The sequence below is a fragment of the Microbacterium sp. AG238 genome (assembly GCF_003610405.1).
In the GTDB taxonomy this organism is placed as follows: Bacteria; Actinomycetota; Actinomycetes; order Actinomycetales; family Microbacteriaceae; genus Microbacterium.
The window spans coordinates 512,276-965,074 of record NZ_RAQC01000001.1 but is presented as its reverse complement, the minus strand read 5'-3'; the positions used below and the strand labels follow the sequence as shown (position 1 = coordinate 965,074).

The 452,799-nt window shown below is 69.0% G+C and carries 428 protein-coding genes, 11 tRNA genes and 2 other RNA genes (2 of these 441 only partly in view); 287 read left to right on the top strand and 154 right to left on the bottom strand.

Annotated elements, in window-relative coordinates; all coding sequences use genetic code 11:
* Positions 1-503: the 3' portion of an FAD-dependent thymidylate synthase gene (gene thyX / locus DEU36_RS04575; protein WP_120263118.1), read on the top strand. The gene continues 250 nt to the left of window position 1, outside the view; the window shows 503 of its 753 coding nt (coding positions 251-753); its start codon lies beyond the left edge, outside the window; it ends in the stop codon at positions 501-503.
* Positions 504-534: 31 nt separating this feature from the next.
* On the opposite strand, the gene DEU36_RS04570 is transcribed toward thyX, so the two are convergent.
* Positions 535-1,074 carry an NUDIX hydrolase gene (locus tag DEU36_RS04570; RefSeq protein WP_120263117.1) on the bottom strand — a complete coding sequence of 180 codons (540 nt, stop codon included), beginning with the start codon at positions 1,072-1,074 and terminating at the stop codon, positions 535-537.
* A gap of 136 nt (positions 1,075-1,210) precedes the next feature.
* Between DEU36_RS04570 and dapA the strand changes: the two genes are divergently transcribed.
* The 9 genes from dapA to DEU36_RS16400 all read left to right on the top strand — a co-directional run bounded on the left by dapA (position 1,211) and on the right by DEU36_RS16400 (position 10,566).
* Complete coding sequence (gene dapA / locus DEU36_RS04565; protein ID WP_120263116.1) at positions 1,211-2,188, top strand: 4-hydroxy-tetrahydrodipicolinate synthase; 978 nt, start codon at positions 1,211-1,213, stop codon at positions 2,186-2,188.
* A gap of 51 nt (positions 2,189-2,239) precedes the next feature.
* A complete protein-coding gene (locus tag DEU36_RS04560) occupies positions 2,240-3,916 on the top strand; it encodes a ribonuclease J (protein WP_120263115.1) in 1,677 nt (558 codons plus the stop codon).
* A 48-nt stretch (positions 3,917-3,964) separates the two neighbouring features.
* The gene (locus DEU36_RS04555) at positions 3,965-6,685 is read left to right on the top strand and encodes a DNA translocase FtsK (RefSeq protein ID WP_120263114.1); all 2,721 of its coding nucleotides are present in this window, start codon (positions 3,965-3,967) and stop codon (positions 6,683-6,685) included.
* A gap of 16 nt (positions 6,686-6,701) precedes the next feature.
* Positions 6,702-7,274, top strand: a complete 573-nt coding sequence (gene pgsA, locus DEU36_RS04550) for a CDP-diacylglycerol--glycerol-3-phosphate 3-phosphatidyltransferase (RefSeq protein ID WP_120263113.1) — start codon at positions 6,702-6,704, stop codon at positions 7,272-7,274.
* Positions 7,271-7,816, top strand: coding sequence for a CinA family protein (locus DEU36_RS04545; protein ID WP_120263112.1), 546 nt, complete (start codon positions 7,271-7,273; stop codon positions 7,814-7,816). Before pgsA ends, DEU36_RS04545 begins: the two co-directional genes overlap by 4 nt.
* Before the next feature lie 157 nt (positions 7,817-7,973).
* On the top strand, positions 7,974-8,294 hold the full coding sequence (locus DEU36_RS04540) for a helix-turn-helix domain-containing protein (protein ID WP_120263111.1): 321 nt from the start codon (positions 7,974-7,976) through the stop codon (positions 8,292-8,294).
* 15 nt (positions 8,295-8,309) lie between these two features.
* Positions 8,310-8,534, top strand: coding sequence for a DUF3046 domain-containing protein (locus DEU36_RS04535; RefSeq protein ID WP_120263110.1), 225 nt, complete (start codon positions 8,310-8,312; stop codon positions 8,532-8,534).
* Positions 8,535-8,812: 278 nt separating this feature from the next.
* Positions 8,813-9,865 carry a recombinase RecA gene (gene recA, locus DEU36_RS04530; RefSeq protein ID WP_120263109.1) on the top strand — a complete coding sequence of 351 codons (1,053 nt, stop codon included), beginning with the start codon at positions 8,813-8,815 and terminating at the stop codon, positions 9,863-9,865.
* A gap of 356 nt (positions 9,866-10,221) precedes the next feature.
* Positions 10,222-10,566 carry a regulatory protein RecX gene (locus tag DEU36_RS16400; protein WP_396652153.1) on the top strand — a complete coding sequence of 115 codons (345 nt, stop codon included), beginning with the start codon at positions 10,222-10,224 and terminating at the stop codon, positions 10,564-10,566.
* Between the two features lie 11 nt (positions 10,567-10,577).
* Here DEU36_RS16400 and DEU36_RS04520 read toward each other — a convergent pair whose 3' ends face one another.
* On the bottom strand, positions 10,578-12,953 hold the full coding sequence (locus DEU36_RS04520) for a LuxR family transcriptional regulator (protein ID WP_147374363.1): 2,376 nt from the start codon (positions 12,951-12,953) through the stop codon (positions 10,578-10,580).
* Positions 12,954-13,452: 499 nt separating this feature from the next.
* Here DEU36_RS04520 and DEU36_RS04515 point away from each other — a divergent pair, with 499 nt between their 5' ends.
* The 8 genes from DEU36_RS04515 (at position 13,453) to dapF (ending at position 21,222) form a co-directional block, all read left to right on the top strand.
* Complete coding sequence (locus DEU36_RS04515) at positions 13,453-14,142, top strand: SipW-dependent-type signal peptide-containing protein (RefSeq protein ID WP_120263107.1); 690 nt, start codon at positions 13,453-13,455, stop codon at positions 14,140-14,142.
* A gap of 4 nt (positions 14,143-14,146) precedes the next feature.
* A complete protein-coding gene (locus tag DEU36_RS04510) occupies positions 14,147-14,752 on the top strand; it encodes a signal peptidase I (RefSeq protein ID WP_120263106.1) in 606 nt (201 codons plus the stop codon).
* Between the two features lie 16 nt (positions 14,753-14,768).
* Entirely contained in the window at positions 14,769-15,530 is a 762-nt protein-coding gene (locus tag DEU36_RS04505; protein ID WP_120263105.1) for a hypothetical protein, read from the top strand.
* Positions 15,527-17,269 carry a choice-of-anchor G family protein gene (locus DEU36_RS04500; RefSeq protein WP_120263104.1) on the top strand — a complete coding sequence of 581 codons (1,743 nt, stop codon included), beginning with the start codon at positions 15,527-15,529 and terminating at the stop codon, positions 17,267-17,269. The genes DEU36_RS04505 and DEU36_RS04500 overlap by 4 nt, the downstream gene beginning before the upstream one ends.
* Before the next feature lie 76 nt (positions 17,270-17,345).
* Positions 17,346-18,896 (top strand): tRNA (N6-isopentenyl adenosine(37)-C2)-methylthiotransferase MiaB, encoded by a 1,551-nt coding sequence (gene miaB / locus DEU36_RS04495; RefSeq protein ID WP_120263103.1) that lies wholly within the window; start codon positions 17,346-17,348, stop codon positions 18,894-18,896.
* Positions 18,893-19,879, top strand: coding sequence for a tRNA (adenosine(37)-N6)-dimethylallyltransferase MiaA (gene miaA, locus DEU36_RS04490; RefSeq protein ID WP_183045295.1), 987 nt, complete (start codon positions 18,893-18,895; stop codon positions 19,877-19,879). Before miaB ends, miaA begins: the two co-directional genes overlap by 4 nt.
* Positions 19,876-20,343: a GNAT family acetyltransferase gene (locus DEU36_RS04485; RefSeq protein WP_120263102.1), complete on the top strand. Its 468-nt coding sequence runs from the start codon at positions 19,876-19,878 to the stop codon at positions 20,341-20,343. The genes miaA and DEU36_RS04485 overlap by 4 nt, the downstream gene beginning before the upstream one ends.
* 9 nt (positions 20,344-20,352) lie before the next feature.
* Complete coding sequence (dapF, locus tag DEU36_RS04480; RefSeq protein WP_120263101.1) at positions 20,353-21,222, top strand: diaminopimelate epimerase; 870 nt, start codon at positions 20,353-20,355, stop codon at positions 21,220-21,222.
* Between the two features lie 32 nt (positions 21,223-21,254).
* Here dapF and DEU36_RS04475 read toward each other — a convergent pair whose 3' ends face one another.
* On the bottom strand, positions 21,255-21,896 hold the full coding sequence (locus DEU36_RS04475) for a class I SAM-dependent methyltransferase (RefSeq protein WP_120263100.1): 642 nt from the start codon (positions 21,894-21,896) through the stop codon (positions 21,255-21,257).
* 85 nt (positions 21,897-21,981) lie between these two features.
* Here DEU36_RS04475 and hflX point away from each other — a divergent pair, with 85 nt between their 5' ends.
* Positions 21,982-23,499 carry a GTPase HflX gene (hflX, locus tag DEU36_RS04470; RefSeq protein WP_120263099.1) on the top strand — a complete coding sequence of 506 codons (1,518 nt, stop codon included), beginning with the start codon at positions 21,982-21,984 and terminating at the stop codon, positions 23,497-23,499.
* Positions 23,500-23,558: 59 nt separating this feature from the next.
* On the opposite strand, the gene DEU36_RS04465 is transcribed toward hflX, so the two are convergent.
* A complete protein-coding gene (locus tag DEU36_RS04465) occupies positions 23,559-25,466 on the bottom strand; it encodes a prolyl oligopeptidase family serine peptidase (RefSeq protein WP_120263098.1) in 1,908 nt (635 codons plus the stop codon).
* Positions 25,467-25,536: 70 nt separating this feature from the next.
* Positions 25,537-26,202 carry a transcriptional repressor LexA gene (gene lexA, locus DEU36_RS04460; RefSeq protein WP_120263097.1) on the bottom strand — a complete coding sequence of 222 codons (666 nt, stop codon included), beginning with the start codon at positions 26,200-26,202 and terminating at the stop codon, positions 25,537-25,539.
* 256 nt (positions 26,203-26,458) lie between these two features.
* On the opposite strand from lexA, the gene DEU36_RS04455 reads away from it, so the two are divergent.
* From DEU36_RS04455 to DEU36_RS04430, 6 genes are all read left to right on the top strand, one after another.
* Complete coding sequence (locus DEU36_RS04455; protein WP_120263096.1) at positions 26,459-26,818, top strand: LysM peptidoglycan-binding domain-containing protein; 360 nt, start codon at positions 26,459-26,461, stop codon at positions 26,816-26,818.
* A gap of 71 nt (positions 26,819-26,889) precedes the next feature.
* Complete coding sequence (locus tag DEU36_RS04450; protein WP_120263095.1) at positions 26,890-27,975, top strand: histidinol-phosphate transaminase; 1,086 nt, start codon at positions 26,890-26,892, stop codon at positions 27,973-27,975.
* Positions 27,972-28,577, top strand: coding sequence for an imidazoleglycerol-phosphate dehydratase HisB (gene hisB, locus DEU36_RS04445; protein WP_120263094.1), 606 nt, complete (start codon positions 27,972-27,974; stop codon positions 28,575-28,577). The genes DEU36_RS04450 and hisB overlap by 4 nt, the downstream gene beginning before the upstream one ends.
* Complete coding sequence (hisH, locus tag DEU36_RS04440) at positions 28,574-29,251, top strand: imidazole glycerol phosphate synthase subunit HisH (RefSeq protein WP_120263093.1); 678 nt, start codon at positions 28,574-28,576, stop codon at positions 29,249-29,251. Before hisB ends, hisH begins: the two co-directional genes overlap by 4 nt.
* Before the next feature lie 56 nt (positions 29,252-29,307).
* The gene (gene priA, locus DEU36_RS04435; RefSeq protein ID WP_120263092.1) at positions 29,308-30,054 is read left to right on the top strand and encodes a bifunctional 1-(5-phosphoribosyl)-5-((5-phosphoribosylamino)methylideneamino)imidazole-4-carboxamide isomerase/phosphoribosylanthranilate isomerase PriA; all 747 of its coding nucleotides are present in this window, start codon (positions 29,308-29,310) and stop codon (positions 30,052-30,054) included.
* Entirely contained in the window at positions 30,038-30,820 is a 783-nt protein-coding gene (locus DEU36_RS04430) for an SseB family protein (RefSeq protein ID WP_120263091.1), read from the top strand. The genes priA and DEU36_RS04430 overlap by 17 nt, the downstream gene beginning before the upstream one ends.
* 40 nt (positions 30,821-30,860) lie before the next feature.
* Here DEU36_RS04430 and DEU36_RS04425 read toward each other — a convergent pair whose 3' ends face one another.
* Complete coding sequence (locus DEU36_RS04425) at positions 30,861-31,265, bottom strand: DUF1844 domain-containing protein (RefSeq protein WP_259455210.1); 405 nt, start codon at positions 31,263-31,265, stop codon at positions 30,861-30,863.
* A gap of 227 nt (positions 31,266-31,492) precedes the next feature.
* On the opposite strand from DEU36_RS04425, the gene infC reads away from it, so the two are divergent.
* From infC to pheT, 10 genes are all read left to right on the top strand, one after another.
* Positions 31,493-32,152, top strand: a complete 660-nt coding sequence (gene infC, locus DEU36_RS04420; protein WP_259455209.1) for a translation initiation factor IF-3 — start codon at positions 31,493-31,495, stop codon at positions 32,150-32,152.
* Between the two features lie 44 nt (positions 32,153-32,196).
* Positions 32,197-32,391, top strand: a complete 195-nt coding sequence (gene rpmI, locus DEU36_RS04415; RefSeq protein WP_005048908.1) for a 50S ribosomal protein L35 — start codon at positions 32,197-32,199, stop codon at positions 32,389-32,391.
* Between the two features lie 32 nt (positions 32,392-32,423).
* Entirely contained in the window at positions 32,424-32,804 is a 381-nt protein-coding gene (gene rplT / locus DEU36_RS04410; protein ID WP_023951735.1) for a 50S ribosomal protein L20, read from the top strand.
* 78 nt (positions 32,805-32,882) lie between these two features.
* On the top strand, positions 32,883-33,680 hold the full coding sequence (locus tag DEU36_RS04405) for an RNA methyltransferase (RefSeq protein ID WP_120263090.1): 798 nt from the start codon (positions 32,883-32,885) through the stop codon (positions 33,678-33,680).
* A gap of 180 nt (positions 33,681-33,860) precedes the next feature.
* Positions 33,861-34,652, top strand: a complete 792-nt coding sequence (locus DEU36_RS04400) for an amino acid ABC transporter ATP-binding protein (RefSeq protein WP_094262001.1) — start codon at positions 33,861-33,863, stop codon at positions 34,650-34,652.
* Positions 34,653-34,708: 56 nt separating this feature from the next.
* Complete coding sequence (locus tag DEU36_RS04395; protein WP_120263089.1) at positions 34,709-35,620, top strand: glutamate ABC transporter substrate-binding protein; 912 nt, start codon at positions 34,709-34,711, stop codon at positions 35,618-35,620.
* A gap of 70 nt (positions 35,621-35,690) precedes the next feature.
* Positions 35,691-36,338, top strand: coding sequence for an amino acid ABC transporter permease (locus DEU36_RS04390; RefSeq protein WP_120263088.1), 648 nt, complete (start codon positions 35,691-35,693; stop codon positions 36,336-36,338).
* The gene (locus DEU36_RS04385; protein ID WP_120264353.1) at positions 36,335-37,285 is read left to right on the top strand and encodes an amino acid ABC transporter permease; all 951 of its coding nucleotides are present in this window, start codon (positions 36,335-36,337) and stop codon (positions 37,283-37,285) included. The genes DEU36_RS04390 and DEU36_RS04385 overlap by 4 nt, the downstream gene beginning before the upstream one ends.
* Positions 37,286-37,362: 77 nt before the next feature.
* Complete coding sequence (gene pheS, locus DEU36_RS04380; protein ID WP_120263087.1) at positions 37,363-38,403, top strand: phenylalanine--tRNA ligase subunit alpha; 1,041 nt, start codon at positions 37,363-37,365, stop codon at positions 38,401-38,403.
* Positions 38,403-40,922: a phenylalanine--tRNA ligase subunit beta gene (gene pheT, locus DEU36_RS04375; RefSeq protein WP_120263086.1), complete on the top strand. Its 2,520-nt coding sequence runs from the start codon at positions 38,403-38,405 to the stop codon at positions 40,920-40,922. The genes pheS and pheT overlap by 1 nt, the downstream gene beginning before the upstream one ends.
* 85 nt (positions 40,923-41,007) lie before the next feature.
* Here pheT and DEU36_RS04370 read toward each other — a convergent pair whose 3' ends face one another.
* On the bottom strand, positions 41,008-42,132 hold the full coding sequence (locus DEU36_RS04370) for an AAA family ATPase (protein ID WP_120263085.1): 1,125 nt from the start codon (positions 42,130-42,132) through the stop codon (positions 41,008-41,010).
* Positions 42,133-42,191: 59 nt separating this feature from the next.
* Between DEU36_RS04370 and DEU36_RS04365 the strand changes: the two genes are divergently transcribed.
* Both DEU36_RS04365 and DEU36_RS04360 read left to right on the top strand, forming a co-directional pair.
* Positions 42,192-42,995, top strand: a complete 804-nt coding sequence (locus DEU36_RS04365) for an ABC transporter ATP-binding protein (protein WP_259455208.1) — start codon at positions 42,192-42,194, stop codon at positions 42,993-42,995.
* Positions 42,977-44,557 carry a hypothetical protein gene (locus DEU36_RS04360; protein ID WP_120263084.1) on the top strand — a complete coding sequence of 527 codons (1,581 nt, stop codon included), beginning with the start codon at positions 42,977-42,979 and terminating at the stop codon, positions 44,555-44,557. The genes DEU36_RS04365 and DEU36_RS04360 overlap by 19 nt, the downstream gene beginning before the upstream one ends.
* A 33-nt stretch (positions 44,558-44,590) precedes the next feature.
* On the opposite strand, the gene DEU36_RS04355 is transcribed toward DEU36_RS04360, so the two are convergent.
* The 4 genes from DEU36_RS04355 to DEU36_RS04340 are packed head-to-tail and all read right to left on the bottom strand — an operon-like array spanning position 44,591 to position 47,221.
* Complete coding sequence (locus tag DEU36_RS04355) at positions 44,591-45,343, bottom strand: ABC transporter permease (RefSeq protein WP_120263083.1); 753 nt, start codon at positions 45,341-45,343, stop codon at positions 44,591-44,593.
* Positions 45,343-46,272: an ABC transporter ATP-binding protein gene (locus DEU36_RS04350; RefSeq protein WP_120263082.1), complete on the bottom strand. Its 930-nt coding sequence runs from the start codon at positions 46,270-46,272 to the stop codon at positions 45,343-45,345. The genes DEU36_RS04355 and DEU36_RS04350 overlap by 1 nt, the downstream gene beginning before the upstream one ends.
* Positions 46,269-46,568, bottom strand: a complete 300-nt coding sequence (locus DEU36_RS04345) for a transcriptional regulator (RefSeq protein WP_071918345.1) — start codon at positions 46,566-46,568, stop codon at positions 46,269-46,271. Before DEU36_RS04345 ends, DEU36_RS04350 begins: the two co-directional genes overlap by 4 nt.
* Positions 46,565-47,221, bottom strand: a complete 657-nt coding sequence (locus DEU36_RS04340; protein ID WP_147374362.1) for a hypothetical protein — start codon at positions 47,219-47,221, stop codon at positions 46,565-46,567. The genes DEU36_RS04345 and DEU36_RS04340 overlap by 4 nt, the downstream gene beginning before the upstream one ends.
* A gap of 375 nt (positions 47,222-47,596) precedes the next feature.
* Between DEU36_RS04340 and argC the strand changes: the two genes are divergently transcribed.
* From argC to DEU36_RS04285, 11 genes are all read left to right on the top strand, one after another.
* The gene (argC, locus tag DEU36_RS04335; protein WP_120263080.1) at positions 47,597-48,643 is read left to right on the top strand and encodes an N-acetyl-gamma-glutamyl-phosphate reductase; all 1,047 of its coding nucleotides are present in this window, start codon (positions 47,597-47,599) and stop codon (positions 48,641-48,643) included.
* Positions 48,640-49,797 (top strand): bifunctional glutamate N-acetyltransferase/amino-acid acetyltransferase ArgJ, encoded by a 1,158-nt coding sequence (gene argJ / locus DEU36_RS04330; protein ID WP_120263079.1) that lies wholly within the window; start codon positions 48,640-48,642, stop codon positions 49,795-49,797. Before argC ends, argJ begins: the two co-directional genes overlap by 4 nt.
* Entirely contained in the window at positions 49,794-50,699 is a 906-nt protein-coding gene (argB, locus tag DEU36_RS04325; protein WP_120263078.1) for an acetylglutamate kinase, read from the top strand. The genes argJ and argB overlap by 4 nt, the downstream gene beginning before the upstream one ends.
* Positions 50,696-51,943, top strand: coding sequence for an acetylornithine transaminase (locus tag DEU36_RS04320; RefSeq protein WP_120263077.1), 1,248 nt, complete (start codon positions 50,696-50,698; stop codon positions 51,941-51,943). Before argB ends, DEU36_RS04320 begins: the two co-directional genes overlap by 4 nt.
* On the top strand, positions 51,940-52,863 hold the full coding sequence (argF, locus tag DEU36_RS04315; protein WP_120263076.1) for an ornithine carbamoyltransferase: 924 nt from the start codon (positions 51,940-51,942) through the stop codon (positions 52,861-52,863). Before DEU36_RS04320 ends, argF begins: the two co-directional genes overlap by 4 nt.
* Positions 52,864-52,896: 33 nt before the next feature.
* On the top strand, positions 52,897-53,997 hold the full coding sequence (locus DEU36_RS04310) for a DUF1624 domain-containing protein (RefSeq protein ID WP_259455339.1): 1,101 nt from the start codon (positions 52,897-52,899) through the stop codon (positions 53,995-53,997).
* 9 nt (positions 53,998-54,006) lie between these two features.
* The gene (gene argH, locus DEU36_RS04305) at positions 54,007-55,437 is read left to right on the top strand and encodes an argininosuccinate lyase (RefSeq protein WP_120263075.1); all 1,431 of its coding nucleotides are present in this window, start codon (positions 54,007-54,009) and stop codon (positions 55,435-55,437) included.
* A 78-nt stretch (positions 55,438-55,515) separates the two neighbouring features.
* Complete coding sequence (locus tag DEU36_RS04300) at positions 55,516-56,160, top strand: SatD family protein (RefSeq protein WP_120263074.1); 645 nt, start codon at positions 55,516-55,518, stop codon at positions 56,158-56,160.
* On the top strand, positions 56,157-56,852 hold the full coding sequence (locus DEU36_RS04295) for a hypothetical protein (RefSeq protein WP_120263073.1): 696 nt from the start codon (positions 56,157-56,159) through the stop codon (positions 56,850-56,852). Before DEU36_RS04300 ends, DEU36_RS04295 begins: the two co-directional genes overlap by 4 nt.
* A gap of 363 nt (positions 56,853-57,215) precedes the next feature.
* Positions 57,216-58,520: a tyrosine--tRNA ligase gene (gene tyrS / locus DEU36_RS04290; RefSeq protein WP_259455207.1), complete on the top strand. Its 1,305-nt coding sequence runs from the start codon at positions 57,216-57,218 to the stop codon at positions 58,518-58,520.
* A 9-nt stretch (positions 58,521-58,529) separates the two neighbouring features.
* The gene (locus DEU36_RS04285) at positions 58,530-59,324 is read left to right on the top strand and encodes a DUF4184 family protein (RefSeq protein WP_120263071.1); all 795 of its coding nucleotides are present in this window, start codon (positions 58,530-58,532) and stop codon (positions 59,322-59,324) included.
* Positions 59,325-59,380: 56 nt separating this feature from the next.
* On the opposite strand, the gene DEU36_RS04280 is transcribed toward DEU36_RS04285, so the two are convergent.
* Together DEU36_RS04280 and DEU36_RS04275 are read right to left on the bottom strand one after the other, a co-directional pair.
* On the bottom strand, positions 59,381-59,749 hold the full coding sequence (locus tag DEU36_RS04280; RefSeq protein ID WP_120263070.1) for an RNA-binding S4 domain-containing protein: 369 nt from the start codon (positions 59,747-59,749) through the stop codon (positions 59,381-59,383).
* 22 nt (positions 59,750-59,771) lie between these two features.
* Positions 59,772-60,389 carry a GNAT family N-acetyltransferase gene (locus tag DEU36_RS04275; RefSeq protein WP_120264350.1) on the bottom strand — a complete coding sequence of 206 codons (618 nt, stop codon included), beginning with the start codon at positions 60,387-60,389 and terminating at the stop codon, positions 59,772-59,774.
* Between the two features lie 141 nt (positions 60,390-60,530).
* Here DEU36_RS04275 and DEU36_RS04270 point away from each other — a divergent pair.
* Positions 60,531-60,604 (top strand) — tRNA-Pro (locus DEU36_RS04270).
* A gap of 120 nt (positions 60,605-60,724) precedes the next feature.
* The gene (locus DEU36_RS04265; protein ID WP_120263069.1) at positions 60,725-61,912 is read left to right on the top strand and encodes a protein kinase family protein; all 1,188 of its coding nucleotides are present in this window, start codon (positions 60,725-60,727) and stop codon (positions 61,910-61,912) included.
* Here the strand turns inward: DEU36_RS04265 and DEU36_RS04260 are convergent.
* Positions 61,909-62,532, bottom strand: a complete 624-nt coding sequence (locus DEU36_RS04260) for a site-specific integrase (protein WP_120263068.1) — start codon at positions 62,530-62,532, stop codon at positions 61,909-61,911. The two genes, DEU36_RS04265 and DEU36_RS04260, sit on opposite strands and share 4 nt — an antisense overlap.
* Before the next feature lie 1,625 nt (positions 62,533-64,157).
* On the opposite strand from DEU36_RS04260, the gene DEU36_RS15990 reads away from it, so the two are divergent.
* The 16 genes from DEU36_RS15990 (at position 64,158) to DEU36_RS04190 (ending at position 78,387) form a co-directional block, all read left to right on the top strand.
* A complete protein-coding gene (locus DEU36_RS15990; protein WP_147374361.1) occupies positions 64,158-64,490 on the top strand; it encodes a hypothetical protein in 333 nt (110 codons plus the stop codon).
* Positions 64,491-64,573: 83 nt separating this feature from the next.
* Positions 64,574-65,089 (top strand): hypothetical protein, encoded by a 516-nt coding sequence (locus DEU36_RS04255; protein WP_147374360.1) that lies wholly within the window; start codon positions 64,574-64,576, stop codon positions 65,087-65,089.
* Positions 65,086-65,589, top strand: a complete 504-nt coding sequence (locus DEU36_RS04250) for a hypothetical protein (protein ID WP_147374359.1) — start codon at positions 65,086-65,088, stop codon at positions 65,587-65,589. Before DEU36_RS04255 ends, DEU36_RS04250 begins: the two co-directional genes overlap by 4 nt.
* A gap of 175 nt (positions 65,590-65,764) precedes the next feature.
* On the top strand, positions 65,765-66,742 hold the full coding sequence (locus DEU36_RS04245) for a hypothetical protein (RefSeq protein ID WP_120263065.1): 978 nt from the start codon (positions 65,765-65,767) through the stop codon (positions 66,740-66,742).
* 15 nt (positions 66,743-66,757) lie between these two features.
* On the top strand, positions 66,758-69,205 hold the full coding sequence (locus DEU36_RS04240) for a glycoside hydrolase domain-containing protein (RefSeq protein ID WP_120263064.1): 2,448 nt from the start codon (positions 66,758-66,760) through the stop codon (positions 69,203-69,205).
* A gap of 817 nt (positions 69,206-70,022) precedes the next feature.
* Positions 70,023-70,403 (top strand): hypothetical protein, encoded by a 381-nt coding sequence (locus tag DEU36_RS04235; protein ID WP_147374358.1) that lies wholly within the window; start codon positions 70,023-70,025, stop codon positions 70,401-70,403.
* 11 nt (positions 70,404-70,414) lie between these two features.
* Positions 70,415-70,828 carry a hypothetical protein gene (locus tag DEU36_RS04230; RefSeq protein WP_120263062.1) on the top strand — a complete coding sequence of 138 codons (414 nt, stop codon included), beginning with the start codon at positions 70,415-70,417 and terminating at the stop codon, positions 70,826-70,828.
* Positions 70,825-71,463, top strand: a complete 639-nt coding sequence (locus DEU36_RS04225) for an ATP-binding cassette domain-containing protein (RefSeq protein ID WP_120263061.1) — start codon at positions 70,825-70,827, stop codon at positions 71,461-71,463. Before DEU36_RS04230 ends, DEU36_RS04225 begins: the two co-directional genes overlap by 4 nt.
* 120 nt (positions 71,464-71,583) lie before the next feature.
* Complete coding sequence (locus tag DEU36_RS04220) at positions 71,584-71,913, top strand: hypothetical protein (RefSeq protein ID WP_094261966.1); 330 nt, start codon at positions 71,584-71,586, stop codon at positions 71,911-71,913.
* Positions 71,914-71,986: 73 nt separating this feature from the next.
* Positions 71,987-73,063 (top strand): aminoglycoside phosphotransferase family protein, encoded by a 1,077-nt coding sequence (locus DEU36_RS04215; protein WP_120263060.1) that lies wholly within the window; start codon positions 71,987-71,989, stop codon positions 73,061-73,063.
* Positions 73,060-73,890 (top strand): T3SS effector HopA1 family protein, encoded by an 831-nt coding sequence (locus DEU36_RS04210; protein WP_120263059.1) that lies wholly within the window; start codon positions 73,060-73,062, stop codon positions 73,888-73,890. Before DEU36_RS04215 ends, DEU36_RS04210 begins: the two co-directional genes overlap by 4 nt.
* Positions 73,880-74,449, top strand: coding sequence for a flavoprotein (locus DEU36_RS04205; protein ID WP_120263058.1), 570 nt, complete (start codon positions 73,880-73,882; stop codon positions 74,447-74,449). The genes DEU36_RS04210 and DEU36_RS04205 overlap by 11 nt, the downstream gene beginning before the upstream one ends.
* Entirely contained in the window at positions 74,439-75,686 is a 1,248-nt protein-coding gene (locus DEU36_RS04200; RefSeq protein ID WP_147374357.1) for a DUF418 domain-containing protein, read from the top strand. Before DEU36_RS04205 ends, DEU36_RS04200 begins: the two co-directional genes overlap by 11 nt.
* 59 nt (positions 75,687-75,745) lie before the next feature.
* A complete protein-coding gene (locus DEU36_RS16090) occupies positions 75,746-76,075 on the top strand; it encodes a hypothetical protein (protein ID WP_183045292.1) in 330 nt (109 codons plus the stop codon).
* A 37-nt stretch (positions 76,076-76,112) separates the two neighbouring features.
* The gene (locus DEU36_RS04195; RefSeq protein ID WP_183045291.1) at positions 76,113-76,814 is read left to right on the top strand and encodes an ABC transporter ATP-binding protein; all 702 of its coding nucleotides are present in this window, start codon (positions 76,113-76,115) and stop codon (positions 76,812-76,814) included.
* Positions 76,801-78,387, top strand: a complete 1,587-nt coding sequence (locus DEU36_RS04190) for a hypothetical protein (protein ID WP_120263055.1) — start codon at positions 76,801-76,803, stop codon at positions 78,385-78,387. The genes DEU36_RS04195 and DEU36_RS04190 overlap by 14 nt, the downstream gene beginning before the upstream one ends.
* Here the strand turns inward: DEU36_RS04190 and DEU36_RS04185 are convergent.
* Positions 78,362-79,543 (bottom strand): sensor histidine kinase, encoded by a 1,182-nt coding sequence (locus DEU36_RS04185; protein WP_147374356.1) that lies wholly within the window; start codon positions 79,541-79,543, stop codon positions 78,362-78,364. The genes DEU36_RS04190 and DEU36_RS04185 overlap by 26 nt on opposite strands.
* 270 nt (positions 79,544-79,813) lie before the next feature.
* On the opposite strand from DEU36_RS04185, the gene DEU36_RS04180 reads away from it, so the two are divergent.
* The 3 genes from DEU36_RS04180 (at position 79,814) to DEU36_RS04170 (ending at position 82,226) form a co-directional block, all read left to right on the top strand.
* Positions 79,814-80,476 (top strand): response regulator transcription factor, encoded by a 663-nt coding sequence (locus tag DEU36_RS04180; RefSeq protein WP_120264349.1) that lies wholly within the window; start codon positions 79,814-79,816, stop codon positions 80,474-80,476.
* 81 nt (positions 80,477-80,557) lie between these two features.
* Positions 80,558-81,478, top strand: a complete 921-nt coding sequence (locus DEU36_RS04175) for an NAD(P)-dependent oxidoreductase (RefSeq protein WP_120263053.1) — start codon at positions 80,558-80,560, stop codon at positions 81,476-81,478.
* 46 nt (positions 81,479-81,524) lie between these two features.
* Positions 81,525-82,226, top strand: coding sequence for a ScbR family autoregulator-binding transcription factor (locus tag DEU36_RS04170; protein WP_120263052.1), 702 nt, complete (start codon positions 81,525-81,527; stop codon positions 82,224-82,226).
* On the opposite strand, the gene DEU36_RS04165 is transcribed toward DEU36_RS04170, so the two are convergent.
* Entirely contained in the window at positions 82,214-83,149 is a 936-nt protein-coding gene (locus DEU36_RS04165; RefSeq protein WP_120263051.1) for an AvrD family protein, read from the bottom strand. The two genes, DEU36_RS04170 and DEU36_RS04165, sit on opposite strands and share 13 nt — an antisense overlap.
* 125 nt (positions 83,150-83,274) lie before the next feature.
* Between DEU36_RS04165 and DEU36_RS04160 the strand changes: the two genes are divergently transcribed.
* Together DEU36_RS04160 and DEU36_RS04155 are read left to right on the top strand one after the other, a co-directional pair.
* Positions 83,275-83,757: a hypothetical protein gene (locus tag DEU36_RS04160; protein ID WP_147374355.1), complete on the top strand. Its 483-nt coding sequence runs from the start codon at positions 83,275-83,277 to the stop codon at positions 83,755-83,757.
* Entirely contained in the window at positions 83,757-84,506 is a 750-nt protein-coding gene (locus DEU36_RS04155) for a GAP family protein (RefSeq protein WP_120263049.1), read from the top strand. The genes DEU36_RS04160 and DEU36_RS04155 overlap by 1 nt, the downstream gene beginning before the upstream one ends.
* On the opposite strand, the gene DEU36_RS04150 is transcribed toward DEU36_RS04155, so the two are convergent.
* From DEU36_RS04150 to DEU36_RS04090, 14 genes are all read right to left on the bottom strand, one after another.
* Positions 84,501-86,081, bottom strand: coding sequence for a thiamine pyrophosphate-dependent enzyme (locus tag DEU36_RS04150; RefSeq protein WP_120263048.1), 1,581 nt, complete (start codon positions 86,079-86,081; stop codon positions 84,501-84,503). The two genes, DEU36_RS04155 and DEU36_RS04150, sit on opposite strands and share 6 nt — an antisense overlap.
* On the bottom strand, positions 86,078-86,512 hold the full coding sequence (locus DEU36_RS04145; RefSeq protein WP_120263047.1) for a hypothetical protein: 435 nt from the start codon (positions 86,510-86,512) through the stop codon (positions 86,078-86,080). The genes DEU36_RS04150 and DEU36_RS04145 overlap by 4 nt, the downstream gene beginning before the upstream one ends.
* Positions 86,502-87,611, bottom strand: coding sequence for a hypothetical protein (locus DEU36_RS04140; RefSeq protein ID WP_120263046.1), 1,110 nt, complete (start codon positions 87,609-87,611; stop codon positions 86,502-86,504). The genes DEU36_RS04145 and DEU36_RS04140 overlap by 11 nt, the downstream gene beginning before the upstream one ends.
* Positions 87,601-88,308, bottom strand: a complete 708-nt coding sequence (locus tag DEU36_RS04135; protein ID WP_120263045.1) for a hypothetical protein — start codon at positions 88,306-88,308, stop codon at positions 87,601-87,603. Before DEU36_RS04135 ends, DEU36_RS04140 begins: the two co-directional genes overlap by 11 nt.
* Positions 88,305-88,817, bottom strand: coding sequence for a hypothetical protein (locus DEU36_RS04130; RefSeq protein ID WP_120263044.1), 513 nt, complete (start codon positions 88,815-88,817; stop codon positions 88,305-88,307). The genes DEU36_RS04135 and DEU36_RS04130 overlap by 4 nt, the downstream gene beginning before the upstream one ends.
* A 20-nt stretch (positions 88,818-88,837) precedes the next feature.
* Entirely contained in the window at positions 88,838-89,095 is a 258-nt protein-coding gene (locus DEU36_RS04125) for an acyl carrier protein (RefSeq protein WP_120263043.1), read from the bottom strand.
* Positions 89,088-90,155, bottom strand: coding sequence for a hypothetical protein (locus DEU36_RS04120; RefSeq protein WP_120263042.1), 1,068 nt, complete (start codon positions 90,153-90,155; stop codon positions 89,088-89,090). The genes DEU36_RS04125 and DEU36_RS04120 overlap by 8 nt, the downstream gene beginning before the upstream one ends.
* Positions 90,152-91,063 (bottom strand): AMP-binding protein, encoded by a 912-nt coding sequence (locus DEU36_RS04115; protein WP_183045288.1) that lies wholly within the window; start codon positions 91,061-91,063, stop codon positions 90,152-90,154. The genes DEU36_RS04120 and DEU36_RS04115 overlap by 4 nt, the downstream gene beginning before the upstream one ends.
* Complete coding sequence (locus DEU36_RS04110; protein ID WP_120263040.1) at positions 91,041-93,623, bottom strand: hypothetical protein; 2,583 nt, start codon at positions 93,621-93,623, stop codon at positions 91,041-91,043. The genes DEU36_RS04115 and DEU36_RS04110 overlap by 23 nt, the downstream gene beginning before the upstream one ends.
* Positions 93,620-94,165 carry a flavoprotein gene (locus DEU36_RS04105; protein ID WP_183045287.1) on the bottom strand — a complete coding sequence of 182 codons (546 nt, stop codon included), beginning with the start codon at positions 94,163-94,165 and terminating at the stop codon, positions 93,620-93,622. Before DEU36_RS04105 ends, DEU36_RS04110 begins: the two co-directional genes overlap by 4 nt.
* Positions 94,156-95,352, bottom strand: a complete 1,197-nt coding sequence (locus DEU36_RS04100) for an aldehyde dehydrogenase family protein (protein WP_120263038.1) — start codon at positions 95,350-95,352, stop codon at positions 94,156-94,158. Before DEU36_RS04100 ends, DEU36_RS04105 begins: the two co-directional genes overlap by 10 nt.
* Positions 95,349-95,774 carry a hypothetical protein gene (locus DEU36_RS04095; RefSeq protein ID WP_147374354.1) on the bottom strand — a complete coding sequence of 142 codons (426 nt, stop codon included), beginning with the start codon at positions 95,772-95,774 and terminating at the stop codon, positions 95,349-95,351. Before DEU36_RS04095 ends, DEU36_RS04100 begins: the two co-directional genes overlap by 4 nt.
* A gap of 58 nt (positions 95,775-95,832) precedes the next feature.
* Entirely contained in the window at positions 95,833-95,916 is an 84-nt protein-coding gene (locus tag DEU36_RS16395; protein WP_370877347.1) for a microvionin family RiPP, read from the bottom strand.
* A 226-nt stretch (positions 95,917-96,142) separates the two neighbouring features.
* Complete coding sequence (locus DEU36_RS04090; RefSeq protein ID WP_120263036.1) at positions 96,143-98,722, bottom strand: excinuclease ABC subunit UvrA; 2,580 nt, start codon at positions 98,720-98,722, stop codon at positions 96,143-96,145.
* A 42-nt stretch (positions 98,723-98,764) separates the two neighbouring features.
* Here DEU36_RS04090 and DEU36_RS04085 point away from each other — a divergent pair, with 42 nt between their 5' ends.
* Positions 98,765-100,036, top strand: coding sequence for an MFS transporter (locus tag DEU36_RS04085; protein ID WP_259455206.1), 1,272 nt, complete (start codon positions 98,765-98,767; stop codon positions 100,034-100,036).
* A 25-nt stretch (positions 100,037-100,061) separates the two neighbouring features.
* Here DEU36_RS04085 and lanM read toward each other — a convergent pair whose 3' ends face one another.
* Together lanM and DEU36_RS04075 are read right to left on the bottom strand one after the other, a co-directional pair.
* Positions 100,062-103,145 carry a type 2 lanthipeptide synthetase LanM gene (gene lanM / locus DEU36_RS04080; protein WP_120263035.1) on the bottom strand — a complete coding sequence of 1,028 codons (3,084 nt, stop codon included), beginning with the start codon at positions 103,143-103,145 and terminating at the stop codon, positions 100,062-100,064.
* A 71-nt stretch (positions 103,146-103,216) separates the two neighbouring features.
* Positions 103,217-103,420: a hypothetical protein gene (locus tag DEU36_RS04075; protein ID WP_120263034.1), complete on the bottom strand. Its 204-nt coding sequence runs from the start codon at positions 103,418-103,420 to the stop codon at positions 103,217-103,219.
* Between the two features lie 284 nt (positions 103,421-103,704).
* On the opposite strand from DEU36_RS04075, the gene DEU36_RS04070 reads away from it, so the two are divergent.
* The 5 genes from DEU36_RS04070 to DEU36_RS04050 all read left to right on the top strand — a co-directional run bounded on the left by DEU36_RS04070 (position 103,705) and on the right by DEU36_RS04050 (position 108,072).
* Positions 103,705-104,844, top strand: coding sequence for a sensor histidine kinase (locus DEU36_RS04070; RefSeq protein WP_183045286.1), 1,140 nt, complete (start codon positions 103,705-103,707; stop codon positions 104,842-104,844).
* Positions 104,841-105,545 carry a response regulator transcription factor gene (locus DEU36_RS04065; RefSeq protein WP_120263032.1) on the top strand — a complete coding sequence of 235 codons (705 nt, stop codon included), beginning with the start codon at positions 104,841-104,843 and terminating at the stop codon, positions 105,543-105,545. Before DEU36_RS04070 ends, DEU36_RS04065 begins: the two co-directional genes overlap by 4 nt.
* Positions 105,546-105,677: 132 nt before the next feature.
* The gene (locus DEU36_RS04060) at positions 105,678-106,577 is read left to right on the top strand and encodes an ABC transporter ATP-binding protein (protein WP_120263031.1); all 900 of its coding nucleotides are present in this window, start codon (positions 105,678-105,680) and stop codon (positions 106,575-106,577) included.
* Positions 106,574-107,323 (top strand): ABC transporter permease, encoded by a 750-nt coding sequence (locus DEU36_RS04055; protein ID WP_259455205.1) that lies wholly within the window; start codon positions 106,574-106,576, stop codon positions 107,321-107,323. Before DEU36_RS04060 ends, DEU36_RS04055 begins: the two co-directional genes overlap by 4 nt.
* A gap of 2 nt (positions 107,324-107,325) precedes the next feature.
* Positions 107,326-108,072, top strand: a complete 747-nt coding sequence (locus DEU36_RS04050; RefSeq protein ID WP_120263030.1) for an ABC transporter permease — start codon at positions 107,326-107,328, stop codon at positions 108,070-108,072.
* Positions 108,073-108,090: 18 nt separating this feature from the next.
* Here the strand turns inward: DEU36_RS04050 and DEU36_RS04045 are convergent, their stop codons facing one another.
* Positions 108,091-109,125 (bottom strand): serine hydrolase, encoded by a 1,035-nt coding sequence (locus DEU36_RS04045; RefSeq protein WP_120263029.1) that lies wholly within the window; start codon positions 109,123-109,125, stop codon positions 108,091-108,093.
* Positions 109,126-109,189: 64 nt separating this feature from the next.
* A complete protein-coding gene (locus DEU36_RS04040) occupies positions 109,190-109,675 on the bottom strand; it encodes an NUDIX hydrolase (protein WP_183045285.1) in 486 nt (161 codons plus the stop codon).
* Positions 109,676-109,839: 164 nt separating this feature from the next.
* Here DEU36_RS04040 and DEU36_RS04035 point away from each other — a divergent pair, with 164 nt between their 5' ends.
* The 9 genes from DEU36_RS04035 to DEU36_RS03995 are packed head-to-tail and all read left to right on the top strand — an operon-like array spanning position 109,840 to position 119,897.
* Positions 109,840-111,159: an extracellular solute-binding protein gene (locus tag DEU36_RS04035; protein ID WP_183045284.1), complete on the top strand. Its 1,320-nt coding sequence runs from the start codon at positions 109,840-109,842 to the stop codon at positions 111,157-111,159.
* Positions 111,156-112,532 (top strand): carbohydrate ABC transporter permease, encoded by a 1,377-nt coding sequence (locus tag DEU36_RS04030; protein ID WP_120263026.1) that lies wholly within the window; start codon positions 111,156-111,158, stop codon positions 112,530-112,532. Before DEU36_RS04035 ends, DEU36_RS04030 begins: the two co-directional genes overlap by 4 nt.
* Positions 112,525-113,358, top strand: a complete 834-nt coding sequence (locus DEU36_RS04025) for a sugar ABC transporter permease (RefSeq protein ID WP_120263025.1) — start codon at positions 112,525-112,527, stop codon at positions 113,356-113,358. Before DEU36_RS04030 ends, DEU36_RS04025 begins: the two co-directional genes overlap by 8 nt.
* Positions 113,355-114,527 carry a glycosyl hydrolase 53 family protein gene (locus DEU36_RS04020; RefSeq protein ID WP_120263024.1) on the top strand — a complete coding sequence of 391 codons (1,173 nt, stop codon included), beginning with the start codon at positions 113,355-113,357 and terminating at the stop codon, positions 114,525-114,527. Before DEU36_RS04025 ends, DEU36_RS04020 begins: the two co-directional genes overlap by 4 nt.
* The gene (locus DEU36_RS04015) at positions 114,524-116,176 is read left to right on the top strand and encodes a glycosyl hydrolase 53 family protein (RefSeq protein WP_120263023.1); all 1,653 of its coding nucleotides are present in this window, start codon (positions 114,524-114,526) and stop codon (positions 116,174-116,176) included. Before DEU36_RS04020 ends, DEU36_RS04015 begins: the two co-directional genes overlap by 4 nt.
* A gap of 39 nt (positions 116,177-116,215) precedes the next feature.
* Positions 116,216-117,232 (top strand): hypothetical protein, encoded by a 1,017-nt coding sequence (locus DEU36_RS04010; protein WP_120263022.1) that lies wholly within the window; start codon positions 116,216-116,218, stop codon positions 117,230-117,232.
* A gap of 57 nt (positions 117,233-117,289) precedes the next feature.
* Positions 117,290-117,859: a hypothetical protein gene (locus DEU36_RS04005; protein WP_120263021.1), complete on the top strand. Its 570-nt coding sequence runs from the start codon at positions 117,290-117,292 to the stop codon at positions 117,857-117,859.
* 57 nt (positions 117,860-117,916) lie between these two features.
* The gene (locus DEU36_RS04000) at positions 117,917-119,164 is read left to right on the top strand and encodes an MFS transporter (protein ID WP_120263020.1); all 1,248 of its coding nucleotides are present in this window, start codon (positions 117,917-117,919) and stop codon (positions 119,162-119,164) included.
* Positions 119,151-119,897, top strand: a complete 747-nt coding sequence (locus DEU36_RS03995) for a MerR family transcriptional regulator (RefSeq protein WP_120263019.1) — start codon at positions 119,151-119,153, stop codon at positions 119,895-119,897. The genes DEU36_RS04000 and DEU36_RS03995 overlap by 14 nt, the downstream gene beginning before the upstream one ends.
* A 4-nt stretch (positions 119,898-119,901) precedes the next feature.
* Here DEU36_RS03995 and DEU36_RS03990 read toward each other — a convergent pair whose 3' ends face one another.
* Positions 119,902-120,978, bottom strand: a complete 1,077-nt coding sequence (locus DEU36_RS03990) for a LacI family DNA-binding transcriptional regulator (protein ID WP_120263018.1) — start codon at positions 120,976-120,978, stop codon at positions 119,902-119,904.
* Between the two features lie 91 nt (positions 120,979-121,069).
* Positions 121,070-124,315, bottom strand: coding sequence for a glycoside hydrolase family 9 protein (locus tag DEU36_RS03985; protein ID WP_120263017.1), 3,246 nt, complete (start codon positions 124,313-124,315; stop codon positions 121,070-121,072).
* A 135-nt stretch (positions 124,316-124,450) separates the two neighbouring features.
* Between DEU36_RS03985 and DEU36_RS03980 the strand changes: the two genes are divergently transcribed.
* Genes DEU36_RS03980 through DEU36_RS03970 form a run of 3 tightly spaced genes read left to right on the top strand, consistent with a single transcriptional unit; the run spans position 124,451 to position 127,129 of the window.
* Entirely contained in the window at positions 124,451-124,861 is a 411-nt protein-coding gene (locus DEU36_RS03980; RefSeq protein WP_183045283.1) for a ribonuclease inhibitor, read from the top strand.
* Positions 124,862-124,916: 55 nt separating this feature from the next.
* Positions 124,917-125,654 (top strand): response regulator transcription factor, encoded by a 738-nt coding sequence (locus tag DEU36_RS03975; protein ID WP_120263016.1) that lies wholly within the window; start codon positions 124,917-124,919, stop codon positions 125,652-125,654.
* The gene (locus tag DEU36_RS03970) at positions 125,651-127,129 is read left to right on the top strand and encodes a cell wall metabolism sensor histidine kinase WalK (protein ID WP_120263015.1); all 1,479 of its coding nucleotides are present in this window, start codon (positions 125,651-125,653) and stop codon (positions 127,127-127,129) included. The genes DEU36_RS03975 and DEU36_RS03970 overlap by 4 nt, the downstream gene beginning before the upstream one ends.
* Positions 127,130-127,145: 16 nt before the next feature.
* Here the strand turns inward: DEU36_RS03970 and DEU36_RS03965 are convergent, their stop codons facing one another.
* The gene (locus tag DEU36_RS03965) at positions 127,146-128,336 is read right to left on the bottom strand and encodes an esterase family protein (RefSeq protein ID WP_120263014.1); all 1,191 of its coding nucleotides are present in this window, start codon (positions 128,334-128,336) and stop codon (positions 127,146-127,148) included.
* 184 nt (positions 128,337-128,520) lie between these two features.
* Between DEU36_RS03965 and lysX the strand changes: the two genes are divergently transcribed.
* The gene (lysX, locus tag DEU36_RS03960) at positions 128,521-131,886 is read left to right on the top strand and encodes a bifunctional lysylphosphatidylglycerol synthetase/lysine--tRNA ligase LysX (protein ID WP_120263013.1); all 3,366 of its coding nucleotides are present in this window, start codon (positions 128,521-128,523) and stop codon (positions 131,884-131,886) included.
* Here the strand turns inward: lysX and DEU36_RS03955 are convergent.
* The gene (locus DEU36_RS03955) at positions 131,828-133,015 is read right to left on the bottom strand and encodes a heparan-alpha-glucosaminide N-acetyltransferase domain-containing protein (RefSeq protein ID WP_183045282.1); all 1,188 of its coding nucleotides are present in this window, start codon (positions 133,013-133,015) and stop codon (positions 131,828-131,830) included. The two genes, lysX and DEU36_RS03955, sit on opposite strands and share 59 nt — an antisense overlap.
* 32 nt (positions 133,016-133,047) lie before the next feature.
* Entirely contained in the window at positions 133,048-133,767 is a 720-nt protein-coding gene (locus DEU36_RS03950; RefSeq protein ID WP_183045281.1) for a DUF998 domain-containing protein, read from the bottom strand.
* A 91-nt stretch (positions 133,768-133,858) separates the two neighbouring features.
* Between DEU36_RS03950 and DEU36_RS03945 the strand changes: the two genes are divergently transcribed.
* The 7 genes from DEU36_RS03945 to DEU36_RS03915 all read left to right on the top strand — a co-directional run bounded on the left by DEU36_RS03945 (position 133,859) and on the right by DEU36_RS03915 (position 141,473).
* The gene (locus tag DEU36_RS03945) at positions 133,859-134,620 is read left to right on the top strand and encodes an alpha/beta fold hydrolase (protein WP_183045280.1); all 762 of its coding nucleotides are present in this window, start codon (positions 133,859-133,861) and stop codon (positions 134,618-134,620) included.
* Between the two features lie 107 nt (positions 134,621-134,727).
* A complete protein-coding gene (locus tag DEU36_RS03940; protein ID WP_120263010.1) occupies positions 134,728-136,062 on the top strand; it encodes a heparan-alpha-glucosaminide N-acetyltransferase domain-containing protein in 1,335 nt (444 codons plus the stop codon).
* Between the two features lie 34 nt (positions 136,063-136,096).
* The gene (locus tag DEU36_RS03935) at positions 136,097-137,044 is read left to right on the top strand and encodes an ABC transporter ATP-binding protein (RefSeq protein WP_120263009.1); all 948 of its coding nucleotides are present in this window, start codon (positions 136,097-136,099) and stop codon (positions 137,042-137,044) included.
* Positions 137,031-137,792, top strand: a complete 762-nt coding sequence (locus tag DEU36_RS03930; RefSeq protein WP_120263008.1) for an ABC transporter permease — start codon at positions 137,031-137,033, stop codon at positions 137,790-137,792. Before DEU36_RS03935 ends, DEU36_RS03930 begins: the two co-directional genes overlap by 14 nt.
* Entirely contained in the window at positions 137,792-138,445 is a 654-nt protein-coding gene (locus DEU36_RS03925) for a TetR/AcrR family transcriptional regulator (RefSeq protein WP_147374353.1), read from the top strand. Before DEU36_RS03930 ends, DEU36_RS03925 begins: the two co-directional genes overlap by 1 nt.
* Before the next feature lie 2 nt (positions 138,446-138,447).
* The gene (locus tag DEU36_RS03920) at positions 138,448-140,790 is read left to right on the top strand and encodes an FtsX-like permease family protein (RefSeq protein ID WP_183045279.1); all 2,343 of its coding nucleotides are present in this window, start codon (positions 138,448-138,450) and stop codon (positions 140,788-140,790) included.
* Positions 140,787-141,473, top strand: coding sequence for an ABC transporter ATP-binding protein (locus DEU36_RS03915; protein WP_120263005.1), 687 nt, complete (start codon positions 140,787-140,789; stop codon positions 141,471-141,473). Before DEU36_RS03920 ends, DEU36_RS03915 begins: the two co-directional genes overlap by 4 nt.
* Positions 141,474-141,533: 60 nt before the next feature.
* Here the strand turns inward: DEU36_RS03915 and DEU36_RS03910 are convergent, their stop codons facing one another.
* Positions 141,534-141,737, bottom strand: coding sequence for a cold-shock protein (locus tag DEU36_RS03910; RefSeq protein WP_091499607.1), 204 nt, complete (start codon positions 141,735-141,737; stop codon positions 141,534-141,536).
* A gap of 310 nt (positions 141,738-142,047) precedes the next feature.
* On the bottom strand, positions 142,048-142,494 hold the full coding sequence (locus DEU36_RS03905) for a class Ib ribonucleoside-diphosphate reductase assembly flavoprotein NrdI (protein WP_120263004.1): 447 nt from the start codon (positions 142,492-142,494) through the stop codon (positions 142,048-142,050).
* 191 nt (positions 142,495-142,685) lie between these two features.
* Between DEU36_RS03905 and adhE the strand changes: the two genes are divergently transcribed.
* From adhE to DEU36_RS03875, 6 genes are all read left to right on the top strand, one after another.
* Complete coding sequence (adhE, locus tag DEU36_RS03900; RefSeq protein ID WP_120264344.1) at positions 142,686-145,427, top strand: bifunctional acetaldehyde-CoA/alcohol dehydrogenase; 2,742 nt, start codon at positions 142,686-142,688, stop codon at positions 145,425-145,427.
* A gap of 61 nt (positions 145,428-145,488) precedes the next feature.
* Positions 145,489-146,481 carry an aldo/keto reductase gene (locus DEU36_RS03895; RefSeq protein WP_120263003.1) on the top strand — a complete coding sequence of 331 codons (993 nt, stop codon included), beginning with the start codon at positions 145,489-145,491 and terminating at the stop codon, positions 146,479-146,481.
* A gap of 49 nt (positions 146,482-146,530) precedes the next feature.
* Positions 146,531-147,442, top strand: coding sequence for a L,D-transpeptidase (locus DEU36_RS03890; RefSeq protein WP_183045278.1), 912 nt, complete (start codon positions 146,531-146,533; stop codon positions 147,440-147,442).
* A 66-nt stretch (positions 147,443-147,508) separates the two neighbouring features.
* Positions 147,509-147,799 (top strand): DUF1905 domain-containing protein, encoded by a 291-nt coding sequence (locus DEU36_RS03885; protein ID WP_120263002.1) that lies wholly within the window; start codon positions 147,509-147,511, stop codon positions 147,797-147,799.
* Positions 147,796-148,275 carry an A24 family peptidase gene (locus tag DEU36_RS03880; RefSeq protein ID WP_120263001.1) on the top strand — a complete coding sequence of 160 codons (480 nt, stop codon included), beginning with the start codon at positions 147,796-147,798 and terminating at the stop codon, positions 148,273-148,275. Before DEU36_RS03885 ends, DEU36_RS03880 begins: the two co-directional genes overlap by 4 nt.
* Positions 148,276-148,326: 51 nt before the next feature.
* Positions 148,327-149,340, top strand: a complete 1,014-nt coding sequence (locus DEU36_RS03875; protein ID WP_120263000.1) for a YihY/virulence factor BrkB family protein — start codon at positions 148,327-148,329, stop codon at positions 149,338-149,340.
* 1 nt (position 149,341) lies between these two features.
* On the opposite strand, the gene DEU36_RS03870 is transcribed toward DEU36_RS03875, so the two are convergent.
* Positions 149,342-150,073, bottom strand: coding sequence for a glutamine amidotransferase (locus DEU36_RS03870; protein WP_120262999.1), 732 nt, complete (start codon positions 150,071-150,073; stop codon positions 149,342-149,344).
* A 97-nt stretch (positions 150,074-150,170) separates the two neighbouring features.
* Between DEU36_RS03870 and DEU36_RS03865 the strand changes: the two genes are divergently transcribed.
* Both DEU36_RS03865 and DEU36_RS03860 read left to right on the top strand, forming a co-directional pair.
* The gene (locus DEU36_RS03865; protein ID WP_120262998.1) at positions 150,171-150,416 is read left to right on the top strand and encodes a response regulator; all 246 of its coding nucleotides are present in this window, start codon (positions 150,171-150,173) and stop codon (positions 150,414-150,416) included.
* A complete protein-coding gene (locus tag DEU36_RS03860; RefSeq protein WP_120262997.1) occupies positions 150,406-151,038 on the top strand; it encodes a CYTH domain-containing protein in 633 nt (210 codons plus the stop codon). The genes DEU36_RS03865 and DEU36_RS03860 overlap by 11 nt, the downstream gene beginning before the upstream one ends.
* Before the next feature lie 86 nt (positions 151,039-151,124).
* Here the strand turns inward: DEU36_RS03860 and lpdA (DEU36_RS03855) are convergent, their stop codons facing one another.
* Complete coding sequence (lpdA, locus tag DEU36_RS03855) at positions 151,125-152,525, bottom strand: dihydrolipoyl dehydrogenase (RefSeq protein WP_120262996.1); 1,401 nt, start codon at positions 152,523-152,525, stop codon at positions 151,125-151,127.
* 9 nt (positions 152,526-152,534) lie between these two features.
* Positions 152,535-153,089 carry a copper resistance protein CopC gene (locus DEU36_RS03850; protein ID WP_120262995.1) on the bottom strand — a complete coding sequence of 185 codons (555 nt, stop codon included), beginning with the start codon at positions 153,087-153,089 and terminating at the stop codon, positions 152,535-152,537.
* A 106-nt stretch (positions 153,090-153,195) separates the two neighbouring features.
* On the opposite strand from DEU36_RS03850, the gene DEU36_RS03845 reads away from it, so the two are divergent.
* The 3 genes from DEU36_RS03845 to DEU36_RS03835 all read left to right on the top strand — a co-directional run bounded on the left by DEU36_RS03845 (position 153,196) and on the right by DEU36_RS03835 (position 155,013).
* Entirely contained in the window at positions 153,196-153,690 is a 495-nt protein-coding gene (locus tag DEU36_RS03845) for an FHA domain-containing protein (protein WP_023951596.1), read from the top strand.
* Positions 153,687-154,367 carry a MerR family transcriptional regulator gene (locus DEU36_RS03840; protein ID WP_183045276.1) on the top strand — a complete coding sequence of 227 codons (681 nt, stop codon included), beginning with the start codon at positions 153,687-153,689 and terminating at the stop codon, positions 154,365-154,367. The genes DEU36_RS03845 and DEU36_RS03840 overlap by 4 nt, the downstream gene beginning before the upstream one ends.
* 100 nt (positions 154,368-154,467) lie before the next feature.
* Positions 154,468-155,013, top strand: coding sequence for a MerR family transcriptional regulator (locus tag DEU36_RS03835; RefSeq protein WP_120262994.1), 546 nt, complete (start codon positions 154,468-154,470; stop codon positions 155,011-155,013).
* A gap of 72 nt (positions 155,014-155,085) precedes the next feature.
* On the opposite strand, the gene DEU36_RS03830 is transcribed toward DEU36_RS03835, so the two are convergent.
* Entirely contained in the window at positions 155,086-155,907 is an 822-nt protein-coding gene (locus DEU36_RS03830; RefSeq protein ID WP_120262993.1) for a ParA family protein, read from the bottom strand.
* A gap of 90 nt (positions 155,908-155,997) precedes the next feature.
* On the opposite strand from DEU36_RS03830, the gene DEU36_RS03825 reads away from it, so the two are divergent.
* From DEU36_RS03825 to def (DEU36_RS03815), 3 genes are read left to right on the top strand one after another with little or no spacing between them, the layout of a single operon-like run.
* On the top strand, positions 155,998-159,405 hold the full coding sequence (locus DEU36_RS03825; protein ID WP_120262992.1) for a pyruvate carboxylase: 3,408 nt from the start codon (positions 155,998-156,000) through the stop codon (positions 159,403-159,405).
* Between the two features lie 50 nt (positions 159,406-159,455).
* Entirely contained in the window at positions 159,456-161,231 is a 1,776-nt protein-coding gene (locus tag DEU36_RS03820; protein WP_120264342.1) for a MinD/ParA family protein, read from the top strand.
* A gap of 1 nt (position 161,232) precedes the next feature.
* The gene (def, locus tag DEU36_RS03815; protein ID WP_120262991.1) at positions 161,233-161,724 is read left to right on the top strand and encodes a peptide deformylase; all 492 of its coding nucleotides are present in this window, start codon (positions 161,233-161,235) and stop codon (positions 161,722-161,724) included.
* Between the two features lie 64 nt (positions 161,725-161,788).
* On the opposite strand, the gene DEU36_RS03810 is transcribed toward def (DEU36_RS03815), so the two are convergent.
* Positions 161,789-163,624, bottom strand: coding sequence for a long-chain fatty acid--CoA ligase (locus DEU36_RS03810; protein ID WP_120262990.1), 1,836 nt, complete (start codon positions 163,622-163,624; stop codon positions 161,789-161,791).
* Positions 163,625-163,767: 143 nt separating this feature from the next.
* Here DEU36_RS03810 and DEU36_RS03805 point away from each other — a divergent pair, with 143 nt between their 5' ends.
* From DEU36_RS03805 to DEU36_RS03790, 4 genes are all read left to right on the top strand, one after another.
* Positions 163,768-164,700, top strand: a complete 933-nt coding sequence (locus tag DEU36_RS03805; RefSeq protein WP_120262989.1) for an ROK family protein — start codon at positions 163,768-163,770, stop codon at positions 164,698-164,700.
* Between the two features lie 3 nt (positions 164,701-164,703).
* The gene (locus tag DEU36_RS03800; protein WP_120262988.1) at positions 164,704-165,393 is read left to right on the top strand and encodes a 1-acyl-sn-glycerol-3-phosphate acyltransferase; all 690 of its coding nucleotides are present in this window, start codon (positions 164,704-164,706) and stop codon (positions 165,391-165,393) included.
* A gap of 46 nt (positions 165,394-165,439) precedes the next feature.
* A complete protein-coding gene (locus DEU36_RS03795) occupies positions 165,440-166,774 on the top strand; it encodes a class II 3-deoxy-7-phosphoheptulonate synthase (protein WP_112613926.1) in 1,335 nt (444 codons plus the stop codon).
* 137 nt (positions 166,775-166,911) lie between these two features.
* Complete coding sequence (locus tag DEU36_RS03790) at positions 166,912-167,832, top strand: hypothetical protein (protein ID WP_120262987.1); 921 nt, start codon at positions 166,912-166,914, stop codon at positions 167,830-167,832.
* A 104-nt stretch (positions 167,833-167,936) separates the two neighbouring features.
* Here the strand turns inward: DEU36_RS03790 and pknB are convergent, their stop codons facing one another.
* Both pknB and DEU36_RS03780 read right to left on the bottom strand, forming a co-directional pair.
* Positions 167,937-169,892, bottom strand: a complete 1,956-nt coding sequence (pknB, locus tag DEU36_RS03785; RefSeq protein WP_120262986.1) for a Stk1 family PASTA domain-containing Ser/Thr kinase — start codon at positions 169,890-169,892, stop codon at positions 167,937-167,939.
* An 88-nt stretch (positions 169,893-169,980) separates the two neighbouring features.
* Positions 169,981-171,192, bottom strand: coding sequence for a LysM peptidoglycan-binding domain-containing protein (locus tag DEU36_RS03780; protein ID WP_259455203.1), 1,212 nt, complete (start codon positions 171,190-171,192; stop codon positions 169,981-169,983).
* A gap of 138 nt (positions 171,193-171,330) precedes the next feature.
* Here DEU36_RS03780 and DEU36_RS03775 point away from each other — a divergent pair, with 138 nt between their 5' ends.
* The gene (locus DEU36_RS03775; RefSeq protein ID WP_120262984.1) at positions 171,331-171,681 is read left to right on the top strand and encodes an Rv2175c family DNA-binding protein; all 351 of its coding nucleotides are present in this window, start codon (positions 171,331-171,333) and stop codon (positions 171,679-171,681) included.
* A gap of 35 nt (positions 171,682-171,716) precedes the next feature.
* Here the strand turns inward: DEU36_RS03775 and DEU36_RS03770 are convergent, their stop codons facing one another.
* Positions 171,717-172,790 carry a polyprenyl synthetase family protein gene (locus DEU36_RS03770; protein WP_120262983.1) on the bottom strand — a complete coding sequence of 358 codons (1,074 nt, stop codon included), beginning with the start codon at positions 172,788-172,790 and terminating at the stop codon, positions 171,717-171,719.
* Between the two features lie 68 nt (positions 172,791-172,858).
* Here DEU36_RS03770 and DEU36_RS03765 point away from each other — a divergent pair, with 68 nt between their 5' ends.
* The 19 genes from DEU36_RS03765 to DEU36_RS03675 all read left to right on the top strand — a co-directional run bounded on the left by DEU36_RS03765 (position 172,859) and on the right by DEU36_RS03675 (position 191,279).
* On the top strand, positions 172,859-173,230 hold the full coding sequence (locus tag DEU36_RS03765) for a DUF3040 domain-containing protein (RefSeq protein WP_120262982.1): 372 nt from the start codon (positions 172,859-172,861) through the stop codon (positions 173,228-173,230).
* A gap of 152 nt (positions 173,231-173,382) precedes the next feature.
* The gene (mraZ, locus tag DEU36_RS03760) at positions 173,383-173,814 is read left to right on the top strand and encodes a division/cell wall cluster transcriptional repressor MraZ (RefSeq protein ID WP_023951570.1); all 432 of its coding nucleotides are present in this window, start codon (positions 173,383-173,385) and stop codon (positions 173,812-173,814) included.
* Positions 173,815-173,915: 101 nt separating this feature from the next.
* Positions 173,916-174,875 (top strand): 16S rRNA (cytosine(1402)-N(4))-methyltransferase RsmH, encoded by a 960-nt coding sequence (rsmH, locus tag DEU36_RS03755; RefSeq protein ID WP_120262981.1) that lies wholly within the window; start codon positions 173,916-173,918, stop codon positions 174,873-174,875.
* Positions 174,872-175,492, top strand: coding sequence for a hypothetical protein (locus DEU36_RS03750; RefSeq protein WP_120262980.1), 621 nt, complete (start codon positions 174,872-174,874; stop codon positions 175,490-175,492). The genes rsmH and DEU36_RS03750 overlap by 4 nt, the downstream gene beginning before the upstream one ends.
* Positions 175,493-175,497: 5 nt before the next feature.
* Positions 175,498-177,291 (top strand): penicillin-binding protein 2, encoded by a 1,794-nt coding sequence (locus DEU36_RS03745; RefSeq protein WP_120262979.1) that lies wholly within the window; start codon positions 175,498-175,500, stop codon positions 177,289-177,291.
* Positions 177,292-177,319: 28 nt separating this feature from the next.
* The gene (murF, locus tag DEU36_RS03740) at positions 177,320-178,732 is read left to right on the top strand and encodes a UDP-N-acetylmuramoyl-tripeptide--D-alanyl-D-alanine ligase (RefSeq protein ID WP_120262978.1); all 1,413 of its coding nucleotides are present in this window, start codon (positions 177,320-177,322) and stop codon (positions 178,730-178,732) included.
* Positions 178,729-179,838, top strand: a complete 1,110-nt coding sequence (gene mraY / locus DEU36_RS03735; RefSeq protein ID WP_120262977.1) for a phospho-N-acetylmuramoyl-pentapeptide-transferase — start codon at positions 178,729-178,731, stop codon at positions 179,836-179,838. The genes murF and mraY overlap by 4 nt, the downstream gene beginning before the upstream one ends.
* Positions 179,835-181,382, top strand: coding sequence for a UDP-N-acetylmuramoyl-L-alanine--D-glutamate ligase (gene murD / locus DEU36_RS03730; RefSeq protein ID WP_120262976.1), 1,548 nt, complete (start codon positions 179,835-179,837; stop codon positions 181,380-181,382). Before mraY ends, murD begins: the two co-directional genes overlap by 4 nt.
* Complete coding sequence (gene ftsW, locus DEU36_RS03725; protein WP_120262975.1) at positions 181,333-182,616, top strand: putative lipid II flippase FtsW; 1,284 nt, start codon at positions 181,333-181,335, stop codon at positions 182,614-182,616. The genes murD and ftsW overlap by 50 nt, the downstream gene beginning before the upstream one ends.
* 10 nt (positions 182,617-182,626) lie before the next feature.
* On the top strand, positions 182,627-183,700 hold the full coding sequence (locus DEU36_RS03720; RefSeq protein ID WP_120264341.1) for a glycosyltransferase: 1,074 nt from the start codon (positions 182,627-182,629) through the stop codon (positions 183,698-183,700).
* Positions 183,701-183,749: 49 nt separating this feature from the next.
* Positions 183,750-185,150 (top strand): UDP-N-acetylmuramate--L-alanine ligase, encoded by a 1,401-nt coding sequence (gene murC, locus DEU36_RS03715; RefSeq protein WP_120262974.1) that lies wholly within the window; start codon positions 183,750-183,752, stop codon positions 185,148-185,150.
* Between the two features lie 3 nt (positions 185,151-185,153).
* Positions 185,154-186,230: an FtsQ-type POTRA domain-containing protein gene (locus DEU36_RS03710; RefSeq protein WP_120262973.1), complete on the top strand. Its 1,077-nt coding sequence runs from the start codon at positions 185,154-185,156 to the stop codon at positions 186,228-186,230.
* A 192-nt stretch (positions 186,231-186,422) separates the two neighbouring features.
* Entirely contained in the window at positions 186,423-187,574 is a 1,152-nt protein-coding gene (gene ftsZ, locus DEU36_RS03705; protein WP_120264340.1) for a cell division protein FtsZ, read from the top strand.
* A 12-nt stretch (positions 187,575-187,586) separates the two neighbouring features.
* Positions 187,587-188,273 (top strand): YggS family pyridoxal phosphate-dependent enzyme, encoded by a 687-nt coding sequence (locus DEU36_RS03700; protein ID WP_120262972.1) that lies wholly within the window; start codon positions 187,587-187,589, stop codon positions 188,271-188,273.
* Positions 188,274-188,304: 31 nt separating this feature from the next.
* Entirely contained in the window at positions 188,305-188,766 is a 462-nt protein-coding gene (locus DEU36_RS03695) for a cell division protein SepF (RefSeq protein WP_120262971.1), read from the top strand.
* 6 nt (positions 188,767-188,772) lie between these two features.
* The gene (locus DEU36_RS03690) at positions 188,773-189,075 is read left to right on the top strand and encodes a YggT family protein (protein ID WP_094261897.1); all 303 of its coding nucleotides are present in this window, start codon (positions 188,773-188,775) and stop codon (positions 189,073-189,075) included.
* A gap of 121 nt (positions 189,076-189,196) precedes the next feature.
* Complete coding sequence (locus tag DEU36_RS03685; RefSeq protein WP_120262970.1) at positions 189,197-189,775, top strand: DivIVA domain-containing protein; 579 nt, start codon at positions 189,197-189,199, stop codon at positions 189,773-189,775.
* A gap of 3 nt (positions 189,776-189,778) precedes the next feature.
* Positions 189,779-190,357, top strand: coding sequence for a signal peptidase II (lspA, locus tag DEU36_RS03680; RefSeq protein ID WP_120262969.1), 579 nt, complete (start codon positions 189,779-189,781; stop codon positions 190,355-190,357).
* Position 190,358: 1 nt separating this feature from the next.
* Complete coding sequence (locus tag DEU36_RS03675; RefSeq protein WP_120262968.1) at positions 190,359-191,279, top strand: RluA family pseudouridine synthase; 921 nt, start codon at positions 190,359-190,361, stop codon at positions 191,277-191,279.
* 37 nt (positions 191,280-191,316) lie between these two features.
* On the opposite strand, the gene DEU36_RS03670 is transcribed toward DEU36_RS03675, so the two are convergent.
* A complete protein-coding gene (locus DEU36_RS03670) occupies positions 191,317-191,919 on the bottom strand; it encodes a cyclodeaminase/cyclohydrolase family protein (protein WP_183045275.1) in 603 nt (200 codons plus the stop codon).
* Complete coding sequence (locus DEU36_RS03665) at positions 191,916-192,389, bottom strand: NUDIX domain-containing protein (RefSeq protein ID WP_120262966.1); 474 nt, start codon at positions 192,387-192,389, stop codon at positions 191,916-191,918. The genes DEU36_RS03670 and DEU36_RS03665 overlap by 4 nt, the downstream gene beginning before the upstream one ends.
* A 47-nt stretch (positions 192,390-192,436) precedes the next feature.
* On the opposite strand from DEU36_RS03665, the gene dnaE reads away from it, so the two are divergent.
* The 5 genes from dnaE to DEU36_RS03640 are packed head-to-tail and all read left to right on the top strand — an operon-like array spanning position 192,437 to position 200,120.
* A complete protein-coding gene (gene dnaE, locus DEU36_RS03660) occupies positions 192,437-195,955 on the top strand; it encodes a DNA polymerase III subunit alpha (RefSeq protein WP_120262965.1) in 3,519 nt (1,172 codons plus the stop codon).
* A gap of 49 nt (positions 195,956-196,004) precedes the next feature.
* A complete protein-coding gene (locus DEU36_RS03655) occupies positions 196,005-197,240 on the top strand; it encodes a hypothetical protein (RefSeq protein WP_120262964.1) in 1,236 nt (411 codons plus the stop codon).
* Between the two features lie 31 nt (positions 197,241-197,271).
* A complete protein-coding gene (gene hisD, locus DEU36_RS03650; protein WP_120262963.1) occupies positions 197,272-198,570 on the top strand; it encodes a histidinol dehydrogenase in 1,299 nt (432 codons plus the stop codon).
* A gap of 12 nt (positions 198,571-198,582) precedes the next feature.
* The gene (gene nrdR, locus DEU36_RS03645) at positions 198,583-199,065 is read left to right on the top strand and encodes a transcriptional regulator NrdR (protein ID WP_120262962.1); all 483 of its coding nucleotides are present in this window, start codon (positions 198,583-198,585) and stop codon (positions 199,063-199,065) included.
* Positions 199,066-199,076: 11 nt separating this feature from the next.
* Entirely contained in the window at positions 199,077-200,120 is a 1,044-nt protein-coding gene (locus DEU36_RS03640) for a quinone-dependent dihydroorotate dehydrogenase (RefSeq protein ID WP_120262961.1), read from the top strand.
* Here the strand turns inward: DEU36_RS03640 and DEU36_RS03635 are convergent.
* Positions 200,095-200,664, bottom strand: a complete 570-nt coding sequence (locus DEU36_RS03635; RefSeq protein WP_120262960.1) for a DUF3043 domain-containing protein — start codon at positions 200,662-200,664, stop codon at positions 200,095-200,097. The two genes, DEU36_RS03640 and DEU36_RS03635, sit on opposite strands and share 26 nt — an antisense overlap.
* A 47-nt stretch (positions 200,665-200,711) precedes the next feature.
* Between DEU36_RS03635 and DEU36_RS03630 the strand changes: the two genes are divergently transcribed.
* From DEU36_RS03630 to DEU36_RS03610, 5 genes are all read left to right on the top strand, one after another.
* Positions 200,712-202,106: a dipeptidase gene (locus DEU36_RS03630; RefSeq protein ID WP_120262959.1), complete on the top strand. Its 1,395-nt coding sequence runs from the start codon at positions 200,712-200,714 to the stop codon at positions 202,104-202,106.
* 98 nt (positions 202,107-202,204) lie between these two features.
* The gene (erpA, locus tag DEU36_RS03625; protein ID WP_023951519.1) at positions 202,205-202,564 is read left to right on the top strand and encodes an iron-sulfur cluster insertion protein ErpA; all 360 of its coding nucleotides are present in this window, start codon (positions 202,205-202,207) and stop codon (positions 202,562-202,564) included.
* Positions 202,565-202,673: 109 nt separating this feature from the next.
* A complete protein-coding gene (gene coxB, locus DEU36_RS03620) occupies positions 202,674-203,582 on the top strand; it encodes a cytochrome c oxidase subunit II (RefSeq protein WP_120262958.1) in 909 nt (302 codons plus the stop codon).
* The gene (gene ctaD, locus DEU36_RS03615) at positions 203,582-205,348 is read left to right on the top strand and encodes a cytochrome c oxidase subunit I (RefSeq protein WP_120262957.1); all 1,767 of its coding nucleotides are present in this window, start codon (positions 203,582-203,584) and stop codon (positions 205,346-205,348) included. The genes coxB and ctaD overlap by 1 nt, the downstream gene beginning before the upstream one ends.
* 3 nt (positions 205,349-205,351) lie before the next feature.
* Positions 205,352-205,789: a cytochrome c oxidase subunit 4 gene (locus DEU36_RS03610; RefSeq protein WP_120262956.1), complete on the top strand. Its 438-nt coding sequence runs from the start codon at positions 205,352-205,354 to the stop codon at positions 205,787-205,789.
* Between the two features lie 804 nt (positions 205,790-206,593).
* Here DEU36_RS03610 and DEU36_RS03605 read toward each other — a convergent pair.
* The 5 genes from DEU36_RS03605 to DEU36_RS03585 form a co-directional block, all read right to left on the bottom strand.
* Entirely contained in the window at positions 206,594-207,001 is a 408-nt protein-coding gene (locus tag DEU36_RS03605; protein WP_120264339.1) for a rhodanese-like domain-containing protein, read from the bottom strand.
* A gap of 81 nt (positions 207,002-207,082) precedes the next feature.
* Positions 207,083-208,933, bottom strand: coding sequence for a ubiquinol-cytochrome c reductase cytochrome b subunit (locus DEU36_RS03600; RefSeq protein WP_120262955.1), 1,851 nt, complete (start codon positions 208,931-208,933; stop codon positions 207,083-207,085).
* Positions 208,930-210,006 carry a ubiquinol-cytochrome c reductase iron-sulfur subunit gene (locus DEU36_RS03595; protein WP_120262954.1) on the bottom strand — a complete coding sequence of 359 codons (1,077 nt, stop codon included), beginning with the start codon at positions 210,004-210,006 and terminating at the stop codon, positions 208,930-208,932. Before DEU36_RS03595 ends, DEU36_RS03600 begins: the two co-directional genes overlap by 4 nt.
* A 36-nt stretch (positions 210,007-210,042) precedes the next feature.
* Positions 210,043-210,843 (bottom strand): c-type cytochrome, encoded by an 801-nt coding sequence (locus tag DEU36_RS03590; protein ID WP_120262953.1) that lies wholly within the window; start codon positions 210,841-210,843, stop codon positions 210,043-210,045.
* 17 nt (positions 210,844-210,860) lie between these two features.
* Positions 210,861-211,505 (bottom strand): heme-copper oxidase subunit III, encoded by a 645-nt coding sequence (locus DEU36_RS03585; RefSeq protein ID WP_112613998.1) that lies wholly within the window; start codon positions 211,503-211,505, stop codon positions 210,861-210,863.
* A 121-nt stretch (positions 211,506-211,626) separates the two neighbouring features.
* Between DEU36_RS03585 and trpD the strand changes: the two genes are divergently transcribed.
* From trpD to DEU36_RS03570, 3 genes are all read left to right on the top strand, one after another.
* Entirely contained in the window at positions 211,627-212,676 is a 1,050-nt protein-coding gene (trpD, locus tag DEU36_RS03580; RefSeq protein WP_120262952.1) for an anthranilate phosphoribosyltransferase, read from the top strand.
* A 93-nt stretch (positions 212,677-212,769) separates the two neighbouring features.
* On the top strand, positions 212,770-213,261 hold the full coding sequence (locus DEU36_RS03575) for an aromatic ring-opening dioxygenase LigA (protein ID WP_120262951.1): 492 nt from the start codon (positions 212,770-212,772) through the stop codon (positions 213,259-213,261).
* Between the two features lie 49 nt (positions 213,262-213,310).
* The gene (locus DEU36_RS03570; protein ID WP_183045274.1) at positions 213,311-214,309 is read left to right on the top strand and encodes a PHP domain-containing protein; all 999 of its coding nucleotides are present in this window, start codon (positions 213,311-213,313) and stop codon (positions 214,307-214,309) included.
* 17 nt (positions 214,310-214,326) lie between these two features.
* Here the strand turns inward: DEU36_RS03570 and DEU36_RS03565 are convergent, their stop codons facing one another.
* From DEU36_RS03565 to DEU36_RS03555, 3 genes are all read right to left on the bottom strand, one after another.
* Complete coding sequence (locus DEU36_RS03565) at positions 214,327-215,244, bottom strand: 5'-3' exonuclease (RefSeq protein ID WP_120264338.1); 918 nt, start codon at positions 215,242-215,244, stop codon at positions 214,327-214,329.
* Between the two features lie 60 nt (positions 215,245-215,304).
* Complete coding sequence (locus tag DEU36_RS03560) at positions 215,305-215,730, bottom strand: hypothetical protein (protein WP_120262949.1); 426 nt, start codon at positions 215,728-215,730, stop codon at positions 215,305-215,307.
* Between the two features lie 272 nt (positions 215,731-216,002).
* Positions 216,003-216,539 (bottom strand): hypothetical protein, encoded by a 537-nt coding sequence (locus DEU36_RS03555; protein ID WP_120262948.1) that lies wholly within the window; start codon positions 216,537-216,539, stop codon positions 216,003-216,005.
* Positions 216,540-216,631: 92 nt separating this feature from the next.
* Between DEU36_RS03555 and DEU36_RS03550 the strand changes: the two genes are divergently transcribed.
* The 4 genes from DEU36_RS03550 to DEU36_RS03535 all read left to right on the top strand — a co-directional run bounded on the left by DEU36_RS03550 (position 216,632) and on the right by DEU36_RS03535 (position 221,702).
* Positions 216,632-217,051, top strand: coding sequence for a YchJ family protein (locus DEU36_RS03550; RefSeq protein WP_120262947.1), 420 nt, complete (start codon positions 216,632-216,634; stop codon positions 217,049-217,051).
* A 231-nt stretch (positions 217,052-217,282) separates the two neighbouring features.
* Positions 217,283-218,740 (top strand): 30S ribosomal protein S1, encoded by a 1,458-nt coding sequence (gene rpsA, locus DEU36_RS03545; RefSeq protein WP_120262946.1) that lies wholly within the window; start codon positions 217,283-217,285, stop codon positions 218,738-218,740.
* 125 nt (positions 218,741-218,865) lie between these two features.
* The gene (locus DEU36_RS03540) at positions 218,866-220,542 is read left to right on the top strand and encodes a cell wall metabolism sensor histidine kinase WalK (RefSeq protein ID WP_120262945.1); all 1,677 of its coding nucleotides are present in this window, start codon (positions 218,866-218,868) and stop codon (positions 220,540-220,542) included.
* Positions 220,539-221,702: a diguanylate cyclase domain-containing protein gene (locus DEU36_RS03535; protein ID WP_120262944.1), complete on the top strand. Its 1,164-nt coding sequence runs from the start codon at positions 220,539-220,541 to the stop codon at positions 221,700-221,702. The genes DEU36_RS03540 and DEU36_RS03535 overlap by 4 nt, the downstream gene beginning before the upstream one ends.
* Before the next feature lie 18 nt (positions 221,703-221,720).
* Here DEU36_RS03535 and DEU36_RS03530 read toward each other — a convergent pair whose 3' ends face one another.
* Entirely contained in the window at positions 221,721-222,446 is a 726-nt protein-coding gene (locus DEU36_RS03530) for a response regulator transcription factor (protein WP_120262943.1), read from the bottom strand.
* A gap of 91 nt (positions 222,447-222,537) precedes the next feature.
* Between DEU36_RS03530 and coaE the strand changes: the two genes are divergently transcribed.
* A complete protein-coding gene (coaE, locus tag DEU36_RS03525; RefSeq protein ID WP_120262942.1) occupies positions 222,538-223,146 on the top strand; it encodes a dephospho-CoA kinase in 609 nt (202 codons plus the stop codon).
* A 63-nt stretch (positions 223,147-223,209) separates the two neighbouring features.
* The gene (uvrB, locus tag DEU36_RS03520; protein WP_120262941.1) at positions 223,210-225,291 is read left to right on the top strand and encodes an excinuclease ABC subunit UvrB; all 2,082 of its coding nucleotides are present in this window, start codon (positions 223,210-223,212) and stop codon (positions 225,289-225,291) included.
* Positions 225,292-225,315: 24 nt separating this feature from the next.
* On the opposite strand, the gene DEU36_RS03515 is transcribed toward uvrB, so the two are convergent.
* A complete protein-coding gene (locus DEU36_RS03515) occupies positions 225,316-225,552 on the bottom strand; it encodes a hypothetical protein (protein ID WP_396652150.1) in 237 nt (78 codons plus the stop codon).
* A 60-nt stretch (positions 225,553-225,612) separates the two neighbouring features.
* Between DEU36_RS03515 and DEU36_RS03510 the strand changes: the two genes are divergently transcribed.
* From DEU36_RS03510 to DEU36_RS03460, 11 genes are all read left to right on the top strand, one after another.
* A complete protein-coding gene (locus DEU36_RS03510) occupies positions 225,613-226,059 on the top strand; it encodes a MarR family transcriptional regulator (RefSeq protein WP_120264337.1) in 447 nt (148 codons plus the stop codon).
* A 52-nt stretch (positions 226,060-226,111) separates the two neighbouring features.
* Positions 226,112-228,997 (top strand): excinuclease ABC subunit UvrA, encoded by a 2,886-nt coding sequence (gene uvrA, locus DEU36_RS03505; protein ID WP_120262939.1) that lies wholly within the window; start codon positions 226,112-226,114, stop codon positions 228,995-228,997.
* 1 nt (position 228,998) lies between these two features.
* Positions 228,999-230,897 carry an excinuclease ABC subunit UvrC gene (gene uvrC / locus DEU36_RS03500; protein ID WP_120262938.1) on the top strand — a complete coding sequence of 633 codons (1,899 nt, stop codon included), beginning with the start codon at positions 228,999-229,001 and terminating at the stop codon, positions 230,895-230,897.
* Positions 230,898-230,930: 33 nt separating this feature from the next.
* Positions 230,931-231,806, top strand: coding sequence for an RNase adapter RapZ (gene rapZ, locus DEU36_RS03495; protein WP_120264336.1), 876 nt, complete (start codon positions 230,931-230,933; stop codon positions 231,804-231,806).
* Between the two features lie 40 nt (positions 231,807-231,846).
* A complete protein-coding gene (whiA, locus tag DEU36_RS03490) occupies positions 231,847-232,824 on the top strand; it encodes a DNA-binding protein WhiA (RefSeq protein WP_023951475.1) in 978 nt (325 codons plus the stop codon).
* Between the two features lie 155 nt (positions 232,825-232,979).
* Positions 232,980-233,600, top strand: a complete 621-nt coding sequence (locus tag DEU36_RS03485) for a superoxide dismutase (protein ID WP_120262937.1) — start codon at positions 232,980-232,982, stop codon at positions 233,598-233,600.
* A gap of 137 nt (positions 233,601-233,737) precedes the next feature.
* Positions 233,738-234,742, top strand: a complete 1,005-nt coding sequence (gene gap, locus DEU36_RS03480; protein ID WP_094261864.1) for a type I glyceraldehyde-3-phosphate dehydrogenase — start codon at positions 233,738-233,740, stop codon at positions 234,740-234,742.
* Between the two features lie 5 nt (positions 234,743-234,747).
* Positions 234,748-235,962, top strand: coding sequence for a phosphoglycerate kinase (locus DEU36_RS03475; RefSeq protein ID WP_120262936.1), 1,215 nt, complete (start codon positions 234,748-234,750; stop codon positions 235,960-235,962).
* Entirely contained in the window at positions 235,953-236,741 is a 789-nt protein-coding gene (tpiA, locus tag DEU36_RS03470; protein WP_120262935.1) for a triose-phosphate isomerase, read from the top strand. Before DEU36_RS03475 ends, tpiA begins: the two co-directional genes overlap by 10 nt.
* 117 nt (positions 236,742-236,858) lie before the next feature.
* Entirely contained in the window at positions 236,859-237,107 is a 249-nt protein-coding gene (secG, locus tag DEU36_RS03465; protein ID WP_036304945.1) for a preprotein translocase subunit SecG, read from the top strand.
* Positions 237,107-237,463 (top strand): RNA polymerase-binding protein RbpA, encoded by a 357-nt coding sequence (locus DEU36_RS03460; RefSeq protein ID WP_120262934.1) that lies wholly within the window; start codon positions 237,107-237,109, stop codon positions 237,461-237,463. The genes secG and DEU36_RS03460 overlap by 1 nt, the downstream gene beginning before the upstream one ends.
* A gap of 74 nt (positions 237,464-237,537) precedes the next feature.
* Here DEU36_RS03460 and pgl read toward each other — a convergent pair whose 3' ends face one another.
* Genes pgl through tkt form a run of 6 tightly spaced genes read right to left on the bottom strand, consistent with a single transcriptional unit; the run spans position 237,538 to position 245,609 of the window.
* A complete protein-coding gene (pgl, locus tag DEU36_RS03455; RefSeq protein WP_120262933.1) occupies positions 237,538-238,311 on the bottom strand; it encodes a 6-phosphogluconolactonase in 774 nt (257 codons plus the stop codon).
* A 1-nt stretch (position 238,312) separates the two neighbouring features.
* On the bottom strand, positions 238,313-239,254 hold the full coding sequence (locus tag DEU36_RS03450) for a glucose-6-phosphate dehydrogenase assembly protein OpcA (protein WP_120262932.1): 942 nt from the start codon (positions 239,252-239,254) through the stop codon (positions 238,313-238,315).
* Complete coding sequence (zwf, locus tag DEU36_RS03445; protein WP_120262931.1) at positions 239,251-240,798, bottom strand: glucose-6-phosphate dehydrogenase; 1,548 nt, start codon at positions 240,796-240,798, stop codon at positions 239,251-239,253. Before zwf ends, DEU36_RS03450 begins: the two co-directional genes overlap by 4 nt.
* Positions 240,799-240,811: 13 nt before the next feature.
* Complete coding sequence (locus DEU36_RS03440) at positions 240,812-242,431, bottom strand: glucose-6-phosphate isomerase (RefSeq protein WP_120262930.1); 1,620 nt, start codon at positions 242,429-242,431, stop codon at positions 240,812-240,814.
* On the bottom strand, positions 242,428-243,534 hold the full coding sequence (gene tal / locus DEU36_RS03435; protein WP_120262929.1) for a transaldolase: 1,107 nt from the start codon (positions 243,532-243,534) through the stop codon (positions 242,428-242,430). Before tal ends, DEU36_RS03440 begins: the two co-directional genes overlap by 4 nt.
* Positions 243,531-245,609, bottom strand: coding sequence for a transketolase (tkt, locus tag DEU36_RS03430; protein WP_120264335.1), 2,079 nt, complete (start codon positions 245,607-245,609; stop codon positions 243,531-243,533). The genes tal and tkt overlap by 4 nt, the downstream gene beginning before the upstream one ends.
* Positions 245,610-245,832: 223 nt before the next feature.
* On the opposite strand from tkt, the gene DEU36_RS03425 reads away from it, so the two are divergent.
* A complete protein-coding gene (locus tag DEU36_RS03425; RefSeq protein WP_120262928.1) occupies positions 245,833-246,765 on the top strand; it encodes a heme o synthase in 933 nt (310 codons plus the stop codon).
* A gap of 467 nt (positions 246,766-247,232) precedes the next feature.
* Here DEU36_RS03425 and DEU36_RS03420 read toward each other — a convergent pair whose 3' ends face one another.
* Together DEU36_RS03420 and DEU36_RS03415 are read right to left on the bottom strand one after the other, a co-directional pair.
* The gene (locus DEU36_RS03420) at positions 247,233-247,739 is read right to left on the bottom strand and encodes a dinucleotide-utilizing enzyme (protein WP_120262927.1); all 507 of its coding nucleotides are present in this window, start codon (positions 247,737-247,739) and stop codon (positions 247,233-247,235) included.
* 79 nt (positions 247,740-247,818) lie between these two features.
* Entirely contained in the window at positions 247,819-248,787 is a 969-nt protein-coding gene (locus tag DEU36_RS03415; protein ID WP_120262926.1) for a heme A synthase, read from the bottom strand.
* A gap of 246 nt (positions 248,788-249,033) precedes the next feature.
* On the opposite strand from DEU36_RS03415, the gene sufB reads away from it, so the two are divergent.
* From sufB to DEU36_RS03385, 6 genes are all read left to right on the top strand, one after another.
* A complete protein-coding gene (gene sufB, locus DEU36_RS03410) occupies positions 249,034-250,452 on the top strand; it encodes a Fe-S cluster assembly protein SufB (protein ID WP_120262925.1) in 1,419 nt (472 codons plus the stop codon).
* Position 250,453: 1 nt separating this feature from the next.
* The gene (sufD, locus tag DEU36_RS03405) at positions 250,454-251,638 is read left to right on the top strand and encodes a Fe-S cluster assembly protein SufD (protein WP_120262924.1); all 1,185 of its coding nucleotides are present in this window, start codon (positions 250,454-250,456) and stop codon (positions 251,636-251,638) included.
* Positions 251,635-251,964, top strand: coding sequence for a non-heme iron oxygenase ferredoxin subunit (locus DEU36_RS03400; protein ID WP_120262923.1), 330 nt, complete (start codon positions 251,635-251,637; stop codon positions 251,962-251,964). Before sufD ends, DEU36_RS03400 begins: the two co-directional genes overlap by 4 nt.
* 15 nt (positions 251,965-251,979) lie before the next feature.
* Entirely contained in the window at positions 251,980-252,750 is a 771-nt protein-coding gene (gene sufC, locus DEU36_RS03395; protein WP_120262922.1) for a Fe-S cluster assembly ATPase SufC, read from the top strand.
* Positions 252,751-252,759: 9 nt separating this feature from the next.
* Complete coding sequence (locus DEU36_RS03390; protein WP_120262921.1) at positions 252,760-253,089, top strand: metal-sulfur cluster assembly factor; 330 nt, start codon at positions 252,760-252,762, stop codon at positions 253,087-253,089.
* 112 nt (positions 253,090-253,201) lie between these two features.
* On the top strand, positions 253,202-254,380 hold the full coding sequence (locus DEU36_RS03385) for a MalY/PatB family protein (RefSeq protein ID WP_120262920.1): 1,179 nt from the start codon (positions 253,202-253,204) through the stop codon (positions 254,378-254,380).
* 85 nt (positions 254,381-254,465) lie between these two features.
* On the opposite strand, the gene DEU36_RS03380 is transcribed toward DEU36_RS03385, so the two are convergent.
* The 5 genes from DEU36_RS03380 to DEU36_RS03360 are packed head-to-tail and all read right to left on the bottom strand — an operon-like array spanning position 254,466 to position 259,382.
* Complete coding sequence (locus tag DEU36_RS03380; RefSeq protein ID WP_120262919.1) at positions 254,466-255,371, bottom strand: siderophore-interacting protein; 906 nt, start codon at positions 255,369-255,371, stop codon at positions 254,466-254,468.
* Between the two features lie 10 nt (positions 255,372-255,381).
* On the bottom strand, positions 255,382-256,224 hold the full coding sequence (locus DEU36_RS03375; RefSeq protein WP_120262918.1) for an ABC transporter ATP-binding protein: 843 nt from the start codon (positions 256,222-256,224) through the stop codon (positions 255,382-255,384).
* Positions 256,221-257,270 carry an iron chelate uptake ABC transporter family permease subunit gene (locus tag DEU36_RS03370; protein ID WP_120262917.1) on the bottom strand — a complete coding sequence of 350 codons (1,050 nt, stop codon included), beginning with the start codon at positions 257,268-257,270 and terminating at the stop codon, positions 256,221-256,223. The genes DEU36_RS03375 and DEU36_RS03370 overlap by 4 nt, the downstream gene beginning before the upstream one ends.
* On the bottom strand, positions 257,267-258,301 hold the full coding sequence (locus DEU36_RS03365; protein ID WP_120264334.1) for an iron ABC transporter permease: 1,035 nt from the start codon (positions 258,299-258,301) through the stop codon (positions 257,267-257,269). The genes DEU36_RS03370 and DEU36_RS03365 overlap by 4 nt, the downstream gene beginning before the upstream one ends.
* A gap of 40 nt (positions 258,302-258,341) precedes the next feature.
* Entirely contained in the window at positions 258,342-259,382 is a 1,041-nt protein-coding gene (locus DEU36_RS03360; protein WP_120262916.1) for an iron-siderophore ABC transporter substrate-binding protein, read from the bottom strand.
* 191 nt (positions 259,383-259,573) lie between these two features.
* Between DEU36_RS03360 and DEU36_RS03355 the strand changes: the two genes are divergently transcribed.
* Positions 259,574-261,172, top strand: coding sequence for an ABC-F family ATP-binding cassette domain-containing protein (locus DEU36_RS03355; RefSeq protein WP_120262915.1), 1,599 nt, complete (start codon positions 259,574-259,576; stop codon positions 261,170-261,172).
* A gap of 18 nt (positions 261,173-261,190) precedes the next feature.
* On the opposite strand, the gene DEU36_RS03350 is transcribed toward DEU36_RS03355, so the two are convergent.
* Genes DEU36_RS03350 through DEU36_RS03335 form a run of 4 tightly spaced genes read right to left on the bottom strand, consistent with a single transcriptional unit; the run spans position 261,191 to position 263,168 of the window.
* A complete protein-coding gene (locus DEU36_RS03350; protein WP_120262914.1) occupies positions 261,191-262,117 on the bottom strand; it encodes an SURF1 family protein in 927 nt (308 codons plus the stop codon).
* A complete protein-coding gene (locus tag DEU36_RS03345) occupies positions 262,114-262,329 on the bottom strand; it encodes a hypothetical protein (RefSeq protein ID WP_120262913.1) in 216 nt (71 codons plus the stop codon). Before DEU36_RS03345 ends, DEU36_RS03350 begins: the two co-directional genes overlap by 4 nt.
* Positions 262,326-262,676 carry a DUF3099 domain-containing protein gene (locus DEU36_RS03340; RefSeq protein WP_259455201.1) on the bottom strand — a complete coding sequence of 117 codons (351 nt, stop codon included), beginning with the start codon at positions 262,674-262,676 and terminating at the stop codon, positions 262,326-262,328. Before DEU36_RS03340 ends, DEU36_RS03345 begins: the two co-directional genes overlap by 4 nt.
* A gap of 42 nt (positions 262,677-262,718) precedes the next feature.
* On the bottom strand, positions 262,719-263,168 hold the full coding sequence (locus DEU36_RS03335) for a DUF4190 domain-containing protein (RefSeq protein ID WP_259455200.1): 450 nt from the start codon (positions 263,166-263,168) through the stop codon (positions 262,719-262,721).
* A gap of 103 nt (positions 263,169-263,271) precedes the next feature.
* Between DEU36_RS03335 and fabG the strand changes: the two genes are divergently transcribed.
* Complete coding sequence (gene fabG / locus DEU36_RS03330) at positions 263,272-263,982, top strand: 3-oxoacyl-ACP reductase FabG (protein ID WP_120262911.1); 711 nt, start codon at positions 263,272-263,274, stop codon at positions 263,980-263,982.
* A gap of 14 nt (positions 263,983-263,996) precedes the next feature.
* Here fabG and DEU36_RS03325 read toward each other — a convergent pair whose 3' ends face one another.
* The 3 genes from DEU36_RS03325 to glgC are packed head-to-tail and all read right to left on the bottom strand — an operon-like array spanning position 263,997 to position 266,636.
* Positions 263,997-264,686, bottom strand: a complete 690-nt coding sequence (locus DEU36_RS03325) for an alpha/beta fold hydrolase (protein WP_120262910.1) — start codon at positions 264,684-264,686, stop codon at positions 263,997-263,999.
* Positions 264,687-264,729: 43 nt separating this feature from the next.
* On the bottom strand, positions 264,730-265,365 hold the full coding sequence (gene serB, locus DEU36_RS03320) for a phosphoserine phosphatase SerB (RefSeq protein WP_120262909.1): 636 nt from the start codon (positions 265,363-265,365) through the stop codon (positions 264,730-264,732).
* 26 nt (positions 265,366-265,391) lie between these two features.
* Positions 265,392-266,636, bottom strand: a complete 1,245-nt coding sequence (glgC, locus tag DEU36_RS03315) for a glucose-1-phosphate adenylyltransferase (RefSeq protein WP_120262908.1) — start codon at positions 266,634-266,636, stop codon at positions 265,392-265,394.
* Between the two features lie 47 nt (positions 266,637-266,683).
* Between glgC and glgA the strand changes: the two genes are divergently transcribed.
* From glgA to DEU36_RS03300, 3 genes are all read left to right on the top strand, one after another.
* Complete coding sequence (gene glgA, locus DEU36_RS03310) at positions 266,684-267,877, top strand: glycogen synthase (RefSeq protein WP_120262907.1); 1,194 nt, start codon at positions 266,684-266,686, stop codon at positions 267,875-267,877.
* A gap of 9 nt (positions 267,878-267,886) precedes the next feature.
* On the top strand, positions 267,887-268,672 hold the full coding sequence (locus DEU36_RS03305; protein WP_120262906.1) for an ABC transporter ATP-binding protein: 786 nt from the start codon (positions 267,887-267,889) through the stop codon (positions 268,670-268,672).
* 84 nt (positions 268,673-268,756) lie between these two features.
* Entirely contained in the window at positions 268,757-269,008 is a 252-nt protein-coding gene (locus DEU36_RS03300) for a type B 50S ribosomal protein L31 (protein WP_018186539.1), read from the top strand.
* Between the two features lie 68 nt (positions 269,009-269,076).
* Here the strand turns inward: DEU36_RS03300 and DEU36_RS03295 are convergent, their stop codons facing one another.
* Complete coding sequence (locus DEU36_RS03295) at positions 269,077-269,763, bottom strand: trimeric intracellular cation channel family protein (RefSeq protein ID WP_120262905.1); 687 nt, start codon at positions 269,761-269,763, stop codon at positions 269,077-269,079.
* 36 nt (positions 269,764-269,799) lie between these two features.
* Between DEU36_RS03295 and recO the strand changes: the two genes are divergently transcribed.
* The 3 genes from recO to DEU36_RS03280 are packed head-to-tail and all read left to right on the top strand — an operon-like array spanning position 269,800 to position 272,098.
* Positions 269,800-270,528, top strand: coding sequence for a DNA repair protein RecO (gene recO, locus DEU36_RS03290; protein WP_120262904.1), 729 nt, complete (start codon positions 269,800-269,802; stop codon positions 270,526-270,528).
* A 42-nt stretch (positions 270,529-270,570) separates the two neighbouring features.
* Positions 270,571-271,374, top strand: a complete 804-nt coding sequence (locus tag DEU36_RS03285) for an isoprenyl transferase (protein ID WP_120262903.1) — start codon at positions 270,571-270,573, stop codon at positions 271,372-271,374.
* Positions 271,375-271,420: 46 nt separating this feature from the next.
* Positions 271,421-272,098 carry a DsbA family protein gene (locus DEU36_RS03280; protein WP_120262902.1) on the top strand — a complete coding sequence of 226 codons (678 nt, stop codon included), beginning with the start codon at positions 271,421-271,423 and terminating at the stop codon, positions 272,096-272,098.
* An 18-nt stretch (positions 272,099-272,116) separates the two neighbouring features.
* Here DEU36_RS03280 and DEU36_RS03275 read toward each other — a convergent pair whose 3' ends face one another.
* Positions 272,117-272,617 carry a glutathione peroxidase gene (locus tag DEU36_RS03275; RefSeq protein ID WP_120262901.1) on the bottom strand — a complete coding sequence of 167 codons (501 nt, stop codon included), beginning with the start codon at positions 272,615-272,617 and terminating at the stop codon, positions 272,117-272,119.
* Positions 272,618-272,674: 57 nt separating this feature from the next.
* On the opposite strand from DEU36_RS03275, the gene dusB reads away from it, so the two are divergent.
* From dusB to DEU36_RS03250, 5 genes are all read left to right on the top strand, one after another.
* A complete protein-coding gene (gene dusB, locus DEU36_RS03270) occupies positions 272,675-273,838 on the top strand; it encodes a tRNA dihydrouridine synthase DusB (RefSeq protein WP_120262900.1) in 1,164 nt (387 codons plus the stop codon).
* Positions 273,828-275,201 carry a deoxyguanosinetriphosphate triphosphohydrolase gene (locus DEU36_RS03265; protein ID WP_120262899.1) on the top strand — a complete coding sequence of 458 codons (1,374 nt, stop codon included), beginning with the start codon at positions 273,828-273,830 and terminating at the stop codon, positions 275,199-275,201. Before dusB ends, DEU36_RS03265 begins: the two co-directional genes overlap by 11 nt.
* Positions 275,201-277,096, top strand: a complete 1,896-nt coding sequence (dnaG, locus tag DEU36_RS03260) for a DNA primase (protein WP_120262898.1) — start codon at positions 275,201-275,203, stop codon at positions 277,094-277,096. The genes DEU36_RS03265 and dnaG overlap by 1 nt, the downstream gene beginning before the upstream one ends.
* Before the next feature lie 53 nt (positions 277,097-277,149).
* Entirely contained in the window at positions 277,150-277,917 is a 768-nt protein-coding gene (locus DEU36_RS03255; protein ID WP_120264332.1) for an ATP-binding cassette domain-containing protein, read from the top strand.
* 93 nt (positions 277,918-278,010) lie between these two features.
* Positions 278,011-278,083, top strand: a tRNA-Asn gene (locus DEU36_RS03250).
* A gap of 117 nt (positions 278,084-278,200) precedes the next feature.
* On the opposite strand, the gene glsA is transcribed toward DEU36_RS03250, so the two are convergent.
* The gene (gene glsA / locus DEU36_RS03245; protein WP_120262897.1) at positions 278,201-279,127 is read right to left on the bottom strand and encodes a glutaminase A; all 927 of its coding nucleotides are present in this window, start codon (positions 279,125-279,127) and stop codon (positions 278,201-278,203) included.
* Positions 279,128-279,131: 4 nt separating this feature from the next.
* On the bottom strand, positions 279,132-279,698 hold the full coding sequence (def, locus tag DEU36_RS03240) for a peptide deformylase (RefSeq protein WP_120262896.1): 567 nt from the start codon (positions 279,696-279,698) through the stop codon (positions 279,132-279,134).
* Between the two features lie 43 nt (positions 279,699-279,741).
* Between def (DEU36_RS03240) and DEU36_RS03235 the strand changes: the two genes are divergently transcribed.
* The gene (locus DEU36_RS03235) at positions 279,742-280,734 is read left to right on the top strand and encodes a DMT family transporter (RefSeq protein WP_120262895.1); all 993 of its coding nucleotides are present in this window, start codon (positions 279,742-279,744) and stop codon (positions 280,732-280,734) included.
* Positions 280,735-280,783: 49 nt separating this feature from the next.
* A tRNA-Ile gene (locus tag DEU36_RS03230) sits at positions 280,784-280,857 on the top strand.
* A gap of 51 nt (positions 280,858-280,908) precedes the next feature.
* On the opposite strand, the gene DEU36_RS03225 is transcribed toward DEU36_RS03230, so the two are convergent.
* Positions 280,909-281,100 (bottom strand): hypothetical protein, encoded by a 192-nt coding sequence (locus DEU36_RS03225; protein WP_120262894.1) that lies wholly within the window; start codon positions 281,098-281,100, stop codon positions 280,909-280,911.
* A gap of 204 nt (positions 281,101-281,304) precedes the next feature.
* Here DEU36_RS03225 and DEU36_RS03220 point away from each other — a divergent pair, with 204 nt between their 5' ends.
* Positions 281,305-281,808 carry a DUF3145 domain-containing protein gene (locus tag DEU36_RS03220; RefSeq protein WP_120262893.1) on the top strand — a complete coding sequence of 168 codons (504 nt, stop codon included), beginning with the start codon at positions 281,305-281,307 and terminating at the stop codon, positions 281,806-281,808.
* Between the two features lie 157 nt (positions 281,809-281,965).
* On the opposite strand, the gene DEU36_RS03215 is transcribed toward DEU36_RS03220, so the two are convergent.
* From DEU36_RS03215 to aceE, 6 genes are all read right to left on the bottom strand, one after another.
* Positions 281,966-283,204 (bottom strand): beta-ketoacyl synthase, encoded by a 1,239-nt coding sequence (locus DEU36_RS03215; RefSeq protein WP_120262892.1) that lies wholly within the window; start codon positions 283,202-283,204, stop codon positions 281,966-281,968.
* Positions 283,205-283,255: 51 nt separating this feature from the next.
* Positions 283,256-283,504, bottom strand: a complete 249-nt coding sequence (locus tag DEU36_RS03210) for an acyl carrier protein (RefSeq protein WP_091499275.1) — start codon at positions 283,502-283,504, stop codon at positions 283,256-283,258.
* 75 nt (positions 283,505-283,579) lie between these two features.
* Positions 283,580-284,581 carry a beta-ketoacyl-ACP synthase III gene (locus DEU36_RS03205; protein ID WP_120262891.1) on the bottom strand — a complete coding sequence of 334 codons (1,002 nt, stop codon included), beginning with the start codon at positions 284,579-284,581 and terminating at the stop codon, positions 283,580-283,582.
* On the bottom strand, positions 284,578-285,495 hold the full coding sequence (locus tag DEU36_RS03200) for an ACP S-malonyltransferase (protein WP_120262890.1): 918 nt from the start codon (positions 285,493-285,495) through the stop codon (positions 284,578-284,580). Before DEU36_RS03200 ends, DEU36_RS03205 begins: the two co-directional genes overlap by 4 nt.
* A 126-nt stretch (positions 285,496-285,621) precedes the next feature.
* A complete protein-coding gene (locus DEU36_RS03195; protein ID WP_120262889.1) occupies positions 285,622-286,824 on the bottom strand; it encodes a CdaR family transcriptional regulator in 1,203 nt (400 codons plus the stop codon).
* A gap of 7 nt (positions 286,825-286,831) precedes the next feature.
* Positions 286,832-289,561 (bottom strand): pyruvate dehydrogenase (acetyl-transferring), homodimeric type, encoded by a 2,730-nt coding sequence (gene aceE, locus DEU36_RS03190; protein WP_120262888.1) that lies wholly within the window; start codon positions 289,559-289,561, stop codon positions 286,832-286,834.
* A gap of 137 nt (positions 289,562-289,698) precedes the next feature.
* Between aceE and DEU36_RS03185 the strand changes: the two genes are divergently transcribed.
* The 3 genes from DEU36_RS03185 (at position 289,699) to DEU36_RS03175 (ending at position 292,201) form a co-directional block, all read left to right on the top strand.
* Positions 289,699-289,772: transfer RNA gene (locus DEU36_RS03185), tRNA-Val, on the top strand.
* A gap of 1 nt (position 289,773) precedes the next feature.
* Positions 289,774-290,505 carry a zinc ribbon domain-containing protein gene (locus DEU36_RS03180; protein ID WP_120262887.1) on the top strand — a complete coding sequence of 244 codons (732 nt, stop codon included), beginning with the start codon at positions 289,774-289,776 and terminating at the stop codon, positions 290,503-290,505.
* 7 nt (positions 290,506-290,512) lie between these two features.
* Complete coding sequence (locus tag DEU36_RS03175) at positions 290,513-292,201, top strand: bifunctional 3'-5' exonuclease/DNA polymerase (RefSeq protein ID WP_120262886.1); 1,689 nt, start codon at positions 290,513-290,515, stop codon at positions 292,199-292,201.
* Between the two features lie 8 nt (positions 292,202-292,209).
* On the opposite strand, the gene DEU36_RS03170 is transcribed toward DEU36_RS03175, so the two are convergent.
* Positions 292,210-293,976 carry a DUF4012 domain-containing protein gene (locus DEU36_RS03170; RefSeq protein WP_120262885.1) on the bottom strand — a complete coding sequence of 589 codons (1,767 nt, stop codon included), beginning with the start codon at positions 293,974-293,976 and terminating at the stop codon, positions 292,210-292,212.
* A gap of 1 nt (position 293,977) precedes the next feature.
* Positions 293,978-294,622, bottom strand: a complete 645-nt coding sequence (locus tag DEU36_RS03165; RefSeq protein ID WP_183045273.1) for an LPXTG cell wall anchor domain-containing protein — start codon at positions 294,620-294,622, stop codon at positions 293,978-293,980.
* A 133-nt stretch (positions 294,623-294,755) separates the two neighbouring features.
* Between DEU36_RS03165 and rnpB the strand changes: the two genes are divergently transcribed.
* An RNA gene (gene rnpB / locus DEU36_RS03160) (RNase P RNA component class A) lies at positions 294,756-295,114 on the top strand.
* A 248-nt stretch (positions 295,115-295,362) separates the two neighbouring features.
* Here the strand turns inward: rnpB and DEU36_RS03155 are convergent.
* Together DEU36_RS03155 and ppgK are read right to left on the bottom strand one after the other, a co-directional pair.
* Entirely contained in the window at positions 295,363-296,283 is a 921-nt protein-coding gene (locus DEU36_RS03155) for a phosphatase PAP2 family protein (RefSeq protein WP_120262883.1), read from the bottom strand.
* Positions 296,284-296,434: 151 nt separating this feature from the next.
* A complete protein-coding gene (ppgK, locus tag DEU36_RS03150) occupies positions 296,435-297,259 on the bottom strand; it encodes a polyphosphate--glucose phosphotransferase (RefSeq protein WP_120262882.1) in 825 nt (274 codons plus the stop codon).
* Positions 297,260-297,337: 78 nt separating this feature from the next.
* On the opposite strand from ppgK, the gene DEU36_RS03145 reads away from it, so the two are divergent.
* The 6 genes from DEU36_RS03145 to DEU36_RS03120 all read left to right on the top strand — a co-directional run bounded on the left by DEU36_RS03145 (position 297,338) and on the right by DEU36_RS03120 (position 304,400).
* Entirely contained in the window at positions 297,338-297,559 is a 222-nt protein-coding gene (locus DEU36_RS03145) for an SPOR domain-containing protein (protein ID WP_120262881.1), read from the top strand.
* Between the two features lie 33 nt (positions 297,560-297,592).
* The gene (gene glnA / locus DEU36_RS03140; protein ID WP_120262880.1) at positions 297,593-298,930 is read left to right on the top strand and encodes a type I glutamate--ammonia ligase; all 1,338 of its coding nucleotides are present in this window, start codon (positions 297,593-297,595) and stop codon (positions 298,928-298,930) included.
* Positions 298,931-298,934: 4 nt separating this feature from the next.
* Positions 298,935-301,925: a bifunctional [glutamine synthetase] adenylyltransferase/[glutamine synthetase]-adenylyl-L-tyrosine phosphorylase gene (locus tag DEU36_RS03135; protein ID WP_120262879.1), complete on the top strand. Its 2,991-nt coding sequence runs from the start codon at positions 298,935-298,937 to the stop codon at positions 301,923-301,925.
* Between the two features lie 9 nt (positions 301,926-301,934).
* Entirely contained in the window at positions 301,935-302,837 is a 903-nt protein-coding gene (locus DEU36_RS03130; RefSeq protein ID WP_120262878.1) for a DUF808 domain-containing protein, read from the top strand.
* Positions 302,838-302,931: 94 nt separating this feature from the next.
* Positions 302,932-303,732, top strand: a complete 801-nt coding sequence (locus DEU36_RS03125) for an alpha/beta fold hydrolase (protein WP_120262877.1) — start codon at positions 302,932-302,934, stop codon at positions 303,730-303,732.
* Positions 303,732-304,400 carry an alpha/beta hydrolase gene (locus DEU36_RS03120; protein WP_120264331.1) on the top strand — a complete coding sequence of 223 codons (669 nt, stop codon included), beginning with the start codon at positions 303,732-303,734 and terminating at the stop codon, positions 304,398-304,400. Before DEU36_RS03125 ends, DEU36_RS03120 begins: the two co-directional genes overlap by 1 nt.
* A 6-nt stretch (positions 304,401-304,406) precedes the next feature.
* Here DEU36_RS03120 and arr read toward each other — a convergent pair whose 3' ends face one another.
* Both arr and glnA (DEU36_RS03110) read right to left on the bottom strand, forming a co-directional pair.
* A complete protein-coding gene (gene arr, locus DEU36_RS03115; RefSeq protein WP_120262876.1) occupies positions 304,407-304,814 on the bottom strand; it encodes an NAD(+)--rifampin ADP-ribosyltransferase in 408 nt (135 codons plus the stop codon).
* Positions 304,815-304,922: 108 nt separating this feature from the next.
* Positions 304,923-306,347, bottom strand: a complete 1,425-nt coding sequence (gene glnA / locus DEU36_RS03110; protein ID WP_120262875.1) for a type I glutamate--ammonia ligase — start codon at positions 306,345-306,347, stop codon at positions 304,923-304,925.
* Between the two features lie 133 nt (positions 306,348-306,480).
* On the opposite strand from glnA (DEU36_RS03110), the gene DEU36_RS03105 reads away from it, so the two are divergent.
* Positions 306,481-306,915, top strand: coding sequence for an RDD family protein (locus tag DEU36_RS03105; RefSeq protein ID WP_259455196.1), 435 nt, complete (start codon positions 306,481-306,483; stop codon positions 306,913-306,915).
* Between the two features lie 27 nt (positions 306,916-306,942).
* Here the strand turns inward: DEU36_RS03105 and DEU36_RS03100 are convergent, their stop codons facing one another.
* Entirely contained in the window at positions 306,943-307,653 is a 711-nt protein-coding gene (locus DEU36_RS03100) for a DUF4191 domain-containing protein (RefSeq protein WP_120264329.1), read from the bottom strand.
* A 120-nt stretch (positions 307,654-307,773) separates the two neighbouring features.
* Here DEU36_RS03100 and DEU36_RS03095 point away from each other — a divergent pair, with 120 nt between their 5' ends.
* Positions 307,774-309,051 carry a hypothetical protein gene (locus tag DEU36_RS03095; protein WP_120262874.1) on the top strand — a complete coding sequence of 426 codons (1,278 nt, stop codon included), beginning with the start codon at positions 307,774-307,776 and terminating at the stop codon, positions 309,049-309,051.
* An 18-nt stretch (positions 309,052-309,069) separates the two neighbouring features.
* Here the strand turns inward: DEU36_RS03095 and sucB are convergent, their stop codons facing one another.
* The 3 genes from sucB to DEU36_RS03080 all read right to left on the bottom strand — a co-directional run bounded on the left by sucB (position 309,070) and on the right by DEU36_RS03080 (position 313,677).
* A complete protein-coding gene (gene sucB, locus DEU36_RS03090; protein ID WP_120262873.1) occupies positions 309,070-310,779 on the bottom strand; it encodes a 2-oxoglutarate dehydrogenase, E2 component, dihydrolipoamide succinyltransferase in 1,710 nt (569 codons plus the stop codon).
* Between the two features lie 64 nt (positions 310,780-310,843).
* On the bottom strand, positions 310,844-312,214 hold the full coding sequence (lpdA, locus tag DEU36_RS03085; protein ID WP_120262872.1) for a dihydrolipoyl dehydrogenase: 1,371 nt from the start codon (positions 312,212-312,214) through the stop codon (positions 310,844-310,846).
* Positions 312,211-313,677 (bottom strand): leucyl aminopeptidase, encoded by a 1,467-nt coding sequence (locus tag DEU36_RS03080; RefSeq protein WP_120262871.1) that lies wholly within the window; start codon positions 313,675-313,677, stop codon positions 312,211-312,213. The genes lpdA (DEU36_RS03085) and DEU36_RS03080 overlap by 4 nt, the downstream gene beginning before the upstream one ends.
* 91 nt (positions 313,678-313,768) lie before the next feature.
* Between DEU36_RS03080 and DEU36_RS03075 the strand changes: the two genes are divergently transcribed.
* From DEU36_RS03075 to DEU36_RS03055, 5 genes are all read left to right on the top strand, one after another.
* The gene (locus tag DEU36_RS03075) at positions 313,769-314,695 is read left to right on the top strand and encodes a proteasome assembly chaperone family protein (RefSeq protein WP_120262870.1); all 927 of its coding nucleotides are present in this window, start codon (positions 313,769-313,771) and stop codon (positions 314,693-314,695) included.
* A gap of 232 nt (positions 314,696-314,927) precedes the next feature.
* A complete protein-coding gene (locus DEU36_RS03070) occupies positions 314,928-316,247 on the top strand; it encodes an RNA polymerase sigma factor (protein ID WP_120262869.1) in 1,320 nt (439 codons plus the stop codon).
* On the top strand, positions 316,244-316,942 hold the full coding sequence (locus tag DEU36_RS03065; RefSeq protein WP_120262868.1) for a coenzyme F420-0:L-glutamate ligase: 699 nt from the start codon (positions 316,244-316,246) through the stop codon (positions 316,940-316,942). The genes DEU36_RS03070 and DEU36_RS03065 overlap by 4 nt, the downstream gene beginning before the upstream one ends.
* A 1-nt stretch (position 316,943) precedes the next feature.
* Positions 316,944-317,966 (top strand): sugar-transfer associated ATP-grasp domain-containing protein, encoded by a 1,023-nt coding sequence (locus DEU36_RS03060; protein WP_120262867.1) that lies wholly within the window; start codon positions 316,944-316,946, stop codon positions 317,964-317,966.
* Positions 317,967-318,016: 50 nt separating this feature from the next.
* Entirely contained in the window at positions 318,017-319,024 is a 1,008-nt protein-coding gene (locus DEU36_RS03055; protein ID WP_120262866.1) for a sugar-transfer associated ATP-grasp domain-containing protein, read from the top strand.
* Positions 319,025-319,104: 80 nt separating this feature from the next.
* Here DEU36_RS03055 and DEU36_RS03050 read toward each other — a convergent pair whose 3' ends face one another.
* A complete protein-coding gene (locus DEU36_RS03050) occupies positions 319,105-319,323 on the bottom strand; it encodes a hypothetical protein (RefSeq protein WP_023951321.1) in 219 nt (72 codons plus the stop codon).
* Positions 319,324-319,517: 194 nt separating this feature from the next.
* Here DEU36_RS03050 and DEU36_RS03045 point away from each other — a divergent pair, with 194 nt between their 5' ends.
* Positions 319,518-321,587, top strand: a complete 2,070-nt coding sequence (locus tag DEU36_RS03045) for a type IIA DNA topoisomerase subunit B (protein ID WP_396652149.1) — start codon at positions 319,518-319,520, stop codon at positions 321,585-321,587.
* Between the two features lie 131 nt (positions 321,588-321,718).
* Here the strand turns inward: DEU36_RS03045 and DEU36_RS03040 are convergent, their stop codons facing one another.
* Positions 321,719-324,178: a DNA topoisomerase (ATP-hydrolyzing) subunit A gene (locus tag DEU36_RS03040; protein ID WP_120262865.1), complete on the bottom strand. Its 2,460-nt coding sequence runs from the start codon at positions 324,176-324,178 to the stop codon at positions 321,719-321,721.
* Between the two features lie 63 nt (positions 324,179-324,241).
* Between DEU36_RS03040 and DEU36_RS03035 the strand changes: the two genes are divergently transcribed.
* The gene (locus DEU36_RS03035; RefSeq protein WP_120262864.1) at positions 324,242-325,369 is read left to right on the top strand and encodes an alkaline phosphatase family protein; all 1,128 of its coding nucleotides are present in this window, start codon (positions 324,242-324,244) and stop codon (positions 325,367-325,369) included.
* Between the two features lie 18 nt (positions 325,370-325,387).
* On the opposite strand, the gene sepH is transcribed toward DEU36_RS03035, so the two are convergent.
* Positions 325,388-326,422: a septation protein SepH gene (gene sepH / locus DEU36_RS03030; RefSeq protein WP_120262863.1), complete on the bottom strand. Its 1,035-nt coding sequence runs from the start codon at positions 326,420-326,422 to the stop codon at positions 325,388-325,390.
* 228 nt (positions 326,423-326,650) lie between these two features.
* Here sepH and DEU36_RS03025 point away from each other — a divergent pair, with 228 nt between their 5' ends.
* Complete coding sequence (locus DEU36_RS03025; RefSeq protein ID WP_023951316.1) at positions 326,651-326,944, top strand: DUF4193 domain-containing protein; 294 nt, start codon at positions 326,651-326,653, stop codon at positions 326,942-326,944.
* A gap of 43 nt (positions 326,945-326,987) precedes the next feature.
* On the opposite strand, the gene DEU36_RS03020 is transcribed toward DEU36_RS03025, so the two are convergent.
* On the bottom strand, positions 326,988-327,503 hold the full coding sequence (locus tag DEU36_RS03020) for a DUF3093 domain-containing protein (RefSeq protein WP_120262862.1): 516 nt from the start codon (positions 327,501-327,503) through the stop codon (positions 326,988-326,990).
* Between the two features lie 12 nt (positions 327,504-327,515).
* Here DEU36_RS03020 and dut point away from each other — a divergent pair, with 12 nt between their 5' ends.
* The 5 genes from dut (at position 327,516) to dxs (ending at position 334,391) form a co-directional block, all read left to right on the top strand.
* Positions 327,516-327,968, top strand: a complete 453-nt coding sequence (gene dut, locus DEU36_RS03015; protein ID WP_183045271.1) for a dUTP diphosphatase — start codon at positions 327,516-327,518, stop codon at positions 327,966-327,968.
* Positions 327,965-328,543: a DUF3710 domain-containing protein gene (locus DEU36_RS03010; protein WP_120262861.1), complete on the top strand. Its 579-nt coding sequence runs from the start codon at positions 327,965-327,967 to the stop codon at positions 328,541-328,543. The genes dut and DEU36_RS03010 overlap by 4 nt, the downstream gene beginning before the upstream one ends.
* Positions 328,540-329,307: a DUF3159 domain-containing protein gene (locus DEU36_RS03005; RefSeq protein ID WP_120262860.1), complete on the top strand. Its 768-nt coding sequence runs from the start codon at positions 328,540-328,542 to the stop codon at positions 329,305-329,307. The genes DEU36_RS03010 and DEU36_RS03005 overlap by 4 nt, the downstream gene beginning before the upstream one ends.
* Positions 329,308-329,440: 133 nt before the next feature.
* The gene (locus tag DEU36_RS03000) at positions 329,441-332,299 is read left to right on the top strand and encodes an aconitate hydratase (protein WP_120262859.1); all 2,859 of its coding nucleotides are present in this window, start codon (positions 329,441-329,443) and stop codon (positions 332,297-332,299) included.
* Between the two features lie 103 nt (positions 332,300-332,402).
* On the top strand, positions 332,403-334,391 hold the full coding sequence (gene dxs, locus DEU36_RS02995; protein ID WP_120262858.1) for a 1-deoxy-D-xylulose-5-phosphate synthase: 1,989 nt from the start codon (positions 332,403-332,405) through the stop codon (positions 334,389-334,391).
* Here the strand turns inward: dxs and DEU36_RS02990 are convergent.
* Positions 334,373-334,975 (bottom strand): hypothetical protein, encoded by a 603-nt coding sequence (locus tag DEU36_RS02990; RefSeq protein WP_120262857.1) that lies wholly within the window; start codon positions 334,973-334,975, stop codon positions 334,373-334,375. The two genes, dxs and DEU36_RS02990, sit on opposite strands and share 19 nt — an antisense overlap.
* Positions 334,972-335,649 (bottom strand): TetR/AcrR family transcriptional regulator, encoded by a 678-nt coding sequence (locus DEU36_RS02985; protein ID WP_120262856.1) that lies wholly within the window; start codon positions 335,647-335,649, stop codon positions 334,972-334,974. The genes DEU36_RS02990 and DEU36_RS02985 overlap by 4 nt, the downstream gene beginning before the upstream one ends.
* 65 nt (positions 335,650-335,714) lie before the next feature.
* Between DEU36_RS02985 and pepN the strand changes: the two genes are divergently transcribed.
* On the top strand, positions 335,715-338,219 hold the full coding sequence (gene pepN, locus DEU36_RS02980) for an aminopeptidase N (protein WP_120262855.1): 2,505 nt from the start codon (positions 335,715-335,717) through the stop codon (positions 338,217-338,219).
* Positions 338,220-338,280: 61 nt separating this feature from the next.
* Here the strand turns inward: pepN and DEU36_RS02975 are convergent, their stop codons facing one another.
* The 4 genes from DEU36_RS02975 to DEU36_RS02960 all read right to left on the bottom strand — a co-directional run bounded on the left by DEU36_RS02975 (position 338,281) and on the right by DEU36_RS02960 (position 343,506).
* Positions 338,281-340,425 carry a 3-hydroxyacyl-CoA dehydrogenase NAD-binding domain-containing protein gene (locus tag DEU36_RS02975; RefSeq protein WP_120262854.1) on the bottom strand — a complete coding sequence of 715 codons (2,145 nt, stop codon included), beginning with the start codon at positions 340,423-340,425 and terminating at the stop codon, positions 338,281-338,283.
* Between the two features lie 11 nt (positions 340,426-340,436).
* The gene (locus DEU36_RS02970; protein ID WP_120262853.1) at positions 340,437-341,654 is read right to left on the bottom strand and encodes a thiolase family protein; all 1,218 of its coding nucleotides are present in this window, start codon (positions 341,652-341,654) and stop codon (positions 340,437-340,439) included.
* Between the two features lie 72 nt (positions 341,655-341,726).
* The gene (locus DEU36_RS02965) at positions 341,727-342,923 is read right to left on the bottom strand and encodes an HRDC domain-containing protein (RefSeq protein ID WP_120262852.1); all 1,197 of its coding nucleotides are present in this window, start codon (positions 342,921-342,923) and stop codon (positions 341,727-341,729) included.
* Positions 342,916-343,506, bottom strand: a complete 591-nt coding sequence (locus tag DEU36_RS02960; protein WP_120262851.1) for a DUF3000 domain-containing protein — start codon at positions 343,504-343,506, stop codon at positions 342,916-342,918. The genes DEU36_RS02965 and DEU36_RS02960 overlap by 8 nt, the downstream gene beginning before the upstream one ends.
* Positions 343,507-343,531: 25 nt before the next feature.
* On the opposite strand from DEU36_RS02960, the gene DEU36_RS02955 reads away from it, so the two are divergent.
* A complete protein-coding gene (locus tag DEU36_RS02955; protein WP_120262850.1) occupies positions 343,532-344,752 on the top strand; it encodes a S9 family peptidase in 1,221 nt (406 codons plus the stop codon).
* Here the strand turns inward: DEU36_RS02955 and DEU36_RS02950 are convergent.
* The gene (locus DEU36_RS02950) at positions 344,706-345,413 is read right to left on the bottom strand and encodes a dihydrofolate reductase family protein (RefSeq protein WP_259455195.1); all 708 of its coding nucleotides are present in this window, start codon (positions 345,411-345,413) and stop codon (positions 344,706-344,708) included. The genes DEU36_RS02955 and DEU36_RS02950 overlap by 47 nt on opposite strands.
* 33 nt (positions 345,414-345,446) lie before the next feature.
* Here DEU36_RS02950 and zapE point away from each other — a divergent pair, with 33 nt between their 5' ends.
* The 4 genes from zapE (at position 345,447) to DEU36_RS02930 (ending at position 349,588) form a co-directional block, all read left to right on the top strand.
* Entirely contained in the window at positions 345,447-346,475 is a 1,029-nt protein-coding gene (gene zapE / locus DEU36_RS02945; protein WP_120262849.1) for a cell division protein ZapE, read from the top strand.
* A gap of 165 nt (positions 346,476-346,640) precedes the next feature.
* Complete coding sequence (locus DEU36_RS02940; protein ID WP_120262848.1) at positions 346,641-347,909, top strand: ammonium transporter; 1,269 nt, start codon at positions 346,641-346,643, stop codon at positions 347,907-347,909.
* Positions 347,910-348,150: 241 nt separating this feature from the next.
* Positions 348,151-348,714, top strand: a complete 564-nt coding sequence (locus tag DEU36_RS02935; RefSeq protein WP_120262847.1) for a type II toxin-antitoxin system PemK/MazF family toxin — start codon at positions 348,151-348,153, stop codon at positions 348,712-348,714.
* A gap of 139 nt (positions 348,715-348,853) precedes the next feature.
* Positions 348,854-349,588 (top strand): VIT family protein, encoded by a 735-nt coding sequence (locus DEU36_RS02930; RefSeq protein WP_120262846.1) that lies wholly within the window; start codon positions 348,854-348,856, stop codon positions 349,586-349,588.
* Between the two features lie 59 nt (positions 349,589-349,647).
* On the opposite strand, the gene DEU36_RS02925 is transcribed toward DEU36_RS02930, so the two are convergent.
* The 3 genes from DEU36_RS02925 to DEU36_RS02915 all read right to left on the bottom strand — a co-directional run bounded on the left by DEU36_RS02925 (position 349,648) and on the right by DEU36_RS02915 (position 351,470).
* On the bottom strand, positions 349,648-350,844 hold the full coding sequence (locus DEU36_RS02925; protein WP_120262845.1) for an MFS transporter: 1,197 nt from the start codon (positions 350,842-350,844) through the stop codon (positions 349,648-349,650).
* Positions 350,841-351,176, bottom strand: coding sequence for a helix-turn-helix transcriptional regulator (locus tag DEU36_RS02920; protein ID WP_147374350.1), 336 nt, complete (start codon positions 351,174-351,176; stop codon positions 350,841-350,843). The genes DEU36_RS02925 and DEU36_RS02920 overlap by 4 nt, the downstream gene beginning before the upstream one ends.
* Before the next feature lie 217 nt (positions 351,177-351,393).
* Positions 351,394-351,470: transfer RNA gene (locus DEU36_RS02915), tRNA-Val, on the bottom strand.
* A 152-nt stretch (positions 351,471-351,622) separates the two neighbouring features.
* Between DEU36_RS02915 and DEU36_RS02910 the strand changes: the two genes are divergently transcribed.
* From DEU36_RS02910 to DEU36_RS02890, 5 genes are all read left to right on the top strand, one after another.
* Positions 351,623-351,694: transfer RNA gene (locus DEU36_RS02910), tRNA-Gly, on the top strand.
* A gap of 55 nt (positions 351,695-351,749) precedes the next feature.
* Positions 351,750-351,820, top strand: a tRNA-Cys gene (locus DEU36_RS02905).
* A gap of 27 nt (positions 351,821-351,847) precedes the next feature.
* Positions 351,848-351,919 (top strand) — tRNA-Val (locus tag DEU36_RS02900).
* 80 nt (positions 351,920-351,999) lie between these two features.
* Entirely contained in the window at positions 352,000-352,506 is a 507-nt protein-coding gene (locus DEU36_RS02895) for a glycine cleavage system protein R (RefSeq protein WP_120262843.1), read from the top strand.
* Positions 352,503-353,159, top strand: a complete 657-nt coding sequence (locus tag DEU36_RS02890; RefSeq protein WP_120262842.1) for a DNA alkylation repair protein — start codon at positions 352,503-352,505, stop codon at positions 353,157-353,159. The genes DEU36_RS02895 and DEU36_RS02890 overlap by 4 nt, the downstream gene beginning before the upstream one ends.
* Positions 353,160-353,203: 44 nt before the next feature.
* On the opposite strand, the gene DEU36_RS02885 is transcribed toward DEU36_RS02890, so the two are convergent.
* Positions 353,204-354,364, bottom strand: coding sequence for an SLC13 family permease (locus DEU36_RS02885; RefSeq protein ID WP_259455332.1), 1,161 nt, complete (start codon positions 354,362-354,364; stop codon positions 353,204-353,206).
* A gap of 198 nt (positions 354,365-354,562) precedes the next feature.
* On the opposite strand from DEU36_RS02885, the gene thrS reads away from it, so the two are divergent.
* From thrS to DEU36_RS02870, 3 genes are all read left to right on the top strand, one after another.
* Complete coding sequence (gene thrS, locus DEU36_RS02880; RefSeq protein ID WP_120262840.1) at positions 354,563-356,599, top strand: threonine--tRNA ligase; 2,037 nt, start codon at positions 354,563-354,565, stop codon at positions 356,597-356,599.
* Positions 356,596-357,153, top strand: a complete 558-nt coding sequence (locus DEU36_RS02875) for an HIT domain-containing protein (protein WP_183045270.1) — start codon at positions 356,596-356,598, stop codon at positions 357,151-357,153. The genes thrS and DEU36_RS02875 overlap by 4 nt, the downstream gene beginning before the upstream one ends.
* An 89-nt stretch (positions 357,154-357,242) precedes the next feature.
* Positions 357,243-357,830, top strand: a complete 588-nt coding sequence (locus DEU36_RS02870) for a hypothetical protein (RefSeq protein WP_120262839.1) — start codon at positions 357,243-357,245, stop codon at positions 357,828-357,830.
* A 6-nt stretch (positions 357,831-357,836) separates the two neighbouring features.
* Here the strand turns inward: DEU36_RS02870 and pdxY are convergent, their stop codons facing one another.
* Positions 357,837-358,688 carry a pyridoxal kinase PdxY gene (gene pdxY / locus DEU36_RS02865; RefSeq protein ID WP_120262838.1) on the bottom strand — a complete coding sequence of 284 codons (852 nt, stop codon included), beginning with the start codon at positions 358,686-358,688 and terminating at the stop codon, positions 357,837-357,839.
* Positions 358,689-358,692: 4 nt separating this feature from the next.
* The gene (locus DEU36_RS02860) at positions 358,693-360,021 is read right to left on the bottom strand and encodes an aminotransferase class I/II-fold pyridoxal phosphate-dependent enzyme (protein ID WP_120262837.1); all 1,329 of its coding nucleotides are present in this window, start codon (positions 360,019-360,021) and stop codon (positions 358,693-358,695) included.
* 87 nt (positions 360,022-360,108) lie between these two features.
* Between DEU36_RS02860 and pdxS the strand changes: the two genes are divergently transcribed.
* From pdxS to DEU36_RS02810, 10 genes are all read left to right on the top strand, one after another.
* The gene (pdxS, locus tag DEU36_RS02855) at positions 360,109-361,005 is read left to right on the top strand and encodes a pyridoxal 5'-phosphate synthase lyase subunit PdxS (protein WP_396652147.1); all 897 of its coding nucleotides are present in this window, start codon (positions 360,109-360,111) and stop codon (positions 361,003-361,005) included.
* Between the two features lie 4 nt (positions 361,006-361,009).
* Positions 361,010-361,633 (top strand): pyridoxal 5'-phosphate synthase glutaminase subunit PdxT, encoded by a 624-nt coding sequence (pdxT, locus tag DEU36_RS02850; RefSeq protein ID WP_120262836.1) that lies wholly within the window; start codon positions 361,010-361,012, stop codon positions 361,631-361,633.
* Between the two features lie 10 nt (positions 361,634-361,643).
* On the top strand, positions 361,644-362,405 hold the full coding sequence (locus DEU36_RS02845) for a YebC/PmpR family DNA-binding transcriptional regulator (protein WP_094261779.1): 762 nt from the start codon (positions 361,644-361,646) through the stop codon (positions 362,403-362,405).
* A gap of 124 nt (positions 362,406-362,529) precedes the next feature.
* Positions 362,530-363,099: a crossover junction endodeoxyribonuclease RuvC gene (gene ruvC, locus DEU36_RS02840; RefSeq protein WP_120262835.1), complete on the top strand. Its 570-nt coding sequence runs from the start codon at positions 362,530-362,532 to the stop codon at positions 363,097-363,099.
* Positions 363,100-363,178: 79 nt separating this feature from the next.
* Entirely contained in the window at positions 363,179-363,796 is a 618-nt protein-coding gene (gene ruvA / locus DEU36_RS02835; RefSeq protein ID WP_120262834.1) for a Holliday junction branch migration protein RuvA, read from the top strand.
* Positions 363,789-364,814, top strand: a complete 1,026-nt coding sequence (gene ruvB / locus DEU36_RS02830) for a Holliday junction branch migration DNA helicase RuvB (RefSeq protein ID WP_120262833.1) — start codon at positions 363,789-363,791, stop codon at positions 364,812-364,814. Before ruvA ends, ruvB begins: the two co-directional genes overlap by 8 nt.
* A gap of 79 nt (positions 364,815-364,893) precedes the next feature.
* Positions 364,894-365,397 (top strand): preprotein translocase subunit YajC, encoded by a 504-nt coding sequence (gene yajC / locus DEU36_RS02825; protein ID WP_120262832.1) that lies wholly within the window; start codon positions 364,894-364,896, stop codon positions 365,395-365,397.
* Between the two features lie 44 nt (positions 365,398-365,441).
* A complete protein-coding gene (gene secD / locus DEU36_RS02820; protein WP_120262831.1) occupies positions 365,442-367,157 on the top strand; it encodes a protein translocase subunit SecD in 1,716 nt (571 codons plus the stop codon).
* A complete protein-coding gene (gene secF, locus DEU36_RS02815) occupies positions 367,157-368,146 on the top strand; it encodes a protein translocase subunit SecF (RefSeq protein ID WP_120262830.1) in 990 nt (329 codons plus the stop codon). The genes secD and secF overlap by 1 nt, the downstream gene beginning before the upstream one ends.
* A gap of 49 nt (positions 368,147-368,195) precedes the next feature.
* The gene (locus tag DEU36_RS02810) at positions 368,196-370,448 is read left to right on the top strand and encodes a bifunctional (p)ppGpp synthetase/guanosine-3',5'-bis(diphosphate) 3'-pyrophosphohydrolase (protein WP_120262829.1); all 2,253 of its coding nucleotides are present in this window, start codon (positions 368,196-368,198) and stop codon (positions 370,446-370,448) included.
* Here DEU36_RS02810 and DEU36_RS02805 read toward each other — a convergent pair.
* The 3 genes from DEU36_RS02805 to DEU36_RS02795 form a co-directional block, all read right to left on the bottom strand.
* A complete protein-coding gene (locus DEU36_RS02805) occupies positions 370,435-370,989 on the bottom strand; it encodes an SAM-dependent methyltransferase (RefSeq protein ID WP_120262828.1) in 555 nt (184 codons plus the stop codon). The two genes, DEU36_RS02810 and DEU36_RS02805, sit on opposite strands and share 14 nt — an antisense overlap.
* Positions 370,990-371,085: 96 nt before the next feature.
* On the bottom strand, positions 371,086-372,348 hold the full coding sequence (locus DEU36_RS02800; RefSeq protein WP_120262827.1) for a DUF349 domain-containing protein: 1,263 nt from the start codon (positions 372,346-372,348) through the stop codon (positions 371,086-371,088).
* A 68-nt stretch (positions 372,349-372,416) separates the two neighbouring features.
* A complete protein-coding gene (locus tag DEU36_RS02795) occupies positions 372,417-372,719 on the bottom strand; it encodes a dioxygenase (protein ID WP_120262826.1) in 303 nt (100 codons plus the stop codon).
* 100 nt (positions 372,720-372,819) lie between these two features.
* On the opposite strand from DEU36_RS02795, the gene DEU36_RS02790 reads away from it, so the two are divergent.
* From DEU36_RS02790 to DEU36_RS02715, 16 genes are all read left to right on the top strand, one after another.
* The gene (locus tag DEU36_RS02790; RefSeq protein WP_120262825.1) at positions 372,820-374,145 is read left to right on the top strand and encodes a replication-associated recombination protein A; all 1,326 of its coding nucleotides are present in this window, start codon (positions 372,820-372,822) and stop codon (positions 374,143-374,145) included.
* 3 nt (positions 374,146-374,148) lie between these two features.
* The gene (locus DEU36_RS16390; RefSeq protein ID WP_120262824.1) at positions 374,149-375,675 is read left to right on the top strand and encodes a tetratricopeptide repeat protein; all 1,527 of its coding nucleotides are present in this window, start codon (positions 374,149-374,151) and stop codon (positions 375,673-375,675) included.
* Positions 375,676-375,831: 156 nt separating this feature from the next.
* Complete coding sequence (gene rpsD / locus DEU36_RS02780; RefSeq protein ID WP_120262823.1) at positions 375,832-376,461, top strand: 30S ribosomal protein S4; 630 nt, start codon at positions 375,832-375,834, stop codon at positions 376,459-376,461.
* Positions 376,462-376,549: 88 nt separating this feature from the next.
* On the top strand, positions 376,550-376,852 hold the full coding sequence (locus DEU36_RS02775; RefSeq protein ID WP_120262822.1) for an ATPase: 303 nt from the start codon (positions 376,550-376,552) through the stop codon (positions 376,850-376,852).
* A 66-nt stretch (positions 376,853-376,918) separates the two neighbouring features.
* Positions 376,919-379,582 carry an alanine--tRNA ligase gene (alaS, locus tag DEU36_RS02770; protein WP_120262821.1) on the top strand — a complete coding sequence of 888 codons (2,664 nt, stop codon included), beginning with the start codon at positions 376,919-376,921 and terminating at the stop codon, positions 379,580-379,582.
* Entirely contained in the window at positions 379,579-380,049 is a 471-nt protein-coding gene (ruvX, locus tag DEU36_RS02765; RefSeq protein WP_120262820.1) for a Holliday junction resolvase RuvX, read from the top strand. The genes alaS and ruvX overlap by 4 nt, the downstream gene beginning before the upstream one ends.
* A 1-nt stretch (position 380,050) precedes the next feature.
* On the top strand, positions 380,051-381,448 hold the full coding sequence (gene mltG / locus DEU36_RS02760; RefSeq protein ID WP_120262819.1) for an endolytic transglycosylase MltG: 1,398 nt from the start codon (positions 380,051-380,053) through the stop codon (positions 381,446-381,448).
* A complete protein-coding gene (locus DEU36_RS02755) occupies positions 381,429-382,289 on the top strand; it encodes a shikimate dehydrogenase (RefSeq protein WP_120262818.1) in 861 nt (286 codons plus the stop codon). The genes mltG and DEU36_RS02755 overlap by 20 nt, the downstream gene beginning before the upstream one ends.
* Before the next feature lie 4 nt (positions 382,290-382,293).
* Complete coding sequence (gene aroC / locus DEU36_RS02750) at positions 382,294-383,505, top strand: chorismate synthase (RefSeq protein ID WP_120262817.1); 1,212 nt, start codon at positions 382,294-382,296, stop codon at positions 383,503-383,505.
* Positions 383,502-384,011, top strand: a complete 510-nt coding sequence (locus DEU36_RS02745) for a shikimate kinase (RefSeq protein WP_120262816.1) — start codon at positions 383,502-383,504, stop codon at positions 384,009-384,011. Before aroC ends, DEU36_RS02745 begins: the two co-directional genes overlap by 4 nt.
* Complete coding sequence (aroB, locus tag DEU36_RS02740; protein ID WP_120262815.1) at positions 384,008-385,084, top strand: 3-dehydroquinate synthase; 1,077 nt, start codon at positions 384,008-384,010, stop codon at positions 385,082-385,084. The genes DEU36_RS02745 and aroB overlap by 4 nt, the downstream gene beginning before the upstream one ends.
* A gap of 28 nt (positions 385,085-385,112) precedes the next feature.
* On the top strand, positions 385,113-385,556 hold the full coding sequence (gene aroQ / locus DEU36_RS02735; protein WP_120262814.1) for a type II 3-dehydroquinate dehydratase: 444 nt from the start codon (positions 385,113-385,115) through the stop codon (positions 385,554-385,556).
* A 53-nt stretch (positions 385,557-385,609) separates the two neighbouring features.
* Positions 385,610-386,170, top strand: a complete 561-nt coding sequence (efp, locus tag DEU36_RS02730; RefSeq protein WP_112614292.1) for an elongation factor P — start codon at positions 385,610-385,612, stop codon at positions 386,168-386,170.
* 16 nt (positions 386,171-386,186) lie between these two features.
* Positions 386,187-386,597, top strand: coding sequence for a transcription antitermination factor NusB (nusB, locus tag DEU36_RS02725; RefSeq protein ID WP_120262813.1), 411 nt, complete (start codon positions 386,187-386,189; stop codon positions 386,595-386,597).
* 46 nt (positions 386,598-386,643) lie between these two features.
* Positions 386,644-389,574, top strand: a complete 2,931-nt coding sequence (locus DEU36_RS02720; protein ID WP_259455194.1) for a DEAD/DEAH box helicase — start codon at positions 386,644-386,646, stop codon at positions 389,572-389,574.
* Between the two features lie 100 nt (positions 389,575-389,674).
* Positions 389,675-391,243, top strand: a complete 1,569-nt coding sequence (locus tag DEU36_RS02715; RefSeq protein WP_120262812.1) for a Rieske 2Fe-2S domain-containing protein — start codon at positions 389,675-389,677, stop codon at positions 391,241-391,243.
* Positions 391,244-391,273: 30 nt separating this feature from the next.
* Here DEU36_RS02715 and DEU36_RS02710 read toward each other — a convergent pair whose 3' ends face one another.
* The 6 genes from DEU36_RS02710 to DEU36_RS02685 are packed head-to-tail and all read right to left on the bottom strand — an operon-like array spanning position 391,274 to position 396,303.
* On the bottom strand, positions 391,274-392,149 hold the full coding sequence (locus tag DEU36_RS02710; protein WP_120262811.1) for a prenyltransferase: 876 nt from the start codon (positions 392,147-392,149) through the stop codon (positions 391,274-391,276).
* Entirely contained in the window at positions 392,146-392,448 is a 303-nt protein-coding gene (locus DEU36_RS02705; RefSeq protein WP_120262810.1) for a lycopene cyclase domain-containing protein, read from the bottom strand. Before DEU36_RS02705 ends, DEU36_RS02710 begins: the two co-directional genes overlap by 4 nt.
* Complete coding sequence (locus DEU36_RS02700; protein WP_120262809.1) at positions 392,445-392,777, bottom strand: lycopene cyclase domain-containing protein; 333 nt, start codon at positions 392,775-392,777, stop codon at positions 392,445-392,447. Before DEU36_RS02700 ends, DEU36_RS02705 begins: the two co-directional genes overlap by 4 nt.
* Positions 392,778-392,780: 3 nt before the next feature.
* Positions 392,781-394,379, bottom strand: a complete 1,599-nt coding sequence (crtI, locus tag DEU36_RS02695) for a phytoene desaturase family protein (protein ID WP_120262808.1) — start codon at positions 394,377-394,379, stop codon at positions 392,781-392,783.
* Positions 394,376-395,251, bottom strand: a complete 876-nt coding sequence (locus tag DEU36_RS02690; RefSeq protein ID WP_120262807.1) for a squalene/phytoene synthase family protein — start codon at positions 395,249-395,251, stop codon at positions 394,376-394,378. The genes crtI and DEU36_RS02690 overlap by 4 nt, the downstream gene beginning before the upstream one ends.
* Positions 395,248-396,303, bottom strand: a complete 1,056-nt coding sequence (locus DEU36_RS02685; RefSeq protein WP_120262806.1) for a polyprenyl synthetase family protein — start codon at positions 396,301-396,303, stop codon at positions 395,248-395,250. Before DEU36_RS02685 ends, DEU36_RS02690 begins: the two co-directional genes overlap by 4 nt.
* A gap of 93 nt (positions 396,304-396,396) precedes the next feature.
* Between DEU36_RS02685 and DEU36_RS02680 the strand changes: the two genes are divergently transcribed.
* The gene (locus DEU36_RS02680) at positions 396,397-396,864 is read left to right on the top strand and encodes a MarR family winged helix-turn-helix transcriptional regulator (protein WP_120262805.1); all 468 of its coding nucleotides are present in this window, start codon (positions 396,397-396,399) and stop codon (positions 396,862-396,864) included.
* Between the two features lie 94 nt (positions 396,865-396,958).
* Here DEU36_RS02680 and DEU36_RS02675 read toward each other — a convergent pair.
* A tRNA-Met gene (locus DEU36_RS02675) sits at positions 396,959-397,032 on the bottom strand.
* 225 nt (positions 397,033-397,257) lie between these two features.
* On the opposite strand from DEU36_RS02675, the gene DEU36_RS02670 reads away from it, so the two are divergent.
* Positions 397,258-398,076 (top strand): carbon-nitrogen hydrolase family protein, encoded by an 819-nt coding sequence (locus DEU36_RS02670; protein ID WP_120262804.1) that lies wholly within the window; start codon positions 397,258-397,260, stop codon positions 398,074-398,076.
* On the opposite strand, the gene DEU36_RS02665 is transcribed toward DEU36_RS02670, so the two are convergent.
* Positions 398,050-399,249: an aminotransferase class I/II-fold pyridoxal phosphate-dependent enzyme gene (locus DEU36_RS02665; RefSeq protein WP_120262803.1), complete on the bottom strand. Its 1,200-nt coding sequence runs from the start codon at positions 399,247-399,249 to the stop codon at positions 398,050-398,052. The two genes, DEU36_RS02670 and DEU36_RS02665, sit on opposite strands and share 27 nt — an antisense overlap.
* Before the next feature lie 100 nt (positions 399,250-399,349).
* On the opposite strand from DEU36_RS02665, the gene DEU36_RS02660 reads away from it, so the two are divergent.
* The 3 genes from DEU36_RS02660 to DEU36_RS02650 are packed head-to-tail and all read left to right on the top strand — an operon-like array spanning position 399,350 to position 403,588.
* Entirely contained in the window at positions 399,350-400,837 is a 1,488-nt protein-coding gene (locus DEU36_RS02660; protein WP_120262802.1) for a S1C family serine protease, read from the top strand.
* Positions 400,838-400,880: 43 nt separating this feature from the next.
* Positions 400,881-402,128 (top strand): CDP-glycerol glycerophosphotransferase family protein, encoded by a 1,248-nt coding sequence (locus DEU36_RS02655; protein ID WP_120262801.1) that lies wholly within the window; start codon positions 400,881-400,883, stop codon positions 402,126-402,128.
* Positions 402,128-403,588, top strand: coding sequence for a CDP-glycerol glycerophosphotransferase family protein (locus DEU36_RS02650; protein WP_120262800.1), 1,461 nt, complete (start codon positions 402,128-402,130; stop codon positions 403,586-403,588). Before DEU36_RS02655 ends, DEU36_RS02650 begins: the two co-directional genes overlap by 1 nt.
* A 31-nt stretch (positions 403,589-403,619) precedes the next feature.
* Here the strand turns inward: DEU36_RS02650 and DEU36_RS02645 are convergent, their stop codons facing one another.
* Positions 403,620-404,711 carry a glycosyltransferase family 2 protein gene (locus DEU36_RS02645; RefSeq protein WP_120262799.1) on the bottom strand — a complete coding sequence of 364 codons (1,092 nt, stop codon included), beginning with the start codon at positions 404,709-404,711 and terminating at the stop codon, positions 403,620-403,622.
* A gap of 56 nt (positions 404,712-404,767) precedes the next feature.
* Between DEU36_RS02645 and DEU36_RS02640 the strand changes: the two genes are divergently transcribed.
* Positions 404,768-406,036, top strand: a complete 1,269-nt coding sequence (locus DEU36_RS02640; RefSeq protein ID WP_120262798.1) for a CDP-glycerol glycerophosphotransferase family protein — start codon at positions 404,768-404,770, stop codon at positions 406,034-406,036.
* Positions 406,037-406,054: 18 nt separating this feature from the next.
* On the opposite strand, the gene DEU36_RS02635 is transcribed toward DEU36_RS02640, so the two are convergent.
* Genes DEU36_RS02635 through DEU36_RS02625 form a run of 3 tightly spaced genes read right to left on the bottom strand, consistent with a single transcriptional unit; the run spans position 406,055 to position 407,950 of the window.
* Complete coding sequence (locus DEU36_RS02635) at positions 406,055-406,276, bottom strand: SCO4848 family membrane protein (RefSeq protein ID WP_120262797.1); 222 nt, start codon at positions 406,274-406,276, stop codon at positions 406,055-406,057.
* Positions 406,273-407,217: a hypothetical protein gene (locus tag DEU36_RS02630; RefSeq protein WP_259455193.1), complete on the bottom strand. Its 945-nt coding sequence runs from the start codon at positions 407,215-407,217 to the stop codon at positions 406,273-406,275. The genes DEU36_RS02635 and DEU36_RS02630 overlap by 4 nt, the downstream gene beginning before the upstream one ends.
* Before the next feature lie 40 nt (positions 407,218-407,257).
* Positions 407,258-407,950: an NTP transferase domain-containing protein gene (locus DEU36_RS02625; protein WP_120262796.1), complete on the bottom strand. Its 693-nt coding sequence runs from the start codon at positions 407,948-407,950 to the stop codon at positions 407,258-407,260.
* Positions 407,951-408,156: 206 nt separating this feature from the next.
* Here DEU36_RS02625 and DEU36_RS02620 point away from each other — a divergent pair, with 206 nt between their 5' ends.
* Genes DEU36_RS02620 through DEU36_RS02610 form a run of 3 tightly spaced genes read left to right on the top strand, consistent with a single transcriptional unit; the run spans position 408,157 to position 411,685 of the window.
* Positions 408,157-409,884, top strand: coding sequence for an ABC transporter ATP-binding protein (locus DEU36_RS02620; RefSeq protein ID WP_259455192.1), 1,728 nt, complete (start codon positions 408,157-408,159; stop codon positions 409,882-409,884).
* Positions 409,860-411,395 carry a hypothetical protein gene (locus tag DEU36_RS02615; RefSeq protein ID WP_120262795.1) on the top strand — a complete coding sequence of 512 codons (1,536 nt, stop codon included), beginning with the start codon at positions 409,860-409,862 and terminating at the stop codon, positions 411,393-411,395. The genes DEU36_RS02620 and DEU36_RS02615 overlap by 25 nt, the downstream gene beginning before the upstream one ends.
* Positions 411,396-411,418: 23 nt before the next feature.
* Positions 411,419-411,685: a DUF3039 domain-containing protein gene (locus DEU36_RS02610; RefSeq protein ID WP_023951164.1), complete on the top strand. Its 267-nt coding sequence runs from the start codon at positions 411,419-411,421 to the stop codon at positions 411,683-411,685.
* A 62-nt stretch (positions 411,686-411,747) separates the two neighbouring features.
* Here DEU36_RS02610 and DEU36_RS02605 read toward each other — a convergent pair whose 3' ends face one another.
* Positions 411,748-413,082, bottom strand: coding sequence for a nicotinate phosphoribosyltransferase (locus DEU36_RS02605; RefSeq protein ID WP_120262794.1), 1,335 nt, complete (start codon positions 413,080-413,082; stop codon positions 411,748-411,750).
* Positions 413,083-413,160: 78 nt separating this feature from the next.
* Between DEU36_RS02605 and murI the strand changes: the two genes are divergently transcribed.
* Genes murI through rdgB form a run of 3 tightly spaced genes read left to right on the top strand, consistent with a single transcriptional unit; the run spans position 413,161 to position 415,350 of the window.
* The gene (gene murI, locus DEU36_RS02600) at positions 413,161-413,997 is read left to right on the top strand and encodes a glutamate racemase (RefSeq protein ID WP_120264321.1); all 837 of its coding nucleotides are present in this window, start codon (positions 413,161-413,163) and stop codon (positions 413,995-413,997) included.
* Positions 413,998-414,028: 31 nt separating this feature from the next.
* Entirely contained in the window at positions 414,029-414,760 is a 732-nt protein-coding gene (gene rph / locus DEU36_RS02595) for a ribonuclease PH (RefSeq protein ID WP_120262793.1), read from the top strand.
* The gene (gene rdgB, locus DEU36_RS02590) at positions 414,757-415,350 is read left to right on the top strand and encodes an RdgB/HAM1 family non-canonical purine NTP pyrophosphatase (protein ID WP_120262792.1); all 594 of its coding nucleotides are present in this window, start codon (positions 414,757-414,759) and stop codon (positions 415,348-415,350) included. Before rph ends, rdgB begins: the two co-directional genes overlap by 4 nt.
* A 591-nt stretch (positions 415,351-415,941) precedes the next feature.
* On the opposite strand, the gene DEU36_RS02585 is transcribed toward rdgB, so the two are convergent.
* Positions 415,942-418,380 carry an ATP-dependent DNA ligase gene (locus tag DEU36_RS02585; RefSeq protein WP_120262791.1) on the bottom strand — a complete coding sequence of 813 codons (2,439 nt, stop codon included), beginning with the start codon at positions 418,378-418,380 and terminating at the stop codon, positions 415,942-415,944.
* Positions 418,381-418,441: 61 nt separating this feature from the next.
* Between DEU36_RS02585 and DEU36_RS02580 the strand changes: the two genes are divergently transcribed.
* Positions 418,442-419,419 (top strand): Ku protein, encoded by a 978-nt coding sequence (locus tag DEU36_RS02580; protein ID WP_120262790.1) that lies wholly within the window; start codon positions 418,442-418,444, stop codon positions 419,417-419,419.
* Here DEU36_RS02580 and DEU36_RS02575 read toward each other — a convergent pair whose 3' ends face one another.
* From DEU36_RS02575 to DEU36_RS02555, 5 genes are all read right to left on the bottom strand, one after another.
* A complete protein-coding gene (locus DEU36_RS02575; protein ID WP_120262789.1) occupies positions 419,420-420,238 on the bottom strand; it encodes a DedA family protein in 819 nt (272 codons plus the stop codon).
* A 51-nt stretch (positions 420,239-420,289) separates the two neighbouring features.
* Positions 420,290-420,371, bottom strand: a tRNA-Leu gene (locus DEU36_RS02570).
* A 106-nt stretch (positions 420,372-420,477) separates the two neighbouring features.
* Positions 420,478-421,311, bottom strand: a complete 834-nt coding sequence (locus tag DEU36_RS02565; protein WP_120262788.1) for a formate/nitrite transporter family protein — start codon at positions 421,309-421,311, stop codon at positions 420,478-420,480.
* A gap of 76 nt (positions 421,312-421,387) precedes the next feature.
* Positions 421,388-422,440 (bottom strand): methionine synthase, encoded by a 1,053-nt coding sequence (locus DEU36_RS02560; RefSeq protein ID WP_120262787.1) that lies wholly within the window; start codon positions 422,438-422,440, stop codon positions 421,388-421,390.
* Positions 422,441-422,455: 15 nt separating this feature from the next.
* Positions 422,456-423,490, bottom strand: a complete 1,035-nt coding sequence (locus DEU36_RS02555; protein ID WP_120262786.1) for a putative oxygenase MesX — start codon at positions 423,488-423,490, stop codon at positions 422,456-422,458.
* A gap of 118 nt (positions 423,491-423,608) precedes the next feature.
* On the opposite strand from DEU36_RS02555, the gene DEU36_RS02550 reads away from it, so the two are divergent.
* From DEU36_RS02550 to DEU36_RS02510, 10 genes are all read left to right on the top strand, one after another.
* Complete coding sequence (locus DEU36_RS02550) at positions 423,609-424,550, top strand: LysR family transcriptional regulator (protein ID WP_120262785.1); 942 nt, start codon at positions 423,609-423,611, stop codon at positions 424,548-424,550.
* Positions 424,551-424,744: 194 nt separating this feature from the next.
* Positions 424,745-424,951, top strand: coding sequence for a hypothetical protein (locus tag DEU36_RS15985; RefSeq protein WP_147374349.1), 207 nt, complete (start codon positions 424,745-424,747; stop codon positions 424,949-424,951).
* A gap of 422 nt (positions 424,952-425,373) precedes the next feature.
* Positions 425,374-426,549, top strand: a complete 1,176-nt coding sequence (locus tag DEU36_RS02545) for a CpaF family protein (protein ID WP_396652146.1) — start codon at positions 425,374-425,376, stop codon at positions 426,547-426,549.
* A complete protein-coding gene (locus DEU36_RS02540) occupies positions 426,546-427,409 on the top strand; it encodes a type II secretion system F family protein (RefSeq protein ID WP_120262784.1) in 864 nt (287 codons plus the stop codon). Before DEU36_RS02545 ends, DEU36_RS02540 begins: the two co-directional genes overlap by 4 nt.
* Positions 427,410-427,486: 77 nt before the next feature.
* Entirely contained in the window at positions 427,487-428,323 is an 837-nt protein-coding gene (locus tag DEU36_RS02535; protein ID WP_259455191.1) for a type II secretion system F family protein, read from the top strand.
* A gap of 30 nt (positions 428,324-428,353) precedes the next feature.
* A complete protein-coding gene (locus DEU36_RS02530) occupies positions 428,354-428,542 on the top strand; it encodes a hypothetical protein (RefSeq protein ID WP_120262783.1) in 189 nt (62 codons plus the stop codon).
* Positions 428,543-428,591: 49 nt separating this feature from the next.
* Positions 428,592-428,930 carry a TadE family protein gene (locus DEU36_RS02525; protein WP_120264318.1) on the top strand — a complete coding sequence of 113 codons (339 nt, stop codon included), beginning with the start codon at positions 428,592-428,594 and terminating at the stop codon, positions 428,928-428,930.
* Positions 428,905-429,360 (top strand): TadE family protein, encoded by a 456-nt coding sequence (locus tag DEU36_RS02520; protein ID WP_120262782.1) that lies wholly within the window; start codon positions 428,905-428,907, stop codon positions 429,358-429,360. Before DEU36_RS02525 ends, DEU36_RS02520 begins: the two co-directional genes overlap by 26 nt.
* Before the next feature lie 38 nt (positions 429,361-429,398).
* Positions 429,399-429,779: a pilus assembly protein TadG-related protein gene (locus DEU36_RS02515; RefSeq protein WP_259455189.1), complete on the top strand. Its 381-nt coding sequence runs from the start codon at positions 429,399-429,401 to the stop codon at positions 429,777-429,779.
* A 96-nt stretch (positions 429,780-429,875) separates the two neighbouring features.
* The gene (locus DEU36_RS02510) at positions 429,876-431,048 is read left to right on the top strand and encodes a GAF domain-containing SpoIIE family protein phosphatase (RefSeq protein ID WP_120262781.1); all 1,173 of its coding nucleotides are present in this window, start codon (positions 429,876-429,878) and stop codon (positions 431,046-431,048) included.
* Positions 431,049-431,069: 21 nt separating this feature from the next.
* On the opposite strand, the gene opgC is transcribed toward DEU36_RS02510, so the two are convergent.
* From opgC to DEU36_RS02480, 6 genes are all read right to left on the bottom strand, one after another.
* Positions 431,070-433,592, bottom strand: coding sequence for an OpgC domain-containing protein (gene opgC, locus DEU36_RS02505; protein WP_259455187.1), 2,523 nt, complete (start codon positions 433,590-433,592; stop codon positions 431,070-431,072).
* On the bottom strand, positions 433,589-434,008 hold the full coding sequence (locus DEU36_RS02500) for an ATP-binding protein (RefSeq protein ID WP_183045269.1): 420 nt from the start codon (positions 434,006-434,008) through the stop codon (positions 433,589-433,591). The genes opgC and DEU36_RS02500 overlap by 4 nt, the downstream gene beginning before the upstream one ends.
* Complete coding sequence (locus tag DEU36_RS02495) at positions 434,001-434,336, bottom strand: STAS domain-containing protein (protein WP_120262779.1); 336 nt, start codon at positions 434,334-434,336, stop codon at positions 434,001-434,003. Before DEU36_RS02495 ends, DEU36_RS02500 begins: the two co-directional genes overlap by 8 nt.
* A 3-nt stretch (positions 434,337-434,339) precedes the next feature.
* Positions 434,340-436,346: a glycosyltransferase family 2 protein gene (locus DEU36_RS02490; protein WP_120262778.1), complete on the bottom strand. Its 2,007-nt coding sequence runs from the start codon at positions 436,344-436,346 to the stop codon at positions 434,340-434,342.
* 91 nt (positions 436,347-436,437) lie between these two features.
* A complete protein-coding gene (locus DEU36_RS02485; protein WP_259455186.1) occupies positions 436,438-437,205 on the bottom strand; it encodes an endo alpha-1,4 polygalactosaminidase in 768 nt (255 codons plus the stop codon).
* Positions 437,206-437,299: 94 nt separating this feature from the next.
* The gene (locus DEU36_RS02480) at positions 437,300-438,637 is read right to left on the bottom strand and encodes an MFS transporter (protein WP_120262776.1); all 1,338 of its coding nucleotides are present in this window, start codon (positions 438,635-438,637) and stop codon (positions 437,300-437,302) included.
* A gap of 25 nt (positions 438,638-438,662) precedes the next feature.
* On the opposite strand from DEU36_RS02480, the gene prfB reads away from it, so the two are divergent.
* The 4 genes from prfB to smpB all read left to right on the top strand — a co-directional run bounded on the left by prfB (position 438,663) and on the right by smpB (position 442,311).
* The gene (gene prfB, locus DEU36_RS02475; protein WP_120262775.1) at positions 438,663-439,775 is read left to right on the top strand and encodes a peptide chain release factor 2; all 1,113 of its coding nucleotides are present in this window, start codon (positions 438,663-438,665) and stop codon (positions 439,773-439,775) included.
* 81 nt (positions 439,776-439,856) lie between these two features.
* Positions 439,857-440,837, top strand: a complete 981-nt coding sequence (gene ftsE / locus DEU36_RS02470; protein WP_120262774.1) for a cell division ATP-binding protein FtsE — start codon at positions 439,857-439,859, stop codon at positions 440,835-440,837.
* Positions 440,834-441,748, top strand: coding sequence for a permease-like cell division protein FtsX (gene ftsX / locus DEU36_RS02465; protein WP_120262773.1), 915 nt, complete (start codon positions 440,834-440,836; stop codon positions 441,746-441,748). The genes ftsE and ftsX overlap by 4 nt, the downstream gene beginning before the upstream one ends.
* A gap of 86 nt (positions 441,749-441,834) precedes the next feature.
* Complete coding sequence (smpB, locus tag DEU36_RS02460) at positions 441,835-442,311, top strand: SsrA-binding protein SmpB (RefSeq protein ID WP_112614374.1); 477 nt, start codon at positions 441,835-441,837, stop codon at positions 442,309-442,311.
* 43 nt (positions 442,312-442,354) lie between these two features.
* On the opposite strand, the gene DEU36_RS02455 is transcribed toward smpB, so the two are convergent.
* Positions 442,355-443,017, bottom strand: coding sequence for an SIMPL domain-containing protein (locus DEU36_RS02455; RefSeq protein WP_120262772.1), 663 nt, complete (start codon positions 443,015-443,017; stop codon positions 442,355-442,357).
* A 132-nt stretch (positions 443,018-443,149) separates the two neighbouring features.
* Here DEU36_RS02455 and ssrA point away from each other — a divergent pair.
* Positions 443,150-443,519, top strand: a transfer-messenger RNA (tmRNA) gene (gene ssrA, locus DEU36_RS02450).
* Positions 443,520-444,095: 576 nt separating this feature from the next.
* On the opposite strand, the gene DEU36_RS16085 is transcribed toward ssrA, so the two are convergent.
* The 4 genes from DEU36_RS16085 to DEU36_RS02435 form a co-directional block, all read right to left on the bottom strand.
* Positions 444,096-444,254, bottom strand: coding sequence for a hypothetical protein (locus tag DEU36_RS16085; RefSeq protein ID WP_176786791.1), 159 nt, complete (start codon positions 444,252-444,254; stop codon positions 444,096-444,098).
* A gap of 61 nt (positions 444,255-444,315) precedes the next feature.
* Complete coding sequence (locus DEU36_RS02445; protein ID WP_120262771.1) at positions 444,316-444,708, bottom strand: DUF4440 domain-containing protein; 393 nt, start codon at positions 444,706-444,708, stop codon at positions 444,316-444,318.
* Entirely contained in the window at positions 444,708-445,271 is a 564-nt protein-coding gene (locus DEU36_RS02440) for a hypothetical protein (protein WP_120262770.1), read from the bottom strand. The genes DEU36_RS02445 and DEU36_RS02440 overlap by 1 nt, the downstream gene beginning before the upstream one ends.
* On the bottom strand, positions 445,268-446,104 hold the full coding sequence (locus DEU36_RS02435) for an inositol monophosphatase family protein (protein WP_259455185.1): 837 nt from the start codon (positions 446,102-446,104) through the stop codon (positions 445,268-445,270). Before DEU36_RS02435 ends, DEU36_RS02440 begins: the two co-directional genes overlap by 4 nt.
* 94 nt (positions 446,105-446,198) lie before the next feature.
* Here DEU36_RS02435 and DEU36_RS02430 point away from each other — a divergent pair.
* Both DEU36_RS02430 and DEU36_RS02425 read left to right on the top strand, forming a co-directional pair.
* A tRNA-Lys gene (locus DEU36_RS02430) sits at positions 446,199-446,274 on the top strand.
* Between the two features lie 156 nt (positions 446,275-446,430).
* Positions 446,431-447,615, top strand: coding sequence for an acetyl-CoA C-acyltransferase (locus DEU36_RS02425; RefSeq protein ID WP_120262768.1), 1,185 nt, complete (start codon positions 446,431-446,433; stop codon positions 447,613-447,615).
* 28 nt (positions 447,616-447,643) lie between these two features.
* Here DEU36_RS02425 and DEU36_RS02420 read toward each other — a convergent pair whose 3' ends face one another.
* The gene (locus DEU36_RS02420; RefSeq protein WP_120262767.1) at positions 447,644-447,901 is read right to left on the bottom strand and encodes a hypothetical protein; all 258 of its coding nucleotides are present in this window, start codon (positions 447,899-447,901) and stop codon (positions 447,644-447,646) included.
* Positions 447,902-447,982: 81 nt separating this feature from the next.
* On the opposite strand from DEU36_RS02420, the gene DEU36_RS02415 reads away from it, so the two are divergent.
* The 4 genes in view from DEU36_RS02415 to DEU36_RS02400 are tightly spaced (at most 46 nt apart) and all read left to right on the top strand, a layout consistent with a single transcriptional unit that may run on beyond the window.
* Positions 447,983-449,464 (top strand): trehalose-6-phosphate synthase, encoded by a 1,482-nt coding sequence (locus DEU36_RS02415; protein WP_120262766.1) that lies wholly within the window; start codon positions 447,983-447,985, stop codon positions 449,462-449,464.
* On the top strand, positions 449,461-450,252 hold the full coding sequence (gene otsB, locus DEU36_RS02410; protein ID WP_120262765.1) for a trehalose-phosphatase: 792 nt from the start codon (positions 449,461-449,463) through the stop codon (positions 450,250-450,252). The genes DEU36_RS02415 and otsB overlap by 4 nt, the downstream gene beginning before the upstream one ends.
* Positions 450,253-450,281: 29 nt before the next feature.
* A complete protein-coding gene (gene ilvD / locus DEU36_RS02405) occupies positions 450,282-451,988 on the top strand; it encodes a dihydroxy-acid dehydratase (RefSeq protein ID WP_120262764.1) in 1,707 nt (568 codons plus the stop codon).
* A 46-nt stretch (positions 451,989-452,034) separates the two neighbouring features.
* A protein-coding gene (locus DEU36_RS02400) for an acetolactate synthase large subunit (protein ID WP_120262763.1) crosses the window boundary here: on the top strand, positions 452,035-452,799 show its beginning. The gene runs 1,038 nt beyond the window's last position; the window shows 765 of its 1,803 coding nt (coding positions 1-765); its start codon is at positions 452,035-452,037; its stop codon lies beyond the right edge, outside the window.

The window sequence follows — 452,799 nt, the reverse complement described above, 5'->3', positions numbered from 1 at the left end:
ACGTGCAGGCGCCGATCTTCGTCTTCCGCGAGTTCATGCGTCACCGCATGGCCTCCTACAACGAGGAGTCGGGTCGCTACCGCGAGCTGCGCCCGGTGTTCTACGTCCCCGGTCGTGAGCGCAACCTGAACCAGGTCGGCAAGCCCGGCGCGTACGAGTTCCTGCCCGGCACCGACGAGCAGTTCGCCGTGGTCGACGAGACCACGCGGCAGGCTTCGATCCAGGCGTACGAGGCCTACCGGCGCATGCTCGAGGCCGGCGTCGCGCGTGAGGTCGCCCGCATCGTGCTGCCCCTGAACATCTACTCGTCGATGTACGTCACCGTCAACGCGCGTTCGCTGATGAACTTCCTGTCGCTGCGCACCAAGGTCGAGGGAACGCACTTCCCGTCGTTCCCGCAGCGCGAGATCGAGATGTGCGCCGAGAAGATGGAGACCGTCTGGCGCGAGCTCATGCCGCTCACCCACGCGGCGTTCAACGCGAACGGGCGCGTCGCTCCCTGACGCGCCGGGCTGCGGCGCCCTCCGGTCGGGCTCAGACGAATCGGCCCAGGATGATGCCCGCATAGGCGAGCGCGGCGACGGTCTCACCGTCGTCGATCCTGCCGTCGGCGACGTGACGCAGCGCGTCGGCGAAGGGAAGCCACACGACCCGTTCGATGCCCTCCTCGAGCTGAGACGAGGCGGCGTCCTCCGCCGGCCGCAGCCCGAGCGCGAGATAGACGTGCTCGGGCGCCACGGCGATGCCGTTGAGGGCGTTCATCCGGCCGATGGGCTGCCATAGGTCGGCCGTGAGGCCCGTCTCCTCGAGGAGTTCCCGCTTCGCGGCGACGAGCGGGTCCTCGCCGTCGCTCCCGCCCGCCGGGACCTCGAGCGAACGTCCGGTCGTATAGCGGTCGACCTCGACGAAGCAGACCCGGTCGTGCTCGTCGACGGCCACGATGAAGACCGCCGGATGCCGCATCTCGACGACGCCGTAGATGCCGTCGCCCGCCGGCCCGGTCACCTCGTCTTCGCGGACCGAGATCCAACGGTTCTCGTACGTCGTGCGGGTGCTCCGGGTCGTCCACGCCATGCCGCCACCCTAGAGCGCCGAGCGCCGGGCGCCGCGCCGCGCCGCCATCAGTACCGCCCGACCTGGGAACGTATCGGCGACCGGGCGTCGGCCCGTCGCCGCCGCGTCGCAGAGGCGGAACCGATACCCTGAGACCATGACGCACTCGGGCAATCCCTTCGGACAGGTCCTCGTCGCGCTGGTCACCCCGATGACCGCCGACGGTGAAGTCGACTGGCCCGCCGTCGAGAAGCACATCGACGACGTCATCACCGCTGGTGCCGACGGCATCGTCGTCACCGGCACGACGGGGGAGACGAGCACGCTCACCGACCCCGAGAAGCTCCGCCTCGTCGAGGTCGGCAAGTCGGTTTCGGCCGGCCGCGCGAAGATCATCACCGGCGGCGGCTCGAACGAGACCGCGCACGCGATCGAGCTCTACAAGGCCAGCGAGAAGGCCGGGGCCGACGGCATCATGATCGTCACGCCGTACTACAACAAGCCCACCCAGGCCGGCATCCTGACGCACTTCCGCCTCGTCGCCGACGCGACCGACCTGCCCGTCATTCTCTACGACATCCCGGGCCGCACCGGTGTTCCGATCAAGTACGAGACGATCCTCCGCCTCGCGAAGCATCCGAACATCCTGGCGGTGAAGGACGCGAAGGGTGACTTCAGCGAAGTCAGCCGCGTGCTCAACCAGACCGACCTCATGTACTTCTCCGGCGACGACGCCAACGTGCTGCCGCACCTGTCGATCGGTGCCAGTGGCCTCATCGGAGTGACGGCGAACATCACCGCGACTCCGTACCGCACGATCGTCGACGCGGTGAATCGAGGCGACCTCACGGCCGCGACCGAGGCGCACAAGAGCCTCGAGCCACTCGTCCGGGCGGTCATGACCCACGTGCCGGGCACCGTCAGTGCGAAGTACATCCTGCATGGCCTGGGACGCATCTCGAGCCCGCGCGTGCGTCTGCCCCTCGTCGGCCCCGAAGAGTGGGAGGCCGCCATCATCGAGGACGAGCTCGCCCTCGTCTCGGGCGTTCCCGGCGCCGACTTCTCCAACTTCCGTCCCGACCGTAACGCCGCCGCCGGCGGTGCGCTGCCCAAGGTGCACGGGACGACCCGCTAGACGAAAACGATGAGGATGCCGCATACACCGGCGTCCCGAGGAAGCGTGCCAATGCCCACGAACGTCTTCAGCCCGCCCGCTCTCGAACCCGGAACGCTGCGGGTCTACCCGCTCGGCGGCCTCGGCGAGGTCGGTCGCAACATGACCGTCTTCGAGTACGAGGGCAAGCTCCTCGTGGTCGACTGCGGTGTGCTCTTCCCCGAGGAGCACCAGCCCGGTGTCGACCTGATCCTGCCCGACTTCGAGCCGATCAAGCACCGCCTCGACGACATCGTCGGCGTCGTGTTGACGCACGGTCACGAAGACCACATCGGAGCGGTTCCCTACCTGCTCAAGCTCAAGGGCGACATCCCCCTCATCGGCTCGGGCCTGACGCTCGCCCTCATCGAGGCGAAGCTCAAGGAGCACCGCATCCGTCCTTACACCCTCACCGTCGCCGAGGGACAAGAAGAGCAGGTCGGCCCGTTCGATCTCGAGTTCATCGCGGTGAACCACTCGATCCCCGACGCGCTCGCGGTCGCCGTCCGCACCCCCGCGGGGCTCGTACTCGCCACCGGCGATTTCAAGATGGACCAGCTGCCGCTCGACGGCCGCATCACCGACCTCCGCGCGTTCGCCCGACTGGGCGAAGAGGGCGTCGACCTCTTCCTCGTCGATTCCACGAACGCCGATGTCCCCGGCTTCACGCCGACCGAGCGCGGGATCGGCCCCGTGCTCGACCAGGTCATCAGCAAGTCGCCGCGCCGCGTCATCGTCGCGAGCTTCTCCAGCCACGTGCACCGCGTGCAGCAGGTCGTGGATGCCGCGGCCGCGAACGGTCGCCGCGTCGCCTTCCTCGGCCGCAGCATGGTGCGCAACATGACGATCGCCGAGAACCTCGGGTACCTGAACGTCCCCGACGGTGTGCTCATCGACTACAAGAAGGCCAAGGACCTGCCCGACGATCGCATCGTCTACATGTCCACGGGCTCGCAGGGCGAGCCGATGGCCGTGCTCTCGCGCATGGCCAACCTCGAGCATGCGATCGAGCCCGGTCCCGGTGACACCGTCATCCTGGCCTCGAGTCAGATCCCGGGTAACGAGAACGCGATCTACCGCGTCATCGACGGGCTGACCAAGCTCGGCGCGAACGTCGTGCACAAGGGCAACGCGAAGGTGCACGTGTCGGGCCACGCCGCGGCGGGCGAGCTGCTGTACTGCTACAACATCCTCAAGCCCCGCAACGTGCTGCCCGTTCACGGTGAGTACCGCCACCTGATGGCCAACGCCAAGCTCGCGCAGGACACCGGTGTTCCGGAGGACCGCACGATCCTGGCGGAGAACGGCACCGTCGTCGACCTCAAGGACGGCGTCGCGGAGGTCGTGGGCCAGCTCGACATCGGCTTCGTGTACGTCGACGGCTCGACCGTGGGCGAGATCACCGACGCCGACCTGAAGGACCGCCGGATCCTGGGTGAAGAAGGGTTCATCTCGGTCATCGTCGTCGTCGACGGCAAGACGGGACGAGTCGTGAGCGGCCCCGACATCCACGCGCGCGGTGTCGCGGAGGACGACAAGGTCTTCGAGGGCGTCAAGCCGAAGATCGCGGCGGCTCTCGCAGAGGCCGTGCAGTCGGGGACGCGCGACAACCACGCGCTGTCGCAGGTCGTCCGTCGCACGATCGGCCGCTGGGTGAACCAGTCGCTGCGCCGGCGCCCCATGATCGTCCCGGTCGTCATCGAGGCCTGACCCGCGTCGTTCCGCGGTAATGGGGGAACCCCCGCGTACCGTGGAGGAATGGCCAGGAGCACGAACGCGCCCTCCGGACGCCGCGCACCGGCGAAGACGTCGACCTCGCGCGCCCGCAAGAGCGAACCGACACCCAAGCGGTATGTCGATGAGTCCGAGCGGCCTCCGGTGATCGCGCGCGCATGGATGGGCCTCGCCCACGCCACCGGCGGCATGTTCCGCGCGTTCGGGCCCGAGACGCTCGAGAAGGATCAGCGCCGCGACGGGCTGCCGTTCCTGCTCGTCCTCCTCGCGATCGCGGGGGCGGCCGTCGAGTGGTTCATGATCGGAACCGAGGCCGGAACGCTCGTCAGCGCGTACACGGTCGGCTTCCTCATCGGTCGTGAGGCGTTCATCATGCCGGTCCTGCTGCTGTTCCTCGCGGGATGGCTGTTCCGGCATCCCGCGTCGGTCAACGACAACGGTCGCATCGGCATCGGGTTCGGGCTGTTCATCCTCTCGGTGGCGGGGTTCTGCCACGTTCTCGGCGCGCGCCCCGAGCCGAAGGCCGGCGCGCTCGAGCTGAGCGCGTCCGGCGGGCTGTTCGGCTGGGCGGTGGGCGAACCGCTGACCATCCTCACCGTCTACGGGGCTGCGGCCGTCTTGGGTCTCGTCACGGTCCTCAGCATCCTCATCCTCACCAAGACGCCGCCGAACCGTATCGGCAGCCGCCTCGGCGACCTGTACGCCTGGATGTTCGGGGCGGAACGCCCCGTCGCAGATCCCGACGGCGAGGCCCCCACGGTGGCGTTCTCGCCGAAGAAGGGCAAGAAGGCGGCACCGTCGGCTGACGAGGATGCCGACGAGGGCGAGGACGCGTTGCCGTGGTGGCGTCGCAACAAGAGCGGTCGCGAAGAGGATCCCGACGACGGCAGCGCATCGCAAGACCTCACCGAGCTTCTCGGGCCTTCGGTCGCCGGCTCCGTCGCCGGTGGATTCGAGCAGGCTGTGGCCACGCCGCCGCCGCTTCCCGACGCGCCGACCGAGATCATCGACCCCTCCGTCATCGAGCGGGCGGCCACGGCCGCGCGTTCCGGGCGGCCGGCCGACACCGCGGTGCGCGACGACCACGACACCGGCGAGATCGAAGAGCTGCCCGGGCTCACGGGCCTCGGCGGCGACTTCCACGGGCAGCCCCCGGCTACGCCGTACCGGCTGCCCGCGGTGGCAGCCCTCGGCGCCGGCACCCCGGCGAAGACGCGGTCAGAAGCCAACGATGCGATCGTCCGAGCCATCACGGGCGTCTTCGAGCAGTTCTCGATCGATGCCAAGGTGACCGGATTCTCGCGCGGTCCGACAGTGACGCAGTACGAGATCGAGGTCGGGCCCGGCACCAAGGTCGAGAAGATCACGGCGCTGACGAACAACATCGCCTACGCCGTCGCCTCCAACGAGGTGCGCATCCTCGCCCCCATCCCCGGGAAGAGCGCCATCGGTGTCGAGATCCCGAACACCGACCGCGAGATCGTCACGCTCGGCGACGTGCTTCGCTCCAACGCGGCGACCTCGTCGACCCATCCGATGACCATCGGCGTCGGCAAGGATGTCGGCGGCGGTTTCGTCGTCGCCAATCTCGCCAAGATGCCCCACCTTCTCGTGGCCGGATCGACGGGGTCGGGCAAGTCGAGCTTCGTGAACTCGATGATCACGAGTCTGCTGATGCGGGCGAAGCCCACCGACGTCCGCATGGTGCTCATCGACCCGAAACGCGTCGAGCTCACGAGCTACGCCGGTGTGCCGCACCTCATCACGCCCATCATCACGAACCCCAAGAAGGCGGCCGAGGCGCTGCAGTGGGTCGTGAAAGAGATGGACATGCGTTACGACGATCTCGCGTCGTTCGGCTTCCGTCACATCGACGACTTCAACAAGGCCGTGGTCGCGGGCGAGATCCAGCTCCCGGCCGGCAGCGAGCGCGTGCTGAAGCCGTACCCGTACCTGCTGGTGGTCGTCGACGAGCTCGCCGACCTCATGATGGTCGCTCCCCGTGACGTCGAGGACTCGATCGTCCGCATCACCCAGCTCGCACGAGCGAGCGGCATCCACCTCGTGCTCGCGACCCAGCGACCGTCGGTCGACGTCGTGACCGGTCTCATCAAGGCGAACGTCCCGTCGCGGCTGGCGTTCGCCGTCACGAGCGTCACCGACTCCCGAGTCATCCTGGATCAGCCGGGCGCCGACCGCCTGATCGGTCAGGGCGATGCGCTCTTCCTGCCGATGGGGACGTCCAAGGCCATTCGCGTGCAGGGTGCATGGGTCGCCGAGTCCGAGATCGAGAAGGTCGTCGCCCACGTCAAGGGGCAGGCGCAGCCGGAGTACCGCTCCGATGTGGCGGCGGTCGCCGAGAAGAAGGAGATCGACGCCGACATCGGCGACGACCTCGAGCTTCTGCTCGCCGCCGCCGAGCAGATCGTCTCGACGCAGTTCGGTTCGACCTCGATGCTGCAGCGCAAGCTGCGCGTCGGGTTCGCCAAGGCCGGCCGCCTCATGGACCTCCTGGAGTCACGCGAGATCGTCGGCCCGTCCGAAGGGTCGAAGGCGCGCGACGTCCTCGTCACCCCCGACCAGCTCCCGGCCGTCCTCGCACGGCTGCGGGGAGAAGACCCGCCCGCACCGGCAGCTCCGGCGGCCGCTGCCGTCGACCCCGTCGAAGCCCAGTTCGAAGGGCTGGAGGTCGTCGACGGCGACGACGCGTCGGAAGACGCGTGGGGTCTCACCGGGCGCGACTGACGGATAGGCTCGCTCCGTGACGGTCCCCAGGCAACTGCCCAACGCGATCACGATCGTGCGCATTCTGTGCGCACCCGTCTTCCTCTGGCTGCTGCTCGTCGACGGCGGTTCCGACGGCGCCCTGCGCTGGTGGGCCGGTGTCCTCTTCATCGTCGCGATCGCGACGGACGGCATCGACGGATACCTCGCTCGCAAGTACCGCATCGTCACCGACCTCGGAAAGCTGCTCGATCCGATCGCCGACAAGGTACTCACGGGCCTGGCCTTCGTCGGCTTGTCACTGCTCGGAGAACTGCCGTGGGCCGTCACGATCGTCGTCCTCGTGCGCGAACTGGGGATCACGGTCCATCGCCTCCTCGTCGCGGGCGACCACGTCGTGGCAGCGGCGTGGATGGGCAAGCTCAAGACCGTCGCGCAGGCCGTAGCGCTTTCGCTGGCCCTGCTCCCGCTGTGGACGCTCGTGGGTGACTGGATCCACGTGGTCAACACGATCGCGATGTGGATCGCCGTCGTACTCACCGTCGCCAGCGGCATCGACTACGTCATCACCGCGGTCCGCGGAGCCAGACGGCGCGGAGCGGGATCATGACGGCTCGCGAGCACGTCCACGACCTCCCGGACGAGGTCGAGGCGACGCTCGTGTCGACCGGTCGGCGCACCGACGCGGAGCGCCTCATCGAGCGGCTCGGCGAGCTCGGCTGGACCCTCGCGGTCGCCGAGTCGCTGACGGGCGGACTCGTTGTCGCCGAGCTCGTCGCCGTCTCCGGGGCTTCGGCCGTCGTGCGCGGGGGAGTGGTCGCCTATGCGACGGAACTGAAGCAACGACTGCTCCACGTCGACGGCGCACTTCTGGATGCTCACGGCGCGGTGCACCCGCGCGTCGCCCGCCAGATGGCCGAAGGCGCCCGGGTCGCCCTGGGGCCCGGGGCGGCAGCTGCGGACGTCGGCATCGCGACGACCGGCATCGCCGGCCCCGGCTCGCCCGACGGTCAGCCCGTCGGAACCGTGCATATCGCCGTCGCGACTGCGCTCGGCGTGCGCATCGAGAGCCTGCAGCTCGAGGGCGATCGGGCGCAGATCAGAGCCGAGGCCTCGGCCCGCGCGATCCGGTTGGCGCTCGATGCGCTGTGACGGAATACGCATGGCACCGACGTCGTTCTTGTCATCGTGATCAGCGCGTGTCAACTCTCATGCGACCCACAGCGGGAGCGAGCTAGGGTGGCGTGCTGATGAGATACCGTTGTCCACCCGGGACGAGCGAGCACCACGACGAAGGAGGGGGTCCGAGATGATCTTGGTTCGACAGGAGATCGGCGACGTTCTGCGTGACCTCCGCCTGCAGAAGGGCCGCACCCTCCGACAGGTCGCCAGCCGCGCGAGCGTGGCGCTCGGCTACCTCAGCGAGGTCGAGCGCGGCCAGAAGGAGGCCTCGAGCGAGATCCTCGCTTCCGTGGCCGAGGCGCTCGACGTCCCGATCTCGAGCATCATGCGCGAGGTGGGCGACCGCATCTCGGTTCTCGAGGGGCTTCCGGTGCTGTCGGATGTCGTCCCCGACGACATCGCGGGTCTCGACGGCGACCTCATCGCGCCCGAGCTCTCGCTGCACTGATCACCGCTCGCATCGATGCGTCGCAGTGAGTTCGACCGCGCCGTCGAGGCGGAGTTCGGCCGACGCGGCCCGGCGCTGATCGACGATCTCGCTCTCGGGCCGCTCGGCGATCGCACGGCGCGTCAGGCGCTCGACGCCGGCGAACCGCCCCGAGCGGTCTGGCTGGCGCTGTGCCTCGAGGCCGACGTGCCCGAGTCCCGACGCTACGGCGTCGGTCGATTGGACCCGCGCGAACGCTGAGGGGGCGGCGCCGTGGTCGCAGTCGGCGCGTGTTCGACGTCCGCGGAGATTCTGCGGCGTGTCGTCGAATATCCGTTCGAAACGAGCGTAGTGTCCTGCACAGGTGGTTCCTCCCGGCGAGGTTCCCCGGATGCGAGTCGGCCGTCGATGAATGTCGGAGGCCCTCCGTACCGTGGGCAGCGTCGAGAGACACACCATGCCTTGTCGCAGCATCCCGGCACCGAGTCGAGAGCGCGACAGCCTACAGGCGTCGGAAACGCGAGCATAAGGAGCACGCCATGCCATCACCCGCTGACCGTGAGAAGGCCCTCGAATCGGCCCTCGCCCAGATCGACCGTCAGTTCGGGAAGGGCTCGGTCATGCGCCTGGGCTCCGACGAACGCGCACCGGTCGAGGTCATTCCCACGGGGTCCATCGCCCTCGACGTGGCGCTCGGCATCGGAGGGCTCCCGCGTGGCCGAATCATCGAGATCTACGGTCCGGAGTCGTCGGGTAAGACGACGCTGACCCTCCACGCCATCGCGAACGCGCAGCGCGCGGGTGGTATCGCCGCGTTCATCGACGCCGAGCACGCGCTCGACCCGTCTTACGCGCAGAAGCTCGGCGTCGACATCGACGCGCTCCTGGTCTCCCAGCCCGACACGGGTGAGCAGGCGCTCGAGATCGCCGACATGCTGATCCGCTCCGGCGCGATCGACCTCGTGGTCATCGACTCCGTCGCCGCGCTCGTTCCCGAGGCCGAGATCAAGGGCGAGATGGGCGACTCGCACGTCGGCCTGCAGGCGCGTCTCATGTCGCAGGCCCTTCGAAAGCTCACGGGTGGTCTGAACCAGACCAAGACGACCGCCATCTTCATCAACCAGCTGCGCGAGAAGATCGGTGTCTTCTTCGGCTCGCCCGAGACGACGGCGGGCGGTAAGGCGCTGAAGTTCTATGCATCGGTCCGCCTCGACATCCGCCGCATCGAGACCCTCAAGGACGGAACCGAGGCTGTCGGTAACCGCACGCGCGTGAAGGTCGTCAAGAACAAGATGGCGCCGCCCTTCAAGCAAGCCGAGTTCGACATCCTCTACGGGGTAGGAATCTCGCGCGAGGGAAGCCTCATCGACTTCGGCGTCGAGCACGGCATCGTCAAGAAGTCGGGTGCCTGGTACACCTACGACGGCGAGCAGCTCGGACAGGGCAAGGAGAACGCGCGCAACTTCCTGCTCAAGAACGCCGACGTCGCCGTCGACATCGAGAACAAGATCAAGCAGAAGCTCGATATCGGTCAGCCCGCTGCCCCGGCTTCGGCCGCAGCAGACGACCTCGCGGCCCGCCGCCCGGCGTGATCGGTTCGGATCATGATGGGGGCGACGCCGACCGCCTCGCCCCCATCATCCCCCTCTTCGGTACAGCGGATGTCGCCGTCCCCGAACCCCGTCCTGACAGCGGGAGAGCAGCGGACGGCAGCTCGCGATGGCATACAACGTGGACGACAGAACCTCGAGACGCTGCGTCGGGCGGGTCTCCGACGCGGCGAACGACTCCTCGCGATAGGGCTCCCGAGGGGCCGACCGACGAGTCGGAGCGACGCGCGCGCGCCGAGCGCGCGCTGCTCAAGCGGCTGCGCGGCAGGTCACTGTCGGTCCGAGAGGCTCGTGACGTTCTGCGCGGGGCCGAACTCGACGAGAGCGAGGCTGAGGACGTGATCGCCGCCTTCCTCGACAACGGCTACCTCGACGACTCCCGCTTGGCCGAGCAGCTGCTCGACGGAGCTCTCGGTCGCAAGGCGCAGGGCGCGACGGCGGTGGCGCAGACCCTCGCCCGGCGCGGGCTCGACCGCGAGGTGATCGACATCGCTCTGGCGTCGTTACCTGACGACGAGGCCGAGCGGGCGCTCGAGTTCGCACGCCAGCGAGCCCGTGGAATGTCCGGCCTCGATCATGACGTCGCCTTGCGGCGACTGCACGGGCAGCTCGCGCGACGTGGCTTCCGAGGAGCAGTGGCGCTTGATGCCGCCCGTCAGGCGCTGGCCGGCGACGAGGACTGAGCGCCCGCCCGTCAGCCTCGCGCGTTCATCTGCGTGGTGGCGGCGGCCCGTTCTCCTCTGAGTGCTCGGATCTCGCGGGCTACGGCCGCGCCCAGCTCGCTTCGTGATGCCGCTCCGACCTTGGCGCGCGCCTGATAGATGTGCGATTCGACCGTGCGCACGGACACGAACAGGGCCTCCGCGATCCGTCGGTTCGACAGACCCTCTTCGACGAGCTGCGCGATTTCGCGCTCGCGCGCGGTCAGAGATCTCGTGGGGAGGGAGGTCGGGGCCTCGCCGGGCTCGTCGATGTCGTTGCGGACCGACAAAGCCGCGCGGAGGCGCTGAAGCATCCTCTCCGGCGGTGGCCCGACCTCGTTTGCCCCGGCTGCAGCAGACTCGGCATCGCGAAGGAGAGCATCAGCGGTCGGCGCCTCGATGCGTTCGACGAGGGGCCGCATCTCTGCGAGCACCTGCTCCGCGAGGGAATGGCGGAGGACGGCGAGACGATGCGCGTCGCGGATCTGAAGCATGACGGCATCCGTCATGCTGCTGAGCGTCCACGCATCGGCGGCGTGGGAGCGGGCTTCGTCGATGTTCCCGTTCGCAGCTGCCACGACCGACGACGTGGAGGCGAAGGAATGCTGCAGCATCCGGCTCGCGGCGGCGGGCATCTCGACGGCAGCGAGGGTCTCCTGGGCCTCGAGCGGGTACCTGAACACGGCCAAACCGTAGGCGGTCTCGAGCTCGATCATCGAGAGCGACTCACCGCCCCGGTACGGAGCGCGCGCCGCTGCGGCGTGCAGCTCGCGCCGGGCCGCGAGCACCCGCCCACGTCTGATCTCCACCAGCACCGCGGCGAGCGAGGCGGCAGCGAGCGCTGACCCGCCTGCTCGCACCGCCATGTCGCGCTCGAAGGCCAAACGATCGACGGCCTCGGCGTCGTCCGTCCCGGCTACCGTCCGACAGGCGAGATCGTATGACCTGGCCGCGATGCGGTCGAGTGCGTCGTCGAAGCTCGCACCAGAGGTGAACATGCGCATCGCACGGTTCAGAGCCTCGCGCATCGCGGTGGTCTCGCCGAGGTAGGCGCGGGCCATGCCGGCCAGCAGTTCGACATCGATGCGGTCGCGTAGGAACGACGTTGCCGGATCGCGGCGCACGTGCTCCGTCAGCACCACGGCGTCTCGCAGTCGCAGGTCGGAGACGGCCTGACGCGACTTGGCGAGGGCGTCGGGGGCCCCAGCACTCCCGAGATCGGGCGCCGTCGCCGTGTCGTCCACCGAGGGAAACGTGACGAGTGTGCGCGCCCTCCGACGCTCGTTCACGGCGAGGTCGAGCAGCGACTCATCCGTGGTTCGCGCTCCGAGTCTCTCCGTGGCGAAGCGTTGTTCGAGCACGATCGCGGGAACGGCGACGTCGGTCCTCATCCAGGCGGCGTACGCAGCGGCATCCGATGCGTCGCCGGTGTCGTTGGCCACACGTGCCGCATCGAGCACCACCCGCTCGATGAACTCCGGCGAGACGCCGTCGAGATCGGCGGGACGGGCGACGGTGCGCATCCACTGGTCTGCGAGGAGGCGCGCGAGCGGTGTGCTCCACCAGCGACCTTCGTCGCGGAGGAGACGTTCGAGCGCGTCGGAGATGACCGCCTCGGATCGTTCTCTCCCCAGCGCCCGCTCTGCGGCCCGCGCCAGCACCCGGTTCGCGGTCAGGCGGTGACTCGTGCTGCCGTCGTCGTACACCAGCCCCGCGGCCCGCAGTTCGTGGACGACGGCGACGGGTACGAGCCGGGTCGCGTCGGCGCGGGTGATGCCCGGGGCTCGATCGATGAGGACGAGAGCGCGCAATTGCTCGTCGTCGAGGTCGCGCACGTGAGCGTGGAGCACGGCGGCGAGGGCACCGTGCGAGGCGCCGTCGGCGATGGCGACGATCGGATCCCGGCCCTCGGTCAGCGCGGCGAGACCGGCGTCGACGAGCGCGCGCAGCAAGAGCCGCGAGCCGTCGGCCGACCACAGGAGCGCCGCGCGCGTCACGCTGTCGAACGGCTCATGCGGTGCGAACAGAGTCAGGAGTCGATCCGCGTCGCGCGGAGAGAGGCGCGGGAGCTCGATACGGTCGGCGTTGCCGGAGAGCCACAGGTCATGGATGACATCGACCACGCCGTCGCGACTGCTCGTGGGCAGCCGGGGCTCGGTCACCGCGATCAGGGCGGTCGCCCGCCCCGAATGAACGGCGCGGAAAAGAACGGCGAGGGATGCCGCGTCGAGCTCCTGCGCGTCATCGACCACGATGATCGTCGACGCGGGGACGGGGTCGTCGCGGAGAAGTGCCCGGGCGCGCGCATCGGATGCCGCCTCGAAGACGTTCGCGTACGTGTGGCGCAGCACGGCCGACGCCCGCACCATGATCGGATCGGATCCCCGTTGCCGGAGAACGTTCACGACGCGTGAGCGCAGGAAACTCTTCCCCGATCCGAGCGGCCCGCCCATGACGATCGATCGGCCGCGGAGGAGTGCGTCCGCCACGGCCTCCGGTTCGCGCCCGTCCCCGACGACCTCACCATCCTCGTTATCGGTCCGTGGCGACCGTCCCGAGTGCTCCCATCGCGTCATGCACCCCAGCTCCTCTCCCCAGCGAGACATGGCTTTCGGTCACAACCTACCCAGACGATCCGGACCGGGCTATCGGTAGACGGCATTCGGACTACTGAGGTTGCACTGAGCGTCTACTGATTCCCCATGGCGGTTCCGAAGGCGGAGGAAGGCGCACGCGGGCTCGCTACGCATTTCACCACCGGGGCACCGGTGAACCGCTGTCGCCTGGCTGTCGCGCCCCCCTAGCGTCGCCTCGAACCACACCGGAACCGGCCCCCACGAGGCCGGTCGACACGAGGGGACTCCGAACATGAACACTGCGACCACACGGGGGACGACCCGCCGCAAGGTCTTCGCCATCGCCGCTGGCGGGGCGGCACTGGGGCTGGGCGTCACGGCGACGCTCGCTGCCTGGACCGACACCGAATGGGTCTTCGGCGGCAATGGTGCCGGCGGGCCCGGAGTAGGCACGTCGACCTTCTCGGTCGAACAGAACACCGTCGCCCCCTTCACCACGGCAGCCGACTGGGTGAACGAGCCGGCCAACCCCGGTGGGGAGATCGTGTTCGGACCCGACGCCCTCGATCTCGCGCCGGGTGACACCGTCTACGCCGCTGTCGCGCTTCGCACGGCGCCGGACTCGGTCGCAGGCGACGTCGAGCTGCAGGCAGCAGTGCCGGCGGCCGGGATCACGACGAACGACGCCGCGGGTCTTCTCTTCGACGCGCTGAACGTGCGCGTCGCGACCGACACGGCCGCCTTCACCTGTGATGCGACGGCCTTCGCGGCGGGGGCGTCGGCGACCCTCATCGCCGACGGACCGCTCGCGGCGACCGGCGGCAGTGCTAGCCAGACGCTGACGGCCGATGCCGGCAGCACGCAGGTGTACTGCTTCGAGATCTCGCTTCCCGACCCGCTGACGCTCGCTCCGGGAACGACGATCGACGACTACATGGGCCTGACCGTCGCCCCCGCATGGGAGTTCCAGGCGGAGTCCTGACCCCATGTCGACGCACGCCATCACCCATGACGCTCACGCGGCACGGGACGGCGGCGATATGGCCGAGCCGGGAGGAACCGGGCCCGTCGGTTCCTCCCGGCTCGACCGGATGCGCGACGTCGTCATCACGCTGGTAGGCGTGGTCGGTATCGCCACGATCGCCTGGCTCGTCGCCGCCTGGATCTGGGGGCTCTCGATCGTCGTTTTCGTGACGGGGTCGATGTCGCCGACCATGCCTGTCGGGACGGCCGCGGTATCGCAGCTGACGCCCGCGGCCGAGCTGCGCGTCGGCGATGTCGTGACGGTCCCGCGTCCCGACACCGGACAGCCGGTGACCCACCGCATCGTCGCCATCGACGAGGTGGTGATTGCGCCGGACCAACGCGAACTGACGCTCCAAGGCGACGACAACGGCTCCGCCGACAGCCAGACGTATCTCGTCGACGAGGCACCGCGCGTGCTCGCCGCGGTACCGGTGCTGGGATCCGTCGTCCTGTGGGCGCAGACACCGATCGTGATGATCGCGGCCAGCATCCTGATCGCACTCGCGATCGCCTGGGCCCTCTGGCCCACCCCGACGCGCGCCGCCCCCGACGTCGACGAGACCTGAACAAGGAGAACCACTCATGAAACGTGCATCGTCGCACGGTCATCGCGCCGCCGTCGTCACGGCCGCCGCGGGCTCCGTCGCGCTCCTGGTGACCGGCACCGTGCTGCTGGCCGGCGTCGCCAACGCGGCGCTCGTAGAGGTGCCCGAGACGGGCGCCCCGGGGCGTCTCGTGCTCGCCGCCGACCCCTATCCCGCGGAATTCCGCGACCTGAGCCCCGGCGACATCCGGGCATGGCAGGTGCAGGCGCGGCTCGAGGATGCGTCGAGCGCCACCCTCGCTCTCGAACTGCGAAAGGACGGCGACCTCGTCGCTCATCCGCGCGGCCTTCAGATCAGCGTGCAGTCGTGCGCCGATGAGTGGACGGGGCTGGCCGACACGCCTGTCTGCGCATCCGGTGCCCAGCCGTTGACGGTGGCGACCCCGGCCGATGACTACCGGCTCTCCAGCCCGAGCTTCGACCTGCCCGACCTCGCCGCAGACGCGCCGGTCAGCCTCCTCGTCACCCTCGGGGTCGAGGACAGCCCCGAGGCGCGCGCCGACACCACCCTCATGGGTCTTACCGGTGACGTCGGGCTCGCCCTCACCGCGGTGGCGATCGATGACACCGTGCCGCCGGTGCCGCAGCCGCCGGTGCCCGCGCCGCCCGGAACCGGGTTGCCGGGTCTGCCGGCAACGGGCGGCGACCTGTCCGCTCTGGCCGCCGTCCTGGCGCTCGCCGGAGGATTCCTCGCCGCAGGCCTCGCCCTGCGCCTGCACCGCCGGGAGGCCCGCGCATGAAGACTCGAACCCGATCCGCGGTTGCCATCGCCGCGGTGGCCATCGTGGGGGTGCCGATGACCGTCACCGCGACGACAGCGGCGTGGAACAGCTCGGAGTGGGTGCACGGCGAGGTCGGCACGTCGACGCTCGACTGCACCGACGGCACGGGCTTCGCCTCCGTCGCATCCGGCCGGTTCCTGAGCGGTTCCCTGCTTGGGCTCGACCTCGACCCGATCGCCGAGCTCGAGCGGATGGCCCTCGCCCTCGATGGCGCGGGCGACGTCACCGTGTCGCCGAGCGATGCGATCGACCTCGGGTCTACCCCGCCCGACTCGTACGTGTATGCCAACCCGTTCGACGTGACCGCTCTCAGCTCCATCAACGTCGATCTGACGGGCTTCACCGTCGGCCTGCCGGGAGCGGCCCTCGGAGCCGTGAACCAGTACGCGAACGTCGCGACCGACGGCTCCGTCGCCGGGGCGTCGGGACTCGTCAACGACTCCGGCGCCGTGCTCGTGTCGGACACGACGCCGCCGGCATCGCTGCCCACGCGGGCCCGGGTCGGGCTCAGCGGCATCCTTCCGGCGGTCGCCGGCATCACCGACGCGAACCTCGAGATCGGCGCGGTCGCGGCCAGCTCGCAGATCGACGGGTGCGCGCTGCTGCGCGACGAGCTCTGGGGAGAGACGGCACCTGCGAGCGCGATCGTGCGCGATTACGGCATCGCGGGTCTCGGCCTGCAGCTGGACGCCCCCGTCGTGCAGAGCCTCGTGGGCGCCACCACCACCGCGGTGAACACGCTCGCCGGTGTGGTCGGGCAGCTGACCGGGCCGGGCGGGCTCATCGGCTCGACCATCGGAGCCGGAATCGACGCGGGAATCCCCGGCGTCCTCACCACGACAGTCGGCGGGAACGTCTCGATCACCGGGCTCGACCTCCTGGGGTCGGTGTCCACACTCCTGAACACGCCGCTCACCGACGGCGTGGTCACGATCGACCTGCAGGCGGGCACGATCGACGTCGATCTCGACGCTCTTCTTCCCTCGCTCAATGACGCCGCACCGAACACGGAGGTCGTCCTCAATGCTGCGGTGCTGAACCCGATCGTGGATCGCGCCGGCGTGCTGCTCGACAACTGGACGTCGCAGATCGTCGCCGCGCTCACCACCGAGCTCCGTGAGGCAACGGTCACCGTGGCGCTCGAAGCCGTCGTGGCCGCGCCGGGGATCGGTATCCTGCCGGGGCTCAACGTCCTGACCGCCGACGTCGGCTTCGTCGGCCCGCTCGGATCGCTGCTCGACGGGACGGCGGTGCTGACGATCGACGCGGAGGCGGCGGGCTTGGTCGGGCCGATCAACACCCTGCTCAGCGCGCTGGGCCTGCCCACCGTGACGCAGCTGCTGAACACAGTCGGAGGGCTCAGCTCGGGTCTCGTCTCGACGCTGGCGAACACGCTGACGACCACGATCACCGCGGCGCTCACGACGCTCGGCGGCACGCTCGCGACGGCGGTGACCGCAGTGATCTCGGCGCTCGGAGGGGTGGTCGACGCGCTGCCGTCGGTCGTATCGCTCATGGTCAACGTGCAGCCCGATCAGCCCAACGCCCCGCCGGACGCGACCTTCATCGCGGCGTCGGGCGACGCGACGGCCGAGTACCGTGTCGCGGCGCTCCGGCTCGGACTCGCGGACGGCCTCGGCGGTCTGGCGGCGGCCACCTTCGCCACGGCGAGCGCCGGTCCGGTCACGGCACCCTGACGTCGCACGTGTGACCACTCGTGGGGTCGACCGGCGCGGGTCGACCCCACGAGCGCGATCGTAGAATGAGGGAATCATGTCGACTCCCTCGAGCGCACCCACCCTCATAGCGCCGTCACTCGCCGCGCGCACCGCCGATGGCCGCGCGCGTACGTACGAGGTGCGTACCTTCGGCTGCCAGATGAACGTCCACGATTCCGAGCGGCTCTCCGGATCGCTCGAGAGCGCGGGGTATCTCCCCGCCGATCCCGGCACCGACGCCGACGTCATCGTCATCAACACGTGCGCGGTGCGCGACAACGCCGCCGGCAAGCTCTACGGCACCCTGGGCCATCTGAAGTCGGTCAAGGACAAGCGCGAGGGCATGCAGATCGCGGTCGGCGGCTGCCTCGCGCAGATGGACCAGACCGCCGTGCAGCAGAAGGCTCCGTGGGTCGACGTCGTCTTCGGCACCCACAACATGGGCGCCCTTCCGGGATTGCTCGAGCGAGCACGTCACAACGGCGAGGCCGAGCTCGAGATCCTCGAATCGCTCGAGACCTTCCCCTCCACCTTGCCGACGAAGCGGGACTCGGTCTACAGCGGTTGGGTGTCGATCTCGGTCGGCTGCAACAACACGTGCACGTTCTGCATCGTTCCTCACCTGCGCGGCAAGGAGAAGGATCGCCGTCCCGGCGACATCCTGAACGAGATCCGCCTGCTGGTCGACGACGGGGCGATCGAGGTCACCCTGCTGGGGCAGAACGTCAACAGCTACGGCGTCGAGTTCGGCGACCGTCAGGCGTTCGGCAAGCTCCTGCGCGCGGCGGGTGAGATCCCGGGGCTCGAGCGCATCCGCTTCACGAGCCCGCACCCGGCGGCGTTCACCGACGACGTCATCGACGCGATGGCCGAGACGCCCGCCGTCATGCCGCAGCTGCACATGCCCCTGCAGTCGGGCTCCGACAGGATCCTGAAAGCGATGCGCCGGTCGTATCGCAGCTCGAAGTTCCTCGGCATCCTCGACCGTGTGCGTGAGCGCATTCCGCACGCGGCGATCTCGACCGACATCATCGTCGGGTTCCCCGGCGAGACCGAAGCCGACTTCGAAGACACGCTGCGGGTGGTCGAGCAGTCGCGCTTCGCGAGCGCCTTCACCTTCCAGTACTCCATCCGCGAGGGGACGCCCGCCGCGACGATGCCCGACCAGGTGCCGAAGGCGGTCGTGCAGGAGCGGTACGAGCGGCTCGTCGCGTTGCAGGACCGGATCGCGCTGGAGGAGAACCAGAAGCAGGTCGGCCGCGAGGTCCGCGTGCTGGTGTCTTCCGCGGAGGGCAAGAAGGCCGCCGAGACGCACCGTCTCACCGGCCGCGCAGAGGACAACCGCCTGGTGCACTTCGAGCTGCCCAGCGGCTCCGAGACGCCGCGACCGGGAGACGTCGTCACCGTGACGGTTACGCACGCGGCCCCGTTCCACCTGCTGGCCGACAGCACGGACGGATCGCCGCTGCGCATCCGACGCACGCGAGCAGGCGACGCCTGGGACCGTTCGCTCGCCGAGTCGTGCGGGGTACCGGCTCCGGCATCGACGGATGCCGGCCCGCGCGCGGTGTCGCTGGGTCTGCCGTCTCTGCGCGTCGGGGTGTGACCGCGGCGCCGGCCCCGGACTCCGCCCCGGCTGACGGAGCGCCGATCCTCTGGGCCGTTCTCGGGGCGACGGGCACCGGCAAGACCGGTCTCTCGCTCGACCTCGCCGAAGCACTCGTCGCACGTGGCCGGTCGGCCGAGATCGTCAACGTCGACGCTATGCAGCTGTACCGCGGCATGGACATCGGCACCGCGAAGATCCCCGAGACCGAACGCCGCGGCATCCCGCACCATCTTTTCGACGCGCTGGAGGTGACGCAGGAAGCCGCCGTCGCGTGGTACCAGGAGGTCGCGCGCCGGACGATCGAGGAGATCCGTGGTCGCGGCGCCGACGCGATCCTCGTCGGCGGCTCGGGACTGTACGCCTCGAGTGTGCTGTTCGACTTCCGCTTCCCGCCGCGCGACGAACGCCTGCGCGCGAGCCTCGAGGACGAGCTCGAGCGCCACGGTGCCGGGCACCTGTTCGCGCGGCTGCGTGCCGCCGACCCGGCAGCAGCCGAGCGGATCGACGCGCGGAACGGCCGCCGCATCGTGCGCGCGCTCGAGGTGCTCGCGCAGGGCGGGCGAACCCATGGCGGAGCCCTGCCCGAGGCGCCCGAGCATTGGTCGCCGCGGACCCGGATCATCGGCACCGCGGTGCCCCGCGACGAGCTCGTGCCGCTCCTCGATGCGCGCGTCGAGCGGATGTGGGCGGCCGGCCTGGTCGACGAGGTCGCCGTCCTGCGGCAGCAGGGTCTCGAGCGCGGTGCCACCGCCGGTCGCGCCATCGGCTACGCGCAAGCGCTCGCGCAGCTGCGCGGCGACACGAGCGAGGAGGAGGCGATCGCCGAGACGCAGGCCCTCACGCGGCGTTACGCGCGCCGCCAGGTGTCGTGGTTCAAGCGGTACGACGATGTCCGCTGGGTCGACCCTCGCACGACGGATGCGGGCGCGCTCGTCGACTCCGCCGTGGCGGGTGGGCCCGTCATCGATGCGAGAGGATGACACCCGTGAGTATCACGATGCGCGCATTCGCTCCCGACGATGAGGATGCCGTCGTCCAGCTGTGGCATGAGGTCGGCCTCACCCGCCCCTGGAACGATCCGCGTGCCGACATCAGGCGCAAGCTGACGGTTCAACCCGAACTGTTCCTCGTGGCCGTCGACGAGCCTGTCGACGGGACCGCGCATGTCATCGTCGGCACCGTGATGGCGGGTTATGACGGCCACCGAGGCTGGTTGTACTACCTCGCCTCGGCGCCCTCGCACCGGGGGCAGGGCGTCGGACGCCTGCTCGTCGCGGAGGCCGAGCGCCTTCTCGAGGCCATGGGATGCCCCAAGGTGCAGCTCATGGTGCGGCCCGAGAACGAAGCGGTGCGCGGCTTCTACCACGAGCTCGGCTACGAGCCGTTCACCGTGTGGTCGACCGGCAAACGCCTCGTCGTCGATGGCCCGGGCGGCCCCGCCTAAGCTGGGCACATGGCGACTCTCGCGTTCACCAAGGGCCACGGCACCGGCAACGATTTCGTGATCCTGGCCGACCCCGACGGCGAGCTCGAGCTCAGCGATGCGCAGGTCGCGGCACTGTGCGACCGCCACGTCGGCATCGGCGCCGACGGCCTGCTGCGGGTCGTCCGCTCGGCCGCGATCGCCGAGGGGGCGGATGCCGCGGCCTCCGGCGCTGAGTGGTTCATGGACTATCGCAACGCCGACGGGTCACTGGCCGAGATGTGCGGCAACGGAACGCGCGTCTTCGCACGCTACCTCGCCGACGCGGGCCTCGCGTCGATCGAGGCCGGACTCCGCATCGGCACGCGCGCCGGCGTCAAGACGATCACCCGCGCCGAGAACGGCTTCGAGGTCGACCTCGGTCTCTGGCGCGCCGAGGAGGGCGACATCCTGGTGCGCGCGCGTGGACTCGGCGTCGCCCGACCCGGGCAGGCGATCGACGTGGGCAACCCGCATGTCGTGGTCGCTCTCGCGGGCGAGGCAGAGCTCGAGGGGCTCGACCTGACGTCGCAGCCCACCCTCGACCCGCATCCGGCCGCCGGCGCGAACGTCGAGTTCGTCGTCCCGGCCGAGCCGCTCGTACAGAACGGTGTCGGCGCTATCCGCATGCGGGTCTACGAACGCGGAGTGGGGGAGACCCTCTCGTGCGGCACGGGGGTCGCGGCATCCGCACTCGCCGTCCGTTTCTGGGCAGGCTCGGCGGCACCCGATCGGTGGACGGTCGACGTCCCGGGCGGCACGCTCGGCGTGCGCGTCGTGCGTCAGGACGACGGCGAGCACGTGCTTCTCTCCGGGCCCGCGACGCTGGTGTTCTCGGGGCAGGTCACCCTCGCCGACTGAGCGGGCCCGGATGATCGGTCGTCGCGCGCGCGTCAGGGCAGTTCGATGGCCCCCGTCGGGGGTGTGCCGTGGCGACGCACCTTCAGCACGCGGAAGCCGCGGCCGGTCGCGGCGCGCGAGACGGTGTACCCGTCGTCGAAGGTCGCGGCGAGCCAGCGCTGCAGCGAATCGGATCCGAGGTTGCGCTGCACGACGAGCCAGGCGTCGCTGCGCTCGGCCAGGCGGGGGATCCAGCGCTGGAGCATCCCGTGCAGCTCGTTCTTGCCGACGCGGATCGGCGGATTCGATCGGATGGTCCGGAATACGACGTCGTCGGGAACATCGTCGGGCAGCACAGCGTTGATATTGGTGAGTCCCAGATCAGCGGCGTTGCGTCGCACCAGGTCGAGAGCACGTTCGTTGACATCGACGGCCCAGACCGTGGCGTGAGGCGACTCCAGAGCCAGCGACAGCGAGATCGGCCCCCAGCCGCAGCCGAGGTCGAGGAAATCCCCACCGGGCGGTGCCGGCGGAGTATTGGCCAGAAGAACCCCCGTGCCCGAGTCGACGTGGTCAGGGCTGAACACCCCGCCCGCGGTCGTGACCTCGACGGCACGACCCGCGAGGGTCACGCGGATGCGGCGGAGGTTCTGTTCGCTGGACGGGGACGCGCTGAAGTAGTGATCGCTCCCCATGCATCCGAGCGTATCGGAGCCGGGCAATCCGGCGGGAGACTAGAATTCACGGATGCCCGGGCACGGGCATCCCGGGAAGAGAGTTATGACGCAAATCACCACCCCCGACGGCGACGACGACATCGCGGTGGATCCGGTCGATCGAGTGCTCGCGAGCGCCGAGACGCGCTCGTCGATGCGCGTGTTCGGCGGCGCGCAGGCGCTGCAGGATGCGGCGACCGTCTCATACGGAGACACCGACGGCGACCAGTGGGATCGCGAGGAGCGCGCCGCGCTGCGCCGCGTCCCGGGACTGTCCACCGAGCTCGAGGACGTCACCGAGGTCGAATACCGGCAGCTGCGACTCGAGAACGTCGTGCTCGTCGGCGTGTACCCGCAGGGGTCGCACGAAGACGCCGAGAACTCGTTGCGCGAGCTCGCCGCGCTGGCCGAGACCGCCGGCGCGGTCGTCCTCGACGGTGTGCTGCAGCGGCGGCCGCATCCCGATCCCGCCACCTACATCGGACGCGGCAAGGCGGCCGAACTGCGCGATCTCGTCGCCGCGGTCGGCGCCGACACCGTGATCGCCGACACCGAGCTCGCTCCGAGCCAACGGCGTGCGCTCGAGGATGTCGCCAAGGTCAAGGTCATCGACCGCACGACCGTCATCCTCGACATCTTCAGCCAGCACGCGAAGAGCCGCGAGGGCAAGGCTCAGGTCGAGCTCGCGCAACTCGAGTACCTGCTCCCGCGCCTGCGCGGGTGGGGTGAGTCGATGAGCCGTCAGGCCGGTGGCCAGGTCGGCGCAGGCGGCGCGGGCATGGGCTCGCGTGGTCCGGGTGAGACGAAGATCGAGCTCGACCGCCGCCGCATCCGGACGCGCATGGCGCAGCTGCGCAGGCAGATCCGCGAGTTCGCGCCGTCTCGCGAGGCGAAGCGCGCCGAGCGTCGGCGAAACACGATCCCCTCCGTGGCGATCGCCGGATACACCAACGCCGGCAAGTCGAGTCTGCTCAACCGGCTGACGAGCGCGGGAGTCCTCGTCGAGAACGCGCTGTTCGCGACGCTCGACGCGACCGTGCGCCGGGCCGAGGCCGCTGACGGGCGCGTGTACACGCTCACCGACACCGTCGGATTCGTGCGCAATCTGCCGCACCAGCTCGTCGAAGCCTTCCGGTCGACGCTCGAAGAGGTGTCGGGCGCCGACGTCATCGTGCACGTCGTCGACGGGTCGCACCCCGACCCGGCGGCGCAGCTCGCGACCGTCCGCGACGTGATGGGCGACGTGGGTGCGCGTGCGACGCGCGAGCTCGTCGTGTTCAACAAGGCCGACCTGGTCGACGATGACGCGCGGCTGCTGCTGCGCGGGCTCGAGCCGACGGCTCATTTCGTGTCGTCGCGGACCAGCGAGGGGATCGACGACCTCCGCGCGGCGATCGAGGACGCGCTTCCGCTGCCCGCGGTAGAGGTGCGTGCGCTCGTGCCGTACGACCGGGGCGATCTGATCTCGGCTGTGCACGAGAGCGGTCACATCGTCGCGACCTCGCACGAGGAGGACGGCACCGCCGTGCATGCTCACGTGTCCGAGCGCCTCGCCGCCGAGCTCGCACCCTACGCCGTCTGAGTTGCCGCTCGGGTGTATCAGCCCGCCATGTTCAGGGCTCGGGGCACCGGGTTGAGGGCTCAGTCGAGTTCGACCGGCGCGACCCCCGGGGTGTCGAAGCCGAAGACCTGGCCGAGGAATGCCAGCTCGCTTTCGAGCGCGTGCACGATCGTCTCCGTGCGCCGGAACCCGTGGCCCTCGCCCGCGTACAACACGTAGGCATGGGGCACTCCCTGTGCGACGAGAGCGTCGCGGATGGCTTCCGCCTGCGCCGGGGGCACGACGGCGTCCTCGTCGCCCTGCAGAAGCAGCAGCGGCACCCGGAACCGTTCCGGCCGGCTCAGGGGCGACCGCTCGATGTAGACCTGCTCCGCTTCGGGCAGCGGGCCGATGAGCCCGTCGAGGTAGCGCGCCTCGAAGTCATGCGTCTCAGCCGCCAAGGCGCGTGCGTCGCCGACGCCGTACCGCGAGACGCCGGCACCGAACACGTCGGTTCCGACCAGCGCCGCGAGCACGGTCCAGCCGCCCGCGGAGCCGCCCTCGATCGCGAGACGTGACGGGTCGGCGAGTCCGTCGGCGGCGAGCCCTCGGGCAGCGGTCGCGACATCGTCGACGTCCACGACGCCCCACTGGCCCTTCAGTCGTTCGCGGTACGAGCGGCCGTAGCCCGTCGAGCCGCCGTAGTTGACGTCGAGCACGCCGATGCCGCGACTGGTGAAGTAGGCCACCTTGCTGTCCGCCGTACCGCCCACATGCGAGGTCGGACCGCCGTGTACCCACACGAGGTACGGTGGCAGCTCATCGGTCGGCGCTTCGACGTCGGGATTGGTCGGCGGGTAGGCGAAGGCGTGCACGGGGCCGTGCGGGCCTTCGGTCGTCAGCTGACGGGCGTGCGGAATCCATGCCGCATCGACATCGGGAGCGCCGCCGCGCACCGCGGTCGCCTCGCCGCTGTCCAGATCGACGATCCACAGCCCCGTCGCGCCCGGCATCGTGCCGCTGACGAGGGCGCTGCTGCCCGCGACATCCTCGATCTGCAGCCGCGCTGTGGCGGGTACCGGGAGCGGGACGGCGCCACCGTCGCGGTCGATGACGACGAGCTGATCCGATCCGTGCGTGCGGACGGCGACCACGCGGCCGTCATCGAGCGGCGCGTACCAGCGGGTTCCCAGCACCCACAGCCCGCCGCCTGTGTCAGCGTCGGCGGGGGAGATCGGGGCCGGGTTCGCGTCGGCGTCGGGGTCGAAGCGGTAGAGGTTCCAGCGCCCGGTCGGCTCGTCGACGACGACGAGCTGGCCATCGGGGGTCCATTCCGGCTGAAGCGCGGCCGTGCTGCCGCCGGCGACGTCACGGACCCGGTGCGGGGCGCGGAGGTCGACGACGCGGATGCGGGTGCGGTCCCAGGGCATGTACGGGTGGTCCCAGGCCACCCAGGCGAGGTGCGAGCCATCGGGTGAGAGGGCGGGCTGGGCGACGAAGTCGCTGCCGCCCGCGAGCTCGGTCACGCCCGAAGCGTGGGCGCCCGTAGCGCCGTCGATGCGCACGATGTGGCGCTCGGGAGTGCCCTCGGAGCGTGCGCGTTCGCGCACCGCGAGCAGGACGCCGCGCTGCCAGCGAAGCCCGCCGTAGTGCGTGCCGCTCTCGTCGGGGGTGAGCGCCTCGGGCTCGCCGCCGGGGCGGAGGCGACGGATGCGCTGGTCGGACTTGTCGACGAAGAACAGATCGCCGTCGTCGGAGACCGCCCACGCGCCTCCGCCGTACTCGTGGACGCGTGACCGGGCGTTCCAGGGGGCGGGAAGAACGACCTCGACCTCGCCGTCGCCTCGGCGCCGCATGACGGCGACGCGGCCGCCCTCGTCGGGCAGCGACTCGCCCCACCAGACCTCATCGCCGACGAAGCCGGCGCCGTCGAGGCGCAGTGACGACGAGCTCGCCCACGATGCGGTCAGGGGAGAAGGCCAGGAACCGTAGGGCAGTTGCTGCGACATACCGCCACGCTACGCGAGCCGCGGCACCCCGCGGCGAGATGACGGGAGGTGCCGCGGCGGCGCGCGCGGGTCAGACGGCGCGGAGGACGGCGACCACCTTGCCGAGGAGCGTCGCGTCGTCACCGAGGATCGGCTCGAAGGCAGAGTTGCGGGGGAGGAGCCAGGTGTGACCGTCGCGCTGACGGAGCGTCTTCACGGTCGCCTCGCCGTCGAGCATCGCGGCGACGATCTCTCCGTTGTCAGCTGTCGCCTGTGCGCGCACGACGACCCAGTCGCCGTCGCAGATGGCCGCATCGATCATCGAGTCGCCGACGACCTTGAGCATGAAGAGCTCTCCCTTGCCGACGAGCTGGCGTGGCAGCGGGAAGATCTCCTCGACCTGCTGGTCGGCGGTGATCGGGACCCCGGCCGCGATCCGGCCCACGAGAGGGACCAGGGCGGCGTCGCCGAGAGCGGGCGCCGCATCGGCCGGGTTCTCACCGGCCGTGCCGGGGAGGTCGATCAGGACCTCCATGGCCCGCGTCTTGCCGGGGTCGCGGCGGAGGTAGCCGCTGAGCTCGAGCTGGTTCAGCTGGTGGGTGACGCTCGAGAGCGACTTGAGGCCGACCGCGTCGCCGATCTCGCGCATGCTCGGCGGATAGCCGTTGCGGGCGATCGCGTGCTGGATCACCTCGAGGATCGCGAGCTGCTTGTCGCTCAGATTCTTGCGTCGTCGCGTCTGCGGCTTCTCGCTCATACCGCCGGTCTCCTGTCGTCACGCCCCGTCCCCGACCCGATGTCGGAGGTTCGTGGTGGGCTCTCGCTGTCGAAAAGGTAGCCCGATACGACGGCGACATCACGGAACGCTCCGCGTGTCTCTTCGATCGGTCTCCGATTTCGGTGGGTGGTTGACACCACACAATATCGAAGATACGTTCGGAACCGAAGTTCGCACCCGTCTCTCCCGGCCGAGAGGCGGGGGCGAATCTTCCTACCGCTCCCGAGGAGATGTCATGACCACGATCGATGCCCGCTTCGCACCGGCCCCCCGTACCCGTCTGCGTCTGACGCGCCGCGGACGCCGCGTCGTTGCGACGATCGCCGCCCTTCCGGCGGTCGTCGCCATCACTGCGGTCGCACTCTCCGGCGGTGGCGCGCTCGCCTCGAACGACGCAGGGGCGCCCGCGGGCTCGTTCACGACCGTCACCGTGATGTCGGGGGAGTCCCTCTGGTCGATCGCCGAAGAGGTCGCCCCCGCGGCCGACCCCCGCGACGTCGTCGACGCGATCGTCCGACTCAACGCGCTCGGCTCGGGTCAGCTCGAGGCCGGCCAGACGCTGGCCATCCCGCTCGAGTACACGAGCGCCAGCTGACGAGCTGCTGCGCGCGGTGAGTCCGCCGAGTTCGGTCACTCGACGACGCGCTGCGGCCTAGCATGGGTGGGATGAGCCCGAGTCTGGATGATCTGCCCCTCAGAGACGATCTGAGAGGCCTCACCCCGTACGGTGCCCCTCAGGCGCCGCTCCCGGTCGCGCTGAACGTCAACGAGAACACGCATCCGGTTCCCGAAGAGGTCGCCGACGACATCCTGGATGCCGTCGCCCGTGCCCTGCGAGATGTCAACCGCTATCCCGATCGAGAGTTCACCCACCTGCGCGAGTCCTTCGCCGAGTACCTGGGCCACGGTCTCACGGCGGATCGGATCTGGGCTGCGAACGGATCGAACGAGGTGCTGCAGCACCTGCTCCAGGCCTTCGGCGGACCGGGCCGCACCGCGATGGGCTTCGGCCCCACCTACTCGATGTACCCGCTGCTGACGCGCGCTACCGGCGCGCAGTACGTCGGGGGGACGCGTGCGCCCGACTTCACGCTCGACGCCGCTTCCGCCGCAGCGCAGGTCGCCGATCTGCGGCCCGACGTCGTCTTCCTCTGCGCCCCGAACAACCCGACCGGCACACCTCTCGGTCTCGACGTCATCGAGGCGGTCTACGAGGCGACCGACGGCATCGTGATCGTCGACGAGGCCTACCAGGAGTTCGCGCCGCGCGAGAGCTCTTCCGCTCTGACGCTTCTCGGAGGTCGCGAACGGCTCGTCGTGTCGCGCACGATGAGCAAGGCGTTCGCGTTCGCCGGCGCGCGCGTGGGCTACCTCGCGGCCGACGCCACGCTGATCGACGCCCTGCGTCTCGTGCGCCTGCCGTACCACCTGAGCGGTCTGACGCAGGCGGCGGCGACCGCTGCGCTGTCGCACTCGTCGACGATGCTGCGCATGGTCGACGAGATCGTCGCGCAGCGAGACCGGATGTCGGCGACGCTCGACGCACTCGGCTACCGCGCCTACGAGAGCTGGACGAACTTCGTCCTGTTCGACGGCGTCGACGATCCGCAGCGCACGTGGCAGGCGCTGTACGACCGCGGCATCCTCGTGCGCGACGTGGGCATCCCGCGCAGTCTGCGTGTCAGCGCCGGTACGGAAGACGAGACGACCGCCTTCCTCGAGGCACTGGCCTCGATAGACTCGGAGGCATGACCAGCCCCCGAACGGCCAGCATCCGTCGCGCCACGAGCGAGTCGAGCGTCGAGCTCGAGCTCGACCTCGACGGCACCGGGAGCAGCACGATCGAGACGACCGTGCCGTTCTTCGACCACCTGCTGACGGCGTTCGCGAAGCACTCGCTCACCGACCTCACCGTGCGCGCGACGGGCGACACGCACATCGACGCGCACCACACGGTCGAGGACGTCGCGATCGTGCTGGGGCAGGCGCTGCGTTCCGCCCTGGGCGACAAGTCGGGCATCTCCCGCTACGGTGACGCGCTCGTTCCGCTCGACGAAGCGCTCGCGCAGGCGGTCGTCGACATCTCCGGGCGCCCCTATCTCGTCCACACGGGCGAGCCCGAGGGGTACGAGTACCACCTCATCGGCGGACACTTCACCGGGTCGCTCGTGCGGCACACGTTCGAGGCCATCGCGTTCAACGCCGGCCTGACGATGCACGTCACGGTGCTGGGCGGGCGCGACCCCCACCACATCGCGGAGGCGGAGTACAAGGCGTTCGCGCGCGCGTTCCGACAGGCCAAGGCGCTCGATCCGCTCGTCCACGGCATCCCCAGCACGAAGGGCGCCCTATGACCGAGGGCGACGCGACCGGGGGCGACGCGACCGGGAGGGCGCCGCTCGTCGCTGTGCTCGACTACGGGTCGGGCAACGTCCACTCGGCGGTGAAGGCTCTGTCGGCCGCAGGTGCCGACGCCCGCCTGACGTCGGATCGCGGCCTGATCCGCGACGCCGACGGGCTCCTGGTGCCGGGAGTCGGTGCGTTCAGCGCCGTCATGTCGGCCCTCCGATCGAGCCGGGGTGACGAGATCATCGAGCGCCGTCTGGCCGGCGGTCGTCCGGTCCTGGGTATCTGCGTCGGGATGCAGATCATGTTCGGCAACGGCGTCGAGCGCGGTGACGACACCCCGGGCCTCGGGCAGTGGCCGGGCACCGTCACCGAGCTGCAGGCACCCGTGCTGCCCCACATGGGCTGGAACACCGTGCGAGCAGGGGCGGGGTCGACTCTGTTCGACGGACTGGAGGACGAAAGGTTCTACTTCGTCCACTCGTATGGCGCACAGGACTGGACGCTCGAAGTCATGAAGCCGTTCGCCGAGCCCGTGCTGACGTGGTGCGACTACGGCAGACCGTTCCTCGCGGCGGTCGAGAACGGGCCGCTCTCGGCCACGCAGTTCCACCCCGAGAAGTCGGGCGCAGCCGGCATCCGACTCCTCGCCAATTGGATCGGCGCCCTGCCGCGCCACTAGTCTCCCTCTGGTGCGTTCGCATGGACGAGCGCGCATCCCGACACCTCTGGAATGTGATGAACGACTTCGCGTCCACCCCCGAACTGATCCTCCTGCCCGCCGTCGACGTCGCCGACGGGAAGGCCGTGCGCCTCACCCAGGGTGAGGCCGGCAGCGAGACGACCTACGGCGATCCCGTCGATGCCGCCCTCGCCTGGGCCAAGCAAGGCGCGCAGTGGATCCATCTCGTCGACCTCGACGCAGCCTTCGGCCGAGGCAACAACACCTCCGTGCTCCGCAAGGTCATCAAGCAGGTCAAGGGCGTGCAGATCGAGCTGTCGGGCGGCATCCGCGACGACGCGACGCTCGAGGCCGCGCTCGAGAGCGGGGCGACGCGCATCAACCTCGGCACCGCCGCGCTCGAGAACCCGGAGTGGGCCGCCGACGTCATCGGACGCTACGGCGACGCGATCGCGGTCGGACTCGACGTCCGCGGCACGACGCTCGCCGCGCGCGGCTGGACGCGCGACGGCGGCGACCTGTGGGACGTTCTCGAGCGGCTCGAGGACGCCGGCTGCAGCCGCTACGTCGTCACCGATGTGACGAAGGACGGCACGCTGCAGGGGCCGAACATCGAGCTGCTGCGCGAGATCACCTCCCGCACGCCGAAGCCGGTCGTCGCATCGGGCGGCATCTCGAGCCTCGACGACATCGCCGCGCTGCGCGAGCTCGTGCCGCTCGGGGTCGAGGGCGCGATCGTCGGCAAGGCTCTCTATGCCGGCGCTTTCACGCTGGCCGAGGCGCTGGATGTCGCCGGAGACTGACGACGGCTGCGGCCATGCGGCCGATTCGGCTGGGGTCCCCTGGGAGGGGCGCAGCTTCGAGTCGAACCCGCACGCCGGTGACGACGGCTCCGCCGATCCCGCTCTGCTCGCCGCCCTCGAGGCGTTCCGCGCCGGCACGGGCGATGCGGTCGCGGTCGTCGAGGCGTATCGCGCTGCGCGCCTGCTGATCCCGCTCGTCCCCGAGAAGGGCGACGACGGAGTCGGGCCCACGGGATTGCGCGTCGACAAGACGCAGGAGCTGTCGATCGTCACGGTCGCCGCCCCCGATGGTCGTCGGGTGCTGCCGGTGTTCACCTCGGTCGCGGCGCTGGGGCGGTGGGATGCCGTCGCCCGACCGGTCCCGGCCGACGGTGTGCGCACGGCGATGGCCGCGGCGTCCGACGACACCGATCTGATCGTGATCGATCCGGGCTCCGAGACGGAGTTCGTGCTGCGGCGACCTGCCGTCTGGGCGATCGGGCAGGGCTTGGCCTGGGAGCCGGCTCCCACCTCGCCCGAGGTCTTCACCGCTCTTCAGGCGAGCATCGGGGGCGAGCTCGCGGTGCTCGACCTGTCGGTCGCGGCGGGGGATCCCGACGCACGGATGCGCGGCCCCGAGCTGATCGTCCGGCTTCACCTCATCGACGGACTGGATGCCGCCGAACTCGACGCCGTGCTGTCGCGACTGGCGTCGCGATGGGCCGCCGACGACCGCATCGCGGTGCTCGTCGACTCGCTGACCGTCAAGCTCGTCCGAGCCTCCTGACGGAGGTTCCGGGCCCGGGGTGACCGAGCCCGAAGCGGCCTCAGTTGACGGGGCCGGTGAACTTCTCGCCGGGGCCCTTGCCGATCGGGTCGGGGATCGTGGATGCCTCGCGGAAGGCGAGCTGCAGCGAGCGCAGGCCGTCACGCAGCGACCGTGCGTGCATGTCGCTGATCTCGGGGGCACCGGCGGTGATGAGGCCGGCGAGGGCATTGATGAGCTTCCGCGCCTCGTCGAGGTCGAGCTGCGTGGCGGGGTCGTCGGCGAGTCCGACCTTGACCGCGGCTGCGCTCATGAGATGCACGGCGGCGGTCGTGATGACCTCGACGGCGGGAACGTCGGCGATGTCGCGGGTGGCTGCCGAGGCGGCGCGCTCCTGCTCCTCCCACCGCTGGCGACGAGCCTCGTCGTCGGTGGAAGTGATGTTGTCGGCGGGGTTCGTGTCCACGTGTCGCTCTCTGCTAGACTGTGCGGGCACCGGAGTGTTCTACTCCGGATCGAAAGAGGATCACATCCCACCCGCGCTTGCCGTTCCAGGCTACCGGGTCATGCACTCCGCTCCGTCCGTTTCACCGCGGCCGGAGTAGCCAGGGTGCGGAACACGAATGCCGACGCACGTGCGTCGTGCGGGGTGGATGCGATGCTCTTCCGCCCGGGTGGCGTCCTCGCTTCCCGGTGGCCACCACCGCACGAACAGGAGTTCCGCACATCAGCGATCCCCGCACCAACGACCGCATCCGCGTCCCCGAGGTTCGCCTCGTCGGCCCCGCTGGAGAGCAGGTCGGCGTCGTCCGTATCGAGGTCGCCCTGCGTCTGGCGCAGGAGGCCGAGCTCGACCTCGTCGAGGTCGCCCCGAACTCGAAGCCGCCCGTGGTCAAGATCATGGACTACGGCAAGTTCAAGTACGAAGCGGCTCAGAAGGCCAAGGAAACGCGTCGCAATCAGGCCAACACGGTCCTCAAGGAGGTCCGGTTCCGTCTGAAGATCGAGGCGCACGACTACATCACCAAGCTCAAGCGCGCCGAGGGCTTCCTCCAGGCGGGCGACAAGGTGAAGGCGATGATCCTGTTCCGCGGTCGCGAGCAGTCGCGTCCCGAGCAGGGTGTGCGCCTGCTCCGCAAGTTCGCCGAGGACGTCGCCGAGCTCGGCACCGTCGAGTCGAACCCGACGATCGACGGCCGCAACATGGTGATGGTCATCGCGCCGCACAAGAACAAGTCCGAGGTGAAGACCGAGCAGAACGCCCAGCGTGCCGCCAACAAGGAGGCAGCGCGTCAGGCCCGCTCCGGTGACGCGCCCGAGACCGAAGACGCCGCTCCCGCGTCGGCGGAGTAGCCCCCAGACTCCCGCCTCGCGGGATACACAACGAAGGAAGAGACATGCCGAAGCAGAAGACCCACTCGGGTGCCAAGAAGCGCTTCAAGGTCACCGGCAGCGGAAAGATCAAGAAGCAGCAGGCGAACCTCCGCCACAACTTCGAAGGCAAGCCCACCAAGCGCACGCGCCGTCTGTCGGCCGACAAGATCCTGGCTCCCGGCGACGCAAAGGTCGCCAAGAAGCTCCTCGGCATCTGAGCGCTGCTGCGCACGAATAGGAAACAAACGAAATGGCTAGAGTCAAGCGGGCCGTAAACGCCCACAAGAAGCGTCGCGTCATCCTCGAGCGCGCGTCCGGTTACCGCGGACAGCGTTCGCGCCTGTACCGCAAGGCGAAGGAGCAGGTCACCCACTCGCTCGTCTACGCGTACCGTGACCGTCGCAAGCGTAAGGGCGACTTCCGTCGTCTGTGGATCCAGCGCATCAACGCCGCTGCCCGTCAGAACGGCATCACCTACAACCGCTTCATCCAGGGCCTCGGCCTCGCGGGTGTGCAGGTCGACCGTCGTATGCTCGCCGAGCTCGCGGTGAACGAGCCTGCCGTCTTCGCGTCGCTCGTGGCGACGGCCAAGGGCGCTCTGCCCGCCGACGTCAACGCGCCCAAGGCCTGATCGGGTCTTCGCGTTCCACGCACCGCACGAAGGGGCGTCCTCCGAGAGGAGGGCGCCCCTTCGCCGTATGCTGAAAACGTGCTCGAGAACCCCCGGTCGCCCCGCGTGCGCGCCGTCGCCAAACTGACCAAGCGCAGTGCGCGTCAGGAGACCGGTCTCTTCCTGCTCGAGGGCCCTCAGGCCGCGCGCGAGGCCTTGGCCTACCGAGCCGACACGCTCGTCGAGATCTTCGCGACGCCGAGCGCGATCGAGCGGCATCCCGAGCTGGCCGCGAGCGCCGAGAAAGCCGGCGTCGCCGTCGTCTCGGCGAGCGAGGCCGTGCTCGAGGCGATGGCCGACACGGTCACCCCGCAGGGCATCGTGGCCGTCGCGCGTCAGTCGCCGTCGTCGCTCGACGACATCTTCGCCACACGGCCCCGACTCGTTGCGATCTGCGAAGAGGTGCGAGACCCCGGCAACCTCGGCACGATCATCCGGGCGGCGGATGCGGCGGGCGCGGATGCCGTCGTGCTGACGGGTCGCACCGTCGACCCCTACAACCCCAAGGTGGTGCGCTCGACCACAGGGTCGCTGTTCCACCTTCCGATCGCGCTCGGTGTCGAGCTCGACGCCGCCGTCGAACAGGCCCATGCTGCCGGACTGCGGGTCGTGGCCGCCGATGTGAAGGGCGAGGAGTTCCTCGAGCACCGCGTGACCCTCGCCGATCCGACCGCGTGGCTGTTCGGGAACGAGGCGCGCGGACTGGCCGACGAGGCCCTGGCCCGGGCCGACCTCGCCCTGCGCCTGCCTATCTACGGCGCCGCCGAGTCGCTCAACCTCGCCACCGCCGCGAGCGTCTGCCTGTACGAGACCGCGTTCGCCCAGCGCGCCGGCTGACCCGGTCTTCCACCGGTCGAGTCGCCGGAAAGTGTGGGTCCGGCCCGCGCGGCATCCGCAGTTCATGGCGACTCGATGGATGCGGATGGGCGCGCCGTGTATTCCGATTTTGTTACAGATCGGTGACTCGACGGGTTCGCGGCCGCCTCGGGCGGGGGAGTGCTCTTAGTGTGAACTCTTATGACGACTCCCGAAAACCCGGCGCCCCCGACGTCGAACATCTCGGTGCGCCGCGGCGACCCGCTCGTGGTGATCGAGGGCGTGCAGAAGCACTACGGCTCGTTCCAGGCTCTGAAGGACATCGATCTGACCGTCAACCGCGGCGAGGTCGTCGTGGTCATCGGTCCGTCGGGCTCGGGCAAGTCGACCCTCTGCCGCACGATCAACCGCCTCGAGACGATCAGCGAGGGCACGATCACGATCGACGGCGAGAAGCTGCCCTCCGAGGGCAAGGCTCTCGCGGCGCTTCGCGCCGACGTCGGGATGGTCTTCCAGTCGTTCAACCTCTTCGCCCACCTGACGATCCTCGAGAACGTCACGCTCGGCCCCATCAAGGTCAAGGGCATGAAGAAGGCCGAGGCGGACAAGCTCGCCCGTGAGCTGCTCGACCGCGTCGGCGTGGGCCACCAGGCCGACAAGCTGCCGGCGCAGCTGTCGGGCGGCCAGCAGCAGCGCGTCGCGATCGCCCGTGCGCTCGCGATGAAGCCGAAGGTCATGCTCTTCGACGAGCCCACGAGCGCGCTCGACCCGGAGATGATCAACGAGGTCCTCGACGTCATGGTCGGCCTCGCGCAGGACGGCATGACGATGATCGTCGTCACGCACGAGATGGGCTTCGCCCGCAAAGCCGCCGATCGCGTCGTGTTCATGGCCGACGGCCAGATCGTCGAAGAGGCCGTTCCCGAGCAGTTCTTCACGGCGCCCCGGAGCGACCGTGCCAAGGACTTCCTCTCCAAGCTCATCACCCACTGAGACCACCGACCTCCGCGCTCTGCACCGGGCGCGGATGCCCCAACCAGGAGGACCACATGCGCAAGACACGAATCACCGGCGCCTTCGCCGGTGTCGCCATCGCTGCGATCGCTCTGACCGGCTGCAACAGCGGCTCGCCCACCTCGCCCGGCGGCGCCGCCACCGGTGACGGCGGCGACAGCAACGAGGCCCTGTGGGAGGTCGCCTCCGACGTCTCGCTCGAGGGCAGCCCGACGTTCGACGCCATCCAGTCCCGCGACAAGGTGATCGTCGGCGTCAAGGAGGACCAGCCCGGTCTCGGCTTCCTCGACGCGACGACGGGTGAGCGCAGCGGCTTCGACGTCGACATCGCCCGCTGGATCGCGGCGTCCCTCGGCTACGACGAGGACAAGATCGAGTTCAAGGCGATCGCATCGGCCAACCGTGAGCAGGCCATCGTCAACGGCGACGTCGACTACTACGTCGGCACCTACTCGATCACCGACTCGCGCAAGCAGCAGATCGACTTCGCCGGTCCGTACTTCATCACGGGCCAGGGCCTGCTCGTCGCCGCCGACAGCGACATCGCGAGCGAGGACGACCTGAACGAGAACACACGCGTGTGCTCGGCGACCGGTTCGACGCCGATCCAGAACATCAAGGCGAACTACCCCGAGGTTCCGACCGAGGAGTTCGACCTGTACTCCGCATGCGTCGACGCGCTCATCAACGGCACCGTCGACGCCGTCACGACCGACCAGGCGATCCTGATCGGCTACGCGGCGCAGTACCCCGACGAGATCAAGGTCGTCGGCGAGCCCTTCAGCGAGGAGAAGTACGGCGTCGGCCTGCGCAAGGGCGACGACGCGTTCCGCGCGCACATCAACGAGCTGCTGACCGACGGCGGCGACGTGTGGCAGGGCATCTTCGACAAGAACCTCGGTCAGTCCGGCATCACGGTCGAGCAGCCCGCGGTCGACGCGTACTGAGTCGCACTGACACCATGACCACGGGGCGGGGGCGCACGCGTCCCCGCCCCGCACCACCCAAGGAGACGATGTGGGCGTCATCACCGACAACCTCGACCTCTGGGGCGAGGCGATCCGCAACACGCTGTTGCTGTTCTTCGCCGGCGGAGCGATCGCCCTGGTCCTCGGCACCCTGATCGGCGCGATGCGCGTATCGCCGATCCCGGTGGCGCGCGCCTTCGGCACGGTCTACGTCAACACCATCCGCAACACCCCGCTGACGCTCGTCTTCTTCTTCTTCGCGTTCGGCTACCCGCAGCTCGACCTGCCGAACCCCGGCTTCACGGTGCTCGGCATCTGGGCGCTCGGAATCTACACCGCGACCTACGTCGCGGAGGTCATTCGCGCCGGCATCAACACGGTGCCGGTCGGTCAGGCGGAGGCGGCCCGGGCGATCGGCCTGACGTTCGGGCAGGTCATGACTCTCGTCGTGATGCCGCAGGCGTTCCGGTCGGTCGTGCCGCCGATGATGAGCGTCTTCATCGCGCTGCTGAAGAACACCACCGTCGCCGCCGGATTCTCCGTCGTCGAGCTCGGTGCCATCCGCTCCAACCTGAGTGAGCGGGGCGAGAACGCCCTGACGGTCCTGCTCTGGGTCGCCGTCGTCTTCGTCGCTCTGGTGCTGGTGCTCAGCGCCGTGCAGCGACGACTCGAGAACAAGTGGAGGATCGCGCGATGACTTCCGTCCTGTACGACGTCCCGGGGCCCCGCGCGATCCTGCGCAACCGCATCCTCGGTGTCGTCACGATCCTCCTGGTCGCCGCGGCGATCGGCTTCATCGTCTTCCGCTTCGCGGTGAGCGGGCAGTTCTCCGCTGACAAGTGGTACATCTTCACGTTCAGCAACGTGTGGCTGGGCATCATGAAGGCGCTCGGCAACACCCTCGCCGCTTTCGGTCTCGCAGCGGTCGGTGCGCTGGCGCTCGGATTCGTGCTCGCGATCGGGCGACTGTCGGATCACGCATGGGTCCGGATTCCCTTCGGCGTCGTCATCGAGGCCTTCCGCGCCGTGCCGGTGCTGATCTTCATGATGCTGATGTACTACGGCCTGCCGACCCTCGGCATCCGTGTCGAGCCGTACTGGGCCGTCGTCATCGCGCTGGTCGCGTACAACGGCTCGGTGCTCGCCGAGGCCCTCCGTGCCGGCATCGAGTCTCTGCCGCGCGGGCAGAAGGAGGCCGGTTACGCGATCGGCCTCCGCAAGAGCGGAGTCATGCGCCTCGTCCTGCTGCCGCAGGCCGTGCGTGCGATGCTCCCCGTCATCGTCGCGCAGCTCGTCGTGACGCTGAAGGACACCGCGCTCGGCTTCATCATCACCTACCCCGAGCTGCTGTACTACGCCAAGCAGCTGACCTCGCAGCCGGGACGCCCGATCCTGCAGTCGGGCATCGTCATCGGTGCGATCTACATCGTCATGTGCCTGCTGCTGTCGTGGTTCGCGAGCTTCCTCGAGAAGCGTCTCTCGCGTTCGCCGCGCACCCCGGGTGGCGGAGCTTCCGCGGTCGACCCGCTGCATCACCCGGTGGCGCCCACTACTGACACGCAGCTGATCGCTGCGCAGGCCGCCACCGACGGTGCGACGGGCAACGAGGGCGGGGGACTCGCCGGCTTCCCACGTCGCGGCTGATCCCACAGCACCTGCTTCACCCCGACGGGCCCCTCACGCGAAAGCGGAGGGGCCCGTCGCCGGTAGACTCGACTCCCGTGTCCGACGCACCCGAGATCACCCCTGACGCGGTCGCCGCGGCGGTGGATGCGGCCCTCGCCGCCATCGCCGACGCTGCCTCGACCGCCGAGCTGAAGTCAGCCCGCAACGCCCACACCGCCGAGGGGTCGCCGCTCGCGCGCCTCAACGCGCAGCTGCGGTCGGTGCCCAACGAGAAGAAGGCCGAGTTCGGCAAGCTCGTGGGCCAGGCGCGCGGCCGTGTCACCCAGGCCCTCGCCGCCCGCGAGGACGAGCTCGCCGCCGCGGAGACGGCCGCCAAGCTCGAGGCCGAGGCGCTCGACGTCACCGCCATCGCCCCGCGCGGGCGCGTCGGGGCGCGGCATCCGATCTCGCTCCTGCAGGAGGAGGTCGCCGACCTCTTCGTCGGGATGGGCTGGGAGATCGCCGAGGGGCCCGAGCTCGAGCACGAGTGGTTCAACTTCGACTCGCTCAACTTCGACGTCGACCACCCTGCGCGCCAGATGCAGGACACGTTCTTCGTCGACCCCGTCGCGCGGCACCTCGTCATGCGCACGCAGACGAGCCCCGTGCAGATGCGGTCGATGCTCGAGCGCGACATCCCGATCTACGTGCTGTCGCCCGGCCGGGTGTTCCGCACCGACGAGTACGACGCGACCCACCTGCCGGTGTTCACGCAGTTCGAGGGACTCGTCGTCGACAAGGGCATCACGATGGCGCACCTCAAGGGCACCCTCGACCACGCGGCACGTGAGCTGTTCGGCCCCGAGGCGAAGACGCGGTTCCGCACCAACTACTTCCCGTTCACCGAGCCGAGCGCCGAGCTCGACCTATGGCACCCGACCTTCGCCGGCGGTGCTCGCTGGATCGAATGGGGCGGCTGCGGCATGGTGAACCCCAACGTGCTCCGCGCCGCGGGCATCGACCCCGAGGTGTACTCCGGGTTCGCCTTCGGCATGGGCATCGAGCGGACGCTGATGTTCCGCTCCGACGTGAAGGACATGCGCGACATGGCCGAGGGCGATGTGCGCTTCAGCGAGCAGTTCGGGATGGTGGTCTGATGCGCGTTCCGCTCTCGTGGCTGCGTGAGTACGTCGAGGTGCCGGCGGATGCCGCACCGGAAGACATTCTCGCGGCACTGGTGTCGGTCGGCTTCGAGGAGGAGGACGTCCACGGCTTCGACCTGACGGGTCCGATCGTCGTGGGACGGGTGGTCTCGTTCGAACCCGAGCCGCAGTCCAACGGCAAGACGATCCGCTGGTGCCAGGTCGACGTCGGCGAGGCCAACGGGGGTATCCGCGGCATCGTCTGCGGCGCCTCGAACTTCTTCGAGGGCGACAAGGTCGTCGTGACGCTCCCCGGCGCCGTGCTGCCGGGACCGTTCCCGATCGCGGCACGCAAGACGTACGGTCATGTCTCCGACGGCATGATCGCCTCGGCCAAGGAGCTGGGGCTCGGTGACGAGCACTCGGGCATCCTGCGCCTGACCGAGCTGGGTCTCGACAGCGATGAGGATGCGCCGGTCGGCGCCGACGCGATCGCGCTGCTCGGCCTCGACGACGCCGCGATCGACGTCAACGTCACTCCCGACCGCGGCTACGCGCTGTCGGTGCGCGGCATCGCACGCGAGTACTCCCACGCCACCGGTGCAGCCTTCCGCGACCCGGGCGTGCGTGACTTCGAGGAGCTCGAGCATCCGGCGACGGGCTTCGACGTCGCCGTGGACGATCAGGCGCCGATTCGCGACCGGGTCGGTGCGAGCGAGTTCGCGGTGCGTGTCGTCTCGGGTGTCGACCCCTCGCGTCCGACGCCGCCGTGGATGGTCGCGCGCCTCTCGCTCGCCGGCATCCGCTCGCTGGGCATCCTCATCGACATCACGAACTACGTGATGGTCGAGCTGGGCAACCCGATCCACGGCTACGACCTCGACAAGCTGACCGGCGGCATCACCGTGCGTCGTGCGACGCCGGGGGAGAAGCTCACGACGCTCGACGGCAAGGAGCGCACCCTCGACGGTGAAGACCTCCTCATCACCGACGAGTCGGGCCCGATCGGCCTCGCCGGCGTCATGGGAGGTGGCACGACCGAGATGACCGACGCGACGCGGAACGTGCTCATCGAGGCCGCGATCTTCGACACCGTCACGATCGCCCGCACCGCGCGTCGGCACAAGCTGCCGAGCGAGGCGTCGCGTCGCTTCGAGCGAGGCGTGGACCCGCTGCTGCCCTTCGTCGCCGCGCGCCGCGTCGCCGACCTCATGGTCGAGCTCGCCGGGGGCACGCTCGAGCCTGTCGGCGGTGCACTGTTCAGCGAGGTCTTCCTCGAGGCGATCGACCTGCCGCGCGGCTTCGTCGCGGGGCTCATCGGCGTCGACTACACCGATCACGAGGTCGTCTCCGCGCTCGAGACGATCGGCGCAGAAGTATCGGAGACGGATGCCGGTTACGAGGTCATCCCGCCGTCGTGGCGTCCCGATCTCACCGACAAGTGGACTCTCGCCGAAGAGGTCGCCCGGATCCACGGGCTCGACCGGGTGCCGTCGGTGCTGCCGACCGCTCCCTCCGGCCGTGGCCTGACGGATGCGCAGAAGGGTCGTCGTCGCGTCTCGAACGCGCTCGCGGCCGCGGGCTTCGTCGAGACCCCGTCGTTCCCGTTCACGACGCACGACAGCAACGACCTGCATGGCTCCGCCTCGGGCGAAGAGCTGCCGTCGATCAAGATCGCGAACCCGCTCGACGGGCAGGCGCCCTACCTGCGCCGCTCGCTCGTGCCGGGACTGCTCCAGGTCGCGCACCGCAACGTCTCGCGCGGGCTGACCGATCTCGCGCTCTTCGAGGTCGGCGCCGTCTTCCTGCCCGAGCCGGGAGTGCAGTACGGCACCGCGACGGTTCCGCCGCTCGCCGCCCGCCCCGATGACGCGACCCTCGCCGAGCTCCACGCGTCGATCCCGCCGCAGCCGCGTCACGTCGCGGTTCTCGTCGCCGGGAACGTCGCACCGAAGACGCCGGGCCATGTTGCGATCGCGGCCGACCTGAGCGACGTGTTCGCCGCCGTCGCCGCGATCGCCTCGGCAGCCGGGGTCGACATCGAGATCTCCCAGACCCGGCGTGCCGCGCTGCATCCGGGTCGCGCCGCCGCGCTCACCGTGGGGGGTATCGAGGTCGGGTACGCCGGGGAACTGCATCCCGAGGTCTCGGCCGCAGCCGATCTGTCGGGCCGCGTGCTCGTCGCCGAGGTCGACCTCGATGCGATCCTCGCCGGCACGGGTGAGCGGGTCGTCGTCGCCTCGTTGTCGGGTTACCCGGCGGCGACGCAGGACGTCTCGCTCGTCGTGCCGGCTGATGTGACGGCAGGGGCGCTCGCCTCGGCCCTGTCCGAGGGCGCGGGTGTCTTGCTCGAGTCGCTCCGTCTCGTCGACGACTACCGCGGGGCAGGCGTGCCGGAGGGCTCGAAGAGCCTGACGTTCGCACTGCGTTTCCGCGCCGACGACCGCACCCTGACGGCGGCGGAGGCGAGCGAGGCCAAGCTCGCGGGAGTCGCCGTCGCTGCCGAGCGCTTCGGTGCCGTCATCCGCGACTGACGCTGCGTATCGGGCGCAGTTCCGAACGTCGAGCGCGGGTTCATGCGCGCCTCACGTTCGGAACTGCGCCTGACGCGTGCCCGGCTCAGCGCGAGCCCCAGTTCCACGCCGGAACGTCGAGAAGGCCCTGACCGCGCACGATCGTCTCGGCGTCGGAGCGCTGCAACTCGACGCGCGCCGGCTCGGGCAGAGCGTCGACGAGGGCATCGGCATGCGAGACGGTGATGACCTGAGTGCGTTCGGATGCCGTGCGTACCAGCGATGCCAGCGGACCCAGGAGCGAGGGATGCAGGCTCGCCTCGGGCTCGTTGAGTACGAGCAGCGGGGCCGGGCGCGCAGGCAGCAGCGCGGCGCAGAGCAGCAGGTACCGCAGCGTGCCGTCCGAGAGCTCGGCCGCGTCGAGAGACCGCAGCAGCCCGGGTTGTTCGATCGTCAGCCGGAACAGACCGTCGGAGGTCACGACGCGCACGCGGCTGCCCGGGAAGGCATCGTCGACCGCTCGGGCGAGCGCTGGGCCGTGCCCGGCATCGACGATCGTCGCCCAGGTGGCGGCGAGGTTCGCGCCGTCGTGCGCGAGGGTGTGGCTGCGGGTGCCCACCTGCGGCTGGCGTGCGGGCGCGTCGAGGTCGACCCGGAAGTGGTCGTAGAAGCGCCAGGCGGTCATCCCGCGCCGAAGCGTCAACAGCTCGGGGGCGGTGTCGCCCTCGGCGAGGTCGGTGACGATGCTCTCGTACGGTGCCAGCTGCTGGTCGAGCATGGTCCACGAGTGCTCTCGCACCCGCGTCAGCTGCCGGGTGCGATCGATGAGCAGCGTCGATGGCTTGGCGACGGTGCCGGCGAAGACCTGTTCGCGCTTGATCTCGGGGTCGCGGGCGAACGGACTGGTCTGATCGCCCTGAGGGATGCCGAGATCGATGAGGTATCCCAGCTCGTCGGACGCGTAGCCGAGCTGAACCGCGATCGGCCCGCGTCGCACGGTTCCCTGGCCGCCGCCGTTCTCGGGTCCCGCCCACAGCACCGACGGCAGACCGCCCTCCCGGGCGAGCGCCCCGACGATGTCGCCCTGCGCGGCCGCGGCCAGCAGGCGCAAGGCGCGGTAGAGGTTCGACTTGCCCGAACCGTTGGGGCCGGTGACGACGGTGAGGTCGCCGAGCGGCACCACGACATCGCGGAGCGAACGGTATCCCGATACAGCCAGAGTGCGCAGCATCCCTTCACTCTGGCATCCGCTTCTGACACCGCCGCCCGCTTCCCGATAGTGTCGGGGCCGTGAGCGAGATCCCAGCCAGCGTCACCCCATCGTCCCCGGCGGCTGATGCCGCCCCCGCCCTCGAGCTGCACGGCCTGGTCAAGAGGTTCGGCGAGAAGGTCGCCGTCGACGGCATCGACCTCGTCGTTCCGAGCGGGTCGTTCTACGGCCTCGTCGGTCCGAACGGCGCGGGCAAGACCACGAGCCTCTCGATGGCCACGGGCCTGCTGCGCCCGGATGCCGGCACCGCCCGTGTCCACGGCATCGACGTATGGCGCGACCCGGTGGCCGCGAAGCGCACGATCGGCAACCTCGCCGACGGTGTGCGGCTCTTCGACCGCCTCACGGGAGAACAGCTCATCACCTACACCGCGATGATGTTCGGGCTGCCGCGCCCCGAGATCGCGCCGCGCGTGTCGGACCTGCTCGACCTCATGGACCTGCGCGCCGCGGCCGGGACCATCGTCGCCGACTACTCCGCCGGTATGACCAAGAAGGTCGCGCTCGCCTGCGCCCTCGTGCACGCCCCGCGTCTGCTGGTGCTCGACGAGCCGTTCGAGTCGGTCGACCCGGTGTCTGCCGCGAACATCGAGGACGTCCTGCGCAGCTACACGACCTCGGGCGGCTCGGTGATCGTCTCGAGCCACTCCATGGATCTCGTCCAGCGCATGTGCGACCACGTCGCCGTCATCGCCGCCGGCCGGGTGCTGGCCGCGGGCACCATCGACGAGGTGCGCGCCGGTGAGAGCCTGCAGGACCGTTTCGTCTCGCTCGTGGGCGGACGCCACCAGTCGGAGGGACCGCAGTGGTTGCGACAGTCCTGAAGCTGCGTTATCGCGTTCTCGGGAACACGCTCGCTCGGCGGCCCTGGCAGCTGGTCGGCTTCATCCTCGGGTCGCTGTGGGGGCTCGGTATCCTCGGCGGTCTGGTCACGGCGCTCATCGCGCTGTCGATCTTCCAGAACCTCGAAGTGGCGACCGTGGTCTCCGTCCTCGGCGGCTCGGCGCTGATCCTCGGCTGGCTCGTCGGTCCGATCATCATCGCGGGGCTCGACAGCACCGTCGACGCCGTGCGCCTCGCGCCGTTCCCGCTGACGCGCCGCCAAGTCATGCTCGCTCTCGCGGGCACCGGGCTCACCGGCATCCCTGGGATCGTCACCACCGTCGCCGCCCTCGCGACGCTCATCGTCTGGGTGCGCTGGCCGGTCGCTGCGGTCGTCGCGGTTCCCACCGTCCTGCTCGGCGTGCTGACCTGCGTGCTGGCGTCGCGTCTGATGGGCGAGCTGTCGGGTGGCATGGGCGGTCGCCGATCGCGCGAGATCATCGGCACCGTCGTGCTCGTCGTGCTCATCATGACCGGCCCCATCCTGACGGGCGTCGCGGCGCTGCTCGACCAGGCGGGCGGTGATCTCTGGACGCGTATCCAGCAGGCGGCCGGCATCCTCGCCTGGACCCCGCTCGGTGCCGCCTGGTCGGTCGCCCCCAGCGTCGCGGCGGGGCAATGGCTGCCCGCTCTCGCGAGCACGGCGATCGCCATCGCGACCCTCGTCGTGCTGTGGATCGTGTGGGACCGCGTCATCGAGACCGCCGTGTCGTCGCCGCGTCAGCGCGCGACCCGCGCGGTCGCGGCCGGAAAGCTCGGCCTGTTCGGCGTCATGCCGACCGGTGGTGTCGGTGCGACGTGGGCGCGGTCGCTCTCGGGATGGCTGCGCGACCCGCGCTACCTCCGTCAGCTCATCGTCATCCCGCTGTTCCCGGTGCTGTTCGCCTTCACGGGCGGAACGGACGGGTTCATGTTCCTGATCTCGCCCGTCCTGGCTGCGCTCGTGATGGCGGCGGTCGGCTACGCCGACGTCTCGTTCGACGGGACGGCATTCGGCACGACCCTCGCCACGGGCATCTCGGGCCGCGCCGACCGCCTCGGGCGTCTGCTCGGGGCCGCGTGCGTCGGCATCCCGCTCATCCTCGTCATCGCGGTCGCGACGGCCGTGGTCGCGGGCGACGCGGCGCACCTGCCCGCCGTCCTCGGCGCGGCGCTCGGCGTGCTGCTGGCCGGATACGGCGCGTGCGCTGTGTCGTCGGCGCTCATCGTCACGCCCGTGCCCGCGCCCGGTGACAGCCCGTTCAAGAGCACGCCGGGCCAGAACTCCATCGTCGGCTTGCTGGTGTTCGTCGTATGGGCCGCGGTGATCGCGCTGTCGCTGCCGGCTATCGTTCCCGCGATCGTGAACGCCGTCACGGGAGATGCGATGTGGGGCTGGATCGCGCTGGCCGTCGGTGTCGTCTTCGGTGCCGTGGTCGCGATCGTCGGCGTCCTCGTCGGCGGGCGGACACTCGAGCGGACGGGCCCCGACCTGCTCGTGCGCATCAAGTCGTTCCCCACCTGATCTACGCGGGATCCTGCCGGGGGCCGCTCGCGATCAGCGGTAGCGGCGGCCCTCGTCGCGTCGGTACAGCCACACGACGAGGGCTCCCAGCGCGACCGTCCACGCGATGACGCCGAGCACCGCCCACAGCGGCACCTCGGACCCCGTCGCGACGCCGACCACGATCTCTCGCGCCTGACGGATCGGCAGAGCCGACGATGCGGTGTCGAGCCATGCGGGGAACAGCTGCGGGGGCAGGAACAGGCCACCGCCGAAAGCCAGCAGGAACAGCGCGACCTGCGTGACGGCGATGGCCGCCTTCGGGCCTGTCGTGAGACCGATGATCGCGCCGATGAGCATCGGCGGCAGCGCCGTCGCGATCACGAGCACGATGGCCGCGAGCAACCGGAGCGGTTCGGGGCGCGCGCTCGTGAAGATCCCGCCGACGACGAGCAGCGGCAGCATCGCGACGGTCGCGATCGCGAGGGTCGCGAGGATGAGGGCGCCGATGCGGGCGAGCGGGCTTCCGGGGAGCGTACGCAGGTACGGCGTCCACGGCTTCGAGCGCTGCTCGGCGAGTTCGAGGCCGACGGAGAACAGCCCCGACGACATGAAGGCGAACACCACCATCGAACAGACAGCGGCTGTCGCGACGGTGCTGTCGGCCACAACCGCCCCCTGCGGCAGCACGAAGAGGCAGAACGCGAGGGTGGGGAAGACAACCGACCCGATGACGGCGATCGGAACCCGTGCGGTCTCGACGAGGTTGTACTTGGTCGCGGTGAGAGTGAGCGAGAGCGTGGACATCAGGCGGCCTTGTCGGTGTGTGCGGACGTGGAGGTCAGGGTGAGGAACGCCTCTTCGAGGGTCGCCCCGCGCACCGTGAGGTCGGCGAAGGGGAGACCGGCGGCGACGAGCGAGCGGACGAGAGCGTCGGAGTCGGCGACGACGGCGGTGACGGTGCCGTCAGAGGCCGTGTCGTCCAACGCGGTGCCGTGAGAGACGGTGACGGATGCCTCGGGGTCGAGGCGCCGGATGTCGTCTGCCGAGACACCGCGCAGGGTGACGCGGCGACGCGAGACGCTCGACACGACAGCCGCGAGCGTGTCGTCGGTGCGCACGACGCCGTCGTCGATGACGACGACGCGCTGGGCGAGCTGCTCGATCTCTTCGAGGTGGTGGCTCGTGACTACCACGGCGCATCCGGCGGCGTGCCGGGCGCGGACGGCATCCCAGAGGGCTCGTCGGGCGTCGACGTCGAGACCGGTCGTGGGCTCGTCGAGCAGCACGAGGTCGGGATCGCCGACGAATGCCAGCGCAACGGCGACCCGGCGCTGTTGGCCGCCCGACAGTGCGCCGCACTGCTGGCGCAGCAGTGGGCCGAGATCGAACTCGTCGACGATGCGGCTGCGGGGCGAGGGATGAGGGAAGTGCGCCGCGACGAAGTCGAGGACCTCGCCCACGCGCAAGGCGTCGGGCAGGGCCGTCGCCTGGGGCGTCGAGCCGAGCCGCACGCGGGATGACGCGGCGCGCGGGTCGCCGCCGAACAGGCGCACTTCGCCGCTCGTCGGCGTTCGCAAGCCCTCGACGAGCGAGAGCAGCGTCGTCTTGCCGGCGCCGTTCGGGCCCAGCAGGCCGACGCATTCGCCGGCGTGGATGTCGAGGGTCACCCCGGCCAGCGCGGTCACGTCGCCGAAACGCTTCACGAGGTCGCGGGTGCTGATGAGGGCGGTCATGATCCTCCTCCGAGGAGATCGAGCAGGTGGGTGCGATAGGTGCGGAACGCGGCACGCCCGGCGGGCGTCAGCGCAACGTAGGTCACGGGCTTCCGGCCCGCGAAGGCCTTCGCGGTCTCGACGTATCCGGCAGCCTCGAGCTTCGCGAGGTGCGTGGTGAGGTTGCCCGCGGTCATCCCGAGCAGTTTCTGCAGCACGGGAAAGGTCACTTCGTCGCCGTCGGCGAGAGCCTCGTTCAGCGCCGTCACGATGCGCAGGCGGGCGGGGGCGTGGATCACCGGGTCGAGCTCGGTCATCGGCTGCCTTCTGCCGGGATGACGCCGCGAAGCATCAGGGTCGCGACGACGAGCATGGCGAACGGCCCGACCGTCGCGTAGACGAGGTAGTTGGTGGGGGAGCCCGCGTACGACGCGATGATCGCGGTGGCGATCATGATGACACCGAGCGCGTACTGGACGGGCGAGCGCCAGAGCGCACCGCCGGCGAGGTAGAGCACGCCGACCAGCAGGACGAAGATCGCGGGGGAGAGCACCGCCATCACCGCGGCATCCGCGCCCGTGCGCTGCACCGCACCGACCAGGAGTCCGGCGCCGAACATCGACAGCGACCACGCCCAGCCGTACATGGCTCCGGCCAGGCGCGACGGTCCGCGCACGCCGATACCCGAGCGGATGCCGGCCACACCGGACACGACGATGCCCGCCACGAGCACCACGCCGAAGACGATCCACGCGGGCGTCGTCGGGATGCGGAACCACGGATTCCCACCGCCGCTCGCCGCGCTCCAGATGGCTCCGAACCCGATGATCCACGCCGCCGCCCAGGTGATGAGCATCACGGCGTAGTTGCGGTTGACCCAGTGCGCGGTGCGCCGGCGCTGGTCCTGCATGAGGGCGAGCATCGCCGCCGGGTCGGCCTGCTGCTCGTCATCCATCGAATCGTGCTCCATGCAAATCACTTTGCATTGCAAACTTGACGCCGTCAACTCGGCATCCCGTTCCCGTTCCCGTCGCCTCGCCGCATCGGGCGCACTTCGGCGGGATAGGCGCAGTTCGAACCGCGCTCGACAGGCGCAACTGCGCCCCACGCCACGCGCGTCGCCCGCAGGGGATTTGGCGGATGCCGCGAGCGAGCGCTACTGTCGGCGCATGTCTTCGGCTCCGCAGCGCACCGTCACGGTGCTTCGCGCGCGCCGACGTCTGGGCGACCGCCGACGCTAGGCGACCCTGCACGCTCCCGCATCCGCGGTCGAGCGCGTGGTGTCGCCGCCGCCGGTCCCCGTCGCCGCAGAGGCGACGGCATCCCAGACAATAAGGTGGAAGTCATGCCCCTCTCCGTCGCCGTCTCCGGCGCATCCGGATACGCGGGAGGCGAGATCCTGCGCCTGCTCGCCGCTCACCCCGAGGTCGAGATCCGCACGGTCACCGCGCACTCCAACGCCGGTCAGCCCCTCATCGACCACCAGCCGCACCTCCGCTCGCTGCGGCATCTCACGCTGCAGCCCTCGACGCCCGAGGTCCTGGCCGGGCACGACATCGTGTTCCTGGCCCTCCCGCACGGACAGTCCGGGCAGTACACCGACGCGCTCGCCGACACCGCCCTCGTCATCGACGCGGGTGCCGACCACCGGCTGACCTCGTCCGACGACTGGGATGCCTTCTACGGCGGCGAGTTCCACGAACCCTGGACCTACGGCGTGCCCGAGCTTCTGACCGGCGGCGGCAAGCAGCGGGAGAAGCTCATCGGGGCCTCGCGCATCGCGGCCCCCGGTTGCAACGCGTCGACCGTCGCGCTGAGCCTCGCCCCCGGGGTCGCGGCCGGCGTAATCGACCCGGGCGACATCGTGAGCGTGCTGGCCGTCGGCCCCTCGGGCGCGGGCAAGAGCCTGAAGACGAACCTCCTCGCCGCCGAGATCCTCGGATCGGCCAACCCGTACGCGATCGGCGGGACGCACCGCCACATCCCCGAGATCCGGCAGGCGCTGCGCGGCGCGGGTGCGGCGGGTGACATCCGCATCTCGTTCACTCCGGTCCTCGTGCCGATGTCGCGCGGCATCCTCGCCACCTCGACCGCCCCGATCGCAGACGGCGTCAGCGACGCGCAGATCCGCGAGGCGTGGGAGAGCGCCTACGCCGACGAGACCTTCGTGCAGCTGCTGCCCGAAGGGTCGTTCCCCCGCACCGCCGACGTCACCGGCGCGAACACCGCCCTCATGGGCCTCGCGATCGACCGCGCTGCCGGCCGGGTGGTCGTCGTGACCGCGGTGGACAACCTCGCCAAAGGCACCGCGGGTGCCGCCATCCAGTCGATGAACATCGCCCTCGGTTTCGCCGAGACCACGGGCCTGAGCGTGAACGGAGTCGCCCCGTGAGCGTCACCGCCCCCCAGGGTTTCGAAGCCGCCGGCGTCGCCGCGGGTCTGAAGTCCACCGGAAAGCCCGACGTCGCCGTCGTCGTCAACCGCGGCCCGCTCAAGGTCGGCGCCGCGGTCTTCACCTCGAACCGCGCCAAGGCGAACCCGATCATCTGGTCGCAGCAGGCGATCGCCGATGGTGTGGTCGAGGCCGTCGTCCTCAACTCGGGGGGAGCGAACTGCTTCACCGGCAGCTTCGGCTTCCAGACGACGCATCAGACCGCCGAGAAGGCGGGCGAGCTGCTCGATGTGAGCTCGGGCGATGTGCTCGTCTGCTCGACCGGACTCATCGGCACCGGCGATGAGGTGTTCCGAGCCAAGGTGCTCGACGGCACCACCGCTGCGATCGGCTCGCTCAGCGCCGACGGCGGCGAGGCCGCCTCGCTCGCGATCATGACCACCGACTCGCGCCCCAAGCGCGCCGTCGTCTCCCGGGGTGGCTGGACGATCGGCGGTATGGCGAAGGGCGCGGGGATGCTCGCTCCGGGCCTCGCGACGATGCTCGTCGTCATCACCACCGACGCCGTCCTCGATTCGGCGCAGGCCGACGCGGCGCTCCGGTCCGCGACGCGCACGAGCTTCGACCGGCTCGACTCCGACGGATGCATGTCGACCAACGACCAGGTGACGCTGATGGTCAGCGGCGCGTCGGGAGTGACTCCGGATGCCGCGGACTTCGCCGACGCGCTCGCCGGGCTCTGCGCCGACCTCGCCGAGCAGTTGCAGGGCGACGCCGAAGGCGCGAGCCACGACATCTCGATCGAGGTCGTCGGGGCGGCATCCGAAGAGGATGCTGTCGTCGTCGGACGCTCCGTAGCCCGCAACAACCTGTTCAAGGCCGCGATCTTCGGCAACGACCCCAACTGGGGCCGCGTGCTCGCGGCGATCGGCACGACGGATGCCGCGTTCGACCCGTACGACGTCGACGTGTCGTTCAACGGGGTGCGGGTCTGCACGGCCGGTGGGCCCGACCGCCCGCGTGAGGAGGTCGACCTGACGCCTCGCGCGACGCGCATCCTCATCGACCTGAAGTCGGGCGATGCGACGGCGACGATCCTCACGAACGACCTGACGCACGACTACGTCCACGAGAACAGCGCTTACTCCTCATGAACGACATCGACCTCCAGTACACGACCCCCGAAGAGGCGGCAGCCAAGGCGGGCGTCCTCATCGAGTCGCTGCCGTGGCTGCAGCGCTTCCGCGACCAGATCATCGTCATCAAGTACGGCGGCAACGCGATGGTCTCCGAGGAGTTGCAGGAGTCCTTCGCCCAGGACATCGCCTATCTGCGCTTCGTGGGTGTCAAGCCCGTCGTCGTGCACGGCGGCGGCCCGCAGATCTCCAAGATGCTCGACCGGCTCTCGATCGAGAGCGAGTTCAAGGGCGGCTACCGGGTCACGAGCACCGAGGCGATCGACGTCGTCCGCATGGTGCTCACGGGGCAGATCAATCCGCAGCTCGTCGCCCGTATCAACGCGTACGGTCCGTTCGCGACGGGCCTGTCGGGTGAGGATGCCGGTCTGTTCGGCGGCCGCCGCCGCGGTGTCGTGATCGACGGCACCGAGCATGACCTCGGCCACGTCGGCGATGTCGTCGAGGTCGATCCGCAGCCGGTCCACGATCAGCTCGACGCGGGACGCATCCCGGTCATCTCCTCGATCGCCCCCGACCTCGACAATCCGGGTCAGTCGCTCAATGTCAACGCGGATGCCGCGGCCGCGGCCCTCGCGACGGCTCTCGGTGCCACGAAGCTCGTCGTCCTCACCGACGTGCCCGGTCTCTACGCCGACTGGCCCAACCGCGACTCGCTCGTGTCGCATCTGACGTCGACGGACCTCCGCGCGATGCTGCCGAAGCTCGAGTCGGGGATGATCCCGAAGATGCAGGCCTGCCTCGACGCGGTCGACGGGGGAGTGGACACGGCGGCCATCATCGACGGACGCCAGCCCCACTCGGTGCTGGTCGAGGTCTTCACAGCACAAGGAATCGGTACGGAGGTGGTGGCGGGATGACGAACCCGACGATCCAGCAGACGGCGCCCACATGGGCGGACGACGTCGATCGTGACCTCGTGCGCAGCGCGGGTGCGCGCCTGGCGCTGCTCGAACGCGGCGAGGGGGCATACGTCTGGGATGCCGACGGCAAGCGCTACCTCGACTTCCTCTCGGGCATCGCCGTCAACTCGCTCGGGCACGCCCACCCCGTGTTCGTCGAGGCGGTCTCGCGCCAGGCGGCCACCCTCTCGCACGTGTCGAACTACTTCGCGACGCCGCCGCAGCTCGACCTCGCGGCGAAGCTCAAGCGTCTCGCGGGCACCGGTGACGCCGGACGCGTGTACTTCGGCAACTCCGGCGCCGAGGCCAATGAGGCGGCGTTCAAGCTCGCACGTCTGCACGGAGGAGCCGAGCGCCCCCGTATCCTCGCGCTGAAGGATGCCTTCCACGGACGCACGATGGGCACCCTCGCCCTGACCGGCAAGCCGCAGATGCAGCAGCCGTTCGAGCCGATGGTTCCCGGCGTCGAGAGCATCGACTCGACGATCGAGGCCCTCGAGGCCGCGATCGACGATCGCGTCGCGGCGCTGTTCGTCGAGCCCATCAAGGGCGAAGCGGGCGTCATCCCGCTGCCCGAGGGCTATCTCGTGGCGGCGCGAGAGATCACGAAGCGCCACGGCGCGCTGCTGATCATCGACGAGATCCAGACCGGCGCCGGGCGCACCGGCGCGTGGTTCGCGTTCCAGCACGCCGGCATCGAGCCCGACGCGATCACGGTCGCCAAAGGCATCGGCGGCGGCTTTCCGATCGGTGCGCTCATCACGTTCGCGAGCGCGAGCGAGCTGTTCTACCCGGGCACCCACGGTTCGACGTTCGGCGGCAACCCGCTGGGCACCGCCGTCGCCTCGGCCGTTCTCGGCGAGATCGAGAACGCCGGACTCGTCGATGCCGCCGCCACCCACGGCGCGCGCGTGCGGCAGGTTCTCGAGTCGATCGACTCGCCGCTCATCGACGGCGTGCGCGGACAGGGCCTGCTGCTGGGCGTCGGGCTGCGGCATCCGGTCGCCGGCGCCGTCGTGGCCGCGGCGCAGGAGCACGGGCTGATCGTCAACGCGGCCAACGACCGCACGGTGCGGATCGCCCCGCCGCTCACCATCGGCGACGTCGAGATCGACGAGTTCGCCGAGCTTTTCACCGCCGCGCTGCGCACCGTCGAGTCGGCCCTGCTTCTCGAGAACACGACCACGGAGGAATCCGCATGACCCGCCACCTGCTCCGCGACGACGACCTGAGCCCGGCCGAGCAGGCCGAGGTGCTCGACCTCGCCCTGTCGCTGAAGAAGGACCGCTGGAAGCTGAAGCCCCTCGAGGGCCCGCAGACCGTCGCGGTCATCTTCGACAAGTCGTCGACGCGCACGCGCGTCTCGTTCGCTGTCGGCATCGCCGACCTGGGCGGTTCGCCGCTGATCATCTCGACCGCCAGCAGCCAGCTCGGCGGCAAGGAGACCCCGTCCGACACCGCACGGGTGCTCGAGCGGCAGGTCGCCGCGATCGTCTGGCGCACGTACGCGCAGGCCGGGCTCGAGGAGATGGCCCGCGGCACCCGCGTTCCGGTCGTCAACGCGCTGAGCGACGACTTCCACCCCTGCCAGCTGCTCGCCGACTTGCTGACGATTCGCGAGCACAAGGGTGACCTCGCCGGGCTCACGCTGTCGTTCTTCGGCGACGGTCAGTCGAACATGGGTCACTCGTACGTGCTCGCCGGCGTGACCGCGGGGATGCACGTCCGCGTCGCGTCTCCGGAGGGTTACGGTCCCCGTGAGGACGTCGTGGCAGACGCGCAGCGCATCGCGGCCCAGACGGGCGGCTCGGTCACGATCCTGGTCGACCCGCTCGAGGCGGCATCCGGTGCCGACGTCATCGTGACCGACACCTGGGTCTCGATGGGCAAGGAAGAGGAGAAGATCGCACGCATCCGCGATCTGGGCGCGTACAAGGTGACGCAGCAGACGATGGATGCCGCTGCCGACGGCGCGATCTTCATGCACTGCCTGCCCGCCGATCGCGGGTACGAGGTCGACGCCGACGTCATCGACGGATCGGACAGCGTCGTCTGGGACGAAGCAGAGAACCGCCTCCACGCGCAGAAGGCGCTGCTGGTCTGGCTGCTGCGTCAGCAGTGACCACGAGGCGGTGAGGAGCGTTCGGTGTCGGGGATGAGCGAGATGCTGCGGCGCCGCCCGCTGTTCGCGCCGTCGCGCATCGACGGCATCGACCTCGCTCGCGGCCTCGCCGTGATCGGGATGCTGGCAGCACACCTGCTCGCGATCCCCGACTTCGATTGGACGATCCCCTCCTCGTACGAGGGGATCGTCCACGGTCGCTCGTCCATCCTGTTCGCCACCCTCGCGGGCGTGTCGATCGGGCTCATCAGCGGCGGCCCGGTGCCGCTGCGCGGCCCACGACTCGAGACGACTCGTCTGCGCCTGCTCGTGCGGGCCGGGGCGATCTGGGTGATCGGCGTGCTGCTGCTGTTCCTCGCGGTGCCGGTGTACGTCATCCTCCCCGCCTACGCGCTGCTGTTCGTGATCGCCGCCGCGGTCCTGCCGCTGCGGGCGCGTACGCTGCTCATCGCGGCCGGGGTCGTGGGGCTCGTCGCGCCGTTCCCGCAGGCGGCGATCGACGGCCTGGCGTTCTGGTCGACGCCCGCCGGGGTCGATCTATCGAACGCCCTCGGTTGGCACTACCCCTTCCTCACCTGGATGGCGTTCGTCCTGGCTGGTATGGGCGTGGCGCGCCTCGACCTGCGCTCGCGCGCGACCCCGTGGCTCGTCGCCCTCGCCGGGCTCGCCCTGACGGCGGTCGGGGCCGCTCTCGACATCGTCTGGGGGCGCTCGGAGGTCTTCGGTGAGACGCCGTGGACGGGCGAGGCCCATTCCTCCGGGCTGTTCGAGGTGATCGGATCCGGCGGCTTCGCGCTGCTCGTCATCGGCGTGTGCGTGCTCGTGTGCCGGACGCCGATCACCTGGGCCGCTCTGCCGCTGCGCGCGGTGGGCTCGATGCCCCTGACCGCGTACTCGGCGCAGATCGTGGTGTGGGCCCTCACCCGTCCCGCCGCCGAGCCCGGCGTGTTCGAACTCGACGCCTACCGGGCGCTCGACCCGTTCTGGCCGATGACCCTCGGCATCATCCTCGGATGCACCGTGTGGGCCCTCGTCGTCGGGCGTGGCCCGCTCGAAGCCGGCATCGACGCACTCGCGCGGCTGACCGTCCGCGGGCACTCGGCGGCGCCGGGCGCGGCGATGCCGCCCCGATAGGCTGGAGCGATGAGCGAAGACACGTCAGGCGGCACGAACTCCGGGGCTCTCTGGGGAGCCCGCTTCGCCTCGGGCCCGGCGCCCGAGTTGGCCCGCCTGAGCCGATCGACCCACTTCGACTGGGCTCTGGCCGGCTATGACATCGCCGGATCGCACGCTCACGCGAAGGCGCTCGCCGCGGCCGGTTACCTCACGCCCGACGAAGAGAGCCGCATGCACGCGGGGCTCGACTCGGTGCTCGCGGCCGTGCGCGACGGCTCGCTGCAGCCCGCTCCCGGCGACGAAGACGTGCACGGCGCGCTTGAGGCCGCTCTCATCGCGACCGTCGGACCGGAGCTCGGCGGCAAGTTGCGCGCCGGCCGCAGCCGCAACGACCAGATCGCCACTCTGGTGCGCCTGTACCTGCTCGATCACGCCGAGGTCATCGCCCGCGACATCCTGCGGGTGATCGACGCCATCGTCGGCCAAGCCGAGGCGCACTCGCGCGCCATCATGCCCGGCCGCACCCACCTGCAGCACGCGCAGCCGGTGCTGCTCGCCCATCACCTGCAGGCCCACGCGTGGCCGCTGCTGCGCGACCTCGAGCGCCTGCGCGACTGGTCGGCCCGCGCTCGGGTCTCGCCGTACGGCGGGGGAGCGCTCGCCGGGGCCACTCTCGGTCTCGACCCTCAGCTCGTGGCGACGGAACTCGGTCTCGAGCGTCCCGCCGACAACTCGATCGACGGCACGTCGTCGCGCGACGTTGTGGCCGAGTTCGCGTTCATCGCCGCGATGATCGGCGTCGACATCTCGCGGTTCGCGGAAGACATCATCATCTGGAACACCCGCGAGTTCGGCTTCGTGACCCTCGACGACGGCTATTCGACCGGGTCGAGCATCATGCCGCAGAAGAAGAATCCCGACATCGCCGAGCTCGCCCGCGGCAAGGCGGGGCGCATGATCGGCAACCTGTCGGGTCTGCTCGCCACCCTCAAGGCGCTGCCGCTGGCGTACAACCGTGATCTGCAGGAGGACAAAGAGCCTGTCTTCGACTCGATCGAGACGCTCGAGGTCGTCCTCCCCGCGTTCGCCGGCATGATCGCGACGCTTCGGTTCGATCTCGTCCGTATGGCCGAGTTGGCGCCGCAGGGCTTCTCGCTCGCGACCGATGTCGCCGAATGGCTTGTGAAGCGTGGTGTTCCTTTCCGCGAGGCGCATGAGATCTCGGGTTCGCTCGTGCGGCTCTGCGAAGAGCGCGGGATCGAGCTGCACGAGGCATCCGACGACGACCTCGTCTCGGTCTCGGAGCACCTCTCTCCCGAGGTCCGAGGTGTCCTCTCACCCGAGGGGTCGGTCGCCAGCCGCGACGGTGTCGGCGGTACCGCACCGGTGCGGGTCGACGAGCAGCGCGCGGCATTGATCGCTCGCGCCCAGCAGGCCGTGCGTGTGTGGCAGCTCTGATATCAGCCCGGAGCTGATATATCGGGTTCATCAGCTCAACACTTATATACCAAAAATATAAGTGCTAGCCTGATCGCTATGTCCATCGCCGTCATCGCAGACATCGTCGGATCGCGTCTGCTCGAAGACCGCAGTCGCACACAGGCGCGGATCGAGGCGGCCATGGCCGAGGTCGACCATTCTCTACCCGTCGCCGCGGCGCCCATGCGCGCCACGTTCGCCGATGAGTTCCAGGCGGTCTTCGACGACCTCGACGACGCGCTGGCCTGGCTTCTGCTTCTCCAGCTCGCCCTGCCCGACGAGACGTCGCTGCGGTTCGGGCTCGGCGTCGGCGACGTCGGCTCGGTCGTCTCGGAGAGCTCGGACATCTCCGACGGCCCGGGGTGGTGGCGTGCGCGCGCGGCGATCGAGCAGGTGCACGCGATGCAGGACCGCGCGGTTCCGCGCGCCCGCACCCGCATTGTCGGAGGGGAGGACGAGGATATCGCCATGGCCGACCGCATCCGCTTCGCCAACGCCTACCTGCTCTCACGCGACGAGATCGTCGGGGCGATGTCGGAGCGCGCTCGGCGGCTGACCTACGGTCGCTGCCTCGGCCGCACGCAGGGTGCGCTCGCGAAGGAGGAGGGCATCACGCAGTCGGCGGTCTCGCAGCTGCTCGCATCCTCGGGGGCCCCCGCGATCGTCGCCGGGTACGCAGCTCTGACGGAGCGTTCGTCATGATCGGCGCGGGGCTCATGCTGCTGGCGGTCGGCGGGCTCGATCTCGCCCGCAAGAGGCTGTCGGGTGCGAGGCTTGGGATCGTCCTGGTCGTCCTTGGCGCAGCACTCCTGCCGCTCGCGGCATGGGCCGGGGCAGCAGCGTGGTGGTTCGCAGCGATCGCCGTCGCGGCCGGATGGGCAGCGGTCACCTCGACGCGCGAGCCCACCCGCTGGGGCCTGTGGCCCGCGGCGCTCCTGGCCGTCGTCGTGGCCGTGGCGGTCGCGCTCATCGGGGTGCGCGACGGCCAGGGCCCTCTCGAGCGGATCTGGCCGATCGACTCGCCCCTCGGCGTCGTGAGCCTCGACCTCGCCATCGCGCTCGCGGGTGCGCTGGTGTTCCTCGTCGAATCGGGCAATGTCATCGTGCGTGCGTCGCTCCGCGGCGGGGTCGTGGCCGCCGAAGCGGCGAACGAGCTGAAGGGCGGGCGCATCATCGGCCCCCTCGAGCGCGTGCTCGTCTTCGCGCTCACCCTCACTGGAGCGTTCACGCTTCTCGCCGCCGTGCTCGCGGCGAAGGGCATCGTCCGCTTCCCCGAGATCTCGCGCGACCACGACGGGGGAGACCGCGCCGAGTACTTCCTCGTCGGAAGCCTGGTCAGCTGGGTCGTCGCGCTCGGTGCGGCTTTCCTCATCTGGTGGGGCACCGCCGCCTGAGCGTCGTCGGTGAGGCGCTCAGCACGCCGCCGGTCTTGTGGCTTCGGAGGACTGTTTCGTGTGCCGTCATCAGGCTCAGCCGCCGGGCTGGGGCCTCGACGTCGCCCGAGGCGCCCGCCAGCCTGATGACGGAACGGCGACGCCGCGCGTTGGGTCCCCATGCGCGGCTGCGAGGGCACGTGGTCGGTCTGTATGACGTTTCCTCGGCGTGCTGATTCCCGTGCCGTCGACAGGCTCAGCCGCCGGGCCGGGGCCTCGACGTCGCCCGAGGCGCCCGCCAGCCTGATGACGGCACCGCGAAGGCTGGGGCCGGACCGCCGGTCGGGCCGTGTCGGCGGGTGCGCCGCTGATAGCCTGAAGCGCGTGTCTGATGAAGCCCTGACGACCGCCCCCGTGGCGCTCGATCCCGCGTTCGAGAACGTGTGGGACGAGCTGGTGTGGCGCGGTCTCGTGCATGTGTCCACCGACCAGGAAGCGCTGCGAGAGGCGCTCGGCGGAGACCCCATCACGTATTACTGCGGCTTCGACCCGACGGCGGCATCCCTGCACCTCGGTCACCTCGTGCAGCTGCTGACCCTTCGCCGCCTGCAGCTGGCCGGTCACAAGCCCCTCGGTCTCGTCGGCGGCTCGACCGGCCTCATCGGCGACCCCCGTCCGACCGCCGAGCGCACGCTCAACTCGCGTGAGACCGTCGCCGAGTGGGTCGACCGCCTGCGCGGTCAGATCGAGAAGTACCTCAGCTTCGAGGGCGAGAACGCCGCCCGCATGGTGAATAACCTCGACTGGACGGCGCCGATGTCGGCGATCGACTTCCTGCGCGAGATCGGCAAGCACTACCGCGTCGGCACGATGCTGAAGAAGGATGCCGTCGCCGCGCGCCTGAACTCCGATGCCGGCATCAGCTACACCGAGTTCAGCTACCAGATCCTGCAGGGGCTCGACTTCCTCGAGCTCTACCGCCAGTACGGCTGCACGCTGCAGACGGGCGGATCGGACCAGTGGGGCAACCTCACGAGCGGCACCGACCTGATCCATCGCGTCGAGGGCACCTCGGTGCATGCGTTCGGCACGCCGCTGATCACCAACAGCGACGGCACGAAGTTCGGCAAGAGCGAGGGCAACGCGATCTGGATCGACGCGGAGCTCACGAGCCCGTACGCGTTCTACCAGTTCTGGCTCTCGACCGCGGATGCCGACGTCGTCGAGCGCCTGAAGGTGTTCACGTTCCTCAGCAGCGCCGAGATCGCCGAGTACGAGCGTCTCGTCGCCGACGAGCCGTTCCGCCGCGCGGCGCAGAAGCGTCTGGCGTTCGAGGTCACCGCGACGGTGCACGGCGTGGATGCGACGGCGAAGGTCATCGCGGCATCCGACGCTCTGTTCGGACAGGGCGACCTGACCGCTCTCGACGCCGCCACGCTGCGCTCGGCTCTGCAGGAGCTTCCGCACGCCACCGCATCCGCCGGCGCCTCGGTCGTGCAGCTGCTCGTCGACACCGGGCTCGTCGCCAGCCTGTCGGAGGCCCGCCGGGCCATCGCGCAGGGCGGCGTCTCGATCAACGGCGCGAAGGTCGACGACGAGTCGGCCGTCGTCGTCGGCGACCTGCCGGGCGGTGTGGCCGTGCTGCGGCGGGGCAAGAAGACGCTCGCGGGCGTCTTCGTCGAGGACTGACCCGACCGGATGCCGTTCACCCCGAGCCACGCCGTCGTCGCGCTGGCGGTCGTTCGCACACCGCTCGTGCCGGCGGCGGTGGCTGTCGGGGCGATGGCTCCGGATCTGCCGTTGTTCGTGCGCGGGGTCGGCATCAGCTATGCGCAGACGCACGCGTACCCGTGGCTGACGGTCGTGATCGCGGGTGTGCTGCTGCTCGCGTGGTGGCTGCTGCTGCGCCCGGCGGTGCGTGAGCTCGCGCCGGACTGGCTCGCGGGAAGGCTGCCGTCGGCGTGGGACGCTACGGGCGGTGACGCGCTGCGAACGGTCGGGCCGGCAACGGGGCGGAGCCGGTCGGTCGCGGTCACGGTTCTTCTGGTCGTGGTGTCGCTCGCTCTCGGCGTGCTGAGCCACATCGCGTGGGACGCCTTCACCCACGAGGGGCGCTGGGGCGTCGAGCTCTTCCCCGTGCTGGCCGAACTCTGGGGATCGTTCCACGGCTACCGATGGTTCCAGTACGCCTCGAGCGCGCTGGGTTTGGTCGGGCTCGCGGTGGCGGGGGCGTTCTGGTTGCGGAAACGGTCGTCGGCTCCGGTGAGGCGGGTGCTGCCGGGTGCGGTGCGGGTGGTCTGGTGGGCGTCGCTGCCGGTCGCGCTCGTCGTGGCGTGGCTGATCGGCCTCGCCGCGCATGGCCCGCTGACGGCGGAGTGGACCGCCCAGCACCTCGCGTACCGTGTGCTGCCGCCCGCATGCGCCATCTGGGGAGTGGTGACGCTCGTGCTGTGCGTCGTCGTGCAGGTGGCGCGTCGCCGCGCTGTGCGCTGAGTATCGCGGGCTTCTGGTCTTCAGCGGCCCGTGCTCGTGTGCGCCGAGGCGATGGATCAATCGACTCCGCGTAGCCGGTCGATCTCACGGCGTTCGCGTTTCGTGGGCCGTCCGGCGCCGCGGTCGCGGACGGCGAGCATCGCCATCGGCTCGCGCGGGGGAGTGCGGTCTTCCAGGGCGGTCGCGGCGACGGGCGCGCCGACGCGCTTGGTGAGCGTCTGCCGGACGACGAGGATGCGGTCGAAGCCCGCGATCCGCACGCGCAGCTCGTCGCCGGGCTTCACCGACTGCGACGCCTTGACCTTCTCGCCGTTGACCCGGACGTGACCAGCTCGGCAGGCCGTGGTCGCCGCTGAGCGGGTCTTGTAGATGCGTACCGCCCACAGCCACGAGTCCACGCGGACAGGGGAGACGGATGCGGTCATGCGTTCCATTCTCGCTGAAGGGTCAGGGGTGCTCTCCGGCGCTGATCTCGTTCGCGCCGGCCAGGTCGAGGGAGACCACGGCGACGTGTGGCTTGGGGCGCGCGACCTCACGGAAGCCCGCGTTGAGGAACGTGGAGAGAGCCCCGTGGTACAGCTCGTTCGAGGTGACCTTTCGCCCCGCATCCGGGTCGACCGGGTACGCCTCGACCACCCGCGCGCCGTTATCGCGAGCAAAGGTGATCGCGGCATCGAGGAGCGCCGCGTTGAGGCCCGAGCCACGGTGCTCCTTGCGCACGGCGAAGCAGCTCACGGCCCAGACATCCGCGTCGTCCCAGGGCTCTTCGGTCGCACCGGCGTATGCGCGGGTCTTGCTCAGTCGGATCTGGCGAGTACGCGGACCGACACGGACCCAGCCGGCCGCGTCGCCATTGACGTAGGCGATGAGTCCGGGGGAGGGCGCGGCATCCACTTCGCTTCGGAAGGCTGAGGCACGGCCGTCGATATTGGTGCGCTGGAAGTCGGCGTTGGTCATCGTCCACCACTGGCACTGACACTCGTGTCCGTCGCCGCCACCGCTCATCGCGTGCTGGGCATCGCTGAAGCTGCCCGGCGTCACCGGCACGATCGTCGTCTCGCTCATGGCCAGACCGTACTGCCCGCCTCGGACACCGGGCAACGATCGGTCGTCGCCGAAGCCGCGCAACGCGCCCGGGTGCGCCGGTTCGCGAGCGGGCTCAGGACCGGTTAGGATAGGGGAGTTGTCCGCGTGCGGACAGCGGACCGGGATGTGGCGCAGCTTGGTAGCGCACTTGACTGGGGGTCAAGGGGTCGCAGGTTCAAATCCTGTCATCCCGACCGGAACGGGCCCGGAATCTCGCAAGAGGTTCCGGGCCTTCTGCATGTCCGGAAACACGCTGGGGCACGTTTAGGGCACGCAGGTGGGTCGTCCCATGACGGCTCTGCCAGGATGAAGTCGTGGCCGACATCAAGCAGGTGATGGATACTCTGGCTGCGGACTTCGACATCGATGACGCCGCGCCGGAGTATGAGCGCCTGTACGCGAACGAGGAACCTCCACTCAACGGTGTCTTTGCGATCATCCACGCCGAGCTCAATCGACACTTCCGATTCATGAACACGAAGATTCGGGCGGGTAGACATTTCAACGCCGATCCCAGCCGCGAACTGATCGACCTCATCGGTGAGCTGAATGGCGTGCGCCGAGCCCTGAAGCGCGTCGGTATGTCCCTGGTTGTGCGCGACGACTACCAGCGAACCATCGAGGCCTGCAACCACTTCCTCGTCCCGTCCGGTGGATCCACGATCCCGGACTGGATGAATGAGATTGACATTGAGAGATTCGAGCCTGTTCTGTCGGTGGCGGACCGAGCGCCCCAGCGTGCCGGAGCGGTCGCTCCCGACCTCGTGTTGGTCGGAGAGGGCTCATTCGCTTTCGTGCACAAGTTTGTCGACCCGCTCTACGGCATCACCTTTGCCGTCAAGCGAGCGAAGAACTCGGTGAGCGAACGAGATTTGGAGCGCTTCCGCAAAGAATTCGAGCTGCTCAGCAGCATTCGGTTCCCCTACGTCGTGGAGGCCTACCAGTACGATCCCGACCGCAACTCCTTCACCATGGAGTACTGCGACGAGACACTCAACACCTACATCCGGCGGACCAACGCCGAGCTGCCGTGGGCATCCCGCAAGCGAATCGCGTTGCAGTTCCTCTACGGGCTCAACTTCCTCCATGCCCGCGGCATCCTCCACCGGGACATCAGCCGCAACAACGTACTGGTGAAGCACTTCGACAGTGGCGCAGTCCTTGTGAAGCTGTCGGACTTTGGCCTTCACAAAGGTGACAAGTCCGACTTCACGCGCACCGACACCGAACTCAAAGGAACGATCCTCGATCCCACGCTGGAGAGTTTCAAGGACTTCGCGGTAGTGAACGACATCTACGCCGCAGGCGCGATCATCTCTTACATCTTCTCGGGGCGACAAGCCTTGGGCGGATGCGAGGGAGATGTCGAGGTCATCGTCCAGAAGGCCACCCACGCTCGCCCGAACGCGCGATACGCGACTGTGCTTGCCATGATCCAAGACATCGAGAGCCTTCGACCTCCGACGGGCGAGTCGCTGACGCCCGCAGAGGCACCCGCCTAGCCTCCCAGCGCAACGATGGGCGCGGGATGGGCACTCGCGGCGGCAACGTGGGCGGAGAATCGCGCACGGTGGGCGCTGTAGTCCTTCTTGCGCAGATGAGCGTAGACGCGATTCGTGATGGCTTCCGACTCGTGACCCATCGCGCGGCTCAGCTCGAACATCGTCAGCGTGCCGCTCTCCAGCGCCAGCGTGGCGAACGTGTGGCGCAGCTCGTGAAACACCAGGTCGCCCAGCCCTGCGCGCTCACAGGCAGGTTTGAAATCGTTGCGGCAGAATCCCTTCGGGTCGAGCGCGTAGTCGTAGCTGATCTTGGAGTGTCCTGGCACCTTCCCGGGCCACAGGCCCGCCTCCAGGTTGGTGCGGTGCGGGTGATTGCGAATATAGGCGCCCAGGTCGTGGAACAGCCGGTCGTCCAGGATCGGCACGTCGCGGCGACCCGCCCGGGTCTTGGGAGCGCCGGTGATGTAGCCCTTGCTGGTGTGGGTCTTGTTGAGGCGCACCTGCACTTCACCCGCACGGAGGTCGACATCGCGAATGCGGAGTGCGGCGACCTCTCCGATGCGCAGACCGGTGAACGCGGCCAGACGCACCATGCACCGGTTCGACTCGGGTTTGACCATCGTCGACGTAGACGACCAGACGGTCGAAGAACGCAGCGAGCAAGTCTCGGCGGACGTTGTCCGACACGCGGTCGCATAGGTCGCCGGGGTTCTCGAGGAGGTCGAGATAGGTCAGCACGCGTTCAGCACGCGTTCAGCTCCCGACCGCAGGTGGCTCTCGGTTCTTTTGAGGCGCTCGCTGATGAAGCCTTCTTTAGCGTTATGTCGTTCAGGCGAGTCCGGAGCTTTTCGCTGGGCATGGTGCCGTCCACCGCGAGGTCGATGAGTCGGTCTTCCTGAGACTCGAGTGTTTTCAGGTGCCTGCGGAGGGTCGCCGTGAGTTCACGATCCGCGGTCTGCAGCGTGTCCATTGCACTGGTGACCTCAGCTCGAAGTGATGTCAGCATGGCTTCATCGAAGCGCTCAGCGACGATCGCGCGACGGACCGCGGCCTCGACATCGTCTAACCGGATGGTCCCGATGGAACAACGACCCCGCTGCTTCGCTGCACACAGGCAATACTCGGCGAAACTGGAGGTTCACTCGGCCGCGCCACTAGCGATTGCTTCGGGCGCCGTCGTACTCCAGGCCTAGATGTCTTTATCGCATTTCTCGCAATTCGGGACGACGAAGCGTATCTCGCTGCGGCCGTCTCCACGGGCCTCCGCTTGTTTGCAGTCCTTTGTATCGTGGTTGCGCTCGTTGCGGCCTTCCTGTCTGCGAGATGGCGTGGTCTACAGGCGGCGGGAGTTGTAGGAGTGACGATCGTGGCTATCGGGGTCGCATTCATCGGCCAATCCCTCGCGGTCGAGGCCGGTACTTTCGTTCCATGACTTGTGCTGGCATCAGACCTGCCGGCCGTTCAGCAGTGAGTCCAAAGGCTTTGGAGATCGACCCGAGCCGTCGAGTTGCGCATTGAGGCACGCGACTACCGCACGGGGTGGCTGACCATGAGCGCAAGCAGAATACTCGGGGCTCGGTGCGCCGGATCGAAGCGAAGCCGCCACGTTCTGCCAGCCGCGACGGTCGCGGGGACGGTGGCGCAGGTGACAGTGCGGTGCTTGCCGCACCCGCACTGTTCGGCGCCACCCACGAAAGGCTGACTATCTCCCCTCAGGGAGCAACACGGATGCGCTACCGATCGTAGTGCTCGAGGGAACGGTTCCCAACGCCTCGTTGGGTGCGGGACTGGATGATGCATCGAAGCGGCATCGTCGGACGAAGCCGAGCTCCTGAGCTCTAGCTCGCACCAGGCGCCGAGGTGTTTGCCGGAGCTGGAGTGGGAGCAGAAGCGCGCCAATCTAGCCGAATAGTGATCAGGTAACCCAACAGTAGATTGACGCTGCAGAGGTGCGGGGCTCCGCCTCCTCGGGTGGCGGAGCGCAGCTTCGTGTCCTCCGAAAGGTCGACTTGCGCCCCCGGGAGGTGGCTGATAGAAATCAGTCAGCCCGATGTTTGAACCTTGCGAACGCTTATCGCGAGACAGTCAGGCGTTTCCCAATCACCTGCATCGTCGATGTCGTCATCTCAAGGTCGTTATGCCTCGCGCTCGTTCTCTTCGCCTGCCCCTTTTCTGCCTCGTTCTCGCTGTATCGCTTTCGGGGTGCGCATCGCCGGCCGAGACACCCACTGTCGAATCCCCACCCGTGGAACCGACACCATCTGCCACCCCGGTAATCGATGTGAACTCCGCTTCCGTATGCGGGCAAGCTTCCGCGCTGCGCGGCATCGAGAACCGGGTGCTTTCGGCAACCGGTGCTGAGCCGACGGATGAAGTTGGATCTGCGCTGCTTGACGGGTGGCGCTCACTGATCTTCGTGTCGACGAACGAGGTCGGGGCGGCCGCTCAGCGTGTCACCACAGCCGCGGCTGCTGCCGCATCCCTTTCGGACGACGCATTCCTTGAGACCTATCAGGTACTCGTTGCTGCGTGCGACGCGGCTGATACGCCAATCACAATGAGTTCCGCGGGCGGTTGAGCGTTCTATCGCACCAACAGTGCGCCGATCCCGGCCGAGATGGGGAGCCGCGGGGCGTCCTAGCAACTACAAGGGGGAAATGAATGAAAAAACGAAGAACTGTTTCGGTATTGACAGGCGTCCTGCTCGGCGCGTTCGTTGGAGGGGGAGCCGCCGTCTTGGTGGCAGGCGCCTCTTCAGAGGTGTCGCCGCGCACTGTCGGAGAAGGCGAGATCATCACCGAATGGAACGCAGCCCTCGAGCGCTCGGAGCTCGAGCTGCCGGTCGGCATCGCGTTCCCGCAGGATCCGCCCGCGTTCTTCACCAGTGCTCTCGACACGCCTGAGGTCGATCAATTCGAGGCTGGATTGTTTGATGATCACGTCCGTCAGTTCTGGCGCTGCAGCTGGCTCGCTGTCGAGAGCGAGTCTGTCGATGCCACGCGACAGGATCGAGTCGCTGCGGAGGCGCAACTAGACGCATTCGCGGGTGAGCTGCCGGTCGAGGTCGTCGCCGAATTCGAGGACTATCAGCAAGCGCTTGAGGACGTATCGATGGCTTCCGGAGAATCCCCGGAGGCTATCGAGTACGTCACCGACTGTGAGGGAGTTACGCGATGAGCGCCGACGCTAATGTCGCATTTCCCGCCAATGCCGCGGCTAACAATACGCCCCCGAGGCGAAGTACTTTTCGGCCCTTCTTGGTGTCCGCAGTAGTGACTTTCGTGCTCGCCCTTGGCATCGCACCGGCCGCCGCGCAGACACACTACGACGTCGGCTCGACCCAGGAAGCGAACGTCATCCATCACCATCAAAACCCACGGTTCAATTCATTCACCTCGAACACGATGAGCATCAAGTTCAAGTCGTTCACCGGCAATTCCGGCCTCTCGGTCGGTGTGCGTTTGTCCGACGGACGACAGGTGGCACGCGCGACGCTTTCCCACCCGCCGGGCTTGAACGCCTGGAAATCCTTCCTCAATACAAGTGGCGGCGTCGCCCGCATCGGCATGGGGCAGTTCTGGCTGAACTCTAAGGGCGAAAACTACTGCGGCACGGGCTGCCCGCCCGGACAGCAAGTCACCTGGAACTCCGACCTGTCCTTCAACAACCCGGCTTGAACGAGTGGGTCGGTCTGGCATCCGGGCTGACCCACCCCGGCCGGCCGATCGAGGCGCGCGACTTGCGTACAAATTGGACGTCGGGGCGGATGGCGTCCTTGCGATCGGGCGTTCGACGGCGCGACTCGCCCACAACCCATGAACTGAGTGACAAGGAAGCGACGAGGAACGCCAGATGAGTTTGAAGATTGCACGCCTCACCCGGCGGCACGCGTTGCAGGGGGCAACGCTGGCGGTGGGCTACCTAATCGCCGATCTCACGTCCCCGGACCGCGGAATCGGGCTGCTAGTCACGCCTAATCCTGCGCCGGCGAATGTAGCGGCGCAGGCGACTACCGTCACGACTGCTCGATTCTTCGACGAAGCGTGGAGCCGGGGCGTCGAACTCGATTTCCCCGTAGCTCTCGCAGTGCAATCTCCAGCCGATCGTGATGCCACGGCCGTCCTCACATGGGACGCCAGGCTGTTCGAGGTGGACGATAACGTGTTCTACTCGCGGTCCGGGCAATTGGAGAGCATTTCTCTTGATCAGTTCGAGTCCGGACGACTTGCCTTCACGCTTCCCCGAGACGCCCATGCACTCTACTTCCAATCGAGGTCGACGAACACCTACCCAAGCGACAACGTCGTCGATCCGATTGTCACCGTCCTCGAGGTCGACGGTGACGAGTTGTACCGATCAGCACCGCGGGTAACGCCCGCGTCGCCGTGGGGAATCGAGCTTAGGGCGGAGTGGGCTCAGCACAATGGGTTCACCTATCCTGTGTCGATCACTGCACTGAGCATCGGCCCCTCGCCCGTGCCGGCCGGAGTGGCAATTGTGGTGCGAACGTACCAGTCCGTTGGTTCAGAGTTGCGCGTCGCGGAGGAGGAGGGCGTGCGCGCGGACGCGCCGGCGCCCAAGAATCAGGTAGTAGATCTCAGCTTCGAGATCATCCAAGCCCTGGCGGCTGGAGAGGTGGCCAACATTTTGCTCGCCGCGGGGGAGGTCGACGTGAACGGCGTACCTGCCGTCAAACAAGTCGGACAAGTCTTCGTGTCAATTCCCGACTCGCTGAGACCAAGTGCTCGAGCCACGAAAAAGTACGACGTGGCCGCGGTGACCGCTTCGGGCACTGCCCTGACTGACGCATCCACGCAACGAAAGGCCTGACCATTGGTTGATGAGATGGTGAAGGCCACCCAGCGGTGGCTTCAAGACACCTATAAGAACCACAGCCAGTGGAACGAGGTGCCCATCAACGGGTTCACTGGCTGGCCCACGATGTTCGGGCTGATCCGAGGGCTTCAGATCGAGCTAGGGATCGCCTCACTTTCGGACAACTTTGGTCCGGGCACAACGAGTGCATTCACAGCGCAGATCGGCTCGGTATCCGCGAACACGTCAAATAAGAACATCATCCGGCTTGCGCAAGGAGCGCTGTGGTGCAAAGGGTATTCTGGTGGTGAGGAGTGGTCGGAGTTCTCGCCGAGTGTTCAAGCTTCGGTGAAGAGCCTCACTGCAAATATGGGGCTGACGTCGGTAACGTCCATCTCGGCAAAAGTTCTGAAGAGCCTGATGTCGATGGACGCTTACACGGTGCTTTCGGGCGGAGACGCCCAGAAGCGTGCGGTGCAGCAGTGGCTTAACGGAAAGTATGCGCATCGGCCAGCATTCAATATCCTGCCGTGTGATGGTCTCTTCTCAAGGAACACGCAGCAAGGCCTGATGTACGCCATTCAGTATGAATTGGGTATGTCCGACCGTGTAGCGAACGGAAACTTCGGACCGGGTACGCAGTCCGGTCTCAGGGCCAGTGCGAACCTTCTAAAGGGCAGCACCGACACGAACAAGAACTGGGTGCGCCTCTTCCAAGGTGCTCTGCGATTCAACGGGTACGCGTCCCCGTTTAGTGGAGTGTTTGATGCGGCTACGCAAACTTCGGTGGAGCAATTCCAGACCTACGCTGAACTGCCAAAACATGGGAACGCGGATTATCCCACCTGGGCCTCATTGCTGATCAGCACAGGAGATGACACGCGCGGGGGCATCGCTAGCGACATGTCCACGCAACTGACCGCTGAACTTTGCGCTGCGTTGTACAATGCGGGCTACAGGACGGTGGGCCGCTATCTGACCGTTACGAGCAAGCGATACCTGCCCGGCGAGCTCAAAGCGATCTTCGATGCTGGGCTCTCGACGTTCCCGATCATGCAAGAGGCGGGCACGGAAATTGGGTACTTCAATCGTGAGATTGGGTACGGTCACGCTCAACAGGCTGCTCGTCGGCTTCGTCAGCTCGGTTTTCCGAGCGGCACTACTGTCTTCTTCGCGGTCGACTTCGATGCGACGGATGATGTTATCGCATCATCGGTCATTCCGTATTTCGAGGGTGTCAAAGAGCATCTGGGACGCACACGAGTGCCGTTCAACATCGGCATCTACGGTACCCGGAACGTGTGTACTCGAGTGATCAAGGCGGGACTAGCCAAAGAGGCATTCATTGCCTCGCTTTCATGGGGTTGGAGCGGGAACCTCGGGTACGCGTTGCCGCCAAGCTGGTCGTACGACCAAATCCGCAATTACAGGCTCGAAGGCACCGCAGCTCACACTGATAGCGGTCTCGATATGCCGATCGACAAAAACGTTCAGTCGTCTCGAGCCAAGCCGGTCTACCGACTCGATATGCTCGCCACGCCCCTTGTTGGTGGGGCGTTCGATCGCTTCTACTGGATGATCACTCACCTTTCTGTGCTCGCAGAGATCACCGGCGCAAACCAGAGCGTCCTGGACCAGAACAACGCGGTCCTGTACTACGTCCAGTCCAAGAACCCCGGGTATCTAACAGGTACGTTTCAGGCCTACGTGCCGGGGAATCCGCTGCAGAAGAGCTTCTACGACTCATTCCCAGGGTGGGCTTCCGCACAGGAAAGCGTCCTGAACGAAACCAACTTCATCGATTCCTACGCAGTGCCCGGCGGCGGCACGACGGTGGGAACCTCGCACCTCGCAGTCACAGTTCGCGGGTACATGCGGTATGGCTATGCCGGCTCGAACGGCCGCTCAACCGTTGGCGTGGGAGATCTTGGCGGCTGGGCGCTGGACCTGGCGACCTTGTGGGTCGAATTCACAAAGGACTCCTCTGTCACTCATCCGGCGACCGCGGCGGCCACAAAGGCATGGTTCAAGCGACGACTCGGTGTTCGTGACGCTGTGTCGTCAACACAGGGCTCCTTCAGCTTCGACGATCTTGTAGGCGATATCGACGGCTACCTAATAGGGGCTATCGCCCGGCAGGACGCTTCTCGTCGGATAGACGATATAGTGAGAGAAGTCCGGTCGAACATCGCCTCGTCCATAAAATGGCGTTTCGAATCGTTCTACTCGCAGCGCTTCAATAGCTCCACCGCGACCGCGAAGGCCGCCGCAGTAGACGTTTTCACTTCGGGTGATTTCGCTGTTGGAGCGGCAGTTACCTTCACTATCGGCGGCGGAACCTTAGTGGTGGACTCGGCCTACAGCGGAACTAACGTCGGGAAGCCCTCGAGCAGCCAAGCCGGCGCTATCGGGGAGGCATGGGCTGAACTCTTGTCCGCCCTCGCGGCGACTGGACCTACCGCCGCACCTGCCAAATGAGCGTAGAGACCTGGCCGAGGACACTGCTACGCACGGCCATCCAACTCGTGGCAATCGCTTGGGCCTACTTCGCCTTCCTGTTTGCGAGCGACGTCGGGCTGCATAGTTCTGCCTCGCCCGGCGAGTTTGCTCCGCAGCGCACATTCCTGACGGTAGCGGTTTCTGCGTGTGCGTTGCTGAGTGGTGTACTCTTGGCGCTCGCGTCTTCTGCTTTGCCTCGGGGTAATGGCGCCGCTCGGCGGCGAGTCCCTGGCGCTGTAGGGGCGGTAGCCGCGCTCGCCTTTGCGCCATTCGCCGGGCTATATGCGCTACTGCTCAGTAGCAGCACGTGGGGAAATCTCGCCGGTTCCGACTTCTTGTTGAGGAATGCGTATGTCGACGCAATCCGGCCAGCTTGGCTCTGGTGGTTGCTGACGCTCACGGTTTTGCTGGTCTTGCATTCTTTGTTCGGGAGCGTGCTGCGTTCCGATGCTCGGTTCGGGCGCGCCACCACGCTCATGTGCTCTGTAATGGTGCCACTGACGATCATCGCTACGATGATTACATCGTCGCTCCAGACACCTTCCTGAGACCGAGGTCGATGAGACCTGCTCTCTATGGGGTTCCAGATAGCAAAGTGAGTGCGCGTATTGCTATATGTTGAACCCCCGCGGCGCAAACAGGGTCGAGAGCGAGCCGCTCATCTCGCGGCTCGTCAGGACTCAATCTCTGCGGCGAGTGCACGAAGTTTTGCCGCCAAGCTGGTCTCGTCTTCTGAGCCTGGGGCTCCCGTGTCGATCCTCGGTTGCCCTTCGGGCGCAAACTTCAATCTGACGTCGTGCTCGCCTACGCGGTCGCCATCATCGGCCTCGCTCTCGCGGCGGCTCTCCTCGACCGGAGCGCGCGCCAGAACGGCATCAGCCCTCCCGACTCGGTCTTGCCGAGTGCGGCCGGGGCCATCGTGGCATTCTTGGCAGCCGGTGCTTTCGGCGCACGCGGCACCGATCTCGTGGGGTTTCTCACCGCGATGTACTTCGGTGCCACCGGCACCATGCTGCAGATGCTGGTCGCGGTCGTTATCGTCGTCGGCTATGCCTTCGCCGCTCAGTTCCGGATGGCGCAGCTCGCGGGGCCCTGGGGGCTGGTGACAGCGTTGCGGTACGGAGTCGCCGCAGCCAGCTCATCACGATCGTTTCGCGAGAGTTCGGTCAGGCTCTGACGTACTCTGCGGTGGTCCTCACTGCCGCCGTCGCCGCGTACTTCGTCGCCGGCGGGCGGACGATCGTGGGGGAGCCGAGTGTCATGCTGCTGCTCTTCCAGGCCAGCGTCATGCAGGCGATCCAGATCACGTTCTACGTCGCGTGTGTCGCGTGCGCCGTGCTCATCTCGAACAAGCAGGTCAGCGGCCTCGTGGTCGTCGGCGTCGTGACCGCACTCGCAGCCATTCCGATTCCCGCCTCCGCGGTGTGGCTGACGCAACGCGCCAGCAGCGCGGTCCTCTTCGACGGCGGGTGGGCGGCGGCCATCGCGAACGCGCTACTCCTCACCGCGGCTACGTGCGCCGCGGTGCTCATCGCCACTCGGAGCAGACCAAGAACGGTTTTGCTTGTGTCCTCGTCGCCCAGGAAGGTACTCAGTCGATGAACAACGTCGTAGAGGTACGCGATGTCAGCGTGACCCTCGGAGGTATCGACCTCTACCGGGGCGCGACCCTCAACTTGCGTCGCGGAGCCACGGTGGCGCTCACCGGGCCCAACGGGTCGGGCAAGTCGGTGCTTCTGAAGGTGATCTGCGGATTCGTCACGCCCGATTCCGGCAGCATCTGGATCGATCCGTCACTGCTGTCTGCGCGCCGCACGTTCCCTGAGCGATTCGGTATCGCGATCGATGGGCCCGCCTACATCCCGGGTCGCACCGGGCTGCAGAATCTTCTCGAACTCGCTCGGATCCGCCGTCAGATCACCGCGGAGGACGTCAGAGCCACGATGATGCGTGTCGGGCTCGATCCCGATGCGAAGCAGAAGGTGCGCAACTACTCGCTCGGGATGAAGCAGAAGCTGTCGCTCGCTCAGGCCCTGATGGAGCAGCCCGAGGTTCTCCTGTTGGACGAGCCCTTCAACGCCCTGGACAAGAGCAGTGTCGAGCGTGTCACCCGGATCCTGCGCGAGGAGCGGGAGCGCGGCGCGACGATCCTCTTCACCAGCCACAGCGACCGTGATGTCCGGACCTTGGCTGACGAGGTCTTCCGTGTGGACGAGCAGCGCCTAGTCAAGCAGTAGGGGATCGGGCATGCACGACAGCACCCAAACCGCTACGAAGGTCTCTAACGGGGCCGAGTTCGTCGGCGCTAGCTTTGCGTCACGTAACAACTCGTTGCGTGTGTTCACACAGGAGGAAAGATGTCACTCATTCTTGACACCGTCGATCTCGACGCCGAGCTCCAGGTGCTGTGCGACCCGGAAAGCAGCCGGTTGGCTGAATTCACGTCCAAGTTTCACGAGTTCCGCAACTCGCTGACGCCGGAGGAGCGCGACTACCTCGACTTCATTCGCCGAGCGGCCGACGTCGCCGTGGCAGAACACGGTCGAGCGCTCATCGAGGACGTCGACGCCTTCGAGGCTCACATCAGCGACATGCTCGGCGACGAGTACATCGCACCCGAGATGGGCGGCATCGTCATCCGCACCACGGTCGTGCTCAAGTGCGCGACGTGGCTGCTCAAGTGCTGACGGATCCCCCCACCGTTCGCGCCGACATCTCGCGGCGCGTACGTCCCGAGCACGCGCGAGTCTGAGGAGACCCATGACCGAGCAGTCCGACTTCGTTTGGGTGCGTTACCTGGCATCCCTCGGCATCTCGGACGCCACGGTCACATCTCTGCAGGACGAGCGGAACGAAGTGGTTCGCGCCCGAACTCGGGACGGGCGCGAACTGCTTCTCAAACGCGGGAAGAAGCGGACGCCGGTCGGCGACGGCGCGCTTCTCACCGAGGGGCTCGTCTATCAGCTGCTGGGCGAATCGGATATCGCCGACATCGGGCCTCGCTGCATCCTCCACGATCGTCGCAGCGACATCCTCGTCACAGAGTTCCTGCCGCACCCGACAGCGCGTGCGGCGTGGGACTCGCTGGGGGAGTCGCCGGGAGCATGGGCTCCGCTCGGGGCTCAGCTCGCCCGCCTCCACGCCGGCACGCGACGGCTGCCGGAGTGGGCGTCACGGTTGCTCGGCCCGTTCGCCGATCTGGTTCCCGATGATGAGCCTCTTCGTCCCGACGATCTGATCACGTCGACTCCAGGGCAGCTTCAGGTCGTTCGCACGGTTCAGGCCGACTCTGCCGTCACGGCGCGTCTGACCGACCTCACGGATGCGCGACAGACATCGCTCATCCACGGTGACGCACGGCTCGACAACATCCTCGTCGACTCCACGTCCGACGTCCGATTCGTCGATTTCGAACTGTCTCGCGTGGGTGATCCGCTGTTCGACCTGGGTTCTCTGCTGGGGTCGATGATCGAGTACCTGGTCATCGACTCTCCGCCCGAAACCGACGAGAAGATGTCTCACTACATTCCGGATGTCGCCGGCCGACTGCATGACCGCGCCCGGGCGGTTATCGCGGGATATCGGGCGACAGTCCGCGCCCTTCACGGCGAAACTCCCGACCCCGAGGACTTCCTCTCGCGGACGGCAGCCTTCGTCGGCGTGCATCTGCTGCACCGCGCCGGCGCGCTCGCTCACCACCTCCACGGTGAGACGCGTGTCGGGCGATCCTTCTCCGTCATGGGGTGCGCGTTCGTCAAGAATCCCTCCGTGCTCCTGCGGCCCTGGGGGCTCGACGCTTCGTACGCCTGGTTCCGTGCGAAGAGCGGGGTCGCATGATCGACGCGATCGTGTCTGAAGTCGAGCGCACCGCCGACAGCCTCACGATGACCGACGATTCGGCTCTGACCCGTGAGCTCTACGAGGTGCTCCACCTGCGACGGAGCCCGACCTCGGGCGGAGCGCCCTCGTCCCGCTCCGCCTTCTCAGCTGCAGAGATCTTCGGCAGCGTGATGCGACACGAGGAAGGATGGCGGCCCGTCACGCAGGGTGGCGCAGGCGCGTCGGTCTTCGAGAAGGCGGGTCTGCGCGTGCGGGTCGACGCGTGCGACGTCGTCGCGGAGGGGGTCCTTTCTCTGCCTGCCATCCGTGACCGGTTGTCGCCGGCATTCGCGGGTCTGCTGTCGCCGTCCGAACCGCCGGATCAGGGAGTCCGTGTCTATGCACCCGTCGCCCGGGATGCTGCGCCCGACGCCGGCCGCATGCTCGCCGCGGCAATCGGCGCGATCACCACCCGCTATGTCATCAAAGCGCTCAGCGTGAAAGAGGAGTACCCCCGGCCCGACGCCTTCACCATCTACCTTCCGCGGGGCGACCTCGAGCCCGTGCTCGACGCGCTGGGGGGAGGTGCGATCGCGCGGCACTTCACCACGTCGCCGCAGCACTCTCTGTTCGCCAAGATCGACGACTCCGGCGTCTCGTGGATCGAGGGTCCGGCGCGCGACAGCGCCGGCCAGGTGCGCGCAGCCTGCGTGGCGCGCGCACTCCGCACGCCTCCAGGCTCGGGCCCGTCGTTGGCTGCGGCCATCGAACGCGAGTTCACCGCCGCGGGGATCGACGCGGCCGCGCCTTACCGGCTGCTCCCGGAGGTGTCGGATGCCGCCTAGGCTGCCGCGGCTCCTCATCGGGATGTGCGCCTCTTCTGCCCTCATCTCGCTGCTGCCCGAACTCGCGCGGATGCGCGCAGCCGCTGCCGGCTGCGCCGTCGTGATGACGCCGTCGGCCGCGCGTCTCATGTCGCCTGCTTTGACCGGTTCGGTGATGAACTGCCCGGTCTACGTCGAGGTCGACGAGCCCACGGGCGGGGTCCCACGTCATCGCTCTCTCGCTGCCGACAGCGATATTGCGCTGGTCGCTCCCGCCACGCTGAACACCCTGAGCAGCCTTGCCGTCGCTTCGACGAGCAACCTCCTCACGCTGACCCTGGCGAACTTCGGCGGCCCGGTCGGCCTGCTCCCCGTTCTGAACGACGAGATGCGATCCCGACCCGCCGTGCAACGCGTTCTCGACCAGTTGGCGGCCGACGGGTTCGCGTTCCCTCCCGAAGAGCCCGGGGCGGCGCGAGACCTGAGCGGCCGAGCGCAGGCGGGGGTCAGCCGGCACGGTCTGAACAAGCTCGTCGCGCAGCTCGCGACGCGCGCCGAGGAGGCGAGCCGTGACGACTGAATCTCGAACGAGGGAGGAGCTCGCGCCAGCGCGACTGCTCGGTCCGGATCTATTGCGCGGCGTCGGCATCATCCTGCTCCTGCTCACCAACGTTCCGCTGATCCTGACTCCGATCCGGTACGAACAGGTCGTGGGCGCGAGCCCGTTCACGGGTGTCCCCGTGGACGACGCCGCGATCATGCTGTTCCTCAGCGTCCCCACCATGACGGGCATGGGGATGTTCGTCCTCGCGATGGGGCATGGTCTCGCCCGGGCGGGGGCCGGGCGGCGAGAGTTCCGATACGCGATCATCCGGCTCGGCGCGATCGGGGTGGTCGGACTGCTCCACGGATTGTTGGTCTGGTGGGGTGACATCCTCTTCTACTACTTCATCGCCGGTGTGATCGCGTTGTACTTCCGGTTCCGCCAACCGATCGCTCAGATAGCGATCGGAGCGAGCATCACGATGTTCCCTCTCGTGCTCGTCGTCTCCGATCTGCTGGCGCGCATCGGAACCCGCGGCGACGGTGCCACCAACGCGATGTCCGCCGTCTCAGACGCCTATCGCGGTCTGCAGGCGGATGCGGCGAGCGCCTACGGTTCGCACGATGCGGGGGCGATTCTGCAGCAGCGGCTGACGGATTGGCTCGTCTACATGCAGGACTTCGCCCCGGTCGGACTGCCGCAGCTCGTCGGGCTTCTGTTGATCGGCATCGGGATCTCGCGCCTCCGGGCTGCGGGATCGACAGTGCTGAAGACCGGGCGGGCGCGCTCCGTCCTCGTGATCGCGGTGGTGGTGGCGGGTGCGGCCTACCTCTATCAGCTCGGGGTTCAGATTCTGCTGCCCCATGACACCGGCGTCCTGAGTGCGCTCTCGACATGGTGCCAGGTCATCGCGCCTCCCGTTCTCGCGGTCGCGATGTACGTGTTGATCCTCATGCGGGAGACGCGTCTGTCTGCGTCCCCGCTGGTTCGAGCCGTGGCCGCGATGGGGCGATACCCGTTGTCGATCTACATCTTCACGAGCATCATCTGCGCCGTCGCGGCGTACGGATTCGGCTACTACGGCCGCGTCTCGGCGAGCGGAGCGGTCGCCATCGGAGTGGTGCTGACGATCGTGTTCGCGCTCCTGTCGATCGCTATGGATCGTGCCGGAAAACAGGGGCCGATGGAGAGCCTCATCCGGCTCGTCGTGAAGCGGCGGCGACCGGATCAGGCACAGGCAACGAGCAGAGGAGAGGGCACGTGGAATCGATAGCGCGTTTCCGTTCGACGATGACCACCGCGGGACGAGTCGCGGCGACGGAGAAATCGCCGGTGAGTGCCGAGCACGTCGCGTTCGCGCTCGCATCGGAGAGCGCTGCCGAGCATCCGGTGGCCGGTCGCGTGCGCGAGTACGGCGACCTGCGGGGGTGGGGGTCGGGGGATGAGCGCCGCGGCCTCGCCGAGCGCATCGGACTGCGTCGCCGCCCCGCCTGCGAACCGACGCTTCAACGTGAGATCGAACGAGCCGCCGCGGGAGGAGACCCGGACGTCCGTGCGGTCCTCCGTTCGATGCACCGGCGGGGGGAGCTGGTCGATCTTTCCGAATTCGTGTCGGCGTCGGGTCTTGATCTCGCCGGCTGGCTGGGGGCCGATGATGACTGATCCGACCCGGTCACGGACCGCCCTCACGCTGCGGGGCGTGACGAAGACGATCGACGCGTCGCGGATCCTCGACGGCGTCACCTTCGATGTCCCCGTCGGGCAGGTCGTCGGACTGATGGGGCCGAACGGTGCCGGCAAGACCACGCTCATGCGCAGTCTCGCCGGGCTGTACGAGCTCAGCTCGGGAAGCGCGCTCGTCGACGGTCACGCCGCGGGCAGTCCTGAGGCGCGACGCGCGCTGAGCCTGATGCCGGAAGACCCCGACCTCTATCCCGGGCTCAGCGTCATCGAACACGTGCGTCTGGTCGAAGGTCTGAACCGTGTCACGACGACCGCGCAAGCACGCGCGGCGCTGCTCGAGAGATACGACCTCGCCGACAAGCTCGACTCACTCCCGCACGAACTGTCGCAGGGCATGCGACGGAAGCTGGCGCTGATCCTCGCGCTCACGAAAGGATCACGAATCCTCCTTCTCGACGAACCGTTCAACGGTCTGGATCCCGTCTCGTCCCGCGAGCTGCGCGACGAAGTTCGCCGATTGTCTGAGCAAGGATGCACGGTTCTCATCTCCATGCACGGGCTCGGCGATCTGGAGAAGATCGCCGATCGGGCGCTGATGCTGTACGCCGGTCGCCTCGTCCACGACATGAGAGTGAGGCCGGCCGAGGGCGAGTCCGGAGAGTCGCTCGAGGACGCCTACCTCCGCGTCGTGGGGACGATGAGCCGTGGCTCCGCCTAGCGCTGCGCGCCGTTCCGCGACGACCGCCGCCGTCGCGCTCATCACCGCCTATGCACGTATGCGGATCCGTGACCTGCGCGTGCTCCTCCTCAATCCGCTCGCTCTGGTGCTCTCGGCGGTCGGCGTGGTCGGCTACCTGTGGATCCTCGTCAGCCAGGGTGACGACATCTCTGGAGGAGACCAGACTCCCGGGGTGCGCTTGGCGGGTCTCGGCCTGGGCCTGATCTTGCCGCTCGTCGTATTGACGGCGCAGCGCGGCTCACCGCTGCGGCTGCGCCCCGGAGACGTGTCGTGGGTTCTGGCGAGCCGCGACGGTCCGGTCCTCGTGCTGCTGACCCACGCGCTCGGAACAGCGGCTATGGGATTCATCGGGGCATCGGCGGCTAGCGCGATCGCCCTCGTCCTGCGCGGCGAGCCACCTCAGCTGGGCCTGGTCTCGGGTGTGGCGCTCACGAGCATCCTCCTCCTCATCCGTTCGGTGTCGTTGTCGGCGCACGCTCTCGGGCACCGGGTCTCGAAGCATGGTCGAGCCGCGCTCGTCGGTGTTGCGAGTGCGTGGGCGATCCTGTGGGGAGTCCTGAACGCCGCGGCATACGCCGGTCTCGTGCCCGACGACGGCCCGTTCGCATGGGCACTGGCAGCGGTTGCCCAGCCGATCGCCGCGGTCGTGTCTCCGGAATCGGCGGATCTCACGGTGAGCGCGGGGTTCATCGTTCTCGCGGCGATCGCGGTGTCGGTGCTCGCCGCGAAGCCGCGGGTGTTCGTCGAACCGGCGGTCCAAGAGAGCATCCTCGCGAATCAGCTGTCGAAGGCTCTTTCGGGTGGACCATCGTCTGCCCTGCAGAGTAGGGGATATGCGGTCGGGATGAGGTCGTGGGACCGATGGCCGTCCCGCCCGATTCCGGCGGTTCTGGTGAGTCACCTCGCTCAGATTCGTCGCCGCCGGTGGCAGTACCCGGCCACCGCGGTCGTGCTGATCGCGGTGGTGTCACTGTGCATGCTCTCCGGGGGAGTCGTGCCGGTGACCGTCGGAGTGGTCATCGCGGTGCTCCTTCCCTGCGTGTCGGCGGCATCTCAGCTCGCCGCGGCGGATCTGGATCACCAGCATCTGCTTCTGGCCGATGTGTCCGTGGTCAGGACGAGCCTCGCCGGTGTGCTGCTGAACGCGTTCTTCGACCTGGTCGTGGCAGCGCCCGCGGTGATCCTGGGCGTGTCCATCCAATTCGGCCACGTGGGGTGGGGCATCGCCTACATGGTTCCCTTGGCGGCCTTCTTCGTGTGCTCATCGCTCGCCGGCGTGGGCGCGCGAGCGTTCTCGGAAGCGCCGATCGGGCGGGCGATCGCGGGGCTGCTCCTCAGCGCTGCCCCGCTCTTGATCGCGGTGTCGAGTGTTCTCGGCTACGGCGATGATCACGTCGCGTGCCGATCGTGGGTGACGATCGCCGGCACAGTGATCGTGGCCGCGGTCCTGTACCTCGGACTGGCGTTCGCGGTGTTCCGCTCGGCTCTGCCCGGGGCACGGCCGGGCGGGACGCCGGCGTCGACGGTCACCGAGCGGGTAGACGTGCGATGAGCGTCCATCCGTCGTCGGTCGGGCCAGACGTGAAGTCACCCCCGGACACGGCGACGCGCTCGCGCAGACGGTCGAGTCCGTAACCGGACGATGGGATGCCGTTCGTCACCGGCGCGGGACCGGTGGTGTTCGCCATCTCGAGCCGGACATCGTCGCCGAGGATCTCGAGAGTGATCCTCACCGAGGTGTTCTCGGGCGCGTGTTTGGCGATGTTCGTGGTCCCCTCGCGTATCAGGTGAACGAGGGTCTGCTCGATCGTCGACGACACCGAGCCTTCGGTGGATCGCACGCTGATCGTCGCTCCCAGCTGCACGAGCGCATCGCGGGCCTCGTCGAGTGCCGAGTCGATGCTTGCCGGCTGTTCGTCGACAGGCCCGGTGAGAGAGCCGTCATCGTCGCGCACGATCCTCAGCATCCTGCGGATGTCGGCGAGCGCCTGGTCTGCGCCGGCGCGGATCGCGCGAACGGACTGGTCGCGCAGGGCTTCGTCGTCGACGCGCTCGAGGACCCTCGCGTGCATCGAGACGAGCGTGATGTCGTGCGCGATGATGTCGTGCAACTCGTCTGCAATGCGATCTCTCTCAGCTTCGATCGCCGCCGAGCGTGCCTGCGCCAGAGCGGCGACGTCACCCGCCAGGCGCAGCTCGCGCCCGTGCGCCGCACGCAGCGCCCAGCCGATGGAGGCGGAGATCGCGACCACGAGCGCCAGCGCAGGCAGCGCCGTGTTCGCGAAGATTCCGAGGACGGTGCTCGCCAGGATCGTGAGGCTCAGCGTCGCGACGACGTAGATCGACACGAACCACACCGGGCTCGTGTAGACCACGAGGCCGGCAACGCCGGCGAGGTAGAGGACATCGCTGCCGTCCTGGCCCGCGGTGATCTGCACGAGCGCGATGAGCAGGAGGCTGGTCGCTGCTGCCGCGGGCCACCAGATGAACAGGGCCGTGGCGAGCATCGCGGGCAACCCGAACATCAGACCACGCCAGGCGACGCTCGGATCGGTGATGACCAGGACGACGTCGACGACGAGCATCATGGCCAGCACGAGGAGCAGGGCGATGCGTCCCCAGGAAGGCAGGGCGGTGAACCCACGCGTGTCCGCGCCCACGTGGGCCGGCGCGTGCCTGTGCCGCAGTCTCCTCTGGCGCTCCGTCACCCTCCCATCATGCCCGGAAGGGTGCTCGGGTCACTTGCAGATTCCGAGCAGGCGGCACAGCTCCCGCATGATCGGTCCCGCCGGTCGCATCTCCCCGGTGAACATGAAGAGTTCCGTGAACATCGATTCTCCTAACGAGGGTCCTCGGAGGAGGATGTCGGACGTGCATGCCGGTGCACTGCGGCCCGAGGTATCGGAATTCACATACTTAGGTATTAACCCGATTGTCGAGATGTTCCTTAGGATTACGGCGTGGGGGCCACGCGGGTGTTGATTGCCGATGACGAAGCGCTCGTCCGTCATGCTCTCCGCGTTTTCGTTGAAACCAGCGATGACATGAGCGTCGTCGGCGAAGCGGTCGACGGTGAGGGCGCGGTCGCTGCGACGGGGGAACTCCGGCCCGACGTCGTACTGATGGATCTGCAGATGCCCAAACTGTCGGGGATCGAAGCCACGCGTCAGATCACGACGGCGTTCCCGGATGTGCGCGTGCTCGCCGTCACGACGTTCTCGACCGAGCGGCACGTCGTGCCGGCCCTGCGCGCGGGGGCGTCCGGGTATCTCGTGAAAGACACCGACCCGGACGACATCCTGGCCGCGATCCGCGAGGTGCATGCCGGTCGTTCGGTGATGTCACCGCGCGTCACGCGCGACCTCATCCGCTCCGTCCGCGCCGACCCTGTCGCAGTCGGTGGCGCGCCGGTGCCGTCGCCGCTCACGGCGCGTGAGCTGTCGATCGTGAAAGCGCTCGCTCAAGGGCGGTCGAATTCCGAGATCGCACGTCAGCTGCATCTTGCCGAACCCACCGTCAAGGCTCACCTCGGTCGCATCATGACCAAATGGGGAGTGCGCGATCGCGTGCAAGTGCTCATTTACGCGATGACCAAACAGGTCATCGACGTCGACGCGCTCGATCTCCGACCTCCCGATTGATCGTTGGGGAGCCGGCTGAGGGGCGAAGTCGACACTGCTCGCGAATCCGCGGGTTCGATCGGGAGAGAGCGGGGGGATCGTATGGCATCGTCGGTGGCTGTTATCGGCGGGTCGGGATTCATCGGCCGCCACGTGACGGAGGAGCTCGCGCGGTCGGGATTCGAGCCGCTCATCCTCAGCCGAGGCCGAGGCGGGGAGCGTTCCGATCGGATGCGGCGCGTCGATATCACCGACGGCGTGCGGCCGCTGCGCGAGGCGATCTCGGGATCGGTCGCCGTGGTCAATGCAGCGAGTCACGTGGGCGATGACGAACGGGAGCAGCGCCGCGTGAACGTCGACGGCGTGGCGCATATCGTCGAAGCGACGACGTCGCTCGGCATCCCTCTCGTGCACGTCAGCACGGCGGGGATTTACGGGGGACTGGCGGTCTCAGGCGGCACCGAGGGGCAGTATCCGATCCACCCGGAGTCCGAGCTCAGCGTGACGCGAGCGCGCGGCGACGCGATCGCGTCCGCCGGCGGCGCGACGGTGCTGCGTCCCCTGTTCATCACCGGGGCGGGCGACGCGCACTTCCTTCTGCGACTGCTCGCCGCTCACATCGCGCTGGGCGCGTGGATCGAGGACGGCGCCGCGCGCTTGTCCGTGGCGTCTGCCGACCTGGTCGCCCGGGCGGCAGTCGCTGCGATGGGGCATCGCCTGGATGGTGGAACGGGCGGCGTGGTGCATGTCGTGCCCGACCGACCGGTCGCCGTGAGAGATCTCCTCTCGCCGATCCTCGCCGAGTGGGGGAGGCTTCCCTCGCGGTCGCTGAGCGCCGCCGATGCCGCCGCTGTGCTGGAAGCGCGCGGCATCCCGGCACGAAAGATCGCGCAGTTCGCTCACGACTACTTCCTGTCGTCCGAGCGTCTCGGCGCTCTCGTGCCCGATGCGGGAAGCCGCAACGGGCACCTGACCGATGCCGCGCTTTCGTGGTACCTCCAGCACGGGCGATCGGCGCGCTGAACGCGTGAGCACCAGCCCCGCACCGGCCAGGGAATAATGGGCTCTCGTGCGCAAGGATGAAGCAAACCGCGAGGCCCCGACGGCTGTACGGCGGACGCCGCAGCAGAGCCGCTCGCAGGAAACCCAGCGCGCGGTGGTCGAGGGTGCCGCAAGGGTGTTCGATCGGGAGGGATACGGCAAAGCCAGCCTCTCGATGATCGTCGAGGAATCGGGGATCTCCCAGGGCTCGATGTACTTCCACTTCAAATCGAAGGAGCAGATCGCGCTCGCGGTGATCAACGAGCAGCACGCCCGGTCTTTGCCGCTTCTGACGGATGCCGCTGACTCGTCACCCGGCGTCTTCGAGCGATTGGTTTCGGTGTCGCGCGCCATGGCGGACCAGCTGCGTGACGATGCCGTCGTGCGTGCCGGCATCCGGTTGGCGATGGAAGAAGGCGCCCTCGGTGCGCCGGCCGGCAACTTCTACCTCAACTGGGTGGAGATGACGAGTGCGATGCTGGCGCCTGCGCTGGAACGGGGGGAGCTCACGAGCGGGCTGTCTCCCGAGGCGCTGGCGAAGTCGCTGATCGGCTTCTTCACGGGAGTGCAGCTCATGTCGCAGGCGACGAGTGCTCGTGACGACCTGCTCACCGGTCTCCGCGACATGTGGCTTCTCGCCGTTGACGCGATGGTGCGTGCCGCCGATCGCGATGGTGCCGTTCACATCGTCGAGACGGCTTTCCGCGTCGACTCCGCTCAGCGGGAGTAAGCGAGCGAGGCTGAAGCCTGGAGGCCTCCGGTTCCTCGCGCGACGACGTCGAACACGTTCCATCGCACCGATCCGCGGTCGATCCGTTGCGTCCGGGCGATGCCGACCTCCAGCAGCAACGGTCCGCGCAGCTGTCGTCGCTCTCCGGCATCGAATGATGCGCTTCGCATCCAGATCGAGTTGGCGGACGCCCGGTCCAGTCCGTCGCTGCAGTAGATCAGGGCCTGTGCCTGCTGCGCGGAGAGACGCAGCAGATCGAGCACAGTGACGACCCGTCGGGAGGGGGAGTGGTCTGCAGCGGCGATCTCGTGCTGGAACTCGACCGAGCGCCCCACCTCGATGCGTGTCAGCCGGGAGTTCCACGCGTTCTCCGTCGTGCAGTCGGCGGCGAGCTCGACGGAGAGGGCGCTTCCGTCAGGCGGGGTCGCGTGAGCCAGGGCGGGCGGATGATCCAGCTGAGCGACCGTGCGCATACCGCCCAGGGTGAGACGTGCTTCGAAACCTGCGGTGGATGCCTGTGCATCGAGAGTGCCCGAGACCGGAATGCTCTCGAGCTCGACGTCCGCCGTCGTTCCCGCACGGAGACTGATGTTGCGTAAGCGCGCCGAGACGGGCGACGAGCGATCATCGATGCCTGCGGGGTGGGAGCACAGCGCCGCGGTGAGAACGATCGCATCGATGGAACTGAAATGCGGCGCGGGCGATTTCCCCGTCTTCACGGTCCACGTGCCGGGATACTTCAGGGCGGCGTGGCCTTCGACAGCGATCTGCCGATCGCTGGACCGCGTCGCAGAGCCGACGAATGCCCGGGCCACGCGTCGGAACCGGCTCGCGAGGTAGCGCTCGGAAGCGGGGCCGAGCAGGTCATCCAGACTCGCGCCGATCGCCTCCGAGATGGCGGCTGATCGATTCGAGTAAGCCATGCGGTCAGCTTATTTAAGGCGCCAACCTGGCGCCAGGGTGAGATGGATTTCTGTTCATGCCGTAACTAACATGGGTGAACGCCTTAGTAATCCAGGTGACGCCGACCGACGCAGGGAGCGATGCGATGAGAGCACTCCGGAAGACGATCCTGGCCGTTGCCATCGTCGGTGGGCTGATAACGGGCGCGTCCGGATGCGGAGTGATCAACGACACCGTCGAGGGACTCACGGCCACGGGGCCGGCGACGCCTGACCCGCCTGCCGGGGGCAGTGGTTCTGACGGCGCCGGTGCCGACATCATCGTGACCGCCGTGGTGACGAGCGACGCGCCGCAGACCGGCGAGATCTCGGTCACCGTCGACGCGCCGCGTGACAGCCAGAGCTTCGCCGAAGACTCGGTCGAGCTTCCGTTCGAGCACGAGTTCACCGTGCCGACGGATGTCGCATTCCCGTTCCGCGGAAGTCGGATCGAGGTCGACGCAGGGCCGGGTGCCACGTGGATCGAATGTCGCATCCTCGTCGACGGCGAAGAGGTTGCGTCGCACCGTGCCGAGGGAGGCGCGTCGACCGCGGTGTGCGAACGCCGGCTCCAGCTCGGGCCGTCCTGATGGACTTCGGCACCCTCGGAACCCTCGTCGTCCTTGCGCTCGTCGACTCGACGAGCTTCGGCACCCTGCTGATTCCCGTCTGGCTTCTCACGGCTCCGGGGAGGCTGCGCTCCGGCCGCGTCGTCGGCTACCTGGCGACCGTGGCTGCCGCCTACCTCGTGGTGGGCGTTCTCCTCTACCTCGGCCTCTCCGCGATCGTCGCGCGTACCCGGGACCTCTGGGATTCGCCTGGCTTCCTGGTCGCCGTGCTCGTCCTCGGCATCGTGCTGATCGGGGTGAGCTGGCTGATGGACACGAAGAAGGCACGTGCCCGCGCGGCCGAGCGGGCGGCGGCCGGTGGCGGAAGAATCCTGAACTGGCGGAAGCGGATCATGGACGAGGAGCCCTCCCGCGGTGCCACGCTCGGGCTGGTGAGCCTGGCGATCGTGGCTGTAGCGCTCGAACTCGCCACGATGGTTCCCTATCTCGCCGCGATCGGCATCGTCGCCGCCGCAGACGTCGGTCCGGCCCTTTCGATCGCGACGATCGCGGGATACTGCGTCGTCATGATCCTGCCGGCCCTCATCCTCATGGTCGGGCGCCTGGTGGCGCATGACGCACTCGAGGGGCCGCTCACGCGGCTCGACCGGTGGCTGACGCGCAACGCTCAAGCCACCACAGCCTGGATCATCGGCATCGTGGGATTCCTGCTCGCGGTGAACGCCGTGGCGAATCTCGGCTGGGTCGACATCGGCACCGGAGCGTCATGACTCCCAGGGCGGCGCCACCGGATGGACGTCGAAGAACGTCGCCGCGGGTTCCGTGAGGTGCTTCTGTGCGCGGAGTTCCGCGGGCGTGCTCACGTTGACGCCGAGCGACGACAGCACGGCGGGCAGACGTCGGTTCCATGCGAACGTCGTGAGATCGGGGTCGGTTCTCGACAGGGACGGCCAGCCCATCCCGGAATTGCTCGACACGACGAAGGCGACCGACCGGCGGTGCTCCACCGCGTCCGATACAGCGGCCAGATGCATGCGAAGGGTGGCGTCGCCGCAGATCACGAGCGTCTGCTGCGAGCGCTCCGCGCCGAGCGAGCCGCAGAGCGCGGCGCCCATGGCCGCCTGCTCCGCCGCCACGACGAGAGACGTCGACGGGGGGATCGTGAGGAAGCGCGGGTCGTAGCCCCACATGTCGGTGAGGCCGTTCTCGATGCAGACGACGTCGAAACTCCCGTCGACCACGATGGCCTCGATCTGAGCCCACGTCGCGACCATCTCGGATGCGCCCTGCCGTCTGGTCTGAGGGGCGCTCGGGATCCGGGGCGGAACCGGAACGCCCGTGAAGGCGTCGCGGGCGAGAGCCAGGAACGCCGTGGCGTCGGACATGACGTCGAGCCGTCGGCCATCGTGGGCCGGGCACCTGACCTCGGATTCGTCGACCACGATGAGCGTGGCGCCCGGCTTCGGCGCCCACCTCTCGCGCACGGTCTCCTCGAGCGCTGACCCGAGTGACACGACGACATCCGCCGACGCGAGCGCATCGAGGCCTTCCGGCGTCGCGTACAGCCCGGCGAGGCCGACGAAGCGCGCCCCCGACTCGTCGACCGCACCGCGGCCCGAAGCGGTCACCAGCGCTGACGCGTCGAGCCGAGTCACGAAGGCATCGAGATCCCCGGCGCCGGCATGCGCTCGCTTCGCGCCCCCACCGACGATCACCGCGATCCGCGCGCGTCGTGCCGCGGCGTCGCGGAGCTCGTCGATCGCCTGAGCCGCGGTAACCGACTCGCGCGTCTGTCGAATCGGCGGGCCCGGCGTGCGCGACCATCCGCGAGTGGTGCCGTTGCCACGCTCCCATTCCGACCCCGTGCGGGAGCGCACCACCACGACCGTGGGCGACCGGTGGCGGAACGTGCTCCGCGCGGCCGCGCTGATCTCGGCTACGAGGTCGTCGGACTGCTGGATCGTCCGTGTCGGCATCCCCAGGGCGCGGCAGATCTCCTCGACCGGCAGGTCCTGGAACGTGCCCCACCCTCGCCGCTCGGGAGCAGCCGCCTCGACGACGACCAGCATGGGGACGCGACCTGACGCCGCTTCGGACAGACCGAGGAGCGCGTTGACGAAGGAGGGCCCGGTCTCGAGGGCGAGCACCGTCAACGCGTCGGGCTGAAGAGTCGCGCGTCCGAACGCGGCCAACGCGGCGGTCCGCTCGTCGCTGAAGACCGACCGCTCCTCCGAGGCGCAAACATCGAGGAGGCCGGGTTCATCGAGCGGCAGACCGAACACCTGCAGGTCGCTCAGGTCGCGCAGGGCGGCTGCCACCGGGCCCCACGCGAGTCCCGTCGTCACGCCGCGTCTCCCGACAATGCCGAGGAGGTGACGTCCCAGGTGCCCGCGGGGGTCCGCCGAACGCTGATGATGAGCGCATCGCGCTCGCCGTCATGGGCGTTGGCGGCGATGCGCACGAGCGTCGGGTCGGTGGCGCCCACCGCGAAGGCGCTGCCGTCGAATCCCGCTTTCGCGAGCAGCCCGAATGCGCGGCAGGCATCCGCATTCATGAGCTCGGTGGGCACGACCCGGTAACCCGGACTGTATCGACGCTGCGGGTACTCGACGGAGATCCAGTCGAGAAGCGGGCCGCAGTCGAACCAGACATCGAAGTCGTCGTGGAGGTCAGGGCTGTGCTGACGGCACGCGGCGAGGACGATTTCGCCCATCGTCATATGCCATGACGGATAGTCCAGCGCGACGTCGGCCGCGACGGTGTGCTCAGTGGTCATGGCTGTCTCCGATCAGAAAGGAGTCGCTGCTCGCCAGCCTGACGTGCAGGGCGCTGCTCGTGGCATGCGGGTCGGGTCGCCAGGGCAGCTCGGCGGCTCCGCGAGCGACCTCTTCGCCGTCGCGCCGGAGACGCCAGTCGACGACGTAGTCGGGGCACACCGGATTCGTCTCGAGGGTCCGGTGCATCCGCACCTCGAGCACGTCCCCCGGGCGTACGGGTAGCTCGGTGCTGCCGAGGGGGACGACGACGGGCAGCCAGCTCGACCGGGAACTCAGACTGTCGACCGATTGCGTGCCGATCTTCACGTCCACCGACAACAGCAACGAATCCAGTGTCCCCGTCCGTGACACGGCCACCTCGGCCGGAATGGACGCGACGTCCGAGGCGGCGCCGGTGAAACGGGCCGTCTCGACGGCAGCGGGGCGAGACAGCAGGCCGAGCTGGACCTGCCGTCCCACCACGCACAGCCGGATGTCGCCGCTGCCGACGGTCTCCTCGAGTGCGCGGCGGTAACGATCGGCCTCTCGCGTGAACACGGGTTCGGCGCCCCTCAGCATCCGTCGCCAGCTGAAGGCGCTGACGCTCGTGATCCAGCCTTGCGGGAGCACCACCATTCCGGGGTCGCCGATACGTGCGACCTCTCGGCCCACGATCTGCTCGGCACCTTCGGAGCTGCCGATGGCGCCGACGATCTCGCTCACGAGGATCGTGGGTCGGATGCCCGATGCGACATAGTCGTCGTAAGAGAGGACGTCGATCGACGCATATCGGGGGTCGTTCGCCAGTTCGGAGATCACAGCCTCGCGGACGTGGTCCAGCTGCTCGACGGCGACCACGCGGCGCGCCCCGAGCCGTGCCGCGAGGCGCGCCCACGGGGCGTGCACGCCGCAGCCCAGCTCGACGACGACCGAGTCCGCGGTGACGGCGTCTGTCAGAGCCTGCTCGAAAGCGCGCACGCGAGGCTCGTCGTCCATCATGAACTGATAGGCGGCATCGTCGTAGATGGGGTACTCGCCGATCGACGGCAGGAAGTATGCGCCCGGTCCCGAATGTGCGCCGGGGAAAGCGGTTCGGGGAGCGTCGAGATCAAGAGTCATGCTGCACCCGGATGACGCGCGGCAGACGTTCGCCGCGTTCTGACCTCAGCGTCGCGTCGACCAGTCGGTCGGTGACCGTGGCGAGATCGACCCACCGGCCTGCCGCGACCAGACGCTCGACGGCTCCCGGATCGCGTCGGCGATAGATGGTGTGCGCGGTCGACGGAACGACGAGGTCCGCCACGACCGCTGTGAACGAACGGCATCCGCTCGATCCGTCGCTGACGTCCGCCAGCAACGACTCTCCCTCTCGTTTGGTTCGCGCTGTGAGGTCGTACATGTCGGGCTCCTCGTCGTCGGATCGATCCGGCAGGTGGTGGTGGGCGTCGGTCGATGTCACGTAGATCACTGCGAACGGGACGCGGTTCCCGTCCGCGATGGTGCGGATCAGATTCGCGGGCGCCGTGGCGTTGACGGTCCGAGCTGCGGTCGCATCGGGCTCGCTTTCGAGACCCGCCGCAGCGCACAGGAGCACGGTCGAGATCTCGCCGCCCAGGGGCGCCAGGACCTCGGAGGTCTCGTGCCCGCCCAGGAGGTCCAGATGCCGCGCTCGCCAGCTCCGGCATCTCGCGGCCAGGCGCGTGGCGCGAGCTCCGCTCGATCGATAGGTGAACACGCCCCCGACTCCGCGGCGGTCGAGAGCGTTCACGAGGGACGCGCCGATGCCTCGGCCGCCGCCGACGACGAGGACCGTCATGCTGGTTCACTCGCCCCCACGCGGGAGGGGAGACGCGGGGGATACCGATCCCGAATGCGCGACAGGAGAATGTTGGCAGGCTCGAAATCCTCTTTCGTGACCATTCCCCATCGTGCGGTGCGCGACAGCGATCCCTCGCTGAGATACGACGGCGAGACCGCCGTCTGGCGAGCGACGCCCAGGCGGAACAGCCCATCGAGCGGTCTGTTGTCGACAGAAGTGATCACGGCGAGCGCGTACGCCTCACGGAAGTCGAACAGCCATGCGCCCAAAGTGATGGCGGCGTCCAGCCCGGCGCCACTGGAAAGGGCCCGGTCTTCCAGCTCGATGCCGATCTGGAAGACGCGGGGGAACGTCTGCCGCGAATCGATGCGCCCGATGTGGTCGCCGTCGGACAGCCGATGGATGTCGAAACGGCTGTAATCCTGCGACGATCGCGTCTCGGCAGACCGCCGCAGGTAGGTCCATTTGCCGTGCAGATGGCTTCGCCAGCTGGTGTCGGGCTCCACGTCGGTCCTCTCCGCTGCGGCTAGGCGCGGACGGTCTCGGCGGAGTCGAGGAACCGGCGCAGGTCTCCCACGGTCTTGATCTCGGCTGCCACTTCGTCGGCCACAGCCACCCCGAACACCTCCTCGACTCGTATGCACAGCTCGAGCATCGCGAGCGAGTCGATGTCGAGGTCGTCGGCGAGGACGGTGTCGTCGGAGAGGACGACATCCGCGTAGCTCTCCTCGTTGATCCGGCCGGCCTCGACGCGGACGAAATCGTACAGTTCCGAGTCAGTCATGGTTCTCTCCTTCTCTTTCGATGATCAAAGCGACGTTGCTGCCTGAGAATCCGAACCCGTTGACCAGTGCCGCCTGGTGCCGGCCGGACAGATCGAGGCGGGCGTCGCCCTCCGCCTCCCGAAGAAGCCGGATGCTGCCGGGGGCTTCGAGCGGCTCTCGAAGTCCGAAGCTGCCGCCGACAGGCACGCCGGACAGAACCCGCACGGCGGTGACGATCGACGCGACTCCCGCGGCGAACACCGCATGTCCCACGGCGCCTTTGTTGGCGAGCACCTCGACCGCGACGTCGTGGGTGTCGGCGTACCGTGCGATCGCCTGCAGCTCGGCCTGGTCGCCTTGCTTCGTGCCCGTCGCGTGCGCGATCACGAGCCTGGGTGCTCTACCCGCCTTGCGGGCGGATTCGCTCATCACGAGGTATTCCTCGTCGGGGTCGGAGACGGTCTTGCCGCCGATGCTCCGCGCGTGCCACCCCGTGATGACCGGGTCATCGCCGATCGGCGCCGGGGCGGCTTGGACGACCAGTGCACCGGCGAAACCGTAGACGCGTGTGCCGGATGCCGCTTGATCGAAGGGGCGCACCTCGGGGGCCCATGCCCGTGCGTCTCGGAATGTGTCCTCCTCGAGGGAGCCGTCGATGGATGAGGAACACACCACGACCGTGTCGGCTGCCCCCGCACGGCAGAGATCCGCGGCCACGCCGGCAGCGACCCCCGTCGACGCGCATGCGTGCGAGAGCACGAGTGACGTGACCTCGGACTCGGGGAGCAGCGTCTGCACGTGCCGCACCGGGCTCTCCGGGTAGTAGCGCCGGGCGGCCGGGTCCGCCCCGATGCATTGCGCGCCGAGGATGACGACGACTCTTCGCCCGATGACGTAGCCCTTCGCCTGCGCAGCCGCGAGAGCTCGGCTGATGCAGGCGTCGCGGAGCTCGTGTGCGGCGGCATCCGGGGCCCACTCGACGTCGTCGCCCAGGTCGGCGAGTCCGACGCTGAATCGCTCGCTGCGGGGTGAGCTGACGCTGGTCGCCGTGATGACAGCCCGTAGCGGTGTGGACATCATGATGCCGCTCTCGTCTGGTCGCGCAACCGGCCGAGGGGGACGACCTCGCCGTCGACGATCCGAGCTCTGTCGCCCGTGCGCAGCCAGCCGTCGTCGTCCGTTCCGGACAGAGCCACGAGCTGGTGATCCACGACCTCTCCGACGGCGGTGAACGGTGAACGGACCATGAGCTCGCTATCGCGGATGGTGCATTCGACGCCGTCGAGCGGTCGACCGCAGCTGCCCTCCTTCGCCGACGGGCGCAGCCCGATCGCGACATTCGGGCCGGCCTGGGTCAAGCCGTACCCGTTGGCCAGCGGCGTCCCGTTCTGCCGGTAGTGCGCTTCGACCGAGGGAGGAAGCGGATCTCCGCCGACCCCGCGAACGGAGAGGTCGGCGAGGGCGTCGATGATGGCGGGGTTGCGCCGTGCTTTGACCGCGATGGTCTGCCAGAAGCGGACGCCGGCATCCAGGGTGTCGATCTGCCGCTCCAGGATCGCGCGGATCGCAGAATCGATGTCGAGCGGGTCGAAGGCGACCAGCGCGTTGTCGTTGAACATCGACATCAGCACGACGCTGGTGTAATACGCCGTCCCTGCGCGGATCGCCATGGCGACGCGGCGTCCTGACGGCACCTCCATGGCGCGCGCCGTAGCGGTGGCGTGTGCTGCGACGGCCGCGCGCTCGAACGCGAACATCCTCGGTGCACCCGTGGTTCCGCTGGTGCGCTGGAGAAGTGCCACATCCGTGGAGCCGAGGTCGAGCCGGACCGCGCCGACCGGCGCTGACGCGGAGTCGACGAGGATCGTCTCGTGGCGGTCCCACCGTTCTCTGACCGACGCGATCAGCTCGGCGGCCGGGAGTGACGGGTCGATCGCGGTCACGCGGTGACCGTCGAGTCGGCGCTCAGCGGACAGTGACAGGGGCATAGCGCTCTCCATGGTGGGTTCGGTTGTCGATCAGACCGGTGAGCGAGAGGTCGCCGCTGTGTGCGGCGACCGCGACGGCAGCTCCGCCCGAGCCCGTCGCCCCGTCGAGCGCGACCCGTCGGCCGAGGCCGCCCGGCGCCAGCGGGCCGTGGGGCGTCGGCACGAGCATCGACTGAAGGTCGGCGAGCAGCCCGGCGGAGTCGATCTGCCCGGGCAGGTGCCCGAGGCGCGCGTTGACGACGCTCGCGGCGAACAACAGCCCAGCGGCTCCGGTCATGAGACCGGGTGCCACTCCCAACGCCGTCTTCAGCCCGGCGGCGATCCGCTGCCAACGCGGATTCGCCAGTTCGTTCGCGGGCAGGATCGTCGACGCGGCGACGAGCAGTCCGGCGTTGCCCCGGTCGAGATACGGGCGGAACTTGTTGTCGCCGTCGACGAAGTAGAGCGCGCGCTTGACGACCTGATAGCGGCGGCGCTCGCTGTCGATGAGGTCGTACGAGGTGGCGGCATCGCCCCCGTGAGTCCTGGCCCAGAGCGCGAGCGCGAGGGCGATCCCCGGGCCTCCGCCCATCAGGCCCCGCTGATCGGCGTCTGGCGAGCGCCCGAGATGGTCGCGGAGCAGATGCCGGGCTCGAACGTCGAGTTCCCGCCCGACACGGTCGGCAACAGCAGCGGCACGTCCCGACGGTCGCCCGTCGGTACCGAGGAGGATGGCCGTCAAGATTCCCGACAGGCCGGTGTCCAACCGCGAGCTGAGCGCGTCGAACTCCGTTGCTTCGAGGCGGTCCAGATAGGCATCCGACCAGAGCGCCGCGCCCTCGTCGTCGCCCTGGCGTCGGAGAGCCGCCGGGAGCAGGCCGACTCCGCCCATGAGACCGAGGTCGGAGACGCGCAACGGCCGAGATGGGCCGTCCGCCACGACATCGAGCAGCCGCTGTTGCGCTGAACGCACCTCGTCGTCCTCGCCGGGTAGGAAGAGCAGGCTGAGCAGGCCGGACCCGAGGCTCGCGACGGAGCGGTTGTCGAGGTTTCCCCGCGGAGAGCGCAGCGGATGCGGCAGACCGACCCCGGTTTCGAGGTAGTGGCGGCACGCTCGGGCGTATGCGCGATAGATGTCGGCCGCCGCAGGCGGCGCGGCCGACGGCTCGTCGAGGCCGCCGTTACGCGTGTGCGACATCGGCGCATGGCCGGAGAAGTAGCGCTGCACGCCCGCGGCGAACCTCGATCTCCACGTCGGATCGAGATGCGCCGAGACGACGGGGGGCCAGTAGGCGTAGGCCGTGAGCTGGTCGACCGCGTCGACATCGCTCTGGGTGGAATACTCCCGGCGCGTCCCGTACACCCACGGCACCCCGCGGACACCCGACGGACCACCGCGGCTCGCCGCTTCGAAGTCGACGAGCGCGACGCCCTCGTCCGCGACGAGCACGTTCGCCGGCTGGAGGTCGTTGTGGGTGATGCCGGCCAGCGACAGGTCGGCCACGAGATCGCGCAGCTGATCACCGATCGTCGCGACGCGTCGGGAGTACGTTGCCACGAGAGCCTCGTACTCGTCGGTGCCTCGGTCAATTCCGGCGTACACGGGGCTGTTCGACGCCACCCACTCGAACAGCGTCACCCCGCCGATCCAGGTCTCGACCAGGAAACTGCTCGTGCCGATCTCGAACGTGTCGACGAGCCCCGGAACGCGCCCATCGAGATGGGGGCTGTCGGCCATCGCCCGGAGCGTCTCCGTCTCCTCACGGATCCGCTGTGCCGCGTCGAGCCCACGGCCGTCGAGGCCGATGAAACGGATGCCGCGTTTGATGACGACTCGGTCACCCGTGGCCAGATCGTCAGCGAGGTAGGTTCCGCCGCCCGCGTGGACGGCGACGGCACTGCGCACGCGGTACCTGTCCGGGAGCGCGTGGGGCTCGGCGTCGAACCGGAGACCGGAGAGCTCGAACAGGTGCTCCTTGTCCGCCGCTACGGGCACCACCGTGCGGGCATCCGGACGCAGCATCCCGTCGGGCCCTTCGATCAGCGCGTGTCCGCGTTCGTCGAACTGCGTCGACTCCGAGAACTCGAACGCGCCGAATCTGCAGTGGATGATCGTGTCGCTGAGCGAGTGGTCGCCGGCGATCGGAGGCCCGGTACGCGGTCCGAGGTCTCGCCGGAGCGAAGCGAGGCACCTGGCCAGATCATCGGGTCTGGGGTAGAGCACGATCGCTTTGCCGGCGTTCACCCGGGGCGCGTTCTTGGAGTACAGCGCCCAGAGGAACTCGCGCCGCGCGACGTGTTTCACCGTGAGCTCGAACTCCCGTGCGACGCGTTCGGCGATGGCGAGGACCTCGTCGAACTCGTCGAAGCGCGGGGCGAGATGGATCTTGAATCCCTGCGCGGGCAACGGGCGACGCCCGCGAATGACGCGCCAGATGCCCCAATCGGACGCCGGATCCGGCGAGCGCCGTCCCAGAGGACCGAAGAACCGGCGGTCGATCGGGAAGTCCTGCTCCTCGGGCCGCCAGAGGGTGATGGGAGCGGTCATCACGGGGTCTGAGAGGTCGTCGAGATACGTCACGGCTGAGTCACCATTCCTTCCAGGTCGGGCCACAACTCCCACAGCGGCGGCGGCACCGATCCTGGTGCCGCGCTCGCGAGGCTCTCTCCGACGACGGGCTCGACCATCCGGTACCGGGGAACGGCTCGGATTCGATCCCGGGCTGCGAGGTACAACGGATGCTCGACGATCCTCGGGGGCAGCGACGGGCAGAGAACCGTCGTGCACGAACCCGTCGCGATGGCTGCCACTGACGGGGTGTCGAAGGCGAGCAGGCTGACGCGCATCAGATAGTTCACGGTCGCGGGGTAGACGAGGATGATGTCGCTCGACTCGCCCAGCTCGACGTGGTGCAGATCGGCGGCCGAGAACGAGTCCCAGTCGTCCTGTACGACCGGCACTCCGGCGATGCTCCGGAGCGACAGGGCACTGACGAACTGCTCCGCCGAGCGTGTCATCACGATGCGTTCCAGACCGTGCGCCTCCCGTCGACGCAGCCAGGAGAGATACATCGGCAGGTGTGCGGCGGAGACGGCGCCGGTGGCGATCATGGTCACGCGCACAGTTCGCTCCTCAGCGTGTGGAACACACTGACGGGTCTGCCCGTCGTGGTCCCGTCGATGGTGAGCCAGGTCGCGTCCGCGCCGTACCCGCCGAAGGGTCGCAGCGCGGCCTCGTGATGGAACGGAGTAGACGACGCGCAGAGGCGATAGGCGTCGGGCAGCGGGCCTCCGGCTTCGCCATACAGGCTGAGGTACATCTCGCTGCCCCGGTACGGCTCCGAGCCGAAGGTCGCGAGGAGGCGCTCCCATGACGAGAACGTCACGATGTTGAAGACGGGGGAGAAGAGCTCGACGTGCGTGGCCTCGTCGAGGTCGCTCGTCGTGACGGTCGTCGGAACGAAATCGGGCGCGTCGAAGTCGGGACCTGACCATGTCGTGCGGTCCGTCATCCGCGAGAGGAACTCCCGCCCCTGCGTCGCCGTGCGCATGTCGGGACTCGGAGCATGCGCGATCGTGCCGGCGGATCTGCGATCGGCCACGTCGAGCAGCGTCAGCCGGGCGGTCAACCGCTCGTGGAACTCCGCGTAGACGGACGCGTGAACGAAGATCGAGTCTGGTGCCAGGCAGTCGGCGCCAGAGTTGTACAGGCGGGCGAAAACGAGGTCGTCGCACGCTTTTTCGAGATCCGCCCCCGGCATCACGATCGCCGGATTCAGTGACGATCCGAATCCGATGAAGGCCCGGTGCGCAGTCTGCGCCTCGACGCGACGACCGTTTTCACTCCGACCCGTGAAAATCAGCACGTCCTCGGACGAGGAACGCGAGGTGAAATCCCGCTGCGATTCGTCGCGGAGTCGTGCGCTGTCGAAGCGGTCGAGCCCGGTCAGCTGCCAGAGCTCGGTGACCAGGCCCGAGAGCGCAGCGGGCGTTCGCGCCTGCACCGGGAGCCCGAGCGAGAGGGGGATCAGGCAGTACAGGGCGATCGAGTAGAGAAGATTGTTGCGCGGGAGGAAGGTGTACACCGTTCCGGAGGCGGGCTGGGGTGGAGCCGCAGACGCCGTGGCGAGCCGTTCGAGATTCCGAGCGAGGCGAAGCGACTGCGCCAACTCGATCTCGGCACTGTGCAGCGTGCACTGCTCAGTCAGCCGATGGAGCAGTCGGGGTGCGTTGCGGATCAGCGACTGCTCGAAGGTGCGCTGAATCGAGGGGTCGAGATCGCGACGGATGTCGAGCGCGTCGAGCGTCATCGCCCACCGTCCTGCACGGAGTAGAGAGTCAGATCCCAGCGCTCGCCGTATGCGAAGACCGCCTTCTCGAGGAGGCCCTCACGGGTCATCGATCGTTCGGCGGCGCGCGCGATCGCGTCGTTCCACGCGGGCACCCAGGCCTCGAACCGCTTCGCCCCGCGCGCCCCCGCTGCGGACGCCGCCTCCGTCACGGCGGCCGCCACCCAGTCGGGGGTGCCATGCCCGTCGGGAATCGCGACGAAGCACGTGGCGGTGGGGTGCTCGGGCGCGAGGGAGAAGCCGACATGGCAGGCCCGGTCGCCGGTGACGGTCACCGGTCCGGCGCCCACGAACTCGTCGACGGCCGCGTCGTCGAACCATGCGGGGACACCGATCGACGCCGCGGTGTTCGGGATGCGGAGCATGCGGGTCAATGCGCTCACGGAGACCTCTTCGTAGAAGCGGAGCGGGCGGACGCGGTCGCGTCCGCCCGCTTGTCTGTCAGCAGGACTGGCTGCCGAGGCTGGCGGCCATTTCCGCCGCCTCTGAACTTGCGTCAAGCGCTTCGAGTTGTTCCAAGGACATCAATTCCACCTCCTTCCCGTGGCCGAGATCTCGGCGGCAATGCAGGCGGTCAGACGCGCGCGAGCGTGTTGCGAAGAGCGTCAGAACTCGACGAAACTCCTCGCTTGGTGAAACGGATGACCCCCCACGTGCGGCCTTTTGCCACATCTGGCTACATACGTGGCGATAGTAACACGGGCGTTCGCCTTAATTGCAAGCGTTTTCTTTCGTTTTCCGCGACCCCGCGCTATTCGGTCAGGGTGGGAATGACGCCCGTGAGGGCTCGTGCGAGGTACCGCGCCGTCCGGCTCGCCGGCTCTCGTGCGACGTCGATCGGGGTGCCGGCCACCACGATGCGGCCGCCGGCGTTGCCGCCGGACGGGCCGAGGTCGATCAGCCAGTCGGCCGAGGCGACGACATCCATGTCGTGTTCCACGACGACGACGGTGTTCCCCGCGTCCACGAGCGCGTGAAGCTGAGTGAGGAGCAGGCGGACGTCCGCCGGATGCAGCCCGGTGGTGGGCTCGTCGAGTAGATAGAGGGTGTGTCCGCGCCGGGCGCGCTGCAGCTCGGTCGCGAGTTTGATCCGCTGCGCCTCGCCGCCCGAGAGCTCGGTGGCAGGCTGCCCCAGGCGCAGATACCCGAGACCGACCTCGCGCAGCGTATGCAGGCTCCGGGCGGCGGACGGAATCTCCACCAGGAACTCCGCCGCCTCGTCGACGGTCAGCGCGAGGACGTCGGCGATGCTCTTTCCGCGGTAGGTGACCTCGAGCGTCTCGTCGTTGTACCTGGCGCCGTGGCAGGCCGGGCAGCGCCCGTAGCTGCCGGGCAGGAAGAGCAGCTCGACCGAGACGTACCCCTCGCCGAGGCACGTCTCGCATCGCCCGCCGGCGACGTTGAACGAGAAGCGGCCCGCGGTGTAGCCGCGCTCTCGTGCGAGGCCGGTTCCTGCGAACACCGCGCGTACCGCGTCGAACAATCCCGTGTAGGTCGCGAGGTTCGAGCGCGGGGTACGTCCGATCGGCTTCTGGTCCACTCGGACGAGGCGGTCGATGCTCTCGAGGCCGGAGGCAGCCCGCACCGACGCGGCCGCGCGTGACGAATCCGCAAGCGTCGCGTCTACGGCGTCTACGGCGTCTACGGCGTCTACGGCATCTGCCGTTTCGTCGGCCGGCTCGCCGCGAGAACCGTCTCGGTGAAGGTGTGCGTCGACCACGGCGCGGAGCACGCCACCCACGAGCGATGACTTGCCCGAACCCGACACCCCGGTCACCGCGACCAGAGTGCCGAGAGGGAAGGCCGCGTCGACGTCAATGAGGTTGTGCAGCGACGCGCCCTCGATCGTCAGCCATTCCGTCGGGATGCGCGCGCTCCTGGCCATCGTCGTGCTGTCGTCGGCGCCGGGGAACAGGAAGGGCCGCGTCACCGACTCCGCGACCTCGGCGAGGCCGTCGACCGTGCCGCTGTAGAGGACGTGACCTCCGCCTTCGCCCGCAGCGGGCCCGACGTCGACGATCCAGTCGGCGCCGCGGACGACGTCCATGTTGTGTTCGACGACGAACACCGAGTTGCCCGACGCCGCCAGCTGCTCGAGTACCGCGATGAGCGGCTCGGCGTCGGCGGGATGCAGTCCTGCCGACGGTTCGTCGAGGACATAGACCACGCCGAAGAGGCCCGAGCGCAGCTGCGTCGCGAGCCGGAGACGTTGCATCTCGCCGGGAGAGAGGGTCGTGGTGACGCGGCCGAGCCCGAGATAGCCGAGGCCGAGGTCGAGCAGCACCTCGATGCGCGCCACCAGGTCGGTGGTGATCGCGACGGCGACATCCGTTCGCTCACCCGACGACGAGGTGGGAAGCGCGGGCACGGCGTCGGTCAGCGTCGTCGTCGGGCGCAGGATGTCGGCGAGCTCGGTCAGGGGAAGCGCGTTCAGCTCGGCGATGGTGCGGCCGGCGAAGGTGACGGCCAGCGCCTCGCGTCGTAATCCGGAACCGCCGCACAACGGGCAGGTGCCGCTGCGGACGAATTGCAGCACCCGGTCGCGCATCTTCGCGCTGGCGGAATCGGCCAGCGTGTGGAAGACGTACTTCTTCGCGCTCCAGAACATTCCCTTATACGGCTTCGCCACGCGATCGCGCTGCGGGGTGATCTCCACCACCGGCTGCTCGTCGGTGAACAGCAGCCATTCGCGATCTGCGGGGGCGAGCTCGCGCCACGGGCGGTCGACGTCGTAGCCGAGCGCGATCGTGATGTCACGGAGGTTCTTCGCCTGCCAGGCCCCCGGCCACGCAGCGATCGCGCCCTCGCGGATGCTGAGGGACGCGTCGGGCACGAGCGTCTCTTCGGTGACGGTGTGCGCGACGCCGATGCCGTGGCACTCCGGACACGCCCCGGCGGCGGTGTTGGGTGAGAAGGCGTCGGAGTCCAGGCGCGTCGTGGCGTCCTCGGGGAAGGTACCGGCACGCGAGAACAGCATCCGCAGCGAGTTCGACAGCGTCGTCACGGTGCCGACGCTCGAGCGCGAGCTGGGAGCACCGCGGCGCTGCTGCAGAGCGACGGCCGGCGGGAGCCCCGTGATCGACTCGACGTGCGGGTTATGGCCCTGCTGGATCAAGCGCCGAGCGTACGGAGCCACGGACTCGAGGTACCGGCGCTGCGCCTCCGTGAAGATCGTGCCGAACGCGAGCGACGACTTGCCCGAGCCCGACACCCCGGTGAAAGCGACGATCGCATCGCGGGGGACATCGACATCGACGTTCCGGAGGTTGTTCTCGCGCGCACCGCGCACGCGGACGAAGGCATCGGGGCTGAGACGAGCGTTTCCGGACATCGGGCAAGCCTACGTGTCGGAGGTCGCCCCTAGGCTCGTGCGGTGGGTATCGCAGAGTGGGTCGCGCCGCGGCGTCTGGGCCGTGATTTCCGGTGGCTGTTCGCATCATCGCTGACGAGCAACATCGGCGACGGCATCGCGCTCGCCGCCGCACCGCTGCTGATCGCATCGATGACCGATTCGCCGATCCTGGTCGCCTCCGGTGCGGTCATGCAGTTCCTCCCGTGGCTGCTGTTCGGGCTTCACGCGGGCGCGATCGCCGACCGGGTCGATCGCCGGGTGCTGATCATGGTGGCCAACGGCATCCGGGCTCTCGTGCTGGTCGGTCTGTGCGTCTTCCTCGTCACCGGCCTCGCCAGTATCTGGATGGTGTTGATCGTCGCTTTCCTGTACGGCACCGCCGAGGTCTTCGTCGACACGACCAGCAGCACCCTCCTGCCGATGATGGTGCGCAGAAGCGACCTCGGCGTCGGGAACGCGCGGCTGCAAGCCGGGTTCCTCGTGGCCAACCAGCTCGGCGGACCGCCCTTGGGTGCCTTCCTGTTCGCCGTCGGATCGTTCTGGCCGTTCGCCGTTCAGGGCGTGTGCGTCGCCCTCGCCGTCGTCCTCATCTCGCGCATCACGGCGACCACGCGCGTCGAGGAGGCGGATGCACCGCGCACGCGGACCCCCGTGCACACCGACATCCTGAGCGGCATCCGCTGGCTGTGGCGCAACCCGCCGGTGCGCACGCTCGTGATCATCATCCTCACCTTCAACGTGACCTGGGCGGCGCCGTGGGGCGTGCTCGTGCTGTACGCGACCGACTACCTGCAGATGGGGCCCGTCGGCTACGGCGCCCTGACGACCGCGTCCGCGATCGGCGGACTGGCGGCGACTCTCCTGTTCGGAAGGCTCGAGCGACGATTCTCGTTCGCCGCGCTCATGCGGGTGTGCCTCACCGCCGAGGTCCTCATGCACCTCGCGTTCGCCCTGACGACCTCGGGCGCGGTGGCATTCGTCATCATGATCGCGTTCGGCGCCTATGCCTTCGTCTGGGCGACCATCTCGACGACTGTTCGTCAGCGCCTCGTTCCCCACGAGCTGCAGGGCCGCATCGCGTCGGTCAACATGGTGGGGGTCTTCGGCGGTCTCGTGATCGGGCAGGCGCTCGGCGGGGTGATCGCCCAGGTGTGGGGCCCCACGGGCCCCTGGTGGTTCGCCTTCGTCGGTGCCGCGCTCACGCTGCTGTTCGTCTGGCGTCCGATCACGCACATCGCCGCTGCGCCGCCGGTCGTCGATGACGACGAGACGGAAGCGGTCGCGGCCGGATGAGCCTCCCGCTGCACCGGCGCAGCGATCACTCCAGCAGCAGGATGTTCGGCAGGTCGGGGTCGAGCTCGCGGCAGAGCGCGTAGAGGGTTCCGGCTGTTCCGACCATGAGCCCTCGCACGGTGGTGATGCCCGACGGCAGTCCGCTGTGCGGGCCGTCTCGATCGATACGCGCGATGACGCGTTCGGCGTAGTCGCTGGCAGCAGGGCCACCACGGCTCTCGATGCCCCGCAGCGCCATGAGGTTCCCCAACGAGCCGTGGCACAGCGAATCGTCCGACGGCAGGTCCGTCGCGGTCTCCAGCGCTCCGAGGTCGGCCAGCGGCAGCAGCGTGTCATCGCCGAGCAGCACGGCAGCGTCGGCGCGCGCGAGCGCGATACCCGCCGTGCCGTGGCACCAGTGCGCGGGAAAGAGGCGTCCCTGCGCGAGTGACTCAGGACGGGCGTCGAGCCACCGCCCGGGCTTCACATCGAAGAGGTTGTCGTCGAAGCCCAGAGCCCGTTGGGCAGCGTCGGCCATGGTGCGATCTGCGAGCCTGGCTGACGCGGCGGCGAGCGCCCATCCGATCCCCGTCGCGCCGTGCGACATGCCGCCCAGACGGGCGCGGGTCGCTCCGCTCTCCCAGACGAGCGCGCCGTCGGAGGTCTCGACGGCGCGCTCGAGGAGGTGGTGCGCGAGCGCGCGGACGGCCACGTCCGTCTCGGCGTCGTCAGCCTCGCGGATGGCCGTCAACACGGCGATGGCACCCGCTGACCCCGCCATGACGTCGAGATAGTCGTCCGTCGCGGCGGCGTCTCTGAATCGGCGGACGGCGCTCGCCCGGGTCGCGCCGAATCGGTCGACCCCGACGATGCTCTCGTAGCGGGCCAACGCGTAGAGAAGCCCGGCCGCCCCGCTGAACGCTCCCACCGGGAGCGTCACGCGCCCGGAGCTCCAGTCATCGAGGATTGCGGCGATCGCGTGGGCGCCGCGCGCGGCGAGGTCGTCGAGTCCCCAGCGAGGGAACGCACGGTGTCCCGCAGCGGCGCCGATGACGATGCCTGCCAGGCCGTCGTAGAGCGTGGGGCCGACAGGGCGGTACTCGAGCCCGGTGCTGTCGACGCTGCTGCACACGCTGATCCACGTCGCGTCGTCTCGTCCGAGGATCGCCGACTCGGCGAGCAGCCGGGCCTGTTGCTCGGCGACCGCACGGATGCCGGTGCGGCGGAGGGGAGTGGCGCCGAGTGGACCGGGAGCGCCTTCGTTCTCGGTCTCGGCGGTCGTGGCCGCCAGAATCGACTCCAGGATGAGGGATTCGCCGGCATCGATGTCGGCTGGGCTGAGGTGCCTGAGACGGGCGACGACATCCTCACGCATGGTTCTGGCGAAGTACTCCGGAACCAACGGGCGGCGGTCGTCGTCGAGGGAGAGCGAGTCCATGTCGACCGTGAAGAGCGGCACATCGAGCCGCCGGAGGGCGCGTTCTTCCGCCCCGATGAGAGGCAGGTCACCGGGATGGTCGGCCAGTCGCGTCCACAGGCTGCGCAAGAGATGGTCGCGATCGATTCCGCTGCGCAGGCGCGACGACTGGCGCATCTCGGCGAGCAGCAGCGAGTACGAGCGCGTCGCGCGGACGATGTGCCGCACGGTCAGCTCGGGAACACCCGAGAGGATGCCGACGACGCGGTCGCGACACGAGATGAGCGCCCGTGAGGTGGCCACGAATCCGTCGGCGAGCGCGTCCCGGTGGCGGCGGACCATACGCAGGGTCATGTCCGGCGGTTGATTCTGCGACGACCCGACGCGCAGCTCGACGGCCTCGATCCGCATCGCGTCGGTGAAGGTCCCGGTGAGTTGATGCGCCATGGCTGTCCGGCCTGTCGGCTGCAGCCCGCCCGTGACGACGCTCACGTCGATGCTCGTGCCCTCACCGGCGGTCAGCTGGACGGGCAGGATTCCGGTGCCCAGCACCGATTCGTTCAGACGGCGTGCTGCCGCCGCAGCCGCGGTGTCGGCGGCGTCGCGGTGGCTGCGATTCTGAACGAGCGTCTCGAGGTCGACGGGAACCGGACCCGCCGCGGATGCGATGACGTTCTCGAGGTGGAGGTCCGACGCGCCGAGCACGTGGGCGATCGCGAGCAGCCCGCCGAGTCTGCGCAGATGATCGCGCAGGTCGACCTCGCCGGGGGCGGCGTGTTCGATGAACTCGACCCACCCGTATCCATCGCGGACCAGCACGTTCGGCGCGCGCAGGCGCACCCCCTCCGGAAGCTCGTCGCCCAGCACCGTCGTGATGACGCGGTAGAGGGCGAAGACGGCGGACTCGCGCGGCTTGTAGACCACCCGTCGACCGTCGTCGAACGTCACGATCGCCACCGACTGCCCGCGATCGTGGGCGTCGCCCGCGAAACGGATGCCGCTGACGGCAGCGATTCCGGGGCAAGGGAGACCGGCTGTCGAGAGCGCCTCGGCATCGCGATCGAGGCGCTCCAGGATCAGACGCACGCGCTCGCGCCAGTTGCCGATCGCTGCGACGAGGTCACGGGCGAGAAGGGGGTAGCGCGAGAGGAAGGACATCCGCCTCGCCGGGTGCGAGAGCGAGGAATCGAGACGCGCGTATGCACCGGCCGACGCGTCGCCGGCCATCTCGGTGAGCAGCGGACGCAGGGCCAGCGCTGCGACCGTCTCGGCCAGTCCGTCGAGCAGATCGCGGCGCGCACCCTCGGGGACCCCGGGCAGACCAGCGAGGAACGACCGCTGAGTCGAGACCATCGGCACCAGGAACGAGGGAAAGGGGATGCGCGTGAGCAGCGCGTTCTCGATGGCGAGCGGACGGCCCGGCCGCCACGGCTCTCCGGTGGTGTGCGTCAGCCAGCACGCGACGTTCTCGATCCACCCGATGCTGTGCTGCCGCGGTGACCAGGGGGCGCCGGTCAGCAGACCCGAGAGCGCTTCGCGGTCGAGGTCACGGGCAGCGAGGTAGCCGTCGAGGATGCCGTCGGCTTCGAGCGCCCGGTCGGACCACGCCCGTGTCATGTCGTCGGTGATGCTCTGCCGTGCCATGGGCCCGAGCCGGCGCTCGTCGAGCGCCGAAGCCTGAAGCAGCGCGATGGTGTCGCGGGTGGTGAGCACGGCGAGCTCCGATCGTGGGTCGTCCAACGGGTGCGGGCGGCGCGGGGTGCCGCGCCGCCCGCGAGCAGCGGTCAGCGACAGGCGCAGATCAGGGTTCCGCACTCGATCGTGAGTGTGCACAGCCAGCCGCTGCTGGCCATGTACGGGCTCACGACGCGCTCGAACTCGGCGTCGATCTGAGCCTGCACCGACGGGGTGGATCCGTCGGTCGAGCGGGCTGCCATGTCCCAACGCGGGCTGATGATCGTCATCTCCTGGTCATGGGTCGTGATCATGATCCGTTCCTTCCTTCGTTCTTCCGCTATCCCTCCTCGGCGGCGGTTGCCGCGGGAGCCCGACGGGGCGGAACCGGAACGGCGCCGACGGCGGGTGCCGCGGTGCGCCCGCATCACTGTCAGTTCCGGCATGCTCCTGCCGTGCTCACTCAAGCCCCCGGCAGACCTTCACCGGAACTATGCGATCCGGGGATTTTCGGCCCGATCCTCCACCTGCCGGAGGAGCGGTCTCCGCTGTTCTGAGGAGGGGGGTGAGCCGCCGACCGAAGGGATATGGTGGCGGCATGCACCGGGGGGACGGCACCACACGGGGTCGCGACTCGCTCGTCGCGGGGGTCGCCATCGCCGGCTGCGTCGCGATGGGGCTGCTCGGGCAGCCCGACTGGGCATGGTCGGCGTTGATGGCCGCGACTCTCGTGTGGCGTCGCTCGCACCCGGTCGTCTTCGCCGTGACGGCCACCGCGATCTCGGCGGTGCACCTCGGCGTCGACGCGTCGCTGCTCCTTCCCGGCGACCTGATCCTGCTCGTGGGCGTCTTCTCCGTCGCGGCCCATGCCTCGGAACGCGCCCAGCACCTGGGCCTGATGCTGGGTCTGCTCTACATCTCGGGGCTCGGTGCCGCCGTTCTCCTCGACATCGGTTTCAGCGCGTCGGCGGGCACGGGCCTCGTCATCGGGCTCGTCGGCATCAGCATGCTCACGGCGTGGGCGTTCGGCCTGCTCGATCGTCGCCGGAGCGAGGCTCTGCGGATGGCGCGACAACGCAGCGAGATGTCCGAACGCGATGCCGAGGCGCGGACACGTCTGGCTGCTTACGAGGAACGCGAGCGGATCAGCGACGAGATGCATGACGTTCTCGCGCACACGCTCACGAACGTCATCGTCCAAGCCGAGAGCGGACGGGCAGCCGCATCCGATCCGGACTCCGCATCGGTGTTCGCGACCATCTCCGCGAGCGGCAGATCAGCCTTGCGGGAGGTCCGTGGGTTGCTCTCGCCTGCAGACGACCTGGACCGCCGCCCGACGCCGTCGCTCGACGATCTCGACGACCTGATCTCCGGTTTCGTCCGTGCGGGCACCCGGCTAGAGGTCGTGGTGCTCGGCGACCCGCACCCGCTCAGCCCCGGCATGTCTCTCGCGGCCTACCGAGTGATCCAGGAGTCGCTCACCAACGCCGTTCGGCACGGATGCGACGGTCCGATCGTGTTGACGGTGTCGTGGGGAAGAGGGGAGCTCGCCGTGTCGGTGGCGAACCCCGTCGGCCCGTCTCCGATCCACCGCCCGGTGCGGGAGCACCGCGGTCTCGCCGGCATGCGGCGGCGGTGCGAGCTGTACGGCGGCGAGCTGACCTACGCTCACGACCGCACGTTCACGGTGCGGGCGGTCTGGCCGCTGGACGTCGTCGTCGACGGTGCCGTCGTATGACGACCTCATCGCCGCCGATCACCGTGCTGGTCGCCGATGACCAGGCGCTCGTCCGTGACGGTTTCAGCCGCATCGTGGACGCGCAGCCCGACATGCGCGCGGTCGGCACGGCGCCCGACGGCGAGGCCGCCGTCGAGCGTGTTCGCGAACTGCGGCCCGACGTCGTGCTCATGGACATCCGGATGCCGCGACTCGATGGGATCGAGGCCACGCGGACACTGACGGCCGAGGCGGTCAGCCCCGCGACGCGGGTGCTCGGACTCACCACCTACGACACCGACTCCTACGCGGTTCGGATCCTGCAGGCCGGTGCGGTCGGGTTCATCCTGAAAGACAGCACAGCCGATCAGCTCGTCGACGCCATCCGGGCCGTGTACGGCGGCACGTTCGCAGTCTCGGCGCCCACCGGCCGCCGCCTTCTCGAGCGCATCGCGATCGACGATACCGAGCCGGCGGAGGGCGACGACGCCCTTCTCGCGGTGCTGACGGGGCGGGAGCGGGCGGTGTTCGAGCAGATCGTCCAGGGGTGCTCCAATCCCGAGATCGCGAGCAGTCTCCACATCGCGGAGGTGACCGTGAAGACCCACGTCGGCCACATCCTCACCAAGCTGCGGGTGAGAGACCGCGTGCATCTGGTGATCTGGGCGCACGAGCGCGGGTTGGCTTCGGTTCGACGCGCGGGGCGCTCACGCACCGACTAGCCCTCTCGGGGCGGTCGGTCCTCCTCCGATCGGAGGAGGACCGCGTGGGGGATGATGCATCTCGCGACCGATCCGCGTGGCGGGTGCTGCGAACGAGGATGGCGGCATGACACGCATCCGGTGGTGCCCGCAGTGAGCACCGTCATCGCCACCCACGGCCTCACGAAGAAGTTCCGCGAGCACACCGCGGTCGACGCGGTCGATCTCTCCGTTCCTCAGGGCGTGGTGTACGGGTTCCTCGGCCCGAACGGGTCGGGGAAGTCGACCACGATGAAGATGCTGCTCGGGCTCAGCCAGCCCACAGCCGGCGAGATCGAGATCTTCGGGCAATCGCTCACCCCCCGCACGCGCGGCGACCTGCTGCCCTCGATCGGTTCGATGATCGAGGCGCCACCCGGCTACGGTCATCTGACGGGCTGGGAGAACATGCTGATCGTCCGAGACATGCTCGGGCTCGTCGACGCGCAGATCCGGACCGCTCTCGAGATCGTCCGGCTGAGCGAGCAGAAGGACAAGCTCGTACGCAACTACTCCCTCGGGATGAAGCAGCGCCTGGGCATCGCCATGGCGCTCGCGCGCGACCCGTCGCTCCTGGTTCTCGACGAGCCCACCAACGGCCTCGATCCGGCCGGTATCGAAGAGATCCGCGATCTGCTCATCGAGCTCGCGGGCCAGGGCATCACGGTCATGGTCTCGAGTCACCTGCTCGACGAGATCGACAAGATGGCGTCTGTGCTCGGCATCCTCTCGGCGGGCAGGTTGATCTTCCAGGGCACCCGCGCCGACCTGTTCGCCCACTCGCTGCCCGACCTCGTCATCGAGACACCGTCGATCGATGCGGCGCTGCGCGCCGTGCCGTACGCGACGATCACGGGTGGCGGCATCCGGTTGAGCGGACACGACAACGAAGCGACTGCCGCACTGGTCGCCCTGCTTGTCGCTGCCGACGTCCGGATCCACCAGGTGCGTCGTGTGCAGCAGAGCCTCGAGGACGTCTTCATGGACCTCACCGGCCGGGGAGGTCTGCTGTGAGCGACGTCGTCCTCGAAATTCGCAAGATGCGGCGGCTGCGCACCATTCCGGTCCTCGTCGGCCTCGTGCTGGCGGTCGCAGCGCTGAGCTCGGCGTCGCTCTTTTCGGGCACCGCCCGCGAGACCTTCGACGACCCGGCGGCATCGCCGTGGGCCGCGCTCCTGCTCTCGTACACGATGATGGCGGCGATGACGTCGCCGCTGCTGGCAGCGGTGCTCGCGAGCAGGCAGACCGACATCGAGCACTCTGGCAACGGATGGGTGCTCGCAGCGGGGGCAGGCCGGACTCCGGGTCGGCTCTGCGCAGCGAAACTCCTCACCCTCGCGTTCACGCTCGCCCCCGCGATCGCGCTACAGACCGCGGCGGTCGTCGCGATCGGTGTGCTCGCGGGCATCCGTGTGCCGATCGATCCGATTCCCTGGATCGCGTACACCGGACTGCTCTTCGTGCTCGATGTCGTCTTCTGCGGTCTTCACATCCTGCTCGCCGCACGAGTGGAGAACCAGCTCGTCAGCGTCGGGGTGGGGGTGCTCGGGTCGTTCCTCGCCGTGTTCTCTCTCCTGCTGCCCGCCGCGGTCAGCCGCGCCATCCCCTGGGGCTACTACGCCGTCATCTCGCAAGCGGGGCAGGAGGGGGACTCGGTGGGGTACGTGCAGGCGCCCTACCCGTGGATCATCGGGTTCGTGGCCCTGGCGGCGCTCGTCATCGCGGTCGGCATCCGACGCCTCGATCCGATCGGAGCCTGACGATGTTCCGAGCCGAGATGCGCAAACTCCGCCGCTCCAGCACGTGGATCATCGCGATCGTCCTGCCGCTCCTCGCCGTCGTCACCGGCACGCTCAACCTGGCGGCCAACGCCGACGCGCTCGACGCGGGCTGGGCATCGTTCACGTCGCAGGTGGTGCTCTTCTACGGGCTGCTCTTCTTCTCGATGGGGATCAGTCTCCTCGCCGCCGCGGTCTGGCGCGCGGAGCACCGCGGGTCGAACTGGAACCTGCTGCTCACCTCCACGGTGCGGCCGGTGGGTCTGGCCACCGCGAAGGTCGCCGCCGTCCTCGTGCCGGTCGCGCTGATGCAGGTCGTGCTGATCGTGGGCACCGCGGCAGCGGGCACGTTCGTCCTCGGCCTCGACGGCGGCTTCCCGTGGCAGTTCGCGGTCGTGGGAGTCGTCGCGATCGTCGCCGCCATCCCGCTCATCGCACTCCAGTCGCTGTTGTCGATGCTGATGCGCTCTTTCGCCGCCCCCGTGGCGATCTGCCTGCTCGGCTGCGTCGCGGGGGTGGCCGCTGTGACGTCGCCGACCCTCCGGCCGCTCGGTCACGTGATTCCCCAGGCGATCAACACCAGGGCGCTGAACCTCGGATCGACGGCCATCGCCGGCTCGGGCGGACTGACGCTCGGCGATACGCTGCCGTTGCTCGCCACGGGGATCGGCGGCGGCGCCGTCGTGCTGCTGGTCACGGCGACCCTGCTGCGCACGGTCAAGCTGCGGTGACGGCGCGCCGCGCCCGGTCTACCGCTCGTCGAGCTCGGCCATCGCGTCGGCGAGGACACGCGCGACGGGCCAGGCGCCGTCGGCCGTGTTACTCATCACCGTCGCGGTGGTCGCTGTCGACGGGTGATGGACCGACCTGAACGACGAGCCGACATCGCATCCCTCGAGGACGACACCGGAGCCGGTCTCGGTCAGCCAGAATCCGAGACCGTACCGCATCTCCTCGTCGTCGACCGAGGAGCGGGGTGCGGTCATGAGAGCCACGGATTCCGGCGAGACGATGCGCCCGTCGAAGAACGCGCGCCAGAACCGGTGCACGTCGGCGATCGTCGTCGACGCGCCGCCGTCGCCGCCGGCGCGGACAGGCAGATGCAGCGTGTTGACGCGCAGTCCGTCGTCGAAGACGTAGCCGCGAGCGTGGTCGCCGCCGAGTTCGTCGGTGCGCGGGAAGTCGGTGTCGGCGAGGCCGGCGGGGGTGAGGACGAGGTCGTGCACGACCTCGTGGAATCCCCGGCCCGTGACCCGTTCGATGATGATCGCGAGCACGACGTAGCCGCTGTTGCAGTACGAGAACGTCTCTCCGGGACGGGCCTTCGGAGGGATGCCGTCGAGCAGGGGCAGGAACGCCTCCGCGGTCGTCAGCGTGTGCACGGGTACTCCGAGGTAGAACTCCGATACGTCGAGATCGTCGTCCTCGTCGATATAGTCGCCGATTCCCGACGTGTGTCCGAGGAGCTGTTCGACGGTGACCGTGTCGTCGATGAGGGGCAGGTCGTCACCGAGCACCTCTCGGACAGCCGTGTCGAGTGCGAGGCTGCCGTCCTCGACGAGGCGCATCACCGCCAGCGCGGTGAAGGCCTTGCTTCCTGACGCGATCGCGAAGCGGGTGCTCTCCGAGACGGGCGTCCCGCTCGCGCGGTCGGCGAGTCCGTGTGCCCTGCGCCATACCGAGACGTCGCCGGCGTCGACGCCGACGATTCCCGAGAACGGTTGCTCGTCGATCGCGGCCTGAAGCGACCCCTCATCGATGATGATGCTCTCCGTCGCGCTCATGCTCCCCACTGTGCCAGGTGCGCGTCGCCCCGCGCGACCCGCTTCGGACCTGTGGATCACCCCGTCACGACGAGGCGAAGCGGTGCCGGAGTGCGGCGTGACTCAGCGCCGTGAACGTCTCGGGCTCGCTCAAGAGCATGTTGCGCAGCCGCGTCTCGTCGACCCATTGGGCAGCGCGCGACCCGTCGCCCGTCGTCCGCGGGCGCCCGGACGCGATCGCATCGACGACGGCGAGGACCGAGGGGTACGGCCCCTCGACCATCTGCACGAGCTGCACGCCGGCGCTCACCTGAACTCTGTCGCCGAGCAGTTCGTGATCGCTACGGGCACCCAGAACGTCGACGTCGACGAGGCCCGTCTCCTCCTGCAATTCGCGGGCAGCGCACACGGCGATCGTCTCGAAGGCCCGCCACTTTCCGCCGGGGAGCTCCCACCGCCCGCTGTTCGCGGGATCGGAGTGCGGCTTCCAACGCTGCTGCAGCAGAACGTGCTCCGGACGTTCGCGTTCACGCGCGATGACATAGACGTTCGGCAACACCAGCTGTTCCATCGTTCTCGGTCCCTTGCTCTCGCCCCCACTGTCCCAGCACGCGCCGGTTCCTCCCCAGCGGAGAGTCATCGCGTGACGTCGATCCTGCCATTACGGTCATGGACTCGCGTGCATCGCGTCAGTTGACTGGGACCGGTCACAGTCACGGCAACGAAGGAGTTTGCATGACCATCCGATACACAGCAGCCATCGCTCGTACGACGGTGGGAGCAGCCGTCGTCCTGACGCTCGCGGTCAGCGCCGGGTGCTCGAGTGCACCGCGCGACGCCGACACCAGCCTGACGTGGAATGCCGCCGCGCGGGCCTATGAGATCGAGCCGGAGATCGCCAGAGGCGACGTACCGCTGAAGGTCTGGGTCGAGTACCCCGAGTACGGCGAGGCGCTCGTCGAGGCCTTCACCACCCTGCACCCCGACATCCGCATCGACGTGACGACGGTGTCGAAAGTCGATGCCGTCGCGAAGATGGAGCTCGATGGCGAAGCCGGAACCGGTGCGGACGTGTACTTCACGAACTTCACCGACTTGTCCGGCGCGATCGACTCGGGCGTGGCGGCTCCGTTGGGCGAGTACGCCGACGACATCGCCTCGCGAGTCGGCGACTCTTTCGCCGACGTCGTCAGCCGCGACGGCGAGCTCTACGGCGTGCCCGTGTCGACGGAGTCGATCGCCCTGTTCTATAACAAGACCCTCCTGGAACACCTCACCGGTTCGCCCGCGCCCGCGACGACCTGGGAGCAGATTCGCGAGCTCGCCGCCGCCTACAACGACCCCCGCGCGAACCGCTGGACGATCCGCTGGCTGAGCGGCCAGCTCTACTACGCCTACCCGGTGCTCAGCTCGCTCGGCTGGCATCTCGGTGCCGACGCGGGCGCCCCCGGTCTCGACGCGCCCGCGCTCACTGCCGGACTCGAGTACTACGGCGCACTGCGTGATCTCTGGCCGGTCAACTCGGCGGATGCCACGTGGGACTCCATCGAGATGGAGTTCGCGAAGGGACAGACCCCCTACGCGATCACGGGGCCGTGGTCGATCGGCGACTTCACTGCGGGGGCGGCGGAGAACGGCTTCGAGTTCGGCGTGACGACCCTTCCCTCCGTCGAGGGCGGCGGTGACGCCGCGACGCTCGCGGGTCTGGGCGTCGGAGTCGTCTCGGGTTACTCCCAGCATCCCGGTGCAGCGCGGGTATTCGCAGCGTTCCTCGCATCCGACGAGGCAGCCGCCGCGCTGTACCGGACGACGGGTGGCATCCCCGCTCTGACCAGAGTCAATGCGCAGGCCATTCCCGGTCTCGCCGATGACCCCTATGCGAACGGGGTGCTCGCGCAGGCCGAGCGGTCCGACCTGGTGGCCGACGTCGGAGACGCGCTCTGGACGGTCGGCAACAGCCTCGTGGCCAGTGTGTGGGACGGCGTCCTCGACCCGGCAGCCGCGCAGCAGCAGGCCGTGACCGGCTATGCCGACCTGACCGGGCTGGGGGAGTGAGTCCGCGCCGACGCGGGACGAGCCCGGCGGCCCCGTGGTCGCTGGGGCTCGCCTCCGCACTGGTTCCCGGTCTAGGGCAACTGCTCAACCGCGAGTGGGGCAAAGGAGTGGCGGTTCTGGTCGTCAGCGCCGCGGCCGTCGCGACGGAGCTGCTCACCGGGCACTACGCGAACCTGTCGGGGTACACGGCTCGCACACACGGGGGCTTCTTCGTCCGCGGCCTCTGGGGTCTCGTGACCCTCGGCACGCGACCGCGCGCCATGACGGTGGCGGGCCTGTCCGCAGGCGACCATTCGATCGTCCTGATGATCAACGGCATCATCGCAGTGCTCGTCCTCTCGCTGATCGCGGCGATCACCGTCTGGGCTGTCCGCGATGCCGCACGGACTCGGCTGCGGCTCATCACGACCGGAGAACGCCTGACCGCAGGGGAGTGGGCGCGCGCCACTCGGCAGACGGCCTTCCCTTACCTCGTTCTCACCCCCACCCTCATCCTGCTGCTCTTCGTCACCGCGCTGCCGGTCGTCTTCGGCATCCTCATCGCGTTCACCGACTACAGCAGCGACAACCTGCCGCCGATGAAGCTGGTCGAATGGGTCGGGATCGCGAACTTCCGTCAATTGCTCGGTGCCGGGTCGTGGGGTGCGACGTTCTTCGGCGTTCTCGGATGGACGGTGTTGTGGGCGGCGCTGGCGACCGCGACGACCTATGCGCTCGGGTTCCTGCAGGCCGTGCTCGTGTCGAGCCGGCGTGTGCGGCTGCCGCGTCTGTGGCGGAGCATCTTCTTTCTGCCCTGGGCGGTGCCGGCCATGATCTCCGCCCTCGTGTTCCGCTCGATGTTCAACGGTCAGTTCGGGCCGATCAGCCAAACCCTCGTCGACCTCGGCATCACGTCAGACAGAGTGATGTGGCTGACCGACCCCGCGAACCCCTGGCTCGCGCGGATCGTCGCACTCGTGGTGAACCTCTGGCTGGGGTTCCCCTACTTCATGGCCCTCATCAGCGGCGCGCTGACGAACATCTCACCGAGCTACTACGAGGCCGCGCGCATCGACGGCGCATCCGCGGTGCAGCAGGTGCGGTACCTGACGCTTCCCATCGTGCTGCGTGCCACCGGGCCGCTGATCGTCCTGTCGTTCGTGGCGAACTTCAACAACTTCGGAGTCATCTACTTCCTCACCCAGGGCGGACCCGCCAACCCCGACTACCGGTACGCCGGCAGCACCGACATCCTCATCACCTGGCTCTACAAGCTCACGCTCGACAACGGTCTCTACGACATCGCCTCGGTCATGTCGATCCTGATCTTCGTCATCGTGGGGAGCTTCTCCGTCTGGAGCCTGCGTCGTTCGAAGGCGTTCACCGATGCATAGAACCCGTAACCGAATCGCGACCGTCGTGATCCACGTCGAGCTCGTCGTCGTCGCGGTCATTGTGCTCTACCCGCTGGCGTGGATCGTCGGCTCGTCGCTGGGGTCCGGTCGCTCGCTCGCGCAAGCGTCGGCGATCCCCACCGACCCGACGCTCGCCAACTACGTGCGTCTGTTCACCGATACCCCGTTCGCCACCTGGTACGTCAACTCGTTCATCGTGGCGGTGTCGAACATGGTGCTCAGCGTGCTGCTCTCGGCGATCGCCGCGTACGTGTTCGCCCGGCTGCGCTTCGCTGGACGACGCCTAGGACTTCTGGTGATGCTCGTCATCCAGATCTTCCCGACGTTCATGACGGCCATCGCGATCTACATCCTGTATCTGAACTTCGGGCTGCTCGACAGCCTCGCCGGGCTTGTGATCGCGAGCGTCGCCGCGGCGGTGCCCTACAACATCTGGCTGCTCAAGGGCTACCTCGACGGCATCTCGACCAGCCTCGATGAGGCGGCCGTGCTCGATGGGGCATCGCACCTGCAGATCTTCACGCGCATCCTGCTGCCGCTGATGACGCCGATGCTGACGTTCGTCGCCGTCACCCAGTTCGCGGTGCCGTGGATGGACTTCATCCTGCCGCGTCTGCTGATCAGCAGCCCGCGGAACTACACGGTCGCCATCGGGCTGTTCCAGCTGATCTCCGACCAGACGCGGAACGACTTCACGACATTCGCGGCGGGGGCGATCCTCGTCGCGGTACCCATCACCGTGCTCTACATGGTGCTCCAGCGATACCTGGTCGCTGGGCTCGCTCAAGGAGGAGAGAAGGAATGACGACGACATCACTGCAGATCCGGGGTGCCGACGTGTCGATGACCGCAGAGGTCGAGGCGCTCGGCGGTTGGTTCTCGGATGCCGCGGGCGCGAGGGATCTGTTCCGGATCCTCGCCGACCACGGAGTGAACCTCGCACGCCTGCGTGTGTGGGTGGATCCGACCGATGCGCAGGGACGCCCGTACCAGGGCGGCACGAACGATCTCGCCACGACGTTGCGACTGGCCGAGCGCGCGCGTGACGCGGGGCTCGGCTTGATGATCGATCTCCACTACAGCGACTTCTGGGCCGACCCGAAGAAGCAATCGTTGCCCCGTTCGTGGGAGGGACGTGATCTCGACGGCATCTGCGAGGCGGTCGGCGCGCACACCGCCGACGTCGTCGCCGCCGTGCGCGCGAACGCCGGCAGCCCCGAGTGGGTGCAGGTCGGCAACGAGACGACGAACGGGATGCTGTGGCCGTTCGGCCGGACACCGCGGTACGACCTCGAGCTGCGCGCCTTCGAACCGGTGCCGGCGGACGAGGCTCGTGAGCAGTACAACCGTCTCGCCCGGCTCCTGCAGGCGGGGTCGACCGCCGTGCGGGCTACGGACTCCCGATCGCGCATCGTGCTGCATCTCGACGCCGGCGGCGCGGCCGACCTCTACCGTCGGTGGTTCGACGAGATCACGACGAGGGGCGTCGACTTCGATGCCGTCGGGCTGTCGTACTACCCGCTGTGGCACGGATCGCTGAGCGACCTCAGCGTCAACCTCCACCAGCTCGTCGAACGCTATGCGAAGGATGTCATCGTCGTCGAGACCGCATATGCGCATCGTCCGGACAATCCAGCGGGGACTTCGATGTTCGACGCGCACTCGCCGGCGGCGGTCTATCCGGCCTCGGTCGCGGGTCAGGCGCGGTTCCTCGATGACCTCGCGGGTGTCGTTCGCGCTGTCCCCGGGGGCCGCGGCCTGGGGATCGTGTACTGGGAGCCCGCGTGGCTGCCCGTGCCCGGGACGTCCTGGGCGTCGGCGGAGGGGATGGCCTATGGGAACGACGTGGCCGAGCCGGGCAACGGCTGGGCGAATCAGACGCTTTTCGACGAGCGTGGATGCGCTCTCGACTCGTTGCGCGCGCTCGGGGCGACCGCCGGTCGGCCCGATCCGATGAGGGAGGAAGAGTCATGACGTACCGATCATGGCGGCGGGCGTCCGGGCTCGTCGCGGCGACCGCCGTCGTTCTCGTCGCCGCGACCCTGCCCGCGACGACGGCGACGGCGGCCGCCGATGCCGATGACTTCGTGATGGGCGGCGACCTCGGGATGATCCACGAAGTCGAGGCTCTCGGCGGAAGCTACTCGCGCGGCGGCGTCACGGGCGACCCGATCGAGATCATGGGCGACGCCGGCATGAATCTCGCTCGGCTGCGCCTCTGGGTCGATCCGTACACCGTCGCCGGCGAACCCTACGGTGGCGGCACGAACGATCTGGCCACCACGATCGCGACCGCGCAACGAGCGAAAGCGGCGGGGATGGACATCCTCCTCGACTTCCACCTCAGCGACTGGTGGGCCGACCCCGGAACGCAGACGGTGCCGAAAGCGTGGCGGGGTCTCACCTACCCGCAACTGGTATCGACCGTTCGCGCATACACCGAGGACGTCATCGACGCGATGCGTGCGGCCGGGGTCCGGCCCGACATGGTGCAGATGGGCAATGAGATCCCGGGCGGCATCCTCTGGGACCACGGGCGCGTGGGCAACGGCGTCTCCGATTTCACCCAGCTCGCCGGGTTGTTGAAAGCGGGGATCGCGGGAGTCGAGGCGGCGCTCCGCGGCGGGGAAGACATCGAGATCGTGCTGCACCTCGACCACGGCGGCGACAACGCCCTCTATCGCTGGTGGTTCGACGCGGTCACGGCGCAGGGTGTGCCGTACGACATCATCGGGCTGTCGTACTACCCGTTCTGGCACGGGACCATGGGCCAGCTCGCGGCCAACCTCAACGACATCAGCGCGCGCTACGGCAAGGACGTTCTCATCGTCGAGACCGCGTACGGATGGACCCTCGGCGACGCCGACGGCCTCGGCAACTCGTTCTACACGGCCGAGGAAGCGGCCGGGGGATATCCGGCGACCGTCGCGGGCCAAACCGCCTTCCTCCGAGACCTGCGAGACATCGTCCGCGCCGTGCCGGGCGGGCGGGGGCGTGGACTGATCTGGTGGGAGCCGGCCTGGCTGCCGGTGCCGGGCGCGAACTGGGGAACGGAGGCGGGCAAGCTCGACAACGATGACCCGGGTGTCCTCTCCAACCCGTGGGATAACCAGACGCTGTTCGACGGGAACGGGCGAGCCCTGTCGACTCTCGGCGTGTTCGGTGAGGTCCCGCCGCCGAATCTCGTGGTCAACGGCGGCTTCGAGCAGGACGGTTACACGAACAGCCCGACCGGATGGGGCGTGTGGTCGCCGGGAGGTGCGCACGCCGACGCGGTGTTCACGCAGGATCCCGCGGTCGTGGGCGCGCTCAAGCTCACGTTCTGGAAAGCGACTGCCTACACCGCATCGGTCTATCAGACGCTCGAAGGGATGCCGTCGGGGCTCTACCGAATCTCGGCATGGAGCCTCAACAGCGGCGGACAGACCTCCGCCTACCTGTATGCGAAGAACTCCGGCGTGCCCGAGCGGCGGTCGGCCATTCCCATCAGTGCGAATGACTGGACGCGGGTGTCCCTCGATGTGCCCGTCACGAACGGAACGCTCGAGATCGGCTTCTACACGGAGGCCGCCGGCGGTTCCTGGCTCAACATCGACGACGTCCGCGTCCAGCGAGTCGGATGACGTTCGCTAGGCTCATCCTCCGTTCGGGAGGGGCAGGCGGTGACGACGAAGCAAGGTGCTCGCGCGGTCGCGTGGCGGGTTCTGCGGCATCCGCTTCTGTGGAGTGCGGTCTGCCTCGTCGGCGCCGTTCCCCTGCTCAGCACCGAACATGACTTCTGGGGGTTCCTCCTCTGCCTGCTCGGCGGATGGTCAGCGGCCCACGCACTGATCCGACGCCTCCTCACGCTGCCCGGCACGCTGTCGCTCGCCCTCCATCTGGCTGCATCGGTCGGCGCGGCGCTGCTGCTGTTCGCGCTGACCGCCGATGGCGGATGGCGGCATGTGCTCCCGCCTGCCATAGCCGCAGCGATCGGGTTCGCCGCGGTCCCGGGGGCGGGCTGGATCTGGCTCACGCTCATCGGTCGGACCTCCGCGGCCGTCGCCAGTGCGTCGCGCCGCCGCGCGGCGACGCTCGTCGTGCCCGAATGGGAGCGCGTCGGCGACGCCTGGCACCTGCGTCTCGCCGCGGTTTCCCTGCGCTCGCCGGTGTTCGTCGCGATCACCGCGACGATCGCCGTGCTCGGCGGAGGCCTCATCACGGCGGTCGTGATCGTGTTCGACGACGTCGTCCAGCGGATGGGGCCCCTCCTTCTGCTCCTGGTCCTCGGCTGGGTCGTCGGGGCGCCCGGCTATCTCGTGGTGCGCGCGATCGCCCATCGGCGGACGGCGGATGTCGTGGTCACCCTCGAGGCGGCCCGTGGCTCGGCGACCGTCCGCGTGGTGCGCTCGTCCGACGGCGACGTCCTCGTCGAGGCGCCGGCCAGCGCTATCGGGTCGCTGCAGTTCGCGCCGAGGAGCAGCCCGACCCGTATCGTCATCCGTCCGTCCTACGGGCCAGGCCTCGTCCTGCTGGTCGGCCTGGCACTGCCGCGCCGGGACACGGCCCCGACGTTCCCGCTGCCTCCCGCGGACCTCGTCCACCGGCTCGCGTCGGCCGGTCTCGTTCCGCGTGCTTCTCGCCGCTCGCGAAACGGCGACCTCGCCCTCGAGTTCGCTGGCGGTGGCACCCCGACCTGATGTCCGACGTGCGATAGCGTCGAGGGTCGTCCGCTCCTGACGAAAGGCCCGCCGCCCATGGACGCCGTTTTCGCCGTGGTCGGCATCGCCGTCGCCGTCATCATGCTGTCGATCGCGGTCGCCAGCGCCGTGTTCGCCCGATCGTCCGACGTCGTCGCGGAGTGGCGGAACGAACGCGACTCGGTGCTCTTCGCCGTATCGACGCAGCGCTGGCGGAGGGTCCTGGTGCGCATCTGCGGAGTCGTGGCGCTGCTCGTCGGCGTCATGAATCTCGTGGCACCGATCACGCGTCCGGAGGACTCGCCCGCACGGCGGATCGTGGGGCTGGGGGCCCTGCTCATCGGTGCGGCGCTGGTGTGGCTCGCGCACGGGATGAGCAGGATGCGGCTCGAGGTCTCGCGGGACGCGATCTTCGTCTCGCGAGGCTTCTTGCCCCCGGTTCGGGTCGCGGTTGCGGACATCACCCGGCTGCGCCCGCACGCGGCTCACCGGTACAGCGGACTTCTCGCGAAGCAGGGCCGGCAGACGGTCTTCACAGCGACCTCGGCCATGACGGGCTACGGGCAGCTCGTGGCCCACGTGAACGCCGAGCGCCCCGATCTCTTCGTGTCGGGTGGCTTCCGCTGAGGAGTCGAGCGAGGGCGTGCTTGACCCCGCCGCTACGTCAGGGTGCTGACTGGCTGCATGAGAATCGCTCCGGTGGCCTACCTGGCCTCGTACTTCCTGTCGCTGCTCGGCAACTCCGTGGCCGCCGTAGCACTCCCGCTCATCGTGCTCCAGGCGACGGGCAGTGTCCTGGGCGCCGGCATCCTCGCGGCTTCGACCGCCGTGCCCGCCGTCGCCGCGGGCCTGTTCATGGGGGTCGTGATCGATCGGATCAACCGGCGCACGTCGTCCGTGGTCACAGACCTGGTCTCGGCGGCTTCACTCGCCGCGCTCCCGATCGTCGATCTGGTCACGGGGCTCGACATCGGCTGGTTCATCCTTTTCGGTGTGATCGGTTCGCTCGGTGACGTTCCGGGGCTGACCGCTCGCGAAGCCCTGCTGCCCGCTGTGGTGAGGTACTCGGGGGTCTCTTCGGAGCGGCTCGTCGGAATCCGGGAGGCCCTCGGCGCGCTGGCCCTGATCGTCGGTCCTGCTGCGGCGGGAACACTGATGGCGCTGTTCGCAGGTTCTACCGTGCTCTGGCTCACCGCGGCGGCATCCGGAGCTGCGGCCCTCCTGACGCTGCTCATCCCGGGCCGCATCGGGACCATCAGCCCGCCTGCCGACGAGGCGGTGCAGGCGAGCGGCTGGCGGATGCTGCGAGACGGCTGGCGGATGCTGCTGCGAACACCGTTCCTGCTGGTGACCACGGGTCTCGGCCTCATCTCCGTGCTGGTCCTCGCACCGCTGCAGGGACTCATCCTGCCCGTCTACGTCACCCTCGTCGGGCGCCCCGAGATGCTCGGCTTCGTGCTGAGCGCTCTGGCGATCGGAATGCTGCTCGGCGGATCCGTCTTCGCCGTCCTCGGTCGTCATGGAGACCGTCGCGTCTGGCTCGTCGTCGGTCTCGTCGGCAACGCGATCGGATTCGTCGTGGTCGGGGCGCTCGCATCGATCGAGGCGATCCTGGTGGGGGCCGTCGTCATCGGTCTGTGCGGAGGTGCTTTCGGCAGCCTCATCGGGGTGCTGATGATCGAGCGGATTCCCGACGACATGCGCGGACGGATCATGGGCACCCAGAACGCCCTCACCACCGCGGCACCGGCCGCGGGCTTCGTCGCTGCAGCGCTGTTGACCGAGCATCTCGGCGTCGAGATCGCCGCCCTGATCATCATCTCGCCCTGGCTCGTCGCCCTGGTGTGGGGACTCGCGACGCCGCATCTGCGTAATCTGGAGCGGCGGCCGGACGCCGAGCGAGCGGAGGTGGTCGTCGGTGCAGAGCAGTGAACTCGCCCGGCTCGCGGGTGTGACGGTGCGATCGCTCCGGCACTGGCATCAGATCGGGGTCCTGCCCGAGCCCGCTCGCAGCGCCAACGGATATCGAGATTACGACGCCGTCGACTTCGTGCGGGTGCTGCGGATCCGGCGACTCGCGTCGCTGGGCATGCCGCTCGAACGTATGGGGGCCGTGCTCGACCGCGGTGAGAACTCGACCCGAATCCTCGACGACCTCGACTCCGAGCTCTCGGCGCAGATCGATCGGCTGACTCGCCAACGTGAGCTGATCGCGCGAATGCGTGACGCCGGCGCGAGCCCGGATGTCCCGCCCGAGCTCGCTCCCGTCGTGAGCGCATTCGTTGCAGCAGGCCTCTCGCCCGAGATGGCGCGGTTCGACCGTGACCAGGCCGTGCTCCTCGCGCACCTCGCGGGGGAGGAGGGGCTGCCGCAGCTCGTGCGGTTCTACGAACGCCTCGCGGGCCCGGGGCGCGCGCGAGCGGCCGCCGATCTCATGAACCGCTTCGGTGCGATCGACGACGCGACGGATGCCGCTGTCGTCGACGCGATCGTCGACGAGCTCGTCGACGTCTGTCTCGATCTCTTCGACGAGATCGACGATCCGGGCATCGGAAACCGGCTCTCCGGCGCCGCGCACGTGGTCAGCGAGTACGCGGACAAATCCCTGAGCCCGCGGCAGCGCGCGGTGCTCGATCGGGTCGAGAACCGGCTGGCCGGGAGCTGAGGCGCTACCGGGAGGGCGGGGCAGCCACCGACCCGCCGGTACGGATCGGCATCGGCACGCGTTCGAGACGGGGCGCGTCACCGAGAACGGCGAGCATCGCTGCCGCCCGACGTCCGAGTTCGATGTGGGGCAGCGCGATCGAGGTGAGCTCGGGATCGACCGCGCGAGCATAGGGGCTGCCGTCGAACCCGATCACCGACACATCCGTGGGAACCCGCAGTCCCGCGTGATGCAGCGCCTGATAGGCGCCGACGGCGAGTGCGTCGTTCGCGCAGACGAGCGCGGTCGGAGCGCTCCGCGATTCCGCCAGCAGTCTCGCGACGGCCCGTCGCCCGTTCGCGACGTCCCAGTCGTCGTCGATCGTGGCGACCCCGGCGAGGGACGTGCCCGCGGCGGCCAGCACCGAATCGATCCCCGCCCGCCGCTCGGCCAGCGCGATGGGGTCCCATTCCGGCCAGGCGGCTCCGCCTGTGGAACCCGCGGGCAGGGCGCCGACGAACCAGATGCCGTCACGGTGTCCGTGATCGAGCAGCATCCGGGCGGCATCACGGCCCGCTGCGATCTCGTCGGGCACGACCGCGTCGATCGAAGCGTCTGCGGTCACGCAGTTCAGCAATACCGTCGGGACGCCCTCGAGCGACCGCGGCAGAGCGATGGTGCGTGTGAACATCGACGCGTAGATGACACCGTCGATGTCGCGGCCGAGAAGGCTCTGCAGCAACTGCTCCTCGAGATCAGCGTCGCCCTGAGTGTCGACGGTGAACAGGAGGGTGTCGTGCTCGCGGAGCTCCTGCATCGCGCCACGGACCATCGAGTTGGCGAACGAGGTGCTGCTGACGAAGTCCGACACGAGGGCCACGGTGCCCGAACGGCCGGTGCGCAGCGTCTGGGCGGTGATGTTGGGGCGGTAGCCGAGCTCGTCCGCAGCGCGACGGACCCGCTCGAATACGTCGTCGGACAGTCGCTGATCGGTGCGGCCGTTCATCACGAACGAGACGGCCGAGCGCGAGACTCCGGCACGCTCCGCGACCTCCCGCAGTGTCACCCGGGGTGCCCGTCGGGTCGGGGGAGTGTCGGTCATGTCCTCGTTCCGGCTGTCGGTCGCGGTTCTCGAAAGCTAACACGGACGACGCGGCCCGCTCGGGAGCATGTCCCGAGCGGGCCGCGCTGACTCAGCCGAATCGTCGCCGACGGAGCAATGCGACGCCCGCCGACATGAGGGCCGCGGCCACTCCGCCGAGCATCCACAGCGGCAGCGGGTCACCACCCGAGCGCGCGAGGACGCCCCTCGCCGCACCGGCGGGCGTCGTGTCCGCCGCGCCGGATTCGGCGACTTGCTCACCGGGGCCGGCCGTCACCGTCACCGTGATGGTGGCGGTCACCTCGGTTCCCCGTGCGTCCGCCACGCGATAGCTCACCGGAACCGCCGTGCCCTCGAACCCGGCGTCCGCAACGAACGAGACGACGGCCGCATTCAGCTCGTAGCGACCCTGACCGTCGGCGACGACCGACGTGGTCGGCGCGCCGGACGCATCGAGGAGGGTGAGCGAGGACGGGACGAGAGGGACGTCGGCATCGCCGGGGAGGTCGTTGGCGAGCGGGCTCACCGCAACAGCGGCATCCGCAGGTCCGGACGCGAGGTCGTCCACCGCGTGCGGAGTGACGGCGACGAAGCCGTCACCCAGGTCGGCGACGAAGGACGAGACCCAGGCGAGGGCCGAGTTCCAGTTCACGGTGATCTCGTTGACCGACCACGCCCCGATGTTGTCGACGTAACAGGCCTGCGGTGCGCACCCCTGCAGCCAGGCTCCCGCGACGGGGTCCTGGATCGACGAGTTGGGCCCGCCCGCGACCGTGCCGACGGGAGGATGGGGCAGGGCGGGGTCGAGGGCGTTCGCGTACCACCGGCTGTGCTGATTGCGCGCGTCGTTCGTGCCGTACCCGGTGATGTACGACTGCCCGAGCACGTTGCGGCCCAGCAGGTAATCGAACCCTTCGACGACGGCATCGGCGTACCGCGGGCGCTGGGTGAGATCGAACGCCGTCCCGAGGACGACCTGGTTGTTCAGCACCGACGAGTTCGATCCCCAGTCGTACAGCCCCTCATCCGGCGCGTACGGCTGACCGAACGGCTGTGCGCGCTGATCGGCGATCAGACGCTCGGCGGCATCGATCACCGACCCGCGGATGCGGTCGATGTCGGGGAGGTCTGTCGCGAACCGGGCGAGCTGCATGCGGCCGAGCGCCGCCACGTCTCCCCAGTAGAAGCCGCCCGGCCCGAACACATCCGACTGATGCAGCGGATTTGCCTCGAGCTCGTCGCGGTAACGGTCGCTGCCGGTCGTGATGTACAGCTCCGCTGCCGCCCAGTAGAACTCGTCGGTCACCACGTCGTCGGCGTACGTTCCTCCACCCGTGCCGTCTTCTTCCGGGGCGAGCAGATCGGGGTGGGCGAGCGCGGCGTCGTAGGCCCGTTCCGCGGCGGCGAGCAGCCGCGCCGCGAACTCTTCGTCGAACGGCGCGAACAGGCGTGCTGCCTGCGCGGCGGTGGCAGCCACGTTCAACGTCGCCGCCGTCGACGGTCGGTGCAGCAGCCTCTCTTGCGAGTCGTCGTGCGGCATGAGGGGCAACCCGGTCCACGCGCGGTCGTGCACCTTGTGCCAGGCCATCCCGGCCAGCGGGTCACCGGCGGGTACCTGCATCCGCAACAGGAACTCCATCTGCCATCGCGCTTCGTCGAGGATGTCGGGCACGCCGTTGCCGCGCTCGGGCACGGCGAGGGTCGAATCGCCCAGCGCGTCCGCCGTGCCCGCGGCAACGGCTCGCTCGTAGGCGGACATCACCTGGGCCACGGCGATTCCGCCGTTCACGACGTACTTGCCGTGGTCGCCTGCGTCGTACCAGCCGCCGCGGACGTCGTGTCGATCGGTGCAGGTCCATCCGCCGGACCACGTCTGCGGTTCGAGGCACCCCACGTTCCCGTCGCCCTGGTTCGGTGACGTGTCGACATGGCCGGCGGGGCGAGCGTATTCCGCGCCCGCGATGTCGCCGTCGATCTCGATGCCGGATCGGTTCGTGTAGAAGAAGCGCATCGAATCGGTGCGCAGCGATTGGAAGACCTCGGCGGAGATCGTGAACGGATGGCTGGTGTCGGCGCCGACCCGGAGCCTCACGTCCGCCGCCTCCTGGGAGTAGGAGCCGAAGTCGACCGTGTGCACGGCGGTTCCCGCACTTGCGTCGAAGCCTGCCGGCTCGGTCTCGCCCTCGGCGAGGACGGATCCGTCGGGTGCCTCGAGGGCCCACGGCAGCGGTGCCGTGGCACCCGACACGACGGTCGCGCGCTTGGGGCCGTGCAGCAGATACCCGACCTGATTGACCTTGACGGCGGGGCCGGGGTCGGCCGTGTACGAGTAGGCGGTGCCCTGGAGTGAGATCTCGTCGAAGCAGATGTCGGTTCCGGCCGGTACCGCACCGAGGCGGAACTGCACCTGGCCGAGGTGGTACTCCGTAGCCGGTGTCGTCGCGAAAGCGACCTCGTACTGCTGCGGTTCGAGCCCGAGAGCGAAGGACTGCTCAATCCAGTCGGTCGGCGACGCGCCCGTGTACGTGCCGACCTTGGCTGAGATGGTCGCGCCCGTCGAGGCGGATGCGGTGAAGCTCAGGCGAAATCCGGTGTCGCCGGGCAGAAAGATGTCGTTGTGGCCGAGGAGCACGTCCCACAGGTCGGGCGTCTGCTCCGTCACCGTCGCGCACATCCGCTGCGCGGGGTTCGACAGTGACACCGGTCCGCTGGTCCACCACGGGGCCGTGCTCTGGTCGAGCGTGGGGTTGGGGAGCAGCTCGTCGTCGCCGACCGGGATGACCGGGGGAGTCGACCCGTCCTGGGCGACCAGGCTCACGTCGTCGACGCAGAACCGGGTGGCGGTGTTCGCGCCGAGGCGGAACTGCAGTTCCGATACGGTGCCGTTTCCCAGGTCGCGCGCCGTGAACTCCTCGCTGACTTGCTGCCATTCGACGGTCAGGGGTGTGCTCTGTGAGAGATACGTCGTGTAGACGGCATCCGGGACCGTGGGCGCGACCTGCGTGACGACCGTGGCGGGCGCATCGGCGCGGACCCTTGCCGTCAACGTATAGGTGACGCCGTCGGCCAGGGCAAGGTCGCTCTGACCGACGAGTACGTCCCAGGGGTTCTCGCTGTCCGGCACCCCGGCGCAGAAGGCGCCGGTCGCGGTGTCGAAGCTGTCGACACCGGCCGACCACCAGGGTTCATGGCCGGTCGAGAAGTCTCCGTTCCGCACGAGCTCCGCCGGGGCCGCGGTGGCGACCGCCGGAAGGGCGGTCATCGCGGCTCCCACGAGCATCCCCGTCGTGATCACGGCTGTCGCGCGTCTCGTCCGACGCAGCTTCATCGCATCCATTCAAGCTCCTTCGCTCGTCTGAGAGCGCTCCCAGGGAGCGCTCCCACGAACGCTAGCAGAACGCCTCCGGCCGCGATCGGCCTGTTCGGCCGTGCTTCGTGGGCTCGTCGTCGTCGCGGCGGCTAGCCTCGGCATGTGAACAGCGCGCCGTCCGCTCCCGTCGACCTGCGGATCGAGGGCGGGCGGGTGCGCGACATCCCGTCGCTCTACGCCGAGCTGAACCGCGTCTTCATGGCCGACGAGGAGTGGCGTCTCGGCGAGAGTCTCGACGCGCTCGACGACCTCCTCTACGGCGGGTTCGGCGTCCTCGCGCACACGTCGATCGCGCGCGTCGTCTGGGCTGACTCGGCGGTCTCACGAGACGCGCTGGGCATCCCGCTCACGCGCGCCCACCTCGCCGCCAAGCTCGAGCGCCCGGACATCTATGCCGTCGGTCCGGCGCGGGCCGCGCTGGACGACCTCGAGCGGGGTGGCGGGATGACGTACTTCGAGCTGGTCCTGCAGGTTTTCGCCGGTCACCCCGAGCTCGAGCTCGTCCTCGCCTGAGGTTCCTCGCTGGTTTTCTTAACGGGCGCATATCCTCGCGCGGGAGCATGAAGTCATGTCGCTCACGTCGTCCCCGCTGTCCGATCCCGCGATTCGCGTGCTCGTCGTCGATGACGAGCCGAACCTGCGCCACTTGCTCGGGGCGGTGCTCTCGCGGCAGGGCTGGATCGTCGAGGTCGCGGCGACCGGGGCGAGCGCGATCGAGACGGCGCGACGGATGCGGCCGCATCTCATGGTGCTCGACGTCGTGCTGCCCGACATCGACGGCGTCGAGGTTCTGCGAACGCTGCGCAGCGAGCTGAGCGAGACCATGGTCCTCTTCCTGACCGCCAACGGCACCGTCGCCAACCGCATCACGGGCATCGCCGCCGGCGGCGACGACTACGTGGCCAAGCCGTTCAGCGTCGAAGAGGTGGTGGTCCGTCTGCGCGGACTGCTGCGACGCAGCCCCATGCTCTTGCAGGGCGCGCCGACGCCGATGCTCGAGGTCGGCGACCTGCGATTGAACGAGGACAACCACGAGGTCACACGGGCGGGCGAGCCGATCCGGCTGACGGCGACGGAGTTCTCGCTGCTGCGCTTCCTGATGCTCAACGCCGATCGGGTCCTCAGCAAGGAGCAGATCCTCGACCGTGTCTGGGAGTATGACTTCGGACGGGAGTCGAACATCGTGGAGATCTACATTTCGTATCTGCGCAAGAAGATCGATCACGGACGTGAGCCGATGATCCACACGCTGCGCCGCGTCGGCTACATCCTGCGGGCTGCTCCGACCGCTCCGGCCTCGTCGTGACCTCCGCGCGGTCGGGAGGCCTGCGCACCCTGCGCGGCCGTTCGGTCGCGATGATCTCGGGTCTCCTCCTGGCAGCGGTGACCGTGTTCGGCATCGTCTCCGTCGCGATCCTCCGGCAGAACCTCGTCACCCAGGCCGAGTCGACTCTGTATCTGTCCAACGACACCGCCATCAGTCAGACCCTCACGGCGGTGGATGCGACGGGGAACGTTCCGACCTTCGACGACGTATCGCTCGCGGTCCCGTCCGACGGGTTCTTCTTCGTCGTCCAGGACGACGAGGTCGTCGTCTCGGCGTTCTTCACCCGCGACTACGACTACCGCCCGATGACCGGCGTCGAGCTCTCTCACGCGCGCGCCGCGATGGGAGAGAGCGGCTACACCGCCCAGGCCGATGTCGCCGACGACGGGATGTACCTCGTCACTGCGTCCGACGTGGTCGCCGAGGACGGGGGAGAGCTGACGATCGTCAGTGGCGTCGGTCTGACCGACGCGGACACCGTCGTCCGGACCTATGCGCTCTGGCTCGCGGTCGTCGGGATAGCGATCGCAGCGTTCGCCGCGGTGTTCGGCTGGCGCTGGACCCGACAACAGCTCGACCCGCTCGAGCGGGTCGCCGAGATCGCTGATGAAGTGGCGGCCACGCCGCTCTCATCCGGAGAGATCGCGCCGCAACGCCGTGTTCCCCGCGATGTGCGGCATCTCGGGTCGGAGACCGACCGTGTGGCGGACGCGCTCAACCGCCTGCTCGACCATGTCGAACTCTCGCTCAACGCACGCCACCGCGCGGAGGAATCGATGCGTCGCTTCATCGCCGAGGCGAGCCACGAGCTGCGGAACCCCCTCGCCTCCATCCGCGGTTACGCCGACTTCTACGCCCAGCCCGGCGCCGACGCCGACCCTCGCGAGGCCCAGGGTGCGCTGCAGCGCATCGGCTCGGAAGCGGCCAGGATGAGCGCGCTCGTCGACGACCTGCTGTTGCTGGCGCGGTTGGATGCCGACCCCGTGGTGGCCCATGATGACGTCCAACTGTCGATGATCGTGGTGGAGACCGCGTCCGATGCGAGGTTCGCCTATCCGGGACATGTCTGGCGCATCGCCCTGCCTGACGAGGACGTCACCGTGGTCGGGGATGAAGGCGCGATCCGGCAGATGCTGTTGAACCTCGTCGCCAACGCCGGACACCACACCCCCGACGGCACGAGTGTGACGGTCGCGGTGGGGAAGACCGAGACCGCCGTCGAGCTCAGCGTCAACGATGACGGTCCGGGCATCGACCCCGACGCGTTGCCGACGATCTTCGACCGATTCACCCAAGCCGGCAGCCGGTCGCAGACGCGGGAACGCTCCACGGTGGGCCTCGGGCTCGCGATCGTGCAGGCCCTTGCAATCGCGTCGGGATACGAGGTGTCGGTCGTCAGCTCGAGTGCGGGCACCCGGTTCGTCATCCGCATCCCCATCGTCGTGGGCGACTGACTCCGACGGCCGCGGGTCACTCCGTCTGCTCCGTGTTCCAGCCCAGGTGCATCGCGGTCCAGATCAGTCCGTAGGGAGCGATCGTCCGGGCAGCGACCCAGTTGTGCTCTAGTCCCGGGAGCACGCGCAGTGTCGTCGTCCGCCCCTGTCCGCGAAGCGCGTCGCGGATCGCCGTCGCCTCGGCGGCCGATTCACGATCGCCCTGCCCGAGGAAGAAGATCTGCGAGCGATCGACGGCATCGTTCGCTGTCGCGGCGATGACATCGAGCGGCGAGTTGCGCTTCTTGGCCTGCGGGTCCGCCACGACCGAGGCGGTGTAGGGGGCGGTGTACGGCATGATCGACAGCACCCCGCCGAACGTCTCGGGGCTGTGCAGTCCGTAGAGGAGCGAGCCGAGTCCTCCGGCGGACATGCCCGCAATCACCCGGTGCTTCTTGTCGGCGACCGTGCGGAGCGCGCCGTCGGCCCAGCTCACGACGTCGCGTGTCACGAAAGTCTCGAGCTGCGCGCCCCCGGGGCGATCGAGTGGCTCATCGTCGACACGCGCTGAGCCGGCATTGAGGTCAGGGGAGACCACGATCATCGGCGGCACCGAGCCGCTCGCGATGAGTGTGTCGAGCAGGTAGTCGATGCGCCCGCCGGCGAACCAGTCCGCTGCACTGCCCGGTGCGCCGTGGAGGGCGTACATCACGGGATATCGTCGCGTGTTGCCGGGAGCGTCGTAGCCCGGGGGGAGGTAGACCCAAGCCCCCGTGGCGGGAACCTGGGCCGCGGTCGATGGAACGGCGGTCAGGAAGGAGTACCCGTTCGTGTCGGTGGTGACTCGTTCGCCCTCGGTGAGAGGAACATTCGAGGCGCCCTCTGCCGTAACGGCGGCAGCAGGCAGCTCCGCCACGGGCTCCCTGGTCTTGTCGTCGATCCAACGGCTGAGAGTGGCCACCGACGGGAAATACCCGACCCAGGTGTTCACCCCGAGAGCGAGCGAGAGCACCAGGACGACGGCGGTGCCTGTCACCGCGGCGCCGCCGAAGAGCGTTCGACGCGCGCGGGATCGGGTGCGCCGAGCGCGCAGGATGCGCACGCTCAGGACGACGCCCGCGGCCACCAAGAGGAGACCGACCGCGGTCGGCCAGTAGGTCGACAGGAGGTCGGAACCCAGGTCCTGCTGGAGAGTCGGCGGTACGTCGATGGGAGCGTCGGGGTCCACGTGGCATCCGTTCGTCGTGTTGCTCGCAGCGTGCTGCGGCGGGCTGATCCGAGCGTACGAGCGGGAGTGGGATCGCCCCCGCCCCCGCCGTCCAAGTCATATCGGGGGCTTAACGGACGGCAGGAACATGACCGCACCGACCGGCCGTCCTGCTGCGACGCGGCCCTGATCCGAGGAGACACCCATGAGCACTCTGCTGGAGCGTCCGCGTCGCACCGCCGCCGATGACGACGGGCGCGCGCCGCGAGCACCTCGCATCGCCCCGTCTGCACAGCCTTCCCACGCCCGTCGGCCGAAGACGCACCACCCACTGGCGAGTGTGCCTCTGTGGGTGGGGCGCGTGCTGCAGGCGATCGCGGCGACGATGGTGCTGGTCGCCGTGACCGACGTCGTGCTGCCCGAGGGGATCTACTGGGCGACGTCGTACTTCGCGGTGTTCGGGTTCAGCCCCGAGCCGGTGATGTTCAACGCCGTGCTGCTGTTCGTCGTCGGTGCTGCTTCCAAGCGACGCCTCCGAGGAGCCCTCGTCTTCCTCGTCCTCTTCGAGCTGCCTACCGTCCTGCTGCCGCTGACCAACTTGCTGGAGGCAGTTCGAGAGGGATCGGTGCTTCCCACCGATATCCAGCGGGTCGACGTCGTGGCAGCGGTGCTGGCCGCGGCCTTCGTCGTGCTGCTCCTCGTCGCTCGAGGCCAGTACTCCGCGGTCCTGCCGCGATCGACCTACGTTCGTGCGGCAGCGGTGTTCCTCGGCGGGGTCGCCGTCGCAGTGCTCACAGGCGGTGTGCTCGCGAGGATGACGGCCGGACCCGGCGAGTCGGCGGCTGACAGCTGGTGGTGGGCGCTCTACTCGGCGACGGGGGTGTTCCCGTCGTCGACCCTTGTCGAGGTCCAGGCCACGGGCCTCCACCAGAGCATCGAAACCGTCGTGTCGTCGATCTCCGCCGTCGCCCTGCTGATCGCGCTCGCAATGCTGCTGCGCAGTGCCCGGGCCCGCCAGCTGCTGACCGAGGGCGAGGAGCTCGAGCTACGCGGCATCCTGGCCTCGAACCGCACCGACGACGCGCTGGCCTACTTCGCGACCCGCCGCGACAAGTCGGCGGTCTTCTCGCCCTCACGGCGCTCTGCCGTCTCGTATCGCGTCGTCGGAGCTGTCGCCCTGGCCAGCGGTGACCCCGTCGGGCCGGAGGAGGAGTGGGACGCCGCGATCGACGAGTGGCTTCGGGTCGTCGACCACTTCGGCTGGCGGCCCGCGGTGCTCGCCGCGTCGGAGCGCGCAGCGCATCATTATCAGCGACGGGGTATGCGAGGCATGGTGCTGGGGGACGAGGCCGTCCTTCGTCTGAACGGACCGCATGCCGAAGCCGTGACGCGGTCGCCCCAGGTCGCGTCCGCGCGGCGGCGGGCGCGCCGTGCGGGCTACACCGCCCAGTTCCGACGGCAGCGCGATATCCCGCACGCGGAGCTCATCGCTCTCGCCGACCTCGTCGAGGACTGGCGTCATGGCGCTGAGGAGCGCGGCTTCTCCATGGCGCTCTCGCGCTTCGCCGACCCCTCGGACGGCGACGCGCTGGTCGCGACGGCACACGACGGCGACGGTGTGGTGAAGGCTCTCCTCGTGTTCGTGCCGTGGAACGGCGATGGCGTTTCTCTCGATGTCATGCGTCGTCATCCCGAGTCGGTCAACGGGGCGACGGAGTTCCTCGTCTCCGAACTCGTCGCGCAGGCGCCTGCCCTGGGGCTGACGCGCGTCTCCTTGAACTTCGCGGTTCTGCGGGATGTCTTCGTCCGTGGGGCGAGGGTCGGTGCCGGACCCCTGCTGCGGGCGAAGCGCCGCATGCTGCTGATGCTCTCCCGGCACTGGCAGCTCGACTCGCTGCGGCGGGCGAACGAGAAGTACGACCCGGACTGGCGTCCTCGACTGCTGATGTGGTCACGCCGCACCACGATCGCATCGGTCGTGCTCGCCGTCGCACGAGCCGAAGGCTTCGCGCGTTCTCCGCACCGGTGGCATGTTCAGTCCGCCCTGCGCTCGGCGGACTTCGCGACTGCGGTCCGCGCTCTCGGTACGCCGGTGATCGGGCTGCCGCCGGTACACCCGGTGTCGCCCTCGACGGCTCGGCGAATCGGCATCGCCGAGGGCATCCGTGCCTCCGGTGGCGATCCCTTTCCTCCCCGTGTCGCGCGGACGGCGGCGCTCAGCGAGGTGCGTCGTGACATCGAGAGCGCCGGGTCGACGGCGGTGCCCCTCGAGCCCGTGTCGGTGGTCGGCCGGGTGCTCGGCCGTCGCAGGCACGGCGGGATCACCTTCCTCGACATCGTCGAGGACCACGTCGGGCTCCAGGTCATCGCCGCCGCGGGCCGCACGCGCGGCTACGGGGCGCTGCGGGGCATCGATCTCGGCGATCTGATCTCGGTCTCGGGAGCGCCCGTGCGCAGCGTCCGCGGCGAGCCGAGTATCGCCGCCGATTCCTGGGAGGTCGCGGCCAAGTCGCTGCGGCAGCCGCCGAACCGCCGGACCGGCCTGCGCGACCCCGAGGTGCAGGTCCGCCAGCGACAGGTGCACCTCGCGACATCGCCCGACGCGGCCGAGCTGATCCGCGCGCGGGCGCGTGCGACCCGCGCCCTGCGCGACTGCCTGCTGGCAGAGGACTATCTCGAGGTAGAGACCCCGGTCCTGCACCGCACGCACGGCGGAGCCACGGCTCGGCCCTTCCGTACCCACATCAACGCTTACGACCGCGAGCTCACGCTGCGCATCGCCCCCGAGCTCGCTCTCAAGCGCCTCATCGTCGCCGGCTTCCCGCGGGTGTTCGAGATCGGTCGCAACTTCCGCAACGAAGGCGTCGACGCCACCCACAATCCGGAGTTCACCGCGATGGAGGCATACCGTGCCTTCGCCGATTACGACGACATGCGTCGGCTCGCCGAGCGGCTGATCCGATCGGCGCTCGTCGCCGTCTCGGGGAGCGCGACGATGTTGCTTCCGAGCGGCGAGCGCATCGACGTCTCGGCGCCGTGGCGCGTGGTCGCGGTCTGCGATGCCCTGACGGACTGCATCGGCATCCCCATCCGACCCGATCACGACCCCGAGGCCCTGCGCGACGTGTGCGCCGTCTACGGCGTCTCCGTCGCCGGGGGCGCAGGCGTCGGGACGATGATCGAGTCGCTGTACGAGGAGCTCGTGGAGCCCCGAACCGTCGAGCCGACCTTCTACACGGACTTCCCGGCAGAGACGTCGCCTCTGGCGCGACCGCATCGGCGCATCCCGGGGCTGGCCGAGCGCTGGGATCTCGTCGCCGGCGGAATGGAGCTCGGCACCGCGTACACGGAGCTCAACGACCCGGTCGAGCAGCGGCGACGTCTCACCGAGCAGTCGTTGCGGGCGGCACACGGTGACCCGGAGGCGATGCAGCTCGACGAGGAGTTCCTGGCAGCCCTCGAGTTCGGGATGCCGCCCACCGGCGGCCTCGGACTCGGAGTCGACCGCATCGTCATGGTCGCGACGGGCGCGACCATCCGGCAGACGCTCGCCTTCCCATTCGTACGATGAGAAGCGTCACTCGCCCGAGTGCCCATTCGAGGGGGCCGCGAGGCTCGAATCTCGACCACACGACGGACGCCGCGGTCAATCCCATCGTGAACGCGGCGAGCGTGCCGATGCTCTGGGCGGGACCGAAGGAATGCCCCGTCGTCGCGGTGATGAGCGCCATCGCGACGATGTGAGCCGCGTAGACGGACAGCACCATCGCGCCGGGGGCGGCCAGCGCTGTGGTCGCTATCCCGGCGAGGCGCGGGGCGACGCGGAGTGCGGCGCGGGCGCGCTGGGCGGCGTCGCCGACGGTGAGACACACCGACAGCAGGAGGGCGCTGACGCCGAGGCATCCCGCGACGTCTGCCCAGCTGCCCGAGTGTGGCGCCGGTACGAGCAGCCACAACAGGCTGCTCGTGTCGGTCACACCCCTTTCGCCGTAGAAGACGCGGGCGACCTCCGCTGCGGCCGCGGGACCGCCCCCGGAGACTCCCCGGGCCGCGGCGAGCGCATCGACACCGCCGAGAGCGAGGAATGCACCCCCGCCGCCGTAGGCGAGAGCGGTGAGCAGCGTGCCGACGACGGCGAGCGCTCGGCGCCCGGTCCGCCGCGTCAGATCGAATCGGCCCACGGCGAACCCGGCGAGGACGAAGGGCACCCAGGTCAGTGCGGGGTAGTCGCCCGCGACCAGCACCGACCACGCGAAGCCGGGTTCGCTGCCGATCATGCGACGGAGCAGCACGGAGAGCGGCGGGCCGATGAGGGCCCACACGGCCGCGGCGACGACGAGTGTGCGGGGGGTGCAGCGCCGGAACGGGAGCACCAGCAGAAACCACACCGAGAAGAAAGTCAGGATGACGGCGACCGGCGTACCGAGCGCTGCCAGCGCTCCTCCGCAGACGGCCAAGAGGGCGGCCCGGATGACGGTCGGTGCCGTCTCGGGCGTGGCCCGGTCCGGGGCCGTCGGTGATCCGAGGGTGAGGGAGACTCCCGCCGCGAACGCGAACATCGCCGGCATCCTGGAGTGGAACAGCTCCCAGCCGACGTGAACGGTGCCCCACCCCTCGCCCGCAGTCCAGGCGGCGGGGCCGACGTGCGCCACCAGCATCCCGAAAACTGCGATGGTGCGGAAGAGATCGAGCCCGACCACTCGCCGTGAGTGAGCCGCCGCCGCCGGGGGCGTCATACCCGCCTCCGGGCCAGTGTGCTCATCACGGCGGGGAATGCGGCGATGTAGACGCTCAGGAGGACGACCTGGGCTCGCTGGAGATAGCCGCCCCCGTCGGGCAGTGTGCCCGAGCTCGCGCTGAGGACGGCCAGAAGGCTGACCCCGACCGTCGTTCCGACGAAGACGATGACGCCCCCACGGAGACAGAGGCGCAAGACTCGCGAGGCGGGTCGGGCGCGGGGGCTTGCTCCGCGTCGTCTTCCGGTCGCGAGTGCGAGAAGCACCGCCGACGCTGTCGCGGCGGCGAGCGCGCTCGAGCTCGTCACGGCGTGCACCTGGTGGGCGAGCCCGAGCGTTCCCGCCGCATCGGAAGCGGCGCAGGCTGCATCCGCCGAACCGGCGCAGGCCAGAGGCACGAGGGAGTCGGCGACGGTGAGCGCCGCGAAAGCGCCGAGCAACATCGCCGACCAGCGCGCCGTCACGTCCGCCGCTGCCGAGATCCATCGAGAGCGGTGCAGTGACATCGCGATCAGCACCAGCACGCCGGTCAGCGCATCGAGGCTGCGGAAGACCGCGCTCGTCGGCTGATTCTCGGCTGCAAGCTCGGACAGATACGCGCGGGCGGGGTCGAGCGGGTAGCCGGCGAGGGCCTCCCACATCACGCCTGAGTATGCGATGGCCGCCGAGACGAAGAGCACGTGGGCGATGGTGTCGGTCGGGGTCGGCGCGCGCACGCCCCGGAGGTTAGGCGGACGGGATATGGCTCGGGTAAGCATCGAGTCGCGCGCCGAGCGATCCGGGAGACGGCTGACCTATGGTGACGCCATGCGCACCCCGATCGTCTTCCTCCATGGCGGCGGGCTCGCCGCGGTGTCATGGACTCCGCATATGACTCTCCTCGGAGATGAGCGCCACATGCTGGCTCTCGATCTGCCCGCGCACGGCGCCGAGCGCCATCGACGGTGGACGACGATGGACGACGCCGCAGATGCCGTGTCGCGAGCACTGCGCGAGCGAGGTCTGGGTCGCGTGCACGTCGTGGGGTTCTCGCTGGGCGCGGACGTCGCGCTGCGTCTGATCGCGCGGCATCCCGCCCTGGTCGACGCCGCCGTGCTCACCGGGATCAGCACGTCGCCAGTGCCGTGGTGGGGTCGGCTTCTGGATGTGATGAGCTGGCCGGTCATGGCGATGCCGTTCACGCACCGGCTGCTCGCCCGAGAGATGCGGCTGTCCGACGATCTGCGCCGTGCGCATCTGGCGTCGACGCGGCCGGTGCGGATCGGCGACTACTCTCGGCTGAGCCGACAGGTTCTCGCGGGCGTGTCGCTCGCCGGCGTGGAGCTGGCTTCGACCCGAGTCCTCGCGCTGGCGGGACAGCGCGAATCGGCGCACTGCCGGCGCTCCGCCGTCATGCTCACGAGGCGGTTGACGGCCGCCGGGCTCGAGTCCGAAGCGGCCTTCGTGCCTCGCGCGGGACATTCGTGGCCGTTGTCCTCTCCCGCGGCCGTTGCCGACATCGTGCGCGCGTGGATCGATCGGCCTGGCGTGGTAGACCCACGCCTCGTCCGGTACGCGGCACGCGCTTAATCCGCGCACAGGGCACCGCCCTACGGTCGGGGCGGGCCCCCGGTGGACAGACATCGGACGTGCCCGTCCGTCGTCCGGCCCATCGCCGAGGAGAGGCTGTCGTGTCCATGCCGTCCATTCCGACCGATCGACCCGCCGTGAAGCTCAGGCCGCCGCTGCGGGATCGGTGGCGCGACGTCGGCCGCCCGCCTCGGCTCATGGGCGTCGATGTGGCGCGCGGTCTCGCGATCTTCGGCATGATCGGCGCGCACGTCGGGATCGTGTGGATGGTCGCCGGTCCCGAGGGGCCGGACATCGCCGCGCTCGTCCAGGGGCGCTCCGCCATCCTCTTCGCAGTGGTCGCCGGTATCTCGGTCGCGCTCGCGACCGGCCGCGGGCAGCCGCCTCGGGGAGAAGCGTTGCGGTCCGCTCGTCTGCGTATGGCCGGCCGTGCCCTCGTCGTCCTCGCCCTCGGCCTCGCACTGGAGATGCTCGGCAGCACGATCGCCGTCATCCTGCCCATCTACGGCATCGTGTTCCTCATCCTCATACCCTTCCTCGGGCTCCGTCGACGCACCCTCGCGCTCGCCGCGGTCGCCATCGCCGTAGCGGGGCCGTCCCTCCTCGCGCTCCTGCGTGCGGTGACGCTCGCGGGTACCGGCATCCCCCAGGGAATCGGCGGCACCGCGGTCGACTTCCTCATCAGCGGCTCCTACCCGCTGACCGTGTGGCTTTCCCTGGTTCTCGCCGGGATGGCACTCGGGCGGCTGCGGCTCGACCGGGTGCGGAACGCGGCGGTGCTGTTCGGATCGGGTGTCGGGTTCGCCGCCGTAGGCTACGGGCTCGGCGACGCGTTCAACGGGACGGTGCGCGGTTGGCTATCGGGCTGGGACAGCTCCTCGTCGTCGCTATCCGCGCTGTCCTCCGCCGGGACGTCGTCGCTTCTGCCGGAATCGTCCTCGCCGATCGGTCCCGATACACGCGGCTACCTGGAGCGTCTGAGCGAAGTCGACCTCGGAGCCACGCTCTCTCAAGCGTGGGGCGTCGCGCCGCATTCCGGGGGAACGTGGGAGATCGTCGGTTCGGGCGGATTCGCCGTCGCCGTCATCGGCGCGTGCTTGCTCCTCGCTCGTCCGCTGCGCGCGCTGCTCGTGCCGCTTGCCGCCGTGGGGTCGATGCCCCTCACCGCGTACACGGCCCATGTCGTCTCGTTCGCGGTCCTGGTCTCGCCGTTCGCCCTTGCCCCCGGTCTCGCTTCGGGGGATGGCGATCCCGCCGTCAGTGCCTGGTTCTGGATCGCCAGCATGGGGGTGCTTCTCGCGGCGTGCACCATGTGGGCGCTCAGCCGGGGCCGGGGTCCGCTCGAGTCGGTCGTGGCGGGCGTCGCGCGCCGTGTAGATCTGCCCGCGAACGAGCGGGGGCCCGCCGCGAGCCTGGGGAATGAGCAACCCGTCGCTCGTTAGTCTACAATGTAGATATTGAGCGAGAGGGGACGGGATGTCCGCGAGAGAATCCGGCGTGCACATCGACCGCGTCCGAAAGCGATTCGGATCGCGGCCGGTGCTGACGGATGCCGAGATCCACATCGAGCCGGGGCAGGTGACGGCCCTGCTCGGGCCCAACGGCGCGGGCAAGACGACCTTCGTCGCCATTGCGACCGGCCGTTTGCGCCCCGACGCCGGTGGGGTGTCGGTGGCGGGCCTGTCGCCCGATGCGCCCGGCTTCGCGGCGCTCGTCGGATGCGCCCCGCAGGACACGGGGGTCTATCCCACCCTCACCCTGCGGGAGAACCTCGCCGGATTCGGTGCGCTGTACGGTGTGCGCGGCGGCGCATCGCGTGTGCGGGTCGACGAGCTGATCTCGGCCCTCGACCTCGATGCGGTCGCGGATCGCCGCGCAGACCGCCTGAGCGGGGGACAGCGTCGGCGGCTTCACACGGCCATGGCCCTGGTGCACCGACCGGCCGCCCTCTTCCTCGATGAGCCGACCGTCGCCGCCGATGTCAGCTCTCGCGCTCGCATCGTCGACCTCGTGCGGTCGCTCGCTGATGACGGCGCGGCCGTCCTGTACACGACGCATCACCTCGATGAGGTTGAGCGTCTCGGAGCGGACGTCGCGTTCCTCCGAGGCGGACGGATCCGCGACCTCGGGACGGTCGATGCGGTCATCGCCCGCTGGGGCTCAGCCCGGGTCGCGCTCCGCACGGTCGGCGGCGAGGCGTATCAGGTGTCTCCGCCGTGGCGACGGACGGGTGAGTGGCTCGTGGGTGTGGCCGACGGCACTGATCCAGGCCGGCTGCTCGCTCGAGGCATCGACGAGGTGACCGCGAACGGCGGGCGAGTCGTCGAGGTCGACATCCGGCGATCATCGCTCGAGACCGCCTACCTGCGCCTGCTGGACGGCGCCGACACGGCAAGCGAGGGGGCAGACGGTGTTGCGGCGTAGCCTTGCTGTCGCGGCGATCGATGCCCGCATCCTGCGGCGCGATCCCGCCCCGATCCTGGTGATGATCGTGATCCCGCTGCTGTTCGTACCGTTCCTGTTGCCGGGAGCGAGCGCTCAGCTCGCGGCGACCGGCCATGCCGGTGCGTCCGGCGCTCAGTACGCCGTGCCCGGACTCGCGGTGCTGTTCGCCATGCTCTGCGTCCAGCAGATCGTCGTGGCGTTCCACCGCGACATGCAGTCGGGAACGTGGGAACGATTGCGGATCTCGCCGGCGGGCCTCCCCTCGCTCCTGGCGGGGAAGGCGCTCGCCGCCTTCGTCGCCCAGCTGCTCCAACTCGGTGTCGTGCTCGGCGGGGGCGTCGTCCTCTTCGGGTACCGTCCCGCCGGCTCCTGGATGGGGATCGCCGTCGTCGGCTTCGCGTTCTCGCTCGTCATGGTCGCCTTCGGTGTGCTGGTGGTGGGCGCCTTCGCGACTCAGGACCAGGCGCTCGCCGTCTGCAGCATCGTGGCGATGCTCATGGCCGGACTCGGCGGGGCATTCGGACCGGTCGCCGCGCTACCCGAGGCGCTGCGGGCCGTGGCGCCGGTGTCACCCGCCTTCTGGGCGCTCGACGCGCTGAGCGCATTGAGTCTCGACGGGGCCGGACTGCACGACATCCTCGCCTCCGTGGCCGTTCTGTTCGCCTTCGCCGGCGCCTTCGCGGTCGGCGCCGTGGTCGCGTTCTCGCGGCGCGGACGGTGGTCGTGATGTCTCCTCGCCCGGCACGTTTCACGCGCGAGCAGGCCGTCGCGGCGGCGGCGGACATCATCGACCAGGGCGGGGTCGAGGCCTTGACCATGCGACGGCTCAGCTCCGCGCTGGGAGTCGATCCGATGGCGCTCTACCGGCACTTCGCCGACAAGGGTGACGTCGTGGATGCCGTGGCCGACAGGTTCTGGGTGGGCTGCGAGCTGCCCGACCTCGAGGATGCCGGGGACTGGCGGGCATACGCGGCCGATGTCATGCGCGGCATCCGGTTCGGGCTCTCGCGGCATCCCCACCTCATCCCGGTGGTCGCGACCCGGCCCATCTCCTCACCCGGCGCCCTGCGGTGGGCCGACGACGCCCTCGGCCGCATCATCGCTGCCGGCGCCCCCGTCGCCGCGGGCCTCGGCGACCTCGTGAACACGCTCGTCATGCTCACGGTCGCGTCCGCCCTGGGGGAGTACACACCCCCCGCGGGACGCGACACGGCGCCGTCTGCCGGGGCGGGTCGCCGTCTCGCCGAGGAATCCCGTCCGGCCGAGTCCGTGCCGACCCCGCATCTCGAGATGCTCGCGCGGGCCGGATGGAGTCCCGATCCCGCGCGTCAGTTCGACGTCGCCCTCGGAGTCGTCCTCGCCGGTTGGTCATGGGACTGAGGATGCGGCCGCCACGAACCGGCGAGCTGCGTCGCCGTGCTCTCCCGACCCGCATCGCCGCGCTGCGTCGAGCGCCGCTGGCCTCGGCCGCCCTGCTGATCCTCACCGCCCTGACGGCAGCGAGCGCGAGCGCCGGCGCAGTCACCTGGGCAGCGGTCGCGGGAGGCGCCGAACGTCTCTTCGCCGCCTCCGAAGCCCCGGACTGGGTGCAGATGCACGCCGGGCCCGTCGACTCCGCTGAGATCGCGGCGTTCGCCGCATCGCGGCCCGAGGTCCGTGATCATCAGGTCGCCACCGTGCTCCGACTCGAGAACGCGGGGTTGGTGCTCGATGGTCGAAGCGACGCCGCACGCACCGGTGTGATGGAGATCCTCCTCGTGACCCAGAGCGAGCGGTTCGACATCCTCCTCGGCAGCGACGACGTCGCGCCGGCGCTGGGGCGGGGCGAGATCGCGGTGCCTGTCTTCTACATGCGCGAGTACGACCTCGAACCGGGGGACACCATCAGCGTCGCGGTCGGCGGATCGACCCGTAGCTTCGTGATCGCCGATCGCCTCCGGGACGCCCAGATGAATCCGGGCATCGTCAACTCCAAACGCTTCCTGCTGCACGACGCCGACTGGGCGGAGCTCGCCGCTGTGTTGCCGCAGCAGAGCATCGTCACCTTCCAGACCGACGGCGATGCGGTCGCGCTCGCCGACGCCTACCGCGCGGCGGGCCTGCCGGCGGACGGCCCCGCGGTCGACGGCGCGCTTCTGCGTCTGATCGGCTCGATCACAGACGGCGTCGTCGCGGCGTGCCTTCTGCTCGTCGCCCTGGTCGTCTTCGCGGTGAGTGCCCTGTGCCTCCGGCTGGTCATCCTCACCACCCTCGAGAACGAGCGTTCGCGCATCGTGCTGCTGCGCATGCTCGGGTTCTCGTCCGCCCGTGTCGTCGGCGAGTACCTGGTGCGGTACGCCGTCGTCGCGGCCGTGGGGGTCGGTCTCGGCATGGGAGCGGCCGTTCCACTGACGGCTGTTCTGACGGCGGGTGTGGTGGCCGACACCGGGGGCGCGCCCGGCACGATGGCGGCGGCCGTGGCCGTCGGCGCCGGCGCGACGGTCCTGGTCGCCACGATCTGCTCGGCCGCGCTCGTCCTGCGCCGGGTCAGACGACTGAGCCCGGTGGCGGCGACGCAGCGCTCCGGCGCGCCACCGGCGACCTGGCTGCCCGCTTCGGCCCTCGTACCCGTGCCTCTGTGGCTGGGCATCCGGTCGAGGCTCACGCGCCCCGCGGGCACCGTTCTCCTGCTCGGCATTGTCGTGATCGCGATGGTCATCGCGGTCGTCCCGTTGCGCCTCGCCCAGACGGTCGCGTCGCCCGACTTCGTCGCCACGATGGGCATCGGTCAGAGCGATGTGCGTGTCTTCGTTCCGGCCACCGCTCCCAGCGGCACAGCGGCGGCGGTGCTCGACGACCTGCGAGACGCCCCCCACGTCGTGCGGTCGGCGATGTCGACGAGTCGGCGGGTGGCGGTCGCGGCCGCCGGGTACGAGGCCGACCTCGTGATCGAGACGGTCGACGCATCCGTCCCGTCGCCGATGTACAGCTCCGGGCACGAGCCGGGCCGCGACGACGAGGTCGCACTGTCGCTCCTCGCGGCGCAGACGTGGGGCGTGGGTATCGGCGACACGGTGCGACTCGGCGGCGACGAGGGGCCCCGGAGCGATGTCGAGATCACGGGCCTCTACCAGGACATCACCAACGGCGGGCGCTCGGCCCGGACACTGCGCGGGGCGGTGCCGGGGCCCGTCGCCTGGCAGACGGTCACCGCAGACGTCGCGCCGGGGAGCGACGTCCAGCGCGTGGTCTCGGATCTCGAGGCGCGCCATCCGACGGCGACGGTCACGAGCGTCGGCCGGTTCGTCGAGCAGACGCTCGGTGGCACGATCGAAACCCTGCGGGCGTCCGCGATCGGAGCAGCCTCTTTCGCCGCGGGCGTGCTGATACTGGTTGTCCTGCTGCTCACCCGGCTCGAGTCGGTGCGAGACCGGCGCGGGCTCCGCGCTCTGCGCACGATCGGCTTCACCGCGGGTTCCGTGCGCGCGACGGTCGCGCTGCGCGCGGTCATCGTCGCCGCCTTCGCTGCACCCCTGGGCGTCGTCGCCGCCGAAGCCCTCGCGCCGGCGGCTCTCGGCGCGATCCTCTCGGCGCTGGGCGGGGGAGCGGTCGCGCTCCCCTCCGATGCTCTGCCTGCTGCGGTGACCGTGGCGATCGCCGTCGTGGCGGTGGCAGCATCCAGCGCCGTGTCCGCGTCGATCCCCTCTCCCGTGACGACCGCGTTCCGACGGAAGGACGTCTCATGACCACTTCCCTGATCACGGCTCGCGGGATCACACGCGCCTACCGGTCGCCCGCGGGCGCGCAGACGGTCGTGCTCGATGATGTCGATCTCGAGATCGAGGCCGGGTCGTTCACCTGTCTCACCGGTCCGAGTGGTTCGGGCAAGTCGACGCTCCTGCACTGCCTGAGCGGACTCGACCGGCCCGACCGTGGTCGGGTTCGCTTCGACGGGGTGGACCTGGGCGAGCTCGATGACCGTCGAGCATCGCGGCTCCGGCGGGAGCGGATGGGCTTCGTCTTCCAGCACGCCGACTTCCTCGACGAGCTGTCGGTGGGGGAGAACGTGCTTCTCCCCGTCCTGGCGCGTCGAGGGGCTGCAGCGCGCGGAACTCGACGGTGGGTCGACGCGCTGTTCGAGCGACTGGGAGTGGGCCACGTGCGCGACAGCCGACCTGCGGCGCTATCGGGCGGCGAACGTCAACGTGCAGGCATCTGCCGAGCGTTGGTGAACCGGCCCGACGTGGTCTTCGCGGATGAGCCGACCGGCGCTCTCCACCGCGATGCCGCGGATGCGGTGGTCGAGCTGTTCGCGGAACTGCACAGGGGAGGGACCACGGTCGTCCTGGTCACGCACGACCCCGTCGTCGCCGAGAGGGCCGGGACGCGTCATCACCTTCTCGACGGGCGACTCGACGCGGTTCGATGACGCCCGGGAACGCGGAAGGGGCCGGCCCGATCGGGCCGACCCCTTCACTGCGTCGAACGCTCAGAGAGCGCGGATGTTCGTCGCCTGCAGGCCCTTCTGGCCCTGCTCCACGTCGAACTCGACCTTCTGGTTCTCGAACAGGTTGCGGTGTCCAGTGCCGGAGATGGCGCTGAAGTGCGCGAACACGTCCGCGGTGCCGTCGTCCGGAGCGATGAAGCCGAACCCCTTCTCCGAGTTGAACCATTTGACGGTGCCAGTGGCCATGTCGTCATTTTCCTTCTGTGTTCTGGGACCACCGCTGTGATGATCCGGATGCCGCTGCGGCTGAGCCGCTGCGGAGTGTGTGGGGGCGAGCAGACACTCGCCGGTGGTGGTGACCGGACCAGATAGGTGCGGTCACGGGGCCGAGAGCATGGCCCGGGTGCGTGAGATCGACGGCGGAATGAAACGAAGTGCACGTCGGAGTGAACCGACGGAGAGGCGCGCCGTGACGCACCGACTCTCGAATGCTACGCGATTTCCGGCGGCTGTGGGGCGATCCGTCGCGCAATGTCGTCGAATGACGCAATCCGACTCACTCCTGGTGCGCTCCGGGACCGCTCGCGAAGCGCGCGTCGAAAGCCGCGAGGATCCGAGCGCACGCGGCGACGTCCTCCGGCGTGCCGGCGAGTTCGAACTCGAACACGACCGGCCGTCCCGATACGCGCCCGAGCTCGCGTGCCGCCGCCTGGTAGTGGTCGCCGAAGTTGCGATTGCCCGAGCCGATGATCCCGACGAGGCGCCGGCGATTCACGGGTGAACGCAGGAACGCGCGAACCGTGGCCGGCAGTGTCGCGTGCGCGTCGTTGCCGGCCTTGTACGAGGGGGTGAGCAGAATCCACGGGCCGGGCGCCTCACTCGATCGCACCGCCCGATCGGACAGATCGCGCAACGGGCGGCCGTCCGTGGCGTGCAGGTGCTGCGCGAAGCGGCGGATCAGGTTCGAGCTCGAAGAGTGGAAGTAGACCGGGAGGTGCGGCACGGGCCCAGTCTGCTCCGCGCCCGGGCACGCCGAGCAGGCGGGAAGCGTGAGAACTCATCGTCTCGATTTGTTCCGGCCGTGGCTCGGGTGTGGTCAGACCACATAGGTCACACTGAGGACACGGGGTCGAGGTCCCTCCATCCCGGATTCGGACACAGACGCGGACACCTTCCGCGCCGGGAAGGCTCATGATGTCCATCGCCGTCGACGCCCTCGTCACCCGGGCACAGCGTGCCCTCGACGAGTACGCGCATTTCACCCAGGAACAGATCGATCACATCGTCCGCAAGGCGTCGGTCGCGGCGCTGCACCACCACGGCGACCTCGCCGTCATGGCGGTCGAGGAGACCGGGCGCGGCCTGTTCGAGGACAAGGCCGTGAAGAACATGTTCGCCTGCGAACACGTCACGCACTCGATCATCGACCAGAAGACCGTCGGCGTCATCGCGCACGACGAGCTCACGGGGATCACCGAGATCGCGGATCCCGTCGGGGTGATCTGCGCGCTGACGCCGGTGACCAACCCGACCTCGACCGCGATCTTCAAGTCGCTCATCGCCCTCAAGACCCGCAATCCGATCGTTTTCGGATTCCATCCGTCCGCTCAGCGCTGCTCGTCTGAAGCCGCCCGCATCGTCCGAGACGCCGCGGTGGCCGCCGGGGCGCCCGCCGACTGCATCCAGTGGATCGACGAACCCTCGATGGAGGCATCCGGCGAGCTCATGAACCACCCGGGCGTCGCTCTCATCCTCGCCACCGGCGGCAACGCCATGGTGCGTGCCGCGTACTCGTGCGGAAAGCCGGCGCTCGGCGTCGGCGCCGGCAACGTGCCCGCGTTCATCGAGCGCACCGCCGACGTCGGCCGGGCCGTCAACGACATCGTGCTGTCGAAGTCGTTCGACATGGGCATGGTCTGCGCCAGCGAGCAGGCGGTCATCCTCGACGAGCCCGTCGCCGACGAGGCGCTGGCGGAGTTCGCCCGCCTGCACGCGTACCGGGTGAGCGCCGCAGAGAAGGCGATGCTCGAGGAGTTCATCTTCGGCGTCACCGCCGACAGCGCGAACTGCGGCGAGGCGAAGCTCAACGCGCGCGTGGTGGGCCAGTCGCCGGTCTGGATCGCCGAACAGGCGGGCTTCGCGGTGCCTGCGGACACCTCGATCCTCCTCGCCGATGTCGCGGGAGTCGGTCCGCACGAACCGTTGACCCGTGAGAAGCTCGCCCCGGTCCTGGCGGTGCTGCGCGCCGCGACCCCCGAGGAGGGCATCGAGCTCGCGCGGCAGATGGTGGCCTTCGACGGACTCGGCCACTCCGGCGCCATCCACTCGAACGACGCCGAGGTCGTCGCTCGTTTCGCCGAGGTCGTCAAAGCGGTCCGCATCATCGAGAACTCGCCGTCCGCCCTGGGCGGCATCGGCGACATCTACAACGCCTTCCTGCCCTCGCTGACCCTCGGGTGCGGTTCGTACGGGCACAACTCCGTATCCAACAACGTCTCGGCGGTGAACCTCGTGAACGTCAAGCGCGTCGGTCGGCGCAACAACAACCTGCAATGGTTCAAGATCCCGGCGAAGACGTACTTCGAGCCGCACGCGATCCGGTATCTCGCCGACATGAGAGGCGTCGAGCGCGTCAGCATCATCACCGACGAGACGATGACCTCGCTCGGCTACGTGGACCGCATCACCGATGTCCTGAACCGTCGCGAGAACCGTGTGCAGGTGCAGCTGCTGAACCAGGTGCGTCCCGAGCCGAAGGTGTCGGAGGTCGTCGCGGGCGCCGAACAGCTGCGCCAGTTCCAGCCCGACACGATCATCGCGCTCGGCGGCGGCTCACCTATGGATGCCGCCAAGGTCATGTGGCTGCTGTACGAGAACCCCGAGATCGAGTTTTCCGACATGCGCGAGAAGTTCTTCGATGTCCGCAAGCGCGCCTTCACCTTTCCCGAGATGGGCAAGAAGGCCAAGCTCGTCTGCGTTCCCACCACATCGGGCACCGGCTCGGAGATGACTCCGTTCGCCGTGATCACCGACGACGTCACGGGGATGAAGTACCCGCTGGCCGATTACGCGCTGACGCCGTCCGTCGCCATCATCGATCCCGAGCTGACGCGCGTGCTGCCCGGATTCCTCGTGGCCGACGCCGGCTTCGACGCGCTGACCCACGCAACCGAGGCCTACGTGTCGGTGTACGCGAACGACTACACCGACGGGCTGTGCCTCCACGCGATCAAGCTGATCTTCGAGAACATCGAACGCAGCACGAACGCCCGGCCGGGTTCGACCGACGGCGCCGACCGGAAGGCTCGCGAGAAGATGCACAACGCCGCATCCATCTCGGGAATGGCCTTCGGCAACGCGTTCCTGGGGATCGTGCACGCGATGGCCCATGTGACGGGCGCGACGTACAAGCTGGTGCACGGGCGGACCAACGCCGTCTACCTGCCCCACGTCATCCGCTACAACGGCACGGTCCCGACGAAGCTCACGAGCTGGCCCAAGTACGAGCGCTACATCGCGCCCGAACGGTTCCAGCAGATCGCGCAGCACCTCGGGCTCCCCGCCGCGACGCCGGAAGAAGGGGTCGAGAGCTACGCGCGTGCCGTGGAGGAGCTGCGCGACCGCGTCGGCATCGAGCGGTCGTTCCAGGCGCAGGGGGTCGACGAGGCCCGCTTCCTGGACAACCTGCACAGCCTCGCGATGGCCGCGTACGAGGACCAATGCGCGCCGGCGAACCCCCGGATGCCGATGATCGACGACATGAAGACGCTCATGGAGGCCGCGTACTACGGCACCTCGTTCGCCGAGGTGCGCGCCACCCGCGCCGCGGCCGTCGTCGCCGCCGACGCCCTCACGGTGACACCCACGGGCACGGACGCGCCGGTAGCGCCGGGCAAGAAGAGCGCCGGCAAGGCTAAGGCGGCGCACGGCGGCTGACGACGAGCCAGGGAGCGCAGGGCCGGGCCGAGAGGTCCGGCCCTGCGCCTACGCTGTAGCCATGCAGCAGCGCAGCCTCGCTTCGACCTCCCGTTCCGTGTCGGCCATCGGCCTGGGCACCTGGCAGCTCGGCGCGGATTGGGGCGAGGTCGACGACGACCAGGCTCTGGCCGTCCTGGCCGCGTCGGCCGACGCCGGCGTCACGCTCTTCGACACCGCCGACGTCTACGGCGATGGACGCAGCGAGAGCACCATCGGCCGGTTCCTCGCCGCTCGTCCCGGGCATGGGATCACCGTGGCCACCAAGATGGGCCGGCGTGAGGCGCAGCTGCCCGAGAACTACACGCGCGAGAACTTCCGTGCCTGGACCGATCGGTCGCGCCGCAACCTGGGTGTCGACACCCTCGACCTCGTGCAGCTGCACTGCCCGCCCTCAGCCGTCATCGAATCCGACGAGACGTACGACGCGCTCGACGAGCTCGTTGCCGACGGGGCGATCGCGGCCTACGGAGTCTCGGTCGAGACCACCGCGCAGGCGCTCGCGGCGATCGCGCGGCCGAACGTCTCGAACGTCCAGATCATCGTCAATCCCTTCCGGCTGAAGCCGCTCGACGAGGTGCTCCCGGCGGCTGAAGCGGCCGGCGTCGCGATCTTCGCGCGCGTCCCCCTGGCGTCGGGCCTGCTGAGCGGTCGTTACACCGAGAAGACCGAGTTCGCAGCTGACGACCACCGTTCCTACAACCGCAACGGCGAGGCCTTCGACCGCGGCGAGACCTTCTCCGGCGTGGACTTCGAGACCGGCCTGGCGGCCGCGCGCAGGCTCGCGGCCGCTCTTCCCGAGGGCGTCACCCTGCCGGCGGCGACGCTGGCGTGGATCGCCTCGCGGCCGGGCGTCACGAGCGTCATCCCGGGAGCCCGCACGACCGAGCAGGCACGAGCCAACGCTGCTGCGGGGGACCTCCTCGACGACGGCGCCGATCTGACGGCTTTCGCCGACGCGGTCGTCGACGTCTACGACGAGCTGCTGCGGGCCGACATCCACCCCCAGTGGTGACCGGCGTCCCTCTCTTGCATTGCGGCCGCGCGCGGCCGAGCATGGGCGTATGACCCGACGACCGCATCCCGCAGCCTTCGTGGCCGTGGTCGCGGTCGGGGCCCTCGCGGTGTCGGCCTTCTGGGCGCTCGCCCCGCTTCGCGACCTGGCGGCCCTCCGTGGCTCGGACACCCCGGCCGCCGTCGTCTCGGACGCGACGCCGTCGACGCCGTCCGCGGAGCGAGCGGCGGATGCCGCGCCGGCGCCCTATGCCCGCAACGACAACGCGTACGACATCTCGACGCTCCCGTTGATCGACGTGCGTTCGGTGAACTCGGCGGTGCCCGTCGACGACGATCCGATGGGGTCGGTCACTTCGGTGCTCGCGCGACCGCTGGGCGCGGGGGCGCCGGTGTTCGCCGACCCCACGGCGCAGCCCGTCGGTCAGCTCCCGCGCGACCACCACTACGGCGGCACAACAGTGCCCGTCGTGCAAGCGCAGGCCGACTGGGTGAAGGTGCTCCTGCCCGGGCGGCAGGGCGTGCCTCCCGAGGGGAACGGCGGCCAGACCGTGGGGTGGCTGCGCGCCGCCGACGTCGAGCTGACCACGACCGCGCAGTACGTCGAGGTGCATCTCGCGGCGAACACGATCGACATCGTCAGCGCGGCCGGACGTGAACGCGTGTCTGACCAGTTCGCGTGGGGAAAGCCGTCGACGCCGACTCCGACCGGACGGACCTTCGTCATGTGGACCACGGTCGTCCCGGAATTCCGGTACACCCAGGGGCATCCGATGGTCTACCTGGGGGTGCAGTCACCCGTGATGGCGGGGTTCGACGAGGGAGACGTGGCCGTGACGGCCTTCCACTACTACCGGATGCGCGAGGGCGCCACCTCGTTCGGCTGCATCTACCTCGACGGGCCCGCGGTCGACCGCCTCGCCCAGCTGCCGCCCGGGACCCCGGTCATGATCCAGCCGTAGCCGTGGCGCGCCTGTGGACGCCCGCGACACCGTGCGCGCGAGACGGCCTACGCTGATCGCGTGAAGATGGAGTTCGACGCGGAGGTCTTCCGCTGGGAGGCCCGCACCCAGGCGTGGTACTTCGCGGCCGTGCCCGACGAGCCCAGTGCCGATATCCGCGAGATCCCGCGGATGCCACGGGGGTTCGGATCCGTACGGGTGCGCGCGACGATCGGCGGGTCGACGTGGCAGACGTCGATCTTCCCGGATGCCGCGCGCGGCGGTTTTGTCCTGCCGCTGAAGCAGGCGATCCGTCGCGCCGAGTCCATCGGATCCGACGACATCGTCCGGGTGATGCTCGAGGTCCTCGACGCGTGACCCCGCTGTCGTCGGCGATGATCGTGCTGGTGGCTGTCTGCGCAGCGCTGAGCATCGCGCTCACGGTCGTCGATATCGCGACGCATCGGCTGCCGAACCGGCTCGTCATCGCATTGGCCGGCGCGGCTGCGGGCATCGCGGTGCTCTCCGCCATCGAACGGGGTTCGATCCGGCCGATCGTCGAAGCGGTCGTCGCGGGGGCGGTGCTGTTCGTCCTGTACTACCTCCTGCATCTCAGCGGTGGCGGGATGGGCGGGGGAGACGTCAAGCTCGCAGCCGCGATCGGGCTCTTCTTGGGGCCGCTCGGCTGGCGGGCACCGCTTCTCGCGACCGCGCTGGGGTTCGTGACGGGCGGAATCGTCGCCGTCGTCGTGATTCTCGCCCGGCGCGGCGGTCGGCGTACACGGATCCCGTTCGGGCCCTTCATGCTCCTCGGTGCGTGGGCGGTGGCCGGGGGCGTCTGGGCCGGGACATGAGGCCTGTCAAGGGCACGGGGGCCGGGGCGAGCGCCGCGCTATCGTGGCGGCATGGCCGAGTCCACCTTCGTCTCCCGCTCGATCGCGTGGGCGCTGCAGCGCAAACCGGTGCGCGCGTTCCTGCTGTACAGCGAGCACCGTGGACCGGTTCTCGCCGACAGCGTCACGTACCGCACCCTGTTCAGCGTCTTCGCCGGTGTCCTTCTGGGGTTCTCGGTCGCGGCGCTCTGGCTCGCCGGCGATCCCGTCGCTTGGCAGACCCTCATCGACGCCGTCAATCGGGTCATCCCCGGACTCGTTGGAGAGGACGGTCTCATCAAGCTCGACGACATCCAGGCGCCCGCCGGGCTCACCATCGCGGGCATCATCGCGACCGTCGGTCTCGTCGGCGCTGCGATCGGCGCGATCGGATCGCTCCGCACCGCCATGCGTGCCATCGCCGACCAGACGACCGACGATGTGCTGTTCGTCTGGGTGATGCTCCGCAACCTCGCTCTCGCGATCGGCATCGGCGGCGCCCTCATCGCCGCCGCGGGCGTCACGTTCCTCGGGACGGCCGGGGTCGGACTGCTCGCCGATCTCCTCGGCTTCGCCGATGACAACCCGCTCGTGCAGTTCGGCGGCTGGGCCGTGTCGTTGGTGGTGGTGTTCGCTCTCGACGCCGTCGTCGTGGCGGTTCTGTTCCGAGTCCTATCCGGCGTGAAGGTGCGCAAGCACGCGCTCTGGAGCGGCGCACTCCTCGGTGCCGCCGGGCTGACGGTGCTGCAGCAGCTGTCGGGACTGTTCGTCGGCGGAGCGACCTCGAACCCGCTGCTGGCGTCATTCGCCTCGCTCATCGCGCTGCTGCTGTGGCTCAACCTGTCGTCGCAGGTCATCCTCATCGCCACGGCGTACATCGTCACGGGTGTGCGCGAAGAGGAGGACCGCGTCCGGTCGCGCTTCGGTGCCACGACGTTCCTGCAGCGTCGCGTGCAGCGTGCCGAGGATGCCGTCTCCGCCGCCGCCCGCGAGCTCGACAAGGCCCGCGAGCTCGAGGCCGAGGAGCGCGCGAAAGCGGGCGCCTGATCTACCGCGCGTAGCGCTCGACGAACGCGCTGAGGATCGAACCCGTGTGCGTGACCGGGCTGCGGCGCACCGCGGAGAGCGTCAGGTCGAGCTCGTCGGGAGCGAAGTATCCGTAGCCGGCGTAGGCGTGGATGCGGGTCGTGATGCCCTCGAGGTCGAGCTCGGGGTGGAACTGCGTCGCGTAGACGTTCTCGCCCACCCGGAACATCTGTACCGGGCATCCGGCCGAGGAAGCGAGCAGCACGGCGCGTGAGGGGAGCGCCGAGATCGCTTCCTTGTGTCCGACGAACGCGGGGAACGTCGGCGGCATCCCGGCCAGGAGCGGATCGCGCCGCCCGGCGTCCGTCAGCTCGACGTCGACGACGCTGATCGGCTCGCCGAACCGGCGGTCGATCGTGGCACCGAGGAACGCACCCACGGTGCCGATGCCGTAGCAGGCGCCGAGGAACGGGCTGTCGTGCGCGATGACCCGTGCCAGCAGGTTCGAGAACTCCGCCTCGACGCGGCGCTGCACGAGGGATTTCTGCTCCCACGGATCGGACGCGTTGAACGGGCCGCCGCCGACGAAGATGCCCGAGATGTCGTCGAGGTCGATCTCCGGCATCGGGCCCGCCTCGAGGCGCACGCGGCGGAGCGATGCAGGCTCGAGCCCCGTGTGACGGAGGAAGAGCTCGTACTCCTCATCGGCGGGGACGTCCTCGGCGCGGGTCGCGAGCAGCACGAACGGTTTCACGCCCGGGGGTGCTTTCGTAGTCGCCGAGCACGCATGGCGCAAGCGTATCGGCCGGGTCGGCCCGCGAGGGTATCGTCGGGAGCCAGGAGGTCAGAACATGGCTATTGCACGACTGCACGGTGGTCCCCTCGACGGGCAGACCCTTCCGCTGGACGACGACGCGTCAGACCGGCTCATCCTTCCCTACAGCGAGACCCAGGTGGTCTACGAGCGCGCCGGCCAGCCCGAGAACACGGGCGAGGGTGACGGCCCGACGTCGTCGGAGTTCCACTTCGTCGAAGCCGAGGGCGACATCGACCCCTCGACCGATGAGCGCGACGACCGCGTCACCAGTGACGACTGAGCCGCGCAGCTCGCTCGAGGTCGAGCGCAAATACGACGTCGGGGACGACACGGCCGTTCCCGACTGGTCGACGCTTCCGGGGGTCGCGACGGTAGGCGAGGCCGAGCCCCGCGCGCTCGACGCGCGCTATCTCGACACCGCCGACGGTCGGCTCGCCGCTGCGTTGACAGCGCTCCGACGGCGCACGGGCGGACCCGACGCCGGCTGGCACGTGAAGCGCTCGACGCCGGAAGGCAAGCTCGAGACGCACTGGCCCCTCGACGACGCCGACGAATCGGCTCCGCTCGAGGTGCCCGAGGCGATCGTCGCCGAGCTGGCCGAAGTGGCGCAGCCGCCGTTCGAGGTCATCGCGCGCATCCGCAACTCGCGCACCGCGTTCGCGTTGCTCGATGCCGAGGGTGACATGGTCGCGGAGTTCGTCGACGACCGGGTGACGGCGACCGATGAGCGATCCGGGCGGGTCAGCTCCTGGCGCGAGTGGGAGCTCGAGCTCGGGCCCGCAGCACCGCGCAGCGCGGAGGGCGTCGCATCGCTCTTCGCCGCGGCCGATGAGCTGGTCGCCTCGGCCGGGGGAGCGCCCGCGGCATCCGAATCCAAGCTCGGACGCGCTCTCGGGCGCTAAGCCTCCCGGGTTCTCACCGACACGCAAAGACGAACGCACCGCCGGCCGGAGCCGAGCGGTGCGTTCGTCTTTGCGTGACGCGAGCGTCAGAGGTTGATCATGTGCCCCGCGAGACCGTGGAAGGCCTCCTGCAGGCCCTCCGAGAGCGTGGGGTGCGTGTGGACGTTGCGCGCTGCCTCGAGCGCGGTGAGGTCCCACTTCTGCGCCAGGGTGAGCTCGGGCAGAAGCTCCGACACGTCGGGGCCGATCAGGTGGCCGCCCAGGAGCTCGAGGTGCTCGGCATCTGCGATGAGCTTGACGAAGCCGACGGGCTCGCCCAGACCGTTGGCCTTGCCGTTGGCCGAGAACGGGAACTTCGCGACCTTGACGTCGTAGCCGGCGTCGCGCGCCTGCTGCTCGGTGAGACCGAACGACGCGACCTGCGGCGAGCAGAACGTCGCGCGCGGCATGTTGCGGTAGTCGCCGAGCGTCTGCGTCTCGGCTCCACCGATGGTCTCGGCCGCCACGACGCCCTGCGCCTCGGCGACATGCGCGAGCTGCAGCTTCGCGGTGACATCACCGATCGCGTAGATGCCCTCGACGTTGGTGCGCATGTAGTCGTCGATGTCGATCGCGCCGCGCTCGGTGAGCTTGACACCGGTGTTCTCGAGACCGAAGCCCTCGACACGGGGAGCGAAGCCGATCGACATGAGCACCTTGTCGGCCTCGATCTGACCCTTCGCGCCGTCGGCGTTGGCCGAGTACGAGACCGTGACCTTGTCGCCCGAGTCGACGATCTGCTCGACCTTGGTCGAGGTGAGGATGTCGATGCCGTACTTCTTGTACTGCTTCTGGATCTCCTTCGAGACCTCGACGTCCTCGTTGGGGAGAGCGCGGTCGAGGAACTCGATGATCGTGACCTTCACGCCGTAGTTCGACATGACGAACGCGAACTCCATGCCGATCGCGCCGGCGCCGACGATGACGATCGAGTTCGGCAGGTCGCGCGTGAGGATCTGCTCCTCGTAGGTCACGACGTTGTCGCTCAGCTGCACGCCGGGGAGCAGGCGCACCGTCGAGCCCGTGGCGATGATGACGTTGTCGAACGTCACCGTCTCCTGCGAGCCGTCGGCCTTGGTCACCTGGATCGACTTCGCGTCGAGGAACGACCCGCGGCCCTCGTACTCGGTGACCTTGTTCTTCTTCATCAGGAAGTGGATGCCCTTGACGTGCGTCTCGGCCACCTTGCGGCTGCGGTCGAACGCGGTGCCGAAGTCGAAGTTCACATCTCCGCTGATGCCGAAGAGATCGGCCTTGTGCTTGAAGGTGTGGGCGAGGTCGGCGTTCTTCAGCAGAGCCTTGGAGGGGATGCAGCCGACGTTGAGGCAGACGCCTCCCCAGTACTTCTCTTCGATGATCGCGACGGACTGTCCGAGCTGCGCAGCGCGGACAGCTGCGACATACCCGCCGGGGCCCGCGCCGAGGATGACGACGTTGTAGTGAGGCATGGTCCCAGCCTAGTCCTCGGTGCGCCGCCGAGACGCCGCGATCAGGGCGACGACGAGGGCGATGACACCGGCGACCGCGACGATCGACACGACGATCCAGAACACCGCCGGCAGGCCTTCGGCGGGTGCGGCCTCGGCGGTTCCATCGGTCGACGCCGTGGGCGCCGCAGCGGGGTCGCCGGCGACGAACGAGAACTCTCCGGAGACCGGATGACCGTCGCTCGAGACGACGCGCCAGCGCACCGTGATGGGCCCCTGACTGTCTCCGCTGAGGGCCTGCGTCGCCGTCGTCCCGTCGAGCGTCGGCGCGCCCTCGGCGAGCTCCGTGCCGGCCGCATCGGTCACCGAGATCGCATTGACGCCGTCCTCGTCGATGAGTACGCCGCTGAAGGTGAGGGTCAGTTCGTCGGGCAGCGCGGCGACGGTCGAATCCGCGGCAGGGTCGGAGGCGAGCAATTCGTCGTGTGCCAGAGCGGGCGAAGCGGGCGAAGCCGCAGCGAGGCCGAGCACGAGGCCGAGACCCACGAGCAGGCGCGTGCGAAGCGAAGGAGTGCGTGCAGACATCGTGCCGAGCCTAATCCTCGGCTATATGAACGGGGTGAGAGGGCCCGGTATTCGCGTTCGCGACTCGTCGCCGATCCGTTAGGCTGGCCCGGAAGAGGAGGACACTGTGGACGAAAAGGATCGAGACGTCGACGACATCCGACGCGGACCCGACCGCGCGCCGCACAGCGGTTCCTCGGACACGACGCAGACGTTCGGGCACGACCTGGACCTGTCGTTCGTGCCGTTCGGGGCTGACCTCACCGCTGTGGAGCGCGACGCGATCCAGGCGTTGCCCGAGCGGGCGGCCCTGCTTCTGGTGCGTTCGGGCCCGACCGCGGGCGCGCGGTATCTGCTCGACACCGACGTGACGACCGTCGGCCGCCACCCCGAGGCCGACATCTTCTTCGATGACGTCACCGTCTCGCGTCGGCACGCCGAGATCACCCGCACGGGGTCGGCTTTCGAGATCGTGGACCAGCGCTCGCTCAACGGCACCTATGTCAACGGCGAGCGTGTGGACCGTGCCGTGCTCTCCGACGGGGCTGAACTGCGCGTCGGCAAGTTCCGCCTGAACTTCTTCGTCTCACCGCTCGATCGCGCTCCGGCGACCGGCGCGTGAGCGCGGCTCCCGCTGCCCGCGGCCGGTCCACGGCGGCGGGTCACCTGAGCATCGGTCAGGTCCTCGCCCGGCTCAGCCCGGAGTTCCCGGCGCTGAGTTCGAGCAAGCTGCGGTACCTCGAAGATCAGGGAATCGTGACCCCCACCCGCACCGGGTCGGGGTATCGGAAGTTCTCACCCGCCGATGTCGAACGTCTGCGCACCGCGTTGACACTCCAGCGCGACCACTACATGCCGCTGGCCCGCATTCGGGAGTACCTCGATGACCCGGGGGCGGAGGGTCCTCCTCCTGCGTTGCCGGCATCCATCGTTCAGCATCGGCGCTACCGGCGCGACGAGCTGATCGACCAGGCCGAGGCCACCCCGGCGTTGCTCGGCGACGCCGTCTCTGCCGGGCTGCTGCCTGCCGCTGACACCTACGACGAGCGCGCGCTGGTTCTGTTGCGCACGCTCGTGGCGCTCGATCGCCACGGGATCGGGCCGCGCCACCTCCGCACTGTCCGACAGGCGGCAGAACGCGACGTGGCGCTCGTCGAGACGGCCCTCGCGCCGCTGCTGCGCCGCACCGATTCATCGGCTCGTGGGCGTGCGCACGAACTCGCCCCCGAGCTGTTGCGTCGGCTCGACGATGTCCGTTCCGCGTTCGTCCAGACCGCGATCGACCGACTGGTCCGGTGAGCACCGCGCGACACGCCGCGGGCTCTGACCGGATGTCGTTGCCGCGGCGGCATCCCTCATCTAGCGTGGAAGAAACCCGACCGTCCGGCAGGAGGACCAGATGACCGCGCATGATTCGCTCGGCGAGATGCGGTTCACGACCGACCTCCTCTTCACCGACGGTCTTCCCGAGATGGACGACGAAGCCGGATATCGCGGGGCGCAGGCCGCCCGTGCCGCCGGCATCACCTACCGCCAGCTCGACTACTGGGCCCGGACCGAACTCGTCGTCCCGACCGTGCGCGGGGCCAGTGGCTCGGGATCGCAGCGGCTCTACGGCTTCCGCGACATCCTCGTCCTCAAGCTCGTGAAGCGGCTGCTCGACACCGGCATCTCGCTGCAGCAGATCCGCGTCGCCGTCGACCAGCTTCGCGCCGCGGGCATCCGCGACCTCGCCGGGACGACGCTGATGAGCGACGGCGCCTCGGTGTACCTCTGCACGTCGAACGACGAGGTCATCGACCTCGTCAGCCGTGGGCAGGGCGTGTTCGGCATCGCGGTCGGCAAGGTGCTGCGCGAGGTCGAGTCGACGCTCGTCGAGTTCGACCCGCAGGCTCCGGACCCCGTCGACGAGCTCGCGACGCGTCGCGCTGCGCGCAGCGCCTGAGACCTCCCCGTACACAGAACCCCGGCGCACCTTGGGTGCAGCCGGGGTTTCGTTCGTGTGGGTCCGGGCGGCTCAGCTCGGTGTGACCGTGGGGGCCTCGCCCGCGACGGCGATACGGCCCGTCCGGAGCACGCGGTCGAGCAGCGCGTCGAAATCGGACGCGAGCTCCTGCGCGGAGTCTCCCGGCCAGATGTGCAGCGGCTTCGCCGCGCCTTGAGCCTGCTGCAGCGAGGTGCGCTCGGGCAGCTGGGGTGAGAGCACCAGGGGGCCGAACATGTCGCGCAGTTCTTTGATGCGGAACTGGTGCTCGATCGACTGCGGGCGAACACGGTTCACCACGATCCCGAGAGGCTGGAGGCGCGGGGAGAGACCGCGTCGGATCTCTTCGATCGCGCGCAGCGCTCGGTCGGCCGCGGCGACGGAGAACAGACCGGGCTCGGTCACGACGATGACGCGGTCGCTCGCTGCCCACGCCGTGCGGGTGAGGGCGTTGAGAGAGGGGGCGCAGTCGATGAGGACGAGGTCGTAATCGGCCTCGATGGTGGCCAGCGCCTCTTCGAGCTTCCAGACATCCCGCACGCTGGGGTGCGGTCCGTCGAAGTTGATGGCCGACGGGCTGCCGATCAGAACGTCGATGGTGCCGGGATGCACCTTCGCCCACCCGCTCGAGGTGATGGCCTGACGGACCACCTTCTCCTTCGGGTTGGCGAGGACATCGGCGACGTTGAGACGGCCGGCGACCTGGATGTCCATCCCCGTCGACACGTCGGACTGCGGATCGAGATCGACGACCAACGTCCGGACACCGCGGGCGAACGCGGCGGATGCGAGCCCCAAGGTGACCGTGGTCTTGCCGACCCCGCCCTTGAGCGAGCTGACGGAAAGTACGTGCACGAGGCTCTACGTTACCGTCCCCTAGGCTGTGAGGGTATTCGAGCCCCCGCGCGGCGCCGTCGCCGTGCGACTCAGCCCAGCGAGGTGAGCATGTTCCGCAAGATCCTTGTCGCGAATCGCGGTGAGATAGCCATCCGCGCCTTCCGCGCCGCTTTCGAGCTGGGGGCGCGTACCGTCGCCGTCTATCCGCACGAGGACCGATACTCGCTTCACCGGCTGAAGGCCGACGAAGCCTACGAGATCGGCGTCAAGGGTCATCCCGTACGGGCCTACCTCGACGTCGACGAGATCATCAGGGTCGCGCGTGAGAGCGGAGCCGACGCGATCTACCCGGGCTACGGGTTCCTGTCCGAGAACCCCGAGCTCGCCGCACGCGCCGCCGACGCGGGCATCGCCTTCATCGGTCCGTCCGCACGCGTGCTCGAGATGGCGGGCAACAAGGTCACCGCCAAGAGCCATGCGGTCGCCGCCGGCGTTCCGGTGCTGCGATCGACGGAGGCCTCCGATGACATCGATGTCCTGGTCTCGCAGGCCGGTGACATCGGCTACCCGATCTTCGTCAAGGCCGTCGCCGGCGGTGGGGGTCGGGGAATGCGGCGCGTCGCCACTCCCGACGAGCTCGCCCCAGCCCTGTCCGAGGCCATGCGCGAGGCCGGCAGCGCGTTCGGCGACGCCCGGGTGTTCTTGGAGCAGGCCGTCCGCCGTCCGCGTCACGTTGAGGTCCAGGTGCTCGCCGATGCCACGGGGGAGACCGTGCACCTGTTCGAGCGCGACTGCTCGGTGCAGCGTCGTCACCAGAAGGTCATCGAGATCGCGCCGGCCCCCAACCTCGACGACGAGACGCGTTCCGCCCTCCACCGGCACGCGATCGCCTTCGCGACCTCGATCGGCTACGTGAACGCCGGGACCGTCGAGTTCCTGCTCGAGACCGACGGGCCCCGCGCGGGCGAGATCGTGTTCATCGAGATGAACCCTCGTATCCAGGTGGAGCACACCGTCACCGAGGAGGTGACCGACGTCGACCTCGTGCAGTCGCAGATGCGGATCGCGGCGGGGGAGACCCTGGCGCAGCTCGGCCTCACTCAAGACAGCATCCAGCTGCGCGGCGCCGCCCTGCAGTGCCGCATCACCACCGAGGACCCCGCACAGGGGTTCCGCCCCGACACGGGAAAGATCACCACGTACCGGTCGCCGGGCGGAGCCGGCATCCGTCTCGACGGCGGCACGACCGCCGCCGGCTCTCAGGTGAGCCCGCACTTCGACTCGATGCTCGCCAAGCTCACCTGCCGAGGCAGGGACTTCGGCGCGGCGGTCGTGCGCTCGCGCCGTGCCCTCGCCGAGTTCCGCATCCGCGGCGTCTCGACCAACATCCCGTTCCTGCAGCAGGTGCTCGATGACCCCTCCTTCGCCCGCGGCGACCTGAGCACGTCGTTCATCGACGAGCGCCCCGAACTGCTCGAGGGGCGCACGTCGAAGGATCGCGGGTCGAAGATCCTCGGATGGCTCGCAGACACCACGGTCAACCGTCCGCACGGTTCTGCCCCGACGAGCGTCGAGCCGCGGAGCAAGCTTCCGCGACTCGACCTGACCGCGCCGCCGCAGGCCGGCTCGCGCCAGCGGCTGCTCGAACTCGGTCCGACGGGGTTCGCAGAGGCGCTGCGCCGCCAGACGCCGCTCGCCGTCACCGAGACGACCTTCCGAGACGCGCACCAGTCGCTCCTGGCGACCCGGGTGCGCACGAAGGACCTCGTGGCGGTCGCACCCGCCGTCGCCCGTCTCACCCCGCAGCTCCTCTCGGTCGAGGCGTGGGGTGGCGCGACCTACGACGTCGCGCTGCGCTTCCTCGGAGAAGACCCGTGGGAGCGGCTCGACAAGCTGCGTGCAGCCTTGCCCAACGTGGCACTGCAGATGCTGCTGCGCGGTCGCAACACCGTGGGGTACACGCCCTACCCGACCGCGGTCACGCAAGCCTTCGTCCGTGAGGCCGCAGACGCCGGCGTCGACATCTTCCGGATCTTCGACGCGCTGAACGACGTCGCGCAGATGCGTCCGGCGATCGACGCCGTGCTCGCGACCGGGACGACGATCGCGGAGGTCGCACTCTGCTACACGGGCGATCTGCTCGACCCGGCCGAAGACCTCTACACGCTCGACTACTACCTGCGTCTCGCCGAGGAGATCGTCGACGCCGGTGCGCACATCCTCGCCATCAAAGACATGGCCGGCTTGCTGCGCCCCGCCGCAGCATCGCGCCTGGTCTCCGCGCTGCGCGAACGCTTCGATCTGCCGGTCCACGTGCACACGCACGACACCGCCGGCGGCCAGCTCGCCACGCTGATGGCCGCGAGCGCCGCGGGAGCGGATGCCGTCGACGCAGCGTCCGCGCCGATGGCCGGCACGACCAGCCAACCGTCGCTGTCGGCTCTCGTGGCCGCGCTCGCGCACACCGAACGCGACACGGGGCTCGACCTGGGTGCCGTCTCGGACCTCGAGCCCTACTGGGAGGCGGTACGACACATGTACCGGCCGTTCGAGTCGGGTCTTCCCGGCCCCACCGGGCGCGTCTACCGTCACGAGATCCCGGGCGGCCAGCTGTCGAACCTTCGCCAGCAGGCCATCGCGCTCGGCCTCGCCGACGACTTCGAGCTCATCGAGGACATGTACGCCGCGGCCAACCAGATCCTCGGCCGGGTTCCGAAGGTCACGCCGTCGTCGAAGGTCGTCGGCGATCTGGCCCTGCATCTCGCAGCCGTCAAGGCGGATCCCGCCGCCTTCGCCGCCGACCCCGGGGCATACGACATCCCGGAGTCCGTCGTCGGCTTCATGGCCGGCGAGCTCGGTGACCTGCCGGGCGGATGGCCCGAACCGTTCCGGTCGAAGGTGCTCGCCGGGCGCACCGTGCGGCCCGCCGCCGCCGAGCTCTCACCGTCGCAGGCCGCGGCCCTCGACGCCGACTCGCCGACACGGCGACGCACGTTGAACTCGCTGCTGTTCCCCACGCCCACGCAGGAGTTCGACCGGGTGCGCGACACCTTCGGAGACCTCAGCGTGCTCGACACCGCGGACTACCTGTACGGTCTCGTGCCCGGCGCCGAACACGTCGTCGAGATCGAGAAGGGCGTGCAGCTGTACGTCGGGCTCGAGGCCATCGGCGAGGCCGACGAGAAGGGGATGCGCACGGTCATGGCGACGTTGAACGGTCAGCTGCGCCCGGTGTTCGTCCGCGACCGCAGCATCAGCGTCGAGGCCCGTCAGGCCGAGAAGGCCGACACGTCGGTTCCCGGCCAGGTCGCCGCCCCGTTCTCGGGTGTCGTCACGCTCAAGGTGGCTGTCGGCGACGCCGTCGAGGCGGGAGAACCCGTCGCCTCGATCGAGGCGATGAAGATGGAGGCGGCGATCACAGCGCCCGTGGCGGGCGTCGTCGAACGGCTCGTGGTCGATCCGACGGCCGCGGTCGAGGCCGGGGACCTTTTGGTCGTCGTCCGGACCGGCGGGTAGCCTAAGGGGTCGGGCGCGAGCTCGAGACCTTGGAGTGGATGCAGCAGAACATGCCTGAGCGCAATGAGAACCAGCCCGACGAGACCGATCCCGCGGTCCTCGCCGACAGTGAGAGCATCCACACGACGGCCATCGGTATCGTCGGTGGCACCGCGCAGGTCGACGTCGCGCTTCCCGTCGCTGACGACGACCTCGACGACGACGACGTCATCGACGGTGAGATCGGCGACGAGCAGCTGACGACCGGCGACATCCCGCTCGGCGGCGGCCAGGACGAGCAGCATGACGCTGCCGAGGTGTCGTACGACGCCGATGTCCGCGGCTCCGAGGACGGGGGAAGTGTCGACGACGCGTCGGGCGACGAACCCCATGCGGACGACGAGCTCGCAGACGACGAGGTCGAAGACCACGAGTTCGAGGACCACGGGCTCCCGAAGGCGGACGAGACCGCGGGAGACGGGTCATTCGATCACGCCGTCGATGACGTCGACAGCGACACCTCCGTCGACGAGGGGGCCGCAGAGCCCGCCGGCGAGGTCGTGACCGCCACCATCGAGGACGAGGACGACTCCGAGCCCGGACCCGCCGACGCGGCGATCGCCGACGTCGTCGCGGATGCGCCGGATGCTGCTGCGGGTGCCTCGGACGTCGCAGTGGAGAACGCCGCCGCCGCGCCTGAGGACGTCGACGCCGTCGACGGCGGGGTGGTCGTCGCGACCGTCGTGCCGACCTCGACGCCGATCACCGGATCCGTGCCCACCACCCGCCGCCAGGCTCACCACGTCGCCGAGCAGGTCCGGCACGCGAGCGAGCGGGTCCAGGTCACGCGTCAGGCAGAGCCCGTGCTGCAGTCGCGGCGTCTGGGCGATCTCGAGCCGGGCCGCGAAACAGCGGATCTGCTCACCGCCGAGCGCCTTCTCGATCCGGCCCAGGTCGTTCGGGCCGAGCCCGAAGGGCGCTGGCAGCGCCTGGTGTACAGCGTCTCGGGCCATCGCATCAACCTCGGCGACAGCAAGCGGGCCCGCTCCCGCAAAGAGCTCGACCGCCGTATCTCGGCCCCGCTCGCGGGTGGGGCGAAGTTCGTCCCCGTGCTCTCGCGTAAGGGCGGCGTCGGGAAGACGACCGTGACCACCCTGCTGGGGATGGCGCTCGCAGACGCCCGCGACGACCGCGTCATCGCGATCGACGCCAACCCCGACCGCGGCACGCTCGCCGATCGCATCGGCCGCACGAGCGGCAAGACCGTGCGCGACCTGGCGCGTGCTCGGGGCGAGGTGGTCGGGTTCAACGATCTCTCCGCGATCGTCGCGCGAGACGAGACCCGCCTCGACGTGCTCGCGTCCGACACCGACCCGCACATCTCCGAAGCTTTCAGCGACCACGACTACGAGGATGTCGCTGCGATCGCTGCGCACTACTACTCGATCGTCCTCACCGACACCGGCACCGGAATCGTGCATTCCGTCATGGGGGCGACGCTCGGGATGTCCGACCAGATCGTCGTGGTCGCCGGGCTCTCCGTCGATGAGGCGCGGCTGGCCTCCGAGACGCTGACGTGGCTCGAGTCCAACGGTTTCGCCGACGCGGTGAAGAACGCCGTCGTGGTGCTCAACACGTCTCGTCCGGGCACGCCGATGGTCCGTGCGGAGGAGTTGGAGACCCACTTCGCCACGCGCGTCCGCTCGGTGCTGCGGGTGCCGTACGACCCGCATCTCGCGGCAGGGAGTGCCGTGTCGTTCCGCGACCTCGATCCGGCGACGCGTGAGGCCGCGCGCACGCTCGCAGCGAGCGTGGTCGAGGGGTTGCGTCTCGGGGCGGCGGCCTGACATGGCGGTTCGCGCCATCCGGTTCTTCGGCGACCCCGTCCTCAAATCGACGGCAGCTCCGATCGAGACGGTCGACGACGGTGTGCGCTCGCTCGTCCGTGATCTCCTCGACACGGTCGAGCTGCCCGGCCGCGCCGGGGTGGCGGCGCCGCAGATCGGCGTCGGGCTGCGCGCGTTCAGCTACAACGTCGACGGGGTCATCGGCTACATCCTCAATCCGCGCCTGGTCGAGGTCTCCGGTGACCCCTCGCTGATCGGCGAGGGGTGCCTGTCGGTGCCGAACCTCTGGCACGACACGCTCCGCCACCCCTACGCGCGCGCGGTGGGCATCGACCTCGACGGTGACGAGATCGTCCTCGAGGGCGAAGGTCTCATGGCCCAGGCGCTGCAGCACGAGTGCGACCATCTCGACGGCATCCTGTATCTCGACCGGCTCTCGCCCGCCGAGCGGCGCATCGCCATGCGCGAGGTGCGCGAGTCGTCCTGGTTCTGACGCACCGCGAAGAAGGGGGCCCGGCTGATGATCCATCAGCCGGGCCCCCTTCTTCGTCATCCGATCATCCGAGCGGAACGTTGCTCGTCTTGACCGGCTCGTCGTAGATCTCCGAGATCTCGTCCGCGAAATCGGTGAGGATGACGTTGCGCTTGATGCTCATCTTCGGCGTCAGATGGCCGCTCGCCTCGGTCCACTCGGTGTCGAGGATCGTGAACTTGCGGATCGACTCGGCTCGCGAGACGTTGCGGTTGGCATCGTCGATCGCGCGCTGGACCTCGGCGCGGACCTGACTGTTGTTCGCGGCCTCTGCGATGGCCATGTCGCCCGAGAGGCCGTTGTTCGTCAGCCACGTCGGCAGCATCTCCGGGTCGAGCGTCACGAGCGCGGAGATGAACGGCTTCTGATCGCCCACGACGACGACCTGGCCCACGATCGGGTTGGCGCGGATGGGGTCCTCGAGCACGGCCGGGGCGACGTTCTTGCCGCCGGCAGTGACGATGATCTCCTTCTTGCGTCCCGTGATCGTGAGGAAGCCCTCGTCGTCGAACGACCCGATGTCGCCCGTCTTGAACCAGCCGTCGTTGAACGCCGCCTCGGTGGCCTCGGGGTTGCGCCAGTACTCGGCGAACACGTTGATACCCCGCACCTCGACCTCGCCGTCCTCGCCGAGGCGGACGCCGACACCGGGAAGAACCGGACCGACGGTGCCGATCTTGGACTTGGTCGCGAGGTTGACCGTGGCGGGGGCCGTCGTCTCGGTCAGCCCGTACCCCTCGAGGATCGTGACACCGAGGCTGTGGAAGAAGTGCCCGAGACGCGGGCCCAGGGGAGCGGATCCCGAGACGGCGTACGTGACACGGCCGCCCATGGCGGCGCGAAGCTTGCCGTACACGAGCTTGTCGAACAGCCGGAACTTCAGCTTGGTCACGAGCGGAATGCTCTTGCCTTCCTGCTGCAGCCGCGAGTGCTCGATCGCGACGTGCGCCGCGGCGCGGAAGATCTTGCCCTTGCCGCCCGCCTCGGCCTTCTGCTCCGCGGAGTTGTAGACCTTCTCGAACACTCGCGGCACGGCGAGCAGGAAGGTCGGCTGGAAGCTGCCGAGCGCGGGGAGCAGCTGCTTGGTGTCGGGCTGATGCCCCGTCTTGACCCCCGCGTGGACGTTGAGGATCGAGATGAAGCGGGCGAACACGTGAGCCGTCGTGATGAACAGCAGCGTCGACGCGCCGCCGGGGTGGTTGACGACCTCCTTGAGCGCTTCGCCGGAGTTGCGGGCGAGCTCGACGAAGTTGCTGTGGGTCAGGACGCAGCCCTTCGGGCGTCCGGTCGATCCCGAGGTGTAGATGAGCGTCGCGATGTCCGAGCCGACGGCGAGGTTCCGTCGCCGTTCGATCTCGTCGTCGGACACATCGCTTCCGCCCGAACGCAGCTTGTCGAGGTCTCCCGAAGCCATGACCCACACCTCGCGGACGAGGGGCACCGTCGACCGGATCTCATCGATGCGCCCGGCGTGGTCGGCCGACTCGGCGATCGCGAACGTCGCACCCGAGTCGCTGAGGATCCAGGCGATCTGCGACGCCGAGCTCGTCTCGTAGACGGGGACCATGACGGCTCCGGCGAAGAAGATCGCGAAGTCGACGAGCGTCCAGTCGTACGTCGTGCGGGCCACGAACGCGACCTTGTCGCCGGGCTCGACACCCGCGGCGACGAGGCCCTTCGCCAGGGCGATGACCTCGCGTTGGAATTCGGCCGCGGCGATGTCGCGCCATGCACCGTCGTGTGGGACGGCGAAAAGTGCTCGCGACGGGGTGGCAGCGACCCGGTCGACGAGGAGATCGGTGATGTTCGCGTCAGGGTCGGCTGGAACGACAGCGGGGACTTCGAACTGGACGGCGCTCATGGGCGGCAACTCCTTCGGTACCGGAAGCGTCTGGCAGGGTACACACACTCTATCTGCCACCCGGTCGCCGAGCCCGCGCCAGGACACGGCGCCCCATTAGACTTTCCGGGTCGCCGCCGGACGGCCGACGGAAAGGACCACGCGTGCTCAACATCGGCATCGACATCGGCGGAACCAAGATCGCCGGAGGTGTCGTCTCCGCCGACGGGACGATCGTCGACCGCATCCGCGTCGACACCCCCGCCGACACCGACGCGCTGGCCGACGCCGTCGCCGACATGGCGCGGCACTTCCGGGCATCCCACGAGGTGACGGCTGTCGGGGTCGCCGCTGCCGGCTTCCTCGACCGCACGCGGTCGATCATGCGGCACGCGCCGAACATCGATTGGGTCGAGCATCCGTTGCGCGCCGAGCTCGAAGCGCGCGTCGGCGTCGCCGTCGTGCTCGAGAACGACGCGAACGCCGCCGGGTGGGCCGAGTACCGCTTCGGTGCCGGCCGCGGCAGCTCGAACATGGTGATGCTCACGCTCGGCACCGGCGTCGGGGGAGCGGTCATCATCGACGGGCAGCTCCTCATCGGCGGTCGCGGGGCGGCGGGCGAGCTGGGGCACGTTCGCTTCGAGCGCGGCGGGCGCCTGTGCGGCTGCGGACTGCAGGGATGCCTCGAGCAGTACGCGTCGGGACGCGCGCTGCAACGCGAGGCGATCGCCATCGCCGACGACCCGGGGCTCGGGGCCGGACTCGCTCAGGTGCGTGACGAACACGGCTCGATCCCCGGCGACGCGATCTCCCGGCTGATCCTCGCGGACGACCCGGGCGCGCTCGAGGCGCTCCACCGGGTCGCGACGGCTCTGGGAGAGACCACGGGCGGATTCCAGGCCACGCTCGACCCCGAGATCTTCGTCATCGGCGGCGGCGTCGCGCAGCTGGGTGAGACGTTGCTCGCGCCGGTCCGGGCGGCCTATCGCGCAGCCCTTCCGGGCGGCGAGAACGCCGCGCCCGCCGATTTCGCCATCGCCACCCTCGGCAACGATGCCGGCTTGATCGGCGTGGCCGATCTCGCCGGGGGGCGGTGACCGGTGTTCTACTGGCTGATGAAGTACATCTTCATCGGACCCGTGGTGAAGGCGATCTTCCGGCCCTGGATCGTCGGTCGGCGGAACGTGCCCGCGACCGGCGCGGCGATCTTCGCCAGCAACCACCTGTCGGTGAGCGACTCGATCTTCCTGCCGCTCATGATCGACCGGCCCATGTCGTTCCTCGCCAAGAGCGACTACTTCACGGGTACGGGCCTCAAAGGCTGGGCGACCCGGGTGTTCATGAAGGCGACGGGTCAGATCGCGATCGATCGCACCGGGGGCAAGGCATCCGAGGCCTCACTCAACACCGGACTGCAGGTCCTCGGCCGCGGTGACCTGCTCGGGATCTACCCCGAGGGCACACGCAGTCCCGACGGCAAGCTGTACCGCGGGCGCACGGGGCTGGCGCGCATGGCGCTGGAGGCCCGTGTGCCGGTCATCCCCGTGGTGATGGTCGACACCGACGCGGTCATGCCCATCGGGCGCAGCATCCCCCGGGTCGGACGCGTGGGAATGGTCATCGGCGAGCCGCTCGATTTCTCGCGCTTCCAGGGGATGGAAGGCGACCGTTACGTGCTGCGCTCGGTGACCGACGAGATCATGGTCGCGCTGCAGCGTCTGGGCGAGCAGGAGTACGAAGACGTCTACGCCTCGTCCGTCAAGGAGCGCGCGGCGCAGCAGCAGGGCTGAGCGTCACACGGCCGGCGCGGTGTCGGCCGAGCATTAGACTTGGCGCGTGCCTACGCTGGATTCACTCGACTCGTGGCGCGATCTTCCCATCAAGCAGCAGCCGGCGTGGAACGACCCCGACGCCGTGGCTGCGGTGTCGGCTGAGATCGCGACGCTTCCGCCCCTCGTCTTCGCCGGTGAGGTGGATATCCTCCGCGAGCGCCTCGCGCGCGCAGCATCCGGAGAAGCCTTCCTGCTGCAGGGCGGTGACTGCGCCGAGACGTTCGCCGGCGCGACCGCGGAGAAGATCCGCAACCGCATCAAGACCGTGCTGCAGATGGCGGTCGTGCTGACCTATGGCGCCTCGATGCCCGTCGTGAAGATGGGGCGCATGGCCGGCCAGTTCGCCAAGCCGCGCTCGAGCGACACCGAGACGCGCGGCGATGTCACGCTGCCCGCCTACCGCGGCGACATCGTCAACGGCTACGACTTCACGGCGGCCTCGCGCCAGCCCGACCCCGCACGGCTGCTCAAGGGCTACCACACGGCCGCGTCGACGCTGAATCTCATCCGCGCGTTCACGCAGGGTGGGTTCGCCGACCTGCGCGAGGTGCACTCGTGGAACAAGGGCTTCGCGTCGAACCCGGCCAACGCGCGCTACGAGGGACTCGCGGGCGAGATCGACCGCGCCATCAAGTTCATGGAAGCGGCCGGCGCCAACTTCGACGAGCTGCGCGGCGTGGAGTTCTACACGGGCCACGAGGGCCTGCTGATGGACTACGAGCGTCCGATGACGCGCATCGACTCGCGGACGAACACCCCGTACAACACGTCGTCGCACTTCCTCTGGATCGGCGAGCGCACCCGCGAGCTCGATGGCGCCCACGTCGACTACTTCTCGAAGATCCGCAACCCGATCGGCGTGAAGCTCGGCCCCACGACGTCGACCGACACCGCGCTGGCGCTGATCGACAAGCTCGACCCCGAGCGCGAGCCGGGTCGTCTCACCTTCATCACGCGTATGGGTGCGGGCAAGATCCGCGACGCGCTGCCGCCGCTGCTCGAGGCCGTGAAGGACTCCGGCGCGACGCCGCTGTGGGTCACCGATCCCATGCACGGCAACGGCATCACGACGCCGACCGGCTACAAGACGCGTCGTTTCGACGACGTCGTCGACGAGGTCCGCGGGTTCTTCGAAGCGCACCGCGCGGTCGGCACCTTCCCCGGCGGCATCCACGTCGAGCTCACCGGTGACGACGTCACCGAGTGCCTCGGCGGCTCCGAGATGATCGACGAGGCGACACTGGCCACGCGCTACGAGAGCCTGTGCGACCCGAGACTGAACCACATGCAAAGCCTCGAGCTCGCCTTCCTGGTCGCCGAGGAGCTCGAGAAGCGCTGAGCCTCGGCGCTTCAGCATCGCGCGAGAGCGCACATCCGCACGGTTACGGGGTCTCCCCACCGTGCAGATGTGCGCTCTCGCTGTCTCGAGGTGGGGATAAGTCGGGCCGATGGGGGGTGCCGGGGGAGTGTGGGCGGGTGAACCGCCGCGCTCCTCTGCCACGACCCATCACCGCACAGGCATTCACTACGGACGAGGCGCGCGCGTTCGGCGTGAGCCGCGGCAGGCTGCGGGCCTTCGATCTGCGGCATCCGCACCATGGTGTCTACGCCGCATTCGACGCCATCGGCGCCGACGACATCCTCGGGCGCTGCCGCCTGATCCTGCCCGCGCTGGGGCCGACGCAACTCTTCTCCGGCCGAACGGCCGCGGCGCTATGGGGGATGCCGTTGCCCTGGGTCTCCGGTCCGCCGATGCTCGAGGTGATCACGGCTGGCGGCGGAGCGGCGATGCGGCGCCCCGGTGTTCTGGGATCGCGGACGAGCCTCGTTCTCGAACGCCGGGACGTCGAGGGCCTGCCCGTGATCACACCGACCGAGGCCTGGTGTCGGCTCGCTGCCGGTCCGCAGCCCCTCGGTCACCGGTGGCTCGTCGCGACAGCCGACTACCTCCTCAGCGGACGACGCGGCGAGCGGGGCCGCACGCGTCCTCTCGCGACGCGCGCTGAACTCGAGACGGCTGTGATCGATCGGGGAAGTGCGCGCGAAGCCCGGTCGTTGCGCGCTGCGTTGGAGCGCGCCCGATCGCTCGTGGATTCACCCCAGGAGTCGATCCTGCGCGTCGCGCTCGTCGACGCGGGAATCCCCGAACCGCGGGGGCAGGTCGCGGTTCGCACGGCTGCGGGCGTGAGGCACGCCGACATGGGATGGCCCGAGCACCGGCTGCTCCTCGAGTACCAGGGCGACGAGCATCGCGCGTCACGACGCCGATGGCTCGACGATCTCACGCGTGTGCAGCTGCTCGAGGATGCCGGGTACCGCGTCATCCTCGTCGGAGGGGCCGACCTCGACGACGACGCGCGGGCGCTGGCCGCCCGCATCCGTCGCGCTCTCGCCTGAACCGCTCGGAGGTCGGCGAGGACGCGTATTCGCAGGGTGCAGGAGGCTCCTGACCGTGCATTCGTGCGCTCTCGCACTCGTCGGGCCCGGAAGACCGGGCAGGCTCAGCCGGTGGCGGTGATCTGCAGGGTGATGGTGGTGCCGCGCACGTGCTTGCTCCCGCCGGTGGGGTCCTGTGCGGTGACCTTGGTCAACCCGTCGGGCCAGATGTTCCACAGGGCCGAGAAGCTGACGTCGAATCCCGCGTCGCGCAGCGTCTGCGCGGCCGCATCGCGGGTCTGCCCGACGACGCTCGGCACCTCGAACAGCGGGGGACCGCTCGAGACGATCAGGGTCACGGTCTCGCCCGGCCGCCAGTTGCCCTCCTCGCCGCGGTCTGCGATGCCGATCACGTCGCCCTTGGCGGTGCGCTCGCTCGCCTCGCTGCGGGTGTCACTCGACACCTCGAGGCCGACGTCGGTGAGCATGGCGGTCGCGCGGTTGACGCTCTGGCCCGAGACATCGGGCACGGCACCGCGCGAGACCAGCAGGGCCGCCGAGTCGCCCTGGCGGAGCGTGCAGCCGTTCGAGCAGTCGATGGCGTCGCCGCCCCCGGCCGGGGTGCCGGACGCGCGGATGACGGTGCCCTCGGCGACATCCGGATCGAACTCGGCGTCCGGGTCGTCGGACACGGCCACGATGTTCTGCCGCAGGATCTCGCGCGCCGCCTGTTCGGTCTGACCCGAGAGGGCGGGAATCGACACTTCTGCCGGTCCGCGCGAGATGACCACGGTCACGGTCGCCTCGCGATCGAGCCGGGTGCCCGGGGCGGGGTCGGTGCGGATGGTGAGACCCGTAGCGACGTCGAGGCTGTTCTCGCCGGACTCCTCGGCCAGCAGCCCCTGGGCTGCGATCGCGGCCTGAGCCTCGGCGAACGTCTCGCCGCGCACGTCCGGAACGGCGACCAGCGAGCCGGGACCCGATCCGAACCACCACCCCGTCCCGCCGGCGAGAGCCGCCAGCAGGAGGACGATCGTGACGAGCCAGGCGCCCTTCGCGCGATTGCGTCGGGCGAGTCGCCGCAGCCGTGTCGCGTTGTCGACATCGGTGGTCACCGGCGGCGCGGTGAACGTGCCGGGCATCACCTTGGTGAGCTCGCCCGAGCCCTCGCCGTCATCGTCGATGACGACCGCCGGGGCGCCGGACGGTGCTGTGCGCACCACCTGCGGGAAGACACCCAGCTCGCGCTCGATCTCGCGCAGCCGGTCGAGCATGACCCGGGCGTCGAGTGGACGCTCGTCGGGCTCGCGCTCGGTCGCCCACAGCACCAGCTCGTCGAGCTGCTCGGGCACTCCGGGGTTCTTCGCGCTCGGTCGCGGCACCGAGTCGGTCGCATGCTGGTAGGCGATCTGCATCGGCTGCTCGCCCTTGTAGGGCTGCTCGCCGGCGAGCATCTCGTAGAGCATGATGCCGAGCGCGTAGATGTCGCTGCGCGCGTCGGCGGTGCCCCGGGTGACCAGCTCCGGAGCGAGGTAGGCGATCGTGCCGAGGAGCATCTGGCCCGTCGCGGTGTTCGCGGTCGTCGCGCGTGCCAGGCCGAAGTCGCCGATCTTGATGCGGCCGTCCTCGGCCAGCAGCACGTTCTCGGGCTTGACGTCGCGGTGCACGATCCCAGCCCGATGGGCGGCTGCGAGACCCGAAAGGATCGCGTCCATGATCGTGATCGTCTGCGGGATGGTCAGGCGCTTCTGCTCGCGCAGCAGCTCGCGCAGCGTGATGCCCGGCAGATACTCCATCACCAGGTAGGCCATCTCGCCGTCCTGGCCCTGGTCGAACACGTTGACGACATGGGGGTCGGCGAGCCGGGCAGCGGAGCGGGCTTCCTGGATGAAGCGGCTCTGGAACACGGAGTCGTCGGAGAGATGCCCGTGCATGACCTTCAGAGCGACGCGGCGCTCGAGTCTGAGGTCGGTCGCGACGTACACCGTCGCCATGCCGCCGCGGGCGATGCGAGCGCGGACGCGATACCGCTGGTCGACCAGTCGGCCGATCAGCGGGTCGGTCTGCTGGCTCATGCTCACGGAGCGATTCTACGGAGCGGATGCTGCGAGCCCGGGCAACGGCTCACCCTCGGGCACCGGTGACATGGGCTTCCCAGCGCTTTCGGGGTCAGCCGAGCGCGGCGAGCCAGCGGTAAGCCTGCTGCTCCCACTCGCCGTACCGATCGGGGTAAGCGGAGATCTGCACGGCTTGCGCGGCGTCGGTGAACGGGAGGTTCTCCCAGCCCGGGATGTCGAGCAGCCCGCGGGTTGCGGTGCCGTTGGGGTCGGCGGCGCCGCCGTAGAAGGTCGCGATCGACCGGGAGGCGTCGCGGACCTGGTCGGGGGTGCCCCATCCGGTGCTCGGGCGCTGTTGGAAGAGCCCGAGCGAGTCGCGATCTCCCCAGTCGAGGTTGCGGATCCACGACTCGACCATCGCCGTCGCCAGAGCGATGGCGATGCCGCGGTCGGGGACGCCGCGTTCCCGACCGACCTGGATGATGAGTCGGGCGTTCTCGATCTGCTCCGCGTCGAGGCCGAGGTCGACCAGCGCGGACGTCGCGACAGCCGGAGTCGCCGCGGCGCCCGGGATCACGAGCGCCTGCCCCGGGTAGATGATCGATGCGCGGTCCAGCCCGTTCGCGGCGAGCACCGCGTCGAGGCCCAGCCCGTTCGCGGTGGCGATCGCCGACAGCGTGTCGCCGGCGGCCACGGTGTGGGTCGCGGCGGCGATCGGGGTCGCCTGAGAGACGGCCGCGGGGGCGGGCATCGCCGTCGCGCCGGCGGCCGAGGGGACCGCGAGGGTCTGGCCGGGGAAGATCACCGCTCCGTCCCCGAGCCCGTTCGCGGCGAGCAATGCGCCGACCCCGATGCCGTGGGCCTGAGCGATCGACCAGGGCGTGTCGCCGGTCGAGACGGTGTGGGTGACTCCGGCGGGCGCGGCCTGCGGGGCGGGAGCGACCGCGGCGGTCGCGCCCGCCTCGGCGCTCAGCCGGATCCGGTCTCCGGGACGGATGACGGATGACCAGTCCAGACCGTTCCATGCGAGGAGGTCGACCGTACGGAGCCCATAGGCGGATGCGATCCGGCTGATCGTGTCGCCGAGCACGACCGTGTGCTCGGCCGGTCGAGCCGCGAGCGGACGGGCGGAGGCGGCACCGGGCACAGCCGACCGCAACGTCGCCCCGGGCGCGCCGTCCCGATGGGCCGTCTCGACCGTGGGGGTGGCGGCGGCGGGCTGCGCCGTCAGGCTCAGCGCGATCGAGCCCACGACGGCGGGCGCGACCATGCCGCGCAGGCGGGGTCGCGGTGGGTGCGGGGGAGAGATCGAGTCGCGGCGCACGGAGGGTCCCTTCTCGGAGGTCTCGGAAACGCTGACACGCGGCTGTGAGAGGTGTCAACCGATGTGACTGCTGTGATTCGTGTGAAATGAGCCGGACGCGGGAGCCGCGACGCCGAGTGGAAGTGACATAGTGAAGGGGTGAGCACTGCCGATTACCCCGTCGTTCCCCTGTCCTGGCTGACGCTGCCCGATGTGGTCGACCTCACGGGTGAGACGCTCAGCCGCGTCCGCCGGCTGCTGGATGAGAATCACCTCATCGGCTCGCGCCGCGACGGCACGTTCCGCATTCCCGAGGCGTTCTTCCTCGACGGTGCACCGCTCTCGTCGCTGCGCGGCACCATCACCGTGCTGCACGACGTCGGGTTCTCGGATGACGAGGCGATCGACTGGCTGTTCGCGATCGAGGAATCGATCGGAGCGGCTCCGATCGCGGCTCTGCGTGCGGGGCGCAAGGCGGAGGTCCGACGGGTCGCTCAGACTCTCGCCTGACGCAGCGCCCGTCAGCGGAGGCGGAAGCCGTCGACTCAGGCGGAGCGTCGGATGGCGGCGTCGGCGATCTCGCGCAGGAGGGCCACCTCGGCAGCCCCGATCGGGGCGTTCTCGAGTGCCGTGTCCGCGGCCGTAGAGAGGCGATCGATCTCGCCTTCGAGGCGCTCGACGGCGCCACTTTCTCGGATGACCTTCTGCAGCCGAGCGATGGTCGCCTCATCGAGGGTCCGGTCACCGAGCGCGGCATCGAGGTCGGACCGGCCGGCGTCGTCCATCGCCTCACGGGCATAAGCGATGAGGACCGTGCGCTTGCCCTCGCGAAGGTCGTCTCCGGACGGCTTGCCCGTCACCGAAGAGTCGCCGAAGACGCCGAGCACGTCGTCTCGCAGCTGGAAGGCGAGCCCGACGGCGTGACCGAAGTCTGCGAGGGTCTCGCGCTGAGCCGCGGTGGCGCCGCTGAGCGCGGCGCCGATCAGCAGCGGCTGCTGCACGCTGTAGCGGGCCGACTTGTACGACGCGACGCGGAGGGCGCGCGCGGCGTGTTCCCCGTCGGGTGCCGTCGCCCACGCGGCTTCCTCCGCGACATCGAGGTACTGCCCGACGGTCACGTCGCGGCGCATCGTCGCGTACTGGCGGCGCACATCGGCCGCGTGCGGGTGCCCGTCGAGGGCGTCTTCGAGGAGGTCATCGCTCCAGGCGATGAGCAGGTCGCCGAGCAGGATCGCCGCGGCGCGTCCGAAGGCGTCGGCATCGCCCAGCCAGCCCGATCGACGGTGCGCTTCTTCGAGAGCCCGATGCGCGGCGGGGCGGCCCCGCCGGGTGTCGGAGTTGTCGACGAGGTCGTCGTGCACCAGTGCAGCGGCGTGGAAGATCTCGAGCGACGCGGCGACGCCGGCGATGTCGGCGTCGCCGGACGGGGCGCCGGCCGCCGCGTGTCCTGCCGACAGGAAGCGGGCGCGCAGCCTTTTGCCGCCGGCGACGGCGGTGAGGGCGCGGTCGACGAAATCGGCCGCTTCAGCCCCGAGATCGGCGACCTCGGCCCGCCGATCCAACGCGAATCTTTCCAGTCGCTGGGAAACGGTCGAGATCGGGTCGGCGGAGCTCGTCACGGGCCTAGCCTAGTTCTCATCAGCGCGCGTAGAATCGGGCGCACCGGTACCCGAACAGAGGGGGATGCATGCCACTGTCAGAACAGGAGCAGCGGCTGCTCGACGAGATGGAACGCCATCTCATGCGCAATGAAGCAGACGTCGTCAGTGCTCCGCGCGAAGGTCAGTCCCTCAGCTACCGCAACATCGTCTACGGTGCGGTCCTCGTCCTCCTCGGTCTCGGCGGTCTGATCGCCGGCGTCTCGAGCAGCATCATCGCGATCGGCGTCGTCGCCTTCCTCGTGATGGTCGGGGGTGTCGTGCTGGCGCTGACCCCCTCTCGGAACGCCGCCGCGAGCCGGCCGGCGGCCACGGCCGGCACCCGCAAGCCGACCGCCCGCTCCTCGAGTTTCATGGACCGGATGAACGACCGATGGGACCGCCGCAACGGCGAACGCTGACGTCAGCCACCTCACTCTCAGAGCACCGACCTCCGGGTCGGTGCTCTTTTTTGTGCCTCGGGGGAGGAACGGGCGCGCCTGCCATAGTGAAGTGGAGGAAAGTGGAGTAAAGTGGTGCGCACCGACGGGCCGGGAGGGGGTGGTGGAGCACCATGCTTCTCGGCACGCACACCCCCAAGCTCGACGAGAAGGGCCGCGTCATCCTCCCCGCCAAATTCCGCGACGACCTCGGCCCTGGTGTCGTCGTCACGCGCGGCCAGGAGCGGTGCCTCTACGTCTTCAGCACGGTCGAGTTCGAGCGCGTCTACGAGCGGATCCGCGAAGCGCCCCTGACGAACAAGCAGGCGCGCGACTTCCAGCGCATGTTCCTCTCGGGCGCGAGCGCGGAGAAGCCCGACAGCCAGAACCGCATCACGGTGCCGCCGCACCTGCGCACCTATGCCGGTCTCGGCCGAGAGCTGGTCATGACCGGCGTCGGCGCACACGCCGAGATCTGGGACGCCGATGCCTGGAACGCCTACGCCGCCGGCAACGAAGACGCGTACTCCGACATGGAGCAGGAGGTGATCCCGGGACTCTTCTGACCCCGTGGCCGTGATCCTCAGCCGCTGGCCCTGACGCACTTCCCCGGTGTCAGGTCGCAGCGGAGGGGGATCACGGCTCCGGGCCCCGTCCCTCCACGACCATGACGAACGACGACATCCACACCCCCGTTCTGCTCGACCGCTGCGTCGAGCTGCTCGCTCCCGCGCTCCAGCGCGAGGGCGCCGTCGTCGTCGACGCGACCGAAGGCATGGGCGGTCACTCGGAGGCTCTGCTCGAGAAGTTCCCCGACGTGCGGCTGGTCGGCCTCGACCGTGACACCGACGCTCTGCGCATCGCGGGAGAGCGGCTGGCCCGGTTCGGCGATCGCGTCGACCTCGTGCACACCGTCTACGACGGCATCCGCGAGGCGCTCGACTCGCTCGGCATCCGCCGCGTCGACGGCATCCTCTTCGATCTGGGCGTGTCGTCCCTGCAGCTCGACGAGGCCGACCGCGGATTCGCGTACGCGCAGGACGCGCCCCTCGATATGCGGATGGACCAGACCGCGGGCACGACGGCGGCGGAGATCCTCGCGACGTACAGCGAAGGCAACCTGCGCCGCATCTTCGAGCGCTACGGCGAGGAGAAGCTGGCCGGGCGATACGCCCGGGCGATCATCGAGGCGCGCGGCCGTGCTCCGCTCACCCGATCCGGCGAGCTCGTCGATGTGCTCATCGCCGCGACTCCGATCGCCGTCCAGCGCGAGCGTTCGGGGCACCCCGCGAAACGCGTCTTCCAAGCGCTGCGCATCGAAGTCAACGCCGAGCTCGCCGTGCTCGAACGCGCCCTGCCCGCCGCGCTCGATGCGCTGGCCGTCGGCGGGCGCATCGTCGTCATGTCGTACCAGTCGCTCGAAGACCGCGCGGTCAAGCGCGTGCTGGCCGAGGCCTCGTCCTCGACCGCGCCGAGCGGCCTGCCCGTCGAGCTCCCCGAACACGCGCCGCGGTTCCGGCTGCTGGTGCGCGGCGCGGAACTGGCGTCCGAGGAAGAACGTGAACGCAATCCCCGCGCGACGCCGGTCCGGCTGCGTGCGGCGGAACGGATGAGGGAGGCCTCGTGACTGCCGACAACACCGCCCGCATCCCATCGCCGCTCGGTGACGACTTCTTCGCGAGCGTTCCCGGCCGCCTGCCGCGCGAGGGGGAGCGGGAACGCCAGCGCGATCTGCGCCTGGTCACGGGCGCGGCCCGTCGCCGCCGCCCGCGCATGCTCTACGGCGTCATCGCCGTGTCGGGGGCGGTGCTCATCGGGGCGGTGCAGATGGGGCTGTCGATCCTCACGACCCAGACCTCGTACGAGATCTCCTCGCTCTCGCAGCAGCAGCGCCAGCTCACCTGGCAGAAGCAGATCATCCAGGACGATCTCGCGGGGCTCGCCTCTCCCCAGTACCTCGCGGCGAACGCCACCGCGCTGGGCATGGTGATCGCGGAGTCGCCGAGCTACCTGCGGCTCAGCGACGGAGCCGTGCTGGGCGCCGCCAGCGCTGCCGGCTCGCACTCGAACGTCGACGCCCTGGGCCGGGCCGCCGTCGCGAACTCCCTCGTCGCCGGCGTGCCGCTGGTCACCGATCCCGACGCGAGTCTCGCGTCCGGCACGAGCACCGACGAGCTGGTCGGTGCCGATCGTGCGACACCCCCGCCCATCGCCGACGGATTGCCCGCCCCGAGCACACACTGAGAACCATGACGACACGAGCCACCCGCAGTCCGCGCCGCCGTACGGTCGTCGCACTCCTCGTCGTCCTCATCGTCCTCGTCGCCTTCATCGTCCGGCTCGTCGACATCCAGGTCGTCAACGCCGACGAGCACCAGACGGATGCCCGAAACCTGGCGATGGAGGCCGGGACGGAACTCTTCGGGACGCGCGGCGACATCACCGACACCAACGGGGCACCGCTCGCGACGACGACCTCCGTCTACGATGCGAAGATCGACCCGAAGCTCGCCGCGAACGGGATCAAGCGCAAGAACGACGACGGTCAGACCGTCACCGTCACGTGGCCCGAGCTGGCGACCGAGATCGCCGCCGTGACCGGGCAGGATGCCGCCGAGGTCGAGGGCATCGTCACGACCGCCGTCGCTGCTGATCCCGAGTCGCGATTCGCCTATCTCGAGCGTGGGATATCGACGGCGCAGTACCGCGCCCTCGCCGATCTCAAGCTCCCGTTCGTGGGCTTCGACCCCCACCCGCATCGGACCTATCCCGACGGGGCCGTCGCGGGCAACGTCATCGGATTCGTCGGTTCGGACGAGACCCCGCTCGAGGGGATGGAGTCGCTGCAGAACTCGTGCCTGCAGAGCAGCGACGGCACGGTCCGGTACATGCGGGGGCTCGACGGCGTCGTGATCCCCGGGACGGAGATCGAAGATCCCGCGCCCGTCAACGGCGGAACGCTGCGCCTGACGATCGATCGCGATCTGCAGTGGTACATGCAGCAGCTGATCGCCGAGCAGACCCAGAACCTCGGGGCCGAGAGCGGCTCGATCCTCGTCGTGGAGGTCGCCACGGGAAAGATCCGGGCAGCGGCTGAGTACCCCAGCGTCGATCTGAACGACATCGCGGCATCCGACCCGGCCGATCGCGGCAGCCGGCTGTTCCGCGACTCGTACGAGCCGGGATCGACCTTCAAGCCCGTCACGGCGGCGACCGCCATCGAGGCGGCGGGACTCACGCCGTTGTCGACCGCGTGGTCGCCGGATCGGATGGAGTTCCCCAACGGCGCCGTCGTCAACGACTCCGAGCACCACGAGGCGCAGAACCTGACCCTCACCGGCGGGCTCGTCACCTCGTCGAACGTCGCGTTGTCGCAGTTCGGCACGCAGGTCGATCCCGAGACCCGGCTCGAGTACCTCAAGAAGTTCGGTGTCGGCGAGGGCACGGCGCTCAACTGGTCGGGGGAGCCCAAGGGCACCTACATCCCGACCGACCAGTGGGACAACCAGACGTACTACACGACCACGTTCGGCCAGGCCTTCACCGTGACCGCCCCGCAGGTGGCATCGGTCTACCAGACCATCGCGAACGGCGGTGTGCGCGAGCCGCTGAGCCTCGTCGAGTCCTGCACCGCGGCCGACGGTACCGTGACCGAGCCCGACCTGCCCGAGCCGGTGCGCGTCATCAAGGAGAGCACCGCCAGCCAGGTCAGCGAGATGCTCGAGAACGTCTTCGCGCAGGGCACGCTCGCCGATGACATCGCGATTCCCGGCTACCGCATGGCGGGCAAGACGGGCACCGCCCAGAAGGTCGATCCGAACACCGGCGCGTATAAGGACAACCTCTATTACACGTCGCTGGTCGGCTACGCGCCGGCCGACGATCCGAAGTATGTTGTCCTGACGGCATTCGACGAGCCGAAGACCCTGCGTCTGTCTGCAGCCAACCGGCCGGCGTTCCAGAAGGCCATGACCCAGGTGCTCAAGCACTACCGGATCATGCCGTCCGACTCGCAGACGCCGCTGCTCCCCGTGACCCAGTGACGCGCATGAGCGCGTCAGAGGATTGAACATGATCTCCCTTCCGTTGTCCGACATCGCTCGCGTGCTTTCGGGCACCCTCCACCTCGCCGGTGGCGACGGTCCCGACACCCGCGTCGGCGGGACGGTCGACACGGACTCGCGCAACATCGGCCCCGGCGACGTGTTCGTGGCCAAGCCGGGCGACGCGACCGACGGACACCTCTTCGTGCCGGCCGCGGCTGAGGCCGGTGCATCGCTCGCGATCGTCGAGCACCTCGTCGACGCCGAGATCACGCAGATCGTCGTCGCCGACGCGGTCACCGCGCTGGCCGACCTCGCGCGCGAGGTCGTGGGCCGGGTGCGCGCCGCAGGCGACCTCCGCGTGGTGGGCATCACGGGATCGAACGGCAAGACCACGACGAAGAACCTCCTCGCCCGCATCCTCGAGGGGGAGGGCCCGACGGTCGCGCCCCGCGCCTCGTTCAACAACTCGGTAGGCGCGCCGCTGACCATGCTCCGGGTCGCGGATGACACCCGGTACCTCGTCAGCGAGTTCGGAGCCGACGGCTCGGGACAGATCGCGCGTCTCGCGGGTCTGGTGACCCCGGACGTCGGCGTGGTCCTCATGGTCGGGATGGCGCATGCCGGCGGTTTCGGCGGCGTGGAGGCGACCCTCAAGGCCAAGACCGAGCTCGTCGAGGCCGTCCGCCCCGGTGGTGTGGCAGTCCTCAGCGCCGACGATGCGCGTGTCGCGACGATGGCGGCCGTCGCCGAGGCCCGAGGCGTTCGTGTCCGCTGGTTCGGACGCGGTCCGGCGGCAGAGGTGCGCGCCGACGACGTCGAGGTCGATGCCTCGGGGACGTCCTGCGTGATCGTGGTCGGCGAGCAGCGGATGCCGCTGCGGCTGCGCGTGCTCGGTGAGCACCACGTCATGAACGCGCTGGCCGCGATCACCGCCGCCCTCGAACTGGGGGTGGCCCTCGAAGACGCCGTCGCGCGGCTCGAGACGGTCGAGCTGGCCGAGCGCTGGCGGATGCAGCCGCTCGGGTCCGAGTCGGTGCGCATCATCAACGACGCCTACAACGCGAGCCCCGACTCGATGGCCGCGGCTCTGCGCACCCTCGCGCAGATCACGCAGCCCGGCGAACGGAAGGTCGCCGTGCTCGGCGCGATGAGCGAGCTCGGCGAGTTCGCCGGTGACGAGCACGATCGCGTCGGCCTCCAGGCGGTTCGCCTGCGGATCGAGCGCATCGTCGTCATCGGCGCCGATGCCCGGCGGCTCTACCTCGCCGCCATCGGCGAGGGGTCGTGGGACGGCGAGGCGGTGTTCTTCGCCGATGCCGACGCCGCGTACGACTATCTGATCGAGGAGCTGCGCGCCGGCGACCGCGTGCTGGTGAAGTCGTCCAACTCCGCCGGACTGCGGCACCTCGGCGATCGTCTGGGAGAATTCTTCTCGTGAGATCCCTGCTGACGGCCGCGACGATCTCCCTCGCGTTCACACTCTTCCTGACCCCCCTGTTCATCCGGCTCTTCGAGAAGCTGGGCTGGGGGCAGGTCATCCGCACGCCCGACGACGCGACCAACCCGAGCCATCACGCCAAGCGCGGAACGCCCACGATGGGCGGCATCATCTTCATCATCGGGACGATCGTCGGCTACCTCGTCGGCACGCTGACCGGTGGCGCGCCGCCGTCGATGTCGGGTCTGCTCGTGATCTGGATGATGGTCGGGCTCGGTGTCGTCGGATTCATCGACGACTACATGAAGGTCCGCTCGCAGCGGAGCCTCGGTCTGTCGGGGTGGCGGAAGGTCGCGGGGCAGGTGATCGTCGCCGTCTCGTTCGGCGTGCTGGCCCTCCTCGTTCCCAACCACGGCGGCCAGCCGGTGGGGCGCCCGTTCATCTCCCTGTTCCGCGACATCGACTGGCTGTCGTTCATGGCCCTGGGCGGTGTCGCCGGGTGGCTTCTGTACCTCGCGTGGATCTCGTTCCAGGCGGTCGCATGGTCGAACGCCACGAACCTCACCGACGGTCTCGACGGTCTGGCCACCGGCGCGGGCATCTTCACGGTGTCCGCCTACAGCCTCGTGACGTTCTGGCAGTTCCAGCAGCGCTGCGCGAGCGGCGCGCTCGTTCCGGCCTACGAGTCGGCGTGCTACACGACCAACGACCCGATGGATCTCACGATCATCTCCGCGTCGTTCGTCGGCGCGCTCGTGGGGTTCCTGTGGTGGAACGCTCCGAAGGCGAAGATCTTCATGGGCGACGTCGGATCGATGGCCATCGGCGGCGTCATCGTCGCCATGGCCGTGCTCTCGCGCACCGAGCTGCTGGCGGTCATCATCGCGGGCGTGTTCATCATCGCCCCCGGGTCGGTCATTCTCCAGCGGTACTACTTCAAGGCGACGGGCGGAAAGCGGCTGTTCCTCATGAGCCCGTTCCACCACCATCTCGAGATGCGCGGCTGGCCCGAGGTGACGATCGTCGTGCGCATGTGGATCATCGCGGGAATGCTCGCCGTCGGCGGTGTCGGACTGTTCTACGTGGCCTGGCTGGCAGCGGTATGACCGCGCGTCTGGACGGGCTGACGAGCTGGCACGCCGACTGGCGCGGCCTCCGCGTCGTGGTCCTCGGACTCTCGGTCACCGGCTTCTCGGTAGCCGACACCCTCGCCGAGCTCGGCGCGGATGTCCTGGTGGCGACCGAAGGAGCGGATGCGGAGTACGCGCGGCTTCTGCCGGTCATCGGCGTCTCGCTCCACGACGGCTCGCTGCAGAGCGTTCCCGATGCCGTCGTGGCGCACGCGCCCGACGTCGTGATCGCTTCGCCGGGCTTCCCGCCTCACCACCCGGTGATCCGGTGGGCACGCGAGAGCGGCATCGCGCTCTGGGGCGACATCGAACTCGCCTGGCGGGTGCGCGACAAGGTCGTCCGTCCCGACGGGAGCCCGGCCGACTGGCTGCTCATCACGGGAACGAACGGCAAGACCACCACGACACAGCTCACCGCGGCGATGCTGGCCGCCGGTGGCCTGCGAGCGGCGCCGTGCGGCAACATCGGCGTCCCGGTCCTCGACGCCGTCCGTGACCCGAGCGGTTTCGATGTGCTGGTCGTCGAGGTGTCGAGCCATCAGCTCTGGTATCTCGGCCTGGCAGACGGCCCCGATCGGCTCTCGCCGCACGCGAGCGTCTGCCTGAATCTCGCCGACGACCACCTCGAATGGCACGGGTCGTTCCAGGCCTATCGAGACGCGAAGGCCGTGGTGTACGAGAACACGCGTGTCGCCTGCGTCTACAACAAGGCGGATGTCGCCACGCGCGAGATGGTCGAGGAGGCGGAGGTCGTCGAGGGCTGTCGTGCCATCGGGTTCGACCTCGGCGTGCCCGGTCCCAGTGATCTGGGGCTCGTGGACGGCATCCTCGTCGATCGCGCCTTCCATGACGACCGGCGCGCCTCCGCCCTCGAACTGACGACGGTCGCGGAGCTCGCCGCGCGTGACCTGGCGGCTCCTCATATCGTCGCGAACATTCTCGCGGCGGCGGCTCTCGCGCGATCCCTCCACGTCGAGCCCGCCGCCATCCGCGCGGCGGTGCTGGCATTCCGACTCGACCCCCACCGCATCGAAGTGGTGGCACGGGTGGCGGGCGTGACCTGGGTCGATGACTCGAAGGCCACGAACCCGCACGCGGCGGCGTCGTCGCTCGCCGCCTTCCCGGGTGCGATCTGGGTCGTGGGCGGGCTCCTCAAGGGAGTCGACATCTCCGCGCTCGTCGCCGGACGCGGCGCGGCCACGAAGGCCGCCATCGTCATCGGCGAGGATCGCACGGCCGTCCTCGCGGCGTTCGCGCGACACGCCCCCGCGGTTCCGGTGATCGAGGTCGAGGCGACTCAGACTGAGGATGTCATGGCACGGGTCGTCGAACTGGCGGCCGAGGTCGCTGGTGTCGGGGACGTGGTCCTCCTCGCCCCTGCAGCAGCCTCGTTCGATCAGTTCGCCTCCTACGCAGACCGCGGTCGCCGCTTCGCGGAGGCCGTGCGCGAACGGATCGGAAGGGGAGACGGTGACCACGACGCCGAGCCGCCCGACGCCGCCCCCGACGAAACTCGCTGACGACGGCCCGACGCGAAGCGGCTTCGCCGCGCGCGTGTCGCTGGGACGCGCGTTCGCCCCGGTGCCGAGCGAGTTCCTGCTGCTGGCCTCGACCGCCCTCATCCTGACCGGGTTCGGTCTCGTGATGGTGCTCTCGGCGACGATGGCCACGGCGGACGCGAGCCCGTTCGAAACGGTGCTGAAGCAGGCCGTGTTCGCTCTGCTCGGCATCCCGCTGATGTTCATCGCGAGCCGGATGCCGCTGCGCTTCTGGAAGCGCATCGCGTGGCCGGCGCTCATCGTCGGCATTCTGCTACAGCTGCTGGTCTTCGTGCCCGGACTGGGTGTTCACAACGACGGAAACACCAACTGGATCTCCGTCTTCGGCTTGCAGGCTCAACCGTCGGAGTTCTTGAAGCTCGCCCTCGCGGTATGGCTGGGGTTCGTGCTCTATCGCAAGCAGACTCTCCTGTCGAAGTGGCAGCACGTGTTCATCCCGGTCGTCCCGGTCGGAGCGCTGGTGATCGGCACCGTCATGGGCGGGCACGACCTGGGCACCGCGATGATCCTCATGGCGATCCTGCTCGGGTGCCTGTTCTTCTCCGGCGTCAAACTGCGGCTGTTCGTGATCCCGCTCCTCCTCGTGGTCGGTGCGGCCGCGGTCTTCGCGGTCACGAGCCCCAACCGCATGGCGCGGATCATGAGCTTCCTCAATGTCGATTCGACGGACTGCTACTTCGCCGATGCGGGCTCGTGCTACCAACCGCTCCACGGCATCTGGGCGCTCGCGAGCGGCGGCGTCTTCGGTCTCGGTCTCGGCAATTCGCGGGAGAAGTACCAATGGCTGCCCGCCGCCGCGAACGACTACATCTTCGCGATCGTGGGGGAGGAGCTCGGCCTCATCGGCTGCGCCGTCGTCCTCGCGCTGTTCGCGCTCTACGCGGTGGGCGCCTTCCACATCGTCCGCAAGACGCACGACCCGTTCGTGCGGATCGTCGCCGGCGGCATCACCATCTGGGTGGTCGGCCAGGCGCTCGTGAACATCGGCGTCGTCCTTCGCATCTTCCCCGTCCTCGGGGTGCCCCTGCCGTTCATGTCACAGGGCGGCACATCCCTCGTCTCGGGTCTTCTGGCCACCGGGGTGCTGCTCTCGTTCGCGCGGACGCTGCCGGTGCGCACCCCGGCGCTCGACGTGGCCTCGGGTGCTCACCCCGTCCGGCCCGCGGCCGCTCGGGCCGGGTCCGCCCGCCGGTAGGCTCGATCCGGTGACCACCTACCTTCTGGCGGGCGGCGGCACGGCGGGGCATGTCAATCCGCTGCTCGCCGTGGCCGACGAACTGCGCGACCGACGTTCCGACGACACCGTGCTGGTGCTCGGTACGCGAGAGGGGCTCGAATCCCGTCTGGTGCCGCAGCGCGGATACGAACTGCTGATCGTCGACAAGGTGCCGTTCCCGCGGCGACCCAACGGTGCGGCGGTGCGGTTCCCGGCACGCTGGCTGCGAGCCGTTGCGCACGTGCGCACCTACATCCGTGAGCGGGGAGTCGACGTCGTCGCGGGATTCGGCGGTTACGCGGCCGCCCCCGCCTACATCGCGGCGCGCCGTGAGAGTGTGCCTTACGTCGTCCATGAGGCCAATGCGCGGCCCGGGCTCGCCAACGTGCTCGGCGCGCGCAAGGCCGCTGCAACCGGCACGGTCTTCGAGGGGACGCCCCTGCGCGGCGCTCAGGTGGTCGGGATGCCGCTCCGCCGTGAGATCGTCGACCTCGACCGGGCAGCGCGTCGCACCGAGGCCGCAGCCGCGTTCGGTCTCGATCCTGCGCGCCCCGTCGTCCTGGTGTTCGGCGGCTCCCTCGGCGCACGCCGGCTCAATGAGGCGCTGGCCGGCTCATGGCGCGACATCGTCGCCGCCGGCTGGCAGGTGCTGCATGCTGCAGGCGAACGCAACGAGGTGCCCGACGGTTCGTCGCCGGACTACCGCGTCGTGCCGTATCTCGATCGCATGGACCTGGCGTTCGCTCTCGCCGATGTCGTGATCTCGCGCTCGGGAGCCGCGACGGTGAGCGAGGTCACCGCGCTCGGCATCCCGGCCATCTACGTGCCCTACGCCGTGGGCAACGGCGAGCAGGCGCTGAATGCGGCGGGTGCGGTCCGAGCCGGCGCTGCGCGCATCATCCCCGACGCCGACTTCACTCCCGAGCGGGTGCGCGCCGAGATCGTCCCGCTGCTCGCGGACGAGGGTGAGCTCGACCGGATGCGGCGCGCCGCCGGCACGGTCGGCACGCGCGAGGGCGCCGCCAACGTCGTCGCTCTGCTCGACGCCGCGCAGCAGCGCTGAGGGCGTGGCGGGCGGCCCTGTCAGCCGGGCGACCTAGACTTGACGGGTCATGATCAGACCCGACTTGAGCCTCCCGATCCCCGCCGACATCACCGCCGCGCACTTCATCGGCATCGGTGGATCGGGCATGTCCGGCCTCGCCGGGATGTTCCTCGACCGCGGCATCCGCGTCTCCGGTTCAGACCGCGCCGACAGCCCCGCGATGCGCGCGCTCGCGGCGCGCGGGGCGGACGTCCACGTCGGACACGCCGCGGCCCACCTCCCCGACGACGCCGACACGGTCGTCCACACGGGCGCGATCTGGCCCGAGAACCCGGAGTTCCTCCTCGCCAAAGAGCGTGGCCTGCACGTCATCCACCGGTCGCAGGCCCTGCACTGGCTCATCGGAGGACGGCGGCTGGTCTCGGTGGCCGGGGCGCACGGCAAGACCACGTCCACGGGCATGATCGTGACCGCGCTGCGTGGCCTCGGAACCCGTCCGACGTTCGTGAACGGCGGCGTGATCGCCGACCTGGGGGTCTCGAGTGCGACGGGAGACGACGACGTCTTCGTCATCGAGGCCGACGAGTCCGACGGCACCTTCCTCCTCTACGACACCTCGATCGCCCTGATCACCAACGTCGACCCCGACCACCTGGACCACTGGGAGACCCGCGAGGCGTTCTACGACGGTTTCGTGCGATTCGGCGACGGCGCGCGAGAGGCCGTCGTCATCTCGGCTGACGACCCGGGCGCGGCGCGTGTCGCGGCCGCTCTGACGCACCGCCGAGTGATCACGTTCGGTGAGGCGGCCGAGGCCGACGTTCGGGTCTCCGACATCGTGACGCACGGGCCGGTGTCGTTCTCGCTCACTGCCGGGGGCGACACGGTCCACGGCCGACTCTCGGTGCCGGGTGCGCACAACGCGATGAACGCCGCTGGCGCCGTCGCCGTGCTGATCGCCCTCGGGTTCGAGCTCGAGCGCGCGCTGCGTGCCGTCGAAGGGTTCGGGGGCACGGCCCGGCGGTTCGAGCTGCACGGCGTGACCCGCGGAGTCAGCGTGTACGACGACTACGCGCACCACCCGACCGAGGTGGCCGCCGCCCTCTCGGCGGCCCGCACCGTCGTCGGCGATGGGCGCATCATCGCGCTCCACCAGCCGCACACGTACTCGCGCACCCAGGAGATGTTCCGCGAGTTCGCGGACGTCCTCGAGACGCACGCCGACCACACCGTCGTCCTCGACGTCTACGGGGCCCGCGAAGATCCGGTTCCCGGCGTCACCGGTGAACTCGTCAGCGGGGCGTTCGCCGACCCCGAGCGCGTCCATTTCGTCGCCGACTGGCAGAAGGCCGCCGACTACACGGCAGGCGTCGCACGCGAGGGCGACTTCATCGTCACGCTGGGGTGCGGCAACGTGAACCTCATCGTCCCGCAGGTGCTCGAAGCGCTCGCTCGGACGGAGGACTAGCCGATGCGCCGCCCGAGCCCGCTGCCGCCCTCGTCACGGCCCGCCGGCGGGCACGACGGCGCAGACGCCCAGGACGCTCGTCGCCCGCTCGCGACGCGGCGCGTCGACCCGCCGCGTCGGGCGCAGGACGGTCCGGATGCGGGTGACGTTGCGGAGGGCTCGTCGCTGGATGCGACCGAGACTCAGCCCGTCGAGGAGATGTGGCATCAACGCGGCCGTGACTACGGGATCGCGCCCATCATCCCGTTCGATCCGCCCGCGCGGGCGGAGCCCGAGACCCCGTCGACACCGGGTGTCGCGGACGACGACGACACAGGTCGCACGCCGCTCACCGCGCGCGACCTGTGGGGAGCGGCGCGGGCGCGTCGGCGCGCGCTCCGGCGCGAGGTCCGACGTTTCACCGCGCGTCAGCGTCGGCGCCGACGCATCTGGCTGGTCTCCGCGGGGTTGTTCGTCGCCCTCGTCCTCGGGTCGATCGGAGCCGCGTACAGCCCGTTGTTCGCCGTTGAGCGCATCACGATCGTCGGCACCGCGCAGCTCGACCCGGGAGCGGTGGAGACCGCCCTCGAAGGGCAGCTGGGCACGCCGATGCCGCTCGTCGACGAGAGCGCCGTGAAGGCGGCGCTCGTCTCCTTCCCGCTGGTGGAGTCGTACAGCCTCGAGGCCAGGCCGCCGCACGAGCTCGTGGTGCGCATCGTCGAGCGGACGCCGGTGGGAGCCGTGCAGGGCGAGGCCGGCTACACCCTCGTCGACGCGGCCGGGGTCGCGCTCTCGACTACGCCCGAGCCGCCGGCCGGTCAGCCGCTCATCGAGGTCGAAGGCGGTCTGTCGTCGAGCACCTTCGCCGCAGCGGGGCAGGTGTTCCGATCGCTTCCGGACTCGCTGCGTTCGCAGGTGACCGTGCTGTCCGCGACGACGCCCAACGACGTCACCCTGACGCTCGGCGACGGCCGCTCGGTGGTCTGGGGTGGGCCCGCCGACTCGGCCAAGAAGGTTCAGGCGCTCGAAGCGCTGATGAACGCGCGGCCGGATGCCTCGGGATACGACGTTTCGTCGCCGCAGGCGGCCGTCGTCCGCTGAGGTCGGCCGGGACCGGGCGACCCTGCTGGAAGCCCATGACACGTGGGATGTCGCGACACGCCGCTCACGTCCGTCGGGTGCGTCCACGAGTGCGTAGCTTCAACCTCAGGAATTGCATACCCGGCAATTCTTTAAACCTCTACGTGAGGTTGAAGGTTTACGAGCAGGGTTCGGGACGAGATGGAGGCCGGCATGAGCCAGAACCAGAACTACCTCGCGGTGATCAAGGTCGTCGGTGTGGGCGGTGGCGGCGTCAATGCCGTCAACCGGATGATCGAGCTGGGGCTGCGGGGTGTCGAGTTCATCGCGGTGAACACCGACGCCCAGGCGCTCCTGATGAGCGATGCGGACGTCAAACTCGACGTCGGCCGTGAGCTGACGCGCGGCCTGGGCGCCGGCGCCGACCCCGAGGTCGGGCGTCGTGCTGCGGAGGACCACGCCGAAGAGATCGAAGAGGCGCTCGCGGGCGCCGACATGGTCTTCGTGACTGCCGGCGAGGGCGGTGGCACCGGCACCGGCGGCGCGCCCGTCGTTGCACGTATCGCCAAGTCGATCGGTGCGCTCACGATCGGTGTCGTCACGAAGCCCTTCTCGTTCGAGGGTCGTCGTCGGCAGAGTCAGGCCGAGGCCGGCGTGTCGAAGCTGAAGGAAGAGGTCGACACCCTCATCGTCGTCCCGAACGACCGCCTGCTCGAGATCAGCGACCGCGGCATCTCGATGGTCGAGGCCTTCGCGACCGCCGACCAGGTGCTGCTCGCCGGTGTCCAGGGCATCACCGACCTGATCACCACCCCCGGTCTCATCAACCTCGACTTCGCCGACGTGAAGTCCGTCATGCAGGGGGCTGGCTCGGCCCTCATGGGCATCGGCTCCGCGCGTGGTGCCGACCGCGCGATCAAGGCCGCCGAGCTCGCCGTCGAGTCGCCGCTTCTCGAAGCGTCCATCGAGGGAGCCCACGGCGTCCTGCTCTCCATCCAGGGCGGGTCGAACCTCGGCATCTTCGAGATCAACGATGCGGCGCAGCTCGTCAAGGAGGCCGCGCACCCCGAGGCGAACATCATCTTCGGTACGGTCATCGACGACACCCTCGGCGACGAGGTCCGCGTGACGGTCATCGCGGCAGGCTTCGACGGTGGCGAGCCGCAGACCCGCATCGAGCCCATCGCCGCTGCTCGTCCTTCCGCGCCGCCGGTCCTGCCCGAGGTTCCGGCCGAGGAGGCTGCGGCATCCGAGCCCTCCGAACGTCGCGAGACCAAGGAGACGGTGCCGGTCTCGGCCAAGAGCGAGTCGTACGACTCGGTCTTCGGCGACGACGACCTCGACATCCCCGACTTCCTGAAGTAGGCCGATCGCCCCATGCCGGATCTGGCCGAACGGCTCGCCGACGTCGACGCCCGCATCGCCGCTGCGATGCGGGCGTCGGGTCGCGCCCCGGGCGAGGTGACGAGGGTCGTGGTGACGAAGTTCCACCCGCCTGAGCTCATCGCGCAGCTCCACGCACTGGGCGTGCGTGATGTGGGGGAGAACCGGCAGCAGGAGCTCACCGCGAAGCGCGCGGAGCTCGCCGGGCTCGAGGGCATGCGCTGGCATTTCATCGGCCAGGCCCAGACGAACAAGGCGCGCGCGGTGCGAGCAGCGGCGGATGTCGTCCACTCCGTCGACCGCGCGCGCATCGCCGACGCGCTCGACGGCGCAGAGCCCGAGGGCGAGCCCCTCGACGTGCTCGTGCAGGTCAACCTGACCGATGACCCGGGTCGTGGCGGCGTCGCGCCGGACGGAGTCGAGGCCCTGGCCACCCACGTGTTGGAGCGGTGCCCGGGTCTGGTGGTCCGCGGCGTCATGGCCGTCGCCCCCCTCGGCGAGGAGCCCGCCGCGGCGTTCGCCCGCCTCGCGCAGACGTCAGACGTCCTGCGTACCGTCGCGCCCGGCGCGACCTGGATCTCCGCCGGGATGACCGGCGATTTCGTCGAAGCGATCTCTGCCGGTGCGACACACCTGCGGATCGGATCGGCAATCACGGGACCGCGCCCGGACCGCGGATAGCCTCGGAACAGACGAGCAAACGGAGGATGCGATGTCGAACCCGCTGAAGAAGACCATGGTTTACCTGGGCCTCGCAGATGAGGAAGAAATGTACGAAGAGCCGCAGGCCGAGCAGCAGCAGGCTCGCCGTGAGAAGCCCGTCGAGAAGCCGGCGGCGCCGGTGACGCCCCTGCACCGCCCCGCGGTCGTGCGTCAGCCCACGACGGGAACCGTGAGCGAGATTCTGACCGTCCACCCCAAGCAGTACCGCGACGCGCAGGTCATCGCCGAGAACTTCCGCGAGGGTGTGCCGGTGATCATCAACCTCTCGCAGATGAGCGACGCCGATGCGCGCCGCCTCATCGACTTCGCGAGCGGCCTGTCCCTCGGTCTCTACGGCCGCATCGAGCGTGTGACGAGCAAGGTGTTCCTGCTCTCGCCCGAGAACATCGCCGTCTCCGGCGACGGCGCCGTGGCTCAGGCTGAGCCTGAGGCGGCGCCGTTCGCGCAGTGACCTGACGTGGATGTCGTACGGCTGATCGCCGCACTCGTCTACTTCGCCCTCCTGCTGTACATCCTCGTTCTGTTCGTCCGACTGATCCTGGAGTACATCCCGCTGTTCAACCGGGAGTGGCGCCCGAGAGGCTTCACCCTCGTTCTCGCCGAGGTCGTCTACACGATCACGGATCCCCCGATCAAGACACTGCGCCGGGTCATTCCTCCGATCAGGCTCGGCGTCATCGCGATCGATCTGGCATTCCCGCTCACCATGCTGGCGTGCTTCATCCTGCTGTCGATCACTCGCGTGATCGCCTTCGTCTGAGGCGGTCGCGGCGGGATCGTCGCGGCCGAGAAAGCGTCGGACTATGCTGGGTGGGTACGGCCCGCTGCGGCGGGTGCCGGCTGACCGGCCCGCGTCGTGAGCCCTGAAAGAGGACAACACCATGGCTTTGACCCCTGAAGACGTCGTCACCAAGCAGTTCCAGCACGTGCGTTTCAAGGAAGGATTCGACCCCGATGAGGTCGACGACTTCCTCGACGAGATCGTCGTGGAATGGCGCAAGACGATCGCTGAGAACGACGAGCTCAAGGCGAAGCTCGCAGCCTACGAGTCGGGTGAGACCCCCGCGCCGGCCGCATCCGACGACGCCGTCGTCGAAGAGGTGCCCGCGCCGGTCGCCGCTGTCGAGCAGCCCGCCGCCGCCGCCGACATGGCTCCTGCCGCCGCATCCGCCGGCATCATCGAGCTGGCCCAGCGCCTGCACGACGAGCACGTCGCCGAGGGCAAGGCCCAGCGCGACAAGCTCATCGCCGATGCGCAGGCCCAGGCCGCGTCGATCATCTCCGAGGCAGAAGCCCGAGGCCGCGACGAGGTCGCGCGTCTCGAAGCCGAGCGCGTGTCGCTCGAGGGTCGTATCTCCGAGCTGCAGCAGTTCGAGAAGGACTACCGCGGTCAGCTCCGCGGCTTCATCGAGAGCAAGCTCCGCGATCTCGACACGACCGGCGTCTCGGCCGGCGCGTAATCCTTGGCGTCGCGCAAGCGTCTGAACGGTCCGGCGGCCGGTGCCCTCGTCGCGATTCTCGCGGCAGTGGTGCTGGCCGCCGACCAGTTCACGAAGTACCTCGCCCTCGAGAACCTGCCGTACCAGCGTGAGGTCCCCGTCCTCGGCGACTTCTTCCAGCTTTACCTGACGAAGAACCCCGGTGCGGCGTTCTCGCTGGGGACCGGCGTCACGTGGCTCTTCACGATCGCGCTCGCTGCTGTCGCGGTGGTCGTGATCGTGCTCACTGTACGCAGCGTGCGCACGCGGTCGTGGGCCATCGTCCTCGGACTCCTTCTGGGGGGCGTGCTCGGCAATCTCACCGACCGCCTGCTGCGCGAACCCGGTTTCCTCGTCGGGCACGTGATCGACTTCATCCACACGCCGTGGATGTGGCTGTGGTTCCCCTCTGCGATCTACAACGTCGCCGACATGTTCATCGTGACGATGATGATCTCCGTCGCCGTGCTCGTGGTGATCGGCATCCGCTTCGATGGTTCACGCGAGCGGCGAACAGCAGACGCGCCCGCCGAATCGACGACCGACGCCCCCGCGGACCGCTGAGATGCCGCAGCGCGCGCTCCCGGTTCCCGACGGACTCGACGGCGTTCGTGTCGACGCCGCGCTGGCCAAGCTGCTCGGATTCTCCCGCACCTTCGCCGCGGAGGTGGCGGCTGCGGGCGGTGTGACCCTCGATGGTCGCACGCTCGGCAAGTCCGACAAGCTCGTCGCCGGGTCCTGGCTCGACGTCTTCTGGGAGGAGCGGGCTGAAGCGCAGATCGTCCCGGTCGCGGTGCCCGACCTGGGGATCGTGCACGACGATGACGACATCGTCGTCGTCGACAAGCCGGCCGGCGTCGCCGCGCACCCGTCGCTCGGGTGGGACGGACCGACGGTCCTGGGCGCGCTGGCAGCCGCGGGCTATCGCATCGCCACGACGGGTGCCGCCGAGCGTCAGGGCGTCGTGCACCGGCTCGATGTCGGCACCAGCGGTCTCATGGTCGTCGCCAAGAGCGAGCGCGCCTACGTCGCGCTCAAGCGCGCGTTCAAGGAGCGCGAGGTCGAGAAGATCTACCACGCCGTGGTGCAAGGTCATCCCGATCCGCTCGCGGGAACGATCGATGCCCCGATCGGCCGCCACCCCTCGCACTCCTGGAAGTTCGCCGTCACGCCCACGGGCAAAGACTCCGTCACCCACTACGAGACGCTCGAGGCGTTCCCGGGCGCATCATTGCTCGAGGTGCACCTCGAGACCGGACGGACGCATCAGATCCGTGTGCACATGGCCGCGCATCGGCATCCCTGCGTCGGCGATCCGCTGTACGGCGCCGACCCGACACTGTCCGCCCGGCTCGGGCTGAGCCGTCAGTGGCTGCACGCCCACCGGCTCGCATTCGATCACCCGGTGACGGGGGAGTGGTCGACCTTCGTCTCGCCGTACGCCCTCGACCTCGCGCGCGCCCTCGAGGTACTCCGCGGCGATTGACGTCTGCCCGCAAGCAGAACCGCCGGGCGAGGTCTCGCTATGGCTCGCCGAGCCGGTCGGCGAGAGCCCGCGCTTCGCGCCGTGCCGTGATGAGCCGGCCGAGCAGGTCGCCGTGCATCGCCTCGGCAGGGCGGGCATCGCCGTGGGCATCGATGAGCGCGAGGCCGCCGCGGAGGTTCGTCGCCGCGCCACCGAGTCCTGCGGCCACGGCATCGGAGGCGACGGCGACGTCGGACATGAGGTGGTGGTTGCCGACGTCGGCGAGGAGGCGCACCTCCGTCCACACCCCGAGCGCGATGTCGCCGAGTGCGGCCGACGTCTCGATCGCACGGGTCGCCGCGTCGACGATGCGCCGATCGCGATCGCCCGGACCCTCATCCTGTGCCGGTCGGAGTGCGGCGCCGAGGGCGCCCGACGCGCGGCCGTCGTCATCCGCTGCCGCCACGGCCGCGTGACGAAGCCGGGCGAGTCGGCGGTCGATGCCGGTCGCGGCGGGCTCTGCGGCGCTGTAGCGACTCACCATCTGAGCCAGTGCCGCGGCGACCGCGGTCACGACTCCGCTCGCGGTCCCGCCTCCCGGGTCGCCCTGATCCTGCGCGAGCGCGTCGAGCAGGTCGCCCAGAGCGACGCGGGAACTCACCGGCCGCCCCGGAATGTGGCCGGGTCGTCCTCCGCGACGGCGAGTGCGATCTTGCGGACGTGCTCCGGCGCGACGTCGGTCATCTGGCCGAGGTCGTAGAACCCCACCTCCGTCAGCTCGCCGTCGGCGGGGTGCGGGTCGCCCGAGACCCACGAGCACCGGAACACCAGATCGAGGTAGTCGACCTGATCGCCGTTGGCATAGACGATGCGGGGGATCTGATGCACGAGCGCGAGGCGCTCGGCGCGGACCACGACTCCCGCTTCCTCGAGGCACTCGCGGACGGCCGCGTCAGCGGGCTCCTCGCCCGGATCGACGATGCCCGACACGGGTTGCCAGCTGCCGTTGTCGGCTCGCTTGCCCAGAAGCACCTTCTCATCGCGGAACACCACGGCGGTCACCCCCACGAGGGGGAGCGGAGCGGTGCCGATCTTCTCGCGCAGATCGAGGACGAAGTCGGGAGTGGCCATGGGCCCAGCCTAAGACCGGTGTCCGAGCCCGAACGTAGACTCGTCTGGTGGCATCCGACTCCTTCGTTCATCTGCACGTGCACAGCGAGTACTCGATGCTCGACGGTGCAGCCAAGATCGCGGCCATGACCCAAGCGGCGGCCGATTACGGCATGCCGGCGATCGCCGTGACCGACCACGGCAACACCTTCGCCGCGTTCGAGTTCTACCGGGCCGCGAAGGCCGCGGGCGTCAAGCCGATCATCGGCCTCGAGGCCTACGTCACGCCGGGCACCCATCGCAGTGACAAGTCCCGCGTGGCGTGGGGTTCTCCCGAGCAGAAGAGCGACGACGTGTCGGGTTCTGGCGCCTACACCCACATGACGATGTGGAGCCAGAGCACCGAAGGCATGCACAACCTGTTCCGGTTGAGCTCGCGGTCGAGCATGGAGGGCTACTACTTCAAGCCGCGCATGGACCGCGAGCTGCTCCAGACCTACGGCAAGGGGCTCATCGCGACCACGGGCTGCCCCTCGGGCGAGGTGCAGACGCGGCTCCGCCTCGGTCAGTACGACGCTGCTCGCGCTGCGGCCGCCGAGTTCCAAGACATCTTCGGCAAAGAGAACTACTTCGCCGAGATCATGGATCACGGCTTGTCGATCGAGCGCCGGGTCATGACCGACCTGCTTCGTCTCGCGAAAGACCTCGACATCCCGCTCGTCGCGACCAACGACTCGCACTACACGCATCAGCACGAGGCCGACGCGCACGCGGCGCTGCTCTGCGTGCAGTCCGGTTCGACGCTCGATGACCCGAACCGCTTCAAGTTCGACGGCGACGGCTACTACATCAAGACCGCTCAGGAGATGCGGCAGCTCTTCCGCGACCACCCCGAGGCGTGCGACAACACCCTCCTCATCGCCGAGCGCTGCGAGGTCGAGTTCAACACCTCGGCCAACTACATGCCGCGATTCCCCGTTCCCGACGGCGAGACCGAAGACAGCTGGCTGGTCAAGGAGGTCGAGGCGGGCCTGCACTACCGGTACCCCGGCGGCATCCCCGACAAGGTGCGCAAGCAGGCCGAGTACGAGACGGGCATCATCCTCCAGATGGGCTTCCCGGGCTACTTCCTCGTCGTTGCCGACTTCATCAACTGGGCCAAGGACAACGGCATCCGTGTGGGCCCCGGCCGCGGTTCGGGCGCCGGCTCGATGGTGGCCTACGCGATGCGCATCACCGATCTCGACCCGCTCGAGCACGGACTCATCTTCGAGCGATTCCTCAACCCCGACCGCGTCAGCATGCCCGACTTCGACGTCGACTTCGACGACCGTCGCCGCGGCGAGGTCATCGAGTACGTCACTGAGAAGTACGGTTCCGAGCGCGTCGCGCAGATCGTCACCTACGGCACGATCAAGTCGAAGCAGGCGCTGAAGGATGCTGGGCGCGTGCTGGGCTTCCCATTCAGCATGGGTGAGAAGCTCACCAAGGCGATGCCGCCGCCCGTGATGGGAAAGGACATGCCCCTCGACGGCATGTTCAACAAGGACCACCCGCGGTTCAAGGAGGCCAGCGAGTTCCGTGCCCTGATCGACACCGATCCCGAAGCGAAGACGGTCTTCGACCGGGCACTCGGGCTCGAAGGTCTGAAGCGGCAGTGGGGTGTGCACGCGGCCGGTGTCATCATGTCGTCGGAACCCCTCCTCGACATCATCCCGATCATGCGTCGCGAGCAGGACGGCCAGATCGTCACGCAGTTCGACTACCCGTCCTGCGAGACGCTCGGGCTCATCAAGATGGACTTCCTGGGGCTGCGAAACCTCACGATCATCTCGGACGCGCTCGACAACATCCGCATGAACCGGGGCGAGGAACTCGACCTCGAACATCTCGAGCTCGATGACCGCCCTGCCTACGACCTCCTCACCCGCGGCGACACGCTGGGGGTGTTCCAGCTCGACGGCGGGCCGATGCGCTCGCTCCTCCGGCTGATGAAGCCCGACAACTTCGAAGACATCTCCGCCGTCATCGCGCTGTACCGCCCGGGCCCGATGGGCGCCAACTCGCACACGAACTACGCGCTCCGTAAGAACGGCCTGCAGCCGATCACCCCGATCCATCCCGAGCTCGAAGAACCACTGCGCGACATCCTCGACACCACGTACGGCCTGATCATCTATCAGGAGCAGGTCATGGCGATCGCTCAGAAGGTCGCAGGCTTCTCGCTCGGTCAGGCAGACATCCTCCGCCGCGCGATGGGCAAGAAGAAGAAGTCCGAGCTCGACAAGCAGTACGAGGGCTTCTCAGGGGGCATGAAGGAGCGCGGCTTCGGTGAGGCCGCCATCAAGGCGCTCTGGGACATCCTGCTGCCGTTCTCCGACTACGCGTTCAACAAGGCGCACTCCGCCGCGTACGGTCTCGTCTCGTACTGGACCGCCTACCTCAAGGCGCACTATCCCGCCGAGTACATGGCTGCCCTGCTCACGAGCGTCGGCGACTCGAAGGACAAGATGGCGGTGTACCTGAACGAATGCCGCCGCATGGGCATCAAGGTGCTGCCGCCCGATGTGGGCGAGTCCATCAGGTACTTCGCGGCCGTCGGCGAAGACATCCGATTCGGTCTGGGCGCGGTGCGCAACGTCGGTGCGAACGTGGTCGACGGCATCATCGCGTCGCGGGCCGACGACAACTACGTCAGCTTCCACGACTTCCTCACCAAGGTCCCGCTTCACGTCGCGAACAAGCGGACCGTGGAGTCGTTGATCAAGGCGGGCGCCTTCGACTCGCTGGGCTCGACCCGGCGGGCGCTCATGGAGATCCATGAGGATGCCGTCGAAGCCGCGGTCGACGCCAAGAGAAAGGCCGCCACGGGCGCGATCGGTTTCGACTTCGACAGCCTGTACGACGAGACCGAAGAGGTCATGCCGGCGAAGGTCCCCGAGCGGCCGGAGTGGACGAAGAAGGACAAGCTGGCGTTCGAGCGCGAGATGCTCGGCCTCTACGTGTCCGACCACCCCTTGGCCGGGTTGGAGATCCCGCTCGCCAAGCACGCCTCCACCTCGATCCACGATCTGCTGGCGTCAGAAGACGTTCAGGACGGCGACCAGGTCACCGTCGCGGGGCTCGTCACGAGCGTGCAGCACCGCGTGGCCAAGCAGAGCGGCAACCCCTACGGCATGATCACCGTCGAGGACTTCGACGGTGAAGTGACCGTGATGTTCATGGGGAAGACCTACACGGAGTTCCAGAGCATGCTCGTGGCCGACTCGATCCTGGTCGTCCGTGGGCGCGTATCCCGTCGCGATGACGGGCTGAACCTGCACGGTCAGTCGGCGTTCTCGCCCGACCTCGGGTCGTTCGATGCCGCCGGGCCGCTCGTGCTGCTGCTCCCGGAGCAGCGTGCGACGGAGTCGACGATCGGCGAGCTGGCGGCCGTCCTGCGTCGCCACAGCGGCGAGACCGAGGTCTCGCTGAAGCTCCATAGAGCAGGTACGGCGAAGGTGTTCGAGGTGCCGCATCCGGTGCGCGTCACGCCCGATCTCTACGGCGAGCTCAAGGGACTTCTGGGACCTCAGTGTCTGGGTTGAGCCGGGTAGGATTCCACCGCAGCGCAACCGCCGCGACGAAGGGAACATCGTGACCGACGAGAAGAACATCCACTCCGACGACGGCCGTCCCGAGGACGCAGCGCCCGGCGTTGCCGAGCCGGAACACGACGTCGCGACTCGCGACGAGTTCGATGGGACGTCGACGACCGAGGCGGCTGCCGATGCGTTCGCCCCGGCACCGGAAGTGGGGGACGCCATCGAGGCGCACGATGAGGCGCCGGTCGACGAGTCGTCCGCCGAGCCCGTCTCAGACGGTTCCGACACAGGCGACCAGTTCGTCTCGGACCGGAGCGCCGACGAGCCTTCCGCCCAGCCGGCCGCGGTCGCGACGGGGGAGACGCCGCCGCAGTACGGCGTCGGCCCGCTGTCGATCCGCGAGGTCGCTCTCGCGGGTGTCTGGGCGATCGCCTTCATCTGCTCCTTCTTCCCGGTTTACGGCCGGTTCGGGGCCGGTGTGTCGGTGTGGGGAGCCGGTATCGACTGGATCCTGACGATCGGCGTCCCCACGGTGGCGGTGTTCCTGGTGCTGCTTCGCCGGTTCTCTCCGCAGGGCATCCGTCGGGTCGGATCGCTCGGCATCGACCAGTTCGCTTCCGTGGCCTTCTCGGTCTCGGCGACAGTGTGGCTCGGGATCATCTGGAGCTCGTTCGCAGGCCTCGCGCAGTCGGGGGTGTTCCTCGCCAGCTGGGTGGTCTGGGTCGAGGTCATCCTGGCCCTCGCGGGTGTCGTCCTCACCGTCGTCGCGCCGCACCTCCCGGTCTTGGGTGAAGACTTCGCCCACCGTGCCGAGTCGCCCGCCCACCGCGTCGCGCGCGCGACGCGTCCCGTTGTCGCGCGGCCGGCGTCGGCGCGGCCGACCCCGTCGCACAACGTCATGTACATGGCCCCGCACAACGCGGCAGCCGTGAACCCCGAGTACACGGGTTATGCCGCTCCGGCAGGCAGCGCCGCGTACTCGGGCGCTCCGACGTACTCGGCGACTCCGACGCACTCGGACGCTGGGGGATCGGCGCCTGCCGATGCAGCCGAGCCGTTCGACACGGGAGCCACCACGGTCATCGAGCCCATTGCGGCGCCGCAGGCGTTCTGGGCGCTGGCTCCGGAAGAGCGCGATGTCCTCGACGAGATGGGCGAGCCGCTGTTCCGGGTCGGTCCCACCGCATGGGCGCTCGTCATCGAGGACCGCGGTGAGGTGTTCGTCGTCCGTCACGAGGACGGTCGTGTCGGCTACCTGCACGACACCAGCGATGTCACGCGCGGCTGAGTCCGCGGTGGCCGCGCGCTAGCCTGGAACGATGCGCACCATCGATCTTCGCGGCCGTCGGATGACGCCCGCTGAGTTGCTCGCCGCCGTTCCCCGGGCCGAGGCCGCGCGTGGGCTCGCTCTGGCCACCGCAGCAGAGATCGTCCACGATGTGGCTGCGCGGGGAGAGGTCTCGCTCCGTGAACAGGCGGCACGGTTCGACGGTGTCGAGGGTCACGCCGTGCGTGTTCCCGCCGACCACCTCGAGGAGGCGCTGGGAAATATCTCACCGGCCGTTCGAGCAGCGATCGAGGAGTCGATCCGCCGCGTTCGGCTGGCTTCGGCAGCGCAGGTCCCGCCCGATCGGGTGACGGAGCTCGGCCCCGGTGCGCGCGTCGAGCAGCGCTGGCGGCCCGTGCGTCGCGTCGGCGTCTACGTGCCCGGCGGCAAGGCCGTGTACCCCTCGAGCGTCGTGATGAACGTCGTGCCCGCGCAGGTCGCCGGTGTCGAGACGGTGGCGCTCGCTTCGCCCCCGCAGCGCGACCACGGCGGACGGGTGCACCCGGTCATCCTGGCCGCGGCGCGCCTCCTCGGCATCTCCGAGGTCTACGCGATGGGGGGCGCCGGCGCGATCGGTGCCTTCGCCTACGGCGTCGGCTCGCTCGAGCTCGACCCTGTCGACGTCATCTCCGGGCCGGGCAACAACTTCGTCGCCCTCGCCAAGCGCGTCGTCGCGGGTGTGGTCGGCACCGATTCGGAGGCCGGAGCGACCGAGATCCTGATCGTCGCCGATGCCGCTGCCGACGCCGACCTCGTGGCGGCTGACCTCGTCAGCCAGGCGGAGCACGACGAACAGGCCGCGGCTGTTCTCGTCACCGACTCTGTCGATCTGGCGCAGGCCGTCGCCGAGCGGGTTTCGATCCGCGCGACTGCGACCCGACACGCCGAGCGTGTCGCGGTCGCGCTGGACGGACCGCAGTCCGCCATCGTCCTGGTCGACGACATCGCGGCTGCGGCGGCGTTCTCGAACGCCTACGCCCCCGAGCACCTCGAACTGCACCTGCGCGACCCGCGGACCGACGACTTCGTCAACGCGGGGGCGGTGTTCGTCGGCTCGCACACGCCGGTGAGCCTCGGTGACTACCTCGCGGGCAGCAACCACGTGTTGCCGACGGGGGGACAGGCCCGGTACGCCGCCGGTCTCGGGGCGGCGACATTCCTGCGATCGCAGCAGGTCATCACCTACGACCGCGACGCGCTGCGGGCCGTGCATGACGGCATCCTGGCTCTGTCCGACTCCGAGCAGCTGCCCGCGCACGGCGAGGCCGTGTCCGCGCGTTTCAACGCGTAATCTGGGCTGGTCATGCATTGCCCTTTCTGCCGCAATCCCGATTCCCGCGTCATCGACTCCCGCACGAGCGATGACGGCCTGAGCATCCGCCGCCGGCGCCAATGCCCGAAATGCGGCGGCCGCTTCTCGACCATCGAGACGGCGAGCCTCAACGTCATCAAGCGCTCGGGTGTGATTGAGCCGTTCAGCCGCGAGAAGGTGATGTCCGGCGTTCGCAAGGCCTGCCAGGGCAGGCCGGTGACAGAGGCCGACCTCGCCGTGCTGGCGCAGGCGGTCGAAGAGGCCGTGCGTCAGACCGGTTCGTCGCAGATCGACACGAACGAGATCGGGCTCGCGATCCTCGGACCGCTCCGAAACCTCGATGAGATCGCCTACCTCCGCTTCGCGAGCGTCTACCAGGCCTTCAACACGCTCGAAGACTTCGAGGCTGCGATCGAACAGCTGCGGGCAGACCACATCGGCGCACGGACAACAGAGGACGCAGGCTCGCTCTAGGCTGGACGGCGATGTATCCGTTCATCTTCCGCACCGTCTTCTCGCGCATGGAGCCGGAGACCGCGCACCACCTCGTGGTCCCGGTGATCCGGCTGCTGGGCGTTCCGCCGTTCTCGATCATCGCGCGGGCTCTCACGCGCCCGGACCGGTCGCTTCGCACCGAAGCCCTGGGCATCGTCTTCGACTCGCCGTTCGGCGTCGCTGCGGGCTTCGACAAGAACGCCGTCATGGTTCGCGGCCTCGGGGCTCTCGGATTCGGCCACGTCGAGGTCGGGACGGTCACGGCCGTCGCGCAGGACGGCAATCCTCGTCCCCGCCTGTTCCGCCTGATCGAAGATCGCGCACTCATCAACCGGATGGGTTTCAACAACCGCGGTGCGGCGGCGGCGGCATCCCGCCTTCGTCGCCTCCGGCGCGGCAGCCATCACGCCGTGGTCGGTGCCAACATCGGCAAGAGCCGCGTCGTCGACGTCGAGCATGCCACGGCCGACTACGTCGAGAGCACCCGTCTGGTCGCGCCCCAGGCCGACTACCTCGTCGTCAACGTCTCATCGCCGAACACCCCCGGGCTGCGGGGGCTCCAGGCGGTCGAGACGCTCCGCCCGCTGCTCGAGGCCGTGCGCGACGCCGCCGGAAAGACTCCGCTGCTGGTGAAGATCGCGCCCGACCTGTCGGACGACGAGGTCACCGCGATCGCGAAGATGGCCGTGGACGCCGGGCTGGCCGGTCTCATCGCCACGAACACGACGATCTCTCGCGACGGACTGCTGACGGACGAGGCGACGATCGAACGGATCGGTGCCGGCGGGTTGTCCGGCGCCCCGCTCCGCCGCCGCGCGCTCGAGGTTCTGCGCCTCGTGCGCTCGGCCGTTCCCGACGATTTCTGCGTCATCGCAGCCGGGGGAGTCGAGACCGCCGCCGACGTCCAGGAGCGCTTGGCGGCGGGCGCAAACCTGGTTCAGGGGTACACCGCGTTCATCTACCGCGGCCCCCTGTGGGCGCGGCAGATCAATCGCGGTCTGGTCGAGCTCAGACGGGGCGCTGGCCGCGCTTGACCTGAGGCTTCGGGAGGCGCATGAAGCGCATCTGGATCGAACGCATCGCGCCGTACCAGCCGAGTCCCTTCTCCATCCGCTCCGCACCGAACTTGGCGCGGGCGGCCTTCTTCACCCGGAAGCTGGTGATGACCATGTCGCCGATCACGAGCAGGATGAACGCCCACAGGGCGATGAAAGCGTAGAACGTCACGGCGTTCGAGCCGAGGAAGGTGACGATGATGACGAGCACCATCGCTCCCATGACGAGCTCACCGAGGTGCCATCCGGCGTCGATGTAGTCGCGGACGAAGCGGCGCTGCGGCCCCTTGTCGCGGACCGGCAGATAACGCTCGTCGCCGTTGGCCATACCGATGCGGGCCTTGTCGCGCCGCTCGGCCAGCTCAGCGCGGGCACGCGCCTTGGCTTCCTTGGTATCGGGCACCAGCGGTCGCTTCCGGGCCGCCTCCTGGGCGGCGCGGCTGGGAGTGGGACGGTTCTTGCCTGCGCCCGTCGACGCCTGGTCGGCGTCGTCCGGAGCGGGGGCAGCGGGAGTTTTGGCCACGGGGATCCTCGGGTTCTGCGACGAACGTGCCTTCTAAGATTACCCGCATGACCTCCGAATCTCCTCGGTCCGTCGCCGTACGCGACGCCGCCCTCTCCGCCGTTCCTGCCGCTCTCGCCGATCTGGGTGCTCTCGTGCGGATCCCGTCGGTCGCCTTCCCCGGATTCGATCGGGCCGAGGTGGAGCGCAGCGCGGAGACTGTTGCGGGGCTGGCACGCGGACTCGGCATCTTCGATCGCGTCGAGGTGGCCACCGCCACCGTGCCCGAGACGGGCGAAGAGGGGATGCCGGCAGTCCTGGCGACTCGTGCCGCGCGCAACGGTCGGCCGACGATCCTCCTCTACGCGCACCACGACGTGCAGCCGGTGGGTGACGAAGCGCTCTGGGAGTCCGCGCCCTTCGAGCCGACGGTTCGAGACGGCCGGCTGTACGGTCGCGGCGCAGCCGACGACAAAGCGGGGGTCATGGCGCACATCGGCGCCCTGCGCGCGCTCGTCGACGCCGTCGGCGAGGATTTCGACCTCGGGGTCAACCTCTTCATCGAGGGGGAGGAGGAAGCCGGCTCGGCATCCTTCGCCGCTTTCCTGTCCGAGAACGCCGACGCGCTGCGCGCCGACGTGATCGTCGTGGCTGACTCCGGCAACTGGGATGCCACGACCCCCGCGCTGACCGTGTCACTGCGAGGCAACGCGCGTTTCACCATGACGGTGCGAACGCTCGAGCACGCGTCCCACTCGGGGATGTTCGGGGGAGCGGTCCCCGACGCCATGCTGGCGACGGTGAAGCTGCTCGGCACGCTCTGGGACGACGAGGGCGGCGTCGCGGTCGAGGGCCTGACCGAGCGTGACGCGGAGACGCCGGAGTACTCGGAGGCGACCCTCCGTTCCGAGGCGGGTCTTCCGTCGGGGGTCTCGCCGATCGGCTCGGGCACGATCCTCTCGCGCATCTGGAACAAGCCCTCGATCACCGTGACGGGCATCGACGCGCCGAGCGTGCGGAACGCCTCGAACACGTTGAGTTCGGAGGTGTCGGTCGTCATCTCCGCCCGCGTCGCGCCGGGGCAGTCCGCCGACGAGGCGTACCGTGCGATCGAGGAGCACCTGCGCGCCCATGCGCCCTTCGGCGCAGAGGTGAGCTTCCGTGACGTCGAGACCGGGAACCCGTTCCTCGTCGACACAACCGGAGAGGCGGTGTCGCACGCGCGGGCCGCGCTGGCGGAGGGCTACGGCGTCGAGCCTGTCGATATCGGTGTGGGCGGATCGATCCCCTTCATCGCAGACCTCGTGCGCGAGTTCCCGGCCGCGCAGATCCTCGTCACCGGTGTCGAGGACCCGCATGCCCGCGCGCACAGCCCGAACGAGTCGCTCCACCTCGACACCTTCCGGCACGCCCTCGTCTCCGAGGCGCTGCTGCTCGAGCGGCTGGACGCCGGCTCGCGCTGACGATCACGAGGTCATCTCGGACCGGCCCGCGGCCGGCGCTCACGCGTAGAATCGTGGCACCGGCCGCGTGTCTTGCGGCCCGAGACCTCGGGAGAATCATGACCGACATCGCCACGTCCGACACCGTCCGTGCCCACGGCGTCTCGCTGACCGATGAGGCGGCGCTCAAGGTGAAGAGCCTCCTCTCGCAGGAGAACCGCGACGACCTCCGCCTTCGCGTCGCCGTCCAGCCCGGCGGATGCAGCGGATTGATCTACCAGCTCTACTTCGACGAGCGTTTCCTCGACGGCGACAAGGCCGTCGACTTCGACGGCGTCGAGGTCATCGTCGACGACATGTCGGTGCCCTACCTCGACGGCGCGACCATCGACTTCAAGGACACGATCTCGGAGCAGGGCTTCACGATCGACAACCCCAACGCGGCGGGTTCGTGCGCGTGCGGCGACAGCTTCCACTGACCCCCGCCCGCGACACCCCTCGACTCCGACATCCTGAATGGATGGCCTGAATAGGGTGAAAGCTTGCCCTAGACTGAAGGTCGAACCATTCGTCCCGGAAAGGTGCACTGTGCGCTTCAAACGCCGCCTCCGCTGGGCCGTGATCCCGCTCGGGATCGTCACGGCAGTCTCCCTCGCAGCTTGTACACCGACGGAGCTGAACGGCTACCTTCCCGGCTTCACCGATGACGGTACCCAGGCGACCAACCGCACCGAGATGGTGTCGGGTCTCTGGGTGAACTCCTGGATCGTCCTCCTCGCCGTCGGCGTGCTGACGTGGGGTCTCATGGCATTCGCCGCGATCGCCTACCGCCGCCGTCGCGGCCAGACGGGTCTGCCGGTCCAGCTGCGCTACAACATGCCGATCGAGATCTTCTACACGATCGTGCCGCTCATCCTCGTCATCGGGTTCTTCGCCTTCACGGCGCGTGACCAGTCGATCCTCGAGACGCAGTACGACGACCCCGATGTCTCGATCACCGCGATCGGCAAGCAGTGGGCGTGGGACTTCCAGTACAACGGCGACGACTCGGACAACTCCGACGCCGTCTGGACCATGGGAGTGCAGGCGCAGCCCGACGCCGAAGGCAACATCGATCAGGACGCGCTGCCCACGCTCGTGCTCCCGGTCGACAAAGAGGTCAAGATCAACCTCCAGTCGCGCGACGTCATCCACTCGTTCTGGGTCATCGACTTCTTGTACAAGAAGGACATGTACCCGCACCGCGACACCAACTCGTGGTCTTTCGTCCCCACCCGTGAGGGAACGTACGCCGGCAAGTGCGCCGAGCTGTGCGGTGAATACCACTCGATGATGTTGTTCAACGTCAAGGTCGTCTCCGAGCAGGAGTACGAGGACTACCTCGAGTCGCTGCGCGCCAGCGGCCAGACCGGTGACATCAACAAGGCATACGACCGCCTCCAGAACGCTCCGGGAACGGGCGCGGTCACCGACGACTCCGGCGAGGGAAGCCACTGATGGCCACGACACTTCCGCTCCAGGGCGAACAGCCCGCAGGCCGCCCCACGACCCTGCCGCCGCGTCAGGCGGCGCTGCTCAGCGCTTCGCGCGTCGAGCAGAAGGGCAACATCATCGTCAAGTGGATCACGTCCACTGACCACAAGACGATCGGGTACATGTACCTCATCGCCTCCGTGTTGTTCTTCCTCCTCGGTGGCGTGATGGCGCTGATCATCCGTGCTGAGCTCTTCGAGCCCGGCATGCAGATCGTGCCCACCAAGGAGCAGTACAACCAGCTCTTCACGATGCACGGCACGATCATGCTCCTGATGTTCGCGACGCCGCTGTTCGCGGGCTTCGCCAACGCGATCCTGCCGCTGCAGCTCGGTGCTCCCGACGTGGCCTTCCCGCGTCTGAACGCGTTCGCCTTCTGGCTGTTCCTGTTCGGCTCGATCATCGCGATCTCGGGCTTCCTCACGCCGCAGGGCGCCGCCTCGTTCGGGTGGTTCGCATATCAGCCACTGGCCAATGCGACCTTCTCGCCGGGAGCCGGTGGAAACCTCTGGATGCTCGGCCTCGGCATGAGCGGTTTCGGAACCATCCTCGGCGCCGTGAACTTCATCACCACGATCATCACGATGCGCGCTCCGGGCCTCACGATGTGGCGGATGTCGATCTTCTCGTGGAACACGCTCGTCACGAGCATCCTCATCCTCATGGCGTTCCCCGTGCTGGCGGCGGCGATCTTCGCTGCGGCATCCGACCGTGTCCTGGGCTCGCACATCTACGACCCGGCCAACGGCGGTGTCCTGCTCTGGCAGCACCTGTTCTGGTTCTTCGGCCACCCCGAGGTGTACATCATCGCGCTGCCGTTCTTCGGCATCGTCTCCGAGATCCTCCCGGTGTTCAGCCGCAAGCCGATCTTCGGATACAAGACGCTGATCTACGCGACCATCGCGATCGCCGCTCTCTCGGTCGCCGTCTGGGCGCACCACATGTACGTCACCGGCGCCGTGCTGCTGCCGTTCTTCGCGCTGATGACGATGCTCATCGCGGTGCCGACGGGTGTGAAGATCTTCAACTGGATCGGCACGATGTGGCGAGGCTCCGTCACGTTCGAGACGCCCATGGTCTTCACCCTCGGCTTCCTCGTCTCGTTCGTCTTCGGTGGTCTCACCGGCGTCATCCTGGCGTCGCCCCCGCTCGACTTCCACCTCTCCGACTCGTACTTCGTCGTGGCGCACTTCCACTACGTCGTCTTCGGCACGGTCGTGTTCGCGATGTTCGCGGGCTTCTACTTCTGGTGGCCGAAGTGGACCGGGCGCATGCTCAACGAGCGTCTCGGCATGGTGCACTTCTGGATGCTGTTCATCGGTTTCCACATGACCTTCCTCATCCAGCACTGGCTGGGCGTCGACGGCATGGTCCGCCGCTACGCCGACTACTCGGCGGCTGACGGCTGGACGTGGCAGAACCAGGTCTCCACGATCGGTGCCATCATCCTCGGTGCGTCGATGATCCCGTTCTTCCTGAACGTCTGGATCACCTCGCGCACCGCCCCCAAGGTCACGGTCAACGACCCCTGGGGCTACGGAGCCTCGCTCGAGTGGGCGACGAGCTGCCCGCCGCCGCGTCACAACTTCACGTCGATCCCGCGCATCCGCAGCGAGCGACCGGCGTTCGACCTGAACCACCCCGAGGCCGCCATCCCGGTCGGCGTGGGCCCCGCGAAGGACGCCCCCGATGCACCGGTTGTGGATGTCGCCGATGGAGAGGTGAAGTAAGTCGTGAAGACCAACATCAACCTGTGGTGGGTTCTCACGTGGTTCTTCTTCGCGGTGTTCATCACGTACACCGTGTGGAACCTCATCGCTCACACCGACCAGGAACTGTGGTGGCACCGCATCGAGTGGGTGGGGTCGACGGCGCTGCTGTTCACCGGATTCATGGGCGCGATGATCGCGTTCTACGTCTCGCGCGTGCACAAGGCGCAGGGCGGCGTGCTGCCCGAGGACTCGCTCACGGCTGACATCGACGACGGAGACCCCGAAGTCGGCGAGTTCAGCCCGTGGTCCTGGTGGCCGCTCGTTCTGGCCTTCGCGGCTTCGGTGTTCATCATCGGCCTCGCGGTCGGGCAGTTCCTGCTTCCCATCGGTTTCGCGATCTTCATCGTCGCCATCGTCGGATGGGTCTACGAGTACTACCGCGGATACTTCGCGCGCTGACACCAGCGCCTCACGACGGCCATCGCACTCCGGTGCGGTGGCCGTTTCCGTTTACCGGGGCCGCGCCCCGTTGCTGGGGCCGCGCCCCGTCGCCGGGTGCCGCGATGCAAGCGATCGTTCGAGACACGCGGGCTGCTTCGGCCCTGGGCCGGCGTGTCGCCCTGGTTCCCTTGCATCCGGGCTCGCACCCACCCACGACGTGGGCGTTGCCTCACTCGACGTCGGCGATGGCTCACTCGACCTCGGCGTTGGCTCAGCCCGAAGGTCCACGCTCCGCGATGCAAGTGTTCTGCGGCGACTCGCGGGCAGAGATGGATGCATGACGGTGTGTCCGTCCCGATCCCTTGCATCCTGGCCCTGGCCCTGGCCCTGGCCCTGGCCCTATGTCTCTGCCTGCGGCTGCGCGCCCGTCCGACCTGGCATCCCACAGGCTCAGTGCCGGTTCCGCAACATAGGCGGTCAGACCGATCAAGACGCATTGACGGGCGGCCGGTTGAATCACGACTGACCGCAGCAAGGGCATCCTGCGGTGCGACTCGGCTAGCGGATGCTGCCACGGTGGGCCTGCACGGTGCAGGGGGACCAGCGGCGAACGCCCCAGAAGTCCCACGTGAGGCCCCGGGCAGTGCGAGAAGCGCCTCTGAGAGGCCTGAGCCGCTGTCGTCGCGATCGCTGTTCCGTCGACAGGGTGCCGCGCGAGTCGCCGCGGCCGCTCGGTGCCTTCGGGCGACGGCACTGGGCCGCCTCACGCGCTAAGCACAGCCGAGGCCTTCCCGAGAGGGCTGCCCGGGCCCACCAGACCCGTCAGGAGCGCACCAACGCCACCAGGGGGTCATATGTGCGGGGGAGGGGGCCGTGTGCGTTCGCCACCGGGTAGCCCTCGCGGGCCCAGTACTCGAATCCGCCGATCATCTCGCGCACGCGGTATCCGAGCTTGGCGAGCTCGATGGCGGCCCGGGTGCCACCGTTGCAGCCGGGACTCCAGCAGTAGACGACGACGTCGAGTGAGCGGTCGATCTCCTCTGGCGCGCGTGCCGCGATCTCACGGTGAGGCATATGGACGGCGCCGACGGCATGTCCCTGGGCCCATGCCTCGGCGCTGCGCACGTCGACGAACACGAACGGTTCAGCGGCCCGCTGCGCCTCGTAGACGTCAGAGGCGTCGGTTTCATGGGCGAGCTTGGCGGAGAAGTAGGCGAGCGTATCGGTCATACCGAACACGCTACGCAGACATGACGACGGCGGGGTGCGACCGATCGGTCACACCCCGCCGTAATCCGGACAGGTCCGGTGTCAGCTCTTCTTCGTCGACTGCCCGCCGTCGGCGTCCTCGTCGGGGACGATGATGTTCGACGGTCGGTTGGCCGTCTCGACACCCTTGCCGTCGTCGATGGGCTGGTGCGGAGCGTCCGGGACACCGGCGCGATCGTGAGCGCCCTGGATCTCAGCGTCCTCTTCCTCGGCGATGTGCTCGAGGTCGTGGTGGGCGTGTGCCCGTGCAGCCTCGATCTCAGCCTGGGTGAGCGGCGCCAGACGGTCTTCGAAGAACCAGCGCGAGAGCCCGGCACGAAGGTTCTCGTGCCACGGGATCTGACCCTTGTCGTTCGGACGGACCACCAGGGGAGCGTTCGTCGTGTAGTCGACCAGCTTGACGAGCTCGTACTCGTCGACGGGCTGGTGCACCTCGATGTACTCGCCACCGGGCAGGCGGACGATGCGACCCGACTCGTAGCCGTGCAGGGCGATCTCGCGGTCCTTCTTCTGGAGCGCGATGCAGATGCGCTTCGTCACGAAGTAGGCGATCACCGGGCCGAGGATCAGGAGCGCCTGCAGCGTGTGGATCACGCCTTCCATCGTCAGGTGGAAGTGCGTCGCGATGATGTCCGACGAGGCGGCGGCCCAGAGGACGGCGTAGAAGGTCACGCCGGCCGCGCCGATCGCGGTGCGGGTCGCCGCGTTGCGCGGGCGCTCAGCGATGTGGTGCTCACGCTTGTCGCCGGTGACCCACGCCTCGATGAAGGGGTAGAGCATGACGATGACGATGAACAGTCCGAGTCCGACGAGCGGGACGAGGATGTTGAACGACCAGGTGCGGTCGAACAGCACGAACTCCCAGTGCGGCGGGACGAGGCGCAGCGCACCGTCGGCGAAGCCGATGTACCAGTCGGGCTGTGTACCTGCCGACACGGGGGAGGGGTCGTACGGTCCGTAGTTCCAGATCGGGTTGATCGTGAACAGCGCGGCGATGAGCACGAGCACGCCGAAGGTGATGAAGAAGAAGCCACCCATCTTCGACATGTACACCGGCATCATCGGGTAGCCCACGACGTTGTTGTTCGTCCGGGCGGGGCCGGCGAACTGCGTGTGCTTGTTCACGATCATGAGCATGAGGTGCAGCGCGAGCAGCGCGACCAGGATCGCCGGCAGCAGCAGGATGTGCAGTGCGTACAGGCGTCCGACGATCTCGGTGCCGGGGAACTCGCCGCCGAACAGCAGGAACGAGGTCCAGGTTCCGATCAGCGGGATGCCCTTGATCATGCCGTCGATGATGCGGAGGCCGTTGCCCGAGAGCACGTCGTCAGGAAGCGAGTACCCGGTGAAGCCCTCGGCCATCGCGAGGATGAACAGGATGAAGCCGATGACCCAGTTGAGCTCACGCGGCTTGCGGAACGCACCGGTGAAGAACACGCGCAGCATGTGCACGCCGATACCGGCGACGAACACGAGCGCAGCCCAGTGGTGCAGCTGGCGAACGAGCAGGCCGCCGCGGATGTCGAACGAGATCTCGAGAGTCGAGGCCATGGCGGCCGACATCTCGAGCCCGCGCATCGGTGCGTAGGCGCCGTAGTAGTGGGTCTCCGCCATCGATGCCTCGAAGAAGAACGTCAGGAACGTTCCCGAGAGCAGGACGACGACGAAGGACCACAGCGCGATCTCGCCGAGCATGAACGACCAGTGGTCGGGGAAGATCTTCCGACCCAGCTCCTTGACGAGGCCCGAGATGCTCGTGCGCTCGTCGAGGTAGTTCGCGACGCCGCCGACGAACTTGCCGCCGAGCGGCTTGTCCGAGGGACGTGTGGGGCCGTCAGCGTGGACCGCAGGCGCGGTCGTGACGTTCTCCGTGGGGTGGGTGGAGGTGCTCAATGACGCTCCCAGAAGCTCGGGCCGACGGGTTCGGTGAAGTCGCTGCGTGCGATCAGGTAGCCCTCGTCGTCGACGGTGATCGGGAGCTGGGGCAGCGGACGCGCCGCGGGGCCGAAGATGACGGCTGCCGCGTTGGTGACGTCGAACTGCGACTGGTGGCAGGGGCACAGCAGGTGGTGGGTCTGCTGCTCGTACAGGGCGACGGGGCAGCCGACGTGCGTGCACACCTTGGAGTAGGCGACGATGCCGTCGTACGACCAGTCCTTACGGTCTTCGGCCTCGTTCAGCTGCTCGGGGAGCAGACGCATGAGCAGCACGATCGCCTTGGCCTTCTCTTCGAGGTAGCCGTCGTGGTGCGCCAGCGTCGCGAGCGACTCGGGGATCACGTGCACGGCGGAGCCGAGGGTGAGGTCGGCGGCGCGGATCGGCTTGCCCGTCGGGTCGTGCGCCAGGCGCATGCCCTCTTCCCACATCGTGTGCTTGAGCAGGTGCACGGGGTCGCCGGCGTGCGGGTGCTCGGGGGAGCTGTGCGGCGCGAGGCCGCGGAACAGGGTGATCCCCGGAAGGATGGATGCCGCCAGGGCGACGAAAAGCGAGTTGCGCACCATGGTGCGACGGCCGAAGCCCGACTCGTTGTTCGCGTCGGCGAACACCTGCACCGCCGCGGCGCGGGTCTTCTCGCTGCCTCGCGTGGAGTGGCGGTCCTCGATGAACTCGGTGTCGTTCATCACGGCCTTCGACCAGTGGATCGCGCCGATGCCGATGGCGAGGAGCGCCGTGGCGATGCCGAGACCGATGAACAGGTTGTTCCGTCGGATGTCGCTGATCAGCCCGCTCTCGATCGGGAAGATCAGGTACGCAGCGATCGCCCAGATGCTCGCCGCTGCGGACAGGTAGAACAGGGTGTACACGGTGCGGACCGCGCGCGTCATGGCGGCGGGGTCCTTGTCGGTCATGCGCTTGCGGTGGGGTGCGAGCCCGGGGTTCTGCACCGGGTCGGATACCGCTACGGCAAGCCCCGATGAGGGCACCGGGGAAGCAGGGATCTGCTCGGGCGCCTTCTCGTCAGCCATTTTGCTCCTTGTGCGTTGCTTCGATCGTCACGGTTCTCAGTTCGACTTCGCGGTGATCCACACCGAGATGGCGACGAGCGAGCCGATGCCGAAGATCCAGATGAACAGACCCTCCGAGACGGGGCCGAGCGAGCCGAGCGAGAAGCCGCCGGGCGAGTTCTCGGTCGGGCGCATCATCAGGTAGCTGATGATGTCGCGCTTCTCTTCGGAAGTGAGGGTCATGTCGTTGAAGACGGGCATGTTCTGCGGGCCCGTGACCATGGCTGCGTACATGTGCAGCGGCGACGTGGTCGTCAGCGGCGGAGCGTACTTGCCCTCGGTGAGTGCACCACCGGCGCCGGCGACGTTGTGGCACATCGCGCAGTTGATGCGGAAGAGCTCGGCGCCGTGCGAGACATCGCCTTCACCATCGAGCACCGCGGACTCGGGGTACGTCGGGCCGGGGGCCTCGGACTGAACCCAGGCCGCCATGGCCTCGATCTGCTCTTGCGTGAACTGCACGGGCTTCTGCGGAGCCTGCGGTCCCTGCATCTGCAGCGGCATGCGGCCGGTGGCGACCTGGAACTCGACCGACAGCTCGCCGACGCCGTACAGCGACGGGCCGTCGTTCGTGCCCTGCAGGTCGAGGCCGTGACAGGTGGCGCAGTTGGCCTGGAACAGCTTCTTGCCGTCCTCGACCGTGAGCGTGGATGCCGTCTGCGTCGTATCGCCCGCGGCCATCGCGGCGGTGGCGCCGGCGTAGCCTCCGCCGGTGACGAGCAGTCCGATGCCGATCAGAGCGGCGGCAGCCCACTTGCTGCGACGTCCGCCGTTGCGGCGCGGGTTCTTGGATGCCATGGGTGAATCAGCTCCGGTTACTTCAGGAAGTAGATGACGGCGAACAGGACGAGCCACACCACGTCGACGAAGTGCCAGTAGTACGACACGACGATGGCGGACGTCATCTCTTTCCGGCCGAAGTTCTTGACGGCGAAGGCGCGCCCGATGACGAGGAGGAACGCCACGAGACCACCGGTGACGTGGAGGGCGTGGAAGCCGGTGGTGATGTAGAAGGCGGACGCATAGGAGTCGGCCTGGATGGGCATGCCCTCGGCGACGAGCGTGGCGTACTCCCACACCTGGCCGGAGACGAAGATCGCGCCCATGATGAAGGTCAGGAAGAACCACTCCACCATGCCCCACTTGCGCAGGTTCCAGAAGGAGCCCGAGCGGTAGGGGCGGAAGTGCTCGGCGTTGTGGACACCGATCTGCGCCGTCACCGACGACAACACGAGGATGAGCGTGTTGACCGCAGCGAACGGGATGTTCAGCAGTTCGGTGCGGTCGGCCCACAACTCGGGAGAGGTGTTGCGCAGGGTGAAGTAGATCGCGAAGAGGCCCGCGAAGAACATCACCTCGCTGCCGAGCCACACGATGGTGCCCACAGCGACCGGGTCCGGCCGCTTGACCGAGCGCAGGGCCTGGGAATACGTCGCTGGAGTGGTCGTCACGGCATCCATTATGGCCGATCTGGAGGGTGGTTTCTGCATCGCTGAAGGTCTGGTCCGATCGCGCCGAGGTTAGGCCCACCTAAGAATCAGCCGAAAGTCGCCCGACAACCGGCCGATAGGATCGTGTGTCATGGCTCAGTACGCATGGCGCGACATCCTGACCGACCTTCTCGAGAAGCGTGATCTCAGCGTGTCGGCGGCGACGTGGGCCATGCGCGAGGTCATGGCCGGCCGCGCGACCGACGCTCAGCTCGGGGGCTTCCTCGTGGCGCTCCGCGCGAAGGGTGAGACGGTCGACGAGATCGTCGGCTTCCGCGACGCGATACTCGAAGCGGCCCTGCCGCTTGCCGTTCCCACCGACGCCCTCGACATCGTCGGCACCGGAGGTGATCGATTCGGCACGGTGAACGTCTCGACCATGGCGTCGATCGTTGCCGCAGCCACCGGTGTGCCCGTCGTCAAGCACGGCAACAAGGCGGCGAGCTCGAAGTCGGGATCGTCCGACGTGCTCGCGGCGCTGGGGATCGACCTGTCGCTCGAGCCCGACCGCGTCGCCCGCGTCCTGGAGGAGGCCGGGATCACCTTCGCCTTCGCGTCGGCGTTCCACCCGGGCTTCCGTCATGCCGGCGCAGCACGGGCCGAGCTCGGCATCCCGACCGTCTTCAACTTCCTGGGGCCGCTGTCGAACCCCGCGCGTGCCGAGGCGAACGCGGTGGGCGTCGCGCATCTCGACCGGGTGCCGCTCATCACGGGCGTCTTCCGCACCCGCGGTGCCACCGCACTGGTCTTCCGCGGGGACGACGGCCTGGACGAGCTGACGACCACCGGACACAGCCGCATCTGGGAGGTGAGCCTCGGCGACATCCACGAGCACGATCTCGACCCGCGTGATCTCGGTATGCCGCTGGCCCGCATCGAGGACCTCCTCGGCGGCGACCCGCAGCACAATGCTGCGGTCGTTCGGCGAGTGCTCGACGGGGAGTCCGGCCCAGTACGTGACATCGTCGTGCTGAACGCGGCCGCGGGCATCGTCGCCTACCGACTGTGGCGGGATGCGAGCCAGGTGCAGCGTCCGATCCTCGAGCGTCTCGCTGAGGCGTCGGAGGTCGCCGTGCGCGCCCTCGACTCGGGAGACGCGTCGCGCACGCTGGAGCGGTGGGTCGAAGCTTCTTCCCGCTGAGGTCAGACCACATCGTTTTTTCACGGCACCGCGTGAGCGGTCCCGTGATCGCGGGTGAATAGCGTGAGGCTCAACGCACCCGAGGAGGAACTGATGTCCCACACCACCCCCACCGCCGATACGGTGGAGGCCCCCGTTCGCCGCACCGGTCTCGTGAAGATCCTGGGCATCCTGGGGATGCTCGGCGGAGTCGTGCTGATCGTCGGCGGAATCGTCGTCTGGTCGATCGTCTCGGGGCAGTTGCGCGCCGAGAACATCACGGTCCCCGACGACGCAGCGGCCTTCCAGGGGCAGACCGTCGCTGGACCGTTCACCGCCTATGTCCAGGCCGACATCATCCAGCACCACGCACTCGACGCCTCGGGCGGCAAGACCTACGCCGAGCTCGATAAGGACGACCCCGTCCGCGCGACCATGATGAACGCCTCGTTCCTTCGCGCCTCGCTGTTCACCTCGGTCGTCTCGTTCGGCGTCGCCGCCTTCGCGATGGGGGTGGGTATCCTGTCGATCATCTTCGGCTTCGCGGTGCACCGCCTGGCCTCGGCCCCGGTGGTCGTCCGCCGAACCGCGGTCACCTCCGGCTGAACGGGGAGGACGTGAGGCCCGTGCTGCGGCACGGGCCTCAGACATGCGTATGGATCCCACCGATGCCCTGACCGAGATCGCCGAGCTGCTCGAGCGCGAGCGTTCGTCGAAGTACAAGTCGAAGGCGTTCCGCGCCGCGGCCGACGCGATCCGCGACCTTTCGGACGACCAGCTCGACGACACCGCCGCCCTGCGCCGGCGACCCGGCATCGGAGACCGGACGCTGTCGGTCATCGTCGAGGCCCGGGCGGGAGGCGTGCCCGCCTATCTCGCGGATCTGCGCGAACGGCGAGGCATCGTCGTGGCCGGCGAGCTGCGCCGCCGGCTGCGCGGTGACCTGCACTGCCACTCGGACTGGTCGGACGGCTCGACCCCCATCGCGGAGATGGTCGCCGCAGCTCGCGCACTCGGACACGAGTACCTCGCTCTCACCGATCACTCTCCTCGTCTGAGGGTGGCTCGCGGACTGTCTCCCGAGCGTCTGCGCGACCAGCTCGACGTCGTCTCCGGGATGAGCGGCGATGGGTTCACGTTGCTCAGCGGCATCGAGGTCGACATCCTCGACGATGGCTCCCTCGACCAGGAGGACGAACTGCTGCGCCGGCTCGACATCGTCGTCGCGTCGGTGCATTCGAAGCTGCGGATGCCTCGCCCGGCGATGACGAGGCGCCTCGTGGCGGCGGCATCCGATCCCCGCGTCGACGTCCTCGGACACGTGACCGGCAGGCTGGTCGAAGGGGAGCGCGGCACCCGGCCGCCGTCCGACTTCGACCCGGACCCCGTGTTCGCGGCCTGCGCCGAGAACGGCGTGGCGGTCGAGATCAACTCCCGGCCGGAGCGGCAGGATCCGCCGGACGATCTCATCGCGCGGGCGATCGACGCCGGCTGCCTGTTCTCGATCGACTCCGACGCTCACGCCCCGGGGCAGCTTTCGCTCCTCGATTACGGTGCCGAGCGCGCGGAGCGGATGGGGGTTCCCGTCGACCGCATCGTCACGACGTGGCCGATGGAGCGCCTGCGGGAGTGGACAGGTCGGCCGCGTCCCTGAGGCCGCGACGCCCGGGCTCAGGCGCGGGCGCGGAGAGCGGATGCCGCGCGTGCGAGCGACCCGCCCAGCCCGCGACGATCGGCGAGCTGCTGGACGACTTCGGGATCGGTGGGACGTATGCGGCCGTCGACGACACCGAGGTCGAGGTCGCGCACCACCCGAACGACCTGCGGAGCCACAGCGAGGTAGTCGGCCGCCGCCGCGAGCTTCGCTCGCACACCTGCCGTCATACCCTCGCCCGTCTCCGCCGCCGCGAGGATGCCGTCGAGGTCGCCATGAGTGGAGAGGAGAGTCGCCGCGGTCTTATCGCCCACGCCCGCCACTCCGGGGAGACCGTCGGAAGCATCGCCCCGCATCGTCGCGAAGTCGGCGTACTGGTCGGGGCGCACGGCGTACTTCGCGAGCACGGTCTCGCCGGTCAGCACGTCGAGGTTGCTCATCCCTCGCCCGGTGTAGATGACCCGGACGTCGCGTTCGTCGTCGACCAGCTGAATGAGGTCACGATCTCCCGTCACGACGTCGACGGGCATCGTCGCCTGCGTGGCGAGGGTGCCGATGACATCGTCGGCCTCGTGATGGGGTGCGCCGACGATCGGGATGCCGAGGGCCTCGAGGCTCTCGCGGATCGTGGGGATCTGCGCCTCGAGCGGATCGGGTACGACCTCGACGTCCGGGCCCGTCTCGACCGTCTCGGCGACACGGTGCGTCTTGTACGTCGGGATCAGGTCGACCCGCCACTGCGGACGCCAGTCGTCGTCCCAACAGGCGACCAGATGTGTCGGCTCGTAGGTGGCCACGAGCTTGGCGATCATGTCGAGGAACCCGCGGGCCGCGTTGACCGGCCGCCCTTCCGAGTCTTTGACGGTGTCGGGCACGCCGTAGAACGCGCGGAAGTAGAGGGATGCGCTGTCGAGCAGCATGAGGCGGTCGCTCATCGCATCATCCTGGCACGGGTCACCGACCATGTGGCATCACCTCGATTCAGCATCCGGCTGTTAGCATCCGGGTCCTGACGGCGGCTCGGTACACACGCGATCGACGAGTGTCCCGCGGGCCTCCAGCACCTCGATCGCATAGCCGGCGGTGGGAACGTCGAGGGTTCCGGGAACGGGACGCCAGCCACGACCGAAATCGACCTCCGCCCGGTAACGCACGGTGGCCGTCGCGACGTAGCCGCCCCGTGAGCGATACGTGTGACTCGCGGGTGGGCGGGCGGTGCCTTCGACGGTGAGAGTCGCTCCGTCGCCCGGCGCGATCACGATGTCGTCAGGAGTGAACCGCACGGTCACCGGAAGGTCGAACAGTGTTCCCGCGGCACTGTGCTGCGACGCGCCGATCAGGAACGTCACCGGCAGGCCGACGATGCCGTAACCCGCCGGTTCAGCGGCCAGCGTCGAGGGTTGGGGAGCGAACGAGGCCACGTCGGCGATCGTCGCCTGCGGTAGAAGCGAGACGGTGAAGTCATCGCAGCGGTTGAGCGCCCCGCAATCGCGCGGTGGGCCGGGTGGCGCAGGCGCATCGTAATCCCGAGCGGGCGCCGTGCCGGGGGACTGTGTGCGGATGTCGCCTCGGATGACAACGGAATCGTTCCCGGTGCTCACAGCGCACGTACCGACCCAGCCGAGGCCGTCTGCGCAGGGGTCGCTGGATACCAATGGAGCTCCGAGTAACAGTGGGGCCATGACGATCGCGCTCAGCACGATGTTCGCCCTGGGTCGCTCTCGAACTTCGTTATCAGCCAGCGTTCGCCGAAGCGGCTGACGCTGACGCGCAGACCTTGAATGTCAGGGCGATCACCGACGACTGATGCCCCCTTCTCGTCCACAACATTCACCTGGGACACGTCTAGGCAAACGCTCAATATGGCGTGAGTTTGAGCCTCGTCAACTTCGTTCGGGCTCACCGAGGCGATTCTGCTTGCTCCCTCTACCGTCCATCCCTGCGACCGCATATTTTCGAACGACGCGGCGGCGGATGCCTTAGCCTCCTCGCGCGTGAGTGCGAGCGCAGCTTCAAAGGTGCTGGGATCATCGAGGTCGACGGCATTCAGGGCATCGACGTAGGCGCGGTAGGTCGCTTCGGCCGCAGCGTACGCGGCAGCGGCGCTGTCCGTGGGGGAAGGCGCCGCCGTGGTGGGGGCCAGCGTCGGCGGTGAGGCGGGGGAGCCGCATCCGCTCGTCAGCAGCGCGACGACGACGAGGGCGGCAACAGCGTGGCGGCGGACGAACATGCCCCGACCGTATCCGGCGTCATCCCGCCGGCGCGGGAACTTTCCACAGGGCAGTCTCTCGTAGCCTGGGGGCATGCGGAGACGAGGTGGACATGTCGTTCGGTGAAGCGGCGCTCAGGCGCAAGCCGGCCGCGACCGCACCCTGCCCCTGCGGGGGTGGCTCGTACGGGGCGTGCTGCGGTCCCGTCCTCGATGGTCGGCCCGCGGACACGGCGGAGCAGCTGATGCGCTCGCGCTACACCGCGTTCGCCTTGCGCGACCGCGCGCATCTCGCTCGCACCTGGCACCCGGCGACGCGCCCGGACGACCTCGATTCGGACGCTGCGCAGGAGTGGACGGGGCTCACGGTGGTGCGCGCGGCCGGCGGGGTCGACGACGCCGACGGCACCGTCGAGTTCCGTGCCCGCTGGCGTTCAGGGGCGGATTCCGGAGAGCTTCACGAGGTCAGCCGCTTCACGCGGATACGTGGTCGGTGGCTCTACGTGGGCGGTGTCGTAGACCCGTTGTCCTGACCCTTCGAGGACAGGCGTCAGAACCGTCGTCCTGCGGGTGAGTGCGAAGCCTCGGAGGACTGGAATCGCGCGGGTCTGCTCTGATACTCTGGATCGTCACTCGTGTGGCCTCGTCGCCATGCGTTCACGACGCATCATCCACAACCATCCGCCTCGGTCGAGGTCGTCATCGATAGAAGACGTCTCGGATCCGCGGCCCGACACCCTGACCCAACAAGGACAACCCACTACATGACTAACGCAACGACCGCCCCGGCCACCAAGCAGGTCGCTATCAACGACATCGGATCTGCTGAGGACTTCCTGGCCGCGGTCGAGAAGACTCTGAAGTTCTTCAACGACGGCGACCTCATCGAAGGCACCGTGGTGAAGATCGACCGCGACGAGGTCCTCCTCGACGTCGGCTACAAGACCGAGGGTGTCATCCCCTCCCGCGAGCTTTCCATCAAGCACGACGTCGACCCCAATGAGGTCGTCAAGGTCGGCGACGAGGTCGAAGCCCTCGTTCTCCAGAAGGAGGACAAGGAAGGCCGCCTCATCCTCTCCAAGAAGCGTGCTCAGTACGAGCGTGCCTGGGGCGACGTCGAGAAGATCAAGGAGAACGACGGTGTTGTCACCGGCTCCGTGATCGAGGTCGTCAAGGGCGGTCTGATCGTCGACATCGGCCTCCGCGGCTTCCTGCCCGCGTCGCTCATCGAGCTTCGCCGTGTCCGCGATCTCACGCCGTACCTCGGCCAGGAGATCGAGGCCAAGATCCTCGAGCTCGACAAGAACCGCAACAACGTCGTGCTTTCGCGCCGCGCCCTGCTCGAGCAGACGCAGTCCGAGTCGCGCACCACGTTCCTCAACAACCTCCACAAGGGTCAGGTCCGCAAGGGCGTCGTCTCGTCGATCGTCAACTTCGGTGCGTTCGTCGACCTGGGCGGCGTGGACGGCCTCGTGCACGTCTCCGAGCTTTCGTGGAAGCACATCGAGCACGCTTCGGAGGTCGTCGAGGTCGGCCAGGAGGTCACCGTCGAGATCCTCGAGGTCGACCTCGACCGCGAGCGCGTCTCGCTGTCGCTGAAGGCGACGCAGGAGGACCCGTGGCAGGTCTTCGCCCGCACCCACGCGATCGGTCAGGTCGCGCCGGGCAAGGTCACCAAGCTCGTTCCGTTCGGTGCTTTCGTGCGCGTCGCGGACGGCATCGAGGGCCTCGTGCACATCTCCGAGCTGTCGGGCAAGCACGTCGAGCTCGCCGAGCAGGTCGTGTCGGTCGGCGAAGAGGTCTTCGTCAAGATCATCGACATCGACCTCGAGCGTCGCCGCATCTCGCTCTCGCTCAAGCAGGCGAACGAGTCGGTCGACCCGTACGGCACCGAGTTCGACCCGGCCCTCTACGGCATGGTCACCGAGTACGACGAGAACGGGGAGTACAAGTACCCCGAGGGCTTCGACCCGGAGACCAACCAGTGGAAGGAAGGCTTCGACGAGCAGCGTCTCGCCTGGGAGGCCGAGTACGCCGCCGCTCAGGGGCGCTGGGAGGCTCACAAGGCTGCCGTCGTCAAGGCCCTCGAGGCCGAGGCTGCGGCTCCCGCCGACAACGGCTCGTCGTTCTCGTCGGACGTCCAGTCCGCGAGCGCCGGCGGCGGCACCCTCGCCGACGATGAGGCTCTCGCCGCTCTGCGCGAGAAGCTCTCGGGCCGCTGAGTCCACGCTGATACGCCGGAAGGGTCGGAGCCTCGTGCTCCGGCCCTTCCGCCGTTTCGTGCGCAGGCGGGATGATCAGCCTGCCGCCGTGCCCGGGGGAGTCCGGGACGCGATAGTTTCAAACCATGGAGACGGAGACGCCGCGGCGCACGCGGGCGACATTTGTTCTCCCGGCACCCCCACGGTGGATCGACGCCGTGCTCGGCGACGGCGATCGCACCCGATCGGCGATGCTCAATCAGATCGTCACGACATCCGTGGTCCTCGTCGTCGCGATCGCAGGTCTCGTCGTCGGGTTCCGCGGTGACACGGCGCTGTTCTTCCTCGCGGTCACCGCTGTCTTCGTGCTCACCGGGGCGGCGATCATCGTTCCCTGGGGGAGTCTCGGAAGACTGTGGCTGGCACTGATCCCCCTGGGCGACATCCTCGCGATCGCTGTCATGCGCGTCGCCGAGCCCACCGCCGGTTTCGGACTGCTGTGGGTGTTCCCGGTCATCTGGCTCGCCGCGGGATTCGGCACCGTCGGGTGGATCGGGGGCGTCCTGCTCGCGCTGAGCGCTTACGGCGTGACGGATGTCGTCATCCGTTCCTCGCCATCCTCATTCGGTTTCCTCCTGCTGCCGCTGCTCCTCATCGCGGTGAGCACCTCGACGTATCTCAGCAGCAGACGGGCCAGCGCGCAGCGCCTTCTCCTCGACCGTCAGGCGACGGTGCTGACACAGTCGCTGGAGCGGGCGCGACGTCATGAGCAGGTGCTCACGGAGGCCCTCGATCGAGTCGACTTCGGTGTGGCTCGCATCGAGACGGATGGGTCGGCGTCGATCATCAACGACGCGCATGCCCGGTTGCAGCGAGGATCTCGCACCAGCGGTCAGCCCGACGTTTACGCTGCGGACGGTGCGACTCCGCTCGATCCGCAGGACCATCCGCTCGCCCGCGTTCGCCGCGGCGAGGCGTTCACGGACGCGCGCATCCAGGTGGGTCATGGTGACGACCGACGCGTGCTGAGCGTCTCGGCGCGGCGCATCATCGAGCCGGACGGCGGCGACTCTGGTGCGGTCGTCGTCACACGAGACATCACCGCCGAGACGGATGCGTTGCGGGAACGCGATGCGCTGGTCTCGTCCGTCTCGCACGAGCTGAGGACGCCCCTCACCTCGATCCTCGGATATCTCGAGCTCGCGATCGACACTCCGGGCGTCCCCGAGGCGGCGCTGGAGAACCTACGCGTGGCCGACCGGAACGCGGACCAGCTGCTCCGACTCGTCGGCGACGTGCTCGCCGCGTCGAGTCAGAACAAGTCCGCCGCGCAACTCACGGTTTCCCCCACCGACATCGACCTCGTCGAGATCGTCAACGCCGCCGTCGAGTCGATCCTCGTCAGCGCGGGTGAGCGCGGGATCACGATCGACGTGTCGCGCGTGGAGCCCGCACGCGCGTATGCCGACCCGGTCCGCATCCGGCAGGTGCTCGACAACCTGCTCTCCAACGCCGTCAAGTACAACCGTCCGCGTGGGCGAGTGTCCGTCGCCACGTCGGTGGGCGACCAGTGGGCGCTCATCGCGGTGCAGGATTCTGGCGTGGGCCTCAACGAGGAGGATCTCGGCTCTGTGTTCCAGCGCTACTACCGCGGAGCCGCCGTGCGGGACTCCGCCGTCACCGGCAACGGGCTCGGGCTCGCCATCAGTCGCGACATCGTCCGTCGACACGGTGGCGATATCACCGTGAGCAGCGTGCTCGGGGTCGGCTCGACCTTCTCGGTGACGCTCCCGGCCCGACGCCCCGGAACCGCGGCATCATGATCGACCAGTTCTCGGTATCCCTCATCACCGCGCTGGTGGTGCTGGTGTGCGCGGTGCTCTTCATCTTCGACACCCTGCTTCGCCGGCCCGAGCAGAGCGGACGGTTCTGGGCCGTCGGGTTTCTGTGCGCCGTGCTGACGACGCTGTTCTACGTCGTCTGGGCGAGCGCCCCCGAGACCGATTGGGCCGTCGTCTGCGGCAACACCGCCTCGGTGGTCGGCACGGGGCTCATGTGGCTCGGCTGCCGTGCCTACAATCGGCGCAGCGTGCGCGGCCCGGGGGCGCTCGTGGCCGTCGCCGGCTTCGCCGCAGCCGTGACCGCCTCCGTCGAGCTCGCTGCGGGCGGGAACGACTGGTCGGGCTCGCTCGTGATGTTCGCGGCCCTCGGGGTCGTCGGGGCGGCTGCCTCGGTGGAGTGCTTCCGGGGCGCCCTCGGCGCCTCGCGGACCGCGCTCCCGCTGGGTCTCGTGTTCGGGGTGCAGGCCGCGTTCTACTTCGCGCGCATCGTGGTGGTCGCCATGTTCGGCTACGGCGAGGTCTTCCTGCTGTGGGCGGGTTCGATCCCCGCCAGCTTCCTCACCGTCACCCTCTCGATCACCGCCGTGGTGAGTGCGTCCGTGCTCCGCGCGGGCAGAGCGGGCGTGCGCGGCTCCGATTCACCGGAGGGCCGGGATGCCGGACCCAGTGAGATCGTGACGGTGACGGGCTTCCGGCGAGCCGTCGCCGTCAGCGCGCAGCGGGCCCAGGCGCGGCGTGAGCTCATGGCGGTCTGGGTGATCGAGCTCGACGGGCTCGAATACATCGCCACCGCCTTCGGCCTGGATGTCGGCGACGATGTCGTGCGGACGTGGCGCGACACGATGACGGCCAACGCGCCGACGCTCGCGATCCTCGGTGAGGTCGGCTCCGAGCGGATCGGTGTCATCACCGTCGTGGGCTCAGCAGCCGACGCGCGACGGCAGGCGATGGCACTGTACCGATCGCTCTTCGAGGCTCTCGCGTCGGTCGAAGGGGGAGTCCTGCCCGCCATCGGCATCGGCGTCGCTCTGAGCGACGTCGTGGGATACGACGCGGATGCCCTGATCGAGATGGCCGCAGCGACGGCGACACGCGCCTCATCCGGGGTGGCGTCAGCCGTGCTCCTCGCCGAACCCTCGTGATCGGATGACGCGACAGGGTCAGCCCCGGTCGAGCCGGTAACCGATCCCCTGATCCGAGACGATGAGTGTGGTGGCGGCAGCGGTGGCGAGCCTGCCGCGCAGCGACTCGACGGTGCGCTCGACGGCGCGGACCTCATCGGCGTCGGGAGCGTCTCCCCGCGACCGGGAACGCAGCGCAACGGCCAGCTCGTTCTTCGTGCGCGTGCGTCCGTGCGCGATGAGCAGGTCGTGGAGCACTGTCGATTCGGGGGGAGACAGGTCGAGGGGAGCCCCCGAGACGCGGAAGACTCCCGCGACCACCGATACGTCGCCGAAAGAGGAGTCCTGCGAGGCTCCGGCGGCCGCGTCTGCAACGACGTCGTCGATCGGTGCCTCATCGCGCCGCCGCCGCGACGGGATCGCAGCTAGACGCGCTTTGAGGTCTCGCGGCCGGAACGGCTTGCCGAGGTACTCGTCGCCGCCCGCAGCTCTGCCGCGCTCCGCATCACCGGGCTCGACGAAGGCCGAGATGAAGATGATGTAGGTGTCGCTGAACTCGCGGACGCGGCGCGCGACCTCGAACCCGTCGATACCCGGGATGTTGACGTCGAGGGTTGTCACGTCGGGGGAGACCGACCGGACGAGCTCGACCCCGTCGAGACCGTTGTCGGTCGCGTGCACGACGAACCCGCTCGACTCGAGGATCGCCGAGAGCAGGCTGCGGATGTCGGCCTGGTCTTCGACGATGACGGCGGTGCGTTCCACGGTGATCCCACCTTCCGCGGGTTGTCAGAATCCCATCGTATCGATCGGGCGGCCTCGCGCCCGGCCTGGCGCCCATGGCATCCTCGGGTGTATGCCTCTGATCGCATTGACCGGCGGGATCGCCTCGGGCAAATCCACGATCGCACGGCGGCTCGCCGAGCACGGTGCCGTCGTGGTCGACGCGGATGCGATCGTGCGCGACGTCCAGCGCGCGGGGTCGCCCGTGCTCGAAGCCATCCGCGCCACGTTCGGGCCTGCGGTGGTCGCGGCCGACGGCGAGCTCGATCGCGCTGCGCTGGCCTCGGTCGCGTTCGCCGACCCGGAGGCGCTCCGCACGCTGAATGCCATCGTGCACCCGGCGGTTCGAGCAGAATCGCAGCGGCGGTTCGACGAGGCGCTCAGCCGGGGACCCGGCACCGTCGTCGTCTACGACGTGCCTCTGCTCGTCGAGGCTCGCGTCGACGACCCCTGGGACGCGATCGTCGTCGCGCATGCTCCCGCGCCGGTTCGCCGCGAACGCCTGCAGCGCCTGCGCGGGATGACGCCGGAGGAGGCCGATCGCCGGATCGCGGCACAGGTCTCAGACGAACAGCGCCTCGCGATCGCCGACGTCGTCATCGACACCGCGGGCGACATCTCGGCGACCGAGCAGCAGGCGGATGCTCTGTGGGAGCGGCTGACCACCGGCTCGGAGCTGTAGCACGCTCGCACGCTCTGAGCGAAGACCGGGCCCGGTGTCGGTGGCCCCGCCTACGCTGGAATCATGCAGACCACGCGCTCCGTGCGACCCTTCGAGGTCATCAGCGAATACGTCCCGAGCGGTGACCAGCCCCAGGCGATCGCCGATCTCGCGGCCAGGATCAACGCGGGCGAGACCGACGTCGTACTGCTCGGTGCCACCGGTACGGGTAAGTCGGCGACGACGGCGTGGCTCATCGAACAGGTGCAGCGTCCGACGCTCGTCATGGCGCACAACAAGACGCTCGCTGCGCAGCTGGCGAACGAGTTCCGCGACCTCATGCCCAACAACGCGGTCGAGTACTTCGTCAGCTACTACGACTACTACCAGCCTGAGGCATACGTTCCGCAGACCGACACCTTCATCGAGAAGGACTCCTCGATCAACGCCGAGGTCGAGCGGTTGCGCCACTCCACCACCAACTCCCTGCTGAGTCGCCGCGACGTCGTGGTCGTGAGCACCGTCTCGTGCATCTACGGTCTCGGTGCGCCCGAAGAGTACCTGCGCGCCATGGTCGCGTTGCAGGTGGGGGAGCGATACGACCGCGATGCGCTCATCCGCAAGTTCATCGCGATGCAGTACAACCGCAACGACGTCGACTTCTCGCGCGGCAACTTCCGCGTGCGCGGCGACACGATCGAGATCATCCCGGTGTACGAGGAGTACGCCATCCGTATCGAGCTCTTCGGCGACGAGATCGAGGCGCTCTACATGCTGCACCCGCTGACCGGCGACATCGTGCAGAAGATGGACAGCGTTCCGGTGTTTCCGGCCTCTCACTATGTGGCGGGCACCGAGACGGTTCAGCGCGCCATCGGAACGATCGAGCATGAGCTGGCCGAGCGTCTGAAAGAGTTCGAGAGCCAGGGCAAGCTGCTTGAGGCGCAGCGTCTTCGCATGCGCACCACGTTCGACCTCGAGATGCTCCAGCAGCTCGGATTCTGCTCCGGCATCGAGAACTACTCCCGGCACCTCGACGGTCGGTCCCCGGGCGATCCTCCCCACACGCTGCTCGACTTCTTCCCCGACGACTTCCTCCTCGTGATCGACGAGTCGCACGTGACCGTTCCGCAGATCGGCGCGATGTACGAGGGGGATGCCTCGCGTAAGCGCACCCTTGTCGATCATGGGTTCCGGCTGCCGAGCGCGATGGACAATCGCCCCCTTCGTTTCGATGAGTTCAAGGAACGCGTCGGGCAGACCGTCTACTTGTCGGCGACCCCCGGCCGCTACGAGATGGGCATCGCCGACGGCGTCGTCGAGCAGATCATCCGCCCCACCGGTCTGGTCGACCCCGAGATCATCATCAAGCCGTCGAAGGGCCAGATCGACGACCTGCTCGAGGAGATCCGGGTGCGGGTCGAGCGCGACGAGCGGGTGCTCGTCACGACGCTCACGAAGAAGATGGCGGAAGAGCTCACCGACTTCCTCGGCGAGCACGGCGTGCGGGTGCGCTACCTCCACTCCGACGTCGACACACTGCGACGCGTCGAGCTGCTGACCGAGCTGCGCCAGGGCGCCTATGACGTGCTCGTCGGCATCAACCTGCTTCGCGAGGGGCTCGACCTGCCCGAGGTGTCGCTCGTGGCGATCCTCGACGCCGACAAGGAAGGGTTCCTGCGTTCGGGCACTTCGCTCATTCAGACGATCGGGCGTGCGGCGCGAAACGTCTCCGGCCAAGTCCACATGTACGCCGACAAGATCACCGACTCGATGGCCGCGGCGATCGAAGAGACCGAGCGTCGTCGTGAGAAGCAGATCGCCTACAACCTCGAGCACGGCATCGATCCTCAACCGCTGCGCAAGAAGATCGCCGACATCACCGACGCGCTGGCGCGCGAGGCATCCGACACCCGCGATCTGCTCAACGGCAAGGCGACCGCTCGCAACAAGTCGGGCAAGGGCAAGAGCCCGACGCCGCAGTTGCGCCGCGAGGGCATCGCCGCGGAGGGTGCTCAGCAGCTCGAGTCGACGATCGAAGACCTGTCGCAGCAGATGCTCGCCGCGGCCGCGGAACTGAAGTTCGAGCTGGCCGGACGCCTGCGCGACGAGGTGCAAGACCTCAAGAAGGAACTGCGCGCGATGGAGCGGGCCGGGCACGCCTGATCGTGCGCCGACCGACGCGCTCGCTCAGCGCGGGCAGTGCAGCAGCGGCTTCGGTCCGGTGCGGTCGACGTCGTGTTCGGTCATGGGGTGGCCGCACAACGGGCACGCACGCCCCGTGCGTTCGGGTTCGGGCTCGGTCTCGTAGGGCCCGACCGACGCGGGGCCGGCTGCGCGGATGAGGCGCGAGTTGAGATAGGCGTACCAGCCGCCCGCCTCGCGGACGCGCGTGCGAAGGGGAGGGCGACGGTCGTGCTCGGTCATGATCATCAGTGTACTAACGATTAGGGCATATAGGATACGAGCGTGGACTCCGCTGACGACATGTTGAAGCTCGACAACCAGCTCTGCTTCGCGCTGGTGACCGCCGCCCGGAACGTCGTGGCCATCTATCGGCCGATCCTCGAGCCGCTCGGCCTGACCCATCCGCAGTACCTGGTCATGCTCGCGCTGTGGGAAGCGTCACCGCAGGCGCTGGGGGAGCTGGCATCGGATCTCGCGATGGAGCCGGCCACGCTGTCTCCGCTCGTCAAGCGCCTCGAGAGCCAAGGGCTGGTGACGCGCACGCGTCGTCAAGGCGACGAGCGCGTTCTCGAGATCGGACTCACGGCCGACGGCCGCGCGCTGCGCGCCGATGCCGTGCACGTGCCCGACCAGGTCATGGCGGCGGTCGGCATGACGGTCGACGACGTGACGGCGCTGCGCGACGGGCTGCAGCCGTTCGCCGGCCGACGGATGCCGCGGCAGCAGTCGCCTCTACCGCACGAGTGAGCCCAGGGCGAACCTCGGAGCCGGTGTCGGAGGCCCCACCTAGACTTGTGCGGTGCCCATCGTCCCCGTCGCTTCCTCATCGAAACTCAGCGTCCGCGGAGCCCGCGTCCACAATCTCAAGGACGTGGATCTCGACATCCCGCGCGACAGTCTCGTCGTCTTCACCGGCCTGTCCGGCTCGGGTAAGTCGAGTCTCGCCTTCGACACGATCTTCGCCGAGGGTCAGCGCCGCTACGTCGAATCGCTGAGCGCTTACGCCCGGCAGTTCCTCGGGCAGGTCGATCGCCCCGACGTCGACTTCATCGAGGGGCTCAGCCCAGCGGTGTCGATCGACCAGAAGTCGACGAACCGCAACCCGCGTTCGACGGTCGGCACGATCACCGAGATCCACGACTACATGCGCCTGCTGTGGGCACGCATCGGGGTGCCTCACTGTCCCGAGTGCGGTGAGCGCATCCAGCGTCAGACCGTCCAGCAGATCGCCGACCAGCTCATGGAGCTTCCCGAGCGCACCCGCTACCAGGTGGTGGCGCCGGTGGTGACGCAGAAGAAGGGCGAGTTCGTCGACCTCTTCAAAGAGCTGAGCGCAAAGGGCTACGCCCGCGCCGTCGTCGACGGCGACGTGGTCTCGCTTGCCGAGCCGCCGACGCTGAAGAAGAGCTACAAGCACGACATCGCGGTGGTCGTCGACCGCCTCGTGGCCGGCCCGGATCTGCTCGGCCGTGTCACCGACTCCGTCGAGACGGCCCTTGCCCTCGCCGGTGGTGTGATCAAGATCAACTTCGTCGACGAAGAAGGCGATGCCGCGTGGCAGAGCTTCAGCGAGAAGCTCGCCTGCCCCAATGGGCACGCACTGCAGCTCACCGAGATCGAGCCGCGCACCTTCTCGTTCAACGCGCCGTTCGGCGCATGCCCGACGTGCTCGGGCCTCGGTACCCGGATGTCGGTCGACGCCGAGCTCATGCTGGGCGACGAGGAGCTCTCGATCGCCGAGGGCGTCCTGCTGCCGTGGACGACTCAGGGCAAGGGACTCTTCCAGTACTACGAGCGACTCCTCGAGGGGCTCGCGGCCGACCTGAAGTTCTCGTTGAAGACGCCCTGGCGTGACCTCCCCGAGGATGTCCAGGACGCTGTGCTGCGCGGCGAGAACTACAAAGTCACGGTCAAGTGGAAGAACCGCTACGGACGTGAGATGCGCTACGCCTCCGGCTTCGAAGGCGTCATCCCGTACATCGAGCGCCAGTACCTCCAGGCCGAGACCGACACGCAGCGTCAGCGCTGGGCCGAGTACCTGCGCGAGGTCCCGTGCCCGGCGTGCGACGGCGACCGGCTCAAGCCGGAGGTGCTCGCCGTCCTCGTCCACGAGCGCTCCATCGCCGATGTCGCGCGTCTGAGCCTCGCCGAGGCCCAGACGTACTTCAACCACCTCGAGCTCACCGATCGCGAGGCCAAGATCGCCGCGGCGGTGCTGCGAGAGATCCGCGCCCGGCTCGACTTCCTCATCGAGGTCGGGTTGAACTACCTCAGCCTGGGCCGGGCGGCCGGCTCGCTCTCGGGTGGCGAGGCGCAGCGAATCCGCCTGGCTACGCAGATCGGGTCGGGACTCACGGGTGTTCTCTACGTCCTCGACGAGCCCTCGATCGGACTCCACCAGCGCGACAACCGGCGTCTCATCGACACACTCGTCAAGCTGAAGAGCCTGGGCAACACGCTGATCGTCGTCGAACACGACGAAGAGACGATCGCCGCCGCCGACTGGGTCGTCGACATCGGGCCGCGTGCCGGCGTCGAGGGCGGAAACGTCGTTCACTCCGGCCCCTACGACGCGCTGCTCGCCGACGAGAACTCCATGACCGGCGACTATCTGTCGGGGCGTCGCTCGCTCGAGACGCCCACCAAGCGCCGCAAGATCGACAAGAAGCGGATGCTGACGGTCGTCGGTGCCCGTGCCAACAACCTGAAGAACGTCACGGCGGAGTTCCCCCTCGGCGTGCTCACCTCGGTGACGGGCGTGAGCGGGTCGGGCAAATCGACCCTCGTCAACGGCATCCTCTACGAGGTGCTGGCGACACGCCTGAACGGTGCGCGCCGCGTCGCGGGCAAGCACACCCGTGTGACCGGGCTCGACAACCTCGATAAGGTCGTCCACGTCGACCAGGCGCCGATCGGTCGCACGCCGCGATCGAACCCGGCCACCTACACCGGCGTCTTCGACCGCATCCGGACGCTGTTCAGTGAGACGCCCGAGGCGAAAGTCCGCGGCTACCTGCCCGGCCGCTTCTCGTTCAACGTCAAGGGTGGTCGCTGCGAGGCGTGCTCGGGCGACGGCACGCTCAAGATCGAGATGAACTTCCTGCCCGACGTCTACGTCGACTGCGAGGTGTGTCACGGCAAGCGCTACAACCGCGACACTCTCGCCGTCCACTACAAGGGCAAGAACATCGCCGAGGTCCTCGAGATGCCGATCTCGGAAGCGGCGGAGTTCTTCGAGCCGATCCAAGCGATCCACCGTTACCTGAAGACGCTCGTCGACGTCGGGCTCGGTTACGTCCGGCTCGGCCAGTCCGCCACGACGCTGTCCGGCGGCGAGGCGCAGCGTGTCAAGCTCGCGACGGAACTGCAGCGCCGCTCGAACGGCCGCAGCATCTACGTGCTCGACGAGCCCACGACCGGTCTGCACTTCGAAGACGTCCGCAAGCTCCTCGAGGTCCTCAACGGGCTCGTCGACAAGGGGAACACCGTCATCACGATCGAGCACAACCTCGATGTGATCAAGGCGTCCGACTGGATCATCGACCTCGGCCCCGAGGGCGGAGCCGGCGGCGGGACGATCGTTGCCACCGGCACACCCGAACAGGTCGCGGGGGTCGCCGAGAGCCACACCGGACAGTTCCTCGCCGAGATCCTGGGGGCCCCGGCGGCGCGCAAGGCGGGCTGACGTGGCTAACGTCCTCCCGTACCGACCCAAAGCGGGCGAGATCCCCACCGACCCCGGCGTCTACCGTTTCCGCGATGCGGAAGGGCGGGTGCTGTACGTCGGCAAGGCGAAGAACCTGCGGGCGCGCCTGTCGAACTACTTCGCGCCGCTCCACACCCTGCACGAACGCACCCGCCGCATGGTCACGACGGCGGCATCGGTCGAGTGGACGGTGGTGGCGACCGACGTCGATTCGCTCCAGCTGGAGTACATGTGGATCAAAGAGTTCGATCCGCCGTTCAACGTCCGCTACCGCGACGACAAGTCGTACCCGTTCATGGCGATCACCCTCGCCGACGAAGCGCCGCGGGTCATCGTCACCCGAAACCGGCGGATTCCCGGCGCGAAGTACTTCGGCCCCTATCCCAAGGTCTGGGCGGTGCACGAGACGATCGACCTGATGATCAAGGTCTTCCCGATCCGCACGTGCAGCGATTCGTCCTACAAGAAGGCGATGGCCTCGGGGCGTCCTTGCTTCCCCGGCCAGATCGGCCGCTGCGGCGGTCCGTGCTCGATGAAGGTCACCATCGAGGAGCACCGGGCGATGGTCGACGATTTCGTGGCGTTCATGTCGGGCGGTGACCAGCGTTTCGCTCGAGACCTGACCGCGCGCATGCGCGAGGCCGCCGCGGCGATGGACTACGAGTCTGCCGCCGTGTACCGCGACAAGCTGCAGGCGATCGATGCCGTCCTCAACAAGAGCGCGCTCGTGCTCGACGACGACATGGATGCCGACCTCTTCGGCATCGCCGAGGACGAGCTGGCCGCCGCCGTCCAGCACTTCGTCGTGCGCGGCGGCCGTATCCGCGGTGTCCGCGCGACGACGATCGAGAAGGAGATCGACATCTCGGGCGCCGATCTGGTCGATCAGGTGCTCCAGCGCACATATGGGGATGCTGCCGCCGCCGACATCCCACGCCACGTCTTCGTCCCGACACTGCCCGGCGACGCAGGAGAGCTGGAGCAGTGGCTCCAGACGCGCCGTGGCAAGCGTGTGACGATCCAGGTCGCGCAGCGCGGGCGCAAGGCCGACCTGATGAAGACCGCGAGCATCAACGCCCAGCAGGCCCTGATGCTCCATAAGACGCGCCGCACGAGCGACTACGTCGCGCGCAGTCAAGCGCTGACCGATCTGCAGGAAGCCCTCGGTCTCGACGAGGCTCCGTTGCGGATCGAGTGCTACGACGTCTCCCACCTGTCGGGCACCAACGTGGTCGCCTCGCTGGTCGTCTTCGAGGACGGGCTGCCCCGGAAAGACCAGTACCGCATCTTCGGTGTCAACGAGACGACGGATGACACCGACTCGATGTACCAGGTGCTCACGCGCCGCCTCGCCTACCTCGACCGACCCGATGAGGACGACGAGCCCATGCCCGACGCGACCGCAGACGGCGAGGTCGTCACAGCACGCAAGCGGCCCCGGTTCGCCTACCGCCCGCAGCTGCTGGTCGTCGACGGCGGCAAGCCACAGGTGGAGGCCGCGGCTCGCGCACTCGCGGACGCCGGCCACACCGAGATCGCGCTCTGCGGCATCGCGAAGCGTCTCGAGGAGATCTGGCTGCCGGGGGAGGAGTACCCCGTGATCCTGCCGCGCACATCCGAGTCGCTCTACCTGCTGCAGCGTCTTCGCGACGAGGCGCATCGCTTCGCGATCGTCCATCAGCGCAAGCGCCGCAAACGCGACATCACATCGGTGCTCTCCGAGGTCCCGGGGCTCGGGGCGGCGCGCATCAAGGCGCTGCTACGCCATTTCGGCTCGGTGTCGAAGCTCAAGCAGGCCACCCCCGAAGAGATCCAGGAGCTACCGGGCATCGGGCCGCGCTTGGCCGATGCGATCCATCGGCACCTCGCGGACGGATAGGCTGGACGTCGGCGAGCGACAGGGGTGGTGACGGTGACCGACGAGGTTCCGGCGGGCGAGATTCTCATCGTCACGGGTATGTCCGGGGCCGGACGAACGACGGCGGCGAACGCCCTCGAAGACCTCGGCTGGTATGTCGTCGACAACCTGCCGCCGCAGATGCTGCGCCCGCTCCTGGAGCTCAGCGAGCTCGCGGGCAATGCGTTGCCGCGTGTCGCCGCGGTCGTCGACGTGCGCGGCGGTGAGCTGTTCGCCGCGCTGCCCGACATCACGCGGGCGTTGCGGCACGGGCGGGCTCTGCGGATCCTTTTTCTGGACGCGGCCGACGAGGTGCTCGTGCGCCGATTCGAGTCGGTGCGCCGACCGCACCCGTTGCAGGGCGACGGCACGCTGGTCGACGGAATCCGCCGCGAACGCGAACGCCTCGCCCCTATCCGCGAGAGCGCCGACGTCATCGTCGACACCTCGCGCGACAACATCCACCAGCTTGCGACCTACATCGCCGACCTGTTCGCCGACGACGGGGCAGCGCGGCACACCGTCACCGTCATGAGCTTCGGATTCAAGTACGGCCTCCCGCCCGATGCCGACCTCGTCGCGGACATGCGCTTCCTCCCGAATCCGTTCTGGAATCCCGACCTCAAGGCCCTCACCGGCGAAGACGAGGCAGTGCGTGACGAAGTGCTGTCGCACGACAACGCGCGCGAATTCATCGATGCCTACGCCGCTGCCCTCGCCCCGGTCATGCGGGGCTACCAGGAGGAGAACAAGCGGCACTCGGTGGTTGCTGTCGGCTGCACCGGCGGCAAGCACCGCTCCGTCGTGACCGCGCGCGAGCTGGCTCAGCGGCTGTCCGGGCTCCCGGGTGTGGCGGTGCGACTAAAACACCGCGACCTCGGTCGCGAGTAGGCTGTTCCTTCGTCCCCCGAACCCCTGCCGAAGGAGCGCCGTGCCGCTGACCGCTGACGTCAAGACCGAGTTGGCTGCGATGCGCGACCCTCGACCCGCCGCGCGGGTCGCCGAGGTGACCGCGATCCTGCGCTTCGCGGGCGGTCTGCACTCGATCGCAGGCCGGGTTGCCGTCGAGGCCGAGGTCGACTCCGAGATCCTCGCGCGCCGCGTGGCCCGAGAGCTCGTCGAGATCTACGGCGTACGCCCCGAGCTGGCGCGCATCCAAGCCTCCGGCGGACGCGATGGTGCGACGTTCGCGGTCCGCGTCCGCGAGGGCGGTGAGACCCTGGCGCGCCAGACCGGCCTTCTCGACCAGAGGCGCCGACCGGTGCGCGGGCTCCCCAACCGCCTGACCACCGGATCGCGTCCCGACCTGGCCGCGCTGTGGCGCGGTGCCTTCCTCGCCGCCGGATCACTCTCGGACCCCGGCCGTTCGGCCGCCCTCGAGATCTCGTGCCCGTCGCCGGAGGCCGCCATGGCGCTCGTCGGTGCGGCTCACCGCCTGGGTATCGCAGCGAAGGCGCGCGAGGTCCGCGGGATCCCGCGCGTGGTCGTCCGCGACGGCGAAGCCATCCGTCAGACGCTCGCCGAGATGGGCGCCACCCGCACAGCGGACACTTGGGATCAGATGCGCCAGCGTCGCGAGGTGCGCGCCGGCGTGAACCGTCTCGTCAACTTCGACGACGCGAACCTGCGCCGCTCCGCGCAGGCCGCCGTCGCAGCCTGCGCACGGGTGGAGCGCGCTCTCGAGATCTTGGGCGACGAAGTGCCCGACCACCTGAAGCAGGCGGGCGATCTGCGTCTCGCGCATCGTGACGCGAGCCTGGACGAGCTCGGCCACCACGCCGACCCGCCGCTCACCAAGGACGCGGTCGCGGGGCGCATCCGGCGCCTTCTCGCCATGGCCGACAAGAAGGCCGCCGCCGAAGGGTTGCCCGACACCGAGTCGGCGGTCCCCGCAGGTCTTTCCGACTGACCGGTCGCCGCCGCGTTACACCGCATTCCGAACGGGAAGCAACGGGGTGTGCAAAGCGTTGCCCCTCAATAGGATGAAAACGTCCACGAGGTGCGCGGTCGCGCGCCTTCGACAGCACGAGCCGCGCACTGCGCGGTGCTGACAGGAGATAGAGAATGCCGAAGTACACCCTTCCCGAGCTCCCATACGATTACGCGGCCCTCGAGCCGCACATCAGCGGCAAGATCATGGAGCTCCACCACTCCAAGCATCACCAGGCTTACGTGACGGGCGCGAACACCGCCCTCGAGCAGCTCGCGGAGGCTCGCGAGACCGGCAACCTCGCCAACGTGAACAAGCTCGAGAAGGACCTCGCGTTCAACCTCGGCGGACACGTCAACCACTCCATCTTCTGGACGAACCTGTCGCCCGAGGGCGGCGGCGAGCCCGAGGGCGAGCTTCGCGCGGCGATCGACGAGTTCTTCGGCGGCTTCGACAAGTTCCAGGCCCACTTCACCGCCGCAGCCACAGGCATCCAGGGCTCCGGCTGGGCCGTGCTCAGCTGGGACCCGATCGGCGCCCAGCTGATCATCCAGCAGCTGTTCGACCAGCAGTCGAACACCGCACAGGGAACCGTCCCCATTTTCCAGCTCGACATGTGGGAGCACGCCTTCTACCTCGACTACCTCAACGTCAAGGCGGACTACGTCAAGGCCGCGTGGAACATCGCCAACTGGCAGAACGTCGCCGAGCGCTTTGTGACGGCTCGGGAGAAGACGGCCGGCCTACTCGCGTAGTAGGGTCATAAACAGGTGAGGATGCCGGGCTCCTCCCGGCAACGGGAGCCGAACCCGGCATCCTCTTCTTTTTCACCAGATCGCGTTTCGGTCAGCCAGCACGGGCTTTTCCGGCGCGACAAGAAACGGGAGACATCGTGTCTGTCAAGATCGGCATCAACGGCTTCGGCCGCATCGGACGCAACTACCTCCGCGCCGCCCTCGCTCAGGGCGCGGACCTCGAGATCGTGGCGGTGAACGACCTCACCGACAACAAGACCCTCGCCCACCTGCTCAAGTACGACTCGATCCTGGGTCGTCTGGACGCCGAGGTCACGTACTCGGAGGACTCGATCACGGTCGGCGGCAAGACCATCAAGGTCTTCGAAGAGCGCGACCCCGCCAACCTCCCCTGGGGCGAGCTGGGCGTCGACATCGTCATCGAGTCGACCGGCCGCTTCACCAACGCCGAGGACGCCAAGAAGCACATCGCGGGCGGCGCCAAGAAGGTTCTCATCTCGGCTCCCGCCAAGGGCGAGGACGGCACGTTCGTCATCGGCGCCAACGAGGATCTGTACGACCCCGAGAACCACAACGTCATCTCGAACGCGTCGTGCACGACCAACTGCCTCGCGCCGCTGGCCAAGGTCCTCAACGACGAGTTCGGCATCGTCAAGGGCCTCATGACCACGGTCCACGCGTACACCGCCGACCAGAACCTGCAGGACGGCCCGCACAGCGACCTGCGTCGCGCCCGCGCCGCCGCCCTCAACATCGTCCCCACCTCGACGGGCGCCGCCAAGGCCATCGGCCTGGTCCTCCCCGAGCTGAAGGGCAAGCTCGACGGCTTCGCTCTCCGCGTGCCCGTCCCCACCGGGTCGGCCACCGACCTCACGGTCGAGCTCGAGCGCGAGGTCACGGTCGAAGAGATCAAGGCCGCATACAAGGCTGCCGCCGAGGGACCGCTCAAGGGCATCCTGAAGTACACCGAGGACGAGATCGTCTCGAGCGACATCGTCACCGACGACCACTCCTGCATCTTCGACGCCGGCCTGACCCGCGTCATCGGCAACCAGGTCAAGGTCGTCGGCTGGTACGACAACGAGTGGGGCTACTCCAACCGCCTCGTCGACCTCACCGAGCTCGTCGCCAGCAAGCTCTGACGACCATGGCTCTGCGAACCCTCGATTCGCTGGGCCCGCTCGCAGGAAAGCGCGTCATCGTCCGTGTTGACTTCAACGTCCCCCTGAAAGACGGAGTCATCACGGACGATGGCCGCGTGCGTGCGGCATTGCCCACCATCGACCACCTCATCGGCCAGGGAGCTCGCGTCATCGCGTGCTCGCACCTGGGCCGCCCCGACGGTTCCCCCGACCCCAAGTACTCGCTCGAACCCGTCGCGCAGCGTCTGTCCGAGCTGCTCGGCAAGCCCGTCGCCTTCGCCGGCGACACCGTGGGCGAGTCGGCGCAGCAGGTCGTCTCTTCGCTCGGCGACGGCGACGTCGCGGTGATCGAGAACCTCCGCTTCAACGCGGGTGAGACGTCGAAGGACGAGACCGAGCGTCGCGCCTTCGCCGAGCAGCTCGCCGCCCTCGGCGACGTGCTCGTCTCCGACGGCTTCGGTGTCGTGCACCGCAAGCAGGCCTCGGTCTACGAGCTCGCGGAGATCCTTCCGTCGGCCGCCGGCTTCCTCATCGAGAAGGAGGTCGACGTCCTCGACCGCCTCACCGAGAACCCGGAGCGTCCGTACGCGGTCGTGCTCGGCGGGTCGAAGGTCAGCGACAAGCTGGGTGTCATCGAGCACCTTCTGCCGCGCGCCGACAAGATCCTCGTCGGCGGGGGCATGCTGTTCACGTTCCTGGCCGCGCTGGGACACAAGGTCGGAAAGAGCCTCCTCGAGAGCGACCAGCTCGAGACGGTGAAGGGCTACATCGCCACGGCGAAGGAGCGCGGCGTCGAGCTCGTGCTCCCCGTCGACGCAGTGATGGCCTCCGGGTTCGCCGCGGATGCCGACCACGTGGTGGCCGCGGCTGATGCGCTGGAGGACACCGCGTTCGGCGCCGACGGCATGGGCCTCGACATCGGGCCGAAGACGGCGGAGCTGTTCGCCGAAGCCATCCGCAGCTCGCGCACGGTGTTCTGGAACGGTCCGATGGGCGTGTTCGAGATGCCGGCGTTCGCCGCGGGCACGCGCACGGTCGCTCAGGCGCTCACCGAGGTCGACGGCCTGTCCGTCGTCGGCGGCGGAGATTCCGCGGCCGCGGTGCGTCAGCTCGGGTTCTCCGACTCGTCGTTCGGTCACATCTCGACCGGCGGCGGCGCGTCGCTGGAGTTCCTGGAGGGCAAGAAGCTGCCCGGTCTGGAGGTGCTCGGATGGGCATGAACCGTATGCCCCTCATCGCGGGCAACTGGAAGATGAACCTCGACCACCTGCAGGCGGTGGCGTTCGTGCAGAAGCTGCACTGGACGCTGAAGGACGCCAAGCACGAGGACGACTCCGTCGAGGTGGCGGTCTTCCCGCCGTTCACCGACCTGCGCACGGTGCAGACCCTGCTCGACGCCGACAAGATCGCGTTCGCCCTCGGCGCCCAGGACCTCTCGACGAAGGACTCCGGCGCGTACACCGGTGAGATCTCGGGAGCGTTCCTCAAGCAGCTCGACTGCCGCTACGTGATCATCGGTCACTCCGAGCGGCGCGAGTACCACGCGGAGACGGACGAGGTCGTCGCGGCCAAGGTGCAGGCGGCCCTGCGTCACGGGCTCGCTCCCGTGATCTGCGTGGGCGAGACCGCGGAAGACCTCGAGAAGCACGGCGCATCGGCTGTTCCGGTGGCGCAGCTCGAGACCGCTCTCGCTGGCGTGGCGGCGGATGCCGACATCGTCGTGGCGTACGAGCCGGTCTGGGCGATCGGCTCGGGCCAGGCCGCGACGCCGCAGCAGGCGCAGGACGTGTGCGCGAAGCTCCGCGAGGTCGTCGGATCGGTGCTCGGTGCGGACGCCGCCGCGCGCACCCGCATCCTCTACGGCGGATCGGTGAAGTCCGGGAACATCGCCGGCTTCATGCGCGAGCCCGATGTCGACGGTGCCCTCGTCGGAGGCGCGAGCCTCGTCGCAGACGAGTTCGCAGCGATCATCCGCTACCAGAAGCACGTCGGCGTGTGACGTCGTACGGCCCGGCGACCAACGACAGGTCGCCGGGCCGTACGCGTATCCGCGCAGGTGCTGGATATACTTGACCCTCGTGCGATCGGAACGATCGCCGGAAAGGTGACGACCACCGTGCAGATCCTCGAGTTCGTGCTGCAGGTGCTTCTGGGCATCACCAGCCTGCTCCTGACGTTGCTGATCCTGCTCCACAAGGGGCGTGGCGGCGGCCTGTCCGACATGTTCGGCGGCGGGATGAGTTCCGCGATGGGCTCATCGGGCCTCGCCGAGCGCAACCTCAACCGGTTCACGATCGTCCTCGCCCTGGCCTGGTTCCTCTCGATCGTCGCCCTCGGGCTCATCACGAAGTTCACGGTGCTCTGATGGCCACCGGAGGCAACGCGATCCGCGGCACCCGTGTCGGCGCCGGCCCCATGGGTGAGCAGGACCACGGTCACCACGCTGATCGCGTGGCGATCTCGTACTGGGACGCCCTCGGCAACGAGACCGTGCGCTACTTCGCCGCCGGTATCGCCGACGACGAGATCCCCGAAACGATCGACTCGCCCCATTCGGGGCTGCCGGCCGGCCGCGACAAGGCGAATCCGCCCGCTGTCGCCAAGACCGAGCCCTACAAGACCCACCTCGCCTACGTGAAGGAGCGGCGCACCGACGAGGAAGCCGAGCAGCTCCTCGACGAGGCGCTGCAGCAGCTTCGCGAGCGTCGCGGACTCAACTGACGCGACACCGTCGCGACGAACGAAGAGAGCGGATGCCACGGCATCCGCTCTCTTCGTTCGTGTCGTCGACGGTGTCAGTACTGGTCGTCGATGAGCTCCGGCGGCACCTGCGACGCCGTCGCCTCGTCGGTGAACAGGATCGTCCGGCGGGTGCCCTTCGCCCCGGCCGCAGGGACACTGTGATAGCTCGCACCGGCGAGGGCGAGGCCCAGTGCCGCCGACTTGTCGGGCCCGGCCAGCACCATCCAGACGCGCTTGGACGCGTTGATCACGGGACGAGTCAGGGTCACGCGGTCAGACGGCGGCTTCGGCGACTCGTGGACGGCTGCGACCGCGCTGTCGGTGATCCGGATCTCGCCGCGGTCGGGGAACAGCGACGCGATGTGACCGTCGGGACCGACGCCGAGGAAGCAGATGTCGAAGACGGGCCAGGCGACGTCGTCCGCTCCCGCAGCGGCGAGTTCCGCCGCGTAGGCGGTCGCGGCAGCTTCGGCATCCGGCACCTCGTCGGACGCGGCGATCGGATGCACGTTCTCCGCGGGGACGGCGATCGTGTCGAGGAATGCCCGGCGAGCGATCGCCTCGTTCCGGTCATCGCTCTCGCGCGGCACGAAACGTTCGTCGACCCACCAGAAGTGAACGCGTGACCAATCGACGCTGTCGCGATCGGTGTGGGCCCCCAGCCGTTCGAGCACATCGCCGATGATCCCGCCGCCGGCGAGTCCGACGTTGACGGTTCTCCCGTCCGCACCCCACTTCGCCACGCGATCGAGAAAGCGCGATGCGATGGAGCCCGTGAGGGTGTCGACGTCGGGGCTGATGACGACGCGTTTCTCGGCGGTGGGCATCTCAGGCGTCTCCTGCCGGTGAGCGGTGCAGCTGCGCCCAGCCGTCGGTGATGACACGGCCGTACAGGACATCGGGTCCGAGACGCCGTAGCTCTTCGGCGAGGCACTCGCGGAGCGTGCGGCGGGGGAGGACGAGGTCGTGCGACGGCTGGCCGGGCTGGGTCAGGGTGGCGTCGACCGTCGACGTCCGCTCGAGCAGGACGTCGCCGCTCGGGCGCTTCAGGCGCACGCTGCGGATGCCGTGCTCCCATTCCTCGCGAGGGGCATATTGCCAGTTCACCGGAACATCGAGCATCAGGCACAGCCACGCGGCGAGCAGGCCCGTCGACGGGGAGCTGCCGCTTCCGATGACCTCGACCTCGGTCACGGCGTCGTAGGGCGGCTGATCCAGCACGGCGGCGAGCTGCTCGCGCCAGTGCGTCAGACGGGTCCAGGCGAGATCGGTGTCGCCGGGCGCGTAGCCTGCACCGAGAGCGGCGAGTCGTCCGCTGTCGTAGGGAAGGGTGGCAGCATCCGTGATGCGGCGCTGCGCGATGCGGCCGATGGGGGACTGCGACGGGTCTGCCGGCGGGTGATCGGGCCACCATGCCACGACGGGGGCATCAGGGAGCAGCAGGCCCGTGATGAGGGCCTCGTCGTTGCTTGCTGCTCCGCCGCTGGCGCGCAGGACGATGACCTCGCTCGCGCCGGCGTCGCCGCCCACCCGGATCTGCGCGTCGAGCTTCGACTCGCCATCCGGGTTGGTGATCAGCACGATCACGCGCATGGGATGCTCGCGGGACGCGTCGTTCGCGGCCTCGATCGCGTCTTCTTCGAGTCCGTGCGAGGTCGCGATGACCAGTGTGAGCACGCGGCCGAGGGCGACCGCGCCGCCCTCCTCTCGCACGTTGACGAGTTCGCGGGCGATCTTCGACACGGTCGTGTCGGGCAGATCGACGATCATGGACGCCTCCAGACGCGGCCGTCGCGGGCCAGCAGCTCATCTGCGGAAGTGGGACCCCAGGAGCCCGGGGCGTACTGTTCGAGCGGGCCGCCCTGCTTCGCCCAGAACTCCTCCACGGGGTCGAGGATCCGCCACGACAGCTCGACCTCTTCGTGGCGCGGGAACAGCGGCGGGTCTCCGAGGAGGACATCCAGGATCAGGCGTTCGTACGCCTCGGGGCTCGACTCGGTGAACGCGTGGCCGTAGCCGAAGTCCATCGTGACGTCGCGAACCTCCGTGGCGGCGCCCGGGACCTTCGACCCGAAACGGATCGTGACGCCCTCATCCGGCTGAACCCGGATGACGAGGGCATTCTGCCCGAGCTCGGTCGTCTGGTTGCGCAGGAACAGATGCTGCGGCGCACGCTTGAACACGACGGCGATCTCGGTGACGCGCCGGCCGAGACGCTTGCCCGTCCGCAGGTAGAACGGCACGCCCGCCCACCGCCGTGTGGCGATGTCGACCTTGATGGCCGCGTACGTCTCGGTCGTGGACTCCGGGTTCATGCCGTCTTCGGCGAGGAAGCCGGTCACCTCTTCGCCGCCCTGCCAACCGCCGGCGTACTGACCGCGAGCGGTCGCCGTCGACAGATCGTCGGGCAGCTGGACGGCCGCCAGGACCTTCTCCTTCTCGGCACGAAGGTGGTTGGCCTCCATGGAGATGGGCTCCTCCATCGCCGTCAGCGCGAGGAGCTGCAGCAGGTGGTTCTGGATGACGTCGCGCGCTGCACCGATGCCGTCGTAGTAACCGGCACGCCCGCCGACGCCGATGTCCTCGGCCATCGTGATCTGCACGTGGTCGACGTAGTTCGCGTTCCAGATCGGCTCGAACATCTCGTTCGCGAAGCGAAGGGCGAGGATGTTCTGCACCGTCTCTTTGCCGAGGTAGTGGTCGATGCGGAAGATCGAATCAGCCGGGAAGGCCACTTCGAGCGCGGCGTTCAGCTCGCGTGCCGTCTTCAGGTCGCTGCCGAACGGCTTCTCGATGACCACGCGCCGCCAGGTGTCGGCGTCGGCGTGCTCGTCGACCAGGCCCGAGTCCTTCAGCTGCTTCGCGACGATGGGGAAGTCCTTCGGCGGGATCGACAGGTAGAACGCGTGATTGCCCATCGTCCCGCGATCCACGTCGAGCTTCTCGACGGTCTCGCGCAACCGGCTGAACGCGTCGGCGTCGCCGAACTCGCCCGAGACGAAGCGGATGCCCTGAAGGAGCTGCTTCCACGTCTCCTCCCGGAACGGCGTGCGGGCGTACTGCTTCACCGCGGAGTGCACGACCTCGGCGAAGTCCTGGTCCTCCCAGTCGCGTCGGGCGAACCCGACGAGGGCGAACCCCGGGGGCAGCAATCCGCGGTTGGCGAGGTCGTACACGGCGGGCATGAGCTTCTTGCGCGACAGGTCGCCGGTGACACCGAAGATCACCAGGGCGCTCGGCCCCGCGATGCGGTTCATACGACGGTCGTCGGGATCGCGCAGAGGGTTGTGGGCGCGCGAGATCTCCACGGTCATGGGAGGGGTCTTCCTACTGGGCGGCTTCGAAAAGGGTGAGGACCTCGGTTGCGGGGTCCGTCAGGGTGAGCGTGACGACCGGACGGCCGCGCTCGGCGAGGACTGCGGCGTCGCCGGAGGCCTGCGCTTCGATCAGTCGGCCGAACGTGAACGGCCGACCGGGAATCTCGAGGTCGACATCGGTTCGCTCGGTGATCTGGAGGAAGACGCCGTTCGCGGGGCCGCCCTTGTGATATTGACCAGTGGAGTGCAGGAATCGTGGTCCCCAGCCGAACGTGGTCGGGCGGCCGGAGTCCGCCGCGATCAGCTCGCGCACACCGGCCAGCTGCGGCACCGAGGTGCGATCGACGTACGCCTGCACGGCGACGTACCCGTCGGACGGGACGCTCTGCCACAGGTGCTCGAGGACGCCCGCCAGCGTGCGGTCTGCCGCGAGCGACGGGTCGGAGACCCGGACCTCGACACCGTTCTCGACGAACAGCGGTGCGGTGGGAGCAGGCTGTGCATCGAGCAGACCTCGCGCCGCAGTCTTGGCCGCCTCGACATCGGGCTGGTCGAACGGGTTGATCCCGAGCAGACGCCCGGCGATCGCGGTCGCGTACTCCCACACGAGGAACTGCGCTCCGAGCGACCCGCTGACGAGCACCTCGCCGGGATGCTGCTCGAGGATCTGGAAATGGACGGCGTCGCCGACGAGCCTGACGACCTGCAGGTCGTCGGGCAGCAGATCGAGCTCGGGGGAGAGCGGCGTCGCGACGACGGGCAGGATGCCGGTGCCGGCCTTTCCCGTCGACTCGGCGACCAGCTGCTCGATCCAGTCGGGGAGACCCACGATGTGGGTGCCGTCGCTGATGAGGGCGAGCTTGTCGCGGCGCGGCTCTCCGCCCGCGATCGCCGCAGCGAGCACGAGCGCGGGGTTGCGCGGATCGTCGACGGCCACCTCGAGCAGCGTCGCGTCGGCCTCATCGAGCAGCTGCCCGATGTCGGCTCCCGCGAGACCAGCCGGCACCAGCCCGAACGCGGTCAGGGCAGAGTACCGGCCCCCGACGGTCGGGTCGGCGGTGAAGACCCGGTGCCCCGCTTCGCGGGCCTCGGCCTCGAGCGGCGAACCGGGGTCGGTGACGACGACGATGCGGTCGGCCGGGTCGATGCCGAGGTCGCTCCAGGCCGCGGCGAACGCGCGCCGGGCCGAGTCGGTCTCGACGGTCGACCCCGACTTCGACGACACGACGAGGACGGTCTCGGCGAGACCGCCCGTCTCGGCGTCGCCGTCGATAGCCGCCAGGACCTGCCCGGGCGCGGTGGAATCGAGGATCGTCAGCGGCACACCGTGGGTGCGTGCGATGACCTCGGGAGCGAGCGACGAACCGCCCATCCCGGCCAGCACGACCCGGGTGATGCCTCGGTCGACGAGCTCGGCGCGCAGCGCCTCGATCTCCGCGACGAGCGGGCGCGACACGGTGACGGCCTGCACCCAGCCGAGTCGGCGGGACGCCTCGTCCGCGGCATCCGGCCCCCACAGGTCGGCGTCACCCGCGGTGATGCCGCTCGCCACCAGATCGCTCACGAGTCGGGGCAGCGTCTGCTCGACGACCTCGGAGACGTGCCCCGAGACGTGGATCTCGAAGCTCAACGGGCGCTCTCCAGAGCCGCGGTCACCGTGCCCTGCAGGTCGTGCCACGACGCGATGAACTTGTCGACACCCTCATCCTCCAGCAGCTGGGTGACGTCATCGAGGTCGACGCCCACGGCCGCGAGGTCGTCGAAGACCTTATGTGCGGCCTCGTACGCTCCGGTGACGGTGTCGCCCGAGATCACGCCGTGGTCGAAGGTCGCCTCGAGCGTCTTCTCGGGCATCGTGTTCACGGTGCCGGGAGCGACGAGCTCGGTGACGTAGAGGGTGTCCGGCAGGGCCGGGTCCTTCACGCCGGTGGAGGCCCACAGCGGACGCTGCAGGTTCGCGCCGGCCGCGACGAGGTCCTGGGCGCGCTGCTCGGCGAACTTCTTCTCGAACAGCTCGTAGGCGAGGCGTGCGTTGGCGACACCGGCGAGCGACTTCAGCTCGTTCGCGGCATCCGATCCGATCGCGGTGAGGCGCTTGTCGACCTCGGTGTCGACGCGCGACACGAAGAACGAGGCGACCGAGTGGATGCCGCCCAGGTCGATGCCCGCCGTGCGGGCGCGCTCGAGACCGACGAGGTAGGCGTCGATGACCTCGCTGTAGCGCTCGAGCGAGAAGATCAGCGTGACGTTGACGCTGATCCCTGCTGCGATGACCTCGGTGATCGCGGGGAGCCCGGCCTTGGTCGCGGGGATCTTGATGAGGACGTTGGGCCGGTCGACCGCGGCCGCGAGCTTCTTCGCCTCGGCGATCGTCGCGTCGGTGTCGTGCGCGAGGTCGGGGGACACCTCGATCGACACCCGGCCGTCGACGCCGCCGGTCTTGTCGAAGATCGGGCGGAAGATGTCGGACGCGTCGCGGACGTCCGTCGTGGTCAGCTCGAAGATCGTGTCATCGGTCGACGCTCCGGCCTTCGCCTGCGCCTCGATGGCCTCCTCGTATCCGACGCCCGCGCTGATGGCGGCCTGGAAGATCGAGGGGTTCGTCGTCACCCCGACGACATTGCGGGTGTCGATGAGCTCCTGCAGGTTGCCGGTCGTGATGCGCTGACGCGACAGGTCGTCGAGCCAGATGCTGACGCCGGCGTCGGAGAGATCCTGGGTGGGCGTGCTCATGCGTTGTTCTCCTCAACAGTTGCGCGGGCGGCCGCGACGACGGCCTCGGTGGTGATTCCGAACTTCTCGAACAGGGTCTGGTAGTCGGCGGACGCGCCGAAGTGATCGATACCGACCGAACGGCCGGTGTCGCCGACGATCGAGCGCCACAGCGGGGTGGCGCCGGCCTCGACGGACACGCGCGCCCGAACGGCGGCGGGGAGCACCGACTCACGGTACGCCTCGTCCTGCTCCGCGAACCACTCCAGCGACGGCGCTGAGACGACGCGCGCCCGGATGCCGTCCGCCGCGAGCGCCTCGCGTGCCTCGACCGCCAGCTGGACCTCGGACCCGGTCGCGACGATGATCACGTCGGGCTGACCGCCCTCGGCGTCGATGAGCACGTAGGCGCCCTTCGCGACGCCGTCGGTGGTCGCGAAGCCGTCTTCACCGCGGGGGAAGACCGGGACGTTCTGACGCGTGAGCGCGATGCCAGCGGGGCCGCCCTGACGACGGAGCAGCTCGTGCCACGCCGCGGCCGTCTCATTCGCGTCGGCCGGACGGACGACGGTGAAGTTCGGGATCAGGCGCAGCGACGAGATCTGCTCGATCGGCTGGTGCGTGGGCCCGTCCTCGCCGAGGGCGATGGAGTCGTGCGTCCACACGTAGATCGAGGGGATGTTCATCAAAGCGGCCAGACGCACCGCGGGGCGCATGTAGTCGCTGAAGATGAGGAAGGTGCCGCCGAAGGCGCGCGTCTTGCCGTGCAGGACGATGCCGTTGACGATCGCACCCATCGCGTGCTCGCGGATGCCGAAGTGCAGGACGCGGCCGTAGGGGTCGCCCGACCACTCGTGCGTCGACCACTCGGTGGGGATGAAGCTCTTGCCCGACTTGATCGTCGTCAGGTTCGACTCGGCGAGGTCGGCCGAGCCGCCCCACAGCTCGGGGAGCTGGTCGGCGAGGGCGTTGATGACCTGTCCGCTCGCGGCGCGGGTCGAGACGGCCTTGCCCGCCTCGAATGCCGGGACCGAGACGTCGGCCGGCAGCTCGCCGGACTCGAGCCGGTCGAGCAGCGCCTTACGCTCGGGGTTGGCGTCGGCCCACGCGTCGAACGACTTCTGCCATTCGGCACGCTCCGCTGCGGCGCGCTCGGCGAGGGCGCGCGTGTGCTCGATGACGTCGTCGGCGACCTCGAAGCTCTTCTCGGGGTCGAAGCCGAGCACCTTCTTGGTAGCGGCGAGCTCGTCGGCGCCGAGCGCCGACCCGTGGATCTTGCCGGTGTTCTGCTTGCCGGGAGCCGGCCATCCGATGATCGTCTTGAGCACGATGAGGGACGGCTTGTCGGTCTCGCCCTTCGCGGCCTCGATCGCGGCGTAGAGCGCGGCGACGTCTTCGACGTACTCGCCCGTGCTCTTCCAGTCGACCGTCTGCACGTGCCAGCCGTACGCCTCGTAGCGTGCGGCGACATCCTCGGTGAAGGCGACGTTCGTGTCATCCTCGATCGAGATCTGGTTCGCGTCGTAGATCGCGATCAGGTTGCCGAGCTGCTGGTGTCCGGCGAGCGATCCGGCTTCAGCCGTGATGCCCTCCTGCATGTCGCCGTCGCTCGCGATCACATAGATGAAGTGATCGAACGGAGAGGTGCCCGCCGGCGCCTCGGGGTCGAACAGTCCGCGCTCGTAACGCGCCGCGTAGGCGAAGCCGACGGACGTCGCCAGGCCCTGACCGAGGGGGCCGGTCGTGATCTCGACGCCCTTGGTGTGGCCGTACTCGGGGTGTCCGGGAGTCAGCGACCCCCACGTGCGCAGCGCCTTGAGGTCGTCGAGCTCGAGTCCGAAGCCGCCCAGATAGAGCTGCACGTACTGCGTGAGCGAGGAGTGCCCGGCCGACAGGATGAAGCGGTCACGTCCGAGCCAGTCGGTGTCCGCCGGATCGTGGCGCAGCACGCGCTGATAGAGGAGGTAGGCGGCAGGGGCCAGGCTCATGGCCGTACCCGGGTGGCCGTTGCCCACCTTCTCCACCGCATCCGCGGCCAGGACGCGGGCGGTGTCCACCGCGCGCCGATCGATCTCGTCCCAACGAAGTTCCGACACTCGGTCGCCTTTCTCGAGAGGCAGCGCCTGCGCATGCCGCTCCGCAGTCAGGAAGGGAGGGTTTCGGCGCCGGCGCGCGTATGTGTTCAGCATAGCGATGACGTCAGGCTGCCGGGGCGCGGACGTCGTCTTGTGACGGTCGTGGTACGGGCGGCCCGGCGGAGGACGTCGTCGGCGGATGCCCTAGACTGAACAGGTTCACAGCGGTGAGATGCGGGGAGCGATGGACATCACGACGACTGCGCGTTCGGCCTCTGTCGACACTTCTCGCGGAACGTCCTTCGGTGCCACGGTGCGCGCCTACGTCGCCCTCACCAAGCCGCGCGTGCTCGAGCTTCTGCTGGTGACGACCGTGCCGGTGATGATCCTCGCCGCCGGCGGCCTGCCGAACCTGTGGCTCGTGCTGGCGACGGTGGTCGGGGGAGCGATGAGCGCCGGATCCGCCGCCGCGTTCAACATGTACCTCGACCGCGACATCGACGCGCACATGAAGCGCACCGAGAACCGTCCGATCGTGACCGGCGAGGTCTCGGCCCGCGGAGCACTCGTCTTCGCGTGGACGCTCGCCGTGGCATCCACCGTCTGGCTCGCCGCGACGACCAACTGGGTCGCGGCATCCCTCAGCGTCTTCGCCATCTTCTTCTATGTCGTGATCTACACGATGATCCTCAAGCGTCGTACCGAGCAGAACATCGTCTGGGGCGGCATCGCGGGGTGCTTCCCGGTCGTCATCGGCTGGTCCGCCGTGACCGGATCGCTCTCGTGGGCGGCGCTCATCCTGTTCGTGCTGGTGTTCCTCTGGACACCGCCGCACTACTGGCCGCTGTCGATGAAGTACAAGAACGACTACGACGAGGTCGACGTGCCCATGCTGGGCGCCACACGCAACGGCTCGCAGGTCGGACTCCAGGTCATCCTCTACGCGTGGGCGACAGTGGTGTGCTCGTTGCTGCTCATCCCGGTCGCGCCCATGGGACTCGTGTACAGCGTGTCGGCGATCGTCTTCGGCGGCTGGTTCCTCTACGAGTCGCACCGCCTGTACAACCGTGCGGTCCGCGGCGAGCAGGCTCGTCCGATGCGCGTCTTCCATGCGTCGATCACGTATTTGACGCTCGTCTTCGTGGCCATCGCGGTCGACCCGCTGCTGCCCTTCTGACGCCGCCCCCGGCTGCGCGCTGGCTTCGCTCTTCACCTGGCAGCTGCTGCCCGCTCCGCGGCCCTGTGCGGGCGTGTGCTGCCAGGTGAGCTCGCCGGGTTTGGGCTCGGTTGGCGGTTGGCGCCGCTTCGCGGGGTGGGTGGGGGCGTGTGCTGCCAGGTGAGCTCGCCGGGTTGCTCGGTTGGCGGTTGGCGCCGCTTCGCGGGGTGGGTGGGGGCGTGTGCTGCCGGGTGAGCTCGCGGGGTTGGGCTCGGTTGGCGGTTGGCGCCGCTTCGCGGGGTGGTTGGGGCGCTCGGTGACACATGAACCGCGGGATCGGCGGGCCCACGTGGCGGGTGATGCCGCTTCGGGGTGAGGAGGCGCGACGGAGGGCTCGGGCTACGGGCACACGAGCAGAACGGCCGCCCTCCGCACCCGGGGGCCCGGGCGGCGCGAAGGACGGCCGTTCTGGATGTCAGCGGCGCTGGTCAGCGCTGCTGCGCGTCATCGGACGGCGACTCGAGGGTCGAGGTCGCGGCCGTGTCGTGTGCCGAGATGCCAGCGGCGGGCACCGCGGTCGTCTCGGTCGAGACGACGCGCTCCGAGGCGACGGGCTCCGAGGCGACGGGCTCCGAGGCGACGGGCTCCGAGGCGACGGGCTCCGACGCGACGGGAGTCGTGGCGTCCGGGGCGGAAGCGCCGCGCTCGCGCTTGCCGGCGCCGCGCGCGGAGGTCGGGATCGCCGAGCTCACAGCCGCGGCGGCGAGGGCGAGGGCCAGCCCGACGACGCCGGCACCGACGAGGATGCCGCCGAACACGCCCCAGATCTGGCCGACGTACACGTCGACTCCCGTGGCGGTGTTGTCGAGGATGGTCGCCTCCATGTTGCTGAGCTTCTCGACCAGGATGTAGGCGCCACCGCCGATCGCGGCAACCGATCCGGCGACGAGAATCCAGAACGGGATGCTGCGGACGAGGCGGGGGTGAACGGTCATGGTGCTCCTTCGTGTCGCGACCGCTGTCGGCGGCCTCGAACACTCTGCGGGGTCGACCTCTGCGTGCCCCATACGAAGCCTATGAGGCTTCTGTGCGCGCGACCTCTCGTTCGGCGGCGGGCGTGGCGCTCGACAGCGGAGCTTTCAGCGACATCACGACGGCGACCATCGCAGCCACCAGCGCGACCGCGAGCACCATGTGGATGTTGACGAGCACGATCGGCAGCCCCGTGCGCGCCTGCCAGAGCCCGACCGCGATCTGCAGCAACTCGACGCCGAGCAGCAGACCGGTCCAGCGCTGCAGACCGGTCGTGCGGGGGAGGCGGATGGCCCCCGAGACCAGCACGAGCGTCAGCACGAGCGTGACGTAGGCCGGCCAGCTGTGCACGTGCTGCCAGAAGATCGGGTCGAGGCCGTTGCGCGCCGCGGCGTCGTCGCCGGCGTGCGGGCCCGCCCCGGTGAGGAGGATGCCGACGACGACCGTCACCGTGACGGCGAGCGTCGTGGCGTGCGTGGCGATGGCGTACGCGCGGGGAACGATGCGCACCCGCGGTCCGGGGGTGGCGTAGAGGCGCACGAGGAACGCGGTGGCGAGCGCGACCAGGGCGGCCGAGATGAGGTAGTGCAGGCCCACGATGCTGGGGTGCAGGTGCAGCCACACCGTGATGCCCCCGACGACGGCCTGCACGATGATCCCGAGTCCGACGAGGAAGCTCAGCACGGGGAGTTCGCGTCGTGTCGCACGCAGTCGGATCACCGAGAGGAACGCCAGTAATGCGACGACGACCAGCACGCCGGTGAGGGTGCGGTTGCCGAATTCGATGACGCCGTGGATGCCCATCTCAGGGGTCGGGGTGAGCGAGCCCTCAGTGCAGTAGGGCCAGGTCTCGCATCCCATGCCCGACCCGGTCAGGCGAACGAGGCCGCCGGTGCCGACGATCCCGATGTTCGTGATGACGAGTAGCCACCCCATGACGCGCGTCCAGCGCGTGATGGCGGTCGGCATGATCGTCGCGACGAGTCCGGGGCGGGTTCGGACCTGTGTCATCGGAGTCCTCCGCGAGGCGCTCGATTCGCGCCTCGTACGTTCCGGGCAGGCCCGCGGGTGGGGGCGTTGCCTGTAGAATCGGGTGTGTTCGGGATGGCGGCGCGTGTGCACGTCGTCCCTCACAGTCTAGGCGCGGCATCCGCGTCCATCAGGCCCGCGAATCGGCATCCCCGTCCACGTGACTCCCGTCGGAGTCGGGAATGCCGGGACGGATGACACCGTTGCGGTGCGAAGAGGAGGAAAGTCATGTCGGATGTGCTGATCGACCGACCGGAACTCGAAGGCCTGGGGGTGTACGAGTTCGGCTGGCACGACACGGATGCCGCAGGCGCTGTCGCGCAACGCGGCATCAACGAGGACGTCGTCCGCGGGATCTCGGCTCTCAAGAACGAGCCGGAGTGGATGCTGAAGACCCGTCTGAAGGGTTATCAGCTGTTCGGCCGCAAGCCGATGCCGACATGGGGCGCCGACCTCAGCGACATCGACTTCGACAACATCAAGTACTTCGTGCGCTCGACGGAGAAGCAGGCGCAGTCATGGGAAGACCTCCCGGCTGAGATCCGCGAGACGTACGAGAAGCTCGGCATCCCCGAGGCCGAGCGGCAGCGCCTCGTCGCCGGTGTCGCGGCGCAGTACGAGTCCGAGGTCGTGTATCACCAGATCCGCGAAGACCTCGAGGCGCAGGGCGTCATCTTCATGGACACCGACACAGCGCTCCGTGAGCACCCGGAGTTCTTCGAGGAGTACTTCGGCACCGTCATCCCGGCCGGCGACAACAAGTTCGCCGCGCTGAACACGGCCGTCTGGTCGGGCGGGTCGTTCGTCTACGTCCCCAAGGGCGTCCACGTCGAGATCCCGCTGCAGGCCTACTTCCGGATCAACACCGAGAACATGGGCCAGTTCGAGCGGACGCTGATCATCGCCGACGAGGACAGCTACGTCCACTACATCGAGGGATGCACCGCGCCGATCTACAAGAGCGACTCGCTCCACTCGGCGGTTGTCGAGATCATCGTCAAGAAGAACGCCCGCGTTCGCTACACGACGATCCAGAACTGGTCGAACAACGTGTACAACCTCGTCACCAAGCGTGCGGTCGCGCACGAGGGCGCGACGATGGAGTGGGTCGACGGCAACATCGGATCGAAGGTGACGATGAAGTACCCGTCGATCTACCTGATGGGCGAGCACGCCAAGGGCGAGACGCTCTCGGTGGCCTTCGCCGGTCCCGGTCAGCACCAGGACGCGGGCGCCAAGATGATCCACATGGCGCCGTACACGCAGTCGTCGATCGTGTCGAAGTCGATCGCACGCGGCGGCGGCCGGGCCGGCTACCGCGGCGAGGTGCGGGTCGATGCGAACGCGCATCACTCGGCGAACACCGTGCGGTGCGATGCCCTGCTCGTCGACACCATCTCGCGATCCGACACCTATCCCGCGATCGACATCCGCGTCGACGACGTCCAGCTCGGCCACGAGGCCACCGTGTCGAAGGTCTCCGAGGAGCAGCTGTTCTACCTCATGAGCCGCGGCATGCCCGAGGACGAGGCGATGGCCATGATCGTGCGCGGGTTCATCGAGCCGATCGCGCGTGAGCTCCCGATGGAGTACGCCCTCGAACTCAACAAGCTCATCGAGATGGGCATGGAAGGCAGCGTCGGCTGATATGACGAGCGTCACCCAGGCCCCCGCCACCGGCGAGAAGGGCCACATCGACCCTGCGGCGGCATTCGTGCCGATCCAGACGCGGTCCGAGCGGCCGGCGTCGTACGACCCGGCCGACTTCGCCACCCCGACGGGCCGCGAGGTCAACTGGAAGCACACACCGATCGATCGACTGGCTCCGCTGCTGGTGGACGAGCCCGGCCCGACGGGGGTCGTGTCCGTCGAGGTCAGCGCGCCGGCGGAGGTCGAGCAGGCTCGGCTCCGTGTCGGCGACGCGCCCCGGGGCGAGGTGTTCCGTCCGGAGGATCTGCCGAGTGCCATCGCGTGGTCGCAGGAGCACGAGGCTCCGCTGCTGCGGATCCCGGCCGGCGTCGAACTGAGCGAGCCGGTGGTCGTCAGCCTTCGGGGCAACGGCGGACTCGCGCACGCCCACGTCGTGATCGAGGCCATGCCGAACGCACGCGGAACGGTGATCCTGCGCCACGAGGGCACCGCCGCACATGCGCAGAACGTCGAGATCATCGCTCGCGACGGCTCGGCCCTGACGGTCGTCTCGCTGCAGCGCTGGGATGACGACGCCGTGCACGCCGCGGCGCACCAGGCGCGCGTCGACCGCGACGCCTCGCTCACCCACGTCGTGGTGAGCCTCGGCGGCGCGGTGGTCCGCGTGAACCCGTCGCTCGAACTCGCGGGCTCCGGCGCCGAGGGACGCATGTACGGACTGTCGTTCGCGGATGCGGGACAGCATCTCGAGAGCCAGGTCTACCTCCATCACAAGGGCCCGCAGACCGTCGGCGACGTGCTCTACAAGGGCGCGCTGCAAGGCGAGAGCGCCCACAGTGTGTGGATCGGCGATGTCCTGATCGGCCCGGATGCCGTGGGCACCGACTCGTACGAGGCGAACCGCAATCTCGTCCTCACCGACGGCGCCCGAGCCGACTCGATCCCGAACCTTGAGATCGAGACCGGTGACATCCGGGGCGCCGGCCACGCCAGCGCGACCGGACGATTCGACGACCAGCAGCTGTTCTACCTGCAGGCGCGCGGCATCCCCGAGGCTGAGGCGCGTCGTCTCGTCGTGCTCGGCTTCCTCGCCGAGATCGTCCAGAAGATGGGCGTCGACGAGCTGGCCGACGAGCTGTTGGAGGCCATCGAGGCCGAGCTCGCCGCCGGAGCCGGCGCGTGACCGCGCAGAAGGTCCTGAAGCTCAGCGAGCTCGAGCAGGACACCGCTGTGCGCGTCGTCATCGACAAAGTCCCCATGGCCGTCGTGCTCGACGGCAACGGCGAGGTGCACGCGATCGGCGATACCTGCACCCACGGCGACATCTCGCTCGCCGAGGGTTTCGTCGAAGGTGACACGCTGGAGTGCTGGGCCCACGGCTCGGCGTTCTCATTGCGCACCGGCGCACCGCTGAATCTCCCGGCCTACGAGCCGGTCCCCGTTTACGAGGTCACGATCGACGGGGACGACATCCTCATCGATCCCGCCGTGACCCGCGATGTGAAGTGAAGTAAGGAACCCGACATGTCTGTTCTCGAGATCCGCGACCTGCACGTGACGGTCGAGACCGAGGCGGGGCCCACCCCGATCCTCAACGGTGTCACCCTCACGGTGCGCACCGGCGAGACCCACGCGATCATGGGGCCCAACGGCTCCGGCAAGTCGACGCTCGCCTACGCGATCGCCGGTCACCCCAAGTACACCGTCACCGGCGGCTCGATCACGCTCGACGGCGAGGACGTCCTCGAGATGTCCGTCGACGAGCGCGCTCGTGCGGGCCTCTTCCTCGCGATGCAGTACCCGGTCGAGGTGCCCGGCATCACGGTCACGAACTTCCTCCGTACCGCCAAGACGGCCGTCGCGGGAGAGGCGCCGGCGATCCGGTCGTGGACGAAGGATGTCAAGCAGGCGATGGCCAACCTGCGCATGGACCCGAAGTTCGCGCAGCGCAACGTCAACGAGGGCTTCTCGGGCGGCGAGAAGAAGCGCCACGAGATCCTCCAGCTCGAGCTGCTCAAGCCGAAGATCGCGGTGCTCGACGAGACCGACTCCGGTCTCGATGTCGACGCGCTCAAGATCGTCTCCGAGGGCGTGAATCGGGCGAAGTCCGAGACCGACCTGGGCGTGCTGTTGATCACGCACTACACCCGCATCCTGCGCTACATCCAGCCGCAGTTCGTCCACGTCATGGTCAAGGGCCGTATCGTCGAGGAAGGCGGCCCCGAGCTCGCCGACCGACTCGAAGAAGAGGGCTACGACCGCTTCCTCGACGCCGACGCCCCCGTCGACGCGTAAGATCGTTACATGACCGCAACACTCGCGCCCGAGAAGTACGACGAGGTCACCGAGGCCCTCAAGGACGTCATGGACCCCGAGCTGGGGATCAACGTCGTCGACCTGGGTCTCATCTACGACCTCGCGTGGGACGACGAGAACGACGCTCTCATCATCCACATGACGCTGACGTCGGCGGGCTGCCCGCTGACCGACGTCCTCGAGGAGCAGACAGCACAGGCCCTCGACGACGTCGTGGATCGCTTTCGCATCAACTGGGTGTGGATGCCGCCGTGGGGCCCCGAGCGGATCACCGACGACGGCCGCGACATGATGCGCGCCCTCGGTTTCGCGATCTGACGGAACTCCGGAGACGAAAGCCCTCGTGACCGCCCCTCGGCGGCGACGGGGGCTTTCGTCATGCGGCGACACCTTCCGGCGGACCGACCGGCGCCGCGATTAGGCTCGCCGAATGAACATCCAGCCCCTCGACGCCCTCCCGCTCGAGACGCTGCGGCGACGGTCGAGCACGAAATGGCGATCGTATCCGCACGACGTCATCCCGATGTTCGTCGCCGAGACCGACTTCGCGCTGGCCGAGCCGATCACGCGTGCGCTTCGCGAAGCGGTCGAGATCGGTGACACCGGCTACACGCCCCCGCAGCCCGGCATCGCGGAGGCGTTCGTCGGATTCGCCCAGCGGCGGTGGGGATGGACGGTCGACCCGAACCGCGTCCGCTGGACCGGAGACGTCATGATGGGCGTCGTCGAGCTCCTGCGTGCCACGGTCGCCCCCGGAGATCGGGTCGTGGTCAATCCTCCGGTCTACCCGCCGTTCTTCGACACGGTCGCCGAGGCGGGGGCCATCGTCGAGGAGGTGTCGCTCGTCGATACGGGGTCGGCCTGGGAGCTCGACATCGACGGTATCGAGCGGGCTCTCGCCGCCGGTGCCCGGGCCGTGCTGCTGTGCAACCCTCACAATCCGACGGGAACGGTCCATTCGCTCGAGTCTCTCCGCGCGCTCGCGGCGATCGCGCGCAGGTATGACGCCGTCGTGATCAGCGACGAGATCCACGGCCCGCTCGCCGCGGCTGACGTCGTGTTCACCCCATTTCTCACGGCATCGTCGGAGGCCGCCGCGGTCGGGTACGCCGTGACGAGCGCGTCCAAGGCCTACAACCTCGCCGGTCTGAAGTGCGCCGTGATGGTGACGGCATCCGAGGCGAACGCCGATGTCGTGCGCGGCCTGCCCTGGGAGGTCGAATGGCGCACCGGTCTGTTCGGCGCGCTGGCGACGATCGCCGCGTTCTCTCCGGAGTCGGATGCGTGGCTCGACGGTCTGCTCGCTCGGCTCGACCTCAATCGGCGGCTGCTGGGTGAGCTGCTGGCCGAGCATCTCCCGCGGGCGCGCTATCGCATCCCAGACGCGGGATTCCTCGCGTGGATAGACGTGTCGGCGTACGGCTGGGGCGACGACCCGGCCGACGCGATCCGTGACGGCTCGCGCGTCGCGCTCCACCATGGGCCGTTCTTCGGAACGGAGGGCGTCGGGCACGTGCGTCTGAACTTCGGCTGCGGGCCCGAGGTCCTGCGAGAGGCCGTCGGCCGCGTCGGCGCGTTCGCCCGTCAGACGGTGCTTGCCCGCGGGTGAGCCGCATCACGCTCGACTCGCCAAGGAACGCGGATGCCGAGCTCCTCGCACCCGCGAATCTTGGCGACTCGTCGTCCGGGCTTCGTCAGTTCTCGGAGCGCCCGAGCCGCCAGTAGCCCATGAAGGCAACGGCTCGGCGGTCGACGCCCACGGTGCTGACCAGGTGGCGTCGCAGAGTCTTGATCGCCGACGCCTCGCCGGCGAGCCAGGCGTAGAGCGGCGCGCGCTTGAGGGCGGCGCCGCCCTTGGCGGTGCGCGGCACTTCCCAGAGGATGTCGGCGTCGATGTCGATCTCTTCGACCTCGGCGCCGATTCCGGCGGGAGCGAGACGCGCGGCGGTGTCTTCGACCGCCGGGATCAGATGCGCGTGACGTTCGCCGTCACCACAGCGCGCGGCGATCCGGCGCTCGAACCCGGGATGGTGCGGCAGGTAGTCGAGGTCGGCCTCGGTGGGGACCTCCAGCACCACGGTGCCGCGCGCCTCCGGAGGCAGCTGCTCGAGGATGACGGCGATCGCCGGCGCGGCGGTCTCATCACCGGCGAGGAGGATGGCGTCGGTGTCGGCGGGCGGGACGAAGTCGATCCCGTAGCTCACGCCGGTGTGCGTGGTCGTCGGGGCGAGGATGAGCACCTCGTCACCGACGCGGGCGCCGGCGATCCACGCCGACGCCGGACCGAGGACATCGTGGGCGACCATGTCGATGTCGACCTCGCGCAGGGCGGGCCGGACGGCGCGTGTCGTGTACGTCCGCATCACGGGGCGCGCCTCGGGGGAGAGGGCGCGCCAGCCGTCGTACCAATCGTCGCCCGTCGGCATGGTGTCGATGGACGCGGTGTCGGTGGGGAACAGGATCTTCACGCGCTGGTCGAATCCGGGGTCGCCGTAGTCGGCGAGGTCGTCGCCGTGGAAGGTGAACCGTCGGAAGCTCGGCGTGAGGTCGGTGATGTCCGCGACGGAGACGCGGAAGAAGTCGAGGGCGGGTCGAGTCATGGTGTTCCAATCAGCCGGCGTGTGAGCCGTCGACGTCAGGGGTGGTCAGCTCTGCGGGCACGTGGTGACGGCCGATGGGCAGCACGAGCGGCCGTCCGGTGAGCGGGTCGGGGATGACGCGACTGTCGAGTCCGAACACCGCGCGGACGGTCTCGGCCGTCAACACGTCGCCCGGGTCGCCGGCGCCGTAGAGGCGGCCTCCGGCCATGGCGACGAGGTGGTCGGCATACCGGGCGGCGAGGTTGAGGTCGTGGAGGACCATCACGATCGTCGTCCCGCGGTCGCGGTTGAGGTCGGTGAGCAGGTCGAGGACGTCGATCTGATGGCTCACATCGAGGAACGTGGTGGGCTCGTCGAGCAGCAGTACGTCGGTCTGCTGGGCCAGGGCCATCGCGATCCACACGCGCTGACGCTGTCCGCCCGACAATTCGTCGACCGATCGATCGGCGATGGCAGCGGTGTCGGTGGCGTCCAGTGCCGACGCGACGGCTTCGTCGTCTGCCCGGGTCCAGCGCGCCAAGGGCCCGTGGTGCGGCGTCCGGCCGCGGCTCACGAGATCGGAGACTGTGATCCCCTCGGGTGCGATCGGCGACTGCGGCAGGAGCCCGAGATCGCGCGCCACCCGCTTCGTGGGCAGACGATGGATGTCCTTGCCATCGAGCAGCACGCTGCCCGCCCTCGGCGTGAGCAACCGTGCCATCGACTTCAGCAGAGTCGACTTGCCGCAGGCGTTGGCGCCGACGATCGCCGTGATGCGGCCGCCGGGCACGACGAGGTCGAGCTCGTCGACGATGACGCGGTCGCCGTAGCCGAGGCGGACTCCGCGTGCTTCGAGGGAGCGGTCCGCGGTCATAGTGAGCCTCCTGAGCGGCTGCTGCGGATGAGCAGGAAGATGAGGTACGGGGCGCCCAGTACGCCGGTCACCACTCCGACGGGCAGCCGGATGCCGAGGAGATACTGCGCGGTGAGGTCGGCGACGAGCACGAGGAGCGACCCGAAGAGGCCTGCAGCGAGGACGGGGGACCCGACGGGGCCCAGCATCCGTGCGGCGATCGGGCCCGACAGGAACGCGACGAACGAGATCGGCCCCGCGGCGGCGGTGGCGAAGGCCAGGAGCGCGACGGCGGCGATGATCAGCAGGACGCGGCGGCGTTCGACGGCGACCCCGAGGGCGGCGGCCGTGTCGTCGCCGAGTCGCATGAGCTCGAGATCGCGAGTGAGCCACAGCAATGCGGGTACGACGATGACCATCGTGAGCGCCAGGGGGATCGCCTGGTCCCACGAAGCTCCGTTGAGGTTGCCCGTGATCCACCGCATCGCGGCCTGGAGATCCCACTCGGCGGCTCGCGAGAGCACGTACGAGACGACGCTGTTGAAGATCGCGGCCACTCCGATGCCGATGAGGATGAAGCGCGCGCCGGCACCTCCGTCCTTGAAAGCGAGGAGGTAGATCATCAGGGCCGTCACGAGGGCGGCCACCGTGGCCAGCAGCGAGATGCCCGCCTCGCTGAGCGAGAGGAAGACGATTCCGACGACAGCGGCGGCACTCGCGCCCGCGTTGACGCCGATGATGTCGGGGCTGGCCAGCGGATTGCGCAGCATCGTCTGGAAGACGGCGCCGCCCATGCCGAAGCAGAGACCCGTGAGGAGCGCGACGGTGGCGCGAGGCAGGCGCAGCTCGCCGACGGTGAACGAGGCGCCCGGAACCGTCTGGCCGGTGACGACACCCCACACCTCGGTGGGGGAGTAGAAGGTCTGCCCGACCATGAGCGAGACCGCGTACATGACGATGACGGCGGCCAGCAGGGAGCCGAGCACGACACGTCGGCGCCAGGCGCGACGCCGGCGCCCGGCGACGACCACGTCGATCGTCGAACGGGATGCTCCGGGCGCGGTCATAGGGCCCGCATCTTCTGTCGGCGGACGATCGCAATGAAGAACGGCGCGCCGATGAGCGCGGTCACGATCCCGACCTCGACCTCCTGGGGGCGGGCGATGACACGACCGACGACGTCGGCGACGATCAGCAGGCCCCCGCCCACGAGGGCGGAGACGGGGAGGAGCCAGCGGTGGTCGGGGCCGACGAGGAGGCGGCAGATGTGGGGAACGATGAGTCCCACGAATCCGATGGGACCGGCGACGGCGGTCGCTGCTCCGCAGAGGATGACGGCGCCGAGCGCGGCGATCAGACGCGCGGTGCGTACGCGCTCGCCGAGGCCCGCTGCGAGCTCATCCCCGAGTGCGAGGGAGTTCAGCGCTGCGCTGGCCGCGAGGCAGACGATCGTGCCGACGGCGAGGAAGGGGAGCACGAGCACGATCTTCTCGGCGGTCGCGCCGCCGACTCCGCCGATCTGCCAGAACCGGAAGACGCTCATGACGTCGATGCGCGGGAGGAGGATGGCGCTGATGAGCGAGCTGAACGCGACCGCGGTCGCCGCCCCGGCGAGAGCGAGCTTGAGAGGGCTCGCGCCGCCTCGGCCCAGCGAGCCGATCGTGTAGACGAAGACCGCGGCGATCGCTGCGCCGAGCATGGCGAGCCAAATGTAGCCGAACGCACTGGTGACGCCGAAGAACGCGAGCCCGATGACGACCGCAAGAGACGCGCCGCCGTTGATGCCGAGGATCTGAGGATCTGCGAGGGGGTTGCGCGTCACACCCTGCATCACGGCGCCCGACACCGCCAGGGCGGCCCCGACGATGAGGGCGAGGACGGTGCGCGGAACGCGCTTGGAGACCGCCGCCGCGGAGGTGGTCTCGACGCTTCCGCTGAGTCCGGCGATGATGTCGTCGAATGAGACCGCGCGCGTGCCGAAGGTCACCGAGACGACGCTCGCCGCGAGGACGAGGAGCGCCAGGACGATGAGCCAGACGACGCGCCGCCGCCGGAAGCTGCGCCGCGGGGGCGCGCTCACGGCGGCGGCCGTCGTCATGGTCGGAGCGCTCACGGCATCCGACGCAGTTCGCCTGCGATCACGAGCTCGCCTTCGCGGCGGCCGCGCCGATCATGTCGACGTACTCCGACGTGAGGGGATCGGTGATCGAGAGGGGGCTGGGGTTAGCCGCTGCGGCGAGCGGGTCGTTCGACGCGGGGAGCACCACGACGGCTCCGGATGCGACGGCGGGGATGCGCGAGAGCAGCGGGTCTGCCTGCATCGCGGCGAGCGTGGCGTCGTCGCCGTAGGTCACGAGCACCTGGAGGTCGGAGAAGCGCTCGATCTCCTCCGTGCTGTTGGTGATCCAGAACTGGTCGGTGCCCTTCGACTGCTCCGCGACGGTCGCGGCCGGGGTGAGCCCCAGGTCCTCGAGGAAGAGGGGTCGCGGGTCGGCGGTCGAGTAGAAGCCGATCTGGCTGAGATCCGTCGCGTCGAAGGAGCTGAACAGCGTCGTCTTGCCGGCGATGTCGGGGTATGCGCCCGTCAGCTCGTCCAGGTGGGTCGTGAGGTCGTCGACGAGCGTCTCCGCCTCGTCCTTGAGGCCGAGCGCCGTGCCGTTCATAACGGTGAGCTCCTGCCAGCTGGTGCCCCACGCGATGTCGGGGTACGCGACGACGGGGGCGATCTTGCTCAGAGTCTCGTAGTCGTCCTGAGTCAGGCCCGAGTAGGCGGCGAGGATGACGTCGGGCCGCGTATCGGCGACGGCCTCGAAGTCGATGCCCTCGGCTTCGTCGAACAGCACCGGGGTGTCGCCGCCGAGCTCGTCGAGCTTGTCCTTCACCCACGGGAGGATGCCGTCGCCGTCATCGTCTCCCCAGGTGACGGCGGGCATGCCGACCGGGACGACGCCGAGGGCGAGCGCGGCCTCCTGGTTTCCCCAGGAGACGGTCGCGACACGGGTGGGCTTGCTGTCGATCGTGGTCTGGCCGAACGCGTGGTCGATGGTGACGGGGAACGCGTCGGACGACGCGTCTCCGGAAGCGGCGGGAGCCGAATCGGGAGCCGCGGTCGAACCGCAGCCGGCGAGGAGCAGCGTGGCTGCGATGATGGCTGCGGCGGCTGTGCGGATGCGGGGCACAGTGTCCTCCAGAGGAGAGGTGAGTAAGGGCAGGCTTACTTTACGTCGGCGATGTCCATCGTGCCAATCCGCTGCAGCCCGGCTGAAGGTGGTCGGGGGTGCGGTCTGCGGCGGATGCCCGTGGACAGCGAGTAGGATGAGAGGCTGGCCGTTCGGCCGCCCTCCCTGTTCCCGACGATTGGACGATCGCTGTGCTCGCCGTGCACGACCTCGAAATCCGCGTGGGCGCGCGCACGCTGATGGCGGACGTGTCGTTCCGTGTCTCCGATGGCGACAAGATCGGCCTCGTCGGACGTAACGGAGCGGGCAAGACCACGCTCACCAAGGTGCTCGCCGGCGACCTCCTGCCCAGCGACGGCAAGGTCGAACGCTCGGGCGAGCTGGGCTACCTGCCGCAGGATCCCCGATCGGGCGACCCGGAGATGCTCGCGCGCACCCGCATCCTCGATGCCCGCGGGCTCGGGACCATCGCCGTGGACATGCAGACCGCGTCGCTCGAGATGGGCGCGGACGATGAAGCGGCCGCTGCAAAAGCGATGCGCCGCTACGGCAACCTCATGGAGCGTTTCGAGGCCCTCGGCGGATACGCCGCCGAGGCTGAGGCGGCGTCCATCGCGCACAACCTGTCGCTGCCGGACCGCATCCTCGACCAGCCGTTGAAGACGCTGTCCGGCGGTCAGCGGCGACGCATCGAGCTGGCCCGCATCCTCTTCTCGGACGCCCAGACGATGATCCTCGACGAGCCGACGAACCACCTCGACGCCGACAGCGTCGTGTGGCTTCGGGAGTTTCTGAAGGGATACAAGGGCGGGCTGATCGTCATCAGCCACGATGTCGAGCTCGTCGGCGAGACGGTCAACCGGGTCTTCTACCTGGACGCGATGCGCCAGGTCATCGACGTCTACAACATGAACTGGAAGAACTACCTGCGCCAGCGGGTCGCGGACGAGGAGCGGCGCAAGAAAGAGCGCGCCAACGCCGAGAAGAAGGCGACGGCGTTGCAGCAGCAGGCCGCCCGCTTCGGCGCGAAGGCGAGCAAGGCCGCCGCGGCGCACCAGATGGTCGCGCGAGCCGAGAAGCTCCTCTCCGGTCTCGACGAGGTGCGGCAGGAAGACCGCGTCGCGAAGCTCCGGTTCCCCAAGCCCGCGCCGTGCGGCAAGACGCCCCTCATGGCGTCCGGGCTGTCGAAGTCGTACGGCTCGCTGGAGATCTTCACCGACGTCGATCTCGCCATCGACCGCGGGTCGAAGGTCGTGGTGCTCGGGCTGAACGGGGCCGGTAAGACGACGCTGCTGCGCATCCTCGCCGGTGTCGACCAGCCCGACACCGGCATGCTCGAGCCGGGTCATGGGCTGCGCATCGGCTACTACGCGCAGGAGCACGAGAACCTCGACGTCTCCCGTTCGGTGCTGCAGAACATGATGTCGGCCGCGCCCGACATCACCGAGACCGAGGCTCGGAAGGTGCTCGGTTCGTTCCTGTTCACCGGTGACGACGTCCTCAAGCCCGCGGGCGTCCTCTCCGGCGGTGAGAAGACCCGATTGTCGCTCGCGACGCTCGTCGTGTCATCGGCGAACATGCTGCTCCTCGACGAGCCGACCAACAACCTCGACCCCGCTTCGCGTGACGAGATCCTCGGTGCGCTCGCGCACTACGAGGGCGCTGTCGTGCTCGTCTCCCACGATGAGGGCGCCGTGGAGGCGCTGAATCCGGAGCGTGTGCTGATCCTGCCCGACGGCGTCGAGGACATCTGGGGACGCGACTACCTCGAGCTCATCACCCTGGCCTGAGCGTTCGGGGCCCCGCAGTCAGTTTCGGCTGGAGTCGAGGATCGCGTCCTCGTCCTCCATGTCGCGATCGCGCTTGGTGTCGCGTCGTCGACGGAGGCTGGCGGGGACGACCGACGTCTCGCGAGGACCGGATGCCGTGACGGCAGCGACCAGCTCGTCGCCCGACGACGGCGCGAGGAGTGCGGCGGCAGCGGCGGCATCCTCCTCGTCCTCACGCCGGTGGCGGCGTTCGGTGCGGATCATGTACCAGATGAAGACGAAGCCCATGATCGCGAACAGGATCCACTGGATCGCGTAGGACAGGTGCGGACCCGGGTCCTCCGAGGGGACCGGCATGGCTCCGAGCGTCTCGGCGGGGGCGGGGTCCTCCGAGACGAGCAGCCCGTAGGCCGATGTCACGACGTCGCCGGTGAGGCCGGCTTCGTCGACGACGAGGTCGATGTTGATCGTCGGCACCTGCCCGTCCGGAGCCGAGCGGCCCGAGGTGGGTGCGGCTTCGGCGGGCTTCAGGCGGGCCACGACCGTCACGGTGCCGGACGGCGCAGCGGCGATCGACGCGGGTTCGGGGGCGTCGGACGCCGGGGGCACCCACCCGCGGTCGACGACGAACACGCGCCCGTCGTTCGTCTCGAACGGGACGAGCACCTCGAAAGCCGATGTGCCCCCGTGCGGACGGTTCCGCACGAGCACCTGGTCGTCGGCGAGGTACCGTCCGGTCAGCTCCACCGGGTGCCACTCGTCGGTCGGATCGAGCTCGCTCCCCGGGGGGAGGACGTCGGAAAGCGCGGCCGGATCGGCGTCGTAGTTGCGCTCGACGAGCTCGAGCTGCGCACTGCGCTCCTCGTTGCGCGTGAACTGCCAGTTCGACAGATAGGCGCAGGCGATCGCGAAGGCGATGGCGACCGCGACGTAGCCGCTCCAGCGCAGAGCCGTCTTCGCCCTCATGATCCGCCCGCTCCGCTGGTCTCGACGGTGACAGGCTCGACGCTCACGGGGAAGTCCCTCGCGGCGACGAACTCGCGCAGGTACGCGACGTGGTCGTCGCATGCCACCCAGATCTTCCGCCGATCGGCGGAGTGGATGCGCGGATTGCGCCAGATGACCCGCCACCGTGCCGACGCGCGGCATCCGGCGCGGGAGCACTCGATGTCGTTCACTCCGGCCGCGACTCCCGAATCTCGATCACGGTCGGCTTCGCGGGTGCTTCCGGCGAGCTGGGCACCTCGCTCGGGCGCTCGGGAAGGGCTGCCAGAGGTGAGACGGCCGCGGGCTCGCGCACGTCGTCGCCGACGTTCGCGATCACCACCGCGAAGTACGGGAGGAAGATCGCTCCGACCGCCAGGGCCGCCGTGTGCCAGCCGTACGGGGCGATGACGACCATCAGCACGAAGCACACGACCCGCACCGCCATCATGATGAAGTACTTCGTCATGCGGCGGTTGGAGTCGTCGTGCGGAGCTCGTGGGAGCGAGGTCGCCGACGGTGTTGCGGGCTGATGCTTCACGGTGCATCAAGGATACGCCCGGGTGGTCGGGGGAGGCCGGTCTCAGAAGCTCGACGAGTACGAGCTGTAGCTGTCCTGTTCGATGGCCCAGCCGATGAACGAGGCGAAGACGATCACCCCGACGATCGCGAGGGCGAGACCGGCGTAGCCGACGATGAGGCCGGCCAGGGCCATTCCTCGCCCGTTCTCGTTGGTCCGCTTGATCTGCGACAGCGAGATGTGGCCCATGATGACGCCCGCGATCGATCCGATGATCGGGAGGATCCAGATGAACCCGACGATCGAGGCGATCATCGACACGATCGCGAGTGCGTTCGTCTTCTGCGGCTGGTATCCGCCGTAGCCGTACGCCGGCGGCGGGTAACCGGCCGGCTGGTAGGCCTGCTGCTGCGGCGGATTCGCGTAGGGCGGGGCGGGGGGAGGGACGGGAGCGCCGGAGGCGGGTTGCCCGGGCGCGGGGTACGGCTGCTGCGGCTGGGGCTGGTCGCTCACATCTGCTCCTCGTCGACGTCGGGCCGCCAGCTTATCGTTCGCGGGCGTCGCACGCGCTGCGACTAGGCTTGCGGGGTTCGCGCAGCAGACACAGGAGAGCCGTATGTCCACGTCCCGAGTCGTTCTCGTCACCGGAGGAAACCGCGGTATCGGCCGCGCGATCGCTGAGCGCTTCATCGCCGACGGCCACCGTGTCGCGGTGACGGCCCGGTCGGGCGAGGGGCCCGAGGGCGCGCTGACCGTCCGCGCCGATGTGACGGACGCGGCATCCATCGACGCTGCTTTCACGCAGGTCGAGAACGAGCTCGGGCCGGTCGAGGTGGTGGTCGCCAATGCCGGCATCACGAAGGACACCCTCCTGCTCCGCATGACCGAGGACGACTTCGACTCGGTCGTGGCGACCAACCTCGGCGGTGCCTTCCGCGTGGTCAAGCGAGCGTCGAAGGGCATGCTGCGCGCCAAATGGGGACGCGTCATCCTCATCTCGAGCGTGGTCGGGCTGTTCGGATCAGCGGGCCAGATCAACTACTCCTCGTCGAAGGCCGCCCTCGTCGGCTTCGCTCGCTCGCTCACGCGCGAGCTCGGTGCTCGTGGCATCACCGCGAACGTGGTCGCCCCGGGGTTCATCGAGACCGACATGACCGCGGCTCTTCCCGACGAGACACAGGCCGAGTACAAGCGCAGCATCCCGGCTGGTCGATACGGCTCTTCTGCCGAGGTCGCGGGGGCGGTGTCCTGGCTCGCCTCTGACGACGCCGCGTACATCTCGGGCGCCGTCATCCCGGTCGACGGCGGCCTCGGGATGGGGCACTGAAGCGCCGACCGGCGTCACGCCAGCGCGGCGACGATCTCGCGGGCGAGTCGGTGGGGCTGCGAGAACTGCGGCCAGTGGCCTGAGCCCAGTTCGACGACGGAGACATCTTCGAGGGCGTCGAACTCGGCGAGAAATCGCGGCCACCCTGCAAGCATCTCGCGGACTCCTCGCTCGTCGGCCGACCCCGAGAGGATCGTGACGGGGATGCCGTGTCGGCGGTCGTCGGTCAGGTCGACGGCGTCGGTGGGGACAGCGGCCGGAACCGGATGCGTGCGTGGCGTCCAGCGGGCGCGCGTGTCGCGGTCGAGGTCAGCGACATCCGGTTCGTCGAAAAAATCCCACCCGGGAAAAGGCACCGCGCCGTCGACGACCGGGAACTCCGAGATCTCCGCGCCGGGCGACGGCGGGAGCGTGTCGACGAACACGACGCGTGCGATGCGATCGGGGCGTCGGTCGGCGGCTCCCCATGCCACATTCCCGCCGCCACTGTGCCCGACGAGGACGACCTGCCCCGGCAGATCGTCGATGCGGGCGACCACCGCATCGACCCAATCGCGGAGCGTCGTTCGCGATGCTCCGGCCGTGCTGCCGACTCCGGGCAGTGTGAGGGCATGGGGACGATGCCCGGCGTCTCGGAGCGCCGGGACCACGTCGTCCCACGAGGAGGCGTCGAGCCAGAGGCCCGGGATGAGGATCACGTCCATGACCCGACCGTAGCGCTCGGCGCGGACAGCCGACAGCGCACGGTCAGGGAAGGAGCGCGACGAGCTCCCGCAGGTCGACGGGGCCGACGACGAGATCCGCCTGACGGCGCACCGCCGGCTTGGCGTTGAACGCGACGCCGAGGCCCGCGACCGCCATCATCCGCAGATCGTTCGCGCCATCGCCGACAGCAATCGTTCGCGCGAGAGAGACCCCGTGGGCGCCGGCCCACTCGCGCAGCGACGCGGCCTTGGCCTCCGCGTCGACGACGTCGCCGTCGACTGTCCCGTCGAGCGTCGAGCCGTCGGTGCCGAGCCGATTGGCGCGCCACACGTCGACCCCGAGTCCGGGGGCGATGTGATCGAGCACCTCGTGGAAGCCGCCCGACACGACGGCGGCGACGCCCCCGCGCTCGTGGATCGCGGCGATGAGCTCGCGTGCGCCCGGCGTCGGCTCGACACGGGAGCGCACGCGGTCGAACGCGGCGAGCGGCACCCCGGAGAGCTGAGACACGCGTGACCGCAGGCTCGAGGCGAAGTCGACCTCGCCGCGCATCGCCGCCTCGGTCGCGGCCGCGACCTCCGCCCCGCGTCCCGCTTCGTCGGCGATGAGCTCGATGACCTCGTTCTGCAACAGGGTCGAGTCGGCATCGAAGACGACGAGGAAGCGCGCGTGGGGCATGCCCACCACGCTAGCGGGAACGGGTGTCAGCGTTCGACGCGTGCGTTCTTGCCCACGACGGTGATGCCCGTGTCGGTCACCGTGAAACCACGGGCCAGGTCGCGCTCCCGGTCGACGCCCACGGTGGCACCGTCTTCGAGCACGACGTTCTTGTCGAGGATCGCGCGATGCACGCGCGCCCCCGCTCCGACGCTGACGTAGTCGAACAGCACCGAGTCGGTGATGGTGGCCCCACCGCCGGAGAGCGTCCACGGACCCACGACGCTGCGCTCGAGGTGGGTGCCCGACAGCACGGATCCGAGCGAGACGATCGAGTCGATCGCGTTGCCCATGCGTCCCACACTGTCGCGCACGAACTTCGCCGGCGGCGAGTTCACGGCCTGCGAGTGGATCTGCCAATCGGTGTTGTACAGGTTGAAGATCGGCAGAGTCGAGATGAGATCCATGTGCGCGTCGAAGAACGACTCGATCGTGCCGACGTCACGCCAGTAGTTGCGATCGCGCGGGGTGGAGCCGGGGACGTCGTTGCGCTTGAAGTCGTACACGGCGGCCTCGCCGCGGTCGACGAAGTACGGAATGATGTCGCCGCCCATGTCGTGGTTCGAGGTGGGAAGCTCGCCGTCGGCCTCGACCGCCTCGATCAGAGCGTCCGTGTCGAAGATGTAGTTGCCCATGGATGCGAGCACCTCGTGGGGGGAGTCGGGCAGCCCCGCGGGTTCCTGCGGCTTCTCGAGGAAGGCGCGGATGCGGCTCTCATCGGCGGGATCGACGTCGATCACGCCGAACTGGTTGGCGAGACCGATGGGCTGACGGATGCCGGCGACGGTCGCCCGGGCGCCGGATGCGATGTGCGCATCGAGCATCTGACGGAAGTCCATGCGGTAGACGTGGTCGGCGCCGATCACGACGACGATGTCGGGCTTCTCGTCGTTGATGAGGTTCAGCGACTGGAGGATTGCGTCGGCCGAGCCCGAGAACCAGCGCTTGCCCAGACGCTGCTGCGCGGGCACGGACGCGACGTAGGAGTCGAGCAGCGCGGACATCCGCCAGGTCTGCGAGACGTGCCGATCGAGGCTGTGCGACTTGTACTGGGTCAGGACGACGACCTGACGCAGGCCCGAGTTGATCAGGTTCGAGATCGCGAAGTCGATCAGGCGGTACTGTCCGCCGAACGGCACGGCGGGCTTGGCGCGGTCTGCCGTCAACGGCATGAGGCGCTTTCCCTCGCCGCCGGCGAGAACGATTCCGAAGACCTTGGGCGCTGCTGGCATGGCACCACACTAGGCCCGCCGAACGCTCGTGTACTAGCGTTCGAGCCATGCGTGTAGACATCGTCTCGAAGGAGTATCCTCCCGCGATCTATGGGGGAGCGGGGGTGCACGTCACCGAGCTCGTCCGCGCCCTGCGCGAGACGATCGAGGTGCAGGTGCGGGCCTTCGGAGCCGACCGCGACGAGCCGGACACGACCTCCTACGAGACGCCCGTCGAACTCGCGGACGCCAACGCGGCACTCCAGACGCTCGGCACCGACCTCGAGATCGTCGGAGACGTCGCCGGAGCGGACGTCGTGCACAGCCACACCTGGTACGCGAACTTCGCCGGGCACCTCGCCTCTCTCCTCCACGGCATCCCGCACGTCGTCACCGCCCACTCGCTCGAGCCCTTGCGCCCGTGGAAAGCGGAGCAGCTCGGCGGCGGCTACGCCGTGTCGAGCTACATCGAGAAGACCGCGTACGAGAACGCCGCGGCCATCGTCGCGGTCAGCGACGGGATGCGCCGCGACATCCTGCGCAGCTATCCCGGTCTCGACCCCGAGAAGGTCTCGGTCATCTACAACGGCATCGACGTCGAGTCGTGGCGGCCCGTCGATGATCCCGCCGTCCTCGAGCGCCACGGCATCGACCCCGCGCGCCCCTCGGTGGTCTTCGTCGGACGGATCACGCGACAGAAGGGGCTGCCGTACTTTCTGCGTGCTGCCCGTCTGCTTCCCGCGGACGTCCAGGTCGTCCTGTGCGCCGGCGCGCCGGACACCCCCGAGATCATGGCGGAGGTGCAGGGACTCGTCCGTGAGCTGCAGGCCGAGCGCTCGGGTGTCGTGTGGATCGAGGAGTTCCTCCAGCGCGACGAGCTGTGCGCGATCCTCACCGCCGCGACGACGTTCGTCTGCCCGTCGGTCTACGAACCGCTCGGCATCGTCAACCTCGAGGCGATGGCGTGCGGCGCCGCAGTCGTCGGGACCGCGACCGGCGGCATCCCGGAGGTCGTGGTCGACGGCGAGACCGGACGCCTCGTGCCGATCGAGCAGTCCGACGACGGCACCGGGACCCCGCTCGATCCCGAGAAGTTCGTCGCCGACCTCGCGGCCACCCTCACCGAGGTCGTCTCGGATCCCGACACGGCGCGACGCTATGGCGCCGCGGGACGAGAGCGTGCGGCACGGTCGTTCAGCTGGGCTGCGATCGCGGACGAGACCGCCGCGTTGTACGCGAGGGTGGCGGGGCTCGGCCGCTAGGCTGAACACATGCCGCAGGTCCTGGAGTTCTCCGACGTCGTCGTCCGCCGAAACGCCCGGAACATCATCGACCGGGTCGACTGGTCGGTGTCCGATGATCAGCGTTGGGTGGTGCTCGGCCCCAACGGCGCGGGCAAGACGACGGTGCTGCAGCTCGCCGCGAGCCTCCTGCACCCCACCTCGGGAACCGTCGAGATCCTGGGGGAGCGGCTCGGCCGAACCGACGTGTTCGAACTGCGCCCGCGTATCGGCTTCGCGTCGTCGGCGATGGCGCGACGCATCCCCGCGGAGGAGACTGTGCTCGACGTGGTCCTCACGGCCGCGTACGCGGTGACCGGGCGCTGGCGCGAAGACTACGAAGACATCGACGAGCGGCGCGCGATGCGCGTGCTCGCGGAGTGGAAGCTCGATGGACTGGCCGAGCGGACGTTCGGCACCCTCTCCGACGGTGAGCAGAAGCGCGTGCAGATCGCTCGCGCCGTCATGACCGACCCCGAGCTCCTGCTGCTCGACGAGCCCACGGCGAGTCTCGACCTCGGCGCCCGCGAAGAGCTGCTGGCGCTCTTGGGCGGGTACGCCCAGGCGCCCACCACGCCCGCGATGATCATGGTGACCCATCACGTCGAGGAGATCCCCGTGGGGTTCACCCACGTGCTTCTGCTCCGCGAGGGCGGAGTCGTCGCCGCCGGCCCGCTGGCCGAGACGCTCACAGCCGAAAACCTCTCCGACACCTTCGGGCTGCCCATCACGCTCGCCTCCGAGGACGGACGTTATGCGGCGCGGGCGGCTTCCTGAACCTGATAAGATCGCTCGTTGGTGCGAACGCATCGCAGACTTCCCTCGCCCTGGCAAAATCCAGGGCACCACGTAAGGAATCCCATGAAGACTGACATCCACCCCGAGTACCGCGCCGTCGTTTTCCGCGACCTCGGCTCCGGTGAGACCTTCCTGACCCGTTCGACGGTCTCGAGCGACAAGACGATCGAGCTGGACGGCGAGACCTACCCGGTCATCGACGTCGAGATCTCGTCCGCCTCGCACCCGTTCTACACGGGCAAGCAGCGCATCATGGACTCGGCCGGCCGTGTCGAGAAGTTCAACCAGCGCTTCAAGAACTTCGGCTCCAAGTAAGCCGTTCTTCGATCAAGGCCCCGCTTCGGCGGGGCCTTCGTCGTTGACGCGGGCGCTCCCCGCCCCGCTCAGGGCCTGACGATCGGGATCGACGCCGTCTCGGCGGCGACCTTGCGACGGTGCAGGGCGCGTTGCTCCGGCAGCGAGATGTCGAAGACGACGGCAAGCAGACGGATGACGGTGGTGACGGCGATGCCGATGATGGCAGATGCCACGATGGGGGCTCCCATCGTGGAGGCGCCGGCGAGCACCGCGCATCCCGCGGCTGCGGCGATGGCATAGAGCGAACCGACGTGCATGATGGCGACGGGGAGGCCGAGGATGACGTCGCGAAGCATGCTACCGCCGACGGCCGCGCACGAGCCGATGAAGATGGCGGGCACGATCGGCAGCCCGAGCACGAGCGCCTTGCTCGTTCCGAACGCGCCGAACAGGCCGATGACGACCGCGTCGAGGCCGATGATGACGGCGTTGAGCCGTCGGAAGACGTTCGAGAGCAGCATCCCGACCAACGCGGCCGACGTCGCGGTGATCAGATACCAGTTGCTCTGCAGCGTGACCGGCTGCACCCCCAGGAGCAGGTCGCGGATGAGGCCGCCGCCCATCCCGATGAGGATGCCGATGATCACGACGCCGAGCGGATCGAGCCGCTGTTTGCCGACGAACCCGGAAGCGAACAGAGCGCCCTGGACCCCGCCGAGGCCGACGGCGGTGAGGTCCGCCCACAGCGGGATCACGAACTGAGACTGGGTCACGGGACCATTGTCGTCGGTCAGCGCGATAATTGGAGGGTGCCCACCTACCGCGACGAGGTCGTGATCCTTCGCACCCACAAGCTGGGTGAGGCGGATCGCATCGTCACGATGCTCAGCCGGCGGCACGGCAAGCTCCGAGGCGTCGCGAAAGGAGTGCGCCGCACGTCGTCGCGCTTCGGTGCGCGGCTCGAGCCCTTCATGGTCGCCGACGTCCAGATGTACAAGGGGCGCTCGCTCGACATCGTGCAGCAGGCCGAGTCGCTCGGATCGTACGGCGCCGACATCGCCACCGACTACGACCGCTACACCTCCGCCTCGGCGATGGTCGAGGCCGCCGACCGCCTGAACGAAGCGGAGACGACGCCGCAGCAGTACCTGCTGCTCGTCGGCGGTCTCCGCGCCCTCGCTCGCGGCGACCACGACAGTCGCGCCGTGCTCGACTCGTACCTGCTGAGAGCCATGGCGCTCTCGGGCTGGGCCCCGTCGCTCGACGCCTGCGCCCGCTGCGGCGCTCCGGGGCCGCACGACGGTTTCGTCGCACCACTGGGCGGGGCGGTCTGCCCGTCCTGCGCACCGGCGGGGTCGGCCCGCATCGCCCCCGAGACGGGCGTGCGACTGCGCGCCCTCATCGCCGGCGAGTGGGACACGGTCGACGCCGGCAGTCCCCGCACGGCCAACGCGGCATCGGGCCTCATCGCGGCATACGCGCAGTGGCATCTCGAGCGCGGCATCCGTTCGCTCGGGCACATCGGCGCGGCGCGCTGAACGCGGCGGTGCCGGCCGGCTCGAACGCCTAGGCTCGAACCGATGAGTCCCAAGCCGTACACGCACCGCGACGCGGTCCCGTATCGCCCGCTCGACTGGACCGGGGTGTACCCACCGGTGTTCCCGCGAGGCGGAGTGCCGAACCACGTGGCGATCGTCATGGACGGCAATGGCCGATGGGCGAACCGTCGTGGCCTCACCCGCATCGAGGGACACCGGGCGGGCGAGGAAGTCCTGCTCGACGTCGTGGCCGGAGCCATCCAGGCGGGGGTCAAGCACCTCAGCGTCTATGCGTTCTCGACCGAGAACTGGTCGCGGTCGCCCGAGGAGGTGCGATTCCTCATGGGGTACAACCGCGATGTCCTCCATCGTCGGCGCGACCAGCTCAACGAATGGGGCGTCCGCGTTCGCTGGGCGGGTCGGAAGCCCCGTCTGTGGGGGTCGGTCATCTCCGAGCTCCAGTACGCCGAGCAGCTCACGCAGGGCAACGACATCCTGACGCTCACGATGTGCGTCAACTACGGCGGTCGGCACGAGATCATCGACGCGATGCGGGCCATGGGCGAACAGATCGCTGCCGGCCGGATGAAGCCGTCCGCCATCACGGAGAAGGCCCTGCGCCGGCACCTCTACGTGCCCGACATGCCCGACGTCGACCTCTTCATCCGATCGAGTGGAGAGCAGCGGACCTCGAACTTCCTCCTGTGGGAGGCGGCGTACGCCGAGATGGTGTTCCTCGACACCCTGTGGCCCGACTTCTCGAGGTCCGACCTCTGGGGAGCGATCCAGCTGTACCTCTCGCGCGACCGCCGCTTCGGCGGTGCCGTCGACGCTCCCACCGCGTGACGTCCGACCGGGAATAGCCCGCGCGGACTGCGACGTTGCACCCGATGTGACGGACGCAATCAAGATCGACGTGTGGAGCGACATCGCCTGCCCGTGGTGCTACATCGGCAAGCGCAACCTGGAGTCTGGCCTCGCCGCCACGGCTGACGACGACGACGCACCGCGCGTCGAGGTGACCTTCCATTCGTTCGAGCTCTCGCCCGACACCCCCGTCGACTTCGAAGGGGACGAACTCGACTTCCTGTCGACCCACAAGGGAATGCCGCGCGAGCAGGTGCAGCAGATGCTCGACAATGTCACCGGCGTCGCGAAGGATGCGGGGCTGGAATACCACTTCGACATCCTCAAGCACACCAACACGGTCAAGGCGCACGAGCTGCTGCACGCCGCGAAGGCGCAGGGTCGTCAGCATGAGATGGCCGAGCGCCTGATGGCGGCGTACTTCACCGAAGGGCGCCACGTGGGACGCATCGACGATCTCGTCGAGCTCGCCGGCGAGGTCGGCCTTGACCGCGACGCCATCCGTGCCGCGCTCGAATCGGGCGAGCACCTGCCGGCCGTCCGCGCAGATCAGGACCAGGCGCGCGCCTACGGCATCAACGGGGTCCCGTTCTTCGTCATCGACGGGCGCTACGGGGTCTCGGGCGCGCAGCCCGCCGAAGCCTTCGCGCAGATCGCCCGTCAGGTGTGGGCTGAGCGCAGCGGCGTCGAAGCCGCGGGCTGAGCGGGCGCGCGGGCAGGATCAGCGCGGGAGGTTCGCCTCGATCACGGCGACGATCTCGGGCGCATCCGGCTTCGTCTGCGGACGGAACCGGTGCACCTCGCCGTCGGGTGTGATCACGAACTTCTCGAAGTTCCACATCACGGGGCCGCGAGCGCCCTCCTCATTGCGGATCTTCTTCAGCGCCTTGTACAGCGGAGCGGCGTGAGAGCCGTTGACCCGGATCTTGTCCATGATGGGGAAGCTCACCCCCCAGGTCATCGCGCAGTAGTCGAGGATCTCCTCCATCGAACCCGGCTCCTGCCCCATGAACTGATTGCAGGGGAACCCGATGACCTGCAGACCGCGCTCGCCATATGTCCGCTGCAGCTGCTCGAGCTGCTCGTACTGGGGCGTCAGCCCGCACTTGGAGGCGACATTGACGACGAGCAGGACACCGTCTCCGAGGTCGTCGAGCGTGGTAGCGGTGCCGTCCGCAGCGGAGAACGGGATCGAACGGATGTCGGTGGTCGCTTCGGTCACGTCCCCAGGCTACGCCCGGCCGCCTTCCGGTGTCCGTCCTTCTGGGAGAATGATCTGGTGAGTACCGTCCTGTCCGCTTCGCCGCGTCTGCGGATCGGCCCGATCGCCTTGGACGCCCCCGTCGTGCTGGCCCCGATGGCCGGGATCACGAACACCGCGTTCCGCCGGCTCTGCCGCGAGTACGGGGCAGGGCTCTACGTCAGCGAGATGATCACGACGCGGGCCCTCGTCGAGCGCAACGCCACAACGATGCGCCTGATCACCCATCACGAGTCCGAGAAGCCGCGCTCCATCCAGCTCTACGGCGTCGACCCCGCGACGACCGAGGCCGCCGTGCGTCTGCTGGTCGAGGAGGATCGTGCCGATCACATCGACCTCAACTTCGGGTGCCCCGTGCCCAAGGTGACGCGCAAGGGCGGGGGAGCGGCTCTGCCGTGGAAGCTCGACCTGTTCCGCGACATCGTGACGCGCGCCGCGCGCGCCGCGGGCGACGTGCCGCTGACGGTGAAGATGCGCAAGGGCATCGACTCGGACCACCTGACCTACCTCGACGCGGGCCGCATCGCCGAGGACGCCGGGGTGTCGGCCGTCGCCCTCCACGCGCGCACCGCCGCGGAGTTCTACTCGGGAAACGCCGACTGGTCTGCGATCGCGGCGCTGAAAGAAGCCGTCACGAGCGTCCCGGTTCTCGGCAACGGTGACATCTGGTCCGCCGAGGACGCGGTCCGCATGATGGCCGAGACCGGCTGCGACGGGGTCGTCGTGGGACGAGGGTGCCTCGGTCGTCCGTGGCTGTTCGGAGACCTCGCGCGGGCGTTGGGCGAGCCCGGCTCGGCCGGTCCCGAGGTCGACGCGACGCTCGGTTTCGTGGCGACGGCTTTCCGCCGCCATGCCGAGCTGCTCGTGGAGTTCTTCGAGGACGAGGGTCGTGGCTGTCGCGACATCCGCAAGCACGTCGCGTGGTACTTCAAGGGCTATCCGGTGGGCGGTGACACGCGCGCGCGTCTGGCTACCGCGTCGAGCCTCGCCGAGATCGACGACATCCTCGCGACGCTGGACTGGTCGGCGCCGTACCCCGGCGCGGCCGCGGAGGGACAGCGCGGACGTGCGGGAACTCCCAAGCGCCCGGCCCTGCCGGATCGCTGGTTGGAATCGCGTGACGTCGACGCGGCCGAGTCGTCGGCCATCGCTGCAGCGGAGATCGAGAACAGTGGGGGCTGAGGTCACGAGCGGTGTGGGCGTCTCGGCGGGACGCCCCTCCGGCTACGACGATCACGACGCCGCCCGCTTCCACCGCGAGGAACACCGCTCGCGCCGCGACAGCTTCGCGCGCGATCGCGCCCGCGTCCTGCACTCGGGCGCCCTCCGCCGTCTCGCCGCCAAGACGCAGGTGCTGAGCCCGGCCAGTCCCGCCGATTTCGCACGCAACCGCCTGACCCATTCCCTCGAGGTCGCCCAGGTGGGGCGCGAGCTCGCCATCGCGCTCGAGCTCTCACCGGATGTCGTCGACACGGCCTGCCTCTGCCACGACCTCGGACACCCGCCCTTCGGTCACAACGGCGAGCGGGCTCTCAACGATTGGGCCGAAGACATCGGCGGGTTCGAGGGCAACGCCCAGTCGCTGCGCATCCTCTCGCGGCTCGAACCGAAGGTCGTCGACGCGTTCGGGCAGAGCGCGGGCCTCAACCTCACGCGAGCGAGCCTCGATGCGACCTGCAAATACCCGTGGACCGTCGAGCACGCGATCCCCGACCCGGGCGGGCGCCAGAAGTTCGGCGTCTACCCCGAAGACGAGGCGGTGTTCCAGTGGATGCGCGAAGGCGCCCCGGGACGCCTGCGCTGTATCGAGGCCGAGGTCATGGACCTCTCCGACGACATCGCCTACTCGGTGCACGACTTCGAAGACGCCGTGCTGAACGGCTACCTCGATCCGGCGCGGCTCGGCGATCCGCGCGAGCGCGAGGCGCTGCTCACCGCGATCCAGAGCTGGGTCGGCTACGGATTCACGAAGGACGAGCTCGGCGATGCGCTGTACCGCCTGACGCTGCTTCCCGAGTGGCTCGAGTCGTACGACGGCTCGCGCGCCGCGATGGCGCGGCTGAAGAACCTCACCTCCGACCTCATCGGACGCTTCGCACGCGCCGCGACCGCGGCGACCCGTGAGCATTACGACATCCCCGTCCTGACGCGCTTCCGGGGCCGCGTGATCGTGCCCCGTGTGATCGAGGTCGAGATGGCCGTCCTCAAGGGCGTCATCGGAGCCTTCGTCGTCTCGATCGAAGGTCGGAAGGGGCTCTACAAGGAGCAGCGCCGCGTGTTGCGCCGCCTCGCGGACGCCCTGTGGGCGCGTCCCGAGCACCTCGACGCGTTGCACGCCGAAGACTTCGCCGCGGCGGTGACCGACGCCGCCCGCCGCCGTGTCGTCGTCGATCAGGTCGCCACCCTCACCGACCGTTTCGCCATCGAATGGCACGGGCGTCTGGTCGGTCCGGTCGATCTCCGCGAGCTGGGTCTGTGGTCCTCCGACCCGCGCGCCACGGCGCCGAGTCACTTCGCCCTCCCCGAGCCCATCGAAGGGCTCTGATGGCACGGATCCGGCAGACCGACATCGAAGAGGTCAAGGCGCGCACGAACATCGGCGACATCGTCGGTGAACGTGTCGCGCTGAAGTCCGCCGGCGTCGGCTCGCTGAAGGGGCTGTGTCCCTTCCACGACGAACGCAGCCCGAGTTTCCACGTCCGGCCGCAGGTCGGGTACTACCACTGCTTCGGATGCGGTGAGTCGGGCGATGTCTACTCGTTCCTGCGAGCGATGGACCACCTCTCGTTCACCGAGGCGGTCGAGCGCCTCGCCGCGCGTATCGGCTACTCGCTGCACTACGAAGACGGCGCGGCGGCTCCCGAGACGAGTGGTCGCTCCCGGCTGTACGCCGCGCACACCGCGGCGGCGGAGTTCTACCGTTCGCAGCTGTCGGCCCCCGACGCGCAGGCCGCCCGCCAGTTCCTCGGGGAGCGGGGCTTCGACGCCGGTGCTGCGGCCCACTTCGGTGTCGGGTACGCCCCGCAGGGATGGTCGGCGCTTCGCGACGCGCTTCGCTCGCAAGGCTTCACCGACGAGGAACTGCTGACCGGTGGGCTGGTCTCCAAGGGGCAGCGGGGGGTCTACGACCGGTTCCGCGGACGGGTCGTGTGGCCGATCCGCGACGTCGCGGGGCAGACGATCGGCTTCGGCGCTCGCCGCCTCTACGACGACGACCAGGGACCGAAGTACCTCAATACGCCCGAGACCCCGATCTACAAGAAGGCCCAGGTCCTCTACGGTCTCGACCTGGCGAAGAAGTCGATCTCGCGTGAGCATCGCGTCGTCGTCGTCGAGGGATACACCGATGTCATGGCCTGTCATCTCGCCGGAGTCACCGGGGCCATCGCGTCGTGCGGCACCGCGTTCGGAACCGACCACATCACGGTGCTCCGACGCGTGATGGGGGACAGCGAGGGAAGCGCGGGCGAGGTGGTCTTCACGTTCGACCCGGATGCCGCCGGTCAGAAGGCGGCGCTGCGGGCGTTCGGCGAAGAGAAGCGTTTCGCGGCGCAGACCTATGTCGCGGTCGCGCCCGAAGGGCTGGATCCGTGTGATCTGCGACTCAACCGCGGCGACGCGGCGGTGCGGTCGCTGATCGACGCCAAGGCGCCGATGTTCGAGTTCGTCATGGATCAGCGTCTGTCCACATTCGACCTGTCGACCGTCGAGGGGCGGATCGGCGCGCTGCGTGCGGCTGCGCCGATCGTCGCCGACATCCGAGACACCGCTCTCCGCCCGGGCTACACGCGGGTGCTCGCCGGCAAGCTCGGTCTCGACCTGTCTGAGGTGAAACCCGAGGTCGATCGCGCCGCCCGCCGTGCAGCGGCATCGACGGGTGGGGGAGAGCGTACCCGGGGAGAGACCACGACCGCGGGTCGTGCCGACTCCGCCGGAGTGTCCGGGGGTGCCGCCGAACCGACGCCCGCTTCGGTGCGTGTCACCCTCGCCTCCCTTCCTCCGGCGCTCGAGCTCGAGAAGCGCGCTCTGATGGGTGTGCTGCAGTACGGGCATCTGCTCGACAAGCAGGCCGTCGGCATCGCGCTGGGGCTGCCGATGCCGCACCCGGCGCTCGAGGCCGTGCGGCAGGCGGTGTCGATGCAGCCCGACCTCACGCGTCCCGGGTGGACGTCGGCCGCGGTCGACGCGACGCGGGAGCCGTACCGGACGCTGGCGATCGAACTGCTCACCGCGGATTTCCCCGCGGGTACCGAGCGCATCGCCCAGACGACGGCGATGGAGTCGCTGCGCAAGCTGCGCCAGCGGGCGCTCGAGCGCGAGAAGGCAGAGCTCAGAAGCGCGCAGCAGCGTCTCGAGCCGGGGTCGCCGGAGTTCCGCTCCATCGGCGTCGCGATCCGCGATCTCGATCTCCGGCTGCGGCAACTCATGGAATCGGAATAGCCACCAGCGGCGGCGAGTAGCGGTCGAACGATGAAGACGGCAGGATGATGCGCATGTCCCGACGACCCGACGCGGAAATCGCGGTGCTCTGCGACGATCTCTCGATCGCGCGCACAGGCGACTCCGATCGCGTCGTCGAAGGGGTGAGCGTCACCGTCCGCGCCGGCGAGGCCCTCGCGGTGATGGGTGCGACCGGCTCGGGCAAGTCGACGCTGCTCTCCGTTCTCGCCGGAACCGCTCCGGCTGACGTGGGCGTCGTGGGCGGCACGGCGGAGGTGGCCGGGCTCTCGGTCCGCAAGGGTGGCCGATCCCGGCGCATGCTCACCTACTACGCCGGCCACATGCCGCAGGCAGCCGGCGCCGCGCTCCCGGCCCGTCTGACGGTGGCCGAGGTCATCGCCGAGCCGATCACCTCGCGCGACCGCCGGGTGAGTCAGCGCGCGCTGTCGCTGCGGGTCGCATCCCTCCTCGACGAACTGCACCTCCCGCTCGGCGCAGCGTCGCAGTATCCCTACGAGCTCAGCGCCGGTATGCGCCAGCGGGTCGCGTTGGCGCGCGCTCTCGTGCTCGACCCGAAAGTCTTCATCGGTGACGACCCGTACGCCAACCTCGACATCGAGGTCCGCATCGCCGCCCGTGAGGCGCTCCTCTCACGTCGTGACGACACCGGAATGGCGATCGTCATCGCGACGAACGACGTGGAGACCGCCGACGAGCTCGACGCCGCCGCCCTCGTGCTGCACGGTGGCCGCCCCGTGGGGTACGGGCCGACGGCGTCCGACGTGGTGTGGACTCCCGACGGCCGGTCACGGGCGTCCTGAGAGGCGCGACCCGCCCGGGGAGCGGTCGATGTCGTGAGCACCCCCGGAGCTTTGCTAATATAGAGGGGTTGCCCTGCGCGAGCGGGTGACTGATCCTCGGTAGCTCAATTGGCAGAGCAATCGGCTGTTAACCGATAGGTTCTTGGTTCGAGTCCAAGCCGGGGAGCGAGAGACCCGCGTTATCTACCGCGGCTCTCACCGAAGGCCCGGGCTTCCACCCCGGGCCTTTACTCGTGTGCCGGCGCATCGACGGCACGCCGAAGACATGTCGGCAGGCGGCGGTTCAGCCGAAGAGGTGCAGCCCGAGGTCGGCGCTGAGGGCCTCCGCGCCGATACGGCCGCGCACGCTCGTCCCGAGTTCGTCGAGCGGCGGGCTCACGATCGCGGCTCCGAGCGTTCCGGGCGCAGACATGACGATCGCTCCGGAGACGCTCGACTTCGCCGGGACGCCGACGGCTCGCATCCACCGCCCAGATCCGTCATAGACGCCGCACGTGGCCATCACGGCGACGACATCCCGCGCGATCCGTGCGGAGACGACGCGCTCGCCAGTGACGGGGTTCACGCCGCCCATCGCGAGGGTCGCCCCCATGACGGCCAGGATCTCCGCGTCGACGAGCACGGCGCAGGCGCGCGCGTAGACGGCTACGGCGTCGTCCGCGGTGGCCTCGAGGGTGCCCTCGTCGCGCATCAGGTGGGCGAGCGCGTGGTTGCGGTCGCCGAGCAGATGCTCGCTGCGCGAGACGTCGTCGTCGACCTGGAGCGCACGGCCCGCGAATGCCGAGAGTCCCGTCACGATCCTGGCAGCACGTTCCTCGGGACCGTCACCGTCGACGAGAGCGCACGTCAGGATCGCGCCGGCGTTGACCATCGGATTCGGGGGTCGTCCCGTGCCGCTCTCGAGCTTGATCGCATCGAACGCCTCACCCGTCGGCTCGATGCCCAGGTGATCGAGAGCGCCCCCGTCGGTGTCGGCGAGGGCGAGCGCGAAGAGGAACGGTTTGACGGCCGACTGGATGCTGAAACGCTTCGTACCGTCGGCCGACGAACGGACCGAGCCATCGGGCAAGGCGAGAGCGATCGCGCACAGGTGTTGGTCGGCTCCGGCGAGCTCGGGGATGCTCGTGGAGCGTTCGCCGGCCCGTTCGGGAAGGAGCCGCCGACGCAACGCGTCGAGGTCGTATTCGCGGGGATCGTCGGCTGCGCTCACGTGGTCAGGCGTCCAGGTCGTCGACGCCCGGCATCCAGGCGACGCCCGGACGACCCCATCCGCGCTTCTTCGCGATCTTCTGCGTCGTCTTCCAATCGGAGTCGTCGAGACGATCGATGTAGAGGATGCCGTCGAGGTGATCGAACTCGTGCTGCATGATGCGGGCGCGCCAGCCGTCGACGCGGATCTCGACGGGGGAGCCGGTGAGGTCGGTGCCCGTGACGAGAACCTCGTCGGAGCGGCGCAGCGGGAACCGTTCGCCGGGGAAGGAGAGACAGCCCTCCGACTCGTCGTCGGGGTCGGGGGAGCCGGGCTCGAGCGGGCGCATCCAGAGCTCGGGGTTGATGATCTCACCGCGCCACGCCTGACCGTCGTCGTCTTGGTACGTGTAGACATAGATGCGCAGGCCGACGCCCACCTGGGGCGCCGCGAGCCCGACTCCGGGGGCGGCGTCCATCGTGTCGTACATGTCCGTCACGAGCTGACGGATCTCGTCCGTGATCTCGGTGACGGGCTCGGCGGGGGCGTGCAACACGGGGTCGCCCATGATGCGAATCGGAAGAACGGGCACGTTGCGAGCCTAATCGAGCCCGCATCGCCGTTATGGTCGATAGGTGATTCCGTTTGTCGCGTCCCTCGATGACGTCACCGATCAGCTGATCGGAGTCTTCCGCGAACCCAGAATCCTCATCGGAATCCCGCTCGCGCTGCTCGGCGCCGTGTTCATGTCCTTCGGGGCGCTCTACCAGCACCGGGGTGTGCAGAAGGTCGAGAGGCTCACCAACTCGTCCGGCAGCGCGGGCCTGAACGGTTCGCAGCTGCTGAGCCTCCTCAAGCGTCCGTCGTGGGTGGTCGGCACCGTCATGCTGGGTCTGGCGATCGTGTGCCAGCTCGCCGCCCTCACCTTCGCCCCGCTCATCCTCGTGCAGCCGCTCGGCGCCATCTCGCTCGTCATCACCACTCTGCTCAATGCGCGGATCACGGGCGTCAAGCCCACCCGACGGTCGGTCCTCTCGATCATCCTGTGCGTCGGGGGCATCCTCGCGTTCGTCACGGTTGCGGCGCTCGTCGCAACAGAAGAGCCGATCGACCAGGGACAGCTCATCACGATCCTCGCCCTGCTCGCCGGCGTGCTGCTCATCTCGGCAGTGGTCTGGATGCTCGTACGCAAGGGGGCGAAGCCGCTCTTCTACATCGCAGCCTCGGGCATCATCTACGGCTTCGTCGCGACCCTGGCGAAGGTCGTCATCTCCCGCATCCAGAACGGCGACTTCGAGTGGCTGACGCTGCTGTGCCTCGTCGGTCTGATCACGGCCACGGCGGTCGGGGCCTACTTCGTCCAGACGGCCTACTCCGTCGGTCCGCCCGATCTCGTGATCGCAGGCCTCACCGTCATCGACCCGATCGTCGCCGTCATCATCGGCATCGTCATCCTCCGCGAGGCAGCGACGGCACCCTGGCCGGCGTTCGTCGGATTCGTCGTCGCGGGTGCCATCGCGGTGTACGGAGTCACGTCCCTCGCGCGGAACCACCCCCAGGTCGTGCTCGACAGTCAGCAGCTGCCGATACCGCGGGGCAGCAAGGGCCGTCTCCGCGACGACGACTGAGCCGCGGCACCGACGCCGTGCGGTCCGCGCGCTAGGCTCGTTACGACAGGGGGCGGTGGCCAAGCTGGTCAAGGCAGCGGGCTCATAACCCGACGATCGTGGGTTCAAGTCCCACCCGCCCTACACGCGAATGGCCGCCCGCGGGCGGCCATTCGCATGCGGAGGTGTGCGGCGTCAGGGGTGCGTGATCGCGGGGTCCTGCGGGAAGCCGGTGTTGTCGTCGCCGGCCTCGAGATCGATGTCACCCCGGTCGGAGCCGGCGCGCGCCGCATCGGCCTTGACCTCGTCGCTGGCGGCATCGGTCGGTGCGGCGTCGTCGGCGTGCGCGTCATCGGCGTCGCGGTGGTGGGGAGTGCTGTCGGACATGCGGCATCCTTTCCTCGGTATGTGACGTCCAGCCTGTCGGCCGCCTCCTCCGCGGGGAAGGCGCTTGACATCGGATGGCGGTCAAAATCGTGACACGGTTGTGATTCTCCAGGTTCGTACGCGATAATCGACGCCATAACCGAACAACGCCGGCATCCGGGCTCAGGTCGTAGGGGAAGACGTACCTGATGAAACGGAGAAGTCATGGCGACACCACAGGCGCGTGGAGTGATCTTCATCCACTCCGCGCCACGCGCGTTGTGCCCGCACCTCGAGTGGGCGGCAGGACGCGCGCTCGGCCGCGCGGTCAGCTTCGACTGGGAAGACCAGCCGGTGCTCGACGGCAGCCGCCGCGCGGAGTTCTATTGGGAAGGCCCCGCCGGAACCGGTGCTGCGCTCGCGACCGCGATACGCGGCTGGGAGCATCTGCGATTCGAGGTGTCGGAAGATCCGACGCCGCGCAGTGACGGGGGGCGGTGGATGCACACGCCGAGCCTCGGCATCCACTACGCCCAGACCGATGCGTCGGGCAATGTCGTGATCGGCGAGGACCGCATCCGCTACGCCGTCGAGATCGCGGCCGGCGACGCCCGTGAGCTCCAGCGCGAGCTCGACGTCGCCCTCGGGGCAGCCTGGGACGAAGAACTCGAGCCGTTCCGTCACGCAGGCGACGACGCTGCCGTCGTGTGGCTCCACAAGGTCGGCTGACACGCGACCACACAGACCCAGTCGGCCCGTGCGTCCGTACCGAGCCCCGGTGGAATGATCCCGGGGGACGGGAGCACGTACGGGACGGCTGACCCGAAAGAAGAACAGGCCCCCGCAGAGCGCGTCCGCGGGGGCCTGTTTCGTCGGTAGCCGCGGTTCAGGCCGATCGGAACGCGACGACCGCGTTGTGGCCGCCGAAACCGAACGAGTTGCTGATCGCCAGGAGGTCACCCTCGCCGAGGCTCTGGGTCTCACCCGACACCCGGAACGGGACGGCCGGGTCCTGCTCGCTGATGTTGATCGTCGGCGGCGCGATGCGCTCGCGCAGGGCCAGGATCGTGAAGATCGCCTCGAGTGCCCCGGTGCCGCCGAGCAGGTGACCGGTCGACGCCTTGGTCGCCGAGACGGGAATCTCGTCGATGCGGTCGCCGAAGACGTTGCGCAGCGCCTGGTACTCGTTGGGGTCGCCGACGGGCGTCGAGGTCGCGTGCGCGTTGATGTGCGCGACGTCGTCGGGCGAGGCGTCCGCCTGCTCGAGAGCCGCGCGGACCGCGCGCGATGCTCCCGCGCCCTCGGGGTCGTTGGCCGTGATGTGGTACGAGTCGGCGGTGACGCCGCCGCCCACCGCGTAGGCGTAGATCTTCGCGCCTCGAGCCTTGGCGTGCTCCTCGGTCTCGAGGATGAGCACTCCGGCGCCTTCGCCCATGACGAAGCCGTCGCGGTCGACGCTCGTCGGACGCGAGGCGGTCGCCGGGTCGTCGTTACGACGCGACAGCGCCTGCATCGACGAGAACGACGCCATCGTGATGGGGTGGATCGCCGACTCGGTGCCACCCGCGATGACGATGTCGGCGAGACCGTCCTGAATATGCTCGATCGCGTTCACGATCGACTCGGTGCTCGACGCGCACGCGCTCGCCACGGTGCGGGCGAACGCTCGTGCGCGGAAATGCAGCGACAGGTTGCCCGCGGCGGCGTTCGGCATCAGCATCGGGACCGTCATCGGGAGAACCCGGCGCGGCCCCTTCTCGCGAAGCGTGTCCCACGCGTCGAGCAGGGTCCACACCCCGCCGATGCCGGTCGCGAAGTCGACGCCGAGACGCTCGGGATCGACGTCGGGGCTGCCGGCATCCGCCCAGGCCTCCATCGCCGCGACCATCGCGAACTGCGACGCCGGGTCGAGGCGCTTGGAAACGGGGCGCTCGAGCACGGTCTCGGGTCGCACGATCGCCTCGGCGGCGAAGTGGACCGGGATCTGGTACTTCTCGACCCACTCGTGCTCGAGTGTGCGCGCGCCGGAACGGCCGGCCAGCAGGCCATCCCAGCTCTCGGGCGCGGTGCCGCCCAGGGGCGACGACGCTCCGATTCCGGTGACGACGATTCGCGGGGTGCTCATGGATCTCCTCGGTGGAACCCCGGCGGGGGCGTGTGCCCCCGCCGGTGGGGGTTACGCCTGGTTGGACGTGATGTAGGTGACGGCGTCGCCGACGGTCTTGAGGTTCTTGACCTCTTCGTCGGGGATGGTGACGCTGAACTTCTCCTCGGCGTTGACGACGATCGTCATCATCGAGATCGAGTCGATGTCGAGGTCGTCCGTGAACGACTTCTCCAGGGCGACCTCGTCGGCCGAGATGCCGGTCTCGTCGGTGATGAGCTCGGCGAGTCCTGCGAGGACCTCGTCGTTGCTGAATGCCATGGGGTTTCTCCTTGTTATCTCTGGACCGACCCGGACGCGGGCCGCTGTTCAGTCTAGGTGCGGGGGCCCGCCCGATCAGGGAAGGACGACTACCTGCGCGCCGAAGACGAGCCCCGCCCCGAAGCCGATCTGGAGGGCCAGACCGCCGCTCAGCTCGGGGTTCTCCTCGAGCAGGCGGTGCGTGGCGAGCGGGATGGACGCCGCCGACGTGTTGCCGGTGGTCTCGATGTCGCGACCGATCGCGACGGTCTCGGGCAAGCCGAGCTGCTTGGCGAACTCGTCGATGATGCGCATGTTCGCCTGGTGCGGGATGAACGCGGCGAGGTCGCCTGCCTGAATGCCCGCTTCTTCGAGCGCGCGGCGGGCGACCTTGACCATCTCCCAGACGGCCCAGCGGAACACCGTCGGTCCCTCCTGGCGCAGCGTCGGCCACGGTGCGGTGCCGTCGCGGAATTCCACGAGCGTGTGGTTCATGCCGACCGCGTCGGCCTTGGACCCGTCCGAGCCCCAGACGGTCGGGCCGATGCCCGGGGTATCGCTGGGACCGATGATCGCGGCGCCTGCGCCGTCGCCGAGCAGGAACGAGATCGTGCGGTCGGTCGGGTCGACGATGTCGCTGAGCTTCTCCGCGCCCACGACGGCGACGTAGCGTGCCGCGCCGGCGCGCACCAGCGCATCGGCCTGCGTGACCCCGTACGAGAAGCCGGCGCACGCCGCGTTGACGTCGTAGGCCGCCGCGGGGTTCGCCCCGACGCGGTCTGCGACGATCGCCGAGACCGACGGCGTCTGCTTGGGGTTCGAGATCGTCGAGACGATCACGGCGTCGACCTGATCGGCGGGCACGCCGCTGCGCCGGATGGCCTCGGCCACGGCGTCGGCGGCGAGGTCGATGACCGTGGTGTCCTTATCGGCGCGGACGCGGGTCACGATGCCGGTTCGCTGGCGGATCCACTCGTCACTCGAGTCGATGGGGCCGACGAGGTCGTCGTTCGGCACCGCGTTCTGGCCGCGCGCGGCGCCGTAGGCGTAGATGCGGGTGTGGGCGGGGCCGGTGGCCTGGCGAATGGCGGCGGTCATGCGGCACCTCCGGAGATGAGAGCGGATGCGGCGACGAGGTCGTCGGGGGTCTTCACGGCGACCGAGGGCACACCGCGCAGAGCGCGCTTCGCGAGACCCACGAGGGTGCCGGCGGGCGCGAACTCGATGATGCCGGTCACCCCGTGCTCGGCGAACGAGGACATGCAGAGATCCCAGCGCACGGGTGAGGCGACCTGAGTGACCAGCCGGTCGAGCGCCTCGCGGCCGTCGCTGACGACGGCGCCGTCGCGGTTTGACCACAGGGTGAGGGCGGGATCGCTCACGGAGGTCGCGGATGCCGCCTCGGCGAGCGTCTCGACCGCCGGTGCCATGTACCGCGTGTGGAACGCGCCGGCGACCTGCAGGGGGATGACCCGGGTCGACGCGACCGGCTCGGCGGCGAGGTCGGCGAGGGCGTCGAGAGCGCCGGCGGCGACGATCTGGCCGCCGCCGTTGTAGTTGGCCGGAGTGAGGTCGAGTTCGTGGAGGCGAGCGACCACCGCATCCTGATCTCCGCCGAGGACGGCGCTCATACCGGTCTGCTCGCGCGTCGCGGCATCCGCCATGGCGCGGCCACGGAGGCCGACCAGCCGCATCGCGTCGTCGTCGCCGAGCACGCCAGCCGCCGCGAGTGCGGCGATCTCGCCGACGGAGTGGCCGGCTACACCGGCGGGACGCGCAGCTTCACGCACGAGCGCGTCGTATGACAGCAGGCTCGCGGCGACGATGAGCGGCTGCGCCACGGCGGTGTCGCGGATGCGGTCGGCATCCCATTCGGTGCCGGCGGCGACGAGGTCGACTCCGGCGAGGTCGGAGTAGCGCTCGAGGCGCTCGCGCGCGCCCTCCAGCTCGAGCCACGGGGCGAGGAAGCCGGGGGACTGCGACCCCTGCCCGGGGAACACGGCGATGATCACTGTTACATCCTTCCAAGTTCAGCAGCTCGACCGCTGGCGACGATGTCACAACAATGCGGCGAACCTTTGTGTCGACCGTACAGTCGACGATCGTGAGTGCGGCTCCGGCTCTCCGGCTGCGTGTCGTCAGCTCCGGCGCGACTGCGGCGTACGCCGCCTCGTGAGGTCGTTGCCGATGGAGCCCAGGATGAGTGCGGTCTGCAGGATCAGCGCCTCGCGAGGGCCGGTGGCGTCCCATCCGATGACGTCCGAGACGCGCTTCAAGCGGTACCGCACGGTGTTCGGATGGACGAAGAGCTCACGTGCGGTGGCTTCGAGGGAGCGCCCGTTGTCGAGGTAGCTCCACAAGGTCGCGACGAGGTCGGGCGAATGCGCCAGCAGCGGACGGTAGATGCGCTCGACCAGGGTGGCCTTGGCGACGGGGTCGCCGGCCAGCGCGCGCTCGGGCAGCAGATCATCCGCCTCGACCGGGCGCGGGGCGTGACGCCAGGCGCTCGCGACCGCGAAGCCGGCCAGGGCGGCGCGGGCGCTCTGGCTCGCGTCGACCAGCGCGGGCACGGTGGGTCCGAGCACCAGATGGCCGGGTCCGAAGCCCGGCTCGAGTCGGGCCGCGATCTCGAGGAAGGTCAACTCGGGCACCGGTTCGACGCGGCCCGGCAGATCGGCGCGTCCGATCACGAGCACCAAGCGCAATCCTTGAACGCCGACGAGGACGTCGACGCCCATCTTGCGCGCGGCCCGGCGCAGCTGGTCGACGTCGAACTGCGGGGGAGTCGTGCCGACGAGGACCGCGACCGCGCCGTGCCCGTGCCACCCGAGTGCCGCGATGCGGCTCGGCAGCTCCTCGTCGGTCTCACCCGTCAGGATCGAGTCGACCACGAGGGCTTCGAGGCGCGCGTCCCACAGCCCGCGGGCCTCCGCCGCGCGGGCGTAGACGTCGGCGGCGGCGAAGGCGACGTCGCGCGAGTACTTCAGGATCGCTTCGCGAACGTCGTCGCCCCGGTGCGCCACCCGTTCTTCGGTGACCTCCACCGTGACCCGCACGAGCTGCAGGGTCTGCGTCAGGCTGACGCTGCGCAGCAGCTCGCGCGGGGCCGCGGCGAAGATGTCGGCGGCGATGCGCGGTGTGGAGGTCGGGTCCTCGTACCACTGGATGAACGAGGTGATGCCCGCCTGCGCGACCAGTCCCACAGAGGACCGGCGCGCAGGCGGCATCTCGGCGTACCAGGGCAGCGTCTCCTCGAGGCGATTGATCGTGGCCGTGGCCAGATCACCCGAGATCCGGCGGAGCCACGCGAGTGTCTCCGCCTTCGAGCTGTCGTCGGTCACCGAAGGGTCAGCTCTCGCCGCCTGCGTTTCCGCTGGTGCCTGCCGTCACATCGTGCAGGCGGTAGCGTTCGATGGCCTGCGCCGACAGGCCGCGGTCGACCACGCCGTCCTCGGCCAGAGCCTGGAGTGTCCGCACCACGATCGACGGGCCGTCGATCTTGAAGAACCGACGAGCAGCGGGGCGGGTGTCGGAGAAGCCGAAGCCCTCCGCGCCCAGCGTCGCGAAGCGGCGCGGCACCCAGGGCCGGATCTGGTCCTGCACGGCGTGCATGAAGTCGCTCACTGCGACGACGGGGCCCTCCGAGTCGTTCAGCTTCTGCGTGACGAAGGCCGTCCGCGGCTCATCGGTCGGGTGCAGGAAGTTGTGCTCGTCGACGGCGAGACCATCGCGACGCAGCTCGGTCCAGCTCGTGACCGACCAGACGTCCGCGACCACGCCCCAGTCGTCCTTGAGGAGCTTCTGCGCCTCGTAGGCCCACGGAACTCCGACGCCCGAGGCGAGCAGCTGTGCACGGGGCCCGTCGCCCTCGCCGACGCTCACGCGGTGGATGCCGCGGATGATGCCGTCGACATCGACATCCTCGGGCTCCTTGGGCTGCACCAGCGGCTCGTTGTAGAGCGTGATGTAGTACATGACGTTGGGGTCGGGGTGGTTCCCGCCGTACATGCGCTCGAGACCCGAGCGCACGATGTGGGCGATCTCGTACCCGTAGGCCGGGTCGTACGACACGGTGGCGGGGTTGGTCGAGGCGAGCAGGTGCGAGTGACCGTCGGCGTGCTGCAGGCCCTCGCCGGTCAGCGTCGTGCGGCCGGCCGTCGCGCCCATGATGAACCCGCGGGCCATCTGGTCGCCGGCTGCCCACTGAGCGTCTCCGGTGCGCTGGAAACCGAACATCGAGTAGAAGACGTACACCGGGATGAGCGGCTCGCCGTGCGTGGCGTACGACGTCCCGATCGCGGTGAACGCCGCGACGGCTCCGGCCTCGTTGATGCCGACGTGGAGGATCTGGCCCTGCGGGCTCTCCTTGTAAGCCAGCAGCAGCTCGCGGTCGACCGAGGTGTAGTTCTGACCATGCGGGTTGTAGATCTTCGCCGTCGGGAAGTACGCGTCCATGCCGAACGTGCGTGCCTCGTCGGGGATGATCGGCACGATGCGGTGACCGAAGTCCTTCGCGCGCAGCAGATCCTTGAGCAGGCGGACGAACGCCATCGTGGTGGCGATCTCCTGCGTGCCCGAGCCCTTCTTCGGCAGCGCGTACGACTCGTCGCCGGGGAGCGTCAGCGGCGCATGCTTCGTCCGGCGCTGCGGCAGGAACCCACCGAGCTCACGACGACGCTCGAGCATGTAGCGGATCGTCTCGTCCTCGGCGCCCGGGTGGTAGTACGGCGGGAGGTACGGGTTCTCCTCGAGCTGCGCGTCGGTGATCGGGATGCGCATCGAGTCGCGGAAGTGCTTGAGGTTCTCGAGCGTCATCTTCTTCATCTGGTGGGTCGCGTTGCGGCCCTCGAAGTGGTGACCGAGTCCGTAGCCCTTGATCGTCTTCGCGAGGATGACGGTGGGCTGGCCCTTGTGCTCCATCGCCTGCTTGTAGGCGGCGTAGACCTTCTGGTAGTCGAGACCGCCGCGGCGGAGCTTGCCCCAGATGTCGTCGTCCGACCAGTCCTTCACGAGAGCGGCCGTGCGCTCGTCGCGCCCGAAGAAGTGCTCGCGGATGAAGGCGCCGTCCTCGGCGCGGTACGTCTGGAAGTCGCCGTCGGGGGTCGTGTTCATCAGTCGGACGAGGGCGCCCTCGTCATCCTGCGAGAGGAGCTCGTCCCAACCGCGGCCCCAGACGACCTTGATGACGTTCCAGCCCGCACCGCGGAAGTACGCTTCGAGCTCCTGGACGATCTTGCCGTTTCCGCGGACCGGTCCGTCGAGGCGCTGGAGGTTGCAGTTGATCACGAAGGTGAGGTTGTCGAGGCCCTCGTTGGCTGCGACCTGCAGCTGACCGCGGCTCTCGACCTCGTCCATCTCGCCGTCGCCGAGGAAGGCCCACACGTGCGAGTCGGACAGGTCCTTGATGCCCCGGTTGGTGAGGTACTTGTTGTTCATCGCCTGGTAGATGGCGTTGATCGGGCCGAGACCCATCGAGACCGTCGGGAACTGCCAGTAGTCGGGCATCAGGCGCGGGTGCGGGTACGACGGGATGCCGTCGGGCGCCTTCGACGCCTCCTGACGGAAACCGTCGAGCTGGCTCTCGCTCAGACGCCCTTCGAGGTACGAGCGGGCGTAGATGCCGGGCGACGCGTGGCCCTGGATGAAGATCTGGTCGCCGCCGGACGGGTGGTCGGGGCCGCGGAAGAAGTGGTTGAAGCCGACTTCGTAGAGCGAAGCCGACGACGCGTAGGTGGAGATGTGACCGCCCACGCCGATGCCGGGGCGCTGCGCGCGGTGCACGGTGACGGCGGCGTTCCAGCGGATCCAGCGACGGTAGCGGCGCTCGAGCTCTTCGTCGCCGGGGAACTCCGGCTCGTTCTCGGGTGCGATGGTGTTGATGTAGTCGGTCACCGGCACCTGCGGGACGTTCAGCTGCAGCTCGTGCGAGGCCTGCAGCAGGCTCAGCATGATCTCGCGACCGCGACCCGAGCCCTTCGCGTCAACCAGCTGGCGCAGCGACTCCTGCCATTCACCGGTCTCTTCCGGGTCGCTGTCCAGGGCGTCCTGGGAGTAGGGGTCTTGATCGTTGACAGTCACGGGCGACCTTTCTCGTATGGCAGATCGTGCCAGGTAATCACCACGGGCAGGGCGCGGGCGTTGTCGGGCGCGCACAAGCACCGCACGACAGCCTACCCACGCTCGGAGGGGTCGGCGCTCTCGTACACTGAGAGCAGGGGCCTATAGCTCAGTTGGTTAGAGCACCTCGTTTACACCGAGGGAGTCGGGAGTTCGAGTCTCTCTGGGCCCACATGAAAGCCACCCCCGCAGATCAGCTGCTGCTGCTGGACATCGCCCGTCTCGACGCGCAGGCCCGCGGAGCGGAGGCCGCGAAGCGCAATCCGGCTCAGGCCGCGCGAGTGAACGAACTGCTTGCGCGCCGTCATGAGCTCTCCATCGAGCTGACCGGCCTGCTCGGGAAGCGCGACGACATCGAGGCGGAGCTCAAGCGCATCGCCTCGGACGTGACTGTCGTCGATGCCCGCTCGGCTCGCGATGTCGAACGCCTCGCGGCCACGTCGAACCCCAAAGACGCGCAAGGACTCGAGCACGAGATCGCTTCGCTCGCTCGCCGGAAGAGCGAGCTCGAGGATGCTCAGCTCGAAGCCATGGAGCGACTCGAAGCCGCCGAAGCCGCGGTGGCGGCGCAGCAGGCGCTCATCGCGGAGGTCAACGACGAGGGCGGTCGATTGAGCGCCGAGGGCAAGGCCGCCGTCGCAGAGGCGCAGGCACGCCTCGACGCCGCGACGCGTGACCGCGCCGCCATTGCGGCGAGGGTGCCGGGCGATCTGCTGGCACGCTACGAGTCCCTCGCCGAGCGCACACCGGGTGCCGGTCTGCTGCAGCGACGCACCTGCGGCGGATGTCACATGGAACTCTCCGGAACCGACCTGAAGGCCATCGCGCAGGCTGCTGACGACGAGGTCGTCACGTGCCCCGAGTGCGGCTGCATCCTCGTCCGCACCGACGAATCCGGTCTGTGATCCGTCGATGACGACCCCGCGCGTCCGCTGGCGCGCGGTCGGGCGCCGCGGTGACGGCGACCTCGACGTCGCGTCGGTGGATGCCGCGGGCGCGGTGATCGAGCGTCATCGTGTCGCGGCTCGAGAGCTGGCGGGCGAGGTCGCAGCAGATCCCGATGCGCGGTGGATCTGGTCCGACACGACGGCCTGGTATCACGGCATCCTCGCCGCCGGCGTTCGGGTGGCGCGGTGCCACGACCTGCGCCTGTGCCATGCGATCCTGCGCGACAGCTCGCTCGTCGCCGATCCCGCCGAACTCCGTGCCGCCGCCGTCTGGGATGCCTCGCCGGAAGACCCGACATCCGATCGTGACGTCCTGTTCGCACTCGAACCCGCAGCCGACGCGCTCCCGCACGATCTCGACGCGACGCTGGCGGAGTTCTCGCGGCAGACGCGCGCGATGGCGAGCGCGATCGACCCCGGACGCCTGCGTCTGCTGACGGCTGCCGAGTCCGCCGGAGCGCTCGTCGCGGTCGAGCTGCACGTCGCGGGCGTCCCCTGGAGTCGCGAGGTGCACGACGCGATCCTCGCTGATGCGCTCGGGCCACGGCCGCGCCCGGGGGAGCTGCCGAGCCGCGTGCGCGACCTGGCCGACCGGGTGCGTGCGGCTCTCGATGACCCGACGGCGAGTCTCGACTCGCAACCGCGTCTGCTGCGTTCGCTGCACCGGGTCGGCGTGCTCGTGGAGTCGACGAGCAAGTGGGAGCTCCAGCGTCATGAGCATCCCGTGATCGAGCCGCTCCTGGCGTACAAGCGTGCCACGCGCCTGCTCAGCGCCAACGGCTGGGCATGGATGGACGAGTGGATCCCGAACGACCGGTTCCGTCCGGTCTACGTCCCCGGTGGCGTGGTCACGGGCCGATGGGCGTCGTCGGGCGGGGGAGCGCTTCAGCTGCCGCGGATGCTGCGGCCGGCGGTGCGGGCCGACCCGGGATGGCAGCTGGTGATCGCCGACGTCGCTCAGCTCGAGCCCCGCATCCTCGCCGCGATGTCCGGCGACCTGGCGCTCGCGGAAGCCGCTCGCGGGCGCGACCTGTACGAGGGCATCGTGGCCCGCGGTACCGTCCCATCGCGTCAGGAGGCGAAGATGGCGCTCCTCGGCGCGATGTACGGAGCCACCACCGGTGACAGCGGGCGCCTGGTCCCGTCGCTGCGCCGTGCCTACCCCCGCGCGATGGCCCTCGTCGACGACGCGGCGCGGGTGGGCGAGGAGGGCGGCTCGGTGCGCACCCTGCTCGGCCGCACGAGTCCGGCACCCTCGGCGGCATGGCGGGATCTCCACGCGGATGCCGCTGAGCCCGAGGCCTCCGATGCCATCAAGACGCTCGCGCGATCACGGGCGCGCGAGCGCGGCCGCTTCACGCGGAACTTCGTCGTCCAGGGGACGGCGGCCGATTGGGCGCTCGCCTGGCTGGCCGACCTCCGGCAACGGCTCGCGGTGTTTCCGAGCGTCGGTGGTCACCCCGTGACGGCGCGGGCGCACCTCGCGTTCTTCCTCCATGACGAGATCATCGTGCATGCCCCGGCCGAGCACGCCGAGGCGGCCGCGGCGGCCGTTCGCGAGGCGGCGGATGCGGCCGGCCGGCTGCTGTTCGGCTCATTTCCGCTCGACTTCCTGCTCGACGTGCGTATCGCGGTGTCGGCCGACAAGGACTGAGCCGGGGCTCAGGCGCATGCGGCGCCGGGCTCGAGTTGCGCGACGTCTCGCAACAGGGGTGTATGGATCACGCGAGGGGCGATCTCGGCGTCGTCGGGCGCGATGAAGCGGAACCGCAGGGACTGAGCGTCGCCGGGCGCGAGCGTCGACCGGGCGACGCTCGTCGGCACGCCGGCGTCGACGACCTGACGTGAGGGCACCGCCGCGGTTCCGTCGTCGACTGATCCGAAGAACCAGCCGGGAGGTGCGGCCACCCCGACGTCGGTGACGATGTCGCCGGGGCTGGCGGGGTTGTACATCCCCGTCATCGAACCGGGATACCCCCGCGCCTCGGGCGGCGCGTTGTTGTGCAGGCGTACCTCCACGACCACCTCGGCACGCCCGTCGGGACGGCACCCCGACGACACGACGCCGACGGCCATGTCCAGGTAGGAGTCGAGCTTGGTCGTCGTCGCGTCGTTGAGGAGCACCGAGAACACGTCGCCGGTGCCGGTGAGCTGTCGCGCCCGCATCCCCGACAGCGGCCCCTCGCGGAGATGACGCTGCTCGTCTTCGTGGGCGCTCCACACGCTCACGCGCCCGTCTGCGACGGCGTCGCCGATCGCGCCGAGAACCGATGCCACATCGACGTCACCGGAAAGCAGCCGCGTGACGACGGCGGACACGACCTCCCGCTGCAGGGCGGTCTGCTCGTCCGTGGAGGAGTGCAGGTACGGGTCGACCAGGACTGCCTGGACGAAGCCGGCCGCATCGATCGTCGCGCCACCGGACAGGTGGACGGGACCCGTGGCGGTCAGCAGCGAGCGCAGCACCACGGGATCGACCGCGACGACCGCGTCGGGCTCGCTGCCCGTGCTGCTCTGCCACCAGGTGCGCATGAGCCGAGCCGAGAGCTCGAAGTCGGGTGTCATCGTCGCATTCTGGACGTAGGTTCCCACCACGTCGCCGTACAGCTCTGACACGGAGGCGGGCAGCTCGATCACGGGAACACGACGGGGCGCGAAGTTCGACGAGTCCGTGTGCTCACGCACCTCGAGCCGGCCCTCACGGGCTTCGAGGAGAAGGAACGTGCCGGTCAGTCCGCCGCCCGCGCGGAGCTCCGCGGAGTTCTGCACCGAGACCAGCACTTCGCGGGTGCCGTCGACGCCGAGCATCGACGGCACCCACCGTGATGCTCCGGCGGCCGCGGAGATCGACTCCGCGGCCGGTCGGAGCACCGTCTGGAGCGTGCTCAGCCCGTCGCGAATCGGTGGCAGGAGAGCCGATTCGTCGATCCCATCGAGATCGGCGGCCGTCGCGCGAAGCGTCGTCGCTGCGCGTCCGAGCGCCGGCGATGCGTCGCGGAGCACTCCCGCGAGTGCGCCGATGTCGCCCCCGGCGATCGTCTCGCCGAGCCCGGGGGTCGCGAGCACATCGTCCAGCGCCGGAACCGCGGTGGCTGCCCCCGCCGCGGCGGCGTGGACAGCCTGGAAGTTCGTCCCCACACCCGGCAGGGACGACGCGAGCCCCCAGACCGGGTCTCCGGTGAGCTGCTCCGCACGTGCCGCGTGCTCGCCGATGTCGGAGAGGGCCACCTGAACGGCATCCACGTCGCGCTGCTGCAGTGCCGCGCGAAGCCCGGTCGCCGCCGCCTGTACCTCGCGGAGCTCGCCCGCGGCGAGCACGCCTCGCACGCCGATCCACCCCGCCGCCGCCAGCCCGATTGCGGCCGCCACGATGACGACACGGGCGCGCCTGCGGCGGCGAAGGCGCCGTTCCAGCGCCGTCGCAGCCATCTCAGGCGCGCCGGTGGCGACGGCGCTGCAGCACGAGCAGCGCCCCGGCGACGAAGGCGCCCACGGCGGCGACCGCGAGCGCGATCGGTCCGCTCGCGCTGCCGCCCGTGGCAGGCAGCGCTGCGACCGCTGCATCGCGCACGCCGTTCGGCGACGTCGCGCAATCGGGCGTGGAAGCCGGATAAGCGACGGGAACGGCGAGATCGGGGTTCACCCGCAGGGTCGCGGCGATGTCGCCACGAGTCCAGGCGAAGCCGGCATCCATCGCCGTCCACGTACCGTCGCGGAACTCCCAGCCGGGCCAGCCGGTGCCCCGGCCTGCGTCGTCGACGCTCGCACCGGGCCACAGCACGCGGCCGCTCAGGCGGTAGTCCTGGAGCGAGCCGAGCGGCACGGTGGCGGTGTTCACCCCGTTGTCGAGAATCAACGACACCGGTGCTGTGGCCTCTTCGACGGTCCCTCCCGTGAGGACCACGTCGAATGAGATCCACGGTGCGTCGGATTCGCAGTCGGTCGTGACCATGGACCCCGCGAGCGTCGCCCCGCTCGGATCATCCGGAGCGTACGTCGTGGCATCCGTCGACGACACAGTCGGCAGCAGGCTCAGCGAACCGAGCAGCACGGCAGAAATGACAGAACTATGCATAGCGCCCTCCCCAATGGGCTGCGAGGCCATCTCCCCAGATGGCTTCTGTGAGCACACCGTAGCACCACGGGGCCCGTGCGGCGAGCCGCGGTTCGGGGGAGCGTGCACCCCGCCGGTAGACTCCAGGTGCGAATGGGTCGGCTGGACGGTCGCGTGGCGGGAAACCGCACCGAGGAACGTCCGGGCTCCACAGGACAGGACGGTGGGTAACACCCACCCGGAGTGATCCGCGAGACAGTGCCACAGAAAGCAGACCGCCGGCGTTCGCGTCGGTAAGGGTGAAAGGGTGGTGTAAGAGACCACCGGGGTCGTGGTGACACGACCCGCACGGTAAACCTCGTCCGGAGCAAGGTCAGACAGGGGATGCAGACGCGGTCCGCCGAGTCCCCGGGTAGACCGCTGGAGCGGCACGGCAACGTGTCGCCGAGAGAGATGGCCGTCCACGGGGCTCACGCCCCCGGACAGAACCCGGCGTACAGGCCGGCCCATTCGCCCCCGACCGCCCCTGCGCAGCCGTCGCGGCGCGGGCCTCGCACAGCGCGGGCCTCGCTCGTGGCCGGTGTCGCTCCCGGCGCCGGGACGCATTCCCCAAACGTGAGCCCCGGTGCCGGGAGCGACCTCTCACCGTCGCAGGCAGTCATGTCGGCCCGGAAGGGGCTATCGTGCACGGCACGCACCACGTACCTTCATTGCGTTCAACCGACCGCGGAGGCGTGGGTCGAGCGTCGAGTCCTCAGGCGCTACGAGCCGGTGCTCGCGGTCGTCATCCCCGAGATCCTCTGATCGTCGTCGCCCGGTTCGGCTTGCTGAAGGCCAGCGACCCACGACCGGACCACGAGGATCACGCGGAGGATGAGCAGCGATGCCGCCGCTCCTGTCACACCGTCGATGGCCGTGACCCAAGGCAGAGCACCCCATGCCGCGACGATGCCGGCAACAGTGATCACGGCGACCATGCCGGCGAGCAACCACGCTCTGCGTGCCGGGTCGGCACGTTCACTGGTCGGCGCGGGGCGGCGCGTGCGCGACGGCGGCGGCTGACGGGGGCTCCGCAGGTGCACGACGGATCCCGTCAGCGTGAAGACGGCGATCGTGAGCAGCGCGGCGCCGATGATCTCGCTCGGGCGGTGGTTTCCGATCACGATGATCGCCGAGGTGGCCAGCGCCATCCAGACCCCGAGCACAGGGGCGACCCACCGCTTCCAGGCCCGCGGCACCACGATGAGCAAGGCGGCAGCTACGGCGAGGACGACAACAGCGTGGCCGCTCGGATAGCTGACTGCGTCGTCACGCGAATCGACCAGCAGGGGACGTCCGAAGACCGACTTGAACCCTTCAGATCCCAGCACCGCTCCGGGGGTCGCGACCGCAACCCAGAGGGCTGTCCGCCCGTGTCGTCTCGCTGCCGCGATGACGACGGCCAGGAGGGTCCCCACCACGATCGTGGCGCGGTCGTAGGAGAGCGGCGGAAGATCATTCTGGCGGAGCCAGTAGCCGACAGTGTCGAAGACCTCGTACTTCCATGCCCACCCGTTCTCCAATGACTGCCCGGCAGCCGTGAGGTTGAAAAAGAGGTACAGGACGAAGAAGAGGGCCACCGCGATGAGGCCCGTCATGATCATCCGTGCCCGCACCGAGAAGCGAGGGCGAGGTTCATGCATCCTGCCAGCCTAGGCGGCACTCGCCGGTTCGCCGTGGAGCACGTCGACCGCCGCTCCGCCCACATAGGGCGCAGTTCCGCGCGTCAGGCGCGGCTTCGAGTGCGCCTGGCACGCGAAACTGCGCCCGAAACCGACGCCGCAGCCACCCGCGTCAGTGGGCGGTCGTGCCGGCGAGGTCTTCCGTGGTCTCGTCGAGGACGCCGGGCCGTTCGCCCGCGAGAGCGAGGGCCGCCGCGCCGATGATGCCGGCGTTGTTGCGGTGGACGGCGGGGACGATGGGCGTCTTCAGATCGAGCAGCGGCAGGAACTTGTCGGCGTGCTTCGACACGCCGCCCCCGACGACGAACAGGTCGGGGGAGAAGAGGAACTCGATGTGGCTGTAGTACCACTGCAGCCGTTCGGCCCACTCGGGCCAGTCGAGCTCATCGCGTTCCATCGCGGAGTACGCGGCCCACGCCTCGGCGTCCTTGCCGTGCTTGGCGCGGTGCACGTGGCCGAGCTCGGAGTTGGGGATCAGCACGCCGTTGTAGATCATCGCCGACCCGATACCGGTGCCGAGGGTCGTGAGGATGACGAGCCCGTCCTGGCCGCGTGCGGCGCCGTAACGCAGCTCGGCGACCCCGGCGACATCCGCGTCGTTGGCGAAGTGGATCTGACGACCGAGTCCCTGCTCGAAGAAGGTCTCGGCCTCGAAGTCGATCCAGGTGTCGGCGACGTTGGCCGCGGAGAGGGTGCGGCCGTTCTTCACGATCGCGGGGAATGCCACGCCGAGCGGGACGTCGCCTGCAGCGGTGACCTCGAGGCGGTCGAGGACCACCTTCACGGCACCGAGGACGTCTTCGGGCTCGGCGCCTTTAGGGGTCGCGACCTTGATGCGGTCGGTCAGGAGGTCGCCGGTCGACAGATCGACCACCGCTCCCTTGATCCCGGTTCCACCGATGTCCACCCCGACGGCCCGCGTCGCACTCGCACTCATGCGGCTCAGCCTATCGAGCGCGAGCGGGGCCGATTAGGCTCGGATCGAGCGCCACCGTAGGCGCAGTCTGGAGCGACCATGCCCGAGAGCGACGGCGAGTACTGGTACAACCTCACGACACACGAGGTCGAGCGCGGCAAGCAGTCGCCGGGCGCCGATCGCGCGGGTCCCTTCGCCTCTGCCGAGGAGGCCTCCCGCGCGCCGCAGATCATGGCGCAGCGGTCCCAGGCGTGGCGAGAGGACGAGGCGCAGGACGACGACTGGGGCACGCCGCCGTCGGAGGGCGCTCGCCGCCAGTAGTCTGGGATCCGACCCTGTCTCGGAGAGGACGCGATGGACAAGCAGCGGGACTTCGTACTGCGAACGATCGAGGAGCGCGGCGTCAAGTTCGTGCGGCTCTGGTTCACCGACGTGATCGGCACCCTCAAGTCGGTGGCGATCGCCCCGGCCGAGGTCGAGGGGGCCTTCGCCGAGGGGCTCGGCTTCGATGGTTCGGCGATCGAAGGGCTGACGCGCAGCTACGAGTCCGATCTGCTCGCGCACCCCGACCCGACGACCTTCCAGCTGCTGCCCTGGCGGGGTGAGATCGACCCGACGGCTCGGATGTTCTGCGACATCACCACGCCCGACGGCCAGCCCGCCGTCGCCGATCCTCGCAACGTCCTGAAGCGCACCCTCGCGAAGGCGGCCGACTCCGGGTTCACGTTCTACACGCACCCCGAGATCGAGTTCTACCTGCTGAAGTCGTCGTCGTACGGACCCGACGGTCCCGAGCCGGTCGACTCCGCCGGGTACTTCGACAACGTTCCCGGCGGCACGGCCCACGACTTCCGGCGCCGCTCGGTGCGGATGCTGGAAGACCTCGGCATCTCGGTCGAGTACAGCCACCACGAGGGCGGCCCCGGCCAGAACGAGATCGACCTGCGTTACGCGGACGCCCTCGCGACGGCCGACAACATCATGACCTTCCGCACCGTCATCAAGGAGGTGGCGATCGAGCAGGGCGTGTACGCGACCTTCATGCCGAAGCCCCTCAGCGGGCACCCCGGCAGCGGCATGCACACCCACATGTCGCTGTTCGAGGGCGACGTCAACGCGTTCTACGAAGAGGGCGCGCAATACCAGCTCTCGCAGACCGGCCGGCAGTTCATCGCGGGGCTTCTGCGCCACGCCAACGAGATCTCGGCGGTCACCAACCAGTTCGTCAACTCGTACAAGCGGCTGTGGGGCGGCGACGAAGCGCCGAGCTTCATCACCTGGGGCCACAACAACCGCTCGGCGCTCGTGCGCGTGCCGATGTACAAGCCCAACAAGAGCCAGTCGTCGCGCGTCGAGTACCGTGCCCTCGACTCGGCTGCCAACCCCTACCTCGCGTACGCGCTGCTGCTCGCCGCGGGTCTCAAGGGCATCGAAGAGGGCTACGAGCTTCCCGCCGAGGCCGAGGACAACGTGTGGTCGCTCACCGACTCCGAGCGGCGCGCCCTCGGTTACGCGCCCTTGCCCGCGAGCCTCGACCACGCTCTCGAGTACATGGAGGAGTCGGAGCTCGTCGCCGAGACGCTCGGCGAGCAGGTGTTCAACTACGTGCTGCTCAACAAGCGTCGCGAATGGCAGAACTACCGTGCCCAGGTGACGCCGTTCGAGCTCAAGAGCAATCTGGAGATGCTCTGAGGCCATGACCCGGTCACCTCGTTCGACCGGACTGACGGGGCTGGCCCGGGCGGGTTTCGACGATCTCGGACGGGCCGACGCCGACCTGGCGGAGCTCGCCGAGCTGACGAGCGTCGATCGCGACGAGCTCGTGGCGTCGGCCGAGGCCGCGGCGGATCCCGACGCAGCGGTCTCCGCCCTCCTGCGCATCGCTCGTCGAGACGCATCGGTCGTCACCGACGCGTTGCGACGCCGGCCCGCAGCGGTCTGGTCGGTGCTGGGTGCGTCGCAGGGGCTGGCGGACTTCTACCTGCGACATCCCGAAGAGCTCGCCGACCTTGCGTCCGACGGCGACGGTCTTCCGACGCGCGACGAGCTGACGGCGCAGATGCTCGAGTCCGTCGGCGCTGACGACGGCTTCGCGGCTTCCTCGGGCGACGATGCGTGGGTCGCGCTACGGGTGCGGTATCGGCGGATGCTGGCGCGGATCGCGCGGTTCGATCTTGCGGCATCCGATCCGACGATCATCTTGCACGCGGTGGCCGCGGCCCTGGCGGATGCCGCGGGGGCGGCGCTGGAGGCGTCGCTCGCCGTCGCGCGCAGCAGACTCGTCGCGGGCGTCCCCGGAGCGGGGCGCTTCGAGCGCGACGCGGTCGCCGCGACCCGCCTCGCGATCATCGGGATGGGAAAGTCCGGGGCGCGAGAGCTCAACTATGTCAGCGACGTCGACGTGATCTTCGTCGGCGGCTCCGCCGACGAGGACGTCGTGTCGGAGTCGCAGTCGGTCGAGATCGCAACGAGACTCGCGATCCAGACGATGCGGGGCATCTCGGAGGTCGAGATCGAGCCGCCCCTGTGGGAGGTCGATCCGAACCTGCGCCCGGAGGGGAAGCAGGGCGCGCTCGTGCGCACACTCGAGTCGCACGTCGCCTATTACGACCGGTGGGCGAAGAGCTGGGAGTTCCAGGCGCTGCTCAAAGCCCGGCCGCTCGCCGGCGATGCGGAGCTGGGGGAGCAGTACGTCGACGCCGTCCAGCCGATGGTGTGGGCGAGCGCGGCCCGCGAGAACTTCGTCGAGAGCGTGCAGAAGATGCGCGAGCGCGTGACCGACCACATCCCGCCCGGCGAGGTTGCGCGGCAGCTCAAGCTCGGTCCCGGTGGTATCCGCGACGTCGAGTTCACGGTTCAGCTGCTCCAGCTCGTGCACGGCGCATCGGACGAACGAGTCCGGGAGCGCTCCACACTCGATGCCCTCGATGCGCTCGTCTCGGAGGGCTACATCGGACGCGAGGATGCTTCGCGCTTCGCGCTCGATTATCGGCGCCTCCGCGTGATGGAGCACAGGCTGCAGCTCCGCGAGCTGCGCCGGACCCATCTCATGCCTGAAGACGGAGCAGCGCTGCGCACCCTCGCCCGCTCGTCGCGCCTCGGCGACGGCGGCGACCGGGTGGTTTCGGTATGGGAGGACATCAAGCGCGAAGTGCGCGAGATCCACGTGCGGCTGTTCTACCGTCCGCTGCTCTCCGCCGTCGCCGCGCTCCCCGCCGACGAGCACACCCTCTCACCCGAGGCGGCTAAGGCCCGCCTGGCGGCGATCGGGTTCCGCGACCCGGCCGGCGCGCTGCGTCACATCGGAGCGCTGACGAGTGGCCTCAGCCGCAAGGCCGTGATCCAACGCCACCTCATGCCCGTCATGATCCGCTGGTTCGCCGACGGTGTGGATCCCGATTACGGCCTCCTCGCTTTCCGGCGCATCAGCGAGCGGCTCGGGAACACGCCGTGGTTCCTCCGGATGCTGCGCGATTCGTCGGGCGCCGCGGAAAGCCTGACCCGGCTGCTGTCGGGGTCACGATATGTCGGCGAGCTCATGGAGTGGATCCCCGAATCGATCGCGTGGCTCGACTCGCCCGATCAGCTCCGGCCGCGCCCGGGATTCGTGCTGCAGGAGGAAGCCCGCGCCATCCAGACCCGGCATGCTTCCATCGACGATGCCATGGCTGCGGTCCGGGCGCTCAGGCGGCGCGAGCTGCTGCGGCTCGCGATGGCCGCTGTCGTCGGCGAGCTCTCCATCGAAGAGCTCGCGGAGGGCCTGACCACCATCACCGAGGTCACGATCCAGGCGACGCTCCGTGCCGTGCGGCGCGAGGTGCTTCCGCCCGAAGACGATCGCCTCGAGTTCTCCGTCATCGCGATGGGACGCTTCGGCGGGGCCGAACTGGGCTTCGGATCGGATGCCGACATCATCTACGTGTTCGACGCGAACGGCGTCCCCGCTCAGCGCGCTCAGGAACTCGCGCTCCAGCTCGTGCAGGGTGTGCGCCGGTACTCCGAGGACCACCGCCTGCCGCTCGAGCTCGACGCGGGCCTGCGTCCGGAAGGCCGCAACGGCCCGCTCGTGCGTTCTCTGGAGTCGTACGCCGAGTACTACCGGCGCTGGTCGCTGTCGTGGGAGGCCCAGGCTCTCCTGCGCGCCCGTGGCGTCGCAGGAAGTGTGACGCTCATCACCCGGTTCCTGGCCCTCGCCGACGACCTACGCTATCCCGTGGCGCCCGACGCCCAAGGACTCCGCGAGATCCGGCGTATCAAGGCCCGTGTCGAGAGTGAGCGGCTGCCGCAGGGCCAGGACCGTTCTCGGCACCTCAAGCTGGGACCGGGCGGTCTGAGCGACGTCGAGTGGCTCGTGCAGCTCATTCAGCTCGAGCATGCGCACCGCGTGCCGGGCCTGCGCACGACGTCGACCATCGCCGCCCTCGAAGCGGCGGTCGGCGCCGAGCTCATTCCGCGGGACGCCGCCGAGAAGCTGTTCGCGGCGTGGCGGCTCGCCAGTCGGCTGCGGTCGGCGAACACCCTGCTGTCAGGTCAGACCAGCGACGTCCTGCCCACTGATCGTGGCCGGCTCGACGGAATCGGCCGCCTGCTGGGGTATCCGGCACGATCGGCGACCGTCGTGGAGGAGGATTGGATGCGCGCCGCGCGCCAAGCCCGCCGCGTGTTCGAGAAGCTCTTCTACGGCTAAAGGGGAAACATGTCGGTTGGTCTGCTGGCTGTCGTCGACGACATCCTGAGCGCGGCTCTGCGCGCTTCCGCGAAGTCGGCGGGTGTGGTGATCGACGACGCCGCCGTGACGCCGCAGTACGTCCAGGGGATCACACCGGCCCGAGAGCTTCCCGTCGTGGGGAAGATCGCGCTCGGCTCGATCGCGAACAAGTTCCTCATCATCATCCCCGTGGCGCTGCTGCTGACCGCATTCGCGCCCGCCGTGCTCCCGTTCCTGCTGATCCTCGGCGGCATGTTCCTCTGCTACGAGGGTGCCGAGAAGGTGCTCGAGTGGTTCGGCGTGCATCACGGCGTCGAGGATGACGGTCCGCGGGATGAGAAGAAGCTCGTGCTCGGTGCCGTACGAACGGACCTGATTCTCTCCGCCGAGATCATGCTGATCTCGCTGTCGAACCTCGACGAGGGAATGGGCATCTGGCAGACGCTCGCCGTCCTCGCCATCATCGCGCTGCTGATGACCGGCGTCGTCTACGGAGCTGTCGCTCTGCTGGTGAAGATCGACGACATCGGCCTGCGCATGGCGAAGAACCCGTCGTCGCGGGTGCGCCACACGGGGATGCGGATCGTCCGGTCGATGCCCGCCGTCTTCCGCGTCATCAGCGTCGTGGGAACCGTCGCGATGCTGTGGGTGGGTGGGCACCTCGTGCTCGCGAACCTCGGCGAGGTGGGGGTGGCCTTCACACTCGACCTGCTGCACGGGGTGGAGCACCTGCTCGAAGCCGCGGGCGGTGTGGTCGTCTGGATCGGCGAGACGGCCGTGTCGGCGATCGCCGGGCTGCTCGTCGGGCTCGTGATCGTCGGCGTGCTGATGGTGATCCGGCGCCTCCGCCACGGCGGACCGCAGCATGCCGGAGACGCCGCGACCCACTGACCTACCCTCGCTCGCCGCATCCGACGGGCATGGTGATGGGCGCGACGTCAAGCCGCCTGCACTCGGTTCGCGACTCTCATAGCCTGACCAAGTGATGACGACTTCGACGCTGCCGCGCCCCGCGCGCGTCGAGTGGTCGCCCCGGCAGTTCTCGATCGACGGGCTTGTCTTCCGCGTCTGGAGTTCCGCCGCAGAAGCGTCGTCTCCGACCATCGTGCTCGTCCACGGCGTGGGCATGTCTCACCGCTCATTCCTCCACCTCCACCCGAGGCTCGCCCGTACCGCGTCGGTGCACAGCGTCGATCTGCCGGGCTTCGCGGGCCTGCCGGCGCCCGAGGTCGACGTCTCGGTCGCCGCGATGGCGGATGCCCTCGCGGACGTGCTCCGCCGCGTTGTCGCACGCCCCGCCGTGCTGGTCGGACACTCGATGGGGGCGCAGTGGGTGGTCGAGACGGCCGTGCGGCATCCGGACCTGGTCGGTGGGCTCGTCCTGATCGGCCCGGTCGTCGATGATCAGCGCCGCGGGCTGCCCGCGCAGGCCGTGGCGCTGGCTCGCGACGGGCTGCGGGAGCCGCCGCGGGTGAACCTCCGCGTCACGCTCGACTACCTCCGCACCGGCCCGCGCTGGTTCTTCGCGCAGGTCCGGCACATGCTCGCCTATCCTCTCGAGGAGCGCGTGGCAGAGGCCGTCGTGCCGACCCTCGTGGTGCGCGGCGGCCGCGACCCGATCGCCGGGAACGGGTGGGTCGATCGCCTCGCGGCGCGAACCGCTCGGAGCAGTGTGCTCGTGGTACCGGGCAAGGGGCACCGCGTCGAGCGCACCGCAGCGGAGGCCGTCGCACACGGCATCCTCGCTCTGACAGCATCCGGCGGCCACCCCGCGGGCGCATCATGATGCGGCGCGCGCTCCGCGATGCGACGTGGTGGATAGCGGACTACGCCTACGCGGCCGTGTGGCAGGTGCGCGCCTTCTTCTCGCGCACGGATCCCGGCGACTTCCGGTCGGGAGACGGCACGCCCATCGTCGTGCTCCCGGGCGTTTACGAGACGTGGCGGTTCCTGCAGCCCCTCATCACCGAGCTCCACGACCGCGGGCACCCCGTTCACGTGATCGCCGCGCTGGGCTGGAACCGATGGCCCGTGCCGCGTGCAGCGCGTCACGTCACGGACTACCTGGAGCAGCACGACCTCCACGATGTCGTGATCGTCGCGCACAGCAAAGGAGGCCTGGTCGGCAAGCAGGTGATGGCGGATGCCGCTGCCGGCGGTCGTATCCGAGGCATGGTCGCCGTCGCGAGCCCGTTCGCCGGCTCGGTCTACGGGCGGCTCATGCTCGTACCGTCGCTGCGGGCGTTCTCGCCGAGCGCGCCGGGGATTCTGGCGTTGGCGCGCGAGGTGAGCCCCAACCCGCGCATCGTGTCGGTGTACGGAGACTTCGACCCGCACATCCCCGGCGGCAGCGAGCTCGACGGTGCGCGCAACGTCCGGCTGGAGACGGGCGGGCACTTCCGCATCCTCGCGCATCCGCGGGTCATCGCGGAGGTCGTCCGGCTGGCGGGATGACGGTGATCAGTTGATGATCTCCGCGCGCTCGCGGGCCATGCGGGCGATGCGCTCCCGCCACGTCTGCAGCGCTTCGGGAGACAGCCGCGTCCAGTCGGTGACTTCGGCGACGATCCGCAGGGGAGCGGCCGAGCGATAGGACTGGGTGGGATTGCCCGGGAACTTCTTGTCGGTGACGTTCGGGTCGTCCTCGAAATCACCGGTCGGTTCGACGACGTAGACGCGGGGCTCGCCGGGCACGGGAGCGATCTCGGCAGCGAGACCGGCACCGTCCTTCACCGCCGTGAAGTACACGTGGTTCATCGTGATCTCCGGGCGGTAGTTGGAGGGGTGGCCCGGGGTGAGCAGGTCGCCGACGCGCAGCGACGCCTTCGTGCCGTGGAAGAACGGCCCGGGAAGGTCGGAGAGATTCACCCGATCAGGATGGCGCCGACTGCGCCGACGATGCAAGCGCCCGACAACGACGGAGCCCCGCCGCCCGGCTCGAGAGAGCGGGCGACGGGGCTCGTCGCAGCCGGTGTGTCAGACGCCGAAGTACAGCTCGTACTCGTACGGGTGGGGACGGGCGTTGATCGGCTGGATCTCGTTCTCGATCTTGTACTCGATCCAGGTCTCGATCAGCTCGGGCGTGAACACGCCGCCGGCCAGCAGGAACTCGTGGTCGTTGCGCAGCGCCTCGAGGGAGTCGAGCAGCGAGTTCGGAACCTGCGGGATGTTCTTGGCCTCCTCGGGCGGCAGCTCGTAGAGGTCCTTGTCGACGGGCTCGTGCGGCTCGATGCGGTTCTTGATGCCGTCGAGGCCGGCCATCATCTGCGCGGCGAACGCGAGGTACGGGTTGCCCGAGGCGTCGGGGGCGCGGAACTCGATGCGCTTGGCCTTCGGGTTGGTGCCCGTGATCGGGATGCGAATGGCAGCCGAGCGGTTTCCGGCCGAGTAGACCAGGTTGACCGGAGCCTCGTAGCCCTTGACCAGACGCTTGTACGAGTTCAGCGTCGGGTTGGTGAATGCGAGCACCGCGGCAGCGTGCTTGAGCAGGCCGCCGATGTACCAGCGCGCGATGTCGGAGAGCCCGCCGTAGCCCTTCTCGTCGTAGAAGAGGGGCTCGCCATTCAGCCACAGCGACTGGTGCGTGTGCATGCCCGAACCGTTGTCGCCGAAGAGGGGCTTGGGCATGAAGGTCGCGACCTTGCCCCACATCTCGGCGGTGTTCTTGACGATGTACTTGAACTTCAGGATGTCGTCCGCCGAGTGCACCATGGTGTCGAAGCGGTAGTTGATCTCCTGCTGTCCACCGGTGCCGACCTCGTGGTGGGCACGTTCGAGCACGAGGCCCGACTCGATGAGCTTGAGCGAGATGTCGTCGCGCAGGTCGGCCGTCTTGTCGACGGGCGAGACGGGGAAGTAGCCGCCCTTGAACGGCGTCTTGTTGGCGAGGTTGCCGCCTTCTTCGACGCGGCCGGTGTTCCAGGCGCCTTCGTCGGAATCGACGGAGTAGAAGCTCGAGTTCTGCTTCACCTCGTAGCGGACGTCGTCGAAGATGTAGAACTCCGCCTCGGGGGCGAAGAACGCGGTGTCGGCGATGCCGGTCGAGGCGAGGTACTTCTCGGCCTTCTTGGCGACCTGGCGCGGGTCCTTCGCGTAGATCTCGCCGTTGCGCGGGTTGTAGATGTCGAAGATCATGATCAGCGTCTTCGCCTCGCGGAACGGGTCGAGGTAAGCCGTCGACACATCCGGAATCAGCTGCATGTCCGACTCGTGGATGTTCGCGAAGCCGCGGATCGACGAGCCGTCGAACAGCTGACCGACCGTGAAGAACTCCTCGTCGACGGTCGAGGCCGGGATGTTGAAGTGCTGCTGCACGCCAGGAAGATCCGTGAAACGGATGTCGAGGAACTTGACGTCCTCGTCCTGGATGAACTTGAGCACCTCGGAAGAATCTTTGAACATGGAGTCTCCAAGATCGGGTGAGGAACAGCCTGGAGTCATCCAGACCTCTTCGAACCTATCGGCATCCAGTTGCCCGGCAGTATCTCGGATGTTTCCGGGATGTTACGCCACCGGCCCCGTTTAGGCTGGACAGGTGCCCGAACCCCTGCGCGAGAACACCTATCCCGGCGAGCGGTTGGGGCGTCCCGAGCACGGCCCCGGCAGCGTCGGCCGTCTCGGACGACGGCTGGCGGCCCTCGTGATCGACTATGCGGCGGCGACGCTGCTCGCGACCGCGTTCCTCGGCTTCGACCAGTTCGCTCTTCCGGGTGAGGCCGGGGTGACCCAGTTCGCGCCGATCACTGTTTTCGCAGCGCTGCAGGTCATCTTCATCCCGCTGATCGGGGGTAGCCCGGGTCATCGCATCGTCGGCCTGCGTCTCGAGCTCCTGCACGGCGGATGGACGGGCCTGTGGCGTCCGATCGTACGGACGCTGCTCCTCGTGCTGGTGATCCCTGCGGTGGTGTTCGATCCCGATCAGCGAGGACTCCACGACAAGGCGGCCGGCACGATCCTCGTCCGCGCCTGACTCAACAGGCCTCCGGGGGCGGGGCGCTCAGCGTGGGCGCTGGGCGCGCGCCTTCATCGGGTCGACGCCCTTCGGGATCGGCAGCGAGGTCACCGACTGCGACACCGACTCGATGCGCTTGATGACGGCGGCCATCGTCGTCCGGTCGATCGCCTTGGGCAGCGCCTTGATGGTGGGGGCGAGTTTGGCGATGGGCACCTCGTCCTCGCCGTGTCCGACATAGAGGACGTGGATCGGCACTCCCGAGGCGACGCGCTTGACCTTGCTGCGCTCGTCGTTGATGAGTCGCGTCAGACGCCCGCGGGCGCCCTCCCCGATGATGACGACGCCGCCGCGGCCGACGGCCCGGTACACAGCCTCCTGCGTCTTGGGGTTGACGCCGACCGGCATCTCCGAGGCCTGCCACTTGCGGCCGAGGTTGGTCGAGATGATGTGTCCCGTCGCACCCGGCATCCCGTCGATGCGCTTGTACATCGCGCGCGTGGCCAGCCGCGTCATGGTGATCATGGCGCCGAGGATGCCGAAGAGCAGTCCCGTGACACCCCAGAGGATGACGCTCCAGATCGCGCCCGGCGGGATGAGGAAGCCCACCAGGACGCCCAGGCCGATGCCGACCACCACGATGCCGATGAGCAACCACGGCAGCCAGCTGTAGTACTCCTTGGTGAAGGTGAACAGGGAGCGGAGCTGGGAGAAGAATCCGGGGCGCTTCTCGGGTGCGGTGCTGCGGGACGACATGCTCACAGCCTACCTTTTCGGTCGCCCCGTTCCGCCTGCACAACCGGCCGGGAGCGGCGGTCGTCCACACGTCTGTGTGAACCGGGCCGAGCCGTGGCGCGACCGCGCCACGCTGGCAGGATGAACGCCCTCCCCGTCGTCGACCTGCCCGGCCCACTCAGACACGTGTCTCCGCCCGAGGCGCCCTATCCCGGCGAGATCCTCGCCTCGCGCAGCGGCACCTCGTACCGTGTCGCGGCGTCGTCCGTGCCGCAGGAGCTATGGTCTGCGGTCCCGGGCTGTCACCTTCTCGCGCCCGACGACGTCGACCGGGTCGCGGACGCGACCGTCGTGATCCTGCCGCTCGTCAGCGCGCGCCTCTGCGGCGGCTCGACCTCGTTCGACCTCACTCCCGGTCAAGCGGTGACGCTCGCGGTGAGCGTCCTGCGCGGGGCGGTGGACGCCGCGAGATCGGAATGGCGCGAGGGGGAGTGGTGGTCGACGAGCGATGGGCGCCCCGTCCTCGTCCCGACCGGCACGCGGGCGTGGGACGTCTCTTCGCGGATCGTGCTCGACCGCATCCCGGACGCGGCGATCGCGCGCGCGTTGCGCGATCGAGTCGTCGAGGCCCTGGCGGATCGCGTCACGTTGCCGTTCGCGGCGCCCACGCTCGAGGATGATCTGTTCGGGCTGGCCACGCCGGAGCCGTTCGTGCCGGGGGCGCCGGGTCCCGCTCGGCCCCTGCCGTCGCGTCCATCCGAAGACGACTCGCCGTCGGCGTCCATCGTGACGACTGCCGCGTCGGGACTCGTCGACGGTGACGTCATGAAGCGGGTCATGGCAGCGGCAGCGGGGGTGCGCGCGGAGATCCGCCGTGCGGCGGGCGGCCTCGTGCGGCGGTGGGGCCGGCCCGCGACGGGCGCTGCACGCCTCGCCGGTAGGCGACGTGTGATGTGGGTCGCCCTCGGTGCGGTGGCTGCGACTCTCGTCGTGGGGTTCTCTCTGCCTCACGATGCGGACGCCGACGCACGAACCGTCTCGCACGAGCGGCGTACGGAAGAGCCGTCGGCGAGGCCGCAGGGCTTTGCCCTCGACGAGGCGACCATCCCCGCCACAGGTGCCGAGACGCGTCCAGCCGAGCCGGCCGCTCGTATCATCGACGAACTCGCGGACTGCTGGCGGGCGGACGAACCGACGTGCCGTGCGTCACTGCTCGAACGAGCGGAGGCCGCGCTCCCCGACGGCATCGCGACAGCCGACGCTCCGCGCGAGGTGCGCGTGCTCGACGACCTGGGTGGGGTCGAGGTCGTGCGTGTCGACGATCCTTCCGGACGGCGTCCCGCTCAGGTGGTCGTGGTCGTCGCTCATGACGAGAAAAGGCTGGTCCGCGACGTGTACGACGTCGCGGACCAGCCGTGAGGTGAGTGGCTCAGCCGATCAGTAGCCGAGGTTCCCCTCGAACTGAGCGCCCTCGAGGCGTGCCTTCATCGCGCTCAGGAAGCGCGCTGCGTCGGCGCCGTCGATGGTGCGGTGGTCGTACGAGAGCGCGAGGTACACGTACGAGCGCACCGAGATCGCGTCCTTGCCGTCGACCGTCACGACGCCGGGGCGCTTGTAGACGATGCCGGTACCGAGGATCGCCGACTGCGGAAGGAACACCACGGGGGTGTCGAACAGCGCGCCACGCGAGCCGGTGTTCGTGATCGTGAACGTGCCGCCTGCGAGCTCGTCGGGCTTCAGCTTGTTGTCACGCGTGCGTGCAGCGAGGTCCGCGATGTCCTGAGCGATCTGGGCCAGGTTCTTCGAGCCCGCGTCGCGCAGCACGGGCGTGAGCAGTCCGCGCTCGGTGTCGACCGCGATCGAGATGTTCTCCGTGGCGGGGTAGACGATCTCTTCACCGTCGACCGTGGAGTTCACGATCGGGAAGGTCTGAAGCGCCTCGGCGGCGGCAAGGGCGAAGAAGGGCAGGAACGACAGCTTCGCCCCGGTCTTCTCGTTGAAGTCGACCTTCACCTTGTCGCGGAACGCCGACAGCTTGGTGACATCCACCTCGACGACGGTCGTCAGCTGAGCGGTCTGCTGCATCGACTCGACCGCGCGCTTGGCGAGGACCTTGCGCAGACGAGACATCGGAGCGCGCGTGCCGCGAAGCTCCGAGACCTCGACCTGGGCAGGCGCGGCGGCGGACTCGGCGGGAGCCGCGGCGGGCTGGGCCGATGCGGCCTCAGCAGCCTTCAGGACGTCTTCCTTGCGGATGCGCCCGCCGACGCCGCTGCCCTTGATCGAGGCCAGGTCGACGCCCTGCTGCTGCGCGAGACGACGCACGAGCGGGGTCACGTAGGTGACGCCCTCGTTGTCGGCAGGAGCTGCTTCCGCGGTCGGAGCTGCGGAGGCGGGAGCCGGCTGGTGTGCGGGTGCCGGCGCCGACTGCGGGGCAGGTGCCTCGGCCGGTGCAGCGGGCTTTTCGGGCTCGGGTGCGGGTGCGGCCTCGGCTGCGGGTGCGGCCGGTGCCTCGGCCGCGGGGGCCGGAGCACCCGAACCGATGCGAGCGAGTGCGGAACCGACCTCGACGGTCTCGTCCTCCTGGACGAGGATCTCGACGAGCGTGCCGGCGAAGGGCGCGGGGATCTCAGTGTCGACCTTGTCGGTCGAGATCTCGAGGAGCGGCTCGTCGACGGCGACGTCGTCGCCGATCTGCTTGAGCCAGCGGGTGACGGTGCCCTCGGTGACGCTCTCGCCGAGCTCGGGGAGCACGACATCCTTCGCGTCGCCGGACGCTGCCGGAGCGGCCTCCGACTGCTGCGGTGCGGACTCCGTCGGCGCCTCGGCGGCCGGGGCCTCCTGCGCGGGGGCGGGTGCCTCTTCGGCCGGAGCCTGCTCGGACGGGGCGTCGCTGGAGGGCGCTCCCGAACCGTCGCCGATCTTCGCCAGGACGGCGCCGACCTCGACGGTCTCGTCCTCCTGCACGAGGATCTCTTCGATGACGCCGCTCACGGGCGACGGAATCTCGGTGTCCACCTTGTCGGTGGAGATCTCGAGAAGACCCTCGTCTTCCTGGATGGTGTCACCGACCTTCTTGAGCCAGCGGGTCACCGTTCCCTCGGTGACGCTCTCTCCGAGCGCGGGGAGGACCACGGAAGTGCTCATGAATCTGTCTCCTTCAAGAAATGCCGATGTCTTTCTAGCTTACTGATCTGCATCGGTCGACCGGTCAGAGCGCATGCAGCGGTTTGCCCGCCAGCGCCAGGAATGCTTCTCCGAGAGCTTCGCTCTGGGTCGGATGGGCGTGGATGAATGGTGCGATGTCCTCGGGGTGGGCTTCCCAGCCCACGGCGAGCTGACCTTCGGTGATGAGTTCGCCGACACGGTCGCCGGCGAGGTGCACCCCGAGAATGGGGCCGTCGAGACGGCGAACGACCTTGACGAGGCCGGCTGTGCCGAGGATCTCGCTCTTTCCGTTTCCCGCGAGGTTGTACTCGCGGACGACGACGGCGTCGCCGTGCGCGGCGCGTGCCTGCTCTTCGGTCAGACCGACCGAGGCGACCTCGGGGCTGCTGTAGGTCACACGGGGAACGAGGCTGTCGGGGATGACAGTCGGACGCAGCCCCGCGATCTCCTCGGCGACGAAGATGCCCTGCTGGAAGCTGCGGTGGGCGAGCTGCAGTCCGGGCACGATATCGCCGACGGCCCACACGTGTGCGCGCGTCGTGCGAAGCCGCTCGTCGACGCGGACGAAGCCGCGGTCGAGCTCGACGCCCGCATCCTCGAAGCCGAGGTCGGCGGTCGCCGGGCCGCGGCCGACCGCGACGAGCAAGACGTCGGCGTCGAGGACGGTCCCGTCCTCGAGCGAGACTCGGACGCCGTCCGCTCGCGACTCGGCGTCGCTGAACCGCACGCCCGTGCGCGAGGCGATGCCGCGCTTGCGGAACGCTCGTTCGAGGGCTTTGCTCATCGCGGCGTCCTCGGCGGGCAGCAGCCGGTCGAGCGCCTCGATGATCGTCACCTCGGCGCCGAAGGAGCGCCAGATGCTGGCGAACTCGACCCCGATGACGCCGCCGCCGAGGATGACGGCATGCCGCGGCACCGTGGGGAGCGCGAGGGCACCCTCGCTCGTGATGATCCGGTCGGAGAGCTCGAGACCGGGCAACGATCGGCTGTACGAACCGGTGGCCAGCACGACGTCCGTGCCGCGGTAGCGATCGTCGCCGACGACCACGCCGCCGTCAGCGTCGAGACGGCCCTCGCCGTGAACGACGGTGATCTTCCGCGCTGCGATCAGTCCTTCGAGACCTTTGTGCTTCTTCGCCACGATGCCCTCGCGGTACGCGTGGACGGCGGCGACGTCGATTCCTTCGAACGCGGCGCGGACGCCGACGTGGTCCGAGCCCCGGACGTTGTCGGCGACCTCGGCGGAGTGCAGCAGCGCCTTCGTGGGGATGCAGCCGCGGTGCAGGCACGTGCCGCCGAGCTTGTCCTTCTCGATGAGAACGACCGACGACCCGAGCTCGGCGGCGCGGAGCGCCGTGGCGTAGCCCCCGCTGCCACCACCGAGGATGACCAGATCGGCGCTGTGATCGCTCATCGCTGCGGCCCTCGCAGGAACTCAACGAGCGAGCGGACGGTCGCGGCGGTCGGCCCCTTGTCGGTTCCGCCGAAGGCCGCCTTCGTGGTGCCAGACCCGGCGATGTCGAGGTGGACCCACGGGATGCGGGGTGCGTCCTCGTCCTCGCCGGTACGGCCGACGAAGCGTTGCAGGAACAGTCCGGCGAACAGCGAACCGCCGGCGGGGTCGCCGATCTTCGCGTTCTGCATGTCGGCGATCGGGGAGTCGAGCTCGTCCTCCATGTGGGCCGGGAGCGGCAGCTGCCACGCGGCCTCACCCGCGCGCTCCGCGGCCGCCAGGTAATCGGCGACGGCATCGTCGTCGCCCATGACGCCGGTGTGCCGGTTTCCGAGGGCGACGATGATCGCGCCGGTCAGGGTCGCCACATCGACGATCGCGTCCGGCCGCGTACGGCTGGCGGCGACGAGGCCGTCCGCGAGGACGAGGCGCCCCTCCGCGTCGGTGTTCAACACCTCGACGGTCGTCCCATCGAGCATCCGGAGCACGTCACCGGGGCGCGTCGCGCGGCCCGAGGGCATGTTGTCCGCCACGCACAGCCACGCCGACACGCGCACGGGGAGGGCGAGAGCGGCGGCCGCCTGCACGACCGCCAGCACCGTTGCGGCGCCGGCCATGTCGTACTTCATGCCGACCATGCTCGCGGGCGGCTTGAGCGAGAGACCGCCCGTATCGAACGTGATGCCCTTGCCGACCAGAGCGACGTGGCGCTCGGCCCCGGCGGGGGAGTACTCCACGCGGACGACGCGGGGCGGACGGTCCGAGCCCTGCCCGACGCCGAGGACACCGCCGAAGCCCTGCCGCTCGAGCTCTTCTTCGTCGAGCACCTCGACCTCGATCGGCAGCCCTGCGACCGCCTCGATCGCACGCTCCGCCAGATCGGCAGGCGAGAGCCACTCGGCGGGGGTGCTGACGAGGTCCTTCACGAGAGCGAGCGAGCGTCCGAGGGCGTTCACCCCGGCGACCTCGTCGGCGGACGGCGTGGCGGGCGAGTGGATCGTGACCCGATCCGCCCGTGATTTCGGCGTGCCGCCCTTGTAGCCCGCGAAGCGGTATCCGCCGATGGCGGCGCCCTCGGCGAGGGAGCCCCAGGCGTCGGCGGCCGCCAGCGGTGCGGCGACGGCGAGCGACGCGAACCCGGTGGTCACGCGCACCGCTGTGCCGACGGCGTCGCGGAGCGCATGGTCGTCGGGTTCGGACCCGGTCCCGACGACCACGACGGGCTTCGACGACACGGCGGGCAGGAACACGCGGTGGACTGATCCTCGCGCGCCGGTGAAGCCGACGGCGGCGAGCATCGCGGCGATGCCCGGCCAGTCGGCGACGTCGGTCTGCTCGTCGAGCGGCGGCAGTGCGAGGACCAGAGCGTCGGCGTCGGATTCGGTGACGGGCGCGCTGGTGTGCGCGATCTCGGGGAACGGCATCCTCCCATCCTAGGTTCGCGCGTCGCGGGCGTTCGCTGACAGCGAGGGGCGAGCCGCCTCCGGGCGAGGATGCGCCTCGTAGAGTTGGAGCATGCCGCTGTCCGGACCGCTTTACGCACGTGCCGCCGGGTCTCCTCCCGTCCCCGCGGGACTGCCGCTCGTCATCGCGCTGACCGGGTTCACCGACGCCGGAGGCGCCGTCTCCCGCATCGTGGAGTACTTCCGCGGCGAGCTCGATCCCACGACGGTCGTCGCCTTCGACAACGACGTGCTGTTCGACTACCGCGCACGCCGACCGATCGTCACCTTCGACGAGGACCACCTCGCCGATTACCGCGCGCCGCGCTTGGAGCTATCGCTCGCGCACGACTCGCTCGGTCAGCCGTTCGTGCTCCTCGCGGGCTACGAACCCGATTTCGCCTGGGAGGCCTTCGCCGAGACCGTCGTGGGCCTCGCCGAGGGGATGCAGGTCGCCTCGATCACCTGGGTGCACGCCATCCCGATGCCCGTGCCGCACACGCGGCCGATCGGCGCGACGGTCAGCGGTACCCGTTCGGAGCTGACGGCGGCTCATTCGGTGTGGCAGCCCCGCACCCAGATCCCCGCCACCGCGGGTCACCTGCTCGAGCTCCGGCTCGCCGAAGCGGATGCGCGCGTCGCAGGCTTCGCGCTGCTCGTGCCGCACTACCTCGGCGACACCGAATACCCCGCGGCCGCCATCGCCGGTCTCGACAGCCTCAGCGTCGCGACCGGTCTCGTCTTCGACAGCGACACCCTCCGCAACGAGAACCGCGACTACCTCGACAAGGTCGAGGACCAGGTCTCGGGCAGCGAAGAGCTGACGACGATGCTCCACACCCTCGAAGAGCGCTACGACTCGTACATGGCGGCCTCGGCTCTCGGACAGCCCATCATCCATACGGGTGATCTTCCGAGTGCGGATGAGCTCGCCGCCGAGCTCGAACGGTTCCTCGCGTCGCGCCCCCCGGGCGACGACGACAAGCGCGGCCGCTCCTGATCTTCCCAGCTCTCTGCTCACGTCGCCACGAGTGGAGGGAATGCGTCACGCCCGGTCGGCGTTCTCATAGGAATGAATGCTTGCGCAGGAACAGCGCACGAGATATGAGACAATGAAGGACCTGACCCGTTGTCGATCCTGTGCTCCTCGTTCGTTCGAGTGGCGGGGGACTTGACAAGGGTCTTACTAGTGTCCGAGAACCCGGTGCGTTCGCACCGGTGAGAGGCTAACCGTGACGTCAGGCACGAAGACCACCCGCACCCGCGCGAGCGAGGACACCGAACTCGTCGAGGACGCGCCCGCCACTGCTGCGAAGGCTGCGCCCAAGAGCGCCGCGAAGAAGGCGCCCGCCAAGAAGACCGCGGCCAAGAAGGCTTCGCCCGCGAAGGCCTCCAAGGCCAAGGCCAAGGCCGACGACGAAGAGATGGACGACGAGGACGTCGAGGTCGACGTCGAGGTCGACGCCGAAGACGCCTCGGAAGACGCCGCCCCCGCCGACGCCGCGAAGGCGGACGACGACGAAGACGACGACGAGCCGAAGAAGCCCGCCGTCACCGAGGCCCTCCCCACGGGTGCCATCGTCATCTCGTCGAGCGACGAGGAAGATGTCCCCGTCTACTCGACGCAGATCACCGGCGCGACCGCCGACCCGGTCAAGGACTACCTCAAGCAGATCGGCAAGGTTCCGCTGCTGAACGCGGCCGAAGAGGTCGAGCTCGCGATGCGCATCGAGGCCGGCCTGTTCGCCGAAGAGAAGCTGTCGCACATGTCGGCTGCCGAGAAGTCGAACCAGCTCGGTCTCGACCTGCAGTGGGTCGCGCGCGATGGCCAGCGAGCCAAGAGCCACCTCCTCGGCGCGAACCTCCGTCTGGTCGTCTCGCTCGCCAAGCGCTACACGGGTCGTGGCATGCAGTTCCTCGACCTGATCCAGGAGGGCAACCTCGGCCTCATCCGTGCGGTTGAGAAGTTCGACTACACCAAGGGCTTCAAGTTCTCGACGTACGCGACGTGGTGGATCCGTCAGGCCATCACCCGGGCAATGGCTGACCAGGCGCGCACCATCCGTATCCCGGTCCACATGGTCGAGGTCATCAACAAGCTCGCCCGCGTGCAGCGCCAGATGCTCCAGGACCTGGGCCGCGAGCCCACGCCCGAAGAGCTGAGCCGCGAGCTCGACATGACGCCCGAGAAGGTCATCGAGGTGCAGAAGTACGGCCGTGAGCCGATCTCGCTGCACACCCCGCTCGGTGAAGACGGCGACAGCGAGTTCGGTGACCTCATCGAGGACACCGAGGCGGTCGTCCCGGCCGACGCGGTCGGGTTCACGATGCTGCAACGCCAGCTCGAGTCGCTCCTGGACTCGCTGAGCGAGCGCGAGGCGGGCGTCATCCGCATGCGCTTCGGCCTCGGTGACGGTCAGCCCAAGACGCTCGATCAGATCGGCGACACCTTCGGCGTCACGCGCGAGCGCATCCGCCAGATCGAGTCGAAGACGATGGCGAAGCTGCGCCACCCGTCGCGTTCGCAGTCGCTCCGGGACTACCTCGAGTGACCGGCACCGCCAACGAGGGCAAGGCTCTCGAGGTCGTCGTCGACGGCACCTCCTACGCGCGGATCCCGATCCGCACTCGCGTGGTGATGCCCGGCGACGATCTCGACGCCGTCATCTCGGAGTATGCCGCGCCCACCGTGCAGCCGGGCGATCTGCTGTTCGTCACCGAGAAGATCGTGGCGATCACACAGGGTCGCTCCTACACGCTCGATGAGATCAGCGTGCGTCCGCTCGCGAGGTTCCTGTCGAAGTACGTGACCCGCACCCCCTACGGAATCGGCCTCGGCATGCCCGAGACGATGGAGATGGCGCTTCGCGAGTGCGGCACGCCGCGCATCCTGTTCGCCGCGGCTGTCAGCGCCGTCACGAAGCTCTTCGGCCGACGCGGCGACTTCTACCGCGTCGCGGGAGACAAGGCGCGCGCGATCGACGGCCCGACCTCCGGCACGATCCCTCCGTACAACAAGGCGGTCGTCCTCGGGCCGACCGATCCTCGGGGTGTCGCTGCGCGCGTCAAGTCACAGCTCGGTGGTATCGCTGAGGTGGCCGTCGTCGACATCAACGACATCGGCGGCAACATCCTCGGATCGACGCTCGACAAGGCCGGAGAGCAGCGGCTCGTGCGGATCCTGCGCGACAACCCGCTGGGTCAGGGCCACGAGTCGACGCCGCTCGGTGTCATCCGCGAGGTCTGACATGGGCGCGGTGAATCGGCTCTACCGGCGTGCGCGCTTCTTCGTCCGGCGTGTCGTGTCGTTCGACCGCGAGCGCGTGCTGCAGTTCGCCCGCCAGTCCGCCGCGCTCTCGAAGGCGCCGGTCTGGTGGGTCGCCGCCGACATGGCGTGGTGCGCGGTCCGTTATGAGACGACGTTCGAGAACTACTCCGAGTGGGACTTCCGCATCCTCAAGGCTCGCGAGCGCCGGACGTACATGACCGACCCGAAGTCGTTCCACCTGTCGCGGCGTCTCAACGACAACTCGGTGCGCGGTGTCTTCGACGACAAGCTCCAGTTCGCGCACCGGTTCGGCGACGAGCTCGGACGCGCGTGGCTCGACGTCGCCGCTTCCGACACCGCGGCCCTCGCCGCGTTCCTCGACGGTCGCGACCGCGTCATCACGAAGAACCCCGGGGGAGTCGGCGGCAACGGCATCACGATGCGCGAGGTCGCCTCGATCGATGATGTCGCCGCGCTCCGCGAGGAACTCCTCGCTTCGGGCGAGACGCTCGTCGAGGAGGTGCTGGTCCAGCATCCGGAGATGGCGCGCCTCTATCCGGGCAGCGTCAACTCGCTGCGCGTCGTGACCTATCGCGATCCCGACGACGTCGTGCATGTCCTCGCTGCGGTCCTCAAGGTGGGCAACGGCGGCGTCATCGACAACTTCTCCAACGGCGGCATGTACACGATGCTCGACGATGCCGGTCGGGCTCTGCACGCGGCGAGCGACGAAGAAGGTCGTCCTTTCGAGACGCACCCGATCACCGGGGTGCCCATCACGGGTTACCAGGTTCCGTTGTACCCGCAGGTCCTCGAGCTCGTCGATCGCCTCGCCCGGCGGGTTCCGGAGATGCCGTACATCGGCTGGGACATCGCGATCACCCCCGAGCGACCGGTCGTGATCGAGGGCAACCACAACACGGGTGTGTTCCAATCGAAGCCGTCGGTATCGGGCATCAGGCGCGGGCTGCTTCCGCGATACCGCGCTGCCATGCGCTTCTGAGCGTCTGCTGATCCGCAACCGGAACACCGAGAACACGGAGAGAACGAGCAATGGGTCGATCACGCGTCCGGCTGGGCTACCTCCTCGACCGCGCCCGCAACGTCCGGGTCGGCAATCTCGTCGAGTTCGGCCGGCAGGTGCAGAAGGTGTCGAAGGCGCCGCTGCCGGTGATCATCGCCGACATGCTGTGGTGCTCCGTCAAGTACGACATGGGTTTCCGCGATTACGCGGTGTGGGACATCCGTCTGCTCAACGCCCGTGAACGTGCGACCTGGATGACGCACCCGAAGTCGTTCCGCATCACGCGCATGCACAACACCCCGGAGGGCCGGGCGAAGCTCGAGGACAAGCGCCGCTTCGCTCGCGAGTACGCCGACCTGCTCGGGCGCGAGACGCTCGATCTGCGGGATGTCGACGACGCCGAGCTCGGCGCGTTCCTCGCCCGCCATCCCAAGGTGCTCGCCAAGCCGCTCGACGGCCACGGCGGCGGTGGGATCACTCTGCACGAGAACGTGACGGATGCCGCCGCGTTCCGAGCCGAGGCGACGGCAGCGGGTCAGTCCATCGTCGATGAGTTCATCGTTCAGCACCCCGAGATGGCCTCGCTCTACCCCGACAGCGTCAACACGGTCCGGATGATCACGTTCCTCACCCCGGAGGGCGATGTCCGACTCCTCGCCGGCGTGCTGCGGATCGGCAACGGCGACGTCATCGACAACTTCGCCTCCGGCGGTATGTTCACGATGCTCGATGAGCACGGCGTCGCGCTCTACCCGGGGGTCGACAAGAACTCCAACGTCTACCGTGAACACCCGGTCACGGGTACCGAGATCGTCGGGTTCACGGTTCCGTTGTTCGACCAGGTGCTCGCTCTCACCGAGCAGCTCGCCCGCCGTACCCCGGAAGCGCCCTACGTCGGCTGGGACCTGGCGATCACGCCGAACGGACCGGTCGTCATCGAGGGCAACCACAACTCGAGCGTGTTCCAGCCCAAGCCCTCCGCCTCCGGCGTGCGCACCGGCCTGCTCCCCGTCTACCAGGCGGCCGTCGGCTTCTGATCCGCGACCGGGCGCGCGCAGCACCCGGCAACGCGAAAGCCCCGAGCGCGATGCTCGGGGCTTTCGTCGTGGAGCCGGCCTCAGCCGGCGGCGACCAGGCGAGAGGTCTCGTCGTGCCAGCTGGTGGCGACGGCGCGGAGCTTCTCCTCGTACTTGCGGCCGTGGTGTGCGCAGAAGAGCAGTTCGCTGCCGTTCACCTCTGCGGCGATGTAAGCCTGCGCGCCGCACGAGTCGCAGCGATCGGCCGCAGTCAGGCGGTGGTCGAGGACGGCGGTGCTCTCGGAAGTGTTCGTGGTCATAATGGGTGCCTCCTCGGTCGATCGGGTCGTGCAACTGAGTGCCTTCGATACAACCACGACCAGCCGGGGGTATGCCCCATTTGACGATCATTTCGCTCAGCGCGTACGCTCACCGCGCGCACGTCGGCCCGGGTCCGCTCTGCGCGCGTGTGTCCTCCCCGCCGTGTCCGCACCCGCGGATACTCTTGGAGATCGTGACTGCTGAGTATTCCGCCCACCACCTCCAGGTGCTCGAAGGGCTCGAGGCCGTCCGCAAACGCCCCGGCATGTACATCGGGTCGACCGACTCCCGGGGCCTCATGCACTGCCTCTGGGAGATCATCGACAACTCCGTCGACGAGGCCCTCGGCGGTTACGGTTCGCGCATCGACATCGTCCTCCATGCCGACGGCAGCGTCGAGGTACGCGATCGTGCCCGCGGCATCCCCGTCGACGTAGAGCCCCGTACCGGACTGACAGGCGTCGAGGTCGTTTTCACCAAGCTGCACGCCGGCGGCAAGTTCGGCGGCGGTTCCTACGCCGCGTCGGGCGGACTCCACGGTGTCGGCGCGTCGGTCGTGAACGCCCTCTCCGAGCGCCTCGACGTCGAGGTCGACCGTGCCGGCAAGACCTATGCCATGTCGTTCCACCGCGGCGAGCCCGGACTCTTCGCCGGTGACACACCGGATTCGGAGTTCACCCCGTTCGAGCGCGCGTCCGAGCTGCGCGTGGTCGGGAAGGCGCCCCGCGGTACGACCGGTACCCGCATCCGCTATTGGGCCGACCGTCAGATCTTCACGAAGGACGCCGCCTTCCACCTCGAAGAGCTCGTGCAGCGGGCACGGCAGACGGCGTTCCTCGTGCCCGGCCTCGAGATCGTCATCGTCGACGAGCGCGGCGAGGAGCGCGTCGAGACGAGCTACCGGTTCGACGGCGGCATCTCGGAGTTCGCCGAGTTCCTCGCCCCCGACGCGCCGATCACCGACACCTGGCGGCTGACGGGCTCGGGCACCTTCACCGAGACCGTTCCGGTGCTCCAGGCCAACGGCGCGATGGTGCCGACCGAGGTCGAGCGCTCGTGCGAGGTCGACATCGCGCTGCGCTGGGGCACGAGCTACGAGACCGTGACCCGGTCATTCGTGAACATCATCGCCACGCCCAAGGGCGGAACCCATCAGCAGGGCTTCGAGCAGGGTCTGATGAAGGTCATCCGCAGCCAGGTCGAGCAGAACGCACGGCGCCTGAAGGTCGGCAACGACAAGCTCGAGAAGGACGACATCCTCGCCGGGCTCACCGCGGTCCTGACGGTGCGGCTCCCCGAGCCCCAGTTCGAGGGGCAGACCAAGGAGATCCTCGGAACCCCGGCGGTGCGGCAGATCGTCGCCTCGGTGGTCACCAGCGAGCTGAGTGCGCTGTTCTCCTCCACGAAGCGCGACGACAAGGCGCAGACGGGGCAGCTGCTCGAAAAGGTCGTCTCCGAGATGAAGGCGCGCATCTCGGCGCGCACCCACAAGGAGACCCAGCGACGCAAGACGGCTCTCGAGTCGTCGTCGCTGCCGGCGAAGCTGGCCGACTGCCGCAGCAACGATGTCGCCGAGTCCGAGCTCTTCATCGTGGAGGGCGACTCGGCGCTCGGCACCGCCAAGCACGCTCGCAACAGCGAGTACCAGGCACTCCTCCCCATCCGTGGCAAGATCCTCAACGTCCAGAAGGCGTCGGTGAGCGACATGCTCTCCAACGCCGAGTGCGCCGCCATCATCCAGGTGATCGGTGCGGGCTCCGGGCGCTCGTTCGATCTGAGCGCCGCGCGCTACGGCAAGGTGATCCTGATGAGTGACGCCGACGTCGACGGTGCGCACATCCGCACGCTGCTGCTCACGCTGTTCTTCCGGTACATGCGGCCCTTGATCGAGGAGGGCCGGGTGTTCGCCGCGGTTCCTCCGCTTCATCGCGTCGTCGTCGTGAATCCGGGGTCGAAGCCCAACGAGACGATCTACACGTACTCCGAGGCCGAGCTCCACGCGCTGCTCGCAAAGCTGCGCAAGTCGGGCCGGAAGTGGCAGGAACCGGTGCAGCGATACAAGGGCCTCGGCGAGATGGACGCCGATCAGCTGGCGACGACCACGATGGACCGCGCCGGGCGCACGCTCCGCCGGGTCCGCGTCGAGGATGCCGACGCGGCCAATGCCGTCTTCGAGCTGCTCATGGGCAACGAGGTCGCCCCGCGCCGAGACTTCATCGTCACCTCGAGCGATCGCCTCTCGCGCGAGGCCATCGACGCCTGAGCGCCGCGCACCGGTCCGCGACGGCGGACGCGTGCGCGAGGCTCGGAGAATGTCGCGGACGTCGGAGCTGTCCCGGCTTTCGGTCCGAGATACGTGACATTCTCCGACGTTCGCCGCGGGAATCGTTCGACTCAGGCGATGACGGTGCCGACCGCGCCGATGACGCCGTCGAGGGGCTGGCCCGACGCATCACGCTTCGCGCCGACCTCGGGGAGAGTCCGGGTCGCGCCGTCGGTGCCGACCGCGCGGGGCGAGTCTCCCACCCACGCGAGCGTCAAGGTGTCCTCGCCGCGAAGGAATCGCTGCGCACGGACACCGCCGGTCGCGCGTCCCTTCGGGGGGAACTCCGCGAAGGCCGAGACCTTGCCGCTACCGGCATCGGCGCCGGCGAGAGACTGCGTCGACCCCGCGATCGTGACGACGACGGTGTCCTCGGATGCCGTCACCGCGGTGAACGCGATGACGCGCTCCCCGTCCGCGACGCGGACACCCGCCATGCCGCCGGCAGCCCGGCCCTGCGGGCGCACGGCTGCGGCGTCGAACCGCAGCAGCTGAGCGTCGGAGGTGACGAAGACCAGCTCGGCGCCGTCCGGAGCAGGCGCAGCCCCCACGACGCGGTCGCCGGGCTTGAGCGAGATGATCTCGGCGTCGGGCTTGCCGGGCGCGAGTTCGGTGGCTGCGACGCGCTTGACGATGCCCTGCGCCGTGCCGATCGCGATGGGAGGCTCGGCGGTCAACGGCACGATCGCGACGACGTGCTCGCCGGCACCGAGGCCGAGGTACTGGTCGGCCTTCGACCCGGCCGCGAGCTGAACGCTGTTGCCGGGTACCGACGGCAGGTCGACGGGGGAGAAGCGGACGAGACGCCCCGTGCTCGTGACTGCGCCGAGGTCGCCGCGCACCGTCGCATCGACGGCCGAACGGATCGCGTCGTGCTTGCTCCGCCGGGCGGGCGGAACGATGCCGCTGCTCAGCAGATCCTCGCCGAGCTCGGCTCGCACCATCCGGCCGGTCGCGGACAGGAAGACGCGGCACGGAGCGTCGGCGATCTGCAGATCGGCGCCCGCCTTCTTTCCCGAGCGTGCGGTGACGGGGCCGCCGTTGAGGAGCAGGGTACGCCGGGGCGTGCCGTAGGTCTCAGCCGCGGCCTCGAGTTCGCGGGCGACCTGGGCGCGCAGCAGCACGTCGCTCGCGAGAAGCTCCTCGAGGTGCGCGATCTCGGCCTTCAGCTGATCGCGCTCGGTCTCGAGCTCGATGCGGGAGAACTTCGTCAGTCGACGCAGGCGCAGTTCGAGGATGTACTCGGCCTGCGGCTGGGAGAGGTCGAAGACGTCCATCAGGCGTCCGCGGGCCTGCTCGCCGTCGTCGGACGTGCGGATGACCTGGATGACCTCGTCGATGTCGAGGATCGCGATCAGCAGGCCCTCGACGAGGTGCAGGCGTTCCTGCTTGCGGGCCAGGCGGTAGCGGCTGCGCCGCGTGACGACCTCGATGCGGTGGTCGAGGTAGACGCGCAGGAGTTCTTTGAGTCCGAGTGTCTGAGGCTGGCCGTCGACGAGCGCGACGTTGTTGATGCCGAACGAGTCCTCGAGCGGGGTCAACCGGTAGAGCTGCTCGAGCACCGCGTTCGGGTCGAACCCGGTCTTGATCGTGATGACGAGGCGCAGCCCGTGATTGCGGTCGGTGAAGTCCTGGACGTCGGAGATGCCGGTCAGCTTCTTCGCGTTGACGGCATCCTTGATCTTCTCGATGATGCGCTCCGGGCCGACCATGTAGGGCAGCTCGGTCACGACGAGACCGGTGCGCCGCGGTCCGAGCGACTCGACCGAGACCTTCGCGCGGGTGCGGAAGGTGCCGCGGCCGTTGGTGTAGGCATCCTTGATGCCGTCGAGGCCGACGATCACGCCGCCGCCGGGCAGGTCCGGGCCCGGCACGAACTCCATGAGATCGTCGAGCGTCGCATCGGGGTTCTCGAGCAGGTGCACGGCCGCTGACACGACCTCGATGAGGTTGTGCGGGGCCATGTTCGTCGCCATGCCGACGGCGATGCCGGTCGTTCCATTGACGAGGAGGTTGGGATAGGCCGCTGGCAGCACCGCGGGCTGCTGGAACTGACCGTCGTAGTTCGGGATGAAGTCGACGACGTCCTCGTCGAGGTTCTCGGTGAGGGCGAGCGCCGAGGGAGCCAGTCGGGCTTCGGTGTAGCGGGCCGCGGCGGGACCGTCGTCGAGCGAGCCGAAGTTGCCGTGTCCGTCGACCAGGGGCACCCGGAGCGCGAAGTCCTGCGCGAGCCGGACGAGTGCGTCGTAGATCGCCGAATCGCCGTGTGGGTGGAGCTTACCCATGACCTCGCCCACGACGCGGGCGCTCTTGACGTGCCCCTTATCGGGTCGGAGGCCCATGTCGGCCATCTGGAACAGGATGCGCCGCTGCACGGGCTTCAGACCGTCGCGCGCGTCGGGCAGGGCCCGCGAGTAGATGACCGAGTAGGCGTACTCGAGGAATGATCCCTGCATCTCCGCCGAGACGTCGACGTCCTCGATGCGCTCCGGCTGGTCGGGGACGGGTGAAGCGGTGCGGGATGCGGCCATGGAGCTGTGAGGACCTCGATCGGGGATGGGAGTGCGGATGCCGTCTGTGCGAGACTGTCCGCGATGCCCTCAAGCCTACCGACCGACCCGCCCACGGCCCGGAGCCTCACCGGTGTGCTGCCGCAGCTGATCGCGTCCATGTCGGGTCGACCCGACTGGTTCATGCCCGCCCGCTCGGCGATCGTCATCGTCGCCGACGGGCTCGGTCGCGGCAATCTCGTGCAGCGGGCGGCCTACGCCCGATTCCTCTCCGAGCGGATGACCAAGCGAGACGCCGCACGCACCGTCTTCCCGGCGACGACGGCGGCGGCGCTGACCAGTCTCTTCACGGGGGTGCTCCCGGGGGAGCACGGCATCGTCGGCTACCGCGTGAGGGTGCCGGGTACGGCATCCGCTCCGAACCAGCTCACCGGATGGGAGGAGGACGGCCTCGACCCGCATGCGTGGCAGCGTTCTCAGCCCGTGTTCGAGCGCGAGGCGGCGAGCGGGAGGCGGTGTTTCGTCGTGAGCCGTGCGCAGTACGCCGCCACCGGCTTCACCGCGGCGACCGTCCGCGGTGCCGGGTTCGTCGCGGCATCGGGAATCGGCGAGCGTCTCGCCCTGGCGGAGGCGCTCGCGGGAGCGCACGAGGGCGCGCTCGTCTACGTCTACATCCCGGAGCTCGACATCATCGGGCACGCGCACGGCTGGGAGAGCGACCGCTGGGCCACGCAGCTCGAAACGCTCGATGGTGAGCTCCGCCGGTGGGATCATCAGCTGGCATCGGGCATCGGCGCCGTGCTGACGGCTGACCACGGCATGATCGACGTCCCGGCGCACCGCCACGTGCTGCTCCGCGACGGCGACGAGCTGCTCGACGAGGTCGAGCTCGTCGCGGGCGAGCCGCGCATGCTCCACCTCTATACGGTGGAGGGATCCGTCGAGCGTGTGGCGGCGCGATGGCGTGAGTCGGAATCCGGCCGGTCATGGGTGATGACCCGCGACGAGGCGGTCGAGGCCGGGCTCTTCGGTGCGGTGGACCCGGCGGTGGTCCCGCGTATCGGCGATGTCCTCGTCGCGGCGCGCTCGGGCGTCGCGTACTACGACGACCGTCTCGCAGACAAGAAGCCGCAGCGGATGATCGGGCAGCACGGCTCGCTCACCGATCAGGAGCGCATCGTCCCCCTGGTCCGTTTCGGCGCCTTCGCCTGACCGTTCAGGCGAGAGCGTTCAGGCGTCTTCGCTGCGCGCGCCGAAGACGATCTCGTCCCACGACGGCATCGACGTGCGGCCGCCGCGGCGGCGCGTCTCCGGTGCCGCATCCTCATTCGAGTCGTCCGCAGTGGGCGTCTCCGGCTCGGGGGCGGGGTCGGCGGGCTCGCGATAACCGGGCTCGAGCGCATCGAACAACGCGACCGGTGTGCGCTCACGGGTCTCCGTGCCGCGATCGTCGCCGGGCATCGGCTCGCGCTGACCACGGCGCCGGCGGAGAGCCTCGAGCAGATCGGCGGTCTCGGACGAGGTCACGACGGGCTCGGGTGCGCGCTTGATGGCGGCATCCTTCGCACTCGTGCTGCGCAGAGCGCCGGACGGAGCGGCCTCCGGCTCGGCGGCAGCATGCCGCGGACCGAACGCGCCGCTGTCGAACCGCGAGTCGTCCTTCGCCTGCGGGGTGTCGAGGGCGCGCAGTCGAGGAATCAGCCCCTCGGGCAGCGATCCCTGCCGCGACAGCTGGGTCGCATCGGAGTTGAGGGGAGCGAGCGACGAACGCCGCGGGTCGAAGGACCACCGCGCGTCGTGCTCGACCTCGTCGACGGTGAACTCGAGCTTCACGATCCAGCCGTCGGGCTCGCGCCAGCTGCTCCACCGCTCGCCGGCGGCACCCGCCTCGGCGAGCTTCGTGCGCACGGCGGTGCCGAAGGTCGGCTGCGCGTCGGGCTCGAGCTCACCTGCGATGAGGACCGGTACCGCGAGCGCCTGCCCGACGATGTGCTCGCGCTCGGCGATGATCGGCCGCTCGTATCGCACGACATCCTCGACCCGGATGCCGAGGAGGGTGGCGACATCCGCGGCGCTCATGCCGGCCCGGATGTGCGACTGGATCTCGCGCGGGCTGGGGCGGGGCGCGCGCGGTTCGTCCGCCGGGCGAGCGCGGCGCAGTTGTGCGCGCAGCGTCTCGTTCACCGGCAACGCGAAGCGCTCCCCGGACTCGGTGGCGAGGACGAGGATGCCCTCCTCGGTCCCGATGACCTTGAGCTGTTCCATGCGCAGAACCCTCCCAGCGATACGTGTGCCGTCATGGTGTCACAGGCATCCGGGGACCGCGGGAATATCCGGGGCGCGCCGTCGGTTTCGGGGGGCGAACCGGTCATCCGCATCCGTTCCCGGAAGGATCTTCCGCGACGTTTTGCGAAATGCGCGCCGGTCATGCAAACTATCGCCGCCCCACTCGGCGCGGCAACCGGCAACACCTGGAAGTAGAGGCCTTTCGACATGGCTACGGATTACGACGCACCCCGCAAGACCGAGGACGACAGCGAGTCGATCGAGGCCCTGAAGGAGCGCGTGCCCGACAAGTCGTCGGGCTCGATCGACAACGAGGACGCCGACAACCCGTCGGGCTTCGAGCTTCCCGGGGCGGATCTCTCGGACCTCGAGCTCGACGTCGTCGTCCTTCCCCCGCAGGAGGACGAGTTCACGTGCATGGAGTGCTTCCTCGTGAAGCACCGCACGCAGATCGACCACGAGACCAAGGTCGGCGCGATCTGCACCGAGTGCGCCGCCTGACGACCACGACTCTCGCTGACCCTCGACGCTCCGGCGCCGGGGGTCAGTCTTTTGCGCTGGGCGATGCTTCGGGAGCGGGGGAGCCGGCTGCGGCGCGGGCGCTCCGGATCACCGCGGCGACCCGGACCGGTGTCCTGGACGAGAACACCCAATGCGTGACGGGGTCGTCCTCGTCCTCGACGGCGACACGGACCACCCCGTCGATGCCGCCCCGCAGCAGGTGCCAGGACGCCGGCGACAGGCCGGGCCCGCGCGCCTGTCGCGCGTCGTCTCCGGTCAGGGTCTCGATCTCGCCGAGATAGCCGAGCTCGATGTTCGCGCGGCCGACGCGCAGGCGGCCGTCGGAGATCTCGATCACGGGTGACATCGCGATGAGGCCGGCGACGACGAGGGCGCCGACGGCGATGCCTGCGAGCAGCCCGACGACCGAGTCGAGCGGGGCGAGCACGAGCGCGACCATGGGACCGCAGACGGCAGCGCTCACGAGTGCCCACAGCGAGGGGCTCAGGCGCTCGCGATAGCGCGCGGTGGGCGGGGTGGCGGGGGCGGAACTGTGCATTAGCCTCGTGGGGTGACCGAATCCGTGGACGTCCCCATTATCGCCGCGAACGTTCCCGTGTACGCCCACCCGGGGGATGCGGGAGCAGATCTCGTCTCCACCGAGTCGGTGCGGCTCGCACCCGGGCAGCGCGCGCTCGTGGCAACCGGTGTGCGTATCGCCCTGCCCGACGGCTTCGCCGCCTTCGTGGTTCCGCGCAGCGGGCTCGCCGCCAAGCACGGGATCACCGTGGTGAACTCCCCGGGAACGGTCGATGCCGGCTACCGCGGCGAGATCAAGGTCACCCTTCTGAACACCGACACATCCGAGGCCTACGACATCGAGCCGGGCGACCGTATCGCGCAGGTGATCGTCATGCCGGTCACCCGGGCCCGTTTCATTCCCGTCGACGCTCTGCCCGAGAGCGTCCGCGGCGAGGGCGGGTTCGGCTCGACCGGGTACCAGAAGACAGGAGTATCCGCATGAGCGAAGACGCGAAGTCCGCACCCGCCGACCGCGCCACGGCCGGACCGTTCGACGAGTCCGAGGCCAATCCGGTCCGGCCCTACATCGACCTCGGCGGCATCAAGGTGCTGCCCCGTGAGGGCCTGAACCTGCGCCTCGAGGTGGAGGAGCAGACGAAGCGCATCGTGGCCGTCGGTCTCGATTACGCCGGGTCGACGCTGCAGGTGCAGCCGTTCGCGGCGCCTCGCTCGACGGGCCTGTGGGAGGAGACGCGCGAGCAGATCCGCCAGCAGGTGCGGCAGCAGGGCGGCCGTGTCGAGGAGCGCGAGGGACCGCTCGGTCCCGAGCTGCTGGCTGAGGTCCCGGTGATCGCCGGGGCGGAGGGCAGCGGCAAGCGCCTCGCGCGGTTCGTCGGCGTCGACGGTCCGCGCTGGTTCCTCCGCGGGGTCATCGGCGGCGCGGCCACGAACGACGTCGAGGCAGCCGCGCAGGTCGAAGACCTGTTCCGGTCGCTCGTGGTGGTGCGCGGGGGGTCCCCGATGCCGCCACGCGACCTCATCCCGCTGAAGATGCCGGCGACCCCCGGCTCGGCGTGAACCGCGACGAACGGGCCGACGCCGCGTCCGAACGCTCCGTCGACCTGACTCCGCCGGAGCCCGCGCCCCCCGCGTCCGGCGTCCTGGGGGCGGCACTCGGCGAGGCCGCCCGCAAGGCGGGTTTCGATCCCGAGACGAACGCCACGACGGGGGGAGTCGTGTGGCGTGCGATGGGCGGATTCCGCGGCATCGTCGAAGCGGTCCTGCCGGGCCTCGTGTTCATCGTGGTGTTCACGCTGACGACCGACCCCGAGACGCGCGAGGCGAACCTCTGGTTGTCGCTCGGTCTGTCGGTGGGTGTCGCCGCCGTATTCACTCTTCTGCGCCTCATTCAGCGGGGCCCCGCCAGCGCGGCCTTCGGCGGTCTCGTCGCCACCGCTGCAGCCGCGGGCCTCGCGCTGTGGACGGGGCGTGGCCAGGACAACTTCATCCCGGGGCTGATCACCAACGCCGCCTACGGCACGGCCTTCCTCGTCTCGGCTCTGATCGGGTGGTCGCTCATCGGCCTCGCGGCCGGATTCCTCATGAACGAGGGAATCGCGTGGCGCAGCGACAAGCGCAAGCGCCGTGTCTACTTCTGGCTCGCCATCGCGTGGGCGGCACTGTTCTACCTCCGCCTCGCCGTGCAGCTGCCGCTGTACTTCGCCGACGAGGTCGCCGCCCTCGGCACGCTGAAGCTCATCATGGGGCTTCCGCTGTTCGCGCCGCTGGCAGCCGTCACCTGGCTCGCCGTGCGCGCGCTCTATAAGCAGCGCGCCGAGTGATACATTTATCTTGACGTCAAGATAAATTTCCCCCGATCCGACTAAGGGTCGCCTCACTAGATCGACCGGTGCGGCGAGGGGATGATGGGACAGTGCGCGCGAGCGTGCGGCCCGCCGATGAAGGAGAGCAGACGTGTCCACTGTTGACAGCTTCGGAGCCAAGAGCACCCTGACGGTCGGCAGCACCGACTACGAGATCTTCCGGACCGACACGGTCGAGGGTTACGACCGACTTCCCTTCAGCCTCAAGGTGCTGCTCGAGAACCTCTTGCGCACCGAGGACGGCGCGAACGTGACGCAGGAGCAGATCCGCGCCTTGGGTTCGTGGGACGCCTCGGCTGAGCCCGACACCGAGATCCAGTTCACCCCGGCCCGCGTCGTCATGCAGGACTTCACCGGCGTGCCCTGCATCGTCGACCTCGCCACGATGCGCGAGGCGGTCACGGCACTCGGCGGCGACCCGAACCGCATCAACCCGCTCTCGCCCGCTGAGATGGTCATCGACCACTCCGTCATCGCCGACCTCTTCGGCAGCGAGAACGCGCTCGAGCGCAACGTCGAGATCGAGTACGAGCGCAACGGCGAGCGCTACCAGTTCCTGCGCTGGGGCCAGGGCGCGTTCGACGACTTCAAGGTCGTCCCGCCGGGCACCGGCATCGTCCACCAGGTGAACATCGAGCACCTCGCCAAGGTCATCTACGACCGCAACGTCGACGGCGTTCTCCGTGCGTACCCCGACACCTGCGTCGGCACCGACTCGCACACCACGATGGTCAACGGTCTGGGCGTCCTGGGCTGGGGCGTCGGCGGTATCGAGGCAGAGGCCGCGATGCTGGGTCAGCCCGTCTCGATGCTCATCCCGCGGGTGGTGGGCTTCAAGCTCACCGGCGAGATTCCCGCGGGCGTCACCGCGACCGACGTCGTCCTGACCATCACCGACATGCTCCGCAAGCACGGCGTGGTCGGCAAGTTCGTCGAGTTCTACGGTGCCGGCGTCGGCTCGGTCCCGCTGGCCAACCGCGCCACGATCGGCAACATGAGCCCGGAGTTCGGCTCGACGGCCGCGATGTTCCCCATCGACGATGTCACCCTCGAGTACCTGCGTCTGACCGGCCGCGACGAGCAGACCGTGGCGCTCGTCGAGGCATACGCGAAGGCGCAGTCGCTGTGGCACGACCCCGCGAACGAGGCGACCTACAGCGAGTACATGGAGCTCGACCTCTCGACGGTCGTCCCCTCGATCGCAGGCCCGAAGCGGCCGCAGGACCGCATCCTCCTGTCGGAGTCGAAGGAGCAGTTCGCGAAGGACATCCTCAACTACGCGACGACCGCCGACGAGCCGGTCGAGGTCGAGGGCACGTTCCCCGCATCCGACCCGGGCAACGGACCCGGCGTCGAGCACGAGACTCTCTCGGACGACACCGTCTCGCACCAGCACGACCACGCGCACGCGGGATTGCTCTCGAGCGGTGCGCCCCACGCGGCATCCAACCCGGTGAAGGTGACGCAGCCGTCCGGCGAGAGCTACATGCTCGACAACGGTGCGGTCACCCTCGCGGCGATCACCTCATGCACCAACACCTCGAACCCGTCGGTCATGATCGCCGCGGGGCTGCTGGCCCGCAAGGCATCGGAGCGCGGGCTCACCCGCAAGCCGTGGGTCAAGACCACGCTCGGCCCGGGGTCGAAGGTCGTCACCGACTACTACGAGAAGTCGGGCCTCGACAAGGACCTCGAGAACCTCGGCTTCTACACCGTCGGCTACGGCTGCACGATCTGCATCGGAAACTCCGGACCGCTGATCGAAGAGGTCTCGGCCGCGATCAACGAGAACGACCTCGCCGTCACCGCGGTGCTCTCGGGTAACCGCAACTTCGAGGGTCGCATCAGCCCCGACGTGAAGATGAACTACCTCGCCTCGCCGCCGCTGGTCGTCGCTTACGCCCTGGCCGGGTCGATGAACTTCGACTTCGAGACCGACGCTCTCGGCAAGGACTCGGACGGCAACGACGTCTTCCTCAAGGACATCTGGCCCGCTCCCGACGAGGTCCAGGAGATCATCGACTCGTCGATCTCGCGCGAGCAGTTCATCAAGCAGTACGCCACCGTCTTCGACGGCGACGAGCGCTGGAAGAACCTGCCCACGCCCACCGGCCCCGTCTTCGAGTGGGACGAGAACTCGACCTACGTCCGCAAGGCGCCGTACTTCGACGGCATGCAGATGGAGCTGACCCCGGTCGCCGACATCACCGGCGCGCGAGTCATGGCTACTCTCGGCGACTCCGTGACGACCGACCACATCAGCCCGGCGGGAAACATCAAGGCCGGCACTCCGGCGGCGCAGTACCTCACCGAGCACGGCGTCGCGCAGAAGGACTTCAACTCCTACGGCTCGCGTCGTGGCAACCACGAGGTCATGATCCGCGGCACCTTCGCCAACATCCGCCTGAAGAACGAGCTCACGGCAGCGGTCAACGACGGCAAGGTCGTCGAGGGCGGTTACACACGTGACTTCACCCAGGAGGGCGGCCCGCAGTCGTACATCTACGACGCGAGCCAGAACTACCAGGCGCAGGGCACTCCGCTGGTGATCTTCGGCGGCAAGGAGTACGGCTCGGGCTCGTCGCGTGACTGGGCCGCCAAGGGCACCAACCTGCTCGGCGTGAAGGCCGTCATCACCGAGAGCTTCGAGCGCATCCACCGCTCGAACCTCATCGGCATGGGCGTCGTTCCCCTGCAGTTCCCGGCGGGAGAGAGCTGGAAGTCGCTCGGACTCGACGGCACCGAGGTCATCTCGATCACGGGCCTCGAGCAGCTCAACGACGGTATCACCCCCAAGACGGTGAAGGTCGTGGCCGAGCCGAGCGAGTTCTCGCCCGAGGGCAAGCAGACCGTCGAGTTCGACGCGATCGTCCGCATCGACACCCCCGGTGAGGCGGACTACTACCGCAACGGCGGCATCCTCCAGTACGTGCTGCGCTCGCTCGTCTGAGCCTGCCAGCCGCGTAGCCCACGAGAGGCCGGAGCGTCGAGCTCCGGCCTCTCGTGCATCCCGCTGATTAGACTTACCGGCACCCGATGGAAGGAGGGGCACGATGTCGCTGCTCTCCTCGATCTCGCATCCGCGTGATCTGGACGCCCTCTCGCTCGCTCAGCTGGAGACGCTTGCGGCTGAGATCCGCGCGTTCCTCGTCGAGAACGTCGCGCGAAGCGGCGGACATCTGGGGCCCAACCTCGGCGTGGTCGAGCTGACGCTCGCGATTCACCGGGTCTTCGACTCGCCCCGCGACCCGGTCGTCTTCGACACCGGGCATCAGTCCTACGTCCACAAGCTCATCACCGGACGTCAGGACTTCTCACGGCTGCGCTCGCGCGGCGGACTCGCGGGCTACCCCCAGCGCAGTGAGAGCGAGCACGACGTCGTCGAGTCGTCCCATGCGTCGAGCTCGCTCAGCTGGGCTGACGGCATCTCCCGCGCCTTCGCCCGCACCGGTCGCACCGACCGCCATGTCGTCGCGGTCGTCGGTGACGGGTCTCTGACGGGCGGGATGACGTGGGAGGCGCTCAACAACATCTCGGACGACAACGACCGCAATCTGGTCATCGTGGTCAACGACAACGGTCGCTCCTACGCCCCGACGATCGGCGGGATGGCGCGGTTCCTGAACAAGGTGCGCACGACCGAGGGCTATCGGTCGCTGCACGAGGGCTCGGCCACGCTGTTCGGCCGGCTCGGGCCCGCGGCGCGCGCGGTCTACCGCGGTCTGCGAGGGGGAACGCACGGGTTCCTCTCGCGCTTCGTGAACAACGAAGCGCTCTACTCGAATCTCGACATCAAGTACCTCGGCCCCGTCGACGGGCACGACCTCGAGGCCATGATCGAGACCCTGCGCCTGGCGAAGTCGTATGGAGCCCCGGTCATCGTGCACGCGATCACCGAGAAGGGGCGGGGTTACGCACCTGCTCGCCTCGACGAGGCCGATCAGTTCCACGCGGTCGGCAAGATCGATCCGGCCACCGGGCAGCCCGTCTCCGCGGGCGGCAAGACGAGCTGGACGGATGTGTTCGCCGAAGAGCTCGTGTCTGCGGGGGAGCGCCGCAGTGATGTCGTCGCGATCACCGCCGCGATGCTGCGGCCGACGGGTCTGCTGCCGTTCGCACAACGCTTCCCGGATCGTGTGCTCGACGTCGGCATCGCCGAGCAGCACGCCGTCGCGGCATCCGCCGGTCTCGCCTTCGGCGGGCTGCACCCGGTCGTCGCGATCTATGCCACGTTCATGAACCGCGCGTTCGATCAGATGATGATGGACGTCGCGCTGCACCGCGCGGGTGTCACGTTCGTGCTCGACCGAGCGGGCGTGACGGGGCCCGACGGGCCGAGCCACCACGGCATCTGGGACCTCGCGATGCTCCAGCTCGTGCCCGGCGTGCGCATCGCCGCGCCCCGGGACGCGGAGCGCCTGCGCGAGGTGTTCCGCGAGGCCGTCGAGATCGAAGACGCACCGACGGTGGTCCGCTACCCGAAGGGCTCGGTCGGCGACGAGCTGCCGGCCGTGGAACGTCTGGACGATGGGACGGAGGTGCTCGTGCGGGGCGAATCCGACGATGTCCTCATCGTGGGAATCGGTCCGATGGTGCGTCTCGGCATCGAGGTCGCCGAGCGCCTGCGAGCACAGGGGATCGGCGCGACGGTCATCGATCCTCGCTGGGTGGTCCCCGTCGCGCGGTCGGTCGTCGACCTCGCGGCGCAGCACCGGCTGGTGATCACGATCGAGGACGGCATCCGGGTCGGCGGCATCGGTACCCGCATCCGTCAGGTCCTTCGCGAAGCCGGGATCGACACGGCCGTCGACGAGCTCGGTCTGCCCGACGAGTTCATCGACCACGCCGAGCGCGACGAGATCCTCGAGGACGCCGGCCTCACGGCAGCGAAGATCGCGCATGACGTCGTCGCGCAGGTTCTCGGCACCCGCATCCCGATCGCACGTCCGAGCGCCGATGCCGAACAGGACTGGGCGGATGCCGCGGACGCGCCGGGCCGCGAGGGTGCGAGTGACGGCGAGCCTCAGCCTCGCCAGCGCTGACGTCGGCGCTGCCCGGGATCGATGATTCGGTAGCGGTCGTCGAGGGCATCCTCTGTCGCGGCATCCGGATCCGTGGTCCGCACAACGTCGCCGAACCCCTCGGCGTCGAGGCGGAGGGCTCGCCTCATGGTGATGAACCACGCTCCTGCGAGTCCGATGGCGCTGAGAGGCACGTTGACGAGGTAGGCGGTCGCTGCGATCCACCCGCCACCCGAGTCGCCGAGAACCGCGGGAAGGGTGACCGTCGTGGTGACGACGCCGACCAGCGCGCCGTACGCCGAGAAGGCGAGGAGATGTGCGCCGACACGTGGCAAGCGTCGCAGCAGGCGACCGAGCGCGTACGCGCCGGGGGAGCCGATCACCACAGCGGGGACGGAGACGAGCAAGATCGCCGCGGTGCCCACGATCAAGCTGAAGCCGCCTGTCAGCACCGCCCAGCCGACGATGAGCAGCAGCGTCGTCGTGCCCCACGCGCGGGCGGTGCCCCCGAGGAACTCCGTGCGGGTGAAAGCGAGAGGTTCGGCATCCGTGCGGGGCGAGTCACGCCGCGGCGAGGGTGGCGGGTGCGGGCCGATGACCGTCACGAGCGCGCCTCGGCGATGAGGTCGAGGAGTTCGCGCAGCGGTCGGCGCAGCATCGGAAGGCGCGCGAGGGGGAGCGCCATCGCGAGTAGCGACATCCCTCTGTCGAGAAGGCGCCGCGTCTTCGCCTGCTCGTCAGAGTCGTCGTAGACCCAGTACATCGCGAGCAGCAGGTGCGAGAGGACGAGCGCGCCGGGCAGCGCCTCCGCGATGTCCGCGGGGAGCTTGTGATCGGCGCCCTCGACGGCGGTGCGGAAGAGGTTCTCGACGATCGCGAGCGATGCGTTGGACTCGGGCGACAGGGGATTGATCGACGAGCGCGGAGACACCGCCGCGGTCAGGAACTCGGGCGCGTGGTGGTGCGTCGGCGTCAGCTGGTCGAGTCCCGTGTGGAAGACGATCGCGAGTCTCTCCTTGAGGTCACGCGACGACTCGAGGCGGGGGAGCGCCGCAGCCCGATGAGCCTGCTGCACCTCCAGATAGAACTCCTGGACGAGTTCGTTCTTGGAGGCGAAGTGGTAGTTCGTCGTCCCGACCGAGACCCCCGCTTCTGAGGCGATGTGCCGGATGGTCGTCGCGTCGTAGCCGCGTTCACGAAACGATTGCAGCGCGGTCTCGACGATCAGGGCGCGGGTACGGTCTCGCTTCGACCCGGCGGGTTCCGGTTTGCTGAACATGTTCAGATAGTAGCGTCCGGCCCGGAGATCACGACCGTTCCACGCCCACGTGAAAGCATGAAGGGATGACCGGCGACAATCTCACACGTACCGACGCTCAGCGGCGCGCAGCCGATATCCGAGTCGACACCATCGACGTGCGACTCGATGTCCGCGACGCCCCACGTGCGGATGTGACGACCTTCGGCACCCGCGCCATTCTCTCGTTCGATGCGCCCGCGGGCGGGGAGACCTGGGTCGACTTCCTCGGATCGGCCGTCGACACGGTCACGGTGAACGGCGAGAGCCGGCCGGTCGAGTGGGACGGCGCGCGCATCCGACTCTCCGACCTGGCGGAACGCAACACCGTCTCGATCGAGGCGCGCGGCGTCTACAGCCGCTCCGGCGAAGGGCTGCATCGTTTCGTCGACCCCGTCGACGGCGCCACCTATCTGTACACGCAGTACGAACCCGCCGATGCGCGCCGCGTGTACCCCTGCTTCGAGCAGCCCGACGTGAAGGCGCGCTGGCGGATGCAGGTTGTGGCTCCGGAAGGATGGCGGGTGCTGTCCAACGGCGCGGAGACCGATCGCCGGGATGTCGACGGTGGTACCGAGGTCACTTTCGCCGAGACCCTCCCGATCTCCAGCTACATCACGGCCGTCGCGGCCGGGCCGTACCACCGCGTGGACGGGGTCTGGGACGGGCCCGAGGGGCCCGTCGACCTGGGAGTCCTCTGCCGCGCCTCGTTGGCGCCGTTCCTCGACGCCGAGGAGATCATCGACATCACCCGCCGCGGGCTCGCGTACTTCGGCGAGGCGTTCGGTCTCGGCTATCCGTGGGGCAAGTACGACCAGATCTTCGTGCCGGAGTACAACCTCGGGGCGATGGAGAATCCCGGGCTCGTCACCTTCACCGAGGCCTACGTGTTCCGCGGCGCTGCGACGGCGGCCCAGCGCGAGGCGCGCGCCAACACGATCCTCCACGAGATGGCTCACATGTGGTTCGGCGACCTCGTGACGATGCGATGGTGGGACGACCTCTGGCTCAAGGAATCGTTCGCCGACTTCATGGGGTCGCACGCATCGGTCGCGACAGGGCTCTATCCGGATGCCTGGGTGAGCTTCGCCAGCCGGCGGAAGGGGTGGGCCTACGAGCAGGACCAGCTTCCGACGACGCATCCCATCGTGGCTGACATCCCCGACCTGCAGGCCGCCAAGCTCAATTTCGACGGCATCACCTATGCCAAGGGCGCGTCGGTGCTCAAGCAGCTCGTCGCGTATGTCGGCGAGGAGCCGTTCTTCGCGGGCGCACGGCGGTATTTCGCCGACAACGCCTTCGGCAACACCACGCTCGACGACCTGCTGACGGCGCTCGAGCACGCGTCGGGGCGCGATCTGCGCGCCTGGAGCCGCGCATGGCTCGAGACGACCGGCATGTCCGATCTTTCCGTCGAAAGAGACGAGGCCGGTCGCGCCACCGTCGTGCAGAGCGACCCCCGGCCCCACCGCGTGACGATCGGGCGGTACGTGGAGACGGACGGAGTCCTGCAGCGAGAGCATGCGACGGAACTCGATCTCGTCGACGCCAGGACCCCGATGGGCGGCGACGCCACTGGCCACATGATCCCGAACGACGACGACCGCACCTACGCCAAGGTTCGTCTCGATGAGGACACGACGGCAGCGCTCGAACGCTCGCTCTCGACGATCGGCGACCCGCTCGCCCGGTCGGTCGCGTGGGCCGCGCTGTGGAACGCGGTGCGTGACGGTCGCCTCGCCGTCGCGCGATACCTGCGAATGGTCGGAGCGCATGCTGCGGCCGAGACGCACACGGGTCTCCTCGCCGACGCCGTCGCGCACGCGGACTACGCGATCGCGCACTATGCCGCTCCCGATCAGCGCGGGGCGCTCGCTTCGGACTGGCTCGAGAGCGTCTGGCGATCGCTGCACGAGGCCCGTCCCGGCAGCGACGCGCAACTCGTGTGGGCCCGGGCTCTGGGCGCCGCTGCCGCCGTGGACGCCGGACGCGCTCAATCTGTGCGCCGGCTGCTCTCGGGCGAGGACGAGACTCCGGAGGGCCTCGAGCTCGACGCCGACCTCCGATGGGGCTGGTTGTTCGCGCTCGCGGCGACCGGCGCGACGAGCGTCGACGGCATCGACGCGGAGCTCGACCGGGACGACACCTCGAAGGGGCGGCGTGCCCACCGCGCCGCCCGGGCGGCGCTTCCGGAGCGCGCAGTGCGAGAAGCCGCGTGGCGCGCCGCATGGACCGACGAATCACTGTCGAACGACGAGCTCGACGCCACGATCGCCGGGGTTCGCGCCGGTGGGCGGCGAGATCTCATCGCCGCGCTCGACGGGGACTACTTCTCGCGGATCGGGCGGGTCTGGGAGACCCGGAGCATCGAGATCGCACGACGCCTCGTGCGCGGCCTGTTCCCCGCGACGGACGACCTGACGGCGGCCACGGCATGGCTCGACGCGCACCCGGACGCGCCGGCTTCTCTGCGCCGCATCGTGATCGAGCAGCGCGACATCCGCGAACGCGACCTCCGGGTGCAGAGCGCGCAGCGCGCCAGCGCCGCCTGACGCGACGAGGGCCCCGCGGCTTTCGTGCCACGGGGCCCTGATCGACGATCAGCGCCGGGTGTCAGCGGTGCGCGATCCCGCGGATGGGCGGGTGGTGGAACGTGTCGCCGAAAGCCCTCTCGGAGGCCCCCTCGCGGTCGAGGTACGGCGAGGCCCCGCCGTCGATGAACGGCCAACCCGCGCCGAGGATCAGGCACAGGTCGATGTCCTCGACCTCGGGGACGACGCCCTCGTCGAGCATGAGATTGATCTCCTGCGCCAAGCCGTCCTGTACGCGCTGGAGGATCGTATCTGCTCCGACCGGCGATGAACCCGTCGCCTTCTTCGCCACCTTCTCCGCGGCCTTGGTGAAGCCGGTGACGCGCCCGCCCTTGTCCTTCTCGACGACCTCGGGAAGCTCGGCGAGCTGGTGGAAGTTCTCGTTCGCGTAGAAGCGCTCGGGGAACGCGGAGGTCATGGTGTCCTGCACGTGCGCGGCGACCTTCCAGCCGACGAGGTCGATGAGCTGGAACGGTCCCATCGGAAGACCGAGCGGCGCGAAGGCCCTCTCGACATCGGCGACGGGTGTGCCCTCGTAGACGGCCCGCGCAGCCTCGCCCATGACCTTGGCCAGCAGGCGGTTCACGACGAAGCCGGGCGCGTCCTTGGTCAGCACGGCGTTCTTGCCGAGACCCTTCGCGACGACGAAAGCGGTCGACAGGGCGGCATCCGTCGTCTGCGGCGTCTTCACGATCTCGATGAGCGGCATGACCGCGACCGGATTGAAGAAGTGGAAGCCCACGAGGCGCTCGGGATGGGCGAGCTTCGCACCGATCTCCTCGACCGACAGCGACGACGTGTTCGTCGCGAGGATCGCGTCGTCGGCGACGATCTTCTCGATCTCGCCGAACACCTGCTGCTTGACCCCGACTTCCTCGAACACGGCCTCGATGACGAAGTCGCAGTCCGCGTACTCGGTCTTGTCGACGGTGCCGTGGACGAGCGAGCGGAGCTTGCCTGCGGTGTCGGAGTCGATGCGTCCCTTGGCCTCGAGCTTTCCGATCTCCTCGTGGATGTAGGCGAGTCCCTTGTCGACTCGCGCCTGGTCGAGGTCGGTGATCAGCACGGGTACCTGGAGCTTCCGGACGAACAGCAGCGCGAACTGGCTGGCCATGAGACCGGCGCCGATGACGCCGACCTTCGTCACCTTCTTCGCGAGCGCCTTGTCGGGTGCACCGACGGGCCGCTTCGCCCGCTTCTGCACGAGATCGAAGGCGTACATCGACGCGGCGAACTGGTCGCCGGAGATCAGTTCGGCGAGAGCGTGGTCCTCGCGCGCGAAACCTTCGTCGCGCGAGCCGCTGCGCGCCTTCTCGAGCAGCTCGAGGGCCAGGTAGGGCGCCTTCGGCACGGTGCCGATCTTCGACTCGAGCATTCCGCGGGCGACCTTGATGGCGATGGGCCATTTGGTCAGTCGCTCGAGCTTGCCGGGTTCGTTCTTCCGCGTCACCGAGACAGTGCCCGACAGCACGCGGTCGGCCCACGCGAGAGAGTCCTCGAGGTAGCTCACCGCCGGGAAGATCGCGTCCATGATGCCGAGATCGAACGCCTGCTGCGGCTTCAGCACGCGGTTCTGCTTGAGCGGATTGCTGATGACCACCTCGAGCGCGTTCTCGATGCCGATGAGGTTCGGCAGCAGGTAGGCGCCGCCCCAGCCGGGGATCAGGCCGAGGAAGACCTCGGGCAGGGCGATCGCTGCGGCGGAGGCATCGACCGTCCGGTAGGTGCTGTTGAGCGCGATCTCGAGGCCGCCGCCGAGCGCCAGCCCGTTGACGAACGCGAAGGAGGGCACGCCCAGTTGCGACAGGCGCCCGAGCACCTGGTGCCCGCGCTGCGCGACGAGCTTCGCGATCTCCTTCGAGGGCAGTCGCGAGACGTCGGACAGGTCGGCTCCCGCAGCGAGGATGTACTGCTTGCCGGTGATGCCGACCGCATCGATCTCGCCCGCCGCTGCGCGGGAGGCGAGTGCGTCGAGCACCCCGCCCAGCTCGGCGAGCGTCGCCGGGCCCAGGGTGTTCGGGCGGGTGTGGTCTCGGCCGTTGTCGAGAGTGATGAGCGCGAGCGTGCGGCCCGAGGCGAGTCGGACGTCGCGCACCAGCGAGTGAGTGACGACCTCGTCGCCGGTGAGGGCGTCGAGGGGCGAGAAGTCGATGTCGTCGTAGGTCATGTCGGCGCGCCTCACTTCTTCGCGGTCTTCTTCTTGCCGGTGTAGTGGGGGTTCTCCCAGATCACCGATCCACCCTGGCCGAGGCCGACGCACATCGCGGTGAGGCCGTAGCGCACGTCGGGACGCTCCGCGAACTGGGCGGCGAGCTGGATCATCAGACGCACACCGGATGCCGCCAACGGGTGACCGACCGCGATCGCACCGCCCCACGGGTTGACCCGCGGATCGTCGTCGTCGATGCCGAAGTGGTCCAGCAGCGAGAGGACCTGCACCGCGAACGCCTCGTTGAGCTCGAACAGCCCGATGTCATCGATCGTCAGCCCAGCTTTTGCGAGCGCCTTCTCCGTCGAGGGGATCGGACCGATACCCATCACCTCGGGCTGGACGCCGGCGAAGCCGAACGACACCATCCGCATCTTCGGGGTGAGCCCGAGCTCCTTGACCGCGCGTGATCCGGCGAGAAGGCTGATGGTCGCGCCGTCGGTCAGGGGAGACGAGGTACCTGCCGTCACACGGCCGTGCGGCCGGAACGGCGTCTTGAGCTGCGCGAGGCCTTCCATGGTGGTCTCGGGCCGGCGCCCCTCGTCTTCGGTAGCGAGGCCCCACGCGCCGTCGGCGGACTTGACCGCGACGGGAACGAGGTCGGGCTGGAGTTTGCCGGCGTCGTATGCCGCCTGTGCCTTCTGCTGGCTGCGCATGCCGAAGCGGTCGGCCCGCTCCTTGGTGAGCACCGGGAAGCGATCGTGCAGACGCTCGGCGGTGATGCCCATGTTCAGCGCATCGGCGCTGACGAGCTTCTCGGTGAGGAACCGAGGATTGGGATCGGTGTCGCCCCCGCCGAGCGGGTGGCGGCCCATGTGCTCGACGCCGCCCGCGAGGGCGAGGTCGTACATGCCGATACCGATCGAGCCGGCCATCGTGGTGACGCTTGTCATCGCGCCTGCGCACATGCGGTCGATCGCGAAGCCCGGCACGCTCTGCGGGAGCCCGGCGAGGATCGCCGCGGTCCGGCCGAGGGTCAACCCCTGGTCGCCTTGCTGGGTCGTCGCCGCGATCGCGACATCGTCGATCCGGTCGAGCGGCAGATCGGGGTTGCGTTCGATCACGCCCCGAATCGCTTTGACGACGAGGTCGTCCGCTCGGGTGTTCCAGTACATGCCCTTCTCGCCGGCGCGCCCGAACGGGGTGCGCATGCCGTCGATGAAGTAGACGTCCGAGATCTCGGCCACTTTGCCTCCAGAAGATGGGATCGAGTCCAGCCTAAGGACCCGAGGAAGCCGGGAAAATCGGTTGGGTCGAACCTACGAAGCACTCGAGGGCGGCGCGGCATCCCCGTTCACGGAATCCACAAAGGCTTGAGCGATCAGCTGTGCGGTCTGCTCAATCTGCCACCGGCGCGCTCCGAGCTCGGCGAGGGCATCGCCGACGGTCTCGGGTGAGATCTCGGCGGGCGGCGCCCATGCGACGCGGCGCAGCAGCTCCGGGGTGAGCAGGTTCTCCGTCGGCATCGACAACTCTTCCGCGCGCTGCTCGATCAGCGGTTTCGCCGCCTTCAAGCGGGCGTCGGCCGGAGGGTTGCGATCGACCCATGCGCGGGGCGGCGGCAGGCCGTCGCCGGGCAGGCGGTCGGGTGGCAGCGACTGCTCGGCGCGTCCCGCCTCGAAAGCAGCCCACCACCGGTCGAGCTGCGAGCGGCTCGCGCGGCCGGTGAAGTCCTTGACCTTCGCCAGGTCCTGTTTCGTCTTCGGGTCGGCCGCGAGCGCCGCGACGAGCGCGCGATCGGGGACGAGCCGGCCGGGAGCGATGTCCTGTTCGCGGGCATACTCCTCGCGGGCGGTCCACAGTGCGCGGGCGACCGCGAGTGCGCGGCGGCCCCGGATGGTGTGGAGGCCGCTGAGGCGGCGCCACGGGTCCTCACGCGGCGGTTTCACCGGCCGATCGAGGACCGCTTGGAACTCCTGTGCGGCGAAGTCGACCTTGCCCTGCGCCTCGAGCTCCAGGGCGAGCGCGTCGCGGACGTCGACGAGGTGTTCGACGTCGAGCGCCGCGTATTCGAGCCACGACTGCGGCAGCGGGCGTGTCGACCAGTCTGCGGCGGAGTGAGCTTTGGCGAGGACGATGCCCAGCGTGTCCTCGACGACGGCGCCGAGCCCGACGCGCGCGTGCCCGAGCAGGCGTGCGGCGAGCTCGGTGTCGAAGATCGACTTCGGATCGAGCCCGGCCTCGCGAAGCGACGGAAGGTCCTGGCTCGCAGCGTGCAGCACCCACTCGACGTCGCCGATCGCGGCCTGGAGGGGTGCGAACGTCGAGATCGCGGGTGGATCGAACAGGTGCACGCCGGCGCCGCGGCGGAAGACCTGGATGAGATAGGCGCGTTGCGAGTATCGGAAGCCCGACGCCCGCTCGACATCCACGGCGACGGGGCCGTCGCCGGCCGCGAGCAGTTCCGCGGCGCGTTCGAGTCCGGCGTCATCGGCGATGACGGTGTATTCAGCCACGGTTCCCCCGGCGTGCTCCGAAGACGGCGACGCCTTCCGACCCCGGAGGCAGGCCGGCCAGCATGCAGGTCAGTTCCGCCCAGGCGTCGATATGGGCGGTGATGTCGCCGACGGGGCTCCACGAGGCGCGCAGTTCGATCTGTGCACCGTCACCCTCCTCGGCGAGGCTTCCGAAACCGCGCGAGAGAGTCTTCGTCGCGGTTCCGGAGACGGAATGGAACGAGGCGCCGCGGTGGTCGAGCGCATCGATGAGCCACGACCAGGCGACCTCAGCCAGGAGCGGGTCGACGCCGATCTCGGGCTCGAGCGGTGCCTGGGCGAACGCGACGATGCGCCACGGGCCACCCCAGGCGTCGGGTTCGTCCTCGTCGTGGAGGACGACGATCCGCCCGGTGCCGTACGGGGAGTCGACGGCATGCTCTTCGGGCCGCACATCACCCGCCAGCGCGAGGGATTCCGGCGCGAGTCCGGTCGGCGCGGGGATCTCGCGCACGACGAGGTCGTCGCGGAAGGTCATCGTCAGCACCGCCTCGCGAGCGATGACGAATGCCGTCGCGTCGGCGGGAGGACGGGAATCGGCCACGTCGACAGACTAGAGTGAGGCCTCGATGATGGGTTCCAGGCGCGCCGGGGCTGCGGGCGCATCTCCCGCAGCAGCCGCCGCCGCGAAGACGACGATCGCGGCACTCGCCGGAGCCCTCGGAATCTCGTTGGCAGCGCTCGGAACGGTGTCGATGCGGGTCGCCCGCAAGGTCGTGACTCCCGCCGGCCGTGTGCCCGACACCGATCTCCTGGCCGTGGATGTGGCCGCTCAGACCCTCACGCTTTCGCGGAACGCCGACACCGAGCTGCCCGGACGCTACGGGCTCTTCACGACGGGGACAGCGTCCTACGTCAAGGTCGGCGCGGTGCTGGCTCAGGACGAGACCTCGGTCAAGCGCAAGCTGCTGACCGAGATCGGAACGGATGACCGGCTCTCGGCTGCTGCCGCGTTCAGCGGCTGGTACTACTCCGATCCCGCCGAGCTGCATCTGCCCTATCGATCCGAGCTCGTCGGATCGCCGCTCGGGCCCTGCCCGGCCTGGTTCTTCCCCGCCGCCGACGCGTCGGGTGAGCCGAGCGACACCTGGGTCATCCAGATCCACGGACGTGGCACCACTCGGGCGGAGACGCTCCGCGCGGTCCCGGTGTTCCACGCCGCCGGCGTCTCGTCGCTGCTGGTGTCGTACCGGAACGACGGTGAGGCACCGCGCAGCCGATCAGGAACATACATGCTCGGCGCGACCGAATGGCGCGACGTGGATGCGGCGATCGGGGCGGCCCGTCGCCGTGGTGCGCGGCGGATCTTCCTCATGGGATGGTCGATGGGAGGCGCGATCGCGCTCCAGGTCGCTCTGAACTCGGCCCACCGCGACATCATCGCCGGGGTCGTGCTCGAATCGCCGGCGATCGACTGGCGCATCGTGCTCGACTACCAGGCGCAGCTGCTGCGCATCCCCGGCCCCGTCGCGACCACCGCCGTCCGGGCACTCGACAGCGCGTGGGGCTCGCGGGTCGTCGGACTGAACACGCCGATCCCGTTCGACCGGCTCGACGTCGTCGCACGTGCGCGCGAGCTGCGGCATCCGATCCTCATCCTCCACAGCGACGACGACGGCTTCGTTCCCGCGGATGCGTCGTACCAGCTGGCCGAGGCGCGTCCCGACCTCGTCGAGCTGGAGATCTTCCAGACCGCCCGCCACACGAAGCTGTGGAACTACGACCCTGAGCGGTGGACCACGGTCATCCGCGAATGGCTCGGGCGTCGACGCTCAGCCGCAGATAGCTGAAGCCCGCGGCATCCATCAGCGCACCCGTGACCCGCGTCGACACGTCCGTCGACACGGGAAGGACGGGATGCCGCACCGGCCCGATCCGCGGCGCGATCGTCAAGCAGATCTCGTCGATGACACCCGCGGTGAGGAACTGCGCGGCGATCGTCGGGCCGCCTTCGCAGACGACCCGCTGCCATCCACGCGACGACAGCGCATCGATCACTCGGGCGGGCGAGAGGTCCGGACCGGGACCGGCCGTGATGACCGAGACACCGGCGGGCGCATCGGCGACCACGCCGTCGGGGACGACCAGCACCACCCGGTCGGCGTCGGCGCCCGCGAGGCGGTGCCCGTCGAGTCGACCCGACCGCGAGACGATCGCGAGAGCCGCGGTGCGCGGGACGACATAACCCTCGGCGCGGACGCTCTCAGCCCCCACCACCACGACGTCGGCATCGCGGCGGATGATCCCGAGGATGCTGCGGTCGGTCGGGCTCGTGATGGTGTCGCTCGTCCCATCGCCCCCGGAGGCCGACCCGGTGAGGGTGGTGACCATGTTCAGGCGGACGTAGCCGCCCGGGGCTCGCCGGTAGCGTCGAGCGAGCCAGGCTCGTCCGACATCCGTGGTGGAATCGGCGCTCTCACCTGTTTCCGGAAGCATCTCGCTCACACGCACGGCGTCATCCTTTCACGCGGTTAGGGTTGATCCGTGACGAGCACATCCGCCGGAATCCTGCGCCTCAGCGACCGTCGTCCCGAGGTGAGCGGCACCGAGATGCTCGCCGCCCTCGTGCCGCCGCCGCAGTTCGACGCGGCGACATTCGACTCCTACCGGGCCGACCCGCAGTACCCGTCGCAGCAGGAGGCGAAGGACCTGCTCGAGACCTTCGCCGGCGGCGGTGCGCCCGTCGCACGCGGGGGGCTGTTCCGCCGCGCGAAGAAGGCGCCGGAGACGAAGCCCGGCGTGTACCTCGACGGCGGATTCGGTGTCGGCAAGACCCACCTGCTCGCCGCGATCTATCACGCGATGCCGGCTCGCCGGAAGTACTTCGGTTCGTTCATCGAGTACACCGCGCTCGTCGGAGCCGTGGGCTACCAGAACACCGTCCAGCTGCTGCGGGGGGCCGACCTGCTCTGCATCGACGAGTTCGAGCTCGACGACCCGGGCGACACGATGGTCATGACGCGGCTCCTCGGCGAACTCGTCGCGTCGGGCACGCGTCTGGCAGCGACCTCGAACACTCCGCCGAACGCGCTGGGCGAGGGGCGTTTCGCGGCCCAGGACTTCCTGCGCGAGATCCATGCGATGTCGGCGAGCTTCCAGACGATCCGGATCGACGGCACCGACTACCGGCAGCGTGCCGTGGACGGGCACGCGGTCGCGCTGGCCCCCGAACAGTACGAGTCCGAGATCGCGGATGCCGCCGCCTCCGGCCTCGTCTCGGACGATGCCTTCTCCGACGTCATCGCGCACCTCGCGACCGTGCACCCGTCGCGCTACATCCGTCTCGTCGACGCCATCTCGACGATCGGGCTGCGCGACGTCACGCAGCTGACGGACCAGTCGGCGGCGCTGCGCTTCGTCGCGTTCGTCGACCGCGCCTATGACGCGCAGATCCCGATCCGGGCGACCGGCCGGCCCCTCGACGAGGTCTTCGGCGACGAGATGCTCGGCGGCGGATACCGCAAGAAGTACCTGCGCGCCATCTCGCGCCTGGTGGCTCTCACCCATTCCTGAGCACTCGTCGAGGGTTCGCGCGGCGCGCGGAAACCTGATGTTTACCGGGGGAGCGGTCGCGTAACCGATCGGAAACACGACTGCGCCGTCTGGGGAAACTGGCGGCCTCGACACTGAGGGGACCCGACGCTACACCTGCGTCCCTGCAGAGAGGTTCCCTTCGAGATGGATCAAGGCAACACCGCATTCATACTCATCGCGGCCGCATTCGTCCTGCTGATGACGCCAGGACTCGCATTCTTCTACGGCGGTCTCGTCAAGGCCAAGAGCGTCATCAGCATGATGATGATGAGCTTCGGCGCACTCGGCCTGATCGGCGTCCTCTGGGTGCTCTTCGGGTACGCCATCGCCTTCCCCGGCGCTGAGGGGACCGTCGCCCCCTGGTCGATCGACTGGAGCGCCATCGGTCTGAGCAGCCTGCTCGAGACGCCCGACGACGCCGCCTTCCCGCCCATGGCCTTCGTGTGCTTCCAGGCGACCTTCGCGATCCTCACCGTCGCGCTCGTCTCCGGCGCCATCGCCGACCGTGCCAAGTTCGGCGCGTGGATGCTGTTCGCCGGCGTCTGGGCGACGATCGTCTACTTCCCGGTCGCGAGCTGGGTCTTCAACTTCGGCCTCGCCGACGACGGCTCGTTCGAGTACGGCGGCTGGATCACCAAGGGTCTGCAGGACGTCTTCGGCGTCGGCGCGATCGACTTCGCCGGCGGAACGGCCGTGCACATCAACGCCGGTGCCGCCGCTCTCGCCCTGGCCCTGGTGCTCGGCAAGCGCGTCGGCTTCCAGAAGGGCGTCCACGTTCCCCACAACCCGCCGTTCGTCCTGCTCGGTGCCGGTCTGCTGTGGTTCGGCTGGTTCGGCTTCAACGCCGGCTCCGAGCTCGCCGCCGACGGCACGGCCGCGCTCGCGTTCATCAACACGATCGCCGCTCCGGCCGCAGCCCTGCTGGCCTGGCTCCTCGTCGAGAAGATCAAGGACGGCAAGCCCACGTCCGTCGGCGCCGCTTCGGGTGCCGTCGCCGGCCTCGTCGCGATCACTCCGGCCTGCGCCTCCGTCGACCCGATTTGGGCCATCCTGCTCGGCCTCATCGCCGGTGCCGCCTGCGCCCTCGCGATCGAGCTGAAGTACAAGCTCGGTTTCGACGACTCGCTCGACGTCGTCGGCATCCACCTCGTCGGTGGTCTCATCGGCACGCTGTACCTCGGCTTCTTCGCCAACGGCACCGGCCTGTTCATGGGTGGCGACGCGAGCCAGCTGATCGTTCAGGCGATCGCCGCTCTCGCGGTTCTCGTCTACTCCTTCGTGCTGGCCTTCATCATCGGCTTCGCGATCGAGAAGACCATCGGCTTCCGTGTGAAGAACGAGGACGAGATCGCCGGCATCGACACCGTCATGCACGGTGAGGTCGGCTACACCCTCTCCGACGCGAAGGTCTGATCAGGCCTCGCATCTCAGCCCGGGCGGGGCATCGCGGAGTGATTCGCGGTGCCCCGCCTCGCGTGTGCCCGAGGTGGGGGCCGTGTGCGTCGCTTCGGCGTTCCGTGCTGCAGCGTTCCGTGCTGCGGCGTTCAGTTGGCAGGCGACGCCGCTTCGCGTGGGGTGAACGGGCGTCAGCTGCCAGGTGAGCCGGTAGGGAAAACGGGACGGCCCGCCCCAGGCGCTGGGTTAGTTTGGGCGCATGGGTGTGCTTTCACGAGTGTGGGATCTGCTGCGTCCGCGCCGGACGGCGGATGGTTCATCCCGCCCTACCGGAACGCGGCCCCGCGCGAGCACCGGCACGCCGCCCCGCGGCGGCGGACGCCCTGCGTCGCGCGAAGCGGCCGGGACTGCGGCATCCGTCATCGAGGTGGCTCTGCCCGATGCTCGCGGCCTGCGTCTGGCTTACGAGCCCCGACCGGGCACTGACCCCGATCCCGGTGAGATCGTCTGGGCGTGGGTGCCGTACGCGGAAGATGCCGCGCGCGGCAAGGACCGACCGCTGCTCGTGCTCGCGCACGCCGAGGGTGACCGGAGCTGGGCGATGAAGCTCACGAGCAAGCCGCACGACGGGGAACGCGACCACATCCCGCTCGGCACGGGGGACTGGGACCGCGAGCGACGTCCGTCGTGGCTCGACGTCGACCAGATCTATCTCGTGCCCACGAGCGGCATCCGCCGGACGGCCGGCGCGCTCGACCGCGCGACCTACCGCCGAGTCGCACAGTCTCTCTCCGTGCGCTACGGCTGGCGCTCCGCCGGCTGACGGCGCACCCGGGCGGCTGCGCCGAGAGCGCACCGTCGACGTGAGCACGTACCGCCCGGCGTGCGTGTTCGTGGCGAGCGTGCGTCCTCGTGCGGTTGGGGGCCTGCCGCGACCGGTGTCCGGGTGGTTTCATGACGTCATGAGTGGATCGGTATCGGGAGCGCCGGGGGCGCACGCGGGGGAGCCTCACGGGGCGTCGATGTCGGGGCGGCTGAACTGGTTGCGGGCCGGTGTCCTCGGCGCGAACGACGGCATCGTTTCAACCGCGGCCCTCGTCGTGGGTGTCGCGGGCGCGACATCGGAGACCGCCCCGATCTTCGCGGCGGGCATCGCGGGTCTCGTGGGCGGCGCGATCTCCATGGCGCTCGGAGAGTACGTCTCGGTCAGCAGCCAGAGCGACAGTCAACGCGCCATGATCGCCAAGGAGCGCCGTGAGCTCGTCGAAGACCCTGCGGCCGAGCTCATCGAGCTCGCGGGCCTCTACGAGAGACGCGGCCTCTCTCCGGAGACCGCTCGCCGGGTGGCCGAGGAGCTGACCGAGCATGATGTGGTCGCCGCGCACCTCGAGGCGGAGCTCGGGCTGACCGAGGACGAGGTCGTCAGCCCCCTGGCCGCCGCCGGTGCCAGCGCGCTGGCGTTCACCATCGGTGCGCTGCTGCCGCTTCTCGCGATCCTCCTGCCGCCCGCCGACATCCGGGTTCCCGTCACGTTCGCGGCCGTCCTCATCGCCCTCGCTCTGACGGGCTACCTGAGCGCCCGGCTCGGTGACAGCCCCCCGCTCCGCCCCATGGTGAGGATCGTGGTCGGCGGCGCGCTCGCACTGATCGCGACGTTCACCGTGGGCTCTCTGTTGGGCGTCTCCGGCGCCGTTTGAGCTGGCCCGCGGCGGTGATCGGCCTCGAGCACGCACGCGCGCCGCGAGCACGCACTGGCTCAGGTGTACGTTCGCGGTGAGGGTGCGTTGTCGGCGAGCCGTTCCGGCCGGAAAGCGCGAATCTGGCGGGTCCAGGCGGCGAGTGTTGCGGCGAGAGCGAGTGCCAGGACGGCGGGGATGCCGGCGGCCGCGGCGAGATCGGCTGCGTCGACGCCTGCGGCGAGCAGCGCGCCTCCGAGTGCCGAGCCCGCGGACGCACCGAGATACATCGCGGCCATCTGGAACGCGATGATCGGCATCGCCTGATCGGATCGGTCTTTGGTGAGCGCCTGCTGGAGTGTGGGCACCGATGCCCATCCCGCGGCGCCCCACACCGCTGCGGCAGGAATCGATGCAACGGGGGAATCGGCGAGCCACAACGTCGCGAAGCTCGCGATCAGCAGTGTCGGCAGGACGATGAGGAACGGCCGGGGCCCGAACCTGTCGAGCGGTCGACCGATCACCGCCGATCCGGCTACCCCGCCGATGCCCCATGCCCACACGAGCGCGAAGCCCCACTCGGCCAGGCCGCCGGCCTCGGCCATCGGCATCAAGTAGGTGTACAGGCCCAGGCTGGCCGTCCCGAGGAGGAATGCCGCTGTGATCCCCACCGCGATGCGTCGAGAACGGAGAACGCGGAAGGTCCCGCCGCCCGCCGCGGTGACCAGCCCGGGCAATCGGCGCGCGCGAGCTGCGAGCGCGACCATGCCGAGCACCCCGATGGCAACGACGAGGCCCATCGTCCATCGCCATCCCGCGCTCTGTCCGATGACCATCCCGAGGGGCACTCCTGCGACGGTGCCGGTCGACAGCCCGAAGGTCACCATCGACATTGCCCGCCCGCGGTCGTGTTTCTCGACCATCGCGGCGGCGGTCGCTGTGGCGATGGCGGTGAGAACACCTGCTCCGGCCCCGGCGACGACGCGGGAGGCGAGGAACACCTCGATGCCCGGTGCCAGCGCGGTCGCGAGATTCCCCGCGTTGAAGATCCCCAGTGCCCACAGGAGGGCGCAGGCGGCACCACGGCGTGCGAGAGGGCTCGACAGCAGTGGCCCCGCGACGGCATACGCGGCTGTGAAGGTCGCGACGCCCAGCCCGATCGCCGCGACGGTCGTCTGAAGCGACGTGGCGATCTGCGGAAGCACGCCGGCGAGGACATATGCATCGACGCCGAGCGCGACAGCGGCGACGACGAGGGGCCAGACGCGGCGGATCACGCCTCCGCCTCAGAGCCAAGGTCTTCGCCGTACGCGGCGAGAACGCTGTCGAGCAGCCCGGGGAAGCGGTACTGCAGGTCGCCGTCGCGAAGCCGGATGAGGCACTTGCGCCCCTGAGCGCGGACGAACACGACACCGGACTCGCGAAGCAGGCTGGTGTGATGCGTGAGGGTCGAACGGGGGAGATCGGGGCCGAGCTCGATGCTGTCGACCTCGCCCCGTTCAGCGAGAGTCCGCACCATGTCGAGCCGGAGCGGCTCGCTCAACGCGAAGAGCACGCGGGGGATCGCGATGTCGTCGGTGTCGGGGTGTTCGTAGGTGCGCGGAGACATGCTCGCCCTCCAACTGTTCGAGATCTGTCGAACGATCATCATTCGATAAATCTCGCACGTTTGCAATCCCGTACGCGGCGAGAACGTACGGATGCCGCGAGCGTGCATGATCCGCGGTGCGTGCTCGCGGCGACGGTGCGTGCTCGGCGTGCGGGGCTTAGCGTGCAAGAGGGCGTGGGGCAACGAAAAGCGCCCCGGTCGAAGGACCGGGGCGGGATGGTGGGCGATGCGGGACTCGAACCCACGACCTCTTCCGTGTGAAGGAAGCGCGCTAACCAACTGCGCCAATCGCCCGTGCTGGCCCGTGAGGGCCGAGACACGAGCATACCGGATGCTGCGGCGGTTCCCGTACGCGGAGGTGAGACACGCGCGGGGCGCCGCCGGTTTTGCACTCGCGCGATCGTCGGCTAATGTTTAACAAGTGCCGGAGCGATCCGGAACGAAATGCGGATGTAGCGCAGTGGTAGCGCATCACCTTGCCAAGGTGAGGGTCGCGAGTTCGAATCTCGTCATCCGCTCGAGTGCGAGGATCTCCCGTCAGGGTGATCCGGCACGTGGGTCAGAACCACACACGGTGGCGTGGCCGAGCGGCTAGGCACCGGCCTGCAAAGCCGTTTACACGGGTTCGAATCCCGTCGCCACCTCGCCTCATAACTGAACAGCCTGTATAGGCGCGATTGGCGCAGCGGTAGCGCGCTTCCCTGACACGGAAGAGGTCACTGGTTCGATCCCAGTATCGCGCACCGAGTAAAACCCCCGGTCTCACCGGGGGTTTTGTCGTTTACCGGCAGGGTGAACCCGCCCGCCGGTTAGGCTCGGCGCCATGACTCAGCTCGTGCTCACCGTGGTCGGAGACGACCGGGTCGGACTCGTCCGCACACTCGCCGACACCGTGGCGGCGCATGGCGGGAACTGGGAGCGAAGTGAACTCGCGGAGCTCGCCGGTGCTTTCGCGGGCATCGTGCTCGTGGACGTGCCCGCCGACCGCGAAGCCGGTCTCGTCGAGGCGCTCGAGCGCCTCGACGGTCTGCTCCGCATCACGACGCACCAGCCGCTGGCTCCCGTCGTCGCGAGCGGACAGGTGCTGCGTTTCACCGTGCTCGGCAATGACCGCCCCGGCATCGTCCGCGAGGTCAGCGATGCGATCGGTGCTCACGCCCTGAGCATCGACGCCCTGACCAGCCGCACCCTCGATGCCCCGATGGCGGGTGGCACGCTCTTCGAGGCCACCCTCGTGGTGCGCCTCCCCGCCGAGTTCGACGCCGCCGAGGTCGTGGCCGACCTCGAGCGCCTCGCCGGCGAGATCCAGGTCGACCTCACCCTCGCGTGACCCTCGTCGACGACATCCGCCGCGCTCTGCAAGCCGCGGCGCAGCCGGAACGAGCACCCGCGCAGCAGGCCTACATGAAGTCGTCGATGCCCTTCCTCGGCATTCGTCTTCCCGAGGTTCGCCGGCTCGCTCGAACGCTCGGGGCGGGGGAGTCGGATGCCGCGGCGCTCGGCGCGGCCGCGCGGACCCTCTGGGACGAGGCCTCCCACCGGGAGGAGCGCTATGCGGCCATGGCGCTGCTGGCGCTGCCGCCGCTTCGAGGCGCACGGGAGTCGCTGCCTCTCATCGAGCACATGGTGCGGACGGGGCAGTGGTGGGACATCACCGACGAGTTGAGCGGGCGCGTCCGCGATCTGCTCGTCGCCCATCCCGAGCAGATCGCGCCCGTCATCCGGGCGTGGGCGCGCGATGCCGATCTCTGGATACGGCGGGTCGCGATCCTCTCTCAGTTGACGCGGCGCTCCGGCTTCGATGTGCAGCTCTTCACGGATGTCATCGTCCCGAACCTCGCCGATTCGGAGTTCTTCATCCGCAAGGCGATCGGATGGGCGCTCCGCGATCGCGCGCGCGTCGACCCGGACGGGGTGCGCGCGTTCGTCGACGAGCGGGGAGTGACCGGCCTCAGCAGGCGCGAGGCGCTCAAGCGCCTGTGACCAGCACCCCCCCCGGCTCTGACCGGCACCGCCGCCGGGAGGGCTCATCGCAGGGCGAGCGGCAATACCGACAGTCCGACGATGAGTGGCGCGGCGATGAGCCCCCACAGGATGAAGCGCCGCCACGGGACGTCGACGCCGACCGCGTGCAAGCGTTCGTGCCAGAGCAGGGTCGCGAGCGAGGCCCACGGGGTGATGAGCGGCCCCGCGTTGACTCCGACGAGCAGTGCGCCGAGTCGCTCCGGCGTCCCCGCCGCCGACTCGAGCAGCAGGTAGGCGGGCAGGTTGTCGACGGTGTTGGCCGCAACGAGGGCGGTGCCGGCCATGCGCCACAGCTCGAGCGGTCCGCCCGGCTCGCCCGCGATGACCGAGACGACCGCTGCCGATCCGAGCGACTCGAGTGCGGCCATAGCGGTGAACAGGCCCGCCGCGAACACGAGCAGCTGCCACGGGACGAGCCGAGCCGTCAGTGCACGGGGTGACCGCCACGCGAAGAGGCCGACGAGGAGGATCGCGGCTATCGTCGCCGGGATCCACGGCTCGAGTCCGCTGACGAGGGCCGGCATGAGCGCGATGACGACGACGGATGCCGCAACCAGCTGCACCCGGTCGATCACGCGCGGCACGGGCGCGGGGTCGAAGCGGCCGACGAGCGATCGCCGGTGGATCACGAACAGCAGGGCCACTGTCGCGAGAATCGCCACCGCCGCCGACGGCCCCATGAGGGCGACGAATGCGAGCGGTCCGCCCTCGGGAAGCCGGCCGAGCGCCAGCAGGTTCGTCAGGTTCGACACCGGCAGCACGAGCGACGCCGTGTTCGCCAGCCACACGGTCGCGAAAGCGAAGGGGAGCGGCGGAAGCCCGTTCGCGCGCGCGACTGCAACGACGACGGGCGTCAGCAGCACGGCGGTGGTGTCGAGCGACAGGAATGCGGTCGCGACGACCGCGAGCGCCACCACGAGGAGCCACAGCAGCGTGGTCCGCCCGCGCGAGGCGCGCGCGAGCCACCCGGCGGCCACGTCGAACACCCCCGCCTTCGCGGCGAGTTCCGCCACGATCGTGACGGCGACGACGAAAGCCAGGATCGGGGCGACACGCTCGGCGATTCCTACGAGATCGTCCGGGGGAAGGACACCGAAGACCACCGCACCCGCTGCCACCAGCAGCAGTGCGGCCCCGGCGATGGCGAGCTTCACGGCATCCATCATGCGCCCTCGGAGCCCACCCCGAAGCCGCTGACGCCCACGAGTAGGATCGATGCATGGAACGACGCCGGATCGGAGCCCGTCTGCTCACTCGCTTCGTCGCCGCCGGCCGAACGCTCTCGGCCTGAGCGGGCGGGACGCGGCGTGCGTCCGAAGCTGAGTAGCCTTGATCCGAGCCACCCATCTGGAGATGTTCCCTTGACTGACGTCGTTTCCCCGTCGGACGTGTCGTACCCCGCCGACGGCTTCGCCCTTTTCCCCGATCGCTCCGTCGTCGCCCTGCGCGTGAACGGCGACCTGAAAGACCTCGCGACGGTCGTGGCCGAGACGGATGCCGTCGAGCCGGTCACCGTGTCGAGCCCCGACGGCCTCGCGATCCTCCGCCATTCGACCGCGCACGTGCTGGCGCAGGCTGTCCAGCGCATCCGGCCGCAGTCGAACCTCGGCATCGGCCCGCCCATCGAGGACGGCTTCTACTACGACTTCGGCGTCGACGAACCCTTCACTCCCGAGGACCTGAAGTCGATCAAGAAGGAGATGGAGCGGATCGTCCGCGAGAACCAGCGGTTCGTCCGCCGGGTCGTCACCGCGGACGAGGCCCGCGCCGAGCTGGCCGACGAGCCGTTCAAGCTCGAGCTCGTCGACCTCGCGGGCGGGCCCGGATCGGGCGCTGACGCAGCCGAGGGGGCTTCGGCCGAGATCGGCGCCGGTGAGCTGACGATCTACGACAACGTCACCCGCGACGGCGTGACCGCGTGGAAGGACCTGTGCCGTGGACCCCACGTGCCCGGTACCCGCATGGTCGGCAACGGCTGGGACCTGACTCGGGTGGCCGCCGCCTACTGGCGCGGAAGCGAGAAGAACCCGCAGCTGCAGCGCATCTACGGCACCGCGTGGCCCTCGAAGGACGAGCTGCGCGCGTACCAGGAGCGCCTGGCCGAGGCGGCGCGGCGCGACCACCGCAAGCTCGGCGTCGAGCTCGACCTGTTCTCGTTCCCCGATGAGATCGGGCCCGGCCTGTCGGTGTTCCACCCCAAGGGCGGCATCATCCGGTACGAGATCGAGCGCTACATGCGCGAGCAGCTGCTCGCGAACGACTACGAGGTCGTCAACACCCCGCACATCACCAAGGGCGACCTGTTCATGACGAGCGGGCATCTGCAGTGGTACGCCGACGGCATGTACCCGCCCATGAAGCTCGACGAGATCGTCGACGCCGAGGGCAACGTGACCCGGCAGGGGCAGGAGTACTACCTCAAGCCCATGAACTGCCCCTTCCACAATCTGATCTTCCGATCGCGCGGTCGCAGCTACCGTGAGCTGCCCCTGCGCCTGAGCGAGTTCGGTTCGGTCTACCGCTACGAGAAGAGCGGCACCCTCTCGGGGCTCACCCGGGTGCGGGGCATGACCCAGGACGACACCCACATCTACGTCACGCCCGACCAGGTCGAGGACGAGCTCGTCCGCAGCCTGGAGTTCGTGCTGCAGACCCTGCGCGACTACGGGCTGAACGACTTCTACCTCGAACTGTCGACGAAGGAGGAGGGCAACCCGAAGTTCATCGGCGACGACGCCCTCTGGCAGCAGGCGACCGAGACGCTGCGCCGGGTCGCCGAGGGATCGGGGCTGGAGCTCGTTCCCGATCCCGGCGGAGCTGCGTTCTACGGACCGAAGATCTCGGTCCAGGCCCGCGATGCGATCGGCCGCACCTGGCAGATGTCGACCATCCAGCTCGACTTCAACCAGCCTGAGCGGTTCGAGCTGGAGTACACGGGTCCCGACGGCGAGAAGCACCGCCCCGTGATGATCCACCGCGCACTGTTCGGGTCGATCGAACGGTTCTTCGCGATCCTCCTCGAGCACTACGCCGGTGCGTTCCCGGTCTGGCTCGCGCCGGTACAGGTCGTGGCCATCCCCGTCGCCGACGACTACGCGCCGTACCTGCAGGAGATCGTCTCTCGTCTGCGCAAGGCCGGCGTCCGCGCCGAGCTCGATCGCTCCGACGACCGGATGCAGAAGAAGATCCGCACCCACACCACCCAGAAGGTGCCGCTGCAGCTCATCGCCGGCGAGCAGGACCGCGCCGGCGGCACGGTGTCGTTCCGCTTCCGCGACGGGTCGCAGACCAACGGTGTGCCCGTCGACCAGGCCGTGGAGCGCATCCTCGCGGCCATCGCGAACCGCACCCTGGTCGACACCGCAGAGCACCTCACCACCGCGGAGCAGCTCGCGTGACCGGTTCGTCGGACACCCCGCGCCCGGTCGAGGACGCCGCGCACCTGGCCGGGGTGCCCGACGAGTTCCAGCGACTGTGGACCCCGCACCGGATGGCGTACATCCAGGCGGGGCCCGAGCCGCTTCGCGACGAGTGCCCGTTCTGCGCGGCTCCCGGTAAGTCGGATGCCGACGGTCTCATCGTCGCGCGGGGGCGCACGGCCTATGTGCTGCTGAATCTCTTCCCGTACAACTCCGGCCACCTGCTCGTCTGCCCGTACCGGCACATTCCGACGTACGATCTCGCGACGCCCGAGGAGGTGGCCGAGATCGGCGAGCTGACCCAGACAGCGATGCGCGTCCTGCGCGAGGTGTCGCGGTGCGACGGCTTCAACCTCGGGATGAACCAGGGCGCGGTCGCGGGTGCGGGTGTCGACGGGCACCTTCACCAGCACGTCGTGCCGCGGTGGGCGACCGACGCCAACTTCTTCCCGATCATCGCGAGGACGAAGGCGCTGCCGCAGCTGCTCGGCGAGGTTCGAGAGGCCGTCGCGACCGCCTGGCCGACGGACTGACAGCTCGTACCGAGATCTGCCCCGAGAGCGCAAGCCCCGGCGCGGGATGACGCGCGGCCGATAGCCTGACGGCTCACCGAGGAGGCTCCATGTCGATCAACGCTCGTGCGCGCGCCGTCATCCTGGTTGCGGCGGTCCTCGCCGGGGCGATCGCCCTGGCCGGCTGCACCCCCGCAGCCGACGACGCCTCTTCAGCTCCCGGGCCGACTCCCACGGTCTCGGCGTCGGGGCCGAGCGCTGCCGAGACGCCTGGCGCCGGCGATGATGCGACGGTGGACGGCGACGTCCTCGCCGAGCGCGACGCCTTCATCGACGCCCAGCAACAGCCGGTGGGGCAGCCCACCCTGACAGCGAAGACACCGGCCCAGCAGGAGCTCGTCACACAGCAGCGCGCGCATCTCGAGGCCAACGGCGGACAGTGGTCGGAACAGGCCGAGACCGTGACCCTCGCCCTGGGGCTGGACGCGTGCGAGACATCGATCCTCAACGGTCACGAGATCGACGTGTCCTCGTTCCGCACGCACGTCGTGACGTCGCCGCTCATCCAGAGCCTCGCCGTCGACGACGCGTCCCGCGAGGGCGCCGTGAGCATCATGGTGTTCGGTACGCGATTCCTCTGCCCCGACGACGCTTCGCAGTGGGAGCAGGCATGGACCGAGGCCGGGGGAGACTACTGAGCCCGCTCAGCGCACCTGCTCGACGGTGAACTGCATGCGCGGGTGAGCGTACGCCTCCTGGCTCTCGACGAGCTGGAGCTCGCGCTCGCCCGACTCATGCGTGCGCGTGAGCAGGTCGAAGACGCTCGAGGTGGTGCGCGCGAGCGCCTCGGCCGCCGAGCCGGTGCTGCGGTAGTGGGCGGTGAACAGGGCGGCGGTGACGTCGCCGGAGCCGTTCGCCTTCATGGGGATGTGGGGCGTGCGGACGATCCAGGCTCCGGTGTCATCGGCCGCGAGCATCTCGATCGTGCCCTCGGGGCGTTCCGGGCGCTCCACGCTCGTGACGAGCACCGTGCGCGGTCCCATCGCGCGGGCGGCGTCGACGGAGGCGAGCGTCGAGTCGAGGTCGCTCGGGTCGGTCTCGGTCAGGAAACCGAGCTCGAACTGGTTCGGTGTGATGATGTCGGCCGCCGGCACGACGCGCTCGCGCAGCAGCACGGGGATGGCCGGCGCCACGAAGCACCCCGACTTCGCGTTGCCCATGACGGGGTCGCACGCGTAGACGGCATCCGGGTTCGCCGCCTTGACGCGCGCGACGGTGTCGAGGATGACATCGGCGATGCCCTCTCCGCCCTGGTAGCCCGAGAGGACGACGTCGATCTGCGGAAAAGCCCCGCGATCCTCGACGCCCGCGATGACGGCCCGGACATCGTCGGGGCTGATCATCGGGCCGCCCCAGGCGCCGTAGCCGGTGTGGTTGGAGAAGTTCACCGTGTAGACCGGCATCACCTCCACGCCGATGCGCTGCAGGGGGAACACCGCCGCGGAGTTGCCGACGTGTCCGTATGCGACGGCCGACTGGATCGAGAGCACCTTCATGGGGTCATGCCTTTCGAGAGGGGAGGGCGGATGCGACGAGGTCCTGCACGAGGAGCGCGGCGTCGGCGTCGTTCAGATCGTGGACGGTGAGGCGCAGGTGGCGCGACGGCGCGTCGTCGGCCAGCCGGAACTCGTCGCCGGTGCGGGCGAGCCACCCCCGACGCATGAGTGCGTCGGCGACGGAGCGGGCGGTACCGGGCACTTCGACCCAGAGGCTGAGCCCGTCACCCGGTGCACACGGCAGCCCTGAGCGTGTGAGCTCGGCGGCGAAGGCGGCGTTGCGGTCGGCGTAGTGCGCGCGTGCCGCCGCAATGGTGGCCACTGCGGTCGCATCGGACACGAGGGCATGGGTGAGGCGCTGCAGCAGGTGGCTGACCCAGGTGGTGCCCGAGCCGAGACGGAGCGCCAGACGCTCGGCCGTCGTGGGATCGGATGCCGTCACCGCGAGGCACATGTCGGGCCCGAGGAATTTCGACACCGAGCGCACGCGAGCCCACCGCTCGTGGCGCTCGCCGATGATCGAACGGTAGGGCTGGGTCGACAGGAGCGAGAAGTGGTCGTCTTCGATCACGAGGACGTACGGGTGGTCGCTCAGGACCTCGCGCAGGGCTGCGGCGCGTTCGGCCGAGAGGCTCGAACCCGTGGGGTTCTGCGCCCGCGGGGTGATGACGACGGCCCGAGCACCCGCGTGGAGCGCTCCTCGCAGCCCGTCGACCGTCATCCCCTCGTCATCGACGGGAACCGGGATCGCCCGGTAGCCCGCAAGCCGGACCGTGTGGATGCTCGCGAGGAAGCACGGGTCTTCGAGGGCGACGGCGTCGTCGCGGGTGAGCGCCTGCGCGAGAAGCCGTTCGACGGCGTCGACGGCACCACCGGTGACGGTGAGGTGGATGTCGGCCTCGGCCGGTGAGTCGGCGGCGAACCACCGTTTCGCCCAGGCCGCGAGACCCTCGTCGATGACCGGCTCGCCGTACAGGACGGGGCGGCCGGCGACCCGGCCGAGCACCCGGCTCGGGTCGGGGATGAGTGCGGGGTCCGGGTTGCCCGACCCGACGTCGCGCAGCACCGTGTCGGCGGCGACGCCCTCGGCGGCGACGGGGGAGACCTCGGTGATGCGCGTTCCGCCGCGGCCGCGGGCCACGACGACCCCGGCCTGAGCGAGCAGGCGGTAGGCGGCGACGACGGTGTTGCGGTTCACGCCGAGCTGTTCGGCGAGCGTGCGTACGGGCGGCAGGGCGTCATCGGAGCGCAGGGCGCCGCGCTCGAGCAGCATCCGGACACTGTCGGCGATCTCGCCCGCCGTGCGTCCGGTGATCGTGTCGCGGGAAGTCATCGAGACGATCTTATGTCGGATGCCATGCTACTTTTTGGCCTAGGCCGAAGATCAATCATCAGGAAGCGGCCGGATCGGAGCTCCATCGTGTCGAACGACCAGACCGTCACCGGATCCGCGCGCGTCAAGCGCGGCCTCGCCGAGATGCTCAAGGGTGGTGTGATCATGGATGTCGTCACGGCCGATCAGGCGCGCATCGCCGAGGATGCCGGCGCGGTCGCCGTCATGGCGCTCGAGCGCGTTCCCGCCGACATCCGCGCTCAGGGCGGCGTCGCGCGCATGAGCGACCCCGATCTGATCGACGAGATCATCGCGTCGGTGTCGATCCCCGTGATGGCGAAGGCCCGCATCGGGCACTTCGTCGAAGCGCGCGTGCTGCAGGAGCTGGGGGTGGACTACATCGACGAGTCCGAGGTGCTGTCGCCCGCGGACTATGCGCACCACATCGACAAGTGGGGCTTCACCGTCCCGTTCGTCTGCGGCGCCACCAACCTCGGCGAGGCGCTGCGCCGCATCACCGAGGGCGCCGCCATGATCCGCTCCAAGGGTGAGGCCGGCACGGGCGACGTCTCGGAGGCGACGCGTCACATCCGCACGATCACCGCCGAGATCCGTGCCTTGCAAGCCAAGAGCCCCGACGAGCTGTACGTCGCGGCCAAGGAGCTCCAGGCGCCGTACGACCTCGTCGCCGAGGTGGCCGACACCGGCGCGCTGCCCGTCGTCCTCTTCACCGCGGGCGGCGTCGCCACACCCGCCGACGCGGCGATGATGATGCAGCTCGGTGCCGACGGCGTCTTCGTCGGTTCGGGGATCTTCAAGTCGGGCGACCCGGCTCGCCGCGCGGCAGCCATCGTCAAGGCGACCACCTTCCACGACGACGCCGCCATCGTCGCCGAGGCATCGCGCGGCCTGGGCGAGGCGATGGTCGGCATCAACGTCTCGGACCTCCCCGCCCCGCACCGGCTCGCAGACCGCGGCTGGTGAGCCGGTGAGCGAGGGGCTGCCGCCGCGCGTCGGCGTCCTGGCGTTGCAGGGGGACGTGCGCGAGCACGTGCGCATGCTCCGCGAGCTCGGTGCGACGGCATCCCTCGTCCGGCGGCCGGGCGACCTCGAGGGGGTGGACGGTCTCGTCCTGCCGGGCGGCGAATCCAGCGTCATCGACAAGCTCGCCCGCGCGTTCGGGATGCAGCAGCCCATCCGCGACGCGATCGCGGCCGGAATGCCCGTCTACGGCACGTGCGCCGGGATGATCATGCTCGCCGATCGGCTCGACGGAGCCATCGCGGGCCAGGAGACGTTCGGGGGTCTCGACGTCACGGTGCGGCGCAACGCCTTCGGCGGCCAGGCCGAGTCGTTCGAGACGGCGCTCGCCGTCGCCGGTGACGACGACGGATGGGACGTTCCGGTCGAGGCGGCCTTCATCCGTGCGCCGCTCATCGTCGAGGCGGGGGCAGGGGTCAGAGTCCTCGCGACGCTGCCGAGCGGTGGGATCGTCGCGGTCGAGCAGGGGCACCTTCTCGCGACCGCGTTCCATCCGGAGGTCTCGGGCGAGCGCCGATTCCATGAGAGGTTCCTCGCGCACGTCCGTGAGGCGCGCGCATCCGCCCGGTAAGATCGAGCGCATGTCCGGTCACTCCAAATGGGCCACGACCAAGCACAAGAAAGCCGTCGTCGACGCGCGCCGTGCCAAGTCGTGGGCCAAGCTCATCAAGAACATCGAGGTCGCAGCGAAGCTCGGCGGCCCCGATTTGCAGGGCAACCCCACGCTCTTCGACGCCGTCCTGAAGGCCAAGAAGACCTCGGTCCCCAAAGACAACATCGATCGCGCGATCAAGCGCGGCGCGGGTATCGGCGGCGAGGCCGTCGAGTACTCCTCGATCATGTACGAGGGGTACGGGCCCAACGGCGTGGCGTTCCTCATCGAGTGTCTGACCGACAACAAGAACCGGGCCGCCGCCGAGGTGCGCACCGCTCTCAGCCGCAACGGCGGCACGCTCGCCGACCCGGGCAGTGTCGCCTACAACTTCAGCCGCAAGGGTGTCATCGTGGTCCCCTCCGAGGGCACCACCGAAGACGACGTCATGCTCGCGGTGCTCGAGGCTGGAGCCGAAGAGGTCGAGCCGCACGGCGACGGGTTCGGCGTCATCACCGAGGCCTCCGACCTCGTGTCGGTGCGCACCGCTCTGCAGGACGCCGGCATCGAGTACGACTCGGCCGACGTCGAGTTCGTCCCCTCGCTCAAGGTGGAGGTCGACGCCGACACCGCCCGCAAGGTGTTCCGTCTCATCGACGCCCTCGAAGACAGCGACGACGTGCAGAACGTCTACACGAACTTCGACCTCACGCCCGAGGTACAGGCCGAACTCGAGAACGACGACGAGTAAAAGGCCCGGCATCCGTCGCAGTTCCCGGTGTCGAGCGCAGTTTCTTCTGCGCCGGATGCCGGGAACTGCGCGTTTCGCGGGTTGTCGGCGCGCTGCCCGGCCGCGGCGGACGTAGCGTGGGGGAGTGACTTCTCTGCGCGTCCTCGGTGTCGATCCCGGGCTCACCCGATGCGGTGTCGGCGTCGTCGACGTCGCCCGCGATCGATCCGCCGCGCTCGTGCATGTCGGGGTCGTGCGCTCGGCCGTCGACGTGCCGATCGAACGCCGACTCGCCACGATCGCCGCGGGACTGCGTGAGGTGATCGCCGAGCACCGGCCCCACGTCGTCGCCGTCGAGCGCGTCTTCGCCCAGCACAACCGGACCAGCGTGATGGGCACGGCGCAGGCGAGCGGCATAGCGCTGCTTGTCGCTGCCGAGAGCGGCCTCGACGCCGCGACTCATACGCCCTCCGAGGTCAAGGCGGCGATCACCGGCTACGGTTCCGCGGAGAAGCTTCAGGTGCAGACGATGGTCGCCCGAGTGCTGCGGCTCGACTCCCTCCCGCAGCCCGCGGATGCCGCTGACGCTCTCGCGCTCGCGATCTGCCATGCCTGGCGCCGCGGGCCGGCCGGTCCCGCGACCGCCTCGGGGGGCGCTGCACTCACCCCGGCCCAGCGCGCCTGGGCCGACGCCGAGCGCCTCTCGCGGCGCTGACGCGCTCGCCCGCAGCGCCGCGCGGCGCGCGGTGCGTGTCGCTCGAACATACCTGCGAAGCGACGCCTAGGCTCGGATCATGATCTCCTCCCTGCGCGGCAGCGTGCTGCACCTCGAGTCCGACAGCGTCGTCATCGACGTCGGCGGGGTCGGGTTCTCGGTCGCCGTGACTCCCGACATCCCGCGTTCGTTCCACGTCGGCGACGAGATCGTGCTCCACACGAACCTGGTCGTCCGCGAAGACGCCCTGTCGCTGTTCGGGTTCGAGACGCGCGAGCAGCTCGGAGTCTTCCTCCTGCTCATCGGAGTGACCGGCGTGGGGCCGAAGTCCGCGCTGGGAGTGCTGTCCGCCCTGAGCGTCGCCCAGATCGCCGATGCCGTCACCGCCGAGGACGACGCACCGTTCCGCCGGGTGTCGGGGATCGGCCCCAAGACCGCGAAGCTCATCGTCGTGCAGCTCGCGGGCAAGCTCCAGGCGGCTCCCTCCGGCCCGGCGGCGTCCGTCGCAACTCGGGCCGGAACGCTGACCGCACAGGTCGTCGCGGCGCTCGTGGCCCTCGGCTGGAGCGAGCGGGTCGCGGTGGAGGCTGTCGCACAGGTCACCGCGGACGCCGCCGCCCCGGCGACGGTGCCCGCCCTGCTCAAGCTCGCGCTGGCGCAGCTCGGCCCCGCACGCCCGGAGCAGACCGGTGTCTGACGCGCACGAGCTGGCCGCCGACGAGACGGAGCTCGCCGTCGAGGGAGCCCTCCGCCCCACCTCACTGGCCGAGTTCGTCGGGCAGCAGAAGGTTCGCGGACAGCTCGAGCTGCTGCTGCAGGCGGCGGGGATGCAGGATCGCCCCGCCGACCACATCCTGCTGTCGGGGCCGCCCGGGCTCGGCAAGACGACGCTGGCGATGATCGTCGCGCACGAGAGCGGCCGGCCGCTGCGGATGTCGAGCGGCCCCGCCATCCAGCACGCGGGCGACCTCGCGGCGCTGCTGTCGAGTCTCGTACCCGGTGAGGTGCTCTTCATCGACGAGATCCACCGCATGGCGCGCTCCGCCGAGGAGATGCTCTATCTCGCGATGGAGGACTTCCGCATCGACATCATGGTCGGCAAGGGCGCCGGCGCGACCAGCATCCCGCTCGAACTCGCCCCCTTCACCCTCGTGGGTGCGACGACCCGTTCCGGGCTGCTGCCGAATCCGCTTCGCGATCGCTTCGGCTTCACGGCGCACATGGAGTACTACGAGCCGGAGGAGCTCGAACGTGTGATCCAGCGGTCCGCGAGCGTCCTCGCCGTCGACATCCCACCGGTGGCGCGAGCCGAGATCGCTCGTCGTTCGCGCGGTACGCCGCGTATCGCGAACCGGCTGCTGCGCCGCGTCCGCGACTTCGTCATCGTCCACGGCGACGCGGGCGCGGGGGCGACCGAGGCGGATGTCGCCGCGGCCCTCGAGCTCTACGACGTCGATCCGATCGGCCTCGACCGCCTCGACCGCGCCGTCCTCGACGCTCTCGTCCGTCGTTTCGGGGGCGGGCCTGTGGGGCTCAACACCCTCGCAGTGACGGTCGGCGAGGAAGCGGAGACGATCGAATCGGTCGTCGAGCCGTACCTCGTGCGCATCGGATTCGTGGGGCGGTCGCCTCGGGGTCGGGTGGCGATGCCCTCGGCGTACCGTCACCTCGGCATCACCCGTGCCGACGGGGCGCTCGAGATCGATGACCTATAATCGCTGAAGGCTTCTCGCCGACGAATCCCGAGGGTGCGCATTCTTCGCGTGCCTCCCCGTGAAAGGTGCTCCCACCTCCATGCTCTTCTTCGCCACCACCCCGGCCGACGCTCCTCCCGCGAACCCGGCGGTGCAGTTCTTCGCCGAGTACGGTCTGCTGATCATCCTCGCGCTGCTCATCGTCTTCATGTTCTGGAGCCAGCGCCGTCGCGCGCAGCGGATGAAGGCGGAGCAGGCTGAGAAGTCGCGTCAGCTGCTGCCCGGCGCGAAGGTCCTCCTGCAGGGCGGTTTCTACGGCACGATCGTCGAGTACGACGGTGACGACCTCTCGAAGTCGGCACGCGTCGAGCTCGCGCCGGGCGTCGAGGTCGAGGTCCACAGCCAGGCGATCCTGCGCGTCGTCGACCCCGCCGAGGGCTCGCTCACCGAAGACGAGTACATCGAGGCCGAGGAGCATCACGACGAGTATGTCGCCGATGTCGAGCAGGGGCTGATCACCTCGGTCAGCGACGACGCCGCGCGCAACCGCGCCGACGCCGCTGCCGAGAGCGCGGCCGACCGCGACGACAAGCCCCGCGCCTGATCCGCCGCTGACCCGGCGCACGCTCGACGAAAGCTGACCTCCCCGTGGCGACTTCCACACCTGTGCGCCGTGCCTGGCGCGCGCTGACCGGACTCGTGGTCCTGACAGCGCTCCTATTCGGTATCAACGCGCTCGGCGTCTACGTGTTCAAGGCGAGCTCGTGGGCTCCCGAGCTCGCGCTCGACCTCCAGGGCGGCACGCAGATCATCCTGGAGGCGCAGTCCGACGGGGCGACGCCCTCGAGCGAGCAGATGCAGCAGGCGGCGTCCATCATCCGACAGCGCGTCGACGCGTCCGGCCTGGTCGAGGCCGACATCGCCACGCAGGCCGGCAACCAGATCGTCGTGCAGCTGCCGGGCGAGGTCGATGACGAGACCCGTGAGCGCATCGACGCCTCGGCCCAGCTCCAGTTGCGCGCGGTGCTCTACACGGGCTCGCCGGCGACCAGCTTCGTCGGCGACGACGGCAACGAGACGCCCTACCCGGCGCCGGATCCCAACCTCCCCGCGACCCCGTCGACGGCGCCGTCCAACGGCAGCGACCCGGCCTGGATCACCGAGGCGCTGCAGGCGCAGTTCCTCGCCTACGACTGCGCGAACCCGGCGAACGACCCCGCCGACGCGCCGGCCGATCAGCCGTTGATCACGTGCGACCGCACCGGGACCGCGAAGTACATCCTCGGTCCGGTCGAGCTCGATGGCTCGTCGATCGACAACGCCACGAACGGTCTCGAGCAGAGCACCGGCCGCTGGGCGGTGAACATCACGTTCGACCAGCAGGGCACCGAGACGTTCGGCAAGATCAGCCAGCGCCTCTACGGACAGCAGTCGCCGCTCAACCAGTTCGCCTTCGTCCTCGACGGTGCCGTCCTCTCGGCCCCCTCGATGGATGCCGTCATCCTCACCGGCAAGCCGTCGATCACGGGCACGTTCGATCAGGACAGCTCGAAGGTGCTCGCCGACCAGCTGAAGTTCGGCGCGCTGCCGCTCAGCTTCGAGGTGCAGAGCACCAACACGATCTCGGCCACGCTCGGATCGCAGCAGCTGCAGATCGGGCTCATCGCAGGTCTGATCGGCCTCGCGCTCGTCGCGGTCTACTCGCTCGTGGTCTATCGTGCGCTCGGAACGGTCATCATCGCGTCGCTGATGGTCATGGGCGTCCTCACCTACGTGGCGCTGACCATCCTCGCCTGGCGCATGGGCTTCCGTCTGTCGCTCGCCGGTGTGGCCGGCCTCATCGTGACGATCGGCTTCACAGCCGATTCGTTCATCGTGTACTTCGAGCGCATCAGAGACGAGCTGCGCGACGGCAAGTCGATCACGAGCGCCGTCGAGGATGGCTGGTCCCGCGCCAAGCGCACGATCTTCATCTCGAAGTCGATCAACATCCTCGCCGCGGTCGTGCTGTACATCCTGGCCGACTCGACGGTGAAGGGTTTCGCGTTCACCCTCGGGCTGACGACCGCCATCGACATCCTGATCTTCATCCTCTTCACCCACCCCGTGCTGCAGCTGCTCGTGCGCACACGGTTCTTCGGATCGGGGCACAAGCTGTCGGGTCTCGACCCCGACGCTCTGGGCGCCGTCTACCGCGGGCGCGCGCAGTTCCGTGCGCCGGTGGCCGCGGGGGCCAAGACCTCCGCGGAGCGCCGTGCGGCGAAGTCGCGGGGTGAGGCCGAACGGCGACAGACGATCGCGGAACGCAAGCGTGCTGAGCAGGCCGCGGGCGAGCAGCGCGACGCGACGGGGGACAAGCACTGATGCGTTTCTTCAACCGGTTCGGCAACGACCTCTACACGGGGAAGATCTCGTTCCCCTTCGTCGCCCGGCGCACACTGTGGTTCATCATCGCGGCGGCGCTCGTGCTCGCCTCGGTGCTGGTGCTCGTGGTGCGGCCCCCGCAGTTCTCGATCGAGTTCACGGGCGGGTCGCAGTTCACGGTGACGAACGTGTCGAACACCGATCAGCTGCTCGCGACCGACGCGGTGCAGGAGGTCGTGCCCGGAGCGACCACCAAGGTCACGACGATCGGCGAGGATGCCGTGCGTGTGCAGACCGATCAGATGTCGGACACCGAGACCCGCGACGTCACGGCGCGACTCGCTCAGGCATACGAAGTTCCCGCCGCCGAGGTGAGCTCGTCGTTCATCGGACCGAGCTGGGGCCAGGACGTCACCCGTCAGTCGCTCTGGGGTCTGGCGATCTTCCTCGCCCTGACATTCCTCATCCTCGCCCTGTACTTCCGCACCTGGAAGATGTCCGTCGCGGCGATCATCGGTCTCGTCGACGTGCTCGTGGTGACCGTGGGCGTGTACTCGCTCTTCGGGTTCGAGATCTCTCCCGCGGCCGTCATCGGATTCCTGACGATCCTGTCGTATTCGCTGTACGACACCACGGTCGTCTTCGACAAGGTCCGCGAGAACACCTTCGAGGACGGTGAGAAGTCGGGCAGGACGTTCGGCGAGTCGGTCAACCTGGCTGCCAACCAGACGCTCGTGCGATCGATCAACACCACGATCGTCGCTGCGCTGCCGACTGGTGCGATCCTCTTCATCGGTGCCCTGTGGCTGGGTGCTCAGACGCTCACCGACATCTCGCTGTCGATCTTCGTGGGCACCCTGGTCGCCGCGTACTCGACGCTGTTCGTCGCCGTGCCCCTGTTCGCGCTCCTGCGCGAGAACGAGCCCGGCATCAAGGCGAACGACACCCGGGTGCTCGAGTCTCGTGAACGCGCATCGGTCGAGGCCTGAGCGCCGCCAGGGCGCGTAGAATCGATGTCTGCATGGCGGAGGTGAGGGTATGACCGAGATCACCCCGCCGCCTGCCCACAGTTCGCTGCGACGACTCGTTCCCCGGATCTTCTCTCGGGCTGCGCCGCGCGAAGGGCTCGAGCAGCTCGTCCGGACGGTTCGCGCGCACCATCCGAAGGGCGACATCGCGATCATCGATCGCGCGTATCAGACCGCGTCGCGCGCACACGCGCAGCAGAAGCGTCAGAGCGGCGAGCCGTACATCACGCATCCGCTCGCGGTGGCGCAGATTCTGGCGGAGCTGGGTCTCGGTCCGCGCGCCATCGCGGCCGCGCTGCTCCACGACACCGTTGAAGACACCTCGTACGGTCTCGATCAGCTGACGGCCGAGTTCGGCGACGAGGTCGCGATGCTCGTCGACGGCGTCACCAAACTCGACAAGGTCAAGTACGGCGACGCCGCGCAGGCGGAGACCGTGCGCAAGATGATCGTCGCGATGTCGCGCGACATCCGGGTGCTCCTCATTAAGCTGGCCGACCGGCTGCACAACGCCCGGACCTGGGGATTCGTCCCGCCCGAGAAGGCCGCCAAGAAGGCGACCGAGACCCTGGAGATCTACGCGCCGCTCGCACACCGGCTCGGCATCCAGGCGATCAAGAGCGAGCTCGAAGACCTGTCGTTCGCGGTGCTGCATCCCAAGCTCTACGCCGAGATCGACAGCCTCGTCACGCAGCGCACCCCGCAGCGCGAGCAGTATCTGCAGACGGTCATCGACGCGGTCGAGAGCGACCTGCGAGAACTCCGCATCCGTGGGCGCGTCATGGGTCGTCCGAAGCAGCTCTACTCGGTCTACCAGAAGATGGTCGTGCGGGGACGCGAGTTCGACGACATCTACGACCTCATCGGCATCCGCGTGCTGGTGACGACCGTCCGTGACTGCTACGCCGTGCTCGGTTCCATCCACGCGCGGTGGACGCCCTTGCCCGGACGCTTCAAGGACTACATCGCGACGCCGAAGTTCAACCTGTACCAGTCGCTGCACACGACGGTCATCGGCCCGGGCGGACGCACGGTCGAGATCCAGATCCGCACGCACGAGATGCATCAGCAGGCCGAGTTCGGTGTCGCGGCGCACTGGAAGTACAAGGAGCGGATGGCGGGCGGCAAGGCCGACGCCAAGGCGCTCGACAACGACATGGCGTGGCTGGCCCACATCTCCGACTGGCAGGCCGAGACGGCCGACCCGGGGGAGTTCCTCGACTCGCTGCGGTTCGAGATCGGTGCGAAGGAGGTCTACGTCTTCACCCCGAAGGGGCGCGTCATCGGCCTGCCCGCAGGAGCCACCCCGGTGGACTTCGCCTACGCCGTGCACACCGAGATCGGGCACCGCACGATGGGCGCCAAGGTCAACGGCCGCCTCGTGCCGCTCGAGTCGACCCTGTCGAGCGGCGATGTCGTCGAGGTCTTCACCTCCAAGAACCCCGACGCAGGTCCGAGCCAGGACTGGCTGACCTTCGTCAAGAGCACGCGGGCGCGCAACAAGATCCGCGGCTGGTTCACGAAGGAGCGGCGCGAGGAGGCGGTCGAGCAGGGCAAGGATGCGATCGCACGCGCCATGCGCCGTCAGAACCTGCCGCTGCAGCGTCTCATGGGTCAGGACGCGTTCACCGAGGTGGCGCACCAACTCCGCTACGAGGACGTCACAGCGCTGTATGCCGCAGTCGGCGAGGGGCACGTCTCGACGCAGTCGGTGATCGAGAAGGTCACGGCGCTCGTGCGAGCGGAGGAAGACACCTCCACCGGCCCGATCCAGCTGCCGGCCGTCGGGCGCTCGCGCCAGAAGCGCGACAGCGACTCGGGGGTCCTGGTGCGCGGCGCGCCCGACATCCTCGTCAAGCTCGCGAAGTGCTGCACGCCGGTTCCCGGTGACGAGATCGTCGGCTTCGTCACCCGGGGCAGCGGCGTGTCCGTGCACCGGTCCGACTGCACCAACGTCGAGTCCCTGATGCGCGATCCCGAGCGTCTCATCGAGGTGTCGTGGGCGCCGACGACCAAGAGCCTCTTCCTCGTTCAGATCCAGGTCGAGGCACTCGATCGCGCCGGGCTTCTCAGCGACGTGACCCGCGTGCTGAGCGAGCATCACGTCAACATCCTCTCGGCCTCGGTGCAGACCAACAATGATCGGCTCGCGCTCAGCAGGTTCGTCTTCGAGATGGGCGATACAGTGCACCTCGATCGCGTGCTCAACGCGGTACGGCGCATCGACGCCGTGTACGACGTGTACCGCGTCACATCGTCCTGACCCGCAGCGTCTCGAGCCACACGAGGGCCTGCCGCTTGAACGGCAGCGGGCCGCTCGCCGCCAGCGAGTCGTACGCCTCGGTGAGGACGTCGGGGAACGTCGCGAGCATCGCGACGGCGGCCCGCCGCGGCGCCTCGCCGGCCGCGGCGTCGGCGCGGAGCAGGTCGCACAGGGTACGCACGCGGCTCGAGACCGGCATCCCGCCCAGGTGCACGGTCTCGTGAGGGGGCAGCCGGAGGTCGCGGTAGTGCAGGCGGTGATCGAGCACGTGGTTGCGGCGGCGCTCCGTGCACCGTTGAACACTGTGCCGCGTGGGCGGTTCGGGCAGCGCGCCGTGCACCCAGGCGGCGGATTCGTGGGTCAGCGCCAGCCCGTGCGCGACGAGCGGGCGGAGCGAGGCTGCCCGGATCTCCGGGCTTTCGACGACGTCCGCGGGCATGAACGACTCACCGACTTCGACGACATCGCCGTCGAGGCGGGCGGCGGTGAGCTCAGCTGCGGAGAGACGCTCACCCGGGGCGTAGACGAACGGCCAGACCATGACCTCAGTCTGGTGTGCACCCCAGCAAGCCCGTGGTCCGGCCGTCGATCTGTGGAGAGCCGCGCCCTCCACAGACAGCGCCGTGGGTGAGCGCGATCAGCCGCCGAGTGCGCTGAGCCAGGCCTTGCGAGCGCTCAGCGCCTCCTTGGCCTGCGCGATGGCGCGCTCGTCGCCCGAGGCTTCAGCCTCAGCCACCTCGGACTCGAGCTTCGCGATCGCGTCGTGCAGCTGCGACAGCATGTCGCCCTGGCGCGCCTTCGTCTCGGGGTTGTTGTTCTTCCAGTCGGCGTCTTCACGCGAACGCACGGACTGCTCGATCTTGCGGAGCTCGTCGTCGAGGGCGCGCTCCTTGTCTCGGGGGAAGATGCGGCCGATTTCGTCCCACCGGCGCTGGATGCCGGTGAGCAGCGCGCGCGCGGCAGCCGTGTCCTTCTCGGAGGTCACCGCCGCCGCCTCTTCGAGGAGGGCGCGCTTGGCGACGATCTTCTCCTGCGAGGCCTCGGCGTCGGCGTGCTCGCGCTCGGCGCGTGCGCCGTAGAGGGCGTCGCCGGCGGCCTTGAATCGCGCCCAGAGCGCGTCGTCGGCCTTCTTGCCCGCACGGCCGGACTGCTTCCACTGCTCGAGCAAGTCGCGGTAGGCGCCGATGCCGTCCTCGCCGCGGGGTGCCAGCGCCTCGGCGCGTTCGATGAGTCGCTGCTTCGCGTCGCGTGCGCTCTTGTGCGTCTCGTCGAGGCTGGAGTAGAACTCGCGACGGTGCTTGTCGATGATCGAGCGGGCGTCGCGGAACCGCTTCCACAGCTGCTGGCCGGTGCTGCGGGGCAGGCGCGGGCCGTCGGCCTGATGGCGCTGCCACCGTTCGAAGAGGTCGTTCACCTCTGCGGAGGTCTGCTTCCACTGGATCGACTTGGGGTCGCGCGCGGCGATCGACTCGATCGCCTCGACCAGCGCGGCGCGCTCGGCGATCGCGGCGTCGAGCGCCTGCTTGGCCTCAGCAGCCTCCGTCGCGGAAGCTGCGTCGAGCTCGCTCTCCAGCGCGATCAGGCGCGCCTCGAGGGCGGCGAGGTTGCCGACCGCGGCGGCACCGGTGATGCGCGAGCGGAGCGTGCCGACCGTCGACCGGAGGTCGGACGCCGATGCGCCGCCCCGACGATGCCGGACCTCGACGAGAGTCACCTCGCTCGCGAGGTCGGAGAACTTGCGCTGGAAGTACGCCAGCGCCTCTTCCGGCGTGCCGTCGGGGTACTGGCCGACGACGCGCCACTGGTCCCCCTCGCGCACCGAGACGGTGCCGTCGTCATCGACGCGACCCCACGGGGCGTCGTCGGCGGGGGTGATCGTGGAGTCAGGGGTGGAAGTCACGGAAGGCACCTCGTCGCGGCTCGCGCCGCATGGGGGTCAGGTCGGGGGACAGCCTAGTACGGCGGCGGTCAGGGAGTCGGGATCGTTGTCGGAGTGGGATCCGTCGGCGCCGGTGACGGCGACGACGGCACGGTCTGCGTGGGAGAGGGGGCCGGGGTCTCGTCGGGTGCCGGTGCCCCGGGACCGGCGGTGAAGTAGACGATCTGAGCGCCGATCGCGCCCATGATCAGAATGCCTCCCGCGACGGCCGCCACGAGGTTGTCGCGCGAGCGGCGCCGCTTCTGCCCATCGTGGTACTCGCGCCGTGCAGCATAGAGACGGGCGCGTTCCTGCGCCGCGCGATCGTCCCGGTTCTTGCCGCGACCTGCCACGTTGCCTCCTCCGTGCCCCGTTCCGGGTCGCTCAAGCCTACGGCGCGGGTCGGCGAGCCGACAAAATCCCGGTGTCGGCGTGCGCGACTAGCCTGAGAAGATGACCGATTCGAGCGCGCTCTTCTCCGGGCAGACGCCGCTCGCCGTCCGGATGCGTCCCACCTCGCTCGACGAGGTCGCCGGACAGGGCCACCTGCTGCGACCCGGCTCGCCCCTCGTGGCACTCGCCTCACCTGACGGCAACAAGGCGGGAGCAGTGTCGGTGATCCTGTGGGGCCCGCCCGGAACCGGCAAGACGACGCTGGCTCAGGCGATCGCCCGTTCGTCCGGACGTCGTTTCGTCGAGCTCTCGGCGGTCACCGCCGGGGTGAAAGACGTGCGCGAGGTCATGCAGGAGGCGATGACGCAGCGCGACCTCTACGGCATCTCGACCATCCTCTTCCTCGACGAGATCCACCGCTTCACCAAGGCCCAGCAGGACGCCCTCCTGCCGGGCGTCGAGAACGGCTGGGTCCTGCTCATCGCCGCCACGACAGAGAATCCGTCGTTCTCCGTCGTCGCGCCGCTCCTCTCGCGGTCGCTGCTGCTCACCCTTCAGCCGCTCAGCGACGACGACCTGGCAGGGCTCATCGATCGGGCGGTCACCGACGCCCGCGGGCTCGCCGGCTCGATCGTCCTCGCCGACGACGCGCGGACCGCCCTCGTCCGGCTGGCGTCCGGCGATGCTCGACGGGCGCTGACATCGCTCGAGGCCGCGGCGACGATGGCCGAGCCCGGCGGTGGCGACGAACCGCCCGTCATCACCGCGGACCACGTCGCCCAAGCCGTCGACCGCGCTCTGCTCCGTTACGACCGACAGGGCGACGAGCATTACGACGTGATCAGCGCGTTCATCAAGTCGATCCGCGGGTCCGACGTCGATGCCGCCATGCACTATCTCGCCCGCATGATCGAGGCGGGCGAAGACCCTCGCTTCATCGCGCGACGTCTGGTCATCTCGGCGTCCGAAGACATCGGGTTGGCAGATCCCCAGGCGCTGACGATCGCCGTCGCCGCCGCAGACGCGGTCGCCTTCATCGGGATGCCGGAGGGTCGCATCCCGCTCGCCGAAGCGACGGCCTATCTCGCGACCACCGCCAAATCGAACGCGGCCTACAACGCCATCAACGCCGCGATCTCCGACGTCCGCGCCGGCGGATTCGGCCGCGTTCCCAAGCATCTGCGCGACGCCCACTACGCCGGTGCGAAGCGGCTCGGGCACGGCAAGGGCTACGTCTATCCGCACGACCTCGAGGTCGGGGTCGCCACGCAGCAGTACCTTCCCGACGAGCTGCGCGGGCGCCGCTACTACGAGCCGACCAACCGCGGTGTCGAACGCGAGATCGGCGCTCGCGTCGACAAGCTGCGAAAGATCCTGGGGGACTGACTCGTGACCGATCCCGTGCCCGACTGGACGCTGCTGGGCTCGTCGCCCGCGTACGACGGCTACGTCCGCGTGCGTCGTGACCGGTACCGGCTTCCCGACGGAAGCGAGAGCGATTGGGATGTCGTCGAGGTCGGCGACACCGTCACCGTGATCGCGATCACGACGGACGACAGCGTCGTGCTGTTCGATCAGTATCGGGTCGGCCCCCAGCGGGTGCTGGGCGAGCTCCCGGGCGGCCTCATCGATCCGGGCGAAGACGCCGTCGTGGCGGGCGTGCGGGAGCTGCGGGAAGAGACGGGCTATCGTGCCGGTGCCGTGTACGACGCCGGCACGGAATGGGCGGCGGCGAACGCACGTCGGCGCCGGCATGTGATCATCGCCGCGGACTGCGTTCGCGTCGCCGACCCGGGGTGGGGCGAGCACGAGACGGGACGGGTCCGGACGATCCCCGCCACCGACCTGCTCGAGCATCTGACGGCGGGGGAGACCAGCGACGCCGGTCCCGCCGTGCGCGCACTGGTCCGGTTCGCGGGCGATCACGGCGTCGACCCCGCTCTGCTCGGGCTCCGATCGCGAGCGCGGGAGCTCCTCACCGAGTATCCGGCCGGTGACGGCGCCGGCGACTCCGCTGGCGCGTCGGATCCGTTCGACGCGTTCTGGATCGCTGCCGAGGGGAAGCCTGCCGACCGCCTGTGGGCTGAGCTCGACGAGCTCGCCGCAGATGCCGGCGAGGCGGTGCGCCGGTACGAGCGGGCGTCGCTGCACGACTTCCTCGGCGAGGAGGTCGAGGCGATCCCGCTGTACCGCGGGGCGCTCGATGCCGGTCTGACCGGAGAGCGGCGTTCCGCGTGCATCATCCAGTTGGCGAGCTCGCTGCGCAACGTCGGTGACGCCTCGGGTGCTCTGGCGCTGCTGCACCGGTTCCCCGACACCGACCCGCTCGCCGACGCAGCCCGGGCTTTCGAGGCGCTCGCGCTGTTCAGCGATCAGAAGCCCGCACCCGCACTCCGGACGGCGCTGCGGGCACTGGCGCCGCACCTGCCCGCCTACCGAGGTTCGGTGACGGCGTACGCAGCCGAGCTCTCCGCGCCGCACCGCATCCGCGTCATCTCGGTCGCCGTCATCGTCGCCGACGGCTTCGTCCTGGCTGAGGAATACCCCGGCGGTCCGGGTTCGGGGCCGTTCCTCCGCGCCCCCGGCGGAGGCGTCGAGTACGGCGAGACCGCAGCGGCCGCCATGCGTCGCGAGCTGCGCGAGGAGCTCGCCGCCGAGGTCGACGATCTGAGACTGCTCACCGTGAGCGAGAACATCTTCGACGACGGCCGCAAGAGCGGTCACGAGATCGCTCACGTCTTCGCGGTCCGCAGCGCCGCGCTCGAGGCCCTGCCACGGGGGCAACGGCTGCCCGTGCTCGACGGCGACACCTCCGTCGGCTGGCATCGCATCGACGATCTCCGTCGCGGCGCCACGCCGTTCTACCCCGCCGGCATCCTCGACCTCGTCGCCGCCGTCGACGCGGGCGCCGTCTGATAGACTCGACCGGCTCGAAGCCCAGTTTTCGGGCATCCCTCTCCTCTGATCAAGACCTCTCGGCGTGCCCCGGCGTGCAGTCCGAGACGGGCGAGGAGGCGGAGATACGTCCGTGAGTCGTGAACGTCGCGACCACGTCATCGGAAGGAGAGCTTCGTGACCACGAAGTCTCAGGACCGCCGCAAGGTCCGCCTGTCTCGCGCCCTCGGCGTCGCGCTGACCCCGAAGGCCGCCCGCTACCTCGAGAAGCGTCCCTACGCTCCGGGTGAGCACGGCCGCACCAAGCGCAAGGCTGACAGCGACTACGCCGTGCGTCTGCGTGAGAAGCAGCGTCTGCGCGAGCAGTACGGCATCCGCGAGAAGCAGATGCGCAACACCTTCAACGAGGCCCGTCGCAAGGATGGCCTGACCGGTGAGAACCTGGTCGAGCTGCTCGAGATGCGTCTGGACGCGCTCGTCGTCCGCGCCGGCTTCGCCCGCACGACCGCCCAGGCCCGCCAGCTGGTCGTGCACCGCCACATCCTCGTCGACGGCCAGCTCGTCGACCGCCCGTCGTTCCGCGTCAAGCCGGGCCAGCTCATCCACGTCAAGGAGAAGAGCGAGTCGCTCGAGCCGTTCCAGGTCGCAGCCGCCGGCGGTCACGCCGACGTCCTGCCCCCGGTCCCGGGCTACCTCGAGGTCGAGCTCGACAAGCTGCAGGCGCGCCTCGTGCGTCGCCCCAAGCGCGCCGAGGTGCCCGTCACCTGTGACGTGCAGCTCGTCGTCGAGTACTACGCCGCGCGCTGAGTCGCACGGCTCGCTGACTTCCAGCATCGCCATGAAGGGCGTCGGGTTCTCCCGGCGCCCTTCATGCTTTGCACCTAACATGGTTCCCATGAAGAACGCGCTGTGGTTCGTTTTGGGCGTCGCCGGCGGTTTCGTCGCTGCGCACGTGGTCAACAAGGATCCGCGCGGTCACGAGATGCTCGCCGAGGTCGATGCGCGGATCTCCGAGTTCGCCGATCGCATCGGCGACGCTTACCGCGAGCAGGAGGCCCGCATCGAGGGCCTCGCGGCGGACGTCAAGGGCGCAGCCTCCGACGCTCTCGACTCGGCTGCCGACGCCGCCTCCGACGTCGCGGACGCGGCCCGTGACGCCGTCGCGAAGGCCAAGAACGCCGCCGACTCCTCACACTGACACCCGACCCGATCGCGGCGTCGCGCCCTGGGCGCGACGCCGATGCCTGCCTGCCGAAGGAACCCGATGAAGACCGCCGAGATCGCCCAGCGTTACCTGGACTACTTCGAGAAGAAGGGGCACACGATCGTGCCCTCCGCATCGCTCGTCACCGACGACCCCGCGCTGCTGTTCACCGTGGCCGGCATGGTCCCCTTCATCCCGTACCTGTCGGGCGATGTGCCCGCGCCGTACTCGCGCGCGGCCGATGTGCAGAAGTGCATCCGCACCAACGACATCGAGGAGGTCGGCAAGACCCCTCGCCACGGCACCTTCTTCCAGATGCTGGGCAACTGGTCGTTCGGCGACTACTTCAAGGAGGGCGCCATCTCGTTCGCCTGGGAGCTGCTGACGAGCCCCGAGGCGGAGGGCGGCCTCGGGTTCGATCCGAAGGACCTGTGGGTGACCGTCTACGAGGAGGACGACGAGGCTCGCGAGCTGTGGCTGAAGCACTCCACGTTGCCCGAAGAGCGCATCCAGCGCCTCGGTAAGGACACCAACTACTGGAGCACCGGCCTGCCGGGTCCCGCCGGCCCGTGTTCCGAGATCTTCTTCGACCGTGGTCCCGCGTACGGGATCGACGGCGGCCCGGCCACCGACGACGACCGCTACGTCGAGATCTGGAACCTCGTCTTCATGCAGTACGAGATCGCCGATGTCCGCTCGAAGTACGACTTCACGATCGTCGGCGAGCTGCCGAACAAGAACATCGACACCGGCATGGGGCTCGAGCGGGTCGCCTTCATCAAGCAGGGCGTCGACAACATGTACGAGACCGACCAGGTCCGTCCGGTGCTCGACAAGGCCGTCGAGCTCTCGGGCAAGACCTACGGCGCGAACCACGACGACGACGTGCTCTTCCGTGTCATCGCCGATCACGTGCGCTCCTCGCTCATGCTGCTCTCCGACGGGGTCACCCCGTCGAACGACGGGCGAGGGTACATCCTGCGCCGTCTGATGCGCCGTGCCATCCGCTCGATGCGTCTGCTCGGCGTCGAAGGTCCGAGCTTCGCGGAGCTGTTCGCCGCGTCGCGCGACGCGATGCGGGAGGCGTACCCGATCGTCGAGACCGACTATGCGCGACTGTCGCAGTACGCCCTCGCCGAGGAGGCGACGTTCCTGCGCACGCTCGCCGCGGGCTCGGAGCTGCTCGACGAGTCGGTCGAGCAGGCAAAGAAGGCCGGCGAAGGCAAGCTGAGCGGCGCGCAGGCGTTCCTCCTGCACGATACCTACGGATTCCCCATCGATCTGACTCTCGAGATCGTCGAGGAGGCGGGACTCAGCGTCGACCGCGGCGCTTTCGACTCGCTGATGCAGGAACAGCGAGAGCGCGCCAAGGCGGACGCGCGTTCCCGCAAGGGACAGCTCGCCGACACGAGCGTGTACCGCGATTTCCGCGCGCAGGGCGAGACGGTCTTCACCGGCTACACCGAGCTGGAGACGGGCTCGCGCGTGCTCGGCATCCTGGTCGGCGGCGTCTCGGTCGACCGCGCCGCGCAGGGGCAGATCGCCGAGGTGATCCTCGCCGAGACGGCCCTGTACGCCGAGTCCGGCGGCCAGGTCGCCGACAAGGGCGTCATCGTGGGCCCGGGCTACGAGCTCGAAGTCCTCGACGTGCAGAAGCCGGTCCCCGGGCTCGTCAGCCACACCGTCGAGGTCACGACCGGCGAGGTGGCGGTCGGCGAATCCGCAACGACGGTGGTGGATGCCGCGAACCGGCGGGCGGCGCAGCAGGCTCACTCCGCCACGCACCTCGTGCACGCTGCCCTGCGCGACACGCTCGGCAAGAGCGCGACGCAGGCCGGCTCGCTGAACCGTGCCGGCTACCTGCGGTTCGACTTCTCGTGGGGTCAGGCGCTCTCGCCCGAGACCCGCACCGAGATCGAGGAGATCGCCAACAACGCTGTCCGTGACAACCTCGACGTCACAACGCGGATCATGTCGCTCGATGAGGCGAAGGCCGCCGGAGCCATGGCGCTCTTCGGCGAGAAGTACGGCGAGACCGTCCGCATGGTCGACATCGGGGGTCCCTGGTCGCGCGAGCTCTGCGCCGGCACCCATGTGTCGTCCAGCGCTGAGGTCGGCCTCATCAACCTCATCGGCGAGTCGTCGGTCGGCGCCTCGAACCGCCGCGTCGAGGCGCTCGTCGGGCAGGATGCCTTCCGCGAGCTGGCAGCCGAGCGCGCGATCGTCTCGCAGCTCACGACGTCGTTGAAGACGCCGCGCGATCAGCTCGCGGCCCGTGTCGCTGAGCTCGCCGCGAGCCTCAAGGCCGCGGAGAAGCGGATCGCCCAGTTCGAGGCACGCGCCCTCGCCGACCGGCTGCCGCAGCTCGTGGCGACGGCCTCGCCCGCGGGACCGTTCCAGATCGTCGCCGAGTCGCTGGGATCCGCGGGATCCGCCGACGATGTGCGCACCCTGGCGTTGCAGGTGCGCGAACGGCTCGGAGCCGACACCGCGGCGATCGTCGCACTGGGTGCCGTCGTCGGCGAGCGACCCGTCGTCGTGGTCGCCGCCAATGAGGCCGCGCGCGCCGCCGGCGCCAAGGCCGGCGTCCTGGCGAAGGCTGCGGCATCCGCTCTCGGTGGCGGCGGCGGTGGACGCGACGATGTGGCGCAGGGCGGCGGGACGGACGCTGCAGCGCTCCCGGCGGCGCTCCGCGCCGTCCGCGACGCGGCGAGCGGCTTGTGAGCGGATTCCGGCCCGGCGTCCGTATCGGCGTCGATGTCGGCACCGCTCGGATCGGCGTCGCGCGGTGCGACCGGGACGGTCTGCTGGCGGTGCCGGTCGAGACGGTGCCGCGTGGCGAGGGCGATCTCGCCCGTATCGCCGCCCTTGCGGCGGAGTACGAGGCGGTCGAGCTCGTTGTCGGGCTGCCGGTCGCGCTCAGCGGACGGGAGACGGCGTCGACGGCCGATGCGCGCGGCTTCGCCGAGGCCCTAGCCGCTGCCGGCCACTCCGTGCGCCTGGTCGACGAGCGGCTGAGCACCGTCAGCGCGCACAGCGCATTGCGCGGTTCGGGCCGATCCCAGCGATCATCTCGTAGCATTGTTGACCAGGTCGCCGCCGTAGTGCTCCTCCAGCAGGCACTCGACGTCGAGAAGAGCACCGGTAACCCGCCCGGCGCTTCCGTCGCACCCTCGCAGGAGCACCCCTGACATGACTGACCGCCCGCCGCACGACACCGGCGTCCCGACGAGCCGACGGGCAGCGCGCGCGGCCGCCCAGAGCACGGCATCCGCGCCGGGTGGTGCAGCGCCTTCCCGTGACGCCTCGCGTCCCGAGTACGCGCCGGCCTCCGCCGCTGAGCACCGTGCATCGGCGCACGCTCCGGCGTCCCGCGATCAGGCTCAGGGCGAGCAGCCGACGCACCAGCAGGCGCCGCGGGCCGCTGCGCCTGCTGCCGGCACACTCGACGCCCTGTTCACGGGTGAGGTCAGCACGCACGAGGTCGGCGCGGTGCCCAGCCGGCACGACCGCGATCGGAAGAAGAGCCGCATCGCCAAGTGGGTCGTGCTCGTCGTGATCCTGGCGATCGTCGGGGGCATCGGTGTGGGCGCAGCATGGGTCTGGAACACCTACGAGCCGCAGATCCGGTCGGTGATGGGCTGGGAGGAGCCGAAAGACTTCGAGCCCGGCGAGGCGACGGGCGAGGTGCTCGTGACCGTCGTCGGCGGCGACACCGGCTCGACGATCTCGCAGACGCTCTTCGACCAGGGCGTCACCAAGACTCCGACGGCGTTCTACGATCACTTGATCGCGACGGCTCAGAACCCCACCTTCCAACCCGGCGTCTATGCGCTGCAGCAGCGGATGACCTCTGAGGCCGCCCTCGCCCTCATCCTCGATCCGACGAGCAAGCGCCAGAACGCAGCGCAGCTGCGCGAGGGGCTGACGATGGATCAGACCGTCGAGGTGCTCGCGCAGGGAACGGGGATGCCGGTCGAGGACTTCACCGCCGCCGTCGCCGATCCTGCCGCCTACGGTGTCGCCGCCGACACGCTCGAGGGCTGGCTGTTCCCGGCGACCTATCAGTTCGACCCCGGCCTGTCCGCCGCCGACATCGTGCGCACGATGGTCGACCGTACGGTCGAGTCCCTCAACGCCGCGGGGGTACCGGAGGATCGTCGTGAGGAGATCCTCACGACGGCATCCATCATCCAGCGCGAGGCACGGCTGTCGGACGACTTCTACAAGGTGTCGCGCGTCATCGCGAACCGCCTGACCGACGGCATGCGTCTGCAGATGGACTCCACGGCGCAGTACGGGTACGACGAGATGCACGACGGCACGGCGAGCTCGTCCGCAGCGGCGCTGGAAGATGACAACGCCTGGAACACCTACGTCCGGGAGGGCCTGCCGGCCGGACCGATCGCGAATCCCGGCGACAAAGCTATCGATGCGGCCATGCATCCCGCCGAGGGCCCGTGGCTTTACTTCGTCACGTGGAACATGGACACCGGCGAGACGATCTTCTCGGCGACGTACGAAGAGCACCAGGCGGGCATCGACCAGTGGCACGCGTGGTGCGACGCGAATGACAACCGGGGCTGCTGACCTTTCGGCGCGCCCGCGTCGTCGTTTCGAGGTGTGGGGCTCGCCGATCGAGCACAGTCTGTCGCCGCTGCTCCACGCCGCGGCCTACGACCGGCTCGGCTTGCCGTGGACGTACGGGCGACGTCGGGTCGACGAGTCGTCGTTCGCACGCGAGCTGGCCGCGCTCGACTCCGAGGTGCACGGACTCTCGCTGACGATGCCGCTGAAGACCCTCGCGCACAACGCGGGTCGCCGACGGGATGCCGCGGCGAGTGCGACCGGTGCGGCGAATACGCTTGTGCGCTCCGGCGACGGGTGGGCGGCCTTCAACACGGATGTCGGCGGCCTGGCGGCTGCGCTCACCGAGATCGGTCTCGCGGGCGCGGCACGGGCGCGCATCGTCGGCGCGGGGGCGACGGCGACCTCGGCGCTCCTCGCCCTCGAGCGCATCGGCGTCGATCGCGTCGACATCGCCGCGCGCAGACCCGCCGCGGCGGCCCCTCTGCTGGCGCTCGCGGCGAGCCGTGGCATCGACGCGACGGTGTCGCCGCTGGACGCTCCCGCGGGCGACGTCGAGCTGACCGTGTCGACGCTGCCTGGAGACGCACCGGTCACGGATGCCGTCTCGGCGCGTCTCGCGGCCGTCGGCGGCACGCTGTACGACGTCGTCTACGGCACCTGGCCGACTGCGCTCGGACACGCGTGGCTGGCGGCCGGCCGGCCTGCTCACGCCGGGGCGACCATGCTGCTCCACCAGGCGGTGCTGCAGATCCGCATCTTCGCGACGGGATCGCCTGACGAACCGCTGCCCGGCGAGGAGGGCGTCGTCGCCGTCATGCGCCGGGCGCTCGTGGGAGGATAGACGAATGCTCCGCGTGCTCACGGCCGGCGAATCGCACGGCCCCGAACTCGTCGCCCTCATGGAGGGTCTTCCCGCCGGCGTGCCCGTATCGCGTGCCGCCATCCAAGCCGACCTCGCTCGGCGCAAGCTCGGCTACGGCCGCGGTTCGCGCATGAAGTTCGAGGAGGACGAGCTCACGATCTCGACGGGCGTGCGTCACGGCTTCAGCCTCGGCAGCCCGATCGCGCTGCGCATCGGGAACACCGAGTGGCCCAAGTGGGTCGAGGTGATGAGCCCCGAGCCCGTCGAGCTCACCGAGCGCTCGCGCGGACGCGGCGCCGCCCTGACGCGCCCCCGTCCGGGCCACGCCGACCTCGTCGGCATGCAGAAGTACGGCTTCGACGAGGCCCGCCCGATCCTCGAGCGTGCGAGCGCTCGCGAGACCGCCGCGCGGGTGGCGCTCGGTGCCGTCGCCCGCTCGTTCCTCGGCGAGCTCGGGATCCGCCTCGTCAGCCACACCCTCTCCATCGGCCCGGTCCGGGTGCCCGACGGCGCGCCCCTGCCGAGCCCCGACGACGTCGACGCCCTCGACGCCGATCCGCTGCGGTGCTTCCACGCCGACACGTCTGCGGCGATGGTTGCCGAGGTCGACGCTGCAAAGAAGGACGGCGACACGCTCGGCGGCATCGTCGAGGTCCTCGCATACGGGCTCCCGCCCGGGCTCGGTTCGCACGTGCAGTGGGACCGCCGTCTCGATGCGAAGCTCGCGCAGGCGCTGATGGGCATCCAGGCGATCAAGGGCGTCGAGGTCGGTGACGGGTTCGAGACCACGCGTCGTCGCGGCTCTGCGGCGCATGACGAGCTTTTCGCGACCGATGCGGGCATCGCGCGTTCCAGCGACAAGGCCGGCGGCACCGAGGGCGGGATGTCCACCGGTACCGTCCTGCGTGTCCGGGCCGGTATGAAGCCGATCGCGACCGTGCCCAAGGCCCTGCGCACCGTCGACGTCGCCTCGGGTGACTCTGCGACGGCGCACCACCAGCGCTCCGACGTCTGCGCCGTGCCGGCGGCGGGCGTCGTCGCCGAGGCGATGGTCGCCATCGTGCTCGCCGAGTCGGTGCTCGAGAAGTTCGGTGGCGACAACGTCGCCGAGACGCGTCGCAACCTCGAGGGATACCTCGCGGCGATCCCCGAGACGCTTCGCTCGGCGGCGTTCAGCGACGACGCGATCGGATGACAGCCCCGGCGATCGTCCTGATCGGACCGATGGGCGCGGGCAAGTCGAGCATCGGAAAGAAGCTGGCGCGCGTGCTCGGGTCGACGTTCACCGACAGCGACAGCCTCGTCGTCCGCGACCACGGCCCGATCGAGCAGCTCTTCGCGGCACACGGCGAGCACCACTTCCGCGAGCTCGAGAGACGTGCGGTCGTCGAAGCCCTCGGTCGCGGCGGCGTCGTCGCGCTCGGCGGCGGCGCGGTGCTGCATGCCGACACCCGAGCCGACCTGGCCTCGCACCGCGTGGTGCTGCTGACCGTGTCGGAACAGACGATCGCGTCCCGCCTCGCCGGGACCACGCGCCCGCTGCTGCAGGGCGACGACCCGGTGGGTCGCTGGCGCGAGGTCGCCGAGAGCCGTCGCGAGCTCTACGGACAGCTCGCCGACGCGCGATTCGACACATCCACCGGCCGGATCCAGGACATCGTCGACGCCATCGCGGCGTGGGCTCAGGAGGAGACGTCATGACAGACACCACCGTCATCGCCGTCGGGGGCGCCTCGCCCTACGACGTCACCATCGGGCGCGGCATCCTCCCGCTCGTCGGCTCGGCTCTGCCCGAGACCGCCCGCAAGGTGCTCATCGTTCACCCCCCGACGCTGTCGGCGCAGGCAGAGCGTCTGCGCGAGATGCTGGGCGCAGACCGCCAGGTGCTGCTCGCCGAGATCCCCGACGCCGAGCAGGGCAAGCGCGTCGAGGTCGCGGCGTTCTGCTGGCAGGTCATGGGCCAGGCCGACTTCACCCGGACGGACGCCGTCGTCGGATTCGGCGGCGGTGCCGTGACCGACCTCGCCGGTTTCGTCGCCGCGACGTGGTTGCGGGGCATCGCCGTCGTGCAGGTTCCCACGACGGTGCTCGGCATGGTCGATGCGGCCGTCGGCGGTAAGACGGGCATCAACACCGCGGAGGGCAAGAACCTGGTGGGGGCCTTCTGGCCCCCCGTCGCGGTTGTCTGCGACCTCGACCTGCTCGACGGGCTTTCGCGCAACGAGCGCGTCGCCGGGTTCGCGGAGGTCGTGAAGGCCGGCTTCATCTGGCACCCCGAGATCCTCGACCTCATCGAGGCCGATCCCGAGGCGGCGGTCGACCCGCACAGCGATGCGTTCCGGCGCAGCATCGAGCTCGCCATCGACATGAAGGCGAAGGTCGTGGGGGAGGACCTGCGCGAGGCGGGCCTTCGTGAAGTGCTCAATTACGGACATACGCTCGGGCACGCGATCGAACACGCCGAGCGGTACCAGTGGCGCCACGGCGCGGCGGTGTCCGTGGGGATGATGTTCGCCGCCGAGCTCTCGCGGCTGGCGGGCCGGCTCCCGGATGCCGCAGCCCAGCGCCACCGCGACATCCTCGAGACCCTCGGGCTGCCCACGTCGTACCGCGCGGGTGCGTGGCGCCAGCTGCTGGCAACGATGCAGCGCGACAAGAAGACGCGCGGCTCGATGCTGCGGTTCATCGTGCTCGACGACATCGCGAAGCCCACGGTGCTGCAGGCGCCCGACGAGTCGCTTCTCTTCGCCGCGTACCAGGAGGTCGGGGCCTGATCCCGCCGGTCATCGGTAGGGTGGGCGCGTGAACACCCCCCGACGCCTGCTGCTCGTCAACGGGCCGAACCTGAACCTGCTCGGCATCCGCGAGCCGGAGATCTACGGCCGCGAGACGCTCGCTGACGTCGAGGCGCTCGTGGCCGAGACAGCGGCCGAGCGCGGTGTCGAGGTGCGCTGCGTGCAGAGCAACCACGAGGGCGTTCTCATCGACGCCATTCACGAGGGTCGTACGGACTGCGCGGGCATCATCATCAACCCCGGTGGTCTCACACACACCTCCGTCGTCCTTCGCGACGCCCTCGCGGGAGTCGCGCTGCCGGTGGCCGAGGTCCACATCTCCGATGTCTCCCAGCGCGAGAGCTTCCGGCACCACTCCTTCGTCGCCGACGTCGCCGCCGTGCATGTCATCGGCGAAGGCGTCGCCGGATACGCGCGCGCGACGCGACAGCTGCTCGACATCCTCGCGTAGAATCGATCCTCGGCCCGTCGGCCGCCCGACCACACGAACGGAACTCCACACTCATGGCATCGACCGCAGACATCAAGAACGGCGTCGTCCTCAGCATCGACGGTCAGCTTTGGAACGTCATCGAGTTCCAGCACGTCAAGCCCGGCAAGGGTGGCGCGTTCGTGCGCACGAAGCTGAAGAACGTCGTGTCGGGCAAGACCGTCGACCGCACCTACAACGCAGGCGCGAAGATCGAGATCGAGAACGTCGACCGCCGCGATTTCACCTACCTCTACAACGACGGCGACAACTTCGTCTTCATGGACGTCGACGACTACGACCAGATCACGGTTCCCGCCGCCACCGTCGGCGACGCCAAGAACTACCTGCTCGAGAACCAGCAGGTGCAGATCGCGCTGAACAACGGCAACCCGCTCTACATCGAGCTCCCCGCTTCTGTCGTGCTCGAGATCACGTACACCGAGCCCGGCCTGCAGGGCGATCGCTCGTCGGCCGGCACGAAGTCCGCGACAGTCGAGACCGGGTACGAGATCCAGGTTCCGCTGTTCGTCGAGCAGGGCACGAAGGTCAAGGTCGACACCCGCACGGGTGACTACCTCGGCCGCGTGAACTGACGCCGGTCCTCGTCCGATGAGCGCTCGCTCCAAGGCGCGCAAGCGCGCCCTCGACATCCTCTACCAGTCCGACATCCGCGGCGACGACCTCGGCGTGACCCTCGCCGCCGAGGCGAAGCGTGCGGCGCTCGAGCCCGCGCGCGAGGCATCGTGGCTCTACGCCCGCGAGATCATCGACGGCGTCATCGACAATCGCGACGAGATCGACGAGCAGATCACCACGTTTGCGAAGGATTGGTCGCTGGCGCGGATGCCGGCCGTCGATCGGGCGATCCTGCGACTGGGCGTCTGGGAGATCGTGTACAACGACGCGGTTCCCCCCGCGGTCGCGATCGACGAGGCCGTCGAGCTGGCGAAGGAGTTCTCGACCGACGGTTCGAGCGCGTTCGTCCACGGCGTGCTCGGCCGGGTCGCGCGACTCGGCTGACCGACGTCGGAGGTACGCGCGAGGATCCTCGGATGAGGCCGAATCCGTGACCGTGAGGGCGACGCCGTCGTGGCGTACGGTTCTGCTGCCAGCGGCGACCGGTGAGAACACCGTCGCGCTCGGCCTGCAGCTGCGGCAACGAGAGAGCGCCTCGGCGGCTCATTGGGGCCCGCGGCGCGTGCTTCCGGCCACGGCGCGCAGCGTTGCGACGTCCGACGGCGAGCTCCGACTCGCCGCCCGCCCGCTGTCGCGGAGCGGGGCGAGCGGGCGATGGGTGCAGGGCGACGAGACCTGGGAATCGCTGCGGCGCGGCGCCTGGCGTGTCGACCCGTCCCGGGCGCGATGGTTCTCGACCCTCTACGGCATCGCTCACGACGCACGACTCCTCGGCGGATACGGCGACTCGGACTGGTTGACGATCGACGGCGCCGACTCGGAGCTGCTCTGGCCTCACTTGCGTTCTGCGGCGCAGCTCGGCATCCCGATCGTGGCGACGCGGCCCGACCAGGATGTCAGGCTCGGTGATTCGGCCTCGGTCGAGGTGCGCGTCGAGGGGGCCGCCGACGGCGGCTTGCTGCTCACACCCGTCGTGCGCTTCGACGACGGCGACGCCGCGGCGCATGCACGCCCCATCGGCCACGTCGGGGTCTACGGGATCGATCAGGCGGGCGATTCGCTCCGCGTCGTGTTCGCGCAGGGGGGCGTCGGACCCGGGGTGCGTTCTCTGCTGGCCGCAGGGAGCCCGGTCGCCGTGCCGGCGGCGGAGCGCGACGACTTCCTCCGTGAGGCCTACCCGCAGCTTGCGCGGGAGGGGGTCGTGGCAGCCGGGCCCGGGGTGCGGCTGCCGGCGCCCGCGCGTACGACCGTGGTCGTCACGGTCGATCAGCGTCCGCGCGACGAGCTGGCCTACACGATCGTCTGGCAGGTGCCGGGGGTCGGTCGTGTGCCCTGGGAGAGCGCGGCGGGCTCCTCGTCGGCTGACGCCGAGTTGCGGACGTCGCTCGAGGCGGCCTGGGCCAGGGCGACCGAACGCCCCTTCTCGCCCGGGGGAACCCGGAGCGGCATCGACGCCGCCGAGTTCACGAATGAGGTCCTGCCGATGCTCCAGACGGTGGATGGGGTCCGCGTCGAGACCTCGGGCGTGGCGCGTTCGTATCGCGAGCTCTCCGGCGATCCCCGCATCCGGGTGCGTACGGTCGAGACGAGCGACGCCGACTGGTTCGAGCTCGGCGTGCACGTCGAGGTCGAGGGGCGCCGCGTGCCGTTCCGGCCATTGTTCACCGCACTCGCGCAGCGGCGGAAGAAGATGCTGCTCTCGGACGGCGCCTACTTCTCGCTTTCGCACCCGGCGCTGGACCGTCTCCGAGAGCTCATCGAGGACTCACGCGACCTCGTCGAGTGGGACACCGGCGGCACGCGGGTGAGTCGCTACCAGCTGCAGCTCTGGTCGGACTTCGAGGACCTCGCCGACGAGGCCGAGCCCGCGGTCCGCTGGCGCGCCGCTCTCGATCGTCTGCGCGCGGACGAATCGGTAGGCGGTCGCCATGCTCAGCCGCCTCCACCGGCGGGCATCACCACGACGCTCCGTCCCTATCAGCGCGAGGGGTTCGCGTGGCTCGCGGCACTTCGCGACGCCCGGCTGGGCGGCATCCTCGCCGACGACATGGGCCTCGGGAAGACCCTTCAGCTGCTGGCGCTGCTCGAGCGCGAGCGGGAGCGCGGCGAGACCCATCCGGCGCTCGTGGTCGCGCCGACCTCGGTGGTATCGGCGTGGCGCGACGAAGCGGCACGTCACGCTCCCGGCCTGCGGATCGCCGTCGTCGAGCAGGTGGGAGCGCAATGGTCGGGGGCGGAGACCGACGTCGTCGTGACGTCGTATGCGCTCCTGCGGCTGGACGCCGCGTCGTACGCCGCCCATCGCTGGTCGACGGTCGTGCTGGACGAGGCACAGTATGTGAAGAACCCCCGCACCCGCGTGCACCGCGCGGTGCTCGGCCTCCAGGCGGACGTCATCTTCGCCGCGACCGGAACCCCGCTCGAGAACGGCCTCACCGATCTCTGGTCGATCCTGTCGCTGACGAGCCCGGGGCTGTTCCCGTCCGCGCGCCGCTTCCGCGAGGAGTACGTGAAGCCGATCGAGCACGGACGCGTCGACGAGAACGCCGAAGGCGGGTCCGCCCGAGAACGCCGTCTCGCGCGGCTCCGGCGTCGTGTGCAGCCGTTCCTGCTGCGGCGCACGAAGGACGTCGTCGCAGCCGATCTCCCACCGCGGCAGGAGCAGGACGTGCGCGTCGAGCTGTCCAGCGGGCACCGCGCGGTATACGAGCGTGTGCTGCAACGGGAGCGGCGGAAGGTGCTGGGGCTGCTCGATGACCTCGACAGCCAGCGATTCATCGTCTTCCGCTCGCTGACACTGCTGAGGATGCTCGCATTGGCACCAGCGCTCGTGGATGTCGGCGGGCCGGGAATCGTCCCGAGCAAGCTCGACGCGCTCCGAGATCGCCTCGATGAGGTCATCGCTGAGGGTCATCGTGCTCTCGTGTTCAGCCAGTTCACCTCGTTCCTCGACATCGTGGAGGACGATCTGCGGGCGCACGGTGTCGGCGTCGTGCGGCTCGACGGCTCGACCACCCGCCGTGCCGATGTCGTCGAAGCCTTCCGCCGTGGACAGGACCCCGTGTTCCTCATCAGCCTCAAGGCCGGTGGTGTCGGGCTGACGCTCACGGAAGCGGACTACGTCTTCCTCCTCGACCCGTGGTGGAACCCTGCGGCCGAGCAGCAGGCGATCGACCGGACGCATCGCATCGGTCAGGACCGCCCGGTCACCGTCTACCGGCTCATCGCCGCCGGCACGATCGAGGAGAAGGTGGTCGAGCTGCAGCGGCGCAAGGCGCGCCTCATCAGTGCCGTGCTCGACGCGGACGGCGCGTTCTCGAACGCCTTGACGGCGGACGACATCCGCCAGCTGCTCGCGTGAAGCGCGGACCAGCCCGCAGACGAACTGACACGGCCTGCAGCGGCCGGTCGTCGGCGGGGCCTCACGTAGACTCGACCAGTCGCAACAGGAGGTCATCGTCATGCGCATCACAGGCCTGGGACACGCGGGAATGTTCATCGAGACGGCAGGGGGCAGCATCCTCTGCGACCCGGTCGTCGGACCGAGCTTCTTCGGCTCGTGGTTCCCTTTCCCCGACAACCGTGGACTCGACTGGGAACGTTTCGGGCGCGCCGACTTCCTCTACATCTCGCACCGGCACCGTGATCACTTCGACCCGGCTCTGTTGCGTGCGCACGTGCCGACCGACATCCGTGTGCTGCTGCCCGAGTACCCGACCGACGACCTCGAACGCGATCTTCGCGATCTGGGATACGACAACATCATCTACACCCAGGCCGGTGTGCCCCTCGAGTTCGGCGATCTCACGCTCATGGTCACCCCGCTCCGGGCACCGAGCGACGGTCCGATCGGCGACTCGTCGCTGTCTGTCGACGACGGCACGGCCTCGGTGCTGAACCAGAACGACTCGCACCCGCTGGACCTCGACAAGCTGATGTCGTTCGGCAAGCCCGACGCCTACTTCACGCAGGTCTCCGGGGCCATCTGGTGGCCGATGGTCTACGACCTACCCCAGGACGCGAAGCAGAACTTCGCTCAGCTCAAGCGCGACGCGCAGAACAAGCGCGCGATGTACTACATCGACAAGGTCGACGCGCCTCACGTGTTCCCGATGGCCGGGCCCCCGATGTTCCTGCGCGAGGAGCTCTTCCGCTACAACGGCTGGGGCGAGCAGAACGACTCGATCTTCACGGATCAGGCGCAGTTCCTGGCGCACATGAAGGAAGAGCGGCCCGACCAGAACGGTTACCTGTTCGTTCCCGGAACACAGGTGGACCTGAATCACGGCGCTCTCGAGATCACCCAGACGCTCTACACGGATGCCGAGATCGAGCGCATCTTCGCCGACAAATGGAGCTACCTCGCCGAGCAGCGCGACAGCCGCCAGGACGAGGTGCGCGCCGAGGTCGAGCGCCGCGCCGCGGTGCTGCCGCCGGACGAGATGCTCGCCGCGATCAAGCAGTGGTGGGAGCCGCTCCTGCGGCGTGCGCGGACGATCCGCAACGGTGTGGGCGGGATGGTTCGGTTCCGCATCGGCGAGCTCGACATGGTCGTCGACTTCCCCAAGGCGAAGGTGCGCGAGTACGCCGGGGAGGAGTGCATCTACTGGTACACGATCCCCGCCGACCTCGTATCGACGAACATCCGAGACCACGAGATCGACTGGTCGAACTCGATCTTCCTGTCGATGCAGTTCGAGGTCGGTCGCAGCGGCAAGTTCAACGAGTTCCTCACCACGTTCCTCAAGTGCCTGTCGCGTGACCGCATCGAGTACGTCGAGAACTGGTACGCCGAGCAGTCGGATCAGACCGAGGATGCCGAGCTCGGCGATTGGACCGTGCAGCGACGCTGCCCGCACCTGCGCGCAGATCTGACGAAGACCGGGAAGATCGAGGACGGTGTGCTCACCTGCTCGCTCCACGACTGGAAATGGGATCTCGCTACCGGACGCTGCCTGACCACCCAGGGGCACCCGATCCGCGCGAGCCGCATCATCGAGACGGCGAACGCCACGAATCCGGCGGCCTGATCGAATCGGGACGGGCGCCGGGGTGGCCGATCACGACGTGATCAGCCACCACCAGATGAGCAGCAGCGTGACGATGAATCCGCCGAGCTGATTGAGCCAGAGGAACCGGTCCCAGCCGGCGGTGGCCCGCTCGCAGGTGTCGTCGGTGATGTTCCGGAACGGCCAGAGGGTGATGAGGTACGGGATCACGACGAGGGCCGCAAGAGGCCCGGGCCACTCGGTGGCGAGCATGAGCACCCCCGCCAGGACGTAGCAGGCGAGCGCGAACCGCACGGTCCAGCGTGCGCCGCGGACGGTCGCGAGGGAGGCGATTCCCGCTTCGCGGTCTGCGCCGACGTCCTGGACGGCGCCGAAGGCGTGCGAGGCGACGCCCCATGCGGCGAATGCCAGCACGATGACGGTGAGCTGCCAGGTCCAGGTAGCCCCCGCCAGCACGAGCCCGTACACCGCAGGCGAGAAGAAGTGGATGCTGCTCGTCACCGAGTCGGCGAAGGGGCGCTCTTTGAGGCGCAATGGGGGAGCGCTGTAGAAGACGACGAAGAAGAGGCTCGCCGCGAGGACGAGCCACGACAGCGGCGACCCGGTGAGGACGAGGTATGCCACGAAGGGCAGACACGACAGGCCCGCAGCCCACAGGGTCGCCCGGTGCGCGCCGCGATCCAGGATCGCGCCGTGCGCTCCGCCCTTCCGAGGATTCCTCAGGTCGGACTCGTAGTCGAAGACGTCGTTGATGCCGTACATCGCGAGGTTGTAGGGCACGAGGAAGAAGAGGGTACCGATGATCAGCGTCGCGTCGATCTGGCGCGTGGTGAGCAGATAGGCCGCGGCGAACGGATACGCGGTGTTGATCCAGCTCACCGGGCGCGAGGCGATGAGGAGTTGACGTGCGAGCGCGAGGGCGGTCATCGGTTCGGCTTCTCCAGGAGAGTTGCGACGGCCGGCACCAGGAAGGCCGCGCACAACGGGTACGCGAAGTCCTCGAGCGGTGCCAGGCCGATTCGGATGCCGCTGAGGTGCTCCTCCGGGTAGGTGAACAGCCCTGCGGCGATCATCACGTTATCGAAGACGGCCGTCAGCAGGATGAGCACGACGGCGGCTACCGCCGACCAGGCCATGCGCGCGGCGAATCGCGGACGACGGGCTGACGCCGCCGTCACGACGATCGTCACGATGACGAAGGGAATGACGATGATCGGGTAGGTCACGGCGCAGCATCCGTTCGCCGTTCCTCGTGCCACCGTCTGGCGCCGCCGTACGCCACGAGCGCCAGGTAGCTGAGGAAGAGCAGGAAGACCGGCTCTTCGAGCGGAAGGTGCGGGGCGAGGTCGATGCCCAGCAGTGACGCGCTGCCGCCCTTGACGAAGACGCCCGTCGCGATCCCCACCGCGTCCCAGACGAGGAAGAACACCGTGCCCGCCAGCGCGGCGACGATGGTTCGCCGTCGGTCGCGCCAGAACGCGAGCCGGAACCGCCGATCGAGCAGCCCGACGCCGCACAGCGACACGAGCAGGGCGATCAGGTACAGGCCCGGCAACGATCAACCGGCGGGCGTCGTGGGCTCGGGCAGCGGTCCGGCTGTCGTGTCGCCTCGCAGACGCTTGACGACGAGCTCCGCCGAGATCAGGCACATCGGCAGGCCGATGCCGGGCAGAACGGACGAGCCGGCGTAGTAGAGGCCGCGAACCCTCTTCGACGCGTTTCCCGGTCGGAACAGCGCGCTCTGCGTCAGCGTGTGCGCCAGCCCGAGGGAGTTCCCCCGCCACGCGCCGAGATCGCGGGCGAAGTCCGCCGGAGCGATCGTCCGCCGCACACGCACTCGGGAAGCGAGATCGGTCGCGCCCGTCCACTGCGCGATCTGCGCGATGGCGCGATCCGCCGCCGCTTCGATCGCGGCGTCGCCTCCGCCGTCGATGCCGCCGCGCCCGAGCCCGGGGTCGGCGGGGATCGGGACGAGGACGAACAGATTCTCCGAGCCGTCCGGTGCGACGGTGTCGTCGGTCGCGCTCGGCCGGCAGACATACAGCGAGGCGGGATCCGGGATGTGGGTGTCGCGGCCCGCGATCGCATCGAAGTTCTCGCGCCAGCCCCGCGTGAAGAGCAGCGTGTGGTGCGAGAGCTCGGGGAGTTCGCCGTCGACGCCGAGGAGGATCAGCAGTGCACCGAAGCTCGGCGTGCGCTTGCGCCACCAGCGCTCCGGGTACGACTGCCGTTCGGGCGGCAAGAGCACCGTCTCGGTGTGGTGCAGGTCGGCCGTCGAGACCACGACATCGGCCGGGATCTCGGTGGTGTCGGCGAGGCGGACGCCGGTCGCCGTGCCGTCGGCGGCCGTGAGGATCTGCGAGACCGCCGTTCCGGTGCGCACCTCGACCCCGCGCTGACGGGCCAGGCGCTCGATGGCGGCGATGACCTCCGTGAAGCCGCCCCGGGGGTACAGGACCGCGTCGTCGAGATCGAGGTGACTCATCAGGTGGTAAAGGCTCGGCACGTCGTAGGGCGAGGAGCCGAGGAAGACCGCGGGGTACCCCAGAACCTGGCGGAGCATGGGGTCGTTGAAGCGGCTCTCGACGAACCGGTTCAACGACCGGGTGAGCAGCGGGGCGAGGGTCGGGACCCGCTTCAGGATGCCGGGGTCGCGGAGGCCCTCCGACGTGGCGTAGGTGTCGTAGAGGAACTTCGACACGGCCAGGTCGTAGGCGTCGGCGGCCGAGTCGAGGTACTCGTCGAGGCGTGCTCCCGCGCCCGGCTCGCGACTCTCGAACAGCGCGGCGGCCTCGGCGCGGCCGGACACGACGTCGATGTGTTCGCCGACGCCGTCGCCCTCGGGTTCGGCGTACACGCGGTAGGCGGGCGCGAGGGGAACCAGATCGAGTTCGGCCGCCGCGGACGTTCCGAGGAGTGCGAAGAAATGCTCGAAGACTTCGGGCATGAGGTACCAGCTCGGTCCGGTGTCGAACCGGAAGCCGTCGCGCTCCCAGGAGCCGGCGCGACCGCCCGTGTCCTCGCGCGCCTCGATGACGGTCACCGTGTATCCCTCGTCGGCCAGCAGTGCGGCCGTCGAGAGCCCGGCGATGCCGCCGCCGATCACGACGGCGCGCGATCCCTGCGATGCCGTGTGCGAGCGTGCCCGGCGGCTCATGCGCCCGCTCGCAGGGGAGCGGCACCCACGGTCGCGCGGGCGGCGAGCCCGAGCTTGACGGCGTTGGGCACGCGAACCCGCTGGTCGGTGTCGCCGGCGCGCCGCAGGCGACGGGAGAGCGCCGTGAAGAGGTCGTGAGCAGCGGTGACCGCCCGGCGGCAGTCCGCGGGCAGCCGGGGGATGATCGCGCCCGCCGCGTCGAGGTCGGCGTCGATGCGGTCCAGGACCTCGGCGCGTGATGACGTGCCTGCGCCGCCCTCGACGCCGAGGTAGTCGCGCCCGAGGGATCCGACGTCGTGGGGGAGATCGCGCAAGAAGTTCACGTCCTGAAAGGCGGCGCCGAGACGGCGCGCGCCGTCGACGAGGGCGGGATCGGCGGGACGCGGATGCGAACCGCCGGCGTTGACGAAGGTCTGGAGGCACATCAGCCCCACGACCTCCGCCGAACCGTAGACGTACGAGTCATGCGAGCCGGCATCGTGCGAACTCACCTCGAGATCGGTGCGCATCGATGCGAAGAACGGGCGCACCAGGTCGGCGCCGATCCCGCACTCCCGCGCGGTGGAGGCGAAGGCGTGGACGATGAGATTGGCGCTGAAGCCTTCGTCGACCGCCACGAGCGTCTCCTCCTCGAGCGCGTCGAGAATGCGTCGTTGAGCTGGCAGCGGCATCCCCGCCTGTTCAGCCGAGCCGTCGACGATCTCGTCGGCGATCCGGACGAGGGCGTAGATGTTCCGCACGTGGGGACGCACTCGCGGCCCCAGCAGACGGGCTGCGAGTCCGAACGAGGTCGAGTACGCGGAGATGACCACGGCGGCCGCATCGCGCGCCGTCCGGTCGTACAGCGCGATTGCGGAGTGATCGGGGGTCACGGGATCCGTCCTTCGATGCCTTCGGCGAGTTGCTCGATGAGGGCGTGGGCATCGGGCGGCAGTTCGGTTGCCCGGCGCCGCACCGACGCGAGCGTCTGGCCGATGAGGGTGACGAGCTGCTCGCGGGCGCCGCTCGCGTCGAGCTCGCGCTGCGCGGCCTGCACCGCGATCGGACCGGTCGGCGCCATCGCGAGCGCGGACGAGACCTGGGGCCAGGATGCGGACTCCCGGGCGAAGGAGATGAGCGGTGTCCGCTTGGCTTCGCGCAGATCGGCACCTGCGCCCCGGCCCGCCTGTGCCTCATCACCGAAGGTGCCGATGAGGTCGTCGACGAGTTGGAACGCCAGGCCGAGGTCCGCGCCGACCGACAACAGCACGGCCCGATCGCCTTCGTCGGCGGAAGCGAGGACGGCGCCGGCGGCGAGGGGTGCGCAGAACGAGTACACCGCGGTCTTGTCGTGCGCCGTGCTCAACAGCTGCGCGGTCTCGGGTTCGGTGGGCACGACCGCCTGCTCGACATCGGCGAGCTCGCCGATCGCGGACACGAGCACGGCGTCGTCGAGGAGATCGAACAGTCCGACCCGCTGATCGGGGGCGACGTCGGCGGTGGCGACGAGGCGGGCCGCCTCGTAGAGCAGGATGTCGCCGGCGAGAACGGCCGCCGCGTCGCCGACGCGTTCGGCGTCGTCGACGCTGACGCCGAGCGAGCGGGCGTGCGAGCGGAAGGTGCCGCCGACATTGGGGACGCCGCGCCGCTCGACGTCTCGATCGATGAGGTCGTCGTGGACCACGAACGCGCTGTGGAGCAGCTCGAACGCGGCGGCGACGTCCCACAGGCCCGGAGCGCTCGAGCGGTCGCCTCCGAACGCGTCGAAGGCTGCGATCACGAGCGCGGGGCGGAAGCGCTTGCCCCCGGACGTCGCCGCAGAGGCCGCGCGGATGAGAGCGAGCGCGGACGAACCGTGCGGGATCGCTCGCTCGGTGAGTCGGGTGAGGACCTGATCGAGTGCGCGATCGACAGCGGCTTTGCTGTCGTCGGGCAGAGAGATCATGGTCACCATCCTGGGCGTGCCATTAGTATGGCGTTTTGCTAGCTTAACTAGCGTTTGAGCCGATGATAACCAGGCTCGAGAGGTGGTGTCCACATGGCTGACCCGAATGCCGATCTGGGGAGAAGTCGTGTAGAGCGGTCGGCTCTGCTGGCGGTGCGAGCGTTCAGCGATGCGATGGATCGGATGCACACGGGGCTCCGATCCGACATGGACATGAACGCCACCGACCTCTCGGCGCTGCGCATGCTGAGCATCCGCGAACAGCGCGGCGAGCTGGTGAAGCCCCATGACCTCGCACGGCACCTGGGCATCTCGAGCGCCTCGACGACCAAGATGCTCGATCGCCTGTCGAAAGAGGGATTCATCGAACGCGCGCCGCATCCGAAAGACCGGCGCGCGCTGGTGATCACCCTCACCGAGTCGTCGCGCCAGGATTTCGGCCGCCACTTCGCCACGCGGCTGACGCGCATGCGTGAGGCGATGGAACCGTTCAGTCCGGACGAGCTCGCGACGGTCGCACGGTTCCTCGACGGTATGAGCGACGCGATGCTCGCCGACTGATCGCCCCGCACGATTGATCACGGCTCGGCGCCGCTTCGGGGTGGCGGGCGCATACAACGAAGGCCCCGTCTTTCGACGGGGCCTTCGTTTTCTGTTGCGGGGACAGGATTTGAACCTGCGACCTCTGGGTTATGAGCCCAGCGAGCTACCGAGCTGCTCCACCCCGCGGCACAAGAGTTAACACTAGCACGGGCTCAGGAGGTCGTCCAATCGGGACGGTTCTGCGCGCATCCCCGGGCGTGTCGGGCCGGATCCGCGGCCACACGTGTTGCCGTCGTGTGCCCGTCACGGGGAGGATGGCGGCATGGGCCCGGCGACGCCGATCATCGGCCGGTGACGACGTCACCTGCCAGGCTCGCCGCTCACGCATCGCCACCGCCGTTCGGAGGACCGTTGACCGCACTCGCCGTCGCCCAGTTCGCGCCCGCCGCCGACGTCGGCGACAACCTCCGCGTCGTCGCCGACTTCGTCGAGCGCGCGACCTCGCGCGGTGCCGAGGTGATCCTGTTCCCCGAGTATTCGAGCTATTTCGTCGACCCGTTCGACGAGACGCTGCGAGAGAACGCGCAGGACCTCGAGGGCTCGTTCGTCCGGGGGCTGCACGAGTTGGCTCGCCGTCACGGCGTTCACATCGTCGCAGGCCTCCTCGAGCGGGCTTCGGATGCAGAACGCGTGCGGAACACCGTCGTGGCGGTCGGGCCCGAGGGTCTGGTGGCGTCGTATCGCAAGCTGCACCTGTACGACGCCTTCGGGCAGCGCGAATCCGATTGGGTCGAGCCGGGGGAGATCACGTCGCCGGAGACCTTCGACGTGGGCGGCGTCCGCTTCGCGCTCATGACGTGTTACGACCTGCGCTTTCCCGAGGTCGCCCGTGTGCTCGCCGACACCGGAGCGCACGTCGTCCTCGTGCCCGCTCAGTGGGTGCGCGGTCCGCTCAAGGAGTTGCAGTGGAACACCCTCCTGCGAGCGCGCGCCATCGAGAACACGCTCTTCGTCGCAGCGGCTGACCATCCGCCGCCCCTCGGCGTGGGAAACTCCGGCGTCTTCGATCCGCAGGGGGTGGAGATCGCCGCGGTCGGGACGTCGAGCGATATCGCGGTCGCACACGTCGAAGCCCATGCCATCGAGCGCGTGCGGCGGGTCAATCCCGCCCTGCGGCTGCGCAGGTTCGCTGTCGTGCCTCGATCAGAAGGCGCCGGCGAGCCGAGCTGACGCCTCGGCAAGGACGTCGGGCCGCTTGCACGCGGCGAATCGCACGAGGGTGGCGTACTCCGGCCGGTGCGCGGGCGACGCGAAGGCCGTGAGCGGGATCGCGACGACGCCCGCTCGAGCGGGCAGCTCGCGGCAGAACGTATCGGCGTCGGAAGCTCCCAGGGGAGCGGCGTCCGCGACCGTGAAGTACGAACCCGCCGGTGTCGACACGGCGAAGCCGGCTGCGCGCAGCCCCGCGCCCAAGAGGTCACGGCCCGCACGCAGGCGATCGGAGATGCCGACGAAGACGTCGTCGGGGAGGCGCAGCCCGGCTGCGACGGCGGGCTGGAATGGGCCGGCGTTGACATAGGTGAGCCACTGCTTGACCGCCAGCACGGCGCTGACGAGCTCGTCGGGCCCCGTCACCCATCCGACCTTCCAGCCCGTCACTGAGAAGGTCTTGCCCGCAGACGAGATCGACAGCGTGCGTTCGGCCGCGCCCGGAACGGTTGCTATCGGGACGTGCGGCGCGTCGAACGTGAGGTGCTCATACACCTCGTCCGTGACGATCACCGCGTCGTGTCGATGCGCGAGGCGAACGATCTCGTCGATCGTCTCGCGTGCGAAGACGGTTCCGGTCGGATTGTGCGGATCGTTGACCAGGATGATGCGCGTACGGTCGGTGACGGCGGCGGCGAGCTCACCGAGGTCTGGCTGGAAGTCGGGCCACCGCAGCGGCACGCCCACCAGTCGCGCGCCGGAGAGCGCGACCAGGGCCGCGTACGCGTCGTAGTACGGCTCGAACACGACGACCTCGTCGTCCGGTCCATCGACGAGCGCCAGCACGGTGGCTGCGAGTGCTTCCGTCGCGCCGGCGGTCACGAGCACCTGCGTTCCGGGGTCGAGCGTGATGCCGTACCAGCGCGACTGGTGATCGGCGATCGCGCCGAGCAGCTCCGGTTCGCCGCGTCCCGGCGGATACTGATTGCGTCCGTCCGCGATCGCTGCGCGAGCGGCTTCGAGAACCTCGGTCGGACCGTCCTCGTCGGGGAAGCCCTGACCCAGGTTGATCGCGCCGGTTCGGGCGGCGAGTGCCGTCATCTCGGCGAAGATGGTGGGTACGGGCGAGCCTTCGTCGGTGAGCAGACCGGCGCCGCGTGCGGCGCGGCGCCAGGCGCCGGGAACCTCGTGCATCCGGTTCACGCTACACGCATAGGCGTGTCCCATCCTCGGCATAGGCAAACCACAGCATCGAGCGGCAACCTGTTCTTGCTTGGACAAAGGAGCAACCTCGATGAGCGACCAGAACTTCCCCGACGACCGCACTCCCGACGCGCGACGCGACGCCGAGCAGCCTGCCGACCACGCCCGTACCTCGCCCGTGTCGGCACCTGACGCGGCAGCGGCGCCGCGCGCAGACGCGACCATCCCGCCGCGCCCGCCGCTGCCCGGCGCGCCGGCAGACTCCGGCTCGGCGTTCCACACCCAGCCGACGCAGCCCTATGGCCAGCACGCGCCGCAGGGCGGCGCACCCGCCTTCGGCCAGTCCTTCACGGCGACCGCCGCCCCCGAGCAGCACGACCGCAGCAGGGTCGGCGGTGGGAAGATCGCGGCCATCCTCGTGGCCGCCGCCCTGGTCGGCGGCGCGGCGGGCGTCGGGGGAGCAGCTGCGGTGGGCTCGTCTTTCGTCGCGGCGCCCGCGTCGCAGAGCGCGGGTCCGTCGTCGATCACCGTCAACAACCCGGATTCCGTCAACGCGACGACGGCGATCGCCACGAAGGTGCTGCCGAGCGTCGTGACCATCTCCGCCTCGTCGGGCACCTCGGGCGGCACCGGCTCCGGTGTCATCCTGAGTGACGACGGCTACGTGCTCACCAACACCCACGTGGTGACCCTCGACGGCGCCACCGGCGACCCGAAGCTCTCGGTCACCACCTCGGACGGTCGGGTCTACGCGGCGACGATCGTGGGAACCGATCCGACCTACGACCTCGCGGTCATCAAGCTGACCGACGCCTCCGGACTCACCCCCATCGAGTTCGCGGACTCGAGCAAGCTGAACGTCGGCGACCAGACGGTGGCCGTGGGTGCACCGCTGGGGCTGTCGAACACGGTGACGACGGGAATCGTCAGCGCGCTGAACCGCTCGATCCAGATCGCATCGTCGGCAGCGCCCGATTCCGAAGGGGGAACGCCGCAGGACGAGACGCCCGGCGGGCGGACACCGTTCGAGTTCGACTTCGGCCAAGGGCAGCAGACGCCTTCGCAGCCGAAGTCCTCGATCGCGATCTCGGTCATCCAGACCGACGCGGCCATCAACCCGGGCAATTCCGGTGGCGCTCTCGTCGACGGGAAGGGCCGTCTGATCGGCATCAACGTCGCCATCGCGAGTGCCGGCGGGACCTCGACCGAGGCCGGCTCCATCGGCGTCGGTTTCGCGATCCCGTCGACGGTCGCCGAGCGCGTCGCGAACGAGATCATCGACGACGGCTCGGCCACCCATGGTCTCCTCGGCGCGACCGTCGGTGACGCCGCGGCCGCGCCCGGGGCGACCCGTGCGGGCGCGCTGATCAACGAGGTGACCTCTGGCGGCGCTGCAGCGTCGGCGGGCCTGCGCAACGGCGACATCGTCACGAAGTTCAACGGGGTCGCCATCACCGATCAGGTCGACCTGACCGCCCAGGTGCGGGCGCTAGCCGCCGGGAGCAAGGCGGAGCTGACCTACATCCGCGATGGCCGGGAGCAGACGGCGAACGTCACCCTGGGCGAGCTGCAGCAGTAGACGTCGTACCGGCCCGGACGCCACCCCGCGATAGGCTCGCGGGGTGGCGTCCTTCTCGTTCGGCGCGGGCAACGTACGCAAGGTCCTGCGCATCCCCGCGTATCTCGTGGGACGCCTCGCCACCCTCGTCATTCCGCGCGACCGGTCAGCCTGGGTCTTCGGCTGTGCCGTGGGCGTGGCCGACGGCGCGCTCGCGCTGTGGCAGGCGGCGCCTCGCCACCGCACCGTGTGGCTGGTGTCGTCGCCGCGGCAAGCCGAGGACGCGGAACGGCTGGGCATCCCGGCGGTGCGGCGCGATTCGCTCGCAGGCTTCTGGCGCACGGCTCGCGCGGGCGTCGTCGTCGTCACCCACGGGCTCGGCGACGTCAACCGTTACGGCGTCGGCGGAGCTTTCCTCGTCCAGCTCTGGCACGGCATCCCGCTCAAGCGCATCGGTCTCGATTCGCCGGTGACGACCGACCCCGGGCGGCTGCGGGCCGTCCCCGGCATCCGGCGGCTGCTGGCGCTGGCTTACCGGCGCGCACAGTCCCAGATCGACGTGCTGCCCGCGGCATCCCACCTCGTTCGGGGCCGGCTCGAGAGCGCCTTCGGTCTCGACGACGCGCGCGTTCCCGTGCTCGGCGAGCCGCGCGTCGATGTGCTGTCGGCACCCGACCCGCTTTCCGCCCGCCACGAGGCTCGCACGCTGCTCGAGACGGCCGTCCCGGGCGTCGGGGAGGCTCGCGCCGTGCTCTACGCGCCGACCTGGCGCGACGGCGACCCCGACCCTGCGACACCCGGTCCGGCCGACTGGGGGAGCATCCTGAGCGTTCTGGAGGCTCACGACGCCGTGTTGCTCGTCCGGTCGCACCCGTTGGGCGGCGGTGCCTACACCCCTCCCGCGCCGACCTCGCGCGTGCGGATGCTGGGAAGCGACATCGTCCCCGACGTGACGCCGCTGCTAGCAGCCATGGACGTGCTGGTCACCGACTACTCGTCCCTCGCCTACGATGCCGGGCTCGTGCCGCTGCCGACGCTCTTCCTGGCGCCCGACGTCGAGAGCTACGCCCGGACGCGAGGGTTCTACGGCACCTACGCCGATGTCGCCGGCGCCGATGTCGCCAGGTCGTGGCCGGCGTTGTGCTCGCAGCTCGGCGACGTGCTCGGGCATGAGCCCGAGGCGAACCGCCGCCGATCCCGGGCCGCCGAACTGAGCCGCAGGGTGCACGCCTGGCGGGACGGCGGGAACGCGCGCCGTGTGCACGATGCGATCGTCGCCGCGGTGCCGGAAGCAGCGGGGGAGCAGTCGTGATGCGTGTCGATTTCAGCGCCGATGTCAGCGACGGAGGCCCTCCGGTCATGACCGTGACCGCCACGGGGCCGGTTCCCGCGACGGTCGAGCTCGTCGGACCGCGCGCGGTGACGCGCGGAGAGGTGACCGGGGGCGACGGTTCCTGGACGGCGCGCCTCGCGCTGCACGTCGCCCGCTGGGGCGGTGCGCTTCTCCCGCTGCCCTCGGGGACCTTCGACCTCGTCGTGGACGGCGCTCCGGTGCGTGGTGACGGATCCGTCGGCGAAGCGCCTGCCGCGCTGCACGCGCCCACCCTCCGCGCGAGCTGGGATGGCGCCCGGCTCCTCATCGGCCCTCCCGTGGATCCGGCGCTCGATTCGGATGAGGGGCGCCGCGCGCTCGAGCAGCGCTACGCGGCTCACCGCGGGGCGCTCGAGAACGCCGTCTTCTTCGAGAGCTTCTACGGCCGCAGCGCGAGCGACAACCCGCGCGCGATCGATCGCGAATTGGCGCGAGTGGCACCCGGTGTCACCCGGTACTGGAGCGTCGTCGATCTCTCGGTGGCTGTTCCCGAGGGGGCCATCGCCGTGGTCGACGGCAGCCCGGAGTGGTGGCGGGCACGCGGCGCAGCCCGACTGCTCGTCGTCAACGACTGGCTGCGCCGTCGCTTCGTCCGCAAGCCAGGACAGGTGGTCCTGCAGACCTGGCACGGGACGCCACTGAAGCGACTCGCCCTGCACCGCCCCGGCTTCGACCCGCGGCGCGCACTCGCGGTGTTCCGTGAGAGCCGCCGCTGGGACATCCTGCTCGCCCAGAACCCGTACAGCGCTCGCGTCCTCCGGGCGGCGTACGGCTTCCGCCGCAAGCCGGTGTGGGTCGAGGGGTATCCCCGGACGGATGACCTGCACACCGGCGACCGGGATGCCGCACGCGCGGCACTCGGCATCGGCCCCGCCGAGAAGGTCCTGTTGTACGCGCCTACGTGGCGCGACGACCGCCAGACCATCGTCGACTTCCTCGACCTGCCGGCTCTTGCAGAAGCCACGGGCGCGGTCGTGCTCGTGCGCGGACATTCGCGCACGCTTGCGCCCGGCGCCGACGAGCGCGGTGCGCGAGTGATCGATGTGACGTCGTACCCCGATCTGACCGACCTGCTGCTCGCCTCGGACGCGCTCATCACGGACTACTCCTCGGTGATGTTCGACTACTCCGTCACCGGTCGCCCCATGTACTTCTTCGCGCCCGACCTCGAGCACTACCGCGGCGCGTTGCGCGGCTTCTACTTCGATCTCGCCGACGCGGCCCCCGGGCCGATCGTGCGCACGCAGAACGAGCTGGTGCGTGCCGTCGCGGCCGGCGACGCCGGAGACCCCGAGCGGTACGCGCGCTGGCGCGCCCGCTTCAACTCGCGCGACGACGGCCGGGCGGCGGAGCGGGTGGTCGCTCGCATCCTCGACCAGGGGCTCGTCTCGCGCGACTGACCCAAACAGACTCGGGCTGGTTCAGGCTGGCTCAGGGGAGCGGCGTGTTGCGCGCGAGGCGCGACGTGTCGACCGTGCCGCGGGCGCCGCGCGACGCCCCCTGCAAGAATCCGACCCCCCACGAGAAGTGCATCGACGGCAGCACGGCGAGCGTCCACAGCCGATCGCGCAGACCACGACCGCCACCCTTCCCCGCTGCGACGACGGCGACGAGCGCTGCGTAGGCCGCGACGGGAAGGTGCAGGATCGACAGCAGGATGCCGGTACGCGCGGGAAGACCCCCGACCAGCTGCACCGCACCCACCACCAGCGACGTGGCCGCGGCGATGACGAGGGCCGGAGGCGCGAAGAAACGCAGGCCGTTCCGACGACCGAAGCGCCGGACGAGTTCCCCGCGCCACGAGCCGGTCGCGCGGAACTGTTGTACGAGACGGCTCCAGCTCTCGCGGGGCCAGTACGTCACATGGAGGTCGGGGTCGAACCACACCTGGTAGCCGGCGCGGCGGATCCGGAGGTTGAGCTCCCAGTCCTCTCCGCGGCGGATGCCCTCATCGAACAAGCCGACCTCGTCGAGCACACTGCGTCGCATCACGCCCAGGTACGCCGACTCGGCTGGGCCCTCCTCCGACCCGCCGTGGTACGCACCTCCGCCGAGCCCGATGCGGGAGTTGTAGGCGCGGGCGACCGCTCGCTGGAACGGAGTCCGGCCCTCGGCCCGCATCACGCCGCCCACATTCGCGGCCTGTACTCGTGCGAGCGTCTGCAGTGCCGCGCTGGTGTAGCCGGGCTCGAGCTCGGAGTGGGCGTCGACGCGGACGATCGTCGGGTAACGGGCGGACCGGATCGCGATGTTGAGGCCGACGGGAATATGCGCCGCGGGGTTGCGGACCAGGCGGATGCGCGCGTCCTCGCCGGCGAGTCGGCGTGCAACGTCGTCCGTGCCGTCGGCCGAGGGGCCGAGGGCCAGGATGACCTCGATCGGCGCATCGAGCTCCTGGGCGAGCACGCTGCGCACGGCGTGCTCGAGGTAGTCGCGCTCGTTGAGGACGGGGATGACGAACGACACTCCCGCATCCGGGGCCGGTACGGGTGCGGGACGCCACCGGTGCGCGTCGTCATGCATCCGTCGATCATGTCACGCGTCCCGGTCTCCGCTCACACCCTCGGTACCCTGGAGGGGTGGGAATGATCGCGGACGTCCGTAAAGCCGTAACCCTGGTGCGGCGGGCTGTGTCGAACCGGGCGGCGTTCATCGACGTGCGGCGCTCTCTCGCCAGCGCGCCGAAGCCGTCGACCGGACACTTCCGGATCGCGGTCTATTTCGCGGACGGCGATGTGAACATGTACCAGATGCGCCAGTGGTACAAACCACTGCAGCTGCTCGCCGAGAAGTGGCCGGTCGTCGTCATCAGCCGCAGTGCCACCGGCGCGCAGGCGCTTCTCGCCGACGGCGCCCTGCCCGTCCTGTTCGCGCCCTCGGTGCGTTCACTCGAATCGGTCGTCGCGGCGCAGGACATCCGCGTGGTGCTGTACGTCAACCAGAACACCCGGAACTTCCAGATGTTCCGTTACGGACACCGGTGGCACGTCTTCATCAACCACGGCGAGTCCGACAAGATGTACATGACCACCAACCAGTTCAAGGCGTACGACTACGCGCTCATCGCCGGCGACGCCGCGCGTGAGCGGCTGGGCCGGGTCCTCTGGGACTACGACCTCGACGCGCGGACGATCGCGATCGGACGACCGCAGGCGGATCACTTCTCGGGGGACCTTCCGTATCCCGAGGACGACCGCCGCGTCATCCTCTACGCGCCGACATGGGAGGGCGACCGCCCCGCCGCCCACTACGGCTCCATCGCCTCGCACGGCGAGTCGCTCGCGGCGGCGGTGCTCGCATCGCCGAGGCACCGGCTGATCTACCGGCCGCACCCGCGGTCCGGTGTGGTGGACGCGTCCTACGGTGATGCTCATCGACGGATCGTCGCGGCCATCGCCGCTGCCAACGCCGCCGACCCGCTCGCTCATCACGTCTATGACGACGGACCCGATCTGGGCTGGCAACTGGCCGCCGCCGACCTCGCCGTCGTCGACATCTCGGCGATGATCTACGACCGTTTGGCGGTGGCCAAGCCCCTTCTCGTGACGCGTCCTGCCGATCCGGCGGCTCTGGTCGACACGGGCGGCTACCTCGCGGATGCCGCCTGGCTCGAGGCGACGTCGGCGTCGTCGATCGTCGAGATCGCAGACCGCGTCGCTGACGACCCGGAGGCATCGGAACGGCTGCGCGGGTGGTCGCGTCACTACTTCGGCGACACCACTCCCGGTGCAGCGACGGCGCGCTTCCACGCGGCGATCGAACTCCTGATGGAACGCTGGGCGGAATGGGACGCGCGCACCGTCACCGTCGCAGACGAGCGCGACGAGGCGGAGTTCGACGACGCCTGAACACGGCGTCATCCGGGCTCAGTGCGCGCCGGCGCCGATCAGCACGGCGCCCACGACGAAAAGCAGCGCGAGTACCAGCGCGATCACCACCAGGACGAGGTGCACGGTGAAGAAGCGGGTGCGCCGGCCGTGCTCATCGGTCGCTCGCGGGTCGCGCGCGACCCGCCGCAGGAACGTCGGCCAGGTGACGACGTTGAAGAGGGCGCCGATGATCAGGACCGTGATCAGGAATGCGGTCATGGTTCCTTCCGCTCGTCGAGGTCGGTGTCGAGGCCGCTGGATGGCTCCGTGCGCGAATCGTGCGCCGCGCCACGCCGGAACGGTCGAGACGCGAACGAGCCGATCTGGCGGCCGCCTTCGGCGAAGACACCGCTGATCCGCCGTGCCATCGGTCCTGCCCCTCGTCCGATCGGTTGATTTTCGTCACGTGATTCGAGCGCCGCAGGGAAGCTCGCAGGCACGACTCCGAATGCGCGGCGTGCGCCGGAGATCACCCGGCGACCGAGGATGTGGTTGCCGGTGCCGCCGATCGCCGCGCCGATGCCGAACGGGAGAGCCTTCCCGACGACCGACGCGCCACCGGCGGCAGCGAACCGTCGCAGGAACGCGTGCTTGAGCCGGTCCAGGACCGGCCCGACGGCCGTGCGGGGGAGCGACGAGGTCACGAGCTCGCCCCAGTAGGAGCTGCGGGGCGCGCCCCGACCACTCGCCTGCTTCGCGAACTGCCCCACCAGGTCGGCGCCCTCGCGGCCGAGCATGAGGGCGAGCACCAGAGCCCGCGCGCGGTCGGGATCGTCGACGGGGATGCCGTGCAGCTCTGCGAGGGACTGCGCGAACAGTGCCGTGGCCTCGAGGAACCCCGCCGTCTCGACGCCGCTGAGGGCGAGCGTCGTCGCCGTCCCGATACCGGGGATCACCGCGGTGGCACCGACGGCTGCGCCCCCCGTGGTGACCGCGGTGAGGTAACGGCGCTCGAGCATCTGCGCGATCTGCGCAGTCGTCGCCTCGGGATGCCGGTGGCGGATGCCGCGCAGATGCGCGATTACGACGGGGCGCTGGACGGCCAGCAGCCGGTCGAGCGTCCGGACGGTCAACGTGTGTCGCCCCGCGTCGCCGTCGCCCACGTCATGGCGTGGAGCGTCGTCGGGGAGGGAATCGATGCGGTGCACCTTGCGGGCCATGACACCCATCCTCTCGCGCCCCGGGCGGGGCACGGCGCGATCAGACGTACAGGTTGGCGCGCTCGAGGTCCTCGGCGAAGTCGACCTCGACCGCGTACAGGTCGGAGATGTCCATCGGCTCGAGCCGCAGACCGTTCTCGGCGATGGCGAGCTCGAGCCCGCGCTCGAAGTAGTCCTGGTCGTCGACGCGGCCGAGCTGCGCGATGAGCGCCTTCTTGTCGCGGCTCGAGATGTAGTTGATGCCGACCGCTTCGCCGATTCCGCCGCGGACCGTCTTCGAGAGCTCCGTGATGAACCCGTCGCCGCCGACGGTGTACTTGACCTCTTCGTCGCTCACCTTCGCGGTATTCACGGTGACGAACGACTGATCGCGCTCGATGAGTGCGACAGCGCGGCCGAGCACGCGGGGGTCGAAGACGACGTCGCCGTTCATCCACAGGACACCCCCGCGTCCCGAGGCCTTGAGGGCGCGCAACAGGCTCTGCGAGGTGTTGGTCTCGTCGTAACGGGCGTTGTAGACGTAGTCGACATCCGGGAACGCGTCGACGATCGTCTCGGCGCGGTAACCGACCACCGTGGTGATGCGGGCGTCGTCGCCGAAGGCTGCACGGATGTTGTCGTGCTGCTGCTGCATGATGCTGCGGCCGTCGTTCAGCTCGGTGAGCGGCTTGGGGAGGGAGCGGCCCAGGCGGGAGCCCATCCCGGCAGCGAGGATCACGATCTGAAGGGCCACGAGAATCTCCTGAAGTTACGAGTTAGATCAGTATTCACCGGGGTGACATCCCGGGACAGCGTTTTTCATGGTAGCGAGCCCTTCTGGGAGGTCGCCCGGACACCCGGAGCCGTTGCGCTTTCGTGACCTTGCTGGTAGCGCGATTCTCGGTGTTCCTTCATGACGCGGCGCCTCGCCGCGGATGGCCTGCTTGATAGGTTTGGGGGGTGACAGACGACTCAGCCGCCCCCCAGCACGAACAGCGTGTCGCGTCGCCTGTCGATACCTCCGTGCCGCCTCTTCCCGACATCCCCGCCGAGGTCGCGGCTGCCGGGCTCGGGCCCACGGTGACGCCCGGTTCGGGCTCGCAGGACGGCACGACGACGACCCCTCCAACGAGCGCGCCGCGAACGCCGAAGCCGCGTAAGCCCCGCTCGCAGGGCACCGCCGGTGCGAAGAAGACGCCGCGTAAGCCCCGCAGCACGAGCGCGCCCTCGGCGGCAACGCCGCCCAAGCCCGAGATGCCGGCGGCCGTCGCGGCGGCCGCGTTCGTCGCCCCGCCCGAGCCGCCTGAGACAGAGAGTGTCGGGGCGGAAGACACGATCGCCGCCGACGTGATCGCGGATGACGGGGGTGCGGCCGACGTGGCATCGGCTGACGTGGCATCGGACACAGCAGCATCGGACACCGCGGCATCGGATGACGAGGTCGTGGGTGGTGCGGTAGGCCCCGCCACGGCCGAGCCCGAGCTGGACACCGCGGATGAGACCCCGCTCGAGCCCGACGCGGAGCCCGAGCCCGAGGTCGAGACGGCGGAACAGCCGGAGCCGCAGCTCGAACAGCTGGTCGCCCCGGAGCAGGAACGGGCGCACGAAGCGGAGACGATCTCGGAGGAACCGCCGGCACATGAGGCGGCGGTGGCCCCGGAACTCGACGCGTCGGTGGTCCCGGAGGAAGAACCCGAACGCGAGCCCCTGCCGGGGCCCCCGGCCGCGGCTGGCGACGCCGTTGCCGACGAGGTCGTCGCTGACGTCGAAACGGTCCTCGCAGCGGAGCCAGAAGCCGCAACCGTCGACGCGCCGCCCGTGGACGACGCACCCGTGGACGACGACGAGGCCCTCGACGTGGTCGGGGCCGGCGCGGTCGCGATGAGCGACGGGTCGGACGAGCGGATGCCGGCCGACCTCGCGTCGAGCGCTCCGGCGCTGCGTCTGCGCGGCGTCACCAAGACCTACGGCGAGGCGCGTGCCGTCGACCGCATCGACCTCGAGATCCCGGCGGGATCCTTCTACGGGCTCGTGGGACCGAACGGTGCCGGAAAGACGACCACGCTGTCGATGATCGCGGGCCTTCTGCGACCCGACGAAGGCTCGGTCGAGATCGCGGGAGTCGACATCCGCCGCGACCCGGCTGCCGCGAAGCGGCAGATGGGGGTGCTGCCCGACCGGCTCCGTACATTCGACCGTCTCTCCGGCCGTCAACTCCTCTACTACTACGGCGTCCTGCGCGGGCTGAAGCCCGCCGTCGTCGAGAACCGCATCGCAGACCTCGCCTCGGCGTTCGACCTGACCGACGCGCTCGGGCGCAGTGTCTCCGATTACTCCGCCGGTATGACCAAGAAGGTCATGCTCGCTGGAGCCATGATCCACGCGCCGCGCTTGCTGGTGCTCGACGAGCCCTTCGAGTCGGTCGACCCCGTCTCGAGCGCCGTCATCCTCGACATCCTGCAGAAGTACGTCGCACACGGCGGCACCGTCATCCTCTCGAGCCATGGCATGGAGCTCGTTCAGCGCGCCTGCTCGGGCGTCGCCGTCGTCGTGGGCGGGCGGATCCTCGCGGCGGGAACGGTCGATGAGGTACGCGACGGTCGCACGCTCGAGGAACGGTTCCTCGAGCTTGCGGGCGGGACCAGCGCGGTGGAGGGCCTCGAATGGTTGCACACGTTCTCCGACTGAGGTTCGACGTCCTGGTCGGGGCACTGCGGTTCCACCGCGCCCGCGCATTCGCGGCGCTCGCGGCCGCCGTGATCCTCGTCGGGGCGATCGTCCTCGCGCTCTGGCGTCTGCAGGATGCGCCACTGGCGAGCGCCCTGGTGGTGCTCGCGGTAGGCGGGGCGGCTGTGTCGGCATGCTTCGCTCTGGTGCCGCTGGTGACGCCCGTCCGCGACCCGCTCGACCCGCGAGCCTTCATCGTGACAGGCCGTGACTGGCGGCTCGTGGCCGCCGCGACGGCCGTCGCCAGCCCGCTGAGTCTGCCGTCGGCCGCCATGATCGCGATCTCGGTCGCCGTCGCGCTCACCTGGGTCGCTCACGGCGTCGACCCGGTCGCGGCCAGCTTCGGCGCGGCGCTGATCGTCGTCACTCAACTCCTCCTCGCCCGGGTGGCTCTCGGAATCGCCGCTCTCGTGCTGGCGGACCGCCGTTCACGCGAGCTGACGACTCTGCTCCTGCTCGGCATCGCTGTCGTCGCGATCCCCGTCGCGGTCTTCCTCGCCTCGTTGAACTGGGACGAGGGCGTTCCGAGCCCTCTGCTCGCCGCCGTCGAGACGCTCGCGGTCACCCCCATCGGGGCCGCGTGGGTGCTCCCGCTCGATCCGCGCCCGGTGGTCGTGCTCGTCGCGGTCCTGACGGCCCTGGCGCTGGCTGCCGCTTGGATCCTGATCGTGCGGCGCATGCTGACCCGCACCGAGCGGCCCGTATCGGTGCGGGAGCGCCGCGGACTCGGATGGTTCACCGTCACGCCCGGTACACCCGGCGGGGCCGTCGCGGCGCGTTCCCTCGTGTACTGGCTGCGCGATCCCCGGTATCTCGTCGACATCGCGATCATCCCGGTCGCCGCCGTCGTCGCGGTCGTGCCCCTCCTCATCGTCGGCGTGCCCCATGAGGTCGCGGCCCTGATCCCCGCGCCGCTGATCGCGCTCCTTCTCGGCTGGGTCGTCCATAACGACCTCGCCTACGACGGTTCGGCCGTGTGGCTGCATATCTCCAGTGCGGTGCGGGGTGCCTCGGATCGAGTCGGGCGCCTGGTTCCGCTGCTTCTCGTCGCGGTGCCGCTGCTTGCCATCGCGATCCCGGTCGGCATCGGCATCCACGGCGATTGGGGTGTGCTGCCGGCGATGGTGGGCGTCTGCTCCGCGCTGCTGCTCGGCGGTCTCGGTCTTTCGTCGGTATCGTCCGTGCTCGCGCCGTACGCGGTAGCCCGCCATGGCGACAGCCCGTTCCAGCAGCCCCAGCGCACCGGCGGCGGGCTCTCCCAGGGGGCCGTGCTCGTCGGGGCGCTTCTCGCGGCGGCGCCGGCACTGTGGTGGTCCTGGCAGTTCGCGTTGGGGGAGGCGCAGGCGCAGTGGTGGGCGCTCGGCACCGGTGTGGGCGTCGGAATCGTGGTGCTCACCGCCGGGATCCTCGTCGGTGGGCTGCTCTTCGATCGGCGTGGCGATCGGCTGATGGCATTCGCCGAGACGACGTGACCGTTCGCCGATAGAATTCCCGCATGAGCACTCCTCTCGATTCTCCCGACCAGGGCGGTCTCGCGACCCTCGACCGTGAGCTCGAAGAGCTCATCCGCGAGGAGACGATCGAGCCGGGCGACCACGAGCGGTTCTCGCATTACGTCAAGAAGGACAAGATCCTCGAGTCGGCGATCACCGGCAAGCCCGTGCGTGCGCTCTGCGGCAAGAAGTGGACTCCGGGTCGCGACCCCGAGAAGTTCCCGGTCTGCCCCACATGCAAGGAGATCTACGAGTCGATGACGCGCTGACGCGTCGCCGATCTCGCGAAAACGCACCGTCCCGCCGAGAACGCACCGTCAAAGGTGCACTCTCAGCGAGGCGGTGCGTTTTCGGCGTGGTAGACCGTCGGGATCGCGGGTTCGGAGCGGCTGAGCGCGAGAGCTCGAACCGGCATCTCCTCGATCACGCTGGCGTGGTGGGCGCGGGCGGCGCGCACGCCGGCGGCACCGACCCAGTCGCCGACCGCCCGGCCATCCGCGAACAGCATCGTCTGCAGTGCGCGAGCGTCGGGGTGTTCAGCGGGCGTGTCGAGGGGCTCGAATCCATCGGACACCACCACGACCTCCTCCTTGGCGGTACCGCCGACGAGGGCTCGGAACGCCGTCTTGCGACCGCCGTGCGACACCTTGTCGGCGGAAGCCTTCGCCACGGAGAGCCATGATCCGTCGTCGTTCTGCCGCGCGACCAGCTTGTAGACCATGCCTGCAGTCGGGGTGCCCGAGCCCGTGACGAGCGACGTCCCGACTCCGTAGGCATCGACGGGGGATGCCGCGAGCGCCGCGATCGCGTACTCATCGAGGTCGCTCGTGACCGTGATGCGCGTGCCGTGGGCGCCCAGCGCGTCGAGCTGCGCGCGGACGTCCGCGGCGACGGTGGGGAGGTCGCCGGAGTCGATCCGCACTCCGCCGAGGTCCGTTCCCGCCACCCGTACGGCCGTCGCGACTCCCTCGGTGATGTCGTAGGTGTCGATCAGCAAGGTCGTGTCGACCCCGAGCGCGTCGATCTGGCTGCGGAAGGCCTCCTCCTCGCTGTCGTGGAGCAGCGTCCAGGCATGCGCGGCGGTGCCCATCGTGGGGATGCCCCACGTCCGTCCCGCCTCGAGGTTGCTCGTCGCGCCGAATCCGGCGATGTGCGCGGCGCGGGCGGCGGCGACGGCGCTGCGCTCGTGCGCACGGCGCGACCCCATCTCGGCGAGCGGACGGTCGCCCGCGGCGATCGCCATGCGTGCAGCGGCGGTGGCGACGGCGGAGTCGTAGTTGAGGATGCTGAGCACAAGGGTCTCGAGCACGACGGCCTCCGCGAACGTCCCCTCCACGGTCAGGACCGGTGAACCGGGGAAGTAGAGCTCGCCCTCGCGGTACCCGGTGATCGTGCCGGTGAAGCGATAGTCGGCGAGCCATGCAAGGGTCTGCTCGTCGAGCGCCCCGTGATCGCGGAGGAACGCCAGCTCATCGTCGCCGAAACGGAAGTCCTCGATCTCCTCGAGCAGTCGTCCGGTGCCCGCGACCACGCCGAACCGGCGGCCGCCGGGCAGCCGTCGCGCGAAGACCTCGAAAACGCAGCGCCGATCCGCCGTGCCGTCGCGCAGCGCGGCCTGCAGCATCGTGATCTCGTAACGGTCGGTGAGCAGAGCGCTGGAGGCCATGAGTGCCACTGTAGCGACGCGGCATTCCGTCACCGTCACGGGATGCCGCGGCCGCGACGCCAGGTAGGCTCGATGATCGTGAACGACGCGCCCATCGGAATCTTCGACTCGGGTGTCGGCGGGCTCACTGTGGCGCGGGCGATCTCGCAGCTCCTGCCCCGCGAGTCGCTGCTCTACATCGGTGACACGGCCCACTCGCCCTACGGGCCCAAGCCCATCGCCGACGTCCGTCGCTACGGACTGGAGGTGCTCGACACGCTCGTCGACGAGGGCGTGAAGATGCTCGTCATCGCGTGCAACACCGCCTCCGCAGCGCTGCTCCGCGACGCACGTGAGCGTTACGACGTGCCGGTGGTCGAGGTCATCAACCCCGCGGTCCGCGCCGCGATCTCCACCACCCGCAACGGTCGCATCGGCGTCATCGGCACGGTCGGCACGATCGCGTCGCGCGCCTACCAGGACATGCTCGAAGTGAACGAGCGTCTCGAGGTCTTCGCGGCATCCTGCCCCCGGTTCGTCGAGTTCGTCGAGGCCGGCATCACCCAGTCACCCGAAGTGCTGGCGGTCGCCGAGGACTACCTCGCGCCGCTGCGCGAAGCGGGCGTCGACACCCTCGTCCTCGGTTGCACCCACTACCCGTTCCTCGAGGGCGCGATCAGTTACGTCATGGGACCCGACGTCGCCCTGGTCTCGAGCGACTCCGAGACGGCGAAGGACGTCTACCGGCAGCTCGTGTCCGGCGGTCTCCTCGCGAACGACGACGCCGTGCCTCGTCATGTCTACGAGGCGACGGGCGATTCCGGCGACGACTTCCTCGACCTCGCCGACCGGCTCATGGGCCGAGGCGTGCCGTCGGTGCGTCTGGTCCAGACGGGCGCCATCGTCTTGCCGAAGCTCGCTCCGCCCGCATCCTGACCCTCACCCGCCCTCCGATCGGAGACTCTTCATGACCGATTCCCTGCGCGCCGACGGCCGCACCGCCGACCAGCTCCGCACCGTGACCATCGAGCGGGGCTGGAGCGCCCACGCCGAGGGATCGGCTCTCGTGAGCTTCGGCGGCACGAAGGTGCTGTGCACCGCCTCGTTCACCAACGGGGTGCCGCGCTGGCTCACCGGCAAGGGCAAGGGGTGGGTCACGGCGGAGTACGCTATGCTCCCGCGCGCGACGAACAGCCGGAACGACCGCGAGTCGATCAAGGGCAAGGTCGGTGGTCGGACGCACGAGATCTCGCGCCTGATCGGTCGCGCTTTGCGTGCTGTCGTCGACACCAAGGCGCTCGGTGAGAACACGATCGTCATCGACTGCGACGTCCTGCAGGCCGACGGCGGCACGCGCACCGCAGCGATCACCGGAGCGTACGTGGCGCTGGCCGACGCGATCGAGTGGGGCCGGTCGCAGAAGTTTATCGCGCAGCGCTCCGTGCCGCTGGTCGACTCGGTGTCGGCGGTGTCGGTGGGGATCATCGACGGCACGCCGATGCTCGATCTCGCGTACGTCGAGGATGTCCGAGCCGAGACCGACATGAACGTCGTGGTCACGGGTCGGGGGCTCTTCGTCGAGGTGCAGGGCACCGCTGAGGGGGCGCCCTTCGACAAGCGCGAGCTCGACGCGCTGCTCGAGCTCGGCGTGAACGGCTGCGCGCAGCTGCGCGACATCCAGGCGGCGACGCTGGCATGACCGGCCGTATCGTCCTGGCGACTCACAACCCGCACAAGGTCGAGGAGTTCCACGCGATCGTCGCCGCCGTCCGCCCCGACCTGGAGGTCATCGGGTACGACGGGCCGGAGCCCGTCGAGGACGGCGTCACCTTCACGGAGAACGCGCTGATCAAGGCCCGTGCCGCGGCGGCGCACACCGGCTTGCCGGCCCTTGCCGACGACTCGGGGATCTGCGTCGATGCGCTCGGGGGAGCACCCGGTGCCTTCTCGGCCTACTGGGCCGGCCACAAGAAGGATGCCGCGGCCAACACGGCTCTGCTGCTCGATCAGCTCGCCGACATCGCCGACCCGCGACGCACGGCTCAGTTCGTCTCGGTCATCGCCCTCGTCGACAGCGACACCGAGCACGTCGTCGAGGGTGTCTGGCCGGGCCGGCTCGCGACCGAGGCCGCCGGCGACGGCGGCTTCGGGTACGACCCGGTCTTCGTGCCGGATGGCCAGCCGGAACCCGCGCGCACGGTCGCGCAGTGGTCCGCGGCGGAGAAGAACGCGGCGTCTCATCGCGCCCGAGCCTTCGTCGCGCTCACGGAGCTGTTGCGCTCGCTCTGAGCGGGGCCTCGCCGGTACGCCCGCCGCCTCGCGTCCGAAGTCGGCATCGCACCGTCTGCATCGCACCGTCTGCAGGCACCGTCTGCAGGCACCGTCTGCAGGCACCGTCTGCAGGCTGGGCCCCGGCATCACCGGCGCGGAAGGCCTCCGGCCGTCGTTCAGCCTGTGGACGGAACAACGATCGGGCTTGGCCCAAGCCAATGGGGTGGGCGCAAGCCTGCCGTAAGCGTGAGGCGTTTAGTTTCGCGGGGTTGCCCGGTGCCTTGTGCCCGATACCCGGTGCCCCGTCGGCACTGTGGCTTTCGCACGGCCCGTCAACAGGCTGAGGACTGTCGTGTGGCCCGAGTAGTGGCCTGATGCGCGGCTCAGCCTGTCGGCGGCACGGCCCGGCCCGGCAGGGCACGGCAAGGCAGGTCACGGCCCGGCACGGCCCGTCACGGCCCGTCAACAGGCTGATGGCTGTCGTGTGGCCCGAGTAGTGGCCTGATGCGCGGCTCAGCCTGTCGGCGGCACGGCACGGCCCGGCCCGGCACGGCACGGCACGGCACGGCACCGCACGTCCACCAGAGCCCACCCGAACCGTCGGGAGGGCTAGCCCTCGTCGCGGCGGACGTCGCCCGGCTCGCGATCGGGGCGGAGGCCCCGCCACCGGGCGTGGCGCAGGATGCCGCCGGGCGTGAACTCGGCGAACTCGACCTCTCCGACGAGCTCGGGCCGCACCCACAGGGCGTCGGAGGCGTCGGCCGCGGGGATTTCGACGAACGGGTTCTCGTCGGTGCGGAGCGGGTCGAGGGCTGCGGTGAGCCGGGCGAGTTCGGCGTCGGAGAACCCCGAGCCGACGCGACCGGCGTACTGCAGCGAGCCGTCGTCGTCGGGAATGCCCAGCAGCAGAGAGCCGATGCCGCCTCGGCGCGAGCCCTTGCCTGGTCGGATGGCGCCGACGATGACGTCCTGCGTCCGAGTGAGCTTGACCTTGAGCCACTCGTCGGAGCGGACACCGACCCGATACCGGGACGACGGGTCCTTCACGACGGCGCCCTCGAGGTCGAGTTCGCGGGCGGTGGCCAGCGCAGCGTCGAGGTCGTCGGTCACGGGCGGCACCGTGAGCGGCGGCTTCGCGTCCCTGACCGCGGACTCAAGGAGCCGACGACGCTCGCGCAGCGGCAGTGCGGTCACATCGCGGTCGCCGTGCTGCAGCAGGTCGAAGACGAAGAAGTCCGCGGGTGTGCGGTCGCGCTCTCGGGCGATGTCGCGCGCCTTGGTCAGGTGCATGCGGTTCTGCAGGAGAGGAAAGCTCGGACGTCCGGACTCGTCAAGCGCGACGATCTCACCGTCGAGCACGAGAGGTGTGTCACCGAGTCCGAGATCCGCGTCGTCGCCCGTGAGTTCGGGATAGCGGGACGTGATGTCGGTGCCGCTGCGCGCGCGCAGCCGCATCCGCTCGCCGTCCCAGTGCGCGATCGCCCGAACACCGTCCCATTTGAACTCGACCCACGGCCCCCACCGCTCCGCCGTCGCTCGCGCGGTTCCCGGAGATGACGAGACGGCCAGCATCGGAGCCGGCGAGCCGGTCGCGTCCGAGGCGGTCTCTTGGTCCTCGGCGTCTGACAGGCCGGATGCCGCGGGCAGTTTGGAACCCGCCGTCACGCTCGTGGCCCCTGTCTTCATTCGGTGCAGCAGCCACTGCGACTTCTCACCCGATCCGCCGGTGCGGATAAGAACGAGGCGAGCGTCGGAAGCGGCTCCGCCGGGCGTGCCGTGGAGTGTGATGATGATCTCGTCGTCACGCCACTTCTCGAGGTCGTAGACGCCGGTGTCCCAGATCGTCATCGTTCCCGCGCCGTACTCGCCGGGGGGAATCTCGCCGTGGAAGCTCAGGTACTCCATGGGGTGGGGTTCGGTCATCACGGCGAGATGATTGCGCTCGGTCGTCTCGGGGATGCCGCGGGGCACCGCCCAGCTGACCAGCACGCCGTCCCGTTCCAGGCGCAGGTCGTAGTGCAGGCGTCGCGCGTGATGCTCCTGGATGACGAACCTCGGCCTGCCCGCGGCACCGGCGCCGGAGACACCGCCTGCCGCGACCGACACGGCGTCGGGCATGGGCTCGGGTGTTCGCTCCGCCGACCTTTTCGCGAGGTAGGGCGCTAGCGGCGCGGTGCGACGGGGCGCGAGCGGCGCCAGTGGGTCGCCGAGGTCGACGGCGCGCTCGAGAACCTCGTCGAAGCGCAGGTGACGAAGGGACGGGTCTTCGAGCTCGTCCCATGTGCGTGGTGCAGCGACCGTGGGTTCGTCTCGCCCGCGGAGCGAGTAGGGCGCGATGGTGGTCTTCGAGCCGTTGTTCTGGCTCCAGTCGAGGAAGACCTTGCCGGCGCGGGCGCTGCGGTTCATCTGACTGATGACGAGGTCGGGGTGGTCGGCTTCGAGGGCCCGGGCGAGCTCTTTCGCGAAAGCCGAGGCCTGTTCGCTCGTCTGCGCGGCGGCGAGCGGGGCATACAGATGGATGCCCTTACTGCCGCTCGTCACGGGAAACAGCTCCATTCCCATGTCCGACAGGATGCTGCGCACCCACCGCGCGACCTCGGCGCATTCGGCCAGGCCGACTCCCGGCCCCGGATCGAGATCGAGGACGAGTCGGTCGGGTGCACCGCGCTCGCCCGCGTCGGTGAAGCGCCACTGGGGGACGTGCAGTTCGAGGCTCGCGACCTGCGCGAGGTAGACCAGCGCTGCCACCTCCTCGACGAGCGGATAGTCCTTCGCGCCGGTGGAGTGGTCGATGGGCATGCGGGGGAGCCACGAGGGGGCGCCGCGTTCGAGGTCTTTCGCGAAGAAGTCGGGCTGGTCGACGCCCTCGGGCCAGCGCTTGCGCGTCACCGGACGCCGGTCGAGGTGCGGCAGCATCAAGGGCGCGATGCGCGAGAAGTAGTCGATCACCTCGCCCTTCGTCGTCCCGGTCCGCGGGTAGAGCACCTTGTCGAGGTTCGACAGGCGCAGCCGGCGGCCGTCGACCTGCACCGTCTGCTCTCCTGCCATGCCGACAGGGTATTGCGCCAGCCGCTGGCGTCGGCGAGGGGTTGCGGTGTGTACTTCCTCCATGAGATCGATCTGGAAAGGCGCCCTCACCTTCGGGCTCGTCAATGTGCCGGTGAAGGTCTACTCGGCCACCGAGGATCACGACGTTCCGTTGCATCAGGTTCACAACGCCGACGGCGGACGCATCCGGTACCAGCGCATCTGCGAGATCGACGGCGAGGTCGTTCCCTACGCCGACATCGATCGCGCCTACGACGACGGCGAGCAGACGGTCGTGCTCACGAAGGACGACCTGGCATCATTGCCCTCCGAGCGCAGCCGCGAGATCGATGTGGTGGAGTTCGTGCCGAGTGAGCAGATCGATCTGCTCACCCTCGACAAGGCGTACTACCTCGAGCCGGATTCGTCGTCGCCGAAGTCGTACGTGCTCCTGCGGAAGACCCTCGAACAGACCGATCGGACCGCGATCGTACGGTTCTCGTTGCGGCAGAAGACGCGGCTCGCCGCGCTTCGCGTTCGAGGTGAGGTCCTCGTGCTGCAGACCCTCCTGTGGGCCGACGAAGTCCGGGAGGCGGCGTTCCCCGCGCTCGATGAGTCGGTGCGCATCTCGGCGAAGGAGCTCGAGATGTCGGCGTCCCTCGTGGAGAGCTTTTCGAGCGACTTCGATCCCGAGGCGTTCACGGACGAGTATCAGGAGGAGCTGCGGACCCTCATCGACGCGAAGCTCGAGAAGGGCGACGCCCTCGACACGTCGGAGACGTTCGGTGAGAAGGCCGAGAAGGAGGGCGGCGAGGTCATCGACCTGATGGAGGCGCTGCGGGCGAGCGTCGAGCGCAGCCGCGCGGCGCGCAGCGGCGGGTCGAAGACGTCGGACGGTGGCGACGGGGGGCACGCCAGCACCCAGACGAACGCGAAGAAGACCACCACGAAGGGCGCAGCGAAGAAGGACGTGGACGAGAAGGCGCCCGCGAAGCGGGGGGCCGAGAAGAAGACGGCCGACAAGAAGACTCCCGCGAAGAAGAGCGCGAAAGCCTCCTGATCAGCTCCGCGGCGGCTCGTGGCCTCGGTCGGCGTCCGCCGGCGCGGCCTCGGAGCGGTGCGGGTGGGTGTGACCGTGCTCGTGAAAGACCTCCGGGTCGAGCACGAGCTCGCGTGCCTCGGCGGCATCGGTGTACTGGTCGGGCCCGGCGGCCATCTCCTTCTTCGCCTTGCGCTTCTCGGCGAAGTAGTGCCACACGATGAAGACGACGGTGCCGACGACCGCGGCGAGCAGGATGACGTCGATGTACTTCGCGACGAACTCGCCGACACCGGGAATGAGGCTGACGAGGTAGCCGATCACCGTCAGGCCGAAGCCCCAGATCACGGCGCCGATCAGGTTGTAGAGCGAATAGCGGTGCCACGCCATCTTCCCGACGCCGGCGGCGACGGGCGCGAAGGTCCGGACGATGGGCACGAAGCGGGCCAGGATGACGGTGACGCCGCCGTAACGCTCGAAGAAGGCGTTGGTCCGCTCCACGTTGCGGCGGCTGAACAGACCGGACTCTTTGCGTTCGAAGACGGCGGGGCCGCCCTTGCGTCCGATGATGTAGCCCACCTCACCGCCGAGGAACGCGGAGAACCCGATCAGCAGACCCACGACCCAGACGTTGATGCCGAAGACGCCGTGGGGAGCGTGGGTGACGGGGTTCGACAGCAGACCCGCCATGATCAGAAGCGTGTCGCCGGGGAGCAGGAAGCCGACGAGCAGACCTGTCTCGGCGAAGATGATGAAACACACCACGAGCAGAGCCCACGGGCCTGCCGCGCTGATGATGGTGGCGGGGTCGAGCCAGGGGATGAGGGCGATCTGATGCACGAGTTTCCCGTCGGGAGAGGATGACGCGAGGGCGGGCGAACGCCCGATCCGTGCGGAAGGTGGGACTTGAACCCACACGCCGTGAGGCACAGGAACCTAAATCCTGCGTGTCTGCCAATTCCACCACTCCCGCGGACGGGTTCAGTCTAGGCGTCAGCGATAAGCGAATCCGTCCGGATAACCCCCGAATTCGCCGAGACGATGGGGCGGTCGCGGCGCGCATGGCCGCTCGGGCCCACCTATCGCGCGATGGAGCTCCTGAGTCCGGAGTTCGGGACGTTCGCTGACGCGTCAGCGAGTCGCGGTGAGCCGCCGATGAACCAGTACCCCGCCCCGACGACGAGACCACCGCCGACGAGGTTCCCGGCGCCGACGAGCAGGAGATTGAGCGCGAAGCCGCCGACCGAGGCCGACGGGTCACTGGACAGCAGACCGATCGTGAACGTCGTCATGTTCGCCACGACGTGCTCGAAGCCGGAGGTGATGAACGCGAGGATCGCTGCGAACACGACGAGGATGCGAGCGCTCTCGCTGCGGAGCCGCACCGTCATCCAGATCGCGACGCAGACGAGGACATTGCACAGGATGCCGCGGACGAACAGTTCGAGGGGCGATTCGTGGGCCTTCGCCGCGAGCATGTCGGAGAGCATGGCGCCTGCCGCAGCGTTGCTGTGAGGAACGCCGGATGCGACGATCAGCGCCCCGAACACGACTGACCCGACGAGGTTTGCGCCGAACGTCCATACGATCGCCGCGGCGGCCCGACCAGGGGGCACGGCTCCCATGAGCGCGGCTTGGGGAACCGTCATCATCGACGAGGTGACGAGCTCGCCGCCCGCAACCACGACGATCGTCAGCGCGACGCCGAACACGAGGCCCGACACGAGCTTGCCCCAGCCCGAGCCGGCCGCGAGAAGCGGTCCGGCCGCGGTGACCATCAGTACGACGCCGACGCCGATGTACGCGCCCGCGAGCATCCCCGAGATCGTGAAGCGAGCGTGGGAGCGCAGCCCGTCGACCTTGTGCCGCCCGTTGTCGGCCTGCGCGGCGAGGGCCTGGGGGATCGTGAGCACGGGATCACCGTCCTTCCGCCGCCAGTGTGCGCTCGACGAGCGGGCGACGGGGATGCGGCGGGCCGGGGATAACCCGTCAGCGCACGGCGAGCGCGCTCGGCTCGGAGACCTCGGCCCGAACGACGGCTGCCCCCGCCACCAGTGCGCTGATCTTGTCGTACGCGACGGCACGGGGAAGCGGCGCCATGCCGCAGTTGGTGCTGGGGATCAGCTTGTCGGCGTCGACGAACTCGAGCGCGCGGCGGAGCGTGTCGGCCACCTCATCCGGGGTCTCGATCTCATGGCTCGCGACGTCGATGGCCCCGAGCATCACCTTCTTGCCGCGGATGAGCTCGATCAGCTCGACGGGCACGTGCGAGTGGTGGCTCTCGAGCGAGATGACGTCGATGCTCGATCGCTGAAGGAGCGGGAACGACTCCTCGTACTGCCGCCACTCGGGCCCCAGTGTCGCCTTCCACTCGTTGTTCGCCGTGATGCCGTAGCCGTAGCAGATGTGCACCACCGTCTCGGCGCGCAGGCCCTCGGCTGCTCGCTCGAGCGCGGCGATGCCCCAGTCCTTCATCTCGTCGAAGAACACGTTGAACGCCGGCTCATCGAACTGGATGATGTCGACGCCGGCGGCCTCGAGCTCGCGGGCCTCCTGATTGAGGATCGTGGCGAACTCCCACGCGAGCTTCTCGCGGCTGCGGTAGTGATGATCGGCCAGCGTGTCGATCATGGTCATGGGGCCCGGGAGCGCCCACTTGATGGGCCGATCGGTCTGCTGGCGGAGGAAGACCGCGTCGTCGATGAAGACTGGCTGGCGGCGGCTGACGGCGCCGATGACCGTGGGGACGCTCGCGTCGTAGCGGTCGCGGATGCGCACCGTCTCGCGTCGCTCGAAGTCGACACCGTCGAGGTGCTCGATGAACGTGGTGACGAAGTGCTGACGCGTCTGTTCGCCGTCGCTGATGATGTCGAGCCCGCGGCGTTCCTGCTCGTGGACCGCGACGCGCAGGGCGTCGCGTCTGCCTTCCGTCAGCGTGTTGCCGGTCAGTTCCCACGGCGACCACAACACCTCGGGCTTGGCCAGCCATGACGGCTTGGGAAGGCTGCCGACGGTGGAGGTGGGCAGGAGGGTGTGCGACACGGATCGTCCTTCGGTTCAGCGGGTCGGCGCGAGCGGGGCAGCGGGTGCGGTGTAGCGGGCGGCCCAGCGGCTGAGCACCTGCCGGTGGGGGGTGACGAAGTGCTCCTCGGCGTACTTGCCCTGCGTCGTGGCCAGTTGGCTGCGCTCGACCCGGTCGTACGTGATGTCGGTCCGCACGAAGTCGTCCCGCACGAGGCTGGGCCGGTAGACCTCGCCCGCGGGCTCGCTCGCGTTGTAGATCTCGGGCCGGTAGATCTTCTGGAACGTCTCCATGGTGCCGATCGTGCCGGCCAGCTGCAGATCGGTGTAGTCGGCCAGCAGCTCGCCGCGGTGATAGAACGCCAGCGGGGCGACACTGCCGCGCGGCATGAAGTAGCGCACCTGGAGCCCCATCTTGGCGAAGTACTCGTCGGTCAGCGAGAACGAGTCCTGCTCGTACTCGACGCCGAGGACCGGATGCCGGTTGCCGTTGCGCCGGTACGTACGGCTCGTCGACACGCTGATGCACACGACGGGTGCCTGGGGAAAACGCTCGCGGTAGGCGTCGGACTCGAGGAAGTGCTGGAAGAGCTTCCCGTGGAGGTCGCCGAAGTCGTCCGGCACGACGAACGTGCCGGGCGTCTGCTGGGCCGACGGCAACAGGATGCTGAAGTCGTAGTCGCGCAGGTACGACGAGAAGTTGTTGCCGACGATGCCGTGGTGGCGCTCGCCGGTCCGCCGGTCGACGATGTGGATGTCGAGCACCTCGAGCAACGGGAACTCGCGGTCCTCGCCGGTGGCGGCGGCAGCATCCTCGCCGTCATCTGCGAACCGCAGGTTCGCTGACACGATGTCGAGCTCGGCGGTGTACCGATCGCCCGCGGGGTTGTCGGTGCGGGCGAGGTCGTTGAGGCGGGCGTCGATCATCGCGAGCGCCCCGCGGAGGTTCTCGCGGCGGCGCTCGCCCCGGGCGAGGTTGGCGAAGTTCGTCGTGATGCGCGATGAGTCGGAGGGGGAGTAGTCCTCGTCGAAGCGCGTCGTGGAGATGCGGAACGTGAATTCGTTCGCCATGAGCAGCCAATCAAGCGGAGCTCCGGAGAGCCATGCGGAAGATGATGGCTCCATCGTGAGGGGTGGCGACAGTCATCGGGTAATTCCCTCTCGCTATCCGGTGCCATAGTCTTTCGCTATGGCCGGGCGTCGAAGCGGGATCACCCTGCAGCAGTTGCAGTACTTCATCGAGGTGGCCGCCGAGGGCTCGATCTCGGCGGCATCCGATCTGCTCTACGTCGCACAGCCCACGATGTCGGCCGCGATGAAGGACCTCGAGGCGCGGGTCGGCCGCGATCTGCTGGTGCGGTCAGCCCGAGGCGTGACTCTCACCACAGACGGCGTGGAGTTCCTGGGATACGCCCGTCAGGTCGTCGAGCAGGCCGAGCTGCTCGAACAGCGCTACCTCGGACGGCCACCGTCGCGGCGGCTGCTCGGTGTCTCGACGCAGCACTACTCGTTCGCCGTCGACGCGTTCGTCCGGATGGTCCGGAGTACCGGGTCGCCCGAGTACGAGTTCTCGCTTCGCGAGACCCGGACGTGGGACATCATCGAAGACGTCCGGACGCTGCGCAGCGAGCTCGGCATCCTGTTCCGCAACGACTTCAACCGGAACGTCATCGACAAGCTGCTGCGCGACTCGGGGCTTGCGTTCCATCCGCTGTTCGTGGCCGAGCCGCACATCTTCGTCTCGCGCCGGAACCCGCTCGCCTCGCGTGCCCGCGCAACGCTCGACGACCTCGTCGACCTGCCGCGCCTGACCTTCGACCAGGGCGCGAACAACTCGTTCTACTTCGCCGAAGAGATCCTCTCGACGCTGTCGAGCAAGCAGGAGATCCGGGTGTCGGATCGCGCGACGATCTTCAACCTCATGATCGGCCTCGAGGGCTACACGATCTCGACGGGCATCATCAGTGACGACCTCGACCCAGAGATCGTCGCCGTGCCCCTCGACGTCGACGAGCGCATCGAGATCGGCTGGATCGGCCGCACGGCCGTGCCACTCACCGAGCAGGCGCAGCGCTATCTCGATGAGGTGCGTGCTGTCGTCGGAGGTTTCGGGATCGAGCTGCTCGGATGAGGCTGGGATGGCGAGATGGTGAGCCGACCGGCCCTGTGGAAGGTCGCCACCGCTTCACGGGGTAGCCGCCACGATGCGGGGGTGCCCGTTACGCCCCCACTGCCACCATCTGTGCAGCACGCATCGGCGGCATCGCGGCCGTTGACGGCGCGTCTATCGGAGCCGTCATGGGCTGCTTCACCGGAGGTTGAGTCATGAAGCGTTCGAGAGGCCAGTTTCTCCTCTTCTTCATCATCGCAGTGGGGGCGGGAGCGAGCCTGATCTGGTTGCTACCAGCGGCGCTCGGCGATGACGCCACCGTGCAGAGTTGGATCCCTGCCGCGCTCGGAGCGATCTTCGCAGCAAGCGCCTTCGTCGCATGGAAAGTCCGCCCAAACTGGAAGCAGACATCTCCGACGTAAGTGCCGCACACAGTAGGAGAATGGAAGACCCCCGTGGGTGATTACCTGCGGGGGTCTCTCTCGTACCGATGTCGCTCGCTGAAGTATCACCTGTCAGCGCCAAGCTCGACGTCACCCACAACGCCACGCCACCCCACGAACACCGTCCTGCCGTCCGCGCCTACGTGCGAATCAGTCGCCGCAATGTCATCTACGGCATGGCATGCGCCAGGTCGTTTAGCGCCTCTGCAGTCAGCTCGTCGTATTGCGGCCGCATCTCGTCGAGAGGTCGCGTGCCTCGATTCGGCAACACGACACGTCGTCCGCGCGAATGCGACAGCCAGCCGCCGCGTTTCAGGCCGACGTTCGGGTTGAAGAGACCAACCGATCTGGCACTGTGGAAAGTCGCCACCGCCTCGTCGGATAGCGGCAACGATGCAGGGGTGAGCAGTACCCCGTCATCCGCACCCGGCTTCGAGCCCCCTGACCTGCCCCCAGAGACGCGTATCGCGTGCAGTCTGCGCGATCGGCTCCGGTCGGAGGGGATCGATCCCGCGCAGCGACCGGAAGAGGTCGAGCGGGTCGCGATCGCAGAAGTGCAGCGGCACAACGACTTCGCCCTGGCGCGGGGGTTGGAGGCTGTCGACGATGAGCACTCAGCGGTGCGGCGCGTTCTTGCATCCGTCGCCGGGTACGGCCCGTTGCAGGCGCTTCTGGACGACCCGAGCGTGGAGGAGCTGTGGATCAACGCTCCCGACCGGATCTTCGTCGCTCGCGGCGGCCGGAGCGAGAGAGTCGCGCTGACCCTGTCCGAGGGCCAGGTGCGCGACCTGGTCGAACGGATGCTGCACGCGAGCGGTCGCCGTGTCGATCTGAGCCAGCCCTTCGCTGACGCGTCGCTCCCGGACGGGTCGCGACTCCACGTCGTCATCCCCGACATAACGCGGCACTGGGCTGTGAACGTCCGCAAGTTCCTCCGCACGTTCCGCACGCTCGACGACCTGGTGGACATCGGGTCGGTGACGGTCGAGGCGGCGGACATCCTACGCACGGCGATCGCACACGGACGGAACATCATCGTCTCCGGTGCGACCCACGCGGGGAAGACGACCATGCTCAGCGCACTGATCGCGGCGAGCCCACCCGCGCAGCGGGTCGTCACGGTCGAGGAGACCTTCGAGCTCGCCGTTGATCTGCCCGATGTGGTCGCCCTGCAGGCCCGCCAGCCGAGCCTCGAAGGCGGAGGAGAGGTGACGCTGCGACGCCTCGTGAAGGAAGCCCTCCGCATGCGACCCGACCGCCTCGTCGTCGGCGAGGTGCGCGATGCCGAAGCTCTCGACTTGCTCCTCGCTCTCAACACCGGCGTCCCCGCCGCCGCGACCGTGCACGCGAACTCCGCCACCGACGCGCTTCGGAAGCTCTCAGCGCTCCCGCTCCTGGCCGGACGGAACATCGACATCGAGTTCGTGCGCGACGCTCTCGCGGCATCCGTCGACCTCGTGGTGCACTGCGAGCTCCTGGCTTCGGGACGTCGACGCGTCGCCGAGATCGTGTCTCCCACCGGCGCCGTCATCGACGGGGTCGTCGCGACGCGGTCGATCTATCGGAGCCCGGCGTGATCCTGCTGTGGGGCACAACGCTCGGTGCAGGGCTAGTGCTCATCGTCCTGCCCTGGCTGTCGCCTCGCACGGCGACGACACCGGCGACATCCGGTCGCGCTCGGCGCTTCGGTCGCGACCTCCTTGGCTCTGCTGGATTCGCGCAGGCCCCGGTGAGCGGGTTCGGCGCCATCTCGGTCGGGACGGCAGCGCTTGCCGCCGCGGCTGCGTGGCTGGTGACCTCGCTCCCCGCCGTCGCCCTCCTCGCCGCCGGTGCGGGCGTCCTGCTGCCGACGGCCTGGCTGCGCTCCCGCTCCCGCAGACTGCGGCGGGCGCGCCGCGGGCTATGGCCCGACGTGTGCGACCTGCTCGTCGCATCCGTTCGAGCCGGGATGCCACTCGGCGACGCGGTCTCGTCGATCGCGGAGACCGGGCCGCCGGCCCTTCGCCCCGCGTTCAGGGGGTTCGAGCGAGACCTCGCCGCCTCCGGACACTTCGACACCAGTGCCGCGCGTCTGCAGACGGTGCTCGCAGATCCCGTGGCCGACCGCATCGTGGAGACGCTTCGGATGGCCCGGCAGGTGGGTGGGACGGAGCTGGTCCCGGTGCTCAGGGCGCTCTCGACGTCCGTTCGTGCCGATGCGGCTCTCCGCGCTGAGGTGGAGGCACGCCAGTCGTGGATCAGAGGTGCAGCAGTGCTCGGATTGATCGCTCCCTGGGTGGTGCTCACGCTTCTGTCGCTTCGCCCCGAAGGCGCTCGCGCGTATGCCTCGGGAGAAGGAACCGTCCTCATCATCGTGGGCGCGGCGGTGTCGTTCGTCGCGTACCGGGTCATGCTGCGGATCGGCAGGCTTCCCGAACCGCGGAGGTGGGTGCGCTGACCGGTATGTCGGATCTCGCCGTTGCCGTCTTGCTGGGTACTGCACTTGCTTCGGGCCTCCTTCTCACGATCTCCGGGATGCCGCGGTGGATCGCGCCGCCCCTCGAACGCAGGATCGCCCCCTACTTGCGCGATATCGCCGATCCGATCGGCCTGACCCCGCTCCATCCGGGACCGTCCTGGCTCGGGGGCTGGCGAGAGCTCAGCATCCACATAGCGGCGAAGCTCGGCGGATCGGAAGCACTCCGCCGACGACTCGTGCGGGCGGGCTGGGCCCTGACACCCGAGGGCTTCCGTATCCGCCAGCTGTTCGCGGGGATCGGGGGACTCACGGCGGGCACCACGCTGACGGTCGCAGTGGCGATGCGCGGAGACGCGAACGGGGCGACGCTGCTGCTGCCGTTCGTGCTCGCTGCCGCGGGAATTCTCGTTCTCCACGTGGTGCTGGTACAGGCCGCCGAGAACCGGATGCGGCAGGTGCGTGAAGAGGTGCCGACGGTGCTGGAGTTCCTCGCGCTCTGCCTCTCTGCGGGAGAGGGCCTCCACGATGCGTTGCGTCGCGTCAGCGAGGTGGGTGCCGGTGAACTGACCGCACACTTGCGTGCTGCGGTCCTCGCGGCCGGAACCGGGTCGACCCTGACCGATGCCCTGCGCGAGATGGCCCGCTCACTCGAGGTGGCGAGCGTCGACCGCGCAGTCGACCAGCTCGTCGGCGCCGTCGAACGCGGTGCCCCCTTGGCGCAGGTGCTGCAAACGCAGGCCGCTGATGCGCGGGAAGACGCGAAGCGCGTCCTGATCGAACAGGCCGGGCGCAAAGAGATCCTGATGCTCCTTCCGCTGGTCTTCCTCGTGCTGCCTCTCTCGGTCCTGTTCGCAGTGTTCCCCGGCATCGTGATGCTGCGCCTGGGCCTGTGAGCGAAGTCGAAGACGAAGAAAGGAAACACAATGAGGGGACTGATCACGATGGTCCGCGGCACGGTACGAGACCTCCGGGATGACGAGCAGGGTGATGTTCCCGGCTGGGTACTCGTCACCTTGATGACGGCGGGGCTCGTCGTGGTCATCTGGGCGCTCGCCGGTCCCGCGCTGTCGAACCTCTTCGAGCAGGCCATCGCACGGGTGTCTGGACTGTGACGTGGCGCTGACTCTCGACGAGCGAGGTTCGAGTCCGGCGGAGTTCGTGATGGTCGGAGCGCTCCTGACTCTGCTCATTCTGGGGGTCATCCAGCTCGCCCTCGCCGTCTACGTCCGCGGGGTCGCACACGACGCGGCCGTCGAGGGCGCCTACGACGCCGCGCTCGCCGATGTGACCGACGAGGAGGGAGCAGCGCGCGCCCGAGACATCGTCGACAGGACGCTCGGGCCGGCGTTCGTGCAAGACGTGCAGACACGCCGCACCACGGTGGGCGAGGCGACCATGGTGCAGGTGACGATGCGGATCACCCTGCCGCTCATCGGGTTGGCGGGCATACCGGCCGCATGGGAGGTGACCGCCCATGCACCGGCCGACGACGGAGAGTGAACGACACCGAAACGACGACGGCTCCGCGTCGCTCGAGTTCCTGACCGCCGGACTCATCCTGCTCGTCCCCGTCGTCTACCTGATCGTCTCACTCGGAATCGTGCAGTCGCACACGTTCGCCGCCCAGGCGGCTGCGCGACACGTCGCCCGTGCGATCGCGACAGCCGCGGATGTCGCTCAGGCCGATACGCGTGTCGACGCGATCACGCAGGCGATCGCCGCCGAGTACGGAATGACGGCCGACGACCTCGCGCTCGCCGTCGAGTGTTCGGGCAGCGGTCCATGCCCCGGAGCCGGTGAGATCATCCGCGTCACGGTGAACACCGACGCGGTGCTGCCGCTCGTGCCTCCCGTGCTCGGCCTCGACCGGCTGGCCCGGGTTCCGATCGAGGCGACCGCCGTGCAACGGATGCCGCGCGTGTGGGGCTGATCGTGAAGAGACGGTCCCACCTGGGGAACGATGGGAGCGTGTTGCCGCTCACGCTCGGATACGCCCTCCTCGCCATCGTGCTCGTCCTCGTCAGCGTCGACGCGATGAGCCTCTACCTCGCGCACAAACGCGCGGAGACGGTCGCGGATGCCGCAGCGCTGGCGGCATCCGACGGGTTCACCTTCGTCGTCGAAAGCGGCTCGCCGCGCGCGCGACTCGACCCGGCCGACGTCCATGACCTGGCCGCCGAGGTCATCGCGGCGTCCGTCGACGCGACGCTCGTCGATGCCGCCACGCCCGATGGCGTATCCGCTCGCGTCACCGTGGCCACGGTGTGGCGTCCCCCCGTGGCGTCCCTGTTCGTGCCCCACGGCGTACGGATCGAGGCGACGGCGACGAGCCGCACCGTGCTGCGCTGAGTCCGCGATGCGCGGTCATTCCGCAACCTCCTTCCCGGCACAAATCGCGCTGGATAGGGTCGAGGGACCGGCTATGCGTGGAGGGGGAGCCCGCTCATGACCCAGCAACTCGATGTCAACGACGACGCGGTGACGCGACTCGGTCTGATGGACACCGCCCCGGAGGAGCGCTTCGACCGCATCACGCGGCTCGCGCGCGAGATGTTCGACGTCGACTATGCCGTCGTCAACGTCGTGAACTCCGAGACGGTGTTCACGAAGTCGCAGCCGGCGGAGTCCGATTTCACGCACACCCCGATCGAGGACTCGTTCTGCGGCGAGGCCGTCAAGCAGCCCGCCGTGCTCGAGGTGCGCGACGGGCGCGCCGACCCGCGGTTCGCCGACCGTGCGATCGTCGCCGAGCACGGCATCCGCTTCTACGCGGGCTTTCCGATCCACACCGACGCGGGGGAGACCGTCGGCACGCTCTGCCTGCTCGACACCTCGCCCCGCGAGCTCAGCGACACCGACCGCGACGCCTTCGAGCGCTTCGGTCTCTGGGCTCAGGCTGAGATGCGCATGGACGACCCCGACGGCGCCGGATCGGTGCCGCTGCCCGAGGGTGCCACGGTCCCCGCCGTGCGCGATGACCGCCTCGCGGCGGGAGAGGTCCGCCTCGCCGCCCTGGCGATCCCGCACGGGCAGGTGAGCGGCGACCGGAGCAGCTGGCAGCAGGTCGGCGACCGCATCATCGTCACCCTCGCGGACGTGATGGGCAAGGGCGAGGAGGCAGGCGGTTTCGCTGAGGAACTGATCGGCGCGCTCCAACAGCGTGCTCACCTCGACCCCGTCGAGGCGATGCTGTCGGTCGAGGACTACGCCCGCCACGACAAGCGCTACCGTGACACCTTCGCGACCCTGTTCCACGCGGTGATCGACACCCGGAGCGGCCGCGTGGCCTACGTCGACGCCGGTCACGGACTCACCCTGCTGCTCCGCGCCGACGGCACGAGCGAACGTCTGAGCTCACGCAACCTGCCGCTCGGCCTCCGCCCGTCCGATGCCGATTGGGAGGCAGGAGAGACCGTGGTCGGCCACGGCGACCTCATCATCTCCGTCTCGGATGGCGCCCTCGACGCCTACGACTCCACGCTCGACAGCCTGCGCCTGATCGGCGAAGACCTGCGCCGTGCGGCAGAGCCCGACGCGTTCTTCGACGAGCTCTCGATCCGCGTCTCCGAACACACCGTCGACGACGATGTGACCGCAGTCGTCATCTCCGTGCGCTGACCTGCGTCGATCGCCCCGAGCTCAGCGGGGGATCACCGAGAACAGGAACCGCCGTCGCACCATCAGGTAGATGAGCGCGATGACCGCGGTATGGATGAGCGTCCCCTGCCAGAAGCTCTGCCGGTCGAGGCCGGGGATGTTCGCGACGGCCAGCACGAAGAACACGTGCACGATGAAGACGTACAGGCTCGCCTGCCCCAGCGGGATCCACAGCCACCCCATGACCGCGTTGATCGGCTTCCAGGCCACCGTGAGCACGGCGTAGCTGCAGGTGATCACGAGAACGAGGTCGAGCAGGCGCCCCCAGTGCAGGTCGATGCGCGGGTAGCCCGAGTCGTACAGCATCCCGTAGAGGCCCGCCGGGAACGGCGTCGGCTCGAACCCGAAGCTGTCGCCCGCCCAGAGGTAGACGAGGAACCCCGCGTAGCCGACGACGAAGATGCCGACGAGGATCTTTCCCGGTCTCGAGGTCAGTGCCCGGATGATCGGTCGCCGGTAGTACCCGATGACGAGTCCGTGCGTGAAGAGCACCTGCCAGGCCAGCAGGGGGAAGACCGCGTTGAACTGCGACGGCAGCGGCGACAGCTCCGGCATCGTGATGTGCAGGGCGTAGAGCCCCCAGCTTCCGGCGAGGACGAGCCACCACAGGCGACGGCGGATGAGCCACATGAGGGCCGGGTAGGCGAGACTCAGGACGACGAACAGGCCCATGATGTTGAACGGCCACGGCCCCATCTCGAGCAGGAGCAGCTGACGCACCGCGTACCAGGGCGGCGGGTAGTCGAGCAGGCGGTCGGCGTTCGGGTAGAGATCGTAGACGCGCCCGGTCGTGGTCTGCCCGTCCTCCCCGGTGCCTCGGTCGGTGAACGTCATGATCGCGGACGCGTCGATGAACGGCACGAAGCTGACGATGAAGATCAGCAGGATGACGGCGAGGGCGACGAGGTACTGCTTCCGCGCCCGCGCCCACGCTGCGAGAGCCGCGCCCCATTCGCCGCCTCGTTTGACTGCCGCGGGGAAAACCATGCCGAGGACGACGCCGCTCAGGAGCACGAACAGCTCCGCGCCCGTGATGGCGCCGATGATATTCAGCGATGCGAAGGAGTACGGGCTCAGCACCTCGATGTGGGTGACGACGACCACGATGATGACGAAGCCCCGCATCATGTCGATGCGCAGGTCGCGGGTCGCGGAATCGTCGGGGTAGCGCCACGACGGCAGCGTCCGCCCGACGACACCCGAGACGAGGAATGCGATGGCGAGCACCGCTGCGGTGCCGGTGATCCAGTTCATCTCGTCGTTGCCCTGGCGGACCTGCACGGTGCTCGCCGCGGCCTCCTGCGGAGTGATCACGTCGGTGATCGGGCTCCACTGCTCCTGCCCGGAGGCGACGAGGTCGGCCCGGAACGCGTCGGCGAGCTCGCGCGACGCGGTCAGCCGCCAATCGACCTCCTGCGCACCGGCCTCGGCCTCTTCGCGCACGGCCTCGAGCCAGGTGACGGCGGTGATCCGCGGGTGGGTGGGCAGCTCGGCGAGCACCTGTCGCCACCAACCCTGCTTGACGGCGAGCTCGGAGTCGCCGTCGAGTGAGAAGTCGTAGAGCGCGCCGGTGTCGAGGAGGAGATCCCGCTCCTGGCCCGCCGCGAACCGGTCGTAGAAGGTCTCCGCCTGCGGCACGGTGTAGCCCCACTGCTCGTCCAAGCGCGCGGCCACCTCGCCCTCGTCGGGCGCACTGTTCGACACGAGCGGCACGTCGCGACCCGCGGCTGCGCCGGACTCGCCTTTGCCGAAGTAGTACATCGTCAGACCCACCCGGTCGACGGCATCCGCGTCGGGGAAGTAGGGGCCGTACGGGTCGTCGGCCTCCGTCAGCAGACCGTCGTCGTCGGTGTCGAGGGCACGGAGATCGGCGGGGGAGAGGTCATCGAGCCGGCCGTCGGCGCGTTCGAACGGGTACCCCGCGCCATACGAGGGGGCCCAGACCATCTCCGCGCCCGACCGGCCGTCGTGGACGGCGTCGGCCACCGTCTCGAAGGCGCGCACGAACTCCCGCGGCTGCTGCCCCCACGAGGTCCACGAGCCGTTCATCTCGGGGGCGAATCGCACCAGATGGTGCGTGTCGTAGTCGGCCTGCATCGTCTCGAGCATCGCGTTGAACGCCGCGGCATCCTCGCGCGTGAGGTCTGAGAGCGAAGCCCGGGGCTCCATGCTCAGAATCAGCACCGCCCCCTGGGCGGCAGCCGCGGTGGCAGCACGAGACCAGTCCTGCCGAGCCTTGTCGTCGAGCGGGTACGACAGGCGGATGGCGTAACTCGCGGGCGTCTCGCCGAGTCGGTCGGCGTATCCGTCGGGCCCGTCGGACCCCCAGTCGAGCTCGGCGCCGAACCACAGCCCGTCTTGCGCGACGCCCGCTGTCCCCGGGTCGGGGGCTGCCGCGGCATCCGGACCCGCGCCCGTGTCGGCAACGGCAGCCGGCGCCGCGATCAGAGCAGCGGCGGCCGCGAAAGCGAGGGCTGTCAGTGTCCGTCTCAGGCGTCGTCTCACTCGCGACGGCACTCGAGACTCCACACGTTGCGCCCGTTCTCGTAGCGGTAGTCGAGCGCGTCGACGCTCGCGAGCGCGAGAGCGAGTCCGCGGCCGTCCTCGGCATCGGCAGTCGCCATCGTCACCGCACTGAGGTCGAGCTCCGCCGGCTGCGCGTCATCCTCGAACGTCGCTGTCAGAGCTTCGCGCGTGGCGTGGAGATCGAGCGTGAAGTGGCGGCCGTCCGCGCCCTGCGCCGCGACGGAGTGTTCGACGATATTGCCGGCGATCTCCACGACCGCGGTCTCGAAGGAGAAGCGGACGCGCGGCTCGACCGCGCCGACCTCTTCCCACCACGAGGCGAGGAGGTCGTGAACGGCCTCGACGCTTTCCAGCACGACCTCGGCGACGAGCCTCCGGTGCACTCCGTCATCCATCGAGAGCATCCTGCACGGTCGCGCGTGGCCGGAGCACACGATCGAGGTTCGTGAGGCCGAGCACCATCGTCACTTGTTCGCTCGGAGCGGCCAGCCGCAGGTCGCCGCCGCCCTGTCGAGCGGTCTTGAGGCAGGCGACGAGGGCTCCCAGTCCCGACGAGTCGATGAAGGCGACGTCGGAGAGATCGACGACGACGGGGGAACCGCCGGCAGCGGCGATCTCCTCGGTCATCCGCTCGCGGAAGGGCCGCGCGGAGACCATCGTGAGCCGGCCATGGGGGCGGACGACGCGACCGTTGTCACGTACGTCGATATCGAGGTCCAGCATGTGTCAGGTCTCCTTCAGTTCCAAGTGCGCCGGCGGCCGGTAGAGGACCGCGCGGATGATGATGCTGAAGACCATCAGGTCGTACAGCACCCAGACGATGTTGATGAGGGGCGCGATGCCCTCGGCTTGACCGACGGCGTACCGGATGCCGACGGCGACGAGCGACAGGACGAGCGCGGCCATGGCGATCAGCTGGGGCTTCACGAGGTCCCACCGCGGGCTGTCCTCGGTGGCGCGGGTCTTCGGTGTGACGGCGAAGCCGAGGGCTCGGCCGCGGTAGACATTCGCGAACGCGGTCGTCACGGAGCGGATCCAGACGGGGAAGAGCGCGAGAGAGTACTGCGCTCCGCGCCACGTGGGGCGTCCGTTGGCGACGACGAGGAAGAGCAGCTGATTGAGGAGGAAGAAGGGGATGAACCGTGCGAAGAAGTCGACGCTCCATGCCTGCACCGGCATGACCCCGAACGTCAGATAGAGCACCGGCGCGGCGATGTAGACGATGCCGGCGAAGCCGGCCAGGTAGCTCCACATCGTGCCGAAGTACATGATGCGCTGGCCCCAGCTGAGGCTGCGTTGCACGAGGGGGTTCTCGCGGAACATCACCTGCATGGTGCCCTGTGCCCACCGGAGGCGCTGCGTCAGCATCGTGGGAAGGTCTTCGGGAGCAAGGCCCTCGGCGAGCACCTCGTCGTGGTACACCGACTTCCAACCGAGCCCGTGCAGCCGCATGGACGTCGCCATGTCCTCGGTCACCGAGATGGTCGCGAGGGGCATGATGGCCTGCGCCTCCTCGTCGCGTGCGACGTCGAACGCCGAGACGAGCATGCTGATCGACTCGAGCGCGGCGAGCGGTGACAGACTGCGATCGCCCAGAGCGTCGAGGGTGACCTCGTCGATGACGGCGAGGGCCTCCGTGTCGGCGGTGAGCTCCGCGAGCGCACGCAGCTCTGCGCGGACGTCGGACACATCCTGGTCGCTCAACTCACGGCGGACGCGGTCGATCCGGCTCTGGAACGCATAGGTCACGTCGGCGAGCGCGTCACCGCGCGCGATCTCGGCCTTCACCTGATCGAGAGCGTCTTCGACGGTGTCGAGGGCGGCGGCGATGCGGGGGTCGGAACCGTGGTCGCGGCGTGCACGAGTCAGCACCCGGCGCGACGACCGCACGCCGCGATTGACGGCCAGCGTCACTTCATCGACGTAGCGCGAGACGCCGAGCTGCATGAGGGCTTCGCGGCGCAGGATCGCGTTGGACCCGCAGAAGAACGCCGCGTTCCAGCCGTCTTTGGACTGCTGGATCGGGCCATAGAACAGTGGGGCCTGGCTGCCGAGCGGGTCGCTGGGCGGTACGTTCACGAACCACTGCGGCGTCTGGACGAGGGCGACCTTGTCGTCCATGAACCAGCCGAGTGTCCGATCGAGGATTCTCGGCGAAGGCACTTGGTCGGCGTCGAGGATCAGCAGGAACTCGCCCTCCGTCACCATGAGGGCGTTGTTGATGTTCCCGGCCTTCGCGTGGCGTGGCCGGTCACGCCACGCCTGCGACCTGGTGACGACGCCGATGCCCTCCGCCTCGGCGAGACGGCGGAGCTCGGGTCGATCGCCGTCGTCGAGGATCCACGTCTCATGCGGGTAGCTGATGGCCTGGGCGGCACGGGCCGTGCGCATGACGAGGTCGAGCGGTTCGTTGTAGGTCGTGACGAGGACGTCGACGGTGACCTCGCGCGTCAAGGGCGGCGCGTCGTGGCGTTCGCGCAGACGCCAGGCGCCGATAGCGAAGATGAGCGAGTCGATGAGGCTGTATGTCTCCGCGAGCACGAGCGGCACGGCTATCCACCACGCCTCCCAGTTCACCGAGGCGAGCCAGCGCCACACGACGTAGTTCAGGCCGGAGATCGCTGCGAGGAGAACCACGAGGCGGATCAGCGCGAGGCGCCGGGCCGACCTCTTCGAGCGGCGCGCCACATCGCGCCGCGTACCCTCGCGGCCAAGTGTCGTTTCGACGACCATTGATCTCCCTCGGTCGCAGCCCACGCTCTCAGGGGTCGTTCGCCAGACGAAACGGGTTGCGCCCGGGTGGCCGGTCACACCATGATTCGCCTCAGCAGTGGGTCATCACATGCTCAGGATCACCCTCGACGGTGAGGTCACGATCCCGGAGGACGACGGACGCGGGGGTGGAGGGGTCAGCGCATATCTCGGCCCAGGTCCGCGGCAGATTGTCGGTGTACTCGATGTCCACGACAGCCGTTCCGTAGACGTCGCGATACTCGTCGCACTCTCGATACGCTGCGCACTCCTCGACGACCGCGAAGTCGAAACCCGCCTCCTCGTGCAGCCGGGGTGCGAACTCCGCCGCGTTCTTCTGCCCGGCTGCGAGTCCCACGGCGTGGGCCGCATCGACGTAAGCAGCGGCGAGAGCGAGGTTCCCCTCGATGTCGAGGGCATCACCTGATCGCGTGAAGGAGTCGAGATTGTCGAACTCGACGGCATCGAAGCCCGACTCCGCGCATCCGCGGATCCACGTGGCCACCAGATCGAGGATCCGATCCCGCTTGTCTGCCGTGGACGGGTCGAGCAGCACCTCGTCGGGCCACTCCGGGTCGACGACGGGGGCTCCGGCGACCGTGAGGAGCAGGTCGCTCTCCCACAGGTCGAGCTCGCCGGGTTGCGTCTGGAACCCGTTCACGTAGCAGATCGAGTAGGCGCCGGCGGCGGGCTCGGATGCGCGGTCGCGGCCGACGATCCGAACGTCATCGGCAGTCGGGTAGGCGCCGCCGAGCTGATAGTCGGGGAGCCCGTCTGTCGGTGGCAGCGCGACGTCGCCCAGCAGGGGCGGACTCGCCGTGTCGTCGGTTCGCGTCTGCATCGGGGCGGTCGTGGCGCACCCCGCAAGCAGGGCGACAGCCAGCACCGCCGCGGCGGTAGCGGCGGTCGCGGAGAGTCGTCGCGCGGAGAGCATGCTACGCGGACGGGTCCGGCGCGTCGGGCGCGTCCGGTTCGTCGGTGACGCCAGGCGTGCGATCCAGCCGGGTCCGGGGGACGAACCGGGGGACCCACCGGATGAAGCCGAAAGCTCCGACGAGACCGAAGCCGCCCATGACGGCGGCGGCGACGGGGAGCGACGCGACGGCGGTGATGCCGGAGACCAGCAGCGGTGCGATCGCGCCGCCCGCATCGGTCAGCGTCCGCCACGACCCGAGGAACGGGGCGGGATTCGTCGTCGGTGCGACATCCGCTCCCAGGGTGAGGAGGATGCCGCTCGAGAGGCCGTTGCCGACGCCGAGCACCGCCGCGAACAGCGCGAACCACAGCTCCGGCTGCGCGCTGGCGGATGTCAGCGCGAGTGCGATCAGGCCGGCGCTCATCAGCAGCATCGCGGGGAGCGCTGCCCAGAGACGCCCGAAGCGGTCCATGACCTGCCCGCTGGCGTAGAAGAGGGCGAAGTCGATCGCGCCCGAGACCCCGACCACGAGTGCGATCGTCGACCCGTCGAGCCCGATCGCGACGCCCCAGAGGGGCAGCAGAACCTGGCGGGTGGAGCGCAGCGCCGATAGTGACGCGGCGGCGACGCCGAGGCGGGCGAGCACATCGCGATTTCGCCAGGCGGTGCGGACGACGCCCGTGCCGGGCACTCGCCGGGTGCGCACCGGCGCGGTCGTCAGTGCCTCACCCTCGGCGGTCCGAGCGACGGCGGGCACGGCGCCCAGGCGCTTCTCGGGTTCGGGACCGAACGCGACGAGCGCGATCATCGCGACGAGGCAGATCCCGAAGAACCAGATCGTGGCGTGCTCATCACCGAACAACCACAGCAGCGCGGCGGCGATGAAGGGACCGACGAACATGCCGAGGCGGAAGCTGCCGCCGAGCAGCGACAGCGCCCGGGCGCGGAAGGTGACGGGCACGCGGGTCGTCATGAAGGCGTGGCGCGCCACGCCGAATGCGGCCGCGCAGATGCCGATGAGGAAGACGGATGCCGCGAACACCCCGAGCACCGGCGCGAACGCCATCGCCGCGACGCCGACGAGGGCGAGAAGACCCGCGATGATCATGGTCGCCCGCTCGCCGATGCGCGCAACCGCCCACCCCGCAGGGAGATTGCCGCACAGTTGGCCGACGACCAGAGCTGCGGCCACCAGCGCCGAGGTGGCGACATCCGCGCCGAGCTGCGCGGCGATCACGGGGATCAGGGGGATGACCGCGCCCTCGCCGAGCCCGAACAGCGTCGTCGGCCCGTAGATCATCGGGGCGAGACGCCAGAGAACGCGGCGGATCGGTTCGTTCTCGTCGCTGGCTCCCATTGCTTCCACGATACTCTGGAGTGCCATGCTCGAATTCGATATCTCCGCCGACATCCAGGCCCTGCGCTCCACGTTCGCCGACATCCAGGCGGTGGTCGACGTCGAGGCGCTCCGGGCCGAGATCGCCCGCCTCTCCGAGGAGGCCGGCGCGCCCGATCTCTGGGACGACGTCGAGAAGGCGCAGAAGGTCACCAGCGCGCTCAGCCACCGCCAGGCCGAGCTCAAGCGCGTCACCGAGGTCGAGCGCCGCCTCGACGATCTCGATGTGCTGGTGGAGCTCGCGATCGAGATGGACGACGAGGAATCTGCCGATGAAGCTCGCAAGGAGCTGAAGCAGCTCGAAGAGGTCATCGGTCAGCTCGAGGTCCAGACGCTCCTCGACGGCGAATACGACGACCGCGCCGCCGTCGTGACCATCCGCTCGGGCGCCGGCGGTGACGACGCCACCGACTTCGCCGACATGCTCCTGCGCATGTACCTGCGCTGGGCCGAGCGCCACAAGTACCCCGTGAAGGTCATGGACACCTCCTACGCCGAAGGCGCGGGCATCAAGTCGGCCACCTTCGAGGTCGACGCGCCCTATGCGTACGGCACTCTGTCGGTCGAGGCCGGAACGCACCGTCTGGCCCGGATCAGTCCCTTCGGTTCCGCCGACAAGCGTCAGACGAGCTTCGCCGCGGTCGAGGTCATCCCCGTGATGGAGGAGGCCGTCGAGGTCGACGTGCCCGAGAACGACATCCGTGTCGACGTCTTCCGTTCGTCGGGACCGGGTGGCCAGTCGGTCAACACCACTGACTCGGCCGTCCGGATCACGCACATCCCCACCGGCATCGTCGTCTCGATGCAGAACGAGAAGTCGCAGATCCAGAACCGCGCCGCGGCCATGCGGGTTCTGCAGACCCGCCTCATGCTGCTTCAGCGCGAGGAGGAGGCGGCGAAGAAGAAGGAGCTGGCGGGCACCATCACCGCGAGCTGGGGCGACCAGATGCGCTCATACTTCCTCTACGGACAGCAGCTCGTGAAAGACCTCCGCACGGGCCACGAGGTCGGGAACCCCTCGACCGTGTTCGACGGCGACCTCGACGGATTCATCGCCGCCGGCATCCGCTGGCGCAAGCGCAAGGACGACGACGCCTGATCGAGTGCTGAGGCGCGGATGCCGCGGCGCGCGGGTGTCGCGGCTCGGTTGTGCGGGGGAGCGGCTTAGGCTCATCGAGTCATGATCCGGTTCGAACACGTCAGCAAGCGGTATCGCGGCACCTCGAAGCCCGCGCTCAGCGACGTCGACTTCGAGATCCAGCGCGGCGAGTTCGTCTTCCTCGTCGGCGCATCCGGGTCCGGCAAGTCGTCGTGTCTGCGGATGATCCTGCGCGAGGACGTCGCGTCCGAGGGGCGCGTGGTCGTGCTCGGCCGTGATCTGCGCGGTCTCTCGACGCGCAAGGTCCCCTACTTCCGTCGCCACATCGGTGCTGTGTTCCAGGACTTCCGGCTGCTGCCCAACAAGACCGTCTTCCAGAACGTCGCCTTTACCCTTCAGGTGATCGGCTCGTCGCGAGCATTCATCTCACAGGCGGTCCCGGAGGCGCTCGCTCTCGTCGGCCTCGCGGGCAAGGAGAAGCGGCTGCCGCACGAGCTCTCCGGTGGTGAGCAGCAGCGGGTCGCCATCGCACGCGCGATCGTCAACCGTCCGCAGGTGCTGCTGGCCGACGAGCCGACGGGAAACCTCGACCCCGCGACATCCGTCGACATCATGCAGCTGCTCGCGCGCATCAACGCCAACGGCACAACGGTCGTCATGGCCACGCACGAGGCCGGCTTCGTCGACCAGATGCAGCGACGAGTCATCGAGCTGAGCGGCGGCGTCATGGTGCGCGATGAGGTCGGTGGCGGCTACGGCGACACCTCCGCGTTGCCCAGCCTCGCTCCCGAGCCGGTGCGCGGTGCCGCGGCGGTCGCCGCCCTCACGGCTGTGCTCGAACTGCAGCGCGAGATCGCCGAGACCCCTCCGGCGGCCCACGTCCCCGTTCCGGACGCGCCCGAGGCTCCCGTCGAACCTCCGCCGCCCGTGGGCGAGACGCGGGCCATCCCGATCGTCGCCCCTGACATCGACCTCGCCGGCCTCGGCCTCCCCGATGTCGCGAAGAAGCTCGGACTCGGCGATCGCGACGATCGCACCGACGAAGTGGGGCCCACGTCATGAGAGTCGGTCTGATCCTCGGTGAGGCCCTGACAGGCCTGCGTCGCAACGCGTCGATGGTGATCTCCGTCGTGCTCGTCACCTTCGTCTCGCTCACGTTCGTGGGTGCGGCGATGCTCATGCAGATGCAGATCAGCAAGACGAAGGACTATTGGGCCGAGCGTGCTCAGGTCGCCGTCTACATGTGCCGTGAGGACGCCGCGGTGCAGAACTGCGCCGACGGAGCTGCGACCGACGAACAGATCGCCGCCGTCGCCGAGCGACTCGAGTCTCCCGCGCTGCAGAGCGTCGTCCGCGAGGTGCGCTTCGAGACGAGTCAGGAGGCGTACGACAACGTCCTGTCACTCATGGGGCAGGACTACGCCGAGTTCGTCAGCCCGGAGCAGCTCAACAACACCTACTGGGTCAACCTCGCCGATCCGTCGCAGAGCGATGTGATCAGCGAGGCGTTCAAGGACTTCGACGGGGTCGAGGAGGTCGCGAACCAGCTGCAATACCTCGACCCGCTGTTCTCCGCGCTCACCGTCGCCACGTACATCGCGGTCGGGATCGCCGGACTGATGCTGATCGCCGCGGTGCTTCTGATCGCGACCACGATTCGCCTCTCCGCTTATGCGCGCCGGCGAGAGCTCGGCATCATGCGCCTCGTGGGCGCGTCCAATCGGTTCATCCAGACCCCGTTCATCCTCGAGGGTGTGTTCGCCGCGTTGATCGGGTCGGCGCTCGCGAGCGTCGCGATCATCGCGATGGTGCAGGTCGGCGTCGGCGACTATCTGTCGTCGCAGATCGACTTCGTCACGAGCTGGGTCAACCTCGGAGACGTCGCGGTGGTGGTGCCGGCGGTGATCGTGATCGGTGTGGCTCTGGCAGCCGTCTCTGCGGGGTTCGCCATCCGCCGATGGCTGCGCACCTGACCAACGCCGGGCTTTCCCGTCGAGCATGCCGCGGGTGTGCCCCTAGACTGTAGGGCTGCGCCAGTGCATCAGGAAGGAGGCGCGTCATGCCGAAGGAACAGGGCGAGAAGCTCGTGGCGAGCAACAAGCGCGCCCGACACGACTACGCCATCGAGAAGACGTATGAGGCCGGTCTCGTGCTGACCGGCACCGAGGTGAAGTCGCTGCGCCAGGGGCGTGCCAATCTCACCGACGGCTACGCCTACATCGATAACGGCCAGGCGTACCTCGATGCGGTTCACATTCCCGAGTACTCCCAGGGGCACTGGACGAATCACGCCACCAAGCGCACGCGCAAACTGCTGCTGCACAAAGAGGAGATCATCAAGCTGTCGCACGCGGTCAGTGCCGGCGGCTACACCCTCGTGCCTCTGCGGCTGTACTTCTCGGACGGTCGGGCGAAGGTCGAGATCGCGGTCGCGAAGGGTAAGCGCGAGTTCGAGAAGCGTCAGACCATCCGCGAGCGCGAGGACAAGCGCGAGGCTGAACGCGCGATGCGCACCCGCAACCGTCTCGGCGAGTAGCGGCGGGCGGATTCGCCGGGCGAATCCTGTGATGCGCTCCGCGTCAGCGCGCGCGGAAGCGGGCCTCCACCGCGGCTGTCACGACGATCTCGCTGGGACGGAGTTCCACTCCTCCGGATGATGCGTCGGCCGACATCGTGGCCGCGCGCGCGAACATCGGCGCCGCGGGCGGCGCGTCGCCACCGCTGAGCAGTCCGACATCTGCGATCTCGACGGGCTCGACCGTCGCGTGGCCGAGCGCCGTCGCGTACGCGGTCGCGCGGGCAACGGCGACGCCGACCGCTGAGGTCGCGACCTCGCCCTCGATGCTCGATAGCGTCGCGGGGGAGAGCTGCCATTCGACGTTCGACACGCGCATGCCGTCGTCGTCCGCGAGGAGCGACACCCATTCGTCCAGTGCGCGGATGTCGTCGAAGGCGGCGACCAGCTCTATCGTCGCGTGGTGGACAGGCGCGAGCTGGTTCCCCTCGGCATTCCAGGGCCGGTCGGACCACGTCGCGACGGATCCGCTCGACCAGGTCGAGACGACTCCCGCTCGGGCGAGTTCCTCGAGTCGTGTGCGCAACGGCGCTATCGTGGCGGCCACCCGCGACGCCACGGCGCTCCTCTCGGCGCCGTCGGCGGTCGCGGCGGCGTGGACCACGGCGACCTCGGGCTGGACACGTCGTTCGGCCTCGCCGCGGACGGAGATGAGGATGTCTGCCATGGTCCGACTCTAGGCCGGGTGCGCGGGAATGGCGCCGAGTGGCGATCGGTTGTAGTCTGTAGTGCTCGGGTGCTGCGGCATCCGGGTTGGTAACTCCACAGTGTGACAGCGGCCCTTCGTTCGAAGGCTCATGGGGATGATCGGTTTCGACATCGCCTGTGTGTCGGCGAGAAGCGGGCCGAGGATGCAGGGTTATCTCGTTAACGATCTCTGCAAACCAATAAGTGCCGAATCCAAGCGCACTGACTTCGCCCTCGCTGCATAAGCGAGCCCGATAGTCCGTCAGACCGTGTGTGATCCCGCCACGGACCCTGGCGTCATCTAGGGATCTTGCTGCGTGACGGCGTCCGGACGTCACGCGGGACTCTTCCCGGACTGGGCCTGTCGACTTATGTGTCTGTACTGAAAGTCGGGGCCGAGCAGAACGCCTCTACAGACTGCGCCCGGAGAAGACGCCGTATCTCAGCGATGGACGGGGGTTCGATTCCCCCCATCTCCACCACTGCCGCTGTCACGCTGCATAGCCCCCGATCCCCTGGAAGCAGTGGGATCGGGGGCTTTGGTCTCTCGGGTGGAGGTCGCCCCGTCCTGACCCGAATCAGGCGGGGCGCGCACCGCGTGCCCCCCAAATGCACCCGGTGCACGCGGGTCGGTTCGGAGCGATTCGAGGATCGGATTGCTGTTGGGGCCGCCGCGATCCGCGTCGCAGGTGGGTGGGCTCGCGAGCGTGGGGTCGCCCCGGCGCGCGCAGCGCGGCCCCCAAATGCGTGCCGCGCGCATCGGAAGCGACCCGCTACGGTCCCACCCGGGGCAGCCTCGTCGACAGGGGGCTTATGCGGGGCGCGCTCATCCTTTATCTTTGGCGCGTCGGCCATCCCAGCCCAGCGGCGGTTCTGCCTCGAACGTCCCCCAAGCGCCCGGCAGGGCCGCCGCGCTCAACGCCGATGCCCGTCAGCGTGCCGGTGCCGTGTGGTCCGCTCCATGGCCGTGATCACAGCAAGATGCGGCGCTCGGAGGAAGGTACGGCGAAGGCCCCCGCCCTCGAGTGAGGGGCAGGGGCCTTCGCCGGTTCGGGCGGTCAGGTCTTGTTGCGGATGGACCGCATCAGCCAGGCGATGACCGCGATGATGATGAGCGCGATGCCGACGAACAGCAGGAACTTCACCGCTTCGACGAAGATTCCGGTGAACAGCAACGCGATGCCGATGATGATGAGGATGATCGCAAGTGCAGGCATGTCCTCATTGTCGCGCGACGCGAGCTCAGACGCACGTGCTTGACCTCGCGTTCCGCAGACCCTATGGGCGCGCGTCTGCGGGCGACTGTTCCGTCCCCTGGTGGAATCGCAAGGCGAGGGCGTCGCCCGATGTCGCCCAGACCGACGAGTGGCGGCTGACGCGCGTGCCGGCGACGAGGCGATAGGTGACGAGCACCGTGTCGACGTCAAGCCGCTGGATGACCCATTCATCCGTGTGCGGAGTGTCGCGTGTGGCTTCCTCCATGAGCTCGACGAGGAGGTCAGACCGCGTCCACAGGCGACCCGACCGGCCGATTTCGGTGAAATCCGGGTGGATGAGCTCGCGAAGGCGTCGGGCGTCCTGTCGCACGGCACTCGTGAGCAGGTCGCGCTCGGCGTCGCGGATGCGCCCGGCCAGATCGTCAGCGACGCCGACGGCTTCGACGTCGTTCATCAACGTCGCTCGATGACGACGAGGCCCTGCTTCACGTCGGCTACCTGGGCATAGCCCTCGCCGAAGAAGTAGGTGACGCCGTAGCCGTCGCCGTCGATGTTGAGCGCGAAAGACGGGTCTTCGGTCAGGTAGACCCCGTCGTCGCCCTCTTCGCGGATCCACCCTTGCGATTCGAGGGTGCGCTGGGCCTCGGTGGTCTCGGCGGCGGTGAGCGGCGCCCAGCCGAACTGGAGGATGTTGCCGCCGGGTTCGGCCGCGTTCGTCCAGGTGCAGGACACGCCTGCATCGATCTCCGTCTCACCGATCATGAACGGCCCTTGCTCGTACTCCCAGCCCTGCGATTGCAGTTCGTCGAGGCTCGCTTCGCGGATGATGTTCTCGCACGTCGGGTCGGGCAGAGCCGGCTCCGAAGCGGTGGCCTCGGGCGTCGCTACGGGCGAGGAGGGGACGGCTTCGGGGGGAGCGGTCTCTTGGGGCTCGGGCGCGGAGCAGCCGCTCAACAGCATCAGAGCCACGGCCGAGCCGGTCGCAATGACGAGGGGTGCGCGCCGGCGGCGGGTCATTCGTCGCCCCCGTTGCGAGAGAGCAGTTCGAGGAAGGTGTCGTGCAGGATGCCGTTGGTCGCGAGCGACGAGCGCGTCGACACCGATGGGGCGCCGGCGATGTCGGTGAAGCGTCCGCCTGCCTCGGTCACGATCGGGACATGTGCGGCGATGTCGTACTCCTTCACCCCGAACTCGGCCACGAACTCCAACCGCCCCTCCGCGAGGAGCATGTACGGCCACGCGTCGCCGTAGCCACGATCGCGCCAGACGCGCCGCGAGAGGGCGAGGAGCTGTTCACCACGGCCGACCTCGTCCCACTGGTGGAGGCTCTGGAAGCTGATGCTCGAGTGCGCGAGATCATCGATCGATGACACCGATATGCGTCGGGGGGCGGTCTCGCCGGGAACGTTCGTCCAGGCGCCGCGGCCGGCGGCAGCCCACCACCGGCGCCCGATGGCCGGCTGACTCACGACACCCACCTCGGGCACGCCGTCGACGGCCAGAGCGATGAGCGTCGCCCACATGGGGATGCCCTTGAGGTAGTTCGCCGTGCCGTCGATGGGGTCGATGATCCACTGACGTCTGGCGTCGCCGGTGGCGCCGTATTCCTCGCCCAGCACGCCGTCGGCAGGCCGCTCCGCGCTCAACAGGTCGCGGATGGCGCGCTCGGTGGCGAGATCGGCCTCGGTGACGTGCGACGCGTCCGCCTTCAGTTGCACGTCGAGGTCGGCCGCGTCGAATCGGGCCATACTGACGGCGTCGGCCGCATCCGCAAGCCGGAGTGCGAATGCCAGGTCGTCGGCCAGGGCGTCTGCGGAAGCCGCTGTCGGATCCGGTGTGGTGGGGGTCACGGCTCAAGGATACGACGCGCCGGGGGCCCCGATTGGCGTCGTGACGTGAAGTGGGGTAACGTTTCTCCTCGGTTCGCTTCACTGCGAACAGCCTGCACCTCTAGCTCAATCGGCAGAGCAACTGACTCTTAATCAGTGGGTTCTGGGTTCGAGTCCCAGGGGGTGCACCAGCACGAAGGCCCCGCAACTCTCGCCAGTCGCGGGGCCTTCGTGTGTTATGCGAACGTGAGCCGACGCGAATGGTCGCATCGGCATCGGCAGAGGTGCCGTTTACGTCGGCTCGACCGCCGGGAGTGGTGGCGGTCTGGGGCTCGTAGGCTGAGTGCATGACCACGCCCGAGATCGTCATCGTCGCCGCTGCCCGCACGCCGCAAGGCCGCCTGCAGGGCGCGCTGTCGTCGATGCCGGCCCCCGAGCTCGGTGGCGCCGCCATTGCCGGTGCTCTCTCCGCATCGGGCGTCGAGGCCGCGTCGGTGGACGCCGTCATCATGGGGCAGGTCCTCCCGGCGGGCAATGGACAGAATCCCGCACGGCAGGCGGCGCTGTCCGGCGGCATCGGTTGGGACGTCCCCGCATCCAGCGTCAACAAAGTCTGTCTCTCCGGGCTCACGGCGATCATCGACGCGTCGCGCATGATCGCCCTCGGAGATGCTGAGGTGGTCGTCGCCGGAGGCATGGAATCTATGAGCCGGGCACCCCACCTTCTGCCCGGATCCCGCTCCGGTTGGTCGTACGGCTCGATCGAGGTGCTCGACCACGCTGCCTTCGACGGCCTCACCGATGCGTACGATCGCGAGAGCATGGGGGCGTCGACCGAGCGCCTCAACCCGCGTTTCGCCGTGTCACGAGGAGATCAGGATGCCGTGGCCGCACGCTCGCATCAGCGCGCCGCTGCGGCACGGGCCGAGGGCCGCTTCAGCGCAGAGATGGCGCCCGTGACGGTACCGCAGCGACGTGGGGAGCCGGTCATCGTCGATGCCGACGAAGGCATCCGTCCCGACACCACGCTCGAGACTCTCGCGGGCCTGCGTCCCGCTTTCGCGAAGGGCGGCTCGATTACCGCCGGCAATGCGTCGCAGATCTCCGACGGTGCCGCAGTGGTCATTCTGACCACCCGAGACCGGGCGGAGCGCGAGGGATGGACGGTGATGGCCGCGCTCGGCGCCAATGGTCAGGTCGCCGGGCCCGACAACTCACTGCACGAGCAGCCCGCCGCCGCGATCGAACGCGCACTGGCCAAGGACGGCATCGCGGTATCCGACGTGGATCTCATCGAGATCAACGAGGCCTTCGGCTCGGTCGTCGCCGCCTCGGAGCGTCGCCTCGGTGTCTCATCCGACATCGTCAACGTCGACGGAGGCGGGATCGCGCTCGGGCACCCCATCGGTGCGTCGGGCGCACGTCTCGTCGTGCACCTGGCGCACGAACTCGTGCGTCGCGGAGCGGGCACGGCCGTGGCGGGGCTCTGCGGTGGTGGTGGACAGGGCGAGGCGCTGATCCTCACGCGCTGATACCCGCGAGCCAGCCCGCCTGGGCGGGTCAGCGGCGGTTGCGCTTGACCCGCTCGGTGAACAGCTCGTCGCGGTCGACCTTGGAGTCATCCGCGATGAGGCGTCCGCGCGCCCCACGGTAGCTGTCGACCACGGCGCCGATCGCGAGCGCCAGCGTGATACCCCAGCTGAGCCACGCGAGAGCGGTGCGCCACGTGAAGGGCTCGTCGCTTCGGGCCGAGCGGAGCAGCGTCACGCCGCCGGTGATCGCGGAGAAGAGGCCGGTGCCGAAGAGGTACTTGCGCATACCACAAACGTAGCTTCCTCCAAGGGGCGCCGGGTGCGCAGGTAGGCTGGGGCCATCGCCGATCGCAGCCTGGAGGCATGCATGAGCACCGCTGATTTCGTCGTCGTCGCCAACCGGCTTCCGGTTGACCGGAACACGGACGGTGGTGGAGACGGGGAGTGGCGCCGTTCGCCCGGGGGGCTCGTCACGGCTCTCGAGCCCGTCATGCGGCGTACCGAAGGCGCATGGGTCGGTTGGCCCGGGAAGCCCGATCTCGAGTTCGACCCGTTCGACTTCGACGGCATGCAGCTCGTTCCCGTCGCACTCAGCGCCGCGGACGTCGAGGACTACTACGAGGGTTTCTCCAACGACACCATCTGGCCGCTCTACCACGACGTCATCGCCGCCCCCCGATACCGCCGTAACTGGTGGGAGGCATACCAGCGCGTGAACCGGCGCTTCGCCGAAGCCGCGGCGGCGGCTGCCGCGGACGGCGGCACCGTGTGGGTGCAGGACTATCAGCTGCAGCTCGTGCCCAAGATGCTGCGCGACATGCGGCCCGATCTCACGATCGGCTACTTCCATCACATCCCGTTCCCGGCCTACGGTCTCTACTCGCAGCTTCCCTGGCGCAAGCAGGTGCTGGAGGGGCTTCTGGGCGCCGACGTCATCGGCTTCCAGCGTGTGGCGGACGCGGGCAACTTCGCACGCGCGGTGAGGCGACAGCTGCGCTACGAGACGAAGGCGAGCGGCATCCGCGTTCCCGCTGACGGCGGCGGGCACCGCACCGCACTCGCGAAGGCGTTCCCGATCTCGATCTCGACCGACGATTACATCGAGCTCGCGCAGCGCCCCGACATCCAGGCCCGGGCCGCGGAGATCCGCGAAGACCTCGGCAACCCGAAGACCGTGCTGCTCGGCGTGGACCGTCTCGACTACACCAAGGGCATCCGTCACCGGCTGAAGGCCTTCGGTGAGCTCATCGAAGACGGCCGGGTCTCGGTCGAGGACGCGACCCTCGTGCAGGTGGCGAGCCCCAGCCGCGAGCGCGTCGAGTCGTACGTGCAGTTGCGTGACGAGATCGAGCTCACGGTCGCCCGCATCAACGGCGATCACGACACGTGGGGTCACAGCGCGATCCGATACATGCATCAGGCATTCCCGCGCGAGGAGATGGTGGCCCTGTTCCTCGCGGCCGACGTCATGCTCGTCACCGCTCTTCGCGACGGCATGAACCTGGTGGCGAAGGAGTACGTCGCCAGCCGCATCGACAATCGCGGGGTGCTCGTACTGAGCGAATTCGCCGGCGCTGCCGACGAGCTCGCGAGCGCCGTGCGCATCAACCCGCACGACATCGACGGTATGAAGGACGCCATCGTCCGGGCGATCGAGATGCCCGCAGCCGAGCAGGGGCGGCGCATGCGCGCGCTGCGCAAGCGCGTGCGCGAGCACAATGTCGACGATTGGTCGCGCTCGTTCCTCGACGCTTTGGCCGCTGCCGGTCGATCGAGCAGCCCCGCGCATTCGGCGGCTTCCGCCCGTTCCGTCTCGACGGCCATGACGGAAGCCGAGCACAACGCATGACCGCTCCGACGTTCACCTCCCGTGCGGGACTCGAGGCTGCGGTGGATCGCGCCGCGAACGCACGCCACCTGCTCGTCGCCCTCGACTTCGACGGCACTCTCGCGCCCCTGGTCGACGAGCCCATGTCGGCGCGCATGCTCCCCGCCGCACGCGATGCCCTCGCACGTCTCTCGCACGCTCCGGCCACGACGGTCGCGCTCGTGTCGGGTCGGACGCTCGAACATCTCGCGGAGATATCGGAGCGCGATCCCGACTCGCGAATCCACCTCGCCGGCTCGCACGGCGCGGAGTTCTGGCATCCGGATGCCGGTTCGGAACAGGATTCCGACGATGATGCCGAGCTCCGCGATGCGCTGACCGCGCGGGCGGAAGCGATCATCGAGGGGGTCGAGGGGGCATGGATCGAACACAAGCGGTTCGGATTCGGCCTTCACACGCGTCTCGCCGAACCCGCGGCCGCCGCCGAAGCAGCAGCCCGGATCGATGAGCTCGTCCGTGTCGAGGCCCCGACGTGGCGTCGTCGCACCGGGCAGGACATCCTCGAGTTCGCGTCGCGACACGAGGGCAAGGACTCCGCGGTGCGGAGCCTCCGCGAGCGCGTCGGCGCCGACGTGGTCGTCTTCGCGGGCGACGACGTGACCGACGAAGACGCCTTGCGGTCGCTCGAGGCCGGCGACGTGGGCATCCGGGTCGGCGGGGGAGAGACGGTCGCCGAATACCGGGTGGCGGATGCGGCCGCGCTCGCGGTGCTGCTCGGCCGGCTCGCCGAGTCTCGCGCGGGGGAATGAGCTCCGGCGCTCGGGCATAGAATTCGAGAATGCCCGACAGCTCCGAGACCATCGACATCAAGCCCCGCAGTCGTGCCGTCACCGACGGCATCGAAGCCACGACCTCCCGAGGGATGCTCCGTGCCGTCGGCATGGGGGATGAGGACTGGGACAAGCCCCAGATCGGCATCGCCTCGAGCTGGAACGAGATCACCCCGTGCAACCTGAGCCTCGACCGGCTCGCCCAGGGGGCCAAGGAGGGCGTCCACTCCGGCGGCGGTTACCCGCTGCAGTTCGGCACCATCTCCGTCTCGGACGGCATCTCGATGGGCCATGAGGGCATGCACTTCTCGCTGGTCTCGCGCGAGGTCATCGCCGACTCCGTCGAGGCCGTCATCATGGCCGAGCGGCTCGACGGTACCGTCCTGCTGGCAGGCTGCGACAAGTCCATCCCCGGCATGATGATGGCGAGTGCCCGCCTCGGGCTCTCGAGTGTCTTCCTGTACGCGGGGTCGACGATGCCGGGCTGGGTGAAGCTCAGCGACGGCACCGAGAAGGACGTCACGATCATCGACTCGTTCGAGGGCGTCGGTGCCTGCCGCGCCGGAAAGATGAGTGAGGCCGACCTCAAGCGCATCGAGTGTGCGATCGTGCCCGGCGAGGGAGCCTGCGGCGGCATGTACACGGCCAACACCATGGCCTCCGTCGGTGAGGCCCTCGGCCTCAGCCTGCCGGGCTCGGCCGCCCCGCCGTCGGCCGACCGCCGCCGCGACTATTACGCGCACCGCTCGGGTGAGGCTGTGGTCAACCTCCTGCGCCAGGGGATCACGACGAAGGACATCCTGACGAAGGAGGCGTTCGAGAACGCGATCGCCCTCGTCATGGCTCTCGGAGGCTCGACGAACGCCGTCCTCCATCTGCTCGCCATCGCCCGCGAGGCAGAGGTCGACCTCAGCCTGCACGACTTCAACCGGATCGGTGACAAGACTCCGCACGTGGCGGACATGAAGCCGTTCGGCCAGTACGTCATGAACGACGTCGACCGTCACGGTGGCATTCCCGTCGTGATGAAGGCGATGCTCGACGAGGGACTGCTGCACGGTGACGCGCTCACGGTGACGGGCAAGACCCTCGCCGAGAACCTCCGCGACCTCGACCCCGAGCCCATCGACGGCAAGGTCATCCACACGTTCGACAACCCCATCCACGCCAGCGGCGGCATCACGATCCTGCACGGGTCGCTCGCCCCCGAGGGAGCGGTCGTGAAGACCGCCGGCTTCGACGCCACGGTGTTCGAGGGCCCCGCACGCGTCTTCGAGCGCGAGCGCGCGGCGATGGATGCCGTCGCGAACGGCGAGATCGAGCCGGGCTCGGTCATCGTCATCCGCTACGAGGGCCCGAAGGGCGGACCGGGTATGCGAGAGATGCTCGCCATCACGGCGGCCATCAAGGGCGCCGGGCTCGGGAAAGATGTACTACTCTTGACGGACGGACGATTCTCAGGCGGCACAACCGGCCTGTGCATCGGCCACATAGCACCCGAAGCGGTGGACGCAGGTCCCATCGCATTCGTGCGCGATGGTGATCTGATACGGGTCGATATCGCGGCTCGCTCCCTCGACCTACTCGTCGACGAGGCTGAGCTGAACGCCCGCCGTGACGGCTGGGCTCCTCTTCCCCCGCGCTATACCCGTGGCGTTCTGGCCAAGTACTCCAAGCTCGTGCGCTCCGCCGCGGAGGGCGCGACCACCGGCTGACTTCGGCTCCGACATCGTCTCCTCTTCTTCAGCGAGGTTCATCACCATGTCCACCGACATCTCCGCGGCCATTCCCAGGCCGCCGTCCCGCACCCCCTCAGCTCCCGTGATGACGGGAGCGGAGGCCGTCGTCCGCTCGCTCGACAATCTCGGTGTCACCGAGGTCTTCGGGCTGCCGGGCGGCGCGATCATGCCCGTCTACGATCCACTCATGGACGACGAGGCCGTACGCCACATCCTCGTTCGTCACGAGCAGGGCGCAGGGCACGCGGCCGAAGGCTACGCCTCGGCGTCGGGTCGGGTCGGGGTCGCCATCGCGACCTCGGGTCCCGGCGCGACGAACCTCGTGACCGCGATCGCCGACGCCTACATGGACTCCGTGCCACTTGTCTGCATCACGGGCCAGGTGTTCTCGACCCTCATGGGAACGGATGCCTTCCAAGAGGCCGACATCGTCGGCATCACGATGCCGATCACGAAGCACTCCTTCCTGGTGAAGACCGCTGAGGAGATCCCCGGTGCGATCGCGGCGGCGTTCGAGATCGCCGGCACCGGCCGGCCCGGCCCCGTCCTCGTCGACATCACGAAGGACGCTCAGCAGAACACCGCGCCGTTCGTCTGGCCGCCGAAGGTCGATCTGCCGGGATACCGTCCGGTGACGAAGGCGCACGGCAAGCAGATCCAGGCGGCCGCCCAGCTCCTCGCCGAGTCGCAGAAGCCGGTCCTCTACGTCGGCGGCGGCGTGATCCGGGGCCGCGCCTCCGACGAGCTGCTGACCCTCGCCGAGGCGACCGGCGCGCCTGTCGTCACG

What these genes read in the sequence shown, in the direction of transcription:
- recA (WP_120263109.1), top strand. Translation starts at nt 8,813, where the DNA reads ATGCCATCACCCGCTGACCGTGAGAAGGCCCTCGAATCGGCCCTCGCC.
- lysX (WP_120263013.1), top strand. Translation starts at nt 128,521, where the DNA reads ATGAGCACTCTGCTGGAGCGTCCGCGTCGCACCGCCGCCGATGACGAC.
- DEU36_RS02650 (WP_120262800.1), top strand. Translation starts at nt 402,128, where the DNA reads ATGCGTGTCGATTTCAGCGCCGATGTCAGCGACGGAGGCCCTCCGGTC.
- DEU36_RS03540 (WP_120262945.1), top strand. Translation starts at nt 218,866, where the DNA reads ATGGAGACGGAGACGCCGCGGCGCACGCGGGCGACATTTGTTCTCCCG.
- DEU36_RS02490 (WP_120262778.1), bottom strand. Translation starts at nt 436,346, where the DNA reads ATGGTCGTCGAAACGACACTTGGCCGCGAGGGTACGCGGCGCGATGTG.
- lpdA (WP_120262996.1), bottom strand. Translation starts at nt 152,525, where the DNA reads ATGCCTCACTACAACGTCGTCATCCTCGGCGCGGGCCCCGGCGGGTAT.
- DEU36_RS03895 (WP_120263003.1), top strand. Translation starts at nt 145,489, where the DNA reads ATGCAGCAGCGCAGCCTCGCTTCGACCTCCCGTTCCGTGTCGGCCATC.
- lpdA (WP_120262872.1), bottom strand. Translation starts at nt 312,214, where the DNA reads ATGAGCGATCACAGCGCCGATCTGGTCATCCTCGGTGGTGGCAGCGGG.
- DEU36_RS04075 (WP_120263034.1), bottom strand. Translation starts at nt 103,420, where the DNA reads ATGATCACGACCCATGACCAGGAGATGACGATCATCAGCCCGCGTTGG.
- pgl (WP_120262933.1), bottom strand. Translation starts at nt 238,311, where the DNA reads ATGCCCACCGCCGAGAAACGCGTCGTCATCAGCCCCGACGTCGACACC.
- DEU36_RS02775 (WP_120262822.1), top strand. Translation starts at nt 376,550, where the DNA reads ATGAAGAACGCGCTGTGGTTCGTTTTGGGCGTCGCCGGCGGTTTCGTC.
- sucB (WP_120262873.1), bottom strand. Translation starts at nt 310,779, where the DNA reads ATGAGCACTTCCGTGGTCCTCCCCGCGCTCGGAGAGAGCGTCACCGAG.
- DEU36_RS04395 (WP_120263089.1), top strand. Translation starts at nt 34,709, where the DNA reads ATGCGCAAGACACGAATCACCGGCGCCTTCGCCGGTGTCGCCATCGCT.
- DEU36_RS04140 (WP_120263046.1), bottom strand. Translation starts at nt 87,611, where the DNA reads ATGACTCTTGATCTCGACGCTCCCCGAACCGCTTTCCCCGGCGCACAT.
- DEU36_RS02420 (WP_120262767.1), bottom strand. Translation starts at nt 447,901, where the DNA reads ATGCGCAAGTACCTCTTCGGCACCGGCCTCTTCTCCGCGATCACCGGC.
- DEU36_RS02935 (WP_120262847.1), top strand. Translation starts at nt 348,151, where the DNA reads ATGGGTGTGCTTTCACGAGTGTGGGATCTGCTGCGTCCGCGCCGGACG.
- secF (WP_120262830.1), top strand. Translation starts at nt 367,157, where the DNA reads ATGCGTTTCTTCAACCGGTTCGGCAACGACCTCTACACGGGGAAGATC.
- DEU36_RS02425 (WP_120262768.1), top strand. Translation starts at nt 446,431, where the DNA reads ATGACCACGCCCGAGATCGTCATCGTCGCCGCTGCCCGCACGCCGCAA.
- DEU36_RS03700 (WP_120262972.1), top strand. Translation starts at nt 187,587, where the DNA reads ATGCCGGATCTGGCCGAACGGCTCGCCGACGTCGACGCCCGCATCGCC.
- DEU36_RS04320 (WP_120263077.1), top strand. Translation starts at nt 50,696, where the DNA reads ATGACGAACCCGACGATCCAGCAGACGGCGCCCACATGGGCGGACGAC.
- DEU36_RS04455 (WP_120263096.1), top strand. Translation starts at nt 26,459, where the DNA reads ATGACCACGATCGATGCCCGCTTCGCACCGGCCCCCCGTACCCGTCTG.
- DEU36_RS03450 (WP_120262932.1), bottom strand. Translation starts at nt 239,254, where the DNA reads ATGATCGTCGATCTGCCCGACACGACCGTGTCGAAGATCGCCCGCGAA.
- DEU36_RS02550 (WP_120262785.1), top strand. Translation starts at nt 423,609, where the DNA reads ATGGCCGGGCGTCGAAGCGGGATCACCCTGCAGCAGTTGCAGTACTTC.
- DEU36_RS02580 (WP_120262790.1), top strand. Translation starts at nt 418,442, where the DNA reads ATGAGATCGATCTGGAAAGGCGCCCTCACCTTCGGGCTCGTCAATGTG.
- argH (WP_120263075.1), top strand. Translation starts at nt 54,007, where the DNA reads ATGAGCGAAGACACGTCAGGCGGCACGAACTCCGGGGCTCTCTGGGGA.
- DEU36_RS03685 (WP_120262970.1), top strand. Translation starts at nt 189,197, where the DNA reads ATGGCTTTGACCCCTGAAGACGTCGTCACCAAGCAGTTCCAGCACGTG.
- DEU36_RS02535 (WP_259455191.1), top strand. Translation starts at nt 427,487, where the DNA reads ATGCCGCGGTGGATCGCGCCGCCCCTCGAACGCAGGATCGCCCCCTAC.
- DEU36_RS03415 (WP_120262926.1), bottom strand. Translation starts at nt 248,787, where the DNA reads ATGACACAGGTCCGAACCCGCCCCGGACTCGTCGCGACGATCATGCCG.
- ilvD (WP_120262764.1), top strand. Translation starts at nt 450,282, where the DNA reads ATGCCCGACAGCTCCGAGACCATCGACATCAAGCCCCGCAGTCGTGCC.
- DEU36_RS03210 (WP_091499275.1), bottom strand. Translation starts at nt 283,504, where the DNA reads ATGGCATTCAGCAACGACGAGGTCCTCGCAGGACTCGCCGAGCTCATC.
- DEU36_RS02530 (WP_120262783.1), top strand. Translation starts at nt 428,354, where the DNA reads ATGAGGGGACTGATCACGATGGTCCGCGGCACGGTACGAGACCTCCGG.
- DEU36_RS03385 (WP_120262920.1), top strand. Translation starts at nt 253,202, where the DNA reads ATGAACATCCAGCCCCTCGACGCCCTCCCGCTCGAGACGCTGCGGCGA.
- DEU36_RS02495 (WP_120262779.1), bottom strand. Translation starts at nt 434,336, where the DNA reads ATGCTGGACCTCGATATCGACGTACGTGACAACGGTCGCGTCGTCCGC.
- DEU36_RS02440 (WP_120262770.1), bottom strand. Translation starts at nt 445,271, where the DNA reads ATGACCCGCCGCCGGCGCGCACCCCTCGTCATTGCGACCGGCTCGGCC.
- DEU36_RS03100 (WP_120264329.1), bottom strand. Translation starts at nt 307,653, where the DNA reads ATGTCGTCCCGCAGCACCGCACCCGAGAAGCGCCCCGGATTCTTCTCC.
- DEU36_RS04250 (WP_147374359.1), top strand. Translation starts at nt 65,086, where the DNA reads ATGAGCGCCGACGCTAATGTCGCATTTCCCGCCAATGCCGCGGCTAAC.
- DEU36_RS02845 (WP_094261779.1), top strand. Translation starts at nt 361,644, where the DNA reads ATGTCCGGTCACTCCAAATGGGCCACGACCAAGCACAAGAAAGCCGTC.
- glnA (WP_120262880.1), top strand. Translation starts at nt 297,593, where the DNA reads ATGGACAAGCAGCGGGACTTCGTACTGCGAACGATCGAGGAGCGCGGC.
- DEU36_RS03640 (WP_120262961.1), top strand. Translation starts at nt 199,077, where the DNA reads ATGTATCCGTTCATCTTCCGCACCGTCTTCTCGCGCATGGAGCCGGAG.
- DEU36_RS03420 (WP_120262927.1), bottom strand. Translation starts at nt 247,739, where the DNA reads ATGACCGTTCACCCCCGCCTCGTCCGCAGCATCCCGTTCTGGATTCTC.
- DEU36_RS03350 (WP_120262914.1), bottom strand. Translation starts at nt 262,117, where the DNA reads ATGAGGGCGAAGACGGCTCTGCGCTGGAGCGGCTACGTCGCGGTCGCC.
- DEU36_RS03990 (WP_120263018.1), bottom strand. Translation starts at nt 120,978, where the DNA reads ATGACCGACACTCCCCCGACCCGACGGGCACCCCGGGTGACACTGCGG.
- DEU36_RS04345 (WP_071918345.1), bottom strand. Translation starts at nt 46,568, where the DNA reads ATGACCGAGCTCGACCCGGTGATCCACGCCCCCGCCCGCCTGCGCATC.
- DEU36_RS03550 (WP_120262947.1), top strand. Translation starts at nt 216,632, where the DNA reads ATGTCGTTCGGTGAAGCGGCGCTCAGGCGCAAGCCGGCCGCGACCGCA.
- DEU36_RS03055 (WP_120262866.1), top strand. Translation starts at nt 318,017, where the DNA reads ATGGGTCGATCACGCGTCCGGCTGGGCTACCTCCTCGACCGCGCCCGC.
- DEU36_RS04510 (WP_120263106.1), top strand. Translation starts at nt 14,147, where the DNA reads ATGTCGACGCACGCCATCACCCATGACGCTCACGCGGCACGGGACGGC.
- DEU36_RS02745 (WP_120262816.1), top strand. Translation starts at nt 383,502, where the DNA reads ATGACAGCCCCGGCGATCGTCCTGATCGGACCGATGGGCGCGGGCAAG.
- DEU36_RS03205 (WP_120262891.1), bottom strand. Translation starts at nt 284,581, where the DNA reads ATGACCGCCGCCATTCGCCAGGCCACCGGCCCCGCCCACACCCGCATC.
- DEU36_RS02605 (WP_120262794.1), bottom strand. Translation starts at nt 413,082, where the DNA reads ATGGCCTCCAGCGCTCTGCTCACCGACCGTTACGAGATCACGATGCTG.
- DEU36_RS03095 (WP_120262874.1), top strand. Translation starts at nt 307,774, where the DNA reads ATGAACGCCCTCCCCGTCGTCGACCTGCCCGGCCCACTCAGACACGTG.
- nrdR (WP_120262962.1), top strand. Translation starts at nt 198,583, where the DNA reads ATGCATTGCCCTTTCTGCCGCAATCCCGATTCCCGCGTCATCGACTCC.
- DEU36_RS03365 (WP_120264334.1), bottom strand. Translation starts at nt 258,301, where the DNA reads ATGACGACGGCCGCCGCCGTGAGCGCGCCCCCGCGGCGCAGCTTCCGG.
- DEU36_RS03460 (WP_120262934.1), top strand. Translation starts at nt 237,107, where the DNA reads ATGGCCACCGGAGGCAACGCGATCCGCGGCACCCGTGTCGGCGCCGGC.
- DEU36_RS03675 (WP_120262968.1), top strand. Translation starts at nt 190,359, where the DNA reads ATGCCGCAGCGCGCGCTCCCGGTTCCCGACGGACTCGACGGCGTTCGT.
- DEU36_RS03850 (WP_120262995.1), bottom strand. Translation starts at nt 153,089, where the DNA reads ATGTCTGCACGCACTCCTTCGCTTCGCACGCGCCTGCTCGTGGGTCTC.
- DEU36_RS04300 (WP_120263074.1), top strand. Translation starts at nt 55,516, where the DNA reads ATGTCCATCGCCGTCATCGCAGACATCGTCGGATCGCGTCTGCTCGAA.
- DEU36_RS04050 (WP_120263030.1), top strand. Translation starts at nt 107,326, where the DNA reads ATGTTCCGAGCCGAGATGCGCAAACTCCGCCGCTCCAGCACGTGGATC.
- DEU36_RS03575 (WP_120262951.1), top strand. Translation starts at nt 212,770, where the DNA reads ATGTCCCACACCACCCCCACCGCCGATACGGTGGAGGCCCCCGTTCGC.
- DEU36_RS04255 (WP_147374360.1), top strand. Translation starts at nt 64,574, where the DNA reads ATGAAAAAACGAAGAACTGTTTCGGTATTGACAGGCGTCCTGCTCGGC.
- argB (WP_120263078.1), top strand. Translation starts at nt 49,794, where the DNA reads ATGAACGACATCGACCTCCAGTACACGACCCCCGAAGAGGCGGCAGCC.
- DEU36_RS04450 (WP_120263095.1), top strand. Translation starts at nt 26,890, where the DNA reads ATGAGCCCGAGTCTGGATGATCTGCCCCTCAGAGACGATCTGAGAGGC.
- DEU36_RS03130 (WP_120262878.1), top strand. Translation starts at nt 301,935, where the DNA reads ATGTCGGTTGGTCTGCTGGCTGTCGTCGACGACATCCTGAGCGCGGCT.
- rsmH (WP_120262981.1), top strand. Translation starts at nt 173,916, where the DNA reads ATGACGAACGACGACATCCACACCCCCGTTCTGCTCGACCGCTGCGTC.
- DEU36_RS04560 (WP_120263115.1), top strand. Translation starts at nt 2,240, where the DNA reads ATGCCCACGAACGTCTTCAGCCCGCCCGCTCTCGAACCCGGAACGCTG.
- DEU36_RS16085 (WP_176786791.1), bottom strand. Translation starts at nt 444,254, where the DNA reads ATGCCTGCACTTGCGATCATCCTCATCATCATCGGCATCGCGTTGCTG.
- DEU36_RS03820 (WP_120264342.1), top strand. Translation starts at nt 159,456, where the DNA reads ATGCCTGAGCGCAATGAGAACCAGCCCGACGAGACCGATCCCGCGGTC.
- DEU36_RS03535 (WP_120262944.1), top strand. Translation starts at nt 220,539, where the DNA reads ATGATCGACCAGTTCTCGGTATCCCTCATCACCGCGCTGGTGGTGCTG.
- DEU36_RS03255 (WP_120264332.1), top strand. Translation starts at nt 277,150, where the DNA reads ATGTCCCGACGACCCGACGCGGAAATCGCGGTGCTCTGCGACGATCTC.
- murC (WP_120262974.1), top strand. Translation starts at nt 183,750, where the DNA reads ATGATCAGACCCGACTTGAGCCTCCCGATCCCCGCCGACATCACCGCC.
- DEU36_RS04400 (WP_094262001.1), top strand. Translation starts at nt 33,861, where the DNA reads ATGACGACTCCCGAAAACCCGGCGCCCCCGACGTCGAACATCTCGGTG.
- yajC (WP_120262832.1), top strand. Translation starts at nt 364,894, where the DNA reads ATGCTCTTCTTCGCCACCACCCCGGCCGACGCTCCTCCCGCGAACCCG.
- hisD (WP_120262963.1), top strand. Translation starts at nt 197,272, where the DNA reads ATGCGCACCATCGATCTTCGCGGCCGTCGGATGACGCCCGCTGAGTTG.
- DEU36_RS03035 (WP_120262864.1), top strand. Translation starts at nt 324,242, where the DNA reads ATGCCCTCAAGCCTACCGACCGACCCGCCCACGGCCCGGAGCCTCACC.
- DEU36_RS02455 (WP_120262772.1), bottom strand. Translation starts at nt 443,017, where the DNA reads ATGGCAGACATCCTCATCTCCGTCCGCGGCGAGGCCGAACGACGTGTC.
- DEU36_RS04120 (WP_120263042.1), bottom strand. Translation starts at nt 90,155, where the DNA reads ATGATGTCCACACCGCTACGGGCTGTCATCACGGCGACCAGCGTCAGC.
- crtI (WP_120262808.1), bottom strand. Translation starts at nt 394,379, where the DNA reads ATGAGCCGCCGGGCACGCTCGCACACGGCATCGCAGGGATCGCGCGCC.
- serB (WP_120262909.1), bottom strand. Translation starts at nt 265,365, where the DNA reads ATGCCCCACGCGCGCTTCCTCGTCGTCTTCGATGCCGACTCGACCCTG.
- DEU36_RS03215 (WP_120262892.1), bottom strand. Translation starts at nt 283,204, where the DNA reads ATGAGCACCCCGCGAATCGTCGTCACCGGAATCGGAGCGTCGTCGCCC.
- DEU36_RS02895 (WP_120262843.1), top strand. Translation starts at nt 352,000, where the DNA reads ATGACTCAGCTCGTGCTCACCGTGGTCGGAGACGACCGGGTCGGACTC.
- DEU36_RS02510 (WP_120262781.1), top strand. Translation starts at nt 429,876, where the DNA reads ATGACCCAGCAACTCGATGTCAACGACGACGCGGTGACGCGACTCGGT.
- DEU36_RS04430 (WP_120263091.1), top strand. Translation starts at nt 30,038, where the DNA reads ATGTCGCCGGAGACTGACGACGGCTGCGGCCATGCGGCCGATTCGGCT.
- DEU36_RS03285 (WP_120262903.1), top strand. Translation starts at nt 270,571, where the DNA reads ATGAGTCCCAAGCCGTACACGCACCGCGACGCGGTCCCGTATCGCCCG.
- DEU36_RS04350 (WP_120263082.1), bottom strand. Translation starts at nt 46,272, where the DNA reads ATGACCGCCCTCATCAGCACCCGCGACCTCGTGAAGCGTTTCGGCGAC.
- DEU36_RS02415 (WP_120262766.1), top strand. Translation starts at nt 447,983, where the DNA reads ATGAGCACCGCTGATTTCGTCGTCGTCGCCAACCGGCTTCCGGTTGAC.
- uvrB (WP_120262941.1), top strand. Translation starts at nt 223,210, where the DNA reads ATGCAGACCACGCGCTCCGTGCGACCCTTCGAGGTCATCAGCGAATAC.
- pepN (WP_120262855.1), top strand. Translation starts at nt 335,715, where the DNA reads ATGACCGGCGACAATCTCACACGTACCGACGCTCAGCGGCGCGCAGCC.
- DEU36_RS03050 (WP_023951321.1), bottom strand. Translation starts at nt 319,323, where the DNA reads ATGACCACGAACACTTCCGAGAGCACCGCCGTCCTCGACCACCGCCTG.
- DEU36_RS02485 (WP_259455186.1), bottom strand. Translation starts at nt 437,205, where the DNA reads ATGCAGACGCGAACCGACGACACGGCGAGTCCGCCCCTGCTGGGCGAC.
- DEU36_RS04555 (WP_120263114.1), top strand. Translation starts at nt 3,965, where the DNA reads ATGGCCAGGAGCACGAACGCGCCCTCCGGACGCCGCGCACCGGCGAAG.
- coaE (WP_120262942.1), top strand. Translation starts at nt 222,538, where the DNA reads ATGCCTCTGATCGCATTGACCGGCGGGATCGCCTCGGGCAAATCCACG.
- DEU36_RS02445 (WP_120262771.1), bottom strand. Translation starts at nt 444,708, where the DNA reads ATGAACGACGTCGAAGCCGTCGGCGTCGCTGACGATCTGGCCGGGCGC.
- adhE (WP_120264344.1), top strand. Translation starts at nt 142,686, where the DNA reads ATGTCCATCGCCGTCGACGCCCTCGTCACCCGGGCACAGCGTGCCCTC.
- DEU36_RS04485 (WP_120263102.1), top strand. Translation starts at nt 19,876, where the DNA reads ATGACACCCGTGAGTATCACGATGCGCGCATTCGCTCCCGACGATGAG.
- DEU36_RS04245 (WP_120263065.1), top strand. Translation starts at nt 65,765, where the DNA reads ATGAGTTTGAAGATTGCACGCCTCACCCGGCGGCACGCGTTGCAGGGG.
- DEU36_RS03305 (WP_120262906.1), top strand. Translation starts at nt 267,887, where the DNA reads ATGCCGCAGGTCCTGGAGTTCTCCGACGTCGTCGTCCGCCGAAACGCC.
- DEU36_RS03710 (WP_120262973.1), top strand. Translation starts at nt 185,154, where the DNA reads ATGCGCCGCCCGAGCCCGCTGCCGCCCTCGTCACGGCCCGCCGGCGGG.
- smpB (WP_112614374.1), top strand. Translation starts at nt 441,835, where the DNA reads ATGCCGAAGGAACAGGGCGAGAAGCTCGTGGCGAGCAACAAGCGCGCC.
- DEU36_RS04155 (WP_120263049.1), top strand. Translation starts at nt 83,757, where the DNA reads ATGGACTTCGGCACCCTCGGAACCCTCGTCGTCCTTGCGCTCGTCGAC.
- miaB (WP_120263103.1), top strand. Translation starts at nt 17,346, where the DNA reads ATGTCGACTCCCTCGAGCGCACCCACCCTCATAGCGCCGTCACTCGCC.
- DEU36_RS02920 (WP_147374350.1), bottom strand. Translation starts at nt 351,176, where the DNA reads ATGTCTCCGCGCACCTACGAACACCCCGACACCGACGACATCGCGATC.
- DEU36_RS04465 (WP_120263098.1), bottom strand. Translation starts at nt 25,466, where the DNA reads ATGTCGCAGCAACTGCCCTACGGTTCCTGGCCTTCTCCCCTGACCGCA.
- DEU36_RS03910 (WP_091499607.1), bottom strand. Translation starts at nt 141,737, where the DNA reads ATGGCCACTGGCACCGTCAAATGGTTCAACTCGGAGAAGGGGTTCGGC.
- ftsE (WP_120262774.1), top strand. Translation starts at nt 439,857, where the DNA reads ATGATCCGGTTCGAACACGTCAGCAAGCGGTATCGCGGCACCTCGAAG.
- otsB (WP_120262765.1), top strand. Translation starts at nt 449,461, where the DNA reads ATGACCGCTCCGACGTTCACCTCCCGTGCGGGACTCGAGGCTGCGGTG.
- DEU36_RS03890 (WP_183045278.1), top strand. Translation starts at nt 146,531, where the DNA reads ATGACCCGACGACCGCATCCCGCAGCCTTCGTGGCCGTGGTCGCGGTC.
- DEU36_RS04220 (WP_094261966.1), top strand. Translation starts at nt 71,584, where the DNA reads ATGTCACTCATTCTTGACACCGTCGATCTCGACGCCGAGCTCCAGGTG.
- DEU36_RS04165 (WP_120263051.1), bottom strand. Translation starts at nt 83,149, where the DNA reads ATGGCTTACTCGAATCGATCAGCCGCCATCTCGGAGGCGATCGGCGCG.
- DEU36_RS03120 (WP_120264331.1), top strand. Translation starts at nt 303,732, where the DNA reads ATGCGGCGCGCGCTCCGCGATGCGACGTGGTGGATAGCGGACTACGCC.
- DEU36_RS03945 (WP_183045280.1), top strand. Translation starts at nt 133,859, where the DNA reads ATGCGCACCCCGATCGTCTTCCTCCATGGCGGCGGGCTCGCCGCGGTG.
- DEU36_RS03485 (WP_120262937.1), top strand. Translation starts at nt 232,980, where the DNA reads ATGCCGAAGTACACCCTTCCCGAGCTCCCATACGATTACGCGGCCCTC.
- ppgK (WP_120262882.1), bottom strand. Translation starts at nt 297,259, where the DNA reads ATGAGTGCGAGTGCGACGCGGGCCGTCGGGGTGGACATCGGTGGAACC.
- DEU36_RS02955 (WP_120262850.1), top strand. Translation starts at nt 343,532, where the DNA reads ATGATGGGTTCCAGGCGCGCCGGGGCTGCGGGCGCATCTCCCGCAGCA.
- DEU36_RS03375 (WP_120262918.1), bottom strand. Translation starts at nt 256,224, where the DNA reads ATGACCGCGGACCGCTCCCTCGAAGCACGCGGAGTCCGCCTCGGCTAC.
- DEU36_RS03075 (WP_120262870.1), top strand. Translation starts at nt 313,769, where the DNA reads ATGCCGCTGTCCGGACCGCTTTACGCACGTGCCGCCGGGTCTCCTCCC.
- DEU36_RS02985 (WP_120262856.1), bottom strand. Translation starts at nt 335,649, where the DNA reads ATGTTCAGCAAACCGGAACCCGCCGGGTCGAAGCGAGACCGTACCCGC.
- DEU36_RS03370 (WP_120262917.1), bottom strand. Translation starts at nt 257,270, where the DNA reads ATGACCGCGCCCGGAGCATCCCGTTCGACGATCGACGTGGTCGTCGCC.
- DEU36_RS02940 (WP_120262848.1), top strand. Translation starts at nt 346,641, where the DNA reads ATGGATCAAGGCAACACCGCATTCATACTCATCGCGGCCGCATTCGTC.
- DEU36_RS04515 (WP_120263107.1), top strand. Translation starts at nt 13,453, where the DNA reads ATGAACACTGCGACCACACGGGGGACGACCCGCCGCAAGGTCTTCGCC.
- ftsZ (WP_120264340.1), top strand. Translation starts at nt 186,423, where the DNA reads ATGAGCCAGAACCAGAACTACCTCGCGGTGATCAAGGTCGTCGGTGTG.
- DEU36_RS03915 (WP_120263005.1), top strand. Translation starts at nt 140,787, where the DNA reads ATGACCACTTCCCTGATCACGGCTCGCGGGATCACACGCGCCTACCGG.
- dxs (WP_120262858.1), top strand. Translation starts at nt 332,403, where the DNA reads ATGTCGCTGCTCTCCTCGATCTCGCATCCGCGTGATCTGGACGCCCTC.
- DEU36_RS03060 (WP_120262867.1), top strand. Translation starts at nt 316,944, where the DNA reads ATGGGCGCGGTGAATCGGCTCTACCGGCGTGCGCGCTTCTTCGTCCGG.
- DEU36_RS03825 (WP_120262992.1), top strand. Translation starts at nt 155,998, where the DNA reads ATGTTCCGCAAGATCCTTGTCGCGAATCGCGGTGAGATAGCCATCCGC.
- DEU36_RS02790 (WP_120262825.1), top strand. Translation starts at nt 372,820, where the DNA reads ATGACCGATTCGAGCGCGCTCTTCTCCGGGCAGACGCCGCTCGCCGTC.
- DEU36_RS04175 (WP_120263053.1), top strand. Translation starts at nt 80,558, where the DNA reads ATGGCATCGTCGGTGGCTGTTATCGGCGGGTCGGGATTCATCGGCCGC.
- sufC (WP_120262922.1), top strand. Translation starts at nt 251,980, where the DNA reads ATGTCTGTTCTCGAGATCCGCGACCTGCACGTGACGGTCGAGACCGAG.
- DEU36_RS03080 (WP_120262871.1), bottom strand. Translation starts at nt 313,677, where the DNA reads ATGCCGTTCCCCGAGATCGCGCACACCAGCGCGCCCGTCACCGAATCC.
- DEU36_RS03510 (WP_120264337.1), top strand. Translation starts at nt 225,613, where the DNA reads ATGTTGAAGCTCGACAACCAGCTCTGCTTCGCGCTGGTGACCGCCGCC.
- DEU36_RS03180 (WP_120262887.1), top strand. Translation starts at nt 289,774, where the DNA reads ATGAAAGCCACCCCCGCAGATCAGCTGCTGCTGCTGGACATCGCCCGT.
- DEU36_RS04475 (WP_120263100.1), bottom strand. Translation starts at nt 21,896, where the DNA reads ATGGGGAGCGATCACTACTTCAGCGCGTCCCCGTCCAGCGAACAGAAC.
- DEU36_RS04070 (WP_183045286.1), top strand. Translation starts at nt 103,705, where the DNA reads ATGCACCGGGGGGACGGCACCACACGGGGTCGCGACTCGCTCGTCGCG.
- DEU36_RS02930 (WP_120262846.1), top strand. Translation starts at nt 348,854, where the DNA reads ATGAGTGGATCGGTATCGGGAGCGCCGGGGGCGCACGCGGGGGAGCCT.
- DEU36_RS03175 (WP_120262886.1), top strand. Translation starts at nt 290,513, where the DNA reads ATGACGACCCCGCGCGTCCGCTGGCGCGCGGTCGGGCGCCGCGGTGAC.
- dapA (WP_120263116.1), top strand. Translation starts at nt 1,211, where the DNA reads ATGACGCACTCGGGCAATCCCTTCGGACAGGTCCTCGTCGCGCTGGTC.
- DEU36_RS04260 (WP_120263068.1), bottom strand. Translation starts at nt 62,532, where the DNA reads ATGGTCAAACCCGAGTCGAACCGGTGCATGGTGCGTCTGGCCGCGTTC.
- DEU36_RS03425 (WP_120262928.1), top strand. Translation starts at nt 245,833, where the DNA reads ATGGACATCACGACGACTGCGCGTTCGGCCTCTGTCGACACTTCTCGC.
- zwf (WP_120262931.1), bottom strand. Translation starts at nt 240,798, where the DNA reads ATGACCGTGGAGATCTCGCGCGCCCACAACCCTCTGCGCGATCCCGAC.
- DEU36_RS02555 (WP_120262786.1), bottom strand. Translation starts at nt 423,490, where the DNA reads ATGGCGAACGAATTCACGTTCCGCATCTCCACGACGCGCTTCGACGAG.
- DEU36_RS03695 (WP_120262971.1), top strand. Translation starts at nt 188,305, where the DNA reads ATGTCGAACCCGCTGAAGAAGACCATGGTTTACCTGGGCCTCGCAGAT.
- sufD (WP_120262924.1), top strand. Translation starts at nt 250,454, where the DNA reads ATGACGAGCGTCACCCAGGCCCCCGCCACCGGCGAGAAGGGCCACATC.
- efp (WP_112614292.1), top strand. Translation starts at nt 385,610, where the DNA reads ATGGCATCGACCGCAGACATCAAGAACGGCGTCGTCCTCAGCATCGAC.
- DEU36_RS02710 (WP_120262811.1), bottom strand. Translation starts at nt 392,149, where the DNA reads ATGACCGCCCTCGCGCTCGCACGTCAACTCCTCATCGCCTCGCGCCCG.
- DEU36_RS02870 (WP_120262839.1), top strand. Translation starts at nt 357,243, where the DNA reads ATGTCGATCAACGCTCGTGCGCGCGCCGTCATCCTGGTTGCGGCGGTC.
- DEU36_RS03380 (WP_120262919.1), bottom strand. Translation starts at nt 255,371, where the DNA reads ATGACTCGACCCGCCCTCGACTTCTTCCGCGTCTCCGTCGCGGACATC.
- DEU36_RS04005 (WP_120263021.1), top strand. Translation starts at nt 117,290, where the DNA reads ATGGACGCCGTTTTCGCCGTGGTCGGCATCGCCGTCGCCGTCATCATG.
- DEU36_RS03515 (WP_396652150.1), bottom strand. Translation starts at nt 225,552, where the DNA reads ATGACCGAGCACGACCGTCGCCCTCCCCTTCGCACGCGCGTCCGCGAG.
- DEU36_RS04025 (WP_120263025.1), top strand. Translation starts at nt 112,525, where the DNA reads ATGCATAGAACCCGTAACCGAATCGCGACCGTCGTGATCCACGTCGAG.
- DEU36_RS04040 (WP_183045285.1), bottom strand. Translation starts at nt 109,675, where the DNA reads ATGGAACAGCTGGTGTTGCCGAACGTCTATGTCATCGCGCGTGAACGC.
- trpD (WP_120262952.1), top strand. Translation starts at nt 211,627, where the DNA reads ATGGCTCAGTACGCATGGCGCGACATCCTGACCGACCTTCTCGAGAAG.
- DEU36_RS03975 (WP_120263016.1), top strand. Translation starts at nt 124,917, where the DNA reads ATGTCGCTCACGTCGTCCCCGCTGTCCGATCCCGCGATTCGCGTGCTC.
- DEU36_RS03875 (WP_120263000.1), top strand. Translation starts at nt 148,327, where the DNA reads ATGGCCGAGTCCACCTTCGTCTCCCGCTCGATCGCGTGGGCGCTGCAG.
- DEU36_RS04045 (WP_120263029.1), bottom strand. Translation starts at nt 109,125, where the DNA reads ATGAGCGCGACGGAGAGCATCATCATCGATGAGGGGTCGCTTCAGGCC.
- aroB (WP_120262815.1), top strand. Translation starts at nt 384,008, where the DNA reads ATGACAGACACCACCGTCATCGCCGTCGGGGGCGCCTCGCCCTACGAC.
- DEU36_RS04115 (WP_183045288.1), bottom strand. Translation starts at nt 91,063, where the DNA reads ATGCCCCTGTCACTGTCCGCTGAGCGCCGACTCGACGGTCACCGCGTG.
- DEU36_RS03390 (WP_120262921.1), top strand. Translation starts at nt 252,760, where the DNA reads ATGACCGCAACACTCGCGCCCGAGAAGTACGACGAGGTCACCGAGGCC.
- glgC (WP_120262908.1), bottom strand. Translation starts at nt 266,636, where the DNA reads ATGCCAGCAGCGCCCAAGGTCTTCGGAATCGTTCTCGCCGGCGGCGAG.
- DEU36_RS04505 (WP_120263105.1), top strand. Translation starts at nt 14,769, where the DNA reads ATGAAACGTGCATCGTCGCACGGTCATCGCGCCGCCGTCGTCACGGCC.
- mltG (WP_120262819.1), top strand. Translation starts at nt 380,051, where the DNA reads ATGACTGACCGCCCGCCGCACGACACCGGCGTCCCGACGAGCCGACGG.
- DEU36_RS02660 (WP_120262802.1), top strand. Translation starts at nt 399,350, where the DNA reads ATGAGCGACCAGAACTTCCCCGACGACCGCACTCCCGACGCGCGACGC.
- DEU36_RS02525 (WP_120264318.1), top strand. Translation starts at nt 428,592, where the DNA reads ATGGTCGGAGCGCTCCTGACTCTGCTCATTCTGGGGGTCATCCAGCTC.
- DEU36_RS02520 (WP_120262782.1), top strand. Translation starts at nt 428,905, where the DNA reads ATGCACCGGCCGACGACGGAGAGTGAACGACACCGAAACGACGACGGC.
- DEU36_RS03590 (WP_120262953.1), bottom strand. Translation starts at nt 210,843, where the DNA reads ATGGCATCCAAGAACCCGCGCCGCAACGGCGGACGTCGCAGCAAGTGG.
- DEU36_RS04570 (WP_120263117.1), bottom strand. Translation starts at nt 1,074, where the DNA reads ATGGCGTGGACGACCCGGAGCACCCGCACGACGTACGAGAACCGTTGG.
- DEU36_RS04280 (WP_120263070.1), bottom strand. Translation starts at nt 59,749, where the DNA reads ATGACCGCATCCGTCTCCCCTGTCCGCGTGGACTCGTGGCTGTGGGCG.
- DEU36_RS02615 (WP_120262795.1), top strand. Translation starts at nt 409,860, where the DNA reads ATGGTTGCACACGTTCTCCGACTGAGGTTCGACGTCCTGGTCGGGGCA.
- DEU36_RS04015 (WP_120263023.1), top strand. Translation starts at nt 114,524, where the DNA reads ATGACGTACCGATCATGGCGGCGGGCGTCCGGGCTCGTCGCGGCGACC.
- hisB (WP_120263094.1), top strand. Translation starts at nt 27,972, where the DNA reads ATGACCAGCCCCCGAACGGCCAGCATCCGTCGCGCCACGAGCGAGTCG.
- sepH (WP_120262863.1), bottom strand. Translation starts at nt 326,422, where the DNA reads ATGGAACAGCTCAAGGTCATCGGGACCGAGGAGGGCATCCTCGTCCTC.
- DEU36_RS04355 (WP_120263083.1), bottom strand. Translation starts at nt 45,343, where the DNA reads ATGTCCACGCTCTCGCTCACTCTCACCGCGACCAAGTACAACCTCGTC.
- lexA (WP_120263097.1), bottom strand. Translation starts at nt 26,202, where the DNA reads ATGAGCGAGAAGCCGCAGACGCGACGACGCAAGAATCTGAGCGACAAG.
- DEU36_RS03865 (WP_120262998.1), top strand. Translation starts at nt 150,171, where the DNA reads ATGGCTATTGCACGACTGCACGGTGGTCCCCTCGACGGGCAGACCCTT.
- argC (WP_120263080.1), top strand. Translation starts at nt 47,597, where the DNA reads ATGCCCCTCTCCGTCGCCGTCTCCGGCGCATCCGGATACGCGGGAGGC.
- DEU36_RS04090 (WP_120263036.1), bottom strand. Translation starts at nt 98,722, where the DNA reads ATGTCCGGAAACGCTCGTCTCAGCCCCGATGCCTTCGTCCGCGTGCGC.
- DEU36_RS03630 (WP_120262959.1), top strand. Translation starts at nt 200,712, where the DNA reads ATGACCTCCGAATCTCCTCGGTCCGTCGCCGTACGCGACGCCGCCCTC.
- rplT (WP_023951735.1), top strand. Translation starts at nt 32,424, where the DNA reads ATGGCTAGAGTCAAGCGGGCCGTAAACGCCCACAAGAAGCGTCGCGTC.
- DEU36_RS04210 (WP_120263059.1), top strand. Translation starts at nt 73,060, where the DNA reads ATGATCGACGCGATCGTGTCTGAAGTCGAGCGCACCGCCGACAGCCTC.
- DEU36_RS03300 (WP_018186539.1), top strand. Translation starts at nt 268,757, where the DNA reads ATGAAGACTGACATCCACCCCGAGTACCGCGCCGTCGTTTTCCGCGAC.
- pdxY (WP_120262838.1), bottom strand. Translation starts at nt 358,688, where the DNA reads ATGAAGGTGCTCTCGATCCAGTCGGCCGTCGCATACGGACACGTCGGC.
- ctaD (WP_120262957.1), top strand. Translation starts at nt 203,582, where the DNA reads ATGGCCACGACACTTCCGCTCCAGGGCGAACAGCCCGCAGGCCGCCCC.
- DEU36_RS02480 (WP_120262776.1), bottom strand. Translation starts at nt 438,637, where the DNA reads ATGGGAGCCAGCGACGAGAACGAACCGATCCGCCGCGTTCTCTGGCGT.
- rdgB (WP_120262792.1), top strand. Translation starts at nt 414,757, where the DNA reads ATGACCGGCCGTATCGTCCTGGCGACTCACAACCCGCACAAGGTCGAG.
- DEU36_RS03745 (WP_120262979.1), top strand. Translation starts at nt 175,498, where the DNA reads ATGACGACACGAGCCACCCGCAGTCCGCGCCGCCGTACGGTCGTCGCA.
- glnA (WP_120262875.1), bottom strand. Translation starts at nt 306,347, where the DNA reads ATGTTCAAAGATTCTTCCGAGGTGCTCAAGTTCATCCAGGACGAGGAC.
- DEU36_RS04225 (WP_120263061.1), top strand. Translation starts at nt 70,825, where the DNA reads ATGAACAACGTCGTAGAGGTACGCGATGTCAGCGTGACCCTCGGAGGT.
- DEU36_RS03985 (WP_120263017.1), bottom strand. Translation starts at nt 124,315, where the DNA reads ATGGATGCGATGAAGCTGCGTCGGACGAGACGCGCGACAGCCGTGATC.
- DEU36_RS04520 (WP_147374363.1), bottom strand. Translation starts at nt 12,953, where the DNA reads ATGGTGCGGGCGTCGGCCGTGCTGCGCCACACGTACGCGAACGTCTTC.
- DEU36_RS04285 (WP_120263071.1), top strand. Translation starts at nt 58,530, where the DNA reads ATGCCGTTCACCCCGAGCCACGCCGTCGTCGCGCTGGCGGTCGTTCGC.
- DEU36_RS04500 (WP_120263104.1), top strand. Translation starts at nt 15,527, where the DNA reads ATGAAGACTCGAACCCGATCCGCGGTTGCCATCGCCGCGGTGGCCATC.
- alaS (WP_120262821.1), top strand. Translation starts at nt 376,919, where the DNA reads ATGAAGACCGCCGAGATCGCCCAGCGTTACCTGGACTACTTCGAGAAG.
- DEU36_RS03940 (WP_120263010.1), top strand. Translation starts at nt 134,728, where the DNA reads ATGCCGTCCATTCCGACCGATCGACCCGCCGTGAAGCTCAGGCCGCCG.
- dapF (WP_120263101.1), top strand. Translation starts at nt 20,353, where the DNA reads ATGGCGACTCTCGCGTTCACCAAGGGCCACGGCACCGGCAACGATTTC.
- DEU36_RS02585 (WP_120262791.1), bottom strand. Translation starts at nt 418,380, where the DNA reads ATGGCAGGAGAGCAGACGGTGCAGGTCGACGGCCGCCGGCTGCGCCTG.
- DEU36_RS04215 (WP_120263060.1), top strand. Translation starts at nt 71,987, where the DNA reads ATGACCGAGCAGTCCGACTTCGTTTGGGTGCGTTACCTGGCATCCCTC.
- DEU36_RS03765 (WP_120262982.1), top strand. Translation starts at nt 172,859, where the DNA reads ATGCCACTGTCAGAACAGGAGCAGCGGCTGCTCGACGAGATGGAACGC.
- DEU36_RS03125 (WP_120262877.1), top strand. Translation starts at nt 302,932, where the DNA reads ATGACGACTTCGACGCTGCCGCGCCCCGCGCGCGTCGAGTGGTCGCCC.
- DEU36_RS03570 (WP_183045274.1), top strand. Translation starts at nt 213,311, where the DNA reads ATGGATCCCACCGATGCCCTGACCGAGATCGCCGAGCTGCTCGAGCGC.
- DEU36_RS03170 (WP_120262885.1), bottom strand. Translation starts at nt 293,976, where the DNA reads ATGGCTGCGACGGCGCTGGAACGGCGCCTTCGCCGCCGCAGGCGCGCC.
- DEU36_RS03325 (WP_120262910.1), bottom strand. Translation starts at nt 264,686, where the DNA reads ATGGACGTGATCCTCATCCCGGGCCTCTGGCTCGACGCCTCCTCGTGG.
- DEU36_RS03155 (WP_120262883.1), bottom strand. Translation starts at nt 296,283, where the DNA reads ATGCATGAACCTCGCCCTCGCTTCTCGGTGCGGGCACGGATGATCATG.
- DEU36_RS04340 (WP_147374362.1), bottom strand. Translation starts at nt 47,221, where the DNA reads ATGGAGCACGATTCGATGGATGACGAGCAGCAGGCCGACCCGGCGGCG.
- DEU36_RS16395 (WP_370877347.1), bottom strand. Translation starts at nt 95,916, where the DNA reads ATGTCCTTGGAACAACTCGAAGCGCTTGACGCAAGTTCAGAGGCGGCG.
- DEU36_RS02755 (WP_120262818.1), top strand. Translation starts at nt 381,429, where the DNA reads ATGACAACCGGGGCTGCTGACCTTTCGGCGCGCCCGCGTCGTCGTTTC.
- DEU36_RS02885 (WP_259455332.1), bottom strand. Translation starts at nt 354,364, where the DNA reads ATGGATGCCGTGAAGCTCGCCATCGCCGGGGCCGCACTGCTGCTGGTG.
- DEU36_RS04160 (WP_147374355.1), top strand. Translation starts at nt 83,275, where the DNA reads ATGAGAGCACTCCGGAAGACGATCCTGGCCGTTGCCATCGTCGGTGGG.
- DEU36_RS04205 (WP_120263058.1), top strand. Translation starts at nt 73,880, where the DNA reads ATGCCGCCTAGGCTGCCGCGGCTCCTCATCGGGATGTGCGCCTCTTCT.
- DEU36_RS03040 (WP_120262865.1), bottom strand. Translation starts at nt 324,178, where the DNA reads ATGGCCGCATCCCGCACCGCTTCACCCGTCCCCGACCAGCCGGAGCGC.
- DEU36_RS03585 (WP_112613998.1), bottom strand. Translation starts at nt 211,505, where the DNA reads ATGGATGCCGTGACGACCACTCCAGCGACGTATTCCCAGGCCCTGCGC.
- DEU36_RS03925 (WP_147374353.1), top strand. Translation starts at nt 137,792, where the DNA reads ATGTCTCCTCGCCCGGCACGTTTCACGCGCGAGCAGGCCGTCGCGGCG.
- rph (WP_120262793.1), top strand. Translation starts at nt 414,029, where the DNA reads ATGACCGATTCCCTGCGCGCCGACGGCCGCACCGCCGACCAGCTCCGC.
- DEU36_RS04065 (WP_120263032.1), top strand. Translation starts at nt 104,841, where the DNA reads ATGACGACCTCATCGCCGCCGATCACCGTGCTGGTCGCCGATGACCAG.
- DEU36_RS02810 (WP_120262829.1), top strand. Translation starts at nt 368,196, where the DNA reads ATGACCGAGATCACCCCGCCGCCTGCCCACAGTTCGCTGCGACGACTC.
- sufB (WP_120262925.1), top strand. Translation starts at nt 249,034, where the DNA reads ATGTCGGATGTGCTGATCGACCGACCGGAACTCGAAGGCCTGGGGGTG.
- pheT (WP_120263086.1), top strand. Translation starts at nt 38,403, where the DNA reads ATGCGCGTTCCGCTCTCGTGGCTGCGTGAGTACGTCGAGGTGCCGGCG.
- DEU36_RS04275 (WP_120264350.1), bottom strand. Translation starts at nt 60,389, where the DNA reads ATGAGCGAGACGACGATCGTGCCGGTGACGCCGGGCAGCTTCAGCGAT.
- DEU36_RS02645 (WP_120262799.1), bottom strand. Translation starts at nt 404,711, where the DNA reads ATGCATGACGACGCGCACCGGTGGCGTCCCGCACCCGTACCGGCCCCG.
- DEU36_RS15985 (WP_147374349.1), top strand. Translation starts at nt 424,745, where the DNA reads ATGAAGCGTTCGAGAGGCCAGTTTCTCCTCTTCTTCATCATCGCAGTG.
- DEU36_RS03935 (WP_120263009.1), top strand. Translation starts at nt 136,097, where the DNA reads ATGTCCGCGAGAGAATCCGGCGTGCACATCGACCGCGTCCGAAAGCGA.
- DEU36_RS03165 (WP_183045273.1), bottom strand. Translation starts at nt 294,622, where the DNA reads ATGCATAGTTCTGTCATTTCTGCCGTGCTGCTCGGTTCGCTGAGCCTG.
- DEU36_RS02500 (WP_183045269.1), bottom strand. Translation starts at nt 434,008, where the DNA reads ATGGATGACGGAGTGCACCGGAGGCTCGTCGCCGAGGTCGTGCTGGAA.
- tal (WP_120262929.1), bottom strand. Translation starts at nt 243,534, where the DNA reads ATGAGCACGCCCACCCAGGATCTCTCCGACGCCGGCGTCAGCATCTGG.
- DEU36_RS02680 (WP_120262805.1), top strand. Translation starts at nt 396,397, where the DNA reads ATGGCTGACCCGAATGCCGATCTGGGGAGAAGTCGTGTAGAGCGGTCG.
- ftsX (WP_120262773.1), top strand. Translation starts at nt 440,834, where the DNA reads ATGAGAGTCGGTCTGATCCTCGGTGAGGCCCTGACAGGCCTGCGTCGC.
- ruvA (WP_120262834.1), top strand. Translation starts at nt 363,179, where the DNA reads ATGATCTCCTCCCTGCGCGGCAGCGTGCTGCACCTCGAGTCCGACAGC.
- DEU36_RS04295 (WP_120263073.1), top strand. Translation starts at nt 56,157, where the DNA reads ATGATCGGCGCGGGGCTCATGCTGCTGGCGGTCGGCGGGCTCGATCTC.
- erpA (WP_023951519.1), top strand. Translation starts at nt 202,205, where the DNA reads ATGACCGACATCGCCACGTCCGACACCGTCCGTGCCCACGGCGTCTCG.
- DEU36_RS02665 (WP_120262803.1), bottom strand. Translation starts at nt 399,249, where the DNA reads ATGCACGAGGTTCCCGGCGCCTGGCGCCGCGCCGCACGCGGCGCCGGT.
- DEU36_RS04310 (WP_259455339.1), top strand. Translation starts at nt 52,897, where the DNA reads ATGAGCGAGATGCTGCGGCGCCGCCCGCTGTTCGCGCCGTCGCGCATC.
- fabG (WP_120262911.1), top strand. Translation starts at nt 263,272, where the DNA reads ATGTCCACGTCCCGAGTCGTTCTCGTCACCGGAGGAAACCGCGGTATC.
- DEU36_RS03810 (WP_120262990.1), bottom strand. Translation starts at nt 163,624, where the DNA reads ATGAGCGCCGTCCAGTTCGAAGTCCCCGCTGTCGTTCCAGCCGACCCT.
- DEU36_RS03225 (WP_120262894.1), bottom strand. Translation starts at nt 281,100, where the DNA reads ATGTCCGACAGCACTCCCCACCACCGCGACGCCGATGACGCGCACGCC.
- DEU36_RS03885 (WP_120263002.1), top strand. Translation starts at nt 147,509, where the DNA reads ATGGAGTTCGACGCGGAGGTCTTCCGCTGGGAGGCCCGCACCCAGGCG.
- DEU36_RS04545 (WP_120263112.1), top strand. Translation starts at nt 7,271, where the DNA reads ATGACGGCTCGCGAGCACGTCCACGACCTCCCGGACGAGGTCGAGGCG.
- DEU36_RS03555 (WP_120262948.1), bottom strand. Translation starts at nt 216,539, where the DNA reads ATGTTCGTCCGCCGCCACGCTGTTGCCGCCCTCGTCGTCGTCGCGCTG.
- mraZ (WP_023951570.1), top strand. Translation starts at nt 173,383, where the DNA reads ATGCTTCTCGGCACGCACACCCCCAAGCTCGACGAGAAGGGCCGCGTC.
- DEU36_RS04020 (WP_120263024.1), top strand. Translation starts at nt 113,355, where the DNA reads ATGACGACGACATCACTGCAGATCCGGGGTGCCGACGTGTCGATGACC.
- murD (WP_120262976.1), top strand. Translation starts at nt 179,835, where the DNA reads ATGACCGCGCGTCTGGACGGGCTGACGAGCTGGCACGCCGACTGGCGC.
- DEU36_RS03605 (WP_120264339.1), bottom strand. Translation starts at nt 207,001, where the DNA reads ATGACCGATACGCTCGCCTACTTCTCCGCCAAGCTCGCCCATGAAACC.
- nusB (WP_120262813.1), top strand. Translation starts at nt 386,187, where the DNA reads ATGAGCGCTCGCTCCAAGGCGCGCAAGCGCGCCCTCGACATCCTCTAC.
- DEU36_RS04000 (WP_120263020.1), top strand. Translation starts at nt 117,917, where the DNA reads ATGAGAATCGCTCCGGTGGCCTACCTGGCCTCGTACTTCCTGTCGCTG.
- DEU36_RS02610 (WP_023951164.1), top strand. Translation starts at nt 411,419, where the DNA reads ATGAGCACTCCTCTCGATTCTCCCGACCAGGGCGGTCTCGCGACCCTC.
- glgA (WP_120262907.1), top strand. Translation starts at nt 266,684, where the DNA reads ATGCGTGTAGACATCGTCTCGAAGGAGTATCCTCCCGCGATCTATGGG.
- aroC (WP_120262817.1), top strand. Translation starts at nt 382,294, where the DNA reads ATGCTCCGCGTGCTCACGGCCGGCGAATCGCACGGCCCCGAACTCGTC.
- DEU36_RS03920 (WP_183045279.1), top strand. Translation starts at nt 138,448, where the DNA reads ATGCGGCCGCCACGAACCGGCGAGCTGCGTCGCCGTGCTCTCCCGACC.
- DEU36_RS03565 (WP_120264338.1), bottom strand. Translation starts at nt 215,244, where the DNA reads ATGAGCGACCGCCTCATGCTGCTCGACAGCGCATCCCTCTACTTCCGC.
- DEU36_RS04035 (WP_183045284.1), top strand. Translation starts at nt 109,840, where the DNA reads ATGACCATCCGATACACAGCAGCCATCGCTCGTACGACGGTGGGAGCA.
- DEU36_RS02805 (WP_120262828.1), bottom strand. Translation starts at nt 370,989, where the DNA reads ATGGTCTGGCCGTTCGTCTACGCCCCGGGTGAGCGTCTCTCCGCAGCT.
- DEU36_RS03025 (WP_023951316.1), top strand. Translation starts at nt 326,651, where the DNA reads ATGGCTACGGATTACGACGCACCCCGCAAGACCGAGGACGACAGCGAG.
- DEU36_RS03135 (WP_120262879.1), top strand. Translation starts at nt 298,935, where the DNA reads ATGACCCGGTCACCTCGTTCGACCGGACTGACGGGGCTGGCCCGGGCG.
- DEU36_RS03010 (WP_120262861.1), top strand. Translation starts at nt 327,965, where the DNA reads ATGAGCGAAGACGCGAAGTCCGCACCCGCCGACCGCGCCACGGCCGGA.
- DEU36_RS03595 (WP_120262954.1), bottom strand. Translation starts at nt 210,006, where the DNA reads ATGGCTGACGAGAAGGCGCCCGAGCAGATCCCTGCTTCCCCGGTGCCC.
- DEU36_RS04385 (WP_120264353.1), top strand. Translation starts at nt 36,335, where the DNA reads ATGACTTCCGTCCTGTACGACGTCCCGGGGCCCCGCGCGATCCTGCGC.
- DEU36_RS03220 (WP_120262893.1), top strand. Translation starts at nt 281,305, where the DNA reads ATGGCGACACCACAGGCGCGTGGAGTGATCTTCATCCACTCCGCGCCA.
- DEU36_RS02715 (WP_120262812.1), top strand. Translation starts at nt 389,675, where the DNA reads ATGCGCATCACAGGCCTGGGACACGCGGGAATGTTCATCGAGACGGCA.
- DEU36_RS03475 (WP_120262936.1), top strand. Translation starts at nt 234,748, where the DNA reads ATGGCTCTGCGAACCCTCGATTCGCTGGGCCCGCTCGCAGGAAAGCGC.
- DEU36_RS03145 (WP_120262881.1), top strand. Translation starts at nt 297,338, where the DNA reads ATGCCCGAGAGCGACGGCGAGTACTGGTACAACCTCACGACACACGAG.
- DEU36_RS04135 (WP_120263045.1), bottom strand. Translation starts at nt 88,308, where the DNA reads ATGACGGTCCTCGTCGTCGGCGGCGGCCGAGGCATCGGCGCGTCCCTC.
- DEU36_RS02975 (WP_120262854.1), bottom strand. Translation starts at nt 340,425, where the DNA reads ATGACCTACGACGACATCGACTTCTCGCCCCTCGACGCCCTCACCGGC.
- dnaG (WP_120262898.1), top strand. Translation starts at nt 275,201, where the DNA reads ATGGCACGGATCCGGCAGACCGACATCGAAGAGGTCAAGGCGCGCACG.
- DEU36_RS02630 (WP_259455193.1), bottom strand. Translation starts at nt 407,217, where the DNA reads ATGGCCCGCAAGGTGCACCGCATCGATTCCCTCCCCGACGACGCTCCA.
- DEU36_RS04540 (WP_120263111.1), top strand. Translation starts at nt 7,974, where the DNA reads ATGATCTTGGTTCGACAGGAGATCGGCGACGTTCTGCGTGACCTCCGC.
- argF (WP_120263076.1), top strand. Translation starts at nt 51,940, where the DNA reads ATGACCCGCCACCTGCTCCGCGACGACGACCTGAGCCCGGCCGAGCAG.
- hflX (WP_120263099.1), top strand. Translation starts at nt 21,982, where the DNA reads ATGACGCAAATCACCACCCCCGACGGCGACGACGACATCGCGGTGGAT.
- DEU36_RS02860 (WP_120262837.1), bottom strand. Translation starts at nt 360,021, where the DNA reads ATGACTTCCCGCGACACGATCACCGGACGCACGGCGGGCGAGATCGCC.
- DEU36_RS03665 (WP_120262966.1), bottom strand. Translation starts at nt 192,389, where the DNA reads ATGGCCACTCCCGACTTCGTCCTCGATCTGCGCGAGAAGATCGGCACC.
- DEU36_RS03835 (WP_120262994.1), top strand. Translation starts at nt 154,468, where the DNA reads ATGACCGCGCATGATTCGCTCGGCGAGATGCGGTTCACGACCGACCTC.
- DEU36_RS04370 (WP_120263085.1), bottom strand. Translation starts at nt 42,132, where the DNA reads ATGCTGCGCACTCTGGCTGTATCGGGATACCGTTCGCTCCGCGATGTC.
- DEU36_RS02635 (WP_120262797.1), bottom strand. Translation starts at nt 406,276, where the DNA reads ATGACCGCATTCCTGATCACGGTCCTGATCATCGGCGCCCTCTTCAAC.
- DEU36_RS03020 (WP_120262862.1), bottom strand. Translation starts at nt 327,503, where the DNA reads ATGCACAGTTCCGCCCCCGCCACCCCGCCCACCGCGCGCTATCGCGAG.
- prfB (WP_120262775.1), top strand. Translation starts at nt 438,663, where the DNA reads ATGCTCGAATTCGATATCTCCGCCGACATCCAGGCCCTGCGCTCCACG.
- rpsA (WP_120262946.1), top strand. Translation starts at nt 217,283, where the DNA reads ATGACTAACGCAACGACCGCCCCGGCCACCAAGCAGGTCGCTATCAAC.
- DEU36_RS04535 (WP_120263110.1), top strand. Translation starts at nt 8,310, where the DNA reads ATGCGTCGCAGTGAGTTCGACCGCGCCGTCGAGGCGGAGTTCGGCCGA.
- DEU36_RS04145 (WP_120263047.1), bottom strand. Translation starts at nt 86,512, where the DNA reads ATGACCACTGAGCACACCGTCGCGGCCGACGTCGCGCTGGACTATCCG.
- DEU36_RS04240 (WP_120263064.1), top strand. Translation starts at nt 66,758, where the DNA reads ATGGTGAAGGCCACCCAGCGGTGGCTTCAAGACACCTATAAGAACCAC.
- tpiA (WP_120262935.1), top strand. Translation starts at nt 235,953, where the DNA reads ATGGGCATGAACCGTATGCCCCTCATCGCGGGCAACTGGAAGATGAAC.
- hisH (WP_120263093.1), top strand. Translation starts at nt 28,574, where the DNA reads ATGACCGAGGGCGACGCGACCGGGGGCGACGCGACCGGGAGGGCGCCG.
- priA (WP_120263092.1), top strand. Translation starts at nt 29,308, where the DNA reads ATGAACGACTTCGCGTCCACCCCCGAACTGATCCTCCTGCCCGCCGTC.
- rpmI (WP_005048908.1), top strand. Translation starts at nt 32,197, where the DNA reads ATGCCGAAGCAGAAGACCCACTCGGGTGCCAAGAAGCGCTTCAAGGTC.
- murF (WP_120262978.1), top strand. Translation starts at nt 177,320, where the DNA reads ATGATCTCCCTTCCGTTGTCCGACATCGCTCGCGTGCTTTCGGGCACC.
- DEU36_RS04125 (WP_120263043.1), bottom strand. Translation starts at nt 89,095, where the DNA reads ATGACTGACTCGGAACTGTACGATTTCGTCCGCGTCGAGGCCGGCCGG.
- DEU36_RS04100 (WP_120263038.1), bottom strand. Translation starts at nt 95,352, where the DNA reads ATGACGCTCGACGCGCTCGACATCCGTCGCGATCTCGACCCCTCGATT.
- DEU36_RS02685 (WP_120262806.1), bottom strand. Translation starts at nt 396,303, where the DNA reads ATGATCTCTCTGCCCGACGACAGCAAAGCCGCTGTCGATCGCGCACTC.
- def (WP_120262991.1), top strand. Translation starts at nt 161,233, where the DNA reads ATGGCGGTTCGCGCCATCCGGTTCTTCGGCGACCCCGTCCTCAAATCG.